At 58.7% G+C, this 359,507-nt stretch carries 271 protein-coding genes, 1 other RNA gene and 1 riboswitch; of the genes, 129 read left to right on the forward strand and 143 right to left on the reverse strand.

Annotation, left to right across the window (positions count from 1 at the left end; all coding sequences use genetic code 11):
- Window positions 1-212: 212 nt before the first annotated feature.
- The gene (gene tyrS, locus DKW72_RS10700; protein ID WP_111642366.1) at window positions 213-1,520 is read right to left on the reverse strand and encodes a tyrosine--tRNA ligase; all 1,308 of its coding nucleotides are present in this window, start codon (window positions 1,518-1,520) and stop codon (window positions 213-215) included.
- A 206-nt stretch (window positions 1,521-1,726) separates the two neighbouring features.
- Here tyrS and DKW72_RS10705 point away from each other — a divergent pair, with 206 nt between their 5' ends.
- Together DKW72_RS10705 and DKW72_RS10710 are read left to right on the forward strand one after the other, a co-directional pair.
- Window positions 1,727-3,142 (forward strand): OapA family protein, encoded by a 1,416-nt coding sequence (locus DKW72_RS10705; RefSeq protein WP_111642367.1) that lies wholly within the window; start codon window positions 1,727-1,729, stop codon window positions 3,140-3,142.
- A 3-nt stretch (window positions 3,143-3,145) separates the two neighbouring features.
- Complete coding sequence (locus tag DKW72_RS10710) at window positions 3,146-4,270, forward strand: anhydro-N-acetylmuramic acid kinase (RefSeq protein ID WP_111642368.1); 1,125 nt, start codon at window positions 3,146-3,148, stop codon at window positions 4,268-4,270.
- Window positions 4,271-4,285: 15 nt separating this feature from the next.
- On the opposite strand, the gene erpA is transcribed toward DKW72_RS10710, so the two are convergent.
- The 4 genes from erpA to argC form a co-directional block, all read right to left on the reverse strand.
- The gene (erpA, locus tag DKW72_RS10715) at window positions 4,286-4,639 is read right to left on the reverse strand and encodes an iron-sulfur cluster insertion protein ErpA (RefSeq protein WP_111642369.1); all 354 of its coding nucleotides are present in this window, start codon (window positions 4,637-4,639) and stop codon (window positions 4,286-4,288) included.
- Between the two features lie 88 nt (window positions 4,640-4,727).
- Window positions 4,728-5,135 (reverse strand): bactofilin family protein, encoded by a 408-nt coding sequence (locus tag DKW72_RS10720; protein ID WP_111642614.1) that lies wholly within the window; start codon window positions 5,133-5,135, stop codon window positions 4,728-4,730.
- A gap of 36 nt (window positions 5,136-5,171) precedes the next feature.
- The gene (locus DKW72_RS10725) at window positions 5,172-5,912 is read right to left on the reverse strand and encodes a DUF6776 family protein (RefSeq protein WP_111642370.1); all 741 of its coding nucleotides are present in this window, start codon (window positions 5,910-5,912) and stop codon (window positions 5,172-5,174) included.
- 45 nt (window positions 5,913-5,957) lie between these two features.
- Window positions 5,958-7,004, reverse strand: a complete 1,047-nt coding sequence (argC, locus tag DKW72_RS10730; protein ID WP_111642371.1) for an N-acetyl-gamma-glutamyl-phosphate reductase — start codon at window positions 7,002-7,004, stop codon at window positions 5,958-5,960.
- Window positions 7,005-7,148: 144 nt separating this feature from the next.
- Between argC and hemJ the strand changes: the two genes are divergently transcribed.
- The 10 genes from hemJ to uca (DKW72_RS10780) all read left to right on the forward strand — a co-directional run bounded on the left by hemJ (window position 7,149) and on the right by uca (DKW72_RS10780) (window position 19,317).
- On the forward strand, window positions 7,149-7,571 hold the full coding sequence (gene hemJ / locus DKW72_RS10735) for a protoporphyrinogen oxidase HemJ (RefSeq protein ID WP_111642372.1): 423 nt from the start codon (window positions 7,149-7,151) through the stop codon (window positions 7,569-7,571).
- A gap of 19 nt (window positions 7,572-7,590) precedes the next feature.
- Window positions 7,591-8,400: a bifunctional hydroxymethylpyrimidine kinase/phosphomethylpyrimidine kinase gene (thiD, locus tag DKW72_RS10740; protein ID WP_111642373.1), complete on the forward strand. Its 810-nt coding sequence runs from the start codon at window positions 7,591-7,593 to the stop codon at window positions 8,398-8,400.
- Window positions 8,401-8,505: 105 nt separating this feature from the next.
- On the forward strand, window positions 8,506-9,117 hold the full coding sequence (thiE, locus tag DKW72_RS10745) for a thiamine phosphate synthase (protein WP_269777898.1): 612 nt from the start codon (window positions 8,506-8,508) through the stop codon (window positions 9,115-9,117).
- Between the two features lie 12 nt (window positions 9,118-9,129).
- The gene (hemL, locus tag DKW72_RS10750) at window positions 9,130-10,410 is read left to right on the forward strand and encodes a glutamate-1-semialdehyde 2,1-aminomutase (protein WP_111642375.1); all 1,281 of its coding nucleotides are present in this window, start codon (window positions 9,130-9,132) and stop codon (window positions 10,408-10,410) included.
- Between the two features lie 453 nt (window positions 10,411-10,863).
- A riboswitch (guanidine-I (ykkC/yxkD leader) is annotated at window positions 10,864-10,976 on the forward strand.
- 59 nt (window positions 10,977-11,035) lie between these two features.
- The gene (locus DKW72_RS10755) at window positions 11,036-12,085 is read left to right on the forward strand and encodes a putative urea ABC transporter substrate-binding protein (protein WP_111642376.1); all 1,050 of its coding nucleotides are present in this window, start codon (window positions 11,036-11,038) and stop codon (window positions 12,083-12,085) included.
- Window positions 12,086-12,293: 208 nt separating this feature from the next.
- The gene (locus DKW72_RS10760) at window positions 12,294-13,115 is read left to right on the forward strand and encodes an ABC transporter permease (RefSeq protein WP_111642377.1); all 822 of its coding nucleotides are present in this window, start codon (window positions 12,294-12,296) and stop codon (window positions 13,113-13,115) included.
- Window positions 13,112-13,873 (forward strand): ABC transporter ATP-binding protein, encoded by a 762-nt coding sequence (locus DKW72_RS10765; protein ID WP_232522380.1) that lies wholly within the window; start codon window positions 13,112-13,114, stop codon window positions 13,871-13,873. The genes DKW72_RS10760 and DKW72_RS10765 overlap by 4 nt, the downstream gene beginning before the upstream one ends.
- Window positions 13,866-14,588 carry an urea amidolyase associated protein UAAP1 gene (locus DKW72_RS10770; protein WP_111642378.1) on the forward strand — a complete coding sequence of 241 codons (723 nt, stop codon included), beginning with the start codon at window positions 13,866-13,868 and terminating at the stop codon, window positions 14,586-14,588. The genes DKW72_RS10765 and DKW72_RS10770 overlap by 8 nt, the downstream gene beginning before the upstream one ends.
- A 138-nt stretch (window positions 14,589-14,726) precedes the next feature.
- The gene (locus DKW72_RS10775) at window positions 14,727-15,368 is read left to right on the forward strand and encodes an urea amidolyase associated protein UAAP2 (RefSeq protein WP_111642379.1); all 642 of its coding nucleotides are present in this window, start codon (window positions 14,727-14,729) and stop codon (window positions 15,366-15,368) included.
- Between the two features lie 361 nt (window positions 15,369-15,729).
- A complete protein-coding gene (gene uca, locus DKW72_RS10780) occupies window positions 15,730-19,317 on the forward strand; it encodes an urea carboxylase (RefSeq protein ID WP_111642380.1) in 3,588 nt (1,195 codons plus the stop codon).
- Window positions 19,318-19,391: 74 nt separating this feature from the next.
- Here the strand turns inward: uca (DKW72_RS10780) and DKW72_RS10785 are convergent, their stop codons facing one another.
- The 22 genes from DKW72_RS10785 to tagH all read right to left on the reverse strand — a co-directional run bounded on the left by DKW72_RS10785 (window position 19,392) and on the right by tagH (window position 61,820).
- Window positions 19,392-21,020, reverse strand: a complete 1,629-nt coding sequence (locus DKW72_RS10785; RefSeq protein WP_111642381.1) for a methyl-accepting chemotaxis protein — start codon at window positions 21,018-21,020, stop codon at window positions 19,392-19,394.
- Window positions 21,021-21,419: 399 nt separating this feature from the next.
- Entirely contained in the window at window positions 21,420-21,947 is a 528-nt protein-coding gene (locus tag DKW72_RS10790) for a hypothetical protein (protein WP_111642382.1), read from the reverse strand.
- A 21-nt stretch (window positions 21,948-21,968) separates the two neighbouring features.
- On the reverse strand, window positions 21,969-23,951 hold the full coding sequence (locus DKW72_RS10795; protein WP_111642383.1) for a type VI secretion system Vgr family protein: 1,983 nt from the start codon (window positions 23,949-23,951) through the stop codon (window positions 21,969-21,971).
- 123 nt (window positions 23,952-24,074) lie between these two features.
- A complete protein-coding gene (locus tag DKW72_RS10800) occupies window positions 24,075-24,557 on the reverse strand; it encodes an Hcp family type VI secretion system effector (protein WP_111642384.1) in 483 nt (160 codons plus the stop codon).
- Window positions 24,558-24,911: 354 nt separating this feature from the next.
- Entirely contained in the window at window positions 24,912-26,786 is a 1,875-nt protein-coding gene (locus DKW72_RS10805) for a ShlB/FhaC/HecB family hemolysin secretion/activation protein (protein ID WP_111642385.1), read from the reverse strand.
- Window positions 26,787-26,824: 38 nt separating this feature from the next.
- Window positions 26,825-42,085: a two-partner secretion domain-containing protein gene (locus DKW72_RS10810; RefSeq protein WP_111642386.1), complete on the reverse strand. Its 15,261-nt coding sequence runs from the start codon at window positions 42,083-42,085 to the stop codon at window positions 26,825-26,827.
- Window positions 42,086-42,139: 54 nt separating this feature from the next.
- Window positions 42,140-44,002, reverse strand: a complete 1,863-nt coding sequence (locus DKW72_RS10815) for a hypothetical protein (RefSeq protein ID WP_157960464.1) — start codon at window positions 44,000-44,002, stop codon at window positions 42,140-42,142.
- 155 nt (window positions 44,003-44,157) lie between these two features.
- Window positions 44,158-45,162, reverse strand: a complete 1,005-nt coding sequence (locus DKW72_RS10820; RefSeq protein ID WP_111642388.1) for a hypothetical protein — start codon at window positions 45,160-45,162, stop codon at window positions 44,158-44,160.
- Complete coding sequence (locus DKW72_RS10825; protein WP_111642389.1) at window positions 45,146-47,302, reverse strand: hypothetical protein; 2,157 nt, start codon at window positions 47,300-47,302, stop codon at window positions 45,146-45,148. The genes DKW72_RS10820 and DKW72_RS10825 overlap by 17 nt, the downstream gene beginning before the upstream one ends.
- 15 nt (window positions 47,303-47,317) lie before the next feature.
- A complete protein-coding gene (locus DKW72_RS10830) occupies window positions 47,318-48,280 on the reverse strand; it encodes an AgmX/PglI C-terminal domain-containing protein (protein ID WP_111642390.1) in 963 nt (320 codons plus the stop codon).
- Window positions 48,273-48,785: an ExbD/TolR family protein gene (locus tag DKW72_RS10835; RefSeq protein WP_111642391.1), complete on the reverse strand. Its 513-nt coding sequence runs from the start codon at window positions 48,783-48,785 to the stop codon at window positions 48,273-48,275. The genes DKW72_RS10830 and DKW72_RS10835 overlap by 8 nt, the downstream gene beginning before the upstream one ends.
- Window positions 48,782-49,297, reverse strand: a complete 516-nt coding sequence (locus tag DKW72_RS10840) for an ExbD/TolR family protein (RefSeq protein WP_111642392.1) — start codon at window positions 49,295-49,297, stop codon at window positions 48,782-48,784. The genes DKW72_RS10835 and DKW72_RS10840 overlap by 4 nt, the downstream gene beginning before the upstream one ends.
- Before the next feature lie 5 nt (window positions 49,298-49,302).
- Entirely contained in the window at window positions 49,303-49,920 is a 618-nt protein-coding gene (locus DKW72_RS10845; RefSeq protein WP_111642393.1) for a MotA/TolQ/ExbB proton channel family protein, read from the reverse strand.
- A gap of 14 nt (window positions 49,921-49,934) precedes the next feature.
- On the reverse strand, window positions 49,935-50,135 hold the full coding sequence (locus DKW72_RS10850; protein ID WP_111642394.1) for a hypothetical protein: 201 nt from the start codon (window positions 50,133-50,135) through the stop codon (window positions 49,935-49,937).
- Between the two features lie 2 nt (window positions 50,136-50,137).
- Complete coding sequence (locus DKW72_RS10855; RefSeq protein ID WP_111642395.1) at window positions 50,138-52,660, reverse strand: bifunctional serine/threonine-protein kinase/formylglycine-generating enzyme family protein; 2,523 nt, start codon at window positions 52,658-52,660, stop codon at window positions 50,138-50,140.
- Window positions 52,661-52,669: 9 nt separating this feature from the next.
- Window positions 52,670-53,446, reverse strand: coding sequence for a PP2C family protein-serine/threonine phosphatase (locus DKW72_RS10860; protein ID WP_111642396.1), 777 nt, complete (start codon window positions 53,444-53,446; stop codon window positions 52,670-52,672).
- Between the two features lie 11 nt (window positions 53,447-53,457).
- Window positions 53,458-54,159 (reverse strand): type VI secretion system-associated protein TagF, encoded by a 702-nt coding sequence (gene tagF / locus DKW72_RS10865; RefSeq protein ID WP_111642397.1) that lies wholly within the window; start codon window positions 54,157-54,159, stop codon window positions 53,458-53,460.
- Window positions 54,159-57,713 carry a type VI secretion system membrane subunit TssM gene (tssM, locus tag DKW72_RS10870; protein ID WP_111642398.1) on the reverse strand — a complete coding sequence of 1,185 codons (3,555 nt, stop codon included), beginning with the start codon at window positions 57,711-57,713 and terminating at the stop codon, window positions 54,159-54,161. The genes tagF and tssM overlap by 1 nt, the downstream gene beginning before the upstream one ends.
- Window positions 57,714-57,725: 12 nt before the next feature.
- Window positions 57,726-58,610, reverse strand: a complete 885-nt coding sequence (gene icmH / locus DKW72_RS10875; RefSeq protein ID WP_111642399.1) for a type IVB secretion system protein IcmH/DotU — start codon at window positions 58,608-58,610, stop codon at window positions 57,726-57,728.
- A gap of 33 nt (window positions 58,611-58,643) precedes the next feature.
- A complete protein-coding gene (tssK, locus tag DKW72_RS10880) occupies window positions 58,644-59,978 on the reverse strand; it encodes a type VI secretion system baseplate subunit TssK (protein ID WP_111642400.1) in 1,335 nt (444 codons plus the stop codon).
- Window positions 59,979-59,996: 18 nt separating this feature from the next.
- Entirely contained in the window at window positions 59,997-60,470 is a 474-nt protein-coding gene (tssJ, locus tag DKW72_RS10885) for a type VI secretion system lipoprotein TssJ (RefSeq protein WP_111642401.1), read from the reverse strand.
- 24 nt (window positions 60,471-60,494) lie between these two features.
- Complete coding sequence (gene tagH / locus DKW72_RS10890; protein ID WP_111642402.1) at window positions 60,495-61,820, reverse strand: type VI secretion system-associated FHA domain protein TagH; 1,326 nt, start codon at window positions 61,818-61,820, stop codon at window positions 60,495-60,497.
- A 412-nt stretch (window positions 61,821-62,232) separates the two neighbouring features.
- Between tagH and tssA the strand changes: the two genes are divergently transcribed.
- From tssA to DKW72_RS10950, 12 genes are all read left to right on the forward strand, one after another.
- On the forward strand, window positions 62,233-63,345 hold the full coding sequence (tssA, locus tag DKW72_RS10895; protein ID WP_111642403.1) for a type VI secretion system protein TssA: 1,113 nt from the start codon (window positions 62,233-62,235) through the stop codon (window positions 63,343-63,345).
- A gap of 57 nt (window positions 63,346-63,402) precedes the next feature.
- Window positions 63,403-63,933, forward strand: a complete 531-nt coding sequence (gene tssB / locus DKW72_RS10900) for a type VI secretion system contractile sheath small subunit (protein WP_111642404.1) — start codon at window positions 63,403-63,405, stop codon at window positions 63,931-63,933.
- Complete coding sequence (tssC, locus tag DKW72_RS10905; protein WP_111642405.1) at window positions 63,923-65,413, forward strand: type VI secretion system contractile sheath large subunit; 1,491 nt, start codon at window positions 63,923-63,925, stop codon at window positions 65,411-65,413. The genes tssB and tssC (DKW72_RS10905) overlap by 11 nt, the downstream gene beginning before the upstream one ends.
- A 91-nt stretch (window positions 65,414-65,504) precedes the next feature.
- Window positions 65,505-67,019 (forward strand): type VI secretion system contractile sheath large subunit, encoded by a 1,515-nt coding sequence (gene tssC, locus DKW72_RS10910; protein ID WP_232522381.1) that lies wholly within the window; start codon window positions 65,505-65,507, stop codon window positions 67,017-67,019.
- A gap of 23 nt (window positions 67,020-67,042) precedes the next feature.
- Window positions 67,043-67,540: a type VI secretion system baseplate subunit TssE gene (gene tssE, locus DKW72_RS10915; protein WP_111642406.1), complete on the forward strand. Its 498-nt coding sequence runs from the start codon at window positions 67,043-67,045 to the stop codon at window positions 67,538-67,540.
- Entirely contained in the window at window positions 67,533-69,359 is a 1,827-nt protein-coding gene (tssF, locus tag DKW72_RS10920) for a type VI secretion system baseplate subunit TssF (RefSeq protein ID WP_111642407.1), read from the forward strand. The genes tssE and tssF overlap by 8 nt, the downstream gene beginning before the upstream one ends.
- Window positions 69,356-70,504 carry a type VI secretion system baseplate subunit TssG gene (gene tssG / locus DKW72_RS10925; protein ID WP_111642408.1) on the forward strand — a complete coding sequence of 383 codons (1,149 nt, stop codon included), beginning with the start codon at window positions 69,356-69,358 and terminating at the stop codon, window positions 70,502-70,504. The genes tssF and tssG overlap by 4 nt, the downstream gene beginning before the upstream one ends.
- 12 nt (window positions 70,505-70,516) lie before the next feature.
- Entirely contained in the window at window positions 70,517-73,183 is a 2,667-nt protein-coding gene (gene tssH, locus DKW72_RS10930) for a type VI secretion system ATPase TssH (RefSeq protein ID WP_111642409.1), read from the forward strand.
- 3 nt (window positions 73,184-73,186) lie between these two features.
- Window positions 73,187-74,503 (forward strand): tetratricopeptide repeat protein, encoded by a 1,317-nt coding sequence (locus DKW72_RS10935; RefSeq protein ID WP_111642410.1) that lies wholly within the window; start codon window positions 73,187-73,189, stop codon window positions 74,501-74,503.
- A complete protein-coding gene (locus DKW72_RS10940) occupies window positions 74,493-77,288 on the forward strand; it encodes a tetratricopeptide repeat protein (RefSeq protein ID WP_111642411.1) in 2,796 nt (931 codons plus the stop codon). The genes DKW72_RS10935 and DKW72_RS10940 overlap by 11 nt, the downstream gene beginning before the upstream one ends.
- 5 nt (window positions 77,289-77,293) lie before the next feature.
- Entirely contained in the window at window positions 77,294-77,893 is a 600-nt protein-coding gene (locus tag DKW72_RS10945) for a tetratricopeptide repeat protein (protein WP_232522396.1), read from the forward strand.
- Window positions 77,890-78,159 carry a hypothetical protein gene (locus tag DKW72_RS10950; protein WP_111642413.1) on the forward strand — a complete coding sequence of 90 codons (270 nt, stop codon included), beginning with the start codon at window positions 77,890-77,892 and terminating at the stop codon, window positions 78,157-78,159. Before DKW72_RS10945 ends, DKW72_RS10950 begins: the two co-directional genes overlap by 4 nt.
- Here DKW72_RS10950 and DKW72_RS10955 read toward each other — a convergent pair.
- From DKW72_RS10955 to radA, 4 genes are all read right to left on the reverse strand, one after another.
- Window positions 78,153-79,802 carry a DUF7379 domain-containing protein gene (locus tag DKW72_RS10955; RefSeq protein ID WP_111642414.1) on the reverse strand — a complete coding sequence of 550 codons (1,650 nt, stop codon included), beginning with the start codon at window positions 79,800-79,802 and terminating at the stop codon, window positions 78,153-78,155. The two genes, DKW72_RS10950 and DKW72_RS10955, sit on opposite strands and share 7 nt — an antisense overlap.
- Before the next feature lie 267 nt (window positions 79,803-80,069).
- Window positions 80,070-81,275, reverse strand: coding sequence for a hypothetical protein (locus DKW72_RS10960; RefSeq protein WP_111642415.1), 1,206 nt, complete (start codon window positions 81,273-81,275; stop codon window positions 80,070-80,072).
- Between the two features lie 105 nt (window positions 81,276-81,380).
- Window positions 81,381-83,294: a TonB-dependent receptor domain-containing protein gene (locus DKW72_RS10965; RefSeq protein ID WP_111642416.1), complete on the reverse strand. Its 1,914-nt coding sequence runs from the start codon at window positions 83,292-83,294 to the stop codon at window positions 81,381-81,383.
- On the reverse strand, window positions 83,275-84,657 hold the full coding sequence (gene radA, locus DKW72_RS10970) for a DNA repair protein RadA (RefSeq protein ID WP_111642617.1): 1,383 nt from the start codon (window positions 84,655-84,657) through the stop codon (window positions 83,275-83,277). The genes DKW72_RS10965 and radA overlap by 20 nt, the downstream gene beginning before the upstream one ends.
- 211 nt (window positions 84,658-84,868) lie before the next feature.
- Between radA and DKW72_RS10975 the strand changes: the two genes are divergently transcribed.
- On the forward strand, window positions 84,869-86,476 hold the full coding sequence (locus DKW72_RS10975) for an L-lactate permease (protein ID WP_111642417.1): 1,608 nt from the start codon (window positions 84,869-84,871) through the stop codon (window positions 86,474-86,476).
- Window positions 86,477-86,562: 86 nt separating this feature from the next.
- Here DKW72_RS10975 and DKW72_RS10980 read toward each other — a convergent pair whose 3' ends face one another.
- The 3 genes from DKW72_RS10980 to DKW72_RS10990 form a co-directional block, all read right to left on the reverse strand.
- On the reverse strand, window positions 86,563-86,769 hold the full coding sequence (locus tag DKW72_RS10980; protein WP_111642418.1) for a cold-shock protein: 207 nt from the start codon (window positions 86,767-86,769) through the stop codon (window positions 86,563-86,565).
- 313 nt (window positions 86,770-87,082) lie between these two features.
- The gene (locus DKW72_RS10985) at window positions 87,083-88,726 is read right to left on the reverse strand and encodes a methyl-accepting chemotaxis protein (protein WP_198411316.1); all 1,644 of its coding nucleotides are present in this window, start codon (window positions 88,724-88,726) and stop codon (window positions 87,083-87,085) included.
- A gap of 157 nt (window positions 88,727-88,883) precedes the next feature.
- Window positions 88,884-89,564 carry a Pr6Pr family membrane protein gene (locus tag DKW72_RS10990; protein WP_157960465.1) on the reverse strand — a complete coding sequence of 227 codons (681 nt, stop codon included), beginning with the start codon at window positions 89,562-89,564 and terminating at the stop codon, window positions 88,884-88,886.
- A gap of 15 nt (window positions 89,565-89,579) precedes the next feature.
- Here DKW72_RS10990 and DKW72_RS10995 point away from each other — a divergent pair, with 15 nt between their 5' ends.
- From DKW72_RS10995 to DKW72_RS11030, 8 genes are all read left to right on the forward strand, one after another.
- Window positions 89,580-90,998, forward strand: coding sequence for an MATE family efflux transporter (locus DKW72_RS10995; protein ID WP_111642421.1), 1,419 nt, complete (start codon window positions 89,580-89,582; stop codon window positions 90,996-90,998).
- Between the two features lie 13 nt (window positions 90,999-91,011).
- A complete protein-coding gene (locus DKW72_RS11000) occupies window positions 91,012-91,149 on the forward strand; it encodes a diguanylate cyclase domain-containing protein (RefSeq protein ID WP_198411317.1) in 138 nt (45 codons plus the stop codon).
- Window positions 91,150-91,326: 177 nt separating this feature from the next.
- Window positions 91,327-92,904, forward strand: a complete 1,578-nt coding sequence (locus tag DKW72_RS11005; RefSeq protein ID WP_198411318.1) for a glycoside hydrolase family 28 protein — start codon at window positions 91,327-91,329, stop codon at window positions 92,902-92,904.
- A 104-nt stretch (window positions 92,905-93,008) separates the two neighbouring features.
- Window positions 93,009-94,139 (forward strand): DnaT-like ssDNA-binding domain-containing protein, encoded by a 1,131-nt coding sequence (locus DKW72_RS11010; RefSeq protein ID WP_111642424.1) that lies wholly within the window; start codon window positions 93,009-93,011, stop codon window positions 94,137-94,139.
- Entirely contained in the window at window positions 94,051-94,722 is a 672-nt protein-coding gene (locus tag DKW72_RS11015; RefSeq protein WP_111642425.1) for a replication protein P, read from the forward strand. The genes DKW72_RS11010 and DKW72_RS11015 overlap by 89 nt, the downstream gene beginning before the upstream one ends.
- Before the next feature lie 73 nt (window positions 94,723-94,795).
- On the forward strand, window positions 94,796-95,641 hold the full coding sequence (locus DKW72_RS11020) for a glucosaminidase domain-containing protein (protein ID WP_111642426.1): 846 nt from the start codon (window positions 94,796-94,798) through the stop codon (window positions 95,639-95,641).
- Between the two features lie 16 nt (window positions 95,642-95,657).
- Entirely contained in the window at window positions 95,658-97,829 is a 2,172-nt protein-coding gene (locus tag DKW72_RS11025) for an EAL domain-containing protein (protein ID WP_111642427.1), read from the forward strand.
- A gap of 18 nt (window positions 97,830-97,847) precedes the next feature.
- A complete protein-coding gene (locus tag DKW72_RS11030) occupies window positions 97,848-100,079 on the forward strand; it encodes a hybrid sensor histidine kinase/response regulator (RefSeq protein ID WP_111642428.1) in 2,232 nt (743 codons plus the stop codon).
- Between the two features lie 173 nt (window positions 100,080-100,252).
- Here DKW72_RS11030 and DKW72_RS11035 read toward each other — a convergent pair whose 3' ends face one another.
- The 5 genes from DKW72_RS11035 to DKW72_RS11055 form a co-directional block, all read right to left on the reverse strand.
- Window positions 100,253-100,846 (reverse strand): hypothetical protein, encoded by a 594-nt coding sequence (locus DKW72_RS11035; RefSeq protein ID WP_111642429.1) that lies wholly within the window; start codon window positions 100,844-100,846, stop codon window positions 100,253-100,255.
- Window positions 100,847-101,312: 466 nt separating this feature from the next.
- Window positions 101,313-102,395: a polysaccharide deacetylase family protein gene (locus DKW72_RS11040; protein ID WP_111642430.1), complete on the reverse strand. Its 1,083-nt coding sequence runs from the start codon at window positions 102,393-102,395 to the stop codon at window positions 101,313-101,315.
- Window positions 102,396-102,473: 78 nt separating this feature from the next.
- The gene (locus DKW72_RS11045) at window positions 102,474-102,728 is read right to left on the reverse strand and encodes a PilZ domain-containing protein (protein ID WP_111642431.1); all 255 of its coding nucleotides are present in this window, start codon (window positions 102,726-102,728) and stop codon (window positions 102,474-102,476) included.
- A gap of 11 nt (window positions 102,729-102,739) precedes the next feature.
- Complete coding sequence (gene parC, locus DKW72_RS11050; protein WP_111642432.1) at window positions 102,740-104,998, reverse strand: DNA topoisomerase IV subunit A; 2,259 nt, start codon at window positions 104,996-104,998, stop codon at window positions 102,740-102,742.
- A gap of 79 nt (window positions 104,999-105,077) precedes the next feature.
- A complete protein-coding gene (locus DKW72_RS11055; RefSeq protein ID WP_157960466.1) occupies window positions 105,078-105,542 on the reverse strand; it encodes an LEA type 2 family protein in 465 nt (154 codons plus the stop codon).
- A gap of 177 nt (window positions 105,543-105,719) precedes the next feature.
- Here DKW72_RS11055 and DKW72_RS11060 point away from each other — a divergent pair, with 177 nt between their 5' ends.
- Both DKW72_RS11060 and DKW72_RS11065 read left to right on the forward strand, forming a co-directional pair.
- Window positions 105,720-106,079: a hypothetical protein gene (locus DKW72_RS11060; RefSeq protein ID WP_111642434.1), complete on the forward strand. Its 360-nt coding sequence runs from the start codon at window positions 105,720-105,722 to the stop codon at window positions 106,077-106,079.
- A 74-nt stretch (window positions 106,080-106,153) separates the two neighbouring features.
- On the forward strand, window positions 106,154-107,275 hold the full coding sequence (locus tag DKW72_RS11065) for an FAD-dependent oxidoreductase (RefSeq protein WP_111642435.1): 1,122 nt from the start codon (window positions 106,154-106,156) through the stop codon (window positions 107,273-107,275).
- A 35-nt stretch (window positions 107,276-107,310) separates the two neighbouring features.
- Here DKW72_RS11065 and dnaJ read toward each other — a convergent pair whose 3' ends face one another.
- The 3 genes from dnaJ to grpE form a co-directional block, all read right to left on the reverse strand.
- Window positions 107,311-108,450 carry a molecular chaperone DnaJ gene (gene dnaJ / locus DKW72_RS11070; protein ID WP_111642436.1) on the reverse strand — a complete coding sequence of 380 codons (1,140 nt, stop codon included), beginning with the start codon at window positions 108,448-108,450 and terminating at the stop codon, window positions 107,311-107,313.
- 118 nt (window positions 108,451-108,568) lie between these two features.
- Window positions 108,569-110,497, reverse strand: a complete 1,929-nt coding sequence (gene dnaK / locus DKW72_RS11075; protein ID WP_111642437.1) for a molecular chaperone DnaK — start codon at window positions 110,495-110,497, stop codon at window positions 108,569-108,571.
- 133 nt (window positions 110,498-110,630) lie between these two features.
- Entirely contained in the window at window positions 110,631-111,215 is a 585-nt protein-coding gene (gene grpE / locus DKW72_RS11080; protein ID WP_111642438.1) for a nucleotide exchange factor GrpE, read from the reverse strand.
- 191 nt (window positions 111,216-111,406) lie between these two features.
- Here grpE and recN point away from each other — a divergent pair, with 191 nt between their 5' ends.
- The gene (recN, locus tag DKW72_RS11085) at window positions 111,407-113,074 is read left to right on the forward strand and encodes a DNA repair protein RecN (RefSeq protein ID WP_111642439.1); all 1,668 of its coding nucleotides are present in this window, start codon (window positions 111,407-111,409) and stop codon (window positions 113,072-113,074) included.
- A gap of 418 nt (window positions 113,075-113,492) precedes the next feature.
- Here recN and fur read toward each other — a convergent pair whose 3' ends face one another.
- On the reverse strand, window positions 113,493-113,906 hold the full coding sequence (gene fur / locus DKW72_RS11090; protein ID WP_111642440.1) for a ferric iron uptake transcriptional regulator: 414 nt from the start codon (window positions 113,904-113,906) through the stop codon (window positions 113,493-113,495).
- A gap of 78 nt (window positions 113,907-113,984) precedes the next feature.
- On the opposite strand from fur, the gene DKW72_RS11095 reads away from it, so the two are divergent.
- Window positions 113,985-114,425, forward strand: a complete 441-nt coding sequence (locus tag DKW72_RS11095) for an outer membrane protein assembly factor BamE (protein ID WP_232522382.1) — start codon at window positions 113,985-113,987, stop codon at window positions 114,423-114,425.
- Here DKW72_RS11095 and DKW72_RS11100 read toward each other — a convergent pair.
- The 3 genes from DKW72_RS11100 to DKW72_RS11110 are packed head-to-tail and all read right to left on the reverse strand — an operon-like array spanning window position 114,422 to window position 116,600.
- The gene (locus DKW72_RS11100) at window positions 114,422-114,739 is read right to left on the reverse strand and encodes an RnfH family protein (protein WP_111642619.1); all 318 of its coding nucleotides are present in this window, start codon (window positions 114,737-114,739) and stop codon (window positions 114,422-114,424) included. The genes DKW72_RS11095 and DKW72_RS11100 overlap by 4 nt on opposite strands.
- Before the next feature lie 24 nt (window positions 114,740-114,763).
- A complete protein-coding gene (locus DKW72_RS11105; protein ID WP_111642620.1) occupies window positions 114,764-115,213 on the reverse strand; it encodes a type II toxin-antitoxin system RatA family toxin in 450 nt (149 codons plus the stop codon).
- Between the two features lie 13 nt (window positions 115,214-115,226).
- Window positions 115,227-116,600, reverse strand: coding sequence for a sodium-dependent transporter (locus tag DKW72_RS11110; protein ID WP_111642441.1), 1,374 nt, complete (start codon window positions 116,598-116,600; stop codon window positions 115,227-115,229).
- A 144-nt stretch (window positions 116,601-116,744) separates the two neighbouring features.
- Here DKW72_RS11110 and smpB point away from each other — a divergent pair, with 144 nt between their 5' ends.
- From smpB to DKW72_RS11135, 5 genes are all read left to right on the forward strand, one after another.
- Window positions 116,745-117,221: an SsrA-binding protein SmpB gene (smpB, locus tag DKW72_RS11115; protein WP_111642442.1), complete on the forward strand. Its 477-nt coding sequence runs from the start codon at window positions 116,745-116,747 to the stop codon at window positions 117,219-117,221.
- 31 nt (window positions 117,222-117,252) lie between these two features.
- Window positions 117,253-118,257: an LLM class flavin-dependent oxidoreductase gene (locus DKW72_RS11120; RefSeq protein ID WP_111642443.1), complete on the forward strand. Its 1,005-nt coding sequence runs from the start codon at window positions 117,253-117,255 to the stop codon at window positions 118,255-118,257.
- A 70-nt stretch (window positions 118,258-118,327) separates the two neighbouring features.
- On the forward strand, window positions 118,328-119,677 hold the full coding sequence (locus tag DKW72_RS11125; protein WP_111642444.1) for a sodium-dependent transporter: 1,350 nt from the start codon (window positions 118,328-118,330) through the stop codon (window positions 119,675-119,677).
- A gap of 112 nt (window positions 119,678-119,789) precedes the next feature.
- Window positions 119,790-120,443 carry a hypothetical protein gene (locus tag DKW72_RS11130; RefSeq protein WP_111642445.1) on the forward strand — a complete coding sequence of 218 codons (654 nt, stop codon included), beginning with the start codon at window positions 119,790-119,792 and terminating at the stop codon, window positions 120,441-120,443.
- A 2-nt stretch (window positions 120,444-120,445) separates the two neighbouring features.
- A complete protein-coding gene (locus DKW72_RS11135) occupies window positions 120,446-122,242 on the forward strand; it encodes an outer membrane protein assembly factor BamB family protein (protein WP_111642446.1) in 1,797 nt (598 codons plus the stop codon).
- A 74-nt stretch (window positions 122,243-122,316) separates the two neighbouring features.
- Here DKW72_RS11135 and DKW72_RS11140 read toward each other — a convergent pair whose 3' ends face one another.
- The 5 genes from DKW72_RS11140 to DKW72_RS11160 are packed head-to-tail and all read right to left on the reverse strand — an operon-like array spanning window position 122,317 to window position 128,636.
- Complete coding sequence (locus DKW72_RS11140) at window positions 122,317-123,234, reverse strand: mechanosensitive ion channel family protein (protein ID WP_111642447.1); 918 nt, start codon at window positions 123,232-123,234, stop codon at window positions 122,317-122,319.
- 21 nt (window positions 123,235-123,255) lie between these two features.
- A complete protein-coding gene (locus tag DKW72_RS11145; protein ID WP_111642448.1) occupies window positions 123,256-125,109 on the reverse strand; it encodes an SLC13 family permease in 1,854 nt (617 codons plus the stop codon).
- Between the two features lie 45 nt (window positions 125,110-125,154).
- Window positions 125,155-125,826 carry a hypothetical protein gene (locus tag DKW72_RS11150; protein ID WP_111642449.1) on the reverse strand — a complete coding sequence of 224 codons (672 nt, stop codon included), beginning with the start codon at window positions 125,824-125,826 and terminating at the stop codon, window positions 125,155-125,157.
- Between the two features lie 4 nt (window positions 125,827-125,830).
- Window positions 125,831-126,754 (reverse strand): carbohydrate binding domain-containing protein, encoded by a 924-nt coding sequence (locus DKW72_RS11155; RefSeq protein WP_111642450.1) that lies wholly within the window; start codon window positions 126,752-126,754, stop codon window positions 125,831-125,833.
- A gap of 25 nt (window positions 126,755-126,779) precedes the next feature.
- Entirely contained in the window at window positions 126,780-128,636 is a 1,857-nt protein-coding gene (locus DKW72_RS11160; protein WP_111642621.1) for a sodium:solute symporter family protein, read from the reverse strand.
- Window positions 128,637-129,078: 442 nt separating this feature from the next.
- Between DKW72_RS11160 and DKW72_RS11165 the strand changes: the two genes are divergently transcribed.
- Entirely contained in the window at window positions 129,079-130,623 is a 1,545-nt protein-coding gene (locus tag DKW72_RS11165) for an MFS transporter (RefSeq protein ID WP_198411319.1), read from the forward strand.
- Between the two features lie 107 nt (window positions 130,624-130,730).
- Window positions 130,731-131,735: a LacI family DNA-binding transcriptional regulator gene (locus tag DKW72_RS11170; protein WP_111642452.1), complete on the forward strand. Its 1,005-nt coding sequence runs from the start codon at window positions 130,731-130,733 to the stop codon at window positions 131,733-131,735.
- On the opposite strand, the gene DKW72_RS11175 is transcribed toward DKW72_RS11170, so the two are convergent.
- The 3 genes from DKW72_RS11175 to DKW72_RS11185 all read right to left on the reverse strand — a co-directional run bounded on the left by DKW72_RS11175 (window position 131,736) and on the right by DKW72_RS11185 (window position 138,867).
- Window positions 131,736-132,935, reverse strand: coding sequence for an AGE family epimerase/isomerase (locus DKW72_RS11175; protein ID WP_111642453.1), 1,200 nt, complete (start codon window positions 132,933-132,935; stop codon window positions 131,736-131,738).
- Between the two features lie 116 nt (window positions 132,936-133,051).
- Window positions 133,052-135,697 carry a glycoside hydrolase family 5 protein gene (locus DKW72_RS11180; RefSeq protein ID WP_111642454.1) on the reverse strand — a complete coding sequence of 882 codons (2,646 nt, stop codon included), beginning with the start codon at window positions 135,695-135,697 and terminating at the stop codon, window positions 133,052-133,054.
- Window positions 135,698-135,726: 29 nt separating this feature from the next.
- On the reverse strand, window positions 135,727-138,867 hold the full coding sequence (locus DKW72_RS11185) for a TonB-dependent receptor (RefSeq protein ID WP_232522384.1): 3,141 nt from the start codon (window positions 138,865-138,867) through the stop codon (window positions 135,727-135,729).
- Window positions 138,868-139,129: 262 nt separating this feature from the next.
- On the opposite strand from DKW72_RS11185, the gene DKW72_RS11190 reads away from it, so the two are divergent.
- The 5 genes from DKW72_RS11190 (at window position 139,130) to DKW72_RS11210 (ending at window position 145,518) form a co-directional block, all read left to right on the forward strand.
- A complete protein-coding gene (locus DKW72_RS11190; protein WP_232522385.1) occupies window positions 139,130-140,500 on the forward strand; it encodes an MATE family efflux transporter in 1,371 nt (456 codons plus the stop codon).
- A gap of 128 nt (window positions 140,501-140,628) precedes the next feature.
- The gene (locus DKW72_RS11195) at window positions 140,629-141,810 is read left to right on the forward strand and encodes a glycoside hydrolase family 130 protein (RefSeq protein ID WP_111642455.1); all 1,182 of its coding nucleotides are present in this window, start codon (window positions 140,629-140,631) and stop codon (window positions 141,808-141,810) included.
- The gene (locus tag DKW72_RS11200) at window positions 141,807-143,021 is read left to right on the forward strand and encodes an AGE family epimerase/isomerase (RefSeq protein WP_111642456.1); all 1,215 of its coding nucleotides are present in this window, start codon (window positions 141,807-141,809) and stop codon (window positions 143,019-143,021) included. The genes DKW72_RS11195 and DKW72_RS11200 overlap by 4 nt, the downstream gene beginning before the upstream one ends.
- A gap of 48 nt (window positions 143,022-143,069) precedes the next feature.
- Window positions 143,070-144,257, forward strand: a complete 1,188-nt coding sequence (locus tag DKW72_RS11205) for a glycoside hydrolase family 5 protein (protein ID WP_111642457.1) — start codon at window positions 143,070-143,072, stop codon at window positions 144,255-144,257.
- A 43-nt stretch (window positions 144,258-144,300) separates the two neighbouring features.
- Window positions 144,301-145,518, forward strand: a complete 1,218-nt coding sequence (locus DKW72_RS11210) for a glycoside hydrolase family 26 protein (RefSeq protein ID WP_111642458.1) — start codon at window positions 144,301-144,303, stop codon at window positions 145,516-145,518.
- Here DKW72_RS11210 and DKW72_RS11215 read toward each other — a convergent pair.
- Window positions 145,512-146,876, reverse strand: coding sequence for a deoxyguanosinetriphosphate triphosphohydrolase (locus DKW72_RS11215; protein WP_198411320.1), 1,365 nt, complete (start codon window positions 146,874-146,876; stop codon window positions 145,512-145,514). The two genes, DKW72_RS11210 and DKW72_RS11215, sit on opposite strands and share 7 nt — an antisense overlap.
- Before the next feature lie 264 nt (window positions 146,877-147,140).
- On the opposite strand from DKW72_RS11215, the gene atzF reads away from it, so the two are divergent.
- The 10 genes from atzF (at window position 147,141) to ssrA (ending at window position 160,836) form a co-directional block, all read left to right on the forward strand.
- Window positions 147,141-148,940 (forward strand): allophanate hydrolase, encoded by a 1,800-nt coding sequence (gene atzF, locus DKW72_RS11220; RefSeq protein ID WP_111642459.1) that lies wholly within the window; start codon window positions 147,141-147,143, stop codon window positions 148,938-148,940.
- A 187-nt stretch (window positions 148,941-149,127) separates the two neighbouring features.
- Window positions 149,128-152,763 (forward strand): urea carboxylase, encoded by a 3,636-nt coding sequence (gene uca, locus DKW72_RS11225; RefSeq protein WP_111642460.1) that lies wholly within the window; start codon window positions 149,128-149,130, stop codon window positions 152,761-152,763.
- A 4-nt stretch (window positions 152,764-152,767) separates the two neighbouring features.
- A complete protein-coding gene (locus DKW72_RS11230) occupies window positions 152,768-153,487 on the forward strand; it encodes a GntR family transcriptional regulator (protein WP_111642461.1) in 720 nt (239 codons plus the stop codon).
- Between the two features lie 168 nt (window positions 153,488-153,655).
- Window positions 153,656-154,954 (forward strand): urea ABC transporter substrate-binding protein, encoded by a 1,299-nt coding sequence (urtA, locus tag DKW72_RS11235; protein ID WP_111642462.1) that lies wholly within the window; start codon window positions 153,656-153,658, stop codon window positions 154,952-154,954.
- Window positions 154,955-155,020: 66 nt separating this feature from the next.
- The gene (urtB, locus tag DKW72_RS11240; protein WP_111642463.1) at window positions 155,021-156,628 is read left to right on the forward strand and encodes an urea ABC transporter permease subunit UrtB; all 1,608 of its coding nucleotides are present in this window, start codon (window positions 155,021-155,023) and stop codon (window positions 156,626-156,628) included.
- Between the two features lie 65 nt (window positions 156,629-156,693).
- Complete coding sequence (gene urtC, locus DKW72_RS11245) at window positions 156,694-157,854, forward strand: urea ABC transporter permease subunit UrtC (RefSeq protein ID WP_111642464.1); 1,161 nt, start codon at window positions 156,694-156,696, stop codon at window positions 157,852-157,854.
- Window positions 157,851-158,678 carry an urea ABC transporter ATP-binding protein UrtD gene (urtD, locus tag DKW72_RS11250; protein ID WP_111642465.1) on the forward strand — a complete coding sequence of 276 codons (828 nt, stop codon included), beginning with the start codon at window positions 157,851-157,853 and terminating at the stop codon, window positions 158,676-158,678. The genes urtC and urtD overlap by 4 nt, the downstream gene beginning before the upstream one ends.
- A gap of 355 nt (window positions 158,679-159,033) precedes the next feature.
- Window positions 159,034-159,729, forward strand: a complete 696-nt coding sequence (gene urtE, locus DKW72_RS11255; RefSeq protein ID WP_111642466.1) for an urea ABC transporter ATP-binding subunit UrtE — start codon at window positions 159,034-159,036, stop codon at window positions 159,727-159,729.
- 111 nt (window positions 159,730-159,840) lie between these two features.
- Window positions 159,841-160,308 carry a sn-glycerol-3-phosphate transporter gene (locus tag DKW72_RS11260; RefSeq protein WP_157960467.1) on the forward strand — a complete coding sequence of 156 codons (468 nt, stop codon included), beginning with the start codon at window positions 159,841-159,843 and terminating at the stop codon, window positions 160,306-160,308.
- Between the two features lie 170 nt (window positions 160,309-160,478).
- Window positions 160,479-160,836: a transfer-messenger RNA gene (gene ssrA / locus DKW72_RS11265) on the forward strand.
- 247 nt (window positions 160,837-161,083) lie between these two features.
- Here the strand turns inward: ssrA and DKW72_RS11270 are convergent.
- Both DKW72_RS11270 and DKW72_RS11275 read right to left on the reverse strand, forming a co-directional pair.
- Complete coding sequence (locus tag DKW72_RS11270; RefSeq protein WP_111642468.1) at window positions 161,084-161,695, reverse strand: hypothetical protein; 612 nt, start codon at window positions 161,693-161,695, stop codon at window positions 161,084-161,086.
- A gap of 295 nt (window positions 161,696-161,990) precedes the next feature.
- Window positions 161,991-162,260 (reverse strand): hypothetical protein, encoded by a 270-nt coding sequence (locus DKW72_RS11275; protein ID WP_111642469.1) that lies wholly within the window; start codon window positions 162,258-162,260, stop codon window positions 161,991-161,993.
- Window positions 162,261-162,465: 205 nt separating this feature from the next.
- Here DKW72_RS11275 and DKW72_RS16595 point away from each other — a divergent pair, with 205 nt between their 5' ends.
- Window positions 162,466-163,704 carry a bifunctional alpha/beta hydrolase/OsmC family protein gene (locus DKW72_RS16595; protein WP_111642470.1) on the forward strand — a complete coding sequence of 413 codons (1,239 nt, stop codon included), beginning with the start codon at window positions 162,466-162,468 and terminating at the stop codon, window positions 163,702-163,704.
- Window positions 163,705-163,748: 44 nt separating this feature from the next.
- On the opposite strand, the gene DKW72_RS11285 is transcribed toward DKW72_RS16595, so the two are convergent.
- Window positions 163,749-164,636, reverse strand: a complete 888-nt coding sequence (locus tag DKW72_RS11285; RefSeq protein ID WP_198411321.1) for a helix-turn-helix domain-containing protein — start codon at window positions 164,634-164,636, stop codon at window positions 163,749-163,751.
- Window positions 164,637-164,875: 239 nt separating this feature from the next.
- Here DKW72_RS11285 and pobA point away from each other — a divergent pair, with 239 nt between their 5' ends.
- The gene (gene pobA, locus DKW72_RS11290) at window positions 164,876-166,060 is read left to right on the forward strand and encodes a 4-hydroxybenzoate 3-monooxygenase (protein ID WP_111642472.1); all 1,185 of its coding nucleotides are present in this window, start codon (window positions 164,876-164,878) and stop codon (window positions 166,058-166,060) included.
- A 42-nt stretch (window positions 166,061-166,102) separates the two neighbouring features.
- Here pobA and DKW72_RS11295 read toward each other — a convergent pair whose 3' ends face one another.
- From DKW72_RS11295 to DKW72_RS11305, 3 genes are all read right to left on the reverse strand, one after another.
- On the reverse strand, window positions 166,103-166,834 hold the full coding sequence (locus DKW72_RS11295) for a FadR/GntR family transcriptional regulator (protein ID WP_111642473.1): 732 nt from the start codon (window positions 166,832-166,834) through the stop codon (window positions 166,103-166,105).
- A 103-nt stretch (window positions 166,835-166,937) separates the two neighbouring features.
- A complete protein-coding gene (gene manD / locus DKW72_RS11300; RefSeq protein ID WP_111642474.1) occupies window positions 166,938-168,146 on the reverse strand; it encodes a D-mannonate dehydratase ManD in 1,209 nt (402 codons plus the stop codon).
- Window positions 168,147-168,402: 256 nt separating this feature from the next.
- On the reverse strand, window positions 168,403-170,466 hold the full coding sequence (locus DKW72_RS11305; RefSeq protein ID WP_198411322.1) for a glycoside hydrolase family 3 protein: 2,064 nt from the start codon (window positions 170,464-170,466) through the stop codon (window positions 168,403-168,405).
- A gap of 197 nt (window positions 170,467-170,663) precedes the next feature.
- Between DKW72_RS11305 and DKW72_RS11310 the strand changes: the two genes are divergently transcribed.
- Entirely contained in the window at window positions 170,664-171,434 is a 771-nt protein-coding gene (locus DKW72_RS11310) for a ThuA domain-containing protein (RefSeq protein ID WP_111642476.1), read from the forward strand.
- Here the strand turns inward: DKW72_RS11310 and DKW72_RS11315 are convergent, their stop codons facing one another.
- Window positions 171,435-172,322 carry a helix-turn-helix domain-containing protein gene (locus DKW72_RS11315; protein WP_232522386.1) on the reverse strand — a complete coding sequence of 296 codons (888 nt, stop codon included), beginning with the start codon at window positions 172,320-172,322 and terminating at the stop codon, window positions 171,435-171,437.
- A 203-nt stretch (window positions 172,323-172,525) separates the two neighbouring features.
- On the opposite strand from DKW72_RS11315, the gene DKW72_RS11320 reads away from it, so the two are divergent.
- Window positions 172,526-173,569 (forward strand): aromatic ring-hydroxylating dioxygenase subunit alpha, encoded by a 1,044-nt coding sequence (locus DKW72_RS11320; RefSeq protein WP_111642478.1) that lies wholly within the window; start codon window positions 172,526-172,528, stop codon window positions 173,567-173,569.
- A 28-nt stretch (window positions 173,570-173,597) separates the two neighbouring features.
- A complete protein-coding gene (locus DKW72_RS11325; protein ID WP_111642479.1) occupies window positions 173,598-174,563 on the forward strand; it encodes a PDR/VanB family oxidoreductase in 966 nt (321 codons plus the stop codon).
- Window positions 174,564-174,640: 77 nt separating this feature from the next.
- Here the strand turns inward: DKW72_RS11325 and DKW72_RS11330 are convergent, their stop codons facing one another.
- From DKW72_RS11330 to DKW72_RS11380, 11 genes are all read right to left on the reverse strand, one after another.
- On the reverse strand, window positions 174,641-175,675 hold the full coding sequence (locus DKW72_RS11330) for a formylglycine-generating enzyme family protein (RefSeq protein ID WP_198411323.1): 1,035 nt from the start codon (window positions 175,673-175,675) through the stop codon (window positions 174,641-174,643).
- 107 nt (window positions 175,676-175,782) lie between these two features.
- Window positions 175,783-177,432: an arylsulfatase gene (locus DKW72_RS11335; RefSeq protein WP_198411324.1), complete on the reverse strand. Its 1,650-nt coding sequence runs from the start codon at window positions 177,430-177,432 to the stop codon at window positions 175,783-175,785.
- A gap of 346 nt (window positions 177,433-177,778) precedes the next feature.
- Window positions 177,779-178,771: an aldo/keto reductase gene (locus DKW72_RS11340; RefSeq protein WP_111642481.1), complete on the reverse strand. Its 993-nt coding sequence runs from the start codon at window positions 178,769-178,771 to the stop codon at window positions 177,779-177,781.
- A gap of 37 nt (window positions 178,772-178,808) precedes the next feature.
- Window positions 178,809-179,756 carry a Gfo/Idh/MocA family oxidoreductase gene (locus tag DKW72_RS11345; RefSeq protein ID WP_111642482.1) on the reverse strand — a complete coding sequence of 316 codons (948 nt, stop codon included), beginning with the start codon at window positions 179,754-179,756 and terminating at the stop codon, window positions 178,809-178,811.
- A gap of 55 nt (window positions 179,757-179,811) precedes the next feature.
- Window positions 179,812-180,651 (reverse strand): class III extradiol dioxygenase subunit beta, encoded by an 840-nt coding sequence (locus DKW72_RS11350; protein WP_111642483.1) that lies wholly within the window; start codon window positions 180,649-180,651, stop codon window positions 179,812-179,814.
- Window positions 180,644-181,036, reverse strand: coding sequence for a protocatechuate 4,5-dioxygenase subunit alpha (ligA, locus tag DKW72_RS11355; RefSeq protein ID WP_111642484.1), 393 nt, complete (start codon window positions 181,034-181,036; stop codon window positions 180,644-180,646). The genes DKW72_RS11350 and ligA overlap by 8 nt, the downstream gene beginning before the upstream one ends.
- A gap of 9 nt (window positions 181,037-181,045) precedes the next feature.
- The gene (locus tag DKW72_RS11360; RefSeq protein WP_111642485.1) at window positions 181,046-181,936 is read right to left on the reverse strand and encodes an amidohydrolase family protein; all 891 of its coding nucleotides are present in this window, start codon (window positions 181,934-181,936) and stop codon (window positions 181,046-181,048) included.
- Window positions 181,933-182,955, reverse strand: coding sequence for an amidohydrolase family protein (locus DKW72_RS11365; RefSeq protein WP_111642486.1), 1,023 nt, complete (start codon window positions 182,953-182,955; stop codon window positions 181,933-181,935). Before DKW72_RS11365 ends, DKW72_RS11360 begins: the two co-directional genes overlap by 4 nt.
- Window positions 182,952-183,851: an NAD(P)-dependent oxidoreductase gene (locus tag DKW72_RS11370; RefSeq protein ID WP_232522387.1), complete on the reverse strand. Its 900-nt coding sequence runs from the start codon at window positions 183,849-183,851 to the stop codon at window positions 182,952-182,954. Before DKW72_RS11370 ends, DKW72_RS11365 begins: the two co-directional genes overlap by 4 nt.
- The gene (locus DKW72_RS11375) at window positions 183,848-184,933 is read right to left on the reverse strand and encodes a 4-oxalomesaconate tautomerase (RefSeq protein ID WP_111642488.1); all 1,086 of its coding nucleotides are present in this window, start codon (window positions 184,931-184,933) and stop codon (window positions 183,848-183,850) included. The genes DKW72_RS11370 and DKW72_RS11375 overlap by 4 nt, the downstream gene beginning before the upstream one ends.
- A 4-nt stretch (window positions 184,934-184,937) precedes the next feature.
- On the reverse strand, window positions 184,938-185,627 hold the full coding sequence (locus DKW72_RS11380; RefSeq protein ID WP_111642489.1) for a 4-carboxy-4-hydroxy-2-oxoadipate aldolase/oxaloacetate decarboxylase: 690 nt from the start codon (window positions 185,625-185,627) through the stop codon (window positions 184,938-184,940).
- A 154-nt stretch (window positions 185,628-185,781) separates the two neighbouring features.
- Between DKW72_RS11380 and DKW72_RS11385 the strand changes: the two genes are divergently transcribed.
- Complete coding sequence (locus DKW72_RS11385; protein WP_111642626.1) at window positions 185,782-186,987, forward strand: LysR family transcriptional regulator; 1,206 nt, start codon at window positions 185,782-185,784, stop codon at window positions 186,985-186,987.
- Between the two features lie 86 nt (window positions 186,988-187,073).
- Here DKW72_RS11385 and DKW72_RS11390 read toward each other — a convergent pair whose 3' ends face one another.
- The 10 genes from DKW72_RS11390 to DKW72_RS11435 all read right to left on the reverse strand — a co-directional run bounded on the left by DKW72_RS11390 (window position 187,074) and on the right by DKW72_RS11435 (window position 200,609).
- Window positions 187,074-187,634, reverse strand: coding sequence for a gluconokinase (locus tag DKW72_RS11390; protein ID WP_111642490.1), 561 nt, complete (start codon window positions 187,632-187,634; stop codon window positions 187,074-187,076).
- 143 nt (window positions 187,635-187,777) lie between these two features.
- Window positions 187,778-188,986 carry a D-mannonate dehydratase ManD gene (gene manD, locus DKW72_RS11395; RefSeq protein WP_111642491.1) on the reverse strand — a complete coding sequence of 403 codons (1,209 nt, stop codon included), beginning with the start codon at window positions 188,984-188,986 and terminating at the stop codon, window positions 187,778-187,780.
- Between the two features lie 327 nt (window positions 188,987-189,313).
- On the reverse strand, window positions 189,314-191,596 hold the full coding sequence (locus DKW72_RS11400) for a TonB-dependent receptor (protein WP_111642492.1): 2,283 nt from the start codon (window positions 191,594-191,596) through the stop codon (window positions 189,314-189,316).
- Between the two features lie 278 nt (window positions 191,597-191,874).
- On the reverse strand, window positions 191,875-194,583 hold the full coding sequence (locus DKW72_RS11405; protein WP_198411325.1) for a glycoside hydrolase family 2 TIM barrel-domain containing protein: 2,709 nt from the start codon (window positions 194,581-194,583) through the stop codon (window positions 191,875-191,877).
- A 162-nt stretch (window positions 194,584-194,745) separates the two neighbouring features.
- A complete protein-coding gene (locus DKW72_RS11410; RefSeq protein WP_198411326.1) occupies window positions 194,746-196,191 on the reverse strand; it encodes an MFS transporter in 1,446 nt (481 codons plus the stop codon).
- Window positions 196,192-196,271: 80 nt separating this feature from the next.
- Window positions 196,272-197,255: a fumarylacetoacetate hydrolase family protein gene (locus DKW72_RS11415; RefSeq protein ID WP_111642494.1), complete on the reverse strand. Its 984-nt coding sequence runs from the start codon at window positions 197,253-197,255 to the stop codon at window positions 196,272-196,274.
- A 10-nt stretch (window positions 197,256-197,265) separates the two neighbouring features.
- On the reverse strand, window positions 197,266-198,066 hold the full coding sequence (locus DKW72_RS11420) for a cyclase family protein (protein ID WP_232522388.1): 801 nt from the start codon (window positions 198,064-198,066) through the stop codon (window positions 197,266-197,268).
- A 41-nt stretch (window positions 198,067-198,107) separates the two neighbouring features.
- Window positions 198,108-198,479, reverse strand: coding sequence for a Rieske (2Fe-2S) protein (locus tag DKW72_RS16775; protein ID WP_408631108.1), 372 nt, complete (start codon window positions 198,477-198,479; stop codon window positions 198,108-198,110).
- Window positions 198,479-199,411, reverse strand: coding sequence for a VOC family protein (locus DKW72_RS11430; RefSeq protein WP_111642495.1), 933 nt, complete (start codon window positions 199,409-199,411; stop codon window positions 198,479-198,481). Before DKW72_RS11430 ends, DKW72_RS16775 begins: the two co-directional genes overlap by 1 nt.
- Before the next feature lie 22 nt (window positions 199,412-199,433).
- On the reverse strand, window positions 199,434-200,609 hold the full coding sequence (locus DKW72_RS11435) for an alpha/beta hydrolase family protein (protein ID WP_111642496.1): 1,176 nt from the start codon (window positions 200,607-200,609) through the stop codon (window positions 199,434-199,436).
- Window positions 200,610-200,821: 212 nt separating this feature from the next.
- Here DKW72_RS11435 and DKW72_RS11440 point away from each other — a divergent pair, with 212 nt between their 5' ends.
- Complete coding sequence (locus DKW72_RS11440) at window positions 200,822-201,739, forward strand: LysR substrate-binding domain-containing protein (protein ID WP_111642497.1); 918 nt, start codon at window positions 200,822-200,824, stop codon at window positions 201,737-201,739.
- Here DKW72_RS11440 and DKW72_RS11445 read toward each other — a convergent pair.
- The gene (locus DKW72_RS11445) at window positions 201,736-202,620 is read right to left on the reverse strand and encodes a LysR family transcriptional regulator (protein WP_111642498.1); all 885 of its coding nucleotides are present in this window, start codon (window positions 202,618-202,620) and stop codon (window positions 201,736-201,738) included. The genes DKW72_RS11440 and DKW72_RS11445 overlap by 4 nt on opposite strands.
- Window positions 202,621-202,782: 162 nt before the next feature.
- Between DKW72_RS11445 and DKW72_RS11450 the strand changes: the two genes are divergently transcribed.
- From DKW72_RS11450 to DKW72_RS11465, 4 genes are read left to right on the forward strand one after another with little or no spacing between them, the layout of a single operon-like run.
- Window positions 202,783-203,481, forward strand: coding sequence for a CoA transferase subunit A (locus tag DKW72_RS11450; protein WP_111642499.1), 699 nt, complete (start codon window positions 202,783-202,785; stop codon window positions 203,479-203,481).
- 50 nt (window positions 203,482-203,531) lie between these two features.
- Entirely contained in the window at window positions 203,532-204,191 is a 660-nt protein-coding gene (locus DKW72_RS11455) for a CoA transferase subunit B (RefSeq protein ID WP_111642500.1), read from the forward strand.
- Between the two features lie 33 nt (window positions 204,192-204,224).
- Complete coding sequence (locus DKW72_RS11460) at window positions 204,225-205,412, forward strand: acetyl-CoA C-acetyltransferase (protein WP_111642501.1); 1,188 nt, start codon at window positions 204,225-204,227, stop codon at window positions 205,410-205,412.
- 43 nt (window positions 205,413-205,455) lie between these two features.
- Entirely contained in the window at window positions 205,456-206,586 is a 1,131-nt protein-coding gene (locus DKW72_RS11465) for an FAD-dependent oxidoreductase (protein ID WP_111642502.1), read from the forward strand.
- 80 nt (window positions 206,587-206,666) lie between these two features.
- Here the strand turns inward: DKW72_RS11465 and DKW72_RS11470 are convergent, their stop codons facing one another.
- Both DKW72_RS11470 and DKW72_RS11475 read right to left on the reverse strand, forming a co-directional pair.
- Window positions 206,667-207,347 (reverse strand): RES family NAD+ phosphorylase, encoded by a 681-nt coding sequence (locus DKW72_RS11470; RefSeq protein ID WP_111642503.1) that lies wholly within the window; start codon window positions 207,345-207,347, stop codon window positions 206,667-206,669.
- The gene (locus DKW72_RS11475) at window positions 207,340-207,753 is read right to left on the reverse strand and encodes an MbcA/ParS/Xre antitoxin family protein (protein ID WP_111642504.1); all 414 of its coding nucleotides are present in this window, start codon (window positions 207,751-207,753) and stop codon (window positions 207,340-207,342) included. The genes DKW72_RS11470 and DKW72_RS11475 overlap by 8 nt, the downstream gene beginning before the upstream one ends.
- A gap of 219 nt (window positions 207,754-207,972) precedes the next feature.
- On the opposite strand from DKW72_RS11475, the gene DKW72_RS11480 reads away from it, so the two are divergent.
- The 3 genes from DKW72_RS11480 to DKW72_RS11490 are packed head-to-tail and all read left to right on the forward strand — an operon-like array spanning window position 207,973 to window position 212,905.
- Window positions 207,973-208,245 carry a hypothetical protein gene (locus DKW72_RS11480; protein ID WP_111642505.1) on the forward strand — a complete coding sequence of 91 codons (273 nt, stop codon included), beginning with the start codon at window positions 207,973-207,975 and terminating at the stop codon, window positions 208,243-208,245.
- Entirely contained in the window at window positions 208,202-209,791 is a 1,590-nt protein-coding gene (locus DKW72_RS11485; protein WP_111642506.1) for an efflux RND transporter periplasmic adaptor subunit, read from the forward strand. The genes DKW72_RS11480 and DKW72_RS11485 overlap by 44 nt, the downstream gene beginning before the upstream one ends.
- 15 nt (window positions 209,792-209,806) lie before the next feature.
- Window positions 209,807-212,905 (forward strand): efflux RND transporter permease subunit, encoded by a 3,099-nt coding sequence (locus DKW72_RS11490; RefSeq protein WP_111642507.1) that lies wholly within the window; start codon window positions 209,807-209,809, stop codon window positions 212,903-212,905.
- 2 nt (window positions 212,906-212,907) lie between these two features.
- On the opposite strand, the gene DKW72_RS16695 is transcribed toward DKW72_RS11490, so the two are convergent.
- On the reverse strand, window positions 212,908-213,042 hold the full coding sequence (locus tag DKW72_RS16695; protein WP_269777894.1) for a hypothetical protein: 135 nt from the start codon (window positions 213,040-213,042) through the stop codon (window positions 212,908-212,910).
- 65 nt (window positions 213,043-213,107) lie between these two features.
- Complete coding sequence (locus DKW72_RS11495; RefSeq protein WP_111642508.1) at window positions 213,108-213,344, reverse strand: hypothetical protein; 237 nt, start codon at window positions 213,342-213,344, stop codon at window positions 213,108-213,110.
- A 307-nt stretch (window positions 213,345-213,651) separates the two neighbouring features.
- Between DKW72_RS11495 and DKW72_RS16395 the strand changes: the two genes are divergently transcribed.
- On the forward strand, window positions 213,652-215,361 hold the full coding sequence (locus DKW72_RS16395) for a DUF5666 domain-containing protein (protein ID WP_157960469.1): 1,710 nt from the start codon (window positions 213,652-213,654) through the stop codon (window positions 215,359-215,361).
- A 190-nt stretch (window positions 215,362-215,551) separates the two neighbouring features.
- Window positions 215,552-217,108, forward strand: a complete 1,557-nt coding sequence (locus DKW72_RS11510; RefSeq protein ID WP_157960470.1) for a S8 family serine peptidase — start codon at window positions 215,552-215,554, stop codon at window positions 217,106-217,108.
- 26 nt (window positions 217,109-217,134) lie between these two features.
- Here DKW72_RS11510 and DKW72_RS11515 read toward each other — a convergent pair whose 3' ends face one another.
- From DKW72_RS11515 to DKW72_RS11525, 3 genes are read right to left on the reverse strand one after another with little or no spacing between them, the layout of a single operon-like run.
- Window positions 217,135-218,091 (reverse strand): porin family protein, encoded by a 957-nt coding sequence (locus DKW72_RS11515; RefSeq protein WP_111642511.1) that lies wholly within the window; start codon window positions 218,089-218,091, stop codon window positions 217,135-217,137.
- An 11-nt stretch (window positions 218,092-218,102) separates the two neighbouring features.
- Window positions 218,103-218,810, reverse strand: coding sequence for an anti-sigma factor (locus DKW72_RS11520; RefSeq protein WP_111642512.1), 708 nt, complete (start codon window positions 218,808-218,810; stop codon window positions 218,103-218,105).
- Between the two features lie 11 nt (window positions 218,811-218,821).
- Window positions 218,822-219,328, reverse strand: a complete 507-nt coding sequence (locus DKW72_RS11525) for an RNA polymerase sigma factor (protein WP_111642513.1) — start codon at window positions 219,326-219,328, stop codon at window positions 218,822-218,824.
- A 479-nt stretch (window positions 219,329-219,807) separates the two neighbouring features.
- Between DKW72_RS11525 and DKW72_RS11535 the strand changes: the two genes are divergently transcribed.
- Window positions 219,808-220,575: a glutaredoxin family protein gene (locus DKW72_RS11535; protein ID WP_232522389.1), complete on the forward strand. Its 768-nt coding sequence runs from the start codon at window positions 219,808-219,810 to the stop codon at window positions 220,573-220,575.
- Between the two features lie 14 nt (window positions 220,576-220,589).
- On the opposite strand, the gene DKW72_RS11540 is transcribed toward DKW72_RS11535, so the two are convergent.
- The 4 genes from DKW72_RS11540 to ilvD all read right to left on the reverse strand — a co-directional run bounded on the left by DKW72_RS11540 (window position 220,590) and on the right by ilvD (window position 227,607).
- The gene (locus DKW72_RS11540) at window positions 220,590-222,014 is read right to left on the reverse strand and encodes a GTPase family protein (protein WP_111642514.1); all 1,425 of its coding nucleotides are present in this window, start codon (window positions 222,012-222,014) and stop codon (window positions 220,590-220,592) included.
- 24 nt (window positions 222,015-222,038) lie between these two features.
- Window positions 222,039-223,433: an ATP-dependent RNA helicase DbpA gene (gene dbpA / locus DKW72_RS11545; protein ID WP_111642515.1), complete on the reverse strand. Its 1,395-nt coding sequence runs from the start codon at window positions 223,431-223,433 to the stop codon at window positions 222,039-222,041.
- Between the two features lie 98 nt (window positions 223,434-223,531).
- The gene (katG, locus tag DKW72_RS11550) at window positions 223,532-225,748 is read right to left on the reverse strand and encodes a catalase/peroxidase HPI (protein ID WP_111642516.1); all 2,217 of its coding nucleotides are present in this window, start codon (window positions 225,746-225,748) and stop codon (window positions 223,532-223,534) included.
- 179 nt (window positions 225,749-225,927) lie between these two features.
- Window positions 225,928-227,607, reverse strand: coding sequence for a dihydroxy-acid dehydratase (gene ilvD / locus DKW72_RS11555; protein ID WP_198411327.1), 1,680 nt, complete (start codon window positions 227,605-227,607; stop codon window positions 225,928-225,930).
- Between the two features lie 205 nt (window positions 227,608-227,812).
- Between ilvD and DKW72_RS11560 the strand changes: the two genes are divergently transcribed.
- Entirely contained in the window at window positions 227,813-228,193 is a 381-nt protein-coding gene (locus tag DKW72_RS11560) for a fibronectin type III domain-containing protein (RefSeq protein WP_111642518.1), read from the forward strand.
- 10 nt (window positions 228,194-228,203) lie between these two features.
- Here the strand turns inward: DKW72_RS11560 and DKW72_RS11565 are convergent, their stop codons facing one another.
- The 3 genes from DKW72_RS11565 to DKW72_RS11575 all read right to left on the reverse strand — a co-directional run bounded on the left by DKW72_RS11565 (window position 228,204) and on the right by DKW72_RS11575 (window position 232,643).
- The gene (locus tag DKW72_RS11565) at window positions 228,204-230,297 is read right to left on the reverse strand and encodes a 3-hydroxyacyl-CoA dehydrogenase NAD-binding domain-containing protein (RefSeq protein ID WP_111642519.1); all 2,094 of its coding nucleotides are present in this window, start codon (window positions 230,295-230,297) and stop codon (window positions 228,204-228,206) included.
- Window positions 230,294-231,652 (reverse strand): acetyl-CoA C-acetyltransferase, encoded by a 1,359-nt coding sequence (locus DKW72_RS11570; protein ID WP_111642520.1) that lies wholly within the window; start codon window positions 231,650-231,652, stop codon window positions 230,294-230,296. Before DKW72_RS11570 ends, DKW72_RS11565 begins: the two co-directional genes overlap by 4 nt.
- Window positions 231,653-231,713: 61 nt before the next feature.
- Window positions 231,714-232,643: a LysR substrate-binding domain-containing protein gene (locus tag DKW72_RS11575; RefSeq protein ID WP_111642521.1), complete on the reverse strand. Its 930-nt coding sequence runs from the start codon at window positions 232,641-232,643 to the stop codon at window positions 231,714-231,716.
- Window positions 232,644-232,755: 112 nt separating this feature from the next.
- On the opposite strand from DKW72_RS11575, the gene DKW72_RS11580 reads away from it, so the two are divergent.
- The gene (locus DKW72_RS11580; protein ID WP_111642522.1) at window positions 232,756-233,691 is read left to right on the forward strand and encodes a sodium-dependent bicarbonate transport family permease; all 936 of its coding nucleotides are present in this window, start codon (window positions 232,756-232,758) and stop codon (window positions 233,689-233,691) included.
- Here DKW72_RS11580 and DKW72_RS11585 read toward each other — a convergent pair whose 3' ends face one another.
- The 4 genes from DKW72_RS11585 to DKW72_RS11600 form a co-directional block, all read right to left on the reverse strand.
- Window positions 233,692-235,005, reverse strand: coding sequence for a mechanosensitive ion channel family protein (locus DKW72_RS11585; RefSeq protein WP_111642523.1), 1,314 nt, complete (start codon window positions 235,003-235,005; stop codon window positions 233,692-233,694).
- A 62-nt stretch (window positions 235,006-235,067) separates the two neighbouring features.
- On the reverse strand, window positions 235,068-236,876 hold the full coding sequence (locus DKW72_RS11590; protein ID WP_111642524.1) for a diguanylate cyclase: 1,809 nt from the start codon (window positions 236,874-236,876) through the stop codon (window positions 235,068-235,070).
- Between the two features lie 90 nt (window positions 236,877-236,966).
- The gene (locus DKW72_RS11595; RefSeq protein WP_111642525.1) at window positions 236,967-237,356 is read right to left on the reverse strand and encodes a DUF6746 family protein; all 390 of its coding nucleotides are present in this window, start codon (window positions 237,354-237,356) and stop codon (window positions 236,967-236,969) included.
- 85 nt (window positions 237,357-237,441) lie between these two features.
- The gene (locus DKW72_RS11600; protein ID WP_111642526.1) at window positions 237,442-238,965 is read right to left on the reverse strand and encodes a cryptochrome/photolyase family protein; all 1,524 of its coding nucleotides are present in this window, start codon (window positions 238,963-238,965) and stop codon (window positions 237,442-237,444) included.
- A 171-nt stretch (window positions 238,966-239,136) separates the two neighbouring features.
- Here DKW72_RS11600 and tcdA point away from each other — a divergent pair, with 171 nt between their 5' ends.
- On the forward strand, window positions 239,137-239,955 hold the full coding sequence (gene tcdA / locus DKW72_RS11605) for a tRNA cyclic N6-threonylcarbamoyladenosine(37) synthase TcdA (protein ID WP_111642527.1): 819 nt from the start codon (window positions 239,137-239,139) through the stop codon (window positions 239,953-239,955).
- Here the strand turns inward: tcdA and DKW72_RS11610 are convergent.
- The 3 genes from DKW72_RS11610 to DKW72_RS16530 form a co-directional block, all read right to left on the reverse strand.
- Complete coding sequence (locus DKW72_RS11610; protein WP_232522390.1) at window positions 239,952-240,725, reverse strand: TatD family hydrolase; 774 nt, start codon at window positions 240,723-240,725, stop codon at window positions 239,952-239,954. The two genes, tcdA and DKW72_RS11610, sit on opposite strands and share 4 nt — an antisense overlap.
- Window positions 240,726-240,744: 19 nt before the next feature.
- Window positions 240,745-241,296, reverse strand: coding sequence for a hypothetical protein (locus DKW72_RS11615; protein ID WP_157960471.1), 552 nt, complete (start codon window positions 241,294-241,296; stop codon window positions 240,745-240,747).
- Window positions 241,297-241,375: 79 nt separating this feature from the next.
- The gene (locus tag DKW72_RS16530) at window positions 241,376-242,260 is read right to left on the reverse strand and encodes a DUF3014 domain-containing protein (RefSeq protein WP_111642529.1); all 885 of its coding nucleotides are present in this window, start codon (window positions 242,258-242,260) and stop codon (window positions 241,376-241,378) included.
- A 163-nt stretch (window positions 242,261-242,423) separates the two neighbouring features.
- On the opposite strand from DKW72_RS16530, the gene rdgC reads away from it, so the two are divergent.
- A complete protein-coding gene (gene rdgC, locus DKW72_RS11625) occupies window positions 242,424-243,338 on the forward strand; it encodes a recombination-associated protein RdgC (RefSeq protein WP_111642530.1) in 915 nt (304 codons plus the stop codon).
- Window positions 243,339-243,501: 163 nt separating this feature from the next.
- Entirely contained in the window at window positions 243,502-244,179 is a 678-nt protein-coding gene (locus DKW72_RS11630; RefSeq protein WP_157960473.1) for a PEP-CTERM sorting domain-containing protein, read from the forward strand.
- Between the two features lie 134 nt (window positions 244,180-244,313).
- On the opposite strand, the gene DKW72_RS11635 is transcribed toward DKW72_RS11630, so the two are convergent.
- Window positions 244,314-246,704, reverse strand: coding sequence for a WD40/YVTN/BNR-like repeat-containing protein (locus DKW72_RS11635; protein WP_111642532.1), 2,391 nt, complete (start codon window positions 246,702-246,704; stop codon window positions 244,314-244,316).
- 279 nt (window positions 246,705-246,983) lie between these two features.
- Here DKW72_RS11635 and DKW72_RS11640 point away from each other — a divergent pair, with 279 nt between their 5' ends.
- The 3 genes from DKW72_RS11640 (at window position 246,984) to purK (ending at window position 248,944) form a co-directional block, all read left to right on the forward strand.
- Window positions 246,984-247,259, forward strand: coding sequence for a hypothetical protein (locus DKW72_RS11640; protein WP_157960474.1), 276 nt, complete (start codon window positions 246,984-246,986; stop codon window positions 247,257-247,259).
- Between the two features lie 106 nt (window positions 247,260-247,365).
- On the forward strand, window positions 247,366-247,860 hold the full coding sequence (gene purE / locus DKW72_RS11645; protein ID WP_198411328.1) for a 5-(carboxyamino)imidazole ribonucleotide mutase: 495 nt from the start codon (window positions 247,366-247,368) through the stop codon (window positions 247,858-247,860).
- A gap of 13 nt (window positions 247,861-247,873) precedes the next feature.
- The gene (purK, locus tag DKW72_RS11650; RefSeq protein WP_111642534.1) at window positions 247,874-248,944 is read left to right on the forward strand and encodes a 5-(carboxyamino)imidazole ribonucleotide synthase; all 1,071 of its coding nucleotides are present in this window, start codon (window positions 247,874-247,876) and stop codon (window positions 248,942-248,944) included.
- Here purK and DKW72_RS11655 read toward each other — a convergent pair.
- Both DKW72_RS11655 and DKW72_RS11660 read right to left on the reverse strand, forming a co-directional pair.
- A complete protein-coding gene (locus tag DKW72_RS11655) occupies window positions 248,941-249,759 on the reverse strand; it encodes an ATP-grasp domain-containing protein (RefSeq protein WP_111642633.1) in 819 nt (272 codons plus the stop codon). The two genes, purK and DKW72_RS11655, sit on opposite strands and share 4 nt — an antisense overlap.
- A 309-nt stretch (window positions 249,760-250,068) precedes the next feature.
- Window positions 250,069-252,282, reverse strand: a complete 2,214-nt coding sequence (locus DKW72_RS11660) for a beta-propeller domain-containing protein (protein WP_111642535.1) — start codon at window positions 252,280-252,282, stop codon at window positions 250,069-250,071.
- Between the two features lie 235 nt (window positions 252,283-252,517).
- On the opposite strand from DKW72_RS11660, the gene DKW72_RS11665 reads away from it, so the two are divergent.
- The 5 genes from DKW72_RS11665 to DKW72_RS11685 all read left to right on the forward strand — a co-directional run bounded on the left by DKW72_RS11665 (window position 252,518) and on the right by DKW72_RS11685 (window position 257,823).
- The gene (locus DKW72_RS11665; protein ID WP_111642536.1) at window positions 252,518-253,504 is read left to right on the forward strand and encodes a MipA/OmpV family protein; all 987 of its coding nucleotides are present in this window, start codon (window positions 252,518-252,520) and stop codon (window positions 253,502-253,504) included.
- A gap of 88 nt (window positions 253,505-253,592) precedes the next feature.
- Window positions 253,593-253,937, forward strand: coding sequence for a DUF3019 domain-containing protein (locus DKW72_RS11670; RefSeq protein ID WP_157960475.1), 345 nt, complete (start codon window positions 253,593-253,595; stop codon window positions 253,935-253,937).
- Between the two features lie 2 nt (window positions 253,938-253,939).
- Window positions 253,940-254,644 carry a response regulator gene (locus tag DKW72_RS11675; protein ID WP_111642538.1) on the forward strand — a complete coding sequence of 235 codons (705 nt, stop codon included), beginning with the start codon at window positions 253,940-253,942 and terminating at the stop codon, window positions 254,642-254,644.
- Window positions 254,641-255,915 (forward strand): ATP-binding protein, encoded by a 1,275-nt coding sequence (locus DKW72_RS11680; RefSeq protein WP_111642539.1) that lies wholly within the window; start codon window positions 254,641-254,643, stop codon window positions 255,913-255,915. Before DKW72_RS11675 ends, DKW72_RS11680 begins: the two co-directional genes overlap by 4 nt.
- A 519-nt stretch (window positions 255,916-256,434) precedes the next feature.
- Window positions 256,435-257,823, forward strand: a complete 1,389-nt coding sequence (locus tag DKW72_RS11685) for a glycoside hydrolase family 28 protein (RefSeq protein WP_111642540.1) — start codon at window positions 256,435-256,437, stop codon at window positions 257,821-257,823.
- A 77-nt stretch (window positions 257,824-257,900) separates the two neighbouring features.
- On the opposite strand, the gene DKW72_RS11690 is transcribed toward DKW72_RS11685, so the two are convergent.
- The gene (locus tag DKW72_RS11690; RefSeq protein ID WP_111642541.1) at window positions 257,901-258,848 is read right to left on the reverse strand and encodes a DUF4382 domain-containing protein; all 948 of its coding nucleotides are present in this window, start codon (window positions 258,846-258,848) and stop codon (window positions 257,901-257,903) included.
- A 159-nt stretch (window positions 258,849-259,007) separates the two neighbouring features.
- Here DKW72_RS11690 and DKW72_RS11695 point away from each other — a divergent pair, with 159 nt between their 5' ends.
- Together DKW72_RS11695 and DKW72_RS11700 are read left to right on the forward strand one after the other, a co-directional pair.
- Window positions 259,008-259,844: a DUF6502 family protein gene (locus DKW72_RS11695; RefSeq protein WP_111642542.1), complete on the forward strand. Its 837-nt coding sequence runs from the start codon at window positions 259,008-259,010 to the stop codon at window positions 259,842-259,844.
- On the forward strand, window positions 259,841-261,256 hold the full coding sequence (locus tag DKW72_RS11700) for a DUF5666 domain-containing protein (RefSeq protein ID WP_111642543.1): 1,416 nt from the start codon (window positions 259,841-259,843) through the stop codon (window positions 261,254-261,256). The genes DKW72_RS11695 and DKW72_RS11700 overlap by 4 nt, the downstream gene beginning before the upstream one ends.
- A gap of 7 nt (window positions 261,257-261,263) precedes the next feature.
- On the opposite strand, the gene DKW72_RS11705 is transcribed toward DKW72_RS11700, so the two are convergent.
- The gene (locus DKW72_RS11705; protein ID WP_111642544.1) at window positions 261,264-262,928 is read right to left on the reverse strand and encodes a family 43 glycosylhydrolase; all 1,665 of its coding nucleotides are present in this window, start codon (window positions 262,926-262,928) and stop codon (window positions 261,264-261,266) included.
- A 606-nt stretch (window positions 262,929-263,534) separates the two neighbouring features.
- Here DKW72_RS11705 and DKW72_RS11710 point away from each other — a divergent pair.
- From DKW72_RS11710 to DKW72_RS11720, 3 genes are all read left to right on the forward strand, one after another.
- Window positions 263,535-266,270, forward strand: coding sequence for a TonB-dependent receptor (locus DKW72_RS11710; RefSeq protein ID WP_111642545.1), 2,736 nt, complete (start codon window positions 263,535-263,537; stop codon window positions 266,268-266,270).
- Window positions 266,271-266,373: 103 nt separating this feature from the next.
- Window positions 266,374-267,996 (forward strand): carboxylesterase/lipase family protein, encoded by a 1,623-nt coding sequence (locus DKW72_RS11715; protein ID WP_232522391.1) that lies wholly within the window; start codon window positions 266,374-266,376, stop codon window positions 267,994-267,996.
- Between the two features lie 41 nt (window positions 267,997-268,037).
- Window positions 268,038-270,542 carry a glycoside hydrolase family 95 protein gene (locus DKW72_RS11720; protein ID WP_111642546.1) on the forward strand — a complete coding sequence of 835 codons (2,505 nt, stop codon included), beginning with the start codon at window positions 268,038-268,040 and terminating at the stop codon, window positions 270,540-270,542.
- Between the two features lie 69 nt (window positions 270,543-270,611).
- Here DKW72_RS11720 and DKW72_RS11725 read toward each other — a convergent pair whose 3' ends face one another.
- Entirely contained in the window at window positions 270,612-272,030 is a 1,419-nt protein-coding gene (locus DKW72_RS11725) for a sugar porter family MFS transporter (protein ID WP_111642547.1), read from the reverse strand.
- A gap of 313 nt (window positions 272,031-272,343) precedes the next feature.
- Here DKW72_RS11725 and DKW72_RS11730 point away from each other — a divergent pair, with 313 nt between their 5' ends.
- Together DKW72_RS11730 and DKW72_RS11735 are read left to right on the forward strand one after the other, a co-directional pair.
- Window positions 272,344-273,063 (forward strand): NUDIX hydrolase, encoded by a 720-nt coding sequence (locus DKW72_RS11730; RefSeq protein WP_111642548.1) that lies wholly within the window; start codon window positions 272,344-272,346, stop codon window positions 273,061-273,063.
- Window positions 273,064-273,370: 307 nt separating this feature from the next.
- A complete protein-coding gene (locus tag DKW72_RS11735) occupies window positions 273,371-274,993 on the forward strand; it encodes a family 15 carbohydrate-binding domain-containing protein (RefSeq protein WP_111642549.1) in 1,623 nt (540 codons plus the stop codon).
- Between the two features lie 110 nt (window positions 274,994-275,103).
- On the opposite strand, the gene DKW72_RS11740 is transcribed toward DKW72_RS11735, so the two are convergent.
- Both DKW72_RS11740 and DKW72_RS11745 read right to left on the reverse strand, forming a co-directional pair.
- A complete protein-coding gene (locus tag DKW72_RS11740; protein WP_111642550.1) occupies window positions 275,104-276,624 on the reverse strand; it encodes a tryptophan halogenase family protein in 1,521 nt (506 codons plus the stop codon).
- A 118-nt stretch (window positions 276,625-276,742) separates the two neighbouring features.
- Window positions 276,743-278,215: an MFS transporter gene (locus DKW72_RS11745; protein ID WP_198411329.1), complete on the reverse strand. Its 1,473-nt coding sequence runs from the start codon at window positions 278,213-278,215 to the stop codon at window positions 276,743-276,745.
- Between the two features lie 363 nt (window positions 278,216-278,578).
- Between DKW72_RS11745 and DKW72_RS11750 the strand changes: the two genes are divergently transcribed.
- Entirely contained in the window at window positions 278,579-280,036 is a 1,458-nt protein-coding gene (locus DKW72_RS11750; RefSeq protein WP_111642551.1) for an endo-1,4-beta-xylanase, read from the forward strand.
- 72 nt (window positions 280,037-280,108) lie between these two features.
- On the opposite strand, the gene DKW72_RS11755 is transcribed toward DKW72_RS11750, so the two are convergent.
- Window positions 280,109-281,089 carry an aldo/keto reductase gene (locus DKW72_RS11755; RefSeq protein WP_111642552.1) on the reverse strand — a complete coding sequence of 327 codons (981 nt, stop codon included), beginning with the start codon at window positions 281,087-281,089 and terminating at the stop codon, window positions 280,109-280,111.
- 130 nt (window positions 281,090-281,219) lie between these two features.
- Between DKW72_RS11755 and DKW72_RS11760 the strand changes: the two genes are divergently transcribed.
- The gene (locus DKW72_RS11760) at window positions 281,220-282,368 is read left to right on the forward strand and encodes an endo-1,4-beta-xylanase (RefSeq protein WP_111642553.1); all 1,149 of its coding nucleotides are present in this window, start codon (window positions 281,220-281,222) and stop codon (window positions 282,366-282,368) included.
- A gap of 176 nt (window positions 282,369-282,544) precedes the next feature.
- Here the strand turns inward: DKW72_RS11760 and DKW72_RS11765 are convergent, their stop codons facing one another.
- The 4 genes from DKW72_RS11765 to DKW72_RS11780 form a co-directional block, all read right to left on the reverse strand.
- Window positions 282,545-283,546, reverse strand: a complete 1,002-nt coding sequence (locus DKW72_RS11765) for a glycoside hydrolase family 43 protein (protein ID WP_111642554.1) — start codon at window positions 283,544-283,546, stop codon at window positions 282,545-282,547.
- Window positions 283,547-283,598: 52 nt separating this feature from the next.
- Entirely contained in the window at window positions 283,599-284,807 is a 1,209-nt protein-coding gene (gene manD, locus DKW72_RS11770) for a D-mannonate dehydratase ManD (protein ID WP_111642555.1), read from the reverse strand.
- A 27-nt stretch (window positions 284,808-284,834) separates the two neighbouring features.
- Complete coding sequence (locus DKW72_RS11775) at window positions 284,835-287,699, reverse strand: glycosyl hydrolase 115 family protein (protein WP_111642556.1); 2,865 nt, start codon at window positions 287,697-287,699, stop codon at window positions 284,835-284,837.
- Between the two features lie 178 nt (window positions 287,700-287,877).
- Window positions 287,878-288,543 carry an NUDIX hydrolase gene (locus tag DKW72_RS11780; RefSeq protein WP_332835791.1) on the reverse strand — a complete coding sequence of 222 codons (666 nt, stop codon included), beginning with the start codon at window positions 288,541-288,543 and terminating at the stop codon, window positions 287,878-287,880.
- 558 nt (window positions 288,544-289,101) lie between these two features.
- On the opposite strand from DKW72_RS11780, the gene DKW72_RS11785 reads away from it, so the two are divergent.
- From DKW72_RS11785 to DKW72_RS11815, 7 genes are all read left to right on the forward strand, one after another.
- Window positions 289,102-292,464 carry a TonB-dependent receptor gene (locus DKW72_RS11785; RefSeq protein WP_232522393.1) on the forward strand — a complete coding sequence of 1,121 codons (3,363 nt, stop codon included), beginning with the start codon at window positions 289,102-289,104 and terminating at the stop codon, window positions 292,462-292,464.
- Window positions 292,465-292,616: 152 nt separating this feature from the next.
- The gene (locus tag DKW72_RS11790) at window positions 292,617-294,575 is read left to right on the forward strand and encodes a sialate O-acetylesterase (protein WP_111642558.1); all 1,959 of its coding nucleotides are present in this window, start codon (window positions 292,617-292,619) and stop codon (window positions 294,573-294,575) included.
- A gap of 241 nt (window positions 294,576-294,816) precedes the next feature.
- The gene (locus DKW72_RS11795; RefSeq protein ID WP_111642559.1) at window positions 294,817-296,316 is read left to right on the forward strand and encodes a xylulokinase; all 1,500 of its coding nucleotides are present in this window, start codon (window positions 294,817-294,819) and stop codon (window positions 296,314-296,316) included.
- Window positions 296,317-296,355: 39 nt separating this feature from the next.
- Window positions 296,356-297,684, forward strand: coding sequence for a xylose isomerase (xylA, locus tag DKW72_RS11800; protein ID WP_111642560.1), 1,329 nt, complete (start codon window positions 296,356-296,358; stop codon window positions 297,682-297,684).
- A 320-nt stretch (window positions 297,685-298,004) separates the two neighbouring features.
- The gene (locus DKW72_RS11805) at window positions 298,005-300,893 is read left to right on the forward strand and encodes a TonB-dependent receptor (RefSeq protein ID WP_157960476.1); all 2,889 of its coding nucleotides are present in this window, start codon (window positions 298,005-298,007) and stop codon (window positions 300,891-300,893) included.
- 200 nt (window positions 300,894-301,093) lie between these two features.
- The gene (locus DKW72_RS11810; protein WP_111642562.1) at window positions 301,094-302,653 is read left to right on the forward strand and encodes a tryptophan halogenase family protein; all 1,560 of its coding nucleotides are present in this window, start codon (window positions 301,094-301,096) and stop codon (window positions 302,651-302,653) included.
- Window positions 302,654-302,682: 29 nt separating this feature from the next.
- A complete protein-coding gene (locus DKW72_RS11815) occupies window positions 302,683-303,402 on the forward strand; it encodes a SapC family protein (protein WP_111642563.1) in 720 nt (239 codons plus the stop codon).
- A 20-nt stretch (window positions 303,403-303,422) separates the two neighbouring features.
- Here DKW72_RS11815 and DKW72_RS11820 read toward each other — a convergent pair whose 3' ends face one another.
- Window positions 303,423-304,439 carry a cupin-like domain-containing protein gene (locus DKW72_RS11820; RefSeq protein ID WP_111642564.1) on the reverse strand — a complete coding sequence of 339 codons (1,017 nt, stop codon included), beginning with the start codon at window positions 304,437-304,439 and terminating at the stop codon, window positions 303,423-303,425.
- A 151-nt stretch (window positions 304,440-304,590) separates the two neighbouring features.
- Here DKW72_RS11820 and DKW72_RS11825 point away from each other — a divergent pair, with 151 nt between their 5' ends.
- Window positions 304,591-306,801: an alpha-glucuronidase family glycosyl hydrolase gene (locus DKW72_RS11825; RefSeq protein ID WP_111642565.1), complete on the forward strand. Its 2,211-nt coding sequence runs from the start codon at window positions 304,591-304,593 to the stop codon at window positions 306,799-306,801.
- Window positions 306,802-307,106: 305 nt separating this feature from the next.
- Here the strand turns inward: DKW72_RS11825 and DKW72_RS11830 are convergent, their stop codons facing one another.
- A complete protein-coding gene (locus DKW72_RS11830; RefSeq protein ID WP_198411330.1) occupies window positions 307,107-308,231 on the reverse strand; it encodes a transglutaminase-like domain-containing protein in 1,125 nt (374 codons plus the stop codon).
- Between the two features lie 406 nt (window positions 308,232-308,637).
- Here DKW72_RS11830 and DKW72_RS11835 point away from each other — a divergent pair, with 406 nt between their 5' ends.
- The 3 genes from DKW72_RS11835 to DKW72_RS11845 are packed head-to-tail and all read left to right on the forward strand — an operon-like array spanning window position 308,638 to window position 311,919.
- On the forward strand, window positions 308,638-310,032 hold the full coding sequence (locus tag DKW72_RS11835) for a CmpA/NrtA family ABC transporter substrate-binding protein (RefSeq protein ID WP_198411331.1): 1,395 nt from the start codon (window positions 308,638-308,640) through the stop codon (window positions 310,030-310,032).
- A gap of 22 nt (window positions 310,033-310,054) precedes the next feature.
- Window positions 310,055-311,041, forward strand: a complete 987-nt coding sequence (locus DKW72_RS11840) for an ABC transporter permease (RefSeq protein ID WP_111642568.1) — start codon at window positions 310,055-310,057, stop codon at window positions 311,039-311,041.
- A 29-nt stretch (window positions 311,042-311,070) separates the two neighbouring features.
- Complete coding sequence (locus DKW72_RS11845) at window positions 311,071-311,919, forward strand: ABC transporter ATP-binding protein (RefSeq protein ID WP_111642569.1); 849 nt, start codon at window positions 311,071-311,073, stop codon at window positions 311,917-311,919.
- Window positions 311,920-311,941: 22 nt separating this feature from the next.
- Here DKW72_RS11845 and ppc read toward each other — a convergent pair whose 3' ends face one another.
- The gene (gene ppc / locus DKW72_RS11850) at window positions 311,942-314,560 is read right to left on the reverse strand and encodes a phosphoenolpyruvate carboxylase (RefSeq protein ID WP_111642570.1); all 2,619 of its coding nucleotides are present in this window, start codon (window positions 314,558-314,560) and stop codon (window positions 311,942-311,944) included.
- 280 nt (window positions 314,561-314,840) lie between these two features.
- Here ppc and DKW72_RS11855 point away from each other — a divergent pair, with 280 nt between their 5' ends.
- Complete coding sequence (locus DKW72_RS11855) at window positions 314,841-316,841, forward strand: diguanylate cyclase (RefSeq protein WP_111642571.1); 2,001 nt, start codon at window positions 314,841-314,843, stop codon at window positions 316,839-316,841.
- Here the strand turns inward: DKW72_RS11855 and DKW72_RS11860 are convergent.
- The 4 genes from DKW72_RS11860 to efp all read right to left on the reverse strand — a co-directional run bounded on the left by DKW72_RS11860 (window position 316,838) and on the right by efp (window position 320,406).
- Entirely contained in the window at window positions 316,838-317,425 is a 588-nt protein-coding gene (locus DKW72_RS11860) for a TetR/AcrR family transcriptional regulator (protein ID WP_111642572.1), read from the reverse strand. The two genes, DKW72_RS11855 and DKW72_RS11860, sit on opposite strands and share 4 nt — an antisense overlap.
- 100 nt (window positions 317,426-317,525) lie before the next feature.
- The gene (locus DKW72_RS11865; protein WP_111642573.1) at window positions 317,526-318,812 is read right to left on the reverse strand and encodes a phospholipase D-like domain-containing protein; all 1,287 of its coding nucleotides are present in this window, start codon (window positions 318,810-318,812) and stop codon (window positions 317,526-317,528) included.
- A gap of 67 nt (window positions 318,813-318,879) precedes the next feature.
- Entirely contained in the window at window positions 318,880-319,824 is a 945-nt protein-coding gene (epmA, locus tag DKW72_RS11870) for an EF-P lysine aminoacylase EpmA (RefSeq protein ID WP_111642574.1), read from the reverse strand.
- Between the two features lie 12 nt (window positions 319,825-319,836).
- Window positions 319,837-320,406 (reverse strand): elongation factor P, encoded by a 570-nt coding sequence (gene efp / locus DKW72_RS11875; protein WP_111642575.1) that lies wholly within the window; start codon window positions 320,404-320,406, stop codon window positions 319,837-319,839.
- Window positions 320,407-320,445: 39 nt separating this feature from the next.
- Between efp and epmB the strand changes: the two genes are divergently transcribed.
- From epmB to DKW72_RS11890, 3 genes are all read left to right on the forward strand, one after another.
- Window positions 320,446-321,453, forward strand: a complete 1,008-nt coding sequence (epmB, locus tag DKW72_RS11880; RefSeq protein ID WP_111642576.1) for an EF-P beta-lysylation protein EpmB — start codon at window positions 320,446-320,448, stop codon at window positions 321,451-321,453.
- 94 nt (window positions 321,454-321,547) lie between these two features.
- Complete coding sequence (locus DKW72_RS11885; protein ID WP_111642577.1) at window positions 321,548-323,341, forward strand: hypothetical protein; 1,794 nt, start codon at window positions 321,548-321,550, stop codon at window positions 323,339-323,341.
- Between the two features lie 142 nt (window positions 323,342-323,483).
- Window positions 323,484-325,565: an EAL domain-containing response regulator gene (locus DKW72_RS11890; protein WP_111642578.1), complete on the forward strand. Its 2,082-nt coding sequence runs from the start codon at window positions 323,484-323,486 to the stop codon at window positions 325,563-325,565.
- Here the strand turns inward: DKW72_RS11890 and serB are convergent.
- Window positions 325,562-326,776, reverse strand: coding sequence for a phosphoserine phosphatase SerB (gene serB / locus DKW72_RS11895; protein WP_111642579.1), 1,215 nt, complete (start codon window positions 326,774-326,776; stop codon window positions 325,562-325,564). The genes DKW72_RS11890 and serB overlap by 4 nt on opposite strands.
- 164 nt (window positions 326,777-326,940) lie before the next feature.
- Here serB and DKW72_RS11900 point away from each other — a divergent pair, with 164 nt between their 5' ends.
- The 8 genes from DKW72_RS11900 to DKW72_RS11935 all read left to right on the forward strand — a co-directional run bounded on the left by DKW72_RS11900 (window position 326,941) and on the right by DKW72_RS11935 (window position 335,503).
- Window positions 326,941-328,047, forward strand: a complete 1,107-nt coding sequence (locus DKW72_RS11900) for a hypothetical protein (RefSeq protein ID WP_111642580.1) — start codon at window positions 326,941-326,943, stop codon at window positions 328,045-328,047.
- Between the two features lie 73 nt (window positions 328,048-328,120).
- Window positions 328,121-329,830 carry a GNAT family N-acyltransferase gene (locus DKW72_RS11905; RefSeq protein ID WP_111642581.1) on the forward strand — a complete coding sequence of 570 codons (1,710 nt, stop codon included), beginning with the start codon at window positions 328,121-328,123 and terminating at the stop codon, window positions 329,828-329,830.
- Window positions 329,831-330,170: 340 nt separating this feature from the next.
- A complete protein-coding gene (gene mpl, locus DKW72_RS11910) occupies window positions 330,171-331,547 on the forward strand; it encodes a UDP-N-acetylmuramate:L-alanyl-gamma-D-glutamyl-meso-diaminopimelate ligase (protein ID WP_111642582.1) in 1,377 nt (458 codons plus the stop codon).
- Between the two features lie 20 nt (window positions 331,548-331,567).
- A complete protein-coding gene (locus DKW72_RS11915) occupies window positions 331,568-332,179 on the forward strand; it encodes a flavin prenyltransferase UbiX (RefSeq protein WP_111642583.1) in 612 nt (203 codons plus the stop codon).
- Window positions 332,179-333,093, forward strand: coding sequence for a hydroxymethylglutaryl-CoA lyase (locus DKW72_RS11920; RefSeq protein WP_111642584.1), 915 nt, complete (start codon window positions 332,179-332,181; stop codon window positions 333,091-333,093). Before DKW72_RS11915 ends, DKW72_RS11920 begins: the two co-directional genes overlap by 1 nt.
- Entirely contained in the window at window positions 333,090-333,443 is a 354-nt protein-coding gene (locus DKW72_RS11925) for a DUF2288 domain-containing protein (protein WP_111642585.1), read from the forward strand. Before DKW72_RS11920 ends, DKW72_RS11925 begins: the two co-directional genes overlap by 4 nt.
- Window positions 333,444-333,452: 9 nt before the next feature.
- Window positions 333,453-334,787, forward strand: a complete 1,335-nt coding sequence (locus tag DKW72_RS11930; protein ID WP_111642586.1) for an erythromycin esterase family protein — start codon at window positions 333,453-333,455, stop codon at window positions 334,785-334,787.
- Window positions 334,788-334,906: 119 nt separating this feature from the next.
- The gene (locus DKW72_RS11935; RefSeq protein ID WP_157960477.1) at window positions 334,907-335,503 is read left to right on the forward strand and encodes a hypothetical protein; all 597 of its coding nucleotides are present in this window, start codon (window positions 334,907-334,909) and stop codon (window positions 335,501-335,503) included.
- Here DKW72_RS11935 and DKW72_RS11940 read toward each other — a convergent pair.
- On the reverse strand, window positions 335,500-336,096 hold the full coding sequence (locus DKW72_RS11940; RefSeq protein ID WP_111642588.1) for a DUF2459 domain-containing protein: 597 nt from the start codon (window positions 336,094-336,096) through the stop codon (window positions 335,500-335,502). The genes DKW72_RS11935 and DKW72_RS11940 overlap by 4 nt on opposite strands.
- A 174-nt stretch (window positions 336,097-336,270) precedes the next feature.
- Here DKW72_RS11940 and lpdA point away from each other — a divergent pair, with 174 nt between their 5' ends.
- From lpdA to DKW72_RS11975, 6 genes are all read left to right on the forward strand, one after another.
- On the forward strand, window positions 336,271-337,695 hold the full coding sequence (gene lpdA / locus DKW72_RS11945) for a dihydrolipoyl dehydrogenase (RefSeq protein ID WP_111642589.1): 1,425 nt from the start codon (window positions 336,271-336,273) through the stop codon (window positions 337,693-337,695).
- Between the two features lie 110 nt (window positions 337,696-337,805).
- On the forward strand, window positions 337,806-339,839 hold the full coding sequence (locus DKW72_RS11950; RefSeq protein ID WP_111642590.1) for a hypothetical protein: 2,034 nt from the start codon (window positions 337,806-337,808) through the stop codon (window positions 339,837-339,839).
- Entirely contained in the window at window positions 339,836-341,119 is a 1,284-nt protein-coding gene (locus DKW72_RS11955; RefSeq protein WP_111642591.1) for a hypothetical protein, read from the forward strand. Before DKW72_RS11950 ends, DKW72_RS11955 begins: the two co-directional genes overlap by 4 nt.
- 25 nt (window positions 341,120-341,144) lie before the next feature.
- Window positions 341,145-341,696, forward strand: a complete 552-nt coding sequence (locus tag DKW72_RS11960; protein WP_157960478.1) for a sigma-70 family RNA polymerase sigma factor — start codon at window positions 341,145-341,147, stop codon at window positions 341,694-341,696.
- The gene (locus DKW72_RS11965) at window positions 341,693-342,277 is read left to right on the forward strand and encodes a hypothetical protein (RefSeq protein WP_111642593.1); all 585 of its coding nucleotides are present in this window, start codon (window positions 341,693-341,695) and stop codon (window positions 342,275-342,277) included. The genes DKW72_RS11960 and DKW72_RS11965 overlap by 4 nt, the downstream gene beginning before the upstream one ends.
- Window positions 342,277-343,932, forward strand: coding sequence for a S8 family serine peptidase (locus DKW72_RS11975; protein WP_232522400.1), 1,656 nt, complete (start codon window positions 342,277-342,279; stop codon window positions 343,930-343,932). The genes DKW72_RS11965 and DKW72_RS11975 overlap by 1 nt, the downstream gene beginning before the upstream one ends.
- A gap of 50 nt (window positions 343,933-343,982) precedes the next feature.
- On the opposite strand, the gene DKW72_RS11980 is transcribed toward DKW72_RS11975, so the two are convergent.
- The 13 genes from DKW72_RS11980 to DKW72_RS12045 form a co-directional block, all read right to left on the reverse strand.
- Complete coding sequence (locus DKW72_RS11980; protein ID WP_157960480.1) at window positions 343,983-346,034, reverse strand: hypothetical protein; 2,052 nt, start codon at window positions 346,032-346,034, stop codon at window positions 343,983-343,985.
- 115 nt (window positions 346,035-346,149) lie between these two features.
- Entirely contained in the window at window positions 346,150-347,571 is a 1,422-nt protein-coding gene (locus DKW72_RS11985; protein WP_111642596.1) for an AsmA family protein, read from the reverse strand.
- A gap of 56 nt (window positions 347,572-347,627) precedes the next feature.
- Window positions 347,628-348,173, reverse strand: a complete 546-nt coding sequence (locus DKW72_RS11990; RefSeq protein WP_111642597.1) for a ferritin-like domain-containing protein — start codon at window positions 348,171-348,173, stop codon at window positions 347,628-347,630.
- Window positions 348,174-348,494: 321 nt separating this feature from the next.
- Entirely contained in the window at window positions 348,495-349,814 is a 1,320-nt protein-coding gene (locus DKW72_RS11995; protein WP_111642598.1) for a DUF2254 domain-containing protein, read from the reverse strand.
- A 45-nt stretch (window positions 349,815-349,859) separates the two neighbouring features.
- On the reverse strand, window positions 349,860-350,444 hold the full coding sequence (locus tag DKW72_RS12000) for an ion transporter (protein WP_111642599.1): 585 nt from the start codon (window positions 350,442-350,444) through the stop codon (window positions 349,860-349,862).
- 134 nt (window positions 350,445-350,578) lie between these two features.
- The gene (locus tag DKW72_RS12005; protein WP_111642600.1) at window positions 350,579-351,571 is read right to left on the reverse strand and encodes a GGDEF domain-containing protein; all 993 of its coding nucleotides are present in this window, start codon (window positions 351,569-351,571) and stop codon (window positions 350,579-350,581) included.
- A gap of 10 nt (window positions 351,572-351,581) precedes the next feature.
- Window positions 351,582-352,529, reverse strand: a complete 948-nt coding sequence (locus DKW72_RS12010) for a YihY/virulence factor BrkB family protein (protein WP_111642601.1) — start codon at window positions 352,527-352,529, stop codon at window positions 351,582-351,584.
- Between the two features lie 235 nt (window positions 352,530-352,764).
- Window positions 352,765-353,508 (reverse strand): hypothetical protein, encoded by a 744-nt coding sequence (locus tag DKW72_RS12015; protein ID WP_111642602.1) that lies wholly within the window; start codon window positions 353,506-353,508, stop codon window positions 352,765-352,767.
- Between the two features lie 206 nt (window positions 353,509-353,714).
- Window positions 353,715-354,014 (reverse strand): hypothetical protein, encoded by a 300-nt coding sequence (locus DKW72_RS12020; protein WP_111642603.1) that lies wholly within the window; start codon window positions 354,012-354,014, stop codon window positions 353,715-353,717.
- A 467-nt stretch (window positions 354,015-354,481) separates the two neighbouring features.
- On the reverse strand, window positions 354,482-354,796 hold the full coding sequence (locus tag DKW72_RS12025) for a hypothetical protein (protein ID WP_111642604.1): 315 nt from the start codon (window positions 354,794-354,796) through the stop codon (window positions 354,482-354,484).
- Window positions 354,797-354,872: 76 nt separating this feature from the next.
- Window positions 354,873-355,391 (reverse strand): GNAT family N-acetyltransferase, encoded by a 519-nt coding sequence (locus DKW72_RS12030; protein ID WP_111642605.1) that lies wholly within the window; start codon window positions 355,389-355,391, stop codon window positions 354,873-354,875.
- 295 nt (window positions 355,392-355,686) lie between these two features.
- Window positions 355,687-355,929 carry a hypothetical protein gene (locus tag DKW72_RS12040; protein WP_111642606.1) on the reverse strand — a complete coding sequence of 81 codons (243 nt, stop codon included), beginning with the start codon at window positions 355,927-355,929 and terminating at the stop codon, window positions 355,687-355,689.
- A gap of 155 nt (window positions 355,930-356,084) precedes the next feature.
- Entirely contained in the window at window positions 356,085-356,393 is a 309-nt protein-coding gene (locus DKW72_RS12045; RefSeq protein WP_111642607.1) for a YdeI/OmpD-associated family protein, read from the reverse strand.
- 182 nt (window positions 356,394-356,575) lie between these two features.
- Between DKW72_RS12045 and DKW72_RS12050 the strand changes: the two genes are divergently transcribed.
- Together DKW72_RS12050 and DKW72_RS12055 are read left to right on the forward strand one after the other, a co-directional pair.
- Entirely contained in the window at window positions 356,576-356,797 is a 222-nt protein-coding gene (locus DKW72_RS12050; protein WP_111642608.1) for a TA system antitoxin ParD family protein, read from the forward strand.
- Complete coding sequence (locus DKW72_RS12055) at window positions 356,790-357,080, forward strand: type II toxin-antitoxin system RelE/ParE family toxin (protein ID WP_111642609.1); 291 nt, start codon at window positions 356,790-356,792, stop codon at window positions 357,078-357,080. Before DKW72_RS12050 ends, DKW72_RS12055 begins: the two co-directional genes overlap by 8 nt.
- A gap of 32 nt (window positions 357,081-357,112) precedes the next feature.
- On the opposite strand, the gene DKW72_RS12060 is transcribed toward DKW72_RS12055, so the two are convergent.
- The 3 genes from DKW72_RS12060 to DKW72_RS12085 all read right to left on the reverse strand — a co-directional run.
- Window positions 357,113-357,559, reverse strand: coding sequence for a hypothetical protein (locus tag DKW72_RS12060; protein ID WP_111642610.1), 447 nt, complete (start codon window positions 357,557-357,559; stop codon window positions 357,113-357,115).
- Window positions 357,560-358,006: 447 nt separating this feature from the next.
- Complete coding sequence (locus tag DKW72_RS12070; protein ID WP_198411332.1) at window positions 358,007-358,357, reverse strand: hypothetical protein; 351 nt, start codon at window positions 358,355-358,357, stop codon at window positions 358,007-358,009.
- A 559-nt stretch (window positions 358,358-358,916) separates the two neighbouring features.
- Window positions 358,917-359,507, reverse strand: a 591-nt coding sequence (locus DKW72_RS12085) for a GNAT family N-acetyltransferase (protein ID WP_232522394.1), incomplete at its 5' end; no start/stop codon positions are given.

Here is a 359,507-nt window from a genome sequence, read left to right on the forward strand (position 1 = left end):
ACAGCGGCCTAAGCCTCCCACTGAACCCCTCTCTTCCGTTGAGCGAGGCGCGCATTATACGCCCTAAAGTCCGTTTGTAAACCCCTTAATGTGCAGAAGTTTTTACCGCCAGAACAACCGCTCTGACCGCCCTGCCGTTCCGTGGAGGAGGCGCGCATTATACGCACCGGGTTCGGCCTTGCAAGCCTTTTTCGCAACTATTTCGTGACGCCTTATACAACTTCGAACAAGTGGTACTTCTTCTTACCCAGCTTACAGATAAAGAAGCGGTCGTAGGCGGCGCGCTCGGGCGCGAAGCACGCCTGGACGGCCATATTGTCATCCATCGAAAGCGCCACACCATTCAGCCAGACCGCGCTGCGTCCAAGCGCATCCTTTACCTGCTTGCCCGATGCCGCCATCCCGGCATCCACCAACACCTGGGTCAGCGGGTCTCCACCCAAGCTGGCGCGCTCAAGGCAGGTCGCCGGCAGGCCATCCAGCTTGAGCTGCTCCAGGTCAGCCTCGCTCAACCCTGCCGTTTCGCCGCTAAACAGCGCTTCGGTGATTCGCTGGGCGCCCAGCAAGCCCTGCTCACCGTGCACCAGGCGCGTCATCTCTTCGGCCAGCACCCGCTGAGCCTCCGGACGCCCCGCGCGGGCCTGATCCTCAGCCTCTATAGTCGCGATCTGCGCCAACGGCAAAAAGGTAAAGTAGCGCAGAAACTTGTACACGTCCGCGTCCGCGGTATTCAACCAGAACTGGTAGAAAGCATAGGGCGACGTCTTGGCCGGATCCAGCCACACCGTGCCGGTCTCGGTTTTTCCGAATTTGGTGCCATCCGCCTTGGTCACCAGCGGCATGGTCAAACCGTAAACCTGGCCACTGTGCAGGCGCCGGGTGAGGTCGATCCCCCCGGTGATATTGCCCCACTGGTCGCTGCCGCCTATCTGTAGGCTGCAGCCATAACGATTGTACAGCTCCGCAAAGTCGTAAGACTGCAGCAGCATGTAGGTAAACTCGGTAAACGAAATCCCCTCGCCCTCACGCTCAATGCGCTGTCTGACCGACTCCTTGTTGATCATATTGTTAACGGAGAAATGCTTCCCTACGTCGCGCAGAAAGTCGAGCACGCTCATCTGGCCGACCCAGTCGAGGTTGTTCACCACTTCGGCCGAGTTGTCACCACAGTCAAAATCGATAAAACGGCTGACCTGGCCTTTCAGGCGCTCTGCCCACCCGGCAACGACGTCCGGGGTGTTGAGCTTGCGCTCCTGCGCCTTGAAACTGGGATCCCCCACCATACCCGTGGCACCGCCCACCAAGGCAATGGGCTTATGGCCGGCCATCTGGAAGCGCTTGAGCGCCAACAGGGGTACCAGGTGCCCAATATGCAGACTGTCGGCGGTCGGGTCGAAGCCGCTATACAGTGTCCGGCCACCCCCTGCCAGATACTCTCCAAGGGCATCGCCGCCGGAGGTCTGTGCGACCAGGCCTCGGGCCTGTAAATCGTCAAGTAAGGAGGGGTCTACTGCCGTCATCTGCTTAGCATCCTGTTACTGAGTGAATGAGCGCGCACCCTTTAGTGGCGGCACGCGGGCGGAACAAGATACCCGATTTATATCGAAAAACAAGGCCAAAGCCAGACGCAGTCCGCATTTCCGGCTAACAACGGGGTGTCATTAAGGCGGTTTTCTGTTATAACTGGCAGATAATGTCACTGTTCACCTACGGGTTTAACTAGCTTATGGAACCCTCTGAAAAGTCAACCAAAACGCTCGACATCGCTGCGTTGCGTCGTTTTCCCCGCTCACATGCGGTTGCCGCCGGGTCACTCGTGGCCAGCCTGTGCCTGCTGTTTATGCTGTTTCCATCGAAGGATGCCTCCGCGACGCGCGACCTGCAGGAGACTCTGACCCTACCTTTGGATCGCGACGCCCCCCTCTCGTCAGCCTTGAGCCTTGAGGCTGAAAGCGCCGAGGAGCCCGAGACGGCACTTGAACTCGCCTTGATTATCGAGGAAGAGCCTCCAGCAGCTGCCGAGCGGCCCTGGAATGAGTACGAAGTAAAAAGTGGTGACAGCCTCGCGCTGCTGTTCAGGCGCGCCGGCTTGAGCGAGCGCGATCTGTACGAACTGCTTAACCAGAGCCCGGAAGCGCGCGCCCTGCGTCGCATCATGCCCGGTCACAGCATTGCTTTTCAGATTGAAGACGATCGCCTCGAAGGCCTGCGTTACACCCGCAGCCGCACCAGCAGCCTGGAGTTTTTGCGCGAAGACGGCAGCTTTGTCGCCCAGGAAGTGGAGCGCCAGCCGGATGTGCACTTGGCCTACCGTCAAGCTACGATCAACAGTTCCCTCTTCCTCGCCGGGCAGCGCGCCGGTCTGGCACACAACCTGATTATGGAACTGGCCAATATTTTTGGCTGGGATGTCGACTTCGCCCTGGATATTCGCCGAGGCGACAGTTTCAACCTGCTCTACGAAGAACTGTACCTGGATGGTGAGCGCATCGGTACCGGCGGAATTTTAGCCGCAGAGTTTACCAACCGGGGGCGGACCTTCCGCGCCGTGCGCTACACTCACGAAAATGGCAGCACTCATTACTATACGCCCGATGGCAACAGTATGCGGCGGGAGTTCCTGCGTACGCCGGTAGAATTCGCACGCATCAGCTCGCATTTCAATCCCAACCGGCGCCACCCCATATTGCACACCATCCGCGCTCACCGGGGCACGGATTACGCGGCTCCCACGGGCACGCCCATCCGCGCTGCGGGCGACGGCCGCGTCGTTCACGCGGGCCGCAAAGGTGGCTATGGGACGACCGTTGTCATCCAGCACGGGCAGACCTACCAGACCCTATACGCCCATATGAATAACCTGCACCGCGGCATCCGCAACGGTGTGCGGGTACGTCAGGGGCAAACCATTGGCTATGTGGGCTCCACAGGCATGGCCACAGGCCCTCACCTGCACTACGAGTTTTTGGTCAATGGCGTGCACCGCAACCCGGTCACCGTCGATCTGCCCCAAGCCAGCTCCATCGGCAGCGGAGAGATGGATCGCTTTGAGCGCGAAACCGGCCCGATCCTGGCACGGCTGGCGCAACATCACTTGGCAACCGAACTCGCCATGTCCGATGACGAGCTCAACGTCAACTAGCCTGTGACACAAGAACTTTATATAGGCCTGATGTCGGGCACCAGCGCCGATGCTATCGACACGGCGCTGGTAAGTTTTGAAGGGGCGCAAAGCCCACAGCTCATTGCCACCCACTCCACCCCCATCCCCTCTGATCTGCGCGCGGACATCCGGGCGCTTTGCCAGCCGGGCACCGGCGAACTGGACCGCTTTGGCCACCTCGACGGTGTACTGGGCGAGACCTTTGCCGACGCCTGCCTGGCACTGCTGGTAAACACCGGTATTGAGGCAAGCGCTGTTACCGCCATCGGCAGTCACGGCCAGACCCTGCGCCACCGTCCACCAAGCCCTGATGCCCGAGCCTTCAGTTTGCAGGCCGGCGACCCAAACATTATCGCCCAGCGCACGGGCATCACCACGGTTGCCGACTTTCGGCGTAAGGACATCGCCGCCGGTGGTCAGGGCGCGCCGTTAGTGCCCGCCTTCCACCGGGCAGTGTTTGGCTGCGCCCACGAAAACCGGGCATTGATCAATATCGGGGGCATTGCCAATATTTCCTGGCTGCCAAGCGAGGGGCCGACCCTGGGCTTCGATACCGGGCCCGGGAATGCCCTGATGGACGACTGGATCGGTCAGCATCGGCGCGAACGGTACGACCGCGACGGGCTCTGGGCAGCCCAGGGCAAGCCCAACAGTATGCTGCTTGAATATCTGCTCGCGCATCCTTACTTTGTGCAGCCTCCCCCAAAAAGTACCGGCCGAGAAATCTTCAACCTGCAATGGCTCGACACCCAACTGGAACAGATGGATCCCATGCCGGCACCGGAAGATGTGCAGGCATCACTGCTGCTGCTGACGGCCCACGCTATCGCCAGTGCCGTCACCGGCCTGGCCGACCAGGGGCCGGCGCGGGCGTACGTCTGCGGCGGCGGCGCCCATAACAGCCAACTGATGAATACACTAGAGGCCCTTTTGGGCGAACAGGTACCCGTTGCCTCCACCGAAGCGCTGGGCATAGCGCCCGACTGGGTCGAGGCAATGGCTTTCGCCTGGCTTGCTCGCCAGACGCTTAAAGGGTTAGCCGGCAACTTACCGGAGGTGACCGGCGCTCACAGCGCTCAGGTACTGGGGGGGATCTATCCCGCCTGAGCGGGACGGCAGGTATCAAACAGAGAAGGACGAGCCACAACCACACGTGGTCGTCGCATTGGGGTTATTGACCACAAAGCGGGCCCCTTGCAAGCCCTCCTGGTAATCCACTTGCGATCCCGCAAGATAGGGATAACTCATCGCATCGAGTACCACCTTAACGCCATCGCGGTCGACAATCGTGTCGTCCTCCGCCAGCGCTTCATCAAAGGTGAAACCGTACTGAAACCCTGAGCAACCGCCGCCGGTCACATAGACCCGCAACATCAGATCAGGGTTACCCTCCTCCTCGACCAGGCTCTTAACCTTGGCCAGCGCCGCCTGAGACACCTGCAGAGGATCGGGGGTGTAAACTTCGGGAGCGGACATCAATTTCTCCGGACAGCTGGAAACGCTAAAAAAGGCCCAACGGCAAGTGCCGTGGGCCCCTTATTATGGCTTTACCTGAGTAAAACAGTCAACTATTGCTCTGAGCGGCCTTCTCAGGGGTCTCTGCCGCTTTGAGCTCCACTTTGCGCTCGCCCTTGGCGCCACCAAAGACCAGGCTACCATTGACCTGGGAGCCCTTGACCATCTCGATCAACTGGTACTCAACGTTACCCTCGACCACCGCCTTGGCCGCCAACTCTATGTGCTTGGCAGAATAGACATTGCCCACCACACGGCCATTGATGACCACCATCGGGGCGCGAATTTCGCCCTCGACCACACCTTTCTCGGCCACCACCAACTTCGCGTCATTGCCATTTTCCGCAATGATATTGCCGCTGACGTGCCCCTCAATTTGCAAATCACCGCTGAAATGCAGGTCACCAACGATCTTGGTACCACGGGAAATCAGGGTGTGATTGTTGGAAAAAGCCATATCGTTTCGTTTGCCCCACATAAGCCTAATCTGCAGTTAATTTTCTTCAGCCAACCAGCCGAATTTCTTTTCGACCGTGGTGGCACCCTGCCCGGTAGATCGGGCAACCAATTCGATGCGCTCCGGCTCAAAACCCTCAGGGAGCGTCAGGCGCCCCTCGATATTCTGGAAGTACCGAAAACGCAGCCGGATATCTTCGCTTTCGACATCGCCGGACAGTTCGTACAGCGGCAGCTCCAAAAGCTCGCCGTTCTGACGCCCAATGACAGTAAAATTCAATGCACCATTCAGCACCTGATGATTGGTCGCCAACTGCTGCACTACCAGTTTGTAGCCATACTCTCGAGCGTTATTGGTCGACAGAACGTTGAGAGAACCAATTGTCAGGCCTCCACGATTCTCCGAAGGCTCCATCAGGCCACGGTAGAACGTAATATCTTCTTCGAGCGAAGCAATCTGGGCTTTGAGATCCATCGCTTGATGGCGCAGCTCCTCAGTGGCCCGATTGTCCACCTTGGATCCCAGGGTCAGATTGGCCTCGACCTGACGCAGCTCGTTCACGGTTTCCTGCAAGCGGCGATTCTCGACCCGCAGACGATCGCGTTCGGCAACGGCGTTGGACTGTTCACGGGCACTCTGATAATGCCCGCCAGCGTAGCTACCAACCACCGCAGCAACCACCACTACAGCGGCGACGCTGCCCCAGAGAATGCGCTGCCAGGGGCGGTACCGGACCACCACCAGGCGTTCGGGTTTGCTTCCTTTAACAACCGACATTGCTGCCTCTCGACTCGTTATTTGCGCTCAGCGGCCCACGCTGCCTCACGGCAGCGGAGCGACAATATCCAGGCCGGCTTTTTCGTCCAGACCGAACATGATGTTCATATTCTGTACCGCCTGGCCCGACGCACCCTTGGTGAGGTTATCAATAACGGACAGCACCACAACGGTATCACGATCCTGGGGCCGGAACACGGAAATACGACACATATTCGAATGCCGAACCGTGCGGGTTTGTGGGTGCTCACCCACCGGGAGAACGTCGACAAACGGCTCGTCAGCATAGCGTTGCTCATAGAGCGCCTGCAAGTCAGGGACCTTGCTCGCATCCAGTAACTGGGCGTACAGCGTTGCATGAATGCCGCGAATCATGGGCAGCAAGTGAGGCACAAACGTCAGGCGCGCCATTTGTGCGCCGGCCGGCTGAATGTCACGGAGGCCCTGCTCGATTTCCGGCAAGTGGCGATGACCGTGGGCCGCGTAGGCTTTAAAGCTGTCGCTGACCTCGGTCACCAGGTTGGCCACTTTGGCCTGACGCCCGGCGCCGCTGGCGCCACTGGCGGCATTGACCACCAGACGCGAGGCATCCACGAGATCATTTTCCAGCAACGGCAGCAGCCCCAACTGGGCCGCCGTCGGGTAGCAGCCTGGGCAGGCCACCAACCGGGCGGTGCGAATCTGTGCCCGGTTGACCTCGGGCAGGCCATAGACAGCCTCGGACACCAGTTCCGGGCAGCCGTGCGCCTGGCCATACCACTCTGCCCAGAGCCCGGTATCGCGAATACGGAAATCCGCCGACAGGTCCACCACGCGTATATCCCGGGCCATCAGCTCGGGCATCAGGTTTTGGGCAACGCCGTGGGGGGTCGCAAAAAATACCACGTCACAGGCGGCCAATGCGTCCACATCCGGCTCACTGAAGGCCAGGTCCAGATGCCCACGCAGGTTCGGGAACATGTCCGCCACCGGCACCCCTGCCTCCGCGCGCGACGTGATCACGGCAACCTCGACGTCCGGGTGCTTGGCCAGCAGCCGCAACAGCTCTACGCCGGTATAGCCTGTACCCCCTACAATGCCTGCCTTGATCACACTATCCCCCTGCTTTCCAGTCTGGTTTCGGTTACGCTATGGCCACCGGAGCTTTGCGGCCCCGGTGCGCGAGAATTGCCTATGATAAAAGCCTGACCGCCAAAGAGAAAGCCAGGCTGCCAAATTATTCGACAAGGAGCCTCTATGCTTTGGGTTAAGGCCTTTCACTTGATTGCTGTGGTCTGCTGGTTTGCGGCCATTTTCTACCTGCCCCGACTGTTTGTGTACCACGCCATGAGCGAGGACCAAGCCAGCCGCGAGCGCTTCAAAGTCATGGAACGCAAGCTCTATCGCGGGATTGGCACCCCCTCAATGATCGCCACTATCGTTTTGGGCTTCTGGCTGGTGAGCTACAACTGGGGCTATTACCACAGTGCCGGCTGGTTCTGGCTCAAGCTGGCACTCGTGGTGCTGTTGGTGGTCTATCATTACCTGTGCGGCTATTACCTGCGCCAATTCCGGGATGAGCGCTGTGAGCGCGGCCACGTGTTCTTCCGCTGGTTTAATGAAGTCCCCGTGGTGATGCTGCTTGGCATTGTCATCCTTGCGGTCGTAAAACCCTTTTAACCTTGTCAGAGACACAATCATGGCGTCACTGTCCACCACCACACCGATCGTTCTCAGTCTGTCCAGTCATGACCCTTCAGGCAGCAGCGGCATCCAGGCAGACATTGAAGCCTGTATCAGCCTCGGCTGCCACTGCACGCCGGTGATTTCCGCGCTCTGCGCCCGGGATACCCGAGAGCTGAAGGATATTCAGGCCGTGGATGCGCTGCTGCTGGTCGAACAGGTGCGCGCCATACTCGAAGATATGCCGGTGGACGTGATCAAGCTCGGCTTTATCGCCAGTGCCGCCCACGCCGAGGCCATGTACACCATCCTCCAGGATTACCCGAACATACCGTTAATCCTCGATCCGGTAACCCATCTGGGCAGTAACCAGCCGAGCGACAATCCATCGCTGGTGGACGTCATCAAAACCCTGCTGCTACCGCGGGCCCTGCTCGCCACCCCCGACCTGGTAGAGGCCAGGGAGCTGGCACCACAAGGGGATACGCTCGATGCCTGCGCTCAGGAAATCCTCCACAGCGGTTGCGAGCACCTGTTGATTACCGGTACCCGACGGGATCAATTTCATCTCGACAACACGCTCTACAATGCCCAAGGGGTCATCCGCCACTACCGCTGGGATCGTATCAACGCTTTCAGTCACGGCTGCGGCGCGACGCTTTCGGCGGCGATCAGTGCCTATCTGGCCCACGGGCTGAGCCTCATGGATGCGGTCGAACAGGGGCAAACCTTCACCTGGCGCGCCCTGCACGCCAGTCGTCGGTTGGGCAGCGGGCGGTGCGTTCCCAACCGGCTCTATTGGGCCGAGCGCGACAACCTTCATTGAAGGCGCCGCCTTTGCCGAGACCGCGGTTCGCGCTACACTAGCGGGCTAAATGACACCCAGCCCGCCACGAGGAGCGACACCATCGAGCCCGCCCGCCTGTACGCCATTACCGATACTCTCCTGACGCCCGGCGCGCACCTGTTTCAGGCTGTGGAAGCGGCCCTGGCAGGTGGCTGTCGCTGGGTGCAATACCGGGACAAATCCGGCGACCACGAGCGCCGGGCGCGCGAGGCGCAACAACTGCTCGACCTATGCGAACAGGCCGGTGCGCGCTTGATTATCAACGACGACCTGGCGCTGGCGCTGCGCGTGGAGGCCCACGGCGTGCACCTGGGCCAGGGCGATGGTGACCCGGCCGAGGCCCGACGGTTACTCGGGCCGACAGCGATTCTCGGGGTCACCTGCCACGACTCCCTGCCCCTGGCCCGGCAGGCGGTGGTCAACGGCGCCAGCTATGTGGCCTTCGGGCGCTTTTTCCCGTCGCGCACCAAGCCCGAGGCGTCGCCTGCACCGCTGTCGCTGCTGCGCGAGGCCCGGGCAGCGCTGCCCAACACCCCCCTAGTGGCGATTGGTGGCATCACCCTCGACAACGCTCACACATTGATTGCCGCGGGGGCCGACACTCTCGCAGTGAGCCACAGCTTGTTTGGCGCCGACGCGATCGAGGCGCGTGCGCGCACCTTTACCACCCTTTTCAACCAACATTCATCGACGTAAACAGGAATTTCCATGAGCCGTTCTGAAACCTTGTTTAGCCAAGCCCAGCGCCACATCCCCGGGGGCGTCAACTCCCCAGTTCGCGCTTTCAAAGCCGTCGGCGGGACGCCGGTATTTTTCGAGCGCGCTGAGGGCGCCTATCTCTGGGACGCCGACGACCAGCGCTATATCGACTATGTGCTCTCCTGGGGCCCCATGGTCATGGGTCACGCCCACCCGGTCGTGATCGACGCGGTCATCGAGGCCGCGCGCAAGGGTCTGAGTTTTGGTGCGCCAACTGAACGGGAAACCCAGCTTGCCGACCTGCTGTGCGCCCGGGTTCCCAACATGGACATGGTGCGCCTGGTCAACTCGGGCACCGAAGCCACCATGACCGCCATTCGGCTGGCGCGGGCCTACACCGGACGCGACACCATCGTAAAATTTGAAGGCTGCTACCACGGCCACTCGGACTCGCTCCTGATCAAAGCCGGCTCCGGCGCGCTGACCCTGGGCGTACCCAGCTCCCCCGGGGTGCCCGAAGTGCTGGCCAAACACACCCTGACCCTGAACTACAACGACCCGGAGCAGGTGCGTCGGGTATTTGCCGAAATGGGCGACAAGATCGCCGGCATCATCGTGGAACCCGTGGCGGGCAATATGAACTGCGTGCCGCCCGTGCCCGGTTTTCTCGAAAGCCTGCGCGAGGTGTGCGACCAATACGGCAGCCTGTTGATCCTGGACGAAGTCATGACCGGCTTTCGCGTGCACCCCGAAGGTGCACAAGGCCGCTACAGCATCAAAGCCGACCTGGTCACCCTGGGCAAGGTCATCGGCGGCGGCATGCCAGTCGGCGCCTTTGGCGGCCGCCGGGAGGTAATGGAAACCGTTGCCCCCACCGGCCCGGTCTATCAGGCCGGCACCCTGTCTGGCAATCCGGTGGCCATGGCCGCAGGCCTGGCAACCCTGAGCCTGTTGGCCGACGACGCCGTCTACCCGCAGCTCTACGCCCGTACCGAGCAACTGATGACCGGCTTGCAGACGCTGGCGGACAAGGCCGGCATTCCCATGACCACCAACCACGTGGGCAGCATGTTCGGGTGCTTTTTCACCGCCGAGGACAAGGTCACCAACTTCAAACAGGTGATGGCCTGTGATACCGAGCGTTTTAACCGTTTTTACCACGGTATGCTGACCCGGGGGGTCTACCTGGCACCAGCGTCCTACGAAGCCGGCTTTATGTCCTTCGCGCACACCGAGGCGGATATTCAGGCGACGCTGGATGCGGCCGAAGCGGTATTTGCGGAGCTTTAGACGCGCTCCGGGCGGGTCCGGTGCCTCAGGTGTCGGATTACGCCTTCGGCTAATCCGACCTACGAGAAACAGCGTGCCAAGACACAAGTAGGTCGGATTAGGCCCAGCCGTAATCCGACAAAACGGCACCAACCCCCCTACAATGTGGCAATGCTCAAGCAGGTCGGATTAGCCGAAGGCGTAATCCGACAAAGCGGCACTGACTCACTTCATACTGGGCCACTTGCACAAAAATACCCCGCACATCGAACCAAATCAGTGCGAAGCACCCTCGAGTCGCACCACTATGGCGCACAAAAGAGCCTGTTCGCGGACATTCCTGGCCGCTCATGCACCATTGCCGAGCCCCGCATAACGGGGGCTCGGCCTGGTTTCGACGTCTTTGGCATTCATCTTGCGGTAATAACCGCGACACATTGTCCGCACTCTGGTAGTCAGGACAACCGACAATTTGCAATGGAGAGCTAGGGTTCCGACTGCCGACGGCAGTGACTGGTCCGAGAGCTCTCGACCTCCGCGACTCCTGTGGGTCTGAGGTTACACGGCGGGACAAAAGCCCGGGAGATCGATGGCCTTAACAGCCAGAGTGCTCCTGTATCCCGACGTTAACCCTTGGAGGTTTGTCATGAAGCGCCTTGCCACTCTACTTTTTGCCGGTCTGGTACCGGTTCTCGCCTCGGCCCATGCGTCGGCCGATTCCTTCCGTATTTGCTGGTCCATCTATGTCGGCTGGATGCCCTGGGGCTACGGTGCCGAACAGGAAATTGTCAAAAAATGGGCCGACAAGTACGACATCGAGATCGAAGTCGTGCAGATCAACGACTACATCGAATCCATCAACCAATACACCCTGGGCCAATTTGACGGCTGCACCATGACCAATATGGATGCGCTGACCATTCCCGCCGCTGGCGGTGTGGACAGCACCGCCTTGATCGTGGGCGACTTCTCCGACGGCAACGACGGTATCGTACTCAAGGGTAAAGACAGCCTCGAAGACATTCGCGGCCAGCGAGTCAACCTGGTGGAGCTGAGCGTATCGCACTACCTGCTGGCGCGTGGCCTGGAAAGCGTCGGTATGCGCGAATCAGATGTGCGCGTGGTCAATACCGGCGATGCCGATATGGTCGCTGCTTACGGCACTCGCGATGTCTCCGCGGTGGTGACCTGGAACCCCTTGCTGAACGAGATCTTGCGCGCGCCGGACGCTAACCTGGTGTTCGATTCCTCCCAGATTCCCGGTGAAATCATGGACCTGTTGGTCGTGAACACGGAAACCCTGAAGCAGAACCCGGCCCTGGGTAAAGCGCTGGTGGGCGCCTGGTACGAGATCATGGGTCTGATGAGCGGTGACGACGAACAGGCCATCGCCGCCCGCACCGCCATGGCCGAAGACGCCGGCACCGATCTGGCCGGCTATGAAGCTCAGTTGGCCAGCACTCGCATGTTCTATACCCCCGAAGAAGCCCTGGCGTTGGTCAACAGCGACGAGTTGTTAGCCACCATGGAGCGGGTGGCGGAGTTCTCCTTCGAACACGGCATTCTGGGTGAAGGTGCCCCCAATGCGCGCTTTATCGGGATCGAAGGTCCTAATGGGGTGTTTGGCAATGAAGGCAATGTGCGCTTGCGGTTTGATCCGACGTTTATGCAGATGGCCGCGGATGATGAGCTTTGATCCATTGTTTTCGCACCGCCCCGGAATAGCTCGGTGGCGGTGATTGGGTACTCGGGTGTGAGACACGCTGTAAATACATCCCTGTAAGCTCGACGCCGACCTCCTGTCGGCGACGGTCTCACACCCGAGTACCCAATCCCCTCTGACCATCGCGGCCGCACCACCGAAGGGTGGAAACAAACACTGAATAAAGCGAAGAGAGAGTTGAATGAGACGGTTGATTAACCTGAAACCTTCCCGATCGGTGGGTGTGATGCTGGGGTTGTTGCCCTTTGCGTTGATTGTGATTATCTATATCGCGGCGTCGGATAAGCGTCTGGCGGAGAATCCGGACGATCGCTTGTTGCCGAGCTTTACCCAGATGGGTGAGGCGGTTGAGCGGCTAGCGTTTGAGCCGAGTCGGCGCACGGGCGAGTATGTGTTTTGGGAAGATACCAAGAGCAGTTTGCAGCGTCTGGGCCTCGGGATCGGGATCGCAGCGCTGATCGGTTTCAGTATCGGGACGCTGACCGGTTCGATTCCCTTGGTGAATTCGCCGCTGTCGCCGCTGTTGACGGTGATTTCGTTAGTGCCGCCATTGGCGCTTTTGCCGATTCTGTTTATTGTCTTCGGCTTGGGGGAGCTGGCCAAAGTGGCCTTGATTGTCATTGGGGTTGCGCCCTTCATTGCCCGGGACATTCAACGTTCGGCTCAGGAGATTCCCACTGAGCAGTTGGTCAAGGCACAGACCTTGGGCGCGTCTACCTGGCATATTCTGTTGCGGGTCCTCATTCCCCAGTTGACCCCCCGCCTGATTGCAGCCGTGCGCTTGTCGCTCGGGACCGGCTGGTTGTTTCTGATCGCCGCCGAGGCCATCGCGTCCACCGACGGCCTCGGCTATCGCATCTTTCTCGTTCGCCGTTATATGTCCATGGACATCATTCTGCCCTACGTGGCCTGGATCACCTTTCTTGCTTTCCTGTTTGATTGGCTGCTTGCGCAATTGAGCCGCAAAGCCTTTCCCTGGCATCACCAAGGAGGTAAGGCATGAGTGCACCGATGATTGAAGTCAAAAACCTCTGGAAAGAGTACGGCAATAATGTCGTCCTTGAGCGCATGAACCTTCAGGTCAAAGCGGGCGAATTCATCACTATGGTGGGGGCCTCCGGCTGCGGTAAAAGCACCTTCCTGAAAATGCTGCTGGGCATGGAAGAGCCAACTCGAGGCCAATTGCTACTCGACGGCAAACCCATTCCCAACGAGCCGGATCAGGCGCGCGGCATTGTGTTCCAGCAGTACTCGGTGTTCCCGCACCTGAGTGTCGAACAGAATGTGATTCTCGCGCGTGAGTTCGAGCGCTCACCGCTGCTGGGCAAGCTCTTTGGTCGCGCCCGGCGCGAGGTTCTTGAAGAGGCGCGCGCGCTGCTCGCCAAAGTCGGCCTTAGCCACGCGGCCAAACAGTATCCCCACGAGCTTTCCGGCGGTATGCGCCAGCGTCTGGCCATCGCCCAGGCGCTGATTCGCAGACCGCGCATTCTGTTGCTCGACGAACCCTTTGGCGCGCTGGACCCGGGCATCCGCAAAGATATGCACACACTCGTGCATCAGTTGTGGCAGGAGCACGAGCTCACCGTTTTTATGGTCACCCACGATATCAGCGAAGGTTTCGCCCTGGGCACCCGGTTATGGGTGTTCGACAAACTGCGTCGCGACGACCAGGCACCCGAAGCCTACGGGGCCAATATCACTTACGACTTGCCCGTGAACCGGGAATCACTGGCACAGCTAAAGGAGCGTGACTATGGGTAAGCCTAAGTACACCACCCGCATTCCCGGCGCCGGCCATTGGTCGCTGGAAATGCGCCGGGGCAGTTACCTTAAACTGACCGACCTCGAAGGCGGCGCCAATGCCGGCATGTTGTTTTACAACCCGCGTAACCTGCTGGAGCGCTACAACGGCCCGGACACCCTCAAGTGCCAGCACACCTTCAAGCTGCACAAAGGCCACTGCCTTTACTCGGACATGGGCCGAATTTTTGCGTCGGTGACCGACGATTCCTTTGGCTGGCACGACACCGTGTGCGGCAACAGTCGCGCCGACCAGGTCGCGCAACGCTGGGGCGCACGGGACTACCAGAAAGACCGCAACGATTGGCACCAGAACGGCTACGACGCCTTTCTGGTAGAACTGGCCAAATACGGCCTGGGCCGGGCCGACCTGGCCTCGAATATCAACTGGTTCAGCAAGGTGGTCAGCGACGCCGAAGGCAATATCCGCCTGGATGACAGCGCCGCCAAAGCCGGTGCCAGCGTCACCTTGCGTTTTGAAATGGATACCCTGGTATTGCTGCACGCCTGCCCGCACCCGTTGAGCCGGGCGGAACGCTATCCGTTCAAACCGGTGGAGATCGAGCTGGGTGAGGCCGACCCGGTAACCGACGACGACTATTGCCTGAACTTCCGCCCAGAGAACCGGCGCGGGTTTGAGAACAACCGGATTTATCACATTGCCGGGGGGCGCTAGGCGGGCTGGGTGCCTCAGTGTCGGATTACGCTGCGCTAATCCGACCTACAGGAAACACAGTGCCAACGCTCAAGTAGGTCGGATTAGCCGGAGGCGTAATCCGACACAAAACCGATTTGACCAGCAGAGGTTCAAACAATGCCACTACAGGAAAGCACACTCAACCCCGACGCCGCCAGCGCCAAACACTGGGTGGGCGCGGGCGATTACTTTCTCGGGGTTTTAAAAAAAGGCCAGACCGTGCGCATCCTCGACCTGGAGGGCAACCAGGCCGCCGACACCCTGTTTTACAACGCCGAGGACCCGAGCGAACACTACAGCGCCATGGACACCGTGCGCGAGCAGGGCAACCTCTATCTGAGCGCGGGCACCGCGCTCATGTCCAACGCCCAGCGCCCGCTGCTCAAGATCGTCGCCGACACCTGCGGCCGCCACGACACCCTGGGCGGCGCCTGTGCCACCGAGAGCAACACCGTGCGCTACGACCTGGAAAAACGCTGCATGCACGCCTGCCGCGACAGTTGGATGCTCGCCATTGCCGAACACCCGGAGTACGGGCTGACGAAGCGGGACATTACCCACAACATCAATTTCTTTATGAATGTGCCGGTGACCGAAGACGGTGGTCTCACCTTTGAAGACGGTATCTCGGCGCCGGGCAAGTACGTGGAGCTGCAAGCGCAGATGGATGTGTTGATGCTGGTGTCCAACTGCCCCCAGCTCAACAACCCCTGTAACGGCTACAACCCCACACCGATCGAACTGTTGGTATGGGATTAACTCGGGCTGGTGCCCACTTTTGACACTACGGAATGGGGTGAAGGGGTGTGAGACACGCCGTGAATACGTCCCTGTAGGCTCGGCACCCGCATCCATGCGGGCGACGGTCTCAAACCCCTTCACCCCATTCCTCTATCTTAATAACCTTCAGTGGACGACCACTGTCGCAACTGTTGGGTAGGACACAGAGCTTTAATGCGAAGGGACTTGGGCAACCCCTTCCCAGACCGTCACGCGCGGGACAGCGCGTGCCGAGCCCCCAGGGATGGGTTCACGGCGTGTCTGGGAAGGGGTTGCCCAAGTCCCGCCCCAAAGCTCTTACCCACAGAAATTCCTGCGGGACGGCCCGCTGGAGAACACTATGTTTGATAAAGTATTGATCGCCAACCGCGGCGCTATCGCCGTTCGTATTATTCGCACCTTGAAAAAGCTAGGTGTGAAGTCCGTCGCCATCTATGCCGAATCCGATGCCGACAGCCTGCACGTACGCCACGCCGATGAGGCTTACAGTCTCGGCGACGGCAACGCCACCCAGACCTACCTCAACCGCGACAAGATCCTCGCCATCGCCAAAGACACCGGTGCCAAAGCCATCCACCCGGGCTACGGTTTCCTGAGCGAAAACGCCGACTTTGTGCGCCAGTGCGAAGCCGCCGGCATCGCCTTTGTCGGGCCCACCCCCGAACAGATGACCGGCTTTGGCCTCAAGCACAAAGCCCGCGCCCTGGCCGAAGAGGCGCAGGTGCCTCTGTGCCCGGGCAGCGAACTGCTCACCGACCTGAGCGATGCGCAGCGCGAAGCCGAGCGCATCGGCTATCCGATCATGCTCAAAAGCACCGCCGGCGGCGGCGGCATCGGCATGCAACTGTGCCACGAAAAAGCCGACCTGGACGCGGCTTTCGATTCGGTCAAACGACTGGGCGCCAACAACTTCGCCGACGACGGTGTGTTTCTGGAAAAATTTATCGCCCGCGCCCGCCACATCGAGGTGCAGGTATTCGGCGACGGCAAGGGTCAGGCGGTGGCGCTGGGCGAGCGCGATTGCTCCAGCCAACGCCGCAACCAGAAAGTCGTGGAAGAGTGTCCCGCGCCCAACCTGAGCGACGCCCAGCGCGAGGCCATGCACCGTACCGCCGAACAGCTCGCCGGTGCGGTCAACTACCGCAACGCCGGCACCGTGGAGTTTATCTTCGACGATCAGGATCAAAAGTTTTATTTTCTGGAAGTGAACACCCGTCTGCAGGTGGAGCACGGGGTCACCGAGGAAGTTTATGGTGTGGATCTGGTGGAGTGGATGCTCAAGCTCGCTGCCGGCGAACTGGACGACCTCGAACAGTTACGCGCACAACTCAAACCCCAGGGCCACGCCATTCAGGTGCGTGTCTACGCCGAAGACCCGGCCCACGACTTTCAGCCCTGTGCCGGGCTGCTGAGCAAAGTCAGCTGGCCGGAACAGCAGGGGCTGCGCATCGACCACTGGATCGAAAGCGGCATTGAAGTGCCCGCCGATTTTGATCCCATGCTCGCCAAGGTGATTGTCAAAGCCGCCGATCGCGAACAAGCGCTGGCGCAACTGTCGAACGCGCTGGAGCAGAGCGAACTCTACGGCATTGTCACCAACCTGGACTATCTGCGCCAACTGATTCAGGACGACACCCTGGTCAACGGGCAGATGACCACCCGTTACCTGAACGACTTTGTCTACCGCCCGGCGCGCATTGAAGTGCTTCAGGGCGGCACCATGACCACCATCCAGGACTACCCCGGGCGCGCCGGCTACTGGCATATCGGGGTGCCGCCCTCCGGTCCCTTCGACAACTACGCCTTTCGCCTCGCCAATCGCCTGCTGGGCAACGACAAGAAAGCGGCCGGGCTGGAAATCACCCTGCAGGGCCCGACGTTCAAGTTCACCTGCGCCACCACCATCGCCCTCACCGGCGGTGCCATCGGCGCAACCCTCGACGGCGAACCACTACCCTTGTGGCAGGGTGTCACCGTGAGCGCCGGACAGACCTTGCAGCTGGGTCGCATCCGCGACGCCGGCGCACGCGCCTACCTGGCGGTGGCCGGTGGCATTCAGTGCCCGGACTACCTGGGCACCAAATCCACCTTCACCCTGGGCCAGTTTGGTGGCCACAACGGCCGCGCCCTGCGCGCCGGCGATATGCTGACCATCGACCCGACGGCACAGGCGACGCCCGCTGAATTGCCCGCCGAGCAGCAACCCGCGCTGGGCAACGAATGGCAACTGCGGGTCATCTACGGGCCCCACGGCGCGCCGGACTTTTTTACCGATCAGGATATCGAGACCTTTTTCTCCCACGCCTGGGAAGTGCACTACAACTCCAGCCGCACCGGCGTGCGCCTGATCGGCCCCAAACCCCAATGGGCGCGCAACTCCGGCGGCGAAGCGGGCATGCACCCGTCCAACATCCATGACAACGCCTATGCCTTCGGCACCGTGGATTTTACCGGCGATATGCCGGTCATCCTGGGCCCGGACGGCCCGTCCCTGGGCGGCTTTGTCTGCCCGGCGACAGTCATCACCGCCGACCTGTGGAAGCTCGGGCAACTGCGCGCCGGTGACAAAATCCGATTCGTTTCGGTCACTGTGGACGATGCCGTGCGCCTGGAGGCCGATCAACAAACGGCCATCGAGCAATTGCGACCTGCTGAAGACACGGTCTCACCCGCACCCCTATCCAGCCCCATTGTCGACCGCTTGAGTGCCAATGAGGTGGGTGAGGACATTGTCTATCGGGTCGCAGGCGATCACTTCCTGCTGGTGGAATACGGGCCGCTGGAACTGGATATCCGCCTGCGCTTTCGAGCCCACGCCCTGATGCAGTGGCTGGAGCAGAACTCCCTGCCCGGCCTGCGCGAACTCACCCCGGGCATTCGCTCGCTGCAGGTTCACTACGACAGCCAACAGCTTTCCCTGCAAACACTGGTGGCCCATGTGCAAAAAGGCGAGCGCGAGCTGAGCCAGCAACTGGCGGAGCTGAGCGTGCCCTCGCGCATCGTGCACATCCCGCTGAGCTGGGACGACGAGGCCTGCCACACCGCCATTGAGAAGTACATGCAATCCGTGCGCGCCAACGCCCCCTGGTGCCCGAGCAACCTGGAATTCATCCGTCGGATCAACGGCCTAGACTCCATTGATCAGGTCAAGGACATCGTCTTCAACGCCTCCTACCTGGTGATGGGCCTGGGGGATGTCTACCTGGGCGCGCCCGTGGCCACCCCGGTGGACCCGCGCCACCGCCTGGTGACTACCAAGTACAACCCGGCGCGCACCTGGACTGCGGAAAATTCCGTGGGCATCGGCGGCTCCTATATGTGCGTGTACGGCATGGAGGGCCCGGGCGGCTACCAGTTTGTGGGCCGTACTTTGCAGATGTGGAACCGCTACCGCACCACCCGGGAATTCAAACAACCCTGGCTGCTGCGCTTTTTCGATCAGGTGCGCTTTTACGAAGTGAGCCACGACGAGCTGCAACAGATCCGCCGAGACTTTCCCCAGGGGCGCTACCCCATCGAGATTGAGGAAACCTCGTTCAGCCTGAGCGATTACGAAGCTTTCCTGGCCGAACACCAGACGGATATCGAGCAGTTCACCCATCAACGGGAACAGGCCTTCGACGAAGAACTGGCACGCTGGCACGCCAACGGCCAGTTCAACTTCGAAGCCGAAGAAGCGGTGGAAGAAGAAAGCGCCGACGACTTCCCCGAAGACGCCATTCGCGTGGACTCTTCAGTATCGGGTAGCGTCTGGCAGGCAGTGGTCAGTGAAGGCCAACAGGTCAAAGCCGGCGAGGTGCTGCTGGTGCTGGAATCCATGAAAATGGAGATCAACATCACCGCGCCCAGTGACGGCAAAGTGTTGCAGGTATTGAAGTCTGAAGGTGCCCGGGTGCAGGCGGGTCAGACGCTGGTGGTGCTGACCTGACCTGAAACCCGCATCACCCACTTCGATGCCCTCGAACACAAGACTCCGGGTTGTAGACAGATCAAATACTCGGGCTAGGTCCGAAACTGCTCCACAAGTCGGCTTACCTGAGCGGCGATGCGGGCCACCTCTTGGCTCGAAGCGGCGGTTTGCGTGGCTCCGGCCGTGTTTTCGTTGGCGATCGTGCTGATGGTAGTGATGTTGCGGTTGATCTCTTCGGCTACGGCGCCCTGCTGCTCGGCCGCACTGGCTATCTGGGTAGTCAGGCTGTGAATGATACTGACCGCCCCGGTAATGCTGTCCAGGGCCCCGGCCGCACGCCGGGCCTCTTCGGCGTTGCTGTCCGCAAGTTGATGGCCGCGCTGCATGGCGTTGACCGCCTCGTCAGTTTCAGCCTGCAGACGCTCGATCTTGATACGGATGTCGTCAGTGGACACCTGGGTACGCCCGGCCAGGGTCCGGACCTCGTCGGCAACTACGGCAAAGCCTCGACCCTGCTCACCAGCGCGGGCGGCCTCAATGGCTGCGTTCAAGGCCAGCAGATTGGTCTGCTCGGAAACGCCGCGAATAACGTCGAGTATGCCGCCGATCTCCCGGCTTTGTTCGGCCAAGCGATTGATATTCTCCGCGCTCCGGCCGACCTCGGTAGCCAGCTCGCCAATGGAGTCGATAACACCGCTGATAATACTGCCGCCCTGGTTGGCCTCTTTGTCGGCCAGGCCGCCGGCGTTTGCGGCTTCGCCTGCGTTGCGGGCTACTTCCTGAATGGTCTGGGCCATTTCGTTCATGGCGGTGGCGACCTCATCGGTCTCCCGTTGCTGTAGCTTGATGTTCTGGTCGGTCTGGATGCTGACCGCAGACAGCTCTTCGGCAGCGGAGGCCAGCTGTAGCGTCTGTTCGGCAATATCGTGCACCGCTGCGCGGATTGCCTCGAACGTCTGGTTCAGGGACTCGGCCGTGGTGCCCAGCTCGTCCCGGCTGGTGACGTCCAGGCGCAGGTTGAGATCCCGGGTTCTACCGATCTGCTCAATGGTTGTGCGCATGCGCTGCAGGGGCGGCGCCACGGAGCGATAAGTGACAGTGCCAGCGAAGGCAACCAACAGAATAACAAGAGCGCTCCCCCCCAGGAAAAGCGTCACAGAGCGCTGGTAGAGCGCCACCGTCTCCTGGTGCAGCTGCTCGGCTTCGTTGAGCTGCAGCTCCACCAGCTCCGTAATTTTGTTGCTGATGGGGTCAATGCTGGCGTACAGCGGCCCGTTAAAGTCCCCCAGCTCGCCCCCAACATTGCCAGACAGCTGCGCCAACCGCGTTTCCAGGCGGTCAAGGGCGCGATTGGCCTGTTCGAACAGCCCGCGCGCCTGTTGCGCCAACGTTTCTTCCCGGCGCGTCAACCGGGTTGCCGTATAGTCCCGCCAGTAGCTATCGATATTGGTGCGTGCCAGGCGCACGTCCTGCAGGGCTCTCTCGGCGGATACCAAGCCGGCGTCAGCTTTGTTCACCGCATCCACTACCCGCACCGCATACTCATCAGCGATGGTTTTGAGTTGGCGCAGCGGTACCACCCGGTCGCTGTAGAGCGTTTCCATCCGCCGTTCGATGCTGCTTATGATCCACACCGAGGAGCCGGCAAGCAGGGCGAGCGCCAGCAGGGGCAGAATTAGGGTGACGATAAGCTTGGTTCTAACGGTCGTAGCCAACAGCATGCGTTACTTCCTTCGGGGGGTTCAGAGATGGGAGGGAGCCATACCGCTAGTTTATCGGCGCGAACGCCGAAACTTTAAGGAATACTCCTTCTCCGGGGCAATTGAAATCTCTGACTGCTTTATTGCGAGTCGACCGGGGCCGCTCCACTTGATGTCGTTTATGGGCGCAGCTAACCACAATCTATCCAGGCGAGCACTACCTCCAATCGGGTATTGCCCCCATCGAATAATTCCCAAACAAGTTGGCGGGCGTAACGGTGGACAGGTTCGTTATCGTCATTGAGGAATAACGCGGCGACAAGGGGTAGCGGTTGAACGATCGTATCTCAAAAAGTAGCCAACTCACCGGCGGGAGGGAACCCGCCGGCACCAAGATATACCAAGCGCCCGATAAATCCATCAGTTCATCTGGATGGATCCACCGAGAATGCGGTTGACGCCGCTTGAACGGCTTACCAGGTGTTTGCCGCGCAGAATGATTTTTCCGGCCTTGGTGAGGGTAATACTGGCGTCCCCGCAGCGTAGCACCACTTGCTCTTTGCCCTCAATGATACGGCTCTGGCCATCGACATCGGCATAGGGTTCAGCTTCCGGTTCGGACATGCCGTCAAGGGTAACGGCCTGCTGCAACACCGTATCCAAGGGCGAGTGCACCAGCCCCACCAGAACCAGCGCCTTAATCTCTCCGTTGGCCATCATGGCGACGCCCTGTCGCCCCACATGCTTGGGCGTCATACTGATCATCGGTACGGCTGCTACCGTACGCCAGGCACCATCCAGCATAAAACGTAGCTGAGGTGAGCCCTCTTCGGTAATGCCGGTGATGGTTCCGATAAGCAGCTCACCTTCGGGCACATTCAGATCAGCCTCTGTGTCGAAACGCTCTTCGCGTGTTGGCAGGATGTCATCCTGGGCCTGGCTATCCATGAGAACTACTCCTGACTAAGCTTAGTTACTGACAACTTTACTGCCTTTGATGACAACATTGCCCGAACCCTTCACGTTAATATTCTTGCCACTGATGGTGATGTCACCATTACTTTTGAGCTGAATGGTGGCCGATCCCGTTTTCAAGGTTATCTCATCATCCGCTTGCAGATTGATAGTCTTAGCCTTTAGGCCGTAAGCCTTGTCTACGGTTTCATGGTAGCTGCCCTTGATCGCTTCCGCCAGGTCGCCCTTGACTGAAATCGTCATATCCTTACCAATCGACTCGGTATGATTCTTGGCTACCTCAAGCTTCTTGTTACCGTCGATCCGCTCCGAGTGGTCTTCACCCACTTCAATCGACTTGTTCTTCCCCACCACCTCTGACTGATTGTTATCCACCTTCTTTGAGCGGTCATTGAGAATGTGCGCATGCTCGTCACGGCGCACTGTCTTGCGCCGGTCGTTATCGACCGTCAATGACTGGTCGTTCTCTACCTCGACGTCGTAGTTTTTCTCGGCATGAAGAAGTATCTGCTCAGCACCTTTCTTATCATCAAAGCGGAACTCATTGTAGTTTTCAGGGCTACCGCCTTTGGTCGATCGAGTTTTTATCCCACTTTGCGTCTTGCTGCTGTAAACCGCCTTGTTCTTTCCGTTATAGACCGCACCGGTCACCAGCGGTCGATCGGGGTCGCCATTGATAAAATCGACCACCACTTCCTGCCCAATCCGAGGAATGAAAAAACTTCCCCACTGGTTCCCCGCCCACGCCTGGGCAACACGCATATAACAGGAACTGTTCTCGTCCTTCTGGCCCAGACGATCCCAATGAAACTGCACTTTTATTCGGCCCTGATCATCGGTATAAATTTCTTCCCCTTCCGGACCGACCACCAGCGCCGTATGTGGACCCCGCATCAGGGACCGCGCACGCATAATTCGGGGCCGGACCGTCACCTCGGCCGGCACCGCGACAAATTCATTCCGATAACTCTGGCCGACACCATCCCCTGTACCCTGGGTATCATCTTTGATGATGTGGCGCACTTCGAGGAGCGTGTAGGCCCCCTTCTGCGCGTTGGACTCATGCTTGTCGAGGGAGAATTTTCCGCCCGCCAACAGTTGGCTGGCGTTGGACTCACCCAGCACAACATCGCGACCAGACTCCTCTGCCTCCATACGTTTTCGTGCCAATGCATCACCCAGATCGGGGTGGTAAAGCGCACCTGTAAAATGGCGTTCAAACTGTTGTATACGCGCATGGTTCTCGGAGGTCTTGGCGCTCGACAGAAGGGCCTTATCCGGCTCCTGAAAATCATAGTCGCTGAGGGTTACATTACCGGTATGATACTGATGCCGATGCTCCCAACGCGTAATCTGAACGCCAGACGACGAACCTTTGGAATACTCAAGCTTGGCATCTGGCAACGCCATGAAGGCATGAGGCTGGTCCACCAGAATCAGCTTGTGATTACTGCGACTGTGCTCAAAATAGAAGCTGATACCCTCTTCTTCCAACAGTCGAAGTACGAAATCGAGGTCGCTTTCGCCGTACTGAACGCAATATTCCCTGCTTTCGCCGGGCATCGCCCGGAACTCGTAATCCGCCAGTCCCTGCTCAGAAAAGAGCTCCTCGATGATGTCACGAGCGGTCTTTTCCTGGAAAATTCGATAGTTATGGGTGTAACCAAGAAACGCCAACCAAGGCTGAAGAGTGATTTCGTAGCTACGCAGATGGCTGCTCTCAATCTCGCCGACGACAAAGTCGCTGACATAACCAAAAAATTGGCGCTCATGTTCATCCTGAAGGGAGACACAGCCACTTTTCCCCAGCAGTTGATCCGCACTGATGGCGAGGTTCTCGGATATGACATTGACGCGAAAGTGATACAGGCCCGATATGCTTTCGGTGCCCTGAAAAGATTTAACCAGAAAGGTGTCTTTACCGAGGGAAAAATCGCTAATGGCGACCAATCGTTCTTCCTGAGTCAGCTGCCCCATAGTTATAGCAACCCTTGTCCTAACAACGCGAGAAGCGGTGTCGTTCCTTGTTTCCCAGAATTTACTCTGGGCCCGAGAGATGTGCGGGGTAAGAGCGCCCCGGGAAACCCCGGGGCGACCAAATTACAACGGCTTCGCGGTCGTCAAGTCGTAGCCCACGCGCTGCGGGTTGGAGGACTTGTTAGACTTGTCAAAGTCGTTGTAGTTGACCATGATCTTTGAATAGCTCAAAGAAATGGTTTCAACGGGATCACCGTCTTCGGAACCACTAATCTGATAGCCGCTGACCAGGCAGTCTTCCAGGACATAGTCCATGTACTCAACCACTTTATCAGCACCGGTTTGAACAAACTTGATGGTGACCTTCTTGCCCGCAGAACCGGTAACGGCTTCTTTGAACAAAGCAGTTGCCGAGTTATCAGCAACTTTGGTCAGATTGATTTCACTCAGGGTGGGGCGGGTCGCTTCACGGTTGGCCAGGTTACCCGGCTCCATGGAGATGCCGCGGCCAATACCGAAATTCAGAGACTGCACAGCAATATGGTCCTTGTAACCCTCTGCTGTTACGTTTCCTTTAACACCTTCGTACTCCAGATAAATCGCCATTTACTTTTCTCCTTGCGTTTGCAGTTAACAGATACACGCTTCAAAGCAGCCACCGAGGCCAAGCGATTATCTACCTGCAATTCTCCCTTTTGCGTTGAAGAATCCTTAAGACAAGCGCTCCTTGATGTCTGGGTGACTTACTCATCAACTCTAGTACCCAGCCCGAATACTAGCCAAATAGAATTGCGTAAACAACCGTAAACCGCGATAAAAAAACGTTTTTTTATCATTGGCGCGATATGCTTTTACTCACTCACACGAACCTGAATTTTAATGTGAACTCGATCATAAAAAGAGAACTAAAAATGCGACATCAGGATTTTAATGAGACCACGTGATGACGCAGAATAAACCTCAAAACGAGTATTGAATATCAAAGTAAGCGCGCACACCTTCATCCATTGCGCCTCGATCATCCATCGCCGTATTGCGAGAGGTCAAAGGTTGAGCAATTGTCAGCGAGCCGCGCATCGCCCTTCCCGCATTAAACCGAAAGCCGAGACCAATGTTGCTCATTTCACCGATAGTATCGTCGACACCTTCCAGCAGTTGGTAGGCGATGCCATAACCATAATCTGCAAAAACCAAGGGTTGCAAATGGCGGGCGCTGGCACCGATGCCAGGGAATATCCAGTCTATCCCCGCGTGCACCCCGTCATCGGCAAAGAAGGCGTTGAGCGCATAGCCTCGGGAGCGGTTAGGGCCGGAGAGCGAGAACTGATTGATAGACGACAGCGACGTTCCTGAATACTGCCCTGAAAGACGCAGAAGGACCCGTGTTTGAGTATCCGTAAAGGGCAGCTGCCAAAACCCCAAAAGAGTATAATCCAACGGCAGAATAAAGGGGTTCTGATCCTGCTCTTCAATATGTTCGGCTTGTTCTACAAACCGGCTTGCGGTGACTCCAATGCCCCCTTGATGCAGAACGCGTCTGCGTTCATCGAGCACATCGAAGCGGTAGCTCAGATTGATATTTTCGACTTTGCTATCCAGTGCCACGCCTCCGGCATCGCCAAAACGCAAGCGTGACCCAATTTGCGACCAGGTCATATGTAGGGCGCTGTTCTTCACCCGGGTTCGGTTCAGGTGGTACTCAAATCCAGCATCGACCACTTGAGAGCGGCCACTGATTCGCAGAGCGTCGATGGCCTCTGACTGTGTTCTCGCCAACACAAAATCGTTATTGGAGGCACCCACAGAGAAACGCAACCGCGGAAAGTACGCCGGCACACGGTAACGCACGGAGCCGTACAGAGAGTTATCAGGCTCAAACGAGTTGAGCACGCCGATCTGCAGCTGATCGCCAATGCCAGTCGGATTGTGCCAGTAGAAGTCGCCGTATAAACGATACTCACCAGAGCTCTGCGAACCATGGTTGTCCAGACGCAGGTTGGCGTTGTACCAGCGCTCGTCCGTGACATTTACGACCATTCGGGAGTCACCCACTTGCGTCCCTGGCTCAAAGTAGCCCTGAGCCCGGAGGCCAGGCAGGTCATTCACGAGAAATAGTCGTTCCTCAATCACTCCTGCCTTAACGGGCTGATCGATAATGTCATCAAACACTCTGGCAATGGTGCGATCCCGGTAGCGTCCATTGTTCTCAACCTGCACCTCCCCCAGATTTCCCAGGAGCACGGTCAGATTGACAATGCCTTCGCGCACCCGCTGCTCTGGAATATAGGCTTTGGCCAGGATGAAACCGCGCTCGCGGTAATACTGAGTGATCGTATCCGCAACCGTTTCGATCATACCCAGGGACAGGCCCCGCTGGCGACGCTGCTCGCGGACATGGAATACCAGTCGCTGCACCTCCATGGGCCCGACATGACGATCCCGGGTATCCCGCTCGATTTCAACAATCAGATCGGAAATCGCTGCCAACTCTTCGAGGGTGTACCCCGACTCAAGAATGGCATCCTCATTCATCAGGTCAAACCGGATCGCCTCGACCTTGTCGATGATCTCCTGTCGATAGATGCCGAGGTGCGGGTACTCGACGATGCCCTGGACACGGAACTCCCGCACGTTCAGGCGCGGCCCGGCACGGGGATCAGGATCTCGATCTCGCACCCCGGGCACATCCATATCGAGGAGCATACTGTCGCGTTCCAGTGCCGGCACTTCCGTGGTATCGGGCATCTCCAGAAAGCCAGCCGCTAACGCATTCGACGCCAACCCCAGCAACAACCACAACACCGCACCCCGGCATCCAAATATAACAAGGTTCATAACTCGTACAGCTTCCGTTTTGTGGAATTGATCTCCGTTTAGTAACCCAGTGAGTACTGGTCGTCATCTTCATAGCGTTGATCGGCAGGCATAAGAATGGAGATCGCATCAAAAAAGTAGTTGCGCACCTCGGTAAAAACCGCCGGATCGATATCCACCAGATTTTCCACTTCTACCATCTGCTCGCCTCCGGCACGCAACAGATCCTGTTGGTTGACCTGAATGGTCGATTGGTTGTCTACCGTTGTTGGCCGCTCACCAAAACCCCAGACCGGAGGCCAGCTGCGCAGGCCCTGTAGAAACAGATCATTATTGAAATACATCACCAGCGGGCGATTGGGCGCACCGATGTTACCTGCCACCACGATACTGCCGCTGCGAGCAACCAGGTCAGGCTGTTCACTATTTACCGGGCCCAGTGCCGTCAGGTCGCCACCGGTAATTGTGATACTGAGCGTGCCAGTATCATAGTTGGCGTTGACGGTGCCACCAGCCTGCACGGCATCATCAGAGCCCCCGTCAAACATAGGCCCTTCGCGACCGTCGAGTTGCATATGCCCATCGTTCCGCAAACTGATACTGCCATTGTTGGCCAGCCGCTCAATGGTGATATCGCCACTGTTCTCCAGCGCAACCGTACCGGTCCGGTTGGTCAGCCACAGGTTCTCGACGGCCAACACCAGGCGCTGGTCAGCGCCCACCCCCTGGTCACTTTCAATAGTCAACCCGCGCGCGCTCAGGTTTTCACTATCCGAACGGACATTGTTCACCGCCCCGCCCGAGCGCAACCGAATGTCGCCGGCACCGGCGAGAATACGGGCAATGTGAATGTCGTCACCGGCGAGGTACTCGATAGAGCCATTGGTCGTTTGGGTTATCGTACTCTGACTCATACGAATGCTTTGCTCTGCGTCTATGCGAACACTGCCCCCCGCCTGAATCTGACCTTGCTGTTCCAGGGCGTGTGCAGTCAGCGCAACGGCGCCGTCAGCTTCAATGGCCTCAACGGTCAGATCGCGTGCGCTGGTCAAACGCAGCTCTTCGGCCCGGTCTACCCTTAACCGACCCAGGGTGTTGGCGCCATCCATCAGGTAGATATCGCCGGCTCGCTGGACGTTGAGCGTTTCGAGCGCCACGACGCCCTGGCCCACGACATCACCTTCCACCGCGAGGGTCATCCGTTCAGCACGGACATCGCCCAATTGCAGGTTGCCGGCGCTGGCGACGTGGATAGCATTTTCCGCGCTCAACGCGAGCTCACCCCGAAAGCGGTTGTCCCCCAACAGCAGCAGATCACCGCGATGAGCATTGAACGAGAGCAAGTCATAACTCCGGAGCGTACCTTCGCCGGTGATGGTGCCCATGGCGTCAATGGTGCCAGGCCCGCCCAGATCAAGGTCATGAATGACCAAGGGGCCATCGTTGTGCAGAAACAGCCCCCCCTCAACTGCCGCACTCAGCTGCGCGACATCCGTTGCAATCGCCTGCTCAGCACTGCCGAATTGCGTGACCCCCGTAAGCCGCAACTGTTGTGCCACCAACCGGTGCTGATCGCCCTCGGACATGACATGGGCATTGCGAATATCGAGCGTGCCCGGAACATCAATAGCGCCCGACAGCATCAGTTGATCATCGATACCTGCGGCTATCAAGAGGTTAGCCTTGTTACGCCAGGTCAACTCGGTAAGCCCTTCCACCTGATAGCCCTGATTCCACAAAGTCAGGTTATCGCGCTCGGGGCTGCTGGTCAGGCGCAGCCAGTCCGCGCGCGCCCGATCTTCGAAACGATCAATGCCCGAGAACACCAATGCGTAAACCGCGTCATTCGCACTGGTGTAAGTCATGCGTTCGCGCCCGTCGTGACTCGCGCGGTACTCCGTGTGGTAACCACTGCCACCACCCGTAATCAGGATACGATTGTCGCCGCCTTCGCCTCCGTCGATGACAACCCGGCCCTGCATGTCCTGAGCCACGGTCAGTTCAAAATTGTCGTCACCGCGCCCACCCGTCAGACCACCGGTCACGGTACCGCCGGTGAGATAGAAGCTGTTGCCACCGTCGCCGCCCTGCAAATCCGTGACGCCCTCAAATGCCAGTCCACTGTTGAGCGTACCTCGGTTCTGCCCGTCGTTCAGACGCCACTGGTTGTTCGCATCCAGTCCGATCAAGCGAGTATCACTGTCATTCCCCCGCAGGTGCTGAATGTTCCGGACCTCGCCGGACTCGCCGTACACCACTACCGCGTCGGCCAACTCGGCAACGTTCAGGCGGTTTCCGTCACTGTGACCGCGGCCATCCAGGTAGCCGCTAAGGCTGGCACCGCGCTGAAAGACAAAATGGTCATCCTGGTCAGCGCCAATCAACCACCCGATGCCGGTAAAAGCAAGGTCGTTTAGCTGGCCCTGATTGTGCCCCGTCAATGTCCACTGGTTGTTCTGGTTTTGGGCTTTCAGCCGGTGCTCGGCGGCATTGGGAGCATCAATTAGCTGAATATTCGCGAGCCGTAGATCCGCGCCCTGATCGGGGGCTAAGCTCAGGGTCAGCGCGCGCGCCTCGTCAAGTCCGTGTAGATCCAGGCGATTATGGCCAGCGCCTCCGTCAAGTTGCCCGGTCAGTTCGCCATTGCCAACGACGAAAAAGTGATCGTCAGCACTGCCGCCCTGCAGAGACGCGATACCCGAAAACACCAGGTGCTCATTCAAATCACCGGCATTGCGGCCATCGATACGCCAACGATTACTCTGTGCGGCCCCTATCAAGGTATGCCCGGCATCCGACGTCGCACTCAGTTGGTGAATGTTGTCGACCATCAGATCGGCCGGGACCTGCTCGTCGAGCGAAATATCAAGCCCATCCACCAGCGCCGTCAGATCCACCCTATTATCGCCGCCGCCTCCCGAGATCCGGCTTACATTCGCACCGGCCTCAAATAAGAAAGCATCGTCATTCGCTCCGCCAATCAGTGACGAGAAGCCGGAGAACCTGAGCTCATCATTCAGGTCACTGAGAGTCTCCCTCAAGCGCCAGTGGTTGTTGCCATCGGCTGCCTTCAACCGGTTGTCGTAGGCACCCGAGGCAAGAAGGGTCCCAATGCCCTCCAGACGCACACCCTCGCCCTCAACGCCGAGGCGCACGGCATGCACGGCGGTCGCGTTCGAGGCGTCGTAGGTGTTGTCGCCCCCCACTCCGTCGATTCGTCCGGTAACCTGGCCGCCCTCTACAAAGGTAAAGGTGTCGTTGCCCTCGCTGCCTTCGAGAATATTGAAGTTCACAAACGCAATCTCATCCGCACTGCCCGCCCGGTAGCGGCCGTCATTGATGCCATCGCTATCGACGATATCCGCCAGCTCGGTCAGTGCTTCGATCCGCCACTGGTAATCTGCGCCCGCCTGCCCGGCACTGCCTACCCGCAGGGTGCTATTGAAGCTGTTGGCGTCACTGGCGTCGTGGTTACCGATAATGCCGTTAATCTGACTGATACTCAGACCCGACTCGTTGTCGGACAAGTCGCCCAGCACCACCAGTACGTCGTCTTGGCGGGTAGACAAATCAAGCAGGTTGGTCCCGCCCATGCCGTCGATAGCGCCGCTCAAGCTCCCTTGATCGAGAACTGTAAAGCGGTCGCCGACATTGCCCCCGTACAGATAGCCAAAACCACTGAACTGCATCTGCCAATCATTCGATTCCGCATCGCGCCAAAGTAACTCTCCCTGGTCAACGCCGGTGATACGCCATTGATACGCGATATCCGGTGCACCGCGCAGCCGATTACTTTGAGCACTGGCATCAAGCACCGAGAAGTGCCGCACCTGTATAGGGTTGAGAGCGTCAGCCGGGTGGGCGCCAAGGCTGATATCCAGCGGTGCATCGTCGACCTGAATGAGATTGAGCGTGTTGTAACCGCCCGCCCCGCCGTCGATAAGCGTGTAACCTGCCAAGGCCTCGGCAGTGAGTCCGGGGAGCGCCTGAAAGCGATCATCACCGGTCCCGCCTATCAGGTCGCGCATGCCGGAAAACAACGTGCGCTCGTCCGGGCTTCCGGGCGCTGCCAACCATCCCGCTTGAGCGCCACTGAGGGTCCAGTCGGTGTTGGTGTTCGTCCCCAGCAGGCGGTGGTTGTCACCTCGTACCCTAAGCTCGCGCATACCACTGAAGGCCTGGCCGTTAAAAGTACCCGCCGTCAAACTGGACAACTGCCAGTCATAGCCGTCGGCGCTCACATCCAGGGTATTGTGGCCAGCGCCGCCGTGCACGTCGCCAACAAACAACGTCGGGCCCGCTATAACGAAGCGGTCGTTACCGCTATTGCCGCGCACTTCACTGATACCGGAAAATAGCAGTCGGTCATCACTACCGAGGACACCCAACGAGCCAGCATGGCTATCGTTCAGCAGCCAGTGATTGTCGTGCGCACTACCGGTCAGACGGTGCACGCCGTGACGGGCACGTAATTGATGAATATCAGTAAAGATAATACGGTTCTCGAACGCGCCGTCGAAGGTATCCGACAACAGCCACTGGCCGCTGCCGTACACTTCGAGTTGATTGTCGCCGCCACCGCCCTCTATTTGCACCGACCCGGTGTAGCTGCCCACCACAAAATTGTCAGCCTGGTCACCGCCGATCCAGCGGTCCATACCGCCGAACAGAATGCGATCAGCGTTGTCCCCAGTCTGGCTCAGTTCCCAGGCGTCGCTGTCCGTGTGCGAGCGCCAATGGTTGTCTTGCCCGGCGCGAGCACGCAGCGTATCCGTACCACTGCCGGTGAGGGTCTGCATGCCGGTCCACGTCAAAGAGCCGCGCCCATCGTGGGTCAGCTCGCCGGCGTGGGCCTGATTGTCGGCCAAAGCCCACTCGGCGCTGGCGTGCCCTGATTGCAATGCATTGTCACCACCGGTGCCGTGGATTCCGTCGCGGATAAAACCCGCCGTGCCCAGGGTGAATGTATCGTCGCCCTCACCCCCGACCAGTTCGGTGATGTGGCTAAAGTGCCCGACGCGATTGTGCACCTGCCCGGCGCCCACGTCGGTGACCTCCCAGTGGTGCTCTGCACCGGCATTGCTGCGCACCGTCAGGGTGTTGCGACCGGACTCAGAGCCGGTGATGCTGCTCAGACTCTGGCCAACATCCAGGGTGAAGGTGTTATCACCCAGTTCACCAACCAGATGCTGAAAGCCGGTAAAGGCCTGATCGCCATTCACGAGGGAAGCCGCCCCGATATACCATTGGTTGTCAGGGCCCTGCACGGCCAGGGTGTTCTCGCCTGCACCGCCATCCAGCAGCCCTTGTACCCGTGCACCTTCGGCCAGCGTAAAGTGATCGTCCCCGGTTCCGCCGAGCAAGGCGTGGAGGCCGGTAAAGGTCAGATCATCGTTCAGAGTACCGGCACCAACCGCCGTCACCTGCCAATCGTTGTCGCGATCCTCAGCGCGCAGACGCTGGGATTGGTTGGCGTTGCCATGGATGGCGCCGATGGCGGTGATCAACAGATCGTCCGGGTGCTCGGTGTTCAGGGAAAGGCTCAGGTCGAGGTTACTGGCACTCAGGCTCAGCGTGTTACCCGCAGCCGTACCACCGCCGTCGATGCGACTCACCGCCCCTTCGTCGTTCAGGACAAAACTGTCTGCGCCGCTGCCGCCGTGCAGGTGCTGAATGCCAGTAAAGTGCAGGCTGGTATTGAGCGACCCACGCCCCGACTCAGTCACTGTCCACGTGTTGTTCGTGTTGGCCGCACTCAAACGATTGTGCTCGACCTCATTGGCCGTGATCTGTCCAATGGCGGTTATTTCAGTGGCGCCGGGCGTGTCCGCCCGCAAAGAAAAGTGATGGCCACGGGTCGCGCCCAGAGTGTCAATGCTGTTGTCGCCCCCGCCGCCAGAGATGGAGCCGGAGATAACGCCCTCACCTTCGAGCAGGAAGCTGTCGTCGCCGCCGCCCCCTACCAGGCGATTCATGTTCAGAAAATAGAAGGTCTCGCCATCACTGGTAGTCACCTGACCGTCGTTGATCCCGTCACTGCCATTGACATCTGACAGCTCTCCGATGATCCAGGTGTTGTCTGTGCCAAGGTTGTCAGCAATCTTAAGAGTACTGTTAAAGCGAGCCGAGTCCGAGCCATCGTTATTGCCCACGACACCGTTAATGTTGCGAATATTGAGGTTACCGGTGGACAGATCGCCTCCAACCTCAATAACTCTGTCACCCTGATACAGAGAGTAATCGAGCACGTTAATGCCACCGCGACCATCGATCAGACCGGTAATGTGAGCCTGGTCGCGCAACAGGAAGGTGTCTGACTGGTCGCCACCCATCAGATTGCCAAAACCGTTGAATACCAACGTGTGGTCCCGCCCCTCGTCGCGCCAACTCAAGGTGCCGGCATTGATGCCGGTAATATCCCAGTGGTACGCGTGTTCGGTATGACCGCGCAGAGTGCTGAACTCGGTTTGGGTATCAAGCGCAAGAGGAGCGCGCACCACATTAAAGTGCGCGATATTCAGATCAACATCGCCATGATCGCCCAAGCTGATATCCAGCACTTCACCGGGGATCATGTTATCGAGCAGCAGTCGGTTGGTCACCGCGCCGCTGTTGGCACCACCATCGATTCGACCAAAAGCACTGAGCTGGGTCGCACTCAGGCCCTGAGCGCGAAAGGTATCTGAGCCCGCGCCACCGATCAGGTCGCGCATGCCAAAGAACAGCGTATGCTCATCCGGATTTTGGGGCGATGCCATCTGACCGGACTGCCCAGCCGTCAGTGTCCAATCGGTATCAATGTTCGCCCCAAGTAGGCGGTGATTTTCGCCTTGTGCCGTAAGCTCGCGCATACCACTGAAGGCCTGGCCGTTAAAAGTACCCGCCGTCAAACTGGACAACTGCCAGTCAAAGCCGTCGGCGCTCACATCCAGGATATTGTGGCCAGCGCCCCCGTGCACGTCGCCAACAAACAACGTCGGGCCCGCTATAACGAAGCGGTCGTCACCGCTGTTGCCGCGCACCTCGCTGATACCGGAGAACACCAGGCGATCAGTGCTACCGTCGACGCCCAATGAACCCGCGTGGCTATCGTCCAGAGTCCAATGGTTGTTGTGCGCGCTTCCGGTCAGGTGATGAACGCCCTGATCGGCATGCAGTTGACGAATATCGGTAAAGGCGATGCGGCTGCCGAACGTCCCGTCGAAGGTGTCCGACAGCAGCCAGTGGCCACTACCGTGTACCTCTAGGCGGTTATCACCATCGCCGGCGTCCAGTTGCAGCGATCCGCTGTAACCACCCACCACAAAATTGTCAGCCTGATCACCGCCGATCCAGCGGTCCATACCGCCGAACAGAATGCGATCAGCGTTGTCCCCAGTCTGGCTCAGTTCCCAGGCGTCGCTGTCCGTGTGCGAGCGCCAATGGTTGTCTTGCCCGGCGCGAGCACGCAGCGTATCCGTACCACTGCCGGTGAGGGTCTGCATGCCGGTCCACGTCAAAGAGCCGCGCCCATCGTGGGTCAGCTCGCCGGCGTGGGCCTGATTGTCGGCCAAAGCCCACTCGGCGTTGGCGTGCCCTGATTGCAATGCATTGTCACCACCGGTGCCGTGGATTCCGTCGCGGATAAAACCCGCGGTGCCCAGGGTGAATGTATCGTCGCCCTCACCCCCGACCAGTTCGGTGATGTGACTAAAGTGCCCGACGCGATTGTGCACCTGCCCGGCGCCCACGTCGGTGACCTCCCAGTGGTGCTCTGCACCGGCATTGCTGCGCACCGTCAGGGTGTTGCGACCGGACTCAGAGCCGGTGATGCTGCTCAGACTCTGGCCAACATCCAGGGTGAAGGTGTTATCACCCAGTTCACCAACCAGATGCTGAAAGCCGGTAAAGGCCTGATCGCCATTCACGAGGGAAGCCGCCCCGATATACCATTGATTGTCAGGGCCCTGCACGGCCAGGGTGTTCTCGCCTGCACCGCCATCCAGCAGCCCTTGTACCCGTGCACCTTCGGCCAGCGTAAAGTGATCGTCCCCGGTTCCGCCGAGCAAGGCGTGGAGGCCGGTAAAGGTCAGATCATCGTTCAGAGTACCGGCACCAACCGCCGTCACCTGCCAATCGTTGTCGCGATCCTCAGCGCGCAGACGCTGGGATTGGTTGGCGTTGCCATGGATGGCGCCGATAGCGGTGATCAACAGATCGTCCGGGTGCTCGGTGTTCAGGGACAGACTCAGGTCGAGGTTACTGGCACTGAGGCTCAGCGTGTTGCCCGCAGCCGTACCACCGCCGTCGATGCGACTCACCGCCCCTTCGTCGTTCAGGACAAAACTGTCTGCGCCGCTGCCGCCGTGCAGGTGCTGAATGCCAACAAACGTCAAACCATCGTTTAACGTTCCCTCGGTATTGCCGGTCACTGTCCACGTGTTGTCGGTGTCGGCGGCACTCAAACGGTTAGATGCGTGAGTGTTGGCGGTGATCAACGCAATGCCATCAATTTCGGTGGCGCCGCTTCGCGCCGTGAGGGAGAAATGTTGGTCACGGGTCGCGTTCACCGTGTCGATGCTGTTTTCACCACTGCCGCCCGAAATGGAGCCGGAGATAAAGCCGTCTCCTTCCAGCCGGAAGCTGTCGTTCCCACTGCCCCCTACCAGACGATTCACGTTCAGAAAGTAAAAGGTCTCGCCATCACTGGTGGTCACCTGACCGTCGTTGATCCCGTCGCTGCCGTCAACCTCTGACAGCTCCCCGATGGTCCAGGTGTTGTCGGTGCCAACGCCGTCGGCAATCTTCAGGGTGCTGTTGAAGCTGGCATCGCTCGAGCCGTCATTATTACCCACGACGCCGTTGATGTTGCGAATCGTGAGGTTACCGGTGGACAGATCGCCCCCAACCTCAATAACTCTGTCACCCTGATACTGAGAGTAATCGAGCACGTTAATGCCACCTCGACCATCGATCAGACCGGTAATGTGGGCCTGGTCGCGCAACAGGAAGGTGTCTGACTGGTCGCCGCCCATCAGATTGCCAAAGCCATCAAACGTCAGCGTGTGATCCTCTTTCCCATCGCTCCAGCGCAAGGTACCGGCATTGGTACCGGTGATATCCCAGTGGTACGCGTGTTCAGTATGACCGCGCAGAGTGCTGAACTCGGTTTGGGTATCAAGCGCAAGAGGAGCGCGCACCACATTAAAATGCGCGATATTCAGATCGACATCGCCATGATCGCCCAAGCTGATATCCAGCACTTCACCGGGGATCATGTTATCGAGCAGCAGTCGGTTGGTCACCGCGCCGCTGTTGGCACCGCCATCGATTTGACCAAAAGCACGGAGCTGAGCCGCACTCAGGTCCTCGGCGCGAAAGGTATCTGAGCCCGCGCCACCGACCAGGTCGCGCATGCCCAGAAAATCTATTCGGTGCTGCGCATCCCCGCCCGGCACCAAATGGCCACTCAATGCGTCAGTCAATGTCCACACATTCGTGGCGGAATCATTGACCGTCAAACGGCTCTCGCCGATAGCAGATTCCAGGGTGCGAATACCGACAAAACTGTTGCCATCAAACTGACCAGACGCTGCCGTCACATCATCAAGTGCCCAATCAATCCCTGCGCCCGTATAGGTCAACCGGTTATCGCCGCCAGCGCCAATTAGTGTGCCAGCAAAGCCATCGTCAGCAGCAATAACAAAGCGGTCGTCCTGTGCACCGCCGATCCATTGGTGCATTCCAGAGAACGTCAAGCGGTCGTCAGCTTCGGCCGAGTCCTCGCTCAACCACCAGTCACCGTCATCACCCGCACGCCAATGGTTGTTCTGGGCTGCGCGGGCATGGAGACTGTCAGAGCCACTGCCACCCAGTCTGTGAATGTCACTGAACGGAATGACATCAGCCGAGCCGGTATTCAGGTCCCCAGAGAAAGCCTCTTCGTCGCTCAAGTTCCAGTGGCTATCAGCCACATGGTTAAACAGCGTGTTTTCGCCCGTACCGCCATCGATTCGCCCTGAGAGACTCGCGCCGGCCTGCACCACGAAGTGGTCGTTGGCCTCACTGCCGTGTAAGTTGTGAATACCCACAAACTGGATGACACGACCGTCATCAGGATTGCCTACGGTGCCTTCGCCCTGGCTCGTCAGGGTCCAGTCAAGCACGCTGTCGGCCGCCGCATCGACCCGGAGAGTGTTGCTGCCCGAAGCACCGGCCTCGGGGTCAAAGCCGGAGATTTCCGGCACCGGGCCAGTACCAGTCACCCGGAAGTGATCATCGCCGGCACCGCCATAAATCCGCTGAAGAGACGAGAAAATCAGGCTGCCGTTCAGGCTATGGGTCTCTTCGCCCAGCAGCCATTGGTTGTCCTGGCTGTGCGCAAACAACCGGTTACTGCCTTCACCGCCCCGGATTTTCAGGTCGGTAATGGCGTCCGTGCGCAGGTAAAATGCATCGTCTTCACCGCCGCCCGTTAAAGCGCCAAAGCCCTCAAAGCGGATGCTTTCCGCATCGCACCCGAGCGCGCCTACACAGCCGTCACCATCGCCGTCAATGTCCCAACGGGCGTCTTGATCCTGCCCCAAGAACGTTGACTGAGTACCGTTTCCGGTCACCGTTTGAATCTGGCTCAACGTCCAGTCGGCCTCGGCGTTGTCAACGCTTACCACCAGCTCGCCCGCCAGAGCGCTCAGGTTCAGGTGGTTGTCACTTCCGCCACCGCCACTGATAGCGATCTCGCCGGTCGCCGCGCCGACAACAAACGTGTCATTGGCAGCGCCACCCACCAGCGCCGCCATGCCGCTGATGTCAGCCAGGCGCTCGTCAGTATCGGCGCTAAAGAGTTGCCATGCATCGCCGCTACCCCCGCTCCAACGCTGGTTACCAGCGTCACTCACCAGGGTATCGCTCCCGGCGCCGGCCAAGGTAGCCACACCATTGAAGGTGGCCCGCAACGCGCCGGCCTCTCCGTCTTCATCAAGCGCCACGCTGCCAGCGTAAGCGTCGTTCAATTGCCAGTGATTGTTGCCGTCGGCCAGGGTGAGGCTGTTGGCTCCAGCGCCGCCGGTAAAGGTCAGTTCACGGCCTGTGCCGGTGAGAACAAAATGGTCATTGCCCTCATCGCCCACAAACTGTGTCACATCGGTAAAGCTGCCGACCCGGTCAGTCACGCTGCCGCTGCCATTGCCCGCAACCGTCCACTGTTGGCCGCTGCCTTGAGCGCTCATTACCGTCAGGGTATTCACGGCATCAGCGATCGAACCCGAGGGATTACCGTAGAGCGCGCCAATAACGCCATCGGCTCTAAGAACGAAGTGATCGCTTCCGTCGCCACCGGTCAGCGTTGCCATGCCTTCAAACGTCACCGTTTCGCCGTTGGCAACGCGGTTGCCTTCACCGGCCCCGGTGATCTCCCAGTGGGCGTTGTGGTCATTGCCCGCCAGGGTATCGCTGCCGGCGCCCACCAGTCGGTCGATCTGTTCAAAAAAGATTTCGCCATCGCCTTGGATCAGACTATGCCCGTCGTCGTCCAGCCGCCAGTGATTGCTCCCGTCTGCATAGGCATTCAGGGTGTTCTCTCCCCCGCCGCCATCAAGCCTGAATGCCGCATCGGACAAACGCACGTCAAAGGTGTCGTTGTGGCCGCCGCCAACCAACGCGTAGAAACCGGAAAAGGTCACTTCTCCGTTGAGGGTGTTGTCCGGTTCGCCCTCGGCGTCAGAATCTTTATACAGTAGCCAGTGATTCTCGGTGCCGGTCGCCGACAGGCGTCGATCAGCCGCGCTCCCGGTGCCCTGGACGTGAATGCTCTGGCCCTCGACGAACGCACTGCCGTTGAAGGTGACCGATTCGGAGGCGTTCACCGTCATGGCATCAAGGGTATGGGTTGCCCCCAGCGTATCCTCAAAGGTGATGTTGCGGCCCGTCACTACCAGGCTATTGGGTCCCTCCTCGGTGCCATCGACCGTGCTGCTCAAGTGGATATCGCCTGCGGTGATGCGCGCCTCCGACGACGCCGCGTAGAGAGGGCCGTGGAGCGTGACACTGTTGGGGCTGCCGTCAGGCGCCGCCCCACCACCGGAGCCGCGTGCACTGCCCTGGGAGGAAATTGCACCGAAGAGGTGGACGCTCGCGGCGTCTATGGTAATACGACCGCCATCATAGCCTGGCCGCGGCGATCCACTGGTCGAGGCGGCACCGCCATTGGCGATCAACTCATCAATCGACAAGGCGTGCCCAGACGTCAACACAATGTCGCCCGCGTTCTGTCCTTGAGCTCCGGATGTATCGACAGACAATTGGCCGCCCAGAGACGCGCGTACGTCGATACGCACATCAGACAGACTGCGTAACGATACATCACCCAGGCCGCCATCGAGCACCAGGTCGCCAGCGACGGTCAGGTAAGTGTCCGGGTTCCGGGTGACCGACACAGCCCCCTCAGCGTCCAGACCGGACAGCGTCAGACGGCCCTCGCACAACACGTGATTACAAGTTCCCCCGGCCTCCACTTGGCCCAGCGCCATATCGTTTTGAGCAGTCAGGGTGATGTTGCTACCGGTAGACCAGCCCGCGTCAGGCGAATTATCATCGCCGATAAAATTTCCGCTGCGCGCCCGCGCGGTGCTGAGGAGGGTATTGCCGGCAAAAACAATACGCTCGCCCGTCAGGAACAGATTGCCGCCCGCGGTATACACCGAGGCGTTAAGGGCAATATCGCCCCCGGCCGTCAGATCGACGTTGAGTGCGTCACGCTGGTCACCGAAAAAGTCATAGATTTCGGCGTCCAGGGTAATCTTTCCGCCAGCATTGACGGTAAAACTCACTTCATCGGCGCCATGGGAATCACCGCTAGCCGAGCGCGGACCGGTGTCGTTAAAATTGAACGCCTGCCCCAGTAAAAAATCGCCTGCCGCTTCGACGAAAATTGAGCCCGTGCGCTCGGCGCCGCCGTGTGCGTCGACATCGGCGTAGCTGTAACTCAGGTTGAGAGCACCGAGATCAACATCACCACCCGAATAAATCTGAATATGCCCAGCCACCCTACGATTATTCGACGGATCGGGACCCAGAATGGCCGTGCCCGTGTTGATAGTGCCAACTCGCCCCGCCGCTTCATAGCTGATAAATCCGCTGGGGCGCGCAAGCGGATCAGAAGCGCTACCTACCGTAAAATTCCCGCCGTGGGTTCTCGCATCACCAAACACGCGCACCAGCCCGGTTGTGTTCAGGACGACATCGCCACCCTGCGTACTCAAGTTTCCCTCGATCAGCAAATCACCGTTCGCGTTTAGCGGGGCAGTGACGAGCAGGTTATGACCCGCGGTGAAGGTTACGTCGCCCGATGTGGCATTGATGGTGGCACTATTGTTAATGTCTATCGCATTGGCGGAGGTGAGTGTTGCGCTGCCGGTATTGAGGGTGCCACCGATGTTGATAAAGTCGCTGGCGTTGAAGGTTAGGGTGCCGGTTGTGGTTATGGTTTCATTCGCGGCCAAGGTTACCCCACGACTTCCGTCAGTGCCCATACAGGCAGAGGCGCCGATTTCCCCGCAGTTGATGTGGCCAGCGATCACCGAAAGGTCGGCGCTCCCGATGTTCACACCTTGATTGAAGTTGACAGATTGTCCGGCTTCGAGGGTCAGGCTTCCGCTGGCAGTTTCCGCATTAACAATACTTTCAAAATTGATATCTCTCAGCGCACGTAAGATGACATGACTGCCCCCATTTTCGCCCGAAGTCAACAGCAAACGCAAAGCGCTCGATGATATCGTGAACCGGTCGGAGCCCTCATCGTCAGGCTTATCAAAATCAACGACCGGCTCAGAGACAGTCCCCCCATGGGTGTTAATCACGATATCCGTTGGATCCAACAGCAACTGCCCAGCCCCCGCCGCCCCCGACATGTCCGCAGAACCCCGAAATGCCAGAAACCGCTTACCGGACACTTCCGCAAAACCGCCTTTTCCTGAGCCACGCCCAACCCCAAAGATATCCCCGTAAAACCGGGTCAGGTCATCGGCCCAAACAATCATCTGCCCACCATCGCCATCCAGCGTCGCGCTGGCATCGATACGCGCAGCCGGCGCCACCAGGGTGCGAAAGGCATTGGGCAGGTACGGGTTTTCGCCCTGATAGTCTCCCCCCACGTAAATTGAGCCGCCGCCGAGTGCACCCGTCGCCTGCACCTGAGCCTGATCAAACAACCCCACCTGGTGGCCGAGCAACTTGACCTCGCCCCCTTGCCCGGAAACGGCAGAGGACGCGCTGATAAGCCCATCGCCCTTGGCAACCAGCGTATCCCGCGCGTGCAGTTCAATGTGGCCCGCATCCACTGTACCGGTGTCAGCCACAATGGTTCCGCTCTGTGAAACCTGCTCTCCCAGCAGGACGGCACTGCCGGCCATCTCCGAGTGGCTAACGCTGATATCACCGGTGTTGACGACATCCGCGCCGGCGCCCAGGGTATAGCTGCCGTCATCGTGCATCACCACGCTGCGGGCTTGCGCCAGATCACCCGTATTGACCGCTTGGGAAAACACATCCCGGCTGGCACTTGCGCTCATCAGCACCCTACCTCCGGCGGCGGTCAACTGCCCACTGTTCACCAGCGCCGGATCGACCCCGAGCTCATCCTGAAGTATCGCGTCAGTCACCCGTACGCCCATTAAACCGGCGTCGTCAAAGGTCACCACCGCCTGGTGTCCCGCCGCCAGATTGATCGCGCCCAGGTGTGCAGACACCACGCCTTCGTTGCGCACTTCCCGCCCCAAAAGGGTGACGGACCCACCGGATGCAGCCTCGATAATGCCCCGGTTGATCACATGGCCAGCGGTGCCTTCGAGGGACGAGAAAGTCACCTCGCCATTCAAGAAATCGTCCGCATTGACACTCAGGCCGCTGGCGATCAGCCCCCCCACATTCACTTGCGCGCCTTCACCAAAGACGATGCCATTGGGATTGACAAGCACTACCTGACCGTTGGCATTGATCTGCCCCAAAATCTCGGAGCCACTGTGGTCCAGGATAAAGTTGAGCGCGACCGATTCCCGCCCCGGCTGCCGATAATTGACGACATCCTCCGGGCTAAGGTTGTAGCTGTCCCACTGGATCGTAATCAGGTCCGTCGCCTGGTCGATGGTCGTGGTCGGGCCCGACTGGTGAATCTGGCCAGCGCCACTCACTACCTGTCCGCCCTGGGGGCCGGCAACCGCGTCAGCACTCAGTAACAACGGTGAACTGGCAAACATGGCCAGATACAGCTTGTGACGAGCGACATTGAAAAACGGGGAAAGGGGGCGGCTGACCTTGCGCATAACGTCGTCCTTGGGGGTAGTCATTTACACAGCCCGCCGGTGCTACCGGCGGGCGTTTTCAAAAACAGTTTATGGGAGTTAGTCGATAGGGAAAAAAGACTTGGATATCGTTACGATTTCCTTGGTGGTCATATCCACGGCAAACAAACCAAACGTCAAATCGCGAGTCGGAAACGACTCTTGGTGAATGAGCGCCAGGTAAATAATTCCCGCTTCGTCGAGAAGCTCCATCCTGGCGCTCCTCCAATGCTCCCAGACGTCCTCCTCGAACGTCAGAAATCGTGTCCACTGCCCTGATGCCGGATCAAACCTGTGCATCCCTTCCGGAACCGGTCCAATATAATTCGTTCCCACATATAGCGTCCCCTCGGCCTCAGAAATCACGATATCTTCCAGCCATGCCACGTCCAGGTAACTGTGAGGGTACCCCTCAAAAGAGACGATCTGACTATCGCCCGTCGCCAGGTCAACCCGACGCAGTGAATTCCTATCCTGATCCGTTGCGACATAGGCGCTACCCTCGTCACTCGGGTCCAACACTATGGAAACTGGGCTTGAAAAAATGGGTTCTTTATCCACATCCCGCTCAAGTACCACGCTCCGCGCGCCCGTATTCAAGTCCACCTGCAAGACACGGCTGTCAAACATTAGCGCGAGATACCCCGTCTCTGGGTCATCACGACTAAACGCAAAACTAGTGGCACGGCTCAGACTATTCTCCCCCGTGCCGCCCTCCATAAAAAGTGAGAGCTCACCCTTATCCAGGTCCACCGCGTAAACTCCCTCAAGCGCCCCACCCTCTCCCATCAGCAGCCGATTTCGAGCCGAGTCAACACCCAGAGCGGTGATCGATAGGGGCCAATACTCAGCCTCTGGGGGGCGTGGCCCCACGAACTCAGAGCGCTTACCCGTTGAGACATCAATGGCTGTCACAAAACCATAGCTAGGCACCTCGTTGTGAGTTCCGCGCATGCCGGACACAAAAACGCGCTCAGACGCGGGATCGTAGGTCATTTGCTCAAATCGTTCACCAATCGCCAACGCATTATCCGGAAACGGCACCCCAAACGCCTGCTGATGTACCTTGACCACCGGGCTTTGCTCCAGCGACGTCTCGTTACCGTGGTCGTCGGCGGCAATCAGCGACACTGTGTTCAAACCGGGCGCGAGCGTGACCTCGGCCGTCCACACCTCAAACCCGTTCTCGGAACCCGCCTCGTAGGTTTCTACGCCACCGTCGTTCTCCACATACAAAGTCACTGACGCTATGGGACTCATCTCGTCATGGGCCGTGCCGCGAACAGTCAGGGTCTCGGCATGGGTGGCCGTCGTGGGCGTTGGGAATACGATCGCGACCTCAGGGGGCACATCATCCACTGGTGTGCGCACCACGAAGGTGGCGCCGCCCTCGCCCACGCTGACAGTGACTTCGCGGATGCCGTTGGCAGAATCCGGCGCCTGCGTGCGGAGCGTCAATGATTGACCGGATGCGATCTCGCCGGGTTCGGTGGTGAACTCGCCGCCATCAATTGCGTACTCACCCTGATCGACCGATACCGCAACGGGAACAGTGATTCCGGTGATGGTCGCCGACTCGGACTCAACCTCTGTACCCGGGGGTACATCATCAACGGTGGGAAAACTGAACGCGTCCGGCGTCGTCACATCCGGCTCGGGCTCAGGCTCGCTGGACGACGAGCTGCTGGAGTCGCTGCTTTGGCTGGAATCGCTGCTATGACTGGAGTCACTACTGGCGCTGGACTCACTGGATGAGCTTGATGAACTACTGCTGGAGCTGTTGCCTGACTCGTCGGGCAACGAACTTGACGATTGGTTGTTGCCGTTATCGGGGAGAGGGTTATTGTCGCTATTGCCACCGCAGGCACTCAAAACAACAATCAAAAAAAGTGCGCCAACAGCGCGATTTGCGAAGGACAGCATGACGTTAAACGCTCCTTGTATTCCTTGTCAGATTTTCAATGGCGACATTGTGCCACAGTTCACACAGCCATTGTGTGAACTGGTTAAAACTTGAGGCTCCTGGCGCAATAAGCCACCGTGAAGGCTGCTATCCTTCGCGATAGTTACGAGAATCTCTAGCGGGTGAGAATCCATTCGCCGCCTTCTCGACGGAAGTGTAATGCGTATACGGCAGCTCCGCCTTCATCGCGTAGCAGCATAATCGCTGGCGCAAAATTTTCCCTATCAAGACTGACTATTTTCCTGTTCAGCTCCTGAACAACACCCACATGATCAGGTACCAGAGGAACCAAGGTAAGCGATTCGTTGCTTGCGGCTCGCTCTAGATCACCCCTGATTCCTGCTTCTGTCGTGCCTTTTTCGAAATAGAACGCCTGGTCTGTCTCTCTATTTCGCTCATCGAAAAGGTGTATAATGCTGTCAATATCGTTACTTTCTATACCGCGATGTATCACCTTATGCGCCTCAAGCAAGCTATCCCTTGCAGCGTAGTAATCTTCGTCACTGGCAGCGTAGTAGTCAGGTAGCACGTCACTATTAAAAAAGGCCCACAGTGGCAATGAATTGGGTGCGTTCACGTTCCGATAGATAACCTTCGCACCTTCGTAAGATCCCTCGGCTTCCACAATAGGATCCGATACGGTGACATCTTCACCACCCGCTATAAGCCGCCCATTGTTGAAATGGTAACCGCCAGACTCAGAGTGCTCCAGCGTGTACCCCTGTTCCGCATCACTATCTGATTTAAACGTCATGCTCAAAATCGTGATTTTGGATTCCTGTTCTCCTTGGGGATGTACGTTTAGAGACACTTTCAACAGAGCTCCGGCATTGAACCGCCCACTTTCATCCAGAGGAGCGACCATAAACCCCACTTGATTATTTTCTGGGTGAAAGTAGTGATTGGCCGGAAGAGTTAGCGCCATACTGCCGCCGTGATAGTACTCATCGAACAAAGAGACTCCGTTGATGACCACCTTGAAGCTCAGGCTACGAGCTTCAAAATCAACTGTAAAAACTGGTTTTTCATTTAAAACATTCACGACATCCCCTTCCATCTTTTCTGAAAACGCTTTGTTAGTTGCTAATAAAACAATAAGTACGCTAGTAATCCATTTCATCTAATTTGTACCCATACTCATTTTTCGGATACCGTGCGGACGGCAATACATCTACAAGCTTTTTTAGATTACTTTCTCTTACTGAAACTTCATCCGCTCTCAAGAAATTACCCCGCCGCCTTCGGCCACCACCTACATCGTCATCACTCGCAAGTCCCTCTCTCGACACCTCCGCATAGTACGTATAGTAAATCGCCGCGCCTGTAAACTCCACACAGCCAGATAGCGCAGGTTTTCCTCCCTGAGTTGTCGCACTGAGGTTGAATACCGCGCCCACACCCTCTGACTCGCTGGAGGCGCTGGCGACTGACATGGCCATCCCCACGGTGACTTTGACATAGAACACTCTAGTCTCCGCCTGAATTTTGGCCCGCAGTGCAACGGTCAGACTGGCACTACCACCTCCGCTCACTCCGGCATCGGCGTCTTTGCTATTCCAGGGCTTACCGGCCACTTTGTTCCATTCGAGCTTTCCGGCCAGTTCGCCCGAAATCTCCAGATCTATGCGAACCACAGCCGACGCATCGACCCGTTCATTGCCTATCCCCTCCTCAGCACGCGCCCGAATATCTTCCAAAAATCGGCTATAACCGGTCGCGGCGAAACGAATAAGCCAGCCGAGAATATCAATCTTTACGTTGGCCCCCAACAAGGGAGAAAGGCTCAGGGCTACTGTTCCGCCCACATCGATCCGATGACTACGCTGAACTTCTTGTAGCTCCACGCCTCCCGCCAGCTCAACGCTGGGCCATTTCACATCAAAGTGTGTGAGCCGTTTTCCCTCACCTTCCTCCCGAAAACTGCTTAACCGATCGATCATCGGCTTAACGGTATCGTAAAGCTCTGGAAAGTAGTCGCGCAGGTCATTGGCGCTAGACGATTCCAGATTCCAATGTTGCGTCCCGATGTTACCCGCGAGCCCTACCCCCAGAGACCAGCCTGCATTCGTATCCTCAGAACTCTCTCCGTCTGGCGGCGTAAATCCCATCGCGGCCTTGCCTTGCCACTTCCAAGTAGGAAAAGCATGCACGATAGCCTCAGCGGATTCTATGCCATCGCAGCCCTTTGTTGTGATGGTGTAGCTGTTGTGGCCCAAGGCGCCAAAATTAGGGATCAGGTGATTGCGGATAAAATCCGTAAAGGTATTGACCTCTTGTGTACTGTCCGGAGGGACAACGCGCAGCTTATAGGGACTTTGTCCGGTTGTGATATCTGTATCCGGACCCCGAATGCTGACCGCCGGGCAATCCGAGCTCCCCTTACCGCAGTAACCCCCAAAGGCAATGTTGACCTCATCGGCATCGGCGTCATCTTGGGTAAGCACCTGAATGACTTTATCGGTACCGTTGACGTTGGGTTCAGCGTGAAGGGCGTCGAGTATATAGCCGCGATCGCCAAAATGGTTGCAGCGCAAGGTGAGTCGATCAAACTCACATACCGGTTCGTCGGCAAGCTGGACGGCCTCTACTTCGACACCCGGAATTTGCGTGTGAGCCAAGGCGGGGCTTACGGGCTCTGCCAGCGCATCCAGCATCGCATCTCCTTTTGCTGGTGGGGCTGCAGGTATTACAGACTGCTCGGCAACCACCAGATTGCCCTCAAGCAACTCCCTTGCAATGGACCGCCTTGGCTGGGCGGGGCTCCAATGGTTACGCCCGGCCAATTGGCTCATAGCCTTGAGTTGCGCAGGTTCGGGGTCCAGCGCCTGTAACAGCGCCATGGCTTCCTCGAACGTATTGCAAGGCTTAGTACTCGCGCTGGAGGGAATCGCTACCGGTGGCATCACCCTGAGCGCAGTTGTCGCGCCTTGAAGAAACACCGTTTGTAAGCCTAGCCGGGCCAGCTTGTGTGGGCACGGGACTTTGTAGACACTGAGACGCCTGTGGACAATCAGCGTAGCCACCAGATCGATGGGGTTCCTGTCGTACGGATCAACGGGAGGGCCACTGTGTACCGAATACAACAACTCAAGCCACTTTGTGGGCGGCACGTCGAACGCCGCCAAAAACTGTCGGGCGTAAACCCTATCATTGAATTCCAGCGGTTTGGCAGCGGCAGGGACACTGGCATCGTTGGCGGCGACCAGCCGATAATGATCACCGAAGGTATCCCTGGCTTCAATGGTTTGACCGTTCATCATCCTTGGTCCTTTTGGTTAAGACGGCAAAAATTCTATCGGATAGATAATAGTGATGGTTTCCGCTTGACGTTGTTCAAATCGAAATTGCAACACACGGTGGCGGATCTGTTGTTCCAGACTCGGGTTGTTGAGCTCGCTCGAGACAACATCAACAGCGGTGACTTCTCCTGTCGGCTCAATGGTGACCTCCAGAACCAGACGCCCTTCCAGGCCGGGGTGCTGACGGCGAGCCCTGTTGTACAATGAGTAGAGCGTCCCCCGATTCTGATCGAATACCAGAGACACTTCCTCTTCGCTACGACCGGTTTCTGCAAAGCTCGCCCGTCGCACCTCATCACCGCCGCCCTCATCGGCGACCTCCTCGGGACCGCTGACCGCAGCCAGTTCGCGCCGTGCCAGGCGACTTTCGCCCACAGCGACAGCGGAAACAGGCGCGGGGCCCGCGCTATCCGCTCGGCCAGCCGCAGTCAGCACCTCGGTGCCACTGTAACCGGACGCTGTTTGCGCGTCGCTCGTTCGGGCGCTCGACTGGGTATCGACCAAAGCGTCGACGTCGGAAGTATCCATCAAGCTGTCCAGTTGTTCGCCCATGGCTAGCAACCCGGTTTGGGCGGCTCGCTCCCGGGCCTCCTGCTGCGCTTCGGTCAGAGGTGCGGCTTCACGCTCGGGGCGCTCGCGCTCGACCACTGGTCGCGGCTCAACCACGGGAGGGGGGCGGCGCTCCGGGGGCGGCTCTGCAGGCTCGGGTTCGGGCCTGGGCCGCTCGGTAATGTAGCGTGCGACCCGCTCGGGTATATCTGCGCGGGTCATCCGTTCTGGCTCGGGCACGTTGATGCCCCTCAGAAGCGCACCCACAAGCAAAGCGGCCGCCACACAGCCAACGACAAGCCAGCGGTAAGTGCCATCAGCGTTGCGGGCCGGCTGCCATTGGACCGTCAAATCACAGTAGTTGGGCGGAAAGTTCTCTCGCTTAGTCATGGCCACCTGCCGCCAACTCTGAGCGCTCCAAGGATGTCTGATCGGCAGCAAACGCTATACGGCTGTATTCCAGTTCCCGACCAGTCTGAATAACTCGGCGAATAATATCGTAAGGGATGCTTTGATCGGCAATGACTGTCAGGGTGTCACGTCCTTCGCCCGCGGCCAGTGATCGACGATAGGCCAGTTCTTCACGCAAGGGCGCGAGCGTCTCGCCTTGAGCCTGGGCAATGTCGGCCAGCGTCATTACTCTGCGGTTCTGCACCAGGACATCATCTTCTGTGAGGATAATGCGCAGGGTTTCTTCCGGAGCGGTTTGCGATACGCTCGCGGGCAAGGTCAATACTTTCGCGCTTGGCAAGGCTTTCTCTGTCGATGTATTGATCAGCAGAAAGAACACCAAAATGGTGAAGATGTCCATCAGGGACACCAGATTGATACCGGGCTTTTTGCGCAGCTGGTTGTAACGGCCCAGGCGCCGCGCCCGAAAACTCGCTGGCTTCATGACTGCCCTCCCTGTAATTCCTCAGGCGCATCGCCCAGGGAAATATCCGGAAACAGCTCGACGATTTCCAGAGTTCCAACCTGAACTTGCTGCGTACTCGCAACCCGGTCCATTACCTGAATCATGGTGTTGTATGAGATACCTGGCTCCAGAAGCAGCGCAATAGCGGTCTCCTCGGGAAAGCGGCCTTTGACTTCTACCAACAGGCTGCGAAGGGTTCGCCATTGGGCATCGTCGTCGGTACGCGCGATGCGCTGAATCAAACCAACGTTAGCATCACGCAGGTACAGGTGACGTTCCCCCACAATCAGCTGCAACTGCAGCCGCACCTCTTCATCATCAGCACTCTGCTCGAGGGCATCCAGTGCCGGCAAGTTAAGCTCGAGTACGGTCATCCGTGAAAACACCGTCATTATCAGTAGAAAGGGTACCAGGATGACCATCAGGTTCATAAAGGCCGTGATGTTAAGCTCGGCCGCTTCCTGGCTCTGTCTTTTTTTTCGCAAGCGCATTGTGCTTACTCCCGGGTCATCAGGTTCAGGCACTTCACCGCCGAGGTTTCGATGATGTCGACGACCTTGGTCGCTTTGGTGGACAGATACGAGTGCAGAAGCAACAAGGGGATGGCGGCGATGAGACCAAACGCCGTGGTGTTCATCGCCAGCGAGATACTTGCCGACAGCATGTCAGCCTTCTCGGAAGGATCAGCCTCGGCCACTGCGGTGAAGGCGCTGATCAGACCGATGATGGTCCCCAAAAGTCCTAGTAGAGTCGCGACGTTGGCCAGAGTCGCCAGGTAGTGTGTGCGCTGCTCTACCTGCGGCATGACTTCCATGACGCCCTCTTCCATCGCCGACTCAATGGCCTCGCGCCGAGCGCCGGGCTCAAACCGGGAAAAGCCGTAGCTGAGTACCCGCCCGAGTGGATCGTTCATATCGGTGACCTGGCGGGAGGCCCGCTCATAGTCCTGCGCTTTCAGCATGGGTGATATCTTCTGCCAGACACGCTGAACTTTACTCTGGGTTCTGCTCAAGTAAAGAAAGCGGTCGATGGTTATCGCCAGACCAAGCGCCATAACGGCGAGGATGGCCCACATAAACAGGCCGCCTGATTGGAAAAAGCTTACAACGTTCATACCTTGCCTCTGGGTTAGTCGTCTTTACGACGGGTGATTAAATCAGTGTCCGCCGGGACTGCACGGGATTGGGGCAGCTGCACACCATTGATGCGGGCATCGAGCTGGTTAAGCAGGTCGCGCCGATAATGACGATAATCGACCGTCGACAACCCGCGCTGGTGGTAATCCAGCACCAACTGATGCAACTGCTCAACGGTTTGTTCGGTGGTCATACCTAGCGGCCTCCGTTGTCGGTATTCAGCTCGCGTAGCACGCGAAAGCCGGTCGCGCCGTCGGGGCGACCGTCGTGCGCCTGGCGCGCATCGAGATGGCAATCTTCCATCGGGGTTTGGTAGTTGCCCCCCAACGCCCAAAGCCGCCCCTCACGGTCCCGCGCCCATTCGCTGGCGTTACCCAAATGATTGAGTAAACCCCAACGGTTCTGCTGGCCGACACCGACCCGCGCGAGACTGTCGCCGCGCTGGATACCGCGCGAGTCGAGTCGGCAATTGCGGTTGGAATCGCGCGCGGAACCGCCGGCATCCGCCGCGTGACGCCACTCGCTGGCGCTGGGCAGCCGGTAGTGGTACCCGGTCACATCGCTCAGCCAGGCCAGAAAACGCTCGGCGTCGTGGATCGATATGTCGGTCGCCGGCCAGTCGCGACGGCGACCCGCTATGGGTGTACAGCCGGTGAGTTCACAATAGCGGTTGTATTCCCCTACGCTCACTTCTTCCTTTCCGATGGCAAACGCCCGACCTCCGGCGGGTGCCGGTATGACCACCAGCGCCGGGCCAGCGCCCAGCGCAGCAGCCCGGTCACGGCAGCCTGCACGCTGTCCACGTGCGCCCATGCCGGCGAGCGACAAGCCACAAGGGTCGCGCGGCGAAATACTGATGGCTGCGATGCGGGCACTGCCCGGGAATATCTGTTGCGCCTGTTGCTTGAACACCTGGGCGCGATCCGAAAAGCTGGTGCCGACAGTTTCAATACAACTCGCAAGCTCGGTAATAATGCGCGCTTCCTGCTGCTGGTAGCGCGGGCGATCAAGCTCACGTAATTTATCGACGGCGATACGCAAATCGTCCATGTTGAGCTGTTGACGACAAGCGGTCTGGTCGTCGACGTTGGCCAGCGCCGCATCAAACGCGCGATTGATCGCCGCCTGCTGCTCGCGACGTTGCTGCTGACGCACCGCCATGGCCTCTGCCGCCGCACGCGCCGTCTCTTGCTCCTGGAGCTCTTCACGCTGACGCTCGGCAACGTTGCGCAGCTGGGCCGAAAGGGCGTCGAGCTCTTCATGGGCCTGACTGTAACGGTAGGCATTCTTGAGAATATTCTGGGCAGTGTTCAACTCCCCCGCGCCAATGCGCTCAGTGACGGCTTCCAGGTACAAGTGGTAGATGGTCTCCCGCTGGACACTGAACCAGGGGTCGTCGTCGCCCAGCGTATCGCGCAGCTCGGAATAGGTATCCCACAGGGTCGCTTCCCAGGCAGCGCTGAAGGTGCCTGCCGCAATCAGGTCAGTCAGAACCTCCTGGCGCATTTCCAGGCGCAACGCCTGCTCGATCTCCGAGCGCACTTCCTGCTCCGAGAACTGAGGCCAGAGTTCGTCCTGATATTGGTATGCCGCAACCGCCATGGAGGTGGTAACCACCAGCGTACCGACAACGTACTTCAGTTTGGCGACCGGGCGCACGCTGAACTGGCGCCAGAACTCAGCCACGGAGGCCATCCGTTGTTCGCGCCGGAATGCCAGGCAACTCTCGATGGCACGCCATTGGTGCTTGGGCAGCCCCGGTATGCGTTTCACTTTCATCTTGTCGCGACAGGCCTGGTCGGCATGGGCGCGTTTAAATGGGTGTTCTCCAGCAAACAGCTCGTACGCAATACAGCCCAGCGCATAGATGTCGTCGCGCGCGTCCGGCGGCGCCCCTTCAAGCATTTCCAGGCTGGCGTACGCGGGCGTAAGCGCTCCCAGGCTCCCCGCGTCAAACACGGTCTTATCGTCCGTGCTTTCATCGGTACGCTCAGCTTTGGCCACGGCGCGCGCGATGCCAAAATCAAATACCTTGGGCGTTCCCCGATGGGTCACAAAGATGTTGCCAGGCTTAAGATCCGAATGAATGATGTTTTCGGCGTGGGCATAGACCAACGCCGAGCAGATTCCCTCCAGAATGGAGCAGCATTCCTCTTCCGATAAGCCGATACCGCGATACTGATCCAGCAGCTTGTCGAGGGGTTTACCGTCGAGAAACTCCATGGTCATAAACACGGTATCACCGTCGCGATCAAAATCGTGCACATTCACGATATTGGGATGGGCAATACGTTGGGTTTTCCGAGACTCCCGCTGCAGCGCGATAAACGCCTCCGGGTGACTCTTGAACTCGTCGCTAAGCACTTTGATGGCAACGTAGGGATCGCTGTCCTGGGCTTCGATTTTCAGACTGTCTTTGGCCTTGTAGACCACACCCATGCCGCCTGCGCCAAGCACATCTTGCAAAATAAAGCGGCTTTTCAGTCGTCCGGCAGGTGCGGCGGGTGCACCTGTCTGCTGGTGGGCAGGGACATCGGGATTGATCTGGGTGCGGTCGACCGGTGTTACCGGTGGAATGGTAACGATTTTTTTCGCCGGCGGCGCGAATCGGGTTTGGTCATCACCACCGGTGCGCGCGACAAATACCGTGGCATCAGCAGCCACCTTGTCATCCCTGCGCTGAATACGGGTACGCTGTTCCTTATCCTGCTCTGTCATAGCCTTCCATTAGCTCTGTTGAGTCTCCTGACGGACGATAGCCCCAGGGATGCCTTTGGTCACCACGGCAGTTACATTGTCAGGCGCGCCCGCCTGCATGGCCGCCGCCATTAGTGCTTCCACACTCTGCGCCGGTTCGCGGCATTCGAGCCTATCGGCAATGGCTTCATCGCTGAGAACACCGTGCAGCCCATCGCTGCACAGCAAGTACATATCGCCGAGTTGAACGTCGAAAACCCGAAGGTCTAGCAGTAGGTTTTCTTCCACGCCTACCGCGCGGGTAATCACATTACTGCACTGATGGGTGCGCGCCTCTTCGGCCGATATCAGGCCCATCGTCACCATATCCTCGACCTGACTATGATCGCGGGAAATACGCGTCAAGGTCTGGCGCCGGTATCGATACAAACGTGAGTCTCCTGCCCATAAGCACACCCCAACACGCCCGCAAATAATCAGGTCCACCAGGGTGCTGCCAATGGTCGCACCGCCCAGGTTCTGGCGGGCATAGCGTTGCAAGGAACCGTTCACCCCGAGCAAGCAATCTTCAATACAGTCAACCGCGCCGGCTAACTCGTTGGGGACTGCCAGGCGCGCGAGCGCCGAAACGATCTCCTGACTGGCCACATCTCCCACCGCGTGTCCACCCATGCCATCGGCCACCGCCCAATGGTTGCAGGCGCCGCGCGACAGGTACGCATCTTCATTATGCTCGCGCACGGCGCCCGGGTGTGTTGCCGCGTGACTTTCCCAATAGATGGGACGACGATAGGTAGTGTCCTGCACGGTTCGCGCCCCTAGCCCTGGATCCGGGCGGCACCAAGCTGCTGCCACTGCCAGTCACGCCACTGACCGGTCAACATCGCGGTCGCACGAGCGACGGGCGGCAAGCCGCCGGTGCTTGCCAGGCAGGGATCGACTCGATCTGAGCCCTGGGTCGACCATACGCTGTACGATGGCAACTGGCTCGCCAAGCAGCGATCCAGCATGAGCGGGTAAGCATCGAGCGGAAATACGCTCGGATCGGTCAGTGGCGCCGACAACGCCAGTTCCGAGAAAGCTGCTTGAATCGGCGTGTGTGCCAGAGCGTCGGCCAACTCGTCAATACGAAGCTGGCCATCCAGCGCTTGCAGGGCGAGCGTCTCCACATCTTCAAACCAGGTGGCGTTAGTGGCCAAAGTCCCGACGGGCGCTGCCGAACCGGGCAGTTGAGTCATAATTGAAAAAGGGAAATATCGCCCCACCCGGTCGACACTGGGCAGCACCACGCCCGCCCACACGTGCTCATCGAGCACGCCCGGGGAAAGTACAAAATGCCAGATGGGGCTGGTCAAATACACATCCAGCCAATGCTCGCCGAGCTGCTCGCGTGCCGTTCCCACCAGCGCTTGAAGCCATTCGTCCCACACATGAATACAGGCCGTAGGCAGGCCCCGGTAAACAAAATCACCGTGGGCGGGCAGCTTGCCGTAAAAGCCGGCGGCGGTTGCCATGCTCATTAGAGTACCTCCGGGCACCGGTACTGGCGCAAAGGGTTATCGTTGAAAATGTTATTGACACTTTGCGCTCTGACCTCGTATACAATTTCATCACGCCCGTCGGGCGCATCGGTACGGCTGTCGGCCGAAAACGTCAAGCGATAGACGTCGGCCCGGGAGGTGCGCTCGACCCGGGCGTCCTCAAGTGCCCTGAGCCAGGCCCAGCCCCCCTCATAACGCCGTTCACGCACTGCGCCGTTGACCCCTTCGAAGCGCAGGCGCAAACGACTCTCGGCCCGATCGCCCGCCCACGTAACCGGCCGCCACAAGCGCGGCCCGTGATTGTAGCTGAGGGCTTCGCCCCCCATGTCGAGGGAGAAGCGGGCATTTTCGGCACTCAAATCCATGGGTCGGAATTCCAGATCCAGCCTCGGCGTTGGTTCGCTACCCCGAAACATAACGTCGGTGACCTCCAGGCCTTGGCGAATACGCTCCAGGCTATCGCCCGAGAGGCCGAGAGTGTAGCCATCCACCTGTCGATTGCTCCAACGCCCGCGAGTGTGAACAAAGGGTTCAACATACTCCTGAAAAAAACGCTGGTGCGTGCCCCCGGGTTTAAAAAACTCAGTGAAGTCATACATCGATATTTCAGCGGAGGCGCCAGCGGTGAGCGGATACCGCCCCGATGCAAAGCGCTGGTAGGGGCGGTAGACCTGTTCGTGCCACTCGCGACTGACGTGATTGCGTGCCGAACCCAAGATGACCCGCCAGGTTTGTGCCGACAGCTCCTCAAGCCAACCCTGCATCGGCTCGGGCATCGTGCGCGCATAGCTGCGCAGCTGAGTCATCGCGTTTCCGCTGCCATTTTGGTAGCGATCCCGGGCGATCTCGAAGGCACGCTGATCCGGGTTGGGGGCCATGCGGATTTCCTCGACGAAGTCGGCAAGCTTGCGCACCTCTTGCAGCGTCGCATGAACCGGTGCGGCGCTATCGTCACCACCGGCCATCAGGCGATGCAGATCCCGGTAGTGACGATCCACCGGTGTGTCATCTATCCTGCTGGCGGCCAGCTGTGCCGCCTGACTCGAGCGCTGACCTCGCCCTGCCCCCGCAACCGCATCGCGGACACGCGAATCGGTCAAGCGGGTTTGATCAACCTTGGCCTGAAGCACCGCGTGCAATGGCGAATTCAGGGTGTCAGCTGCACGCCCGAGAATGTCACCGGCATGGTTCAGGCTGGTGAAGGGCTTGATCTTGATTTCCGCCATGGCGTTGTTCCAGGTGCGGATATAATCGTTGTGATAAAGCCGGTTTACCTGCTCACTGAGAGCACTCAGATCGTCGTCGCTGATGGACACATCGGTGCTATCGAGACTGGCGAAGATCCACCGGTCATTGACCAGTTCGCGCAGTACTGGGGAGCGGCGAGACAAATCAATCGCCCGATAGCCTTCGCGGGTGTACAGCCAAGGGACTTGGTTGACCTGCCGGGCCCGGCTGTCGTAATCAAAAACGATACTCAGCTGATCCCCGTACCGCACCTGCATATCCACCCGGCGCTGATACTCGGGCTCGGTCTGGATACGGTTGTACACCCGCGTTGCCAGGGGTACCTGCTGCAGGCGCTCGGCAACCTGACGTGAGAGCGGCTGGTTTAAAGGCTGGGACTCAAGCTCCAGACTCAGCAACTGCGCCAGATGGGCCTGAACCTGACGCTGCTCGGCAGCACTGAGTAAGTCAGCCTCTGCCCAGTAACGGCGGAACCACTCATTGACCGCACCCGGCGCGAGGCGCTCGACATCGCCAAACATCTGATAAACCCGAAAACGACCATACAGGGCGAGATCTTCATCTGTTTCGGTGAGCGCCCGCTCCAACTCTGCCAGCAGTCCGCGCATAAAGGGTCCGCGCAAGTAATCGTGGTACGCCTGCCGGGTACGCCGCTCAATGCGTCCGTCATAGAGCCCGACACCGGTAAGCCAGGGATGATTTTCCTGCGCATAGACGTCACTGGCCATCGACAGAGACGCCAAGGGCCCCAGCGTGGCACGCACGCTGCGATCCCACTGGGGGGTTTCCCGGGCCGAGGCCTCGAAGGCGCTCAGGTGATGGCGCACATCCTCCATCGACCCCGCGTGGCGGCCGACACTGCCCGTCCAAATTACCAGTAGCCCGGCGACGCAGGCCGCGAGGGCGCCGTAGGCTCCACGCTGCCCCCACCGGCGCCAACGCTCGTAGCGCGGATTGGTCCCCACAAGTTCCGATTCGGGGAAGATCACATCGCGGAACAGGCGTCCAAGGAAGAAGCTTTTACCCCGGCCAAGCGCGACGGCCTGAGGTTCGCGGTCAATACCAAACTGGCTCGAAACCGCTGTCATCAAACGATCAATCGGCGTCCCATCCTGGGTCCCGCTGGAAAAGTAAACGCCCCGCAAGTAAGGCTGAAAACGGTAGCGGTTAGGGGCGAAGGTCTCACGCACAAAAGCCTGCACCAACGGGTGAACCTGCTCCATCTGGCGCGGAAACTGCTCAATGGCGGTCCGCCGCTCGCGGTCGCGTTCCTGGTGCATCCGCCATACCAGGCGTTCATAAAGTCGCGCTTCCAATTCTCCGAGTTCGCTGTCAATATCCTCAAAGTCTGGCGCGCCGTCCGCGTGAGGTGAATCCGATAACGTGACACCCCACACCTGGTCGCGCTCATCTCGCCCCAGGTCCTCAAAGAACTCATTGAACCCGGAAATGAGATCCGCCTTGGTAAACAACAGGTAAACGGGAAAGCGGACCTCAAGCTTGGTCATCAGTTCATCGATGCGGGTCCGAATGGTGCGCGCATGACGAAGCCGCTCCTCCTCTGGCTGTGTCAGCAGATCCTGAATACTGATGGCAACAATGACACCGTTAATGGGACGGCGGCGGCGATGTTTTTTGAGCAAATCAAGAAAACCCTCCCACGCCGAACCATCGACAACCCGGTGGCTGTCCTGAGTGGTGTAGCGTCCAGCGGTATCTACAAGCACCGCCTCGTTCGTAAACCACCAATCACAATGTCGAGTACCGCCGACGCCCTGCAGGGCGCCTCGGCCGAATTGCTCTGCAAGCGGAAACTCGAGCCCGGAGTTGACTAGCGCGGTGGTTTTCCCCGCGCCCGGCGGGCCGACGATGATGTACCAGGGAAGCTCATACAGGGCTCGCGTTTTGTTGGCACGCCCGCGAAATTTGTGTCCCCGGAGTGTGGTCAGCGCATTAAAAAAGCGCTGCTGAATTTCCTTGACCTCTTCCCCCGCCTGCGTGGATGCATAATCCTGGCCGCCGACCGGCGGGCTCTCCTGAATATCCTCTACCAATTGTTTGTTCTGTTTGTGGTTCCGCGCCTGGATACGCAGGTTGTTCAAACCCCAAATGATCAGAACCACCATTATGGCGACCAACCGGGCCTGGCTGCCGGCCAAAGGGGCGACGTTGGCATCGCCAAACTTGATCGCGGGACCCACAAACCAGATCAGCAAAGCAATCACCACCACGCCAAGGAGCGATAAGGTTACGGGGTGAATGAGTCGAGCAAATAGTTTTTTCATGCCACGATATCCTTAATCCCTTGGCGACTGATCACGTCGTTCCCTGGTTTCAATGCCGCCGATGACCTGTTCGAGCTGATCGACAACCGGGTTGGAGCTGCTGTAAAGCCAGTAGCGAAAGCCCGAGTAGGTCATGACCAGAACCAATGCCACACTCGCGGCCAACACCCACAGAGGCACGTACTCGCTCAACGTGGAACGCGTCTTGCCCAGCCCCTTCCAGCGTCTGGACAGAGCCCTTTCGTGCTCGCCCCGGTAGCGCCGAATGGTTCGATAGAGATCATCTTTTAATTGTTCAAGCGCATCCCGCCCCCGGGTCGACAACCGGTAGCGCCCCTCAAATCCGAGGCTCAGACACAGGTACATCAACTCCAGCATGTCGATATGCTCAGCCGGTGCCTGAAGCATCCGCTCAAGAATCTGAAAGAACTTTTCACCGCCCGATGTTTCGTTGTGAAAACGGCTCAGAAGGCTGCCTTGCGCCCAGGGGCTGTCACTCCCCCAAGGTGTGTTCAGTACCGCCTCATCCAGAACCGAGCAGAGCACATAGCGCGCCGCCAATATGATCTCCGGCTTGATTCCGCGCACCCTGGCCCGTTCCTCGAACTGCCGAATCTCATAGCTCAGCTGACGATAGAGGCCTGAGACATCCGTGTGCCGAGCGGTGCCACTGACTCGGGCATGCACCGCCAACAACGTATCGGCGGCGCTCACCAGCGGATTGAGTCCTCGCCCGGGAACAATCAAGGCCAATGTCTCAGTGTTGGGTGTCGGGACAGGCGCGGGCTGTGCGGCCTGTACAGCAGCGCCACTGAGAGGTTCAGCACCGCCTTTCATGCGGGTTCGATCCCCCCCGGGACGCGGCTGTCGAAAAACGGTTTTGTCGACGTTATCCATCACAACTCCTGTCGGCTAAGGCGAAGGCGGGCGCTACTGCCGAATTGCCCAGAACTCCATTTCCAGGCCGGGGAAATCCCCACCCACATGCAGGGCGAAACCCCCCGAGGTTTTCAGCTCGGGCCAGAACGCACCCTGCTTATCCAGCTCAAAATAGGCGTAGCCCGAGCGGTAGGGAATCTGCCGAGGAGCAACCGGCAACGGACGTATGGCGATGCCCGGCATTGCAGCGTTGACGAGCTGGCGGATACGCTCCACCGGGCCGATTTTGATCTGGCCCGGCAAACGCGAGCGCAGAACCTCTTCCGACACATCCGCGCGCACGGCCAGGACGAAACTTCCGGAATCCAGCAATGAGCGGTCAGTAATGGTCGCCACACGAATACCGTACTTTTTTTCCTCCAACTGCAAAGCGGTAGCCGTTTGTTCGTACACCATTGACAGGTAAGTGCGCAGGGTACTCCAAAGCGGGCCGAAGCTGGCTTGCAGATCGTCGTGGCGGTAGGGTGCAAACTCAGGAGGACGCTTGGTCTTGGCCACAAAGGTTGCAAACTCGCCCGCCATCTGCAGCAGCAGTTGATAAAGCGCCAAGGGATGAAGGTTGCGAAGCTGAACTAGATGATTGATCAACGGCTCAAAACGGTTAATCATTTGCAGCATCATGTAGTCGGCAATCTCGGCGCTGCCACCGCGCCGGGCGTCGGCAAGCCGGCCGGCGATGGCCTCGCCCCGGTGATGCAAAAGCCCGCCAAGCTCGGGAATGAAGCCGTTCAGCCGCGGCGCCGCCGAACAGTCCAGGCATGCGGGTATGAACTGTTCGTCCAGGAGTACATTGCCGTCATCCCGCGTTTCGGCGATCCGCAGAACCCCGATACAGGCATAGCCACTGAGGTCTTCAGTCTCAAGCATCAAACGAACCCGCAGCTTGCCAATGTCCACCGGGCGAGTATCACCGCCCTCTGCGCTGCAATCGCGGGTGCTCATTTCAGAAACGTAATAACGTGCCAACGCCTGGCTGTCATCACCCCGGGATACGTCGACGGCGCCGGGTCGGCGGACGGGCACGGTCAGGTAAACCAGTGTGTCGTGCACCCCCTCAGGTAACGCCAACACCGCAGGCGCGTCGTCCACGTCCGGAAAATTAAAGGGGGTTCCATCGGGAAATACACCCTGACCGCGCAGTACCGACAGCTTGCCCAGCTTCAATAACTGTTGATCCAGCTCAAACGCCTGCAAGCCCCACGCATGAACGCCCAGCGCCGAGCACTTGGCATCGACATAGCGCTCCACGTAGCGATCATACTGCTGAAAATGCTGAGGATTGAGAAACATTCCCTCAGACCAGATAACTTTACTGCTGAGTGACATAACGGCTATTCCCTGTTGTTAATGCACCTGCGTGATGGTGTTGCCTGAAATCCGGATCCAGAGCCGATCGCGAAATACATTTTTGGCCGTCACCGGCACAACCAATTTATAGGTGGCATCATCGTATTGGTAAAACTCGGCCAGTATGCCCACGTACCGGGTTTCCCGATCCAGAACCATCTCGTACTCACGCAGCTCCGTGGGCGCCACGCGGGACAGCTGTCGACGATTCACCAGACTGTCCCCGAGCACGTTCTGATCCCGCTCGTACAACTCGATAAAGTCGGCTCGCGCAAACGCATCGGGGCTGCGCAGTTCGTACAGTCGAATGAAAACCGGCGCCGGCTCATCCCGGGTGTTCGGATTGATATCCTCAGCGGCGCTCACGCTCAGGGTAAAATCCGTATTCAGATTGAAGACGCGCCCCACCCGGCTCTCCTGGGATGAGCAGCCCACCAGCATCAAAGCGCCCAACAGCACCAATATGCGCATGATTCTTCCCTCTCCAGACAGTGGCTATTTCGACCGCGAAGCCGCAAGGCTTCTGAGTTGATCCTGATAGGCCTGAACAAATTCATCGCCGAAAATCTGCTGAAATGAGCGATCAATATTATCGTTCAGAGTTTCGTAATGTGCCTGGTACTGACGCCAGTAACGCCCCGACTGCAAAGAGCCAAAAGCGCCGGGCTTTTTCTGCTTATCAAAGGCCGCCTGAAGCCGGTGCGGATCAAAGTCCTCCAACATATGCTCAAATGCGCTGCGCATACCGGCAATCATGGCCAACTGATGCTCGGCGATTTCCTGAAAGCCTTCGTGAATAGCGTCCAGCGGCGCCTTGTAGGCTTGGCTCCGGCGCACAAAGATGTTGTCGATGGCCTCGTCGACATCAGCGGAGAACTTGAGCGGATTATTCTCGACGGGCTGGATGGTGGTTACGTTCATCCGAAACTCATTCTTGATGCTCGCGCGCGAGCGCAACACCTGCATCAGGCCGGCAATGACCTCCCGGATCATACGACCTACCAGGGGAGAAAGTTCGGCGCGATCGGCCGGAGACAGGCGACTACTGTCCAGTCCCATGGCCTCGATCAGGGCATCTACCGGGCCACCTGCAGACTCAGTCTGTGGCGGAATTTTCGCTACCGCGGGCTTGGGCACGGGTGACGCAACCTCAACGGGCGCGGGCATAGATTCGGGCTCTGCAGCGCTCGACGCTGCCTGAACCTCGTCGAGCCAATCGTCAGGGATCAAACTCTCGGGCGCAGCCTCAGGCCAGGCAATCGCCTCCGCCGCCGGGCTGGCAGACGCAGCCGTTTCGCCGATGGTCCAAGGCTCTGGCGCCACATCACTGTCAGCGAGACCATCCAGGGCCTGCAGCGGGTCGACTGACGCACCACTGTCTACCAGCACAGAATCGCCAGGGCCAAAAGGATCCTCGCCAAAGGCAGTACCCGATGAGGCCGGAGGCGGCGCAGCGCCGGGCAAATCATCGAAGGGCGACAGGGGGTCAGGCGTACAGGCGGCTGACATCTCAACGGCGAAACTGTAGTCGCCGAGACTAATGGAGTCACCATGAGTAAGACTGGCACGCGAGCCTTTACCCAGCGGCTCTGACGATTGATTGAGAAAGGTACCGTTGGTACTGAGATCAATAATCTGGTAATGATTGTTTTGAAAAACAAGCTCACAGTGCCGTGACGAGAGAATTCGCTCAGGATCGGCGAGAACCCAGGTGTTGCCGGCGCCTCGACCGATGGTTCCGCCCTGCTCGCCGAAAGTATGGGAAGGTTGTGAAAGCGGTATGCCGTCCGGTGCTTTGGTAATCCTTAACTGTAAAGTCATCCTGTTACTGTCCCGAAACTATCCATTTTTTCACTGTGACTATTTGGGCGTCAGGCACCCAGCTGTGCTTGGCAAAGCTACAAGGAAAGACACGACAGGTTGTCGCAAAATTCCCTCCATGGAAGGAGGCTATCCATGCGAAACGCATTCTGCCACAGTTTTTTTTGGCGGGCGATAACACCTTTGTTTTTTTGCACATGAATTCTCAAAAAGTTGAACCGGCTCATACTTTTTGAAAATTCTTTGTTTAATTTGGCGCAATTTTCTTGTTGTCTATTTAAATAACGAATCTGCTTGTGGTAAGTTTCTGCGCATTGTCATCACTGCAAATCAGCGCCAGCACGCGAAAGACGGAACGGCATCCGCTAGTTAATCAGTCACTAGAGAAACACAATAGGGATATTGTCAATTCATGGCCTCAGAACGCGTTATCGACTTAGATGCACTCCTTGCGCCCATCGCCGAAACCACGCCTGCGGGCAATGATCCGCGAGAAGATGCGTCGCCTCAATCGCTCTACCAAACCCTGAAAAGAGAGCGTTCCTCTGCCCGTGCGGCTGAACGAAAAACCGTGCACGATGGTAACGATCAGGAAGCGGACAGCCATTGGCAGAACGTATTGAGTATGGCCCCGACACTCATTCAGGAGCAGGCAAAAGACCTCGAAGTCGCGAGCTGGCTGACGGAAGCCCTGGTACGCAAGCACGGATTTAGAGGCCTGCGGGATGCATTTGCGTTAATACACGGACTGGTGCAAAACTTCTGGAACGACCTCTACCCCCGCCCGGATGAAGACGGCATCGAAACCCGCGTGGCACCGCTGTCTGGCCTCAACGGCGAAGGTGCCGAAGGTGTCCTGATTGCCCCCATCCGCAAAGTGTCAATCACGGAGGGCAATCCTCCAGCCCCCTTTAGCCTGTGGCAGTATCAGCAGGCGCTGGATATTCAGAAGCTCCCCGACGAAGATGCCCGGCAGACAAAAGAACAGACGCTGGGTTACAGCCTTTACGATATCGAGCGGGCTGTGGCCGAGTCGTCGGACACCTTCTTTATCGAACAACGGGACCATCTTGACGAAGCATTGGCGCATTATCGCGCCTGTAGCGAGACACTCGACAATCATTGCGGCGCGGAATACGCGCCCCCCGTGCGCAATATTCTCTCGGTGCTGGAAGAGTGTCGCGGTGCTATGAGTCACCTCGGCAAAGACAAGTATCCGGTTGCCGGAGAACACACGGAAAGTGCCAGTTCCGACGGCGATAAATCCGCCAACAGTGACGTCCCCGTATCCACAAACCACATCAAGAAGAAAGCGCTCGACCGAGAAGAAGCCTTCCGGCAACTGCGGGAGATTTCCGACTTCTTTCTCAAGACGGAGCCGCATTCGCCGGTCTCCTACGTGCTTCAGAAAGCGGTCAAGTGGGGCAATATGCGGCTTGATGAGCTGATCGCAGAACTCATCCCCGACTCATCTTCTCGCGCGCATTACAGCGAGCTGACCGGCGTCGACATTAACGATGACTGATGCCTGCTGAACGAAAGGAAACTGAAACTCAATCACAACCCAAGAGGAATAGGGATTATGTCCGATAGCATCCACGATAAGCTTAAACGCGTGCGCAAACCGCGCGTACATATTACATACGATGTAGAGACCAACGGCGCAATCGCCGAAAAGGAGTTGCCTTTTGTGATGGGCGTCATGGGTGACTACTCTGGCGACAATACTGAGGGCAAGAAGTCTCTGAAGGAGCGTAAATTCTCCCAAATTGATCGGGATAACTTCAATGACCTGATGGGTAAGATCAACCCAAAACTGAGCTTCAAGGCCGAAAACCGCCTGGAGGGCGATGGCAGCGAGATGAACGTCGACCTCGACTTCAACCGCATGGAAGACTTCGAACCGCACCGGGTGGTGCAGCAAGTGGAGCCATTGCGAAAGCTGATGGAAACCCGGAACAAGCTGCGCGATCTGCTCACCAAGGCAGACCGTTCAGAAGACCTGGAAGCGCTGCTGGAGAACATACTCAGCGATACCGAGGCACTGTCGTCTCTCTCAGGGGAGCTGGGCGTAGGCGAAACTGACAAAGAGGAGCAGAAAGATGGCGAGTAACGAAGAAGCCGTTGTAGAACAGCAGGAAGCAGACGTCCAGGAACTCAGCTTCCTTGAACAAGCCATTACGGCAACCCGACAGACGCCCGCTGACGAAACCCAGGAGCTGCTTAAGACCCTGGCCCAGGAAGCGATGAACGGCACGGTCAAATGGGACAAGAACCTGACTGTCACTATCAACAAAGCCATCAGCGCTGTGGACGAGTTGTTGTCCAAGCAGCTGGCCGCCGTCATGCATCACGAGAAGTTTCAGAAGCTTGAGGGCTCATGGCGGGGCCTGAATCACCTGGTGATGAACTCCGAAACCGGCGCCCAGCTGAAAATCCGGATGCTCAATATCAGCAAGAAAGAGCTGGGCAAAGATCTGGAAAAGGCCGTCGAGTTCGATCAAAGCCAGATATTCAAAAAGATCTACGAGAGCGAGTTTGGCACGGCCGGTGGCCAGCCCTATACCGCACTGATCGGCGACTACGAGTTTTCGTCGCACCCGGACGATGTTTCCATGCTGAGCATGATGTCCAACGTCGCGGCAGCGGGTTTCTGCCCCTTCCTGACAGCGTCTTCTCCCAAGATGTTCGGTTTTGACAACTTCACCGAACTGTCCAAACCCCGGGATCTCGAGAAGATCTTCGATTCCGCCGAATACATCCAGTGGCGCAGCTTCCGTGACAGCGACGACTCCCGGTTTGTCACTCTGACTATGCCTCGGGTGCTCGCCCGCCTGCCCTATGGCGCCTCCACCAAACCGGTTGAGGCGTTCAACTATGAAGAAGTGACCGTAGGCGACGACGGCAAACACCTGACTACCGACCACGACGAATACTGCTGGATGAACGCAGCGTACGCTTTGGGAACGGTAATGACCAAAGCCTTTGCCGAATATGGCTGGTGTACCAGCATCCGCGGCGCCGAGGGCGGCGGTCGTGTCGACGGCTTGCCGAGCCATACCTTCGTCAGCGATGATGGCGATATCGATCAGAAGTGCCCCACCGAAATCGGCATCACCGACCGTCGCGAAGCAGAGTTGAGCAAACTCGGCTTCCTGCCGCTGTGCCACTACAAAAGTACCGATTACGCGGTATTCTTTGGTGCCCAGACGGCGCAGCGTCCCCCCAAATTTGACGATCCCGAAGCCAGCGCCAACGCCGCCATCTCGGCTCGCCTGCCCTACATCATGGCAACATCCCGTATCGCTCACTTTCTGAAAGTGATGGCACGGGACAAGATCGGCTCTTTCATGGAGGCCGGAGAAGCCGAGGAATGGCTCAACAACTGGATCAGCAACTATGTGAACGGCAGCCCCGGTGCAAGTGCGGAGATGAAAGCGCGCTTCCCGCTCGCCGAAGCTCATGTCGAAGTGAAGGAAGTGCCGGGACAGCCGGGCGTTTTTAACGCGGTTGCCTGGATGCGCCCCTGGCTGCAAATGGAGGAGCTGACGGCTTCTCTGCGCCTGGTCGCAAATATCCCGAAAGCGGGTTAACGCTCGATCCGGCGGCCTCCGGGCCGCCGGTCTAGGTGTGTACTCTACCCCCATAGGGACCGGAAGGATTCTTAAGAGACCCGAACGCGCAATGTCAAATCACGTCACGGAAGCAACCCTATCTGGATCACGCTCGAGTCCGACGATTAGCCTGGATGCCTTGCTGGCACGACAGGCGTCTCTGTCCGGGCTGGATGACTTTCTGCATGAACCCGACGCGCTAAAGGCGCTGCACTATTTTCTGATGGAAGTGACACCGCTTGAGCCTCCGCAGACCACGCAGGACATCCGGGCGACGATCATGCGCTCGATTGCGCGCATCGATAAAGCGATTAGCGATCAGATCAACGCCATCATTCATCACCGCCAATTTCAGGCGCTGGAAGCCAGCTGGCGAGGCCTTTGGTACTTGGTGGTTCAGGCTCAGGACGCCCGCAACATAAAGATCAAAGTGCTCGACATCACCTGGACTGAGGTGAGCCGTGATATCGACAAGGCGCTAGATTTTGATCAAAGTCAGCTTTTTCACAAGATCTACAGCAGTGAGTACGGCCACCCCGGCGGCGAGCCATTTGGCGTATTGATCGGTGACTACCAGATCAGCCACCGGCCCTCTGCGCGCCATCCCCTCGACGACATCGCGACGCTGGAAGGTATTGCTCAGATTGCGGCGGCGTCTTTCGCGCCCTTTATCGCAGGCGCATCCCCGGAGTTGTTCGGTATCGATGACTTCGAAACTCTGGGACAGCCCCTCAACCTCGAGACCATCTTTTCGCAGGACGAGTACATCCGCTGGCGCAGCCTACGCGCCAAGGCCGACGCCCGTTTTCTGGGCCTGGCGCTACCGCGCACCCTGATGCGCCTGCCCTACCGAAAGCGTCACGGCAGCTACAAAGGCGTGCCGTTTAGTGAGCAGAGTGCGGAACGCGGCGGCGAGGGGTACTGTTGGGGCAACGCCGCTTTTGCTTTCGGCGGCGTACTCATTCGGGAGTTCGCCAACGTCGGGTGGTTTGGCCACATTCGCGGGGTACCCCGGGACCAGCTCGGAGGCGGCCTGGTTACGACGCTACCCGTCGATACCTTTGACACGGACAGCGGTATGCTCGCGGCCAAGCCAATAACCGATGTGATCATTACTGATCGGCGTGAGCGCGAGCTGAGCGAATTGGGATTTGTCCCTCTGTGCCAGTGTTTCCAGGCGCCCTTTGCTGCCTTCTACAGTAACGCGTCAATCCAGAAGCCTTCGCTCACGGGAGAGAGGCAAGTCAACGCGCGTCTATCTGCCATGCTCCAACATGTCCTGTGCGGCTCTCGGGTAGCGCACTATATCAAAGTCATGATCCGCGACAAGATCGGCTCATTTATCACACCCGATGCTTGCGAAGACTTTCTGCGCCAGTGGCTTTTTCGCTACACCACAGGTCGCGAGGACCTTGAATGGGAGGAGCAGGCGCGCTATCCGCTGCGCGAAGCGGCGGTCAAAGTCAACGAGCACCCAGAGCGTCCCGGTCAGTACGTCTGCGTCATACATTTGGTACCCCACTATCAGGTCGACCAAATGGTATCGGAGTTGGAATTGGTGACCGAGCTGGTTCAATCCAGCTAACCGAGTGACTCAAAGGACACGCCATGATTGCAACGAGCAAGAAAAAGAACCTCCGCCCGTCAATTCTCGATCGATTGATCGATCTGGAGCCGGACGCCCACAGAGATCACAATCTCGACCGCCACCAACACCTGACTGAGCTACGTCAAAGTGTCCGCCGGGACCTGGAAAATCTGTTGAATGCCCGCTACCGGGTTATCGCGCCGGGTGACGACTACCCGCAGCTCGATCAATCGCTGCTCAATTATGGGCTCCCCGACCTGGCGACGGTAAACATCGCCGATACCGAGAAGAAACAACGCTTCGTCAGGGATCTCGAGCGCACGCTACGCGACTATGAGCCGCGCTTTAAAAGCGTCAAAGTTGCGCACCTCGACAATCGCGACGCCACTGACCGCACCTTGCGGTTTCGTATCGACGCCGTGCTCTGGGCCGACCCGGCGCCCCAAACCGTCATTTTCGATTCCATTCTCGAGCCCGTTTCCCGGTCAGTGAATGTGCAGGAGTTTTCCCATGGCTGACGAACTGTTGCCTTACTATGAAAAAGAGCTCGCGTTTATCCGGCAGATGGGTGCCGAGTTCGCCAAGGAGAACCCCAAAATTGCGAGCCGCCTGGGCATCAACACCGACACCATCGAGGATCCGCATGTATCCCGGTTAGTCGAAAGTGTGGCCTATCTGAACGCACGCATCCAACACCGGCTTGACGACGATTTTCCGGAGCTCAGCGATTCGCTACTCAACACGTTGTTTCCGCATTATCAGCGCCCCATCCCTTCGATGGCGATTGCCTGCTTTGAACCGGATCCCGAACAACTGGAAGCGACTTTTACGCTGGCCAAAGGTACCCTGCTTGAGACCAAGTCGTTTAAAGGTGAGACCTGCCGGTTCACCACAGCCTATGACACCGAACTGGTTCCGGCACAGGTCGCTTCGGCCCAACTGATGGGCCGTCCATTTTCGACACCCGGGTCGGATGCGGTGCGCAGTGCCGCCAGTGTATTGAAACTCCGCCTGAGCGCCCACTTTGACGAGAGCGACTTGCAACAGGTCATGCCAGAGCGCCTGCGCCTCTACCTCAAGGGCCAGCCTCAACATATTCATCCACTCTACGAGCTGCTGATAAACCGCTGCGAGAATGTCGTTATCAGCGCGGGACATGGCACCGGCGAAAGCGTTTTCCTAGGCAAGGACGCGGTTAAAGCGGTGGGTTTTGAAGCCGATCAGGGTTTACTGCCCTACCCGGACAATGCCTTCATTGGCTACCGGCTACTCACCGAGTACTTTGCCTTCCCTGAAAAGTTCATGTTCGTCGATATCCAGGGGCTTGACCTTGAGCGCCTGAAAGGCCCGCTTCCACATCTTGATATCTATATTTATCTGAGCGATGCAGACGTCGAGCTCGAACACAATGTCGACGCGACGACCTTTGTGCTCGGATGCACCCCGGTGGTCAATCTATTCGAGCACCAGACCGACCCCATCGAAGTCGATCACCGGCATCACGAGTACCAGATCATTCCTGATGTGCGACGCCCCAGCGGCTACGAGGTGTACTCGGTTGATGAGGTCATCGCCGCTGACCCTTACGGCAAAACGGCCACCTACCGGGCTTTCTACGGCCTCAATCACGACCGAGCCTACCATGAAGATCAGGTATTCTGGTACGCGCGCCGGGAGCACGCCAAGGCTAAGCCGCAAGAGCGTGACGAAGGTACCGACGTGTACCTGAGCCTGGTTGACCTTGACTTCCAGCCCGGCAATGCCATCAATAAGACCCTGATGGTGAAGACCACCTGCAGCAACCGGGATCAGCCTGCGCGGCTACCTTTTAGCGCGCGCGAACCGGCTCTGCAATGCGTCGATGCCAGTCCGCCCACGAAACGGATTCGCTGTCTGACCCAGCCCACTGAGAGCATTCGTCCACCGTTGGGTAACGGCGCTCGCTGGCGCCTGATTTCCCACCTGCAACTCAATCAACGTTCTATCGCCGGAGACGGTGCCACCGAGGCCCTGCAGGAAATGCTCAGACTCTACGACTTCCAGCAAAACTCGGCCCACCGTTCGCTGATTGAAGCTATCGACAATGTTCAGGTACGTCCGGTTAACGCGCCCATTCAGGTGGCCGGCCGACCAACCCTGTGCCGGGGAATGGAAGTCACCGTAACTGTGGATGACCGCCTGCTCGCAGGTATCAGCCTGTGTCTGTTCACCCAGGTCCTCGAGCAGTTTTTCGCACTCTACTGCTCGCTCAACTCCTTTAGCCGCTTACGGGTCAGACGAAAGCAGCAGGATGGCTTCTATAAAGAGTGTCCGGTGCGCATAGGCGTTCAATCATGAACCTGCTACGGGAACTGCAGCGCCGGCCGGAGAACTTCAGCTTTCTACAGAGCATGCGTCTGCTCGAATACGCCGGGCGTGAACGGGATCCCGACGGCGCCACCCTGCCTCGTCACCACCGGGTAGGCACCGGAGTTGACACCCGCCCGCCCACCAAAGAGCCCGTGCGCCTGCATGGCCACCATAGCCTCGGTTTTCCGCACGCCGAAGTCGGCGGCGTGACTGAGCGCAATGGCCAATGGCGACTCCAAGCCAATGTCATGAGCCTGGGCGGACCGCTGGGGCCCTTACCGTTCCACTACACCGAGCTCGTCCTCGCACGTCAGAAAGCCAAAGACCCGGCGTTGATGCAGTTCCTGGACCTGTTCAACCACCGAGCGGCGTCGCTGTTCTGGCGAGCGGCCAGTAAATACAAGTTGCCTCTGGCATACGAACGCGCACGCCGTTACAGCAAAGATAACCCACACATCGCCGACAGGCATACCGAAGTTCTGCTCTCACTGATGGGACTTTCGCCGCGGTTGCTGCGCGATCACCCTACCGTGCCTGCCGAGTCGCTGATTCACTACGGTGGACTGTTGACACAGAAAGTCAGAACCGCCAGCAACCTCAAGCAGATCATCGGCAGCCGTTTTAAAATTCCCGTTCAGATTGAAGAGTTTTCCGGCACCTGGTGTGAGGTGCTGCAGGATATGCGCTGTCAGCTGCCCTCTAAAACAGTACCCAAAGGCCGAAACAACCAGCTCGGACGCTCGACCCTACTCGGTCAGAAATCGTGGCTCGCTCAGAATAAAATCGGCATTAAACTCGGGCCACTTGATCGGGCGCAGTACCGGCGTTTTGCTCCCGACAGTCAGGCCCTTGCCGAGCTGCGGGCGCTGGCCGCACTTTATCTTGGGCCGGAAAACGATTTCGAACTCGTGCTCGATGTGCGTGCCGACGCGTTGCCCACACAGCTGCGGCTGGGCACCGCTCAACCTTATCAGCTGGGCTGGAATTCACGCCTGCCGCCGAGCATTTACCGAACCGAGGACCCGCACGCGAGTCAACGGGTGCCCTTATCGCCAGAGCACATCGCCACCCCCAGTAAACACCACCAATCGTCCGCGCCCGACAGCGCGGCGGAAGGCCACAAAGCCGCTTAACAAGGAGCACTCATGATCACACTGGACCTGAAGTCACTGGTTAACAAACTGAACAACACAACCCGAAACGCCCTCGAAGGCGCTGCCGGTCTGTGTTTGTCCCGCAGCCACTACAATGTGGAAATTGAGCACTGGCTGATCAAGCTCCTGGAAGTGGATGACACCGATCTGCAAGCCATTCTGAACAAGTTTGAGCTCTCGCCGGATAATCTGATCAAGGCCTTGCAATGCGAGTTGGACCGGCTGAAAAACGGCAGTTCACGCCCGCCTGCGCTCGCACCGGGCGTGGTCGAGCTCGCCAAGCACGCCTGGGTTCTCGCGTCCGTTGAGTACGGCCACCAGCAGGTAACCAGCGCGCACTTGCTCGCAGCGCTGTTGCTGGACGACACCTTGCGCCGCGGCGCCCTTGAAAGCTGTCGCGCTCTGGAGAAGCTGCCACCCGAGTCCGTGCGCGAACTCGCGCGCGCGGTGGTCGGCAGTACAGCGGAATCGCACGCATCACTCACGGGCGATGCCGACAACACGGCGCCGTCGGCCGCCAACGTCAAAGCGAGCGCAACACCCTGTTTGGACAAATATACCGTCAACCTGACCCAGGCCGCCCGGGATGGCAACATCGACCCTGTCTGGGGGCGCGACCAAGAGGTACGTCAGATCGTCGACATCCTGATTCGGCGGCGCCAGAACAATCCGATCCTGACCGGCGAGGCCGGCGTGGGCAAAACCGCCGTGGTCGAAGGCTTCGCGTTGCGGATTGCGGCGGGCGACGTTCCCGAGCCGCTCAAGAATGTCGCACTGCGAACGCTCGACCTGGGGTTGCTGCAAGCCGGGGCAAGCGTCAAAGGTGAGTTTGAAAACCGCCTCAAATCAGTGATTGCCGAGGTCAAGGCCTCGCCTCAGCCCATTATTCTGTTTATCGACGAAGCCCACACGATGATTGGCGCCGGCGGCAAAGAGGGCCAGGGTGATGCCGCCAACCTGTTAAAACCGGCCTTGGCGCGGGGTGAGTTGCGCACCATCGCCGCAACCACCTGGGCCGAGTACAAGAAGTACTTCGAGCGCGACCCGGCCCTGACTCGTCGCTTCCAGGTGGTCAAGGTTGAAGAGCCGGGCGAAGAAAAGGCCATCGATATGATGCGTGCCATTGCCGGTATGCTTCAGACCCATCACGGCGTGCGCATCATGGACGAAGCCGTTGTCGAGTCCGTACGCCTCTCCAGCCGCTATATGCCGGGGCGCCAGTTACCGGACAAATCTGTCAGTCTTCTGGATACCGCCTGTGCACGCGTAGCCCTGAGCCAGAGCGCGACGCCGGCACCGATCGAAGATACCCGACGCGATATCGATCAGATCAGCGCCAACCTCAAAAGCCTGACCCGGGAGAACGCCACGCTCGGCAACTGCCAGGCGCGCATTGACGAACTGAGCGCGCGTCGAGAAATGCTGGCCGAGCAGCTCGAGCGTCAACACGCCCAGTGGCAAAACGAACGCGAATTGGTCGACGCCATCAACACCCTTCAACACAAAATTGAGGAAGACCACCACAACGACATTAACGGCCTCAAAGAGTTTGAGCCCAGCGATCAGGACGCAGACCGGGAGGAGCTGCAAGCGCTGCTGCAACAGTTGGAAGCGTGCCAAGGCGACGACCCCATGATCAAAGTCCATGTGGATGGTCAGGCTATCGCCGAGGTGATCTCCAACTGGACCGGCATCCCCCTGGGCAAGATGCTCGCGGATGAGATCCAGTCAGTCCTCTCTCTCGGTGATACCTTGTCCGAGCGTGTCATCGGTCAGAACCACTCCCTCGAAGCTATCGCGCAGAGCATTCGCACTGCCCGCGCCGGTCTGACAGATCCGCGCAAGCCCATCGGTGTGTTCTTTATGGTGGGCCCCAGCGGGGTTGGCAAAACCGAAACGGCCCTGGCCCTGGCGGACACCCTGTACGGCGGTGAGCACAACCTGACCGTGATCAACATGTCCGAGTTCAAGGAAGAGCACAAAGTCTCGATGTTGCTGGGTTCGCCGCCTGGCTACGTCGGCTACGGCGAGGGGGGTGTGCTGACCGAAGCGGTGCGGCGCAAACCGTACAGCGTCATTTTGTTGGACGAGATGGAAAAGGCCCATCCGGGCGTGCAGGATGTGTTTTACAACCTGTTCGATAAGGGCACCATCAAAGATGGGGAAGGCCGTGACATCGATTTTCGTAACACGGTTATCATCATGACCTCCAACGCAGGCGAGGAACATATCCGGGCGATGTGTCACGCCCAGGAAGACACCATTGCACCGGACGTGCTACTGGACAACTTCCGTCCGCAACTGCTTAAGCACTTCAAACCCGCATTCCTGGGGCGAACCACCATTGTGCCCTACTACCCGTTGGGCGACAGTGACCTGATGAAGATCTGCGATATCAATATGCGCAAGATCACCCGCCGCCTGCAGGAAAACTACGGCGCCGAATTTACCTACGATGACGATGTGAAATTGCACATCGTGGCCCGCAGCCAGGAAGTGGACACAGGCGCGCGCAACATCGAGAACATTCTGACCCGTACGCTGTTACCTCAGCTCGCCTCCGAATGCCTGGCACGCATGTCTGAGCGCGACAGCTTGAAGCGGGTGCACGTGGGCATCAACGCCGAGGGCGAGTTCCATTACGAACTCAGTGCCTAGCCGATGATAGCCTCAGCAACACAGTGGTTCAGTCAGCACCGTCAAGCCTTGACGTTGGCGGCGCTGCTGTGGTGTTCTCCCGTCGCTGCCGATGAGCTGCACGCACTCGACACACGCTTTCAGGCGTTGCTGCCTGAGGCCTATGCGAGCATGAATACTGATTGTCCCGAGGCGTTCTCAGCCCTGGTCAAATTGGCACCGGAATCAGTGACTGGAGGACGCCTCGCCTGCCTTGTGCAACAGCTCCCTGATACACCTATCGCGCTCCTGCAGGCACATGCTGACGATTTGATCGCAAACCTCCTGTACCACGGGTTGACCGGCCCGCTCGAGGCACTGATTGCCGAACCCACCATCGGCAACCAGCCTCGGTTGCGCGCCCAGCTCCAGTTTGCGCTCTTCCAGCACGCGGTCAACCATCAACATTGGCAACAACTCGACCAACAGCGCGCCACCCTGACCCGCAGCTACGCCCTGACCGAGCAAGAACGCCGTTATCTCAGTCTGAACCATGGCCGCGCACTCCAGGCACAGGGACGACACCGTGATGCCATCGCCGTGTATGAGGGCTTTGATTCGGGTGCACCCCACTACGCGCACGCCCGCCTGAATCTTGCTATCGCCTACCTGCGACAAGACTGGTGGAGCGACGCTCACGACGTGCTCAACCAGTTGCTGGACGCCCAGGGACATCACGACGTCAGCTCGGAGTTTTACAACCGCGCGCGCATGTTGCTGGGACTCTCGCAACTGCAGCGCGGTTTTTACCGCAACGCCCGGCAAAGCTTTGGCGCAATCACCCTGGATAGCCGTTATCTCGGCGAAGCCTGGCGTGGCATCGGTTTGGCGGCTCTGCATCAACAGGATTTTGCCAGTGCCCTCAATGCGTTCACACGCCAGTTAGCCGCCGACGAACACCTGACCGATGGCCCTTTTTTGCTCGCATATACCTACGAACGAGACGAGCAGCTAGCTTTCGCCCAGTTGAGTTACAACGAGGCGACGCTGCGCTACGAGGCGCGCCTCAATGATCTGGAGCGAAAGCTCACCGCGCTCGCGCACGCGGGCTGGACACCCGAGCTGCCGGCACCAGAGACTCAGCATTTACTCGAGCGTCAGTATCAGGTGCTGACGGATATCCGACAGCGGCTCAGTGACGGCGCCGACACGCGTCTGCAACGGTCGCTGTCCGAGTTGGCCCACGATTACCGCCGAGCGCTGCGCGCGCACTATCAACAGCAACTGCACCGGGAACAGACGCAACTCCAGTCTTACCTCAGCCAAAGCCAATACGGACTCGCCACCACCTATGACCACTAGCTCGATCCGCCGCCTCACGTTTTCTTGCACCGTGGCCGGGCTGAGTCTCGGCGGTTGCGGTACGCTGTCGGATGAACCGCGTACCCTGGCCGATCTCGATCGGCCCCTGGAGCAGAATGCCCGAGCACTGACCTCAGCGCCTGCCGATAGCGCGCGTCAAGCCTACTATCGCTATATGGAAACCGCCGCCGACGACGATCGTGCACGCAATCTGGCACTCGCTCGCCTCGCCGATCTGGAGCTGGCCGAGAGCTACGCCCTGAGTGCTCAGGACAACTACCGCGACGATCAGCGGTATCAGGACACTCTGCGGCGCACCGTCACACTGCTGGAAACGGCGCTGACCGACTACCCGAACGCCCGAGGCAATGATCGCAAACTGTACCAGCTGGCAAAGAGCTATGATGAGCTGGGCCGGCATGCGCCGTCACAACACGCGCTACGGCAATTGGTCGACCGCCACCCCAACTCTGAGCACTACGCTGAAGCCCATTTTCGTTTAGCTGAAGCCGCCTTCGCGGAAGGCAACTTCATGGCCGCCGAGATGGGCTATACCGCCGCCATTAACCACAACCCGGACGCCCAGTTTCAGGAGCGCGCCCAATTCAAACGCGGGTGGGCGCGCTACCGCCAGGGTGCCATGAATCTGGCCATCGAGGATTTCGTCGCCGTCATCCAGCACCAGGGCTTCGCCGACCCGGCAGACGTGGCCCCGGATGAGCGCGCACTCTACAACGAATATTTCCGGTCGCTGGCGCTAAGCATGGTCAATCACCCTACGCCCGATCAGGTTCCCAGACAGTTACGCAACGCCGGGCTGGCGGATAGCTTCCCCGCCTATTTCGCCGCCAGCGACCTGCTGGAACGGCAAAGCCGTATCAGCGATGCGGTTCAACTGTGGCAACACTTTTTGCAGGCAGCGCCCGAGGGCTGGGCGGCGGTACGGGCCCACGCCCAACAAGCAGCACTGTGGCGCGCCGGGCGCTTCCACCAGCGCGCACTTGCAGCCACCGAAGACCTCTACACCGCCTTCGCCCAGCAGCCTGCTCGCGCTCGGGGAGTGCGCGCGAAAAGCGCTCAACGAGATACCCGAGCGCTTATTCACGAAGCGGCACGTCACTACCACGCCCGTTACCAAAGGGACTCCGCCCCCGCCGACCTGAAAGCGGCGCAACAATGGTATCAACGTTACCTCAGACACTTTGATGGCTACGCCCTTCAAGATGGAGTCGCACTTGCCTACGCCGACTTGCTCGCCCAGACCGACGACACCCTGGCCGCTTTCGAACAGTATGCGCGTGCCGGATTCGATGGCTCGCTGATCATTAACCCCGAGGCCGCCTACGCGGCGATCGCCTTACTCAGTGAGTTGATCACCGACGAGAGTGACCGATGGCTCGACCGCTACCTGATCTATACCCGGGTTTTTGTTCAGCTCTACCCCACGGACGAGCGCACTACCGCGCTGCTGACCAACGCCGCCAGCACCGCCTATGAGCATCAACATTACCCGAGTGCAATCGCGTTCATTGAGCAAGCACTACCCGATCTCCAGGGACGGATGCGCTTTGACGCGCAACAGCTACTGGTACAAAGTCACATCCACCAAAGCCAATGGAGCGACGCGGAGAATGCCGCCCACCAGCTGGCCCGCCACCCTAATCTCAGTCCGGCGCAACGAGCGCAGGCTGACGACCTGTGGGCCTACAGTGTTTATCGACAGGCCCAGGCCGCCGAAGCGGACGGTGAATGGGATCAAGCCATTGCCGACTACCAGCGTATACACTCTCAGGCACCCGCAAGTGACTACGCCGCCGGAGGGTTGTACAACGCCATTGCACTGAGTGTCGAGCAAGCCCGCTGGCTGGACGCGATCGCGTTAATGCAGCGCTTTCAGGCAGACTACCCCGACCATGGACATCGCAATGACGTCGAGCGCCAGCTGACTCAAGCCTATCTCGCCACCGGGCAAACAGCACAAGCCGCTCGCCAATACGAACAACTGGCCCTGAGCGAGCAGGACGAACAGGCCCAACGCGCCGCCCTGTGGAAAGCGGCTGAGCTTCACCAGAAACAGAAGGACACTGCGCAGGCAATCGATGCCTATCGGCGTTATGCTCACCGCTATCCGGAGCCCTACCCCCAGAATGTCGAGGCAATGCATCGGCTCGCCGACCTTTATCGGGAAACCGGTCAAACCGACAATCGACAGTTTTGGGAGCGTCGTCTGGTTCAGGCCGACCGCAACCAGTCGGACACCCAGAAAACCACGCGCACGTCGCTGCTCGCAGCCCAAGCGTCGCTCAGCCTCGGTCAACACGCGCTTGAACGCTTCCGGGAAACACCCTTGCGGCTGCCGCTGGAGGAGAGCCTGGCACGCAAGACCGAACACATGCAGAGCGCCATCCGCCACTTTGCCACCAGCGCAGCCTACGGCTTCGCCGAGCTGTCGTCCGAGGCAACCCATCGCATCGGCGATATCTACGAAACCCTCGCGAGAGACATGCTCGCTTCGGACCGACCGCCGGAACTGACGGCGGACGAGCGGATTCAGTACGACATTCTTCTGGAGGATCGCGCTTTTCCCTTTGAGGATCGCGCCATAGAATTTTACGAGCGCAACCTCCAGCGCGCACGCAAGGAAGGTTTTAACCCCTGGATGACCGAAAGCAGAAAGCGCTTGGAAGTGCTATTTCCCGCCCGCTATGCACGTCCGCCGCGTACCGGTTTGTATTTGACGCAAAGCGGTACACAAGACAACGACCGAGGAGAGCAGACGCCGTGATTAACATGTACCGCGCAAATGGTCACTTATTCATACGACTGGCGGCCATGGCACTCTTGCTCACCGGCATCGGTTGTACCCAGACAGCGCCGAGCGGCAACGCCAAACAGACTGACGTAAAGACGGGTACACTCAGCGATACCCAGCAGCACCGTTACCTGTCAGCGCTCAACCAAGCCATGCATGGCCACGCACAACAAGCCACGGAGACACTGCACCGCTTGAGTGAGGAGCAGCCTGAACACGCGGGCATTTGGCTCAATCTGACCTCACTCTACCTACAGCAGGGGGCAGCCGAACAGGCGCGCGCAATGCTCATTCGAGCGAAAGCGCTGGCGCCCGACAGCGCCATGATAAAAAACCTCCAAGGTACGCTCGCCCTGACCGAAGATGACCCAGAAAAGGCCCAAAACTATTTCCGCGAAGCCCTTGCGCGGGACGCCAAGCTGGCAGAAGCCCATTACAACCTGGCCTTGGTATACGACACTTACTACCAGGATATTGCCTCAGCCATCACCCACTATCAGGCTTACCTAGACCTGTTGCCCGAGGACGACGAACGCACACGCCGTTGGCTGCAAACCCTGGAGCAAGCCCGACCATGAGAAAGCTGATCCTTTTGTCACTCCTGGCGGCGAACATACACGGCGCCGCTTACGCACAAACCACGACGCGCATCGAAGTCGAGCTGGAGACGACCCGTATCCAAAGCCATCGGGAATCCCCGATGCTCATGTATATCATTCCGTGGCAGGAGACCCCACTGGTTGAGACACCAGGGCAGCGGCGCATTGTCATTCACGATCTGTTTGGCGATTTCTACGAACCGATTGATACCGAAGAGTACTCCCTCGAACAGACCCCTCAATGATTGGGCCACAGCAGCGCCCGGCGCAGCTCTTCGTTGGCGAGCTTCTCCCCGATCAAGCGGGTATGGCGGCCGTCGGCGGTGATGACCTGCTGATTGGGCGCCATCGTCAACGGATCGACCCGACATTGCTCGCGCACCGCCACCACCCAATCGTGGCGGAGGGTGCCAAGCGCCGCACCGATTGCGGCATTGAGCACTCGCTGCCCAATGCGGGTTATCCCCGAGGTTCCACCACCATTGTCGTGGCCAGCGATGGGGATAATGCTCGCCGGTACATTCGGATGTGTAATGATGCTTCGACTGATATCGCTGCCACTATCCATCGCCCTGAGGCCATCCAGCTGGTTCAGTACCTGGCTTGAGTGCTGCGCAATGCTACTGATCATCGTCAGCGACGCACTCGCAGGCAGCAGTTGGCGCATTGCGCTCAGGAACCAGCGAACATTGCGTAAGGTACTGAAATAGCCCACATGATTTGCACCCGATACAGTCACACCATGTTCCAACTGGAAGCTGTGGCAGTGTATCGCCAGCTGCTTCAGTACCAGGGCGCCACGCGAAAAGCCGACCGCGCGGATAGGTTGCTGCACGCGCCTTCCGTTCATTAAGCTATCCAGTCGAGCGATATTCTCATACGGCGACAGGAAGATCGTGTCGTGATCAAAAGCCAGTATTTGATCGAAGTGATCCCGGCTAACCAGTCGAGAGAGAAAGGTCTCGCCATTACTTTCAGAGCGCTCAAACAGGTTTCCAAACGTACCCTGGGTTGACGAAAAGGTACCGTGCAGCAACAACAGGGTATTTTTATTCAAGGCAATGTTCTCTGCCCCCGACTCCTCAAAACACAACCCCAGAGGATCATACTTGAGAATATTATGCCGTTTGAGCGCGAGCTTTGCTGCCACTCGCCGAAGGATGTCTATGCTCGTTGAATTCTGGCGTTTGAACACCAGCACTTTGATCACAATTTTGTAAGCACTCCCGGCGGATGATTCGAGCCAGACGTCACCATCGCCACCGGAGGCTTCAAACTCGGCCGACGCGTACAGAGGCACTCGATAGGTCAAGCGGTCCCGGTTGCTGCACTCGTGGTTGTTATCGGTTTGCTCAGGCAGAAGATACTCGACATCAGTATCATCCGGATCGACCAACGGTCGCGGGCCGCCGTCGAACGCCATTCGCTGGTAGTACACCAGCGCGCCCTCATCGGACCGAACAAAAACCGTCAAACGAGCACTCGGCATATCGTCGAGAGTAAACCGGTGCCGGGCGTCAACCGGCGCGGCGGCCTCCAGGCTGATGTAGCGCTCAATAACCGCGTGTCCCGTATTTTTATTGAGGTGATCTGCGCGCGCCTCGCGCACACGCTCAATCTCCTTGATTGTGGCGGTACCGGCATGCTCAACGCTCGACCGAGTCTCACCGAAATCCGAGCAGATCAGCGTCCCCCGCAACGGGTTCTGGGCGCTCTTCCACGGCCCGAGGGTACCCCAGAGGCGCGAACCATCCCGTTCGCCACGGTGAAAGATAAAGTCCCGCTCACGGTCCGTCAATCCTGACAGGTCTCGCCCCCCCAACACCACGAAGCGAGCGCCGCTCTCTGCACGCTCAAAATTTTCGGCGGCCCCGAGATCAATATACATAACACTAGCCCCTTACTACCCTCCGCGCTCTTGCGTCGGGATAATCAAGGACACGCTGTGCATACTTCAGGCCAGTCGTGCGAGTGACTTGATTCTTATGAGGTTTTTCTTTAGAAAAAACGGGTGGAGGCACACGTTTGTAAGAAAGGTTGACAGGTGACCGGCTAGTAGTAGGACTGAATAACCGCGATTCCCCGGCCGAGCACTTCCCGCTATGAGCACTGTACCTACTTGGGATTAGATCCAGATCAAAGAGTGAGGATATGCCTACTGCCGACCGTTTATGAGTGCCTCCTCGATGTCCACCCCCACGGTGATTGCGCCGATGGGCGTTTGCTCGTCCGGGTCGTAGAGCGGAATATTGACCTGCACCTGAAAACGTTGAGTTGATTCATCGTAACGTACATCGTCAACAAAAACGGTTTCCGGTGAATACCCAAAGGTGAGCTGGTATTTTTCCTCGTTGCCCTGCCAGTAGTCCGAGGTCATCTTGCTCACCCCGACGTTCAGCCCGTGCTCGTCCATCACGATGATTTCCGTAATCAGGCCGTCACTGGCGTATTGGAGGCCGCGCAGGGTTTGCGACAGTGGGTTGGTGAGCAACGCAGCCGAAAACTCTCGCGTGCCGCGCTGGAATTCGTCGATCCACCGGTTATCCCAGGCAACAATTTCCGCCGTGGTGATACCTTGATGTCGACGATTCTGGGCCCGCACGGCATGCTGCAGCTGGGGCAGGTAGCGCCACTCATAAAGGAGCGGCAATACCTGCTCTTTGACCCGAGCGCTCTCATAGGGCGAAAGCTGGAACCCCTCGGGCGCACAGCCATGGATGGCGTGGTTGAAACTATCCAGAAAACCCGGGTGGTCGGTCAAGAAGTGATTGCCGAAGTAAACACCGAGCGGCACATAGCGAAAGAAGTCGTAACGGTACCAGCCCGGCGCCATGGCCAACTGCGTGACCAGTTCCTCGAAGTGCTCTTTGTCGGCGACCAGCGCGTCAATGCGATCGCTGGCGAGCAATCTGATGAGCTGCGGCAGGCCTGCGACCTCAACTTCCAGCGTGTAGCCTTCCTCGCCCAACAGATCGGCCTGATGACTGCCCAGAATCGCTCCCAAACGTACACTTTCAGCGCGCCAAGAGTCCGGCTTGGGTCGGTCGGCATGCCAGAACCAGTACCAGTTTTCGAGCACAAGGGGACGACTAAGCTGAGCATAGCGATCAATGTTGCGCTGGGGCAGCGCGGTGAAGTAGCCGTCGAGGGAGCCCTTGATGACCTCCTGCCGGGCACGCCGCCAGGGAATCGCCTGGGTCTCATAGGACAAGTCGAGGGCCGTAAAAATACACGCGATATGGGCCAGGGAGCCATTGTCGGCAAGCCCTTCGAGCACCGGCACGCGATTGAACGCCAAACGCACTTTATCCGGCAGATCGGCACCCATCCCGGTCGTGGGTAACGCCAACAGCAAAGCCACACCCCAGCACCGGAGGTGACGGCTGATTGAGTCTCTCCTGTTATCCATACACCCACCCGATGCAGGCGTCGACGCTTTTTGGCCGCGCTCGGGTGAGTATAGCAGCTAGAAACTCAAGCTGAGGCGCGCCTCATAGCGGCGCCCAGGGCTGGGGTACTGGACGTTCATCCCGGGGGCGTAGGTCTCCCGATAGCCGGCCACCTCGCGGTCGGTCAGGTTGTCGACCCGAAAGCCGAATTCCCAGCCGTCATCGACCCAGATGAAGTGTGTCCCGAACAGGGTGTGTCCAGCCACCTTGCCTTCGGCATTGGCCTCATCCCCCAGGCGATAGCGCGAGCCCGTATAGCGGGTATCAACATACCAGGTGAAGTCCCCAGACCTGTACGCCAGTGCCAGGTTGCCGGTATTGGCAGCGACCCAGGGCTGGTCGTTGCCCGCATAATCGCCCGCCGCAACAGCCGCATCGGTGTAGGTGTAATTGAGGCTCAGGTCCCAGGCGTCACTGATCGGGTAACGGCCATCCAACACCGCGCCTCGGCGATCAGACTCGGGCAGATTGACGTTGGCCGTCTGTTGACCGTCGTAGGCCAATTCGTTGTCGATGGTCATGTCATAGAAAGCCGTCTGCCACTCACCGAGACGACCGCGCCAGGCCGCGCCGACTTCGTGGGAACGGCTGGTTTGGACATCGAGTCGGTCGACATCCGGCAGGGTCCAGGCGTTCTCATCAACATTGGCAAAACGGAAGCCATCGGCCCGGCGGCCGAACAAGCGGACATTGCCGGTGAGTTGGTAACTCAAACCGATGTCCTTGGCCGTCACCCGCTGCTCGTATTCCGCGCCCGAGTCCGGCTGGCGATCGTCAACCTGCGAACGGCGCAGACCGGCGGTCAGGTTCAGGGTCTCGGTCAACGGATAAATCACATGGCTGTAGTAGGCGTCGATGGTCTGCTCGGCACGCACATCGCCCCACTCGCTGTAGCGTGCATAGTCCGCATCAGTGCGGTCGTAACCCAGGGTCCAGGTGGCTATGCCATTGGGTGCCCGATAGCGGTTGACCAGCCGCGGAGAGTAACTGTTCACTTCCGTGACCTGGGTCAGAGGAACGCTGACCTGGCCTTGCACTTCTTCGTCCCGATGACTGTAATCCATCAGAAAGCGCCACCCCGGTGCCAGGCGCCACTGGCCGGCCAGGCGGGTGAGACGGGTTTTCTGGTCCGAGTAGTCCTCCGGCGTACTGCTCTGACGGCGGTTTTCAGCGGCGGCCTCATCGGTAAGAGGACCCGGAAGGCGCAAGCTGTCATTCACCCACTGGCGCTCAATCAGCAAATGACCGCCGTCGAATCGATAGCCCAGACTGGCAACCAAATTTTCAGTATTCTGGTCGTGATTGTCGCGGTAATTATCGGTGTAGCGCTTCTCGCCGTTCAGGCGCACGGTCACACCGTTGCTATAACCTTCATTCAAGCTCAGGCGGTAGCTGGCGGTATCAAAACTACTGCGCGTCACGTCCAGACTGCCGTAGGCTTCCTGCCCGCGCACCTGACGGGTAATGATATTGATCACACCACCCACGGCCTGGTCGCCGTAAAGCACCCCTGCGCTGCCCTGCACGATTTCAATCCGCTCCACATCCTGCAATGCCACGGTATTGAGTGCGGGTCCCGCCAGGGTTGGATTGTTCAAGCGCCGACCGTCCACCAGCACCAGGGTGTTATTGGCGGCATTGCCACTGAAACCGCGCATCGACACCGTGGTGTTGCGGGTACCGCTGCCATCACTGTCGAGCAGTTGAATACCGGCTTGGGCGCGCAGCACTTCGGACACCTGCGTCGCCCCACTGGCGCGAATCTGGTCCCGGTCAATCACCACGATGGGGGCCGCCACCGGCAGTGCGGGACTTTCGGCCCGGGTTGCACTGACGTAGATGGTTTCAGTCTGCGACTGGCCCTGTGCCGCACCCGCCAGCGACCAAAGGGCCAAGGCCAGGGCACCCGGTTTAAAAATTCTGTACTGCATCCAGAGCCTCGGAAAGATGTTTGACTGCAATAACTTCAAAGTCTTTGTGTTTTTCGCGCGGGGCGTTACCGTGAGGCACAATGGCTTTGCGAAAACCGTGTTTGCTGGCTTCGCGCAGACGCTCCTGACCGCCGGGCACCGGCCGAATTTCTCCGGACAATCCCACCTCGCCAAAGACCATCAGGTCCTGGGGCAATGGCCGGTCGCGAAAGCTGGAGACGATGGCCATTAACACCGCCAGGTCGGCACTGGTTTCCATCACCCGCAGGCCGCCCACCACATTGATAAAGACATCCTGATCGCCCACCAATATACCGCCGTGGCGATGCAACACCGCCAAGAGCATGGACAAGCGGTTCTGGTCCAGGCCCACCGCGACCCGGCGCGGATTGCCCAGGTGACTGTCGTCCACCAGTGCCTGAATTTCCACCAAGAGCGGGCGTGTGCCCTCCCACATCACCATTACCACCGAGCCGGAAGCAATGTCGTCGGCACGCTGTAAGAAAATCGCCGAAGGATTGCTGACTTCTTTCAGCCCCTGCTCGGTCATGGCAAACACGCCCAATTCGTTCACCGCACCAAAACGGTTTTTACTGCCGCGCAGGGTCCGAAAGCGCGCGTCGTTATCACCCTCCAGCAGGATCGAACAGTCAATCATGTGTTCCAACACTTTGGGGCCGGCAAGCGAGCCGTCTTTGGTGACATGGCCGACAAGAATCAGAATGGTGCCGGTCTGCTTGGCAAAGCGGGTGAGGTAGGCAGCGCTCTCGCGCACCTGGGATACGGAGCCGGGCGCCGATTGAATATCCGCCATATGCACCACCTGTATGGAGTCCACCACCATCACTTTGGGTGCCAGCTTCTGCGCCGTGGCGCAGATACTCTCGACACTGGTTTCACTCAGCATCTGCAACTTATCGGTGGGTAACTTCAGGCGTTGGGCGCGCATGGCCACCTGCTGCAGGGACTCTTCCCCGGTGATGTAGAGCGCGGGCAACCTCTCCGCCAACTTGCACAGGGTCTGCAGCAACAAGGTACTTTTACCGGCCCCGGGGTGACCGCCAATCAGGACCACGGACCCGGGCACCAATCCGCCGCCGAGCACCCGATCGAACTCACCAGCGCCGGTGCCTATACGCGGCAGATCTTCCAGACTGATCTCGGCCAGGGTCTGCACGGCATTGGCACCGGCGCTACCGGCGTAACCCTCGAAGCGGGCCGCTCGGTTACCCGGTGTCGGACCAAGGCGCACTTCACTCAGGCTGTTCCAGGCCCCGCACTCGCTGCACTGGCCTTGCCACTTGGTGTAGTCCGCACCACAGTCATTACAGACATAGGCCGCTTTGGTTTTGGTTTTGCTCACCACAGAACGGTTTTCCTTCAGTCAGTTACATTATCCGGCTACTCTACAAGGAGCACGGCGGTTGGGGGAGCGTGTGCGGGACTCGCCGTAAACCCGTCCCTGGGGGCTCGAGCGCAGCATCCCTGCTGCGCACGGTCCCGCACACGCTCCCCCAACCGCCTCCGCAGTGCTTCCGAACAGAGCATACTAACGTAGAAGGACGTTTCCGACCATGAACCTGTGGCAATTGTTGACCGCCTTGATGCCGGTGCTGGCGGTGTTTGTACTGCTGGTGCTACTGCGCCTGCCCGCCAGCCGGGCCATGCCCCTCAGCCTCGCGGTGGTGGCGGTGCTCGCCGCCTGGGTCTGGCAGGTCCCGGTGCGGCAGCTGGCGGCGTCAGTGCTGGAGGGCTGGATTGTGGCCAGCTCGATTCTGATCATTCTGTTCGGCGCACTTTTGTTGCTCAACGTCCTGCGATTGGCGGGTGCGCTGGATGTGATCCGCAACGGTTTTTTTCATATTTCGCCGGACCGGCGGGTGCAGGTGATCATCATCGCCTGGCTGTTCGGCGCATTTCTTGAGGGTGCCAGTGGTTTTGGCACCCCGGCCGCGATCGGTGCACCCTTGATGGTGGCCTTGGGTTTTCCGCCCCTGGCGGCGGTAGCGCTGGCGCTGATTGCCGACAGTTCGCCGGTGTCTTTTGGCGCCGTGGGCACGCCGGTGTTGGTGGGTCTGGCGCAGGGGTTGCCGGACACCAGTGCCGAAGAGTTGCAGGCCATTGCAGAGACCGCCATCAGTATCGATATTTTTGTCGCCAGTTTTTTGCCACTGCTGATGATTGGTCTGCTGACCCGTTATTTTGGTGCCAACAAATCGTGGAAAGAAGGGTTAGTGCTCTGGCCGTTTGCGCTTTTTGCCGGGCTCGCTTTCACCCTGCCCGCCTGGCTCGTGGCCTGGGCCCTGGGGCCGGAATTCCCCTCGGTGATTGGCAGCCTGGTGGGCCTGGTACTGGTGGTGAGCGCCGCGCGCCGGGGCTGGCTACTGCCCGGGATTCCCTGGCGCCTGCCCGGCGACCCAGCGCCCAACGCAAGCGATGCCGCGGACCCGAGTGCTACCCCTATGCCCCTGTGGTTGGCCTGGGCACCCTACGTGCTCGCCGCTCTGGTGCTGATCGCCACGCGGGTGGATGCCCTGCCCTTCAAGGGCTGGCTGCAGGGCGTCAGCCTGAATTGGCGCAACCTGCTGGGAACAGAGATCAGTACCAGCCTGACGCCGCTGTATCTGCCCGGCACCCTGTTTGCGCTGGTGGCGTTGGCAGCCTTGTTACTCTACCGCCAACCCCCGCGCTTAGCCGTCGCCGCGGGCAAGGCGACGTTGCGCAGCCTGTTGCCGGCGACCATCGCCCTGGCGGCCTCCATTCCCCTGGTCCGGATTTTTCTGAATTCGGGCGTCAACACCAGCGGCTTGGGTGCCATGCCGGCGGAGTTAGCCCAAGGCGCCGCGCTTCACATGAGCAGCTACTGGCCCCTGGTCGCCCCTTTTATCGGCGCACTCGGCAGCTTTATTGCCGGATCGGCGACCTTTTCCAATATGATGTTCGCCAGTCTGCAGCAAGAAGCGGCGCTCGCCACGGGGCAATCACCACAGCTGGTACTGGCCCTGCAGATGCTGGGTTCCAATGCGGGCAATATGATCTGTGTAATGAATGTGGTGGCCGCCGCTGCGGTGGTCAACCTGACCGGTAGGGAAGGCCAGATCATCCGTCTGACTCTGGGGCCGATGCTGCTCTACTGCACCGCAGCGGGCGCCATCGGCCTGGCACTGGCGCTGGGGCTTTAAGTGCGCCCAAAAAAAATCCCCGCCGAAGCGAGGATTTTTTGGGCAAGCCCATCGAATCACAGCGGGTGCATCAGCACCCGGCGGATTTAGATGGCTTGTACGTTAGAGGCTTGCGGGCCTTTGGGGCCTTGCTCTACGGTGAAGCTGACACGCTGGCCTTCGGCCAGGGTTTTGAAGCCAGAACCAGAAATGGCGCTAAAATGAACGAATACGTCCGGGCCGCCTTCCTGCTCCAGGAAACCAAAACCTTTTGCTTCGTTGAACCACTTAACTGAACCGGTAACTTCCGACATACTAATCTCCAATAGCAAGCGAACTTGCCAAAAAACAAATAAAATGAACCCATCTGGGCGATGATCTGCCAGAAAGAGAACTGATTACGAGAACAAAACGGAATGCTACGGTGTTTCAGCGGCTTTGACTGGGGCTTGCTGCTATCGGCCCTAGAGCCAATACCAAAACCACAGTGAAAGTGCAGTGTTACGTGGTATTCATCGAAATTGTAATGAAGCGAATCAGCTGTATTCTTTACCAGCGAGATTTAGTATGGACTACTCCCCCGGGGATGTAAAGCAAAACTGAACGCCCAAAAACAGGCCCTCCGCCCTAGTCGCGGGCGGTTCTAAATTGCCGGGTAATCTCGTCCAACTCTCTCGACGCCTGATTCAACAGCTGCGTGTTGCCCGCAGTATCATTGAGCTCCACCAACACCCGATCGCTGAGCTGGCTGAGCTTATTCAGACTGGCGGCAACTTCATTGGCCGTTTGAGACTGCTCCTCAGCGGCGGTGGCAATATGATGGGTCATATCAGTAATAGTGTTAATCGAGTCAAATATGGCAGCCAGTACCGCTTTGACCTCTCCCACCTGGGCGCGCATGGCATCTGAATGTTCGTGACTCGAAGACATGGACGTCACCGCCAGTCCGGTACCTTTTTGCAGAGCACCGATCATCTCCCGGATTTCGTCAGTGGAACTTTGAGTCCGGCTGGCGAGGGTCCGCACCTCATCCGCCACCACGGCGAAACCGCGCCCCTGCTCCCCGGCGCGGGCGGCCTCAATGGCGGCATTCAGGGCCAGCAGATTGGTCTGTTCGGCCACCCCGTGAATGACATCGAGTACTCCGCCAATGGTCTGCGACTGCTGATCCAGCTCTGCCATCGCCTGACTGGTACTGGCAATTTCTTCCGCCAGATGCTCCATCGCATCACGGGTGGATTGCGCCTGGCGCTGACCACTGCTCGCGTGCTTGCTCGCGTCTTGAGCTGAGCTCGCGGTTTCGGTAATACGCTGGGCGACATCCTGGGCGGTAATACTCATTTCCTCCACAGCGGAGGCCACCGTATCCAGCTCTTTTTTCTGCCGATCGTAGGACGTCCGAGCATCGGTCATGGCCTGTTCGACCTGTTCGGAAATCTCCCGGTTTTGGCCGACCACCTCCCGCAGCCGCTCGATAACACCGGACAGCTTATCGGTAAACTGGTTGAAATTCTTGCCCAAGGCAACCAGCTCGTCCTTGCCCTGCGTGTCCAATCGTCGGGTCAGGTCGCCCTCGCCCGAGGCAATGTCCGCCATCGCCCGAGTCACTCGGCGCAGAGGTTGCACAATACTGCCGGCCACGACCAAACTCAGACCGATAAGTAACGCGACACCAATAGCAGCGATAACAAACTGGAATGCCATGGCCGCCCAAAAATCCCCGCGCACATCATTCAGGTAGACACCGGTCCCCAAAACCCAATCCCAAGGCTGAAAACCCTGCACATAAGAGATCTTTTCCACCGGCTCATCGTGCCCGGGCATGGGCCAGTAGTAATTGACAAACCCCTGCCCGGACGCGCGCACCTCGCGGTTCATTTCCCGGAACAGATACTTGCCGTTGGGATCCTGAATATCGGCGATGCTACGCCCATCCAGATGGGGACTGAACGGATGGCGAACCATCACCAGATCATTGGTGTGAATCCAGAAATAATCATCGGCGTCGTAACGCAGGGCGCCAAGCACGGTTGCCGCTTGAGACTGGGCCTCGTCCCGGGTCAGCGCTCCCGCGCGCTCCTGAGCGTGATAGTGTGCAAGGATATCCATGCCCGCCTCGACCATATGCTGGACTTTTTCGGCTCGGGCATCGAGCAGGCTGGTGTGAAAACTGAAAGCGAAGCGCCCCAGCAGCCCGACCACGACAATCAGGGTCAGCAACACGAGTCCCATCAGGCGCTGGGAAATCGAAAATTGACGTAACAGTTGCATGGTTCCAGGCTCCAAACCTAGGCCGCTGCGGCAGGCAGCTGCGCTTGCGCGATACGGCGGCATTGACGGCAAATGACATACCGAAAAGTAAAAGCGGTCATACGCTCTATAGTATTAACGGCAGCCAAGGGCATTTATTAACGAGTCTAGAGCAGATTCAGGCCTTTGTGGTGCTGCGGTAGCGCCAGCGACTGAGCGCAACCAGTCCCGTCGCGAGGCCAGCATAGAGCCCCAACAGCCCCATCGCATTGAGCGCGACCCGCCCAAAGCCCAGCTCGCCGGCATCCAGGAAGGGATAGGGGTAATCGGCACCCGTAAACGACAGTGCCAGCACCCCGGCCAGATAAATCAGCGGATACAACAGCCACACGCCAACCCAGCGATAACGCAGTCCGACCTTGGCTGTGTACAACCACCAGTAGACACATACCAGTACCGGAATCACATCGTGCAGCAGGATATCCACGAACCTGCGCAGCCCCTCAGGCTGCCACTGGCTGCGGAGGACCAGGGTATACACCAGCGCCACCAACACCAGGCTGACCACCACAAGGCCCATAAAGCCTGGCGCCCCGAGACGCGCTAACGGCGACCAGGGCACGACACGGGTAGCGCTCAACGCCAAGGCCGCGAGCAACGTGGTGAGCACGGTAAAATAACTGAAACTGCCGAGCACGGCCTGCCAGGCGGGCAATTCAGGTTGCTCGATGACGGCCAGCCCCAAGCGCAGCGCCAGCGTCAGCCAGATCAGTGCGATCGCTGCCCAGACCCAGAGCGAACGGCTGTGATACTGTCGATTCATTTCCGGTATAGTGTCCGCCTGTTTTTTCCAGAGCATGTCGGAACCCCTATCATGAGTCAACCGCTCGTCAGCAGCCCCCCCTCGAAGACCGGCTTCCTGCGGCAGGCACTTCCCGAGTGGCGAGCACTGGCAATCCTGGGCGGACCGATTCTGGTGGCGCAATTGGCACAGATGGCCAACAGCGTCATCGATACGATTATGGCGGGTCACGCCAGCGCCGAAGACCTGGCCGGGGTGGGCATCGGCTCGAGCCTGTGGGTACCCCTGGTACTTTTTTCAATGGGCGTGCTGAGCGCCATGCAGCCAATGATCTCGGGTTATAAAGGAGCCCGACAGCCGCGCCGGATCATGCCCGTGACCTGGCAAGGCATTTACATCAGCCAGGCCGCAGCCCTAGGGATGATTTTGTTGGTCATCAACGCCGGACCGCTGCTGGCACTGTTCCAGCTAGAACCGGACACCCGCGCGATCACCGAGGGCTACCTGAAGGCACTGGCCTGGGGACTCCCCGCCATAATGCTACTCGGTGCGCTGCGCGGACTTACCGACGGCCTCGGTCACACCCGGGTCATTATGCTCTTTTCACTGCTGGCTACCCTGATCAACCTGCCCCTCAACTATATTTTTATTTACGGCAAGCTCGGTGTTCCCGCTTTCGGCGGTGTGGGCTGTGGCTGGGCCACCACGCTGTCCCACTGGCTCGCCCTGATCGGGCTGCTGCTTTATCTTAACAGCAGCAAAATCTATCGCCGCTACCACCTGCTGGTGTGGCGCACGCCGCCGCAGTGGGCCGTGATGCGTCAGGTGTTACGCCTGGGGTTGCCCATCGGCGGGGCGCTCTTTGTCGAGGTCAGCATGTTCTCGGTTATCGCCCTGTTCCTCGCGCCACTGGGAGCGACCGTGGTCGCCGGCCATCAGGTGGTGCTCAACGTCGTCTCGCTGATGTTTATGGTGCCTTTGAGTCTGGGCATGGCCCTGACCCTCCGGGTCAGCTACTTGCTGGGCGCCGGGCACCCGGAAACCGCCCGAGCACTGGCTCGCAGCAGCATGCTTCTGGCGCTGGGCGTCGCAGCCCTCTATGCCCCGGCCCTGTTGTTCGGACGCAATCTCATCGCCCAGCTCTACACCAACGACCCGGCGGTGATTGAGGTGGCTCTGACGCTGATGGTGTTCGCCGCCGCCTTTCAGGTAGCCGACGTCCTCCAAGTCGCCGCCATTCACGCCCTGCGCGGCTATCGGGACACCCGTATTCCGATGTTTATTATGCTGCTTTCTTTTTGGGGCATCTGTTTGCCGCTTGGCTACCTTCTCACCTTCACTGAGCTGCTGGGCCCGGCCCTGGGGGCTCCCGGCTTCTGGATTGCACTGACTACGGGCCTCGCCCTGGCGAGTGTACTGTTAGGGTGGCGCCTGTGGCTGGTAACCCGCGCCACCGGCCGAGCGGCGGCGGGAACGGCGACAAAACATTAAGTTTGGTAAAGGTTTGGGGCCGGTTACAGTGAGTCTCGGGGTCGCCCGGGGGCAGTCAGGCGACAGCCGGAAAACCTGGATCGGACGTGCAGATAAGGCCATGTACGAGGCCAAGCATCTGGGTCGCAACCGGGTCGTACGCGCCGATTAACACTTTTTAGCACTGATGGACGCAATCATGACTCTGCCAAGAGTTTGTGTCAGAATAGGGGCTTTGGCACTGGCACCCCATTTTGGGGGCTTACAGATGAGCCGGAAGACCCACAGACCATGAATTCAAAAACCGGGGTACGACCCTCCGAGAACAATGCATAACGGGAGAGAACGCATGCAAGTAACAACCTTGAAAGGTATGGCTTCAGCCGCGCTGCTGTCGCTGGGCCTGACCCTGGGTGCCTCAGCGAACGCCGACACCCCTTACGAAATCGCGCCCATTCAGGCGCCCTTCCCCATGCCGCAGATGGAGCGCCCGAGCATTCCGGATCGTACCTTCAATATCCGCGACTTCGGTGCTGAAACCTTCAGCGGCAGCCAGACCAGCGACAAACTCGTGACTGAAGCTATTCACCGCGCCATCGAAGCGGCCAACCGCGCTGGCGGCGGCAAAGTGGTCATCCCGCGTGGCCAATGGCTGACCGGTCCGATTCACCTGATGAGCAACATCAATCTGCATGTAGAGGAAGGTGCTCAGGTCTTCTTCACCACCGACCGCGAAGAATATCTGCCGGTTGTACTGCAGCGCCACGAGGGCGTCGAGGCCCTGAACTACTCACCGCTGCTTTATGGCACGGGCCTGAAGAACGTCGCCATTACCGGTAAGGGCGTGTTCGAAGGTCAGGGCGAAAGCTGGTGGGAGTGGTACCGAGAGCTGGGTGCTCCGCCGCGGGCCGTCGCCGCCAAGTCTCCGCTGTCACGCCGCGACTTCGGCAAAGGCTCAGGTATGGAAGGCATGCGCCCGAGCTTCCTGCTGCTGTGGGAGTCCGAGAACATTCTGATCGAAGGCATCACCCTGAACGATTCGCCCTTCTGGAACGTTCATCTCGTCTACAGCGAAAACGCCATTGTGCGGGATGTTCGCGTCAACAGCCTGGACGCACCGAACGGCGACGGTATCGTGGTGGACTCCTCCAAGAACGTGCTGCTAGAGTACAACCACCTGGAAACCGGCGATGACGCCGTGGTGATCAAATCCGGTATGAACGAGGATGGTCTTGCGATCAATATCCCGACCGAGAACGTCGTCGTGCGCAACTTCCGCGCCGTGAACGTACGTACCGGCTCCGGTGGCGTCGTGTTCGGCAGTGAAACTTCGGGCGGCATCCGGAACGTCTACGTCTACAACGGCTTCTTTGACGGTGCAGACCGCGGCATCCGCTTTAAAACCGAGCGCGGTCGCGGCAACGTGATCGAAAATATTCATGTGCGCGACATCGAGATGCACAACATCACCTATGAAGCCATCAACGTGAACACCTTCTACACCGGCCCCTCCGCCATGGGTCCGTCCCCGACGGTGCGCGATATCTTTATCCGCAATGTCAGTGTTGACGGCGTACCTACCGGCATCTCCTTTATCGGCTTGCCCGAGAAATGGCTGGAGAATATCCACCTAGAGAACATCGAAATTAAAAACGCCGAGGTCGGTGCCCAGTTCAATCGCGTCAAGGACCTGTACCTGAAGAACGTGACCATCAGCTCCAAGTCGCGCGCTCTGACCCTGGATCAGGTGTACGAAGTACGCACTGAAGACCTGACCCTGCGCGATGAGACCGGGCGCAACCCGCTCTACATCATGGGTCCGGACACCGGCGCGATCTTCGTCGAAGACGACATCGAAGGCCGTATCGACTTCGGCCCGAGCTTGTCTGACGAGATCCTGAACCCGGAAGACAGCCAGGCCTGGTAAGGCCCTGAACCCCGGCGGCCCACCGCCGGACGGTTCTCCCCAAACCGCACAGTGCCCTCCGGCCTGTGCGGTTTTTTGTGTGCGGTAATGGTAAAGTAGGCGCCATGAGCTCATCCCTGATCCCCGAAAAGCCCCTGACGGTTTCCCCCGCTCTGGCCGCCACCATCGGCCTGGAGGAAGCGGTCATGCTCACGCTGCTCAACGAAGCGGCACTCTACCGCCAACGCTCGACCGGTGCCGGGCGCGAGTGGCTGGTCCTTGAGCAGACCCTGGTAGAGCAACTGATGCCCTTTTGGAACGCCCACGACATCCAGCGTGTCAGTCGCAACCTGGCCGACAAAGGCGTCATTCTGCTGGACTCTGCGCCCTACGGCGAGAGCCGGGAGCTGCGCCTGGTGTTCAACGAGCAGGCCGAAAACCCGGCGCCTTCAGTCGCAGCGCCCACACCCAGCCCGACCCGCGGCGCGAGCCTGATCGGCCCGCACTGGCAGCCGGACCGGGAGCTGATGGCCCAGATTGCCCAGCACAATATCCCGGAGTTTTTTGTGCGCGAGCAGCTGCCCGAATTCATCACCTACTGGCGCGAACGGGCCGAGGCCCACCATGCCTGGGGCTCAAAATTCCTCAAACACCTGCTGCGCCAGTGGCGCGAACGCGAACAGAGCACCCAGCGCCGGGACCAGCAGGTGCCCATGAGTAGCGGCTGGCGCCCAAGCCGGGATGCCCTTGAGGTATTGGTCAAACACGCCAATATCAGCTTGGCGTTCATTGAGGACGCCGTTCCCGAGTTTGTGCTCTACTGGCAGGAGCGCGGCGACATCGGCCGCACCTGGAACAGCAAGTTCATCCAGCACGTCAAACGCCAATGGCTCCGCTACAACGCCGCGCTCGAGCACGACCCCTCGCCCCGGCGCATTGCGGATGACTGGCAGCCCAGTCAGGATGTGTACGATGTGCTCCGGCTGGCCAATATCGACGTCGACTTTGCCCGTCAGGCGGTGCCTGAGTTTGTGCTCTTTTGGCGCGACAGTAATCAGCTGCACAGCTCCTGGAACACAAAATTTCTCCAGCATGTAAAATACCAATGGGCCAAGCACAAGCAACGGGCCCTGCAACCCCATTCATCGCAACAACAGGCAGGCCAAGATGCAGGACAGCAAACCGCTCATCGATCAGGTCACACGCGCGATCGCAGCCTCGTCCAGGACCTCACCGACCGCAGCTGGGCCAGCTGAGCAGCCCCGCCCCAAACCCACCGATGGCCACATTGATGCCATCAATGAGGCTTTTGCGCTGTTTCGGATCAATTACCACAATCAATATTACAAGGCCTACAGCGACGAGCAGACCCTGGCCCAAATCAAACGCCTGTGGCTCGACAGCCTGAGCCAGTTTGAACCCGATTCCATCCGCCGTGGGGCGCGCAAGGTGATTGAAACCAGCGACTACCTGCCCACCCTCAACCGTATGATCCGCGCCTGCCAGGGCGATCCGGAAAGTTACGGCCTACCCGATGCCCACAGAGCTTACGTGGAGGCTTGTCAGGCCCCCAGCCCCAAGGCCGCCTATTCCTGGAGCCACCCGGCGGTTTACCACGCTGGCGTCGCCAGTGACTGGTTCTTTCTCACCAGCAGCCCCGAAAGGGCCGCGTTCCCGGTGTTTGAACGTAACTATCGACGCCTGTGTGAGCAGGTGATGAACGGCGCTCAGCTCCCGGTTCCTGACGCTCCGGCACTCCCGGAACATATCGACACACCCCTGTCCAAAGCCGAAAACCAGAAACGTCTGGATGCATTACGCCGAGAGCTGGACTTGTAAAATCCCTCTGCACTGGCGGCAAATCCATCTATACTCATTGAAATGGACGTGGTTATAACAAGGTTTATTTTCTATGCAACACACGCTGTTTCGCACGCTTCCCGGCCTGGCGTTTATTGCCTACGCGCTGGCCTGTCTGGCGCTCGCCTGGTGGCTGATTGCCCACCCGCCAGTCCAGGAAGAGGCCGAACTGGTCACCATTCCGCGTACACCCGAGCTGCGCCCAAGCCAAACACAGCTACCGGACATGGGGGCCATCAGCCATATTCCCGAACGCAAACAGGCCTTTATCGACCTGCTGCTGCCCATGATCGATGAGCGCAACCAGTATATTCGCAGCCTGCGCGTCGAACTGAGCGCCATGCACACCCAGGTCGAGATGGGAATGCCGCTCAGCCGGCGCCAGAAACAGCGCCTGGAACAATTGCGGATCCGTTACCGCCTGTCCCAGGAGCGGGAACCGGATACCCAAGTTGCGCTAGAGCGGCTGCTCAGGCGCGCCGATGAAATTCCGCCGTCCATGGTGCTCGCCCAGGCGGCCGCGGAGTCCGGCTGGGGCACCTCGCGTTTTGCCCGGGAAGCCAACAATATTTTTGGCCAGTGGTGCTTTACCGAAGGCTGTGGCCTGGTGCCGGGTCGCCGTCCGGAGGGCGCGCGCCACGAGGTTCAGCTGTTCGACAGTGTCGAAGCGGCGGTGCAATCCTATTACCGGAACATCAATACTCACCGGGCGTACCAGGCGTTCCGCAACCAGCGGGCCGAGCAACGGGCCAACGGCGATGTGCTCGATGGCCACGCCCTGGTCAGCACCCTGCTACACTATTCCAGCCGTGGTCAGGACTATGTCGACGAACTACAGCACCTGATCCGCTTCAATAACTTTGATGCCTACGACTGGCGAGTGACCGCGGCACGATAACGAGGAGGCGCCTACGATGCCCGATACACCGGTTTCGCAAAGCGCCCCTGCACGTCTACTGATTCTTGACGACGACGCACTCACCGGCGAAACCATCCAGCGCATTGCCACCTACGCCGGCTTTGATGTCCTGTGCACCGCCAACGCCGACGACTTTTTGGCCCGGGTCAACGACTGGGTGCCAGACATCATTGCCCTGGACCTCATCATGCCGGACATGGACGGCGTTGAGGTCATGGCTGAACTGGCCAAGCACCAGTGCCAGGCCCGGATCATCATTACCAGCGGCGTCGGCAGCCGGGTGCTGGACGCCGCCGGGCGCAGTGCCCGAGGACATGGCCTGAACATTGCGGGCATACTCCCCAAACCCTTTTCTGCCGGGGCGTTGCGCGAGCTGCTAAACACAGCGGTTGGCGAAGGAGGCCAGCTCACCGACCACCAACAGCAACGGGCGCAGGCCGAGCGCGCCTTAACCCTCAACGACCTGCGCGACGCCATTGCCACCCGCCAGATTCACCTGGCCTACCAGCCCAAAGTGGCCTGTCACACCGGCACCCTTTCCGGTTTTGAAGCACTGGCCCGATGGCATCACCCGGAACTGGGGTTTATTGCGCCGGACACCTTTATCCCCATGGCCGAAGAAAGCGGGCTGATCGACACCCTCACCGCCCAGCTCGCCGAAGAAGCGCTCGACTGGCTGGCCGGCCTGTCCTCCAAAGGCCCGGTCACCGCTCTGGGGAGCCACCTGCTGCTGCAAGTGCGTCTGTCGCTCAATATTTCTGCCCACTCGCTGGCCAACAAACAACTGTTTGACGACATATCCCAACGCTGCCGACAACTGGGAATCGATCCTCAGCGCGTGGTCCTCGAGCTGACCGAAACCAGTGCCATGCACGACGCCACCGCCTCGCTCGACAACCTGACCCGACTGCGCATGCAGGGCTTCCACCTGTCTATCGACGATTTTGGCACCGGCTACTCCTCCATGCTCCAGCTCGTACGCCTGCCCTTTTCGGAGATCAAGGTCGACAAAAGTTTTGTCATGACTGCGGCAGATTCGGAGGAATCACGGGTGGTCATCCGCTCCATCGTTGAACTGGGGCGCAGCCTGAAACTGAGTACCACGGCCGAGGGCATCGAAGACGCGAGCACGCTGGCCTACTTGCGGGAGTTGCGCTGTGATCTGGCTCAGGGCTATCACGTCGCCCGCCCCATGCCCGCCGAGGCGGTGTTGCCCTGGATAACCGAACGCGAACAGGCGCGCGAGCGCGACCGGATTGCGGCACTCAAACGCCTGAAACTGCTCGACACCCCCGACGAGGCACGTTTTGATCGTTTTACCCGTTTGGCCCAACGCCTTTTTCATGTCCCTATGGCACTGATTACCTTACTGGATGAAAACCGCCAATGGTTCAAATCCCGCCAGGGCCTGAGCCTGTCGGAAACCCCGCGCAGCGTAGCCTTCTGTAGCAAAGCCATTGAAACCGATGAGATGCTGATCGTCGCCGACGCCAGCCGCGACCCGCGCTTTCGCGACAATCCCTATGTCCAGGGACCGCCCCATGTGCGTTTCTATGCCGGCCAGCCGCTGTGCACACCGGAGGGCCACAAGGTCGGCACCCTGTGTGTAATGGACAGTGAAGTCCGGATGCTCTCGCCGCAGGATCAGAAGCTGCTACGCGAGCTCGGATTGTTGCTGGAACAGGAGCTGGCCCTCAACGCTCGGGACGCTACCGACCAGACCACGGGCCTGGTGAGCAAATCCGTCTTTCGTCGGCAGGCAGATGCAGCCTTCGAACTGTGCAAACGACTCGATCTGAGTGCGACCTTTATCAGTCTGCAACTGAGCAGTATTGCGCTCACCAACCAGGCGCTGGGACGGGACCAGGGTGACGCCATCATTCAGGAAGCCGGGCGAATTCTCGCTCAGGTAGCAGGCTCCGCCGATATTCTCGGTCGCTACCGCGGCACAGAAGTGGCTGCCATCCAACTGGAAATGAAGGAAAAAGACGCACTGACACTGGCGCAACACCTGAACGCCTATATCACAGAATGGAACAACGACCGACCAAGCGAGAACCATCAGATTCACTGCGAAATCGGTATCGCGTACCTGAAACCCAACGCGAACGAAACCCTGACCGATGCGCTAACGCGGCATTGGCGCCCGATTGCCATGGTATCCTGACTTCCGAGCGAGCCTCTTATGCCAGCGACTGGACCAACAAACCTGAACTTCGTAAGTGCTGCGCTCATTGTCGTCGCGTGCCTGGGCATATTTGCAGCAGACTCCTTGACGCCCCTGGGTTTCGCCCACGGTTTCCTGTATCTGCCGTTGGTGGTGGTGGCCGCCCTACGCCAGCAACGCCCACTACTCTGGCTCAGTACCGGCGTCAGTGTCATCGCCACTTGGGCTGGACTGGCAATTTCAGCCGAGGCTCCCGAAGGTACACCCATGGCGCTGGTTCTGTCTAACCGCTTGGGGGCAAGTCTGGCACTAATACTGCTGGCCACGGCGATCGACTACTACTGGCGTGTCATCGCACTGATGCGTTTGCACCACGCCGAAGCGATCGAACGCAGCCAGCAATTTGAATCCCTGACGGAAAGCCTGCCCGTGCAAATCTGGACCGCGACACCTGACGGGGTTGTGGATTACATCGGCAAAAAGGCGTGCGAACTGACCGGGAAAACCCGCGAAGAGGCTTTGGCCGACTGGCTCGGTTTACTGCACCCGGACGACCGGGAGATCACCACAAAGGTCTGGCTGGAATCGATCGCCAGCGGTACCGACTACCGGGTCGAATTCCGGCTTCGCCATCACTTGGGCCACTATATCTGGCACCTGACCCAAGCGACGCCCGAGCGCGACGATACCGGCAAGATCCTGCGCTGGATGGGCTCCTCCATCGACATTAGCTATAGCAAGCAACTGGAACTCGAAGCCCGGAAGCTGGCGGAGCGACTCAACACCACCGTCGAAAGCATTACCGACGCCTTCCTGGTCCTCGATCACAACTTCATCATCACCTACGCCAACCGCAAGGCTCAGGAAATTCTGGGTCCGAACGAACAGTCGTTGATCGACCAGCCCATTACCGACTACTGTGAAGAAGAGGAACCGAGCGCCTTTATCAAGGCCTTCGCCCAGGCCGTGGAGACCCAATCGCCGGTGTCCGTAGAGGCCTACTACGAGCCCCGGGACGTCTGGCTGGCAGTGCGCGCCTACCCCTCACGCGATGGCCTGACCGTGTATTTTGTCGATGTCACCGAAGAGCGCCAGCTGGCACAGGCGCTGAGCGAATCCCGGCATATGGAAGCAATCGGCCGTTTGACGGGGGGGATTGCCCACGACTTCAACAACCTGCTCACCGTCATTCTGGGCAATGCTGACACCCTTTTTATTCGGAGCCAAAACAACCCGGATGTTGAACGCGCCGGCGAACTGATCACCCAGGCCGCCGAGCGCGCCGCCAGCCTCACCCAGAGCCTGCTGGCCTTCAGTCGACGCCAACCCCTGGCGCCGGAAGCCATTGCCGTCAATGAGGCCCTCGACGGCCTGAAGCCCATACTGGAGTCCTCACTCGGGAGTCTGGTTGACCTGCGCTTTGATGTCGAAGCGGATCTGTGGCAGGCCCACTGCGACCTGAGCCAACTGGAGAATGCCTTGCTCAATCTGGCCCTCAATGCCCGTGACGCCATGCCCGAGGGCGGGCGCCTGAGCCTGCGCGCACGCAACATCACACTCGACCAGACCTTCACCAGCAGCCACAGCGATGTGGCTCCCGGAGACTATGTGGTGATCAGCGTTGAGGACAGCGGCGAGGGCATCGCCCCCGAGGATATCGAACGGATTTTCGATCCTTTCTTCACCACCAAGCCCCCGGACAAAGGCACAGGACTGGGCCTGAGCACCGTGTTTGGCTTCGTCAAGCAGTCTGGCGGCTACATCGCCGTCTATTCCGAGCCGGGAGAAGGCAGTCGATTCGATGTGTATCTCCCCCGCTCCCGAGGTCAGGCCGACACCGCGCCGGAGCCGTCGCCGCCCGGGACTCCCGCGCAGACAGTCGCCGCAAGCGCCGAAGGTCGGCACCTGCTGGTGGTAGAAGATAATGATCAGTTGCGGGAAGTGGCCGTGGCGATGCTTGAGAGCGCGGGCTATCAGGTCACCACGGCAGGCAGTGGCGACGAGGCCCTGACCCTGCTCGACCGGCGCTTCGACGGCGTTTTTTCGGATATCATCATGCCCGGCGATACCAACGGTGTGGCATTGGCCCGGCACCTGCGCCAACACCACCCGAATATCCCCGTTCTGTTGGCCTCAGGCTTTGCCGAGGACACCCTGAGCGACCGCCACCAGCTGGCAGACCTGCCGCTGTTGCACAAACCCTATCGGCGCGAGCAACTGCTCAACGCCCTGGCGGCACTCTGGCGGTAGCGCTAGTTCTGGTGAACCCAGTTGCCGTCCTTGTCCGTCACCAGCCACTGCTGGGATTGCCAGTAAAAACGCCCGCGCTCTGAGCTACCCGCCGTACAGTTGTACTGGACACGGCCCGGGCTCAAAGGCTCGTTGGCACTATGAGGCTTTCGACGTTAATGAGGCCAATGGATTCAGTCACAATCGCGCACCTCCTCGCGCCCGACAAATTCCACCTCCCGCTCAGTCGCCTCGATGGCCACCAGGCAATAGGAGTAGCCCGCAAGGTCATGGACCCCACAGCCCAAGCCAGGGATTACTGTCAGGTAGTCAACCTGGACTTTCGCATCATCACCGGCAATGCGCTTCACTACCGTTTCGTACTCCAGATTGGGCGTCCCCCCATACGCCAAGGCCAGCACGTGCTGTTCATAAAAGTCAATTTCCGGTGGTGGTGGCGGCTCCGAGTAGTGTTGAAGTGCCAGGTAGATCTCCCGAAAACGGTGGGCATTGTCCACCCGCTCACTCAGGCCGCCGTCAGCGTCCCCAATTTCCGTCCCAGCTCCGCTGTTTAGGGAAATTTCCGGGCACGCTATGGCGGTATAGGACTCTTCGACCAGACCATCATCTTCAATAGGACCATCATCTTCGATCGGGCCGTTGTCTTCGGTCGGTCCATTGTCCTCGACCAACCCACTCTCTTCGAGGGGCCCCTCATCGTCCGAACCGCCGCAGGCGGCCAGAAGGCCAAAAGCAACGATTAAAAATATCGATTTATTAAAACTCATGAACTTCTCCTAGAAAAGAACGAGCCGCTTGTACACAGGCTCGCGCAAGGACTTGCTTGCCATCGAATTGACAAGTCTGCCTCCAAGTTAGTGTTAGTATTTGAGTTGGAATACCCGGAAAATTCTAAACCGGTAGCTTCCTGATACTGGAGGCACGAAGGTAACGACCTGAAAGGGATCATTAGGGGCATGAGCCGACCAAATCTGCTCATCTGGAGAAAGCACTATAAGAGTATATCGCGCATCCTGATTCCCAGTATTGTCTCTGTGACTTCCAGTGTTCAACCAAACAAACGCAGCTCGAGAGTGACTGCTATAACTTCCACTAAGCCGAAGGGAATCAGAAAAGTTCCAATCCCTTGGACACCCTGAGCGACCGCCACCAGCTGGCAGACCTGCCGCTGTTGCACAAACCCTATCGGCGCGAGCAACTGCTCAACGCCCTGGCGGCACTCTGGCGGTAGCGCTAGTTCTGGTGAACCCAGTTGCCGTCCTTGTCCGTCACCAGCCACTGCTGCGATTGCCAGTAAAAACGCCCGCGCTCTGAGCTACCCGCCGTACAGTTGTACTGGACACGGCCCGGGCTCAAAGGCTCGTTGGCAATGGCCACCAGGGTGGTACCATCGACCACCTCGGTCTTTATGGCGCCCTGACGCGAGGCAAAGCAGTTGATGCGCCCCGCAATACTGGCGTCCTCAAGCTCAAGTACCAGCACCGGGCGGCTGCCCGCAGGCACCACCACATCGTCAAAAGCCTTACGCCGGGTCTCATCCTGATAGCGACGCACATCGGTTACCGGCATCGCCAGGGAGTTGGCCTTGGTACGGAAATCATCCATGGCCCCAAATACCCCGCCAAAGGGGTAGCGCGGCAGCGCGAGGAAATCGCTGTGACTCGCAATGGCCCCGGAGTTCTGGGCAAAGCCGATAAACCCCAGATCGCCCAACAAGTCCTTCACGTGATTGTCGTACTCGCCGTAGGGATAGGCCAGCACCTTCACGCTCTGGCCGGTCTCCTCCTCGATGCGTTTCTCCGCCACCATCAGCTCGTCAGTGATTCGCTCGCGCCACTGGGCGCGGCTTTCACCGTCGCGCAGCCGGGGCATAAAGGTGTGATCGGCGGTGTGGTTGGCGATGGTGCCGCCGTGCTCGGCCATATCACGCATCTGCTCCCAGGTGACAAAGCCCCGGCGCCCGGCATCGATGGGGTTGGTATTGACGAATACGGTGAAGGGCCAATCGCGTTTTTTCAGCAGCGGAAAAGCCTCGGTATAGACCGAGTCATAGGCGTCGTCAAAGGTGATCACCGCCGTACGACTGGGCAGGCTCTCGCCCTTCTTCAAGGCTTCCAGCACGTCCATCATGGGCAGCACCTCGAAGTCATTGTCTTCCAGGTACTGCATATGCTCCGCAAACAGGGCGGGGGTAACGCTGGTTGAGGGAGGGGTATCCTCGCTCACATGGTGGTATTGCAGCACCACCGCCGCTTGCGCGGACAGACCCAGCGAGAACAAAGCCACGGTAAAAAGCATCCATAGGGACCTGATCATGAAATCTCCTGGTATTCGATTGACGGTATGAGGGTTTCGACGCTAAAAAAGCTGATCGGTTCAGGCAGAAGGTCTCGCTTATTTGGTGAAGCGTAAGCCGATGCCGTCCTCAGCTACCCGCACCACCTCCAGGGTCAGCTCCGGCGCGGCGACAATGCCCATCACTTGGGCATGGACCTGCTCGCCCACGGTAATGTCCGGGTTGTCGATCGCGGCAAAGACCCCGCCGTCGGAAATGTCGCGGGTGTTGACCACCAGCTCACCCAGGCGGTCATGTCGGATTTTCAGGCGCATGGCCGCGGGTGTGCGGGCATGGGTACGCAGTTCACTCATGGGTGCCCCCGTTATTTTTCGGTCACTTGCGCGCGATCGACCTTCTGGAAGCCGCGCGGCAGTTTGTTGCCCCGGCGCCCGCGCTCGCCCCGGTAGTGGTCCAGGTCGGCGGGCTTGAGGGTCAGGTGGCGCTTGCCTGAGTATAGCGTAAGTGACTGCCCCGGGCTCAGGGCCACCACCGCGAGCACATACTCCTCGCGGCTCTGGACCCGGGCGCCGGGGATGTTCATGATCTTGTTGCCTTTACCCCGGGCGAGTTCGGGCAGCTCACTGACCGGGAATACCAGCAGACGGCCTTCGGTACTCACCGCCGCGAGCAGGTCCTGGCCGACATTGACCTCGGCCTGGGGCGGCAGCACCTGGGCCCCCTTGGGCAGGGTCAGCAGGGCCTTGCCAGCGCGGTTTTTACTGGACAGATCGGCCAGCTTGGCGACAAAGCCGTAACCGGCGTCCGAGGCCAGCAGCACCCGCTGCTCGTCCGGCCCCATCATGGCGCCTTCAAAGGTGGCGCCGTTGGGAGGATTCAGGCGCCCACTGATGGGCTCGCCCTGACTCCGCGCCGAAGGCAGGTTGTGGGCGGTAATCGCGTAGCTGCGCCCGGTGGAGTCGAGCAGGATCACACTCTGATTGCTCTTGCCACGCACCGCGAACTTGAAACTGTCTCCGGCTTTGTAGCTGAGTGCCGCCGGGTCGATATCGTGGCCCTTGGCGGCGCGAATCCAGCCCTTCTCGGACACCACCACAGTCACCGGATCGGCACTTACCAGCTCGGTTTCGCTCAGGGCCTGGGCCTCTTTGCGGGTGACGATGGGGGAGCGGCGATCATCGCCGTAGGCCTCGGCCACGGCCAGCAACTCTTTGCGGATCAGTTTTTTCAGCAGGGTGGCCGAATCCAGGGTTTTCTGTAACTTGTTGCGCTCTTTTTCCAGCTCTTCCTGCTCGGCGCGAATCTTGACTTCTTCCAGGCGCGCTAACTGGCGCAGCTTGGTGTCGAGCACATAGTCGGCCTGAACGTCGCTCAAACCGAAGCGCTTGATCAGCTCGGCCTTGGGCTCGTCCTCGGTGCGGATGATGTGAATCACCTCGTCGATATTGAGATAGGCGATCAACAGGCCTTCCAACAGGTGCAGGCGTTTTTCCACCTTGTCCAGGCGGAACTGCAGGCGGCGACGGGTGGTGACGGTGCGGAACTTGAGCCACTCATCGAGAATTTTATCCAGGGTTTTCACCGCCGGGCGACCGTCGATACCGATCATGTTCATGTTGACGCGGTAGGTTCGCTCCAGGTCGGTGGTGGCAAACAGGTGTTGCATCACCTGCTCCGCATCGACCCGGTTCGAGCGCGGGGTAATCACCAGGCGCGTGGGACTTTCGTGATCGGACTCGTCGCGCAGGTCCGCCACCATGGGCAGTTTTTTGGCCTGCATCTGGGCCGCGATCTGTTCGAGCACCTTGGCACCGCTGACCTGATGGGGCAGCGCCGTGACCACCAGATCCCCGGTGTCAGCTTCTTTTTGCCAGACCGCGCGCATACGCAGGCTGCCCTTGCCGGTCTGGTAAATACGGCGAATATCTTCACGGGCGCTGATGATTTCCGCTTCCGTGGGCATATCCGGGCCCTGCACATACTCGAGCAATTCGTCCAGGCTGGCCTTGGGGTTGTCGAGCAGGTGCACACAGGCCCCGACCACTTCGCGCAGGTTGTGCGGCGGAATATCCGTGGCCATGCCCACGGCAATACCGGTGGTACCGTTCAGCAACACGTTGGGTACTTTTGCGGGCAGGACTTCGGGCTCGTCCATGGTGCCGTCAAAGTTGGGCTGCCAGTCGACGGTGCCCTGGGCCAACTCCTCCAGTAGCACTTCGCTGTAGCGGGCCAGGCGCGACTCGGTGTAACGCATGGCGGCAAAGGATTTCGGGTCGTCGGGAGAACCCCAGTTGCCCTGCCCATCCACCAGCGGATAGCGATAGGAGAAGGGCTGGGCCATCAAGACCATGGCCTCGTACGCGGCCGAGTCCCCATGGGGATGAAATTTACCGATGACGTCACCCACGGTACGTGCCGACTTTTTAAACTTGGCCGTGGCCTTCAGGCCCAGCTCGCTCATGGCGTAAACAATACGCCGCTGGACCGGCTTGAGGCCGTCGCCGATATGCGGCAGGGCCCGGTCCAGAATCACGTACATGGAGTAGTCGAGGTAGGCTTTCTCGGAGTAGTCCTTAAGGGCGATGCGTTCTTCGGCATCGAGCAAGGTTGAGTCTTGGCTCATGAAGGGTCCTGTCGGTTACTGCGTCATTAAAGGCGTTCGGGCGGCGGTGCCGCCCGATGTGTTATGTCAGTCTCGGGGCTCAGCGCGTCAGCGGTACGCGCCCCTCTTCGATCACGGTCATGTCCGGCAGAAAGCGCGTGAAATCGAGCCGCGCTTCCAGGCGGTAGTCCACCCCCTGCCCCAGACCATTGCGCATCACCTGCTCGGCAATGCGCACGGCTTCCACCAACCCGGCAGTTACCTCGAGGGTCACTGCCGTCTGTTCGTAAGCCTTGAGCACGGGCACCTGGCGAGAGGCACCTTCGAGCAGCTTGATGTTGTTGATGTCGATACTATAAGAGATGCCGCGCAGGGACAAATCCCGGTCGTTGGGATTCAGAATGTTCAGGTCCACGGCGATGCGTTGCTGAAAACCCTGAGAGGGCAGCAGGCGCAAGCCGGTCACCTGCACCGAAGGCTCCTTCAGGTTGTACCAACTCTGACAGCCGGCAAGTGTGGTCAGGGCGAGCACTATCAGCGCAAAGGCGCGCAGCCGCTGAATCATAACGATTTTCCTCAGTTTTTTTGGCACATTGTGCGACATTTTATTGACGCTTTGAGCGCCCGTTCTGCGACGTGAGTCACAGGTTCCGGCCTCCTCCCTGTGGTGTAATTGCGACCATAACCACAGAGCGTGAGCACCGGTCGCCCACACGCAGCTCAACCGCCCGAGAGGAAGTGTATGCCCAGTTACTCACTCAGCCAAGATGATTTGCTCGCCAGCCGGGAAATTCGCTTTATTAACCGGCAGGAATCAAATTATCCGCAACTGATGCGCATGTGCATGGACTTTGATTTTCGCGTGCTGCAGCTGATGCACCGCCCCGCCAACGACACTGAAGGGGCCCGCTACGCGTTTGTGCTCACCACGCGGGATTACCGCGCGGACGAGAAAGCCGCAATCACCCCCAGCCTGGCCAGTCTGGCGGAGCTCGATGCTTACGTCAGCCAGCATCAGGTGGACATTCTGCACGACTACCTGTTCGGTTACGTAGAAAACGACGACACCAAGCTCGGTCACCAGCAGCCCGCCCGGGAATAACCCCTATCGCTGACCTCAACGCTCAGGTATCCTCTCGGTACTGAAACAAGCGCGATTGAGGTACCGGCTTTTCAATGGCTAACACTCTTCTGCTGGCTGGCGGCGGACATGCTCACCGGCACCTGCTTCTGCACAGACTACTCAAACACCTCCCCGACGACCGGGTTGTTCTGGTCGCGCCCGAGCGCTTTGTGGCCTATGGCCCAATGTTGCCGGGTCTGCTGTGTGGAAAGTACCGGTTCCGTGAATGCCATATCGATCTGGCCCACCTGTGTGAACGCGCGGGCGTTGAGCTGCTCTACGGACGCATTGCCGGAATTGATCAGGCTGCGCGCCGCGCCTGGCTCGACGACGGGCGCGAACTGGGTTTTTCCGTCGCCTCACTCAATACCGGCGCACGGCCGATCACCGCGCTACCCGGCGCCGAGGAGCACGCCTTGAGCCTGTTTCCGGTGCAACACTTTTTACCCCTGTGGCAACAACTGCGCGAACACCTGAGCGAACGCACCCGACCACTGAGCCTCGGTATTGTGGGCGATTCGTCTCTGGCGATTGAGATGGCGCTGGCGATTCAGGAAAGCGTGCAGAACGATCGGCGCTCGAGCATTCCGGTGGAGTTGCACCTGATTACCACCGGCTCGGATCTGCCTGCGGACACTGAGCGCGCGCTGCAACTGCGGGTCGCACTCACGCTCTACCAACAAAAAGTGCGTATCCATACCCGCTTTCCCATTGGCACCATTGAAAGCGACCGGGTGCTGAGCGAGCACCAGCAACTGCTGCGTCTGGATCAGGTGATTTTATTGAACGCAAGCGGTGGCGGCGCCTGGCTGGAAAGCTCGGGCTTGACGGCCGATGCCAGCGGTCGGCTGACTGTGGAATCCACTCTTCAGGTCAAGGGCTGCGAGAAGCTCTTCGCCGTCGGCGATGTGGCACTCAACCCGGCAGCGCCCCCGCTGAGCCTGGCCAACGCATCGCTGGAACAACAAAGCCAGCGCCTGGCCCACAACCTGAATGCGTGCCTCAAAGGCGAAGCCCTGAAATCAGGCCCGTTCAAAACCGCACGCACCTGGGTGGATTTGGGCAGCGAGCAAGCGCTGACCCATTGGGGCCAGTGGATCTTCGCCGGGCCCTGGGTCAGACGGGCGAAGGAGCGGCTGGCCCGCAGAACCATGGCGCGCTACCCCGGCTATTGAAGCGCCCGGCGCAAACACTACCGGGCGCACCCACTCTAGATTTTCATATCCCCAAAGAAGTTTTTCATGCCGTCGAACCAGCTGCGCTGGCGCGGGGAGTTTTTGCCGCCTTTGGTGGTGTTCTGAAACTCCCGCAACAGGTCTTTCTGCTTACTGGTGAGGTTGACCGGTGTCTCCACGACCACGCGGCACAGCAGGTCCCCGGTAGCGCCGCCGCGCACCGGAGTGACGCCCTTGCCGCGCAATTTGAACAGTTTGCCGGTCTGGGTTTCCGCCGGGACCTTCAGTTTCACTCGGCCATCGAGGGTAGGTACTTCCAGCTCGCCGCCGAGCGCCGCGTCGACAAAGTCGATGGGCACTTCGCAGTAGAGATTGTTGCCGTCGCGGGTGAAGATTTCGTGCTCGCGCACGCTCACCTGCACATACAGATCCCCGGCCGGGCCGCCATCCATACCCGCCTCACCTTCACCGCTCAAGCGGATTCGATCACCGGTATCGACACCGGCAGGCACCTTGACCGAGAGCGTCTTGGTCTCTTCCTTTCGGCCCTGGCCGTGACAGGCATCACAAGGGTCGGTAATGATAGTGCCGCGACCGCGGCAGGTGGGGCAGGTCTGCTGCACCGAGAAGAAGCCCTGCTGCATACGCACCTGACCGATACCGCCACAGGTGGTACAGGTTTTGGGCGAGGTGCCTTTTTTGGCACCGCTGCCATCACAGGTGTCACAGGCCACCAGGGTCGGCACTTTGATCTGCACCGTGGTGCCGCGCACCGCCTGCTCCAGGCTCAGGTCGAGGGTATAGCGCAGGTCCGCGCCGCGACTCGGGCCGCCGCGACCGCGGCCGCCGCCCGCACCGCCGAAAATATCGCCAAACACATCGCCAAAAATATCGCTGAAGTTGCCAAAACCACCGGCTCCGGCACCCGCGCCGCCCATGCCGGCATTCTGATCGACGCCGGCGTGGCCGTACTGGTCGTAGGCCGCGCGTTTCTGTGCGTCCGACAGAACTTCATAGGCCTCGCTGGCCTCCTTGAACTTGTCCTCGGCGGCCTTGTCACCCGGGTTGCGATCCGGGTGATGCTTCATTGCTACCCGGCGGTAGGCCTTCTTCAGGTCTGCCGCCGACACGTCGCGGTCGACGCCCAGTATTTCGTAATAGTCGCGTTTAGCCATGCTCAATTCGCTTTCTGGTTTGTATCATCTGAAACAACAAATGCGGGCCGGGCCCGCATTGTCATATCCATTGCCGTAACAGCGGCCGAGGCCGGCCGGCACCGGCCTCGCGCCCGGCTTACTTTTTCTCGTCGTCTTTGACTTCTTCGAACTCAGCGTCGACAGCACCGTCGTCCGCCTCATGGCTCTGACCCTGGGTCGCATCAGCCGCACCTTCAGCCTGACCGGCCTGCTCGGCGTACATCTTCTGCGCCAGGCTGCCCGAAGCTTCGGTCAACTTGTCAGTTGCCGCTTTGATCTTGTCCAGATCATCCGCCTTAAGCGCTTCTTCGGCTTCGGTCACAGCTGTTTCAATCGCCGACTTCTCGTCGTCAGTGGCTTTATCGCCCGCTTCTTTCAAGGTTTTCTGGGTCGCGTTCACCAGCCCTTCCAGGGTGTTGCGCGCGGTAACCATTTCCTCAAACTTGCGGTCCGCTTCGGCGTTGGCCTCGGCGTCTTTCACCATTTTTTCAATTTCTTCATCGTTCAGGCCCGAGGAGGCTTTAATGACGATGGACTGCTCTTTGCCGGTCGCCTTGTCTTTCGCGCTCACGTTGAGAATACCGTTGGCGTCGATGTCGAAGGTCACCTCTACCTGCGGCACGCCGCGCGGTGCCGGCGGAATATCTGCCAGATCGAAACGGCCCAGGGATTTGTTCTGGGACGCCTGTTTGCGCTCGCCCTGTACCACGTGAATGGTCACTGCGGTCTGGTTGTCGTCGGCGGTGGAGAACACCTGCGACTTTTTGGTCGGGATGGTGGTGTTCTTGTCGATCAAGGGTGTGGCCACACCACCCATGGTTTCGATACCCAAGGTCAGCGGGGTCACGTCCAGCAGCAGTACGTCTTTGACGTCGCCGGCCAATACCGCGCCCTGAATCGCTGCGCCCATGGCCACTGCCTCATCCGGGTTGACGTCTTTACGCGGGTCTTTGCCGAAGAAGTCGGAGACTTTCTTCTGCACCAGCGGCATGCGGGTTTGGCCGCCCACCAAGATCACGTCACTGATATCGTTGACCGATACGCCCGCATCTTTGATGGCCATTTTTACCGGCTCCAGTGAACGGTCGACCAGCTCTTCAACCAGTGATTCGAGCTTGGCGCGGCTCAGTTTTACCACCAAGTGCTTGGGACCGGTCGCGTCTGCGGTAATGTACGGCAGATTGACTTCCGTCTGCTGGCTGGAAGACAGCTCAATTTTGGCTTTCTCCGCGGCCTCTTTCAGGCGCTGCAGAGCCAGCGGATCGTTGTGCAGGTCGATGCCCTGGTCTTTCTTGAACTCGGCTGCCAGGTATTCGATCAGGCGCATATCGAAGTCTTCACCACCCAGGAAGGTGTCACCGTTGGTCGACAGCACTTCGAACTGGTGCTCGCCATCGACGTCGGCAATTTCGATAATGGAAATATCGAAGGTGCCGCCACCGAGGTCAAAAACCGCGATGGTGCGATCGCCTTTCTGTTGGTCCATACCGTAGGCCAGTGCCGCCGCCGTCGGTTCGTTGATGATGCGCTTGACGTCGAGTCCGGCAATTTTACCGGCGTCCTTGGTGGCCTGACGCTGAGAGTCGTTGAAGTAGGCCGGCACGGTGATTACCGCTTCGGTCACTTTCTCGCCCAGGTAATCCTCGGCGGTCTTCTTCATCTTCTTCAGCACTTCGGCCGAGATTTGCGGCGGCGCTTTCTTGTCGCCCTTAACCTCTACCCAGGCATCGCCGTTGTCGGCTTCGACAATTTTGTACGGCACCATCTTGATGTCTTTCTGCACGACGTCGTCTTTAAATTTGCGTCCGATCAGGCGCTTGACGGCGTACAGGGTGTTGTGCGGATTGGTGACGGCCTGGCGCTTGGCGCTCTGGCCTACCAGAATCTCGCTGTCATCCGTAAACGCCACAATCGACGGTGTGGTGCGATCGCCTTCGGCGTTCTCAATAACTTTGGATTTGCCACCTTCCATGATCGAAACACAGGAGTTGGTGGTCCCCAGGTCAATACCGATGATCTTGCCCATAATAACTGTCTCCTAAAAAGGTTTGCTCGCGCCGCGCTGGTGGGCGGCTTGCTATGAATTCGGGTCCGTTCGTGAACGGTTACTCTCTATATTGGCGCGTTTTGGCGGTTTTCAAGGCCGATTCGCGAAAAGCTTAATCCTGGGCCTTGGCCACCACCACCATCGCCGGGCGCACCAGGCGACCGTGCAGGGTGTAGCCCTTCTGAAACACATTGACCACCGTATTGGGCTCGACATCAGCGCTGGGCACCATAGTCATGGCCTGATGGAGCTGGGGGTCAAAGGGCTCGCCCTCGGGATTGATCGGGTGCACGTTGTGCTTTAGCAGGGTGTCCACAAAGGACTTGTGGGTCAGCTCGATGCCCTCAATCACCGCCTTGAAGCTTTCGTCGCTCTGGTCGATGGCGGCCAGCGACCGCTCCAGGTTGTCCACTACCGGCAACAGATCCTGTACCAGCTTTTCCTGGCCAAATTTGTGTGCCTTTTCGATGTCCTGCTCCGCTCGACGGCGGGCATTCTGGGCCTCGGCTTGAGCGCGCAGGGCGTCCTCCTTGGCCGTCACCAGGGCCTGGGTCAAATCCGCCAGTTGGGCCTGCAGAGCCTCGGGGGACACGTCAACCGGTTCGCCTTCCTGCTCCCCGCTACCGGTCTGCTCTGGCGCGTCGGGGGCGTCAGCCGCCTCGGCCTCCGCTGCTTGCTGATAGTCGTCTTTCGCCACGTCGTTCTCCGCTACGTTGGTTAGCCGGCCGCGCGCTCGGCGCCGGGCCGTTCAAAGAGTGATGTGCTTACCGATATGGGGGCCTGCTGACCGGATTCAAGGCACCCCCGGAAAATTTACCCGGGATCTGGCAGAGCGCCGCAAAAACCTGTATAAATAACCAGACAATTACCGGGTGAGGAGACTCACGCATGCTTACACATCTCAGTATTCAGCAATTTACCCTGGTCGAGCGCCTGGATTTGGAGCTCAAGCCGGGCATGACGGTGATCACCGGGGAAACCGGCGCGGGCAAGTCGATTGTGCTCGATGCGCTCGGCCTCACCTTGGGTGATCGCGCCGATGGCGGGCGGGTCAAAACCGGCGCAAAACGCGCCGATATCCACGCCCATTTCGACCTGAGCAGGATCGCCCGCGCCCAGCACTGGCTGGAAGAGCACGATCTGCAACAGCCCGACCACCCCGAAGACTGCCTGCTGCGCCGGGTGATCAACGCCGATGGCCGCTCCCGGGGCTTTATCAACGGCCAGCCCGTAACCCTCCAACAACTGCGCACCCTGGGCGAAATGCTGATCGACCTGCACAGCCAGCACGAGCACCAGTCCCTGCTGGTAAAAGACACTCACCGGCGCCTGCTCGATGAGTTTGCCGGCCAGAGCGCTCTGGCGCGCGAGGTACGCCAGGGCTGGCGCGACTGGCAGCAGCTCGATGAGCGCTACCGGCATCTGCGCGACAACGCCGCCGAAGTGAGTGCTCGCTATCAGCTCCTGAGCTATCAGGTCGAGGAGCTGGTCCAACTGGACCTGAAAGAAGGCGAGCTGGACGAGCTCGAAAGCGAGCAGCGCAGCCTCGCCCACGCCGAGGAAATTCTGCAGTCGAGCCATCAAGTGCTCGGCCTGTGCAACGACGACGAACAAGGCCTGGGCACCCAGCTGCACCGGGCGCTACAGGTCTTGCAGCGCATGCCGGAGAAATCCAGCGCGCTGCAGGAAGCCGAGCAGTTGCTCACCAGCGCCCAGATTCAAGTGGAAGAAGCCGGGCGCGAAATCGAGCACCATATCGACAGCTTCAACATCGACCCGGATCGCTTGCAGCAGGTGGAGGAACGCCTCACGGCGCTTTACGAGGTCGCACGCAAGCACCGCATCCAGCCAGCCGAGCTGCCCGAACTGACCCGGCAGCTGAGCGAAGAGCTGGAGAACCTGCAAGGTGGCGACGAACGGCTCGACCAGCTTGAAGTTCAGGTCAACGAGGCTGAGACTCACTTCCGGACGCTGGCGCAGAAACTCTCGGGCGAGCGCCAGAAAGCAGCGGACAAGCTGGCCCGCGCGGTCAACAAGCAGCTCAAAGCCCTGGCGATGGAGGCGGCCACCCTGACAGTGGCCCTCACGCCCCAGACCGAGAAGCCGGGCCTGCACGGCCTGGAAGAGATCGAGTTTCTGATCAGCACCAACCCCGGCCAACCGGCGCGCCCACTCAACAAGGTTGCGTCCGGCGGTGAGCTGTCGCGCATCAGCCTGGCCATTCAGGTGGTCACGGCGCAGACGTCAGCCACCCCCACCCTGGTATTTGACGAGGTGGATGTGGGTATTGGCGGCGCCACCGGGGATGTAGTGGGACTGCTGCTGCGGGAGCTGGGGAAGCGCGGCCAGGTAATCTGCGTGACCCACCTGGCGCAGGTCGCGAGCAAAGGCCACCAGCACCTGCAGGTGTGCAAGACCACCCGCAAGGACAGCGCCGAGTCGACCCTGGTGCCGCTGGAAGGTGATGCCAAGGTGGAGGAAATTGCGCGCATGCTCGGGGGAATGAACGTGACCGAGCAGTCGCTGGCCCACGCGAGGGAGATTTTGGCGTCGTGAGGATGAGGGTGGATTAAGGAACACGGGCGGAGAGATGGGTGCCAGAGATCAGGGACGCGGGTTGAGAGATGATTGCCTCAGATGTCGGATTACGCTGCGCTAATCCGACCTACTGGAAACAGCGTGCCATTGTTCGTGTAGGTCGGATTAGCCCACAGGGCGCAATCCGACAAAACACCACCCAACCCCGAAAACCGCGCCATTGTTCACGTAGGTCGGATTAGCCCGCAGGGCGTAATCCGACAAAACACCACCCAACCCCGAAAATCGTGCCATTGTTCACGTAGGTCGGATTAGCCCGCAGGGCGTAATCCGACAAAACACCACCCAACCCCGAAAACCGCGCCATTGCTTGAGTAGGTCGGATTAGCGCAGCGTAATCCGACAGCTGAGGCACCCAGCCCGATCGGAAAGCGGCTTACGAACCCTTCTTGGGCTTCACGTACAGCACCAGATTATGGTCAGCGAGCTCGAATCCATGCTCTTCCGCGATTTTCTGCTGTAATCGCTCGATCTCCTCGTTATGGAACTCGATCACCTTGCCCGAGTCAATACACACCATATGGTCGTGGTGCTCGCCCCGCGCGAGCTCAAACACCGAGTGACCGCCATCAAAATTGTGGCGCATCACCAGGCCGGCGCTCTCGAACTGGGTCAGCACCCGGTAAACGGTGGCCAAACCGACGTCATCACCGGACTCAATCAGGGCCTTGTAGACGTCCTCTGCACTCATATGATGCTCTTCAGCGGTTTCGAGCATTTGCAGAATTTTTACGCGCGGCAAGGTTACTTTAAGGCCAGCTTTACGCAGTTCCTGGTTTTCGTCGGTCATTGATTTCACCCAAGCCCTTCTCAGCGTTTACGTTGATCAGGTATTATCCCGTTTCATTCTGATAAGTGGAAGTTTTTCGTGTATTCACTCGCAATCATACAGCAATGGCGCCGCGTGGCACTGATTTCTGCGCTGCTCATTCTGACCAGCGCCTGTACCTTTCAGTTTCCCGGCGTGCATAAATTCAATATCCAGCAGGGCCACATCATCACCGAGGAGATGCTCGACCAGCTGGAAATGGGCTTGACCAAACGCCAGGTGGCCTTTGTGCTGGGCAACCCCCTGCTTATTGACACCTTCAACCCCGACCGCTGGGATTACTACTACAGTATGCGTCGAGCCAACGGCGACTTCACCGAGCGCCATATGACCCTCTATTTTGAAGAGGATACCCTGGCCCGGATGGAAGGTGACTATCAGCCCATTGCCACTGGCGACGCAGCGGCGAGCGGCGATATTGACCTGACCACCGAGGAGCCCGAGCAGATCGAGCCACTGATGGACGGCCCCGAACTCTAAGCGTTTTTGGCTTTCTCCGCCCGCTTTCGGCGCACCTCTTTGGGGTCAGCGGTGAGCGGGCGGTAGATTTCTACACGATCCCCTGGCTGCAATTCGTGCTCTTTGGGCGGCTTCAGGCCCTTGGTGCCCAACGCCTGACCAAAAATCCCCATCTTGGCGCTCTCCAGGTCCAGATCAGGGAAGTGCCGGGTAATGCCTGAACGCACTGCCGCCTGGAACGCAGTGGTGCCCGGTTCTACCAACACTTCGATGATCTTCTGCTCGTGGGGCAACGCATAGGCCACTTCCACGGTAATCAAATCCACATCTGCCATCATTGCTCTCTCGTAAACGGGGGCTTATGGGTGCGCCGGAGCGACACCGTAAACCTGGCGCGCCCGGGCGCAGATCGCGTCCACCTGGTGGCTCGCCATGACTTCCAGAACCTTACCCACGGCCATACCCAGCAGGCGATTTTTAAGGGCAAACTCCAGCTTGAAACCCACTTCGCACCCGTTTTCCAGTTCACTGAAACTCCAGCAGCCTTCAAACAGAGAAAAGGGTCCCTCGACCAGGCTCATGGTCATCTGGTGCGGCGGGTCGAGGCGGTTGCGGGTGATGAAGTCCTGACTGATCCCCGCAGCACTCAGCTCCAGGCGCGCCTCCAGCCAGTCATCGCCCCGGGCCAGAACCTCGGCGGAACGACACCCCTCCATAAATTCCGGGTAGGTCTCGATAGCGTTCACCAGCTCGAACATTTGTTGCGGTGAGTAATTCACCAGAGCCGTGCGTTCAATACGATTTGTCAAAATCACTCCGTTATCAGGGGGCCAGCTCGGCATAAATACTGGCGATCATGATCACCAGGACCGCCGGCGGGGCCAGGTAGCGCAACGCCCAAAGCCACGCATTGTACATCCAGGCGGGCTCCTGACGTAACTCAAGCCGGCTGTAGCGCGGCAGCACCCGCCAGCCGACGAAGATGGCCATCAACAGGCCGCCCAGTGGCAGCATGACATTGATGGTAAAGAAGTCCAGCAACCCGAAGAAGTTGCGCCCGAGCAACCACTGCTGCCCCTCCCAGACGTTAAAGGACAACACCGTCCCCAGGCCCAGCAGCCAGGCGGCGAACGCAATGGCCAGGGTCGCCAGCGGACGGGCAAGGCCGAAGCGTTCGTTGATATAGGCGACCAGAGGCTCAAGCAGGGAGATTGTGGAACTCCAGGCGGCCAAAGTGACCAGCACAAAAAACACACTGCCAAACAGCACCCCTGCGGGCATGCTACCAAAGGCCACAGGCAGGCTGATATACATCAATCCCGGCCCTTCGCCCGGTTCGATCCCGGCGGTGGCGAAAACAATGGGAAAGATCGCCAACCCCGCCACCAGCGCCACCAAGGTATCCAACCCGGCCACGGCAAAGACCGTCTTGCCGATGGAGGCACGCTTGGGCATGTAGGAGCCATAGGCCATGATCGCACCCATCGCGAGGCTCAGGGTGAAGAAGGAGTGACCCAACGCCACCGAAGCCTTGGCCCAGGACAGGTCGCTGACATTGAAGCTGAACAGGAACCGGACTGCGGCGCCAAAATCGCCGACCTGTACGGCATAGCCCAGCATCACCAACAGGAGCACAAACAGCAACGGCATCAGTACCCGCACCGTCGTCTCCAGCCCGCGAGTGACACCGAAGGCCAGCACGATCGCGGTCATGGCGATGAAAACGCTCTGCCAGAGCACCAGGCGGTAGGGGTCCGCCAACAAAGCGGAAAAGACCGCACCGGCCTGCTCACCGCTCTGACCGGCGAACTGACCGGTGACCGCCGCTTTGACATACTCCAGGGTCCAGCCGGCAACGACGCTGTAGTAGGAAAGGATCAGAAAGGCGGTAATGACCCCACACCAGCCGATCGCCGACCACAGGGGTGAGCGCCCGGATTCGGCACTGACGGCTCCCACAGCGCCAATGGGGTTGGCCCGAGCCCGACGGCCCATAAGCACCTCGGCCACCATGATCGGCACCCCCACCAGCACAATACCCAGCAGGTAGAGCAGAACAAAGGCGCCTCCGCCATTCTCACCGGCAACATAGGGAAACTTCCAGATATTACCGAGACCCACCGCCGAACCGGTGGCCGCGAGGATAAAGGTCCCCCGATGGCCCCAGATGGCGTGTTGTCGCTGCGGATGCTTCAAGCGTGAGTCCTCGTGCTGGTCAGGCGCGCAAAACCGTGATTGTAGCGGGATTTACCCGCGCGGATAAAGGCAAACCGAGACACTGCCCACCCTAAGTGGCTATAATGCGCGGTTTCATTCACCCACTGGTTGATATACGCCCCTATGGCCAAAAAGAAGCAGGCAGGCAGCAACACCATTGCCCTGAACAAGCGCGCCAAGTTTGACTATCACCTGACCGAACGCACCGAGGCCGGTATCTCGCTGCTGGGCTGGGAAGTCAAAAGCCTGCGCGAAGGCAAGGTTCAGCTGACCGACACTTATGTGCTGTTCAAGAACGGCGAGGCCTGGCTCCTGGGTGCCCAGATCACACCGCTAGCCACCGCCTCGACTCACTTTGTGACCGATCCCACCCGGACCCGCAAGCTGCTGCTCAAGAAGCGCGAGCTCGCCAAGTTCCAGGAGGCCGCTGAGCAGAAAGGCTACGCGGTGGTCGCTACCGCGCTCTACTGGAAAGGCCACCTGGTGAAATGCGAAATCGCCCTGGGCAAGGGCAAGAAGGAGCACGACAAGCGCGAAACCGAAAAGGAGCGCGACTGGAACCGGCAGAAACAGCGGATCATGCAACACACGGTGCGCTAGGCGCACCGCCACTCAACGACGGGAGCCCCTGATGTCTCTGATCGCTTCCACCCCTTTTTCCCTGCTGGACCTCGCGCACCTGCGCGACAACGGCAGCTATGCCGAAGCCTACGCCGAACTGGTGGACACCGCCCGGGAAGCTGAACGCCTGGGTTACCGGCGTTTTTGGCTGGCGGAACACCACAATATGGACGGCATCGGAAGCTCTGCCACCGCGGTGCTGATCGGCCAGGTGGCCGCTGCCACGCACCATATCCGTGTCGGTTCGGGCGGTATCATGCTCCCCAACCACCCGCCCCTGACCGTCGCCGAAGCCTTCGGCACTCTGGCCGAGCTGTTCCCCGAGCGCATCGACCTGGGCATCGGCCGCGCCCCCGGCTCGGACATGGCCACCGCCCGCGCCCTGCGCCGACGGCGCGATGACAGTGTTGACGACTTTCCCGAGCAACTGGCGGAGCTGCAGGCCTTTCTCGGTCCGGCCCAAGCGGGTCAGCGGGTCCTGGCACGCCCGGGGTGCGACACCCGGGTGCCGGTGTGGCTATTGGGTTCAAGCCTGTTCAGCGCCCAGCTCGCGGGACAGCGCGGACTGCCTTACGCCTTTGCAGCGCACTTCGCTCCGCGCCATCTGATTGAAGCCCTGCATGTGTATCGCGCCAGCTTCACGCCCTCTGAGGCGTTGACCGAACCCTACGTGGCGGTCGCCATCCCCTTTGCCGCTGCGGATACCGATGAGCGTGCCCGCACCCTGTTTACGACCATGCAGCAGAGCATCCTGTCCCTGGTGCGCGGCGAAAGTCTGCGCCTGAAACCCCCGGTGGCGAGTATGGAAGGCCTCTGGACGCCGGGCGAACGCCAGAGTGTCGACAGCTTTCACGACTACGCTGTGGTCGGCGGGCCGGACAGCGTGCGCGAGCAACTTGAGGCGGTGATCGATCTGACCGGCGCCGACGAGCTGATTTTTTCCAGCAGCTTTTACCATCACCAGGACCGCCTCCAGTCCCTGCGTATCGCCGCCGACCTCCAGCACACCGGTTGAGGCGTTTTGCCCCGCGGGGCGAAGGGGCTACAATGGCTGCTTTTGACGACCCCTTACCCAAGGACGCTCCATGACCCAGGCGCGCGGACAATTCAGTTCCAAAATCGGCTTTCTCATGGCCGCTGCCGGGTCCGCCGTCGGCCTGGGCAATATCTGGGGCTTCCCCACGCAAGCCGCCAACAACGGTGGCGCCGCCTTTGTACTGGTGTATCTGGTGCTGGCCTTCGTGGTGGCCTACCCCGCCCTGATGGCCGAAATCACTCTGGGGCGCTACGCCCGCAGCAATATTGTCACGGCGCTGGGCGGGCTTTCACCCACGCCCTGGAAGCGCTGGGCAGGGTGGATCACCGGGGGGATGGGGCTGCTGGTCGCGAGCCTGATTCTGGGTTTTTACACCATTGTCGCGGGCTGGATGCTGGGTGCCTTTATCGAACCGGGCGCCAGCCTGATCGGCGCCGACGCCCTCGGACAGTGGTTTGTCACCGACGGTTTCACCCGCAACCTGCTGCTGTGTTTTGTCTTCTCTGCCTTCTGTGCCTGGGTCATCGCCCGGGGCATCGAGCAGGGCATCGAGGCCTGGTGTACCCGCCTGATGCCGCTGCTGGCCGCCATTCTGATCGGCTTGATAGTCTATGTCCTGCAACAACCGGGGGCCAGCGACGGGTTGCGCACCTACCTGATTCCGGACTTTTCCCGCATCACCGATCCGGACCTGCTACTCGGCGCCATGGGCCAGGCGTTTTTCTCCCTGTCCCTGGGTGCCGGCGCCATGCTCATCTACGGCTCCTACCTGAAGCGCGACGACAGCCTGCCGCGCCTGGGCGTGGAAGTGACCCTGCTCGACACCAGCATCGCTTTTATCGCCGGGCTGCTGGTAATCCCCGCCATGTATGTGGCCCAGGCTCAGGGGGCCACCATCTTTGGCGAAGACGGCAACCTGCTCGCCGGCCCCGCACTGATCTTCCAGGTGCTGCCGAGCCTGTTCGACGGCATGGGCGCCGCCGGCCCCTGGGTGGCCCTGGCATTCTTTGCCTTGATGACCATCGCCGCGCTCACTTCCGCCATTTCCATGCTCGAGGTCCCCGTAGCCACCCTCACCGAAATCACTGGCCGCCCGCGCACCCTGATTACCCCCCTGGTCAGTCTCGCGATTTTTGGCCTCAGCACCCTGCTGATTTTCAATATGGACGCCCTCTTCGACCTGACCATCGTGGTCGCCACCCGCTTCGGCCAACCCCTATTGGGCCTGGCACTGTGCCTGTTCGCCGGCTGGGTCCTGCATCGGGATAAACTCCTGGAAGAAATGCGCGAAGGCCACCCGGGCATTGAGCGCACCCTGTTCTGGAAAATCTGGCCGGTGTATGTACGGGTCATCTGCCCACTGTTGATTCTCGCGGTGTTCGTCCAAAGCTTGCGCTAGCGCTCCCCCCTCGATATCCGCCCCTGTAAGCCGGATGTAAGGTGCGCTGGCCTACACTGCGCGCGCAAGAAACCTTCACTGGGAAGGTCGATAAACTTCGAGGGAAAGAAAAATGCGCTATAAAACGCTGGTTATGTCCTTATTCTTCTTCGCGCTGACCGTGGTCGGTTGCGGAGGAAGCAGCTCCACGGAGACCCCGCCTGGCAACGGCGGTAGTGGCGAGAGCAGCAGCTCCTCGAGCAGTGATAACACCGGTGGAGATTCCGGTGGTGAGCTCGGTCAGGTCACACTCACGGCCTCTGGTGCCGTCACGGGCCAGTTCAGCGGAATGATGGATTTCCATTATATGGAGTTTGATGACTTCGGTGTCGAAGGCGCCTCTTGGGAGCTGAGTGGCCATGACGGTGCCGACGGCAGCCAATCATTCAGCCTGACCATTTCGGTTGAGTCATTCGATGCGGGTGGCGACGGTATCGCCCGGCCGGAAGTCGGCACTTACGACATTGGCTTCGAAGCCAACAGCACCCAAGTGTTTAACGCCATTTTTACCCACATCGGTGAAGGCGGTTTCACGGATAGCACCGAATATGCGTCTGATATGGATACCCACACGGGGACCCTTACCATCACGGAATCCAATGCCGATACGGTGAGCGGCACGTTCGTCGCCGATCTTTACTGGGAAGACTACTGCACGGCTGAGGGATGTGTTGGCGACAGCATCAACATCACCGGTGAGTTCACCGCACACAATCGGATCTTTTAATCATGAAGCCTTTAAAACAATTCGCACGGCTGTGCGTGCCTGTAATTTTTGTCAGCGCCTGCGCAACACTCGCCCCTTCAGATATCGAGCCCGCCTGGCAGGCCGATATGCGGGTGGCACCGCTGGGCTCACTGCATGTAATGGACGACGCTCAGCGCTTGGTGGTGTCCAGTAATAAGTCCGTGTACCTGCTCGATGCCAGCGATGGCCAGCGAGTGGCCGCCTTCCCCGAGTCGTTTTGGGATGCCTTCCTGCGCGGCGGCACGAGCGTCGGTGTAGAGGTGGAGACCGGAGGTCGAACCGAGGCAGTTTCCCTTAACTCTCTGCTCTGGTCCGATGTCTACGACATTGCCGCACTTGAGGCGTCGTCCACTTTCTGGATGTTTGACTACCGCAAAGCACAGGAACGTATTGTTGCCGTGGATGCGCGCAGTGGTGAGCAACTGTGGGCATCCTCCGACTATGCCTACAGCCTGAGTAAATATGAGGGCCTGATCCAAGAGGCGGCGGGCCGTGCAGGACGGGCATTGGCCGGAGCCCTGGGCGCCGACCATGAAGCGGAGAGTCCCGAAGAGCGGCGCGAGCGTATGGCGGCATTCATGGAGCGCGTGGTGCACGAAATTCCCGGTTCGCAGGATGTCTTTTTCAAGACCTTCGACGGACTGCTGATGATGGACCCGCGCACCGGCCAGGTAAAGGCGCGTTTTGCAGACTTCCACGGTGCCGGCATTGCTGACGTGAAAGTCTTGCCGAACGGGGATTATCTTGTGCTCAGCGGGCACACCAGTATTGCGGATCTGTCCTTTTCACAAGGCGATTCGTTGGCGCGTATCCGCCCCAACGGGCAGCTCCGCTGGCTGGCTCAACACAGCGGCAGCCGCACCGGTGGCTTGATCATTGAGGGCGATGTCGCCCTGGTAGACGGCAGCCCTCTGGAGGCCTTCGACCTGAGCAATGGCGACAAGCTGTGGCAGGCCGAGAATAACCGGCGTGATGAAAACGACCACCATATCGTGTTGGACGGCGGCAGCGTCTATATCGCCAGCGCAGAGGCCGGCGGCGCCGCCGGTGCGCTCGGCGGTATGCTGGGTGATGCGGCAGTGATTCCCAATGCCCGTGTGGAACGACGTGACCTGCACACGGGCGAAAGGCTCTGGGCCAGCGAGGCTGCTCGCGGCCAGTACAATGGTCTGAGCGTGCATCAGGGGAAAGTGCTGGTTACCGGTCACGGCCGGATATTCGATGGCAGCGTCGGTGTGCGGGCATTGGATACCGACACCGGTGCCACCCTGTGGCAACAGGAAGGCCTGGCCTCAACCTGGCGCACGGGCCCGATGGTGGTCAGCCAGCCGCTGGTGGAGGGTGATCTGGTCATTGTGGTTGAGCGCGAGCATGTCAATGGCCTGGACCTGGCCACGGGCGAGCAACGCTACCGCCTCAATCACTCCGATGTGGGCAGTGGTTTACTCCTGGGGACAGAGCAGCTCAACAACACACTGGTGGTGGTCGGCAGCGAAGCCACACTGGGACTGGACATGAGCAACGGCACTCAGCTGTACGCGACCAGTACCGACCGGGTCAGCCAGTACCGCCGCCACGGCGACAGTCTGGTGTTGCAAACCCCGCTACGGAATGCCCAGCGCGTGAACCTGAATACTGGCGCCTCCAGTCCGGTGGTGCGCTTGGGGAACGATAGGGCCTACTTCGGTGACCTAACCAACGGCTTTGCGATCGAAGGCGACGCCCGGCAGGTTATTGGCGTGAGCGATGAGGGAAGGTTGCACGGCTATAGGTTCTAAGCCGCTGCTCGTCGAGGGCACCATGCCGGTGCTCTCGATGGTTCGTCAGTACTCTCATTAAGCCGGAATAACACTCAATCTCCCCCATACAACACCTTTTTCTCCCGCTCTTCATCATCCTGCCAGCGCAGATGCACATCCCGCTGGGGAAAGGGGATCGCGATGCCGGCGCGCTCGAGCTCGTCGTGGATGGCCCACAGGTAACGGGCCTGAGTGTTGGCGGGTCGGCCGACGTGATGGGGGCCGACCCAGACGGCGAGCACAAAATCGAGGCCGGATTCACCCATGTTGACCAGCCAGACATCGGTTTTGTGGGTGTCGTCGTCAAAGGTGCTGTCGACGGCATTCGCGGCGCGTATTCCGGCTTCTTTTACGGTGTCTTTGTTGGTGCCATAGGCCACGGAAAAAGGAATGCGCATGCGCCGCAGGCGGTCGTCGAAGGTCCAGTTGACCACACGGCTACTGGTGAATTCGCTGTTGGGTACAATCACATCGACACCGTCGTTGGTGTTGATGCGGGTGTAGCGCATACCGATTTCGAGCACGTGGCCGCGCACGCCGGATTCCAGATCGACGAAGTCGCCGATCTTCAGGGTTTTTTCCAGCATCAGCACAATACCGGAGATCAGGTTGTTGAACAGATTCTGCAACCCGAAACCGATACCGAAACCGATAATCCCACCCACGACCCAGAGGGACGTCATCTGCACACCGAGCACACTGAGTGCCAACAGAGCACCCAGCGCCCAGATCAGATAGCGCAAAATGCGCGCCCAGACATAAGCGCTGGCATCGTCCCGAATCAGGCGGGAGTTGCGCTGGGCAACACGCCGCACGCCCTGCTCGACCAGGTGCGCCAACCACCAGAGCGCCAACAGAACAAGGATCACCCCGAGTACATTGAGCAGGGTGATATCGACATTGTCAGTGCGCACCAAGGGCGTCCGAAACCAGCCCGGAATGCCCTCGCGCACGGCCGCTAAATCAGGCATGTGTTGTCCTCATTGTCTTTGTCATAAAGGCCAGATCCACAGCAGTGCCGGCACGCCGACCACCACCACAATGATTTCCATAGGCAACCCCAGGCGCCAGTAATCGCCAAACCGGAAGCCACCCGGGCCGAGAATCAAGGTGTTGTTCTGATGACCGATGGGGGTCAGAAAGGAGCAGGAAGCACCGACGGCCACGGCCATCAAAAAGGTATCCACACTGACTCCCAGTTGTTGGGCACTGCTGATGGCTATCTGGCACATGACCGCACCGGTGGCGGCATTGTTCATAAAATCCGAGAGCGTCATGGTCACCACCAGAATCAGCGCCACCGCCATAATGGTATTGCCCTGCGCCACCCTATCGAGCAACAGTTCCGCCACCAGGTCGGCCGCGCCGCTCGTGGCCATGGCGCCGGCCACCGGAATCATGGCGGCAAGCAGGACGATCACGGTCCAGTCGATGGAGTCGTACACCGAGCGCAAGGGCACGATGCGCAGGGCCATAAAGGCGAGCATACCCGTCGCAAAGGCGACGGCGGCGGGCAGCAGCCCAAAGGCCGCGCCGATCACCGCCAGTGCCATCACCACCATGGCAAAAGTGGCCTTGCGTTTATCCGGAATATCGATACTGCGCTCGGCCAGGGGTACACAGCGAAACTCGCTACTGAAAGCGGATAAGGCTTCGGGGGTGCCCTGCATCAAAAGCACATCGCCCGCCTGAATAAGCGTTGAACGCAGCCGCTTGATATTGCGCCGCCCCTGGCGGGAGATCGCCAACAGGTTGATGCCGTAGCGGGTACGCACCTGTATATCGCTGGCACTGTGACCCACCAGACTGGAGTCGGGCATGGTCACCAACTCTTGCAGAACAATTTCGTCACCCTCGGACGATTTTTTCTCGCTCTTTTCTTTGTCGTCGTCCTTGGCCTGGGCTTTTTTTTCCTCTATCTGCTCATCATCCGCCTCATCGGCGGAAGGCTCTGGATCAATGGCCTCCTCCAACGTCAGGCCGATACCGGACAGGGCACTGGAGAGGGATTCCGGTTCGGCCTCGATAACCAGAATGTCACCCGCGCGTAGGATCCGGCGGTAGTTGGGCGCCGTTACGCGCAAATCGCTGCGCACCAGACCGACAATCTGGGCATCGGCTTCCTCGAGCAGCGCTTCAACCTCGCGCAAGGTCTTGCCATCGACCTTGGTACCCTCTCCCACGCGGACTTCGGTGAGATAAACACCGGTATCAAAACTGCCGGTGCTGGACTGTTCTCGCTGGGGCACCAGGCGCCAGCCCACAAGCGCAATAAAGACCACACCGGTGACCGCCACCAACACCCCTACCGGGGTGAAGTCGAACATACCGTAACTGCCCAACCCGACCTCGGAACGAAAGCCCGAAACAATCAGGTTGGGCGGTGTGCCGATGAGCGTGGTCATGCCGCCGAGGATAGTGCCAAAGGCCAGGGGCATGAGCAGCTGGCCGGGCGGCAGGCCTTTTTTATTGGCGACCTGAAGAGCCACCGGCATCAGCAGCGCGAGGGCGCCGACGTTGTTCATAAACGCGGACATCAAGGCGCCAATACCCGTCAGCGCGGCGATCGTAAGGACTGTGCCGGCGTTTCTGGGCATCAGCTTCTGGGCGAGCAGATCGACCGCGCCGGTGAGCTGTAAACCGCGGCTGAGCACCAGTACACAGGCAACCGTAATCACCGCCGGGTGACCGAAGCCGTTGAAAGCGTCAGCGCTGGGAATCAACCCGGCAAAAACACAGGCAAGCAAGGCACCCAAAGCGACCATATCGTGCCGCCAGCGGCCCCAGAGAAACATCCCCAGGGTCATGGCAATAATCAGCAGAATCAGGCTTTGGTCGAGGGTCATAGGCGTCCTGACGCGGGGATTTACCCCAGTATAGCCGAGCCGCCGTTAAAAGCGGCCTCCAAGGGTCAGGCTGGTATAGGTCTGATTCATCCGCACCGAACCGGCGGCGCGAAAGTCGAGCGTGGCGTCCAGGCGTCGAACACTCGCTCCCAGGGCGAAACCGTTGGGAAATATCAGCTCGACCCCGGCGCGCCGGTAGAGCCCCAGTCCCAGGTCATAGCGGTGCGTGCGGGTATCCACGGTCACGTCCCCAGCCGTACCCTGCACTGAGGTCCCGGAGCCGCGATCGCTGCGACGCAGTGCACCCCAATACAGTGAGGGGCCGGCGGCCGCGTAAAAACGCAGGCTGGTCACCGGTGTCGCGCTGACAAAGATGCCTCCGGCAATATCACCGCTCCACAGGTCACTGTAGACACTGACCCCGGAATTGCCACCGCCAATCACCACCAACAGCTCCCGGTCACTGTCGTAGCCCACATGGCCTCCCCCCTCCAGTCCGTACTGGAGCCATCCGACATCGGCCGGGCGCTGATAAAAGTAACCCAGGGTATGGAGGGAGCGCACGTCCATCAGGTTTTCCCAGGGGTCACTGGTCCGGTAATCCTGATTGAGCCGGTGGCTTCCCAAGGTGACCTGCACATGGCTGGCCACTGGCTGAGCCAGTGCCGAGGGTGCTACCGCAACCAGCAGCCAGAGGACAGAGCCGCGCAAGATCATGGCATCATTCCAGATGAATATTGTCGAGGTAGAACCGCTGGGGCGCGTCCAACCGGCGGGTAAACCAGTAGATTCGTTGAATCCGGTGCAAATCCAGCGTGCGCTCTTGCGGTGCCTGTTCGATGTCGGACAAAGGGATACGGTAATGATTCCAACCCGGCTCCGCGACCAGCAACCGGTTGAACCGATCCGCATAGCCCCGCTCGCGTCGGTCGTGGGCCAAGTCATCGATGCGTATACTCACGCGCAAGGGCTCGGCCTGAGGATTGTGGATATCAAAGCGCAAAGCGTCGTAGCCGCGCCAGTCGGTGGCAACCCGGTCGAACACCGCCCCGGGGTAAGGCACGTGTGCCGGCAGGGTCACCGCCAAACTGGACTCACCCACACTCACGGGCGACACCACCCGAGCCAGCTCACCGCGCCACTGGCGACGGTCGAGTGGCTGCTCAAAATCAGCCAACACAGGCAGTGCCCGGCGGGTATCACGGTGCAGCTGGACGTCGCCAATCAGCGGCATCAACTGCCAAAGGAACAGGCCGCTGACCACCACGCGTACCCCCCAGATTGGCAGACTGGGCCGCTGAGCCCAGGCCAGAGCCAGCCAGGTGCCAATCAGGTTGCGCAGCACATCGTACCAACAGGCGTTGCGCCCTACCTGGGCCTGAATGGCCTCAATGGCCACACTCAGGGCCATCACCGCCATGCTCGCCCATAACCAGTGGCGCCAGGTAGGCAGCGGCACCCGGGTTTGAATGACCAGAAACAGCAGAAAGAAGAACCCAATGTGACCCGGCCCCCATATATGGGGGTAGAAGGCAAACAGCCCCCAGTCCGGGGCCGTGAAAAAAAAGAAAGGAAAGACCAGCAGGAGCAGCAGTCCCCCCAAGGTCACCATTAGTCGAACACTGAGACGGCGCGGATCGATCATGGTGCCTTGGCGGTGACCTCCAGAGTCAGGGTTGGACCTCCCGGTTCTCCGGCAGGTATTCAGCGGGCAAGTCCTCGGGGTAGTCCCGCAGCTTCAAATACCAGTTAAAGTACAAAAACACGCTGGTAATAGCAACGACCACCATCGCCATCACAAATTCCGGCCAGTGTTTGATGACCATAAAGATGGGCGCCGCTACCAGCCCCGTTTGCCAGATAATACCCACGACGACATTCACGGCATCGCGACCAAAGTCCTCGTTGCGCTTGAGCTCGGGGTAGTCCTTGAGCAACTCCCGATACACCGGCCCCCAGAAGCCCCAGGGGCGCACCTTGAGATAAAACTTTTTGAGCACGGCCATATCGTCCGGCGGCGTGAGCAACGAGCCGAGCACACAGGCGGCGGCCGAGGCCAGCAACAGGAACGGGAAGGCCCGCAGGGGCATGATGTCCGTCATCGCCAGAGGCAGCGCAATCACCAGGCCCACGGTCATACCGGCAAAATAGCCGATACCGTTAAAACGCCACCAGTACCACTTGAGCACGTTGGACGCCGTGTAGGCCCCAAAGAACGCACTGACAATCCACTGGATGATGGTGTTGAGGTTGGGAATAAAAAAGCCGATACCCACCCCCAGCACCACAAACAGCAGAGAAACCACGTAGCTGACCCTGACATAGCGCTTGGGGTCGGCATTGGGATTGATGTAACGTTTGTAAATGTCATTGACCACATAGGCCGGCGCCGCGTTGGTGGTGGCCGCAAAGGTGGACATAAAGGCCGCCAGCAAACCGGCAATCAGCAGGCCGAGCAGGCCGGCGGGCACAAACTCGCGCAGCGCGAAGGGCAGAATCTGCTCAAAGTCCACGTCCGGCCCCATGGCCTGCAACTGCGGCAGAAAATACACCAGCGCCAGAATGGTCAACCCGGCGATCAGCATGTAGCGCGGAAAAATCAGCACCACGTTCACGAGCCAGCTCATCTTGGCAGCCTCTCGCGGCGTACGCGCCGACAGAATCCGCTGCATGTCGTAGTTGGGTGCCGGCCCTGCCATACTTTGCAGGATGCCCTTGAGCAGCATCAACATGAAGAAGACGGTAAAGAGCGAATAGCCGTCATCCAGAATCCGTGCGTTCGCCGCCTCCAGAGTCCCGGACCAATCCAGATCCAGCTCCCAGCCGAAGAAAACACTGGTCCAGCCGTCGGGAATCACGGCACCCAGCGCTTCGCTCGACACCGCGTTCATGGCAATGATACCGACCGCGACACAGGCGACGGTCATGATGAAAAACTGTAGCACCTCGGTAAACACCACACTGAACATGCCGCCCTTGACCACGTAAACCGTGGTGACTGCCGTGATGATGAACCCATAGAAAATGTCGTTCCAGTAGGGGTCGGCGTGCAACTGCCAGGGCAGAAACACCGAGGCGAATTTACCGATACCGATAAAACCGTAGGCAAGGAAACTGATCACACTGACCAGTGCAAATATCACCACGATCAAGTGTGACAGGCGCGCTCCCACGCTATCGCCAAAACGGAAGGTGATCCACTCGGCACCGGTCATCACCCCGGAGCGGCGCAACCAGATGGACAGGAACACCATCAGGAAAATCTGGTTGAACACCGGCCAGAGCCAGGGAATATAAATACTGGTGAGTCCGTAGACAAAGAGCAGGTACACCAACCACATGGTGCCACTGATATCGAACATGCCCGAGGCGTTGGAGATCCCCAGGTAGTACCAGGGCAGCTTGTTGCCCCCGAGAAAATAGCTCTGGATATTTTTTGAGGCGCGCCGGGAGATCCAGAAGCCGATCACCAGCGTGGCGACAAAATAAGCCAGAATGATAAGGATATCGATAGGTGCGAGTTGCAACTGCATGGGCGGGTATCCACTTATTATGAGCTGGTCGGAGTATAAACCGATGCCAGCGGGTACGAAAGCCATCAATGTAATCGGTTACATATCACTTTGCAACCCCTCTCACAACTTTTGCAGACAGCGCTGTCAATTCAAGTCCGATCGTCATATACTCTGGTCAAAATGACATTAAGCGCAAGCTTGGGAGGCTAGCCCGAGCGCCGAAGTCAGGTACACCCTTCCGGGACCGTCTGTCGCCTGGACGACCCACAGGGAAGTGGGAAGTGCCCCGAAGCGCCTGGAGCGCGTAGGGGCCGGCGGCAGTCGAGCCCCCAGGGATGGGTTTACGGCGTGTCCCGGAAGGGTGTACCTGACTTCGGCTCACATCGGCAGCAGCCCCCCAAGCTTGATTATCGAGCTGGCAGCTATCCACCACAAAACCAATAAGAGGTGTCCCGTGTCGACAACCCCGAACCACAAGCTATCGTTCTTTGAAAAAAGCGGCTATGCCATGGGCGACGCCGCCGCCAATCTGGTCTGGCGCGGCGCGCTGGCCTATCTGGCGGTATTTTATACCGATACCCTGGGCATCTCCGCCGCTGCGGCAGCGGCGCTATTGCTGGTCGTGCGCCTGTCCGACGGGGTGACCGACATCGTCATGGGCATGGTGGCGGATCGCACCAAGTCCCGTCACGGCAAGTTCCGCCCCTGGATACTCTGGTCGGCACCGGTGCTGGGGCTGTTTATGATCCTGGCTTTTACCGCGCCCAATGTGAGCACAGAGATGAAACTGGTCTGGGCCTATTTCACCTATATCGGCCTGACCCTCGCCTATACCGTCAACAATGTGCCCTACTCCGCACTCATGGGTGTCATGACCCCGAGCCATGCCGAGCGCAGCGTGCTCTCGGGTTACCGCTTTGCCGGGGCCTTTTTGGGGGGCGTACTGGTGATGGGCTTCACCCCGGATATGGTGCAGTACTTCGGCCAGGGTGACGACGCCCGCGGCTACCAGTACACCATGTACGTATTTGCGGCCCTCCTGATCGGCCTGTGCATGATCACCTTCTTCAGCACCCGGGAGCGAGTCCAGTCCTTGGCGTCCCAGGGCTCGCTGCGCAAAGAGCTGAAGGACCTGGCGTTCAACCTGCCCTTCATCATCGTGCCCCTGCTCTCGGTATCGCTGTTTTTCTACTACCGCAACGTCTACACCGGGCTGTTCTTCGTGCTCGTGATCGCGGTGACCTGGTATGCAGTAGACAAGCTGATCAAAAAGCCCGAGAGCGATACCACGCCGTCGCAGCGCGACCTGATCGACCTGATCACCAACAAACCCTGGCTGATGATTTTGGGCCTGGGCTTTTTGACCATGATGTTCAACGGCATCAAGTACGGTGTGGTGGCCTATTACTTCAGCCACTATGTGGGCGATGTCACCCTGGCTGGGCGCTACTTTATTGTCCTGTTGATCGTCTCGATCATCGCCGCCTTGGTAGCGGGCTACCTGGCGCGACTGCTGGGCAAGCGGACGCTGTTCATCATCTCGCTTGTGGCCAGCGGCGCGCTTACCAGTCTGCTGGCCTTTGCCGGCCCGGACGACATCCTCTACGTGTTCATCATCGGTGGCGCAGCGGAATTCTTTGCCGCCTTTATGCCGGTGCTGATCTTCAGCATGCTCGGCGATGCCGCCGACTACTCCGAGTGGAAGCACGGCCGCCGGGCTACCGGACTGTTCTATTCTGCAGGAACCTTTATCCAGAAAACCGGCGGCGGTTTTGCTGGCGCGCTGGTGCTGATCGTCCTCGGCGCCTATGGCTACGTAGGCACCGACCCGGAAACCATTGCCGCAGCGACCCAGGGCATGATCCATCTTATGAGCTGGATCCCCGCGCTGTTTGCCTTTGGCGCCATTGCACTGCTGCTGGTATACCCGCTCCACGCCGAGCGCATGAACGAGATTGAAGCCGACTTGCAGGTGCGACGGGAAAAGGCCGGGTTATAACTGAACACTGTTTCGGGCATCAGAATGGGGCCTGGCACTAGCCAGCCCCAGCCAGCTGTAGTAAGTTCCCGCTAACTGTTCGCCGATTCATAACACGAGTCTTGCCCATGTCGAGTATCCGCGATGTCGCCCGCGAAGCCGGTGTGTCTGTTGCCACCGTTTCCCGAGCCCTGAGTTCGCCCGAAAAAGTCTCCCCCGCCAGCTTGGCCAAAGTACAAACAGCCATCGACAAAGTCGGTTACAGCCCGAATATGCTCGCCCGCAACTTCCGCTCGGCCCGCTCCTACACCATCGTGGTACTGGTGCCGGACATCACCAACCCCTTCTATTCCCAGGTGATTCGCAGCATCGAGGACCGCGCGCAGCAGAAGGGCTACGCGGTACTGCTCGGCGATACCCGCCGGGGTGAAGCTGAGCGCGAACAAGAATATGTGCGCCGAGTGGAAACCCGCCTTGCCGACGGTATCATTCAGTTGCGACCACACTCCGAAAAACAGGGTCACACCATCCCGAACAGCGTGGCCTGCGTCCACGCCGCCGGCTGCGAGCTGACCTACGGCCCGTCGATTCGGATCGATAACCGAGGCGCCTCCAAGAACATGGTGGACTACCTGATTTCGCTCGGGCACAAGCGTATTGGGGTCATATCGGGGCTCAAGGACAACCCTCACGCCATCGACCGTATGGCCGGCTACAAAGAAAGTCTGGCCGAGGCGGGGCTACCCTTTGAAAAAGAATTGGTTGCTGAAGGGGACTTCACCATGTGGTCGGGCCTCAATTGCGCCCACCAGTTCTGTAACTTGGCCAATCCGCCCACCGCCATTTTCTGCATGAATGACGAGATGGCGATTGGCGCCATCCAGACCCTCAAGTCTCAGGGGTTTCGGGTACCGGAAGATATTTCAGTCACTGGCTTTGATGACATCCCCTACGCCCGCTACTGCGACCCCGCGCTGACCACCATCGCCCAGCCCACCGAGGAGATGGGGAAGATGGCTATGGATATGCTTCTGCGGGTGATCAACAGCGAACCGCTGGCACAACGGGAGTCCGTGTTGCCATCGGAGTTTATTATCCGCAAAAGTACCGGGCCGGCAAAACAGAGAGGCTGATCAGCCGCCCTCCGTCAGCGCCACTTCTGCCGCATAGTCGGCCAATTCTGCGGCGGCAATCACCAGATGGTAAAGGGTGCTTGCCGGTGCGACGTCCACCATCACTGCATCGTTTTCGTCGCGACGATCCACGTAGGTTCCGGGCTTGGCGCCGCACAAGTAACAATCAAACAGAGCATTCACGGCCTTGATCACTCGACCCTGGGCATCGGCATCGCCGGTCCGCGCCCGGGCAATGCTGGCTTTGATCAGCTCGGTCATAGGCCAGCTGCGCTTTGGCCCTTGTGTTTGCGGGGCATCTGCATCGACCTGGTCGAGAATCAGACCGCTCGACGTCTGCCCGATGGCCAATGCCTCCCGATACAGGCGCTCGGTATAATGGCCCACAGGCCGGTCTGCCCAGCGGCCGTAGCGCTCCAGCAACCACACCCATTCGAGCATGTGGCCCGGCTCAACCACCCTCCCGGCTTCACCCGGCGCAAGCCGCCAGTCCCGCTCAAAAAATTCAAACAATAACCCCCGCTGAGGACAGTAAAAGCAGGTTTCAAACAGGGTGAATATTTCCCCGGCCCGCGCCAACCAGTGCCCATCGCCGGTGACCTCGTAGAGTGCCTGAAAGGCCTCAAACAGATGCATGTGAGGGTTCTGACGGCGGTAGGTATAGGCGTAGTCGCCCTCAATCCAGCCGCCATAGTCGGCCCCAAAGCGTCGGTCGAGAAAACCCACCAACGCCCGCGCGGCCTCCAGATGAGCCGGATCACCAAAGGCCTTGTACTCCCAGGCACAGGCAAGCAGGTGAAAGGCATGGTCGTAGAGGTCCTGGCGCCGGTCGATGACGTCAAAGCGAGGGTTAAGCAGGTGGCTGTACCCCCCCGCCGCGCCGGCGGCGCGATTGTCGAGAAAGTGGCGCATACGGCGCACCGCCGTAAGGGCCTCCGGCCCGGCCCAACCCCGACAGTAGGCAAAGCTGTAGGCAAAGATCTGACGCGCTTGCACGCGCACGCGGATATTGGCCTGGGTATCCGGGCGGCCGTCAGCGAGCATCTGCTCATGGTGGGCACCGGATTCAGGCTCGATGCCGTGTGCCAACCAAAACGGCAGGGCCTGCTCACGCAGCCAGTGGCCGAGCCGCACAGAGACTTGCGCCAAAGCGTCGGCGGAGTTGCCTTTTACGGGGGAGAAAGGCGACGTTGGGATCATCGGTTGGCTCCTCAAGCTTTCTACCAGTATGTCATAAAAAAGCCCCGGTACAACCGGGGCGCAAGGTACAACAGCAAGCACCACCCTCGGCGAGAAGAGGGTGTGAAATCCCGGGGTCAATCCCCGGGGAAGTTGGCCGGCTCAGCCGTTTCCTGCAAGCCGCCTTTACCGCTCACGATCACATCACCACGCTCGGTCAAGCTGACGCTGGTGTCCGCCGACTCGGAGATATTCAGTGCCTCCTGGCCTTCGGCTGCGCCAATCCAGGTCGCGGCAATCCAGTGAAAGGGCTTGGAGCGCTCGACACTGTGAATGTCTTCCAGAAGTTGCACGTCGTTCAAGCCGCCTTCGACAAAGTCCACGCTCAGACGGTCAAAGTCCGAGGCGTAATGGAAGTCGACAATGTCAATGACCTCTTCCAACACTTCCACAGGGATATACCCCTCGATGCGCATCTCACCCACACGAATCGGTGAGTCGGGAATGCCATACAGGTTCACACCCTGAAAGCCGAAATGCTGAGGTAAACCGTTGCGATTGAATGCCTCGGGCAATTCCATTTCAAATTCCACGGTCATCCACTCCCCAGGGGTAATATCCTCCATGGTCCACTCACCGATATTGGTGTGGTTGGACCAGTTGGAGTCCTGAATGAACAGGTAGAACTCAAAGTCCTCGGGCGCGTCGGCGTAGGCCTCGTCAAAGTACAGCTGTAGATGTACCACCAGGCGCTCACTGGTCAGATCGAAATTCTCGACATTGTTGAGATCGTTCTTCTGCAAGGCAAAGGCGCTGTGGGCACTGCTTTCAAAGGGATCGCTCACCTCAGAGAGACGCGGAAGAATCACCAGGTCACCCTCCTCAGCAGAAATGGTCGCCGGAATCTGCTCCCAGGCGAGGTAAGCCCAGCCGTCGGTACCCTCACTGAAATCGGATTGGTATTGCACACCCCACTCAAGTGCGAGTTCTTCCTCGGGCATACCGAAGATGGTGATATCGTCAAACAGAATGGGCTCCTGACTGCCTGCCAGACTACCCATCTGCAAGCCGATGTCGTTGCCCCCTTCCCACTGACCTTGCAGGGTCACTGTAAACCATTCGCCAAAGGCCACATCGTCCTGGCCAATGTAGTTGGTGCTCTGCCAGGTTTGGGTCGCCCCTTCATCGTCGACACGGGTACTGGTGTTGGAGACTGCCGCAAAGTACAGCCCCTCGGTCTCGGCCGCGTAGGATTCGGGGATGAAAACCCGCATACTGACTTCGATGTCGCCGTCGTAGCTGACACCTTCAATGCCATTGTAAAAAGCCAGCACTTCGCCTTCGCCGTCACCACGCACCAACCCCATGGCACCGTCTTCCGACACCACAGTGGTGTTCATCCAGCTCGCGGGTGTCCAGCCGTCTGTACCGCCTTCAAAATCCCAGAACGCCAACTGCTCGGGCACTGACGCTTCAATGACCTTGATGTTGTCGATCACGATATCTCCCCCGACTTCGGGCGCCTTGCCGTTGGCCACCAACTCGACACCGATGTGCGTGACCGCACTCAGGTCGAAATCATCTTCTGCCCAACCCAACGAGGAATGATCGATAATCGCGCGCCGCAATGTGGTCCAGCCACCTGCATTCATGCTGTACACGCCATTCCAACCCAGGTTGGCGTAACGCCCCTGAGTGTCGCGCATGTAAGCCTGCAAGCCCATGGTCCCGTCATCGACGTAGGCGCCGTCGAAGTAGATCTCCAGGCTGACTTCCCGACCAAAGAGATTGAGCACCTCGTTCATCTCGGCCACATAACCGACCTTGTCCTCAGGACTTTGCCATTCAATGGCCAAGCCAGCAGCGTAGTCGCCCACGCCCTTATCGAGAATTTCCGTGTGGCGAACGGCGTCCTCTTCCGCATTGAAATCGCCAAACTCGCTCATCAACAATGGTAGGCGTTCGGCATCGAGCAGGCGCATATTGGCGGCCACATCGCTCCCCGATCGCCAGCGCGCCCCGTACCCATGTACCGATAGTACGAGGTTTTCCTGCTCGTCAGCGGCAAACAGCTCACGTCCGCGGTTACCCAGGAAGGCGTTGTAGTCCTGACCGCAGCCGGGAGCGTCAATCACCAGCGGTACGTTGAAACCGTTGCGACGGAATTGGGTAATGAGCGCCTTGTAGTTATCGATGTAGATGCGATAGCCCATGCTGTGGGCATTGAAGATGCCGGTCGGCCCCCATGCACTGGCCAGGTTCACCATGATATGCGGCTGAAACCGGTCCTGCACCAAAACACTGACCCAGCGGTCCATCCACAAATTATTGAAGGCATCGAACAATGCGTCGCTGTCGTTGCCACAAGAGAGCGTGTCACTCCACAAGCTCAACACGGCAATCAGGTCATTCTCCACCACATGCATAAGCGCGGTTTCAAGCTCCTGTTCGGTGGTGTCCGGACGCAGCATCAGACGCACAACATTGGAGCCCACTTCACGAATGGGCACAATGCTCTCAATCCGCTCCATGGGATCGGCGCCAAAGTCCAGATTGATGCCGCGCAACATCACCGGCTCACCGGTGGCATCGAGCAGAGTGCGCTCGTCGGTGGTAAGCACCGGGGCATTTTCCGAGGGACGCGGGCGATTGGGATCGCCCTCGACCGGCTCGGGAATCAATCGATGATCCTCAGCATCAGAAGTGCCGAGCATGCTGCCGCCGCAGGCTTGTAAAACCAGCGCTGACGCAGCCAGGGCCAGATAGCTCAATTTCTGTTTCATAATCAACTCCACATATTCTGTCTTATTGTTTAGAACGACAAGCTCACACCGGCGGCGTAGCGCCGCTCTTGCACCCAAAGCGAATGAAACGCGTCGGGATACTGGGCGTAGCTATGGCGGCTCTGGTTAGTGAGGTTGGTGCCGTTCACATAAAAGCTGATGTTATCGTTGAGCCAGTAGTTGACCGACAGGTCAAGATAACCCGTGGACTCCAGCCACTGTCCCATTTCCAGCGGTGCGACGTTGGTGTTCAGACCGAAGCGCCCGAGGTACTCCTTGCTGCGCCAGTTGTAAGCAGCGCGCACATTGAGTCCGTCACGGTCGTACCAGAGAATCAGGTTGGCCTGATGCTTGGAGTTAGACGGCAAAGGAAAGGTGTTGCCCTCGATATCACGCCCCTCGGACTCGGACTCCGAATAGGTGTAGTTGGCTTCGATACCGGTAGCGCTCAGGAACTCGCCCGGCAAGAACGTGAAAGGCTGTTTATAACCTACCTCGACGCCCCACAGATCTGACGCCTCAGTGTTCTGGGTGGTCCAGATGTTGGCCATCCGGCCGCGGTTGATGCCGTCCATATCGCGGAAGTTGCGCTGCTCCTGGGACGCCTCCACCGCGGTGTCGACGTCGATAAAGAACATACCAACACCGAAAATGGCATTCTCGGCAAAGTACCACTCGGCCGACGTGTTATAGACCGTTGCGCGCCAGGGTTTGATGTCCGGGCTGCCCTGGTCCTCACCGCCGCCGACACAACCGACGTCATCTTGCACGGTGCCGGAAGGGCTGATCACCATCACCGGGTTGCCGTCTTCATCGGTTTTCGGGCAGCGCTGATACCAAAGGTTAAGGCTGGCACCGACGTTGTCCAGATCGTTGCGGGTCATGGTCTGGGCAACCCCCAAACGCAGAATCACGTCATCAATCGGAAACAGGTTCAGGTTGAATGACGGCAGTACGTCGGTAAAGCTGACCTTATCGGTTTGGGTATCGTAGACGTAAGCGAGCTTTTGCCATTCGTCGTAACCGATGGAATTAAACATATCCAGCACTTCCGGTACGTCGGCGCGGACTACCGTGCGATCGGTCTGGGTCACGTTGATACCGAGGTTACCCTGATAGGGAATCCCGAACAGGCCGTTGTCAAAATCCGCGAAGTTCATCTGGATGTGGGCCGAGGTACTGGTCTCTTCCACATCGTAGGTATAGCCCGGGTTATTGACTGTGCGGGTACCTGGGTAGAGCCGATTCATAAACTCGTAAGGGTTATCCCAGGCGGCAGGATTGAGTGCGGCAACGCCGCTTTCAAAACCGCGAATCGGCCCAAAATCCGTAAACGACATGGTGTCATCGGCGCTGAAGCCGTTGTCTTCGAGGCCGCCAATTTCAATCAGGTTGATGTTGGAGTCTTCGTAGTTGAACTTGCGCCAATCCGGGTAGCGTTGCCAGATCAGGTTGCCGGGCAACTGCCGATAGCGCAAATCTGCCGGCACACGCGGGTCTTCCCAGTCCGTATAGCGGCCGGTGGGCGTGACATAGTTGAAGCGGCTGTTTTGGGCATCGCGCACACCATAACGCACCCCAAAGTCGAAGGAATCGACAATACCGAAGTCGACCGCCAGGTTGACGTCCGCTCGGACGACGTTGAGGGTCGCTTCGGTATTTTCCCCGTCGGCAAAGCCCTGGTACTGATCGAGCAACTCGGCGTCGGACAGATCGTCTTCAAAATAGAAGTGCGGGTAACGGCCACGATAGTCGACCGTCACGTGGTAACCATCCACCGGGTCTTTACCGGGAATGCCATCTTCATCCACCCACAGCCAGGCGGGGGTGCCCTGTTGCAACTGAGCGTCACGCATCTGCCGCTCAGCCTTACCGTAGACGTAGCGCAAACTGGCTTCCAGATTGTCGTGGTTGCTGTAGTTCAGTTCGAGATTGGTGTTGATGGAGGCCGTCTTTTCGATTTCGTTGGTGGAGCGGGTCTGGAAGTCCGCTGCCCAAATGCTGGCCACCGGAACCGAGTAGATGCCGCGCTCGACCATTCCGCCCTCGCCGTCCGGAACGGTAACCATCGAACCCAGCTCTACCTGAGTATAGGGGCCAGGTTGGAGGACATTGTAGACGTTGGTGTCGTATAGAGGCGGCTCGTTGTTGACCTCGAATGACTCAGGCGTGCTGCCACCGTTAAAGGCCGCTTCAACGCCCCGGTCATACTTGTCCATACGGGTAAAGAACACATCACCGCGCGCACTGAAATTGTCGTTGATCACAAACTCGACACTGGCCGAAGCACCGGTGCGTTCACGCTCCATGAACTGACTGCGAGCGCCGTAGTTTTCCGGCACGATGTACCAGTCCTCGCGTCCGGTACCACTCAGGTCGTGGGGGTCGCTGGGCTCTCCGCCGGCGCGATCGAGATAGGCCAAGCGGTGACCGGTCCACATGGAGTAGTTGGCGGCGTTGGAGATCGAGTGATTGACGTTGCCGTAAAAAGCAAAGCGACCCTCGTGGTTATAGCCCACCAGCAGATTGACGTTGTGATCCGGTGAGCGAGTACCCTGGGTACCGTCTTCGTTCATCTCCCGGCGCGAACGCTGCCCTTGGGCACCCTCCAGGCGCAGATTCGTGGTCCAGCCTTCATCGAGCGTGAGCGGACTCAGGGTTTTCAGGTCGACAACGCCCGAAATACCACCACTGAGCATGCTGGCCGATTGGGATTTGTACACATCAACACCCGCCATCAGGCCTGCGGGGATATCGGAATAGTTGGCTTGGACATCGGTAATCGACATGGGGCTGAGAAACTGCTCGCCGTTGAGGGTAGTCAGCACTTGAGGCATCCCGCGGATATTCAGACTGGTGCCCTCATTCGCCTCACGCGATATTTGCACCCCAGTCACCCGCTGAAGCGAGTCGGTAATGGTCATATCCGGCAGACGGCCGATATCTTCCGCCACAATCGAGTCGACTATATTGGTAGAATCGCGCTTGATATCAATGGCGCGCGCCTGGGATGCGCGCACGCCGCGCACAATGATCTCTTCCAGGAGCTCCATGTCCTGCTCGTCAGATGCATCGGGTGCCTGGGCGTGAGCCGCGCCGCCAAGTGCGCAGCCCAGGGCCAACACCAACGCTTTTTTGCGGGTGGTCAGACCACGAGGTGTAATCATCATGTATGCCTCTTCTCTTATGAGATTATTGTTAAAAAGGGTTCACTGCCCGCGCGCGGATCACACACGCGCTTTTGCTCCTGCTGGCGAGTCGCGACTGGTTTGCGGATAATCGCACTCGCATGACCTGCCCGTTCGGCTGTACCAAGGGACGGCGATAAAATCATGCGCCATTATGTAACCGGTTTCAAGCTTTTTGCAGAGACTTTTTTGGCGCCAAGATTCACAGAACTTATAAGCCACTGATTTTAAGGGGATAATTTTTTTGAGTAATCACCTACCACGGCAGTTTTGGCTCAGTGTCGTCATCTTGGCGATACCGGTTGCACTGCAAGTGCTACTGCTGTCCCTACTCGGCATGGCGGATGTGATGATGGTAGGCACCCTGGGGGCCAGCGCCATTGCCGCGGTGGGCCTGGCGGCCAAGATCCACTTTCTGCTGCTGGTCACCATGATCGGCCTGGGCACCGGCTGCAGCGTTCTGGTGGCGCAGTACAGTGGCGCCAACAATGTTCGAGGGGAGCAGCGCACACTGGCGGCCTCGCTCCTGGTGGGCTCGGTATTGATGCTGCCTTTTACGCTGTTGTTCGGGATCAACCCTCTGTGGTGGGTCAGTCATATCACCCCGGACCCGGAAGTAGCCGCCCTGACCGCGCGCTACCTGCAGATCACAGCGTTGGTGTTACTCATTACCCAGGCGACCGTGATCTTTGAATCGGCACTGCGGGCACTGGGCAATACGACCCTGCCGCTGATCGCCGCAGCACTCTCAGTGGTCGCCAATGTCGGGCTCAACTATGTGCTTATCTTCGGGCATTTGGGCTTTCCCGCCCTGGGGGTTGAAGGGGCGGCGTGGGGCACACTGATTGCCCGAATGCTGCAACTGGTCTTTCTATTGATATGGCTCTACAGCCGCAACCACCGCTTCGCCATGCGTCCGCGCCAGCTCCTGACCGACGCCTTCGCGCGCGACCACACCCGCCGCTATGTGCGCTTTGCCACGCCCCTGGTGATCAACCATGTGATCTGGGCATCCGGCAATGCCACATACCACATTGTGACGGGGTTTGCGGGCACCGAGGCGCTCGCGGTAATGGGCATCATTGTGCCTATCGAAACTGCCTTCTTTGCCCTTTTCAATGGCATGGCCAACGCCTCGGCGGTCATGATTGGTCGCGCCCTGGGGCGTGACGACCACGCCCAGGCCTGGCAGCTGCACAAAATTTTCGACCGTCTGGTCATCGGCCTGGTGGTGGTCATGAGCATCGGGCTGTTCTGGCTGTATCCCTGGCTGCTCAAAGTATTCAATCAGGTGGACGAGCAGACCACCGTGCTGCTCAAACACACCATCTGGCTGTTCTGCGGGCTGGTGTGGATCAAGGTGTTGAACATGGTGCGCATCGTCGGCATGCTCCGGGCCGGCGGCGACAACCGATTCTGCCTGATCAACGACACCATCGTGATGTGGGTCTTCGGCGTGCCTATTTTTGTCGCCGCCGTGTTCCTGACCGACCTGCCGTTTCAGATGCTCTACTTTCTCATGTACGTGGAAGACATTCTCAAGTTTATCCCCGCCCGCTGGCGCCTGGGCCAACGAAAGTGGCTCAAGAACCTGACCCGAAACGACAGCCCTTAAACCAGAGGGCTGGTGCCCGCGCAGACCCATCAGAAATTTGATCACAGAGCTTGCAATAGCGAATGTAACCGATTACATTAAAGTCTATAAGAACTTCCTCGTATTCACCCGAAGGTATAGCCGTAACCATGAGTGACTATAAAAGTGCCGTCCAGGCCCTGCTGCGCAACCACCAGACGCTAATTGCCCGCCCCAATGCTCCCAAACCCAAGAGCAACGGTATTTATCAACGCTGGCAGAATCCGATCATTACCACCGAGCACACGCCCGTGTTCTGGCGCTACGAGCTCAACCCCGACACCAATCCACTGCTGCTTGAGCGCCAGGGTATCAACGCCACCTTTAACGCCGGCGCGCTCTACTGGCAGGACAAATACCTGCTGGCCGTACGGGTCGAGGGCAACGACCGAAAATCGTTCTTTGCCATCGCCGAGAGCCCCAACGGGGTGGACAACTTCCGCTTCTGGAACTACCCCATCGCCCTGCCGCAAACCGACCGGCGCGATACCAATGTCTACGACATGCGTCTGACCCAGCACGAAGACGGCTATATTTACGGCCTTTTCTGTACCGAACGCAAAGATCACTCCCGTCCGAACGATACCTCGGCGGCCGACGCCCAGTGCGGCATTGCCCGCACCAAGGATCTGGTCAGCTGGGAGCGCCTGCCGGACCTGGTGACCTATTCCGGCCAGCAACGCAACGTGGTGTTGCACCCGGAGTTAGTCGACGGTCAGTACGCGCTCTACACCCGCCCCCAGGACGGCTTTATCGACGTCGGTGGCGGTGGCGGTATCGGTTGGGGGCTGACCCGGTCCATGGAAAACGCTGAAGTCAAAAACGAAGTAATTGTCGACAGCAAGGTCTACCACACCATCAAGGAAGTGAAAAACGGCCAGGGGCCGGCGCCCATCAAAACCGAGAAGGGTTGGCTGCACCTTGCGCACGGTGTGCGCAACACCGCCGCCGGATTGCGTTATGTCCTGTACATGTTTATGACCGAGCTGGCGCGTCCCTGGGTAATCACCCACTGCCCAGCCGGCCATCTGATCGCGCCCCAAGGTGAAGAGCGCGTCGGCGACGTCAGCAATGTGACCTTCAGCAACGGCTGGATTGTGAATGAAAAAAACGAGGTGTTTATCTATTACGCCTCTTCCGACACCCGTATGCACGTGGCCACCTCCACGGTCGAACGTTTGCTGGACTATGTCATCAATACGCCGGAAGACGGACTCTACTCCGACGCCAGCGTCGCAACACGCTCGCGCCTAATTGAGAGCAACCTCAAGATTCTGGATCAATACCGATGAGTATGCGCACGATCGCGACGCCCCTCGCCGAGGCAGAACTGCCCCGAGCCTGCGAGGCCGAACTGCATGCCATTGCCGACTGGTGGCTGACCCATACGATCGACCGCGAGCGAGGAGGGTTCTATGGAGAAGTGGATGTAGACAATCAATCTCTGCCCGACGCGCCCAAGAGCATCATTCTGAATACTCGAGTTCTCTGGTTTTTCAGCGAAGCGGCACTTGCCACAGGCGACGCTCGCTATCGCGACGCCGCTTGCCGGGCGTTCGACTATCTGAGCGAACACTTTGTTGACCGCGCCCACGGCGGGGTCTATTGGGAGGTGGACGCCGAGGGCGAGGTACATGCGGACAAGAAGCAGGTCTATGCTCAGGGCTTCGCCATCTATGCCTTGTGTGCCTATTACCGGCTCTCAGACAATCCCGAAGCCCGGGCCCTGGCGCTCTCACTGTTTGAACACGTCGAGCGACATGCGCGTGATGCCGATCAAGGCGGTTACCTCGAAGCTTTGTCCAACGCGTGGGGACCGCTGGAGGACTTTCGCCTGAGCGACAAAGACCTCAACTTCCCCAAGACCATGAATACTCACCTGCACATTCTCGAAGCCTATACGAGTCTCTACCAGGTGGCACCACAAGCGGCCGTCAAGGAAGCGCTGCGTCATACCATCGACGTTTTTGCGCACCATATCATCGACACGGACAGCGGCCACTTGCGCATGTTTATGGGGCTGGACTGGCAGGACCACTCCACCGGGCTGAGCTATGGTCACGACATTGAATGCAGCTGGCTACTGCTCAAGGCACTCAAGGCGCTGGGCGATGCCGACCTCAGTAACCAGTTGGAGCCCCTGGCAGTAAAGATGGCCGAAGTCTGCCACCGTGAAGCCTTGGGTAAACACGGTGAGTTGATGGACGCCTACGATTTTTCCAGCCAGCGCTATCACACGGAGCGCATCTGGTGGGTTCAGGCCGAGGCGCTGGTGGGCTTTGTCTACGCCTACCGCCACACCGACGACTGCCGCTATCTGAGCGCCGCGGAAAAACTCTGGACCTTTATCAAGCATTACCAGATCGACACCCAGGGAGGCGAGTGGTTTTGGCTGTCCACACTGGACAGCGGCCACCGCAGTCATTACAAGGTGGGCGCCTGGAAATGCCCTTATCACAACGGTCGCGCCATGCTCGAAGTGATGCGCCTACTGAGTCCGTAAATGCCGGCACGGCACCGGTGAACCAACCCGAATATCACGAGGCCAATAATGAACAATGCTCCCTCTCTCGCTCGTCTTGGCGCCGCTCTGACGCTGACCCTTTTGGTCGCTTGCGGCGGCAACAATCAGCCCGATAACGATCTGACGCCGCCGACCGATCAGAATAACGGCTCCGCCAGCACCAGCAGTGCGAGCAGCAACAGTAGCGCAAGCAGCGCCCCCAGCGACGCGCAGATTCCGCTCGTGGAAAACTGCCGCTTTGAGTTTACCGAACGCGCCCTGCCCGACGAGCTGCCGGGCTTTCATGTCGAGGGCACGCAACTGCTCGACGGCAATGGCAATCCCTTTATCATGCGCGGCGTCAACTACCCCTATGCCTGGTACCGTCAACGCGATACCGCTCAGGACTTCAGTGACATTGCCGCCACCTGCGCCAACAGTGTGCGCGTCGTGCTCGCCAACGGCGAGCAGTGGAACCGGGTCAATGGCGAAGAGCTCAGCGCCATCATCAACTGGCTGCGCGAGCGCCAGATGATCGCCATCCTCGAGGTCCACGACGCCACCGGCTGGCCCGAAAACAATTCCGCCGCGCACCCGGACACCGCCGTGGACTACTGGCTGAGCGACGACATCCGTGCCGCCATTGACGGTACCGAAAACCATGTGATCATCAATATTGCCAATGAACCGCTGGGTAACTTTTACAACGAAGAAGCCGACAGAAACCGCAGCGAATGGATCGACTACCACACGCGTGCCATTGAGCGCCTGCGCGCAGCCGGACTCCCGCATACCCTGATCGTCGATGCCCCCAACTGGGGCCAGGACTGGACCAACAGCATGCGCGACGGTGATGCAGCCCAGCAGGTGTTTGATGCAGACCCGGATGGCAATGTGGTGTTCTCGATCCACATGTACCACGTGTACGACAGTCGCGCGCGCATTCAGGCTTACTTTGAAGCCTTCGCAGAAAAAGAACTGCCGCTGATTGTCGGCGAATTCGCAGCCGACCACGCCGGCGATGGCAATGTCGTCGAGGATGCCATTCTCGACTTTGCCGAAGTCTACGGTGCGGGCTACCTCGGCTGGTCCTGGTCCGGCAACAGCAGTCACCTGGTCAGCCTTGATATTGTCCTGGACTTCGACCCGGACAAACTGAGCGACTGGGGCCTGCGCCTGATTCACGGCGACGACGGTATCGCCCAGACGTCCGAGCTGTGCACCTGCTTTGAATAACCCGACACGTCACCCTGGAACAGGATTCAAAAGGTTTGTTGATATGAACGCACGTTTTTTGCGCCGCAGCGCCGCACTGATTTTCGCTCTCGGGCTGATCACGGCCTGCAGTGATCAGCCTCAAACCGATACCGACACGCCCGATACCGTCGATCCGCGCTACACGCTGGTGGATCCCAACGCCAGTGACGCGACGCGCGCACTGCAGCGCAACCTCTGGTCACTCACGGGCGAGGCGCTGCTTTTCGGTCATCAGGACAGTCTCGCCTACGGCGTCACCTGGTTTGCCGACCCATTGCGCTCGGACGTGCACGACGTGACCGGAGCTTTTCCCGCCGTTTACGGGTGGGAGCTGGGCAACCTGGCGCTCGGGCACGAGCAGAACCTGGACGGTGTCAACTTTGCGAACATGCAGGAGTGGATCCGCACTGGCTTTCGCCAGGGCAGTATCATTACCCTCGGCTGGCACATGACCAGTCCGGTCACCGGTGAGGACGCCTGGGTCAGGCAACCGACCGTGGAGCACATCATTCCCGGCGGCGCTCATCACGATGCCCTCAAAGCCTACCTGGATACCCTTGCCGATTTTGTGCGCACATTGACCTTCGAGGACGACGTGGGTCAAGAGCAGTTGATTCCGATCATCTTCCGGCCCTGGCACGAACACAATGGCGACTGGTTCTGGTGGGGCAAGGGGCACGTGTCGGAGCGGGACTTTATCACTCTCTGGCGCTTTACCGTGAACTACCTGCGCGATGAAAAAGGCCTGAACAATCTGCTCTATGCCTTTTCGCCCGATCGCAGTCGCACCGACCTCGCCAACTTTGAGCAGGATTATTTCTACGCCTATCCGGGCGACGACTATGTGGATATTCTTGGCTTTGACAACTACTGGGATCTGGGCCACGCCAGCAACACCACCCCGACAGAGCAGCAGATGGCCGACTTTGTACAGAGTCTGGATGCCCTCGGACGCATTGCCGCTGAGCGCCAGAAACTGACCGCCCTGACCGAGGCCGGGCAGGACACACTCACCGATGCGAACTTCTATACCGAGCGCTTCCTGCCCGGCTTTCTCGCTACCGACAACACACGTCGCATGGTGTACACCCTGGTGTGGCGCAACGCCAATCGGGACAAAGAAGAGCGGGATCATTTTTATGCGCCCTATCCGGACCACCCTGCGGCCGCGGACTTTGTCGATTTCTACGAGCACCCTTTTACCCGCTTTAACGACGGGCTACCCCCGCTGTATCAATAACGCGGCGCGCCCATACCGTTAAACTGCTTTGCCAGGTTGGTGGCATAGTTATCGGTCATACCGCTGATGTAGTCGATCACGGCCATCAGTGACAGGTATTGATAACTGCCCCGCTTGGCAAACACATCCGGGTGAAAACTGTTTTCACCGATCAGGGCCAGCACCCGCTTATCCTTGTAAGTCACCTTGTCCGGATCACCGAGCAGCGCATCGACCGCACCGCACAAGGTCGACAACAGCGTTGCAATAGTATTGTAGGCGCCGATTTCCAGCTCCACCCGTTTAGCGTGATTGAAGATCTTGTCTTTGGCCAGGTCCTTGGCCGCCTGCACGGCATCGCGCACGGTCGGCTCACACAGGGAAATCAGGTCACCCTTAACGCGCCCGGCAAGAAAGTCCTGCTGATTCGCCATAAAAGCCTCGGTGGCCGCCGTGATAAAGGCGTCAATCACTTTGCCCCTCAGAATCGCCGGCTTGCGTCCCACATCGACCCGATCCAGAGCCTGCTCCAGGTCGCGCGCCTGGGCCGGATCGAGTACCGGACGCAACAGCGCGTAAATTTCTTCCCAGCGCACGATGCCCATCTCCAGACCATCTTCAAGATCGACAATGCCATAGCAAAAATCGTCTGCGGCCTCCATCAGATACACCAGTGGGTGACGGCAGTACCAGTTGTCGCCCAAGGGCAGCAGCCCCGTGCTCTTCGCAATCTCGTGAAAGTACTCCAGCTCGGACTGGAACACGCCGTACTTGCTCTGCTTGGGCCGCTTGCGATCGACGCTGTCGACCGCGCACCAGGGATACTTGATCGCCGCCGACAGGGTCGCATAGGTCAGGCGCATGCCTTCCTGGTGCTGGTAATACTCGGAGGTGGTCAACACCCGCAAACCCTGGGCATTGCCCTCAAACATACGCAGGTCATCGCGCTCGGCGCGCTCCAGGTGCTTCAGGTAACCGGCACCGTCTTTCTGAAACCAGTTGCGGATGGCCTCCTCCCCGGTATGACCAAAGGGCGGGTTACCGATGTCGTGAGCGAGGCAACTGGACTGGACGATATCGCCGATGTCACTGGGCTCCAGCGGCTCCGGCAGGTCGCCCCGATCGCGCAGGGCTTTGCCGACACGCATACCGAGGGTGCGCCCGACACAGGCCACTTCAAGGCTGTGAGTCAGGCGATTGTGAACGTGATCGTTGATCGCCAGTGGGTGGACCTGGGTCTTGCGCGCCAGGCGACGAAACGCCCCGGAAAAAATGATCTTGTCGTGATCGGAATGAAAGGGCGAGCGCCCTTCTTCGCTCTTTGCCGGACGTTGGCCGAGACGCTCGGCACACAACAATTTTTCCCACTGCATGGACATTCACGTCCTCCTCACTCACGTTGACTACGCACCAGTATGGCACACAGCAATCTGTCTGGCGCACAAACACGGCGCACGCCGCCGGGCCTTTCTGGGCCTAAAACAGGATTGCCAGACGGCCCTATCCTCTCACGCAAACGCTTGTTTTACCGCAATTTTTTTCGCACCCGAAACCTCCTGCTCGCGCTTGCTCGCGCGCTGGCACAGTTTCTGCTGAATACCGATTTGTATACAAGATGGTATTTCATTCACAGAGGAGCGCCTATGACCACAGCTGGCAGCCCGAGCACGCTCGGCTGGACCATATCCGACTGGCTTGATGCCTATCGCGAGCAGCGTATTGAGCCGCGCAAGGCTCTGCACGCACTGCGCGATGCACTCGCCAGCGACGACCCCGCCTGGATCCACATTGTCAGCCCAGCCCAGCTGGACGCGCAACTGGACGCGCTGGTCGAAGATCCATTGCTGCCGCTTTACGCTGTCCCCACTGTGGTCAAAGACAATATTGATGTCGCCGGTCTGCCCACCACCGCTGCCTGCCCCGAATTCAGCTATACCCCCAAGCGCGACGCCACCAGCGTCGCCCGCCTGCGCGCCGCCGGCGCCATTGTGCTCGCCAAAACCAATCTCGACCAGTTTGCCACCGGTCTGGTGGGCACCCGCTCACCCTACGGCGCGGTGCCCAACACCTTCAGTCCCGACCATGTTTCCGGCGGCTCCAGCTCCGGCTCGGCAGTTGCCGTGGCGCGCGGTCTGGTGCCCTTCAGCCTGGGCACTGATACGGCGGGGTCCGGCCGGGTACCGGCGGGCTTCAACAATATCGTCGGCCTGAAGCCCACCAAGGGTCGCTTCAGTACCTCAGGCGTCGTGCCCGCCTGTCGCAGTCTGGACTGCGTGTCCATCTTTGCGCTCGACCTTGACGATGCCGACAGCGTCGCGGTTGTGCTGGAAGCCTTCGACCCCGCCGATGGCTACTCCCGGCACAAGCCGCAGCCGGCCACGTTTGTCGGCGACAGACCGCGCCTGGGCATTCCCGCCGAGCCCCAATGGTTTGGTGACAGCCAGGCCGAACAGGCCTGGCACAGCGCACTCGATCAGTGGCAGGCACTGGGCGCAGAGCTGGTGCCGATCGACTTTACCCCGATGCAGACCCTGGCAGAGCTCCTCTACGGCGGCCCCTGGGTAGCCGAGCGCCATGCCGCCGTGGCCGACTTTATGCGCGAGCACGCCGACGCCATGAATCCGGTGGTGCGCGGCATCATCGAGCAGGCGAAAAACTTTTCCGCCACCGATGCCTACCGGGCGGAATACCGGCGCGCCGAACTGGCGCGGGACATCCAGACGCTGATGGCGAGCGTCGACAGCCTGCTGGTACCCACCGCACCGCGCCTGCCCACACTTGCACAGGTGGAAGCCGAGCCGGTTCTGGTCAACAGCCAGCTCGGCACCTACACCAATTTTGTCAATCTGGCGGACTGCTCGGCCCTGGCCCTGCCCGCCGGACTGCGCAGTGACGGCCTGCCCTTTGGCGTCACCCTGATCGGTCCGGCCTGGCAGGACGACGCGCTGGTGGAACTGGGCCAACGCTGGCAGCGTCAGGCGCCCTGGACCCGCGGCGCTCTCAAGGCGGCGCTGCCCGCACCGCGGCAAAATGACAGCGCGCCCGCCGGTTACGTGCGCCTGGCCGTGGTCGGTGCGCACCTTTCCGGGATGCCTCTCAACAGCCAGTTGACCGAGCGCCATGCGCGTTTCGTCGAAGCGACTTTTACCGCGAGCAACTACCAGTTGTTTGCGTTACCCAATACCACCCCGCCCAAGCCCGGACTCATGCGCACCGAATCCCGGGGTCAACCCATTGCGGTGGAGCTGTGGGATGTCCCTGAGCCGCTGTTCGGCAGTTTTGTCGCGCTGATTCCGGCTCCGCTCGGCATCGGCACGCTGACCCTCCAGGACGGGCGCCAGGTGAAAGGTTTTATTTGCGAGCAGGTCGCCACCGAAGGCGCCAACGACATCACCCATCTGGGCGGTTGGCGCGCGTTTATTGCGCAGACGGCAACGGCGTAAATGGCGGGGACAGCGTGCCAATGCTCAAGTAGGTCGGATTAGCCCGAAGGGCGTAATCCGACACCTGAGGCACCTGATCGCGAAAGAACACCCCGACAAAAACTGAATACCGAATACCAAAAACGGCAACACGGAAAAACCCAAAAAAACCACAACCGATAGCTATACGAAAACCACGGAGCACACCATGCTGGACACCGTACTGATTGCCAACCGCGGGGAAATCGCGGTTCGTATCGCCAAAACGCTCAAGACCATGGGCATCAAGTCGGTCGCGATCTATTCCGACGCCGACCGCAACAGCGCCCATGTCAGTGCCTGCGACAGCGCCGTCGCCCTGGGTGGCAACAGCGCCGCCGAGAGTTACCTGCAGGCAGATAAGATTCTGGCAATCGCCAAAGAGTGCGGCGCCCAGGCGGTAATCCCCGGTTACGGTTTCCTCTCAGAAAACGCCGACTTTGCCGAGCAGTGCGAGGCCGCCGGTATCGCCTTCTGCGGCCCGACCCCCGATCAGATCCGCCAGTTCGGTTTAAAGCACACCTCCCGGGAAATCGCCGAGCGCGCGGGCGTGCCCCTGACCCCCGGCACGGGCCTGCTCGACTCACTCGACCAGGCACTGACCGAAGCCGACAAGCTGGGTTACCCGGTGATGCTCAAAAGCACCGCCGGAGGTGGCGGCATCGGTCTGACCCGCTGCGACGACGCCGATGCGCTCAAGGAGGCCTTTGAAAGCGTCAAGCGCCTGGGGCAAAACTTCTTCAGCGACAGCGGTGTATTTCTGGAACGCTTTGTCGACAATGCCCGGCACGTGGAAGTGCAGATATTTGGCGACGGCAAAGGGGGTGTCATCGCCCTGGGCGAACGCGACTGCTCCCTGCAGCGGCGCAACCAGAAAGTGGTCGAGGAAACGCCGGCACCGAAACTGCCCGCCGCCACCCGCGAACAACTCCTGCAGGCCTCGATCAGTCTGGGCCAGGCGGTCAACTACCGCTCCGCCGGCACGGTGGAGTATATCTACGACCCGGCCCGGGACGCTTTCTACTTTCTGGAAGTGAACACCCGCCTGCAGGTTGAGCATCCCATTACCGAAGCCTGCACCGGCGTCGACCTGGTACAGTGGATGGTCGAAACCGCAGGCGGCAACCCGCCGGACACCCAACAGGTGATCGAGCCCAAGGGCGCCGCCATCGAAGTGCGCCTCTACGCCGAAGATCCGGTCAAGGATTTTCAGCCCTCCCCGGGGGTGCTCACCGACGTGCACTTTCCCGAGGGCTGTCGTATCGATACCTGGGTGGACACCGGCACCGAAGTGTCGCCCCACTACGACCCGATGATCGCGAAAATTATTGTCGAGGGCAAAGACCGCGCCGACGCCATCGCCAAGATGAGCGACGTTCTGAAAGCCACCCGCGCCATGGGTATCAGCACCAACCTGGATTACCTGCGCCAGATTATCGACAGCGATTTTTTTGCGCGCGGCGATGTCGCCACCAATCAGTTGGCCAGCTTTGAATATCAGGCCCCGGTGGTGGAAGTGGTGCACCCGGGGACCTACACCAGTGTCCAGGATTACCCGGGGCGCACCGGCTACTGGGGTATCGGCGTGCCGCCCTCGGGTCCCATGGACGATTACGCCTTTCGCCTGGCCAACCGCATCGTCGGGAATCACAGTGACGCTGCCGGTCTGGAATTCACCATCGTCGGCGCCAAGCTGCGCTTTCACAGCGACGCGCTCATTGCCCTGACCGGCGCGCAGACCCCGGCCACTCTCGACGGCGAAGCCATGCCCCTGTGGCAGCCGGTGAGCGTCAAAGCCGGCCAACTGCTGGACGTGGGCAAGGCCACCGCCGGCTGCCGCACCTATCTGGCGATTCGCAACGGTATTGACGTCCCCGCCTACCTGGGCAGCCGATCGACCTTCGCTCTCGGGCAGTTTGGCGGCCACGGCGGGCGTATTCTGCGCGCCGGCGATATGCTCGGCATCAGCAACCCCGATTTTCCCGCCTGCACCACGCCCGCGCCCAACTACTCACCGGCGCCCGCGCCCGAGGCTTTTATCCCCGCCTACGGTCAGAACGATGAAGGCCCGGTGGAGTGGGAAGTGGGCGTACTTTACGGTCCGCACGGAGCGCCCGACTTTTTTACCGACGAGGCGATCGAGATGTTTTTCGATACCGCCTGGGAAGTGCACTACAACTCCAACCGTCTGGGTATTCGCCTGAACGGCCCCAAGCCCACCTGGACCCGCAACGACGGCGGCGAAGCGGGACTGCACCCGTCCAACATCCACGACACCGAATACGCCGTGGGCTCGATCAACTTTACCGGCGACATGCCGGTCATTCTGACCAAAGACGGCCCCAGTCTGGGCGGCTTTGTCTGCCCGGTCACCATCTGTAAAGCCGAGCTGTGGAAAGTGGGCCAGGTCAAACCCGGCGACAAACTGCGCTTCAAGCGCCTGAGTTTTGAGACTGCCCTGGCGATGGAAACCGCCATCGACGAGGCCATTGATAACCTGAGTGCCCCGGCCGAGATTACACCGCTGCCCGAACCCGCACGTGAACACACGCTCTCTGAATGCATCCTCGCGGCCCTGCCCGAAACCGATGAACGCCCCACGGTCACCTACCGTCAGGCGGGTGACAAGTACATCCTGCTGGAGTACGGCCCCAACGTCATGGATCTGCGCTTTCGACTGCGCGTGCACGCATTGATGGAAGCACTCAAGGCCAATCCCGTTGAAGGCATTATCGAGCTTTCTCCCGGCGTGCGTTCGCTGCAGATCAACTACGACAGTCGCGTTCTGCATCAAACCGATTTGATGAAAGCCCTGCTCGACACCGAGGCCACTCTGCCACCGGTGGACACCCTGCGCGTGCCGAGTCGTGTCATCTATCTGCCCATGGCCTTTGAAGATTCCGCCACCCTGGACGCCGTGGCCCGCTACCGCCAGTCGGTGCGCGATACCGCCCCCTGGCTGCCCAGCAACACCGAGTTTATGCGCCGCATCAATGGTCTGGACAGTATCGAGCAGGTGCGCGACGTTCTCTTTAACGCCAGCTATCTGGTGCTTGGACTGGGCGATGTTTACCTGGGTGCGCCCTGCGCGGTGCCGGTGGATCCGCGCCACCGCTTGCTCACTTCCAAGTACAACCCCGCGCGCACCTACACCGCCGAGGGCACCGTGGGCATCGGCGGGGTGTATATGTGTATCTACGGTATGGACTCCCCCGGCGGTTACCAGCTGGTGGGCCGGACCCTGCCGATCTGGAACAAATTTCTGAAGAGCCCGGTATTCATCAACGATGAGCCCTGGCTGCTGAAGTTCTTCGATCAGGTGCGCTACTACCCGGTGAGCGAAGCGGAACTGACCGAGCAACGCGAAGCCTTCCGCGAAGGTCGCTTGCAGATCCGCATCGAAGAGACGGTGTTCGATATCGCCGAACACGAGCAGTTTCTCGCCGACAACGCCGACAGCATTGCCGCCTTTAAAGCCAATCAGCAAAGCGCCTTCGAGAAAGAAGTGGCCCTGTGGCAGGCCGACGAAGAGGCGCAGGTGGACAAGGCCCTGCAAGCCAAAACCAGCGCCGATCACATCGAGGTCGACGGCCACGCCATCACCGCGGATATCAGCGGCAACATCTGGAAGCTGCTGGTCGAACCCGGCCAGACGGTGGAGCCCGAGCAACCCCTGATTATCGTGGAGGCCATGAAGATGGAGTTCTCCATTACCGCCGACCGCGCCGCTACCGTCAGCGCCATCCACTGTGAGCCCGGCAAACCGGTCAACGCCGGCGACCTGCTTATCGTGCTTGCCGAGTAGAAGGATGAAAGTGGTGAAACTGACCAAGGCCAAAATCAAACCCGAGCGACGCGTCAACCTGCCCGAGCGTATTTACCAACAGCTCAAGCAGGACATTTTTGACTTTCGTCTGCTGCCGGGCGAGCGCTTTACCGAAAGTGAGGTGGCCGAACGGGTAGAAGCCAGCCGGACCCCCGTGCGCGAAGCCCTGCTGCGCCTGCAACGGGAGGGCTTTGTGGAAGTCTCCTTTCGCAGTGGCTGGCAAGTGCGCCCGTTCGATTTCGAGCAGTTTGAGCAGCTCTACGATGTGCGTATCACCCTGGAGTTGGCGGCGGTCAAAAAACTGTGCGAGATGGAGGCCAGCCCGGATCTGGGCGATCTCAAAGACGTCTGGCTGGTACCGACCGAAGAACGCCTGGATCACGGTCCCACGGTGTGCGAACTGGACGAACGCTTTCACGAGCGCCTGGTTGAGGCCAGCGGCAACGATGAAATGGCGCGCATCCACCACGACGTCACCGAGCGCCTGCGCATTATCCGGCGCATCGACTTCACCAAAGGGCCACGCATCAAGGCGACCTACGACGAGCACAGCAAGATCTTGCGCACCATCATGAAACGGCGTACCGACGACGCCCAACTCCTGCTCAAAACCCATATTGAAGAGAGTAAATCCGAAGTCCGAAAAATTACCCTGCACATGCTGTATGAAGCGCGCGAGCGCCAAGCCGGCGAGGACAGGTGACAACACAGAATTTTTAAGAATGTCCGGCAACGACCGGGCACGCAGTATGCGCTTTTTCAGGAAGAAGTCGCAGGCAGATGGTACAGGATGTAAAGCGTGCCCTCCAAAGGCACACCCTTAAACGTGAAGTAGCACAATTGCCCAACGACCTAAAACGGAGTAAGCCTCATGAAACTCAAGAAACTGATGAAAAAAGCCGGCATGATCGGCGCAGCCTGCGGACTCGCGTTTTCAGCGCTCACCGCTCAGGCCGAAACCATCAAAGTGGGTGTTCTGCACTCACTCTCGGGCACTATGGCCATCTCAGAAACCACTCTGAAAGATACCATGCTCATGCTTATCGAGGAGCAGAACAAACGCGGCGGCCTTCTGGGCAAACAACTCGAAGCGGTCGTCGTTGACCCCGCCTCTGATTGGCCCCTGTTTGCCGAACGCACCCGCGACCTGATCGAGCAGCACGGTGTGGATGTGATCTTCGGCTGCTGGACCTCGGTCTCGCGCAAGGCCGTATTGCCGGTGATCGAAGAGCTGAATGGCATCCTCTTCTATCCGGTCCAGTACGAAGGTGAAGAATCCTCGCGCAATGTCTTCTACACCGGCGCGGCCCCCAACCAACAGGCCATTCCCGCAGTGGAATACCTGATGGAAGAAATGGGCATCGAGCGCTGGGTACTGGCCGGCACCGACTACGTCTATCCGCGTACCACCAACCGTATCCTTGAAGCCTACCTCAAGGCCAACGGTGTCGCGGACTCGGACATCATGATCAACTACACCCCCTTCGGCCACTCCGACTGGCAGAACATCGTCGCCGAGATTCGTCGCTTTGGCAGCCAGGGTAAAGCCACCGCCGTGGTCTCCACCATCAACGGTGACGCCAACGTTCCGTTCTACCGCGAGCTGGGTAACCAGGGCGTGTCGTCACTGGACATTCCGGTGGTTGCTTTCTCCGTGGGTGAAGAAGAACTGTCCGGCATGGATACCGGCCCGCTCGAAGGTCACCTGGCGGCATGGAACTACTTCATGAGCGTCGATAGCGAAGAGAACAAAGCCTTTATCGAAAAATGGCACGCTTTCATTGGCGACAAGAGCCGCGTCACCAATGACCCCATGGAAGCTCATTACATCGGCTTTAATATGTGGGCTCAGGCGGTCGAGAAAGCCGAGACCACCGACGTCGACACCATCATCGATACTCTGGTTGGCATCAAGGTACCCAACCTGACCGGTGGCATCGCTGAAATGCTGCCCAACCACCACATCACCAAACCGGTGCTGATCGGTGAAATCATGGACGACGGTCAATTCCTGGTGGTGTCTGAAACCGACGCGCCGGTTCCCGGCCAAGCCTGGTCGCCCTACCTGGAAGGCAGCAAGGACCTAATCGCCGACTGGACCGACCCGGTCAACTGCGGCAATTACAACACCGTGACCAACACCTGCCTGGGCGCCGAAGCCCAACACTAAGACGTACCCGACGCACCTCCGTCCCTTCTGGGGCGGAGGTTGTGCCCCGTACTGCGAGTACCCGATATGATCAAGTATGGACATTGGTTCCTGGCCCTGCTGCTGAGCTGCGCAAGCGTGCCCGCACTGGCCGAGAACGATCAAGCCAACCCCGATTTTGAAACCCTGGTGCAACAACTGCCCCAAGGTAATTTACGTGATCGCATGGCCACCATCGAAGCACTGGTCAGCAGTGACGACGAGCGTCTGCTTAACCTGCTGACGGCTTTGCGCAACAACGATCTGCTGGCCGACGACGGCGAACCACCGCGGGTTGCCCGACGCCGCGACGGACAAGTGTTTGATGTCCTGTCAGGCGAGCTGCTGCTCGATGACACCGTTGAGACGTTAAGCCGGGTACCGGTCAACAATATGATGCGGCGTCAGCTGCAAACCACTATCGCCCGACTCAGCCTGAACAACGATAGCCCCCAAGTTCGCTATCGGGCCGTACGCCAGATGATCAGCGACGGCGTCGATGCAGACATCATCGCTCTGTTGCGGGAGCGCGATGAAATCGAAACAACCCTGCTGGTGAGTAACGCCATCGAAACCGCCTTCGCCCTGCACCGACTCGACAGCGACAACCCACAAACCCGCTTGTCGGCTGTCGAAAGACTGCGCGGCTCCCTCGAAAGCGAGGCGCGCAACTCGCTGCGTCGATTGGCCGAGAACGACGAAGTCACGGAAGTGCGCGAAGCGGCCGCCGAAGCGCTGCAGTCCATTGAGGGACGGGTCACCTTTTATCGCGCCGTCGAGAGCACGCTCTTTGGACTGAGTCTGGGCTCGGTACTGCTGCTCGCCGCCATCGGCTTGGCCATCACCTTCGGCGTCATGGGTGTGATCAACATGGCCCACGGCGAGCTGATCATGATCGGCGCCTATACCACCTGGATGGTGCAACAACTGTTTCCCGGTCTGATTGAATGGAGTCTACTGATCGCTATCCCTTCAGCCTTTGTCGTCACCGCCCTAGTGGGTATTGCCATCGAGCGGGGCGTCATCCGTTTTCTGTACGGCCGACCACTGGAAACCTTGCTCGCCACCTTCGGCATCAGCCTGATTCTGCAACAGGCAGTGCGCAGCCTGTTCTCGCCGCTGAACCGTTCGGTCACTTCGCCCGAGTGGATCAGCGGCACGCTGACGATCAACCCGGTGCTCTCAATCACCTACACCCGGCTGTACATTTTCATCTTCGGCCTGATGGTGTTCTTCGCGCTGCTGCTGATCATGAAAAAGACCGCCCTCGGCCTGAAGGTGCGCGCGGTTTCCCAAAACCGTGCCATGGCCCGCGCCGTCGGCGTGCGTTCCAGTTGGGTGGATGCGCTTACCTTCGGCCTCGGTTCGGGTATCGCCGGGGTCGCCGGGGTCGCCCTGTCACAGATCACCAATGTCGGCCCCAACCTCGGCCAGGCCTATATCATCGACTCCTTTATGGTGGTGGTGTTCGGCGGTGTCGGCAACCTCTGGGGTACGCTGGTGAGTGCCATGAGTCTCGGTATTCTCAACAACTACCTCGAGCCCTGGACCGGCGCGATGCTCGCCAAGGTGATTGTACTGGTGCTGCTGATTCTGTTTATCCAGAAGCGGCCGCGAGGACTCTTCCCGCAAAAAGGGCGCGCGGCGGACGGCTGATGCCACCCGCGCACCCTCGGCCACTGATGGCCATCGACTGACTTTGACAACAAGCGAGCACACGTATGTTAACGCAACGACTACTGACAAGTGACCGCGGCGGGATGATTGTTCTGGGCATTATTGCCGTCGCGCTGGTATTGGTTCCTATCCTGAACATGACCCTGCCCAGAGAGTCACCTTTCTACGTCTCCAACTTTACCGTGGCGCTGCTGGGCAAATTTTTATGCTTTGCCCTGCTCGCCCTGGCGGTGGATCTGATTTGGGGCTACGCCGGCATTCTGTCACTGGGCCACGGTGCCTTTTTTGCGCTTGGCGGCTACGCCATGGGCATGTACCTGATGCGCCAGATTGGCGAGCGAGGCGTCTACGGCCACCCGGAGCTGCTGGACTTTATGGTGGTGATGAACTGGGAGTCCCTGCCCTGGTACTGGCAGGGTTTTGATATGTTCTGGTTTGCCGCCCTGATGATTCTGTTGATCCCGGGCCTGCTGGCGCTGGTATTCGGCTGGCTGGCGTTCCGCTCGCGCGTTACCGGGGTCTACTTCGCGATCATCACCCAGGCCTTGACCTACGCCTTGATGCTCGCCTTCTTCCGCAACGAAATGGGCTTCGGTGGCAACAACGGCCTCAACGATTTCAAGACCATTCTCGGCTTCGAGATCGCCACCCGCGCGACCCGCGCCGGGCTCTTTGTCGCCTCGGGGATCGCCCTAATCCTCGGCTACCTGTCCTGTCGCTATATCGTCACCTCGCGCATGGGCCGCGTGCTCGTTTCCATTCGCGATGCCGAAAGTCGCACCCGGTTCAGCGGCTACAAAGTGGAATCCTACAAGCTCTGGGTGTTTGTCTACTCCTCCATGATGGCGGCGGTCGCCGGCGCCCTCTATGTGCCGCAGGTCGGTATCATCAACCCAGGCGAGTTCTCGCCGCTCAACTCCATTGAAGTGGTGGTCTGGGTCGCCACCGGCGGACGCGGCACCCTGTACGGTGCCATCGTGGGCGCCTTCTCGGTCAACTACGCCAAGACCTTTTTCACCACCTGGTCGCCGCAGACCTGGCTGTTTGTACTCGGCTCACTGTTTGTCCTGGTGACGCTGCTGCTACCCAAGGGTCTTGTGGGTCTGTTCAACCACCTCAAGCGCAAGCAGCGCGAGGACAACCCGCCACCCGAAGCGCCCAGTGAAGACGCCGCCACGATAAAGTCCCCGGGAGGTGCCGCATGAGTATCGTCAAACAGGCCCTGCGTGCCGGTCGGCACGCCCTGCCCAAAGCTGATCCCAACTTTGGCGCGCCCATCGATACCAGCCACGGCCCGATTCTCTATGTCGAGGGGATCTCGGTCAGTTTTGATGGCTTCAAGGCGCTCAACGATCTGAACCTCTATGTCGATGACGGTGAGCTGCGCTGCATTATCGGCCCCAACGGCGCAGGCAAAACCACCATGATGGATGTGATTACCGGCAAAACCCGACCCGATGAGGGCAGCGTGTTCTTCGGTCAATCCATCAACCTGCTGGAATTGTCCGAGCACCAGATTGCCCGGGGCGGTATCGGCCGGAAATTTCAGAAGCCCACGATCTTTGAAGCCCTGACTGTGTACGAAAACCTGGAGCTGGCCACCGCCGCCAACAAACGGGTGTGGTCGACCCTGACGCGCGAACTCAACGGCGCACAGAAAGACCGCATCGAAGAGGTACTGCACACCATCGGCCTGATCACACAGCGCCATCAGGATGCAGGCGCCCTCTCCCACGGTCAAAAACAGTGGCTTGAAATCGGCATGTTGTTGATGCAGGAGCCGCGCGTGCTTCTGGTAGACGAACCGGTAGCAGGCATGACCGGCGAGGAAGTCGAACACACCGCGCAGCTGCTCACCTCCCTCGCGGGCAAACACTCGGTGATCGTGGTGGAGCATGACATGGCCTTTGTGCGCTCCATCGCCCGCACCGTCACCGTGTTGCACCAGGGTTCGGTACTCGCCGAAGGGTCCATGGATCAAGTGCAGAATGACCCGAAAGTCATCGAAGTGTATTTGGGCGAGACCTAGCCGGGAGGGAAAGGCCGGAGCAGTAATAGCAACACCCGATTAAACCGTTTGGGAACATCGTGCCGCTTTGTCGGATTACGGCTACGCCTAATCCGACCTACGGGAAACATCGTGCCATTCTGTCGGATTACGGCTACGCCTAATCCGACCTACGGGACACACCGTGCCATTCTGTCGGATTACGGCTGCGCCTAATCCGACCTACGGGAAACATAGTGCCGGTGTTTGAGTAGGTCGGATTAGCGCAGCGTAATCCGACACCTGAGGCACCCAACCCAAACAACGCACCAATGTACGAGTAGGTCGGATTAGCCGAAGGCGTAATCCGACACTGAGGCACCCAAAGGAGAACTCCGTGCTAACCATCGAAAACATCAACCAGTACTACGGCCAGAGCCACATCCTCTGGGACATGAGTCTGGACCTCAAAGAAGGCGCCTGCGGCTGCCTGCTGGGCCGCAACGGCGTGGGCAAAACCACCCTGCTCAAATGCATCACCGGCCTGCTGCCCGTAAAAACCGGCCGCATCCTCCTGGACGGCAAAGACATCACCCGCCAGTCCACAGAGAACCGCGCCCGCGGCGGCATCGGCTACGTCCCCCAGGGCCGGGAAATCTTCCCCCTGCTCACCGTCGAAGAAAACCTGCGCATCTCCCTGGGGGCGCGCAAAGACCGGGCCCGCAGCGTCCCGTCACACATCTACCAACTGTTCCCGGTGCTCAAGGAAATGCGCAATCGCCGGGGCGGCGACCTCTCCGGCGGCCAGCAGCAACAACTGGCCATCGGCCGCGCCCTGGTGCTCGACCCCAAGCTGCTGATCCTGGATGAGCCCACGGAGGGCATCCAACCCAATATCGTGCGCGACATCGGCCAGGTCATCCGCAAGCTCAACGACGAAATGGGCCTGACCGTCCTGCTGGTAGAGCAGAAACTGCCCTTCGCCCGCAAAACCGCCGACGACTTCTACATCATGGTACGCGGCCAGCGGGTCGCCGATGGTCCCATTGGCGACCTGAGCGACGACCTGGTCAAACGCTACCTGAGCGTCTAACGCCGGCGCTGAATAAAACACCGCGTAGGCGCGAGGAATTGGAAACAGGCCAAATCTGCACCTAAACTTAACGGTAGACATCCTCTTTTTGCAGCCACCGGGGAGGAGTCAATGGTACGAGTAGCTTGTGCAGGTTTGGTATTGCTCCTTGCCAGCCTCCCCGTTGGGGCTGACACAGAGCCTCGTTGGACCTTGCATACCAGCCTGCTCACCCATCACTTCCATCCGCAGCCCTACCATACCGAAAACCAGCAACTGGTCGCTCTGGAGTACCACCTGCGCCCCCAGCAAATGCGCTCCGTAGGGGGTGCCTCCTTCCGCAACACCTTTGACCAGCGCTCCTACTACCTCTACGTAAGCCGGCGTTATAACCACCCCGAATGGCCGGTGTATGCCCGAGTAACGGGTGGCCTGCTCTACGGCTACCGAGGGGATTTCCGGCGACGAGTCCCCTTGAACCAGGGCGGGTTTTCACCGGGTATAGTGCCCATGGTGGGCGTACAGGTGAGCCGTTTTCAGAGCGAGCTGGTGCTCTTTGGCCTCGCAGGTGTTATGGTCAAGGTCGGTATCAGCTTCTGACCTGAAGGCTCCACAGCCGGATCCCCGGGCCGGCAAGAGATCCTTGCCCCCTAAGGCATTAAAGCCGTACAATACCTGTCGGTTCAGGGAACTCCTGAGCTGAAGTCAGGTCCCAGATTGTGCCTGCCTGGCAGGCGCTCTGTGCCAAAGATCCTCAAGCACCCGATTTCGGGGGCGATTTGGATTCGACGCCGGTAACAAAACTCAAGGTGCATGTCGTGAGGGTAGCCAATCACGTTAATCCAAAGCTGCAAACTATTAGTTGCCAACGACGACAACTACGCTCTAGCGGCATAAACCCCGTTAGCGGTCAATAGTAAGGTGCCAGTACCGCGTTATTGACTGTCATATAGAACTGGATCGCAGGTCGGTATGTTCAGAGCCGCCCTGCTAAAACCTAAACTGGACTCGCGTTTAACGTCCTGCCCGTCGGGCTGTTAAACGTTAAATCAATTGACGGAAACTAAGCATGTAGAGCCGAGAGCAGCGTGCTGGCGGACGCGGGTTCAAATCCCGCCGCCTCCACCAATAAATAACCCCGGGCCGCAAGGCTCGGGGTTTTTTATTGGCCGAAAGGGGCGTTTTTAATGGGCAAAGTCCGGGTTCACAAAACGGCCGGGAGCCGTTTTGCACAGCCGAAGGCTGCCCGAAGGGTGGCGCACAGGGATGTGCGCCATGTAATCCCGCCGACTGATCTCCGCTGCAGACCACCGAAGGCACCCGTAGGGTCGGGGCCATGAATCTCCCCGAGTACAATCCCCGATATCTCCCTGGCTTATGGCGCTGTAAACTCAACGGCTTCCATCTCATAGAGCTTCCAAAAATCCTTTTCTGGGAAGTCGCCTTTCATTACACGAACTTTTATCTTGTCTATGCTTCTATCGTATTCCATTGCAAGGCTCCTTAAGAAATCTGGGCTTGTAGGATAGATCCAGCCAATATCATAAGCCTTACAAGCATAGGCCTCCAAGTAGTAGTATGCTGTATACTCTTGACCCGATTTCAGCCTATATATACTGGATATATTGTAGCTAGCCTCTACACGATAGCCAGGCGGAATGATTATGACGGAATTATTCAAGCGCTCATAATCAATATCAGCCCTCATGCTACCGTATTCAGCTATTTCTCCATGACTATCAACAATCAACAAGAAATCGTTATACGAATAACCCAAAACGTTTTTCGACTCTGGCCAGTAATAAATGCATTCTGCAGCATCTGAACCGTTGGTGAGATGTACCGAAAGGTATACCTCTCCTTCTTTCACTTTTACTTCGCCAACCAGACCCCCATCCAGGTTGGAAGCGTACGCTGGAGAGAATAAAGAAACGAGCCAGAAAAAAACTGCCCAATTTCGAAAAGCGCTATCATATCGAATTTTCATAACAGATCTCTCCACATTTTATAGCTTAAAAACCACAGTGATTAAACGCCATACATGCATAACTATCAGGATTGGATTTCATTGAAGCACCCTGCGAGATTGCCCGCCGAATACCTTAGGCCCGGTAGAAATCGTGAAGACCTCTGTATACCAAATGAACAGTTTCATGAAGCATTGTCCCTCTACGATCTGCAGAGTTTCTATTTGAAAAGTAGGAACTATTCACGTAAATCACATAATCATATTCGCGTGTCACGTATTCTGGAGGCACCCCGTGAGCATGACCCCAAAAAAATCATAAGTGGTTGTCACTATCACGATCTACTTGGCTCTCTTTTGACGACTTTCTGCCAAAACAGCCTTCAAATATGCCAACGAGAAAAATCATCACAAACCCAAAACATACCAGCACTATCAATGAGAATAGCACCGGTTCGTCCTCAAACGTTATATTGCTACGCCCTCGAAGTCCCGTCTCACCGGTACTTAACGTCCTGTAAACAACCCAAGAAAAAAAGAGTACAATCAGACTGTAGTAAATTTTGGGGCCCATATCTTTACTCATAGCAAGCTCCTTATCGAGCACATGTTATTGTCGCTCAATCATCACCCGTGTGAGTTGCGAGATCAAGAAAGAGAGCAAGCAACCGTCCCATACGCGGCATGTCGAATTAGCCCACGGGGCATAATCCGGCATAAAAGCCAAGCAAACCCCCACCCCCTCAACTATAGTCACCCATACCCCTCTCACAAAAACCCAAGGCCACCCCATGCCCCGCCAAAAAGTTGAATTCAACAACCACACCGGCCACACCCTCGCCGGTGCGCTCGAACTGCCCGACAGCGGCGAGCCCAAAGCCTTCGCGCTCTTTGCCCACTGCTTTACCTGTGGCAAGGACGTCATTGCCGCCACTCGCATCGCCCGCACCCTGGCGGACCAGGGCATTGCCGTACTGCGCTTCGACTTTACCGGTCTGGGCGGTAGCGAGGGGGACTTCGCCAACACCAGCTTTACCAGCAACGTCTCCGATCTGGAGGCCGCCGCCGACTTTCTGGCTGAACATCATCAGGCACCCAAACTACTGATCGGCCACAGTCTGGGGGGTGCCGCCGCACTGGCGGTCGCCGGTCGCCTTTCGTCGGTCGAAGCCGTGGTCACCATCGCCGCACCGGCCAGCCCTCAGCACGTCAAACACCTGTTTGCGGACAGCGCCTGCGATATTCGTGCTCAGGGCAGCGCGCCGGTCACTATCGCCGGACGCACCTTCGAGTTGGGGGCAGAGCTGTTGGACGACCTCGAACACTGGTCGGACAAAGACCCGATCGGCAAACTGCGCAAACCGCTGCTGATCTTCCATGCCCCAGGCGATCAGGTGGTCAGCATTGACGAAGCCGGCAAGATTTTTCAGGCGGCCAAACACCCCAAAAGTTTTGTCTCCCTGGACGATGCCGACCACCTGCTCAGCCGCCAGAGCGACGCCGACTATGTCGCCCTGACGCTGGTCGCCTGGGCGGGTCGCTACCTCAATCTCGACCCGGTAAAAGCCCAGAGCCAGGATCACCCCAAGGTCGATAACGGAGAGGTGCTGATCACCGAGCAGGACGCCCACTTTCTGCGCGGCCTCTACACCGCCGACCACCAATGGCAGGCGGACGAACCCAAAGACAAAGGCGGCAGCAACCTTGGCCCCAACCCCTACGACCTGCTGTTGATGTCCCTGGGCGCCTGCACGTCCATGACGTTGCGGATGTACGCCAACCACAAAAAACTCGCCATCGACAATCTGCACGTACGCCTCAAACACCGACGCATCCACGCGGACGATTGCGCTGACTGCGAAGGCCAGAACGGCATGGTCACGGAGATTGAGCGAGACGTGAGTTACGAAGGGGAGTTATCCGAGGAGCAGCATGACAGGCTGTTGCAGATTGCCGACAAATGTCCGGTGCATAAAACCCTGGAGGGCGACATTAGAATCCTCACTCGAAGCCCCCGCAGGCCGGATTAGCAAAAGCATATCCAGAAAGTCACTTTCCTTGATTCAGAGAAATTCTAATGGGCGGATATAGACTGCCGAAATTCCTTGGGGGTTTTACCCGTCATTCGTTTGAAAAACCGGTTAAAGTAAGCGGGGTCAACAAAACCCAATGCATAGGCCACTTCGTTGATCCTCATTGAGGTATAAGTTAGATTCCTCTTTGCTTCCAGCAAGAGCCGTTCGTGAATCACTTCAAGTGAGGAGCGACCAGACAGCCGGCGAGAAATTGAGTTCAGGCGAGCTGATGCCACACCCATTCTATCGCTATAAAAAGCAATCGTTTTCTGGCTCCTAAAGTTCTTTTCCAACAGTGACTGGAACTTGGAGAAAGTCCGCTCCTCCGCGCCCTGTCCCCCGAAAGCACCGTCCCCAGAACCTTGGGCGTTTCTTGCCACCCAAGCAAGCAGTACACCAACCAAGGACTCCATCACCAAGGTTCTTCCCGGGCTGTCTGACCGGTAGTTCGAAAATATGCCATCGAACAACATCTGAATCCAGTGTCGGTCTTCGGACAGCTCGTAGAATGCCGGGCTATAAAACTTCTCGAATCCAACACCCAACTCCAACTTGGGCTCTAACTCTTTTATAAGCGGAGATGCCACCGTCACGACGTAGCCGTCAATATCTCGGGTAAATTCGAAAGCGTGTATGCACCCCTCGGGAACAAACACAACGCAGGGTACATCAATCGTTAACCTGTCACTATCAAAACGCGTTTCGACTTTTCCCTTCAGCACTAAAAGCACATGCCACAGATTCCCGTGGCGATGTGGCTTTATCGACCAGCTATGCAACTGACTTCGCTCGGCGATGGTTTCACAGTGGATCATATCCGGCGTGGGCCAGGAATCACCTTCCCCATAGAGTGCGAACACAGGGACCGACGGGAACTCTTGTGACATGGGTCTCTCCAGAAATCGCATGTTATTTGATATTTCCAATCAACCGAGCGCCCTGCCCGGTCAAATCGGACGCCACGGGAATCCAGTAGTTGACGTCCAGTCAAGGGTACGGCATCCCCGCCCGACGGACAACCAAAAGTGCCATTTTATGACTCCAATTTACCTTTTACTGGCGTAATTAACAACGGAAAATACAATTATAGGATTTTCACATCAATTTACCGAGAAGGTCTCAGAGCATGAAAACTCAGGTTGTAATTATTGGCGCCGGCCCCTCGGGATTGCTGCTTGGGCAGCTTCTTGAGCAACAGGGGATTAACACCATCGTTCTGGAGCGACAGACCCGGGAACATGTTCAGTCCCGTATACGGGCAGGCATCCTCGAGCAGGGAACCGTTGACCTCCTTCGACAAGCAAACGTTGGCCAAAGAATGGATCGTGAGGGCATTCCCCATGATGGTTTTTATCTTGCGTTTGATAACCGCCAAGTCAGGATTGACCTCAAAAAATACGGCAACGGAAAGTCCGTTATGGTTTACGGGCAAACCGAAGTCACCAAGGATCTTATGGCCGCTCGTGACGCGTCAGATGCGACGTCCTTTTACGAAGTCGACGATGTACAGCTGTTCGATACTAAATCAGATTCACCTTACGTCACATTCACCCAGAGTGGCGAATCAATGAAAGTCGAATGCGACTACATCGCAGGTTGTGATGGGTTTCACGGTGTATCCCGAAAATCCATTCCGGCCGATAGCCTCACCGAGTACGAGCGAGTCTACCCGGTTGGTTGGCTGGGAGTCCTTTCGGATACCCCACCAGTCAGCGAGGAGCTGATTTATGCTACCCACGAAAGAGGCTTCGCGCTGTGCAGCATGCGCTCGCACACCCGCAGCCGCTACTATATTCAGGTCCCACTGACCGATAACGTTGAAGACTGGTCAGATGAGCGATTCTGGGAAGAGCTGAAAACGCGATTGCCACAGTCCGCTTCCGACAATCTAGTGACCGGCCCTTCCATTGAAAAAAGCATTGCACCGTTGAGAAGTTTTGTCGTTGAACCCATGCAGTACGGTCGGCTTTTTCTGGTCGGTGATGCCGCCCACATCGTTCCACCAACGGGTGCTAAGGGATTGAACTTGGCTGCCGGTGATGTTGGTACACTTCACGAGCTGATGAAAGAAGTTTATCACAATGGCCGCACCGAGCTGATAGACCGCTACTCCGAAACCTGCCTGAAACGAGTATGGAAAGCGGAACACTTTTCTTGGTGGATGACATCACTGTTACACAAGCTGGATGAAGACGCCATCATGACAAAACTGCGCCAGGCTGAGCTGGAGTATTACACGTCATCACAGGCTGGCCTGAGCGTTATCGCAGAAAACTATGTGGGACTGCCCAGGCATTCATTGGAGTCTTGAAACCTATTGTGCTTCCCCACAAGGATCAGGACCAGCGGGAGGTCAATCGTCGCTCTCTGAAGGGTCAATTGCGCCCGCACCGTCGTCCAGCAGTGCACAATCACGATCCAATGCCCGGGAAATGTGTGCCCGCATGGCATTTTTTGCTGCAATAGGATCCCGGCTTTTCAACGCGTTGAAGATCCGACGGTGCTCATTGACCGAGGGGTGCACCCCTTCTTCGCGCACCCGCTGATGAAAGAGGGTACTGATCTCGGATTCATTTCTGAGCTGCCAGAGCCAGCGCACAGTAGCTGCCAGCGCACTATTATGGGAAGCCTCAGCGATGATGCAGTGAAAACGTTCGTCAGCCCGCTCTGTAACGCCGCCTTCCGCGCCCTCGTTTTCCATTTCCCGCAGAGCCTCCTCCAGATCCAGCAACTGCTGCTGAGTAATCCGGGCCGCCGCCAAGGCGACCGTTTCGGCCTCCAGGCAGCGCCGAGCCTCCAGAATCTCAAAGGGTCCGGGACCCTCGTCCCGCACTTTGAGCTCGTGTGGCGAGCGTTTCTGCACCACATAGATACCGCGCCCCGTGCGGATTTCCACCAAACCGGCTATCTCCAGAGCAATCATGGCCTCACGAATGGAGGGCCGACTGACATCAAACTTCACTGCCAAATCCCGCTCGGACGGAAGTCTTTCGCCGGGACTGATTTTTCCGGCTTTTATCTGGGACTCAATTTGACCCGCGACCTCAAGATAAAGTCGCCGCACTTTGACCGCCTGTATTTCCATGGGCCTCACTCTATTTCTCTGGTTAACATATCTGGTGGTAAGACCGACAATATTGGCATCAGTTATTGGTGGAGTCAATCCATCCTTGCGGCTGGTTACGAACTCACCAGTTATACATAGTGCCATCTTCCAATCGGTTTACCGGTAAATACGCTGGCCGATAAGGATACTTAGCCGCCAGTTTTTCATCGATATCCACACCATGACCCGGCGCGCTTCCCGCGTGCAGATAACCCTTATCAAAATGGTAATCATGCGGAAACACATCGTCCGTCTGCTCGGTGTGACGCATATACTCCTGGATACCAAAGTTCGGAACCCAGGTATCAAAATGCAGCGCGGCTCCCATGCATATCGGAGACAGGTCCGTCGCCCCGTGACTGCCCGTGCGGACATTGTACAAATCCGCCAAGTTTGCAATTCGGCGCAAATGGGTAATGCCACCCGCATGCACAACAGTGGTGCGAATATAATCGATCAACTGCTCTGTAATCAGCTGTTGACAATCAAAGATGGAGTTAAAAATTTCGCCTACCGCCAGCGGGGTTGTGGTGTGCTGCCGGATCAACCGAAAACTCTCCTGATTCTCCGCCGGCACCGCGTCTTCCAGCCAGAACAGACGGTAAGGCTCAAGATCCTTACCCACCCGAGCGGCCTGAATCGGTGTCAAACGATGATGGGCATCGTGCAGAAGGTGGTGCTCAAAACCAAATTTCTCCCGCAGCTTATCGAAAAGCCTGGGAACGTGATTCATGTACTTTTCAGTGGACCAGACATTTTCGGTGGGCAACTCCGCATCGGCCGGCTCATAATACATCTTCTCTTTGGCGACACCGTACGTAGAGGGAATCCCGGGAACGCCAGACTGAGCACGAATCGCCTTATAGCCCAGGTCGATATACTTCGCGACTTCATCCACGGTTTCTTCGATATCCAGACCATTCGCGTGCCCATAAACCATAACGCCGTCACGAGACCGTCCGCCAAGCAGTTCATAAAGAGGGAGTCCGGCAACCTTGCCTTTAATGTCCCACAGCGCTGTATCGATACCAGCAATGGCAGTCATGGTCACCGGCCCACGGCGCCAGTACGCGCCTCGATACAGATACTGCCAAATATCTTCAATCTGCTGAGGATCTCTTCCAATCAGGCACGGAAACAGGTGGTCTTCAAGATAGGACACCACCGACAGCTCTCGGCCGTTCAGGGTCGCATCGCCAATTCCGTAGACGCCTTCATCGGTTTCGATTTTTACGGTCACAAAATTCCGACCGGGGCAGGTGACGATCACCTTACAGTTTACAATTTTCATAATGGCACCTGATTATTCGGGTATCGACGGACATCAGCCGGACCAGTTTTTGAAAGTACACAACTGTACACTTTCAAAAAAAGGCCAAAAAAAAGGGCGCGCCAGGAGTCCTGGCGACGCCCGCAAAGGGAGATTAGACTGCCATTTCATTCAGTACTGTTCGCGATACTGCTCGCACTATCGCGAAATCTCCGAGGAACACCCTGGGACAGGTGGCCTTACCACATGACCATAATGGCAAACGGGAAGGCCAAAGTCAATAGGTCAGGCCCGCCCCAAATTCAAACAGGGCGTAGCCTTCTGGCTCGAGATAGCCGGGCACATCTGAACGATTGCTCTCGACTGCCTGTTGGGAACTGGGGATGGTAAAAGGGAGTTTCCCGGTGGGCGCAAAGCTACCGTCCAGAACATCCATCAACGCATCCATGGAAGTGCCAAAAGTGGCCACAATAGTGCCCAGCGACCCCTGGTCAATTTCGTTGATCACCCAGGGGTTACTGAAGTTGATCGCCATGACCACAGGCTTGTCTTTTGTCATCTGGTTCACACGATCCACATCGACGCCGTTTTGGCTGAGCCTGAGGTCAATGGGATCCCCCGTAGAGCCAAACAGCCCCCCATTGTTGGGGCTCAGCCAAAAGACCACCACATCCGCATCATCCGGCTGGCTGACGAATTCCACATTCCAGTCATGGGAGTCGGGCGCGAAAACTTCAATGGGATCCCCTCCCCTCAGGTCATCCCGGTAGCGCTCGACATAGACTTTGGTAGCGGGCTCCAACGGCAGCAGCGATTTATCATTGCGCAGCAGCACCACCGATTTACGTAGTGCGAGATCAGCACGCGTCTGATGGGCATCACTGCCCACGCTGCGCTCGGCGTAGTCGGGGTCCACATAAGGGTTTTCAAACAGCCCCAAGTCGAACTTCTCCGCCAGTAGTCGCCGAACGGACTCGTCCAGACGCGCCTCAGAAACCAGACCATCATTCACGGCCTGAAGCAATCTCGTCGGGTCAGCCGTTCCGGAGAACAGGTCAACCCCGGCGTCCAGAGCCCTGCGGTAACGCTCCGGCAATGACAGGGACTCCACGCCCCAGGGCATCATTTCAATGGGGCCAGTATCGGAATTGATGATTCCCTCAAACCCCATCGTTTCTCTCAACAGGCCGGTAAGAACCTGCTTGTTATAGGCAAACGCCTTTTCTTCATAGTCGGTGCCTACCGGTTTCGCGTAATACGGCATGATCGACGCGGTTCCTGCTTCGATGGCCGCCTTGAACGGTTTCAGGTGGTAGTCAAACATGTTTCCCGGATAGTGCTGGTCCTGCCCCCATAAGAAATGGGGGTCCTGCCCATCCACTTGAGGGCCGCCGCCCGGAAAGTGTTTGGTGGTCAGAGCGACCGACCCTTTGCCCAAGCTCTCTCCTTGGAAACCGAGCGTCACCTCACGGATCATATCGGCGGCCAGATCAGCACTCTCGCCAAAGGTCCCCTCTACCCGCTCCCAGCGCGGCTCAGTAGCCAAATCGGCCATATACATATAACCTTTGCGCAGGCCGACTGAAGCCCATTCACGACCGGCAATTTCCGCAAATTCCCGGGTCAGCTCAAGATCTCGCATGGCGGCCAGCCCCAGCTCACCGGGCCAGGTGGAAAAGGCGGTATCACCCAACCCTACGCCCATGGCGTTGTCCACGGTGACATGGTTACGCGGGTTGGATGAAATAATTGCGGGAATACCCAAACGAGTGTCCTCAGCCACCGCCTGGACATTATTGGCCCACTCTGCGATCAGGCGCGGATCCGCATTGGTGCGCAAAATCAGGTGACGGAGGTGGCGCTCCTGGATGCCCTTGGTGGTACCCGAGAACATCAGCATTGGCTCAGGCAAAGGCTGACGGGTAAAAATATTGGTTTCCGACACGACATCCTCTTCCGAGAGATTGCTCGTCACTTCTTCATCAGATCCGCGCATTCCAAAAGCACTACCGCCCTCCATACTCACCGAGCTGATCAGCATGAAGCCAACCTTCTCTTCCCGCGTCATTTGCGCCAACAGATCCTCAACTCGCTCAGCCGTAGGCAGACGCCAGTCTTCGTAGGGGTCAAGCCTGCCATTATTATTCAGATCCTTGAATTGATACCCATCAACTGTCAACAGCTCGGCGCCACGGGCTTCCAGCTCAGGCTGCTCGTAGCCTTGAGCCTCTTCAACCTGGGGTTCCTGGCTACAAGCCGCCAAGGTCAACATCAAAGCCCCCATGCCGGTTGGAACCAAGCGGGAGCGCCAGTTACGCGCACAATATGGATTGTTATTCATAGAAAACCTATCGGGTTGAGAGACCAGACTGACTCCAGGCCGCATCGCCAGCTATGGCGGTGGGCCAATTACCCTTGAGCATAAGTTACAAATGGCCCTATGGTCAACTGGTAAGGCCAATATAACTAATGGCTATTTCCAAACCGGCCTCCCTCAAGGCACTATGACAGCAGCCCCCCCTCCGGAGAAGAACGATTATGCTTAACAAACATCTGATTATCCTCACTTGCCTGCTCGGTTTCCTGTTCGCTCACGGCGGCGCACACGCCCAGCAATTCAACGTTCTGCTGTTCACAAAGATGGACGGCTGGCACCACAAATCCGTCAATGAGGGCGTTACCGCTATGCGCAAGCTGGCCGAGAAGCACGAATTTGCGCTGGACTGGCACGAAGATGCGAACGTTATCAACGATGACAACCTGAAGCAGTACGACGCCATTGTCTTTCTGCTGACTACCGGCAATATCCTGAACGACGAACAAAAAGGCGCGATGGAACGCTTCATCCAATCGGGTAAAGGTTTCGTGGGGATTCACAGCGCCTCCGACACCGAGTACGACTGGGACTGGTACACCAAAATGATCGGCCGCACTTTCCACATCCACCCCGCCAATCAAACCGCCCAACTCGAAGTGCTCGATCGCGACTTCCCGGGCATGGAGCGCATGCCCGACAAGTTCTGGTGGACCGATGAGTTCTATGAGTTCGGCCCCGAGCGGGTCGATACGCTGAACTATCTCCTGTCGGTCGATGGTGACACCTTTGACCCCTACGCCAAGCGGGGTGAACAAAAAGAGAGTCAAGAAATGGATTTCCGTCCAATCGCCTGGTACCACGAATACGATGGTGGTCGCGCTTTTTACACGGCGCTGGGCCATATTCCGGCCACCTATGAAGATCGCCTGTTTCTGGAGCACATCTACGGGGGTCTGATGTGGGCTGCTACGGGTAAGGGTTTGAGACGGTAATCAATAGTTGGCGTCAGACTTCGAGCCCTGCTGACGAAACTCACTCGGTGACTGGCCGGTCATTCGCTTGAAGAAGCGGGTGAAATAAGCGGGCTCAGAGAAGCCAAGATGGAATGACACCTCACTGATGGTCATCGAGGTGTAGGTGAGATTGCGCTTGGCTTCCAGCAATAGGCGCTCATGCAGCATTTGCAGCGCTGTCCGCCCCGCCAGCCTGCGGCACAAAGTGTTCAGGCGCGCTGGCGTTACGCCGATTCTTTCAGCGTAAAACTGTATGGGTTGCTGTGTCTTGAAAAACTCTTCCAGCAGATCGGTAAAGCGCAGTAAATAACGGTCATTCTTGTCCTGAAGCCGGTCTGGCGCCCCTCCCTGCTTTAACGCTTCGCGATAGACCCATATCAGAATACTTGCGGCAATGGACTCCATCAACAACTCACGTCCCGGACGTTGTGCCAGGTATTCGCCATGCAGAGCGCTGAACAAATTGCCCACCAGCGACTCACCAGAGGGCAATGGACAACAGGTAGAGTGCGTCAATACTCCAGCTTGAACGCCCAGGCGTTGCTCCAGATGCCTGACCAAGGGGGATGCCAGTGTTAGGACAAAACCTTCGATATCTTCGGAGTGGTGAAACCCATGGACGCACATCTCCGGCACAAGCAGTATGCATGGCATTGGCAAAAGGGTGTGTTGCTCGTCCAGCTCGACTTCCGCCGTGCCTCCCATAAAGTATACCAAGTGCCACAACCCACTATGCCGGTGGGGCTTTATATCCCAGTTGTGCAGACGGCTACGCTCGTTGATGGTCTCGCTGTGAATAAGATCCGGGGTTGGCCAGCGCTGCTTTTCGCCGTAAAGCTCAAAAACCGGAACCTGCTCGCCTGTCACCCGCTTGCTCCCCATAACGCCAGCGCCCCCGAATCGGAAAGTCTCCCCCGACTATAGGCCGAAGCTACGGAAAATCCAAGGATTCCGGGCAAATATCCCTGTTTTAGCCATAGAATTTAATAGAAAATCCAATAATGAACATCTAATAAGCTAACGGTTCTTGTCCCGCACACAAGAATTCCCCCGCCCTTCAGGAGGATCAGATGTACCCCAAAAACACCTGGTATGTTGCCGCCACACCCGATGAAATCAGCGACAAGCCACTGGGTCGACAAATATGCGGTGAAAGAATCGTCTTCTTTCGCGGCGAGGACGACACTGTGGCCGCCGTGGAAGACTTCTGTCCCCACCGCGGGGCGCCCCTGTCTCTCGGTTTCGTGCGCGATGGCCAGTTGGTCTGCGGCTATCACGGCCTGGTCATGGGCTGTGAGGGCAAAGTCGCCTGTATGCCGGGGCAGCGGGTCCGGGGCTTTCCCGCTATCCGGAGTTTCCCGGTGGCAGAGCGACATGGTTTCATCTGGGTCTGGACCGGCGACGCCTCGCTCGCAGACGAGACAAAAATCCCGAATCTTTTCTGGGCCGAGAATCCCGGCTGGGCCTACGGCGGCGGTCTGTATCATATCAATTGCGACTATCGCCTGATGATCGACAACCTCATGGACCTCACCCATGAAACCTATGTCCACGCCAGCAGTATCGGTCAGCCAGAGATCGAAGAAAGTTCGCCTGTGACCAAAACGGAGGGAGATGAAGTCACCACCAGCCGGCACATGGAGAACATCATGCCGCCGCCCTTTTGGCAGGCGGCCCTGCGTGGCAATGGCCTGGCGGATGACGTACCCGTGGACCGCTGGCAGATCTGCCGCTTCAGTCCGCCCAGCCATGTCATGATTGAAGTGGGCGTCGCCCACGCAGGCCATGGGGGATACGATGCTGCACCAGAATATAAAGCGTCCAGCATAGTGGTGGATTTCATCACACCCGAAACAGAGACTTCCATCTGGTATTTCTGGGGCATGGCTCGCAACTTCAAGCCTGAAGACGCGGCGCTTACCGACACCATTCGCGAAGGTCAGGGTCAAATTTTCAGTGAAGACCTGGAAGTGCTCGAATCCCAACAGCGGAATCTGCTTGAGTACCCTGATCGTCAATTGCTCAAGCTCAACATTGATGCTGGCGGGGTGCAGGCGCGGCGCGTGATTGATCGAATCCTCGCTGAAGAAAATGCCAACCGCTCCAAACAATAAACCTGACACAAACAGGACTGATAAGCTTATGAGTAGCACGACTCCGCTCCAGGTACAGGTCGCCAAAAAAACCTATGAGGCCGAGGATGTCATCAGCTTTGAGCTCGCAGAGCCCAATGGTCGCCCACTCCCCGCGTTCAGCGCGGGGGCACATATCGACGTCGAAATCAAAGAGGGCATGGTGCGGCAGTACTCCCTCTGCAATCATCCGGAGGAGCGTGATCGTTACCTTATCGGTGTACTGCGAGAGCCGGAATCACGCGGCGGTTCAATCACCCTCCATGAAGAGATCAAGGAAGGTGATCTGCTCAAGATCAGCCCTCCCAAGAACCACTTCCCACTGGTGCACGCACCGCGAACCCTGCTCTTTGCTGGCGGCATTGGTATCACGCCGCTACTGTGCATGGCGGAACGACTAGCGCACATCAATGCCGATTTTGAAATGCACTACAGTGCTCGCTCCAAACAGCGGGCGGCCTTTCTGCAGCGTATTCAGAACTCCAGCTTTTCAGATAGGGCGTATTTCCACTTCAGTGACCAGGGCCCTGCACACAGGCTCCAGCTGGAGTCGATCGTCAGCAAGCCGAACGCGGACACTCACATATATATCTGCGGCCCGGGCCGGTTTATCGATCATGTACTTGACGTTTGCGAGACTTATGGCTGGAGCGACGATCAGCTGCACACAGAATTTTTCTCAGGCCGAGATATAGACACATCAAGCGATAGTGACTTTGAGGTTCAGATTGCAAGCTCAGGCGCCACCTTTTCCATTCCGGCGGATAAAACTGTTCTCCAGGTTTTGTATGAAAACGACATCGACGTGCCGGCTTCCTGCGAACAAGGTGTGTGCGGAACCTGCCTGACTCGCGTACTCGAAGGCACTCCGGACCATCGCGACATGTATCAGACCGAAGAAGAGCAAGCCGCCAATGACCAGTTTACGCCTTGCTGCTCTCGAGCACACAGCAAGCGCCTGGTGCTCGACCTCTAAGCCACGCAAGCGCGCAGCTAGACCGCACGCACAGCGCGTCCCATCAGGTGTGGTCACGCAGCTAACGGTAGGAACGGCTACTCAGACGCCACATCCCGGGCCACGCGAAACCCCAGATGATTACTGCTGGTCTGGGGGTCACCCCGCCCGCGCGCGCCGGGGCGATAGCGACCGCAGTACTGGTCGGTGCACAGGAAAGAGCCGCCTTTCTGCACTTTCATCGGCGGACTACCCGCCGGTGCTTCGAGGGGGCCAGAGGGATTGTCTGCCGGCGCGTCAGCTGCCGCGAGTTGGCCATAGTAGGTAGGGTCGTACCAATCACTCACCCACTCCCATACATTGCCACTCATGTCGTACAGACCGTACCCATTTGCCGGGAATGACTTTACTGGGGCAGCCGCAGTGTATCCGTCCGCAGCGGTATTGTTGTACGGGAAATCCCCCTGGAAGGTGTTAGCCAGGTAGTTATTGGCTGTTTCGGGCTCGTCCCCCCAGGTAAATTCGGCAGCCTCCAGTCCGCCGCGGGCGGCAAACTCCCATTCGGCTTCCGTGGGCAGGCGCCCGCCCGCCCACTCGGCGTAGGCCGTAGCATCTTCCCAGGCAACGTGGATAACCGGGTGGTCCATGCGCTGCTCAATATCGCTGTCCGGCCCCTCGGGACGACGCCAACTGGCACCGGAACGAAACTCCCACCACTGGCGCACGTCGTCGCTGCGGGCTGGCTGCGAAGGCGATTCGAATACCGCAGAGCCGGGAACCAGCACGGACTCATCCATTCCGGGGAAGTCCGACGGATCAATCGGCCGCTCGGCGACCGTGACATAACCTGTCGCCTCTACAAACGCAGCAAACTCCGCATTGGTCACTTCGGTTTTGCCTATATAAAAGGGGCTTACCCTAACCTCGTGAACGGGCGCACCCTCTGGCATCATCGGGTGTTCGATCCCCATTTTGAAGCTGCCACCATCGATCAACACCATACCCTCCGGTGCACTGTTCTCTATACCGGGTTGATCCGAGTCACAGCCTGCCAGGGCGAGGCCGGAGGCCAGCACCATAAGACAAATGCCGACAGTCGGCTGCCGCCAGTCTTTGAATGAAATTCTCGACATGTAAATAGTTGCCTTTGTTGTCAAATTTTGGCGCCGGGCTACTTGTCGGTATCACTTCTTGGCCAGGCCGGCGTCTTGCGGGCGCGACGCACAGCAGCCTCAAAGATCTAGTCGTACTTGAGAATTACCCCGTTATCCTCCACGTACTCTTCCCACTCCGCCATCAGGGTTTTGAATCGCTCCGGTTCCTGCTGCGCCAAGTCGTCGCGCTCGCCGGGATCTTTCGCTAGGTTGTACAGTCGCCACTTCCTGTCACCCCTGGAGTCGAACACCAGCTTCCAGTCGCCTCGGCGCAGGGCTTTATCACCAAACAGTTCCCATCCCATGTTGTAGTCGTCGGCATGAACGGCTGCTTGCTCACCGAACACCACGGGGGCAAATGACTTGCCCTGGACCGGATGCACCTCGCGCCCCTGATAGCGCGTTCCGGGATGCTCAGTGCCCGCAAACTCGAGCAGGGTCGGCAGCACATCCTTGGCCGACAGGAACTGGCCGTAGCGCCCACCGCTTATGCCGGCCCGGGGATAATGCAGGATAGCCGGAGCGCGAATCCCTCCCTCGGTAACCTGGCCTTTGAAACCTTTGAAGATACCGGTGCTCACCCGCGCCCACTCCTCCTCGGGAAACAAATAAGAGTCCGACTTGCCCATGTTCTCATGGCTGTTGTCACAACATTGGGCCGCCCATTGGTAGAACGTCGGTAAACCACCTGCTTGGGCACCATTGTCGGACATGAACAGGATCAGGGTATTTTCGTACTCGCCCATCGCCTTCAATCGGTCAACCAGTTTACCGGTATAGCGGTCAATGTCTTCGATCATGGCCGCATAAATTTCCATGCGCCGCTCCGCAACCCGCTGCTCCTGTTCGGATAGCGAATCCCAGTCCGGCACCATGGCCATGTATTGTTCGATGTCAGTATCGGCCGGAATCAGACCCAAGGCCTTTTGGCGCTTCAAGCGCTCAGCCAAGATGGTTTTGTGGCCTTCACTGTAGCGGCCCTCGTGGCGGGCGACCGATTCCTCCGGCGCCTGCAGCGGCCAATGAGGCGCGGTGTAGGCCAAGTAGCCGAAAAAGGGCTTGTCGGCATTCTCCCGGTCTGAGATGTACTGGATCATGCGCTCGGCATAGAACTGGGTGGAGTAGAAGTCGTCGGGCAACTCCGTCAGCTCGCCATTTTCCCGGTAAAGGGCTTTGGGGGTATCCGCTCCCAGACCCAGATCCGAGAAATGCCCGGATCCACCATGCAAGAGAGCAAAGCTCTTGTCGAAGCCGCGGGCAGCCGGACTGGTTTCTTTTTCCAGGCCCAGGTGCCACTTACCGGTCATATACGTATCGTAGCCCGCGTCTTTCAGCAACTGTGGCAAGGGCGCCACCTGATCATTCAGGTGTCCTTCATAACCAGGCTTTCCCATCAACTCTGGAGCCGCAGCCTGCATGAATTCAGCCATGGCACCCAGCCCCGCCCGGTGATTGTCAGTACCGGACATCAGCATTGCCCTGGTGGGGGAACAGGTAGGTGCCACATAGAAGTCAGTAAGCATAACGCCCGATTGCGCCAGGGAGTCGAGCGTAGGGGTGGGAATCTCGCCGCCAAAGGCACCGATATCGGTATAGCCTAGATCGTCCGCCACAATCAGAAGAATATTGGGTCGGTCCATTTTTTCCGGTGCTGTATCGGCAACAGGCTTTTCACTCGAACAGCCGATCACTACGAGAGCCAGAAAACAACAAAAACCCTTTATCAGAACATTCATAGCTATACCTTTTGGGGACTTAGTGAACACTCACCCGAGCGCCCTCAGATCGAGGGTTAAAGTAGATAGAGTAAATAGCGATCTCGGGTAGTTCAAATCGGGAATACGGATATAAACTATCGGCGCAGCGAATTAACCGCCCACATCAGAAAATTGAATGACCTGCGATAGCACAAATCAATAAAGTAGAGGATTCAAAAAAAACACTCGCTAGAATGCCCAGCATCAGACCGAGGAAGAGCAGGCCGCCAATGATCAGTTACGTCTGGTGCTCGACCTTTAAGCCACGCAAGCGCGCGGCTAGACCGCACGCTCCGCACTTTCGACCATAAAGAAATCCGGCAAGCTACAATACCAGCTCTTCTGTATCGATCTCCGCAATGGCGGCCTGCGGGTACCGGTTGCCGTACATCGAACCTGGCGACAACAAAGTTTCAAGTCGCTCGCTGATATCCACGGGTATACGAATGGAAGCAGCCGCCATATTCTGCTTCAAATGATTGACATCGGTAGTACCCGGGATTGGGATGATGTGCTTTCCTTTTTGCAGTAGCCAGGCCAGAGCAAGCTGGGACGGGGTACAGTCAAGCGCCGAGGCCAGAGCGGAAAATGAAGACATGAGGCGGAGGTTACGCGAGAAGTTTGGCTCCTGGAAGCGCGGCATATTGCGACGAATATCGCCTTCGACCAAGCGACTGGCATCGTCTTTCAGACCGGCCAGCAAACCTCTCGCTAAAGGGGAGAAAGCCACAAAGGCCGCCCCGATTTCGCGGCAGGCATCCAGTACCGCCACTTCGGCGTTTCGGGAACACAGCGAGTATTCTGTTTGCACTGCGGCAATCGGGTGAACCGCATGAGCCCGCTTCAAGGTCTTCGCGGAAACCTCCGAGAGCCCCACCATTCGAATTTTCCCTTCCGCCACCAGATCACCCATGGCGCCCACACTCTCTTCAATGGGCACGGATTTGTCCCAGCGGTGCAGGTAGTACAGGTCGATGACCTCCGTCTTCAGCCTTTTCAGGGCGCTCTCACAAGTCTTCTTCAGCGTCTCCGGATGCCCATCAATGACCCGCTTCCCATCAACGCCAGTCATGCCGCATTTACTGGCCAGGAAAATCTGATCCCGCACCGGCTTTAGTGCTGCGCCGACCAACTCTTCATTGCGACCGAAACCATACAGCGCGGCCGTGTCGAAATGGGTCACCCCTAAATCGACCGCTTTATGCAATAACCGTTCGGCATCCGGTCTGGAGAGTGGAGTACCGTAGGCATGACTCAAATTCATACAACCAAGGCCTATCTCGGCGACCTCGACTCCACCAATTACTCGGCTATCCATGGACATACTCCAAACACTTTTTTGAAAATTTCACTACTCAACCGTTAGCCAGTTGCTGCTCGATATCATGCAGGGTCCGGTAGCATGCCAAAACTTTGCCAACGCTCGAGTTGGGCTCCCGCCCCTCACGGATCGCCGCGAAGAACTCCCTGTCCTGTATCTCAATGCCGTTCATGGAAATATCCACCTCAGACACGTCAATCGGCTCTTCCCGGCCGGTGACCAGATCGTCGTACCGGGCAATATAGGTTCCGTTATCGCAAATGTAGCGAAAAAAAGTCCCCAAGGGGCCGTCGTTATTGAACGACAGAGACAGCGTACAGATCTTGCCGGATGTGGTTTTCAACTGGATGGACATATCCATTGCAATGCCCAGCTCCGGATGGATCGGGCCCTGCACTGCATTCGCCTGAACAATCTCCTCGCCAGTCTGATAGCGGAACAGATCAACGGTATGAGCGGCGTGATGCCAAAGCAGGTGGTCTGTCCAAGACCGAGGCTGGCCGAGCGCGTTGATGTTCTTTCGGCGGAAAAAGAATGTCTGTACGTCCATTTGCTGAATATTGAGCTCGCCGTCTTTGATCTTGTTGTGCACCCACTGGTGGGAGGGGTTGAAGCGCCGGGTATGTCCGACCATACAGACCAACCCGGTCTTTCTCTGCATTGCATCGACGGCCTCAGCATCCTCCCAGCTGTCGGCAAGTGGTATTTCCACCTCTACATGCACACCCGCTTCCATGCATTGTATCGCCTGAGACGCGTGCATGCTGGTCGGCGTGCATAGAATGGCGGCGTCAACCCCCGGCTGCGCCAAGGCTTCTGCCAAATCCGTGGTAACGTGACCGATACCATACTTATCTGCAACTTCTTGGGTGGCGTCGAGATCTCGGCCTACAACGGAAACCACTTCGACATCATCAATCTTTCTGATGGCATCAAGGTGCTTTACGCCAAACGCGCCTGCGCCTGCAAGAATAGCTTTCATACTGTTCTCCTACTGTACTTGAGAATGTGGGAAATTCGCGCAACCCGCATTGCAATTACCGGTTATTGAGGATCAGATGGCCCACTGCCGTATTGGAAGCGGGGACGTGATAAAAACGATGGATCTGCTCAACATCATCATTCAGTGCACCCCGCATAATCAGCCACATCACCAATTCAATGCCCTCAGAGCCTGCCTTTTTCACATAGTCCAGATGGGGCATCTTTGACAGTTCGTCAGGATCGTTGACGATCCTGTCCAGAAAGTCATTATCAAACTCCTGATTGATGAGACCCGCACGGGGCCCCTGCAGTTGGTGGCTCATTCCACCCGTACCCCAGACCTGAACGTTGAGGTCATCATCGTAACTCTCAATGGCTTTACGGATCGCTTTACCCAACATATAGCAGCGGCGGCCCGACGGTGGTGGATACTGCACAACATTCACGGCCAGAGGGATGACTTTGCAGGGCCACTGGTCGGGCTGGCCAAACATCAAGGACAGAGGGACAGTTAACCCATGATCGACGTCCATTTTGTTCACAATCGTCAGGTCGAAATCATCCTGAATAACGGACTGCGCAATATGCGACGCCATCTCCGGATGTCCTTTGACAACGGGAACCGGCCGGGGTCCAAAACCTTCATCGGCGGGGGCATACTCCTCGGCGCACCCAATCGCAAAAGTGGGAATAATCTCCTGACTGAAAGCCGATGCATGATCGTTATAGACCAGGAAAACCACATCCGGTTTTTCGTTGGCGATCCACTTTTTGGAGAACTCGTAGCCCTTGAACACAGCTTCCCAATAGGGCTCCTTATCCTTACCCAAGTCCAGGGCAGCACCAATCGCTGGCACATGGGACGTAGTGACCCCTGCGGTAATTTTACTCATCAGTTTGATCCCCAGTTGATTCGTTATCCGGTTTTCGGCCACCCGCCAACATCATGTCCCGGTACTCCTCCTGGGACATACCGGTCATGGTAGCCGCAGCGTACTGAAAGCTGAGACCATCGGTGGAGAATATTTTAGCGAGAAAGTAGATGTTTCCTCCAAGCGCCATCATCCGATTGTAATCTCGATCAAGCACCGCCTGCTTCTGTTCGTCGGTCATTTTCCATTCATTCAGATACGCCTTCTCGTCCGCCTTGAATCGTGCACGGTTATCAGCTTTCATCAAGGACATGCAAAACTGGTTCAGGTGAAAGCCTTTTCGGGACATGTCCGCGTCGAAAATGACGGTTCCTGGTATATTGTCGTAAGGTTTATCCAGTGACATACGCGCCTCCTATTCGGCCCAGTAAAGTCGATGCGGGTTATCGACCAATAGTTTTCTCTGCAGCTCTTCGGTCGGTGCAATCGACGGTATGTAGTCAACCAGGTGACCATCGTCAGGCACATGGGACTTCATATTCGGGTGAGGCCAGTCAGTGCCCCACAAAACTCTATCGGGAAACGTTTCGACGATACGCCGTGCAAACGGCACGACATCAGCGTATGAGGGTGGTCCCGATTGAGATAGTCGTTCCGGACAGCTGACCTTCGACCAGATATGGGAATTCTCCCGCATAAGCTTCATAAAAAGCTCAAATTCCGGCCCATCGATGTCTTTGGCAACATCAGGGCGCCCCATATGGTCAACCACCACCGTGGTGGGCAACCCGGCGAAAACATCGTACAGGTCAGGCAATTCCTGTGCTTCAAAGTAGATAACGATATGCCAGCCCAGGGGTTTAATACGCTCGGCAATTTCCGTTAAAGTGTCGTGCGGAAGGACATCGACCAGCCGCTTTACAAAATTGAAACGCACGCCCCTGACTCCAGCCCGGTGCAGGTCATTGAGTTCCGCATCACTGATTTCGCGCCGGACGGTGGCAACTCCCCGAGCTTTGTCGTTCGAGTTTTCCAGGGCATCAACCAGGGCTCGGTTATCAGCGCCGTGGCAGGTAGCTTGCACAATCACATTGCGGTCAAATCCCAGGTAATCCCTAAGTTCCCAGAGCTTCTCCTTGGGCGCATCGCAGGGCGTGTACTTGCGTTCGGGTGCATAGGGAAATAGGTCCCCGGGTCCGAACACGTGGCAGTGCGCGTCTACCGCCCCTGCAGGAACACTAAATTTGGGTTTGGATGGGCTGGGGTGGAACGGCAGCCAATCCGGGTCCATGGTGAATGTACTCATTTTCCCCTCGCTTTCAAACTGGAATCCAGGCGCGGATACACTCGTCTCGCGTTCAGCTCGAACACCTTTCGCTTGTCGTGATCGGGAATAGCGAGCGCGTCGATGTAGCGCTTGGTGTCATCAAAGTAATGGCCCGTCTGTGGGTCGATACCGCGAACGGCGCCCACCATTTCCGAGCCGAACAGAATGTTGTCGATATCGATCACTTCAAACAGCAGATCAATGCCGGGCTGATGGTAAACGCAGGTATCGAAAAATACGTTTTTCATGACATGCTCCGGCAAGGGCGGCCGTTTGAGCATGTCGGCGAGCCCGCGGTAGCGGCCCCAATGGTAGGGCACCGCGCCACCACCGTGAGGAATAATGAAACGCAGATCAGGAAAATCCCTGAACAGATCGCCTTCGATAAACTGCATGAATGCGGTGGTATCGGCATTAATGTAGTGCGCCCCGGTAGCGTGAAAGCAGGGGTTGCAGGACGATGACACATGAATCATGGCCGGAACATCGAGTTCCACCATTTTCTCGTAAAAGGGGTACCAATGGCGGTCGGTCAACGGCGGTGCAGTCCAGTGCCCGCCGGAGGGATCCGGATTGAGATTGCAGCCCACGAAGCCGAGGTCATTGATGCAGCGATCCAGCTCATCCACCGAATTTTCAATAGGCACACCCGGCGACTGCGGAAGCTGGCAAACGCCGATAAAATAGTCCGGATAAAGCTCAACCACACGCTGTATCAGGTCATTACAGGCACTGGTCCACTGTTTCGATATCGCCTCATCCCCGACGTGGTGGGCCATAGTGGAGGCGCGGGGCGAGAAGATCGTCATATCTGCACCGCGTTCACGCAGTAGCTTCAACTGGTTCTGCTCTATGCTATCTCGGATTTCATCATCACTGATCGACGCTCTTTTGGGCATGGGTAAATCGGAATCATCCATCCGGGCGAGCTGCTGTTTTCGAAATTCCTGGTGCGCATCCGGCGCGGTCGTATAGTGTCCGTGGCAGTCAATGATCATGATGATGTGGCCTCTTTGACAGGTTCAGATTGTTGGAAAAGAATATAATCCAGCATGGTATTCAGGTCCGGCGATTCCAGTGCGGCGGGGAAGTCCGCGGCCCACTCCTGACGTTCGACGCAAGCCCTGGTCATCCAGGGGGCGATACCCGCGTCCCCTACCGTTTTGGCAACCTCCCGCATCTCCGCCGCGCGCCGTGCGCCATGTTCAAGACTCCTGGAAATTAGGTAACGGGCCAGGTCGGGCCAGTCCGCGCCCGGGAACAGGTTTCCGAGCGAATCAAGCACGCTCTCCTCAACACCGTAGTAACGCGCTGTCAGCAGGGATTCGGCCACCAGAGCTTCAAGTCCTTTCACAATCACACTGCGACACATTTTGGTGGCCGCAGCCGCGCCCAACACTGGCGAGTAAAAAGAGGCTCCTTTCAGCCCCAGGCCCTGCGCTACGGGTTGAAACGCCTTAGCCCGAGGTCCACCTAGAAGCATTGGCACCGCCAGGCGCATGGGTTCAATAGGCCCCATGACCGCTGCTTCTACGTAATAGCCACCCGCCGCTTCCACTATCTCTGCTACCCGTCGTTTGGTCTCGGGGGCCGTGGAATTCAAATCAAGAAACCAGGCCTCCGGCTCAAGACCCTCCACAACAGCCTTAGCGGACTGCACATTTTCCTCCGCCGTCACAGCCGAAATCACCAGCTGACAACCTGCAGCCGCACGTCCGGCTTCAGCGACCCGCTCAACCCGAGGGACCTTATCGGCGGCGCGGCTCGGTACACTCGCGCCATCGGAAAACAGCTTGTCATGGATCACCAATGTCACAGCCGACAAGGCGCCCAACTCCGAAGCCAGAACCTGCCCGACCTCTCCAAAACCGAGCAAACAAATACGGGAGATCACGGTTGGCTCCATTTGTTCGGAACAAATACATCGCCTTGCATCAGCTTTCGCGCAGTACGCAGCAAAGCTGAGCGCTTGACTTTGATGCCGGAGGCGTCCGATGCAAATTCCATCTCAATGGTGAAAGACCCGGTCGGGTGCTCCACTTCCAGGGCATGAGTGCCTTCCTCGATCTTACCAACCACGCGTTGTGCTACAGAGCCAGGAACCACACAGGCGGTTGCCACACTGACTGCACCCAGAACACCGATCGCCTCGTGCACCCGATGCGGGATAAAGGTTCGGGTGCAGATCAACCCACCCTTTCGAGCCGGGGCAACCAAAGTCATTTTGGGTACAGTTTTGTCTTGGACATCGCCAAGGTTCATTCTTGTGCCCGCTTGCAATCGGATCGTTTCTAGGCGTCCTTTGAGCTCGCCATTGTTCTCCAAATCGGTAGGCGATTCATAACCAGTCAGACCAAAATCGGCAGCACTGAGTACCACCACGGGCATGCCGTTATCAATGCAGGTAACTTCCACGCCCTCAATCCAATCGCTGCAACTACCCGTTGGCAAAAGCGAGCCACAACTGGAGCCCGCGACATCAAGAAAATCAAGCATCAGCGGCGCGGCGGTTCCGGGAACGCCATCTATCCGCGCATTTCCCTCATAAACAACCTGCTTCCCCTCGGTCTTCACCCGCGCGACTGCAACACTACCGGTATTGACGAGGTGAATTCTCACCTGTGTCTCCTTTCCTGTGACCGGCACCAACCCTTGCTCTATCGCGAAGGGGCCGACACCAGCGAGAATGTTGCCACAATTCTGACTGTCACTGACTTCGGCGCGATCAACCTTCACTTGTAGAAACAGGTAGTCAACGTCAGCATCCGGTCTGCTGGCGGGACCGACCACCGCAACCTTGCTGGTTAAAGGATGGGCACCACCCACGCCATCGATCTGCCGCTCGTCTGGAGAGCCCATGGCCGCCAACAGCATCGCATCACGAGCCTGAGCGTCCGTCGGCAAATGATGAGCGAGAAAGTACAAGCCCTTGGAGGTTCCACCTCGCATTAGAGTGGAAGGCACAGCGGTCAGCATGACACTATGCATCCTTAAGCGATTCAATATAGCGGACGCCCTTCTCTTTCAGGCGTTCACGCATGTCGTACATATCCAGACCCAGCTCGCCCGCCTCGAAGCGCAGTCGTTTGCGCTCCTCCAACGCCTCGCGTGCCTGGGTTTTCTCAAGGACATTCTTCGCATCAGGCTGAGGCACTACGACCACACCGTCGTCATCAGCAACGATCAGATCTCCCGGATTGACCAGAGCGTCGGCACACACGATGGGCACATTGACGTTCCCCACCGTTTCCCTTACGCATCCTCGCGCATACACCGCCCTCGACCAAACCGGAAACTGCATTTCGGTCAGAGTGGCAATATCGCGGACGCCGCCATTGATAATTAGGCCGCGGACCCCGCGGGCCTTTAATGACGTCGCCAACAGGTCACCAAAAAAACCGTCTTCACAGGGGCTGGTCGGTGTCACTACCAAAACATCCCCCGGTTGGCACTGCTCTACAGCCACATGGATCGTCCAGTTGTCACCCGGAGCCACCTCACAGGTAACGGCTGGCCCGGCAATCTGTACGGGTCGATATATGGGTCTCATGTAAGAGGCCATCAGCCCCTTGCGACCTTGAGCTTCGTGCACGGTGGCGACGCCAAAGTCTTGAAACCCCGCCACAACCGCCTCTTCTACACGATCTATCCTGGTTACCACAACTGGCATGTTCAGCACCTCTACTGGGCCGGATCGGCATCCGGCATCTATCTTTAAGAAACAGCACCATCTTCGCACACAAGCCCATAGAAAATGATGTTCAAAGACTGTCCCTGGATATTGATTTTTGCTATATTGCTAATAATTAACAGGATTCAGAATGATGTCCGACATACCCAATCTTCGACACCTTCACGTGGTATCCGAAGTCGCCCGACTCGGAAGCGTCAGTCGAACGGCCGAAGCGATATACCTGTCACAATCGGCGACAACACAGGCGATACACAAGCTCGAACAAGATATCGGCGAGCCCTTGTTTTACCGTTCAGCCACTGGCATGTTTCCGACTGAGTTCGGACGCGTCTTTATCGAGCGCGTTAATCGGGCTCTAGAGCACCTGAAAGCGTTCGAAAAGGTTCAAGCGGCCCCGAATAGAAAAGTCGGCGCGCCCTTTTCCAGATCAATCACGACAACCCAGCTAAGAGCACTGGTTGCCGTGGTAAAAACGGGCGGGTTCAGTCTTGCTGCAGACCACTTGGGGCTGGCGCAACCGACGGTTCACCGGGCGGCGAAGGACCTTGAAAAAGTCGTCGGACACACACTGTTCATACGCAACATCAAGGGTGTCGACCTCACATACAAAGCCCGGCGGCTGGCACAGCTGGCAAGCCTTGCATTCGCGGAAATTCAACAAGGCTTTGAAGAGATCGACGAGCTCAATGGCCGCATCCAGGGCCAACTGTCCATCGGCTCCCTACCTCTTGCCCGGACGCACTTGCTTCCCGCGTCAGTTACCCGGCTGCTTGAGTTCTACCCATACGCAAAAGTGCGCATTGTCGAAGGCCCCTATCACGAACAGCTCAATGCCCTACTGCACGGCCAACTCGACTGTATTATCGGGGCTCTGCGATTTCCCGCCCCCACCAATGAAATCCGCCAAGAATGCTTATTCGAGGACCCGCTATCCATCGTAGTTCGGGCCGGGCACCCTGCACTCGCGGCCCCACAACCCAGCGCCGGCGAGCTCGCAAAGCTGCAATGGATCGCCCCTGTCCAGACGGCACCAGGTAGGCGGAATTTCGACGCTTTCTTTACCAGCCAAGAGCTTAGTCCGCCGGACCAGGTTATTGAATGCAGCTCTTTGATCGCAATCCGAAGCCTGCTTCTTGCGAGCGACCGGGCGGCTATCATTTCGGCCAGACAAGCCGAGCACGAAATCCGCGCCGGTACACTGGCCGTGCTAACCAGCGCTCTGAGCGGCACCAGCCGTCCCATTGGCCTGACCTATCGAAAAGACTGGAAACCGACTTCGTTACAGGAGACCTACTTGTCTCTGGTCCGGGATGTCACCCGCCAATACCAGGGATGATATAAACGCACACGCAGAGTCCCTATAATTCGCTCACGACGCCATCTCGCCAACGGTGATTTTTTCTTCACGAGCGGACCACACCTTTATAAGCCCTGGGCAGCAACAAGACGCTGTTCGACTAGTCGATCAGACTGATCCAGGAGATCATTGATTGAGGCATCAATAGCCAAAGAGCAGACATCGCCTTCGTTTTCGGGAGCCTCTAAAGCAGCCAGCTGACTGTCCAAGAGGCTGACCGGCATAAAGTGGTCGGTACGCGCCTGCAAACGTTGAGCCACGATTTCTCGATCGCCGGCAAGGTGCAAAAAGATCACGTCAAAGCCACAGTGACGTAGTGGCTCCCTGTGGGCTTTCTTTAAGCCAGAGAAGGCCAGCACAGTATGCGTGCAATCATTGGACAGCAGTCGCAGCCTCTGACAAATTGCCGAGATCCAAGGCTTGCGCATCTCATCTGTCAGCGGCTTCCCTGAGGCCATATGGTCTCGAGATTGGGCGCTGTGGAAATCGTCGGCATCCAGGTAGCACCAGTCGCGCTTTTTTGCCAGCGCATGACCTAAAGTGGACTTTCCACACCCTGAAACTCCCATAACCACTGCCAAAATGGGGCGATTTGACTTCCCCACTTTCTGTAGAACGCTCGTCATAAGCTAAGTGCCTTTAGGGGACCTATGATTGACTCATCAGGCGGCCATTCCAAACATGCTGGCTTCAAGATGAACGCCAGCCAATTTAATAGAGAGACCGCAAAGAGGGATCGGCATACACGCCCTCTTTGAGGCCCTTGCGGCTACCAGTTGTAAAGCGTTCCATCCTCAAGCCGATTTACCGGCAGGTAGGCGCGCTTATAGGGGTAACGAGCAGCCAACTTCTCATCGATATCCACACCGTGACCCGGCGCCGATCCGGCGTATAGGTAGCCGTCCTTGAACGAGTAGTCATGTGGGAATACCTCGTCCGTTTGCTCGGTGTGTCGCATGTACTCCTGGATGCCAAAATTGGGCACCCACGTATCGAAGTGCAACGCAGCCCCCATGCACACTGGGGACAGGTCCGTGGGACCATGGCAACCCGTTCGTACGTTGTATAGATCGGCCAAATTCGCAATACGACGGAAATGCGTAATCCCGCCGGCGTGCACTACAGTCGCACGAATGTAGTCAATCAATTGCTCGGAAAAAAGCTGCTGGCAGTCATGAATGGAGTTGAACACCTCTCCCACCGCCAAGGGCGTTGTGGTGTGCTGACGGATCCACCGGAAGTTTTCCTGATTCTCAGCAGGGACCACATCCTCGAGCCAGAACAAACGGTAAGGCTCCAAGTCCTTGCCCAGGCGCGCTGCCTGAATAGGCGTCAGACGGTGATGAGCATCGTGCAAAAGATGATGTTCAAAACCGAATTTTTCTCGGAGTTTTTCAAACAATTTGGGCGTATGATTCATGTACTTTTCGGTAGACCATACATTCTCTGCTGGAAGCCCCTCGTCCGCCGGCTCGTAGAACATCTTGTCCTCGGTAACCCCGTAGATGGACGGGATCCCGGGAACACCACTCTGAGCACGGATCGCCTTGTAACCCAAGTCAATATACTTGGCCACCTCATCAACGGTTTCTTCGATATCAACGCCATTTGCATGACCGTAGACCATAACGCCATCACGCGACCGACCACCGAGCAATTCATAAAGCGGCAAACCGGCGATCTTTCCTTTTATGTCCCAAAGGGCAATATCGATCCCGCCTATAGCCGCCATGGTAACTGGCCCGCGACGCCAGTAAGCACCGCGATACATATATTGCCATATATCCTCTATCTGTTGAGGGTCCCGACCTATGAGGCATGGAAACAGATGGTCCTCGAGATAAGAAACCACCGCCAACTCTCTTCCGTTGAGGGTCGCGTCACCTATTCCGTACACGCCCTCGTCCGTCTCTATTTTTACGGTGACAAAATTACGGCCAGGACAGGTCACAATAACTTTACAATTGATGATTTTCATCGTTACTCCAGATAATCACGTTCTTACAGATAAACCATTCATTTTCAATTCTGAAAGCTCACGCGGGCAGGCTCAGCGAACACCCCCACAATACAAAAACGCTTGTAAATTTAACAATGGATACTTGCCATTCAAGGTATCTATTCAATCGATACTTTGGCTTCAATATCTTTTTATTTCGTTAAAGCACAGACTAATCTATCGAAAGGCAGTATGGAAATTATCCCGCAATCGGAAACACTTCCATGAAAAAGGGCGAAATAACCGGCGACTTCACACCGGCTGTTTCGCCCTTCACGCAGTCGCTAAATAGCAACCACCGAACACTTAGAACAACATAAAGTCCACCTTAAGCCCGACATACCGCATTGACTCGCGGGGGCGCTGAACCGCAATTTGAAGCTGTCCGTCATCGCGACGATTCGATGTGTCGTCTACACGCGTGTAGTAGCGTTGATCAAATGCATTCTGAACAAACAACGACACCCGATAATTGCCGTCAGGATGAGTGATGCCCGCACTGAAATTTGCAAGACCAAAAGCATCCTGTTTATTCGACGGCGCACCAAAAAGGTCGTAATTGACATCATCCTGCCATTGGTAGTTGCCCTGAGCAAACCAATTGAATGAGGACGAGCCTAGATTTCTTTCCCAATAAGCGGCAAAGTTGAACTTGATATCCGGCGAGTTGTTCAGGTCTTTACCGGCAAGATCCTGAACCACGACGTCAGGTTCTCCGTCCTCGTCCCGAGTAAGTACGACATTACAGCCTTCCTCTTCTGTCTGCCCGAAGTAGCAGTCGGCAAAGGGAAACGACTTGATCGTCGCATCGGTCAATGAAACAACAAAGTCCAGACGTAAGTCGTCGGTTGCCTGCCAACTCAAATCGGCTTCGAGACCTTGCGTCTGAAGCTCACCGACATTGTTGAGGCTGAATTCCACATTGCCCTCTTCTTGCACAACGGCGCCCTGTGCCTGGTAGTCATTGAAGTTGGTTAGGAACGCCACTAGATCGTAACGGAATGAGCCGCCGGGAGAGCGCCCTTTCATCCCCACCTCATAGGACGTCGACGTTTCACTGCCGACCGGCTCTGCCGCATCTGCCGCGCTGAAACTTGAACTTACGTCATAGGCTTGGCCCTTATAACCGGTACTCACCGCGCCATAAACCATAGCGCCGTTTTCCAGGAAGTGGCGAAGCGCAATCTTGCCCGTAGACGCAGTCTCTGAATCACTGCCGACGAAATTATCAGCGGGATCAGACAAGTGGTTAGTAAAGTCGACTGAGATGTCCTCCCGGTTCAAACGCAAGCCCACATCAAGAAAGGTATCCTGAGCGAAATTCCAGGAGCCTTGCCCGAACAAAGCCATACTCTCCGTCGTCGCTATGGCGTCCCAATCCGCAAGCAAAAACCGGAAGCAACACCGGTCATAGGTCCGATCATGCTCAACATCCTGGTACCAAGCGCCCACCATGTACTCGAATTGACCGGGCGTATTTGTCGCAAGCCGAACTTCCTGGGAGAAAGCCGTGCTTTCGCGGCTACTCCGCGCCTCGATATTGGGCGTGCCCGGAGGAGCCCCTGTGGGGTTGAGGAAAGGGTTTTGTTCGATAGGCTCCGAGCTATTATCGGTATCTTGGAGATCATTCTGCGTAAATCTCTGATAGCTGGAAATTGACGTCAGGGTATGATTCCCCAGATTATAGTCGAGCTTAATAACACCAAGATCGTTTTGAGTCTCGTATCGGTTCTGAGTGTCCAGCTGGACGTCGAGATTGTCTGGACCCGCGGTAATCATCTCCCTGCCCGGCTCACCCGCTGGCAAAGCGATAAACGGCGACGCACCGCTCGCATCGCGGTAGGCCGTGTCGAGAATAAGGTTGACATCCAAATCATACGTTGGCGTCCAAGCCAATTTTCCGCGTACCCCGTGGCTTTTTTCTCCACCCAGGTCGGTATCATTGTAGAGATTGGTCATGTACCCTTCGCGGTCAATAGCGTAGGCGTTCAAGCGAAAACCCAGTGTGTCCGATATCGGCCCTGAGAATGAAGCATTTCCCTTGATTTCACCATCGTCAGTCGCCCGAAACCCTAACCGGCCGGTAAGTTCATCGGTAGGGGCTTTGGTGGTAATATTCACAACACCCGCCGACGCATTTTTGCCGAACAGCGTACCTTGCGGCCCCTTAAGGACTTCAATTCGCTCGATATCTTCCAGATTGCCAAAGGCCTGGGCGGTCACCAGTAGCGGAACGCCATCGACAACCACCGAAACACTTGGCTCAGCGGCAATGCTGTACGCTGATGTACCGACACCGCGCATACGAATAGTATTCTCTGATGGCTCAGCGCCCGTTTCAATCGTTAGCGCGGGCGAAACTCGAGCAACGTCCTCAAACGTTTTTACGTCCATGTTCTCAAGGGCGCCTGCATTTAAAACTGACATGGCAACAGGCACTTCCTGTGAACTTTGCTCGCGCTTCTGAGCCGTAACAAGCACCTCCTCCAGCACCGGTGTCTGGGCCAAAGCTGGGAAATGCGCTGCGCCGACTATTGCGCCGATCGCTGCGGGAAGCGCGCACTTGCGCAGGTTGAATTGGTTACTCATAAGGACTCTCCTCGTTTTAGGCTGTTATTGTTAGCTTCAGCTCGGTGCTCTAAGGCCCTGCAGTTGCCGGAAATCATAAGCATCTCCACCTTAATTCTTATATGATTTAACTAAGCGGGGCCGCCCGGCCATGTGGGCAGGCGGCCTGACCAATTTTAAGTTACACCCGTTCTCGGCCTTTTAACAATTGATTTTCCATGTTCCTGGCATTGCGTAAATTGATACCAAGGATGCATTTTGATAAAACGAACCGTCGTTCAATGTTTTTGCATGGCCAACTATTCGCTGCCTTCTGCCACCCGCTCAATGACAATTGCCGATACCAGGGCCTCCCCCGACACAGGCTTGAATGCCAGCTCTATCGCGCCATGAGTAGCCGTAACGGTAAATTGTCGGGTGATAGCGGTAAGCTTCTTGCCTGCGGCTTCAGCAACATCAAAGTTCTCAAGCAATAGGTCTTCATTTGCCAGCACATTGAAGAGCCGACTACCCGGCGCTTGGTCGGGCTCCATGAACGTCAGGGATACGCGATATTTCCCATTTTCCAGCGGCACACGGTAGACAAAATCGCCTTCCCGGTAGGCTGCCGCCAGCTCACGGTCCTCCGTGTTGGCGATGGCCGTTTCCACGGGCGGTCTGCCCCAACCACCGGGCTGGTCAACAGTCTTGGCCGTGCCGCCGCTGAAAAAGTTGTCGGATCCGAAGCGCCCAAGACTTGATTCGGCGACCAGCACCGCCCCTGCACCAATGCGATAGGCATGCTCCAGGCGCTCATCAAGGTGCCACTCCACTGAATCAGTGGTAGTTTTCTCGCCGTAAGTCCCTCGCGCCTCTACCGCATTGACACCTGCGGAAAGGCGAATATTGTTCCATTCACATACTTTGTTAGGACAAGAAGACAGTACGCCGTACGAACGCCCGTTTACCTTCAACTCTGTTTTGGTGGCGTTACTGTACACACGCACATTTGTTATAGGGTACGCCCTGTCGACGTAGCGGCGGTTGGTTATGTAAACCGTCTCGGATTCAGACCAATGAGCCTTATAAAAATAGAATGCGTCTTTCTTTACAGCCCGATCATAAGTCACGAGACCTTTGGTATTGATATCAATAGCGTCGCCCTCTCGGCGTACGCTCGTGGCAAAGTCAAAGCCGTTCCATACCCAGCTTCCCCACAGGTAAGGCTTCTGGGAGATAATGGCCCAACTCTCTTCGTGATAGTTGGACATGAAATCTTCGGGCTGCGTCTCACCTCGCTCATCTATCGGCCCCCCGAGTGGGTTGTCGGTGTACTGGGAAATGGCTCCGCCGGCGCCATACTCTGAGACAGACAAGGGTTGGTTTGGACTGATCTGACGCAACTTGTCCAAATGCGGTCCCAAGTCCTCCACTTGACCGTAATACCAGCCGAAGTACAGGTTGGCACCGGCCAGATCAACGAACGGAGAAGTCACTGGAACATTCTGCTCCTCCATTCCCTCTCGTCTCTCGCAGCAATGGGCCAGTACCGACGCACGGCTGGGGTCTTCGGCGGCGACTATCGCTGAGAGCTCTGCTAACAGGGGTTTCAAGTCGTTCACATCACTAACGGTATTGCCCAGAAATAGCGGCAGCAACGCGCCAAAGTCCACTTCATTGGCAGTGCCCCATGCCGCTACCGACGGATGATTGAAGTTCTGCCGAATCATTTCCCGGAGCTGCTGCTTGGCATTTTCATCAAGCGCACGATTCGTCTCTTCGTCATCAGGGTCGTATCCCCAAGAGGTCACCAGGGGGATTTCATCCCAGAGAATTAGGCCGTACCGGTTGGCCAGTTCATGCACCGGCTGTCCGTGGGGGTAATGCGCCAAACGAACCGTGTTGGCTCCCATTTCCCGAATAATGTCGACATCCTTGGCAATATCCTCTTCGCTGACAGCCCACCCTTTGCCTTCGTGATCCTGGTGGTAAGACACGCCGCGAAGACGATAAGGCTTACCGTTAAGTATGAAACCTCTATCCGCATCAAAAGCCACTTCGCGAATACCAAAAGACTGATCAAGTCGATCACGCACCTCGCCTGAACCCGTGCGCAACTCAGCTCTCAGCGTATAAAGATAGGGATTCTCCACACCATGCCACAAAATGGGTTTATCCACCTTGAGCACTTGGTTTGACTCACGGTCATCTCCAGGCTCTAAAGTAATATCCTCCTCGTTAGTCGCAACGACCGTCCCCTGGTCATCGACTAGCTGACTGATAACAGAGACAGTTTCACGCGCTTGGCTAGTGTTTCTCAGGCGCGCGCGAACCCGGATTTCGGCTTGGTCATCGTCAATCCGTGTCGTGCTGGCATAAACCCCCGGGCCACCAAAATCAAGCATATCAAAATGTACTGAATCGGTGAGCACCAGCCGGACTGGCCGATAAATTCCTCCGTGAACAAAGAAATCGCCGGCGATGGGATGAACATCAGCCGTAGAGGAGTCAACAGTAGGTCTTGTGTTATCCGTTTTGACCACCAGGAGGTTGTCCTCTCCAGGCTTTAGGGTCTCGGTGATATCAAAGCGAAAACGGGTGAAACCTCCACGATGCTCGCCCAGTCGCGCTCCATTCAACCAGACTTCGGCGGTGCGGCTGGCAGCATCAAACTCCAACCAAGCTCGCTTACCGCGCAGGTCAGCCGGTCCAGTGAACTCTAGACGGTACCATCCTTCACCCTGGTCATTGTTGATGTTGTCGGGCTGATGTATAAGCTCGTATAAGTCGTGCGTGTAATAACCCACGCGATTCCAGCTGTGAGGCACCTCCACGGACTCCCACGAACTGTCATCAAAGTCGGATGTGACCGCCTGGTTACCCGCCTCTCCAAATGAGAATCGCCAACCGGCCTTTAAATCCGTTGTTTCGCGGGCTGAGCTTTCAGTCGCACAGGCAGAGAGCCCAAACAACAGTGATGCGCACAAGACAACTGACACTTTGAAGATAGCGATAGAGTGATTCTTCACGTGAACTCCGGTCATATGGGTAGGTGGTAAGGCCATCTTAAAACGATGTAGACCAAGTTTCAATCAAATATTAGACTAGTATGGACAAGCCCTTCTATCGGGTCCAGTGCGTCCCTGCACCCAAACCGATAGATTTAGTGTACCAACGTGATCCTTCATTGATTACGCCCGCGTCGCGACAATCCTCGCGCTGACTACCGCCGCCAGAGCTCCGATGGCCGCAAGCCCGGCGTAAAGGACCAGAACTGACCCAAGTCCTCCAACACCATACATCAGCGCAGTCGCTATCAAGGGCGCAGCAAACTGTGCGAGGAAAAAGGTGCCGGTCCATAGACCCGTTCCTCGTCCCCGAACCTCTGCGGGCAATACGCGCAATGTCCATGTCAGCAGGTTGGGGAGCAGCATGCCACCCCCAACACACGCTACAACGGCGAACACCGCTGCCACAGGGAATGAGGTAGCCAGCCCAGTCCCCACAAAACCAATCGCACACAGGGAAAGCCCGCCTGCCAGCAACGCCTGCGCCGAAAAGGCATCAAACTTGCGGAAAATTTGCGTTCCCAATGCCACCCCAACGTTAGCCACCGCGCCTACGGCGCCTATCTTGGCGGGCGAGATGACACCCGTGAGACCGAGGATCGGACCCAGGTTGACGATCATAGTGTAGAAAAGCAGGCCAGCCCCGAATGTGATCGCTACGATGGGCATAACGCTTCTGTAAGGGAGCCGGACAGTCTGGTTGGATGATGGCTCTGCCGTGACATGGGGCTCGAACAAAATAAAACCCGCCGCAACTGCAATGGGCAATGCCAATGCGTAGAGGACAAAAGGACCTCGCGCACCAAACGCTTCCCCTAGCATACCGCCCACGGCGATCAGAACGATCGCACTCAGGGCGACAACAGCAACCTGGGCAGCCACCCAACGCTCCCGTTGGCGGCCCTGAAAATAGTCACCAATCATTGTTGTCGCCACGGTCATAATCGCCGCCTCGGTCACACCCAACGCGACACGCGCAACGATCAACGAATAGAGACCGGTGAGCATCAACGGAACAAGTCCAACCAATGCGTAAAGCACCAGAGCCGTCACCAAGAGTTTTTTGCGACCGGTGCGATCGGACAGCCAGCCGGCCAAGGGCGAGAAAAGGGCAACACACAACGCCGGTATCGTCAGCGCCACAGGAACCAAGAAGCTGGAGCCTGGTACGCTCGCAAACTCTCTTAGCAACAACGGAAGCACTGGCACCAGCGATATGATGGCCATTGTCGGCATAACCGATGCAATCAAAAGAATAATGCCGTGCCGGGTCTTGGCTTTTGAGGACTTGTCATCTTTCCACTTCACCGCGAGCAAACCAGACTTTTCCATCCTCTTCAAATGCTCGGCAACAACATCTTTGAGGTCACCCAGTTTGTCATCCAGGGCGGTCACCCGCACCCGGAGTCTATCCGCCTCCGGAAAGAGCTCGCATTCGCCTGCGGGAAGACGTATCAATGTACTTTGCTCACCCTGCTCAACATCAAATTTATGTGACCAATGCTGACAAAGACGTCGAACCAGCTGTTCGGCTGTGTCGATGTTTATGATTGTTTCTGAAGTGGGCATGACGCTCCTCCGTTATTGTGTTTTTGTTTGGTACCAAGTAAAACGAGAAAGACCATTTGAACGGGTCTCACTTTTTATCTTTATCGTTCTGGCGCGAGAATACGCTGATCGATCACACCAAAGGGGGCCCGTCCATCGGATGAAACCGCTTCCATCCGCACCTGCTCGCCAAACGCCATAAATGCGGTTTTGGCCTCACCTTGGTCAATTATTTCGATAACTCGTCGCTCGGATATACAGGCGGAACCCGCATTTCGATCGACATTGGAAACGGTGCCGGATCCAACTATGGTACCCGGCGACAGACGTCGGGTACGTGCGGCATGGGCAATGAGCTGACCAAAACTAAAATTCATCTCACCGCCGTGGGGCTCCCCGAAACGCTTACCGTTACGTGTCACCTTCAAGTTCAGCTGAACACGGCCATTGCACCAGTCGGCGCCGAGCTCATCTGGGGTAACCGCCACCGGTGCGAAACTGGTGGACGGTTTGGCCTGTACAAAGCCAAAGCCGGATTTCATTTCCCGTGGCCCCAGCGCACGCAGACTCCAGTCATTGAGCTGTACGAGCAAACGTATACGACCGTGCGCCTCGTCGGCATCCGCGCCCATAGGCACCTCGTCAACGATTGCACCAAACTCGCCCTCGAAATCTATTCCGTCTGCTTCTGATGGCAATGTGATATCGGCCCTTGGCCCCCGAAAATCGTCACTGGCGCCCTGGTACATCACCGGCACGGTGTCAAATTCGGGAATCGGTGGGGTGTTGAAAGCTCGCTCCATCAAATGCCCGTGGTTGAGATAGGCCGACCCGTCGAGCCACTGCGGGCTGCGCGGCAAGGGCGCCAGGCAACGCTCGGGGTCGAACGCGAAGGTGTCGGCAGCCTCTCCGGCATTGACCTGCTCGTAGAGCGAGCGCAGCGCCGATTCAACTTCCTCCCAATGTTGGACGGCGTCTATCAGACTGGGCGCAATGGCAGAGGCATACACCGCGCACGTCAAATCCGCGGAGACCACTAAAAGTTCCCCGTCCAGCGTGTCGTTCGGATAAGTCGCAAGCTTCATACTATTATTGTCACTCCTCGAAGATAGCCACAGCTCTGGTCCAACCTGCGGAGGCCGCACGAATCTTGTGCGGGAAGCAACTGATGATAAAACCGGTGGCGGGCAATGCCTCCAGGTTGTGTAGTTTCTCCAGGTGGCAATAACCGATATCACGTCCGGCCTTGTGACCTTCCCAGATCAGGGACTTATCACCGGTTTCAGCAATTTTTTCAGCGGTATAGGAGAAAGGGGCATCCCAGCTCCACGCATCGGTGCCCGTCAATCTCACCCCCCGCTCCAGCAGATACATGGTGGCCTCGTAGCCCATGCCACAACCGGCATTGACGTAGTCACTCTCGCCGTAGCGCGACCCGGCCCGGGTATTCACAACAACGATATTCAGAGGCTCAAGCTCATAGCCGATACGGACCAACTCCCGCTCAACGTCCGCTGCGGTAACGACGTAACCATCAGGGAAGTGCCGAAAATCCAGTTTGACCCCGGGCTGAAAGCACCACTCCAGCGGCACCTCATCAATGGTGGTCGATTTCTTCTTTTCCCCCAACTTGGCATCCATGGTTGAGTGAAAATGATAGGGCGCATCGAGGTGCGTGCCGTTGTGAGTAGTCAGCGTAACCCACTCGGCCGCAGCGGCCTCCCCATCCGGAAAGTCGTCCTGCGTAGTGCCAGGCAACATGCTCATAAACTCGCGCACGGTATCTTCGTGTCGCTGGTAGGTAATTTTGGGGGCCAATGGCGGCGGGTCGGACAGCACGTCATTTTCGAGATAGATGGATAGGTCGACGAATCGACGCTTCACTTTCATTTTCATGCGCATCTCTCCACGCCACAAGCATTTATCCCGAGGTAGCGCTAGTCAGCCCTGCCCGGTGTTATCGTAAGCTCTTCAAGCCGAGCCAGAATCCGACCGTCTTCAGAGAAAGTCAGAGGTACGGGGGTCAGCGACTGCCCCTTACAGGGTCCAATAAAACAGGCTCCCGAAACAATATTAAAGCGCGCACCATGGGCCGCACAAACAATTTCCTGACCCGCCGCATCAAGGTAGGCATCCTTACGCCAAGGCAGAGGCATGCCCTCCAAATGGGGGCAGCTATCAAAGTACCCGTAGACCGAGTCTCCCTTGCGAACGACAAACACGGAATCTCTTCCCTCTTGCCAAGGATCAAAGCCGCGTGCTTCCCGGTCAGACAAATCGTCCAAATAGCACAGAAACATAAGCCCCATTAGGCCTTATTGGGCGGAGGCGGCCCCGTGGGCGCCCACTTTTCCCGGTGCTGAAACAAAAATACTTGGGAGGTGTCTGCACCGATTTCCGCTTCCCGCGCCTTCCAGCTTTCATCGTGCAGGTCCATGTCCGCGTCATACTCCATATTGCAACCCAATGGGCTTTTGAAATACCAAAACCAGTTGGAGCCGAATATGTGACGTCCCGGGCCCCAAAAGCTCTGGTACCCTTTATTCACCATGCGCGTACCCGCCTGCATGACTTCGGTAGGACCACCCATATGAAAGGTAAAATGCTCGCAGCCTTTCATATGCGGAGGAGTCTGGATCATGAACAGCGTGTGGTGATCCTCCGTACCCGCCGGGCGCATAAAAGGCCCCACGCCGGTAAAGCGGTCGGTAGTCACAAAACCCAACCGATCAGCGTAAAAGGCTTCAGCTTTAGCATGGTCTGGAACAAAATAAACCACATGCGACAACGTTCTCGGCCGGGGATCCGCGTCAGGCTCAGCGCCGATTACGTTCACGTCGCGCTGCTTCGGAGCGCCGGGAGCATTGACCGCTTCTGCAGCCATAGACAAGGACTTGCGTACACTCACCTGAAAGCCCAAGGTAAACCCCATATCGTCAACGGACTCCAGAGAACCGTCCGACAGGCGCTTGACCTCCCGGTCCTTGCTGAGCTCCGCCTCAATATCGTCCAGCACTTTCTGATCAGCCACACCATAAACCGTTTTGCGTAACTGAGTGGCGGTTTCGAGCGGTGGAGGTAGGGACGCATCGTCCTTTGAGCGTATCACCACAGACGTCCCATCCAGCGCTTCGAAACGGCCCTCACCGACTGACTCCAGGCCGTAATCTGTCAAGTATTGGGTACAGGCTTCGATGTCATCTACACCGAAGACTAAACTGTCAGGTCCTATAATATTCATTGCGCCAATCTCCTCTTATTAATTAGCTTTCTTCGACGTCGGTCGCGGTACGGCCGCCCAGCGTCTCGGCCACCCAGTCGGCAATGTAGTGGCCAGCATTAATACTGTTGTCAAAGCTCGAGTGCTGCACACCACCCTCGCGCTCGGTGAAAATCTTCAGCTCGCGCTTGGGGCTATTGACCAGTTGTTCGTAGGTCCGATGGGCCCACTTGAGGGGAATCTGGGAATCTTTCTCCCCGTGGGTAACCAGGAAGGGCACCTTGATGCGGTCGAGCACGCCATCCAGATGAACGTTTTCAGCGATCTGCATGAAGTCATCAACATCCTTGGCACCCCAAACCCAGCAAACGTGGGCCCAGTAATGTGGTACAGGAAAGTCTCCCTCCTTATCCAAGCGACGCTTCTGAACATCCCGCCAGTCGTGATTCGCACCCCAACAGACGCCGCAAGCGAAGCGCGGCTCAAAGGCCACGGCGCGCGGACAGAAATAGCCACCAAGAGAGACACCTTCCATACCGATACGCGCGGGGTCCACATCGTCCCGAGTCTCCAGCCAGTCGACGACCGCGCTGGCCCAATGCTCACTGTCATAACGCGCATGCAGGCCTTGGAGCCGCAACGCTTCGCCGGTGCCTGGCTGATCAATAATCAGTGATGAAACGCCCCGCTTTGCCAACCAGGACGGCAGACCGACGCGATACTTCATCTCTTTGGTCGAGTCCAGGCCGTTGACTTGCACCAGCAGCGGCGCGGGCCCTGTTACCCCTTCAGCGCGCACCAGAAGTCCGGCAATGTGTTTGCCTTCATAGGGAATTTCAACCCTCTCGCAGTTCTCGCCCGTCAACCGGACTCCGTTGTTGAACAACGCCAGTTCGCGCTTGTACAACTCCAGCCGCCCGGGCGAGTCGTGAGCCTGTAAGCGCTCACAGGTGATCAGGTAAATGGCCGCCCGGCCGTATTTTTCCCCCGCTGACTGAAGCCTGCCGCGCTCCTCATCCTCTTCGGCCAGCCCACACAACTTGTCAGCCATGCTGGCCCAGGCATCTCGGAAAGCTTGGGTTCCGGCGGCGTCGGGCTGCGTTGAGGCCTCTTGCAGTGGGGCACACATGGCTTCGATTTCACCGATGCGCGCGCCCATCTCGATCGCCAGGTCAACGGACATGCTCCAGACATAATTTTTCGGGAAATACTTGAACACAATTCCTCCTTACAGGAACTCTTGGGTGCTGTTATCCGACTCTGAGTCGACTATACCCATAGCCGACAACTCTGAATAATGGATACTTTCTATTTCAGGTATCTGGAAACTCGATACCTTGCGCCAATCTGGATCAAGCGTTGACATTGCAGTAGGCATGATGGAAAGTATCGTAATAATCGATACTTCAGCTAACCAAGGTGGAACATGGTGTGCGGTTCGAACATCTGGATCTAAACTTGCTGGTGGCGCTTGATGCCCTACTCAAGGAGCAGAACATCACTCGCGCGGCAGAACGATTGCATCTGACGCAGTCAGCCACCAGTGGCGTCCTTGCTCGGCTGCGAGCATACTTCGAAGATGATCTTCTGGTGCAGGTGGGACGCAAAATGCAGCCCACGCCCTATGCGCTGGAGCTGCAGCAACCGGTCAGCGACGTACTGCTCACCATCCGCTCCTCCATTATTACCAAACGGACATTCGATCCTGCTGGCAGCAAACGCCACTTTCGAATCGTCACCTCTGACTACTTGGTCACGGTGCTGCTTACCCGGCTGCTGCGGAGAGTTCAGCGCGAAGCTCCCCTGTGCACGTGGCAAATCATGCCGCCTTCGGAATCGGCTGCAGACATGCTCACTCGCGGTGAAATCGACATGATGATTGTTCCCGAGCAGTACCTTATAGAAGGCCGACCTGCCGAGCTGTTGTTCGAAGAGGAGCACGTTTGCGTCGTTTGGAACCAGAACGACCAGGTGGGTGACCAGCTAACCCTAGAACAATATCTAGAATTGGGGCATGTCTCTGTGGAGTTCGGCCATACACGCCTGACCAGCATTGAAGAGTGGTTTATGGCTCAGTACGGTGTAGCCCGGCGGCTGGAAGTCATTACCCAAGATTTCAACTCGCTACCGCAACTGGTGGTCGGCACCAACCGCATTGCGACCATGCACAGCCGATTGGCCCGTATCTGCGCTCAGCAATGGCCGATTCGCATTCTGCCGGCGCCAGTCAAACTCCCCACGATGCGCGAGTTCATGCACTGGAATCCGATAACCAACAACGACCCCATGCACCGATGGTTGCGAGAAAAAATCGTAGAAACCGTCGCCGAGGAAGACTTCTCGGGCTAATCTTTTCTCAAACCAGCCAGAGCGTCAAAAAACGACTGGGCCGCCACGGACAGTTCGTGGTCACGGCGGGTTATAATGCCAACCGGTTTCTGAATAGCGGGATCACTCAACGGTTTACAGACCGCCCCCAAAGCCGTCATCTGAGGCTGGCACAGATTGGGAACGACACTGACTCCCAACCCGGCGGCCACCAGGCTACCGATGGTGGCAAGCTGATGACTCTCCAAGGTTACTTTCCAGCGCAACCCCCTTTCAGCCAATTGCTGTTCCAGCATCAAACGGACACTGGATGGACGCTGCAAGGTGATGAATGGCTCCTTGATCAACTCGCTCCAGGCTACACTCTCCTGGTGCGAAAGCGTGCTGTCTCGCGGCACGACGGCGACGAACTGGTCAACAAAGAGCGTGGCAAAGGTCAGCGGACTGGAGGACGGTAGCTCAAACCCCACGCCGATCTCAACTTGCCGGGCGGACACCATCTCTATTACCTGCTCATTGACCACGTCTTGAATCTTGACGTTGATCCTGGGGTAGCGTTGAACAAAGTTGCGGATCACTTCCGGCATCATATTCCCGGCAAATGAGGGCATGCAAGCCACAGTAACCTGCCCCTGTTGCAGAGAAAACCGTTGCTGCATCTCGCCCTCTATATTGTCCCACTCGGCCAACAGGCGCCTTGCCAGAGGGAGTAGAGCCAGCCCTTCCGGGGTCAGGCGCACGCTTCGCGTGGTTCTACTGAACAGCGCCCCCCCAAGCGAGTCCTCCAGCGCCTTGATCGAGAGACTGAGTGCCGACTGCGACATGTGCAACTGCTCACAGGCTTGCGCAAAGCTGAAATTTTCCGCGACCGCCAGAAAGGCCCTTAGCTGCTTGGCTGTCATTTTTGAATCCTCACGGGCGTATTGTTTTGTTTTTCCAATCAATAGGACTATAAAACTCACTTAACAAATAAGTACTGTAGAGAGACACTGCTGTCAAGCCGCTTTTCACTTCGGGTGACGACAAGCGGCAACCTTTTGAACAACCAGTGGACACAGACTCTTATGGCAGGCTTTGACAAGCGAGTAGGTTCTTACCGCGAGGCGATGGAAGGGATTGAAGACGGCATGACCCTTCTGGCGGGAGGGTTTGGCCTATGCGGCATTCCGGAGAACCTTATTGCGGAGATTAAACGACGCGGCACACGAGATCTGACGGTCGTCTCCAACAACTGTGGGATAGACGGTTTCGGCCTTGGTGTCCTCCTAGAGGACCGCCAAATTCGCAAGATGGTGGCCTCCTACGTCGGTGAGAACGCCTTATTTGAACAACAGCTACTCAACGGTGAGCTGGAAGTCGTGCTGACCCCTCAGGGCAGCCTGGCGGAAAAACTGCGCGCCGGCGGGGCCGGCATTCCTGCCTTTTTCACTGCATCTGGCTATGGCACCCCTATCGCCGAAGGGAAGGATGTCCGGTATTTCAACGACCGCCCCTATATTCTGGAAGAAGCCATCCAAGGCGATGTCGCCATCGTCAAAGGCTGGAAAGCGGACTGGTACGGCAATGTGATTTACCGCCACACCGCCCGGAACTTTAACCCCATGGTCGCCTCCGCAGGAAAATTGACCATTGTGGAAGTCGAGGAAATTGTGAAGCCAGGTGAGTTAGACCCCGCTCAAATTCACACCCCGGGAGTCTATGTGGATCGGGTGATCCGCGGTGAATTTGAGAAGCGCATTGAAAAGCGAACCCTGCGTGACTGAGGCAGCTCAATACATAACTCGATAGACGATCTGGCACAGAGGTAGTAACCATGGCTTTAACTCGAGAACAAATGGCATGTCGCGTGGCTCAGGAGCTACATGATGGCTTTTACGTCAATTTGGGTATTGGCATTCCAACATTGGTAGCCAATTATATTCCCGACCATATGGATGTGATGCTGCAATCAGAAAATGGGCTATTGGGTATGGGTCCCTTCCCCACCGAGGCCGAGCTGGACCCCGACATGATCAATGCCGGCAAGCAGACTGTCACCGCAAGGGTCGGTGCGTCCATCGTGGACTCCGCTGAATCATTCGCCATGATTCGTGGCGGCCACATTGATTTGACCGTATTGGGTGCGCTTGAAGTGGACGTCCACGGCAATATCGCGTCGTGGATGATTCCCGGGAAAATGGTAAAAGGCATGGGGGGCGCAATGGACTTGGTGGCCGGGGCGGACAACATCATTGTCATGATGACCCACGCGTCCAAATCCGGAGAGTCAAAGCTCCTCTCCCAATGCAAACTGCCGTTGACCGGCGCGAATTGTATTAATCGTATTCTAACGGATTTGGCTTACCTGGAGGTCAAGGACGGCAGCTTCGTTCTCAAAGAGCGGGCACCGGGCGTCAGCGTTGCAGAAATCGTGGAGAAAACGGCGGGGCACCTGATCGTGCCTGATACTGTTCCGGAAATGAAACTTCAATGAGCCGCTAACCGCCTCACAGTAAGAGAGAGAATCATGAGAGACGTCGTTATTGTCGCAGCCAGTCGAACCGCCATTGGCAGATTTCAAGGCGGCCTGTCCTCCGTTCGGGCCCCAGAGCTCGGAGCCACGGTGATTCGGCGTTTACTGCAAGACCTGAATCTGGCGCATGCCGCTGTCGACGAAGTCATTATGGGTCAGGTACTTACCGCTGGCGAAGGGCAGAATGTCGCCCGGCAAGCCGCCATTCTCGCAGGGCTCCCCAACACGATACCCGCCACAACCATCAACAAGGTTTGCGGATCCGGGATGAAGTCCGTGCATTTGGGCATTCAGGCTATCCAATGTGGTGATGCGGATGTCGTGATCGCCGGCGGGCAGGAGAACATGAGCCTTGCCCCTTATGTGTTGCCTAAAGCCCGTTCCGGCTTGAAGATGGGCCACTCCCAACTCGTTGACTCTATGATTCAGGACGGTCTTTGGGACGCGTTCAATGACTATCACATGGGGCTGACGGCAGAGAACCTGGCCGACAAGTTCGATATTTCACGGGCAGAGCAGGACGACTATGCCGCCCGGTCCCACCAGAAAGCCTGTGAGGCTATCGCCGCAGGGCGTTTTGACGAAGAGATAACCTCCGTTCAAGTGCCACAGCGCAAGGGCGACACCACTCAAATGGACAAAGATGAGCAACCCCGGGCGGACGCATCGTGGGAGAAACTCGGTCAACTTAATACCGCTTTCAAACGAGACGGCACAGTCACCGCTGGCAATGCCTCAGGCCTGAATGACGGCGCTGCGGCGGTCGTACTGATGAGCGCTGACAAGGCCAAGGCTTTATCGCTGCCCGTTATGGGTAGAATCGCCGGTTACGCCAGCGCGGGCGTGGACCCGGCCATCATGGGCATTGGGCCGGTTTCAGCCACCAGGCGCTGCCTGGAAAAGTCCGGCTGGACGATAGCCGATCTTGACCTGATAGAGGCCAACGAGGCCTTCGCTGTCCAGGCTCTGGCGGTGGGCAAGCAACTGGGGTGGGACCCTGACAAGGTCAACGTGAACGGCGGCGCGATTGCCCTCGGACACCCCATCGGCGCATCCGGTTGTCGCGTACTGGTCAGCTTGGTCCACGAAATGCAGCGCCGAAACGCATTGAAAGGCTTGGCGACCCTTTGCATCGGCGGCGGCCAAGGCATTGCTCTGGCAATAGAATCGGCTAACCTGTAACCGAGGCGGGCGAAATTTTACAATAATGATTTGGAGACTAACGATGAACAAAGCAATTAAGAGCGCGTTGATAATTGGCGGTGGTTTTTCCGGCATGTCGGCGGCCATCGAGCTTCGTAAGCGTGGTATAGACGTGGAGGTTGTGGAGCTGGATCCAGAGTGGTCTCCACTCGGAACAGGGATCACACTATCACCCCCAACCCTCAGAGCGCTTGAGGTCATCGGCGTCGCGGACGAAGTGGGCAAGTACGGCTTCTGTGCTCCAAACCTCGATATCAGAAGCCATGACGGTCATCCAATTGCCCAGATCCCTACTCCAACGCCGGCCAACTCCAACCAAACCGGTGCTGGCATCCTGCGCCCAGATTTGGCAAAGATTCTTGCAAAAGCCACGCGTGAATCCGGCACCCGCGTTCGGCTGGGAGTCACATATAAAGACATTACACACAGTGACCAGAGCGTGAAGGTAAGCTTTACCGATGGCACCGAAGGCGAATTTGACCTCGTTATTGGCGCCGACGGCCTGCACTCCAAGCTCAGGGATCTGCTGTTTCCCGGACACACGCCTCCAAGCTACACCAAACAGGCTTGCTGGCGCGCGGTTCTGAATCGCCCAAAGACCATCGAGCGCCCCACCTTCTGGATCGGCCCAGTCGGCAAAATCGGGGCAAACCCCATCTCTGAAGACAAGATGTATATGTTCATTAACGAGTATCGTGAGTCCGATGACTACGTCGATCCCAGCCAGTGGCGATCAATGATGATCGATTTAATTCAGAAGTTTCCAGCACCAGAATTGCAGGAAGCACTGGCCGAGTTTGATGGCGATATTGATGTCGACTTCCGACCGCTTTATAACCTGCTACTGCCACGACCCTGGCACAAATCCCGCGTCGTTCTTATCGGGGACGCTGTTCACGCGACCACCCCCCACTTGGCTTCAGGTGCGGGCATTGGTATCGAAAGCGCTATTGTTTTGGCGGAAGAGCTCGGCAAAGAACAGAGCGTGGACGATGCGCTACAACACTTCGAGGATCGACGCTGGGAGCGCTGTAGACTGGTTGTCGAGAATTCGGCCCGGCTCGTTGAGATCGAAAACGCGCACGGAGACAAATCTGAACACTCCAAAGTCGTTAGTGAGTCGATGGGAAAACTCGCCAATGCTTTAGATTAAAGTCGACTGGGATTCGGCAGACTATCAGGGTACGGACCTGAACTGCCGAAATACCTTGAGCACCTGTTAATCACCTCACACTAGAATTTTACTTCTTTAAACTCCACCACCCGTTCCACCTTTTCCCCATCCCAAAACAACCGATAGTGCCGCCCCTGGCGCGCCGGGGGCACCAGAGCTTTGGGGCGCAGAAGCGCGACACATTCCCCACCGGGGTTGCGCACGGAGCGGTAGAGGATGCCGTTTTCATTTTGGCGCTTTTGTTCGGTGCCGAAGATCTGGGAGGGCGCGTAGTTGTCCGGGTGATGCAGGTCATTGCGTGCGCGCACGTCCACCAGCGCGGCGTCCACTTTGCAGCGGTAGCAGCGCAGAGTGACTTCCTGCGCGGCCTCGTTGGTGGCACGCAAAAAGCGGCTGCGACTGTGGACCGCTTCTTTAAGTGCCGTCTCCAATTCCAGCCCGGCGTAATAGATGCCGAAGCGGCCAGTGGTAAAGCGGCTGGGCACGCCGATATGGGTAAAGGCGGCCATAATGGGGGACGTACCGGCCCCCACGACCCGCTCCTCTGGTGCCACCAGGGAAATATCCCCGGTCAGATCCCGCAGGCGATCGTTGGTTATCGCCTCCAGGGCGTAGGCGGCCTCCAGCTCACCCGGGTCGAGCAGATTCTCAAACAGCTGGATGGGCGGAAAATGGCTGGGCACCAGACGGTAGGTGGTCTGTCGACAATGGACTCTGGCGAGTGCCTGCACCTTAGGCATAGTGCGCGCCCCGCCAACCATCCAGGTAGCGGCGCACATCAGCCAGATCCACCACCTTGCCCGCCAGCATCCGCTCCAGGGCACTCTGGCCGCCAAAGTCACGGTTGGGTTTGCGCACCCAGTCGCGCCAGGCTTCGGGCGAGGCAAACAGTATCTGCAGGGCTTTATAGATGCCGGCGATATAGGACAGCCGCTCCAGGGTGTCGGGCGACAGCTTGAGCGGCTCGCCGCTGTCGACCCGGTGGCGCCAGGTATTGAGCGTCGTGCGGCTGCTGAGGCCCGCCAGGGTGCAGCGCTCCTGATCGGTCAGGCCCCACGCCTCGGTGATGGCCAGAAACAACTTGGCCGCGACCCGGCCCAACTCACCCGGAGCAGGCTCTGGTTGTCTCAAAGGTTGTATGGCCATAGACACCTCCCAAGTGCACCTCTTGTGGCTGCGGAACCCATATTCCAATTATGAACATATTTAGTTAATTTGTCCAATAGTGTACACAGCAAGAATCCGGCAGGCGAGTGCCAAAAGCAATTGACAGCCCGTGGGTTCTTTGCAACCCTCATAAGCGCCCGCCGAAGCGGGCCAACCCGAATGGAAATCCCCAGCAGCCATCACCGGAGACCGGCCACAATGCCCCGCCCAGCCCTGACGCTACTGTTTACGTTTTCGGTATTCGCCTTCGCGGCCTGCGACCACGGCCATGATCACAACGGCGACCACAGCCACGATCACCCCCATGAACAGCCATCGGACGCCGACGGCGAGACCCGGGCCTACTATGGCGACGAAGAGCCGGTGACCATTGAGTCGCTCCCGGACGACCACCACGGGCACGATCACGACGGCGACCATCACGGCCATGACCACGAGCACAATCATGACGGCCATTCCCATGACCACTGAGCCAACATCTACCTGGGGTTGGGGCCTGCGCGGCGGATTGCTGGCATTGGTACTGCTCGTAACAGCCTGCAGCGACCATTACCACCATTCAGATTCCCACGAGCATGAGTTGCCTACTCGAGAGATCACTCACTTTACCGACGCCACCGAGCTGTTTCTGGAATTCGGGCCCCTTATCGCCGGCGAGCGCACGGCCCTGGTGGCGCACTTTACCGATCTCAACGACTACCGCCCCATTGAGCAGGGCCACCTGGATGTGATCCTCTCCGGCGGCGGTGAGCCCATGGAGCGCTTTCGCATCGAGAGCCAGCGCGCGCCGGGGATTTTTCGCCCCACCATCGCCCCGCGCGCCGAGGGCGAACGCGAGCTGCGGCTGGTGCTGACCACCGACAAGCAGGAGATCACCCACGCGCTGGGCACCATCACCGTCCACGCCTCCAGGGAGGCCGCGCGCAGTGCCCGCCACCCCAGTGCTCCGACCGGCGAAATCGGATTGTATAAAGAACAGCAATGGCGCAGTGAATTTGCGGTCGCCCCGGTGCAGCGCCAGCCGCTGCGCGACTCGGTGAGTGCACCGGCCCGGGTGCGCGCGGCGGCCAATGGCGAGTTTGTGGTGACGGCGGTGGTGGCCGGATCGGTACGCGCCACCGGCGACTTTCCGGCGCTGGGCGACCCGGTCGAGAAAGGCCAGGTGCTGGCGACTCTGGTGCCCCGCGCCGGCGAGGGCATCGATCACGCCTCTCTGGATGCCGAGCAACAAGCCGCGCGCACGGCACTGGAGCTGGCGCAGACCACCCTGGCACGGATCGAACAGTTGCACGAGCGGGGCGCGATCTCCACACAACGGTTGGAGGAGGCACGCGCAGAAAGGGAACAGGCGCAATCGCGCCTGCGCTCCGCCGAACTGCGCCTGGCTCAACTGGGCAGCGATGACCAAGGCGGCCTGGAGCTGCTCGCGCCGCTGGACGGCATTATTGCCCGGGTGCCAGTGGCCCATGGCGCCGCTGTCGATGCCGGCAGCCACCTGTTTCATATTGTCGACCCGCGAGACCTGTGGCTGGAAGTACAAGTCAGCGAAGCCGATGCCGGGCGGCTGGATTCGCCCAGCGGCGCTGCCTTTGAGTTGCCCGGCGCGACCGAACCGGTCACCCTTGACGTCGGCGATAATGCCCGGCTGGTGGGTGTGGGCTCGATGATCGACCCCATCAGCCGCAGCCTGCCGGTGATTTTTGCATTGCAGCCGCCCGATCCCCGGCTCAAGGTCAATCAACGGGTGCAGGCCCGCATCTACACCGGTCAATCCCGGGAGGCGCTCTCTATTCCGTCATCCGCCGTGATTCAGGACGGCGGCGAGCCGGTGGTCTATGTGATGGTCAGCGGCGAATCCTTCAGCCGCCGCCCTGTGCGCCTGGGCGCCCGCGACGGCGACCGGTTCGAAGTACTGGAGGGCCTCTCCGAAGGCGAACGTATTGTCAGCAAAGGCGCCATGCAGGTTCGCCTGGCCGCTGCCACCCCCGACGCCATGGGTCACGGCCATGCGCATTAACCGGGGGCTGTTGGTATGATTGCACAGCTGATCCGCTGGTCCCTGGGCCACCGCCTTGTCGTTCTGTTTGTCGCGCTGCTGATGCTCGCCTGGGGCCTGATGGAAACGCGGCAGATGCCTGTGGATGTGTTTCCCGACCTGACCGCCCCCACAGTGACCGTTGTGACCGAAGCCCATGGCATGGCCCCGGAGGAGGTGGAAACCCTGATTACCCTGCCCCTGGAAACGGCGCTCAATGGCGCCTCCGGCGTGCGCCGGGTGCGCTCCCACAACAGCGTGGGCATCTCGATCATCACGGTGGAATTCGACTGGGAGTCCGACATCTATCAGGCCCGCCAGATTGTCGCCGAGCGTCTGGCCACCGCGCGCGGTGAGCTGCCCCCAGGGCTGCCCGAACCAACCCTGGCACCGGTCACCTCGATCATGGGCGAGGTCATGTTTGTCGCCCTGCAATCGGACCGGCACGACACCATGGACCTCAAAACCACCGCCGACTGGGTGGTGCGTCGGCGCCTGATGGCCCTGCCGGGCGTGGCGGAAGTGATTCCTAACGGTGGCGACACCCGCCAGTTTCAGGTGGTGGCGGATTCCCAGCGCCTGGCGGAATATGAAGTCACCCTTTCGCAGCTGATGGCCGCCGTGGCCCAAGGCAATGAAAATACCTCCGCCGGTTTTCATGTGGACAACAATCAGGAATTTCTGATTCGCGGCCTAGGCCGCATCAAACACAGCGACGAGATAGGCGAGATTTTTGTCGCCGAGCGCGGCGGCCGGCCAGTGCTGGTACGCGATCTGGCGGAGGTGGGCATAGGGCCCGCCCCCAAGCGCGGCACCGCCAGTTACAACAATGAATCCGCCGTGGTACTCGGCATCCAGAAGCAGCCCGGCGCCAACACCCTGGCCCTGACCCGCAGCCTGGATGAAACCCTGACAGACATTCAGCGCAGTCTGCCCGAAGGCATGACCCTGCACAGCGACCTGTTTCGCCAGGCGGATTTTATCGAGCTGGGCATCAACAATCTGGCCACCGCCCTGCGCGACGGCGCGCTGCTGGTGATCGCCATTGTCTTTGCCTTTCTCGCCAGTGCCCGCGCCACTTTGGTGACCGTGACAGTCATCCCGTTGTCGTTGGTCGCCTCCATTTTGGCCATGAAGGCCGCCGGCATTGGCATCAACACCATGACTCTGGGCGGCATGGTGATCGCCCTAGGCGTGCTGGTAGACGATGCCATTGTGGTGGTAGAGAACATAGTACGGCGCCTTCGGATCAATGCGGCCAGGCCCGAAGCCGAACGGGACAGCACCCTGTCGGTAGTCAACGCCGCCACCCGGGAAGTCCAGGGCGTAGTGGTTTTTGCCACGGTGAGTGTGGTGCTGGTGATGCTGCCGATTTTCTTTCTGGTGGGCGTGGAAGGGCGACTGATTCAGCCGCTGGGGTTTGCCTATATCGTCGCCATGTTCGCCTCGCTGGTGGTGGCGGTCACGGTCACACCGGTGCTGTCCTATTGGTTGCTGGGCAAAGGGCGCATCCTGCGCCAGACAAAAGAACCCCGCCTGGCCGCATGGTTCAAGCGCGGCTACGCACCCCTGCTCACCTTCACCCTGCCTCGCTGGCGGACTCTGGCCGCGATTTCTTTTATCGGGGTGGCCATCACCCTGTTTGCCCTGGCCTCCGCCGGCCGGGCTTTTCTACCCGACTTTAACGAGGGCAGCCTGACCATCAATGTGGTCACCCTGCCCGGCACCGACCTGGAACTGTCCGACGAGCTGGCCGGCCGTGTCGAGTCCATTCTGCTGAAACAGCCGGAGGTGGTGGCCACCGGCCGGCGCACCGGTCGCGCCGAGCGCGACCCCCACGCTCAGGAAATCTATGCGTCTGAAATCGAAGTTACTCTGGATATGCAGGAGCGCAGCCAGGCGGAACTGCTGGCCCATCTGCGCGAGGAGTTTTCGGGGGTTGCCGGAGTCAATATCACCATCGGCCAGCCGATTTCCCACCGCATCGACCATATGCTCTCGGGCACCCGCGCCAATATCGCCATCAAACTCTTTGGCGAAGACCTGTACGACCTGCGCCGCTTCGGCGCCCAGATCGAGGAACAGGTCAGCGGCGTGCCCGGCGCGGTCGATGTCTCACTGGAGCAGCAGGCGGAGATTCCCTTTGTCACCGTCGACTTCGACCGGACCGCCCTGGCCCGTTACGGCCTGAGCCTGGGCGAAGTCAGCCACCTGATGGAAACCGCTTTTTTCGGTACGGCGGTGTCCCGGGTGCTGGAGGGCGACGCCAGTTTTGATCTGGTGGTGCGCCTGCCCGACAGAGCGCGGGACAATATCGACACCATCCGTGAGCTGCCGGTCACCACCCACGAGGGCGCGCAAGTGCCCCTGTCGGCCTTGGCCCGGGTTGAATACGACCGGGGCCCCAACCAGATCGGCCGGGAAAATGTTCAAAGGCGCATCATCGTCATGGCCAATGTCGCCGGGCGCGACCTGACCGGCGTGGTCAATGAAGCGCGCGAGCGCATCCAGGCCAATGTCGATCTGCCAGCGGGTTACTTTGTGGAATACGGCGGGCAGTTTGAACAGGCCGAGGCCGCCACGCGCACTTTGTTGATGCTCAGCGCCGTGGTGATGGTGGGGATTTTTCTGTTGCTGCATCTGGTGCTGGGCGCCAGCCGGGATGCTCTGCTGGTGATGGTCAACCTGCCCCTGGCTCTGCTCGGCGGCGTGCTGGGCCTGTGGCTGGCCGGCGGTGTGCTCACCGTCGCCACGCTGATCGGCTTTATCACCTTGTTCGGCATCGCCACCCGCAACGGCGTGATGCTCATTGCCCATATGCAGCACCTGGCCCGCCACGAGGGCGTTACCGATCCCTGGGAACAGGTGCGGCGCGGCGCTCTGGAACGGCTGGTCCCCATTACCATGACCGCTCTGGCCACCGCATTGGCGCTGGTGCCCCTGGCTTTGTCCGCCGGCCAGCCCGGCAGCGAAATTCAGGCACCAATGGCCATCGTCATTCTGTTCGGGCTGCTGAGCTCCACCCTGCTCAATATGATTGTGCTGCCGGCGCTCTATCTGCGCTTTGGAGCACTGCCGCGGGAGGCAAGCCGGTAAGCTCACTGGAACTCGGGAAAATTTTCCGGCTTGTTCAGGCGCCAGTCATAATCGATAAAGGAATTGTAGCGCCCACCGTAGTCCCACACCGAGTCGACCATCCCGTCGCCGGGGTCTGTCAAGAGTTTCTGGATCATGAAGTCGTTGTAGGCGTTGTTCCAGAAAGCCAGAGCCAGCTCGCGGGTATCGAGCTGATCCGGGTCTAAGTCGGCAAGCAGCGCATCCTGTTGCTGCAGGCGACGTTCAGTCGCTTCATCTCCCAGGCCGCCGCGTAATCGAAGGCCGAGACCAAGCCCCCGTCATCCAGCTGCCTTTCCTGCAGAAAACCGTTCAGAAGATTCGCGTAGGGGGCAAAGGTCGCGTCCAGGTCAGCGGCCGCTGCACTGACCGCAAACAGTAGCGCCAGGACAAGTGTGGTGCGGCGCAGAATGGGTTTCATGGTTGGCTCCTGTTATCCCGTGCCTCTTGGTCGCCCGGTAGGGCCACGTCTTACGGCGCCTGCGCCAACCACCTGGCTCAAGTCAGCTCCGAGCGTACCCCACAATCGCAGAGCCGGGCAACGACCAGGGCTGGCGGCGGCGCCAGCCCTGGTAGCCGGTACTGCGCAGTGCAGCAAAAGAAAAAGTAGAAATAATTTTGCATGGCGGGAATAAAAACATGTGGCGCCCGTTGTCTCTTGTGAAACACAAGCAAAAGGCAAGAATCCGTTGCCTTTGCACTGCGATCAATCAAGAAGAGGTCTTACCATGAAACACCTAAAAAAAAGCGCATTGGCCACCTCCATCGCCCTGGTCCTGACGGGTTGCGGCGGCAGCAGCAGCGACACTGCCCCAGACACCAGCAACCCGGACAACAACCTGGACAACGGCGGCAGCACTGGCTCAAGCACCCGAGTCAGCTCCTCTGGTGTAATTACCGGCTTTGGCAGCATTTTCGTGAATGGGGTTCGTTACGACACAGCCACCGCCGAGATCGAATTTGACGGCGAAGGTCTGAAGACGGAAGACGACCTTCGTCTGGGCATGCGGGTCGCCATTGAAGCGGCTCAAGAGGGCGAAGAGCGTCGCGCAACCCGCGTTGTGTTCGACAAAGACCTGAAAGGTCCGGTCAGCAGTGTCTCTCCCAATGCCGACAACCCGGCTCGGGGCACCCTGGTGGTATTGGGTCAAACAGTAACCGTTGACGCCAACACCATTTTAGGTGGCGGCATCGGCGACGCCAATATGGACGGACGCATTGACCTGAATGACCTGGACAGCACCGAAGGACGTGTCGTGGTTGAAGTCAGCGGCTTCCTCAGCGACACCGGGTATATAGCCACTCGTCTGGACCGGCTCAACAGTGATGACGACGATGACGACGACAACGAAGTGGAAATCAAAGGTATCGTTTCCGATCTGGATACAGACAACGGCACCTTCATGATCCGAAGCCTGCTGGTTACCTATGACCTGACTGTTCTTAACGATGACATTGAAGAAGGTCAACTCAGCAATGGCTGGTTCGTGGATGTGGAGGGTGAACTGCAAGCCGACGGCAGCCTGCTGGCCACCGAAATCGAGCGCGAAGACGACTTTGATGATGACGATCGGGATGGTGAGTTCGAAATTGAAGGCTTCATTCAAGCCGTCGATACCGAAAGCACCCCCAATACCGTCACCATCAATGGTCTCGTAGTTCCCGTGACCGACGCCAGCCTGCTGGCCAACCTGATTGGCGTCAAGGTCGAAGTCGAAGGTTCGTTCAATGCCCAAGGCCACCTGGAAATCGATATCGAAGACGGTATCGAGTGGGAACGCACCAACAATGTTGAGATTTCCGACCGCGTTGAGACCGTCGGCACCGACAGCTTCACTACCCGCCTGGGGATCACTGTTACTCCGACCGGCAGGAGCCGGGTGGAAGACGATGGCGAAGACGGCGATCGCCTCAAGCCGGAGGACTTCATGGCCCGCCTGCAAGCCGGTGACGCCATTGAAGCCCGCGGCTATCTTGCGGAGGACGGCACCCTAACCTGGAACCGGATTGAGCGCGACAGCGATGAGGAAGACATGGACTGCTCTCTGCGTGGCCCGGTGGAAGCCGGCAGCATTGATGTCTCCAGCGGCATCTTTACCATCCTTGGGGTTTCCATCGATACGTCCAGTATTATGGACGAGGACAACTTCGGAGACACGGAAGACAACAGCCTCGGACGGGTCAACTTCTTCAATATCCTGGAGACTGAGGCCGGTGCTGTCGTCGAAGCCGAAAGCGACGAAGACAATACCGCCGGTTGCTCCAACGAACTGCTGATCGCCGAGGAAGTCGAGTTCAAGTGGGATGACGATGTAGCAACCACTTTTGATCGGGACGACGATGACGATGACGATGACGACGAAGATGACGACTTCGACGATGATGAAGACGACGATCAGGATGACGACGACGATGACGACATGGATGACGATGCCTAAGGCATAGAGGGCACACCGGGCCACAGGGACATGGCCCGGTTGAGGCCCCTCTGATCAGTCCCCCCAGGCTTTTTGCACAAACCCATGTGGGGACTGATCAGAGGGTCTTTGATTGCCAAACCTATTACCTCTGCACTACTCTATCTGTTCACGTTATAAGCCCTCATCCCTTTGAACCGAGCCAATGATCATGCCCCTGACTGACTTCCCCTCCGCTCCCCGCCTGCTGATTGGTAGCGTGATGGGTATTTTACTGAGCGCTGGTGCCGTTGGGGCAGAATCGCCATTTTCCTCCTTTGGCACCTCACAGCCACAGACACTGTATCTGGCGCAGCTTGATGACGACTTCGATGATGATGACGACTTTGATGATGATTTCGACGATGACTTCGATGATGACGACGACCTCGACGATGACTTTGACGACGACCTTGACGACGATTTAGACGATGACCTGGATGACTTTTTCGATGAGTCAGATCTCTTGGAGGACAAGGTTGAGGATCTGGTGGAGGACGCCGCTGAAGACTCCCTGGAGGACAATCTCGAAGAAGCGTTGAGCCAGAATGGCCTGGGCGACCGTTTCGATCAGGACGAGGCGTTGGCCGATGCCCTCGAGGAGCGGCTCCTGGACATGCTGGAAGATGACCTGGAGAACCTGATTGAGCTGAATACCGGCGATATCATCGTCAGCAATCAAATGCTGGTGGTCACCGACGACGCTCTTCTGGATCGGCTGGATCGCCACCCCGGTATTGCACTGCGGACCCGCCGCTCACTCTCCGCACTGGGGGTCAGCCTGGGCAGCTTTCAGGTACAGGGTGACCTGCCGCTGGAAGCCCTGCGCACCGAACTGCGCGAAACTTACCCCGGCCTGTCGGTGGATTTCAACCATGGCTATGAGCTGAATCAGGACTCGCGGGAAGCCAGCGAGGCCTCAGCGACACTGTCATCGCTCTACCGCACGGCGCCTCCGGGGCAAACGTCCGCAGCCATAGGCATGCTCGACGGCCCGGTGAACACAGCGCACCCCGCTTTTGCGGGCGCCCGCCTGGAGCAAAAGTCTTTTGTCTCCCGCCCCTCTGAGCGAGACCGGGCGCATGGGACGGCAACGGCCTCGCTGCTGGTGGGCCGCACGCCAGATTGGGAGGGGCTGGTGCCCGATGCCCAGCTCTACGCCGCCTCGGTATTTTCCGAGCACACCCAGTATGGCTCCATTGCTACGACCCAAAGCCTGATCAGAGCCCTGGACTGGCTGGTATCCCAGCCGGTAGACATCATCAACATCAGCCTGGCGGGACCGGCCAACCAGACCCTGGAGACCGTGCTGCAGCGGGTTCGGGACTTGGGCATCCTGCCCGTCGCCGCAGCAGGCAATGCCGGCCCTCTGGCCGACCCCCAATACCCCGCGGCCTACCCCAACGTGGTGGCAGTGACCGCAATTGACCGGCAGGGAAACCTTTATTCCTATGCGGTTCAGGGAGATCATCTGGATTTTGCCGCCTACGGGGTCAACCTGACGGCCGCGTCGGGGGATCAGGGGTTTGATCTGGTCACCGGCACGTCCTTTGCCGCGCCGGTGGTGTCGGCACTGCTTGCTCGCTATTTGGCCGATACAGGCTCAATGGAAGGCGCGCTGCAAGCACTGAAAGAGGACACTTTGGACTTGGGCGATCCCGGCAAGGACGTGCGATTCGGCCACGGCCTACCGGGAAGAAGTCAGCTTCAGAGCCCCGTTGAGCCCTGATCGCCACCTTTCGCAGCAGTGCCGCTTTATAGAAGCTCCAGGGTAAAGCGCGCTTCCAGCCGATTATCGGTGTAATCCACGCTGGCAAGGTTGGAGGCGTAATCCCGGTGCTCGTAGCGCAGCTCCAGCTCCAGCCGTTCCCCGAGCGGGATCTCCAGGCGCCCACGCCAACGCTGGCGCTCATCCAGACGCGGCCCGCTGACAGGCGTCGATGCGTCGCTCAGATACTGGCGCTCTTCGTAGCGCCAGTCCAGTTTCAGCGTGGCCCACCTCGACAGACGCCGGTTGTACATTATTCCGAACCGGTGCGCATCGTAATCAAACCGGGACTGTTCAGCGCGCTTGGCGTTAAATCGGTAATTGACACTGAGGTAGTGCGCCGTGCCATCCAGAAAATAATACCCGGCCAGGTCCGCCCGGGTATCGTCGTTGTTGCGCTGCGGAGCCCGCAGCAAATCCGTCTGCTTGAACGCGAGTCCACCGCGCAGGTAAACGGACCGGCCGGCCAGACCGGACAATTGCAAGCCAATCTGACGATTTTCCAGAAGGCGCTCTCCACCCAGATGGGCTACGCTTCCATCCAGCCGGGTAGTCCAGCGCACCGGGCCCAAACGTTGACTCAAATTACCGTAGCCGTGATGCAGGTCCAGGTCGTAGCTCGGGTATTCTTCAAATCGGCGCAGCTCCATGAAATAGCCAGCGCCGATCCGGCGCCCGCCCGCCCACTCGTGGGCCACATCGAGATCCACCGATCCGACTCTGGCCACGCCGGATTGCCTCGACACAGCGTCAAGCTCCTCCACCACCAGGTTGTCCTCGTAGCGGGCGCCCGCCGAGACAGACAGATCCACAGAGTCGCGCACGCCACTCCAGAGGGAGCTGCCCTCTTCAGCCTGAGCCATCGGCACAAGCATACACAGCGCAGACAACAGACTGAGCGGCGCCAAGGCGCCGCTCAGATTAACTCCCGGAACTGTCACCACTCAATTCATCCTCATTCGTCCAGAAGGCGCAACCGGGCAGCCTCTTCCTGCGCTGTCAAAGCTTCACCCGCCTGCAATTGTTCCAGCGCCTCCGCCACAGCCCTTTCAGGCCCGGATGCCGGCTGGAAGCCTGTAGCAGGAGCCCGGGTTTCGGACACCAGGATCTCCCATTCGTTGGTGTCGGTCCGACACGCCAGGCCGGACAGCGTATCATCGCCCGTGCGCCCGGCATACTCCCGGCATAACCGGCCGTCGGCGGTTTCGTAACTGGCCAGTGGCATCACCTGCCAGCCTCTATCAGGATCCGTCCTGCGTTCGCCGCTGGGAGTCTGTTCCAGACTTTGGTACACAAAGGTACGCATGGTGTTTGAATCCGGGCTGGGGGTGGCCGTCCAGAAAAAAACCGCACCCAGAGCCAACACCAGGGAGGCCGCCATGGCCCAGTGCGAGGGCGCCAGACGCCACTTTTCGGGAAAGCGGAGCAAGCGTCCCTTCGCAGGCGCACCCTCGGAAGCCGCCTGAATCAATCGCTCCGGAACCGGCTCATCCAGCACCCCGTCCAGGCTTGTTTTCACACTGCCATCCACCGCCCGAAGACGCGCAAGCACTGTGCGAGCATCGGGCTTCTCCGCCAGCAGCGCTTCGGCCCGGGCCGTGTCCTCAGGCCCGGTTTCGCCATCGGCATAGGCCATAATCAATTCAAAATCGGCATCATTCATTGCGCTGTCTCTCAATCAGTTACGCTGTCCAAGGGTGGCAGGCACTCCATCAGGCGGAGTCGCCCGCGCGCCAACCGGCTCATCACGGTCCCGATAGGGATCTCCAGCTGCTCCGCCACCTCCCGGTAGGAGTACTCCTCGACCACGACCAGCAGCATTACCAGCCGCTGCTCTTCGGGAAGCCCTTCAATGGCTCTCATGGTGTGCCGAAGCAGGTCTTCGTTCTCTGCACGATCGGCACTATGAGTATCCTCCCAGTCCGGTAGGGATTCTTCCGCCTGACTTACCGGCGCGTGCTTCTCCCGGCGCAGATGGTCAATCCTCTGGGTCTGGATAATTCGATACATCCAGGAATCCAGCCGAGTACCGGGCTGCCATTGATGCTGCTTGGCCAGCGCCTTTTCACAGGCAGCCTGAACCAGGTCGTCGGCCTCCTCCTGATTGGCCGTCAAGCCAAGCGCAAACCGCCTCAGTCGCGGCAGAAGGTCCACCAGTTGCGAGCAAAAATTCTCTGTCATTCAGGCCTCATATTACAGACAACGCGCCAATACGGGTTTTATTCCCGTCAAGAGTCAATAATTAAACATGCTGCGGCTATAGTCTGGCACAGAACCCACGTCACTGTGGCCGATTCAACACCAAGTGTCAGAAGGCGCCAAGGTTACATCTTTGTCGTGTTTTCGTCATACTGCGGACAAAGTTTTCCTTTTGCGACGGAGGCAAGGGGGTCGAGGGGAGCTTCAACACCGGACAAGCTATGGCAGTAAACTCACCAGAAAGTATTTTCCGGGATAGCCGATGGCGGACGAGAAGTGCTGAAAGTCTACGTGCCGCTTATATACCTATCGCGGCGAGGCACTGTCGCCGGCCTGTAGGCTCTACCGGGGCCAAACACGAAACTTTCGAACGCCCGGCGGCGGATTCGCGCCTACACTTCTCAAACAGGATCAAGTAATAAGTGTAACGATCCTGAAAGCCTGGCCCTGGAGAACTTCAAATGACGTCTGATGATACCCAAACAAACGCAAAAACCGCTGAACTCTACCGAATGGTGACCGATGAGCACGTCTGTCCGTTCGGCCTGAAAACCAAGGATCTGCTGGAGCGACAAGGCTTCGAGGTTGAAGACCACCTTCTTGAGACGCGCGAGCAAGCCGATGCCTTCAAACAAAAGCACCAGGTGGATACCACGCCTCAGGCTTTTATCGACGGTGAGCGCATTGGCGGTTACGAAGAAGTGAGAAAACATCTGGGAATGGATGTCCCTGGGGAAAAGGACGTCAGCTATAAGCCCATCATTGCGATTTTCTCCACCGCATTTCTGATGGCATTGGCCGTGGCCTGGATGGCACTGGGCACGCTCTGGTCGCTACACACCCTGGAGTGGTTTGTGGCCATTGCCATGTGCCTCCTGGGCTTGCAGAAGCTCAAGGATCTGGAAAGCTTCAGCACCATGTTTCTCAACTACGACCTGCTGGCCCAGCGACAGGTGCGCTACAGCTACGTCTACCCATTTGCAGAAACCCTGGCCGGCATTCTGATGCTGGCGGGCGTGCTGATATGGCTGGCGGCACCGCTGGCACTTTTTATCGGCACCATCGGTGCGGTATCGGTGTTCAAGGCGGTTTATATCGATAAACGCGAACTCAAATGCGCCTGCGCCGGCGGCGACTCGAAGGTGCCGCTGGGCTTCGTGTCACTGACCGAAAATCTGATCATGATTTTAATGGGACTGTGGATGCCTATCAGGATGTATCTGCTTTGAGGACGAGACGGTAACTAGCGTTTGGAGCCCCCTCGAAAAACACCGCGCACCGCGCGCCAGGCGTTGCCGGCGACGCTGCGCAGTTGCCGGCCCGACAGCTCACGATTTTCCTGCCGCTGGCTGCGATGCAGATAGCGCCAGTAATGGCTGCGCTCAGCCTGGGCGTGGTGCGCCGCGAAGGCGGTGTGTAGCTGCTCGCGCGCCTGCGCCGCCAGAGGATCTGCCAGGGACAGAGCAATGACATTCTCGGTGGGCATCGACAGTTGTTCCGCCACGTCGGCGAGGGCGCCCGACGCCTTCAACTTTTCACTGTGAGTCAGTGCCACCAACAGTGGCGGCTCGGGCTGACCCGCACGCCCTCCCAGCCAGCGCGTGAGTCGCGCGAGCTGACCGGCCTCATACGCCACATCCATCTCGCCGGCATGGCTGACCCAGAGGATAATATCCGCTGCCGCGACGGCTGCGCGGGCGCGACGCCGTGGCAGGCGCTTCCAGGCCGGCGTGTCCCACAACTCCAGCTCGCCCCACTCCACCGACTCGAGTCGGTGCACGCTAATCCACTTATCGCTAGCCTCCGGGTCGGCTTCTGCCCGGCCCTGGGTCAAGGTTTCAAGCAGGCTGGTTTTGCCACTGCCGGCGGGGCCGAGCACCAACACCTGCAACGGGTGGCCACTGCCGTGAGTCAGGGTGCCGCTCAACAGCAGATTGCCGCTGTAAAGCTCAATGGCGTAAAACCCGACTTTGCGCACATACTCCTGCAAGAGCCAGCGCTGCATCCGGTCACTGCCATAATCCAGAATATGCCCGCCCACCGCACGGCTGAACTCCTTGTAGAGCGCGCTCGCCGGGCTGACCAACGCGCGTCCCACGCGGTACACATTGTGGTAACGCGAGGCAGTCTGCTGCAAGCGCCGCGCCTGGACCAGGTTGCCCAGACTGAGACGATGACTGAAGGGCAAGGTGTGCACGATTTCCTGGCGCAGCTCACGGCTGGCGCGCTCGATAATCAATAAGGTATGGGGTACCGTCAGCTCCAGGAGCGGCTGCGCCTTATCGGGATGGAAATGGCCCGCAACCCGGGCTAACGTCTGCTGTCCCAATAGCCAGAGGGCGGAGCCGTCACTGAGCGCGTGCTCGGAGGGATTGGCGCTTTGCGCCAAGGCTTCGACCTGCACCCAGGCGCCTTCGGCCGTGGTCGACCAGTTGCGATCGGGGTGGGTTCGCGCCTCCAGTATTCGGCGTTTGTCGTTGCGCGCCAGCCACAGCTGCAAGAGCAGCGCACAACCGCCGCAGGCCGCCAGCAACAGCAACCAATACCCCAGGTACCCCGTCTGCCACAGCCACACCACGCCAGCCAGGGGAATAACAGCCAGCGGTATGTAGGTCAGCACCAACGCCAGGAGGCGCAGGCGACCGAATTGACGGATCAGGTCTTTCATGGCTCTACTATAGCAAAGGACTGACTAGGCTTTGCGCGCCCGAAACTTACGCCCTTTCATTTTGCCGTTATTGATCAGGTTGAGAGCATCGCGCGCCAACGCGCGTTTGACCGCCACATAGGCGCGATGGTCTTGCAGTTGGATCTTGCCCACGTCACTGCCCGCCAGTCCGTCTTTGGCAGTCAGAGCGCCGAGGATATCGCCGGGGCGAAGTTTCTGTTTTTTGCCCCCCTCGATCTCCACAGTCACCATGGGCGCCTTGAAACCCGACGTCTTCAGAATCGACGCATCCGGCGGCGCGACTTCCACCGGCTCCTCCGGTAACAGCTCGCGCAGCCGTTCAAGCTTGAAGCGCTCGCGCTCCTCAAACAGGGTGATGGCGGCGCCGCTCGCGCCTGCGCGCCCGGTGCGCCCGACCCGGTGCACGTGCACCGCCGGCTCCTTGGCCAGATGCACATTGATCACCAGGTTAACCGCCTCAATATCCAGCCCCCGGGCGGCGACGTCCGTGGCCACCAACACCGAGGCACTTTTGTTGGCAAACATGGCCAGGGTTTTGTCGCGCTCGCGCTGGTCCAGGTCGCCGTGCAACGCCAGGGAGTCCAGCCCCTGCGCCTGCAGATAAGTGGCCAGCTCGTCGGTTTCTTTTTTGGTGGTGCAAAACACCAGGGTCGCATCCGGACGCTCCTGCAACAGCCAGCGGTGAACCGCATCGGTACGCGCCACGCCCTCGAGCAGACAGAAACGCTGGTCGATATCCCGGCGGGTATCCGCATCGACCTTGACCCGCACGGGTGCCTGCATGATGCGTTCGGCAATCTGCTGAATCTGCTCCGGATAAGTGGCACTGAAGAGCAGGTTTTGGCGCTGCTCGGGCAGATAACCGACGATGCCATCCAGCACTTCCTGAAAGCCCATGTCGAGCATCCGATCCGCTTCGTCGAGCACAAAGGTATGCACGGCGTCCAGACGGAGGGTGCCTTTGCGCAGGTGGTCGTCGATCCGCCCGGGCGTACCCACCACAATGTGTGCGCCGTGTTCGAGTGAACCGATCTGCGGACCGATAGGCGTACCACCGCACAGGGTCAGCACTTTGATATTGGTCAGGGTACGCGCCAGACGCCGGGTTTCCTGGGCGACCTGATCCGCCAGCTCGCGCGTCGGACACAGGATCAACGCCTGCACCGCATAGTGTTCCGGCCGCAACTTGTTGAGCACCCCGAGGGCAAAGGCCGCGGTTTTGCCGGAACCGGTCTGCGCCTGAGCGATGACGTCCTGCCCGGCGAGCATCACCGGCAGACTCTGGGCCTGAATGGGCGTCATCTGATGGTAACCGAGGCTCGCCAGATTCGTATGCAGCGCCGGATCCAGGGCCAGATGGCTGAAGTCGTGGGTGGCATCCGAGGGGGTTTGGGTCATGATAGCTCCGGGCGGGTGATAATGGCGGTCAGTGTACCGCATAAAAAAATCCCCGGCTTGCGGGCCGGGGATTTTTATCGTGCCGTGAGGGTGAAAGGTTATTTCAGATCAAAACGATCGGCATCCATCACCTTGGTCCAGGCATTGACAAAGTCCTTCACAAATTTCTCTTTGGCGTCCGCCTGGGCGTAAACCTCAGAGATGGCCCGCAGCTGCGAGTTGGAGCCAAAGATCAGGTCCACGCGGCTGCCAGTCCACTTGACTGCGCCGGTTTTGTGGTCCTTGGCTTCGTACACGTCTTCTTCGCCAGACTTGGGGGCCCACTGGGTGTCGGTGTCGGTCACGTTGACGAAAAAATCGTTGGTCAACTTGCCCGGGGTTTGGGTGAACACACCGTGCTTGGACTGCTTGTAGTTGGCATCCAGTACACGCAAGCCGCCCACCAGCACCGTCATTTCCGGCGCACTCAGGCCCAACAACTGAGCTTTGTCTACCAGCAGTTCTTCATCCGCAACCGCGAACTTGGTGCGACGGTAATTGCGGAAGCCGTCGGCCTCGGGCTTGAGCCACTCGAACGACTCGGCGTCGGTCTGCTCTTCGGTCGCATCGGCACGTCCCGGAGTGAAAGGCACTTCAATGCTGTGACCCGCGTCTTGCGCGGCTTTTTCCACCGCCGCACAGCCACCGAGCACGATCAGGTCGGCCAGCGATACCTTCTTGCTGCCGCCTTTGGTATTGAAGTCTCTCTGCACGCCTTCGATCGCTTTCAGGACCTTGGCCAGCTGCTCCGGCTCATTGACTTCCCACCCTTTTTGCGGGGCCAGACGGATGCGCGCACCATTGGCGCCGCCGCGCATGTCAGAGCCGCGGTAGGTCGATGCGGCCGACCAGGCGGTGTAAATCAGTTCGCGCGCCGACACACCGCTGTCGAGCAGTTTCGCCTTGAGCGCTTTGATATCGCTCGCATCAATCAGGTCGTGATCGACTTTCGGCACCGGATCCTGCCAGATCAGGTCTTCGGCAGGCACTTCCGGGCCAAGGTAGCGATCTTTGGGGCCCATATCCCGGTGAGTCAGCTTGAACCAGGCGCGGGCAAACGCGTCGGCGAACTCTTCCGGGTTCTTGTGGAAGTGCTCAGAGATTTTCCGGTACTCCGGATCTTCACGCATCGCCATATCCGCGGTGGACATCATGATGCCTACGCGCTTGGACGGATCTTCCGGGTCGGGCGCGTGGTCTTTATCGGCCAAACCTTTAGCGGCCCACTGGTTGGCACCGGCTGGGCTCTTGCTCAGCTCCCACTCGTAGCCAAGGAGCACGTCAAAGTAGCTCATATCCCACTTCGTCGGGGTGGGGGTCCAGGCGCCTTCCAGGCCACTGGTGATGGCATCGCGGCCCTTGCCAGTGCCGTAACTGTTCTTCCAGCCCAGGCCCATTTCTTCGATGGGTGCCGCCTCCGGCTCCGGTCCCACATACTTGTCCGGATCGGCAGCGCCGTGAGTTTTACCGAACGTGTGACCGCCGGCGGTGAGCGCCACGGTTTCATAGTCATTCATGGCCATGCGCTTGAAGGTTTCCCGAATATCCTGCGCCGAGGCCAGTGGGTCGGGGTTGCCATCCGGGCCTTCCGGGTTGACGTAGATCAGACCCATCTGCACAGCGGCGAGCGGGTTCTCGAGATCGCGTTTACCGGAATAACGGCTGTTCTCTTTATCGCTGGAGGCCAGCCACTCTTTCTCGGCGCCCCAGTAGATGTCTTCTTCAGGCTGGTATACGTCTTCCCGACCACCGGCAAAACCGAAGGTTTTAAAGCCCATGGTTTCCAGCGATACGTTGCCGGTAAGAATGTACAGATCCGCCCACGACAGTTTGTTGCCATACTTTTGCTTCACCGGCCACAGCAGGCGGCGGGCCTTGTCCAGGTTGCCGTTGTCAGGCCAGCTGTTCAGTGGTGCAAAACGCTGGCTGCCGGTGCCCGCGCCACCTCGGCCATCGCCCACACGGTAGGTGCCGGCGCTGTGCCACGCCATACGGATCATAAAGGGTCCGTAGTGGCCGTAATCGGCAGGCCACCAGTCTTTGGAGTCGGTGAGTACCTTGGCGATGTCCTTTTTGACTTCGGCGAGGTCGAGCTTCTTGAATTCTTCCGCGTAGTTGAAGTCCTCGCCGAGCGGATTGGATTTGGGCGAATGTTGATGCAGGATGTTCAGATTGAGCTGGTTCGGCCACCAGTCCTGATTGGCAGTGCCGCTGCTGGTGGTGGTGCGCGAACCGTGCATGACCGGGCATTTGCCCTGATTGTCGCTATTAGCCATAGTTGTCTCCAATGATTGCTGTCCGGGTACTTTTGTACTTGTCACTGACTTTCTGCGGCCTTTTTACCGCAAGGCTGGAAAACCACGCCAATAAGCATAGGCCGAAATAACGCCTTTCGAAAGATGAATCCGATTTATTTTGGCATTAGCTTTAATAGTTAAAAACTAACACTTCAATATCAATCCGGCAGGTCGGTCACCGCGCCCAGCGAGGCGGAAGACACCGTGCGCGCGTACTTGGCCAGGACCCCGCGGGTCTCTCTGGGTTGCGGCGGTCGCCAATCGCGACGACGGCGTTCCAGTTCTTTATCACTCACGCCCAACTCAATAGTGTTGTTTACCGCGTCGATGGTGATGGTGTCACCATCCTCAACCAGCGCCAGGGGGCCGCCGTCGATCGCCTCCGGGGTGATATGGCCCACCACAAAGCCGTGACTGCCACCGGAAAAGCGCCCGTCAGTAATCAGTGCGACGTCATTGCCCAGGCCCCGCCCCATGATCGCGGAGGTGGGGCTCAACATCTCGCGCATCCCCGGGCCGCCCCTGGGGCCTTCGTAGCGAATCACGACCACATCGCCGGCCTGAACGCTGCCGTCGAGAATCTTTTCCTGGGCCTCTTCCTCGGACTGAAAGCAGCGGGCGCGACCGGTAAAATCAGTGCCCTCCTTCCCGGTAATTTTTGCCACCGCGCCGGTGGGCGCCAGGCTTCCATAGAGAATGCGCAGATGGCTGTCTGCTTTTATCGGGTCGTCAAAGGCGCGAATGATGTCCTGCCCCTCGGGATAGGGTGTAACTGCGGCGAGATTTTCCGCCAGTGTGCGCCCGGTGACTGTCAGGCAGTCGCCGTGCAGCAGACCGCGCTCGAGCAGCATTTTCATCAGCGGCTGAATGCCACCAATGGTCACCAGCTCGGACATCATGTACTGGCCGCTGGGGCGCAAGTCCGCGAGCACCGGCACCTGTTTGCCGATGCGGGTAAAGTCCTCCAGGCTCAGCGCCACGCCCACGGTGTTGGCCATCGCCAACAGATGCAGCACCGCGTTGGTGGAGCCCCCCAAGGCGATCACCACGGCAATGGCATTCTCAAAAGCGGCCCGGGTCATGATGTCTGAAGGTTTGATATCCCGCGCCAGCAGTTCCAGCACCGCCGCGCCCGCCGCTTCACAGTCGGCCACCTTGATGTCGTCCACAGCGTTTTGCGCCGAACTGCCGGGCAGGCTCATCCCCATGGCCTCAATCGCCGAGGCCATGGTGTTGGCGGTGTACATGCCGCCGCAGGAGCCGGGACCCGGAATCGCGGTTTCCTCGATCTGTTTGACCGCCACCAGGTCCAGGTCGCCTTTGGCGTGGGCGCCCACGGCCTCGAACACCGAGACAATATCCGTATGGTTGGCGCCCGGCTTGATGGTGCCGCCGTAGACAAACACCGAAGGCCGGTTGAGCCGCGCCAGGCCCATCAGACAGCCGGGCATATTCTTGTCACAACCGCCGATGGCCACCAGGGCATCGAAGCCCTCGCAGCCGGCCACGGTCTCAATGGAATCGGCGATCACCTCGCGCGAGACCAGTGAATACTTCATCCCCGGGGTGCCATTGGCGATGCCGTCGGACACGGTAATGGTATTGAAGATCAGGCTTTTACCCCCGGCACCATCGGCACCCGCCGCCGCCCGACGCGCCAGGTCGTCGATATGCATATTGCAGGGGGTCAGGTTGCTCCAGGTGGAGGCGATGCCCACCTGAGGTTTGCGAAAGTCCTCATCGGTAAAACCCACGGCGCGCAACATGGCACGACTGGCGGATTTACCAATGCCATCGACCACGGGGGCGGAATGGCGGCGGCGTTTGTCTTCGGTCATGGTCATCTCCTACTGGTTGCCGTTCGCGGCTCATACCATCAAGTTTTAATGGATTAAATTTTGATCACTTCCTGTGTAATTTGCCACCCAGCCGGATACTTTCGCCTAACATCGGCAAACGCGCCAAAAGTGTGCGCCAGTTCCTTGTTCAGACCTTCTTAAATCCCTAGCCTTGGCATCCTTTTCCACGTACGAGGATTCGCTCATGGGTTTTTCACGTTACCTGCTGCCTGCGGGGCTCCTGATAATAATGACAGGCTGCGGTGGCGAAGGCTCGAATGCCCTCAGCCCCCAAGAGTTCAGTGACAGCGCGGGTGCCGGTGTCCTGATGCTCGAATGGCGCATGCCGGATCACCGTGAAAATGGCGTCTACCTGGAAGACTCAGAAATTGGCGGCTACGAGCTGCGCTTCCGCGCGGCAGGCGAGCGCCAGTACCAACGCCTGGTCATCGAAGACGGCCTGGCGACCTCTTATTCGTTGCCGATGCAGGACTTGACCGACTACGTTGTTGAGATCGCCGCCTTTGATTCCGACGGCCTGTTCAGCCGCTACGTGCCGCTGACACCGGTTGAGGTGGTTCAATAGCCCGCGCGGGCTATTTTTTGAGCGCATCCCAACCTGCGTCCGGTGCAAAGCGCTCGCCGTGCAGCGCCTCCAGACTTTTCAGTGTCTCCACCACATCGTCCACTCCACGCTGGCGGGCATAATGCAGCGGCCCGCCGCGAAAAGGCGCAAATCCGGTGCCGAAGATCATGGCGCCGTCGAGCGCGTCCGCATCCTCGATAACCCCCTCCCGCAGACAACGCACGCAGGTGTTGAGCATGGGTAGCACCAGGCGATCGATCAGTTCCGCCGGCGGCTTAACCGGCTCACCTTTATCCGCCTTGCCATTGACCCAGCGGTACAGACCCTGTTCGGTTTTCTGACCCAGATCGCCGTCGTCGACTTTTTTCTGCAACCACTCGGGCACCTCAGGCATGGGGTCATCCAGGCGCTCTTTGAGCATTTTGGCCACACTCAGCCCGATATCAAGCCCCACCCGGTCGGCCAGTTCAATCGGCCCCATGGGCATACCAAAATCTTCCGCCGCCTTATCGATGGTGGCCTTATCATGGCCTTCGTCGAGCAACACAAACGCTTCCACCAGATAGGGCGTCAAAGCGCGGTTGACCAGAAAACCCGGCGCGCTTTTGACCGGTACCGGTAACCGCGCAATGGCACCACAAAAACCGCGCGCCGACTCCAGCGTGTCCTCGCTCACCTTATCGTGGCTGACCACTTCCACCAGTTCCATGCGCGTGACCGGATTGAAAAAGTGCAGCCCGACAAAACGCTCCGGGTGCTTGAGTTTTTCCGCCAGGGTTTCCAGAGGGATGCTGGAGGTATTGGTGGCGAGAATTGCGCCCGGCTTCATGCGCGCTTCCAGCGCTTCATACACCTTGCTCTTGATCTCCACTTTCTCCGCGACCGCCTCGATGATCAGGTCAGCCTGGCCCACACCGGCGCCGTCGAGATCCGGAATCAACCGGTCGAGGGCGTCACGTTGGTCAGCTCGGGCGCGCAGCTTCTTGCCGTAAAAGCTCCCGGCCCGGCCGATCGCTTTGGCGATCACGTCCGGCTCGAGATCAGTCAGGGTTACGCGCATGCCGCGACTGGCCGCCCAGGCGGCAATATCTGCCCCCATGGTGCCAGCACCCACCACGTGCACGTGGCGAATCTCGCACGGCGCTTTGCCGAAGCTTTTGAGCCGTTCGCGTAAAAAGAACACATGCACCAGGTTTTGCGCGGTACTGCCCACCAACTGCTGGGCAAAGGATTTGATTTCGGCCTTTTGCAGCGCCTTGCGATTGACGCCGTGCTTTTCCCACAGGTCAATCAGGGCGTAGGGCGCCGGGTAGTGCTCCTTGCGGGCTTTTTTGCCAGTTTGGCTGCGCATCTTGTTGGCACTGATCTGGCGCATAAAACCCAGCCGCCACAGACGGCTCATCAGATCCGGCTGACGCCGTACTTTTTTGGCCAGCAGTGCCTTGACCGCCTTGCCCACATGGCGCTCTTCGACGACCGCATCGACAAGGCCCATTTTTTTGGCTTTGCGCGCGTTGGCCGGGCGACCGGTGAGCATCAGCGTCATGGCGCTGATGGGGTTGATCAGCTCCAGGCTGCGAAAGGTGCCCCCCAGCCCGGGATGCAGACCGAGCATCACTTCCGGGAAGCCGAAGCTTGCGCCCTCAATGGCCAGACGCTGATCGCAGGCGAGCGCCAGCTCCAGACCACCGCCCAGGCAATGGCCGTGAACCAGGGCCAGGGTCGGGATGGGCAAGGCCTCCAACCGATCGATAATCCCGTGCGCCTGGGTCATGCGCGCGGCCACCACCTCGGCCTCGGTTTCATCGGTGAAGTCGCGAATATCCGCACCGGCGATAAAGCCGCTTTTTTTGGCGGAACGAATCACCAGACCTTTAAACTGGCCCTTTTCGATCACGTCAAGCAGATCGTTCAACTCGCTCATGACATCCGCCGACAGGCTGTTGGCGCTCTCGCCTTTGCGGTCGAGAATCAGCCAGGCGATATCGTCGCTGTCGCGAGTCAGGCGCCAGTGGTCGGTGCTGTGTTCGGGCTCCCGCTCGGGCCCCATGTTGCTATTGCGCGGCGCCAGAACCTGCCACGCAGGTGATTGCATCTGCGTCATGACATTGCCTCCAACAAAACTGAACCGCCGAGTCCGCCACCCACACACTGGCTGGCCACGCCCCGCTTACCGCCTTCGCGTTTAAGTGCCTGGGCCAGGTGCAGCACCAGGCGGTTGCCGCTGGTGCCCACCGGATGGCCCATGCTGATGGCGCCGCCGTCGATATTGAGTTTGTCGGGGTCAATGGCGCCAAAGGCCGAGCGCAGGTGCAACACCTCGCGGCAGAATTCCGTGTCGTCCCAGGCGGCCTGGCAAGCAAGGACCTGAGCGGCGAAGGCCTCGTTGATTTCCCACAGATCGATATCGTCTTTTTTCAGGCGCTGGCGCTTGAGCAATTCGGTCGAGCTAAGCACCGGGCCCAGCCCCATGATCGCCGGGTCAAGTGCCGACCATTGGGTATCAACCAGTCGTGCCAAAGGCTCGAGCTGGTATTTCTCTACCGCTTCTTCGGAGGCCAGAATCACCCAGGAGGCACCGTCGGTAATTTGCGACGCGTTGCCGGCCGTGACCTTGCCGTAGGGCCGCTCAAACACCGGCTTGAGGGTGCCGAATTTCTCCAGCGTGGTGTCCGGGCGAACACCGTCATCGTAATCGTAGAGACCGCCGTTGCGATCGATCAATGACACCATCTCATCTTTGAAATGCCCCGCCTCGTGCGCCTTGGCCAGGCGCTGATGGCTCTGGAAGGCGTAGCTGTCCATCTGTTCCCGGGAGATATCAAACATCTGTGCCAGCAACTCGGCGGTCTGCCCCATATTGAGCTCGACAATGGGGTCCGTCAGCCCGCGCTCCAGACCGATAACGGGCGTGAGCATACTCGGGCGCGCGCTGATCAGCGCCTTGAGTTTGGCCCCGACAGTTTTGGCGGTCATCATCTTGCCAAACCACTCCACCGCCTGACGGTTGTAGATCAGCGGCGAGTGCGACAGGGCTTCTGTGCCTCCGGCGAGAATCAAATCGCTTTGCCCGGCCTGAATATAGCGGAAAGCGGTATCGATGGACTGCATGCCCGAGCCGCAGTTGACCTGCACAGTGAAAGCGGGCATGGCGTGTCCCATGCCCAAACGCAGCGCCGCCACCCGGGCCGGGTTCATCTCGTCGGCCACGACGTTGACGCAACCGAGGATTACCTGATCAAAGGTATCCGGTTCAAAGGGTTGACGCAGTAGCAGCGGCCGGCCGGCCTGCACCGCCAGGTCGACCGGGGTAAACGGGCCGGGCTTGCCTCGGGCACGTAAAAAAGGTGTGCGCGCGCCATCAACCAGATACACCGGTTTCTTGCGCGGCTTAGGGCGAGGCCGCGGTTTCTTCTCAGGCTTTTTCTCGCTGGTTTCAGTTTCGGTGGTTTCAGCCATGCATCAGCTCCTTGGAAGTAATGTGTTTAGTCTAGCAGCTTATGGCGAGCTCGCCGGACGCTTACCCCTCTTGGGGCGACAGCGCATAATCGGGCTCCAGCACCGGCAATTGTTCGCGCAGGTAACGATAAAAAACCTGACCCACAGGGCTGAGTGGGCGACGCTTGTGGTGCACCAGATACCAGGAGCCCGCGAGCGGAAAGCCGCGCACCGGGAGCACGGCAACCGGCTCTTTGCGACTGCGCAGTATGTGCTCACTCACCACCGCCAAACCGAGACCGCCGGCCACACTGGAATAGATACCCTCGTTGCTTGCCACCTGCAGAGTTTGGGTCAATCCAACGGGTTGCTGCTCCAGCCAGGCGCGTAACGCCATACCTGTGCCCGAGCCTGGTTCGCGCACCAGCAAACGCTGCCCGGTCAAAGCCGCAGGCTCCAGTACCGACTGCCCCGCCAAGGGGTGATCCGGCGGCGCAATCATCACCAGCGGGTTGCGTAAAAACGGCGTCGCCACCACCTCCGCCACTTCGGGCGGGTGACTGAAAATATAGAGATCGTCGGCCTGGCGACGAAAGCGCTCAAGAATCTGGCCGCGGTTACCTGCCGTCAGCGACAATTCCACGTCGGGGTAAGCGCGCGCAAAGGCGCCCAGGATTTTTGGCAGTACGTAATTGGCAGTGGTGACCAACCCCAGACTCAGCTGCCCGCGGGTGCCCGCCTGTAAGTGTTGCAGCTCATCCCCCAACGCCTGCAGTCGGCCGAGCATATCGCCTGCCGCCAGGTACAGGGCCTGCCCGGCCTCCGTGGCCTGAAAGCGCCCATCGCGACTCTCAAGTAAGGGGGCACCGGCAGACTCCGCCAATTTGCGCAGCTGAATGGACACCGTCGGCTGGGTCAGGTGCAGATGCCGGGCGGCCGCACTGACCGAGCCTTGGCGCACGACTTCCTGAAAGACCTCCAACTGGCGTAAGGTCAAATGTTTTAAAGCCATAGATAATCATCAATACTGTGGATGGTAATATTTTATTAGCACAATGGAGCGCTTTTCGCCAGAATCCCGCCCGGCTATCATGGCACCCACGCAAAAACACAGGAAGCGACTTATGCCCGACGTGATTATTGCCCTCTTCGCCCTCGGCCTCGTGGCCGGGCTGGTGAATTCGGATCTGAAAATCTCCTCCAACACCTACGCCACCATCGCCATCTTGCTGATGTTCGCCATCGGTCTGAAAGGCGGTCTGGCTCTGCACGGCAACTGGAGTAACAGCCTGCTGCCAAGCTTGGGGGCGATCACCTTGGCGGGCCTGCTGGTGCCCTTGGCGCTGTTCCCGGTGCTGCGTAAACTGGTCAAGCTCGACCCGGCCAACGCTGCCAGCATCGCCGCCCACTACGGCTCGGTAAGCGCGGGCACCTTTGCGGTGGCCCTGGCCTGGGCCGCCGGACGCGGCCTGGAGCTGGCCCCGGAAACCACGCTGTATCTGGTGCTGCTGGAGCTGCCCGCAATTATTGTCGGCATCATGCTGTACCGCATGGGCGGGCACGGCCAGGGCGGTATCGGCTCGGTACTGCACGAAGCCTTTACCAGCCGAGGCGTGCTCCTGCTGATGGGCGGCGTCGCGGTCGGCTATGTCTACGGCCCGGAGGGCGCCGCCTCAATCACCCCACTGTTCATTACCCTTTTCCCGGGTCTGCTGGCGCTGTTCCTGCTGGAGATGGGTCTGTGTGCCGCCCGCCAACTGAGCGCCTGGCGTCCGGGCATGTGGCGACTGGTCGCCTTCGCCCTGGTCGCGCCCCCGATTCTGGCACTGGTGGGACTGGGACTGGGCCTGGCACTGGGCCTGCCCAACGGCTCGACGCTGGTACTGGCCACCCTGATGGCCAGCGCCTCCTACATCGCCGCCCCTGCTGCCATGCGCCAATCCGTACCCGAAGCGGATGTCGGCATGGCCATGCTGGTGGCACTGGGCGTGACCTTTCCGTTTAACGTACTGGTCGGTCTGCCACTCTACTACGAGATGTTGATGTGGATGGGCGGCTAGCTACGCGGGTTTATCCGGTTTGCTCGCCAGGGCGGCGGGCAAACCGGATTTGATGTGCAGATCCCGCTGGGGATAGGGGATAGTAATGCCCTCGCGCTTGAAGGCGCGCCAGATCGCCAGGTTGGTGTCCGACTTGACCGTTGCCGAACCATTTTCCGGGTCGCCGATCCAGACCATCAGGTGCAGCTCGATGCCGCTGTCGGCAAACTCCATCAGGCGTACCGCTGGCGCCGGCTCTTTGAGCACCCGGTCGGACGCAAAGGCGCACTCAAGCATTGCCGCCATGGCCTGCTCAGGATCGTCGTCGTAACTGATCTGCACGGGAATATCCAATCTCACGTTGCGATCAGAGTAACTCCAGTTGATCACCTCAGTGGTAATCAGGTTTTCATTCGGAATCAGGGTATCCACCCCTTCCCGATTGCGCACCACCACGTAGCGAGCCTTGAGCTCCTCGACCCAACCGAACTTTTCTCCCACAGTGATCACATCGCCGGGTTTGATCGACCGGTCCATCACCAAAATAAAGCCGCTGATAAAGTTGGAAGCAATACGCTGCAAACCAAAACCCAAACCGACACCGAGGGCACCGCCAAACACGGCAAGCGTACTCAGGTTAATCCCGACCGCATTCAGGGCCAGCAGGAACGCCAGCGTCATAAAGATAAAGCGGCTGAACTTGGCGAAGCCCACCTGCATGCTGGGCGTCACGTGCTTGGTCGTTTTCAGCCAGTTGTTCAGCAGGCTCGACAGCCACATGGCGAGGGTCAGCGCGATAGTGACCAACAACATCAGCTTAAAGACCGATAACACCGAGATGCGGGTGTCTCCGGCATCCACCGCCAGGCTATCCAAAAATTCGAGCACCGCCGGTAACCAGCCCAACAGGTGCAACACCACACCCAGCCAGACCAACAGGGCGAGCGCGCTTTCGGAGGATTTGAGGAGCGGGCTGGAGGTAAAGCTTTTGCGCAGGATATAGATTGAAGATCGAATGGCCGCCAGAGCGACCAATACCGGAACTGCCACGCTCAATAATTCAGCGGGTACACGGTAGTAATCAAGCACCGCAATACCGGGCAATAGCAGCAAGAGAACCATAACCGGCCAAAGCAGACGCTGCAGACTGCGAATCGCGATATGGCGCAGCCCTTGTCCCCGGTGCCCCTGCGCCTGTAGCACCACCTGCAAACGACGGTTGATCAACGCAGCGATGGACAGTGCCCCGAGCAATACCAACAGCTGCACCCAAACACCGGGAGTTTGCAGGTACGCGAGCTGCTCGTTCAAAAAGGTGTTAAATCGTTCGCTCATGGGCTGACTGTTTCACTCATCAAGGTTGGATAACGCAGACGCGTCCGCCTACATAATAGAAGTTATTGGCTAATAGCGCCAAGGTTCACCAGGTTGACCCGATCACGGCCCTGATCCTTACTGCTGTAGAGCGCCTGATCGGCGCGCGCATACACGGTATTCGGACTGGGCAAGACCCCCGGCGACACCAGCACGCCGCCTACGGAAACCGTCAGGGGGCCGCCCTGATCCAGCTCCAGCCGGCTCAATCGCTGGCGCAACTCATCGAGCTTGGCACGCACATCCGACTCACTTACTCCCGACAGCACTATGCCAAACTCCTCCCCACCCAAGCGAAACACACTGTCGGTATCACGCTGCCAATTACACAACAACTGTTCCCCAAAGTGTTTTAACACGGCATCGCCGGCCTGATGACCATAGTCGTCGTTGTAGCGCTTGAAATAGTCAATATCAATCAACAAAAAGGCCAGAAGCTGCCCGGCGCGATCACTGTGCTTGAGCTCGCTGGTCATGGTCTCGTAAAAACTGCGCCGATTGCGCAACCCCGTAAGAGCATCAGTGATTGACTCTTCCGCCAGGCGCTCGTTGAGCGCTCTCAGCTCGCGTGTTTTTTCGTCCACACGCGCCTGCAGGGAGTCACTCAACTCACGCTCCCGGACCAGCATATACTGCTCATTACGTCGCCGCTCGCGCTCCAGACGCTTGATGCGGTCGGCCAAGGCTAGCGCCAGCACCCACACCTCGATCAACGAGCCGATGTTGAGGGCGTTTTCGGTCAACCAGGTGGAGGGCAACCAGCCAAACACGCGCGCGTAGTAGGCCAGCGCCGAGGCAATCAACAAACTCCAGGCCAGCAGGAAAATACGCGCACTGCGCCGGCCCGCCAGTGACTGCTGCAAGGCAACCGCCAACACCAGAACCAGAATGATCACGGCGAGAGGAATCAATACGGCAAAGGTACTGGCGTAAAAGCCCAGCAGACTTTGCAGCAAAGGAATCAACAACAGTGCACAAGCTACCAACAGCAGCTGTCGATAGCGTGGTGAACGGCGCTTGAGTTCGAGAAATACCGAGGTGAACGCCACCAGGGAGGCAAACAGCGCAACACTCGCCACCGCCACTAATTGGTTGTTGATTACCGACCATTGGCCGAGGGGCGTAAACACACTGTAGCCCCGGAAAATAAAATTCCAGACCAGAAAGCAGGTAAGGTACAGGCTGTAGAGCAGAAAACTGCGCGACTTGAGACTGACGCCAACCACCAGGTTGTAAAGCAGCAGAATGACGATCGCACCGTAGTAGAACCCGAAGCCGAAGTTTTCCCGCTGGCGATAGTTGTAGAACGCCTCTTCGTCCATCAAGCGCAACGGTATGGCATCATAAAGGCCGTCGTGGCTGTCGAGCTGAACGTAAAGGTCATAGCGCTGGTTCGGCGCAAGTGGGAGCGGGAAGGCAAAGCCCCGATAGGCCAGCGCCCGGCTGTCTGCGGGCAAGCGATCCCCCGTCTGCCACTCGGCGACTACCTCACCCCGAGCATCGACCAATGTCACGGTGAGGTAGTCCTGCAGGGGTTGCGCCATATCGAGCACCAAAGCCTGGGGCTCTCCGGTGACGTTGTGCAGGGGAAAGTGCAACCCGTAACGGCTGCTGCTAAAACTGAAATTGGGGCTGGGGTCACGCAGCGGCTGCCAGTGAACATCGGCACCGGCGCGCAGCTGCGCCAGTGTCAGCGATCGATGCTCGTCCTCCCAGAATGACGCCTCACCCACGAACGGGTAACTGCCCCGCTCGCCGTCAATCCGTATGTCACCCCACGCCAGTGACGCGAGCAGACAGCCCAACGCCACCCAAATCCACTTGGTTCCCATGATAAATCCTGTCCCTGTTTTCGGCCTTTTGTGTTTTTTGTCCTCCTATTTTGACAGACCGCTATCGATAAGCAACCACTGACTTGAACCTCAGTCACCCAACTGGCGCAGGGTCTCGACCACCTGCGTATAACGCTCGCCGGCGGCGGCAAGCGCCTCGCGATCAAAGGTTTCGGACGCAACGTGAAGCTCTTCCAGGGTGTCCGCCAAGACTGTCATCTCGGCATTGATCTTTTCCAGCGCATTTTCCAGGGTGTAGGTCAGTTCGTGGATTTCCACCAGACGGGCGTCACTGAGCTCCTGATCTAACAGCGATGCCAGGCGGCGATTATAGGTCGCGAAGTTCTCGACCGCTTCAGTCAGGGTCTCAGCGGATTTGCCTTTGAAATGGTCAACGCGGTCTGCAACAGCTCCGCCGGCAAGTCCAAAGCCCAGCACTACCGCAGACAGATAACGGGTGGCAACAGCAAACGTTTTCATAAAAGTTCCTCAGATAACGGTGAACGCAAACGATAATCGTTATCACAAAATACGGCAAATGTGACCGCCGGGCAAGTCCTATTCGTTATAACTGCTCCAGCCGGTCCAGCCGCGCCCGCGCCGTTGCCAGGATTTTTCTGCGTTGCACAGGGTCCTGCTTGTCCCAGTTGGCGTAGATGAGTTTCATGCGCGGGTTGTCCGCGAGGGTCTCCCGGTGCCGGTCAATAAAGTGCCAATAGAGGCTGTTGAACGGGCAACTGCCGGGGCCGGTCTTTTCCTTGACGTCATAGGCGCAACCTGTGCAGTAGTCACTCATTTTGCGGATGTACTGACCGGAGCTGGCATAGGGCTTACTGGCAATCAGCCCGCCGTCAGCGTACTGACTCATGCCCCGGGTGTTGGGCATCTCCACCCACTCGATGGCGTCGATATAGATCCCCAGATACCAGGCATCGACGTCATCCGGGTGGATACCGGCGAGCAACGCAAAATTCCCGGTCACCATCAGGCGCTGGATATGGTGGGCATAGGCGTGCTCCAGTGATTGCCCAATGGCATGGGCCATACAGGCCATGCGCGTCTCCCCGGTCCAGTAGAATCCGGGCAGAGAGCGCTGGGCGCCCAGGTGATTGCGCTGCCGATAGCCGGGCATGTGGCGCCAATAGAGGGCACGCACATACTCCCGCCACCCGAGAATCTGACGAATGAAACCCTCCACCTGTGCCAGGGTGATACGCTTTGGATCACCGCGCCACTGCTCCTCGGCTGCGCGTATCACCTCCAGCGGATGCAGCATTTTGGTGTTGAGCGCAAACGCCAGACGGCTGTGGTAGAGACTCCAGCCACGATCGGTCATGGCGTCCTGGAAACGGCCAAAATTGGGCAGGCAGTGTGCCAGAAAGTGGTTGAGCAACTGGCGCGCCTCGCGCCGGGTCACCGGCCAGATAAAGGCCTTGGCGTCGATACTCCCCAGCGTTTTGACGCCGCGACGCGCCAGACGCTCGACCAGCGCACTTACATCCCGACTGAACAACAGCGGCTCGGCAAGGGTATGCGTGGCGGGCAGTGATTCGCGGTTGTCCTTGTCGTAGTTCCACTGACCGCCTTCGGGCTTGCCATCCCCATCCAGCAGTACCTTGTACTCTTTGCGCAGTGCCCGGTAGAAAAACTCCATCCGGTGATTCGGGTAACGCTCCCACGCATCGCGCGGGGTCAGAAAGTGCTCACTGTCGTGGCTGACGACGGGAATCGTCAGGCGCTGACTCAACGCCGCCAACTGCTCATCCAGCCGGTATTCATCGGGCAATTGATAATGCAGCTCGCTCGCCTTGAGCGCCTGACACTGGTGCTCGATCAGCGCCGTCAGGTCTTCAAAGTCCCGAGTATCGTCGAGGGTGAGATAGACTACCCGGTGCCCCGCGTTTTCCAGCGCTTGCGCAAAGGACTCCATGGCGGCAAAAAAGCCGACCACTTTCTGAATGTGATGGGTCACATAATCGGTTTCCTGGCGCAGTTCCGCGAGCACAAAGCAGACCTCGGGATCGATCTGCTTGAACCACGAGTGACCGGCGTTGAGCTGGTCGCCCAACAACCAGTGGACTTTTGACATAGGGGTAGACCTTAAAAAGGGTTTAGCCACACTAACGTCAACGCCGACCCTATGGATCACCCCAACGCACAGATGGTCCCCACTGAGGGCTGGAGCCTGCCGCGTGCAACGCGTATGATCGCGGCCTGACATCCCTTGGTTTGACCCGCAAAGGCTCATAGACTGCAGCGCATGAACGACCCCAGCACGCCCTTGACCGACAGTTATCGCCAGCGCTTTGGCGCCATCACCCGCATCTACGGTGCCCAGGCCCTGCCGCGCCTGGCGCGCGCCCATTTTGCCGTGGTGGGACTGGGGGGCGTCGGCAGCTGGGTCGCCGAAGCGCTGGCGCGCACCGGTGTCGGCTCCCTGACCCTGATCGAGCTGGACGGCGTTTGTGTGAGCAATACCAACCGCCAACTGCACACCACGGCCGACACCATCGGTGCGTCCAAACTGCAGGTCATGGCCGAGCGCCTGCGGGCCATCAACCCGGAGATCACCCTGCACCTGCAGGATACTTTTCTCACCAAAGAAAACACCGAACGCCTGATCGGCCCCGAGCACCATGTCGTGATCGACGCGATTGACTCGGCCTTTACCAAAGCGCATCTGGTGGCTTACTGCAGCCGCAAAAAGCTGCGTCTGGTGTGTATCGGCTCCTCCGGCGGCAAGACCGATCCGCTCAAAATCGTTGTTTCGGATCTGGCACAGACCGTCTACGATCCGCTGTTTCGCAAGATGCGCTCACTCCTCTACGGCCAATACCAGTTCCGCAAGGATCGCAACAAGCGCTTTCGGGTGGATGCGGTCTACTCCACCGAGCAGATGCTTTTCCCCCAGGCAGACGGCAGCGTCTGCGTCGGGCAGAAGGGGGGCGATGGGGGCATCAAACTCGATTGCGGCAGCGGACTGGGTTCACTGGTGATGGTGACCGGCAGCTTCGGGTTTGTGGCGGCCGCCAAGGCGGTGGAACGCTACTTTGAGGACTGCGCTCGGCGCGAATCCTAGAGGCCGAACAACCGGCAGCTGTTGGCCGTGGTCTGCTCGGCAATTTCACGTACTGATTGACCGCGTAACTCAGCCAGCACCCGTGCCACCTCGGGCAAGTATTCGGGACTGTTGCGCTGACCCTGGCGCCCTGCCAGGGGCATGTCCGGGGCATCAGTCTCCAACAGTAAGGCTTCCAGGGGTAACTGCTGCACCGCGCGCCGGGTTTTGGCGGCGCGCGCGTAAGTGATGGTCCCGCCAATGCCCAAATAGAACCCCGCGTCCCAGAATTGCCGGGCCTGTTCCGGACTGCCGCTGAAAGCGTGAATCACGCCGCCGCGCGCGGGCGTTTTCTGCTTGAGCGTGCGCAGTACGGCGTTGTGGCTGCGCACGCTGTGGATAATCAGGGGTTTATTGAGCTGCGCGGCCAGACCCACCTGCGCCTCGAACACGGCCTGCTGCTGTGCCAGCGGGGTCGCAATGGTGTTGTCGAGCCCACACTCTCCCAGGGCCACACAACGCGGTTGTGCCAGGACCTGGCGCAGGGACGTCAACCACTGATCGGTCTGCGGGTGGTCCGCCACCCACCAGGGGTGAACCCCCGCGCCATAGTGCCAATCGTAGTGCGCGCACAGGGCTTCGAGTCCGGGCCATTGCGCCGGGCTGACACCCGGCACCACCAGGCCGGTCAGGCCCTGCGCCTGGCAGCGCCCCCAGAGTGCGGGGCGCTCGCCATCAAACACCTCAAAATCGATATGGCAGTGACTGTCGAACAGGGGCGCTGAACTCACAAGGTCTCCTCAGTCAGCCTCACTCCAACCAGACCTCACGGTGCTGGTATTCACAGTAGGTAGAGCCGGTATCGCACACCTGCACAATCATGTACATGGCCTGGGGCAGGGTGTATACCAGATCGGCAATATCCACCCCGGGGTTATCAATCGTGCAGGACAGAAAGAAGTCTTCCGTGTACTGGCACAAGGTGCTGCCGTAGCTGTCGCAATTGAGACCGTCACCGCAGTAGAAGTCGTCAATAAACCGGGCGCCGCGCAGGCTCGGACGGTCATTGATCCAGACTTCGGCATAGTAGTCGCGCACGTAGCTCGCGTACCAGTACACCTCGAACAGGCCGTCCCAGATGTAGGGGTTCAACCCCAGCTCATAGTGGCGTCCAAGTCCGGTATCGGTCTCGTAGCTGTCGACCATATGGAAATTGTCGAGTACCGGCCGCGGATCGGTGGTCACCGTGGTGTGGCTGGTGTGCACATAGTGCTCGTCGCAGCCACTCAACATCAAAAGAGCAACGACAAGCGCAATAAGCCTGATGACAACGGCTGGGCGGTTCATCACTGGACGTTTCATCGCAACACCCCTTTCCTCAGTTTTTGAAGGTCAGGGTCAGCGTACAACGCCCAGGGTGAACCGAAGCTGAATGTCTCGCCTAATCGAGTTCCGCCAGGCGTGCGCGCAAGCGGGTCAAGCTGGCTCTGACGCTTTGCGCGTTCTCCGGGCCCATGCGCAGCATCAGTTTCTGGATACTGGGCAGGCGCTCCAACGCCGGGTCCTCATACTCATAGAATACTCGCGGGCGCACCAGAAGGATCTCATCGGGCGCGGGAGGGGTCGCCAAAGCCTGGTCGATCGCGGCGATCAGCACGTGGGTAAAACCGCCGTTGTCGACGCCGTGCTCTTCGTTAGCTTCGTCCAGCAACGGCTGGTAACGTTCGTAGAGAGCAACCAGGGTATCCGGGTCCATACGTGCCAACAGACTGACGTAGGGATCGTAGCGCCGGTAGTTGTCCGGCTGAATCCGAAAACGCTGGTTGATCTCCTCATCCGCCACTTCGCCCGCGCGCTCCGCCGCGAAGGGCGTGCTCGGCCCCTCAATAGGCCGGTACTCATGCACCACCGTACCCCCGGCAAGCGCGTGGGCGGCGCGCACAACCTTACGCAACACCTGCTCCTGGGTCGCTAACTCGGCGGCGCTCTCACCGCCATCAAGTTCGCTCAGATCGGCGCGCACGGTCTCGTCACTGTCGTCCAGAGCAGGCAGCGGTTCCGGCTCCGGTTCCGGTTCAGGCGCGGGTTCTGGTTCCGGGGCCGGCTCCGGTTCGGGTTCAGGCTCCGGCGCGGGCGCCGGCTGTACCCGCTCGCGAGGTTCAGGCACCGGCAAGGATTCAGGCTCCGAGTCCCCCGAGCTGCGCAGGAAGAAGAACAGGGCCACGGCCAATAGCACCGCCACTGCCACCAACAACAGGATCAGTTTTTGCGTGGCCTTGCGGTCAGCGTCCGAATCGGACGGGTGCTGAGATTGATTGTTTTCCATACGCTTTGAGCCCTTTTCAGTGGTGACAGTCAGGTTGATTATAGACCACGACCCCGATCCGGGGTTCAGCCAATCGCGGCACGCCATTATGCTACACTGCCGCGCTCGTTTACGCCCACCCGGGCGCGCCCATTTTCGCTGACCAAGGACACCCCCACTCGCCATGTGGTTTAAAAATCTGCGCCTGTACCGCTTCACCCAACCTGTTGATTTTGACCATGAGTCACTCAACGACGCCCTCGCCCAGCAGCCCTTTCGGCCCTGCGGCAGCCTCGATCCGATGCGCTACGGCTGGGTGCCGCCGCTCGGACGCCACGGCCAGGAGTGGGTTCACAGTGCCAACGGCTATCATATGATCTGCGCCAAACGTCAGGAAAAAATCCTGCCGGCTGCGGTGATCAACGAGCACCTGGAAGAAAAGGTCGCCGATATCAAGGCGCAGGAGTCGCGCCACGTTGCGCGCAAGGAAAAGCAGGACCTGAAAGACGAAGTGATCTTTTCCCTGTTGCCCAAGGCGTTCAGCAAGTCCTCCCTGGACTTTGCCTATATAGCCCCGCGCGAGGGCCTGATCGTAGTCAACGCGGCGTCGGCGAAAAAAGCCGAGGAACTGCTCAGCGCTCTGCGCGAAGCCTTGGGCAGTCTGAGCCTGATCCCCGTGGCGCCCAACACAATACCGACACAGGCGATGACCCACTGGCTGCTGCACGGCGACCTACCGGACGATTTTACGCTCGGGGAGGAGTGCGAGCTGCGCGGCGGCAAGGACGGCCGTGTGGTGCGCTTCAAAAACCAGGACCTGAGTGCCGACGAGGTCCTCAACCACCTCAACGCGGGCATGTATGTCAACCGCCTGGCCCTCACCTGGAAAGACGCCATTCACTGTATCGTGGACGACCAATTGGCGATCAAGCGGGTGAAGTTCGAGGATCGGATTCTGGAGCAGGCCGACGAGGGCAACCCGGAGACGGCCGCCGAAACCTTCGACGCTGATTTTGTGGTAATGACCACAGAGCTTTCGGCTTTTATCGGCGCCATGATGCAGGCTTTCGGGGGCGAGGACACCAGTTGGCAGGGTTGACGTCAGGGGCCGGCCGTTGTCGACGGCCTTTACAGGGTGGCGCCAAAATTCACATAAGGCATCACCTTAGCCTTTGTTTTTAAAACTTTTTTTGCTTATGGCACCAAACGTGCTTATGGCCTGTCGTGTTAATTCCAATTTACTTCATGACAAGGATATCGCCATGAAATTGCAACGCCTCATGATTCAACTGGGTGTGCTCACCCTGGCCGCATTGCTGGCCCTGAGTACCCAGGCGGCCACCATTGAGCTCAAATACAACCAAAACTTGGGCAGCAGCACCCCCAGCGGTCACATCACCGGCGCCGGCAACGTTTACGCCGGCGAATTCGAGTTCGAGATCCTGAACAAGTCACCCTCACTGATTCAGTGGGATGACGAGCTGAATGCATTTTGCATCCAGACGTCCACCACCCTGAAAAACTCGGCGACCTACAATGTGGTCGATGGCCTGGGCGCCTTTACCGGTACCTATCGGGGCATGCAACTGGATCGGTTGTTCTCTGAGTACTACACCAGCTCCAAAGAAAGCGCTGTGAATAGCGCTGCCATGCAACTGGCGATCTGGGAAATTGTTAACGAGAGCCCGGATAACCCGCCCACGCTTAGCAGCGGCAACTTCACCAGCGGCAACTTCAGCGGTGCCCGCGGCCTGGCCAACAACTGGCTTGCCAGCCTGAACGAAACATCCAAATCCGGTTTGTACGACTTCTACACCCTGACCTCAAGCAAGTCTCAGGATCTGATCACTGTGACCGCCCGAGTACCGGAGCCCTCGATCCTCTTGATGTTTGGCTTGGGTCTGCTGGCCATGTTTGGCGTGCGTCGCCGCCGGCATTAAGACGCTACCGCGTTACGGGTGCGGCAGGATGCTGCACCCCCCTCTTCGCTCTATTCTTCTCCTTCCTTGAACTTCGCTGTCCGGCCCGGACGCTTCACTACCTTGTGCAAATCTGAGCGATTGCGTCCGGCGAATCAGTCAGGATCGTTGGTGTATTTCAACAGTGCATTCGTACCCGAGATCCATCCGACCGCTTCACTATACAACAGCACTTTGTTGAGCTGGTTCGTGGTCATGACGCGAGATTGCCAGCTGGCACCGCCGTCCACGGTCTGGAGGATCAGGCCTGCGCTGCCAACGACCCAGCCGTGATCCCTGTCAAAGAAATTCACGGACAACCCACTCCTGCCGGTGACCCTGTTACTCATCGACGTCCAGGTGGCTCCCCCGTTGAGGGTATGCAGCAGCTCATTCACGCCCGTCGCCCAACCGTATTGGGCATCGACAAAATAGATGTCGTTTATCGCCCCCAGGCCGTCGGCTTGTTGCTGCCAGGTGAGGCCGCCATCCGCGGTGTGCAGAATGATTCCCCGATCGCCAATCGAGGTTCCTCCCCGGAGGCCGACTGCCCAGCCCAGTGTCTCAGAGGCAAAATGCACGGCTCGTAACTCTCCCTCACGCTCATCGTCCAGCCGCTCCCAAGTCTCGCCCCCGTCCGCTGTTCGCGCGATAATGATCTCTGTGGGCCTGGTCCCGGGAACGTCCCGACCCACTACCCAGCCGCGCTGAGCGTCGATGAAGTGAACGCTCTCCAGCCGGGTCCGATTCGGCAGACCGGTCGGGATTTCCTGCCATTGATTACCACCGTCCGTTGTCCGGAATATCCGATCGGTGTCACCGACGATCCAGCCAAGCGAACTATCGATAAAGTGAACGTCGTTGAAACTGTCCGTACCGGCGCCGGCATCCTGCGCAGTCCAGCTCAGCCCACCGTCGGCTGTCCGGAACACCGACTGCCGGGGACCCACGCCCCAGCCGACGCTCTCGCTGACGAAGGACATGGAATGGAAGGTGTTTGCCTCGCCCGCAATGTAGGCCCAGTTATCCCCACCGTCGACAGTGTGCAACACGTTTCCGCCAGTGCCGCTGCCGAACCCGATCGAGGCGTCCACAAAGTATGAAGAGGTCGTCGGCTGCAGCCGGTTCTGCGCGATGCGAGTCCAGTTCTGACCACCGTTGGTCGTGAACATGATGCGCTGCAGCGCGACTGCCCAGCCGACATTCTCGTCCAGGAAATACAAGTGTTGGAAGTTACCGCCACCCGTATCCTGCAACGTCCAGCTCTGACCGCCATCGTCGGTCCTCATCACGCCATTCTGCCTGCCGACCCAGCCAGTATGGGCATCGACGAAGTGCACGGCGCGCAGCACTATCGTGGTGCCGCTGTCCTGGTTGACCCAGCTCTGGCCGCCATCGGTGGTGTGAATGATCGTACCGCCTGCCCCGACGATCCAGCCCATCTGGTCGCTGATGAAGGAAACGTCGTAAAGGGGCGACGTGCCCGTATCGCTGGCCTGGCCGCTCCAGGTCACGCCGCCATCGGTGCTCTTCGCGATCTTGGTGCTACCGAAGGTCCCCCCACCGACCGCCCAGCCGGTGAGCTCGTCGACGAAGTAAACGGCATTGAAGTTTGTCTGGGCGCCCCAGGCTTCCGGGTTCCAGCTCTGACCGCCGTCAATCGAGCGGAGTATCGTGCCACCCGCGCCGACAATCCAGCCGGTATCACCAATAAAATAGACCGCGTGGAGGTGTTCGGCGCTGGGAGAACCCATGCGCTCCCAAGTCTGACCACCGTCATTGGTGAGGGTGATTGAGCCGTTATTGGCCACAGCGATGATCCGGTTGTCATCAAACACGTGCAGGTCATTGACGAGATTGCCGTGTGGCAACGGCGCCAGCCAGTTCAGCGCGCCCACCATGCCAGGCGGCGCACCGGACTCGCTGATGAATTGAGCGCTGACGATGCAGTGGGCCGTCACTGGCGCTGTCGTAAACATAAACCCGGCAAGTGTGCCGCCGCATCCCGAGACGAGGTCGATTTCGAAGCCTGTGTCGGCAGTAATGGCGAACTCCGCCGTCTGGCCATGTTCAACTGAGGCGTTACCTGGGGTGACGCTACCGCCCGCTGTCACGTTTGTTGTCACGGTGTAGGTTTGGAGAGCGAAGGTCGCGGTCAGGGTGCATGTCCCTGTAATGGGTCCGGTTGTGTAGGTATTACCGGACAGCGAACCTCCGCAGCCACTGACGCTGATGAGCGTGTGGTTCGACTCTGGGGTGACCGTGAACGTTGCCGTCGCGCCCTGCGTCACGGACGTGCTGGAAGGGCTGATGCTGCCGCCGGTGCCGGCACTGGTACTGACAATGAAGTTCTGGGTGCCTCCACCCCCCCCGCCGCTATCGCCGCCACCTCCGCCCCCGCATCCATGCAGAAGTAGCACCGCTATACAGATCCAGGCCAACCGCCTTGCGGTGCAACTGAAATCGGCGAATCGGCTCGGCCCGGGGCTGCGCGAAACCTGTGCCATCTCCGGCTCCCCCTCTTGAAAAGCGGATATCTGGCAGCGGCTCACTACGACCTTCTCTGCTTGCCAGCGGCCGACGGATACTAAACTCGCGCAAGATAGGGGCCAAATATATTTTTATAAATTTTTTCAAAAAGTTAGTGGCGCATGGGTTCGCTTGCCGATATTTTTTTGTAAATAAGATCGACAGGGTATTGCGGCTTTCGGGTGTGCCAGGTTGTCCCCCCCTCCTTTTAATCTTCGCTTTCCTTGAACGCTTCGCTGTCCAGCCCGTGACGCTTCATGACCTTGTACAGGTCTGAGCGATTGCGCCCGGATACCAGTGGCGAACTCGACGACGAAGATGATCTTCTGGAATTGAACGCCGGCTACTTTTTCAATCCTCATTTCGGCCTTGAAGCCAGTGCCACCTGGTTTGGTGAGTACGGCGGCTCCCTCGCCTCTGCGGGTGTCTACGGTTATGGACTGGCGGCGGTCCGGCCCCGCCCTCCTGGGCGGGGCCTCTTTTTGCTCGCCGAGCCCTGTTTTGACTCCCGTTTCGACGATTTTCCCCGGTAATAGTGGATTGCCGGGCCAACCCTCGGTAGAATTCGCTCTTTTTCCTCGGCGCCACACCCGGCCGCCGGGGTTGTTCATTCTGCCCACCAAAGGGGGTTGATCAGGCATGACTCAGGCCAAAGTTGCTGTGATCATGGGTTCCAAAAGCGATTGGGATACCATGAAAGGTGCCACCGAAGTTCTCGAGCAGCTGGGCGTTGCCTGGCATACCGAAGTGGTGTCTGCCCACCGCACGCCCAACAAGCTGGTCGCCTTCGCCGAGGGCGCTGCCGACGCCGGTTACCAGGTGATTATCGGCGGTGCCGGCGGTGCCGCCCACCTGCCGGGCATGGTTGCTGCCCATACGCGCCTGCCGGTCCTGGGTGTGCCGGTACAGAGCAAGGCCCTCAACGGTATGGATAGCCTACTCTCCATCGTCCAGATGCCCAAAGGCGTGGCCGTGGGTACGCTCGCTATCGGTACCGCCGGCGCTTTCAACGCCGGCCTGCTGGCAGCGCAAATTGTCGGCCTGCAAGACCCGAGCGTGGCCAAGCGCGTGGAAGCCTTCCGTCAGCGTCAGACCGACGCCGTACTCGACAACCCCGACCCGAGTGCCGAGTGAGAGGATTGCTGAGATGAGTCGACTCTGGGTTCTGGGCGCCGGACAACTGGGCGCCATGCTGAAAACCGCCGGCCGGCCGCTGGCGCTGGACGTGGTACCGGTGGACATCGACACCATTGATGCCCTGCACCTGCACGAGGGCGACGTGGTCACGGCCGAGCGCGAGCAATGGCCGGAAACCCTCGCGACCCGCCAGCTCGCCAGTCACGACCGGTTTATCAACCGCGACGTATTTGGCACCCTGGCGGATCGCAAAACCCAGAAGGCCCTGATCGACAGCCTCAGTCTGGCCACGGCGCCCTGGCAAACGGTCACCACGGACACCCGGGCTGACGCTCTGCACACCGCACTGGGTGAACGAGTCCTGCTCAAGCGCCGCACCGGCGGCTACGACGGTCGAGGCCAGCATTGGCTCAAAGCCGCCGAGCCGGGCGAGATCCCCGAGGGCTGGCACGACCAGGCCATCGCCGAGCAGGCGATCAATTTTGACGAGGAAGTGTCGTTGGTAGGCGCGCGCGACAGCCGCGGCAACTGCGTCTTTTACCCGTTGACCCTGAACCTGCATGTCAACGGTATCCTGATGGCCTCCCTGGCCCCCCTGCAACGCCTGCAACACCTGCAGGAGCAGGCCGAATCCATGCTCGGCACCCTGCTCAATGAACTCGACTATGTGGGTGTGATGGCCATGGAGTGCTTCCGGGTGGGCGACCAGCTGATGATCAACGAGCTGGCCCCCCGCGTCCACAACAGCGGCCACTGGACCCAGGCCGGGGCGCATATGAGCCAGTTTGAGGCACACCTGCGGGCCATTGCCGACCTGCCCCTGGCACCGCCCATGACCAAAGGCATCACCGCCATGGTCAACCTGGTGGGCACCGAACGCAACAACCAGTGGTTGACGGTACCGCCAGCGGAGCTGCACTGGTACGGCAAAAGCGTGCGTCCCGGGCGCAAGGTGGGGCATATCAACATCAACGACAGTCGCCCGGCGGTGGTGCGCAGCGCCCTGATGGCACTGGCCCCCGAATTACCGGAAAACTATAAAGCGGTCCTCGACTGGCTCGCCGAGCACCTGCGCGACTAGACCGCCTGGGGCCAGCGGGGCGGGTCTACCGGTCGGTCCGGATCTTCCGGCTGACGGCGGGCCTGCAGCCACGACAGAATCGCGGCTTGCAGAACCTTGCCCCCGCCTGGAATGCCCTGGTTGCCAAACAGACGATTGAACTCCAGCAGATAGGGGTAATCGCCCACCAGCGCGATATCAAAACCGGCGTGATCTACCCCCAAGGCTTTGGCCACCTGCAGTGCAAGCGCCGTGACCGCCTCGGGCACCGGACTGTAGTCCACCCGCCCGCCGCGGGCGACATTGTTGTGAAAGCCCTGCTCCGACTGGCAGCGCCAGTAAGCACTCACCACCTGGTCACCGACGATCACCACCCGCACATCCCGGTCGATGGGCAGGTATTCCTGCACGTAAACGGTGTCGGTGCGCGCCAGGTAGGCGTGCCACTGGGCGCGATCCTCGATCAACCAGACGCCCTCTCCCTGACTGCTTTTGGGCAGTTTGGCCACAAACGGATAGACCATCTGGGCCCAGGCATCCTCGGCAGTCTCAGGGGTGTTGGCGCAGATCACGGTGTGCGGGGTATGCGCAGGCGCCACCAACTGGAAGGCGCGGGTCATTTCGATTTTATTATGACCGATCCGATAGCTGGCTTCGCTCGGGAACACCCGGCAACCCAGACCGTACACCAGCGCGTTGAGCTGCCAATACTCCGGGAACAAAACCCAATCGGCCGCCGTCAGCTCCGCCTTGTGACGGAAAACCTGATCGGATTTGAGGGTGAGGGTATCGGGAAACCCGAGGGTGCGGAACACATCGAAGGAAACCAGGCGCATGAAGGCGGCACTCAAAATAAACCGCGCGGATTATTTGGGTAATCCGCTATTTTGGCAAGCGTTTTTTTATGGGCGTCCGCGTTAAAAAAACCGGTCAATCTCAGGGATGGTGCCGCTGCTCGGATCAGGTGCCTCAGTGTCGGATTACGCCCTTTGGGCTAATCCGACCTACGCGCTACACCCTGCCAATGCTCAAGTAAGTCGGATTAGCCCGAAGGGCGTAATCCGACAAGGTGATGTCGAGTTTCAACGAACACGCCGATCGGGTTGGGTGCCACACTGGCGGATTACGGCTTCGCCTAATCCGACCTACTCGGGCCCCTGGGCACCTTCAGGACTGTCCCAGAAGGCACTCCAGACCCGATCGCCGTAGAGAAAGAACACGGTATCATCGTGCATCCGGCTGCGGGCTTCATAGCCGTAGCCACTGCCCCAGCTGACGCTGCCACTACTCTTCTCGGCAATCATGGCGCCCGCCTGACGCATGCTCGCGCCCTCCCCGACAAAATCGTTGATTTCGAACAGGTAGAGCCCCGAATGCTGCCAGGACCAGTTTTGTGCAACGTCAATAGGCAGGGTAAAGCGCAGCTGGTCGTCCGAGACCTGCAGCATATTGAAACCGCGCAGGTCATACAATGCCGGACTGGTTGAGCCGCTACTGCCGATCACAAAGGTATCAACCACGCCTGGCTCAAAGACAGCGTCTGGATCCTCACTCTCACCCAGCGCACTGATGTCGTAGAGCTCCACTTTGACCCCGGCAGGCCAGCCCCACATTTCCTGCATTTCCACATCTTGCCCGATACCCAGCAGGTAATTTTCACCGATCGGGTGCAAGTAGGTAGAAAACCCCGGCACCTCCAGCTCACCGGCGATACGCGGGTCCTCGGGATTGGACAAGTCAAGCACATAGAGCGGATCGATCTGCTCGAAGGTCACCAGAAACCCTCGGTCGCCGGTAAAGCGCACGGCGAAAATATCTTCCCGCGGCTTACCTATCCGGGCCGGCCTGTCGTCATTAGGCAACTGCGATACTACCTGCAGGCGATTGCTGTCGGTCTGCTCGCGCAGCACGTAGAGGCGGTGGATCATGTCCCAGCCGCCGCCACCGGGTGATACGGTCGCATCGTCGCCATTGCCGTTACCGTTATCCGGGCGCACCGCATCGTCATCGCTGTCGTCTGTGGCGCCACCGCTGTTCGGGAACACCGATTCACTGGTCACCACCCGCAGGTCGCCCTGGTATTCGTTCATCCGGAACGATAGCGCGCGCCAGCCCAAAGCGCCGCGCACATCACCGGTGCCCCGGTACTCAATATCACCTTCATCGAGAGTAAACTTGTGAATCAGGGTGCGCGGCGGCTCGCTTTGCGCGTAAACACTCGCCCCCAGATACAGACTGGTGGCGGAGGCATGGAAACCGTCGACCCGGGTGTTCAGGCAAGCGGAGGACACCAGCTCCCGGGTATTCAGGTCAATCGCCGCGATGGTTACCAGGTGCGCAAAACCGTCGTTAGGGTCACGCTCCTCAGGCAGATAGCAGCGCTCGCTGGTGACCAGGGGCTGCCAGTCGCCGCCGTCAGTGCGGTAGCGCGGCAAAAGTGATTGCACCGGCGTGTCGGCGATCAACTGTTCATTGGCGCGGAGCTCGTCCGACGTCTGGGGATAGTAGATCAAGCCGTCGACATAAGGCGTATAGCGGGTCACCAAATAAAGAATGTTATCGACCCGGCGGCTCTGCTCCAGGGCACCATCCAGTTCCAGGCGCCAGTCGGTGTGTGGCTGGGTCGGTTCAGTCACGTCAATAGCCCGCACTTGCACAGATCCGACACTGCCGCTTTCGTAGGGCATGACCGCAGGCTCAATCATCATGGCATCGGTCATCCCCCCACCAGACATGGGGTGATAGCCATAGCGGTGACCTAAGGTGATCACATCGCGAGTGACCCCGGCCTCGGCGTGCAAATACAGGTCGCGCAAATGATGATCGTCGGCAAAGTCGTAACGCGCCACTTCCTGGGTCGCGGCACCGGCCGGATCGGTGGCAAGAATGCGGATGCCCTGCCCCTCGAACAACGAGTCCTCCTGACCCATCACCCGCCAGGGTGTCGGGCGACTGGCAATAAACAGGTGCTCGCCGTCATACTTGATCCGGTCGGCCTCATCCACACCCTCGACATGAACATTGGTGGTGGAGAAATTACCCGAGCGACTTCCGCCCCCGGCGTCGTCAAAATCCCCTTCCGCCACCGGCGCTTGCTCCGAACCATTGCCATTGCCGTTGGCGGGCCCATTCCCGTTACCATGGCCGTCAGCGGGAATCCGGATTTGCAGGCGCATGCCGTTTTTCAGATACTGGCCAAATTGATCTTCGGCTTCGCTCAGATGCAACGCCGCCGCACGGCTGTCGCCCGAACGCAAATTACTGTAATCCGGGTCGGTATCACCACCGCTGCCGCTGCTGCCGCCGCAGGCCGCCAGCACCAGGCTGATCGCACTGAGCGCTATCCATTGCTGTTTCATCGTTATTATCCTCGCTAATGTTGGACTGGGAACACCCTGTCATTCAACCCTAGCACAAGCGGCAGGGTCCTTCTGTGGCGAACTTGAGAAAAACTGTAAATTTCTGTAGCCCCCGCCACGCGGGCTTTTCACAAGTTTATAACAAATACTCACAGCCTCGACCTTTGCTCTGTGGCACACTTTGTTCACAGATGATTAAAAACCCGACATACGATCGGGACGGGGAAGCGCACACATGAGATTTTTCGCAGCACTGGCACTGGGCATTACGGCCCTGGGGGCCTCAACTGTCAGCCTTGGCTGCAGTGAGTCTCGCCCGGACTGTGTCGCCGTGGGCGAATGGCAGGTGGAGCTGGCAGTGGGCGCGGGCCTACGCACCAACCCTCTGGTCGACAAAAGCGACATACCGCTGGTACTGATTCCCCAGGTGACCTACTACGGCGAGCGCTTCTTTATTGACTACCTGGACCTCGGCGTCACACTGGTCGAGCAACCCCGCTGGATGCTCAACGCACTGGTCACCCCCGGCAGCGACGGCCTCTATTTCTTCCGCCGCAACAGCTTTGTACTCGATGGTGGTCTGCGCACCACGGCAGGCAGTCCGGTCAATGGCGCGGCGGGCGACGGCACCAACGGCCTGCACAGCCCGAATTTCAGCCCACCCGCGGTGGGTGATTCCTCAGAGTTTGGCGACGGATGGCAAGAAGATAATCGCGCGCCCAGCCCCGAATCACCCGATCCGGCACCCGTTAGCGAAAGCCCCCAACCGTCTTCACCGGAAACCCGCAAGCGCCGTATCGCCGGCATGGCAGGACTTGAGGCCTCAGCCCAGCTTGGCGGCACGGATTGGCAACTCCAGGTGCTTCAGGAGTTTACCGGCCTGCACGATGGCCAGGAAGTTCGACTGGCCGTCGGCTCAGGTACCCGAGTGGGCGAGCACCGGTTCAATGCCTCGATCGGTATGAGCTGGAAGAGCAGTGAACTTCTGGATTACTATTACGGTGTTACCGAGCGCGAAAGCCACGACGGCCTGCCCAGCTACCAGGCGCGAAGTGGCACCAGCCAATTTATACGCCTGGGCTGGACCCGCCCGGTAAGCCCGCGCTGGCGCTGGCTGATGAGCGCGCAATACGAGCACTTGAGTGACGCGATCACCGACAGCCCGCTGGTGGACAACAATAGCGTGATACAGGTTTTTGCCGGAGGCGTTTACCATTTCTGACCCGCCCCACACGACACGTTGGTGGCTAACTATCGGGCACCCGCTCAGGTGCTGCCAAGGGGTTTTACTGGCGGGCCTGGGGCTGAGTTTGTCACTCGCCGTATCGGCTCAGGATGCGGTGCTTTCGCTCGTCCCTCAAATTTGTGTCCTGGCGGCTGAGGAGTCCCGTTGCCGGGACAGTATCAAGCTGGTCTGGGAGGCGCCTGCAGCCCAGGATCTGTGCCTGTACGTGAATGACCGGGACGATCCCCTGACCTGCTGGCACGCCCAAACCCGGGGCGAGCATCATTATCAAGCCGATACCGAAGAGAGTCTGCACTTTCATTTGCGCCCGGAATCCGGCGCTGCGCCCAAGGCCAGTGCACTGTTTGCTGTGGTCCGGGAAACCAGCCAATACCGGCAACGACGCCGCAACCCGTGGAGCTTTTTCTAGCCATGTATCACATACTGCTTGTGGAGGACGACCACCGCCTGGCGACCCTGGTGAAAAACTACCTGGAGAGCAATGGCTTTACCGTTACCCTGGAAGACAACGGCGCGCGTGTCGGCGCCCGGGTGCGCGATCGCAACCCGGATCTGATCGTGCTCGATATTATGCTGCCCGGCAAAGACGGCCTGACCCTGTGTCGGGAGCTGCGCGACAGCTTTGCCGGGCCGATCCTGATACTGACAGCCCGCAATGAGGATGCCGACCAGGTGCTGGGGCTGGAGTTTGGTGCTGATGACTACGTGATCAAACCCGCCGAACCCCGTATTCTTCTGGCCCGCATTCGGGCATTGCTGCGCCGCAGCAGCCGGAGCACGCCGAGCGAGCCTCGCCACCTGGCCTTTGGTGCTTTAGCGCTGGACGAAGGGTCGCGCAGCGCGACCCTCGAGGGCGAGCCTATCGTGCTCTCGAGTCACGAGTTTGACCTACTTTGGTTGCTCGCCGAAAACGCGGGTACCGTGGTGAACCGGGACTTTCTGTTTCAGGGGCTCTACGGGCGCCCCTATGACGGCATGGACCGCAGTGTCGATGTACGCATCTCCCAACTGCGCAAGAAGCTCGGAGACAGTCCCGATCAACCCCAGCGCATCAAAACCATCTGGGGCCGGGGCTATCTCTTTGTCAGCGATGCCTGGGGAGCCGAGCAGCCGTGAAGCGAGCCTTCGCGTCGCTCTACCTGTTGCTGGTACTGACCCTTCTGGTCTTCGGCTGGGGCTTTGACCGTCTCTGGGAGCACTACCAGCCGGATCCACCCGGACTGCGTATCATTGCCCAAGGCGCACATACTCTCGCCCAACAGGGTGACCTGGCGGAAGTGCGACAGTGGCTCACGCCACTCGAGCGCAGCGGCGGCCTGCATGCGCAACTGCTGCCGACCGAGCAACTCACCGGTGAACGTCTTCTGACGCGCCTGGAAACGGGCCAACCGGTGACCCTGAGCGACGCCGAAGGCCGGGAGGCCCTGTACCAACAGCTGGGCCCCCTACCCTACGTTCTGGTACTTACGGAGCAACACCCACCCTCGACCCTGGGCTGGCTGCGCCCCGCGTTGATTACCGTTTTTTACGCCAGCATCGCGCTGGTCATTTTTCTTTGGCTCTGGCCGCTGACGCGGGACTTGAGTCAACTTGAGCAGCACGCTCAGACACTGGGCGTCGCCGGCCGTTACGAGCCCGTTGCCCTGCCCAAACACGCCACCGCCTACCGGTTGGGCGTGGCTTTCAACCGCATGACCGAGCGCGTGCGCCAACTGATTGCGACCCAGCGGGAAATGACCCACGGGGTCTCCCATGAATTGCGCACCCCCTTGGCGCGCATGAAGTTTGCTTTGGCCATGGCCGAAGACGCCGAGACAGGCGCGCGGGATGAGCAACTGCAGAACCTGAAAGCCGACGTTGACGAAATGGATACCCTGGTGTCGCAACTCCTGACCTACGCCCGGTTGGAAGACGCCGCCCCGAACCTGCAACAGACCCCTGGCGATCTCCACAGCCTGATCCAGGAGGTAAGCCAGCGCCTGCTCGACGACACGCATAAACGCGTCCAGGTTTACCAGGACACGCCCGAAAGCACCTATATTTGTGACTGGCCGCTCATGGAGCGCGTTCTGGTCAACCTGATCCAGAATGCGCTGCACTACTGCAACACCCAGGTCGACGTACGCCTGTCCACAACGCCTGAAGCCTACCGCGTCTGCGTCGACGACGATGGGCCGGGCGTCGCCCTGGCTGAGCGCGAACGTATTTTTGACTCCTTTACCCGGCTGCGCGACGCCCCCGAGCACCATGCGGCCGGTTTTGGCCTGGGCCTGGCGATTGTACGCCGGGTGATGGAGTGGCACGGCGGCCAGGTGGCTGTCACCGATTCGCCCCTGGGCGGTGCCCGCTTCCAAATCCTTTGGCCCCGCACACCCTCCTCCGCTTAGGTTATTACTGCTGTTTTCGGTTTCCCATACTTGATGCCAGTACAAACCGGGTGCGGGTACTCATGTCCAGGACCGTCTGCCGCCCGGACGGCGGCAGTCGAGCCCCCAGGGATGGGTTCACGGCGTGTCCTGGACATGAGTACCCGCACCCGGTTTGTACGCCACGGAAGCGTTGAGACCGAAAACAGCAGTAATAACCAGCCCCCTGCTAATAACAAAGTTTTATGGTAAAAGTGACAATAACTATAGACAGGGCGTAAAAGTCATGTACACTATAACTCTGGTTGAAAAGGTCTCTCTCCAACCATACAAGGATGTTTGCTTACTAAATATCGCTGCCCGCGATACCGGAAAGGGATGTGGCACCCTGCATCCCTTTCCGGTTCTTTTTTTCTCCTCCCACCTCATTGTTTCAAAGCCAAACAACATCGCGATCTGACCAAGTCCGATTGATGCACGCAATCATCTATTGCGGTAACATGCCTCTCGATCACAATAATATTGAGAGGAGAGACCACCATGTCGAATGCCTTTGTGCGCGCCAGCCTGGCCACGCTCATGACCGCGGCTCTAACCGTGAGCGCCTTCGCCCACGCCGAGCGCGGACACCCCTCGACCCGGGACGACTGGGCCAAGGCCAGTGAAATCGTTCAGGCCATTCAGCCCCCCCGAATCCGCAACCAGGACTACGTGATCACCGACTTTGGCGCCCGCAGTGGACACCGTCGGGACGCCCGCCCCGCTATTCTGGAAGCCATCGACAAGGCCTATTCCGAAGGTGGTGGCCGGGTGGTGATTCCGTCCGGCAACTGGCTAAGCGAAGGGCCAATCCACCTCAAGAGCGGAATCAACCTGCACGTGGCTGAAGGTGCACACCTGTTGTTCAGCCCCGAACCTTCGGACTACCTGCCGGCGGTACTGACCCGCTGGGAAGGCACCGAGATGTACGGCTACTCGCCCCTGATCTACGCCTTTGAGGTAGAGGATGTGGCGATTACCGGCAAGGGCACTATCGACGGCAATAAAGATAGCGTCTTCCACACCTGGAAGCCTTACGAGCCGGACGACCTGGTACGCATCCGCACCATGGGCATTGAGGGCGTGCCGCGCGAAGAGCGCCAGTTCCACGAGGGTCACTTCCTGCGTCCGCCGCTGATTCAGTTCTTCAAGGCCAAGCGGGTGTTGCTGGAGGACTACCACGCAACCCACTCCCCCTTCTGGATCAACCACCTGGTGTACACCGATCAGGCCATCGTGCGCCGGGTGAGTGTGGAGAGTCACTTCGCCAACAACGACGGCCTGGATATTGATTCGAGCACTTACGTATTGGTGGAGGACAACCACTTCGACACCGGTGACGATGCCTTTGTGGTCAAAGCCGGACGCGACTTTGACGGTCGCCAGGTCGCGCGCCCGAGCGAGAACATCGTCATTCGCAACAATGTCATGGGCGGCGAAGACGGGATTGCCCTGGGCAGTGAAATGGCCGGCGGGATTCGCAACGTGTTTGTGGAAAACAACCGCTACACCCATGGCGATGCGGCCTTTCGCTTCAAGTCCAACCTGGATCGCGGCGGGGTGGTCGAACATATCCGGGTGCGCAACATGCACATCGAGAGCACCGACCTGTTGTTCTGGTTTGAGCTGACCTATGCGGCCGGCTCCATGGGGGGCAACTTCCCGTCGATTTACCGGGATATTGTGTTTGAAGACATTACCGTGGAAAACGCCGGCGAAGTCTTCCGCGCCAACGCCCCCAAAGGCTACCCGCTCAAAGACGTGACCCTGCGCAACATCCGCATCGAAAACGCCGATGAGCTGTTTATCATCGACAATGTCGACAACCTGACGTTCGACAATGTGATCATCAACGGGCAGCGTGTGGATGGCAACCTGAGCTGGCAGTAAATAAAAAAGGCGGTACCCACAAAGGGTACCGCCCAAGCTCAGTCAGAGCATTGCTCTGCGTCGGACCTCTGAATTGTTTACGCTTCTTCTTCCCCCTCATCGAGGTCGTCAGTGATGTCGTGCTCGGAGTCTTCGCCTGCAACCACCTCAACATTGGCGGTACCTGCAAAGGTCAGTTCGTCCGCTTCTGCCGGGTCGTCGTTGATGGCGTCGCAGGTGTAGCTCACGGTATAGGTGCCTTCCGTCAGGAAACCGACTTCGTAGCTGTAATCATCGGCGCTGACCAGCGCGGTGATCAGCGGATCGGTTTCTTCGTCGCGCACATCCATCGGCTCCACGTCGGCGCCACTGTAGACATAAACCGCACCAGCGTTGGTGCCGGCGTTGTCACACAGACCGGCAACCACCTGATCATCGATGACGCCTGAGATACTGCCCACTTCCAGGTTGTTCACCAGACGCAGTGCCGGGCGCAACATGTAGCCTGGGCCTGCTACGGGACCACCCGGGGCACCGGGAGCGACAACCGCTTTGCGCAGATCAAAGTCGATGGTGAAGTCAGCCGTGCCGCCCGCCGCAACAGTCATGCCGCTGACCAGCTTCAGGCCGGTTTGTTCGCCGCTGGGAATCCACAGCTCATGTTCAGTCCCGTCATCCAGCGTGATATAGCTATCGCGCACACCGCGCTCAACGTTGACGTCGAGACGGATCCACTCGTAATCGCCGGCCAGCACTTCTTCGTTGTCCAGGAGCCCTTCGGAGGCATTACCCTGCAGCTGGAGCAAGTCGATTTCACGCGCCTCGTCGAACACAAAATCGACGCGCTCGCCGTTGCTGTGCTGCAGGGTGACGCCGGAAAAGCTGACAACCACGGCGGTTGCACTGTCAACCGGCGCGTCGGTTACTGACAACGACAGGGTTCCGGTGTTGCCGTCGTCATTGGAAGAAGAAGACCCGCCGCAGGCGGAAAGACCCAGTACGGCAAGAGCCACCAAGCTTGTCTGTGCGAAATTTTTAATCGTCATGAAATCACCTTCATTGGGAGTGTATTTGCTGCCTGATACGTTCTTTTGGCCTCAGGCCGACCGTCCGCCGACCCATATTTGACACAATACGCCCAAAAAATCCCCTTTGCAAGTTTTTGGGATATTTGCCCCAACCCAAAAAGGCGTTATAATCCTCCCATGAATGAAAAAACCCAACAGGCGCTGGTCCGAGCGCTCTATAAGCTCTTACGCCCCATGGTGCGACTGTTACTGCGCCATGGCGTCAGCTATCGCCTGTTTGCGGACATCGCACGGCGCGCCTACATCGATGTGGCCCAGGAAGAGTTCACCCTACCCGGGCGCAAGCAGACCCACTCGCGGGTCGCGGTGCTCACCGGAATCAACCGCAAGGACATCGCCCGGATCCAGGAGCAGCCCCACCCCCTTGAGGGCGATGTCAGCGCCCGCCCGGCGCCCGCCAGCCGCATCATCGACGCCTGGCTCAATGACCGGCGCTATATCAGCACCCAGGGGCACCCCAAGCCCCTGATGATCGAAGGTGGCGAAGACAGTTTTACCCAGCTGGTGAGAGATCACGGCAGCGATGTCCCCGTGCGAGCCATGCTTGATGAATTGGTGCGCATCGGCGTCGCGGAGCGCCAAGGCGACAAAATAAAACTCGCGACCGAAGGTTATATCCCGTTTGCCGACACGCATGAGAAGATCCGAATCATGGGCACCGCGGCGAGCGACCTGATCAACACCCTGGATCACAACCTGGGCGAAACAGAATCAGAGCCCTTTATCCAGCGCACCGTGGCTTACGACGACATTCCTCTGGAGCTGCTTGACGAGATTCGCCAGCGCAGTCGCGCCGAAGGTGAAGCCTTTATTCTCCAGGTCAACCAGTGGTTGTACAAAGCGGACCGGACAACAAACGACACCGTACAAGGCAGCGGTAAAGCCCGCGCCGGTATCGGCATCTACTATTTCGAGTACCCCCGCACCGACGACGGGGAACGGGAGAGCTCATGAAACGCCTGATTTTGCCCCTGACTCTGGGGCTTTCACTGATAGCGATTGGTGGCTGCGATGGCGGTGATGGATTTGCCGGCATTGAAGGTACCGGCGCACCCGTCGCAGCCAGTGGTACGGTCACCGGTTTTGGCAGTATCTACGTCAACGGACTGCGCTTTGACACCCACGATGCCGACTTCATCGTCGAAGGCGTATCGGGCGGGCACGAAGACGATCTGGCGCCCGGGATGCAAGTATCCCTGCGCATCGATCCCGACGCCCCTGCCGGCGCCCCCAGCGCGCTTGAGGTTCGCTACCTGCCCTGGCTGCGCGGTCCTGTGTCTGAGGTATCGGGCCAGCCCGAAGCGCTTACGCTGACAGTGTTTGGTCAAACCCTGACCCTGCCCGCAGACGCCGCCTTCAGCGGCGTCACTCCGGAGTCACTGCGTGCCAGTGACTGGGTCGAGATAAGTGCTTTGCCGGGCGATCCGGCCTTGGTCACCCGTATCAGTGCGGCGGCGCCAGAAGCGGCAGAATGGCTGAGCGGCTCGGTCAGCTCAGTCGACCCCGTCCTGCAACGTTTGACAATCGGCGACCAGGCCGTGGACTACAGTCCCGCTCAACTCGACGGCGATGCCCAGGCGCTGTCGGCAGGTACACCGGTGCGCATACGCGGTCAAAGCGATGGCGACAGCTTCGTCGCAGACTGGGTGCTGATCGGTGATCAATCACTGAACGCACAAGCGGGCGAACAGGTGCTGGTTGAAGGCCAGGCGACCGACGTTGACCAAGGGCCGCGCCCGGACTTCACGCTCAACGGGCGCCGGGTGAGCACGGCCAATGCCGAGGTGGACGGCGGGAACCTCAACATGTTGCGGGCCTCGGTGATGCGCGTTGTCGTGTCCGGGACACTGGCTGACGATGGCACGCTCGACGCGGACAACATCCGTATTATTCGTCCCGGTAACCAGGTCATCACCGGTGAGATAGACAGCATTGATCCACAGGCTCAGCAATTGCGCGTGATGGGCCGTACCGTTCGGGTCAATGACTTTACCAGCTTCGAAGACAGCGGTCCGCAAGCCAACCGCCAACTGCGCCTGGCCGATCTGAACCCGGGCGAGCGGGTGATTGTGTTTGCCACCAACAACGGCCAAAGCGAACTGGTAGCAACCCGCATTCGCCGCCTGAGCGTTCAAGACAACCGCCCCAACAGTGTTCAGGGGCCGATCACGCGCCTTGAGGACCCGCTGGTTTATCTGGAGGAGCTGATTGTCGATGTCGGCGCGATTGACCCGGACCTGCGCCAATCATTGACACTTCAATCGGTTGTCGCAGTCACCGGCGAGCGCCCGGACGGTGAGGTATTGATTGCCCAGGAACTGCGGGTCGTCGACAGAGCCGACAACCCGCAGAATTATCATTTCTGAACACCGGTCAGGGCAACGCCCGGTAGACCAGGTTACTGAACCGAACACGTCCCTCGCCACTGGCATAGATGGCCGGCTTCAGGCTGTGGAAACCGTGACCGACATTGTGATTGTAGCCAGAGACATCCAGCTGGCGGTCGTACTTGATCCAGCTTTCTCCACCATCGAAACTGTAGTGCATCGACATAATATGGCGATTATTGGTGACGCGTATACGCACCCGATTGCCGCCGGGGTTCGCTCTCTTTCCCTCGTACCGGTCCTGGCCATGGCGGTGCAGATGAAGGTTCTCTGAGCTGATGCCGAGGCCGGCGTAGAGTCTGTCGTTGTAGAACAAAAGCACACCGCCCTGAGCACCTTCATCAAAATCGATATCAACGTCAACCTGGTAAGCCTGATCGCCGGCAACAAATGTCAAAGGCGACGTGTTACTGGGTGAATCACCCTTGGCCTCCAGACTCAGAACGCCCTGATCGTGATCGTAGCTGACCCGCTCGTTCTCGTCGCGACCGCCCCGGAAAAAGCTCCACTGAATCCCGAACTTGTTCGTGGTGAAATCATCGGACAGCGCCATGCCGTGGGGCACGATGTCACCGCCAGCAGGCTTGGGAATCGGCTTGCTCAGATCATAGTCCTGACGCACCAGCCAGTCGTCGTCGGTCCACTCGACGGGCGACATGATGGTCTGCCTCCCCAGGGTGTGGAAGCCGTTTTCGTAGCCGTGGTACATCATGTACCAATCGCCCTCGGTGGGGCCTTCAATCAGCGTGGCATGACCGACCGACCACCATTTTTCCAGCGCAGATTCCGTTCGGGCGATAGGATTGTGCGGCGAAGGCTCCCAGGGACCATGAATGGATTTAGAGCGCGAGTGCACCACCATGTGCCCGGTGGGCGGCCCCGCCGTGCCGCCGATGGCGAGAATCATGTGGTAGTAATCCCCACGCTTCATCAGCTTGGGGCCTTCCTCACAGTAACACTCAACGTCCCAGTCATCGGGATAGCGCCACGGGTTGAAGGTGTGGTTGGTCACCTCCAGAATTTCCAGCCCGTCATCGGACAGGAGCGCCCGGTCACCGTGCGACAGAAACAGGTAACGATTGCCATCTTCACCGACAATGTGGCCCGGGTCGATACGGTCGTTGCCCAACGCGATAGGGTCCGACCAGGGACCTTCTATGTCATCGGCGTAAACCACGTACACATTGTTGTTGCCCGGATACTTGGCGGGTATGTAAAGATAGTAACGGCCGTTATGCAGGGTCAGTTCCGGCGCCCAGATACTGCCGATATACTCGGTCAGGGCAGGCCCCACAGGCTGCCAGTTCACCAGATCCCTCGAGTGCCAGATGGTCAATGCCGGGTAGGACTCAAAGGTCGAATAGGTCATGTAATAATCGTCCCCGTCCTTGATGATGGTGGGGTCGGGACGATCGCCAGACAGAATAGGATTCAGGTAGGTACCATCGCCCTGATCCGCTTGGCGTTGACCCTCGTGCGTGGTCTCCCACGTTTGGCAGTGACGCACAAAAGAAATACCCAAGTGAGGCGAACACGCATATCCGGCTTCGGTAAAATGCGTTTGGTCAGGCTGCGTTCCCGTAGGTGCATTGCATCCGCCCAGCAACAACACCCCACCTGTAAGGCCCAGCGTCTTTATCAGTTTCAACATGCTTTCTCTCCTTCCCATCGGGGCTACGCCCTCGTTCTCGTTAACATTATTCAACACACCGATCTGCTCCACATATAAGGAGCCGCCTCGTTTTGTCGCGCAACGCGGCGCTTAAGTATGCACCTGCTTTTGCAGTGCGGACGGCGCGTTAACCCAACTTTATCGTCCATCACAACAGTTCTTTACGCTCTCGAAATGCCAGCGCTGTCAATCAAATACTCACGCCCTTTTTAGACCAAAAACACCCAGACGGTATCGCTGCCTTAGATCAAATCAACCTACGAAGATTACAAAACTATACTTTGCAGGGACGGCGGCCCGTTATAGTCTATAAAAGAAATACGCAATCATGAAAAACGATATAACGCGGGTGCATAAGGCTTTAGGGCACGGGCGTTGTGCACACGGAAAACTTATTGTCATAAAAACAATATGACGCAGATTGCTGCGGCAAAGCGCCGCCAAGTTCGGTATGCGCCGAACAGCAAGCGGGGGACTTGCGCCCCCAACGCCGTCGCGGACTGCAAGTCCGCAACGGGCTTCCAGTGAGGCTTTCACTGTAGGTAACAACATAATCAAAGCAATAAAAGAGAGAGGACGTTTCACATGTTAAAACCATCTACATTCAACCGAAAAATTCTAGCCAGCAGTATTGGCGCCATCACCTTGGGGTGCGCTCTGGGTAGTCCTGCCGCACTGGCCCAGGGCGACATCCTCGAGGAGGTGATTGTCACCGGCAGTTTCCGGGACAGCCTCGCCAATGCACTGAATGTCAAACGCAATAACACCGCCGCTGTCGACAGCATCGTCGCCGACGATATCGCCTCCTTCCCCGACAACAACCTGGCCGAGGCCATGCAGCGTATCCCCGGCGTCAATATCGAGCGCGTCGGCGGTGAGGGCCGCCAGATCAGCGTTCGCGGTCTGAGCTCCGACTTCACCCGCGTCCGGGTCAACGGCATGGAAACCATTTCCACGGGTGTAGGCAACACCGGCCGGAGTTTCGATTTCAACATTTTCGCCTCAGAGCTGTTCAACCGCATCGACGTGCGTAAAAGTCAGTCTGCGGAGATCGACGAAGGCTCCCTTGGCGCGACCGTTGACCTCTATACCGGCAAGCCTTTGGACTACGAGCCTTTCGTTTTTGTTACCAGTGTCCAGGCGGGCTACAACAGCCAGGCCGAGAGCGTCGACCCGCGCCTGACCGCGCTGGTCAGCGCCACCAATGACGAGGGCACTTTCGGCGGCGCCTTCTCTATCGCCTATTCCAAGCGCAACCTGGAGCAGTTCGGCCACAACTCCGGCCGCTGGGAAGCCAACAACAACCAAGGCAACAACCAATGGGCCAACGCCGACGACCTCCCCGAAGAGGTCAACAACGCGGTGCATCCGCGCTTCCCGCGTCAGGTGGATCGCGACTATGAAATTGAGCGCACAGGTCTGACCGGCTCGCTGCAGTGGGCCCCCACCGACCGCACCATGGTGACCCTTGACGCGCTCTACGCGAAAATCGATACCACCTATAATGAGCTGACCCTGACACCTATTTCACTGGCCCGTACCGGCGCCACCGGCCGTATCGAAACCACCGTACTCGACTATGAGTACGATCCAAGCAATAACGGCCTGGTCTACGCTGACCTGTCTGGCGTTGATGTGCGCTCCGAATACATGCAGCAGTTGTGGAACACCGAATTCCATCAGGTCTCTGTCGCGCTCGAGCACGAGTTTACCGACACCTTCCGGATGAACGCATTGGTGGGCACCTCGGAATCGGACTTCCAGCGTCCGCAGGAAACCACCGCCATTTTTGAAAACTTCAACGCCGACATGAGCTATGACTATCGCAACAGCATGAGTCAGCCTCAGATTGAGTACGGTTTTGATCCTGCTGATCCGAACGTCTGGTGGGTATCGGAACTGCGCGACCGTCCGGCAAGTACGAAAAACACCTTTGACAACTTCCGCATCGGTGTAGAGTACGACCTGTTCCTGGGTGAGGTGGACTTGACCTTGAAGTCCGGTGTCTCCTGGAAAGAGTTCTACTTCCAGAACTTCCAGGCACAGCGTGACCGTGCCACCATTGATCAGGGCGACCACGAAAACCTGTCCACCAACTTCCCTGAAGGTTGCGACATCACCCTGAGCGATCTGGAAGTGACCGCCGATATGGGCAGCGTATTCCAGCCCAGCGGTGGCCTGCCGGCCTACTTCCTGCCCAACCGGCAGGCAGTGACCGATCAGTTTGGTCTCTATACAGACGATACCTGTTTCCCCGTCGCCATCAACCAGGGCGCCGATCGGGATGTGACCGAGGAGAGCCTGGGTTTCTTCTTCCAGGTGGACTTCGCCACGCATGTCGGTACCATGCCGCTGCGCGGTGATGTGGGCGTGCGCCAGGTCGAAACCGACCAGACGTCATCCGGCCTGCTGAGCGGTGATCGTATTGTGGTCAACCGCGATTACTCGGATACCCTTCCGGCCCTGAACTTGGTGCTCGAAGCCACCGATGATGTTCTGCTCCGCGCGTCTTGGTCAGAGGTTCTATCACGTCCGAGCCTTGGACAGTTGACCCCGGGCGGCAGTGTCGACGTCTTCAACCGCGGCCTGACCGCCGGCAACCCGGCCATCGATCCCTTCCGGGCCACCGCCACCGACCTCTCGGTGGAATGGTACTTCGCGCCCGAGTCGATGCTGTCCCTGGCCTACTTCCACAAGGACATCGAGTCTTTCCCGCAAACCCTGACCGACGAAGTGCCCTGGAGCACCCTGCGCAACCTGGGTTATCCGGACAGCCTGCTCGACGCCGGCCCGGCCACTACCGAAGATCAGTTCACCTACCGGCGCTCGGTCAACGGTGAAGGCGGGAACCTTGATGGCTGGGAACTCCAGTATCAACAACCCTTGTTCTTCGGCCCCGAGTGGCTGCAGGACTTCGGTATCCGCGCCAACTACACCTACATCGAGTCAGAGGTTGACGGCGGTGTTGATGCCGATGGCACCCGGATTCTGCGCCCACTCACGGGCCAGTCGAAGGTCAGCTGGAACACCACCCTCTGGTATGAAAACGCCGGTTTCAGTGGCCGTGTATCCTGGAGCCATCGCGACGGTTACATTCGCGGCTTCACTTCCACGGCAGGTCCGGGTGCCGACACCACCGACAGCGTCCGCGTTGTAGATGCTGCCTTCAGCTACGAGCTGAACGACAATATCCGTCTGAAGTTCGACGCGCTCAACCTGACCAACGAGCCTGAAACCATGCTGCAAAGTGACTACAACTTTGTCGACACCATGGTGAAATCCGGTCGTCAGTACTACCTGGGCGTTCAATACACCTACTAACTCTTAAACCCCTCTCCCCACAGAGAGTAAGAGTCTTCCGGGGACGCACCGCAAGGTGCCTCCCCGGCTTTTTTATACCCCCTGATTTTCCGGAGTGACTCACGTGCGCAAACTGTCTTGCAACAACGTCAGACATGATCGTCGCGGGTTTATCCGCACGACGCTTCTCGGTACCAGCGCCCTGGCCTTGTCCGGCGCTCGTACTGCCTACGCCAACAACCGGGAGGCCTACCCGGTGATAACCACCCGCAGCGGTCGACTGGTCGGCACGACCGATCACGGAATCAATGTTTTCAAAGGCATTCCTTATGGCGCAGATACCGGCGCTTATCGCTTTATGGCCCCGCGTCGGGAACAGCCCTGGAGCCACACGCGCGACGCCCTTGAGTTCGGCCCAGCGGCGCCACAGGGCTCAAGCCGCCTGGAAGGCACCAGCGAGGATTGTCTGTCTCTCAACATCTGGACACCGGGCGTGCGCGATCAGGGCGCGCGTCCGATACTGGTTTATATTCACGGCGGTGGCTATAACAACGGCTCGGGTGCCGACCCGCAGTACGACGGGGTCAACCTGTGTCTGCGAGACGACGTCGTTGTGATTACCGTCAACCACCGGCTCAATGCCTTTGGTTATCTGTACCTGGCCGATCTGGGCGGCCCCGCGTTTGCCCACTCGGGTAACGCCGGACAGCTGGATCTGATTCAGGCGCTCGAATGGGTCAAAGAACACGCCGGCGAGTTTGGCGGCGACCCGAACAATGTCACCCTGTTTGGCCAATCCGGGGGCGGCGCAAAGATCATTACCCTGATGGCCATGCCCGCCGCGCAGGGGCTGTTTCACCGCGCGTTCACCATGAGTGGCCAGCAGGTCACGGCCGCCGGCCCGAGAGCGGCAACACAGCGCGCAGAAATCTTTGTCGAGCACCTCGGCATCAAAGCGCGCGATCTCGATTCACTCAGAACCCTGCCCGCCGAGCGGATACTCGAGGGCACATCGGCGCGGGACCCTTCGCGCATTGAGGACAACCGCCTCTACTTTGGCCCGGTGCTGGACTTTACCGACCTGCACCGCCATCCCTTTTACCCGGATGCACCGGAACAGTCCCGCCACATTCCTCTGGTCATCGGCAATACCCGGGATGAAACCCGGGCGTTTCTCGGCGGCGACCCCGCGAATTTTGAACTGACCTGGGCCGAGCTGCCCGACAAAATCCGGACGCAACAATATGTCGACATCAAACCGGAAGTAGTGATTGCAGAGTATCGCCGCCTCTACCCCGACTACACGCCCTCGGAAGTATTCTTCGCGGCGACGACGGCTGGGCGCTCCTGGCGCGGCGCGGTGATTCAGGCGGAGGAGCGGGCGCGTCAGGGGGCTCCTGCTTTTGTCTACCAGCTCGATTGGGGCTCGCCGAGAGAGGGCGGTCGCTATCGCGCTCACCACTCCCTGGATATCCCCCTGGTATTCGACACCATCCTTCAACCCGGTTCGCCCACCGGCACCGGCGCCGCAGCGCAACAGGTCGCCGACCAGATGAGCGAGGCGCTACTCGCCTTTGCGCGCACCGGTAACCCGTCCCACAGCGGGATTCCCACGTGGCAACCTTACAGCCTGGAAAACCGGGAAACCCTGGTGATCGATACCCAATCCCGGCTGGTCAATGACCCCCGAGGCGGCGAACGCAAACTCTACGCCAAAGCACCGTTTATTCAACGGGGCACTTTCTGACAAGATATAACGACAAATCAATAAAGTAAGCGAGAAACGTTATGCGACCGACGATTATCCGTTTAACCACAAGCCTGGCCCTGGCCAGCATCATCGCCGGGTGCGCCTGGTTTGCCGCCGACCGTCCGGCGCCAAGGGAACACGATCCACTGACGCTCTGGTACGACGCCCCTGCCAGCAACTGGAACGAATCCCTGCCGGTGGGTAACGGCCGCCTGGGGGCCATGGTTTTTGGCGGCACGGCGCGCGAGGAGCTCCAGCTCAACGAAGACACCCTATGGGCGGGCGGGCCCAATAACAACGTCAATCCCGCCGCTGCGCCCTATATCAAAAAAATCACCCAGCTTATCTTCGAGGGCCGGCATTACGAAGCCCAGGACATGGCGAACGAGCATCTGATTTCGGCAACCAACCACGGCATGCCCTACCAGACCGCGGGGAGCCTTTGGCTGGACTTTCCCGGTCACGAGCAGGTGACACACTATCACCGCGACCTGGATATCGGGCGCGCGCTCGCGGGTGTGAGTTATCGGGTGGGTGACACCACCTTTACACGAGAAACTTTTTCATCGTTGACCGAGAACGTCATGTTGGTGCACTTGTCTGCCGACAGTGCCAACAGCCTGACCACCGAACTGAGTTTTACCAGCCCCATGGAACACCGGGTCACGGTTCACGACGATCACCTGCAGGTCGATGGGGTGGGCGGGGAACATGAGGGCCAACCCGGGGAGATCGAATACACCGTACTGATTCAACCGGTGACTGACGGCGGACGCATTGAACGCAGTGCCGACGGCCTGACGATCCGCGATGCCAACTCGGCGACCCTGTACATCGCCATCGCCACGAACTTCAACAACTACCGTGACGTCAGTGGTAACGCCGAGGCCAGAGCCCGCGAGCACCTGACGCAGGCACTGCCCCTGGATATCGAACACCTGCGCCAGGCCCACATTGAGGCCTACAAGGCCCAGTTTGATCGGATGTCTCTGGATCTCGGCAGTTCACCGGCAGCAAAACTGCCGACCAACGAACGGGTCGAGAAATTCGCTCAGCACCACGACCCGGAAATGGCAGCACTCTATTTCCAGTTCGGCCGCTACCTGCTGATCAGCAGTTCCCAGCCGGGCACCCAACCCGCCAACCTTCAGGGCATCTGGAACCGCCATACCAATCCGCCCTGGGACAGCAAGTACACGGTCAACATCAATGCCCCCATGAACTACTGGCCCGCCGAGCTGACCAACCTGTCCGAGCTGCACGAGCCGCTGTTCGCCATGCTCGACGATCTGTCCCAAGCCGGCCAGGAAAGCGCCCGGACGCTCTACGACGCCGAGGGCTGGATGATGCATCACAACACCGATATCTGGCGTATTACCGGCCAGGTGGACCGGCCCTTCTGGGGCCAGTGGCAGGGCGGTGGCGCCTGGCTGAGCCAGCATATCGGCTACCGCTACCAGTTCACCGGTGACGAGGATTTCCTGCGCGAGCACTACCCCATCCTGCGCGGCGCAGCGCTCTTTTTTGCCGACAGCCTGAAGCGCGAGCCCGACACCGGCTGGCTGGTCGTGGTGCCCTCCAACTCACCGGAAAACGACTACCGCCACGACTCGGAGGAACGTGCCTCAATCGTTGCGGGCTCCACCATGGACAATCAGCTGGTGTTCGATCTGTTTTCCCTGGTCATTGAGGCGGCGGAACTGTTTGATAAAGACCATGATTTTGCCCAAGAACTGAAAGCCAAGCGGGATCAGTTGCCACCGATGCAGATCGGTCAGCACGGGCAGTTGCAGGAGTGGATGCACGACTGGGATCACCCGGACGATAAGCACCGTCACGTGTCGCACCTGTACGGCCTGCACCCGGGCAACCAGATTTCTCCCTACCGCTCGCCCGAGCTGTTCAGCGCCTCGCGCACCTCAATGGAGCAGCGGGGCGACGAATCCACCGGCTGGTCCATGGGCTGGAAGATCAACCTGTGGGCGCGCCTGCTCGATGGCGACCGGGCTTTCAGCCTGCTGCGCAACCAGATCTCCCTGGTTACCGAGGACTCCGTTACCGAAGCCGGCGGCACCTACGCCAATCTGCTCGATGCCCATCCGCCCTTCCAGATTGACGGCAACTTCGGGGTCACCGCCGGGATCGCGGAAATGCTGGTCCAGAGCCACGACGGCGCCATCCACTTGCTGCCGGCGCTGCCCGATACCTGGCCCACTGGGCGTATTGAGGGGCTGGTCGCCCGGGGCGGCTTGGTCATTGATATGAGCTGGGAAGATCACAAGGTCACGGCGCTGAGTGTGCACGCCCGGTTGGGCGGGAACGTCCGTTTGCGGGTGCACAGCGAGCTAACGCCCACAGGAGGGATCACGCTAACGGAGGTCGAAGAAGGAACCCCCAACAGCAACCGCTTCTATCAGGTACCGGCGATCAAAACCCCGATCATTTCGGAACAGGCGGACATCCCCACTCCGGCGCTGCGCGAGTCTACGCTGGTGGAATTCTGGGCTGAAAGCGGGAAGCGTTACGACTTTACCGCCCCCTGAGAACCTACCCTGAAACGAACCCGCGCCTCCGCCCAAAGGGCGGAGGCGCACGTCCTGCCAGGCAGTCGTTTAGCCCTCCATCTGCTCCAATTCCCGTCCGCGGGTCTCGTGTACGTACTTGACCACAAACACGATCGAGAGAAACGCCGACAGCGCGTACAGGCCGTAAGCACCCGCCAGACCCACACCGGCCAGCAGTATCGGGAAGGACAGGGTAATCAGGAAGTTGGTGCCCCACTGGAACAGCCCGGCCACCGCCAGGCCCGAACCGCGGATCTGGTTGGGGAACATCTCACCGAGCATCACCCACATTACCGGGCCCCAGGACATGTTAAAGAACACCACATAGGCATTGGCCGCCAACAGCGCCACCACACCCATGGTATCGGACATACGCAGATCACCGGCTTCATTGAGGGTGGCGCTGCCGAAAGCAATCACGAGTATGCTCAGGGTGATCGCCATACCGACCGAGCCGAACCACAACAGCGGTTTACGGCCGATTTTGTCGATCAGCATGATGGTGACGATACAGGCCGCGATACTCACCGCCCCGGAGATGACGTTGATAAACAGGGCATCGCCTTCAGAGAAGCCCACGGACTGCCAGAGTACCGCGCCGTAGTAGAACACCACGTTGATACCCACCAGTTGCTGGAAACTGGCCAGGCCGATACCCACCCAGACAATCTTGCGCACCCGGCCGCTGCTTTTGTCGATCAGGTCAGAGAAACGTGGACGGTGATGATCGCTGGCCAATGAGTCATCAATTTCTTTGAGTTTGCGCTCGGCCGCCTCAACCCCATAAAGCTTGGTCAGCACCGCACGCGCCTGGGCCTGACGACCCTTCACGACCAGGAAGCGCGGGCTCTCAGGAATAAACAACAGACCGATCAGAAACACCGAGGCGGGCAGAATTTCCACCCAGAACATCCAGCGCCAGGCTTCAAATCCGAGCCACAGCTCCGACAGGGCGGAGCCGGCGGCACTGGCGAGCAGGTAGTTGCTCAAAAAGGCGATAAACAGGCCGGAGATGATGGCGATCTGCTGAATCGTGGTCAGGCGGCCGCGCATGTGAGCCAGAGCCACCTCACTGATATAAGCCGGGGTCATAACACTGGCCGCACCCACCGCCAGACCACCCAGCAAACGATAGAAAATGAACTCGCCCGAAGAGCCGGCAACACCCGAGCCCCACGCCGAAATCAGGAAGAACACCGCCGAGACAATCAGCAGCGAGCGGCGGCCATAAAAGTCCGCCAGACGCCCGGCAAAAAAGGCCCCCACGGCACAGCCGAGGAGCATGGAGGCCACACTGAAGCCCGTGCCGAAGGCATCCGCATTAAAGGCCGTCTGCAGGCCATCGACGGTGCCGTTGATGACCCCGCTATCGAAACCAAACAGAAAGCCACCAATGGTGGCAATACAGCTGATGAGAATAATGAACGGCGTATTGCCGTAAGGGACAGTAGCGCTTGGTTGGGTCATAAAGTTAACACCTTACTCTTATGTTGTTATGTGTCGCCTGAAGGCGACCGCCGTAAACAAGCCGATTTGACGACCACTATTGTGACGACAAAGGGACGCGGCGACAACGCTGTCAACGTCGATATACGTCCCACTTTCAGTGAAAAAAGTGGCAAATCGTACACAAACCCGACAATCTGGACACAAAATGTTAAACTCCCGCGCCTGCAGCGCCACGAACGGCTTGCGAATTCCTCACTTCAAACTTATAGTTAAATTGATTATATGGGGCTGAGTCAGTCCTGAAAAGAGATAACCGGATATCGGCCGCGCCATGAAAGCACATCGTCACACCGCCCACCACCTGAGCGAAATCCCGCCAGGCACCATTGAAGCCATCTCCATTGACTGCCTGATTTTCGGTTTGAACCACGGTGAGCTGAAGGTCCTTTTGGCCAAGCATGCGGAGGGCATCAGCGAAGGCAAATGGGGCCTCCCCGGGGGCTGGGTGCAAGAAGATGAGAGCCTGGACACCGCTGCGGCACGCCTCCTTAAAGAACTGACTGGGCTCGACAATGTCTTCCTCGAGCAACTGCGGGCCTTCGGCCGGGTCGATCGATTTCCTGGCACGCGAGTCATTACCGTAGCCTATTATGCCCTGGTCAATCAGGAAGATTACCATGTCGCCGCCGGCTTCAGTGCCTCGGACGTGATGTGGCGCAACCTTGAAGATGCCCATGGCCTCATCTATGACCACGACGAAATCATGGACTTTGGTTTCGATCGTCTCAAACACAAGCTCAAACACGAGCCTGTCGGCTTTAATCTGTTGCCGGAGAAGTTCACCCTCCTGCAGCTTCAGGAAGTATACGAAGCCATCCTGAGCGTCAGGCTCGATAAGCCCAACTTCCGCCGCAAGATGATGAAAATGGGCCTGCTGATACCCTGCAACGAAAAACAGAAGAATGTCGCCCATCGCGCGGCGGCTCTGTACCGATTTGACCCGATTGTGTACGAAAAACTCAAGGATCAGGGCTTCGTCTTCGAGATGTAACCCGCCCTTTCAAGGCCCCCTTCCCCGCTGCCGGACTCGCCCGGCAGCGCTCCTTTCATCATATAAATCCGCTTATCCACTCACAAAAAACCCGCACAACGACCGGCTTCTTATAGCTTATGGTCATTATGAATAACTTTTTTCAGCTGCCTTATGGTCAGATAGAACATTTGTGTGCTATGTTTGTACCTACGCCGTCGTACAAGGGGTGAACCCCCCAGTGCTGACAGCTGGAAGGAGGCTCCCCAGCCGAATTCAGTCAACTGAAGCTATTACGCTTACGACTAGAATAATAGAGGGTTAGAACATGTTACAGAACAAACTACTTATCGCGATGGGTGCTCTCACCTTGGCCGCCTGTGGAGGCAGTCTTGATCTGGGCCCCAAAATTCCAGCCCCCGTGCAGGAAACCCCCGGAAACGGCAATGGCAACGGGGCCTGTGAAATCATTCCCGGACAAAGTTTCGTCTATGACTTCTCGGAAGCCGAGCAGGTAGAAGACTGGTTCATCAATGGCGACGGCACCAACGTCCGCCTCGAGCACGATGCCGAAGAGTCCGCCATGCGTGTCATCCCCCTACAATGGGCGGATGAAGAGAACTGGCGCCGCCAGGCCCGCTTCCAGCTCGAAGAGACTGAAGACCTGAGTAACGCTGTAGTCACGGTCGAGTTCCACCTGCCTGAAGCCTACAGCACCGATGGCGGCCTGGCACTGCAATTGGTTGTCCAGGGTGACGAAGGCCTGTACACCGACAACTACCTGGGCGTGGGCAGCTTTGACCCAGGTGACAACACCTGGACGTGGGAAATGGGCGGCGCCAACAATGCCGACTACTTCGGCTTTCAGCTGGCCGTGGTTCCCAACGACGAAACCATTCTTGATGACATCCTCATCTACAGTGTCACTATCCAGACACCCGATGAAGAAATCTGCGACGAAGAGCCCGAGCTGATCACCCTGGAACTGGATCTGACTGATGGCTGGCTGACCCAGGCCAACTACCAGGATCCGGAAGGTGAAGCACCGCCGTTTGAATACGTGACCGAAGGTGTGATGGTCATGATTGACGACGTTAACCAGCAACTGGTCAAGCCCGTAGACGGCCCGATTGACTTCCGTCGTGCCGAAGTGACTTTCAGCATCTCCGTTGATGCAACCTATCTCTCAACGGCAAGTGCGCTCCAACCATTCCAGCAGGTCTTTATCCGCGGTGAGGACGAAGACGGCGAACCGGATAACGAAGAGGTCGGTGGCAACTGGGGTTGCTGGACAGGTATTGGTACCTGGACCGAAGCCGGCGAACCGGTTGATGTCGAGTGTAACCTGACCAATAGCGACATGTGGAACCTGGAAGAAGGCGAGTTCATGTACTTCGGTGCGCAATCGCAAGGCGACGACCCGCAGGGCAGCTTCACTATTCACGGTGTCACCATCTTGTACTACGGTGACGGCGCTCCCGAGCCCGAAGTTCCGGCACCGGGCTCTGAACTTGAACTGGCAACCGACGACACCGGTAACTGGTCGATCGCTGACGACGGCGCTGCTGTTGTCTACACCGAAGCGGGTGCAGCGTTCACACCGGCCTTCGACGGTGAGTACAACCCGAAACTGGTTTACCTGCTCGACGGCCCTGTTGACCTGGGCGGACAGCAGTTTGAGCTGGAAGTCACCGTGGAGCAGGCATTCCTCGAAGCCGACGCCATTCTGCGGGCTCACGTTCAGTTGAACTACGGTTCTTACACCCAGTACCAGTGCCGCTTCCCGGAAGACGAGCTGGTTGCAGGCGAAGCCTTCACCCTGGTCTGTGACGACATTCCGGAAACGATCCTTGCGGGCGAAGGTGAAAACCTCCGCGTAGGCATCGAAGTTGAAGGCGATGGCGACCTTGGTGTCATCACCATCAGCAAACTGAGCGTTACCGTTAACTAAATCCCTACAGACTTAGTTGACAGAAAACCCGCTGAGGCAACTCAGCGGGTTTTTTTATGAACCACAAAAAAGGGCGGCCCGCAGGCCGCCCTTTTTGCTCACAGCACGCACTACATCATCTTCACTGGCTCCGCTGCACAGTGTTGGGCAATGTATTCGGCATGGCTGGGCATATACTCCGCGGAGCGCGCCACCACCTCTTCGACGTTGTCCATATAACTCATGATCTGCTCCGGACTCAAAACATCCACCAGGGGGTGATAACCCTTGGTTTTCAGCCGCTGGCCGTGCATCACCTCAAGCCAACTCAGGTCATTGAAGAGCTCGTCCGCATCGCGGAAAATGCGCCCGTTAGCCGTGTACGTTTTAAGCTTGTGGGTCAGACTGTCCGGAACTGACATGGTGCGTACGTAATCCCAGAAGGGCGAGTCATTGCGCTCGGTGATATGGTAGTGGGCAATCAGGAAGTCGCGCACACGATCAAAGTCAAAATGCACCTGGCGGTTATACTCATCAACATCCGCCTGATCGAAGTCCCGGCTCGGAAACAGGCTCATCAGCTTGGCAATACCCGCCTGCACAAGGTGGATACTGGTGGACTCCAGCGGCTCCATAAAACCGCCAGCCAACCCCAGCGCTACCACATTCTTGTTCCAGAACTTCTTGCGCTTACCGGTGGTGAAACGCAGAAAGTTGGGCTCCGCCAAAGGCTCACCGTCAAGATTTTTCAGCAGTACCGCCAAGGCTTCGTCGTCACTGATATAGTCGCTGCAGTAGACATGACCATTGCCGGTACGGTGCTGAAGCGGTATACGCCATTGCCAACCGGCCGCGTGTGCGGTTGAGCGGGTGTAGGGCGTGGGCTCAGCCACTTTAGCGCAGGGCACAGCCACAGCCCGGTTGCAGGGCAGCCAATGACTCCAGTCCTCATAACCGGTTTTGAGCGCACCTTCGATCAAGAGCCCACGAAAGCCCGAGCAATCGATAAACAGGTCGGCCTCAATCCGGGCGCCGCCCTCCAGCTGCACAGCGTCCACAAAGCCGGTATCGGGGTTGAGCGCAACCTCGGTAATTTTACCTTCCCGGCGCCGAACACCGCGCGCGGTCGCGAACTCCCGCAAGTACATAGCGTAAAGCGCGGCATCGAAATGAAAGGCGTAAGCAATATTGGACAATGGCGAATTACCCGCATCCACCGGGCGCATAAACTTACCCTGCTCCGCCGCAACCGCGGTGAGCGTGTAGGCATCCAAGCCCTTGGCCTTTCCTTCGTGGTGCATCTTCAGCCAGTAGTGGTAGAACTTCAGGGCATTGAAATCCTTACCCACCTCGCCAAAGGCGTGCAGGTACTTGTCGCCTACGCGGCCCCAATTAACAAACTGAATGCCCAGCTTGAACGTCGCCTGCGTACGGCGCACAAACTCGTTCTCGTCGAGACCCAAAAGTTTATTGAAGAGCTGGATCTGAGGGATGGTCGCCTCACCCACACCCACGGTGCCGATGCTGTCGGATTCAATCAGCTCAATCTCACAATAGTCGTTCTGCAACACCTTGGCCATGGCCGCCGCCGCCATCCAGCCGGCGGTGCCTCCGCCCACGATCAGCACTTTCTTGATTCGATTATCCGTCATAGACATACCACTTGATCAGTCATTAAAAAGCCCCGGTGGGCCCGGCGCCAGTATCCATGATACCAGCACCGAACCCGACCGGGGCCCTGTATTGCTTTGCGCCAGACTCAGACGAGGTTTACGCCTGACTGGGCGCCATCCCTGCGTCGGCACCTTCGGTCTCCTTCGTCGCCAACCGACGGGCGACCAGGTCACGCTCGATATCTTCCATCGTGGCGTTGGTGAGCGGGTAACGCGCCATCACCCCGACACAGACGATGCCGAACATCGCGGGCAGGAAGCTCATAATCATTACGATACCGGTCAGTGAGCGCTCGGTCTGGTCCACATTGGGTACAAAACCATACCATCCCAACACCCAGCCGGTAATCGCACCGCCCAACGCCAAGCCCATTTTCAGAGCGAACAGCGAGGCCGCCATAACCAGACCGGTAATCCGGCGGTTATGCTTCCACTCACCGTAATCGGCGGCATCGGTATACATGGCCCACTGGAGTACTGATACCGGCCCCCAGACAAAACTGATCACTGTGTTGATCAAGAACATGGTAATCACCGCGTCTGCGGGCAGCACAAAGAAGCCCACCGAGAGCACGGCACTGGTGCCCATGCACACGATATACGTCATTTTTTTATCGAAGCGCTTGGCCATGTGGCGGGTCAGAATGACCCCCAGAATGGTAATGACCATACCACTGGTCAGAAAGGTAGAGGTCAACACAGCAATCGACGGCGACCACTCCCAACCAAACAGGGAGATCGTCTGCTCGCCCACGTAGTAACGAAAGTAGTAGGTGATGGCGGTATTGCGCATCACGATAAAAATGAGCTGGAATACCGTGGCAATGGCGATCAGGCGCCACGCATGGTTGGCGAGCAGATCCAGGATATCTTTTTTGGCCGCCATTTTTTGCCCCGGTGGCGGCTCGACCCGCTCGCGGGTGGTAATAAAGGTGATAAAAAGAAACACCACCACCAATACACCCAGGGTTGCCATGGTCAGCTGCCAGCCCAGCTGCGGGTTATCACCGCCACCGTAATAATCGACGAGCACCAGGGTGGCGCTCTGCACAATAAGACCGCCGACGAAGGCACCCACAAAACGGTATGAGGACAGCCCCACACGCTCCATGGAGTTGGGCGTGATGACCCCCATCAGCGAGGCGTAAGGTACGTTCACCAGGGTGTAACACACCATCAACAGGTTGTAGGTCAGGTAGGCGTAGGCCAGTTTGAGCGGGTCATCAAACGCCGGCGAGGTAAAGGCCAGCACACCCATGCCCGCCAGGGGTACCGCGAAAAAGAACACGAAAGGCCGAAACTTCCCCCACCGAGTATTCATCCGGTCCGCCAGGGAGCCGATGATAGGATCGTTAATGGCGTCAAAGATGCGCGATACCAGAAACATGGTACCGACAGTGGCGGCCGGCAGGCCAAACACATCGGTATAGAAAATCATGATGTAGGTAACAAACAGCTGGAAATAGATGTTGGAGGCGGCATCCCCCAAGGCGTAGCCCGCCTTTTCCACCACAGACAACCGCTGCAGCTTGTTATCAATAGCGGTACTTGAGACGTTTTTCGGTTCCATAGTCATCATTCTTACGCAGGTTGAAGGGACAGTTCGCGCCTGGTGCCGCAGTCGCCGGCGGGCCCGATTATTTTATATGGTAAATATAACTATAAGGTGCCAGTATAAACCGATTTTGCCGCCAGCAGCAAACCCTTCGGCACGTCCAATGTAGCTTATCTCAACATCGCTCACCAGCCGTCATAAGTGATTAGTTTTCGACCAGGCATTGACTTGGGGGAAATGTTAGCGTAACTTGTAGTCCATATGACCACCAGGTGAAAGTTGGCACCTGCTTGTCCATTGGTCTGTGGTTTTTTGAGTCGCCCCCAATTGCAAGACACCGGGGGCGTTAATGGTGATAACAATAATGGGGTTATCCATATGAAGTTTGTAAAACACTACCTGGCCGGGCTTTCACTGGCTGTGCCAGTGGCACTGACAGGTATCAATGCTCAGGCTGAAGAGCCCTTGGCACAGGGCCTCGACAAGTTTTTGGGTGGCATCTACGCGCCCAGCCAACTCGAGGATTTCAGCCACTACTTCAATCAGGTGGTCGCGGAGAACTCCGGTAAATGGGGTGCCCTGGTATCAGGTAACCGTGCACCACTGACCGTAGAAGATTACAACGAAAGCTGGTTTGACAATAACGACTGGCACGGCGGCCTGGAAAATTCCATTCAGTTCGCCCGCGATAACGATTTCCCTTATCGCTTCCACGTACTCATCTGGGGCTCACAGCAACCGAGCTTTCTCAACGGCTATGTTGACGAGCCGGAAACCCAACGTATGGCGATTGAGGCCTGGTTTGATGTGCTGGCCGAGCGCTATGCGGATGATTTCGATTTCCTCGAAGTGGTCAACGAACCCGTCAATGACGCGCCGGATGCGGACTCCAGCTCGGGCGTCAACTATATCGAAGCGCTCGGCGGCACCGGTGAGACCGGCTGGGACTGGATCATCACGTCCTTTGAGATGGCCCGTGAGCGTTTCCCCAACTCGCAACTGATGATTAACGAATACAACGTGATCAGCGGCGGCGTGATCAATCCGTACACGGATATCATCGACCTGCTACACGAGCGCGAGCTGATTGATGCTATCGGTTTTCAGGCCCACGCCTTTTCGACCACCGGGCCCACCGAAACGCTGGCAGCGAATCTCGACCGCCTGGCGGAGTACGGCTTGCCCATCTACGTCACCGAAATGGACATCGACGCCCCCGGTGGCAACGAACGTACCCAATTGCGTGAGTATCGCCGCGTTTTTTCCCTGTTCTGGGAACACGAGGCCGTTGAAGGCGTCACCCTCTGGGGTTTCCGTCCGGGCATCTGGCGCGAAGAAGCTAATCTGATCCGGGAAGACGGCAGCGAGCGTCCGGCGGTCGATTGGCTGCGCTGTTATATGGACGGCCAGCGCCATCCCGACAGTCACGCAGGTATCGTTCCCGGGCAGGAAGTGACCGTGCCTTCAAACGCTACCGCCGGTGACGGTTATGGCGAGATTCTCGACTGCTACGGTGCTCACAGCTCACCGACCGACGGCTGGCACGTCAGCGGTGGCACAGGCCAAAGCGTTCTGGACGTCACTGAAGACGGCCGCGTAACCCCGGTTGCCGGTGCCAGCTTCGAGCAGAGCAGCTACACGCTGGACGTGGTTGCCCGCATGGGCGACAGCGAGAGCGAGCCCGTCACTGTCAATGTTGTGATTGGCGGCTGGCAGGATCGCCCCCCTTCAGCAGAGCTCCCGAGTGGCGGCGGCAGCAGCAGCGGCTCTACCGGTCTGCTGTTCCTGACCCTGCTGGGCCTGCTTGGCCTGGGTCGCTGGGCTCGTCGCGCCTAAGCGATAACCACAACGCCCGCAACGAAAAACGGCCCCTATCGGGGCCGTTTTTTTATGCCCGCTCATTGAGCGTCAATACACCCCCCGAATATGCTGCTTCACCTTGTCATGGTAGAAATCCGTCAAGGCCTGATGCAGCGCCTCGGGCAGGGGCGGCAGATCGCTGACAGCGGCATTGGCCCGCACCTGCTCGGGAGAGCTGGCGCCGGGAATGATCGTGCTCACCGCCGGCTGATCGAGTATCCAGCGCATAGCCATCTGGGCCATGGTGTAACCCTCAGGTACCCTGCTCTCCAGCTCGCGCACCAGCGCCACACCTGTGCTGAACGGAATACCGGCAAAGGTCTCACCGACGTTAAAGGCGGCACCGTCACGGTTAAAATGCCGGTGATCGCTCTCGGCAAAGCGGGATTGCTCGCTAAATCTGCCACTGAGCAGCCCACTGGCCAGGGGAAGCCGGGCGATAATGCCAATATTCCGGGCCTCGGCTACCGGCAGTAACTCCTCCACCACCTTTTGGCGAAAGGTATTAAAGATGACCTGAAGCGAGGTGATGCCTTCCTGTTCAGCGCAGATCAGCCCCTCTTCCACAGTTTCCACACTCGCACCAAAATAGCGGATATGACCCTCCTGCTGCAGGCGCCGCAGCCAGTCAAAAATCGCCCCGTCACGCATCACCTCAGTCGGCACGCAATGCAATTGCAGCAAATCCAGCGTGTCAATTTGCAGTCGCTCCAGCGCCCGACACACGGAATCGCGCATATGCGCCTCTGAATAGCCGTCTGGATAGGCGCCACCCCCTCTGCCATACTTTGTCGCAATCAAAGGCCGCGGCTGCAGAGCTCCCAAATGATCGCCCAAAAAATGCTCACTGGCGCCATCGCCGTAAACATCAGCGGTATCAAAAAAATTGATATCGCTGCTCAGGGCCGTATGAATAATGGCTCCGACGGTTTCGGCTTCAATAGGCCCAAAGTCACCCCCCAGCTGCCAACAACCGAGCCCAACTTCGCTCACGTGCAAATCGCTATTACCCAGTGTTCGCCGTTGCATAGACTCTCCTCGATGAGTGTTTAAGGTATGTAAAGGGGCTTTTCCCCCCCAGGCAGACGTGATTTAATAGTCAAATTAAATATAAGTCACTTGGCGCCATGCCTCAAGTCGAAAATGAAGGGTAACACTTATGACTCGCCTCTCCCGTCGCAATTTCCTGGTTGGTAGCGCCGCTGTCGCCGCCATGGCAAACATCAAAGCCTGTGCTGTCAATCGCGCAGCTGAAAACACCGGCTTGAAAGATGTTTACAAAGACGACTTTCTGATTGGCACCGCAATCAGCAACAGCACGCTGGAGCACGGCAACGCACGTCTCGAAACCGTCATCAAGCAAGACTTCAACTCCATCGTGGCGGAAAACTGCATGAAATCGGCGCTGATTCAGCCCCGCCAGGGCGAGTGGGACTGGACCCTCGCCGACCGCTTTATCGATTTCGGCGTCGAGAACAACATGACCATCGTCGGCCACGCTTTGGTGTGGCACTCACAAGCGCCGGAGGACTTTTTTGTCTACGAAGATGGCCGACAGATTTCGCGCAATGAATTGATTCGTCGGATGGACACCCATATCGAGACATTGATGGAGCGCTACAAAGGCAAGGTCGCCATCTGGGATGTGGTCAACGAATCCATCGACGAAGATCAGGGCTGGCGCCAGAGCCTGTGGTATCAGGTGATGGGCTCGTCCTACTTTCAGGAACGCGCATTCAACCTCGCCCACGAGCTCGACCCCAATGCGCACCTGATCTACAACGATTACAACATGCACAACCCCGGCAAGCGCAAGTTCCTGGTGGACGTGATTCGCGATTACAAACGTCGCGGCATCCCCATTCACGGCGTCGGCATGCAGAGCCACGTAGGCCTGGATTGGCCAGATATGGCCGAGTACGAAGCCAGCATCGAAGCCTTCGCCGCCGAGGGTATGCGCCTGCATATGACCGAGCTGGAAGTGGATGTGTTGCCGGTCGCCTGGGAGCACTCGGGGGCCGAGATCTCCACCGACTTTGCTTACGCCGACGAACTGGACCCCTATGCCGACGGTCTTCCCCAAGCCATTGAGGATCAATTGACCCGACGCTACGAGGAGCTGTTTACCCTGTACGTTAAGCACCGGGACAAAATTGATCGGGTCACCACCTGGGGCACGTACGACGGCGAATCGTGGAAGAATAATTTCCCGGTGCGCGGGCGCACCAATTATCCGCTGTTGTTTGACCGCAATATGGAGCCCAAGGACGCTTATTTTGCGGTTAAAAACTTGCGCCATCGCCTATAATTTTGGTGCCCCAAGCGTCGGATTACGGCTTCGCCTAATCCGACCTACTGGAGACATTGTTTAAGTAGGTCGGATTAGCCCGCAGGGCGTAATCCGACACATGAGGCACCCAACCCACTCAACATCCCTATAAAAAAACCGGGCAGCGCCCGGTTTTTTTATGCTTGATCAAGCCATCACTTCTGATAGGCACTGATCGTCTGAATACTGCCATCCTCGTTGTAATGCAACTCCGCCATCTTGATATTGCGCAGGTGCGTGTCGCCCTCGGACAGTTCACAGTCATGATAAAACAGGTACCACTTGCCGTCGTGCTTGACCACCGAGTGATGGTTGGTCCAGCCCAGCACCGGCTCCAACAGTGTGCCGCGATAGGTGAAGGGACCGTAGGGGCTATCGCCCGTAGCATAGGCAATACAGTGAGTGTCGCCGGTCGAGTAAGAAAAGTAGTAAACCCCATTGTGCTTATGGACCCAGGGGCCTTCAAAATAACGACGCACATTGTCTCCCGTCGTGACCGGATCACCCTTCTCATCCATGATCACAATATCTCGGGGCGCCTCATCAAACTCGAGCATGTCATCACGCAGGCGCGCAACCTTGCCACACAGCGCCGGCTCATCGTCCGCCGGATACTGATCTTCCTGACTGAAGCTGCCCGTGGGCCAACGCTGAAGCTGACCACCCCAGATACCGCCAAAGTATAAGTAGTAGGCTCCATCGTCATCCTCGTACACCGCCGGGTCGATGCTGAAACTACCTTTTATCGGTTCGGGCTGGGGTTTGAAAGGACCAGTGGGAGAATCACTGACCGCCACCCCGATGTAAAAAATGTCATCCGCCGTCTTGGCCGGAAAATAGAAATAGTACTTACCGTCCTTGTGCGCGCAGTCCGGCGCCCACATCTGCCGGGTCGCCCAGGGTACGTCATCCACATGCAGAGCCAGACCGTGATCGGTCACTTCGCCAAACGGCTCATCCATCGAGAACACATGATAGTCCTCCATCTGGAAGTGATCACCGTTATCGTTAAACGGAATGCCACCTTCAATATCATGGGACGGATAAATATAAATCTTGCCGTTGAAGCTGTGCGCCGACGGATCCGCTGTATACATATGGCTGACCAAGGGTGCAGACGCGAACTTGGGCTGCGCTTTTTTGTTGCTTTCAGTCATGGCGAACCTCGCTTTACAAAAATCTCAAAAAGGGAACCGGTAGACGACCCCGCTACCAGTTCCACAATGTGCCGTCTTCCAGGCGGTTTACAGGCAGACAGGCGCGCTTATAGGGGTATTTGGCGGCTTCCGCCTCGTCGATGTCCACCCCGTGACCCGGCGTTTCACCGGGAACAAAATGGCCATCGTCAAAGCGGTAAGCACGGGTAAACACCGACTCCATTTCGTCGCTGTGTGCCATGTGCTCCTGAATACCGAAATTCGGCACCCAGTAATCAAAGTGCAGCGCCGCGCCCATACACACGGGCGACAAATCGGTCGCACCGTGGAAGCCGGTCTGCACAGAATAGATGGAGGCAAAGTCGGCCAGGCGCCGAAGATGCGTAATACCGCCCGCATGCACGATGGTGCTGCGGATGTAGTCAATCAATTGTTCCTGAATCAGGGTGCGGCAGTCATGAAGACTGTTAAACACCTCACCCACCGCCAACGGCGTGGTGGTGTGCTGACGAATCAGACGAAAGGCTTCCTGGTTTTCCGCCGGGGTGCAATCCTCAAGCCAGAACAGGTGGTAAGGCTCCAGAGCCTTGCCCAGACGGGCCGCTTCGATCGGCGTCAGGCGGTGGTGCACGTCGTGCAGCAAGTGCACATCGGGACCAAATTCCCTGCGTACCGCCTCGAATACACTGGGCACAAAATTCAGGTACTTGTGGGTAGACCAGGATTCCTCTGTGGGCAGATCCCCGTCGGCGGGCTCGTAACGCTTGCCACCTTTGGAGACACCGTAAACCTTGTCGATCCCCGGCACGCCACACTGAATGCGAATCGCCTTGTAGCCTTTCGCCTGGGCCTTCTCCACCGCTTTCAGGGTTGACTCAAGGTCCGAGCCATTGGCGTGGGTATAGGTCATGATCCGATCGCGACTGCGACCACCCAGCAGCTGGTACAGGGGCATGTTGGCGGCCTTGGCCTTGATGTCCCAGAGTGCGACATCGACACCCGCCAGCGCCGTCATACCCACCGGCCCACGACGCCAGTAAACACCGCGGTACAGATACTGCCAGATATCCTCGATGCGACGCGCGTCCCGGCCGATCAGCATCGGCAACACATAGTCTTCGAGAAAAGACACAACGGCCTTTTCCCGACCGTTCAGGGTCGCATCCCCGATACCGTAGAGGCCGTCCTCGGTCACAATCTTTACCGTGACAAAGTTGCGCCCAGGACAGGTGACTATCACCTTGGCATCAGTAATTTTCATAGTGTATCCATTCCCATAGCTACTGCCTTAACGCCGGCGGCTCGGCGGAGGTCCCAGATAGGTCGGCTTCAAGCCGCCGGTATCGATCACAATATTTTGCAACGTTGCGCCCGGATCGACGCGGTAAAAACGCAAGCGGTGCAAGCCCGGCTCGTCGATGGTGTGGGTGCTGGTGGCGGTGCGAATATTGTCGAGCACCGAAATTTCCCAGGCGCGCTCGCTCAGGTCGTCGAGGAAATCGACAACCTGCGGCTTTTCACCCGCAAAGCCGATGCCGTAGCGAATGCCCCGACCCGGCACAAAGTTCAGGCTGGGCGCAAAATGGCTGTGAATGGTGAACTCACCGGTACTGAAAAAGTAAACGTCGTACTCGACGTAGGGCGCCTGCGAGAGATCGGTGGTGCTCTCGTCGCTGATGGGGTAGGCGCTGATGGACGAGCCGGTGCGACCGTGGTGAGTGATCACATCAAAGCGATAGCCGCCTTTCTCGACCTGGCGATCAAACATGCCGGCATCCAGACTGACGTAGCCGTCGGCTTCGATCGCGCCCTCGACCAGACTCAGCAACGACGCTTCCGGTTTGTCGGTGTGGACCGCAACCGTTGCGCCACCCCAACCTGTGCCCTGAATGAACACGCTGCCCTCGGCCTTGCCGGTGGGCGCCTTGCGCCAATCGATGCTCACTTCAATCACCTGGTCGCGCTCGATCTCGCCCTCGGAGGCACTGATGTTTATCCAGGGATCGCTCGCTTCTGCGGTAAAATCGAAAGGTGCGGTGCCGCGGTTGTAGACCGTAATCCGCCGCTCTTTCTGCCCAAAGGGAGTGAATGTCTGCAGGGCCAGGGGTCCGGGCACAGGCCAGGCACGCGCCATCCCCTCAACGGCCACGCCCATGTCCGGTTCGGCGTGGGGCTGGTAGTCGTGAATCACCGGACGCACGTTGGCCACAGGGCGATTCCAGTGGTTATAACCGATACGGGTCTCCAGCATCATGCCGTCCCACTTGCCGTCATTGAGGGCGTGGTAACGCTCCTCCAGATAAGCATCGAACTCGAACGCCGCGCGCACCTTATCACCGTACTCATTGGCATAGCGCCGACCCTGTGCGGCATAGAGATGGTTGCGCGCCTGATCGATATACATTTTGGTGGTGTTTGCGGTCGCCCTGACCTTGTGGCGCACCAGTTGCTCGTAGGTATCCCGGTAGCGCTCGGGAATCCGCTCGTACAAGGCGTCGGCACGCTCAACCATGTCCGCCAGTTCCGCATAGATGCGCTCGGCTTCGCGGTAGTTGTGCACACTGTAAGTGTCTTTGTCCTGAGCTTCAGGCTTGCGCCGACCGTTGTGGCGGGTGTAGTCGGTAATCAGCTGATAGATGTCATCAGCATACTCGGCCCCAAAATTCCGGGTCGCCCAGCGCACGCCGTACTGCTGGGTGTTTTCCAGGTCCCAATACTCCGGATCCCAAGCCATACGCAGGAAATAGTCGATGGGATACTCCATCGGCTTGAGGTCACCCACGTTCACCAGCCAGATCTGGTCGGCCTGGTATTCCCACGCCAGATGCATCTGCTCCCACATCTTCTTCAGGGGCATGGTGTTGATCCAGCGATAGGAGCGCGGCCCGCCCACATAATCAAAGTGGTAATAGACCCCGGCACCACCGGCGCGCTCGCGCTCCTCCGGCGTCGGCAGGCGGCGGTGGTTGCCAAAGTTGTCGTTGGCCCACAATAGAATCACGTCGTCGGGCACGCGCATGCCCGCCTCGTAGAAATACTGCACCTCTTTATAGAGCGCCCAAACCTGCGGCACCTCTTCCAGCGGCCGGTCATCGAACACCTCTGACAGAATCTCCCGTTGAGCGTCGACGATCGACTCCAGCAAGGCAATATCCTGACCCTCGGCCATGGGAGTATCTTCCTGGCCGCGCATCCCCAGGGTATAAATGCTGTCATAGCCCTTGTGCCGCTTCGGGCCTTCGCGCCAGAAGTCTTTCAGGTTTTCAGCGTTGGTGGAAAATTCCCACGCTCCTTCACCGTACCAGTCCCACTCTTTATCCCAGCGCATCATCGGCTCGTGGTGCGAGGTACTCACAACCACGCCATACTCGTGCGCGAGAATCATATTCAATTCGTCTTCATCAGCGAAGGCGTTGTTCCACATGGTGGGCCACAGGAAGTTGCCTTTGAGGCGCACAATCAGTTCAAACACATGCTCGTAGAATTCGTGATGGTAGCCGTCAAATTTGTCGTGCACCCAGGTGGTCAGTGCCGGCCACTCATTGTTCAGGAAGATGCCCCGATACTTGACCCCGGGAATTTCCTGAATGCGGGTGTCGGCGGCGATATACAGGTGCTCGCGGGTCTTGATCGGCACGTCGGCCCACCAGTACCAGGGCGAAACGCCGATATGCTCGGAGACGTCATAGGCCCCATAGGCCGCGCCTCGCCGGTTGCTACCAACAATCACCAGAGCGCGCTCTACGCCCGGAAGCGGGTTGTCGACCACTTCTTTGTGGTAGGCGTCCCACTCGCCCTCAATCCCGCTCGGATCGATTTTCCCCTCGGCCACCAGCCGATCAATCAGGGCGCTCTGCCCCACGGTGCCAATGATGACCGCCTGCTCGCTCAAGTCCTCGGCCGAACGCACCACTCTCGGCCGCTGGCCGGTAACCCGCTCGATATCGTCACGCAGAAAGCCCGCTGCACGTCGCACCGGTCCGTGATCTTCGTCATCCACATAGATAGGGGACAACTGCGCCGGGCCCACGAGCACAAAATCGCCGGGGCGGGGCTCGCTGTTGACGTAGTGGATGTCCTTCATGGCCAGCGCATTACTGGCAGGGAGCAGCAGGGCAATCGCCAGGGCGCAGACGGTGCGGGTCAGAGTCATAAGCGTCACTAACTGAGGTTGATTCGTGAGTTTGTCAGAAGCGCTGGCCGGTGAAGCGGCCTTCTTATCTTCTAGTCACTTGAACAATAAGATTATAGAAAATACGCACAAAATACAAGGGTGCCGGAAAGGCACCCTTGGATCGGATCGTCAAAAGTTGTAAAGAAGGGTTTAGCGGCTAGAACTCGAAGGAGAAGCCCTTCTCCGCGAGGCGGTAATAGGCATCGGCATCGAAGCGGAACAGATTGGCGGCGCGATGCGGGACGCCCTTCTGCTTCTCATTACAAGGCGTCAAGAGGTTCATTTTGAGCATCTTGCGGCGGAAATTGGGCTTGTCGAGCTTCACCCCGAGTATGGCTTCGTACAACTCCTGCAACTGCAGCAACGTGAACTTTTCCGGCAGCAGGTTGAAGCCGATGGGCTCATGGCAGACTTTATGGCGCAGGAAACCCCGGCCGTACTCCACGATCTCGGCATGGTCGTAAATCAACTCAGGCAGGTCATTGACCTCAAACCACTCGGCATCGGTCGCATCACGCCCCGCCACCAGAATGTAATCCTCGGCACTGACCAACGCATAATAGGCCACGGTCACCACCCGCTCACTGGGGAAGCGGTCGACCCGGCCAAAGGTCTTGAGCTGCTCCAGATACAGGTCTTCCACCCCGGTCAGGCTTTTCAGCAGACGGGACGCCGCATCGCGCAGGTTTTCCTTCATGCTGATAAAGCCGCCCGGTAACGCCCAGTGGCCCTTGCCCGGGCCAACACTGTGCTTGACCAGGAGGATTTTGAGCTGACCGTGATCAAGGCCAAAGATAAGGTTGTCAATCGACAAGCCCGGCATCACATCGTCCGGGATATGCAGTGGCTCCACGCGGCTGTGGGGCCGACTGGGGGTCTTGGATTTGGTTGTCACAACAGACTTCCTATTTTTTCCCATGTTTAACTGAATGAAAGATCAGTGGCAGCATAACCTATCGCGATAATGCCTGTACTGCCACACCTGCCGTCGCACCCGACGGCCCTACTCTCCACCACCGCGCCTAATGGCGCGTTATTGCTTTATGTATGATATATCCGTGTTATACCTCCCGAAGTCGTCCCAGTCAAAGCGAATAATTCCAGCAGCCCAAATAACAAGTGACAAAGTCGTGCAAATCGACTAATTTTCTATTTGACTATTATGCGAGCATGATGCACTATTTCGGATAGTGGTCTTGTTGACTATTACGTAAAGGGCTCGCAGAAGCTGCAAATAGGCACGCAAGAGACGCTTTCATCTAATTCAACAAGTGTTCACAGGTAGTACCGCGCCTGCTGTTCTACGGGCCCAGAGCCAAGTAAGGATAGGAGCGGTTTCCGGTCAATACTGTGTTGCATAATAACAACGGGGTTTAATGTTATGGCTTATCGAGACAACCTTAAGCAGAACGCCACCTTTAAAAAATCGCTCCTCGCCTTGTCTGTTATGGCGTTGAGCACACCAGCCCTGGCGCAGACCGGCGACCAGGATATGATTCTCGAAGAGATTATCGTCAGCGGCACGCGCCAGAACCTGCAGAACGCGCAGGATATCCGCCGCAACGCTGACACCTTCGTCGACGCCATCTCTGCCGAAGACATCGGCTCACTGCCCGACCGCAGTGTGCTTGAGGCCATGCAGCGGATGCCCGGTGTATCCATCGAGCGCTTTGCCGCACCGGACGACCCGGATCACTTTGGTACCGAAGGCAGCGGTGCCGTCGTGCGCGGCATGCAGCAAACCCGCAGCGAGTTCAACGGGCGCGACTCCTTCAGCGCCAACTCCGGTCGCGGCCTGAACTTCCAGGACGTACCGCCGGAGCTGATGGGCGGTGTTGATCTGTACAAAAACCAATCCGCCGACATGATCGAAGGCGGTATCGGTGGTACCGTCAGCCTGCGTACCCGCAAGCCCTTTGATCAGGATGGTCGCCAAGTAGCCCTCAGCGGCGATCTCTCCTGGGGCGACATGGCAGAAAAGTGGGGGCCCACGATTTCCGGCCTGTTCAGCGATCGCTGGATGACCGACATCGGCGAGTTTGGTCTGCTGTTCAACGCCTCCTACTCCCAGCTGTACAGCGAATCCCACGGTATCCAGAGTGACGCCTATGTACTCTACAATGCCGAAGACCTGAATGCGCCTTCAAGCGTAGTTGCCCGCGATGACGGCCGGGTGTGGATGACCAACGGCTCCAACTTCTTCACCAAAGAAGATGATCGGACTCGCCGCGGTTTTGCCGCTGCCGGTCAATGGGCCAGCCCCGACGGCACCATGGAAGCAACCGCCCAATTTCTGCGTTCAGACGCTCGCCTGACCTGGAAAGAGAACGCGGTCAAGTATCAGGGTGGCTACGGTGATGACGATGGCAGCCTGGCCGGCGCGGAAACCCGTCGTGCCCGCCCGCACCCGAACAGCGAGTTTGCTTGGCGCGACGACGGCGTGTTTGAAGCAGGCTATATTACCGACTGCTGCGGCTGGCGCGGTGCCAGTGGCGGCGCACCGGACAACGAATACTTCGGTCAAAAGTTCCAGGCTGATACCCGTGTAAAAGACACCCGTACCATCACTGACGATCTGAGCTTCAACTTCCAATGGAGCCCGTCTGATCGCTGGGATCTGGAAGCGGACATTCAGTTTGTTGATGCCACAGCGAGCGATGACGACCTGCAGATCGCGAACGGTTTCTACGCCCTGCAGAACTTTGACACCACCGGCAGTACGCCACGCCTGGCTATCGTTGAACCCTGGGACGGCCGTCGCGGTACAGAAGGTTTTGACGAGGACTACGAGCCTCAGGCCGCACCCTGGAACCCGGATCTGGTGGGCTCAGAGTGGTACTTCCAGAACCCGGAAAACTACTGGTGGCGCTCGGCCATGGACCACTATGAGCGCTCTGAGGGCGAACTGCGGGCCTACCGGTTTGACGCCACACATCACCTGGACGACATGCCCTTCCTGACCAGCGTAAAAGCCGGCGTGCGCTACGCCGACCGCAATCAGGTGGTTCGTCAAACCTCCTACAACTGGGGCCATATCGGCGCCGAGTGGGGACCGGGTGGCGGTGCTGGCGCCATGTGGCTCAACGAGAACGAAGAGCTGAGCACCGAATACGAATGGATTGACTGGTCCGACTTCCACCGCGGTGGCGTCGTCAGCATTCCCGGAGACGGCTTCCTGTTCCCGAAAGAGTCCCTGGTACGTGAAGTCATCGAAGGTCGTCAGCTGCCCCAGAACAACCCTGAGGGTGACGGCATCTGGGAGCCCTACCAGAATCGCGCCGACGTGATTCCCGGTACGTACTTCCAGGAACCTGAGATTTACGACACCACCGAGCGCAACTCTGCAGGCTACGTTCGCTTCGATTTCGAATCTGAAATCGCAGGCCGTCGCGCAACCGGTAACTTCGGTGTCCGTTATGTCGAACTTGACCGTATTGCTATCGGTTCGGTGATCTTTCCTGACCTGGTCCCCGGAACGCCGCCCCCGGAAGGTGCGCCAGACGTTCGCGCCGATCCAGAGGTGATTCGCGAGTGGGCTGAAGGTCGAGTGGATCCATACGAAGGCAACGAGGAAGAGTGGGACAACGACCCGCAGAACCGCGAAGATGCGGTATTGCGCGAATTGGCTTACTCTCGCGAAGCACGCAACTGGCTTACCGAGGAAGAGCGCGCCTTCGGTAACGATACCGCCGAGCTGACCCGCAACACCGGTACTTATACCGATGTGCTGCCCAGCTTCAACTTGCGCGTCGACCTCAATGACGACTGGATTGCCCGCTTCGCGGTGTCCAAAGCCATTGCCTGGCCCGACATGTCTGAAGTCCGCAACCGCGCTGTCTTGGGTGCGCGTCAGCTGCAGGTGGCTTACATCACAGAGGATGGCGAAATCATCGAGGAAGAGGTCGATCCCGATGAGCCCATCGATGAAGGCCGGAATATTGCCGACGTCAACCCGGTTCAGTGGACCGGCAGCGGCGGCAACCCGGATCTGGCACCGATGGAATCCTGGCAGTTCGACGCCGCGCTGGAGTGGTATTTTGCACCGGTCGGCTCAATGACCTTCAGTGCCTTTTATAAAGATCTGAAAAACTTCTTTATCGAAGGCTCTTTCCCACAGACTTACAACAACCCGAACAGCGGTGTTACTCAGCCTGTGGAAATGACCACCACCCGAAATGGCGGTGACGGTCACTTGCAAGGGTTTGAAATCGCCTATCAGCAGTTCTACGACATGCTGCCGGCGCCTTGGGACGGATTCGGTATCCAGGCGAACTACACCTATATCGACTCTGAGGGCATTCCCAATTTCGCCGGAAGTGACGCCCCGACTGAGGCCGAGCCAGGTGATGAAGTGGCACCGCCGCAGCCGGGTATGAACCCCGTCAATATCGAGTCTTTGACGCTGCCTCTGCGCGGTCAGTCCCGTCACACCGCCAACTTTGTGGCGATGTACGAGAAGAATGACTGGGCAGCGCGTCTGGCTTACAACTGGCGGTCTGAGTATCTGATCACCACCCGTGACGTGATCAGCGGTGCGCCGATTTGGAACACCAGTCAGGGCTTCCTGGATGGCTCGGTGTTCTACAACGTCACACCGGAAATCAAAGTCGGACTGCAGGGCACCAACCTGCTCAACACCCAGACCGAAACACGCATGGTTCTGGATGAAAACGACACGCGTACCGGTCGCTCCTGGTTTGTGAACGACCGCCGCATCGCACTGATCCTGCAGGCTACCTTCTAAGGTAACTCGCGAGGAACAATGCGCTAGTCGCCAGCAAGAGAAAAAGCGCAGTACCTCGGTACTGCGCTTTTTTGTTGTTTGTTGACCCGCTAACGCCTTGTCCGCGCTGCCTCTACCCGGCGCTTTACTGTGACACTGACGGATTCAACCTTATGCAAAAATTCACCCTACTCGCGCTATTCGGCGTTTATGCGGCGGCACTGCTGCCCAACCCCCTTATGGCCGATGTCCGACTGCCCCAACTGGTCAGCGACGGTATGGTTCTGCAACGCGATACCCCGGTGCCCGTGTGGGGCTGGGCCGATCCGGGCGAGGCCGTCCGGGTCGAGTTCCGGGGCGAGCGCTACACCACCGAGGCCGACGCCGAGGGCCACTGGGAAGTCACCCTCCCGCCCCAGGGCGCCGGCGGCCCCGAGCAGCTCGTGGTCGAGGGCAACAACCGCATTACCCTGAACGACGTTCTGGTGGGCGACATCTGGCTGGCCTCGGGTCAATCCAACATGGAACTCCCCATGGGCCGCACCAAGACCATCAACCGCGACGAAATGGCCCGCGCCGATTTCCCCGAAATCCGCTATTTCTACGTGCCCGACCGTTACAACTTCAAGGCCCCCGAAGTGGACCTGGACGGCGGTGAGTGGGTCGCCATCACCCCGGAGACCGTCTGGGATGTGGCCGCTGTGGTCTACTTTTTCGCCAAAGACCTGCACCAGCACACGGGCGTGCCCATCGGCGTCATGAATGCCGCCCTGGGTGGGTCTCCCATCGAAGCCTGGATCAGCGAGGAGGGCCTCAAGGCATTCCCCCACCATCTTGAAGAGGGCAAGCGCTTTCGCGACGACGACCTGATCGACGAAATCACCCTTGCCGACCAGTCCCGTGCCGCCCAGTGGGATGAAGCCCTTGAACGCACCGACCGCGGGCTGCGCAACGGCAGCTTCCACTGGGCCCGCAGTGATTACGACCACAGCGACTGGGATACCATCGAGCTGCCCCGTTTCTGGAGCGATCCGGAAGAGCCGGTCAACGGCGTCTGGTGGCTGCGTAAAACCATCGAAGTCCCGGACTCCTGGGCCGGCAAGCCGGCCTTTCTGAACCTGGGCACCATGACTGACGCCGACGCCACCTTCCTCAACGGAGAACTGGTGGGGCGTACCTGGTACCAGTACCCACCCCGCTGGTACCGTCTGCCCGAAGGCGTGCTCAAAGCCGGCACCAACACCCTCACCGTGCGCCTGGTGAGCGAAAGCGGGCGTCCAGGCTTCTGGGAGGACAAGGACTACGAGCTGGAGTGGCAAGGCGAGAGCATCGACCTCACCGGCGAGTGGCACTACCGGCTGGGAGCGCAAATGCCCGCCAAAGGTGGCTCCACCTTCATCCGCTGGAAACCTCTGGGGCTCTACAACGGCATGATCGCGCCCCTGCACAAGGTGCCCTTTACCGGTGTCATCTGGTACCAGGGCGAATCCAACGCCGGGCGCTACGGCGAGTACGCCGAGTTGTTCGAAACCCTGATTGAGGACTGGCGCGGACATTGGAACAACGATGAGCTGCCCTTCCTGTTCGTACAGCTCGCCAATTACATGGCCGCTCACGAGCAACCCACCGACAGCCATTGGGCCCGCCTGCGGGAAGCTCAAAAGCAGACCTTGGGCGTCGCACACACCGGCATGGCCGTTGCCATCGACGTAGGCGAGTGGAACGACATTCACCCCCTCGACAAGGCCTCAGTGGGTGAGCGTCTGGCACTGGCAGCCCGGGCCATCGCCTATGGCGAGGAGAACCTCGTATACTCCGGGCCCCTGTTCAAGGAGGCGCGCGTGCGCCGCAATCGCATCGATATCAGCTTCGAGCACACCGGCGGCGGCCTCGCCAGCTGCGATGGAGAGCCCTTGCAGCACTTCGCGATTGCGGGAGAGGATGGCGAGTTTGTCTGGGCCCAGGCCCGCATCCGGGGAGACCGGATACAGGTCAGCAACCCCGAGGTACGCCGCCCCCAGATGGTGCGCTACGCCTGGGCAGACAATCCCGAGGGCGCCAACCTGTGCAACCGCGAGGGTCTCCCTGCCAGCCCCTTCAGGACCGATGAACAACCTGTGAGTGAGCGCTAACATCGATCAAAGCCCCGTAAAACCGGGGCTTTTTTTGTATTAATATTTTTTTTCTGTCAAACTCTGTACAAACATTAATGTCAAATATACCATAAGCATATCGCCATGCTGTTCGATTCCGTGCGCGTGCACCAGAGCATAGCGGCCCAGAAGCCTAAATAATGTTTCGTCAGTGCCCATCGGACAGATTGATTAATTTGCCTTGCAACCCCCGTTTGCAATGCCTGCTACAGGACAGACTATGCACCTTCTCGGATTGGATATCGGCAGCTCCTCAGTCAAACTCGCGGTTATCGACGGCGCGACCGGCGAGCGAGTCGCGAGCGCCACCTATCCGCCTCAGGAAATGCGCATCGACGCCCCCCAAAGCGGCTGGGCCGAGCAATCGCCCGAGGCCTGGTGGGACGCCATCCGCCAGGGCTGCGCCCAGATGTGGGCCGAAAAACCGGCATTGAAAGACACCATCGGCGCCATCGGCATCTCCTACCAGATGCACGGCCTGGTGGCCGTCGACGCTCAGGGCGACGTCCTGCGTCCCTCGATCATCTGGTGTGACAGCCGTGCGGTCGCCACCGGTGAAAAAGCCTTTGACGCCCTGGGCAGCGACTGGTGCATGAAACACCTGCTCAACTCACCGGGCAACTTCACCGCGGCCAAATTGCGCTGGGTGCAAGAGAACGAGCCCGAGGTCTACAGCAAAATTCACAAAATTCTGCTGCCAGGCGATTACGTTGCCTACAAACTCACCGGCGAATTCACCACCACCGCCTCGGGCCTGTCTGAAGGGGTATTCTGGGACTTTGCTGAAGGCAAAGCCGCCGACAAGTTACTCGAGCACTGGCACATTGATCCGAGCCTGCTCGCCACCCAGGTACCCAACCTGGGAATTCAGGGTGAACTGAGCGAGGCTGCGGCCAATGAGCTGGGTATCAAGCCCGGCGCCAAGCTGGCCTTCCGCTCCGGCGATCAGGTCGCCAACGCCATGAGCCTGAACGTCCTGGAACCCGGCGACGTCGCCACCACCGCTGGTACGTCCGGTGTGGTCTATGCGGTTACCGACAAAAACATTGCCGATCCGGACCAGCGCATCAACACCTTCCTGCATGTGAACAAGGGCGACGCTCCGGCTCACAAGGGTCTATTGGCCTGTATCAATGGTGCCGGACGCATGAACAGCTGGCTGCGAGGTCTGCTCAGCGCTGGTGGTGATCTGTCCTACCCGGCCCTGAACGAGCTGGCCGAGGCAATCGAGCCCGGCAGCGACGGGCTCCGGGTCTTCCCTTTCGGCAACGGTGCCGAGCGGGTTATGCGCAACAAGCTCCTGTCCGCCCAGATGGACGGCCTGGATCTGAATCGCCACAGCGCCCAACACGTCGCACGCGCCACTCAGGAGGGCGTAGCCTACGCCATGAACCTGGGCTTTGAACTGATCAAGGGGCTGGGCGCGGAAACCCGCGTGGTGCGCGCCGGTCACAGCAACATGTTTTTAAGCCCCATTTTCAGCAGTGCCTTTGTTAACCTCACTCAGGCACCGCTTGAACTTTACCAGACCGATACCGCCGAGGGCGTAGCCCGGGCGGCGGCCTGGGGTTGCGACTACTACAGCAGTCGCGCCGACGTCTTCCGCACACTTACGCGCAAGGCGGTGATCGAACCGGATGCGGCTCTGCAGAGTCGCTATCAGGAGCTGTACGGTCAGTGGCGCGCTGCCGTCGACCGACGTCTGGCCGAGGCCAACTAAACACTTTGCACACTTAACACTGACATCAAGGGTTACATCATGAGCATTACACTAGGCGACAAAGAATACTTCCCCGGGGTCGACAAGATCCAATACGAAGGCCCGGAATCGGACAACCCGTTCGCGTTTAAATGGTACGACGAGAATAAAGTGGTTGCCGGTAAAACGTTGAAAGAGCACTTCAAATTTGCCGTGTGCTACTGGCACACCTTCTGTGGCGCCGGTCATGACCCGTTCGGCCCTGGCCCCTTCCATTTCCCCTGGAGCGAAGGCAAAGACGCCGACACCCGCAGCCGCATGAAGCTGGACGCGGCCTTTGAGTTTTTCACCAAGCTGGGCACGCCCTACTACTGCTTTCACGATGTCGACGTGATTGAAGAGGGTGGCTCGCGCGCCGAAACCCAAAAGCGTTTGCATGCGTGGACAGAGCTGGCCAAAGCCAAACAAAAGGAATCCGGTGTTAAGCTGCTGTGGGGCACTGCCAACCTGTTTACCAACCCGCGCTTTATGAACGGCGCCTCTACCAACCCTGACTTTGATGTGGTCGCCTACGCCGGCGCCCAGCTCAAGGACGCCATCGACGCCACCATCGCCCTGGGCGGTGAGAACTATGTTTTCTGGGGTGGTCGCGAAGGTTACATGAGCCTGCTCAACACCGACATCAAGCGCGAACAGGAGCACATGGCCCGCTTCCTGACCATGGCCCGCGATTACGGCCGCGCCAATGGCTTCAAAGGCAACTTCCTGATCGAGCCCAAGCCCATGGAGCCGTCCAAGCACCAGTACGACTTCGACAGCGAAACCGTTATTGGCTTCCTGCGTCACCACGGCCTGGATAAAGATTTCAAACTGAACATCGAAACCAACCACGCGACCCTGGCACAACACACCATGGATCACGAGATGCAAGTGGCGGCCAACGCCGGCATGCTCGGTTCCATCGACGCCAACCGCGGCGATTACCAGAATGCCTGGGATACTGACCAGTTCCCCAACAACATCAACGAAACCACCGAAATGATGTTGGTCTTGCTGCGCAGCGGCGGCTTCCAGGGTGGCGGTGTAAACTTCGACGCCAAACGTCGTCGTAACTCCACCGACCTGAACGATACCTTCCACGGTCACATCGGCGGCATGGACGTGTTTGCCCGCTCGCTGATCATTGCCGATCGCATCGTGCGCGAATCCTCCTTTGAGAAAATGCGCAAAGAGCGCTACGCCTCATTTGACGCCGGCAAAGGTGCAGACTATGAAGCAGGCAAGTTGAGCCTCGAGCAGCTGGCTGAAATCGGCAACGCCGTGGGCGAGCCCAAGCAGACCAGCGGTCAGCAAGAACTGTACGAGAATATCGTCAACCGTTACATCTAAGCGTTAGAAAAACTCTCGCCATCAGGGCGGCACCGCGACGGCGGGCCGCCCTTTTTTATGCCCAAAAAGTCGCAACATCAAGATGTTAAAAAATGTTAGCGAATAAATAGAAACTCTTTGGCATATGAATCATCTCGAAGCATTTCGATCAGTCATAAAAAAATCCCGCGTCATTCCAAATCCACCTGTTAGTCATATTGACAATGAGTTCAGCGAGTGTAATAGTCCTGCTGACTAATAACTATTAATCAGATTTTTGCTGTATCTGGTTGCCCTAGTTGTTGGCTCCGTCATAAAAATTAATGGGAGTTCAAAGACATATGTTCAGAAAAAACAAACTATCCCAGGCAATGCTGTCTGTTGCTATGGCCTCTTCAATGGCTGGTATGGCAGGTACCGCCCTGGCTCAGGATGAGGCCATCCTGGAAGAGGTCGTGGTCACCGGTATCCGTGCTTCTCTGGAGCGCGCTCAGGATATTAAACGTAACTCCAGCGGTGTGGTCGACGCCATCGCCGCCGAAGACATCGGCCGCTTCCCCGATGCCAACCTGGCAGAATCTCTCCAACGTGTTCCCGGTGTTTCTATCGACCGCAGTGCCGGTGAAGGTAACTCCGTGAGCGTTCGCGGCATGGGCCCGACCTATAACCTGGTTATGGTCAACGGTCGCCAAATGCCGTCCAGTAGCGACGGCCGTGATTTCAACTTCAACGACCTGGCGGCCGAGCTGGTCAACGGCGTCGAAGTGCGCAAAACCGCAAACGCCACTGATCCGTCAGGTGGTATCGGTGCCAGTATCAACGTCACCACCGCGCGTCCGCTGGATATCGGCCAGTTCCGTGCCGCCGGCACACTCAAAGGTGTGACCGATACCGATCAGGGTGATATCACGCCTGAGGTCTCAGCCCTGTTCAGCAACACCTTTGCCGATGACACCATCGGCGTCTTGTTCGCCGTGTCTTACCAACAGCGTAAGTACGAGCAAGAGCGGGTAGCCGTAGACGGCTGGCGCCCGAACACCAACTACGCTGACGGCGCCATCACCAACCCGGAAGTCAATCAGACGCCGAACCTGTTCTTTGCGCAGAACTACAACATCTCGGTGCGCGACACCGAGCGCGAGCGCACCAACGCGGCCCTGACGTTCCAGTACGCGCCTAACGCTGACCTGACCGTCACCGCAGACTATCTCTACTCAAAACTGGAAAACGATTGGGAATACTCTCAGTTCGGCGTTTGGTTTAACTCCGGCGCTCTGAGTGACGTAGTGATTAACGAGAACGGCACCGTTATCGACATGTTCGAAGAAGGTACTTTCGATAACATTCAGGATTGGGGCGCCAACGCGTCAGAGAACAACTCTTTTGGTGTCAACGTCGACTGGCAGCTGACTGATCGCTTCAACCTGAGCCTGGATGCCAACATGGCCCGCTCCGAGCAGAACCCGGGCGGCGAGTTCAACCAGTATCAAGCGATCATCGGCTACCGCAACCAGCAGCGCTTCCAGATCATCGACGGCGCCGAGCTTCCGGTACTGACCAATATCTACGATGCAAACCCGGATCGCGTCCAGGCGCCTTTCTGTGGTAACGGCAACTGGACCGACACCACCGAAGCCAACTGTCAGTCCTATGCGGCCGCCAATAACATCGATCCGGATTCAGCCGAAACCGGCACCGGCCCCGATGGCGAAATCTGGCAGGCAGGTCTGCGCGCGCACCGCAACGATATCCAGAGCGGCAACACGGTCGACGATCTGAACCAGTTCCGTATCGCCGGTACCTGGGAGGACGACAACCTGACTCTGCGCTCGGGCCTGATGTTCACCGACCAGAAGAAAAACAACCGCCTCAAGTACAACGCCCATGGCGGCGCTGACATGAATGTGGTTGAGCAGTTCGGCGGCTTCTACGGCTACCCGAACCTGAACGACAATGTTGATCTTTCCGGTCGCACCCGCACCGGCAGCGGCTTCCTGAGCCAGTTCAGCGGTAACGAGAACCTGCCCGACCGCTGGGTGTACTACAACCCGCAAGACGTGTTCGATGTGATCTGGGCCACCGCCGGAGACGGCTATACCCAAATTCCCACCGAGTGGTCGCCCAACAGCTACCAGGTGCGTGAAGAAACCCTCGCCACCTACGTGGAAGCGGATTTCGACACCTACTTCTTCGATATGCCGCTGAACGTTCTTACCGGCATGCGCTTCGAACGCACGGATATCAGCTCAACCGGCCAGGAAAACAACCTGATCGGCCTTGAGTTTACCGATCCGACCCAGATGCAGCCCATCTATGAAGAGGGTGGCTTGACCGAGTTCACCGACTCGCAAAACTACAGTGTGCTGTTGCCGAGCCTGACTCTGCGTCTGGACATTACCGATGACGTGGTCGGCCGCTTCGCTGCCAGCCGCACCATCACCCGTCCGGGCATTGGCAGCCTGCGCTCAACCCGCACGATTGGCGACACCCGTCCCGGCGGCGGTCTGACTGCATCCGCTGGCAACCCTGGCCTGAAACCTTTCTCCTCTGACAACATCGATCTGGGTGTCGAGTGGTACTACTCACCCTTGAGCTATGTGTCTGCAGGCGTGTTCGTCAAATTCATTGATGACTTCATCGTCGGCGGTACCCGTCGCGACAGCATCAATGATGTCACCGATCCGAGCTCCGCGGGCGGCACCATCGATAATCCGACGCCGCCGGCGCAAGCGTCACTCGCCATGTTCAACATCAGCTCTGATGTGAACGGCCCGACGGCCCGCGTTGAAGGTATCGAATTGGCGATTCAGCACGAGTTTGGTTACACCGGCTTCGGTGTGGGCGCCAACGTGACCTTTGTGGACACCGATCGCAAACTCGATCCGCAAGATGTTGACCAGCGCTTTGCCATCACCGGCCTGAGCAACTCCGCTAACCTGGTGGGTTACTACGAGCAGGGCCCCTGGTCTGCGCGTCTGGCCTACAACTGGCGCGACCAGTTCCTGCAGTGCTTCTGTCAGCTGCAGGGTGGCGACGCGGTATTTGTGGATGACTACGGTCAGTGGGACGCAAGCGTCAGCTACGATGTCACCCAAAACATCAGCGTGTTGCTCGAAGGTATCAACCTTACGGGCGAAGGCTACCGTTCAACCGGTCGTTACGACGAGCAGTTGTACGAAGCCATCTCCACCGGCCCGCGCTTTGCGCTCGGTGTACGCGCTTCTTTCTAAGCCAACCCTCTGCAACTCTGTTGTATTAGCTTAGTGCGTTTGGCCGCCCTCCGGGGCGGCCTTTTTTATGCGAATTTTATCGCCCGAAGCCCTTCGCATGCCCGTCAACTTCTGGTACTTTAGACATTATGCCCCTGTGCGAATCAGCACAATAACCGCACGGGCCACTACCTAAATAAAAGCCCTATTAGGTACATACTATGACTCAGCCCATTACCTCAGTCGTCATCGTCGGTGGCGGCACTGCAGGCTGGATTACTGCAGGCACCATCGCCGCCCAACACCAGTCGAATACCGACGCCGGCTTGCGCGTCAGCCTGGTCGAATCACCGGACATCAAACCCATCGGCGTGGGCGAAGGCACCTGGCCAACCATGCGCACTACCTTACGCAAAATGGGCATCTCAGAAACCGATTTTATTCGCGAATGCGATGTCGGCTTTAAGCAAGGTGCCAAGTTTGCAAAATGGGTCACCGGCGCCGACGACGATTTTTACTACCACCCGCTGGTGCTGCCTCAGGGATTTATGCACGGCAACCTGGCGCCCTACTGGCAAACCAACGGCCACGACAAGTCCTTCTCGGCGGCCGTGTGCTACCAGGAAGCACTGTGCGAGAACGGCCTTGCACCAAAGAGTATCGCGACCCCCGAGTACGAAGCGGTCGCCAACTACGCTTACCATTTGAATGCCGGAAAATTTTCCGAGTTTCTGAAAAAGCACTGCCTGGAGAAACTGGGCGTTAACTATACCTGCGACAACGTCACCCGAGTTATCAGCAAAGACAATGGCGACATTGCCGCCGTGGACACCCAGGCCAGCGGCGAGATTAAAGGCGACCTGTTTATCGACTGCACCGGTTTTCACGGCCTGCTGATCGACAAGCACTATCAGGTCCCCTTTATCGACAAAAGCGATGTGCTTTTTGTCGACTCGGCCCTCGCCGCACAAGTGCCTTACTCTAGCGAAGACGATCCCATTGCCTCACACACGATTTCAACCGGGCAGGCCGCTGGCTGGATCTGGGATATTGGCCTGCAGAGCCGGCGCGGCGTCGGCCACGTGTATTCCAGTCGCCATACGGATGAGGAGCGCGCCGCCGAAGCCCTGACCCGCTACATCGCACAGAGCGTAGGCGAAGCGCGCGCCAAGGAGCTGAGTTTTCGCAAGATCCCCATTCGTCCGGGACACCGGCAGGTGTTCTGGCAGAACAACTGTGTCGCCGTGGGCCTGTCCGCCGGCTTTCTCGAACCGCTTGAAGCCTCGGCTCTGGTGCTCGTGGAATTGTCCGCAGAAATGATCAGCGAACAGATGCCCACCTGCCGCGAAGCCATGGACACCATCGCCAAGCGCTTCAACCAGACCTTTCGCTACCGCTGGGACCGGATCATCGACTTTCTGAAGTTGCATTACATTCTGACCCAGCGCACGGACAATGATTTCTGGATCGACAATTGCGATCCGGATACCATTCCCGACAGCCTCAATGAACTGATGGCCCTGTGGCGCTACCAGCACCCCTGGGATCACGACTTTACCAGCCGACGGGAAGTCTTCCCCGCGGCCAGCTACCAGTACGTGCTCTATGGCATGGGTTTCAAAACCGAATCCGATCACATCCGCCTGACACCCCAGGAACGTGCTTTTGCCCAGCGGCAACTGCAGGAAAATGATCGCATTACCCGTATGATGGTGTCCAAACTACCGAGCAACCGGGCGTTGCTCAACAAGGTCCATGACTACGGCTTTCAAAAACTATAACCAGAACGTAAAACACACAAGAGGTCACTATGAGCGAACCGGTACTGCTCGATAGCAACACCCATAAAAACACCCGCGTACTCGGCGACGCCCGCACCGTTGTCGGTCCGGTCAGTCGCAACTGCTCGGTCATTACCCAGGAATTTCAGCGCCTGGCGTCGCACTTTCCGGTGTTATTGACCAAGAATGAGGACACCGGCCAGTTCGCCTGTGTCGCACTCTTCGGTTTTGATCCCGGTGAAAATCTGTTTGTGGAGAAGGATCGCTGGCAGGTGGGCTATGTGCCCCTGAATATCCGCCGCCACCCGTTTATGATCGGCGCGCAAACCACACCGGCGGGTGAAGAAGAGCATGTCATGTTGATCGACATGCAGAGCGAGCGCATCAGCGAACAGGACGGCGAGGCGTTGTTTAACGACCGGGGCTTCCCAACACCCTTCACTGAAAACATGACCTCGGTGCTGAAAACCCTGAAAGACGGTTTCGTGGAAACCCAGGATTTCATTCAGGCCCTGTTGGAACAGGAAATGATTGTGCCGGCCAATTTCGAAATCCAGTTTCGCAACGGCGAGCGGCGCGAAATCAACGGCCTGTACACAATCAGCCAGGACGCACTCGACGCCCTGACCCCGGAGCAGGTCGTGGCCATGCACCGCTCAGGCCACCTGCAGGCGGCCTACATGATGATTGCATCGCTCGGGCAGATGGAGCAATTGATCGAGCGTAAAAACCAGCGCCTGGGCGCCTAGCGTGTCACCCCTGCGCCGCGTCAGGAGCGGCGCAGCAGCTCGAACACCTGGCGCTTGAGCGCCTGATACAGTCTGGGCGTCATGCGCCCCAGTACCCCGCGCTTTTCTTCCGGGATATGCGCAACCGGATCGCCCTCCGGGCGGAACACATAGTGATCAAAGAAGGCACGCCAGGCCCGGCGCTCCGGCTCGGGCAAGTGGCTGATGGTCAGCAGGCCGTGCATCATGGTGGTAAAGGCCGCGTCCGGGCCCAGTTCGGTGGCGTTCCACCAGTAATTGACGATGGTGTTGACCGGCTCCAGCGACTCCACATTGTGCCACCAGAGCTTGGGGATATAGAGCGCATCGCCGGGCTCAAGCTCCACCACTTCGGCATGCTCCAGGGCTTCGGCAAAGCGCGGGTAGCGCGCCAGGTCCGGCTCATCCAGTGACACCATACTCACCGGCTGACCCGACAGGGTAAAGTCAATGGGACCGACATACAGGTTCACCAACTGTTCGGGGGGAAACAGCGTGAAGCGCCGCCGGCCGGACACCGCACAGACGACGTTATCGAGCATATCGTAGTGGGTCGACACCTTGGCCCGATTGCCCACCCAGATACGCGCTACGGCCGTGTTACCCGCCAGGTCACAACGGTGTTCACGGGCGAACTCCGGCACGGTGTCAGCGATACTGACGGCGCCGGTATAGATTGCCGGTGGTTCAGGTCGCTCGGCGGCATCCAGAATCCGCGCCAGTGCGCGGCTGAAAGGTTCGGCAATACGCTCAAAGTTGAAGCCCTCCAGATCGTCCTGGTAGAAAAAACGCCCGCCGATGGCCGAATCGCCCGTGTAGGTGACCACCTCTTTACCACTGTCGAGCTGCTGCAGGTAATCCACGTAAGTGGACAGGGACTGCGCCTGCCGCTGTACCGCCGGCCAGTGTTTGACATAGCCGCGAAACACGGCGGGGCGATACAGAGGCTGCACCTCCGCGCGGAAACGCTCCGGGGTCATGGCCTGCCATTCAGTGGTGGCTCGGCGAATCTCAGTCATAGGGATGCTCTACCTTATCGTTAGCTTTTTCGTTTGCGGTCCTTAACAGGACTTAATAGTCAGTCGCTTTCAATATAGTACAAATGACTTTATCATAGTTTGATATTCATCAAGTGATTTTCCGTCAACCGAGCTTCCATAGGCTTACAATATGAATAAACTCTTATTAATAGGTGTCATTCTGGTGACCGCCCTGGGGGCGGCACTCAAGGCCAACGCCGAAGACGGCTACGACATGTGGCTGCGCTACCAACCGGTCACCGACCCACAGTTGCTGCGCAGCTACCGCACGCAGCTCCAGCACCTGGTGGTGCAGGGGGATTCCGAGGTCCTGCAGTCCGCCCAGCGCGAACTGGTCATGGGCCTTGAAGGCCTGCTCGAGCGCGACCTGTCCACTGCCGACAGCATTCAACGCCGCGGCTCTCTGGTGATCGGTACCCCGGAGAGTTCGGCACTGGTTGCCGGTCTGGACTGGGGCGAACGCCTGGCCGCCGTAGGTCCCGAAGGCTTCATTATCGAGTCGACCCGGGTCAACGGCCGCCCCGCCACCGTAATCGCCTCAGAGGGCGATACCGGCGTGCTCTACGGCGCTTTCCATCTGCTGCGCAAATTACAGACGCAACAACACATCGGTGATATTGCCATCACCGAGGCCCCCAAGGTCAAGCACCGGGTGGTCAATCACTGGGATAACCTGGATCGCCGGGTCGAGCGCGGCTATGCCGGCCTGTCCCTGTGGGACTGGGGCACCCTGCCCGAATGGAAGGACAACCCCCGCTACCACGACTATGCGCGCATGAACGCCTCTTTGGGCATCAACGGCACCGCGATCAACAACGTCAACGCCGACCCGCGCATCCTGACGGACCAGTTCCTGGAAAAGGTCGCCGCCCTGGCCAGCGTATTCAGTCAATACGGCATCAAGACCTACATCTCGCTGAACTTTGATGCGCCCCGCGCCTTTGGCGACGTGGATACCGCCGACCCCCTCGACCCGCGCGTACAGCAGTGGTGGAAAGACACCACCGATCGCGTTTACGAGCACATCCCCGACTTTGGTGGCTTTCTGGTGAAAGCGGATTCTGAGGGCGAGCCCGGCCCCCACGGCTACGGCCGCACCCACGCCGACGGCGCCAACATGCTCGCCCGGGCGGTAGAGCCCCACGGCGGTGTGATCTTCTGGCGGGCATTCGTTTACGACCCGGAGCAGAAAGACCGCTTCCGCGAGGCCTATGACGAGTTTATGCCCCTGGACGGCAAGTTCATGGACAACGTGATCCTCCAGATCAAGAACGGCCCCATCGACTTCCAGCCCCGGGAGCCCTTCTCGCCCCTGTTCGGCGGTCTGAAAGAGACCAACATCATGCTGGAGCTGCAGGTCACTCAGGAGTACTTCGGTTTCTCCTACCACCTGGCCTACCAGGGTCCGCTGTTTGAAGAAGTGCTCCAGGCCGACACCTATGCCCAGGGCGAAGGCAGCACCGTCGGCCGGATTTTGGGCGGCGAGGTCTTCGAGTACTCCCAGACCGGCATGGCCGGCGTCATCAACCCCGGGACCGATCGCAACTGGACCGGCCACCCCTTCGTGCAATCCAGCTGGTACGCCTTTGGCCGCATGGCCTGGGACTATGAACTGACCTCGGACGACATCGCCGACGAGTGGCTGCGCATGACCTTCACCAACAACGCGGACTTCCTGGCCCCGCTCTACGAAGTCATGGACATCTCCCGGGAAGCGGGCGTCAACTACCGCAACCCCCTGGGCCTGACCCACCTCTACGCCCAGGGCCACCACTACGGCCCCGCGCCCTGGTACGACTACGCCGAGCGCATGGACTGGACCGCCTGGTACTACCACCGCGCCACCGAAGACGGCATCGGCTTCGACCGCACCGAGACCGGCTCCAACGCCGTCGAGCAATACCACGAACCCGTGCGCTCACACTTCGCCAACCTGGACGAGATCGACGAAGACTTCCTGCTCTGGTTCCACCACGTACCCTGGGGTCACGAAATGAACTCCGGCCGCACGTTGTGGGAAGAGCTGGTGTACAAGTACGACAAAGGCGTACAACAGGTGAAAGACATGCAGGCCCGCTGGGCCGAAGTGGAAGGGTTGATCGACGAGCAGCGCTACCAGCATGTGAAGGCCCTGCTCGAGATCCAGCTGCGCGATGCGATCCGCTGGCGCGACTCCTGTGTGCTCTATTTCCAGAGCGTCAATGGCCTGGCTATGCCGACCGGGGCCAGGGAAGCGCAGAACACCCTGGAGCACTACAAGATGCTGGAACACACCCACTACGTGCCCGACCCCTGGCACCCCAAAGGCAACGACCGCCGGGTCCACTTCGAACTCGACTAACGTATTGGGGGAGTCGGGCCCGGGTGTACCTTTACGAGGCACGCCGTAAACCCGGTCCCTACGCGCTCCCGGCGCTTCGGGACACTTCCCACTTCCCTGTGGGTCGTCCATGGGGGCTCGACTGCCGCCATCCAGGCGGCAGACGTCCTCGTAAAGGTACACCCGGTCCCGACTTAGCTGGCACTGAAGCCACTGGGGTCGGTAGTGCCTTTGGCAACCCTCGCGTCAGGGATGACGCGCGGGAGCTACAAGGATGTATTCACCGCGTTTGCCAAAGGCACTACCGACCCCAGTGGCCGTCCAAGCTAAAGCATAAAATCCGGCAACAACGACTCCGCATGCTCCCGCAACGCCCGGGCACGCTCACCATCCCCCCGATGCTCATAAATATCCGCCAGCAACTCATAGAACCGAGGCTCACCCGGCTCCTTGGCAATCGCCTGCTGCACCCAATCGTAGGCCCGATCCCACTCCTCCCGATCCAGATTGCGCCGCGCCAGCGTGTATAAATAGTAAGGATTGGCCCGGCGATGGCGCTCGGCCAACTCCGCCAGCTTATCGGCCAGCGCCCACTCGCCCATATGCCGGTACAGCCCCCCGAGATTCGTGATCGCGGTAAGATCATCGCCCCGGACCTGCAGCGCCTGCTGATAGAGCGCCTCCGCCTCCTGTGCAAAGCCCGCGCGCCGATAGAGCACCGCCAGATTGCTCCAGATATAGGCCCGGTCAGCACTGAGCGTGAGCGCCTTGCGCAGATACAGAAACGCATCCTGAGTTTGCCCGAGCGTCATCAGTTCCATGGCCCGGTTGTTGTAGTAGAGCGCCGCCATCGACTCGGGGGAAATCGCCCGCTGCGGATACACGGGACTGTAGCGCTCCATCTCCAGGTCGACGATTACCTGACTGCGATCGCGCAGATTGACAACCCCGTTGACGTGCCGCAACAACACAAAGTAGTCATCCGTCTCGTCAGCGCGCATATCCCACGCATCGGGCACGTCCACCTCATTGAACTCGGCATTGAGCCCCAGGTGCCGTGCCATAGCCACAAACAGCAAGGTAAAGCTGACGCAGTTGGCCACCCGATTCTCGAATGCCCGGCCGGGCGGCAACGTCAAGTAAGGATAATAGCGAATGCCGTGATTGGTGCTGAGCAGCAATGCATTGTGCAGGGCCCGGGCCTTCTGGAACTCACCCCGAACATGGCCGGTATTCTCCTCGGCAAAAAGCTGTTGCGAGCGGCTCAGCGCGAACAGTTCTTCCTCGGGCAGCTCACTGGCCTCGTACGGCCGCCCCAACAGAGGCGCACCCGACAGGGCACCGGCCAACACCACCGAATCGGGCGGCGCCACCGGCGAGGCGGGCGGGCCCGGGCTGGCGCAGCCGCCAGCCAGCAGTAACATCACAAAAAACAGCCAACGCAATACCATAACCTGAACCATTGGGAGCTTGTAAGTGAGACATACCCGCGAACACTTCTATCCATTACCTTAGCAGCCAGCGGCCTGAGCGCCGCCCCAAGAAAACCCATTGCCCATCTTTTTGCACCAAAAGCTGGATTACACATAGCTCCAGATCGCCTTCTCTCGGTGCACGTAAGCGCACCGGCCCGGCGTTTTGGAACCACAACCGTGCAAATCGACAAATACCCCAACAAATGTGCACCAACAATCGACAGCGGACGTTCTGGCACAAACCTTGAATAACCCTGTGTGACAAAGAAGCTGTGCACGCGGCCCAAAGGCGGGTTCGTGCACTCGGGTAAAGGCGCCCATCGACACACTGCGGACAACGCGGTCGACGATGCGGCGCCTTTTATTTTTTCAGGAGAAGAATATGACCATCAGCGGCAAACCCTTTATTCAAAATTGCGTCACCCAACTCAAGCACAGCGCTGCCGTCGCGGCACTGCTACTACTGAGTGCGCCCGGCCTCGCCCTCGGGCCACCGGAAAAAGAAGATCTGAACTTCGGTTTTATCAAGCTCACCGACATGGTGCCGCTCGCCATTGCCTATGAGCGCGGCTACTTTGAAGACGAAGGTCTGTACGTCTCCCTTGAGGCGCAGTCCAACTGGCGCGTGCTGCTGGATCGGGTGATCTCCGGGGAGCTGGATGGCGCGCACATGCTCGCCGGCCAACCTCTGGGTGCCACCATCGGCTTCGGCACCGAGGCTCACGTGGTCACCGCGTTTACCATGGACCTCAACGGCAATGCCTGCACCCTGTCCAACGACGTCTGGAACGCGATGCGCCCGCACCTGGACACCGATGAAGACGACCGCCCCATTCATCCGATTTCCGCCGCGCACCTCAAGCCGGTCATCGAAAACTTTGCCGATAAGGGCGATGCCTTCCGTTTGGGTATGGTCTTTCCGGTCTCCACTCACAACTACGAGTTGCGCTACTGGCTGGCGGCCGGCGGCATTCATCCCGGCTACTACGCCCCCCAGCGTAGCGACACCTCCGGGCAGCTCGGGGCCGACGTGCTGATTTCCGTCACGCCGCCGCCCCAGATGCCCGCGACCCTGGAGTCCGGCACCATCAATGGCTACTGCGTGGGCGAGCCCTGGAATCAGCAGGCGGTCTTTCGCGATATCGGCGTCCCCACCATCACCGACTATGACATCCGCAACAATATTGCCGAGAAAGTCTTTGGGGTCACCAACAGCTGGGCTGAAGAAAACCCCAACACCCACATTCGCGTGGTCAAAGCGCTGATCCGCGCAGGCAAATGGCTGGATGAAAACGACAACGCCAACCGTGCCGAAGCGGCAAAAATTATTTCCCGCTCCCATTACGTGGGCGCAGACGAGGAGGTCATCGCCAACAGCATGACCGGCATCTTTGAGTTCGAAAAAGGGGATGTACGCCCTGCGCCAGACTACAACGTTTTCTTCCGCTACAACGCCACCTACCCCTTCTATTCGGATGCGGTCTGGTACCTGACCCAGATGCGCCGCTGGGGCCAGATTCCCGAGCACAAGCCGGACAACTGGTATCAGGAAATGGCTCAAAAGGTGTTTATGCCCGAAGTGTACGAGCAGGCCGCCCGGGCGTTGATCGCCGAAGGCAAAATGACCGCCGGCGACTTCCCGGACTTCGAGACCGAATCCGGCTATCGCTCAGCGGAGCACACCACCTTTATCGATGGCATCACCTTTGACGCCAACAAACCCAACGATTACCTCAAACAATTCAGCATTGGGCTGAAAGGCGACGACACACCTTAGTGCCCCGCACCTGGAGTTGACCATGAATACCGCACAACTGTATCTCAAACGTTTTTCACCCTCGGGGATTTCAGTACCCGCGCTGGGTCGCTTCGCACTCAGCGCGCTTATCCCCATGCTTGGCCTGGTTGTCTTTCTGGCAATCTGGCACCTGGGTGCCCAGCGCATCGACACCTCTCTGGGGACCTTCCCCGGCCCCGGGGAGGTGGCGAGCCAGTGGTCAAATCTGGTGGATGAACACCGCACGGAGCGCGCCCGCGAAGCGGCCTTTTACGAGCGCCAGGAGGTGCGCAACGCCGAAGTACTGGCCCAGGACCCGGATGCCGAAATCCGCTGGCGCGAGTTTCGTGGGCGCCCCACCTTCTTCGATCAGATGTTCACCAGTCTGTGGACCGTGCTAAGCGGCTTTTTACTTGCGACCCTTATCGCCGTTCCTCTGGGCATCATGATTGGCCTGAGCCAGACGCTCTACCGGGCGATCAATCCGGTGATCCAGATTTTCAAACCGGTATCGCCCCTGGCGTGGCTGCCTCTGGTTACCCTGGTGGTCAGTGCCGTCTATGTCAGCAGTGACCCGATGTTTTCGCGCTCATTTCTGGTATCGATGATTACCGTCACCTTGTGCTCGCTCTGGCCCACGCTGATCAACACCGCCGTAGGTGTCACCAGCGTCAGCCAGGACCTGCAGAATGTCAGTCGCGTACTGCGCCTTAACTGGTTTACCCACGTGGTTAAAATCGTTTTGCCCTCGGCCATCCCCATGATCTTTACCGGCTTGCGCCTGTCACTGGGGATTGCCTGGATGGTATTGATTGCCGCCGAGATGCTGGCACAAAACCCCGGGCTGGGAAAATTTGTCTGGGATGAATTCCAGAACGGCTCATCCAGTTCATTGGGGCGTATTTGTGTCGCGGTGCTGGTTATCGGTTTTATCGGTTTTCTGCTCGACCGGGCGATGCTGTTTATCCAGCGCTTTGCCAGCTGGGATAAGTCCGCCATCCTGCGCTAACCGCCTATCAACTATCCGGAGAATGTTTTATGGCTAAGGTACATCTGGAACTGAGCGATGTGGGAATGACGTTTCCCACCCCCAAGGGGCCTTTTTGTGCCCTGCAAAACATCAATCTCAAGATCGCCAAAGGCGAGTTTGTCTCCCTTATTGGCCACTCGGGTTGCGGTAAATCCACCGTGCTGAATATTGTCGCCGGCCTGCATCAGGCCACCCAGGGCGGTGTATTGCTCAATGGCAAGGAGGTCGATGCCCCCGGACCGGAGCGTGCAGTGGTTTTCCAGAACCACTCACTGCTGCCCTGGTTGAGCACCTACCAGAATGTCGAGCTGGCCGTGCGCCAGGTGTTTGGACGCTCCAGGAGCCGCGCCGAAATGCGCGACTGGATTCTCCATAACCTGGAGCTGGTACAGATGGGACACGCACTGGACAAAAGACCGAGTGAAATTTCCGGCGGCATGAAACAGCGGGTTGGCATTGCCCGGGCCCTGGCCATGGAGCCGGAAGTCTTGCTGATGGATGAACCCTTCGGGGCGCTCGATGCACTCACCCGGGCACACCTGCAGGATTCACTGATGGACATTCAGGCCACCTTGGGCAACACCGTGATCATGATTACCCACGATGTCGACGAAGCAGTGCTCCTGTCGGATCGCGTCGTCATGATGACCAACGGCCCCTCGGCCTCCATTGGGGAAATACTGGATGTCGGGATTGAGCGCCCGCGCGATCGCCTGGCCCTGGCGGAAGACCGACGCTACAACGACTGCCGGACAGCCGTACTGCGCTTCCTGTACGAGAAACACAAAAAGGTTGAACCGCTTGCACCGCGGCGCAAGGCCAGCGCAGAGCCAACCGCAAAGGCCGGCTCCGCTTAGTCTCGAGCCGCGCACACCGGCCCTAGCCGGTGTTGCGCATGCCCGCCGCAATTCCGGCCATGGTCACTTTCAACGCGCGCTCCAGTTCCGGGCTGAACGCCTTGCCGCTGCGATGGCGTTTAAGCAACTCGGCCTGCAGGTAGTTAAGCGGATCCACATAAGGCTTGCGCACCTCCAGGGACTTCTGCAGCACCGGTTCGCTCGCGAGCAACTCACCCTGGCCTTTGATCCGGTTGATCAACTGTTCAACCTGCAGCAAGTCAGCGCGCAACTGTTTCCCCAGGCCGTGCAGTTCCGGGGGCACCAACTGACGTTCGTAGTAGGTACAGATGGGGCCGTCGGCTTTCCCGATCACCATTTCCAGAAGATCGAGGAAACTGGAGAAGAACGGCCACTCGTCCACCATTTCCGCCAGCAGCTCCGGCGACTCCTCGAGCGCATGCTCAAGCGCCTGGGCAGTGCCCAACCAGGCGGGCAAGTTCAGGCGCACCTGCATCCAGGCAAACACCCAGGGAATCGCGCGCAGACTCTCGACGCCGCCGCTGGCCTTGCGTTTCGCCGGACGGCTGCCGAGGGCCAACAGGTTGAGTTCCTGCTCCGGGGTCAGGCTGCGGAAGTAATCCACAAACTGCGGGTGGCCGCGCACCACGGCGCGGTAGGCTTCCAGACTTTTCTTGGACATGGTTTCAATGAGCGCGCGCCACTCGTCCTTGGGCGCCGCGTGAGGCTCCAGGGTCGCCCGTAAGGTCGCCGCCACGTAAGTGGAGAAGCTGGCAAAAGCCACCCGGGGCAGGCCAAACTTGTAACGGATCATTTCGCCCTGCTCTGTCACCCGGATGCGCCCGCGGACCGAACCCGGGGGCTGGGAGGCCATGGCCTTCTCCACCGGGCCGCCGCCACGGCCGACAGTGCCGCCGCGGCCGTGGAACAGTACCAGGTTGACCTCGGCCGCCTCGGCCAGCTTCACGAGATTTTCCTGGGCCTTGTACTGGGCCCAGGTGGCTGCAAATTTGCCCGCATCCTTGGCCGAATCCGAGTAGCCGATCATGACCGTCTGCCGCCCGCCGGTATACGCCTGATACCAAGGCAGATCCCACAGCCGTTCCATCACACTCGGGGCCCGCTCCAGGTCATCCAGCGTCTCAAACAACGGAGAAACGGGCATGGCCCAACGCAGGCCACACTCGCGCAACAGAAGCGCGACCACCAGAACATCTGAAGGCTGCTGCGCCATGGAGATGACATAGTGCGACAATATTTCCTGGGGTTGGCTCGCAATCACCCGGCAGGTCGCCAACACCTCGGCAGTGTCATCACTCATGGGCCAGTCGGCGGGCAACAGTGGCCGCTTGCCTTCTAATTGCTCCAGCAAAAACGCTTGCCGCTGCGCTTCATCCCATTCACGGTAACTGCCCAGTTCCAGGTATTGAGTCAGCTCGTCGAGCACTTGCACATGACGGTCGCCATCCTGACGGATATCGAGCGGCACAAGGTTTATCCCAAAGCTGTGAATCCGGCGAATGGTATCGAGCAGCGGACCGTTGGCAATGTGTGGCAGCCCCACGTCGTTCAGTGAGCGGTAGCAGGCCATCAGCGGCTCAAGCAGATCCTCGCGCGAAGAAATCAGTTCCCCCGGCACCTCCGGATTGCGCCCTGCCAGACTTGCCTCACTCCAGGCGAGGGTCGCATTCAGGCGCCGTCGCAGGCCCGCAAGTGCATCCCGGTAGGGTGTAGCGCTGTTGGGAAAACGCCCCATCAAATCGGCATTGGCTTGATGCATGCTCAGATCGCCGACCAGATTCTCCAGATCCCGGGCGTAAAGCTCAGCCGCCATCCAACGCCCGAGCAACAATACCTCGCGGGTGACCTTGTGGGTCACATTGGGGTTACCATCGCGGTCGCCGCCGATCCAGGAATAGAACTTGAACGGCTGCAGGTCGATGGGTAAACACTGCCCCAGGTGATTGCAGCACAACCGATCCAGATGGCGAATAAAGTCCGGCACGGCCTGCCAGAGACTGTTCTCGATCACCGCAAAGCCCCACTTGGCCTCGTCCACCGCACTCGGTCGCTCGGTGCGGATTTCATCGGTGGACCAGATTTCTTCCACCAGTCGGTGCAAGCGACCGTTGAGTTTGTCTTTCTCAAACTGCAGCAGGTTGCCGCGCTGGCGGTCGGCCAGGTTATTCACCATCTGATCGTACTTGCGGATCAGGGTCCGGCGGGTGACTTCGGTGGGATGTGCCGTCAGCACCAGTTCAATACTCAAATCACCGATCACTTCCGCCAGCTTGTCCTTGCCATAGCTTTCGGAGAAATCGAACAGCATCTTCTTGAGGCCGTCCTCGGGTTCGGCCTCGGCGCTGGAAAAATACTCCTGTTCGGCGATATTGGCCAGATTCAGAAACTGACTGAAGGCCCGGACAATAGGCAGGATCTCGTCGTCATTGAGCCCCTCCAGCAGCGCCACCAGGGCGCTGGCATCATCATCCTCACCCTCAATGACAGCTTTGCCCAGCTGGCGAATCTGCTCAATCCGGTCAAAGCGCTCCTCACCCTCGTGATCCTGAATCACGGCGCCCAATAACTCTCCCAGCCTGCGCACGTTATCGCGCAGAGTTTCCGGCAACGGTTGTGTCATCTCACAGCTCCCAGGCTATTTCTCGTTCCTGCCAGTATAAGGAGCGCGGCGCGCGGCGCAAGTGCCTTCTATCCACAAAAGCTGTGGACAAATATGTGTATGAGCTCTGCACAAGCGTCCGCGGGCTGCCTCTGGTCCCCCCACGCGCGCGCTGGTCAGATTGTCGCCAGTGCCACGTACCATTCGGCGCCGGGCTTTGCTAGACTCGGCAGATAGCCGCAGCACCCGCGGCGTTTGTTTCCGGAGGTCGGCATTGAGAACAGTGCCCTCGAGAATAGTTTTGAGTCTCGCACTGTTGCTGGGTGTGACCCTCGCCCTGCTGATGCTCAACCGGCTGCCGGGCGCCAGCGCCCTCGAAAGCGGCGCGTTCACCCAGCAAGGTCAGTGGCTCGATGGCCCACCCGCGCGCACCGGCGGGAGCGGCCGCCATGAACTGCAACTGCGCGTCAACGAAGAACCTCAGACCCTGATTGTGGACTTCCGCAATTCCGGCGTTGTGGGCCGTTACCAGCACCGCCTGTATAATGGCTCGGGACGTCTGCTCGAGGTCTATGAAGGCGGCCACACCCTCAGGGGGCGCAGCGACTATTTCCTGCGTCACGCCCACCGGCTGGCATTGACGCCGGGCGATTACACCCTGGTCACCGAACTCGAAAGCCCCTACTATCTGGCCCCGCCCACCCCAATCCTTTGGCCCGCTGCCGAGTTTGAGAATCGTATTGTCAGGAGTCAGACACTGACTCTGGTCATCATGGGTATATTCCTCGGGCTGGCGTTCTACTACCTGGTTACCGGCATCTGGCGCCGGGCCCTGAACGACCTGCTCTACGCCGGCTTTATCACCGGCAACATCCTGTTTCTGGGTACCTCCCAGTTGGTGTTCCGCGACCTGTTCGGCTGGACCTGGTTTCACCTCAGCAGCGTCCCCATCCTGTTTTCCAACGCCTGCTACATCGGCTTTGTGATGTTGCTGCTATCGATCAATCGTCAGCGCACACCTCGGCTTTTTTACGCCGGCTGGGCCGCAATCGGCCTACTTGCCAGCTTTTGGTTCACCGCCTGGATGTACCCCAACGGCAGCCTCGAACTGGCCCGTGCCGGGGTTGCGATTTTCGGCCTTTACGGCTTGGTGGCGGGTATCAATCAGGCTCTGGCGCGCAATCCGGTGGCCTATTTTTACCTGATTGCCAATGTCGCTTTCCTGTTACCGGCCCTGGTGTCCATCTCCGTGCAGTCCATGCGCCTGAATGACATGCTACTGCTTGAACAACTGGGCATGATGGCTGTGGCGGTCGAGGTGCTGCTGCTGGCGCAGGTGATGAGCTATCAGATTGGGCGCGTGTATCAGGCTGAGGCTCGCCAGCGTGCTGCTCAGGATCACAGTCAGCTACTCACCAATCTCGCCGCTCAAGTGCCCGGTGTACTCTATCAGTTTCGCATGACCCCGGACGGCCACTTTGATGTGCCCTATGCCAGTGAACGGGTCCATGAGATGTTTGAGCTAAGCCCGGAGGAGGTCATACGTGACGCCGCATCGGCATTCGGTCGGGTAATTCCCGAAGACTTCCCGGATTACTACGCCAGCATTGAAAAATCCGCGCACGAACTATCGCCCTGGGAGCAGGAATTTCGGGTGTTACTGCCCAAGCAGGGGCTGCGCTGGCGCGCCGGGCGCGCCTACCCGGAGCAACAGGACGACGGCACCATTGTCTGGTACGGTTTTATCAACGATATTACCGAGCGCAAACGGATCGAGGAAAAGATCCGCCACATGGCCCAGCACGATCCGCTCACCGGACTGCCCAATCGCACATTGTTTGTCGACCGGCTCAACCAGGCCCTCGAGCGCGCCAAACGCAACAATACCGGGGTAGGCCTGCTGTTTATCGACCTGAACAACTTCAAGGCAGTCAATGACCAACAGGGTCACCAGGCCGGCGACAGACTGTTGAAAAAGGTCGCCAGTCAGATGGTCCAGGATCTGCGCGGATCGGATACGGCTGCGCGCTTAGGGGGCGATGAATTTGTGATTCTGCTGGAGCCGGTAAGAGATCGGGACGACGCCCTTCGAGTCGCCCACAAGGTACTCTCAAACCTGCGGGTCACGCACCATATCAATAAGTGCGACTACCCGATCTCAGCCAGTATTGGCGTTTCACTTTATCCGGAACACGGTAACGATGTGGACAGCCTCATTCGCGAAGCCGATACCGCGATGTACGAAGCCAAACACTCGCACACCGAAGATATTCGTATTGCCCAACCAACGCAGGATCGCTAAGGCGAAATGGCTCGCCAGGAGGCGGCGATAATGGTGTCACGCATCTCGTCAGTGATATCGATAAAACCGCGCAGGTGTTGACGCACCAGAAAGAAGCACGGCTCAATGGCGAGGCCGCTCAGTACATCGTCCGACAGGTCACGGATGATACCCGCCTCACGCCCTTTGGCGTAAAGAACCAAGAGTGGCTCAAAGATCTGATGACTGTCTTCACGCTGGGAGCGTTGCAGGTGCGGCGGCAGATTGTCGAACTGACTTTTGCAGTAAAGGGTTTCCGGGTTGTCGACACAGAACTGCCAAAGGTTGCGCACCATGCGCCGGTACTGCTCATCCAAGGGCAACGAGGTGTCATGATCAACAAAAACTTTACCGGCCACATGGCGAATGATTTCACCGTGCAACTGGTTAATGACGTCTTCGCGATCTTTGAAGTACAGATAGATGGTGCCGACGGCAACACCGGCCCCTTCGGCCAGGCGTTTGATCGAGAAACCGTGGAAACCACGATTGGCCAACAAGAACAGCGCAGAGTCGAGGATGGCGGCGCGCTTGTCATTGCTGGCGGAAGGTACTGCTGCAGTCATATTTATTCTCTTATCGACGGGTAAGTCCAATGAAGTCTTACCATTCTACACCCAAGCGTTAAAAAGCGTAAAGTCACTCGTTTCCGGGGTATGTGTGCGCTTACAAATACGCACCGATAACACTCCCCATCCAACCCCAGGCACGCTTGTAAAATGACCGCTCACGCCACTCGGCCAAACCGTAAGGATGGGCGTCCTGCATATCCTCCTCGATCAATTCACGAATTTTGCGCGCAAACTGTTCGTCGTAAACGTTTACATTGGCTTCATCGTTGATTCGAAATGAACGATTGTCCAGATTGGTCGAGCCAAAGCTGCTCCAGTAGTCATCCACACTCATCAGCTTGGAGTGATACATGGATGGCTGATATTCGTAGAGCTCCACCCCTGCTTCAAGCATGGCCTCCCAGCGGTTCACCGACGCCTGGCGCAGGTAACCCTGATCGATACTCTTACCGGGCACCAGGATGCGCACGCGCACGCCTCGCTCGGCAGCGTCTATCAACGCCGCCAGATACTCATCATCGGGATAGAAATAGGCCGTGGCCGCGGTGATGCTCTCCTCGGCGGCGGCTACGGCATAGTGGAACAGCTTACGCATCCGGTGACGCCCTTCGCGGGGCGCACTGTTGACGACCTGAGCCCGATAGTCACCCTGGGATTCCAGTTCGGGAAAATAGCGGTCACCCTCGAGCAAATAACCGGTGGCGTCCAGCCAGGTTTCAGCAAAGGCCGCCTGTAGACTCGCCACCACCGGCCCGCGAATATGGAAATGATTATCCCGGTAGGGGTTTTCGGTTTCACTCGCGAGCCAGACATCCGCCACATTGGCACCGCCGGTAAAGGCCTCGCGCCCGTCAATGATCAGCAGCTTGCGATGGGTGCGGTGATTGAAGCGTGACAGGTTATACCAGGCCGGCTTGCGCCACCGGTAGGTTTCGACCCCCGCCTCGCTCAGACGCGCAAACTTCTCCGGGCTTGCCTCGCGCGAACCGATATAGTCCGGCAGCGCGTTAACGGCTACACCCCGCTCCGCCGCCCGGGCCAGCGCCTCCACAATAGGCCCGGCCGCCGCAGCCCCCCAGAATTCGTAGGTTTCAAAACTGACGGAGTGCTCGGCCCGATCAATCGCGTCGACCTTGGCCGCGTATATTGCTTCGCCGTCGCGTAGCAGTTCAATGGTATTGCCGGGCAGGATCGGCTGCTGTAGCAGGGCCCCCAGGGAACGCTCGAATTCCGGGGACCGGGTGTGATACTCAAGCATCAGCGGTTGCGTAAGGCGCTTGGGCTTGGGCATGGCGTTAAACCAGAGCACATTCACCAACACAAACAGCATCGGTGCAAGTACGACCAACACAGCCCATAGACGGTAACGACGAATCAGCATAAACACTCCCGGTGCGTCATTGAACAAGTCACAACACGCGCGCTTGTCAACTTTAAGTTATAACACGTCAGGCCCGTTCGGTATCAAAGCTGAGCACATCCGCAATGCCCTCGGCCTTCAGCAGTGTCATCAAAAGTCGATCCACCCCCAGTGCGACGCCCGCGCAGGCGGGCATACCGGCAGTGAGGGCGGCCAGCAGCGATTCGTCAATCGGGTATTGGGGCAGACCGTAGCCCTCACGCTTGGCCAGATCCGTTTCAAAGCGCTGGCGCTGCTCCTCGGCATCGGTCAGCTCCCAATAGCCGTTGGCCAGCTCCATACGGTTCAGAAACGCCTCGAAGCGCCGGGCGACCGGCTGCCCGGTAGGGTCCGGGACAATACGCGCGAGCGCCGCCTGGCTTGCGGGATAGTCACTGACCAGAACCAGTCCCTCGGGCAACCGGGGCTCAAGCACATGGGTCACCAACAGATCCATCCAGGCATCGCGGTCGCTCTCGTCCAGATCAATCTCAACATGCGCGCGCCCAACCGCCGCCAACTCGGCGCCTGTGGCCCGGTGCGGGTCAATACCCAGGTGTTCGACAAACCAGTCCCGATAGCGTAGCCGGGTCACCACCACACCGGGATGCAGGTGCCCGACCAGCTCGGCGACCTCGTCCATCAGACGCGTGTCGTCCCAACCCGGGCGATACCACTCAAGCAAGGTAAATTCCGGGTTGTGGCGCCGCCCCGACTCACCGTCGCGAAAGGCTTTACCCAGGGAATAGATAGGCCCACTGCCCGCCGCAAGCAGGCGTTTCATGGCGTACTCTGGGGAAGTCTGCAGGTAGCGGGTCGCGCCGTTGCAGCGCGCCCTGATGGGCTCAATGAAAGGATCGGTGACCGGCGCGCGGCCGAGCACCGGCAGTTCGACCTCCATCACGCCCCGGTCGTCAAAAAACGTCCGGATCTGGCGATTGATCGCCGCCCGCTGCGCGAGCCGCTCAAGGGAGGCCGAAGGCTGCCAGGACATAAGCCGGGCAGCTTACTCTTTGGCGCGGCCGAGGTACTCGCCGTTACGGGTATCGACGCGCACCACGTCACCGACGTTCATAAACAGCGGCACTTTCACCACGGCACCCGTGCTCAGGGTCGCCGGCTTGTTGCCGCCCTGGGCGGTATCGCCTTTCAGGCCCGGGTCAGTTTCAACCACTTCCAGCTCTACATGGTTGGGCGGAGTCACCGCCAGAGGCGCGCCGTTGTAGAGAGTAACAACACACTTGTCCTGCTCCTTGAGCCACTTGGCGGCGTCGCCCACGGCGTTTTTGTCCGCCTGATGCTGCTCAAAGGATTCGGGCTCCATAAAGTGCCAGAATTCGCCATCGTTATAGAGGTATTCCATTTCCCGGTCCATGACATCGGCGCTTTCCAGATTCTCACTACCCCGGAAGGTGCGCTCCCACACCCGACCGGTTTTCAGGTTGCGCAGCTTCACACGGTTAAAGGCCTGGCCCTTGCCCGGCTTAACAAACTCGTTTTCCACGATTGAACAGGGATCACTGTCCAGCATGACTTTCAGACCTGCGCGGAAATCGTTGATAGAATAGGTCGCCATATGCCCTCTCAAAAATTGGCTCAAACGTAAAAGGCGCCCATGATACCTCGAACTGCCGCCAAATGTCAGACTGAAAACTGGCAAGACGACGCCCGCGACCTGGTGCGCGACCCCGCCGAGCTGATCGAGCTGCTGGCGCTACCCGCCGAGACCCTGCCCGCCGCTCGTGCCGCGGCCGAGCAGTTTGCGTTGCGGGTACCGCGCAGCTATGTCGCACGCATGGCCCCGGGCGACCTCAATGACCCCTTGCTGCGCCAGGTGCTGCCGCTCGGGGACGAGCTGATCGACCATCCCGGCTACACTCATGACCCCCTGGGAGAGCAGGCCGCCAACGCCCTGCCCGGCCTGATCCACAAATACCACGGGCGGGTCCTACTGATCGTCTCAGGCAGCTGCGTCATCAACTGCCGCTATTGCTTCCGACGCCACTTCCCCTACGCCGACAACCGCCCAGGGCGCGATCAGTGGGGCGCTGCACTCGACTATATTGCCGCCGACCCCAGCATCACCGAGGTGATTTTCAGCGGCGGCGATCCACTCTCCGCCGCCGATGCCCAACTCGCCTGGCTGGCGGCGGCCATCGAGGCCATTCCCCATGTCCGTCGCCTGCGCGTCCATAGTCGCCTGCCGGTCGTGATGCCCAGCCGGGTGACTGACGCCCTGCTGGACTGGCTGGGCAAGAGCCGCCTGTGCGCGAGCCTGGTGATTCACGCCAACCACCCCAACGAGCTGGACGACACGGTCGCCATCGCGCTGGCCCGCCTGCGCGCGGCAAATATCACCCTGCTCAATCAAACCGTGCTACTACGGGGCATCAACGACGACCTCGAGACCCTCAGCCGCCTGAGTGAATCACTGTTTGCCCTGGGCGTGCTACCTTATTATCTGCATCTGCTCGATCCCGTGGCCGGGGCCGCGCACTTTGACACCGAGCGCAGCCACGCCCTGACCCTGCATCAACAGCTGCGCGAGCGCCTGCCCGGGTACCTGGTGCCCAAGCTGGTTCAGGAAATCGCGGGTGAGGCCTCAAAAACACCGGTCGCCTGAGCATAATGCGGCTGCCTGTGCCACAATAGCGGGCGAGAGATGGCGAAAACACAAGGCCTGCCACCCCGGCGGGCTTGATCAAGACGGCGCGCCTATGGACCCAAGGACAACAACGCTCTTACAACGACTGGTACTGCCCAAACAGGATCTGACTCAGCTCAGTTTCTGCCGCAGTGCCCGCCCTGAGGACGTCAAGGTTTGGGTGCAGGAACTGCCCCTGATCAAAATCAGTCACGCCAGCGGCCTGCTTTACAAGGCCTTACCGGAAGTAGCGCGGGTCAAGGCGACCCCGGCTCAGCGCCTGCGCCTGGCGGAACTCCTGCGTCCGGCCGTGCAGCACTGCGTCCAGGGCCTGTCACGCAACTTCCTGAACAAGCCCCTGATGCTGTCCGAAGCGGCACTGAAAACCGCCACCGTCGCCCAGGCCCTGCAAAAGCACCTCACCAACACCTATCTGACCGTGGTGCGCGACACCTGCGAAAGTGACGCCTCGGTGACCGAGGCCGTTCAGGCCCTACAGGCTCACGCCATCCACCGCGGCCTCACCGGCCTGGGGCTGTTGCTGCTGCGCGGGATGCAGCTATATACCCCGACACTGAGTCAAGTCTGGCGCGAGATCCACACACTGTACCAACTGGCCGAAGCCCTCGACGTGCACCGCAACCCGGTCGACGATCCACTGCCGGATCACGACCAACTGACCACCGTCGAGGCGGTCTACACCCGTCTGTTATTGCTTGCCGCTGCCCGTCCCAACCAGCTGCGCCAGGATGAAGTCCGGCAGGTCTACCAGTCGCTCAACCAGCTCGCGCCGCTGGGCCGACTCGCACCCTACACCCCGGGTGCGGGCGACAACCTGTTTGCGGTCATGCTCGACAGCAACTACGCCCCCATTTACCGCTCGCACCTGCCTCGGGAAGTCAACGGCGATGTACGCGAACTGCGGACCAAAGAGCTGTCCGCTGCTCTGCGCCTTGAGGGCCCCCCAAAAGCCGGCTCCAGCCGCAACCGCTACGGCCTCAATGCCGCGCTCTACGAGCACCTGCTCAGCAGCTGGAGCGTGCAGAGCCAACGTAAATTCGAGCGACGCACCGCCCAGAGCGAACTGGACCTGGTGGTCGGCCTGTCAGCACTGCATTACCACGTCAGCGGCGTACAAAGCTTTGCCCGTTTTCTCGGCGACGAAGATCATATCGACCAGGATGCGTCCTCGATCCCCCTGTTCCGCCAACGCACCGTTGCCCTGCGCGAAACCACCCACGAAGGCGACCCCTGGGAAAACGCCTTTGATGTTGGCGGCACGCGTCTGGTGGGCAAACCCGGTGCCGGAGCCAGTATTGAAGACAGCGTCCGCGCCCATAAAGGCGAGGAGAGCAACCCCGCCGCACAAGTGCACCGGGTCTCCGTGGTCGATACCAGCCGCGGTGGCTTCTGCCTGGAATGGCAAAGTGCCGTGCCCAGCCAGCTGCGCGCCGGCGAAGTACTCGGCATTCGCGAGCCCGGGCAGGAAACCTGGCGTATCGCCAGCGTGCGCTGGGTACAACAGGCGCGCGGGGTCACCCAAACCGGCATTCAGGTCCTCGCCGACTACGCCAAACCCCTGGCCGCCGCGATCGTCAATAAAACCGGCGAGCAGTCCGAATACCTGCGCGCACTCTGGCTGCCCGAGCGCCCGGCCCTGGATACCCCGCAAACCCTGCTGGTCAATGCCCTGTCATTTCGCGAAGGCATTAAGGTCCTTCTATTCAGCCCCGAGGGCGAAAGCAGTGCCCAACTGCGCGAGCGCCTGCACTCGACCGGCGCCATTAGCCAATTCAACTTCCGGGAACTGACACAACCCAAAGACAAGGCCGGCGAGCACGACCTGCCGCCACTCAATATGGGCTAGGGCAAGGCCATAAAAACCGAGACCTGTGCCTAACTTTGCGTTATAAGCTATTGAGACAACCGGCGATTCCGGTACTATAAGGCGACGCCGCGCAAAGCGCGGGCGCGACGCCATTTAACCCAGGACAACAACGCCCACACCTATGAGCTCTAACGACAAGATACGCCTGCTGATCGTCAACGACTCCCGCTCTGAGGCAGAGCGCCTGATCAGCATGCTGGAAAATGCCGGACGCCCTTCGCGCGCGCAACACGTCGAGAGCGAGGAAGGCCTGATCAAACTGGTGCAGGAGCACACCTGGGACCTGCTCATCGCCCACGATCAGGCCAAAAGCGTCCCCTCGGAGATCATCCTCAAACAGGTTCGACGTCTGAGTCGGGATATTCCCGTGATTCTGCAAACGGAAGACGAGACCAATGCCTCGGTGGTCGAAGGGCTCAAGCTGGGCGCCGCCGACGTGGTCCGGCTCGACGACGACCAGCACCTGCTGCTGGTCATGCAACGCGAGCTGAACAACCTCACCCAGCGCCAACAGAAGCGCGCCGCCGACCGACGCTTTCGCGAAGCCGAGCGACGCAGCCAGGCCCTGCTCGACAGCTCCCGCGATGCCATTGCCTACGTTCAGGACGGGCTCTACCTGTACGCCAACGAGTCCTTTTCCGAGCTCTTTGGCTATGACGACAAGGACGATATCGACTACCTGCCGATCATGGACATGGTCGCCCAATCTGACCAGGACAAACTGAAAAGCTTTCTCAAGACCTTCACCCTCAAAGGCGAGGAGGCTCAGGCTTCAAAATTGGAGTTTGAAGGGGTTAAACAAAACGGTGAAGCCACCCCCATCAGCCTGGAAGTCAGCAGTGCCACATATGATGAAGAGCCCTGCATCCAGTTTTTGGCGCGGGCCCGGATGGTGGAGAACAACGAGGAACTGGAAGAACAACTGCAGCAGCTCAAGCTTCAGGACCAGGCCACCGGCATCCACAACAAGGCCTACATGCTTGAGCACCTGGAAAAAATTGCCGGCTCAGCGGAGCGCGACCAGAGCCTGCTCTATATCGATCTGGACAATTTTCAGGACAAAGTTCACAACGCCTTGGGCGTGGCCGCCGTCGACCGGGCCCTCAAGGATGTCGCCGAGCTGCTCAGCGCCCAACTCAAACCGGGCGAGGTGTTGGCACGCTTTGCCGACCACGCCTTCACTCTGCTACTGCCCGACACCCATGCGGACGCCGCGATTGCCCGCGCCGAGAATTTGACCAAGGTCATCGAAGCGCACATTATCGATATCGACAACACCACCGTGCAGCTGACCGCCAGCACCGGTATCGCCCTGATTAATGACAACACCACCAACGCCGGCAGCGCCATTGAGCAAGCCCTTCAAGCGACAGAGAAGGCTCGCGCCGAAGGCGGCAACCGGGTACATCTGTATGAGCCCGAGCTGAGCCCGGAAGAAAAAGCCGAAAAGGACGTGGTGCGGGACATTCAGAACGCGCTCGACAACGACCGTTTCCGTCTGCTGTTCCAACCAATCATCAGCTTGCGCGGCTCCGAAGACGAGTACTACGAAGTGCTGCTGCGGATGCTCAACGAGAAAGACGAAGAAGTGTCGCCGGCGCAGTTTATCGAAACCGCCAACAAAATTGGCGTGGGCACCAAGATCGACCGCTGGGTGACCCTCGAAGCCATCAAAATGCTCTCCGATCACCGCGCCAAAGGCAACAAAACCAAACTGGTGATCAACCTGAGCAAACAATCGCTGTGCGATGAAAACCTCTTACCCTGGCTCGGTGTGGCCTTTAAAGCCGCCAAGCTCTCGCCCGAAGCGATTATTTTCCAGGCCAGTGAGAACGACATCACCAGCCACCTGAAAACGGCAAAAATACTCTCCCAGGGGCTGAAAAAACTCAAAAGCAATATGGTGATCAGCAACTTCGGCTGTGCCCTGACGCCCTTCAAAACTCTCGAGCATATCGCCGCCGACTACATCAAAATCGACGGCTCCTTCACCCAGGATATCCAACAGAACCCGGACAACCCGGAAGGCCTGGTGAAACTGCTGGAGCAGCTGTTGGAACAGGGCAAAACCACCATCGTGCCCTACGTCGAAAACGCCGCAGTGCTGTCCACCTTGTGGCAGGCAGGGGTACATTACATTCAGGGCTACTACCTGCAGGAACCCACAGCAAGCATGGACTACGACTTCAATACCGAAGGTTAAAGTCTATCCCGGTCGCGGAAACCCAGCAGGTACAGAATCGCATCCAGACCCAGCGTCGAGATCGAATGCTCGGCCGACGCCTTCACCAGAGGCTTGGCTCGGAACGCAATCCCCAGCCCCGCCACACTCAGCATGGGCAGATCATTGGCCCCGTCGCCCACCGCAATGACCTGCTCCAGGGAAATCCCCTCCTGCGCCGCCAGCATCGCGAGCAGCTCGGCCTTGCGCTGGCCGTCCACCACCTGCCCCACGACCCGACCGGTAACCTTGCCATCGACAATATCCAGCTCGTTGGCATAGACATAATCGATCCCCAACTTGCCCTGCAAGTAACGGCCAAAGTAGGTGAAACCACCGGACAGAATCGCGGTTTTATAACCCAACGTGCGCAGGGTTGAAATCAGCTTTTCCGCGCCCTCGTTCAGGCGCAGGTTGGCGGCAATATCCGCGAGCACATCTTCGCTCAAGCCCTCGAGCAGGGCCATGCGCCGGGCAAAGCTCTGTTTGAAGTCCAGCTCCCCGCGCATCGCCAACTCGGTGATTTCTGCCACCTGCTCGCCCACACCCGCCGCCTTGGCCAGCTCATCGATCACCTCCGCGTCGATCAGGGTCGAATCCATATCAAAGCACACCAGGCGGCGGTTGCGGCGGTAGAGGCTGTCCTTCTGAAAGGCGATATCCACCTCCAGGCGGGTGGACAACTCCATAAAGTCAGCGCGCAAGGCGTCCACATCGGCCGGTTCGCCCCGCACCGAAAACTCCACACAGGCGTTGCTGTGAGCATCCAGCGCATCCAGGGGGATGCGGCCCGAGAGCCGGTTGATATGGTCAATATTGAGGCCGTGATGCACGGTCACTGCCGTCAACTCGGCGATCTGTTCAGCGCTCACCTGACGCGCCAGCAGGGTCACGATGTAGCGCGCCTTGCCCTGATGCTCAACCCACTGCTGATAGCTCTCGTGAGTAATCGCCTGGAAGCGCACCTGCACCCCGAGCGGCGCCGTCTCGCGCTCGACCTCGGCCTGCAGCTCCGCCGCGCCGACCCGTCCGTTGTCCAGAGCCACCAGAATGCCCAGGGCCAGGGTGTCGTGGATAACGGCTTGGCCAATGTCGAGCACCTTGGCCTGATAACGCGCCAGCACCGAGGTGATGGCTGAAGTGACGCCCGGGCGATCGTCGCCGGACACGTTGATAAGCAGAATATCGTTCACAAAAGCTCGCTTGCGGTTGAGTGACAGCGGCCACCCGTCGGCTGGCCAAAAGCGCGATTATACCCAGCTTGTGCCCGCCACTACAGGGGCGGGTGTGGTTTGTCGGCGCTTTCCGCTAGAATGGCGCCTTTGCGCCCCTAAAACCCGGCCGGATGCCCGACACTATGCCCCTACCTTCCCTGCTTGCACACTTGCGCAGCCAGCCTCAATTACTGCTGTGCAGCCTGTTACTGGCCCTGGCCGGGCTGGCGGGGGGCGGCGTGTATGTGTACCAAAGCCTCGCCGGGCAGCAGATTCAGTCCGAGCGCTACGGCCAGGCGCTGGCCGACACGGCCGCGCGCCAGGCGGTCGAGCCCGCCCTCAACCAGGACATGATCAGCCTGCAGGTGATTGTGCGCGAACTGACCCGCCACCCGGGCGTGGTGGGCGCCACGGTTCACGATGTCGAGAACCGCCTGCTGGTACAGAGCGGTCACAACCCCGACCGACGCGAGCGGGAAGCATTTTTGCGTTTTGGCGCCACCATCGCCCTACACAACAATATCGCCGGGCAACTGCGGGTGACACTGGAGCGGCCCCGACTCGATACGGGCGAGCGAGTTTTTCTGGTTCTATGGGGCCTGGGGTTTGCGCTCCTGATCGGCGCACTCTGGCTCACGCCACATTGGCAGCAATTGCGCCGGACCCGGGCGAGCGCCGCGCCGGTCCCCGCGCCTGACACCTTCGAGCCCGAAGCCCCGGAAACCCCGACCGCGTCGGTGCGCCTGAGCCTGTACTTGAACAATCTGGCCACTCTCTACAATCAGCTCAACAGCGAGGGCTTCAGCGAGCGGGCCAGCACCTTCGAGCAACAGCTCAAGCGCGTGCTCAACCTCTATAGTGGTGAGCGCCGGCTGCTCTGGGGCGACGTGTTGATTATCGACTTCGCAGGCGACAACAATGCCGACTGCAGTTTCCGCGCCCTGTGCGCCGCACAGCTGCTCAGTGAACTATGCCAGGGCATCGAAGGCCCGCGCCTGCGCCTGTCCGCCTCCATCCAGGCGCTGCCCGACCCCAGCAGCCCCGCCTCACTGGAAGCCGACTTCTGCCATCAATTCAGTGAACGCCGCCACCCCGAAGGCGAAACCATTGTCATCGCCGCCGGACTGATCGACCCGGCCCTGGAGGCCCACGCCGAGATCACTCCCGGCACTGGTGAACTCAAGCGCATCCTGCCCCCCTACCGGGACATGCTCACCCGCCAGTGCGAGCAACTGCTGTCACATCAGTGACACAAAAACGTCACAGACGCGTCACCACCCCCTCCTAAGCTGAGCCTCACGAGTAATAAGTGAGGCATACAGCATGTTGGATATCGAATCCTCCATCACCCGTAAATTTCCGAACCTGGCACGCCCTGGCGCACGCCTGCGCCAACCCGCCGTCAGTTTGTTGCGCAAACTGATTCGCGAGCAGGACATCAACCACTTTCTCAAACGCCACCAGGGCCTGCGCGGTCTGGACTTTATCGACCGGATTTTTGAACACTTCGACTTCAGCTACCGGGTGTCCGAGCGCGACCGGGCCAACATTCCCGCCCAGGGCCGGGTGGTCATCGTTGCCAACCACCCGATCGGCTCGCTCGACGGCTTGGCATTGCTGCGCCTGATCAGCGCCGTGCGTCCGGATGTCAAAATTGTCGCCAACGAGCTGCTCATGGCGTTCGAGCCCCTGCACGACCTTTTGCTACCACTGGACAACATGAGTCGCAGCGGTTATCGGCGCAGCTACAAAGCCATTCTCGGGGCACTCGAAGCCGAGCAGGCCGTGATCATCTTCCCCGCCGGTGAAGTCTCCCGCGCCCGGCCTCAGGGCATTCGCGACGGCGCCTGGCAAACGGGCTTTCTGCACTTTGCCCGCAAGGCCAAAACGCCCGTGCTGCCGGTGTTGATAGAAGCCAAAAACTCGCTGCTGTTCTACGGCACCTCGGCACTGTTCAAACCCTTTTCCACGGCGCTGCTGGCTCGGGAGATGTTCAACAAGCGCTCGAGCGAAATCAGCTTGCGCGTGGGCGACCCTATTCCGGCCCACGCCCTGGACACTAAAAACCTGGCGGACAAGGCGCTGCTCAAGCGTTTGAAGAAACACCTGTATCAACTGGGCAAAAACCGTCGGCAAAGTTTCGTTACCGAAAAAACCATCAGTCATCCGGAAGACCCGCGCTCCCTGCGAACCGAGTTGGAAAGCGCTGAGCTGCTGGGCAACACCCGCGATCAACACCGGATTTACCTGTGTGATTATCATCAACACCCGCGCGTGCTGCGGGAGATCGGTCGCCTGCGCGAGCTGACATTCCGCCTTGTGGGTGAAGGCACCGGCAGCCGCCGGGACCTGGACCGTTACGATACCTACTACCGCCATCTGGTGCTCTGGGACGAACAGAACCTCTGCATTGCCGGCGCTTACCGCCTGGGCGATACCGCAGCCATTCTCGAACAGCAGGGCATCGATGGACTCTACACGGCGGAGCTGTTCCGGTTACGCCCAAGCTTAAAACCGTATCTGCGCGAGGGGCTGGAGCTGGGCCGCAGTTTCGTGAACCCGGCCTATTGGGGCAAAGCGAGTCTCGATTATCTGTGGCAAGGCCTGGGAGCCTATCTGGCCCGTCACCCCCATATCCGCTATCTGATTGGCCCGGTGAGTCTGAGCGCGGAGTATCCCAAGACGCTCCAGGATCTGCTGGTGTTTTATTTTCAGCGTTATTATTACTCGCCACCGGCATTGGCCGGAGCTCGCCATCCGCATTTTATCGAGCCGGAGGAGTTTCAACGCCTGAGCAGTTTGTTTGAGGGACTGGATCGGGATCTCGGATTTGCGTTGGTGCAGCAGCTGTTCGCGGAGCAGCAGCGCAAGGTGCCGGTGTTGTTCAAGCAGTACCCGGCGCTGTACGAACCGGGTGGTTATCAGTTGTTGGCGTTCAGTGTGGATTCGGCGTTTGGCCATTGTGTGGATGGGTTGTTTATGGGCGACCTGCAGCAGATGAAGGAGAAGAAGAAGACTCGCTATCTAGCTTGATGCTCGTGTTTGGGTGCCACTTGCCCCCAACACAGACTCTTACTCCCCTCACCCCCAACTTCGGTGGGTGCAGGCGAAACCTAATGCGAAGCCTGTCTTGGGATTACCTTCTGGGACTGTAGGAGGCAGGACGCCGACTTCAAGCCTACATGGACGACCCACAGGGAAGTGGGAAGTGCCCCGAAGCGCCGGGAGCGCGCAGGGGCCGTATTCACGGCGTGTCCCGGGTGGCCTTACCCCAAGCCCCGTCACAACAGCATAACCGTGGTGCACGCACAGCCCACTGGACAACACCCCCAAACCTCGGGACACTACACAAAACCCAGCAACGAGACACCCCATGCACCTACACATCCTCGGCATCTGCGGCACCTTCATGGGCAGCCTCGCCCAACTCGCCCAAGCCCAGGGCCACCGCGTCACCGGCAGCGACGCCAACGTCTACCCCCCCATGAGCACCCAACTGGAACAGGCCGGCATCGAACTGACCCAGGGCTTCGACCCGGCGCAACTGCAACCAGCGCCAGACCTGGTGATCGTGGGCAACGCCCTGAGCCGGGGCAACCCGGCGGTGGAATACCTGTTGGCCGAGGGCATCCCCTACACCTCCGGCCCCCAGTGGCTGCACGACCACGTCCTGCCGGGCAAATGGGTGCTGGCGGTGGCGGGCACCCACGGCAAAACCACCACCGCGAGCATGCTCGCCTGGATTCTGGAGTACGCGGGCATGAGCCCCGGCTTTCTGATTGGTGGCGTGACCCAGAATTTTCCCGTTTCGGCGCGCCTGGGCGACACGCCCTTTTTTGTGGTGGAAGCGGACGAATACGACAGCGCCTTTTTTGACAAACGCTCCAAGTTTGTCCACTACAGTCCGCGCACCCTGATCCTCAACAATCAGGAATTCGACCACGCGGATATCTTTGACGATCTCGCGGCGATTCAGAAACAGTTTCACCATCTGGTGCGCACCGTGCCCAACAACGGCCTGATCATCTCGCACGCGCATGACCAGAACCTCAACGACACTCTGGCCCAAGGCTGCTGGACGCCTCGGGAAACCCTGGCACTGACTGACGACGCCCCGAACGCCGACTGGCAGGCGCAACTCCTCGAAGCTGACGGCTCCGCCTTTGCCGTGCACCACCAGGGCCAGGAGATCGCGCGGGTAAATTGGCACCAGACCGGTAATCACAGTGTCAGCAATGGCCTGGCGGCAATGAGCGCGGCGCGCCATGTGGGCGTAACCCCCGAGGTCAGCGCGCGCGCTCTGGGCGAGTTTGCGGGCGTTAAGCGGCGTATGGAGTGCATCGCGGATGCCCACGGCATCAAAGTCTACGACGACTTCGCCCACCACCCCACCGCAATCAAGACCACCCTGGCCGGGCTGCGCGCCAAAGTCGGGCGCGAGAAAATCATCGCCGTGATCGAACCGCGCTCCAACACCATGCGCATGGGTACCCACAAAGACGCTTTGGGTAAAGCCTGTACCGACGCCGACGATGTGCTCTGGTACCAGCCGCGCGACGCCGACTGGCGCATGGACGAAGTGGTCAATCACAGCCCGGTCCCCGCCAAACTGGTACATGACCTGGATGAGCTGATCCACTGCGCCCTGGCGCTGAGCGAAGTGGGCAGCCATATTGTTATCATGAGCAACGGCGGCTTTGGTGGCCTGCACCGGAAATTGGTGCAGCAGCTTAATCGCCACGCGCTTTAACCACACAAGGGGACACATCAATGAGCCGAGAACGTACCGTCACTCTGGCCATGACCGGCGCCTCGGGCGCGCCCTACGGCCTGCGCCTGTTGCAGTGTTTGCTGGCGGCGGACTGCAGGGTCTATATGCTGCTCTCGGGCGCCGCCGAAGTGGTGATCCGCACCGAGACCAACTTCGAGCTACCCGACACCCTGGACGAGCAACAAGCCGCCCTGGCCGAGCGCTACGGCGCCGAGGATGACCAGCTGCAACTGTTCGCCAAGGATGACTGGTTTTCCCCGGTAGCGTCCGGCTCCAGCTCCCCCAGCGCCATGGTGATCTGCCCCTGCAGCGGCGGCACCCTCTCGGGTATCGCCCACGGCGCCAGCAATAACCTGATCGAACGGGCCGCCGACGTCGCACTCAAGGAGCGCCGGCAACTGATCCTGGTGCCGCGCGAAGCCCCCTACTCCGCTATCCACCTGGAGAATATGCTCAAGCTCACCCAGATGGGCGCCACCGTGATTCCCGCCAGCCCGGGTTTTTACATGCAGCCCACCACGATCGAGGAGATGGTGGACTTTATTGTCGCGCGTATTCTCGATCAGCTCGGCATCGAGCAGGATCTGATGCCGCGCTGGGGCGAAGACTGATGGTTGAGGTCACGCTGGTAGAGGTGGGGCCCCGGGACGGCCTGCAAAACGAACCCACACCGATTCCGTCACTGGCCAAAATCGCCCTGGTGGACGCCCTGGCCGAGGCTGGGCTGACCCGCATCGAGGCGGGCGCTTTTGTGAACCCCCAGTGGGTGCCGCAGATGGCCGACGGCGAACAGGTCTTTACCGACATCAAGCGCCGACCCGGGGTGCGCTACGCGGCTCTGGTGCCCAACGCTCGGGGCGCCGAGCGCGCCCTGGCGGTCAAGGCCGACGAACTGGCGGTCTTTGCCGCCGCCACCGACGCTTTCAGCCAAAAGAACACCAACTGCACCGTGGCCGAAAGCCTCGCACGCTTTGAGCCGGTCATCGCCCAGGCCAAGGCCGCGGGCGTGCCGGTGCGCGGATATATCTCCTGCGTCATCGCCTGCCCCTACAGCGGCGCGGTCGATCCCGCCCAGGTAACCCGCATCGCCGAAGACCTGCGCGCGCTCGGCTGCTACGAAATTTCCCTGGGCGACACCACCGGCGTGGGCACCCCCCGGCAGGTGGATCAGCTGGTCAACGCCGTCAGCGCCCGGCTGCCGGTGGACAAACTGGCGGTACACATGCACGATACCTACGGTCAGGCCCTGACCAATATTTACGTCGCCCTGCAGCAGGGCGTACGCGTGGTCGACAGTGCCGTGGCCGGTTTGGGCGGCTGTCCCTATGCGCCCGGCGCCGCCGGCAACGTTGCCACCGAAGATGTGATCTACCTGCTCAACGGCCTGGGCCTGGAGCACGGTGTCGACCTGGACAAGGTCGCCGCCGCCGGCCGCGCCATCTGCCAACAGTTGGGCCGCCCGAGTACATCCAAGGTCGCCCAGGCCCTGGCCGCTCGCCACTCATCAACAAAGAACGATTCATGACTCTCGATAACAGCGCTAACGAACAACTGCTCCAGGCCAAGCTCAATCAGGAAACCGCCCGTCTGCCCTGGCGCGACCTGCAACGCTTTTTTGCCAGCGGCAGCACCATCGCCGTGGACCCCACGCTGGATCTGCTCCAGGTCGCCCAGGTGATTGCCAACGACGATGCCGCGCAACTCAAGCACTGGCTCGACCAGGAGCAGATCGGTCAGGTCAGCGACGCTCAGGCCAAGACCTGGTACGAGGCCGACACCGAACTCTGGACCCTGGTGATCAAACCTTGGGTACTGGTTCAGGAACCCTCGGGCACCGGCGTTGACCAAGAGCTACCCCCGACCCGCAACCGGTAACGAGCTGCCATGATCCGCACCTGCATTCACGCTTGCCTGGCCACCCTGCTGGCCCTGACAGCCACTGTCACCAACGCTGAGAGCGAAACCGACGACGTCAGCCGGTATCAACGCCTGTTCAAGGAAATCGCCACCGCCGTGGAGGCCCCCAAGGACCTCGCACCGCTCTACAGCGCCATCGGCGACCGGCGCGCGGTGTTACTGGGCGAAGCCTCCCACGGTACCCGCGAGTTTTACCAATGGCGGGCCGAGATTTCCCAGCACCTGATCGAGCACAAGGGCTTCGCCTTTGTCGGCCTTGAGGGCGACTGGTCCTCCATTTACCAGCTCAACCGCTACATCAAAGGCCAAACGCCGGAGGGCCAAAGCGCCCGGGATGTGATGCGTGCAGACATCACCCGCTGGCCCCAGTGGATGTGGGCCAACGAAGAGTTTGCGGACTTTGTGGAATGGTTGCGTGCCCACAACGACGAGCGTGAGGCGGACGACAAGGTCGGTCTCTACGGCCTGGATATGCAGGACCCTGAGGGTTCCATGGCCCAGGTACTGGCCTGGTTTGAGCAGAACGATGAAGCCCGTCACGGCCAGGTCGCCGACGCCTACCGGCAGATCACCCGGTTCCCGGAGAATTTTCGCGGCTATGCCCAGCACCTGATGCGCGGCGGTGACCGCCTGGAGGACGCCGTGCGCCTGCCGGTGACCCTGCTGCGCGAAGCCATGGGCGATTACCCCAGCAAAGCCGACAAAGCCCAGTGGGCGGCGCTCCAGAATGCATTAGCCGTCAAGCGTGCCGAAGCCCAGTTCCACGGCGCGGCCAGCCGCGGCCCGGAATCCTGGAACGCGCGCGCTCGCTATATGCACGAGGCCTACCTGCGCATCGCCGAACGTCACGGCGACGGCAGCAAAGGCATCGTCTGGGCCCACAACACCCACGTCGGCGATGCCCGCGCTACCGATATGCGCAACCGGGGTGAAGTCAATATCGGCCAACTGATGCGCGAAAGCGAAGGCGAAGATGACGTGTTCATTCTCGGCTTTTCCACCCACCGGGGCACCGTTATCGCCGGGGCTGAGTGGGGCAACGAGCGCCAGACCATGACCGTCGTGCCCGCCCACCCGCAAAGCGTCGACGCAGCACTGCACAAAGCGGAGTTGGACCAGCACCTGTTGCTGTTCGGCCCGGACACCCGTGAGGATCAATGGCTCATCCCCATGCACAAGCGCGCCATTGGCGTCATCTACCGACCACCCAACGAGGCCTACGTGCCGACGCTGATCACCTTGCGTTACGACGCCCTGCTTTACTTCGACAAAACCCGGGCGCTCACACCGCTGAACAACTGATCGGCGTCGCCCTCCAGCGCCCGCGCGCCCAAAGCCTGAACGCCCAAGTCGACAGAGCCCTCACTCAACCCTCCTCTGGGGGCAATTGATAGTATTATATTTTGTATGATAGGGTCGATTTGGCACGGATAAAAAATGCACCGCGCAAAACAGGCGACCACACCACGCAGGATGTTTACCTGGGCGCCAAAATGGATGATGGAAGTACAGTGTGGAGAAATATGAATAAGAATATTTTGATTGTAGTACCCATTTTTTGCGCGCTTTTTATTACCGCCTGTGGCTCCGATGGACACCTAAGTTATGAGCAGCCACCTGTCGAGAATGAAGACGTTACTTGCTCTGATGTTGTGTATTATGACGACGCTCTGATCAGAGTTGTTTCTGTGATCGACAGTTCGAACGACGACAGATTGGTTCAGGTGACATTTAGTGAACTGACAATTGGCGACCGATCAAACTATAACTTTAACAGTCTGGAGCCTTCGGTTTTGTCTAGCGTAGACATAGCGTCCGACGGAGAATCGGCAATCTGCACTATTCCATGTGAGCTGTTCACCTTCGAAGCGGAGTATTCTATGGTCGTCAGTGCGCCCGCGTTCGAATCAAAGGTCGTCGAGTTCGAGCCCCGCTACGAAAGTGACGGTGGCCCTCCTTGCCGGAGCAATTACTCCGGGAGCTACGAGCTGTTTATTTCCCTTGATCCTGAACACTAGTCCCCGCCCTCAAGGGCCACCACCACGCCCCGGGCGCGACGCGCTTCGCAACCGAGCGATTCGAGCCAGCGCGCGACCCGGTGGTTGGAATTGTGGCCCATCCAATAGGCATCGGAGTGAGCCACAAAGATAAAGTCGTAAGGGCGATTGAGCTGCTCGCGCTGCGCCTGGCCGTCCTCGAACTGCTGGTCCAGTGCCGCAATCAACGCGTCCACTTTGGGCCCGGCTACGGTGAAGGCGTAGATCTCGGAAATTCCAGCTCTGACCGCCCGATGGACCGGCTCTGGCCCTTCGCCCCCGGCGCGGTAATGCTGGCGCCCCAGGGTCGCCGCCGAGGGCCAGACCAGCGCCCGGGTGCCGGACCAGAAGCCGGTTTCAGCCTCGGCGTAATAGCGCCAGTCGCCATAACCGTAGCGCAGCAGGTCGCCTCCCGCATCGGTGACCACCAGCGTCGGGTGGTGCCAGCCGTGCTTGACCAGATACACCGCCCGCGGCGCCTCCACCGCCTCGGGACAGGTCACCACACCGGTGCACCCGAGCAGCATCAAGGTCAGGCCCAGTGCCACCCACCGATTCACCCCTTGCAGCATCATAGACCCCTCCCGAGCAATATCTGGCGCCCACGACTACCACTGTAGCCCTTTTTATCCCCCTCCGCATGGCTCCTACGCTGGGCGCTAGCGCTGCCGGGCAATTGGCTTTTGAACGCTCAAGTATTACTATCAGCGCTCTAACTCGCGCACACCCTCACCACAGGAGCATTCGTTATGGCAGACTCTCGCAAAACACAGGTACTGGTACTCGGCGGCGGCGTCGGTGGTTACTCGGCGGCCTTTCGCGCCGCGGATCTGGGCCTCGATGTCGTTCTGGTCGAGCGCTACCCGAGCCTGGGCGGGGTCTGCCTGAACGTCGGCTGCATTCCCTCCAAAGCTCTGCTGCACGTGGCCCAGGTCATCAAGGAAGCGGCCCACGGTGATGACATTGGCGTGAGCTTCAACAAACCCAAGATCGACCTGGACAAGACCCGCAAATTCAAGGAAGACGTGGTCGGCAAGCTGACCCAAGGCGTGGGCGGTATGGCCAAACAGCGTAAAGTAGACGTGCTTCAGGGCGTGGGCCAGTTTGTCAGTGAGCACAAACTGGCGGTGGAGGCCGATGGCAAAACCGTGGAAGTGGAGTTTGAGCACGCCATCATCGCCGCCGGCTCCCAGCCCGTGAAGCTGCCCTTTATCCCTCACGATGACCCGCGGGTGTGGGACTCTACCGACGCCCTGGAGCTGCCGGAAGTGCCCAAGAAGCTGCTGGTCATCGGCGGTGGTATTATCGGGCTGGAGATGGGCACTGTTTACGAGGCCCTGGGCAGCGAAGTGAGCGTGGTGGAATTTGCCGACCAACTGATTCCCGCTGCCGACAAGGACCTGATCCAGGTCTACAGCAAATACAACAAAGACACCTTCAATGTCATGCTGTCCACCAAGGTCACCGAGGTCAAAGCCAACAAGGGCGGCCTGAAAGTCAGCTTCGAAGGCAAGAACGCGCCGGACGGCGATCAGACCTACGACGCCATTCTGGTGGCGGTGGGCCGCGCGCCCAACGGCAAAAAGCTGGCCGCCGACAAGGCCGGTGTCGAGGTGGACGAGCGCGGCTTTATCGCCGTCAACGACAAGCTCCAGACCAATGTGCCTCATATCTACGCCATCGGCGACATCATCGGCCAGCCCATGCTGGCCCATAAGGCCTCCCACGAGGGCCATGCCGCCGCCGAGGTGATCGCCGGGCACACCATCATCAAACCCCGCTCCATCCCCTCCATTGCCTACACCAATCCGGAGGTGGCCTGGGTGGGCCTGACCGAAAAGGAAGCCAAGGAACAGGGCGTCGAGTACCGCACGGCGGTCTTCCCCTGGGCCGCCAGCGGCCGGGCACTGGGTGCCGGGCGCAGCGAAGGCAAAACCAAGCTGATTTACGGCAAGGACAACGATCAGTTGCTCGGCGCCGGTATCGTCGGGCTGAATGCCGGCGAGCTGCTGGGCGAAATCAGCCTGGCACTGGAGTTTGGCGCCTCGGTAGAAGACCTGGCCCTGACCGTCCACGCCCACCCCACCCTGCACGAAACCGTGGGCCTGGCAGGCGAGCTGGCAGCGGGCACCATTACCGACCTGCCCAACCCGCAGGCAAAAAAGAAAAAGTAATTCAAAAAGCCCCGGGCCAAAAACCCGGGGCTTTTAATAAGAAAAATTGAACCGGACCCAACGCGGCTGCGACTCAACGGGTACAGAGGTTCTCGCAAAGTGAGCACTGGATGGCTTTATTTGTACTCCGCCCCACCGCCGTACTGAGTGCGCCGCTGCTGATCAGCAGTTGGCTGATACTGGCCGTGCCCGTCGCACAAGCCCAACCTCTGGTACAACTGACCCCCTCGACCAGCGCCGGCTTTTATCAGCCGGATGAACGTCTGCATCTTTTTGTGCCTGACAACGCACGCCCCGATGAGCCCGGCACGCTGACCCTGGAGCTGGACGGCATGGATGTGACCGCCCTGACTGAAATGCACGACGGCGAGCTGATCTATACGCCAGTACGCCCCCTGAAGCCGGGCGAGCACCAGCTCAGGGTCGTGTTCTACGGGGAGCAAGGTCGCGTTCAGGAGCTTGGACACTGGCGCTTTGAGGTGCGCCAATCGCGCCGGTTTCAGGAGCTGGAAGCACGCGGACAGCTTGACCTGGCCCTCAGTCAGCGTCTTACCCAGCACAATCAGGGCGGCGGCAACGACTTCAGTGTGCAGGGAGGAGGTCACCTGCAAGCCCAAGCGAGCGGCGACAACTGGCGCCTGGACAGCAGCCTGGATTTGATGGCGGTCAACGACACAGAACTGGCTATCGCTGGGCGAGAACTGGATCTAGCCCGTTTCAGTCTGCGCGGCGAATACGACCGCTACCGGCTGGCGCTGGGCGACCAGCAACTGGCCTCCGCCAGCTTGATTCAGGACGGTTTTGAGCGGCGCGGCATTTCAACCGGAGCCCGCCTGCCGGTGATGGGCGGCGCCCTGTCCCTGTACCGGGCCGACAGCCAACAGCAAGTGGGGATTGATGCCGGACTGGGCGGGGACGAGGCCGACAGCCGATTGACCGGGGGGCGACTGGAGTTTTGGCCCCTGCGCAGCGCTAACGCGCAGCTGCTGGTAGCGGGCGAGCAGCTTTCTGGCCGGGTCAGCACGCCGGACTACGGCAGTTTTGACCCGAACGCCGCACCCACTGTACACCGGGGCGAAGCCAGAAACCTGACCCTGGACGGGCTTTTTTTTCGGCGGCAATTACGGCTGCGCTACGAAACCGCCGAAAGCGAGTACGACTTTGACGGCAGAGACGGCGACCTGGCGCCGGAACGCGATAACGCCTGGTCCGCACTGGCGGTGGTCGACCCGACACCGATGGCAGACCTCAACTGGCGCCTCGGCTGGCAGTCAACAAAAATGGGGACCTGGTACAAAAGTCTGGCGAACCGCTACGCGCCCGCCGACAAAAGAATGGATCGGGTATTTTTTGATGTGTCCAAAAACCAGTGGAGCTGGGAAGGCGGCTACGCCATAGAGGACAACAACCTCGCCGAAGATAGCGCCTACGCCACCTCGGAAACCCGGCAGTGGAACCTCAGCACCCACTACGCCGAGTATGATGTGCCCGAGGGGCCGATCCTCGATTTTTTGGGGCAGCCGAGTTACCACCTGTCAGCCAGAGGCACCACCCTGGAAGACAGCTACACGCCGGAAGGCTATCTGGCCAACGACCTGGAAACTCGTCACTACGGCCTGACCGCCGCCTTCACCAAAACACAGCTGCAATGGTCGGTCGGTTATCACTACGATACCCTGGAGGACGCCACCGGCTGGCAACCAGAAGCCCGCACCCAGGCCACGCGCCTGGAAGCCGGCTGGCTTCCGAACCGGCGCTATCGGCTCTTTGCCAGTTGGCAGCTCCAACACACCACCTATCCGACGCTGGACGCAAGCACCTACCGGCACCTCTACGCCTTTGATGCCCAGGCAGAACTGATTCCAGGACGCCTGCAGACCGGCCTGACCATGAGTTTGAATCAAACCCACGCCCGAGAAGACCCCTTTTTCGCCCAACGGGGGGAAGATGCCTACATGAGTGCTCACCTGAACTGGCGACTTCGCGACCCCGATCCCCATTTTGGCGGTCTGGACCTCCGATTGAGCGTGACCCGCAACCGCTACTTAGAGCAACTGGCCTTCACCGACACGGTGGAAGGCTACCAAGCCTTTATCGAGCTACGCAGCCAGTGGCCGCTAGCCTACCCGGGAGGTCAACCATGACGATACTCCGCCAGGCCAGACGCGCACTGGCCCGTGTTCTACTCCCGGCCCTGGCGCTGGGCGTTGCCCTGCCCACCGCCGCCCAGGAAGTTGAACTGTGCTCGGGCATGCGACCTTGCCGGGTAGCCCAGCCGGTCACCGTAGGTGAACAAACCACCCTCTCCCTGATTTGGCGCGGCCGTGTCCAGCAGGTCGAGCGCTTTGCTGACGTCGCCTCGGACGTCGGCTACTTCACCCTGGGCGATCACGGCTCGGAAGAGTCGCTCGGGGCTGTACAACGCCCCCTGTCGGAGCGTGTTATGGCCTCCCCCGATGGCCAGGTGATCCTTTCAATTAACGAAACCCTGACCGTTCCCGCCGACGTCAGCCGGCGCGCCGCCGAGCGGGGCCACAGCACGTTATCTTTTGTGCGCCGGTTCAGTATCAATGGCATGGCTATCACCAGTGTGCAAACCATTCGCCTGTCCACGCCCGCCCCAGGCCCGGAGCCAGAGCCGGCGCCCATGCGCACCAACCCCAATGCCATGCGTTCGCTGCCCGAAGGCCAGGAGGTCACCGCCAGCGGGCTGCTGGTCCGCCGGGTGGCCTTGCGTTTTGAAGACGGCAGCCCGGTGGCCTCAGTGGCGCGCGACGAGCCACTGCGCGCGCAAGCCCACATCCACTATGACCGCGCCGGCCTGCTGGAGGCCGTATGGGAGCTGGCAACACCCGCCACAACCGGAGGCCAGCCGGTCTACCGCCGCCTGGACAATGTGCGCCAGTATCTGGGCGCCGGCCAGCAAGCCACCCTGCAAAGCCCGGTACTGCCCGTCGAAGAAGCGGGGCTCTACCTGCTGCGCCTGCGGCTGATTCAGCCACGCTTTGAGCAAGACACCCTCGACCTTCGCTATCAGGTCAGCAGCCGCTCGACGGAACCGGCGCGCGTACCGGTGTTGCGCGTGAGCGCACCCGCGGCTGGCGCCCCTCTGAGAGCCGACACCCGGTTTCAGTGGCGCCCCGTGGCCCAGACCCGCGCCTATCAGCTGGAGCTGTACGAGCGCCCGCCGACCGCCACAAACACCGACACACAACGTGAACCCCATACCGCTGCGGCGGAGATGACCGAAGCCCCCACGACGGGGATGCTGCTCCCAGGCAACACCGAGAGCACCCAACTATCGCCCGCCGCCTTGCAACGGCTGGCCCCCGGGCGCACCTATTATTGGCGCATTGTGGCCGTAAACGCCGACGGCGCCATTGTGGCAGCCAGTCCGGTTCAACCGATTCAAACCGAGGAATAATTTCACAGCGCTTATGGACACTTCTGTGCAGGAGACCGACGAACAACTGTTAGACGCCATGGCGGCGGGCGATATGGACGCAATGACCGCCTTTTATCGCCGGCACGAAACCCGCGTGTACCGTTACTTGATGGCCAAGTTGAACGATTCCTTCGTCGCGGCCGACCTATTGAATGAGGTGATGCTCGACGTCTGGCGTTCGGCCACCCGGTTTGCCGGGCGCGCCAAAGTCACGACGTGGATGCTCGGCATCGCCAACAACAAGGTGCTCACTTACTGGCGCAAACAAGGCAGGCGCGAGTTTACCGAGCTGGACGACAACCTGACCGACGAGACACCGGCCGCGGACCTGGAACAGGCGGTGGCTGCGGTGCAGGACGGCGATCGGTTGCGCGCCGGCATGCAAGGCCTGTCGCCGCCGCACCGGGAGGTGCTGCATCTGGTGTTTTTTGAAGAGCTGGACTATGCGGACATTGCCAACATTTTGCAGGTGCCCGAAGGGACCGTAAAGTCCCGGGTTTACCACGCCAAAAACTTACTGAAAAAACAACTGGCCAGAGCCATGAGGTCATCGTGAACAAAACTGATGAACAACTGAATCTGTGGGCCAACGGCCGCTTATCGGAAGCGGAGCGTTTGGCATTCGAACAACAAATGGCACAAGACCCGGCGCTGGCGCGCGAGGCCAAATTTGCCATGGCACTGCGTCAACAGCTGCAGGACGAGCCAGCGACGCCACCCGGGGAACTGGGGCTGGCGCGTTTACAGAGGGCCATTCGCGCAGGGCGCCAGGCGCCGCCAAACGTGCAGCTACGCAAAAATATCTGGAAGCCCGTGGCCATTGCCGCCTGTCTGATGGTGGCAATCCAGACAGGGTTGCTACTGGGCCCCGAGCCCTGGCGCCAAAACAATGCCATCGATGTTCGCCCGGCATCGGGCGAAGCCGCCACAGCCGGCCCCCGGCTGCAAATCGTTTTTGAACCCACGGCCAGTACGGCGGATATCCAGGCGAGCCTGCGCAGCGTCAACGGCAGCATTGTCGCCGGGCCCAGCGCCCTGGGTATTTTCCAGGTGCAGTTGCCGAAGGACAGCGCCGCCGACGAGGCCGCAGCACGGTTGCGCGAATTTGCGTTTGTGGATGAGGTGATCGCGCCGTGATGACACCCATCTCCGGAAGGCGGCGGTTGTTACAATGGTCGCTGTGCATCGGCGCCTTGGTCAGCCAACAGGCGATCGCTCAGGCGGTGGTCGAGCAGGAGGAGGAGACACCGAGATCCGACAGGGAGCTCCAACGGGCCGAGCCAATGGAGCGCACGGCACGGGAGCGGGAGGCACAACAAATCCGGAACGTGGAAGACATTCGTGCGGAGCGGGAGGCGCTGGAGGCCGAGCCCATAGAAGCTGAAGCACGTCCCAACCGGGAACGTGAAGAGCGAGAGCCGGAGCCGGCGCCTGAGAGAGAGCCAGAACCGGAACCGGAGCCTGAACCACAGCCGGAGCCGGAACGAGAACCGGAGCCTGAACCACAGCCGGAACCAGAACGAGAACCCGCGCCAGAACCGGACATCGAGCCGGAGCCAGACCATGAGCCAGACGCCGCCCCGGAGACGCCTCCCGAGGCCGAACCGGAGCCTTCAGAGCCCGAAGCGCGTCGCCCACCGATGCGCCGCGGCGGCAGTTTACTGAACGCCGCAATGACGCCCCCGCCCGTGCCGGTGCCACCGCCGCGCCAGATAACCCTCGATGACGCGTCACCTGACCCCGACACCCTTCCCCACGAGCCGCATGAGCTGCTGCTGGTCAGTGCCGATATGGCCGAGGCGCAGCAGGCAGCTCGGCAATTGCAGGGGTATCACCTGCAAGTAAAGTCCCGCGAGCAACTCGACAATCTGGGCCTGGTCATCAGCGTCCTTCGCCTTCCTCCGGACATTCAGGTACCCGCACTGCTCGCAAAACTGCGAGCGGAGCTGCCAGACCTCAACCTCGATACCAACCAGCGCTATCAACCGCTCAATGCTCGTCGCCAGTACGGCCAGCGCATGATCCGCTGGCCGGAGCCCCCACACACATGCCCCAGTCACTTTCGCATTGGGCTGCTCGATACCCAGGTGGCGGATCAGCATCCGGCGCTGGCGGGTACCGCCCTGGCCCGGCGCAGCTTTGTACGCGGCGAATCGGCTCCCGCCGAGCACGGCACTGCCGTCGCCAGCTTGCTGATCGGCAACCCGGAGTCCTTAGCGCCAGGGCTGTTGCCAGGCAGCGAACTGTTCGCAGCAGAGGTGTTTCGCCTGCGCGGCACGCCGGACGACCCGGTGGTAGACACCACCACCGACACCCTGTTGGCGGCCTTGGAGTGGCTGGCGAGCGAGCAGGTCCAGGCCATCAACCTGAGCCTGGGCGGGGAGCGCAACCGGATTTTTGAACTGGCCTTAACGCAACTGCTCGAGCGTGATATTCGACTGATAGCCGCAGCTGGCAATCAAGGCCCCGAGGCGCCGCCGGTATTTCCCGCCGGGCAGCCGGGGGTCATTGCCGTTACCGCCGTGGACGCTGCCGAACAACGGTATGCCGAAGCGAACCGGGGTGACTACATTGACCTGGCCGCCCCGGGAGTGGATGTCTGGAGCGCGGATGGCGACAGCGAAGGGCGTTACCATTCCGGAACCTCTTTTGCCGCGCCCTTTGCCACTGCCGCGCTACTGCTGGCGGAGTATCAAGGCGTCGACCTGATGCAGACCGCCAAGGACCTCGGCCCCGAAGGCCGTGACGACCAATTCGGCTGGGGCCTGATACAACACAGCGGCTGTCCATAAAAAAAGCCGGCTTCAGAAACCGGCTTAAATGAGGGGAGGAAAGACGAGGACTAGGGGCAGTTGCCTCCGTTAGCACCATGGGCACACTGCAACTCAAGCTCGATACTTTCGCCATCGTTCAGCGATCCGTAGGGCGAAAAGCTGGACGTTTGCGAGCCGTCATCGCCAGTCGCCATCAGCTGGACCCACTCGCCGTCGCTGGACATACCTTCCGGAAACTCCAGAGTCACTGACTCACCCACCAGGACGTCATCAAAGCTGCCCAGCATCGCGTAGCCGGCGCGGCTGCCTTCGACGTAGGCTTCGATGTCACAGCTGGTGGCCGCGGTATCCTGACTGTTGGTGCAGAACACTTCCACACTCTGCGCAGCCGGGCCCTGAACCACTTCTTCATCGAGAACAAGGATCACGCTACTGACCAATCCGGTCTCCATGCTGCCGGCGAGCAACACAAACTGACCGTTTTGACTGTAGGCACCGTCGGACTCAGCGGACCATTGAATCAGCGTGCTGGCGGACGGAATCGCGATGGACACGTCACTCTGAATGTACACATCGCTTTCGCTAACCTGATCGCCGTTAGGTGCAATCGCCACGAAATCCACGAGACAGGGAATGACAGTGCCATTGGCAGACTGGCATTGGACTTCTACGTCATCAATCGGTGTGGTATCCAGTGCGATGTCGACATTACCGGTAATGCCAGAGGTGGCCACACCTTCCGCCAGGACTTGCTGACCGCCGTGGCTGATGGGGGCCGGTGTTTCAGCAACCCACTCCAGCTCGGTGTGCTCATCCAGATTCGGCCAGGCGGTAACGATGTTGGCACCCGCTGCAGGGACTGCTTGAGTCAGGCTGTGAACGCCGTCAGTCAGCGTAACCGAGCACGCCACCGGGGTCTCGTCGGGCAACAGGCAACGCACGTGATTGCTGCTATCGGGCTCGCCCAGCTCAATCACCACATCGCCGGACATATCCGTGGTTTGCTCACCGATCAAACCACCGGCCGAGGTAGCCGACCAGTGAATGGTCGCACTGTTGGGCATATTGATAATGGTTGAACCGCCTGCGGGCAAGTGGCCGTTGCGGCTAAACATGGAGCCGTCGTCCAGAATCACCTCGGCACCAATACCACAGGGGGTCGCGCTGTTATCCTCAAGCCGACACTCCACGTGAATGCTGCCACCATACACAAACTTGAAGTCCCAATTCCAGGTAGAGAAGTGGCTCACCTCTGCGTACACCGCCAATCCCACAGGAGACGTCGGCGACTGCACCACGGTACCCATGATGGAGTCATCTTCCACCCACTCACCCTGTGCTTCGTCAAAGTGCCACATGGGAATGGTGCTGCCCACAGACAAGGCCTCGTTGTTGATACTGGCCACCGGCAGATCCATCTGTATTTCGGCTGTGGCGCCGGGCGAGAGCTGCAGGTAGTCGCCGTCCGCGTTGTGGATATCGACGGTCAACATGCCGGCACTGATCAGTTCCACCGCGTCACCGGCCGCATCGATCGCCTGACCGTTGCCGGGCATGGCCGTAAGCTCACCGTTGGTGATATCCCAAGGCGTAATCTGGACGGTAGCACTGCCAGTGGCGGGCTCGCCATCAGGGGTGACAAAGGCATCCGCAGGAAAGGTAATACGCGCGCCCAGATCGTTGGCGCTGAGCGTACGGGGCGCTTCAATATCCGCCAGGCTCAGGGTCTGCTTCACCGCTGTGAGACGTATGGGAGTAATACCGTCAGCCTCACCATCGACCTTGAGCGCCTGGGTGATAAAACCGTCCGCCTCGGCGCGCACCACATACGTATCCTGACTCGGCAAGGAGAACAATACGTAGCCATCGTCATCGCTCTGAGCAGTGTCTTCACCCAGGGTAACGGAGACATCCGAGAGCCGGGCGCCGCCGTAGGTTTGCACGCTGAAGCCCAGCTCAACGGACTCCGGTGTGGGGTCCGGGTCGTTATCGCCACCACCGGGATCATCAGGAAAGGGGTTGCTGTTGCTGCCACCGCAGGCAAAAAGGCTGCCGGCCAAAAGCGTGACCGCAAGCGTCCTCAGGTAGGATTTAGCATTTGAACTGTATTCTTGTTGCATGACAATCACCTCTTCGGTTGTTTTTTGTACCAATAGGGGTACCGTTGAGGTAGTCGTCAGTGCTGTCAAACAGGTTCAAATTAATTTTGGTTCCACAAATGCCGACATTTGCGTGTTACTCCGGATGCGGAACCGAGCCGGAATAGAACGCATCGCAGTCTTCATCAGTGATAGCCTGGATACCGCGCTCGACCAGATCAAGCAGCGGGCCGGCCGCCACCACCAGAAAGTTGGGTTGCCTGACCTCAGGCTCCCTGAAGGGGCCGGTGACTCTTTGTTCAACGATGGCGCAGCCATCAGCGTCGAGCACGGCTACCCGTAGCTCGTCAAACCGGTACTGAGCAAAATCCAAGCCTCCCGTCAGAGCCAGTCGATTTTTCGGTGTACGCAAGGCTACATCGCGTGCCCGAGCGACACCGTCCTCAATCGCCCATTCCGATTCCAGTTGATCAATGCGGGTGCTGCCATCACTGTCTTCCAACAAACCGGTAAAGGCATAACCACGACTTGCCACGAGACCGATCGGACCGACGAGAAACATAGCCCCGACATCGGTCAGGTTGAAGCTCTGCGTCTCGGTATAATCGTCAAGCTCGTCATCGAGATCGAAGCCATCGAGCACCAGCTCCCCGGCTTTTAGCCTCAACGAACCCTCGGCCGAGCTCCGAATGTCCTGCCAGGCACGACCTTGTGCGCTCACGTCCAGCGCGAAATCCAGTGTGCCATGGGTGGATTGCTGCGGCTGTACCATAGCCATGAACGCCCCGATTTCAAATTGGTCGAGGCTACTCGTCAGACTGAATGCAGGCGAATCGGGCGTCAAATCAACGTTCAGCTGCGCCGACGCCTGCCCTTCGAAAGCCGCTGCCGAATCCAGGACCAGGTCGAAAACGCCGTCCTCACCGTGAATTTCCAGCGCCAACCCGGAAACCTCAAGCTGTCCCTGACTCAGCCGTTTACAGCTCAGCTCACCCTCGGCGGCGAGCGTTGTACGCACCTGCACTGACTCACCGCCGGCATGACGGATATCGCGAAGGTCCACGTCACAGTGCTCAAACTGCCACTCCAGATCCGAGGGCTGATCCAGGTAGCTCAGTCGAGCATCGCTCACGCGCAAGCGTCTCAGCGACAACCCATTGAGTGGCCCTGTTTCTGCCTCTGAATCGTAGACGTTAAATACCCCCGGGCTGAAGCGCTCGACCGACAGCCTTGGCCGCTCCAGATGCAACTCAAGCGGGCGCACCTTGCCCGCCAAGAGACTGAACAGGGCAATGCGAAGGTGAGCGCTTTCAACCGTCGCGACAACCTGCCCCTCCCTCCGCAGTTCAACCTCTGCCAGAGACACGCTCGCGCCGCGAACCAGACCGAACGTCGGAGGTTGCCCCAACTGCACATCCATATTTAAGGCATCGCCAATCCTGGTCTCCAAATGATCTCCGAGCCGGTCTGCGTCGAGCAGCAGCCAGACCACCCCGGCCCCAACCAAGGCGACCAAAGCCGCAACGATCAGAAACATTCGTCGCATGGATTTCTTCATATTTTCACCCCGCGTCAGAGGCGCAATAAGCGGATCGGCGCTACGCGTAGAGGAGGTTATGAGTCGGGCGGCAAGTCCTTCAGAAGACCGGCCATGTCCTCGGCATGCTCCTCTTCCTGAGCCAGAATTTCTTCCATCAGTCGTCTCGAGGTCGGATCATCGTCGCCCAGATAACGGGCTACCTCGCGATAGCTGTCAATCGCGATTCGCTCGGCAACCAGATCCTCCTGAATCATCTCGCGCAGGTTGTTGCCTTCAACAAACTCCGCATGCGAGCGGCTCAAAAGCCCCTCGGGCGAAAAATTCGGCACGCCGCCAAGCTGCACGATCCGCTCAGCCAACCAGTCGGCATGCTGCTGCTCCTGTTCGGCATGCTCCAGAAACTCCTGCGCGGCTACATGGGCGTTGATGCCGTCAGCACGGAAATAGTGGCTTTTGTAACGCAAAGTGCAAACGATCTCGGTGGCCAACGCCTCGTTCAGGATGTTGATGACATTTTCCCTGTTGGCCGTGTAGCCCTCAGTAACGGCGCCTTCCTCCATGTGCCTGCGCGCGCGTTCTCGAAGCGTTTTGACGTCGGTCAGAAATGGTTGGTCGGTCACAATAAGCCTCCGTTTCAGTTCGGGGTTCAGGCGGCGTAGTCACACCGCGTAGTATTACTATGGTGCCTATAACGCGATTTTTCCAGTCGAGGAGACCGTTCAGTGCGCGAACGAACAGACCTGACGCGGCCAACAACCTACTATTGATCGAGATGAGGCGAAGGAGTGGCCTGTACAGGGAGTTGCATCGCGCGCCGCACGGGAAGCGGCGCAAATCTAATTTCGTGACTTTGTGCAGGAGAAGCTGCTAATGAACAATATCATCTATATCGTCGGTGCAATCGTTATCGTCCTTGTGATCCTTTCCTTTCTCGGTCTTCGCTAGGCGCTCACCCTTCGCTCAATGCGCTGCGTGTAGCAGTTCTGTAACCGGCGAAGGTCTTCGGGCTCCTTGATATGGGCCTCTGCGGTGGCAAGTACGCGCCCGGCATACTCCTGTATCGACGCTCGGCGGCGGGTGCTCGCACTGACCGTCACCAGATCGCCCAACACGTCCAGTAACCGATACAAGACCGCAGGGTTGGCGCTTCCCCACTGGCGCATCTGATCAAAACTGAGCCCCAAAAGATCACCAAAACTGGGGCGTGAAACAATCAACCGCACCTTGTCGCCTACCATCCTCCGGCGGTGCGGAAGACACCGAGCGCTCAACTCAGTCATTAATACGCTGATGCGGTCCAGCGCCATGATGGCATTGGTAGTGTCGTTTACCCCGGGGGAGAGCGCTTTCGTTGCCACATCAGCCAACTGGCGAATGCCGAACGCCGGGTCTTGGTGGATGGAGCGCTGGACCCCCAAAGAAAAGGCGCAGGATATCGCCTCAAGCTTCGATTCCTCCAACGTTGGCCCCGCCGCCACTTCCGCCAGGACCTTGCCGTGTACAATGAAGTCGCCCACGCAGTGCGGCACATAAATAACGGTATCCAGGCGCTCGGCGATATCCAGCAAGCTGCGTATGTCAATGTGCTGAATGTATCCGGCTTCAGTCCCCTTAACCTTTTGCGCCCACGGCCCCGACTCGCCCCCTAGTTCAGTATCTTCGTCATCCGGGACGTCCACCCCCTGTGGATAGATACGCGCAATGACCGTCAGAGTTTCCGCCTCAATACCTTTTAAGATGTTCTCGAGCTGGAGTGACTCTGCGATATGGTGAAAAAAATAGACCAGGTAGACGACGCTTCCCAAGGCGGCAACCAAACCGCCCATAATGGTCAATCCCGGCATGTCGCCGGCGTCCCCGCCCATACCTCGCAAGACGGTTAGGCAATAAGCATAAACGCCCAGAAACACACCCAATACCGATTGGTTTACCCGGTCACGTAAGAAATTACGCAGTACTCGAGGTGAATACTGGGCGCTGGCCTGGGAAAGAACCAGCAGCGTCAGCGAGAAAACCACCCCTGCGACAGTGACCATACTGGTGGCTACGGCCTGGAGCATGCCTCGGGCGCCGTCAATGTCGGCACCCGCCATACCCAAATCAAGCTCTAATTGACTGTCCAGGTGCAGGAGGCCATGTGCTGCTGCAATCATTAGCACCAGAATTCCGATGGGCACCACCCACATACTCGAACGCAAGCGATCGAGTATCACATCCGTGTGAATCAGCTTGTTAAGCTTGCCCCAGGCGCCATCGCTCATCAACCTACCCCGTTCTGGTTACTGGCCTGCATCATTACCCGGCCATCATTCACTGATATCCTGACGCTTCGAACGCTCCTCCCGACGCCGCTTGCGAAGGGTGCTGGACTTTACAAAGGGCAGGATTTTCAGCAGCGCCGTAACGAGTCGTGAACGGTAGTACTCAACGCGAACGATGAAGCGGACAGCCCTGTGTTCGTTTCCCAACTTGTCCTTGGCCTCGGTCATCGCTGCCTTACTCCCGGCGTTACGGACGCTGGACAGCCGGAACAGTTCGATCTGCCGGAGCAGCGCCGATTGTCGCAACAGCGGCAGTGGGCGGAGAAGTCGTATCAGCCGAGTGGACTTGAGTATTTCGTGAAGCAGCGGGAAGGACAGCAGGACGATCACTACCGATAGCCAGTTGTCTTTTGTCGTCTTCCAGCGGTCGCGCGAAATCGCCATGTAGAAAGCATACTCGGCCGCGAACACGGCCCAAATCAGCCAGTCGGCGACAGTGATCAGGGGGTGCTCAATCTCCAACCAGTAGGCAATCGTCAGCGGTGCGGTCAGTATCGCCGCAATGATGACCACAAAGGTCAGATGATTGCTGAGTGACTCCTCAAACGCCGATTCAAGCTTCAGTCGCATCGGCTCGCTCCTGCCAACCTTGATCGCCGCAATCTGGTACGTTCGTTATCACGACATACTGTCAACCATGATAGGTCGAGTTACGCTCTAGCGTCAGTACGGTGCCAAACATAAGGGCGTTCTTATGCCTCTAGTTACGTCTGGCTTTTCAGCTTTTCGGCACGCTTAGCCGCATACATACTTTGATCGGCTTGTTGCATCAACTGCTCCGGCGACAGTTCGTAGCCTGGATCAGCCTGAACATAGCCAACACTCAATGACAGCCCTTCCTCGACCTTATGCAGCTCACGGGCTATTCGGCGAGCGTAGATATCCTTTGCCTGAGATTTTGTGCAGTTGGTGAAAATAATGAAAAACTCGTCGCCGCCGGGACGAAAAGCATAGTCTTCCAGCCTCGTTCCACTTCTGATAGCTTGGGCCACAGTCAGCAGGATATGATCTCCGCGATCATGGCCCTGAGTGTCATTGATTAACTTGAAATCATCAATATCGATGTAAACAAAGGTCACCGGTTCCGAACGACGCTTGGCTCTATACAAGACGAGATCAAGTGTTTCGATCAAAGTGCGCCTATTCAACAACCCTGTTAACGGGTCTCGGGTTGCCATTTCGTGTAATCGGGCAACCATTGTTTCACGTTTAAATTCATACACATGAGCCATGGCCCAAATCGCCAATGCGCAAAGCCCAAAGTTACCCAGCACAATCCAGTGTACATCCATATCCTGCTGCCAGACTCTCGCTCCAAGAGCGCCCAACCCTATGAAAACACTGAATGCAGTCAAAACGATACCTAACCTGCGTCCCAGTAACAGGTAAGATAATATGGGAAAGATAAAAATCCATGCATACAAGCCCGACCGAAATTTGGAAATCCAGATACCGATCAACACAAGGCTCAAGAAAGAAATGAGGTAAACGAGGCTCCATCGCTGCAGATTTGGGGTGGTTTTAGAGATGCTCAATATCCCTCCCCAAAGACAAGCTACAGCAAACTCCAGCAGCGCGAACAGTTTCAAACCAACCATCCAGTTAAAAACCGAAAAGAAGATTGCGGACAATAGGGTAATCACGAGCAGTACACGCAGTATTGACCGACGGCCTTCTACATCAACAGGTACATTCACTCTCAGGTCCTTAGCTCGACTTATAGGTCTTCACGTCATCAATCAACTCATGATGCACACACACCGCGGTGCTCTTGGGCCGAACGGACATGCCTCTGCCTTCGAGGTGCGCACGCGTAAAGGCAGCCCCGAACAGGAGGATCATAGAGGAATAGTTGACCCAGAGCAGGAGTAACGCCAGGGAGCCAGCGGCGCCATAGGCCGATGCGGTCGCTGTATAGGCCAGGTAGATGGCAATCAGGGAGCGGCCAACCGTAAACATTACCGCTGTGATGAGGGCACCCAGCAGGACATCTCGCCAAGACAGGAGCACATCCGGCAGGATCTTGAACATCGCCGCAAACAGGAGCGTGACCACAAGCAACGACAGGAAGAATTCCATGCCCACCATCGCCCAACCAGGCACCGGCAGCCATTCCTCCGCGAACGCCATAATACCACGTAAAGCCACAGACAATATAAGCGAGACCAATAGGGTGAACCCGATGGCCAGGATGATGGTCAGCGACAGCACCCGGCTTTTGATAAAAATCCACACACTGCTTCTGGAAGGTCGTGGCGCGACGTCCCAAATCTGGTTCAGGGATCGCTGCATCTGTGCAAACACCGTGGTGGCGCCGACGATGGTGGCGAAGATCCCGATCAACGCCGGCCAGATGCCACTCTGGTCGATCTGCGAATTGACCACCGCCGTCTGCACCACGCCTGCCGCTTCCGGACCGAGCGCCCCTTCGAGCTGCTCGAAAAGTTCACCCTGAACCGCCCTTTCTCCGATAACCAGGCCGACCAGAGTGACAACCACGACCAGGATCGGCGCGATCGAGAAGACGGTGAAGAACGCCAGCGCTGCCGCGTAAATAAAGGCCTGGCTCGCCACCCAATACTGACCCGCAGCACCCAGGATGCTGAGCCAGTGCCTCATCGGACTGGGAAGTTTTTCGTAGATCCGGAAAGCCATGGTCGAAAATACCTCAGCTATGAAGCCACGGGCCTAAAAACCAGAAAAGAAGTCGTAGAGCAAGGGCCTAAAGCCTTGATTAGACTAAAAATACAAGAGGGAATCAAGCGTTTCAGAGGCAAACTGGAATAGTTGGGTGACCTAGACGAAAAGGTATTACTCTACGGAAGACCATCGACGCCATCCAAACTGACCCGGCGCAAGGCCGGGTCTATATCGAAAAGCAGCGGCTGCCCTAATCTGCTGTCAGGTGAATGACAAAACTCTTCATGGTGATGGTACCTTCAATATCATTGTTGACACCGCCCGCACTGTTTTCAATGTCACCACGCAGAATCTGAAGGCCCACCTTCCCGACATCGCCACCGTCCGCCAAGTTCAGAGCGTCGTTGTCTTCAGGCATGGTGCACTCGTAAGTAAAAGTGGTTGACTCAATAGCCTGGTTATCTGTCGCACAGGTCCACGCACCTTCCCAGGGGGCGTTGCTTTCCTGGACGTAGGCCACCAAGACGATGCCGCCCGGGTCGCCGCCATTGTCAAGAATGGACTGGGAGATTTCCAGCTCGACTACGAAGTGGCTACCACGTAAATCCAGAGGGCCGTCAACTGTGTGGTTCGCAACGTACATGCACCGCGCATCTGCATCCCAATCCTGTGGACACTCTACTCTCGTGAAGTCAGGGATAATGACCAGCACGTCATCGTCGTCGCGATACTCCAGGGTGGATTCGCGACCATCGTTGTTCCAGCGCGAGTCGCCCATGCTGAGAACGAGGGCATTGCTGTCATCGCCGTGGGTGTCGTCAGCGTCATCGGTATTGTCGTTATCGTTGGCGTCGTCCGAGTCGTCTGCCTCATCGCTTGAATCGTCAGTGTTAGCGGGAGGCGAATTCTGGGCGTCGGGGTCAGGGCTGCTATCGATGAGGCAGCCAGATAGCAGGAAAATGGTTAAAAGCGCAATAAGTAAGTTTTGCAACATTGGGGTAAGTCCTCTGTTCATTGTTATTGGCGATTCCTTAAATAGATACCGTGTGTGAATTCACCTGAGTTGAAATCGCCATAATTACCGCCAAATCTGGCCGCAATCGCCTATTCTGCATCATGTTACTGCTTCGCCTGGAAAGCCGCATACCCAAAATAGAGTATGCCCCGCTGCCTTGAATTGTTAAATGCTCGTGAACGCGATTATTTTGCGATGTACTTTCTCAAAAGCCAACGCTCTATGCGTGTACTAAAGGAGAACGCCGCCATAGTTGCGCCGACTATTACAGCAACTGCAACGCCGCTCGCCGACCCATTAAATATGGATATAGTAACGCCCGCCAATACCCCAAGGGTCGCAGCGCTCACCAAAAAAATAGACAAATACATCGTCCAGTATGTAAATTTCCCTTCTCTCTCGTAGGCCTTTTGGCGAGCCTGTTTTATACGACGAGAACCTCCGTCTCCTGAGGTTTTAGTAAACATGTTTTCTGAGGGTACCATTCCATTCTCCTCCTAATGCCGCGCACACCGGCGCGAGCATCCGACAGCCGAAGGCTGTGTAGTGCTGCGCAGGTTATGAGTTACCCGGACCATTTCCGGCACCGCGATTAACAACAAACATAGGGACATTCGCTAAATGCCAAGAATTGCCAGCCACGATTAAGACCCAGCCGACAGCATTTAAAGCATGCCCCAAGAGTAAAGCAGTATTAGTGCGACTCCAATCAAACTAGGAACAATGCTCCGGAACGAAAGCATCCGCTCCAACCTAAGTTCCGCGCCACATGAACGGCAAGTCACTATTGCCCCTGGCATCGAAATTTTCCGAAGCTTAGATAAAGCTGAACCGCCACAATTTGGGCATTTAACGTCGATATTCATAGTAATACTCATAACGCCTGCCATAAACGACCGAGCGAAGCGAGGTCCGGCGACCGCTGGGAGCGAATCTAATGGCCTTGTCAAGCTTAGTGTCGCCCAATATATTTTTGCTTTTTAAAATACACATACAGCGCCATGCTACCCGGAACATTGCATAAAACCACAAGGAACGCCGCTAGTACAACCTCCACTACACCCAATTGGTTTCGTTTAATACCGATAACAACGAGGGAAAAAACGACCAGAAATATGCAAGATACCACTAACATAATGGATAACGAGACGTTGGCATACCAGATAATGTCTTGTGGCTCACCAGCTGGTGCAATAATTACAGCAACTACTAACACCCAAAAGCTAATAATTAGACTTTTCCATACATTACCAATTAGTAGGTTCATATTATTTTCCAGTTCGTCAAACGTCTCCTAATGCCTGCCGGAGAAAAAATAGCTTGGGTGGCTTCCACTGTTACGGTTACGAGTTTTCGGGATTAAGCTTTGAAGTAAGAACATGATCCTCCCACACGCCATTGATCTTCAAGTATTTTCGGGCAAGCCCCTCTTGGGAAAATCCTAGCCTGTTCAGCAGGTCCGCTGATCGTGTATTGACAGGCATGTAATTAGCCATTATACGGTTTAGATCGAGCTCCTTGAATGCATATTCAATAGCCACTTGGCACACCTTGGCCATTACTCCAGTTCCTTCATGCTCTTTTGATACCCCGTAACCCATAAAACAGCCCTGCAATGGCCCATAAACTACATTGGTCAACGAACAGTGCGATACCACCTGGCCGTTAATAAGCCCTACAAAATGTGCTGCACTTCCATTTTCATGTTGCTCTTCATATTCAACCAGTCTCTTGGTAAGCGACTCTGAACTATGGTAGCCAGCTTCACGAATCGGCTCCCATGGCTGAAAATGCTCCCTATTCGCAGAAAAATACTCCGCCAAAATAGCAGCATCTTCTTTTGAAGTTAAACGTATTTCCATAGTTAAACTGGACTCGTAACGCCCCGCATATGCGGCGGCTGAAATTTAGTGAGGAACGAGCGAAATGTAGGCCGACCGAGCCACGAAGTGTCGATGTGCCGCAGCCGATCGCGGCGCTCCCTTCATATTCAGAAAAGACCGCCTCGCCTTTAGGGCTACGGAGGCGATTTTCGCTACAGACAAACAACAAATTCATAAGGTCTCATTGATTACGGAACGCCAAGAACACGGGATCGAGTTTACGAGCGTTCCGCCGCCGTTCACGGCGGTGTAGTGCTGCGATTGGTTACGTTCACTACCGAGGATTAATGACATTACTTTTCTCCAGAACAAGATCACTGAATGCATCTGAGGATTGCCAGTAGAACTCAATATCCCCGACGCTCGGAGAACCCTCGAAGTCACTTCGGAAATGGAAGTGTCCGCGATCAATCTTTAGCTGCTTAAGTGCAGCTATCAGTTCATCGATTTCCTTCGATGTAAGTCCTAATGTTAAGCCCTGCCAACCGGATTCAAATTGTTCCACTTTAACTTTCAAGACTAAAACTCCCGAGAGCACATAACGCCTAGCTCGCAGGCCCATATTTCGGGGAGCGTTTTGTGTAAAATCGAGCTCAGCGACTACACAAAGCGAGCGTAGCAATATGGCTCCGGGTGCAGCTAATTGCTATGTGTTGGTTTCATTTTACTTCGCTACTGGTTCTTTGGTTTTTTATCTATCAAAACATCCTGTTGCCACTTGCTAGGCTTTTTGTCCGTGCGATGTATGCACCCTACCCAGCAGCAAGGTCGCTTCTTCCCTCCCAAGAGCTCCTCGGTAGCTCGCACGATCCGTTTTACTCTAGTCTTCTCTTGTTTGGCGTCTTCAACCCAACAAATAAATTCGTTGCGGCCAATTGCTGACAAGGCTTCCCAGGCACTAATTACGTCCCTTTCTGTTAAGGCCTTAGCCAAATCAGCGGGCAATTCGTGCGCCAGCCCTCCAGAAAGTTTTGGCTTCATATCTAGCACCTATTTTCTACAGCTGGATTTACGAGCGAGGGTTTCGAGAAACACATAACGCCGCGCTTTGCGGCTGCTTTGTAGCGCCAGCGGAAAAGCAGTCCGACAACAGCGCCTTGTTGCAACTTGCCTCAATTGTGGCATATTGCTACAATTGAGAAAACTCAATTCTGGAGGTACAAATGGCCACGAACAGTATTCGCTTAGATAAAAATCTAATTGAAAAAGCCACTATTATAGCCAAAGCGCTTAATCGAACCCCGCCCAAACAGATAGAACATTGGGCAAAAATCGGCGAGATAATGGAAGATAACCCCGATTTACCCTACGAATTTGTAAGACAAGCAATCATCGCGCAGGCAGAGCGGGACGCCGGAAAGCTGGAGGCTTACGATTTTGGTTAAAGCCACGAGTGTATTACAGACCCCTACGTTCAAGAAAGCGGTAAAGAAACTCAAGTCCAACCAGAAAAAAGACCTGGATCAGGCTGTTAAAGACTTAATGGCCGACCCCAACATTGGCGAGCAAAAGAAGGGAGATCTGGCCTTTCTGCGAGTCCATAAGTTCAAGATGAACAAGCAATTGACTCTGCTGGGTTACAGTTTTGATGATGGTGCCCTTGTCCTTGAACTGATGGCCCTGAGATCACACGAAAACTTCTACCGCGATATCAAGCGGAAGAAATGACGGTTGCAACGCCTAAGCACATGGGCACGAGTTTACGAGCGTCCCGCCGCCGCTTGCAGCGGCGTAGTGCTACTTTTGGTTAAATGCTTTCCGCCAATATACGTGATAGCCAAAAAATGGCTAGCACAGATTATGGGCAACGAAAATATTGCAATATTTACCCACGAGCTAGTATTCGAGCCAACTTGCATAAGAGCGGCTATCGCTCCCATTAAGCAAAGTACCGTAACAGCCACGAAAGACAGCTTGATAGAAGACCGGAATACAACTACCTTAGCAAGGCTGTAGATGCCGACCAGCGCAAAAGCGCCCAGAATCATAGCGGCTAGAAAAATCGCGTAATTAGCTGATCCGCTCAACGTTTCCAATAGTAAACTCGGAACGGCCAGAAGCGCCCACAACCAGAGCAGTGTTGCAGGGCCAAACGATAGCCCTAGCTCCGCTGCATAAATATAACGATTTGTGACGCTCATATGCATTTAACGCTTTTGGCGTCCCGCGGAGGGCCGAAGGCCCGGAGAAAACTTGAACAATTGGTTATGTGTTTTTACTTTATTCGCCATGGCCCAGATTCGCCTACTCTTTCTATATGGCCGTCATATTCTAGCTCTCGAAGAAGAGCGACAAGCCAATACTGTTGGTGTGATGACGTAGCACTCTTCTTATCACCCCAATCTAGCCCACAACTCCGAAAAATTTCGGACTGCTTTATGCCTTCTGAGTTCGCCTGACAATCTGGATGATTTGCCATGAAGTCAATAACAAGACTTTTAGCTCTAGCTCTAATCGATGCCCCTTGGAATACGTATTTACTCACTAAATAGTTCTCCGAAAACGACAATACACATAACGCCGCGCAGACCGGTGCGAGCTTGCGAGCATCCGGCGGCCGACAGGCCGCGTAGTGCTGCGCTTGGTTATGTGATTTATCCAAGCCATTCTCCAAGTGCGTCCGCTGAAGAAAAGCCTAGCATCTCTATGCTCGCTGGATCACTGCCAAACCCTAGAGCAAAATCAGGCTTCCCATCCAAGGTGAGGAGCCAGTTATCCCCCGACTTGGCAATAGCCCATACCTTTGATTCGTGGTACTCCGCAAAACTGTACTCCGGGTAAGAAGCGGCCACAACCGTAGCTGAAACAGGTTGAATAATGCACGCGATCAGATCAGCCGCCTTCTCTGCAATATACGCTTCCCGGTCTTCTACCCAGGGAGCAGCCGTATGGCACCCGAGAGCTAAAGAAGCTTCTACTTTCTGTTTTGCCTGCTCTCTATTCATGACTCACATAACGTCGCCGACACGCGCAGCTTTGTAGTGGAGGCGAAGCCGCAACGGAAAAGCTGTCGCCGTGCTTGGCTTGGTTAGGCATTTTCATTTTTTCCGTACCTAATTGAACCATAGAACGAATAACCTATAAACGGCAGCAGCATTGCGACTGGGAGCCAGTGCCCGTAGTTATAAATTACGTGATAGAAGTATAGGTATTGAATTACAACAGCACAAAAGAAGCCAAACAGAAATATATAATAGCTGCGCTTCATCCAAGCTTTAGCTGTTGAGAATTTATTATTCAAGACAAGAGATGCAAAGAAAACGAACGCGAGGGGTCCACCCCAAATTAACCTAGGGATTCCTCTTTGCATTTCAAGATAATATAACCCACCTGCAGCCAATGAAATAAACGCGAACGCCAGCAGGCTTTCCAGAATAGTATTCTTCAATATTTCTCCATGATTATGCCTAACGTCCGGCTTTAGGGCGGACTTGAAGCCGCGCAGCGGCGGAAAGGCCGTCCCAGCCCCGTAGGGGCGATAACAGCCGATTGTTAGGCTGCTGATTATGCACTCCAGCTACCTCTGCATATAGATAGGATGGTCGTACCCCATTCACGTCCTTTGAAGTACCTATCGTTTTCTCGTTCAGTTTCTAACTTCATGCCTAGTAATCGACAAAGTCGAATGGCGGCTGTATTCTCTGAAACAGTTTCCGCATAGATTCTACTAGCACCAAGCTCACTAAACCCGAAGTTTATCATGGCCTTACCAGCTTCCAGAGCTACTCCCTTTCCATGCCAAAGTCTTTCAAGCTCACAACCTATTGAGAATTCAGAGGTCCCATCCGACCTAATACCGCAAGTGCCTATCAGCTCACCTTGCGTGGTTGTGATCGCTAGTTGATATTTTGATCTCGGGGTCTCCGCTGCCTGCTCAATGAATAGACTTAAAAGCTGATCTGCCTTTCGGTCCGCAGAGTCTTCTTCATCATAAAATCTCTGGAACTTCGCGTCACGCCTGATAGAACGAAACGCATCAAGATCTGATTTCCGAAAATCCCTTAACAAAAGCGTTTCTGTTACTATTTCAAACATTTTACTCTTCCCTTGGCACTCGGCCAGCCTAACGTCGCGTACAGAGGCGCGAGCTTGCGA

It is taken from the genome of Marinimicrobium alkaliphilum (assembly GCF_003259155.1).
Lineage (GTDB): Bacteria > Pseudomonadota > Gammaproteobacteria > Pseudomonadales > Cellvibrionaceae > Marinimicrobium_A > Marinimicrobium_A alkaliphilum.

Bases quoted from the DNA above. Each gene is read 5' to 3' on its own strand.
- tyrS (WP_111642366.1), bottom strand. From the start codon at position 1,520: ATGACGGCAGTAGACCCCTCCTTACTTGACGATTTACAGGCCCGAGGC.
- DKW72_RS10705 (WP_111642367.1), top strand. From the start codon at position 1,727: ATGGAACCCTCTGAAAAGTCAACCAAAACGCTCGACATCGCTGCGTTG.
- erpA (WP_111642369.1), bottom strand. From the start codon at position 4,639: ATGTCCGCTCCCGAAGTTTACACCCCCGATCCTCTGCAGGTGTCTCAG.
- DKW72_RS10720 (WP_111642614.1), bottom strand. From the start codon at position 5,135: ATGGCTTTTTCCAACAATCACACCCTGATTTCCCGTGGTACCAAGATC.
- DKW72_RS10725 (WP_111642370.1), bottom strand. From the start codon at position 5,912: ATGTCGGTTGTTAAAGGAAGCAAACCCGAACGCCTGGTGGTGGTCCGG.
- hemJ (WP_111642372.1), top strand. From the start codon at position 7,149: ATGCTTTGGGTTAAGGCCTTTCACTTGATTGCTGTGGTCTGCTGGTTT.
- thiD (WP_111642373.1), top strand. From the start codon at position 7,591: ATGGCGTCACTGTCCACCACCACACCGATCGTTCTCAGTCTGTCCAGT.
- hemL (WP_111642375.1), top strand. From the start codon at position 9,130: ATGAGCCGTTCTGAAACCTTGTTTAGCCAAGCCCAGCGCCACATCCCC.
- DKW72_RS10755 (WP_111642376.1), top strand. From the start codon at position 11,036: ATGAAGCGCCTTGCCACTCTACTTTTTGCCGGTCTGGTACCGGTTCTC.
- DKW72_RS10760 (WP_111642377.1), top strand. From the start codon at position 12,294: ATGAGACGGTTGATTAACCTGAAACCTTCCCGATCGGTGGGTGTGATG.
- DKW72_RS10765 (WP_232522380.1), top strand. From the start codon at position 13,112: ATGAGTGCACCGATGATTGAAGTCAAAAACCTCTGGAAAGAGTACGGC.
- DKW72_RS10770 (WP_111642378.1), top strand. From the start codon at position 13,866: ATGGGTAAGCCTAAGTACACCACCCGCATTCCCGGCGCCGGCCATTGG.
- DKW72_RS10775 (WP_111642379.1), top strand. From the start codon at position 14,727: ATGCCACTACAGGAAAGCACACTCAACCCCGACGCCGCCAGCGCCAAA.
- uca (WP_111642380.1), top strand. From the start codon at position 15,730: ATGTTTGATAAAGTATTGATCGCCAACCGCGGCGCTATCGCCGTTCGT.
- DKW72_RS10785 (WP_111642381.1), bottom strand. From the start codon at position 21,020: ATGCTGTTGGCTACGACCGTTAGAACCAAGCTTATCGTCACCCTAATT.
- DKW72_RS10790 (WP_111642382.1), bottom strand. From the start codon at position 21,947: ATGGATAGCCAGGCCCAGGATGACATCCTGCCAACACGCGAAGAGCGT.
- DKW72_RS10795 (WP_111642383.1), bottom strand. From the start codon at position 23,951: ATGGGGCAGCTGACTCAGGAAGAACGATTGGTCGCCATTAGCGATTTT.
- DKW72_RS10800 (WP_111642384.1), bottom strand. From the start codon at position 24,557: ATGGCGATTTATCTGGAGTACGAAGGTGTTAAAGGAAACGTAACAGCA.
- DKW72_RS10805 (WP_111642385.1), bottom strand. From the start codon at position 26,786: ATGAACCTTGTTATATTTGGATGCCGGGGTGCGGTGTTGTGGTTGTTG.
- DKW72_RS10810 (WP_111642386.1), bottom strand. From the start codon at position 42,085: ATGACTACCCCCAAGGACGACGTTATGCGCAAGGTCAGCCGCCCCCTT.
- DKW72_RS10815 (WP_157960464.1), bottom strand. From the start codon at position 44,002: ATGCTGTCCTTCGCAAATCGCGCTGTTGGCGCACTTTTTTTGATTGTT.
- DKW72_RS10820 (WP_111642388.1), bottom strand. From the start codon at position 45,162: ATGAAATGGATTACTAGCGTACTTATTGTTTTATTAGCAACTAACAAA.
- DKW72_RS10825 (WP_111642389.1), bottom strand. From the start codon at position 47,302: ATGATGAACGGTCAAACCATTGAAGCCAGGGATACCTTCGGTGATCAT.
- DKW72_RS10830 (WP_111642390.1), bottom strand. From the start codon at position 48,280: ATGACTAAGCGAGAGAACTTTCCGCCCAACTACTGTGATTTGACGGTC.
- DKW72_RS10835 (WP_111642391.1), bottom strand. From the start codon at position 48,785: ATGAAGCCAGCGAGTTTTCGGGCGCGGCGCCTGGGCCGTTACAACCAG.
- DKW72_RS10840 (WP_111642392.1), bottom strand. From the start codon at position 49,297: ATGCGCTTGCGAAAAAAAAGACAGAGCCAGGAAGCGGCCGAGCTTAAC.
- DKW72_RS10845 (WP_111642393.1), bottom strand. From the start codon at position 49,920: ATGAACGTTGTAAGCTTTTTCCAATCAGGCGGCCTGTTTATGTGGGCC.
- DKW72_RS10850 (WP_111642394.1), bottom strand. From the start codon at position 50,135: ATGACCACCGAACAAACCGTTGAGCAGTTGCATCAGTTGGTGCTGGAT.
- DKW72_RS10855 (WP_111642395.1), bottom strand. From the start codon at position 52,660: ATGACAGAGCAGGATAAGGAACAGCGTACCCGTATTCAGCGCAGGGAT.
- tagF (WP_111642397.1), bottom strand. From the start codon at position 54,159: ATGAGCATGGCAACCGCCGCCGGCTTTTACGGCAAGCTGCCCGCCCAC.
- tssM (WP_111642398.1), bottom strand. From the start codon at position 57,713: ATGAAAAAACTATTTGCTCGACTCATTCACCCCGTAACCTTATCGCTC.
- icmH (WP_111642399.1), bottom strand. From the start codon at position 58,610: ATGGATAACGTCGACAAAACCGTTTTTCGACAGCCGCGTCCCGGGGGG.
- tssK (WP_111642400.1), bottom strand. From the start codon at position 59,978: ATGTCACTCAGCAGTAAAGTTATCTGGTCTGAGGGAATGTTTCTCAAT.
- tssJ (WP_111642401.1), bottom strand. From the start codon at position 60,470: ATGCGCATATTGGTGCTGTTGGGCGCTTTGATGCTGGTGGGCTGCTCA.
- tagH (WP_111642402.1), bottom strand. From the start codon at position 61,820: ATGACTTTACAGTTAAGGATTACCAAAGCACCGGACGGCATACCGCTT.
- tssA (WP_111642403.1), top strand. From the start codon at position 62,233: ATGGCCTCAGAACGCGTTATCGACTTAGATGCACTCCTTGCGCCCATC.
- tssB (WP_111642404.1), top strand. From the start codon at position 63,403: ATGTCCGATAGCATCCACGATAAGCTTAAACGCGTGCGCAAACCGCGC.
- tssC (WP_111642405.1), top strand. From the start codon at position 63,923: ATGGCGAGTAACGAAGAAGCCGTTGTAGAACAGCAGGAAGCAGACGTC.
- tssC (WP_232522381.1), top strand. From the start codon at position 65,505: ATGTCAAATCACGTCACGGAAGCAACCCTATCTGGATCACGCTCGAGT.
- tssE (WP_111642406.1), top strand. From the start codon at position 67,043: ATGATTGCAACGAGCAAGAAAAAGAACCTCCGCCCGTCAATTCTCGAT.
- tssF (WP_111642407.1), top strand. From the start codon at position 67,533: ATGGCTGACGAACTGTTGCCTTACTATGAAAAAGAGCTCGCGTTTATC.
- tssG (WP_111642408.1), top strand. From the start codon at position 69,356: ATGAACCTGCTACGGGAACTGCAGCGCCGGCCGGAGAACTTCAGCTTT.
- tssH (WP_111642409.1), top strand. From the start codon at position 70,517: ATGATCACACTGGACCTGAAGTCACTGGTTAACAAACTGAACAACACA.
- DKW72_RS10935 (WP_111642410.1), top strand. From the start codon at position 73,187: ATGATAGCCTCAGCAACACAGTGGTTCAGTCAGCACCGTCAAGCCTTG.
- DKW72_RS10940 (WP_111642411.1), top strand. From the start codon at position 74,493: ATGACCACTAGCTCGATCCGCCGCCTCACGTTTTCTTGCACCGTGGCC.
- DKW72_RS10945 (WP_232522396.1), top strand. From the start codon at position 77,294: ATGTACCGCGCAAATGGTCACTTATTCATACGACTGGCGGCCATGGCA.
- DKW72_RS10950 (WP_111642413.1), top strand. From the start codon at position 77,890: ATGAGAAAGCTGATCCTTTTGTCACTCCTGGCGGCGAACATACACGGC.
- DKW72_RS10955 (WP_111642414.1), bottom strand. From the start codon at position 79,802: ATGTATATTGATCTCGGGGCCGCCGAAAATTTTGAGCGTGCAGAGAGC.
- DKW72_RS10965 (WP_111642416.1), bottom strand. From the start codon at position 83,294: ATGCAGTACAGAATTTTTAAACCGGGTGCCCTGGCCTTGGCCCTTTGG.
- DKW72_RS10975 (WP_111642417.1), top strand. From the start codon at position 84,869: ATGAACCTGTGGCAATTGTTGACCGCCTTGATGCCGGTGCTGGCGGTG.
- DKW72_RS10980 (WP_111642418.1), bottom strand. From the start codon at position 86,769: ATGTCGGAAGTTACCGGTTCAGTTAAGTGGTTCAACGAAGCAAAAGGT.
- DKW72_RS10985 (WP_198411316.1), bottom strand. From the start codon at position 88,726: ATGCAACTGTTACGTCAATTTTCGATTTCCCAGCGCCTGATGGGACTC.
- DKW72_RS10990 (WP_157960465.1), bottom strand. From the start codon at position 89,564: ATGCTCTGGAAAAAACAGGCGGACACTATACCGGAAATGAATCGACAG.
- DKW72_RS10995 (WP_111642421.1), top strand. From the start codon at position 89,580: ATGAGTCAACCGCTCGTCAGCAGCCCCCCCTCGAAGACCGGCTTCCTG.
- DKW72_RS11005 (WP_198411318.1), top strand. From the start codon at position 91,327: ATGCAAGTAACAACCTTGAAAGGTATGGCTTCAGCCGCGCTGCTGTCG.
- DKW72_RS11010 (WP_111642424.1), top strand. From the start codon at position 93,009: ATGAGCTCATCCCTGATCCCCGAAAAGCCCCTGACGGTTTCCCCCGCT.
- DKW72_RS11015 (WP_111642425.1), top strand. From the start codon at position 94,051: ATGCAGGACAGCAAACCGCTCATCGATCAGGTCACACGCGCGATCGCA.
- DKW72_RS11020 (WP_111642426.1), top strand. From the start codon at position 94,796: ATGCAACACACGCTGTTTCGCACGCTTCCCGGCCTGGCGTTTATTGCC.
- DKW72_RS11025 (WP_111642427.1), top strand. From the start codon at position 95,658: ATGCCCGATACACCGGTTTCGCAAAGCGCCCCTGCACGTCTACTGATT.
- DKW72_RS11030 (WP_111642428.1), top strand. From the start codon at position 97,848: ATGCCAGCGACTGGACCAACAAACCTGAACTTCGTAAGTGCTGCGCTC.
- DKW72_RS11035 (WP_111642429.1), bottom strand. From the start codon at position 100,846: ATGAGTTTTAATAAATCGATATTTTTAATCGTTGCTTTTGGCCTTCTG.
- DKW72_RS11040 (WP_111642430.1), bottom strand. From the start codon at position 102,395: ATGATCAGGTCCCTATGGATGCTTTTTACCGTGGCTTTGTTCTCGCTG.
- DKW72_RS11045 (WP_111642431.1), bottom strand. From the start codon at position 102,728: ATGAGTGAACTGCGTACCCATGCCCGCACACCCGCGGCCATGCGCCTG.
- parC (WP_111642432.1), bottom strand. From the start codon at position 104,998: ATGAGCCAAGACTCAACCTTGCTCGATGCCGAAGAACGCATCGCCCTT.
- DKW72_RS11055 (WP_157960466.1), bottom strand. From the start codon at position 105,542: ATGATTCAGCGGCTGCGCGCCTTTGCGCTGATAGTGCTCGCCCTGACC.
- DKW72_RS11060 (WP_111642434.1), top strand. From the start codon at position 105,720: ATGCCCAGTTACTCACTCAGCCAAGATGATTTGCTCGCCAGCCGGGAA.
- DKW72_RS11065 (WP_111642435.1), top strand. From the start codon at position 106,154: ATGGCTAACACTCTTCTGCTGGCTGGCGGCGGACATGCTCACCGGCAC.
- dnaJ (WP_111642436.1), bottom strand. From the start codon at position 108,450: ATGGCTAAACGCGACTATTACGAAATACTGGGCGTCGACCGCGACGTG.
- dnaK (WP_111642437.1), bottom strand. From the start codon at position 110,497: ATGGGCAAGATCATCGGTATTGACCTGGGGACCACCAACTCCTGTGTT.
- recN (WP_111642439.1), top strand. From the start codon at position 111,407: ATGCTTACACATCTCAGTATTCAGCAATTTACCCTGGTCGAGCGCCTG.
- fur (WP_111642440.1), bottom strand. From the start codon at position 113,906: ATGACCGACGAAAACCAGGAACTGCGTAAAGCTGGCCTTAAAGTAACC.
- DKW72_RS11100 (WP_111642619.1), bottom strand. From the start codon at position 114,739: ATGGCAGATGTGGATTTGATTACCGTGGAAGTGGCCTATGCGTTGCCC.
- smpB (WP_111642442.1), top strand. From the start codon at position 116,745: ATGGCCAAAAAGAAGCAGGCAGGCAGCAACACCATTGCCCTGAACAAG.
- DKW72_RS11120 (WP_111642443.1), top strand. From the start codon at position 117,253: ATGTCTCTGATCGCTTCCACCCCTTTTTCCCTGCTGGACCTCGCGCAC.
- DKW72_RS11125 (WP_111642444.1), top strand. From the start codon at position 118,328: ATGACCCAGGCGCGCGGACAATTCAGTTCCAAAATCGGCTTTCTCATG.
- DKW72_RS11130 (WP_111642445.1), top strand. From the start codon at position 119,790: ATGCGCTATAAAACGCTGGTTATGTCCTTATTCTTCTTCGCGCTGACC.
- DKW72_RS11135 (WP_111642446.1), top strand. From the start codon at position 120,446: ATGAAGCCTTTAAAACAATTCGCACGGCTGTGCGTGCCTGTAATTTTT.
- DKW72_RS11140 (WP_111642447.1), bottom strand. From the start codon at position 123,234: ATGCCTGATTTAGCGGCCGTGCGCGAGGGCATTCCGGGCTGGTTTCGG.
- DKW72_RS11145 (WP_111642448.1), bottom strand. From the start codon at position 125,109: ATGACCCTCGACCAAAGCCTGATTCTGCTGATTATTGCCATGACCCTG.
- DKW72_RS11150 (WP_111642449.1), bottom strand. From the start codon at position 125,826: ATGATCTTGCGCGGCTCTGTCCTCTGGCTGCTGGTTGCGGTAGCACCC.
- DKW72_RS11155 (WP_111642450.1), bottom strand. From the start codon at position 126,754: ATGATCGATCCGCGCCGTCTCAGTGTTCGACTAATGGTGACCTTGGGG.
- DKW72_RS11170 (WP_111642452.1), top strand. From the start codon at position 130,731: ATGTCGAGTATCCGCGATGTCGCCCGCGAAGCCGGTGTGTCTGTTGCC.
- DKW72_RS11175 (WP_111642453.1), bottom strand. From the start codon at position 132,935: ATGATCCCAACGTCGCCTTTCTCCCCCGTAAAAGGCAACTCCGCCGAC.
- DKW72_RS11180 (WP_111642454.1), bottom strand. From the start codon at position 135,697: ATGAAACAGAAATTGAGCTATCTGGCCCTGGCTGCGTCAGCGCTGGTT.
- DKW72_RS11185 (WP_232522384.1), bottom strand. From the start codon at position 138,867: ATGATGATTACACCTCGTGGTCTGACCACCCGCAAAAAAGCGTTGGTG.
- DKW72_RS11195 (WP_111642455.1), top strand. From the start codon at position 140,629: ATGAGTGACTATAAAAGTGCCGTCCAGGCCCTGCTGCGCAACCACCAG.
- DKW72_RS11200 (WP_111642456.1), top strand. From the start codon at position 141,807: ATGAGTATGCGCACGATCGCGACGCCCCTCGCCGAGGCAGAACTGCCC.
- DKW72_RS11205 (WP_111642457.1), top strand. From the start codon at position 143,070: ATGAACAATGCTCCCTCTCTCGCTCGTCTTGGCGCCGCTCTGACGCTG.
- DKW72_RS11210 (WP_111642458.1), top strand. From the start codon at position 144,301: ATGAACGCACGTTTTTTGCGCCGCAGCGCCGCACTGATTTTCGCTCTC.
- DKW72_RS11215 (WP_198411320.1), bottom strand. From the start codon at position 146,876: ATGTCCATGCAGTGGGAAAAATTGTTGTGTGCCGAGCGTCTCGGCCAA.
- atzF (WP_111642459.1), top strand. From the start codon at position 147,141: ATGACCACAGCTGGCAGCCCGAGCACGCTCGGCTGGACCATATCCGAC.
- uca (WP_111642460.1), top strand. From the start codon at position 149,128: ATGCTGGACACCGTACTGATTGCCAACCGCGGGGAAATCGCGGTTCGT.
- DKW72_RS11230 (WP_111642461.1), top strand. From the start codon at position 152,768: ATGAAAGTGGTGAAACTGACCAAGGCCAAAATCAAACCCGAGCGACGC.
- urtA (WP_111642462.1), top strand. From the start codon at position 153,656: ATGAAACTCAAGAAACTGATGAAAAAAGCCGGCATGATCGGCGCAGCC.
- urtB (WP_111642463.1), top strand. From the start codon at position 155,021: ATGATCAAGTATGGACATTGGTTCCTGGCCCTGCTGCTGAGCTGCGCA.
- urtC (WP_111642464.1), top strand. From the start codon at position 156,694: ATGTTAACGCAACGACTACTGACAAGTGACCGCGGCGGGATGATTGTT.
- urtD (WP_111642465.1), top strand. From the start codon at position 157,851: ATGAGTATCGTCAAACAGGCCCTGCGTGCCGGTCGGCACGCCCTGCCC.
- DKW72_RS11260 (WP_157960467.1), top strand. From the start codon at position 159,841: ATGGTACGAGTAGCTTGTGCAGGTTTGGTATTGCTCCTTGCCAGCCTC.
- DKW72_RS11270 (WP_111642468.1), bottom strand. From the start codon at position 161,695: ATGAAAATTCGATATGATAGCGCTTTTCGAAATTGGGCAGTTTTTTTC.
- DKW72_RS11275 (WP_111642469.1), bottom strand. From the start codon at position 162,260: ATGAGTAAAGATATGGGCCCCAAAATTTACTACAGTCTGATTGTACTC.
- DKW72_RS16595 (WP_111642470.1), top strand. From the start codon at position 162,466: ATGCCCCGCCAAAAAGTTGAATTCAACAACCACACCGGCCACACCCTC.
- DKW72_RS11285 (WP_198411321.1), bottom strand. From the start codon at position 164,636: ATGTCACAAGAGTTCCCGTCGGTCCCTGTGTTCGCACTCTATGGGGAA.
- pobA (WP_111642472.1), top strand. From the start codon at position 164,876: ATGAAAACTCAGGTTGTAATTATTGGCGCCGGCCCCTCGGGATTGCTG.
- DKW72_RS11295 (WP_111642473.1), bottom strand. From the start codon at position 166,834: ATGGAAATACAGGCGGTCAAAGTGCGGCGACTTTATCTTGAGGTCGCG.
- manD (WP_111642474.1), bottom strand. From the start codon at position 168,146: ATGAAAATTGTAAACTGTAAGGTGATCGTCACCTGCCCCGGTCGGAAT.
- DKW72_RS11305 (WP_198411322.1), bottom strand. From the start codon at position 170,466: ATGAATAACAATCCATATTGTGCGCGTAACTGGCGCTCCCGCTTGGTT.
- DKW72_RS11310 (WP_111642476.1), top strand. From the start codon at position 170,664: ATGCTTAACAAACATCTGATTATCCTCACTTGCCTGCTCGGTTTCCTG.
- DKW72_RS11320 (WP_111642478.1), top strand. From the start codon at position 172,526: ATGTACCCCAAAAACACCTGGTATGTTGCCGCCACACCCGATGAAATC.
- DKW72_RS11325 (WP_111642479.1), top strand. From the start codon at position 173,598: ATGAGTAGCACGACTCCGCTCCAGGTACAGGTCGCCAAAAAAACCTAT.
- DKW72_RS11330 (WP_198411323.1), bottom strand. From the start codon at position 175,675: ATGTCGAGAATTTCATTCAAAGACTGGCGGCAGCCGACTGTCGGCATT.
- DKW72_RS11335 (WP_198411324.1), bottom strand. From the start codon at position 177,432: ATGAATGTTCTGATAAAGGGTTTTTGTTGTTTTCTGGCTCTCGTAGTG.
- DKW72_RS11340 (WP_111642481.1), bottom strand. From the start codon at position 178,771: ATGGATAGCCGAGTAATTGGTGGAGTCGAGGTCGCCGAGATAGGCCTT.
- DKW72_RS11345 (WP_111642482.1), bottom strand. From the start codon at position 179,756: ATGAAAGCTATTCTTGCAGGCGCAGGCGCGTTTGGCGTAAAGCACCTT.
- DKW72_RS11350 (WP_111642483.1), bottom strand. From the start codon at position 180,651: ATGAGTAAAATTACCGCAGGGGTCACTACGTCCCATGTGCCAGCGATT.
- ligA (WP_111642484.1), bottom strand. From the start codon at position 181,036: ATGTCACTGGATAAACCTTACGACAATATACCAGGAACCGTCATTTTC.
- DKW72_RS11360 (WP_111642485.1), bottom strand. From the start codon at position 181,936: ATGAGTACATTCACCATGGACCCGGATTGGCTGCCGTTCCACCCCAGC.
- DKW72_RS11365 (WP_111642486.1), bottom strand. From the start codon at position 182,955: ATGATCATTGACTGCCACGGACACTATACGACCGCGCCGGATGCGCAC.
- DKW72_RS11375 (WP_111642488.1), bottom strand. From the start codon at position 184,933: ATGCTGACCGCTGTGCCTTCCACTCTAATGCGAGGTGGAACCTCCAAG.
- DKW72_RS11380 (WP_111642489.1), bottom strand. From the start codon at position 185,627: ATGCCAGTTGTGGTAACCAGGATAGATCGTGTAGAAGAGGCGGTTGTG.
- DKW72_RS11385 (WP_111642626.1), top strand. From the start codon at position 185,782: ATGTCCGACATACCCAATCTTCGACACCTTCACGTGGTATCCGAAGTC.
- DKW72_RS11390 (WP_111642490.1), bottom strand. From the start codon at position 187,634: ATGACGAGCGTTCTACAGAAAGTGGGGAAGTCAAATCGCCCCATTTTG.
- manD (WP_111642491.1), bottom strand. From the start codon at position 188,986: ATGAAAATCATCAATTGTAAAGTTATTGTGACCTGTCCTGGCCGTAAT.
- DKW72_RS11400 (WP_111642492.1), bottom strand. From the start codon at position 191,596: ATGAGTAACCAATTCAACCTGCGCAAGTGCGCGCTTCCCGCAGCGATC.
- DKW72_RS11410 (WP_198411326.1), bottom strand. From the start codon at position 196,191: ATGCCCACTTCAGAAACAATCATAAACATCGACACAGCCGAACAGCTG.
- DKW72_RS11415 (WP_111642494.1), bottom strand. From the start codon at position 197,255: ATGAAGCTTGCGACTTATCCGAACGACACGCTGGACGGGGAACTTTTA.
- DKW72_RS11420 (WP_232522388.1), bottom strand. From the start codon at position 198,066: ATGAAAATGAAAGTGAAGCGTCGATTCGTCGACCTATCCATCTATCTC.
- DKW72_RS16775 (WP_408631108.1), bottom strand. From the start codon at position 198,479: ATGGGGCTTATGTTTCTGTGCTATTTGGACGATTTGTCTGACCGGGAA.
- DKW72_RS11430 (WP_111642495.1), bottom strand. From the start codon at position 199,411: ATGAATATTATAGGACCTGACAGTTTAGTCTTCGGTGTAGATGACATC.
- DKW72_RS11445 (WP_111642498.1), bottom strand. From the start codon at position 202,620: ATGACAGCCAAGCAGCTAAGGGCCTTTCTGGCGGTCGCGGAAAATTTC.
- DKW72_RS11450 (WP_111642499.1), top strand. From the start codon at position 202,783: ATGGCAGGCTTTGACAAGCGAGTAGGTTCTTACCGCGAGGCGATGGAA.
- DKW72_RS11455 (WP_111642500.1), top strand. From the start codon at position 203,532: ATGGCTTTAACTCGAGAACAAATGGCATGTCGCGTGGCTCAGGAGCTA.
- DKW72_RS11460 (WP_111642501.1), top strand. From the start codon at position 204,225: ATGAGAGACGTCGTTATTGTCGCAGCCAGTCGAACCGCCATTGGCAGA.
- DKW72_RS11465 (WP_111642502.1), top strand. From the start codon at position 205,456: ATGAACAAAGCAATTAAGAGCGCGTTGATAATTGGCGGTGGTTTTTCC.
- DKW72_RS11470 (WP_111642503.1), bottom strand. From the start codon at position 207,347: ATGCCTAAGGTGCAGGCACTCGCCAGAGTCCATTGTCGACAGACCACC.
- DKW72_RS11475 (WP_111642504.1), bottom strand. From the start codon at position 207,753: ATGGCCATACAACCTTTGAGACAACCAGAGCCTGCTCCGGGTGAGTTG.
- DKW72_RS11480 (WP_111642505.1), top strand. From the start codon at position 207,973: ATGCCCCGCCCAGCCCTGACGCTACTGTTTACGTTTTCGGTATTCGCC.
- DKW72_RS11485 (WP_111642506.1), top strand. From the start codon at position 208,202: ATGACCACGAGCACAATCATGACGGCCATTCCCATGACCACTGAGCCA.
- DKW72_RS11490 (WP_111642507.1), top strand. From the start codon at position 209,807: ATGATTGCACAGCTGATCCGCTGGTCCCTGGGCCACCGCCTTGTCGTT.
- DKW72_RS16695 (WP_269777894.1), bottom strand. From the start codon at position 213,042: ATGATCCAGAAACTCTTGACAGACCCCGGCGACGGGATGGTCGACTCG.
- DKW72_RS11495 (WP_111642508.1), bottom strand. From the start codon at position 213,344: ATGAAACCCATTCTGCGCCGCACCACACTTGTCCTGGCGCTACTGTTT.
- DKW72_RS16395 (WP_157960469.1), top strand. From the start codon at position 213,652: ATGAAACACCTAAAAAAAAGCGCATTGGCCACCTCCATCGCCCTGGTC.
- DKW72_RS11510 (WP_157960470.1), top strand. From the start codon at position 215,552: ATGCCCCTGACTGACTTCCCCTCCGCTCCCCGCCTGCTGATTGGTAGC.
- DKW72_RS11520 (WP_111642512.1), bottom strand. From the start codon at position 218,810: ATGAATGATGCCGATTTTGAATTGATTATGGCCTATGCCGATGGCGAA.
- DKW72_RS11525 (WP_111642513.1), bottom strand. From the start codon at position 219,328: ATGACAGAGAATTTTTGCTCGCAACTGGTGGACCTTCTGCCGCGACTG.
- DKW72_RS11535 (WP_232522389.1), top strand. From the start codon at position 219,808: ATGACGTCTGATGATACCCAAACAAACGCAAAAACCGCTGAACTCTAC.
- DKW72_RS11540 (WP_111642514.1), bottom strand. From the start codon at position 222,014: ATGAAAGACCTGATCCGTCAATTCGGTCGCCTGCGCCTCCTGGCGTTG.
- dbpA (WP_111642515.1), bottom strand. From the start codon at position 223,433: ATGACCCAAACCCCCTCGGATGCCACCCACGACTTCAGCCATCTGGCC.
- katG (WP_111642516.1), bottom strand. From the start codon at position 225,748: ATGGCTAATAGCGACAATCAGGGCAAATGCCCGGTCATGCACGGTTCG.
- ilvD (WP_198411327.1), bottom strand. From the start codon at position 227,607: ATGACCGAAGACAAACGCCGCCGCCATTCCGCCCCCGTGGTCGATGGC.
- DKW72_RS11560 (WP_111642518.1), top strand. From the start codon at position 227,813: ATGGGTTTTTCACGTTACCTGCTGCCTGCGGGGCTCCTGATAATAATG.
- DKW72_RS11565 (WP_111642519.1), bottom strand. From the start codon at position 230,297: ATGACGCAGATGCAATCACCTGCGTGGCAGGTTCTGGCGCCGCGCAAT.
- DKW72_RS11570 (WP_111642520.1), bottom strand. From the start codon at position 231,652: ATGGCTGAAACCACCGAAACTGAAACCAGCGAGAAAAAGCCTGAGAAG.
- DKW72_RS11575 (WP_111642521.1), bottom strand. From the start codon at position 232,643: ATGGCTTTAAAACATTTGACCTTACGCCAGTTGGAGGTCTTTCAGGAA.
- DKW72_RS11580 (WP_111642522.1), top strand. From the start codon at position 232,756: ATGCCCGACGTGATTATTGCCCTCTTCGCCCTCGGCCTCGTGGCCGGG.
- DKW72_RS11585 (WP_111642523.1), bottom strand. From the start codon at position 235,005: ATGAGCGAACGATTTAACACCTTTTTGAACGAGCAGCTCGCGTACCTG.
- DKW72_RS11590 (WP_111642524.1), bottom strand. From the start codon at position 236,876: ATGGGAACCAAGTGGATTTGGGTGGCGTTGGGCTGTCTGCTCGCGTCA.
- DKW72_RS11595 (WP_111642525.1), bottom strand. From the start codon at position 237,356: ATGAAAACGTTTGCTGTTGCCACCCGTTATCTGTCTGCGGTAGTGCTG.
- DKW72_RS11600 (WP_111642526.1), bottom strand. From the start codon at position 238,965: ATGTCAAAAGTCCACTGGTTGTTGGGCGACCAGCTCAACGCCGGTCAC.
- tcdA (WP_111642527.1), top strand. From the start codon at position 239,137: ATGAACGACCCCAGCACGCCCTTGACCGACAGTTATCGCCAGCGCTTT.
- DKW72_RS11615 (WP_157960471.1), bottom strand. From the start codon at position 241,296: ATGAAACGTCCAGTGATGAACCGCCCAGCCGTTGTCATCAGGCTTATT.
- DKW72_RS16530 (WP_111642529.1), bottom strand. From the start codon at position 242,260: ATGGAAAACAATCAATCTCAGCACCCGTCCGATTCGGACGCTGACCGC.
- rdgC (WP_111642530.1), top strand. From the start codon at position 242,424: ATGTGGTTTAAAAATCTGCGCCTGTACCGCTTCACCCAACCTGTTGAT.
- DKW72_RS11630 (WP_157960473.1), top strand. From the start codon at position 243,502: ATGAAATTGCAACGCCTCATGATTCAACTGGGTGTGCTCACCCTGGCC.
- DKW72_RS11635 (WP_111642532.1), bottom strand. From the start codon at position 246,704: ATGGCACAGGTTTCGCGCAGCCCCGGGCCGAGCCGATTCGCCGATTTC.
- DKW72_RS11640 (WP_157960474.1), top strand. From the start codon at position 246,984: ATGACCTTGTACAGGTCTGAGCGATTGCGCCCGGATACCAGTGGCGAA.
- purE (WP_198411328.1), top strand. From the start codon at position 247,366: ATGACTCAGGCCAAAGTTGCTGTGATCATGGGTTCCAAAAGCGATTGG.
- purK (WP_111642534.1), top strand. From the start codon at position 247,874: ATGAGTCGACTCTGGGTTCTGGGCGCCGGACAACTGGGCGCCATGCTG.
- DKW72_RS11655 (WP_111642633.1), bottom strand. From the start codon at position 249,759: ATGCGCCTGGTTTCCTTCGATGTGTTCCGCACCCTCGGGTTTCCCGAT.
- DKW72_RS11660 (WP_111642535.1), bottom strand. From the start codon at position 252,282: ATGAAACAGCAATGGATAGCGCTCAGTGCGATCAGCCTGGTGCTGGCG.
- DKW72_RS11665 (WP_111642536.1), top strand. From the start codon at position 252,518: ATGAGATTTTTCGCAGCACTGGCACTGGGCATTACGGCCCTGGGGGCC.
- DKW72_RS11675 (WP_111642538.1), top strand. From the start codon at position 253,940: ATGTATCACATACTGCTTGTGGAGGACGACCACCGCCTGGCGACCCTG.
- DKW72_RS11685 (WP_111642540.1), top strand. From the start codon at position 256,435: ATGTCGAATGCCTTTGTGCGCGCCAGCCTGGCCACGCTCATGACCGCG.
- DKW72_RS11690 (WP_111642541.1), bottom strand. From the start codon at position 258,848: ATGACGATTAAAAATTTCGCACAGACAAGCTTGGTGGCTCTTGCCGTA.
- DKW72_RS11695 (WP_111642542.1), top strand. From the start codon at position 259,008: ATGAATGAAAAAACCCAACAGGCGCTGGTCCGAGCGCTCTATAAGCTC.
- DKW72_RS11700 (WP_111642543.1), top strand. From the start codon at position 259,841: ATGAAACGCCTGATTTTGCCCCTGACTCTGGGGCTTTCACTGATAGCG.
- DKW72_RS11705 (WP_111642544.1), bottom strand. From the start codon at position 262,928: ATGTTGAAACTGATAAAGACGCTGGGCCTTACAGGTGGGGTGTTGTTG.
- DKW72_RS11710 (WP_111642545.1), top strand. From the start codon at position 263,535: ATGTTAAAACCATCTACATTCAACCGAAAAATTCTAGCCAGCAGTATT.
- DKW72_RS11720 (WP_111642546.1), top strand. From the start codon at position 268,038: ATGCGACCGACGATTATCCGTTTAACCACAAGCCTGGCCCTGGCCAGC.
- DKW72_RS11725 (WP_111642547.1), bottom strand. From the start codon at position 272,030: ATGACCCAACCAAGCGCTACTGTCCCTTACGGCAATACGCCGTTCATT.
- DKW72_RS11730 (WP_111642548.1), top strand. From the start codon at position 272,344: ATGAAAGCACATCGTCACACCGCCCACCACCTGAGCGAAATCCCGCCA.
- DKW72_RS11735 (WP_111642549.1), top strand. From the start codon at position 273,371: ATGTTACAGAACAAACTACTTATCGCGATGGGTGCTCTCACCTTGGCC.
- DKW72_RS11740 (WP_111642550.1), bottom strand. From the start codon at position 276,624: ATGACGGATAATCGAATCAAGAAAGTGCTGATCGTGGGCGGAGGCACC.
- DKW72_RS11745 (WP_198411329.1), bottom strand. From the start codon at position 278,215: ATGGAACCGAAAAACGTCTCAAGTACCGCTATTGATAACAAGCTGCAG.
- DKW72_RS11750 (WP_111642551.1), top strand. From the start codon at position 278,579: ATGAAGTTTGTAAAACACTACCTGGCCGGGCTTTCACTGGCTGTGCCA.
- DKW72_RS11755 (WP_111642552.1), bottom strand. From the start codon at position 281,089: ATGCAACGGCGAACACTGGGTAATAGCGATTTGCACGTGAGCGAAGTT.
- DKW72_RS11760 (WP_111642553.1), top strand. From the start codon at position 281,220: ATGACTCGCCTCTCCCGTCGCAATTTCCTGGTTGGTAGCGCCGCTGTC.
- DKW72_RS11765 (WP_111642554.1), bottom strand. From the start codon at position 283,546: ATGACTGAAAGCAACAAAAAAGCGCAGCCCAAGTTCGCGTCTGCACCC.
- manD (WP_111642555.1), bottom strand. From the start codon at position 284,807: ATGAAAATTACTGATGCCAAGGTGATAGTCACCTGTCCTGGGCGCAAC.
- DKW72_RS11775 (WP_111642556.1), bottom strand. From the start codon at position 287,699: ATGACTCTGACCCGCACCGTCTGCGCCCTGGCGATTGCCCTGCTGCTC.
- DKW72_RS11780 (WP_332835791.1), bottom strand. From the start codon at position 288,543: ATGCCGGGCTTGTCGATTGACAACCTTATCTTTGGCCTTGATCACGGT.
- DKW72_RS11785 (WP_232522393.1), top strand. From the start codon at position 289,102: ATGGCTTATCGAGACAACCTTAAGCAGAACGCCACCTTTAAAAAATCG.
- DKW72_RS11790 (WP_111642558.1), top strand. From the start codon at position 292,617: ATGCAAAAATTCACCCTACTCGCGCTATTCGGCGTTTATGCGGCGGCA.
- DKW72_RS11795 (WP_111642559.1), top strand. From the start codon at position 294,817: ATGCACCTTCTCGGATTGGATATCGGCAGCTCCTCAGTCAAACTCGCG.
- xylA (WP_111642560.1), top strand. From the start codon at position 296,356: ATGAGCATTACACTAGGCGACAAAGAATACTTCCCCGGGGTCGACAAG.
- DKW72_RS11805 (WP_157960476.1), top strand. From the start codon at position 298,005: ATGTTCAGAAAAAACAAACTATCCCAGGCAATGCTGTCTGTTGCTATG.
- DKW72_RS11810 (WP_111642562.1), top strand. From the start codon at position 301,094: ATGACTCAGCCCATTACCTCAGTCGTCATCGTCGGTGGCGGCACTGCA.
- DKW72_RS11815 (WP_111642563.1), top strand. From the start codon at position 302,683: ATGAGCGAACCGGTACTGCTCGATAGCAACACCCATAAAAACACCCGC.
- DKW72_RS11820 (WP_111642564.1), bottom strand. From the start codon at position 304,439: ATGACTGAGATTCGCCGAGCCACCACTGAATGGCAGGCCATGACCCCG.
- DKW72_RS11825 (WP_111642565.1), top strand. From the start codon at position 304,591: ATGAATAAACTCTTATTAATAGGTGTCATTCTGGTGACCGCCCTGGGG.
- DKW72_RS11830 (WP_198411330.1), bottom strand. From the start codon at position 308,231: ATGGTATTGCGTTGGCTGTTTTTTGTGATGTTACTGCTGGCTGGCGGC.
- DKW72_RS11835 (WP_198411331.1), top strand. From the start codon at position 308,638: ATGACCATCAGCGGCAAACCCTTTATTCAAAATTGCGTCACCCAACTC.
- DKW72_RS11840 (WP_111642568.1), top strand. From the start codon at position 310,055: ATGAATACCGCACAACTGTATCTCAAACGTTTTTCACCCTCGGGGATT.
- DKW72_RS11845 (WP_111642569.1), top strand. From the start codon at position 311,071: ATGGCTAAGGTACATCTGGAACTGAGCGATGTGGGAATGACGTTTCCC.
- ppc (WP_111642570.1), bottom strand. From the start codon at position 314,560: ATGACACAACCGTTGCCGGAAACTCTGCGCGATAACGTGCGCAGGCTG.
- DKW72_RS11860 (WP_111642572.1), bottom strand. From the start codon at position 317,425: ATGACTGCAGCAGTACCTTCCGCCAGCAATGACAAGCGCGCCGCCATC.
- DKW72_RS11865 (WP_111642573.1), bottom strand. From the start codon at position 318,812: ATGCTGATTCGTCGTTACCGTCTATGGGCTGTGTTGGTCGTACTTGCA.
- epmA (WP_111642574.1), bottom strand. From the start codon at position 319,824: ATGTCCTGGCAGCCTTCGGCCTCCCTTGAGCGGCTCGCGCAGCGGGCG.
- efp (WP_111642575.1), bottom strand. From the start codon at position 320,406: ATGGCGACCTATTCTATCAACGATTTCCGCGCAGGTCTGAAAGTCATG.
- epmB (WP_111642576.1), top strand. From the start codon at position 320,446: ATGATACCTCGAACTGCCGCCAAATGTCAGACTGAAAACTGGCAAGAC.
- DKW72_RS11885 (WP_111642577.1), top strand. From the start codon at position 321,548: ATGGACCCAAGGACAACAACGCTCTTACAACGACTGGTACTGCCCAAA.
- DKW72_RS11890 (WP_111642578.1), top strand. From the start codon at position 323,484: ATGAGCTCTAACGACAAGATACGCCTGCTGATCGTCAACGACTCCCGC.
- DKW72_RS11900 (WP_111642580.1), top strand. From the start codon at position 326,941: ATGCCCCTACCTTCCCTGCTTGCACACTTGCGCAGCCAGCCTCAATTA.
- DKW72_RS11905 (WP_111642581.1), top strand. From the start codon at position 328,121: ATGTTGGATATCGAATCCTCCATCACCCGTAAATTTCCGAACCTGGCA.
- mpl (WP_111642582.1), top strand. From the start codon at position 330,171: ATGCACCTACACATCCTCGGCATCTGCGGCACCTTCATGGGCAGCCTC.
- DKW72_RS11915 (WP_111642583.1), top strand. From the start codon at position 331,568: ATGAGCCGAGAACGTACCGTCACTCTGGCCATGACCGGCGCCTCGGGC.
- DKW72_RS11920 (WP_111642584.1), top strand. From the start codon at position 332,179: ATGGTTGAGGTCACGCTGGTAGAGGTGGGGCCCCGGGACGGCCTGCAA.
- DKW72_RS11925 (WP_111642585.1), top strand. From the start codon at position 333,090: ATGACTCTCGATAACAGCGCTAACGAACAACTGCTCCAGGCCAAGCTC.
- DKW72_RS11930 (WP_111642586.1), top strand. From the start codon at position 333,453: ATGATCCGCACCTGCATTCACGCTTGCCTGGCCACCCTGCTGGCCCTG.
- DKW72_RS11940 (WP_111642588.1), bottom strand. From the start codon at position 336,096: ATGATGCTGCAAGGGGTGAATCGGTGGGTGGCACTGGGCCTGACCTTG.
- lpdA (WP_111642589.1), top strand. From the start codon at position 336,271: ATGGCAGACTCTCGCAAAACACAGGTACTGGTACTCGGCGGCGGCGTC.
- DKW72_RS11950 (WP_111642590.1), top strand. From the start codon at position 337,806: ATGGCTTTATTTGTACTCCGCCCCACCGCCGTACTGAGTGCGCCGCTG.
- DKW72_RS11955 (WP_111642591.1), top strand. From the start codon at position 339,836: ATGACGATACTCCGCCAGGCCAGACGCGCACTGGCCCGTGTTCTACTC.
- DKW72_RS11975 (WP_232522400.1), top strand. From the start codon at position 342,277: ATGACACCCATCTCCGGAAGGCGGCGGTTGTTACAATGGTCGCTGTGC.
- DKW72_RS11980 (WP_157960480.1), bottom strand. From the start codon at position 346,034: ATGCAACAAGAATACAGTTCAAATGCTAAATCCTACCTGAGGACGCTT.
- DKW72_RS11985 (WP_111642596.1), bottom strand. From the start codon at position 347,571: ATGAAGAAATCCATGCGACGAATGTTTCTGATCGTTGCGGCTTTGGTC.
- DKW72_RS11995 (WP_111642598.1), bottom strand. From the start codon at position 349,814: ATGAGCGATGGCGCCTGGGGCAAGCTTAACAAGCTGATTCACACGGAT.
- DKW72_RS12000 (WP_111642599.1), bottom strand. From the start codon at position 350,444: ATGCGACTGAAGCTTGAATCGGCGTTTGAGGAGTCACTCAGCAATCAT.
- DKW72_RS12010 (WP_111642601.1), bottom strand. From the start codon at position 352,529: ATGGCTTTCCGGATCTACGAAAAACTTCCCAGTCCGATGAGGCACTGG.
- DKW72_RS12015 (WP_111642602.1), bottom strand. From the start codon at position 353,508: ATGTTGCAAAACTTACTTATTGCGCTTTTAACCATTTTCCTGCTATCT.
- DKW72_RS12020 (WP_111642603.1), bottom strand. From the start codon at position 354,014: ATGGTACCCTCAGAAAACATGTTTACTAAAACCTCAGGAGACGGAGGT.
- DKW72_RS12025 (WP_111642604.1), bottom strand. From the start codon at position 354,796: ATGAACCTACTAATTGGTAATGTATGGAAAAGTCTAATTATTAGCTTT.
- DKW72_RS12030 (WP_111642605.1), bottom strand. From the start codon at position 355,391: ATGGAAATACGTTTAACTTCAAAAGAAGATGCTGCTATTTTGGCGGAG.
- DKW72_RS12045 (WP_111642607.1), bottom strand. From the start codon at position 356,393: ATGAAGCCAAAACTTTCTGGAGGGCTGGCGCACGAATTGCCCGCTGAT.
- DKW72_RS12050 (WP_111642608.1), top strand. From the start codon at position 356,576: ATGGCCACGAACAGTATTCGCTTAGATAAAAATCTAATTGAAAAAGCC.
- DKW72_RS12060 (WP_111642610.1), bottom strand. From the start codon at position 357,559: ATGCATATGAGCGTCACAAATCGTTATATTTATGCAGCGGAGCTAGGG.
- DKW72_RS12070 (WP_198411332.1), bottom strand. From the start codon at position 358,357: ATGAATAGAGAGCAGGCAAAACAGAAAGTAGAAGCTTCTTTAGCTCTC.